Origin of the sequence: Shinella sp. S4-D37 (assembly GCF_040812195.1) — a bacterium.
Classification (GTDB): Bacteria; Pseudomonadota; Alphaproteobacteria; order Rhizobiales; family Rhizobiaceae; genus Shinella.
The window spans coordinates 1-457026 of sequence record NZ_JBFNXL010000003.1 but is presented as its reverse complement, the minus strand read 5'-3'; the positions used below and the strand labels follow the sequence as shown (position 1 = coordinate 457026).

Genomic DNA, 457026 nt, shown 5'->3' with positions numbered 1-457026 from the left:
GAGAGATCACCAGCCGCCATGCGCTTCAAACCCGAGGCAAGTCCGGATGTTGCCGAAGAAAGCCGCATCGCGGCGGCCGCCTCCGCGGCATCGCGGGCAGCCACCCTATCTGCTTCGGATCGCATCCGAGTTTCATTAGCCTCGTGCTCGAGTGCGGCCGAATGGATCGCCACCTTCCTGAATATCTCCACCGACTGCGCCATAAAACCGATTTCGTCGCGCCGTGATGTATAGGGTACGGCGCTGACGACGTCGCCTGCAGCGAGGCGGCGCATCGAGGATGTGATCCTAAGGATCGGATTGGAAATGTCGAAGATCGCTCCTGCCGTTGCCATGGATGCGATGAGGAGTGTGATAGCGATCATGGCATAAAGCGCGACGTTGGATTCGGAGGCGGTTTGCGAGGCATCCAACGCTGCGGCCCGGGCGGCATCGCCATCAAGCGCGATGAGATCGGAGATGGCGGCGCGGATCGTCTCGCCGAGCGGCTCCATCTCGTCGGCAAAGTGTCTGGCAGGCGCGGACTGCATGCCCTGCTCTATCATGCCCAAAAACTCGACGCCCAATTTGACATAAGCTGCATAATTTTCGGAAATCGCCTCGTAGCCGACCTGCTTCGCATTGGTGTCGATCACCGCCTTGTAGGCGTCAAGCGCACTTCTGAACGCCGCATGCGACTGCTTCACGCCTTCGAGCGCTGCCGTCCGGCTTTCCGCATCTACGGCGACCAACTGGCGGATATAGGCAAGGCGCAATTCTAACAGGGCGATCTGCAACTCGCCAGACGCGGCGAGACTGGGCATGCTTTCGTTGACGATCACCTCGCTCGTCATCAACTGCTTCTTGCTGCCCGAAAGTCCGACAACGCCGGAAGCGACGCCGAGCACGAGTAGAAGAACCTGTATCCCGATCAGTTTCATGCGCAGCGATGTCTTCATCGCATTCCTCCAGGCTGGATGAGCGTCCCGCTCGATGCTTAGTGCAATTCTTCCATGGCAAGCAGATCGCGCGGAAGCACTTCCTGCACGATCGTACCCTTCTGCATGATCAGCACGCGGTCGGAGAGCGCGGCGATGAACTCGCGCCGCTGCTCCACCACGATGAGCGTGAGGCTCTTGCGTCTGCGCAGGTCCAAGAGCGTGTCGACAATCTCCTCGTTGATCGATGGCTGGATGCCCTCGGTCGGCTCGTCGAGCATCATCATCTTGGGCTCGCCGCACAGGCATCTTGCCAGCGCCAGTAGCTGCTGCTCGCCGCCCGAGAGCAGGCCGCCTGTGCGCTGAAGGAGCGGCTTCAGCCGCGGAAAGAGTTCAAGAACCTCTTCGGTGACGCCTTTGCGGTGTCCGCCCGAAACCGCGCTGCCCATGCGCAGGTTTTCCGCGACCGTCAGCGTCGGGAATATCTGCCGTCCCTGCGGCACGAGACCCATGCCGCTTCGGGCACGATGGTGTGTCGACACCCGGGTCACGTCTTTACCGTCAAACTTGATCCTGCCGCGCGTCAAAGCGCGATACCCGAGCAAGGTCGTGAGCAACGTCGTCTTGCCCATCCCGTTATGTCCCCAGATACCGACGCACTCGCCGTCGGCGACATCGAAACTGATGTCGTGCAGGATGGGAATGGCTCCGTAGCCGGAGGCAAGATCGGAAACCGAAAGGATCATAGCGTTACACCTCCTGCCTGCTTGCCTAGATAGACGTCCTTCACCCGCTGGTCCGAAAGGACCCGATCGACCGTATCCTCCATCAGGACCTGTCCGCGGTTGAAGACCGTTATGGTCTTGGCGATCATCTTGATGAATTCCATATCGTGTTCGACGACGATGATCGCGCAGTGGCCATTGATCTCGCGAATCAGTTCGGCCGTTCTCTCGCGTTCTCGCCCAGTCATACCGGCGGCCGGCTCGTCGAGCAGCACTAGCTTGGGACGGCCGGCGATGACCACGCCGAGCTCGACCCATTGCCGCTGGCCGTGCGAAAGCTTCGCCACCTCGGTTGAGGCCTCGACGCTGAGCCTGATGGTCTTAAGTACCTCGTCGGCAATGCTGTCGGCCTGCGTTCGCGAATTGCGTCGACGCGCCGAAAGCCAGATATTTTCCCGGACGGTGAGATTGTTGAAGAGACTGGGAATCTGCGTCTTGATGCCGACACCGAGATTCGCGATCTGGTGTGTCTGCAACCCCCTGAGTGGCACTCCGTCGATCGCGACACTTCCGACCGATGGCCGGTGGACGCCCGTGAGCAAGCGGAAGAAGGTCGTTTTTCCAGCCCCGTTTGGGCCGATGAGACAACGCAGTTCTCCTTGCGCCAGCGAGAAGTCGACGCCCTGGACGGCCTTCAGTCCGCCGAAATGGATTCCGAGGTCCTTCGTTTCAACGAGAGGCGCTGCGTTGGTCATGCCGTTTTCTCCTGCTGGCGGACTGTCCGCGCCTGCCGCGTGCGCAGACGCTGTTGCAGCGTCGGGACGAAGCCTTGAGGCAGCAGCAGCACCATCAGCGTCAGAATGGCGCCGAGAATGACGTCCTTGTTGATTGTGTCGATGGTTGTCAGCCATGTTGTCAGCCACTGGATGAAGAAACAGCCGAGAACCGGTCCGATGAACGTGCCGACGCCGCCGACCACGACCCAGATGATGATCTGTACAGACTGCGAAAGCGCAAAGACTGTCGGGTCCGTATAGTTGCCCCAGTTGGCGTAAAGGCAGCCCGCGAGGCCGGCGAGGCCGGCGCCGATGATGAAGGTCACCAGCTTGTAGCGGCGCACATCATAGCCCAACAGTTCGGATCGCGTCTCGTTTTCCCGGACCGAGACGACGATGCGCCCGAAGTCGCTGGCAACAAGATATCGCAGGCCGATATAGGTCGCCGCTAGAACGACGATGCAAAGCGTAAAAAGTCCGATCGTGTCGAGTTCCCAAGCGGGGAAACCCGGAACAGTGAGGCGCGGAACGGACGGAATGCCGTTGAACCCGCCAAGCGGCGCCTTTCCGATCGTGTAAGCCGGGCCGGACGTAGAGTTGGCGACCTTGAAGAAGATGAGCGACACCGTGAGCGTGATCGCTCCCAGATAAACGTCGCTGATCCGGCCGTAGAACATTAGATAGCCGAGCGCCGCCGCAAACAGGCACGGAACGACGATCGCCAACAGCAGTGCCGACGTCGTCTCGCCGAAATTGATCGCGGCTATCGCGTAGGAATAGGCACCAAGTCCGAAGAACACGGCATGGCCGAAGGACAGGATTCCGCCGCAGCCCCAAATGAAGGCAAGCGAGAGCGCGAGGATCGCCAGGATGACGTATATCGTCATCTGCAAGATCTCGTATTCATTGAAGATCGCGGGAAAGAAAAGGGCTGCGAGCAGCGCTCCACTCCCTGCGCCCAGCGCTGCGACCCGGTTGTTCCAATCCAGTGTCATTAGATGCTTCCTCTGAAAAGCCGCCCGGTGATGCCCTTCGGCATGAGACGGACAAGGACGACGGCAGCGAGCAGCATGGCGACTTCGCCAAAGACGGGGGTCGTCAGGAAGCTGGCGACCTGGTTGACCGTGCCGAACAGGCTGGATGCGCTTAGGGTGCCAGCAACCACAGATGCGCCACCGCCGATTACGGTGATGAAGGCCTTGGCTACGAAGCTCGTGCCCATGCCGGGCAGCACTCCGGTGATCGGCGCCATGACGCCGCCTGCGAGGCCGGCCAGCGCCGCGCCAAGCGCGAAGGTGATCGCGTAGGTGCGCTTCGGATCGACGCCGACCGCGGCGGCCATGTCCGGGTTCTGCATCGTCGCGCGCGCAATCAGCCCGAACTCTGTTTTCTTGAAGAGAAGCACCAGGAGAAGCACCGTCACGACCGCCACGCCGACGATGAAGAATTTGTAGCCGCTGACATTAGCGCTTCCCAGCGTCACGGCCCCGATCGGCGAGGAGATACCGGTCGTCGTGTTCCCGAAGACCGTGGTGACCAAGCCGACGAAGAGCAGCGACAGACCCCATGTCGCAAGCATCGTGTCGATGATGCGGCCATAGAGGTGGCGAACGACCAAGCGCTCGACGACGAGCCCGAGCAAGCCCACGACGACGGGCGCGACGAAGAGAATGGCGATGTAGAAATTCACGCCGTGCTTTACCGCTGCAATGGCGGTGTAGGCGCCCAGCATCAGGAATTCGCCATGGGCTAGATTGATCACGCGCATCATGCCGAAGACAATGGCGAGGCCGAGGGCGATGAGAATGAGGCTCGAAACGCCGGCGAGAATCTCTAGCCCGGCGGTTAATGCAAAGGTCACGGCTTGCATCCTTTGTAATGGCAATGGCCCGCCCCCTCCGTACTCGGAGCGGGAGCGAGACAGCGCTCGTGAAAGGTTCTTTCAAGCTGTCCGGCCACCTTTGACGGCCGGACAGCTTCGGGAGGGGCCGTCGTTACGGCCTGATGACGAACTGTTCGTTTGTGTCGGGGTTCTCGTTCAGATTGCAGACCGCCTGGGTGTCTACTGACGCCTGTTGATCCCACTGCTTCAGAATCTTGAACTTCTGGTTCTCGGTCTCGGCCATGCGGGCGTCGAGCTTTACGTGATGGGTCTGCGGATCGATCGTGACCTTGCCGCTCGGCCCATCGAGGGAAATGCCGGTTTCCAGCGCCTCGATAATCGCCATACGATCGGTGGTGCCGGCGTGCGCGACGGCCTTGGCCCAGAGATGCATGCCCTGATATGTGTTGGAGGCAAATTCGGTCACAACGGGATAGTCATCGCCGAAGCGCTTGTGCCAGCGGTCCAAGAAAGCCTTGTTGACAGGAGAGTCGATTGCCTCGAAGTAGCTTGCGAAGGTGATTATGCCGTTGCTTTCCTCGGCCGAGAGGACTATCTGCTCCTGGCCGTGGCTGAATGTGCTGGAGACCAGCGGGATCTTCCCGTTGAGACCTGCCGCCGCCCATTGTCGATAAAAGGAAACGTGCGCGCCGCCAACGAGTGCCGAGAATACCATGGCCGGCGCGGCGGCCTGGATCTTCTGGATGGTCGGGCCGAATTCGGAGACATCGAGCGGAAAGAACTCGACGGCGACGACCTCTCCGCTGTGCTCCTTGGCGTACTTCTTCACCCACTCGGAAATGATTTGGCCGTAGTTGTAGTCCGCGGCGACGACGTAGATCCTCTTGCCGAAGCGGCTGATCGCCTCCGGCACGGCTGACGCGAGGTTCTGCGCCGGCGTTGCGCCGGTGCAGAAGGTATTCCGATCGCAGACACCGCCTTCATATTGCGTGTTGTAGAAGTAAAGCGTTTTCGCCTTGTCCAAAATCGGGCGAATGACCTCACGCGACGACGACGTCATGCCTCCCTGAACGACGGCTACCTTGTCGCCGAGCGCCATTTTCTGGGCGATCTGCGTGTATTGCTGCATGTTGGACTGCGGATCCTGCGTGATCAGCTTGATCTGGCGGCCGAGCAGCCCACCCCCCTCGTTGATTTCTTCCGCCGCCAGGATCAAGGCGTCAGCCATCGGCTTGCCGTAAAGATCGAGGCCACCAGAGAGATCGTGGATACCTCCGACCAGGATATCGTCGGCAGCAAACGCTTTGCTGCTCAGAAGACCCGGGCCAACAGCCAAAACCGCAGAAGACACTGCTGCCGTCTTTAGGAATTCACGTCTGGATATGCTCATTTTGTTCCCCTTTTTGTTGCAGATTAAAGATTCAGGCTGTTCTCAACAGTTGATGGTTACCCTACGGTCTGTTCAAAGGCGTGGGCGGCGCGATAGAGGGTCATTTCGTCGAAGTGCCGTCCGACGAGCATCATCCCGATGGGCAGGCCGTCAGCCTTGCCGCACGGAATGCTGATGGCCGGATGGCTTGTGAGGTCGAACGGAAATGTGTTGTTCATGTTTTCCGTAGCGCGCCGGAGCGCCAGCGACCGGGATGAATCGGCGCCCGGAAGGGGCGGCGCTTTCATCGGCGTCGTTGGCATAAGCAGTATGTCATGGCGCGCTAGCGCAGCGTCGTACTCCTGCCGCAGCTTTCGCGTTAGGTTCTGTGACTTGGCGTAATAGCGTCCACCGCCGGCGCGGATCATGCTCTCGCCGATAAGTATCGTGTGCTTGACTGTGTCCGGCAGTTCGTTGGCGCGCGTGCGCCATGCGGCTTGAGCCTCGACCATGCTGGTGATGAAGAGACCTTTCCAGTTGTAGCCGTGACCATTGCCCTTCATGAGCTGTTCGGTGGCGCCCTCGAAGGCCACGACCATCCAGAGCGCCGGGCCGAGCCGATGCATTGGTATCGAAACTTCTTCCACGAACGCACCGAGATCGTGAAACCGGGCAGCGGCGCTACGCACGCTTGCATCCACCTCTGCTTCGGATTCCGGATGGCCGAAGCCTTCGCTCAGGATGCCGATCCGTAAGCCTTCCACGCTTTTGCCCAGCGCGTCGGTGTAGGCTTGCGCCTGGAGAAACGTGGGTTGACGCGGATCAAGCCCGTCGGGACCAGCAATCACCTCCAGCATGAGGGCGTTGTCGGCGACGTTGCGCGTCATCGGCCCGAGATGATCGATCGTCAGTTCGATCGGCATCGCGCCGGTATAGGGAACGAGGCCCCAGGTCGGCTTCATGCCGACAATCCCGCAGTAGGAAGCGGGCGTACGGATCGAGCCACCCTGATCGCCGCCGATCGCCAAGTCGACCTCACCGCTCGCCACGAGCGCCGCGCAGCCGGATGACGATCCGGCGGCCGAGTGAGCTGGATTGTGCGGATTGCGCACCGGTCCCTGTGAACCTGTATGGGAGCCGCCAGAGAGACAGAGAAACTCGCATTGCGCCTTCCCGGAAATTGTCGCGCCGGCGTCGAGCAAGCGTGTCACCACCGTCGCATCGACATCGGGAACATAGCCCTCGAGGATCGAGGATCCATTCATCATCTGTACGTGGGCGACGGCGATGTTGTCCTTGATCGCAACCGTACGTCCGGCGAGTTTTCCCTCGCTGGCTCCCTTTATGTCCGTGCGGACATACCATGCGTTGAGTGGATCGGAACCTTCCGCCGGTCTGGTGCCAGGCGTTCTCGAATATTTGACGGGCGGCAGATAATCCGGTTCGGCGTCGACCCGGTCATAGAGGTCGAACGCGGGCTGCATCGCACCATGGAAGAATTCCAGATCGCCGTCCGGCAGATCGAGAGACAGGCTTTCCGCGACGGAGCGGAGCTCCTCCCTGGTCGGGCGAATGACAGTCATGACAATTCCCTCTTTTTGTTCCGTATATCGAATTTAATTCATGATGATGAATTCTGTGCCGTTTACATACCCCTGTCAAGGGCGTGGCCTGCTCTTCTCGTCGACTTCCCACCCGCGTATCAGCCGATATCGAATGCATCCACAAAGGGCAGTAAGCCTGTTCTCGGATGGCAGTTCACATAGTCGAACCGTGCGGTCAGGCTCACGAAAAGCTCGTGCCAGGAAACGAACTCGCGGTCTTGCTTGTACTTCCGGTTCATCGCGATGGCATGCCGGTAGATATCGAGATGGGTCTTGTGGGATGCCGCCCATCCCTCGAGATTTTCAAGGGAGAGGAAATGGGCGACCACCGATGTCTCCTTCAGTTCCGTCCCGTCCTCGGCGAGGTTGGTCAGCACGCGCAGGGCAAGCGTCCCGGTTTCCTGCTTGTTGTCGAGCAGGTAGTTCATCCCCGTCATCAGCCGCGGACGCATGTTGTCGACATAGTCGCCGAGTTGCTCATCCCCTGCGTGGGCCCAGTATTGTCCGGAACGCAGAGTTACCATGTTGACGGGCGCCAGTACCAACAGCCGCTGGCCCTTCCCGGCAATAGCCTTGTCGGCGCACGGCATCGTCATTCCGTGCGCCGATTGCAGGTGGTCGATTGCCGAGAGGGGAATGCGGTCGCGCGCGGCGCCGAAGAAGCCGTTGGTGGTGATCGGAACGATCACGCTGTCCGTCGTTCGCCCGATACCAACCCGATACCAGTCTTCTGAATAGATCGTCTCATGCCTGTCATAGGGTACGCGGATCGTCTCACGCCAAACACCGTTCGGCCCTGACAGGCGCGCCTCGTCGGCGAACCACGAGATCAACGGGGCGTTGAGACAGAACCGGGCATGAGCGACGGCGTCTGTCCAGTAACCGACGATCACCGCGTTGATATGGCCTGCCTCATCGGTGCTGCGCATGATCTCGGATGCTTCCGGGCCATCCGGACCGGAAAAACTCGCCTGGCCTAGGCGGAAGAACGCGTCCTGGCTGTCCCAGGGGAGATCCGCCCCCTGCAAGGCGAAGTAATCAGAAACGATGGTCGCGACCGGCTTGGTCCAGCGCAATGCATGACGGGGGGCCGCCGGCAGGTGGCCCTCAGGTCTGCGCTCTGGAACCGTCCGCGAATACTCCACATGAAAGACCATCGACCCCTCCTCGCAGCCGCCAGATAGCGGACAATGTATCCATAATTCGAAATATCGAAGCCTCTTCTGTATAAAGAATTATGAAGTCCTGTCAATGCCGTGATGCCGCTAGATTTAGAATAATTATTTTGATTCAATAACCTAACCCAACGAGAAACGCCCGCTCCATGGACAGGAGCGGGTTCAAAATGGACAGCTGAGGTTTTGGTCCGCCTACGGTGTCCGCGTGGCCACGACAGGCGACTGCGGGTCTTCGTTCACAATCAAGGTAAAGACGTCGGGTCGGGCATAGTGCCCGACCACATCGAAATCGAATTGCGCGCGTGCAATGTCGTCCGTGTCTAGTTCTGCTGTCAGGATCGTCTCGCCGGAGTAATCGGGACCTGCGACCACCCGCCCTAGAGGATCGATTATGATGGCGCCGCCGCGCATCAGGACGTCCGAAGGCTCTTCCGTGATCCGGTTGACCATCGTCGCGGGAAAGTCGGCGCGCGTCAGATACTGGCAGGTGGATATTACGAAACAGCGGCCTTCCAGCGCGATATGGCGCATGGTGGCAGCCCAACTGTCGCGGTCGTCCGCCGTTGGTGCGCAATAAATGGCGACACGCTTGCCGTACATCGCCATACGCATCATCGGCATGTAATTTTCCCAGCAGATCACAGCGCCCATTGGACCCCAGGGCGTATCCACTGTGCCCAGGGTGGAGCCGTCGCCGAAGCCCCAGCACAGCCGCTCCGCAGCCGTCGGCATCAGCTTGCGGTGCTTGCCGGCAAATCCGTCAGGGGTGAAATAGAGGGCGGTGCAATAAAGCGTTCCACCGTCCCGCTCTATGACGCCGATCGTCAGGTGAATGCCGGCTTCGCGCACGGCCTCGGCGATATCGTGGGTCTCAGGGCCCGGTACGGCAATCGCGCCTGCGTGATAATCGGCAAATTCCTGGCGGCCAGTAGGCGTACGGCCGCCGATATGAATATCGAAACTCGCGCCCTTTGGATATCCGCCAATGAATGCCTCCGGAAACACGACGACATTTGCCCCACGGCTCGCGGCGTCGCGGATCAGAGCTTTCGTCTTTTCCACGGTCGCGGCCGTGTCGCCGCCAATAGGGGCGGCCTGCACGGCCGCAGCAATAAACTTGGTCAAAGTCCCCTCCCTGACCATATGGAATTCGATATGTGAAATCAAATTCCATATGATGAATTTCGTTTTAGATACCGAATATCGGCGGAGCCGTCAAGCTCCAGGTCAGAGGGGGTGGGGCAAATCAGAGTTAGGCGACGATCTGGCCAAAGCGCGACAAGCGGGTGGCGAGTTCCTTCACCGCGGCGACGGCGTTGATCTCGACTTCTGGCGTAGCGTCGCTTTCGTAAAGCATAACGGCGACGCTGGCCGTCGACCGCCCCACAGAACTCGTGAGGCGTACGCCGTAGGAATACATGTGCGGGCGCGTACCGCCCTTCTCCACTGCATAGCCGTTCCTGCGTGCCTCGGCGAGGATGGACAGAAGTTCCGTTCGGGTTTCCGTGCTGGCCTTGGTGACCTGCGGCAGCTTTTCGGCGGGGTAGAGCGCCTTCACCTCCCGATCGGTCATGGCTGCCAAAAAAGCCCTTCCGGTTGCCGTGCAGCAGGCGGGAAGACGCATTCCGACCTTGAACGTGACGCCCAGCGGCTGCGGTGAATTGCGCACGCCGATATAGAAGACGTCGCCGCCGTCCAGCACCGAAATGACGGCCGCATTTTCTCGGATCAGGGGGATCTCGTCGCAGATATCGTAGAAATGCTGGACTATGTCATACTTGTTGATCTTGGAACTGGCGAGATCTAGCACCTTCAGCGTCAGGTCGAATGATCCGTCGGAAAATCGCTCGATATAACCATCGGCCTGCAACGTCTTGCACAGGGAATGTGCGGAGCTCATTGCAATGTCCAACTCCTTGGCGATATCGGTCAACGTTTGGCGTTCGTCGCTGCGGGCTATGAACTCGAGAAGCTTCAGTCCGCGTGTGAGGGCGGGAGCGACACTTTTCGCGGAGGACGACTCGGACTTCGACATTTAGAAGGCGATCCTATTACTAGTAAATCACATCTTTTATGCTTCCTGCCAGTCGGGGGCAAGGCTGGCTTTCCAAGTTACCCATCATGTTGCAATAGCTCATCGTTGCGCGTCGATTGCTCAGGTGACACAGTCAAAAGTTGCACGCCTGGGCATCGCCACGGCCCTAGCATTATTTGCCCACACATACGTTTTATACCAACGGTTTCCATTGCTGACTCACGGGGATTTCCCTTTTTGCGGCGAATCTGAATCCATGGTGCAAACGGGAGGTTCGCATTGACCCCGTGTTCGAGCGCAAGCCTCGATACCGACACGCCAGGCTCATGGCAGGCCGCGACAAGACGGTCCTTCGATGCGGGGTCGTAGCGGCGTCGACCGTTCCGGCCGACAAGTCTCACCCGCAGTTTCTGCTCATCTTCTTCCATCACTGGTGTCCATCTATTTTGGTGGACAACTCATGCATGAGAGCACTCAACAGCAAAAGGTGCGGGGAAATTCGCGCTTACGGTTGTTCGAATGCGGCGAACTTCACGACCGCGTTCAAGAAAGCCTTCGGCTACACGCCCGGCGTGATTGTCACGCGTTCCAAAAGTAACTGATGCCTGTCTTGCTCATCAAAGCGCATGAGTCCTGGCGTTAACGGAAAGCCGTGCCTCAACGCGCTCAGGAAACCAGACGATCTGCCTCCGACGGCTACCACGTCCTCCAAGCTCACGTCCCGCCCAGGCAATGCTCGAAGATGCGAAATGGCGGCAGGTCAGTTGGTGCCGGGGAACGAAAGGGCGCCTGGTCGCGCGCTTTGCCGCCGTTTGCGTGCACATCGCTGCCGGTCCACCACAGCGCATCGGCGCTCGGGGGCGCAACATATGCCTGATGAGGAGACCTGGATGATAGGCGAGCATCGCTTCAACGGCGAGCGGAAATACTACCTCGCGAATTTACCCGCAGACATTCCCACCAAGAAACTGGCCGGTGCGATCAAGGCACGCTGGATCTGCGCGCAGGCGCATCAGCAATTCAAGGAGGAACTCGGCCTCGACCACTTCGAGGGTCGTTCCTGGATCGGCCATCGCCTTGCGCTCGTGACGAGATCGTGTCCACGTAGGCGGCGGGCGGATGATTGCTACAGTCAACGTTGTTCCCGACCTGGCGCATGCGGTGGTGAGGACGCTGCGGGGTGGCTGCGCATCTTCCATAGGATACGCAATTCGGCAGGTGCGCGCAGCCATCTTGCTAGATGTCGAAACCCCATCAATTGCTAATTCACCAATTCCTGCGCGACCTGTTCGTCGGTTACCAGCCTGTTGATGTATCGGCCACGCAGAATGGAGCGTATGATCGGCAATTTGTTCAATCCGCCGGACGCCAAGATGGAGATCGGCTTTTGGCGCAATTTTTCCAACGGCAGCGCCATGACGCAGCTATTGATCGGGTGGGGAACGATGCCTCCGTCGGCATCCATGAAACAGCCCAGCACTTCGCCGATCGCACCCAAGCTCTCCAATTCGTTCACGAGTTGCTTGACGATCCCGATTGACATGATCGGATTGCGGTCGGACAGGTCGCTGCACGATACCAGACACATTTCCGCTTCTTCGGCGCGCTGCAGAACAGTTGCGATCTGGTCGTAGGAACTCAGTATCTGGCGGCTTTCAGCACTGGGGCAATAGATGGGTGCGGTCAGGTAATAGCACTCTGCGCCAAGCGCATGGGCCACAGCCGTCGACACCTCGAATGTGTTGATGCCAGAGCCGCGGGACACACCGCCCATCAGGCCGACGACCCATGGGTCGGGCCAGCGCAAATCGTCCAGCCGCCTCGCGCAGCAGCTAAGCGTCCTGCCCCAACCGACACCAAGCCCCTTTCGGCCCGACCCCAGTGTATGGACCATGGCCGCGGCCGCCTCTCCGACGACCCGCTGGAGTTCGGCATAATCGGGAACGCTTGGCACGACGCAGACGTCCTCCAGACCGAAACGCTCCTTAAGGGCCTCTTCAAGCGCGACGCATTCGGCAAGCCGCAAACGAATATCAAAGACGACAGAGCCGTCAATCCGCGCCTGACCGATCAGCTTGTTGGCGCGCAGGCGGGTAATCTGTAGCCGCTCTGCGATCTCCTGTTGGGTCAATCCGCCGACGAAATACAGCCAGACGACGCGCGCAGCCAGATGCGCGCTTTCGGTATCGGACAAAGCACTGTCGGGCACATTAAGCCTTTCTTGAAGCGTTTCATGGCCACAGGACAACGCCCGTCATAGTCAAGTCAATCCTCGCACGCAAAACTTTTTTCGGTACTATGTCCTGTCTGCAAGTCCTCGGCCAATTGCCTGTCGATGCTTTCCAATATGTCCAGGATTGCGCCTGCCCCCAAGGCGACGGCATGCGCTCCGTGGTCCGAAAGGGTGGAATGGCGATCTTGCCGCGGATCTTTCGGGTCGATAAATCCAATCGGGATCATTCCGGCAGCAACCGCGGCGGCCATTCCATGCGCGCTGTCGTCTATCATCACGCAGGCGAAGGGGCGCGCTTTGAACCTTTCTGCGCAAAGCAGCAGCAGATCAGGCGCAGGCTTCGGGCGTGAGACCTGCTCGGCGCTGAAGATGTCGGGGGCGAAGGCGTTCCATAGATCAAGCATACCCAGGCTGTTTCTTAGCCGCTCCAGCGTGCTGTTGGACGCCACGCATTTAGGCCGCTTGACCCGGGAAATGGCGTCTTCAATGCCCGGCATTGCTCTCAGACGCTCCTGACACCGCTCATAAAACCTTTCATTGGTGGAACGGGCCAGCGTGGCTGGGTCGGTGACGCCGTATTCAGTGCGGCACATCTCCATAATGCCCGTCATGGGCGTGCCGGTGAATTTCCGGTGTGCCTCCGATGCAGGCAAATCGATGCCCAAATCTTTCAGTGTTTCGGAAATGGTCGCGCTGAAAAGATACTCACTGTCGATCAGCACGCCATCGCAATCAAATATGATCAGGTCTATGTTGCTGAGGTACATGTTCTTGTTCGTCACACCTGTTTCCTTGCTGTTTCATGTCAGATCTGCGTGGGGTGGAAAATCAGTTACGCACACGCAGGGATGACCTAGCCTCACGGCACGGATAGGGCTTCGGTCACCGACCGGCTGAAGCCCATGCCGGGAAATGCTTTCTGGAGTTCTTCTGTTGGACGCCGATCAAAGGGCGAGAGGGTCGCACAGGCAAAGCGCCGACAAACTTCGCCTGTGCGGCCTCAGATCAGTGGTTAATGTTTACCTCGTCTTCCCAACGCTGGATTAACCGCGCGCGTTCGTCCTTTGCGGCGAATTTGGCGTAGTCGTAGTCGATCAGCTTGGCGGTGCTCAGCACTTCGGTTCCCTGCGGCCGCTTGGAGTTCACGTTTGCCGGATCATGGAGCAAGCCACCCTGGGCCGCCGCCGACAGCCCGTCGGGCGTCAGCGCCCACTCATAAAACGCGATTGCGTTTTCGGGATTGGGTCCACCCTTCACAATCGACATGCCATCGACGCCGGCGGCTGTTCCCTCGCAGGGCAATGCCAATTCGATGGGAAAGCCGGCATTCTTTTCAACGAGAATATCCTGGGCATAGTTGATGCCCACCGTGGTCTCGCCGCGCGCAACCGCCTTGCCCGGCGCAACGCCGGACTTGGTGTAGCTGTTGACGTTCGCGTTCAGGGCTTTGAGGTAATCGAAAGCCTTATCCTCGCCCATCATCTGAACCAGCGATTCGCCATCCGGAAAGGATCTCGGGCGCCTGTCGTCGGAGGGCACGTTGTCTGCGACAGGCATCTGCGAAGGGACTTGGCAGGTTCCGGTCGCGCGATCGATCGCCGAAGCAGTCAGGGACGCCGAAGTCATTATTGTCGCCGTCCCCGCCAACGGGCATGCGAGAATTATCGACGCCATGGTTCCTCACCTCGCAGACGGACAGACCGTCATCGTCAGCGCCGAACTGTCGCTCAGCGGGGCGCTTCTCATCAAGGAGGCGCGCGCCCGCGGGCTCCAGATTTCCGTGATATCCTGGGCCACCACCGCCGTGACTGCCCACAGCACAGGTTTGGACGGCGTCTTCGTATCCTTGCTGCGAAAAAAGCTGGATATCGCCGCCATGCCCACGCGATCGAGCGTGGCGGGCCAGGCCATGTGCAGCGAATTGTTTGGTATAAGCTTCGAGATCAAGCCGAATCCCCTGGCGATCGCGCTGTCGAACATCAATGCTGCTGGCCACATGGCCGTTGCGTTGTGCAATTTCACGCGCATGGAGAGGGGCGAGGATTGGTCCAGCTATGGCGGAATCACGCCGGGTGTGGGAGAACTGATCGAGCGCCTTGATGAGGAAAGGCTGGCCCTCGCAACGTCTTACGGGTTGGAGGTTCGCTCTGTCGTCGACCACTATGTCCACTCCTTCCCTGTCGAGCGAGGCTCGATCGATAACATGGCCCAAGCCATCGCCTTGACGCGCCCGCATGTGAAAGGTCCCACCTCCACCGACACACGTTACGTGACTGAGGACGTGCCGTTCGGACTGCAGGCCATGGTCGAACTCGCTGCCATAACCGGCGTTGCCATGCCGCTTCATCAATCCGGCATCGAATTGTTCTCCGCCCTGTACGGTACCGAGTTCAGATCCCAGAACGATATTCTTCCGCGGCTTATCCGTAAGGAAGAAACCGCCGAGGGACTGCAGGAGCTCCTTCGGTAGCACCTCCGTTTCGGCCGCAATGTCACGGCTCGGTGCTTTGTTAATCGACACGATTGAGACCGATTGAAGGGAGGCGATGCACCGGTGGAGTTCTACATGAGTTCGGACCCACGATCTGTAACCGGCACGCAGCCCAGGGCCGCGCGATGTCCCGGGCTGCCATAGTGCAGCAGACTCAGCCATCGACGTCGAGATGATGGACGCCATGGGCACCGTAAACTTAACGCAGCATAGTCAACGTTTGGGGTTATAGTTTTGGTTTAGGCGGCGTTGAGGCGCGCGATCTGGTGCCATGTCTCCATGGCTGTTGCTCGCAGTTCGCGATGGTGGCTGGATGGGATGTCGTGGCGTGGGATTTGAAAGAGGTTGGGGATCGGGTCGCGGATGGATGCAAAGCGCTGAAGATGCCTGGCTGACGTGAAGCGCTTCATGATCCGCTCACGTTTTCGTATCGGCTGATGGGAGTTTTCCGCCCGATTGTTCAGACCCTTGTGTGAACGGTGTTCGACGCCGGGCATGATTTTCCGCTTCGCCGCGCCGTAGGACCGGAGTTTGTCGGTGATAATCACACGTGGCGAACGGCCTTGCCCCTTCAGCAGCTTTTGCATCAATCGCTTTGCAGCTTTGGTATTTCGGCGGTTCTGGACTAGAACGTCAAGGACGAAGCCGTCCTGGTCGACGGCGCCACAGCCAGTGCTTTTTGCCGGCGATCGCGATTACAAACCTCATCAAGGTGCCATTTGTCCACCCCATCGCTTGCTGTTATTCAAAATGGTCGCGTCGCTGCGATCCATACATACCACTATGGCATAAGGTGCGTTCATATTTTGATTTTTCATATGAAGCGCCATGCCTACAATAGGGTGGACTGGAGGGCAGCAAAAGAACCTCCGGCGGGCCAAATAGGTCATTAACTGCTGGTTCAAAAGGGGAACGCAATGAATACGTACGCTAAATGCCTGGCCGTTATAAGCACTTCGCTGGTGGCGGGTCTGGCGAATGCGAATGCCCAGGACACCATGTATGTGGCAGGGTTTGGCGGGTCGGTGGAAACTGCCTTTGTCGAAAAGATCATTCCTCCGTTCGAAGCAGCGACAGGCATCAAAGTCGTCTATGTTGCTGGCAATTCGACTGATACGGTCGCCAAGCTGGAGGCGCAGAAAGACAGACCGGAACTTTCCGTCGCCATCGTCGATGATGGCCCGATGAACACTGCGATCCGGTCCGGCCTGTGTGCCAAGCTGGAAGACGGCTCAAATTCGGGTGCCGTCTATCCGAACGCGCGTGTCGACGGTGATCTGGCCATCGGTTTGGGTTATGGGGCGACCGGCCTTGTGTACAACACGGAGGTTTTCGAGCGGAATGGCTGGCCGGCTCCGACCTCCTGGAAGGATCTCGAAGACGCAAAATACGCCGGCAAACTCATCATTCCGCCAATCAGCAATGGTTTTGGTTTGCTGACCGCGATCATGCAGGCGCGGCTGAATGGCGGCAGCGAAAGCGACATCGATCCGGGTTTCGAGGCGATGAAGCGGATCAAGCCCAGCGTACTGGCATTCGAGCCCAATCCGGGCAAGATTGCCGAATTGCTGCAAACGGGCGAAGCGGCCCTGGGTGTCTGGAACAATGCTCGTACTGCAATCCTCGCAGCACAAGGTGCGCCGGTGAAGTTCGTCTATCCCAAGGAAGGGGCGATGGTGATCTTGAGTCAGGTCTGCGTCGTCAACAACGCGCCGCAGCCCAAGCAGGCTCAGGCCTTCATCCAGCATCTGCTGAGCCCCGAAATTCAGGCCGTCTTCACGGAAGCCACTGGGCTCGGACCGGTCAACCCGAACACCAAATTGTCGCCGGAGGTGGAAGCGAAAGTCGTTTTCGGTGAGGAGAAGGTGAGCTCCCTGCAGTCGGTGGACTACTCGGTGATCAATCCTGTTCGCGCGGAGTGGACTGATCGCTGGAACCGAGAGATCGAGCGTTGAGCAGCTCTCTGACCAATGAATTGTCTCAGAACTCCGCCGATCGGATCGATCGGCGGAGTGTCGTGCAGCAGATCGCCGACTATATTGTTTCCGAGCGTGGAATGCCGGTGCCTAGGCCACTGGAGCGGGCGGCGATGCGGTGCATTCTTGATCTCCTGGGTGCTGCCGCAGCGGGTACATTGAACCCGGGCGCATCCGCCGTTCGAGGCATAGCACTGACCACATTGGCCGCTGGATCTGTACCCATATGGTTTTCTGGTCTTTCATCCTCCGCCATAGGCGCCGCCTGGGCCAACAGCGCTGCCGCGGCAGCGCTTGATCTTGACGATGGCCACAGGATGGCCCGCGGGCACCCTGGCGCCGCGGTGATCCCTACGGCGATTTCCCTGGCTTACGAAACCGGCGCCTCCCTGGTGAAACTGATCAGTGCCATTGTGATCGGCTATGAAGTTGGCGTGACCATCGGTGCGGGCCGCCTGACTTACGGCAATACCGGAACCTGGTCTGCCTATGCAGTCGTGGCCACGGCTGCTGCGCTACGCGAGACGCCACGCCATATTGTTGAACATGCCCTGGCGATAGCGGGCGAAAGCTCGCCCAACCAACTGTTCGCCAGCGCGCCGGCGCAAACGCCGCCTCCGGAGGGCAGCGACGTCAAGGAGGGGATTCCGTGGTCGGTGGTGACCGGATTGACGGCGCTCGCTTTGGCTGAAGCGGGGCATACCGGCCCGCGCAATATTCTCGATAGCACTCTGCATTACCGTTTTCCGGCGAACCTGGGCCTAGGGTCAGCGCACCACATTGGCCGAACCTATTTCAAGCTCTATGCTTGTTGCCGGCATGTCCACGCGCCACTCGATGCTCTGTTGGGGCTGGTCGATCAATATGGCCTAGACCCGCACTCTATCGAGGCAATCGACGTACAGACCTATGGCGGAGCGCTGCGCATCTCCAACTCGGTGCGTCCGAACCACCTTGTCGATGTCCAGTACAGCATTCCCTATTGCCTGGCGCTCGCCGCAATCGTTGGGCCGGGCGCGTTGCTTCCCCTGACATCCAGGGTCTTGGGGCTGGACGAGGTGACGGCCCTCGCATCCAAAGTCTCGCTGGCGCTCGATCCAGCGCTGGACGAGAAATTCCCTGCGCAGACGTTGGCGTGCGTGACCGTCTTGAGCGGCGGTGAACGTTTCGTCTCCGACGTGACGGCGCCCCGGGGCGAAGCCAGCAATCCGCTGACCTGGGCGGAATTGGAAGCCAAATTCAATGTCGTTTCCTGCGTTCTTAATCCTGTGCAGCAAGAGGATTTATTGAGATCTATCGGCGCTATCGAGAACGGCGAATTGAACCCGCTCCTCGCCAGTCTCCGGCGCGCTCATTGATACCCCCCAGCGTGCTAGAGGCTTGGTTGCGCATCATCCTGGAGTCGTGAATGGGCAATACTTCTCGCGATGAGTTCGAAATTCTGGTCCGCCGCGCCGGCCTGGCGTTGCCTCCTGAGGAGGTTGACGAACTGTATCAGGCCTGGTCCCTGATGGGGCCAATGCTCGAGCGCGTGCGGGGCCACGGACGTGACCGTGGCATGGAAGCCGCACAGATATTCAAGGTCGATGCTTGGATCGGGCGCGGCGCCGAAGGGGAGGGCAAGATCTGATGCAGACGCCAACTATTGCGGAAGCGGCGCGCCTGATTGCCGCGCGCAAGCTCTCGCCGGTTGATTTGGTCGAGCATTGCCTGTCCCGCACCGCGGCGCTCGACAATGATCTCCATAGCTTCATTACCATTACGGCGGATCAGGCGCGGCAGGATGCAAGGGCAGCCGAGAGCCGCATGATGGCCGGCACCCTGCGCGGTCGGCTTGATGGCATTCCTATCGCGCACAAGGATATCTATGCGACGCGTGGCATCGCTACGACCGGTCACTCCAGATTGTTGGAACATTGGCTGCCTGAAAAGGACGCCCATATTGTCACATTGCTGGCAAAGGCCGGCACATCCATGCTCGGAAAACTCGCGACGCATGAATTTGCGCTGGGCGGTCCCTCATTCGATCTGCCGTGGCCTCCGGCGCGCAATCCCTGGGGCATCGACCGATTTACGTCTGGCTCTTCCAGTGGGTCGGCCGCGGCCGTAGCGGCCGGGCTGGTATTGGGCGCCACAGGATCGGACACAGGCGGGTCGATCCGTGAACCGGCCGCCCTTTGTGGTGTTGCCGGCATCAAGCCGACCTACGGCCTGTGCAGCCGGAGCGGCGTGTTGCCTCTGGCCTTCTCGCTCGATCATCCCGGTGTCCTCGCATGGACCGTCGAGGACTGCGCAATGCTGCTCCAAGCGGTGGCGGGATATGACCCGGCCGATCCTGCCAGCCGGAACCTTCCGATGCCGGATTTTTCAGCAGGCCTCGAGCGCGAGGCCAAGGACGTGCGCATTGGCGTCGTTCCGCAATGGCATGAGACCGAATGCGCGGTGAGCGACGCCGTTCGCCAAGGGTACGAGAACGCGCTCGCAATCTGGAGAGGGCAGGGCGCGCAGATCGTGGAACTCGATATGCCTCCGCTGGCGGATTACCAAGCCACGACAATTGTCATCATGCTCTGCGAGGCCTTTGCGGCGCATGAGCCATGGATGCGCGAGCACTTCGATGCCTACGGAGAATCTCTGCGCGATCGGATTGCGCTTGGTGCCGTATTGAGCAGCGCCGATTACCTTCAGGCACTGCGGCGGCGGGCCGAGTTATGTGCTGCAACCTTCGATGCCGCCCTGGAGGTTGATGTTATCGCAACGCCCGGCGCTACGAAAGAAGCGCCTCGGATCGACAGCGTGAGCAAATGGGGCTTCTTGGCTAGTTCCGGCTTTGCCAAGCCATTCAATGTGACGGGTTGGCCCGCCGTTTCGGTCTGCTCCGGTTTCGGTGAACATGGTCTGCCGGTCGCGGTGCAACTTGCTGCCAAGCCATTTCAGGAGCCCCTGCTTTTCCAGGTGGCGCACGCCTTTGAACGCGCTGTCGATCTGCGGGCCAAACGGCCTGCAATTCTTGATAAGATGGACGGCCGCTTGTAACCAGGTGGGCAGTGGTCCGCGGGTCACGTCGGCTCGAGGAACGCCTGAAGGTCGTCTGCGAACGCGGCTGCAAGACGCGAACCCTGCTCCATCTCCGGGAAGATCACGCCAAGGTTGCCTTGAAAGGCTTCAACAAGTGGCTTCACCACCACACCTGCGCCATCCAGCGGCTTTGCTGTCGATCGGCCAACAAGCGTAATTCCGATTCCTGCGGCCGCAAGCCCGCAGGCGATGGAGGCGCTGGGTGTCTCGACGACGACGTTCGGCGCAACGCCCAGTGCAGACAGCATGCTGTCAATCTGATGGCGCACAAAACTGTGCTGGGACAACAGAATCATGCGTTCTCCGTGCAGATCTTTGAGGGAAATCGCGTCCTGGCCCGCTAGGCGGTGGGTTTGCGGGATCACCGCGACATAAGGGATTGGAGGGAGGGGTCGAACCTCGATCGCCGCGCGGAAAGTCGGCATTTCCACGATTCCGACATCGAATTGCCGCGTTGAGACCAGTTCAGCGATCTGACGCGATGACATGCTCTCCACAAAGGCGCTCACCTTGGGGCGTGACGATAGGAAATGTCCTAGAACCTGCGGGACCAGCCATTGGGCCAAGGCCGGCAAGGTGGCCACGCGAAGCGCTCCTGCCCGCTGCAGGCCGATATCCAAGGCGATCTGTCCTATATATTCGATGCTGCGATAGCTGTTCTCTACTTCACGATAGAGCGCCTCGGCCTCTGCCGTTGGAATGATACGCCGTCCCTTTCTTGTAAAAAGTGCGTAACCGAGCCGCGCTTCCAGAATAGCGATTGTCCGGCTGACGCCCGGCTGGGTGAGATTCATCCAGTTCGCCGCGCCGGTAATGCTGCCGCAAATCATGACGGCACGAAACATCTCGATCTGGCGAAGGTTGAGCAGGGATTTCATTCATAACACCTAGGCATATGCAGCGGCATTGTTTTTCTTTCCTTTTAGCGATGAAGCTTCATACAATAGCAGAGTGATTGGCTCAGAGCACAGCAAAATAGGCGAATTTCGCAAATTGGTCGACGTGGAAGCCGTATATGCCTCTTTGTCATTGTGGCCGTTATTTTATGTGCACCAAAGTGGTTGAATGCGTGAGCGGTTGCCGGCTCCAACGATACGACGTCGGCCAAACCAAAGAAGGAATGTGCGGTGCCAAGCCGCCCAACGAGGGGACGTTATGGCTTTTCTCGAGTTAGAAGGTCTGAACAAGGCGTACGGCGAATTCATCGCCGTTCAGGAATGCAATCTATCGATCGGCGAAGGCGAGTTTGTCTGTCTTCTCGGCCCTTCCGGCTGCGGAAAAACGACCACGCTACAAATGATCGCCGGTTTCGTTGAGCCGACCATGGGGCGCATTGTCCTCAATGGCGCGGACATCACCCATCTGGGGCCTAGCAAGCGGGGCCTGGGTATTGTGTTTCAAAGCTATGCCCTGTTTCCGCACATGACCGTGGCTGCCAATGTCTCCTTTGGGCTTGAAATGCGCGGAATGCCCAAGCGCGACCGCCAGGAGCGTGTCGCACAGATGCTCGATCTCGTAAGGCTGAAGGGCTTTGCCGATCGATACCCGCGTCAGCTTTCGGGCGGCCAGCGCCAGCGTGTTGCGCTGGCCCGCGCGCTCGTTATCGAACCCTCGGTTCTCTTGCTTGATGAGCCCATGGGCGCCCTTGACGCCTTGCTGCGCGAGGAAATGCAGATTGAGCTTCGGTCACTGCAAAAGCGGCTGGGCATCACCACGATCATGGTTACCCATGATCAGGTAGAAGCCATGTCGCTGGCAGACCGGGTCGTGCTGCTGAACAATGGCCGCATCGAGCAGGTCGCCGAGCCCTTCGAGATGTATGAGCGTCCAAGCGGGCGCTTTGCATCGACGTTTCTGGGTAAGTCCAATGTATTGGCGGGCAATGCGTCCGGGGCCGCTGTCCAAGTCGGCAACTTGGAGCTTCCTGCGGAGCGTGGGGGCTTGAGCGGCGCGGTCGACTACATGATCCGCCCGGAAAAAATCGCTCTCACGGAGATCGGCGGTCTTGTGCGCGGGCAGGTTTCGGCGCGGGTCTTCCTGGGCGACAGGTGGCTTTACCAGCTTGACACGCCGATCGGTCCGATGCTGGTCATAGATTCCAATGTGGGCCTCCCGAAGGCCATCGAGGGCAATGTCGTCGGCCTGACCTGGGCGTCAGAAAATGCCCGTCTCGTGGCGCGAGGGGTGGCGTCATGACGAGGCGAACGCTTCTTCCCTATTGGCTTGCCGGACCGGGCCTGCTTGCAGCCCTTGCTCTTGTTGCGTTGCCATTGATCCTGACCTTTGCGTTGAGCTTTTCGCCATTCACCTCTGCAGATGGCGTTGGTGCCGGTCTGACCGCGGCCAACTACGTCGAGATCGCGACGGACGACTATTATCACGAGATTTTTCTTCGCACCTTCCAAATGGCGTTTGTCGTCACGATCGTGTGCATCCTGATCGGTGTGCCGGAAGCCTATATCCTCGGTCGGCTGTCACCGGCAATGCGAGCCATTGCCTTTGTCATTGTCCTGGGACCGCTGTTGATCTCCGTGGTCGTGCGAACCCTCGGCTGGACCATCCTGCTCGGCAGCGAAGGGGTCATCAACCACCTTCTCATATCCCTGGGGCTCATCTCAGAGCCGTTGAAGCTCATGTATACGTTCACCGGCATGTCTATCGCTCTGGTTCATGTCCTGGTGCCTTTTGTCGTCCTGGCTGTCTGGACGTCGCTGCAGAAATTGGATCCGGCGACCGAGCAGGCAGCGGAGTCGCTGGGTGCCGGGCCGATCACGACCTTGACCCGGATCATTCTGCCCCAGGTGCTGCCAGGCGTGCTTTCGGGCGGGCTAATCGTATTCGCTCTGGCTTCGAGTGCCTTCGCCACCCCCGCCATCATCGGTGGCCGGCGCCTCAAGGTGGTGTCCACCACGATCTATGACGAGTTCCTGAACTATCTCAATTGGCCCCTCGGCGCGGCCCTCTCGCTGGTGCTGCTTGTCATCGTTCTCGCAGTCTCGCTGGGCGTCAACCGCTTCGTCGAACGTCGTTTCAGGCAGGTGTTTCAATGAGCCGGACACATATTGCGCTTCGCATCTTTCACTGGCTGTTCGTGCTGTTCATGGTCGCACCTCTGGTCGTGGTTGTACTCGTTTCCTTCACCGACAAGGGCTACATTGCATTCCCGTTCGATGGCGCTTCAATCCGCTGGTATCAAGCCATCTGGAATGCGACGAGCTTTATTGACTCCTTTTGGCTCAGCCTCGGTTTGGGGGCGACATCCGCCACCCTGGCCGTCACGCTCGCCGTTCCCGCCGCTATGGCAATTGCCTGGCATCGCTTCCCCGGTCGCGATCTGGCGCTAGGATTGTTGATGTCGCCGCTGATGCTGCCGGCGATCGTGCTGGGTATCGCCCTGTTGCGCCTGTTCTCGCATCTGGGCATGACCGGCTCCCTCTGGGGGTTGACCGCCGCGCATACCGTTGTTGTGCTGCCATATGTCCTGCGCCTCGTCATTGCGGCGGCGACTGGCTACGACCACACGTTCAGCCAGGCAGCGAGGTCGCTGGGGGCTTCTGGCTGGACGGTCTTCCGGCGTATCGAACTGCCGCAATTGGTGCCGGGTATTGCCGGTGGCTGGATCATTGCCTTCGTCACAAGCTTTGACGAATTGACGATGTCGATCTTTGTGTCGAGTGCGGGCACCACGACCTTGCCGGTGCGCATGTACAACTACATCTCCAACACGATTGATCCCCTGCTCGCCGCGATTTCGACGGTCCTCATCGCCCTGACGCTGGTGCTGATGATCGTTCTCGACCGGTTGTTCGGGCTTGATCGCATCCTGGGGGGCAAGCCATGAGCATGCCAGAGGCGGTCGATACGGTTGTCGTCGGTGGTGGCGTGGTGGGCCTGTCCATCGCCTACGGGCTGGCCCGCGCGGGAGAGAGCGTGCGCGTTCTCGATGAAGGGGATGATGCCTTTCGCGCTGCGCGCGGCAATTTCGGGCTGGTTTGGGTCCAGGGGAAGGGCGCTGGGAAGCCCGCCTATGCTCGCTGGTCGATGGAAGCCGCACGTCTCTGGGCCGCGCTGCGCGATGATTTGACCGCGTGTACTGGCATCGACCTCCAGCTCTCCCAGCCCGGTGGGCTGTCGTTGTGTCTCACCGAGGCAGAACTTGAAAAGCGATCGACCCTGCTGCAGGGGCTCGCCCGCGATATCGGGCCTGAATATTCCTTCGAAATGCTCGATACTGCCGCTGTCCGGGCACTTTGTCCCTATGTCGGGCCAAAGGTGGCGGGGGCGTCCTATTGCGCTATGGATGGTCATGTCAGTCCGCTGAGGCTGCTGCGCGCTTTCGCGCAGGCGTTGGATGCTCTGCACGCGGAAATCTGCCCCGGCCAGAAGGTCAGCACTATCGAACATCGCGGCGGTCTCTTCCACGTCCGCAGCGGCGCCGTGGTCCACGTGGCACCGAAGATCGTTCTCGCGGCTGGTTTAGGCAATAGCCTGCTCGCACCGATGGTTGGCCTCATTGCGCCGGTTACACCGGTACGTGGTCAAATCATGATCAGTGAAAGAGTACTGCCCTTTCTTGATTTTCCAGTGGCGACCGTTCGCCAGACTGGCGACGGCGGCGTGCAGATCGGTGACTCCAAGGAAGATGTCGGCTTCGATGACCGATCGACAACCGATGTTCTATCCAGCATTGCGGCGCGTGCCCTGCTGTCCTTTCCGATCCTCGCGGACGTCAACATCGTTCGCACGTGGGGCGCACTCAGGATCATGACACCTGACGGCTATCCGATCTACCAGGAATCTCAGGAATTTCCCGGCGCTTTCGTCGTCACGTGCCATTCGGGGGTTACCTTGGCATCGCACCATGCGGGCTCCATAGCGGACTGGATTCGCGGTGGCGCTCCACCGGCGGCCATTCAGGCATTCAAGGCGGAGCGCTTCCATGTTTAGGCGCTCTATGTCCTCGTCCCAAATGCCATGCGTAATGATCCAGGTCGACGGCCGTCCCGTCAGTGTTCGCGAGGGCCTGCCCTTGGCGCTGGCACTCATGGAGGCCGGCATTGTTCCGCTCCGTCGTTCCCAGATCTCCTGCGCCCCTCGCTCGCCGCTGTGTTTGATGGGCGTTTGTTTCGAATGCCTGGTTGAGGTGGATGGCCGGCCGAACGTGCAGTCCTGCATGGTCGAAGTCGCTGATGGCATGAACGTCCACTTGCTCAACGGGGCGCGAGGGCTGGGGGTTTCAAATGACACATGACCTGATCGTTATCGGAGCGGGACCGGCAGGCATGGCCGCAGCGGTTGCGGGCGCCGAATTTGGCCTGAAGACAGCGGTACTGGAGGAGCAGATCCGCCCCGGCGGTCAAATCTACCGCAACATATTGGAGGTGGCGCCCGATTTGGCGGCCATGCTGGGGGTCGACTATACCGCTGGTCGGCAATTGGCCCAGACTTTCGCGGCGTCGGCTATCGACAGATTCTATGATGCCTCGGTCTGGAATATTGCTCCGGATCTGACGGTCGCTGCCCTGCAGGATGGGCGCACGGTTCAACTCAGGGCGCCGCAGCTCATCGTCGCGACGGGAGCAATGGAGCGAGCATCGCCCGTTCCCGGCTGGACACTGCCGGGCGTGCTAAATGCCGGTGCGGCCCAGATTGCGCTCAAGTCCGGCGGATCCGTGCCTGCCGGCAGGGTTTTGCTCGCGGGCAGTGGGCCATTGCTGCTCCTTGTGGCCTGCCAGTTGCTGGCGGCGGGCGCCACGCTCGCCGCCATCCTGGAGACGTCGCCGCCGAAGAATGCGTTTCGCGCTCTACCGTACCTGCCACAGGCGCTAATGGCGCCGAAGTTGCTTGCAAAAGGGCTCGGCATGATGCGGTGCATCAGGCGTGCGCGTATTCCTTGGTTTCGCTCTGTGCACGACCTCAGCATTGAGGGCAGGGAACGCGTGGAGGCTGTTTCGTTCAAGGTCGCGCGGCGTCACCATCGCCTGGAAGCCGATATAGTGTTGCTTCACCATGGCGTTGTTCCCAATACGCAGATCTCGCGGCTTCTGCGTGTCGAGCATGACTGGAATGATGCCCAGCAGGCATGGCATCCCCGCCGCGACGAATTCTGCCAAACAAGCCTTTCCGGGCTGCGGATCGCCGGGGATGGAGGCGGGATCGCTGGTGCAATCGCAGCCAGCCAAAGCGGGCGGCTGGCTGCCATCGGTGCAGCGCACGCCTTGGGCCGGCTGCCGGATTCGGACCGGGATCGCCTTGCATATCCCTTCCGCAAGACGCTCGATGCACAATTGCGTATCCGGCCCTTCCTCGATGCGCTTTACCGCCCGCCTCAGTGGATTACCGCCCCTGCGGACGGTACGATTGTTTGCCGGTGCGAGGAGATTACCGCTGCTGAAGTGGTGCAAACGGTTCAACTGGGGAGCCTGGGTCCCAACCAGATGAAGTTCTTCAGCCGATGCGGCATGGGGCCATGCCAAGGTCGGATATGTGGAATGCCCGTTGTGGGCATCCTGGCGAGGGAACTGGGGAAGTCGCCCGCCGAAGTGGGCGCATATCGCGTTCGGGCGCCACTGAAACCGATACCTTTGGCGTCCATGGCCAGGTTGGAACAACCTGAGACGACGGCTGCGGACCGTCCAGCCCGCGAATGCCGACCGAATGTTTGGATAGCCAGTGACACAAAGAGAGGACGCCCGGAATGATCGAACGCCTTGATATCGGAACACGTATGAGCAAGATCGTTAAACACCATGGGATCGTCTATCTGTGTGGCCAGGTCGGGGAGGGCGAGACCATCGCGGATCAAACGCGGACGTGCCTTGAGCGCGTCGACAGCCTGCTCAAGCGGGCCGGCTCGTCCCGTTGCCACCTGTTGCAGGCGACCATCTGGCTTGCCAGCATGAAAGACTTTGAGGAAATGAATGCAGTCTGGGACGCTTGGGTGCCGCCGGGCTTTGCGCCCGCGAGAGCCTGCGGTGAAGCCAAACTTGCCCGTCCCGAACTTGGGGTGGAGATCATTGTAACCGCTGTCTCTGCGAGTGGCGATCAGATATAGAGTGGCTTACCTGCCGCTCTATTTTTGAAAAAAGCGCGGCAACATCTAGCTGCGGACTTTGCTGGTCCACGGCGCTCGAGCGGCAATACACACGCTCAGTCAAAGTGACACACCAATCGGGCAATGGCTCCAGACGATGTTGTCCCGAGGCGTCCAGCGCAATGTCGTGATCGTGGCCCTGGCAGACAAGCTCGCACGTATCGCCTGGGCGGTGTTGCGCAAAGGGGCAGCCCTATGAGCGGGCCTATGGCGTAGCGGTAGTCTGAGTTATTGGTTGCCAGGAATGTAGCCGCAAAGTTGGAATGTCACACTCCCGGTCTGAATGAGGCCTGGGAGATTGTAGATGGGATTGATTGCGATGAGCGAGCGCGATCTGCAGCGGATCGAGATTTTATCGAAGGTGGTCGCCGGCCGGATGAGCATGGTGTCGGCGGCGCATGTGCTGGACCTGAGCGAGCGCCAGGTCCGTCGGCTGCTGGCGCGGATACGAACTGGCGGCGCGGCATCGATCCGGCACAAGGCGATCGGCCGGCCATCGAACAACCGGATCAGTGACGGGGTTCGGGATTATGCGATGACGCTGGTTCGCGAATGTTATGCGGATTTCGGGCCGACTTTGGCGACCGAGAAGCTGGCCGAGCGGGATGGCCTGCATGTGTCGCGCGAGACGGTGCGCAACTGGATGGTGGAAGCCGGCCTGTGGCTGTCACGCAAGCAGCGCCGGACGTTTCACCAGCCGCGACGGCGCCGCGAAGCCTATGGCGAGCTGGTGCAGATCGACGGGTCGGAGCATCGTTGGTTCTAGGATCGCGGACCGCCATGTTCGTTGCTGGTGTTTGTCGACGATGCGACCGGCAGGTTGATGCAGCTGCGCTTCGTGCGATCGGAAAGCGCCTTCACCTATTTCGAGGCGCTGGCGCTCTATCTCGAGCGTCACGGCGCACCGATTGCCTCTTATTCCGACAAGCATTCGGTGTTCCGGGTGGCGAAGAAGGATGCCAGGGGCGGTCGGGGCATGACCCAGTTCGGGCGCTTGCTTTGCGAGCTAAACATCGAGATTCTTTGCGCAAATTCGAGGCAGGCCAAGGGCCGTGTCGAGCGGATGAACCGGACGCTGCAGGACCGGTTGGTCAAGGAACTGCGGCTTTCTGGCATCGACACCCTGGAGGCCGGCAATGCATTCTTGCCGGGCTTCATGGAGGACTACAATGCGCGGTTTGCGGTTGAGGAGGTGCTTGCAAGCTGAAGTCGGCTTGGGTTGAGTTTGTGCAACAACCAGATCGACATCGTTCCTACTCCCGCCAATGCGCGCTCCTGTGTAACTTCTTTGGTAGAGCGTCCGGATTCGATTTGGCACCCTTCAAAAATGGACCCCGCCTCTCGTCTACGACGGAGGGGGGAAAGCTGCTCAGGCGAGGCCGGAGGCTGGATACGGCCGAGAAAAAGCGGCAGCTTGCTATTTTCGAAGTCCCAAGTCGAAAAAGGGGCAAACCAATCCGGCGCCGGTTCGCCGTCGAGTTGGATGACTTGGTCGCCATCAATTGTCTGGCCGGCGAAGAAGCCACTGAAGATCCGGATCGCCATGCCGATCCTTCCCAGCCCTGGTTGTGATACGTCGGCTCGACCGGGTATACGACGAGTTCCACGCCACCGATCTGATCGCCGTCCATGAACGGGATCGGTCCCTTCACCTCCCATTCGCCGTAGAACAGCAACACCTGGGCGAGCTTGCGGTCTTTCGGATCTGTTAGCTGGCCGACGTCCTCGGTCTTCAGGAGCTTGAAGCGTCCTAGGCTCAGCACCGTCGCCTCGAACAGGCGCTCGACTCGCGACCCGTGGATCAGCGGATCAGCCAGCGCTTCGCGCAGCCGCGGCTCGGCATCGGCCATGAAGCGATCGACAAGGGCAGAATCGTTGAGCGCGATGCCGTTCTTGCGCGCAAAAACTGCAACCGAGGCCAGCAGATCGAAGGCCTTCTGTCTCTTGGGCGGTTCGGGCCCCTTCTCTTCGCTCACGATCAACCCCTCGCAAATGGATCGATGTCGGGCGGATTCATGTAAGCCCGGAAGCCAGCCAGCGTATCATCGCTGGGGTTCTCAGTCTCCGGAATGAACCTGATCGTCTCGGCAATGTCGCGGCGCGTGACAGTCCCGATGATTGTGCCGCCATTGCTCATCTCATACTCCATGGAGCCACAATACTGGTTCTGGCGCGCCATGCCGGGAGCGAAAGCGATCGGCGGCTTCTTGCTGCCCTTCTTACTCACCTCATGCTTGGCGAGGGCGACCCGGATGAATTCCAGCGTGGTGAAGCCAATTTCCGCGCGCCGCAGATCAATGCGCATCTGTGCCACCAGTTCCGGCCGCTGGCACGTATCGCGAAGCTGCTCGGCCCTGAGCTCGCGGTCATAGTGCCGATAGCCGAGATCACGCTCGAGATGACCGGCCTTGAAATCCAGTCCGCCACTGTCGGCGAGTTTGATCACCTCTTCGCGGCGCGGACGCCAGGTCCGTTGAAGCTCATAGGGAGCGTAAATCCACATTGGCGACAGCGCGCCGAGCAAGGCCATCTTGTCGCGCGGGCGATCGTCATCGGCCTGATGACACATGACGTCGTCTTCGAGAGCGTTCAAGAGATTGTCCACCATGCAGAGTTGACCGGCCTGCACTATCAGGAATGGTTTCTCGGAAAAGCCGGCGAGGCTCTTGAGCGCCTCGACGAGATCGCCCGGACCGTTTTCTGCGACCGATCGATAGCGTGGCTGGTCATTGTAGTCTTTGTTGATATGGTCGTCGTCCAAGCTTTCGCCCTCTGCTCATTCAAGCCAGCCAGTACGGTGGATCGGTCACTGCCATCGGCAAAGTATCCGCCCGCCCCCAGAAGCGCGTCGTCGCCCCGATGTAGTTGTTTGATCCCGGCATTTGATGGTGCATTATTTTCCCAGGCTTGGAGGGATGCGCTATGGGACAGATTCTGCACGGGAGCGCCACAACGACAGAGGCAGTCCGTAGAGCAATACAAAATAGTGAAGAGAGCCTGAGGGCACTTTCGAAGCGATACGGGATCAATCAGAAGACTGTCGCCAAGTGGAAGAAACGAACCTCGTTGGCCGATCTGCCGACAGGGCCGAAAGACCCGCATTCGACGGTCCTATCCCTGGAGGAGGAAGCGGTCGTTGTCGCCTTTCGTAGGCATACATTGCTGCCTCTCGATGATTGCCTTTATGCGCTCCAACCGACGATCCCGCATCTGACGCGTTCATCCTTGCACCGATGCCTGCAGCGCCATGGCATTTCGCGCCTGCCGGATGTTGAAGGCGACAAGGAGCCGAAGAAGAAGTTCAAGAGTTACCCGATCGGCTATTTCCACATCGACATTGCCGAAGTGCAGACGGCCGAAGGCAGGCTCTATCTCTTTGTCGCTATTGATCGAACATCCAAGTTCGCCTTTGCCCAACTGGTTGAGAAGGCAACCCGACGCGTTGCCGGTGACTTCCTCCGGGCGCTCGCAAAAGCCGTACCGTACAAAATCCACACAGTGCTAACCGATAATGGCACCCATTTCACCGATCCCACCGGTGACGGCTGGACACCGGACGACATCAAGGCCATGCGGGCTGAGAATTTGCCTTTCCGGTGCCATGCCTTCGAGGCGGCATGTGCCGATCTCGATGTCGAGCACCGCCTGACCAAGCCCCGCCATCCCTGGACGAATGGGCAAGTCGAACGGATGAACCGCACCATCAAGGACGCCACCGTCAAGCGCTTCCACTACGACAGCCATGACCAGCTGCGCAGGCACATGACCGACTTTATCGATGCCTATAATTTCGGCCGCCGGCTGAAGACGCTTCGGGGCCTCACGCCATACGAATTCATCTGCAAAGTCTGGACAACAGAGCCGGAAAGATTCACGATCGATCCTATCCATCAAATGCCGGGACTAAACATGTAGTGAATGAGGTCGTTTTTTCTGATCCTCAGATGCTCACTCGCCAGGCGGGCGGGGTCCGGGCACCAGGTCGACGTAGTCGACAGCCGTGTCGGACAACAGCGTCGGTGCCATGACACGAAGCCGTTCGCAGGAGGGTCCCTCGCCATGGCGCACGACATTGACGACCGTGAACATCTCGGTTAGCTCTGCGCCGAGATCGTCGATCGCCAGATCGATGCTCGCCACGCCCGCGCAGAATGGCAATTGCTCCTGGAACACCCGGAGCTTTGCAGCGTCGGTCATCCGACATTGACCGTAGACCGATGCATTGCCTGTCGGGCAACTCTCGGGCTGCCTAGGCGAATGCCTCGACGGGCTCTATCGGGCGAATTGTGAAGCGCAGCAGGCGCTTCGCCTCCAGGAGGCGCCGCTCCCGCACCATATCTTTCGCTGTCTGGCCGAACACTGGTCGCGACGCCTCGTGGACCAGGTGTGGCGTCATCGCCAAATTCACAATGTAGGTGCGCCAGGAAGTTTGAGCGCCTCGCCAAATTCGGCCAGGAAATCGTGGACATGTACTAGGGATGGATAGGATGCCCACGGGGCGCCCACGGCGCTTACTGAAATCGCGGCCACGGCGGCCGCAAAGCGTAGCGCCTGGCTGATGTCGAAGCCGCGGCAGAGCGCCAGTGCGCAAGATGCCGCGAAGGCGTCGCCTGCGCCGATCGTGTTCTTCGCATCCACCTTGAAGGCCGGGACCTCGACGAGCGCATTCTCCCACCAGGCGACCGCCCCGCGCGAACCGCAGGTGATGATCGTGTTGGAAACCCCCCAGCGCGCGCAGATTTCGCGTGCGGCGGCTCTATAGTCCGATATCTCCTCCACCCCGAGCAATTCCGCAGCTTCGGTCTCGTTCGGGATGACGATGTCGAGCCCTTCTAGATCACCCTTGTCCAGGGCGACCATCGGCCCCGGCGTGAGCATGCTTCTGGCGCCGTGCTTTCTGGCCAGTCGTGCCGCTTCGAGGGCGCCGTCCTTGGGGCTTTCGAACTGCAGCAGGCAGAACATGTGCTGGCCGAAGACCGCCTCGTTGCTCTTTGCGGCGTCGGCCGTGAGCATCAGGTTGGCGCCGGGGTCGGTTATGATGATGGACATTCCCGCGCCGTCGATGGCGGCAAGGGAGACGCCCGTCGGCAGGTCCGGCGAGCGCAGCACGCGCGAGACGTCGCATCCTTGCGCCGAAAGCAGGGCCAAGCCTTCCTCGCCGCCCCGGTCCATGCCGATGGCGCTGACGAGGGAGGTCTTTCCAGTGAGCCTTGCCGCGCACATCGCCTGGTTCGAGCCCTTGCCGCCGTCGTCGAGGACCATGGGACGATATCCCGTTCCGGCGACCGTCTCCCCCGGCCGGGGGATGCGCTCGCAATGGATATAGGAGCCGTAGACGTGGCTACCGAAGACAAGGATCTCTCTTTGGTCAGACATGAGCGTTCTCCGAAAACCAAAGCGGGATACTCCATTGCGAATGTTGAATCAACACAAGATCAGCATTCCGCGACATCGATGCCGTCGAAAAGGCGCCGATACTCCCGGCTCAATCTGGCATCCGTCACGATCAGCCCGACCCGATCCGTCTCGGTGACCTGCACCAGGCCCTTGCGGTCGAACTTCGAGCTGTCGATCGCGATGATCGGCGTCTCGGCGCGGGATATCACGAGGCGGCTGAAATCGGCTTCCGCCACGGTATTGGCGGTCAGGCCATCTTCGAGGTCGATGCCGACCACCGAGGAGATCGAATATTTCACCCGGAAACGCCGGACGAAATCGGCGGCCGACTGGTCGAGCGCGGCGCCGTCGTCCGGGGTCAGCCGGCCGCCGGCCATATAGACGGCGTTGTCGGAGCGGAATGCCAGGCTCCGCGCGACATCGAGGGAATTGGTTATAATCGTCAGGCCGCGCCGGGCGGTCAGAGCCTGGGCGACATAGGTCGTGGTGGTGCCCGTCTCGATGATCAGGCTGTCGCCGTCGACGACCCGTTCGGCAATCGCAGCGGCGATGCGGCGCTTGCCTTCGCTATTGTGCTTCATGCGGTCGTGGAAGCTCGTGTTCAGCGCCGTATTGGGAAGTGTCACGGCGCCATGCACCTTCGTGACCAGGCCTTTGGCCTGCAGCGCCTTGATATCGCGGCGGATCGTCTCGCCGGTGACGCCGAGCGTTGCGGCAAGCGCGGCCACTTCCAGCGAACCGCCCTTCGATACCGCATCCAGGATGACGGCCTGTCTTTGTGTCTTGTCGTGCATGGTTTTCCCCGATCGTCTCATCGATAATCAAAAATCGGGTTTGTGGCAACAAACCGGCTTGCATTGCTTTCCACACTGTGTTTTGTTGAATCAAACAAATTTACATTGGAAGCAAAATGAATACCGAAGACCACAGCCGCACCGCTCTCACCTGGGAGCAGATGATGCAGATCGCTTCCGACGACCTGGCGAAGCATGGCCGCATCCCGCTTACGATCTACGATCGGGCAGGCGACATGTTCGAGCGGCTGGCGCGTGAAATCGCCGACCTCATCAAGGCGAAGAATGCGGCCGGAGAGCCGACCGTGCTCATCCTGCCGGTCGGGCCGAAGAAGCACTATCCGCGGCTCGTCGAGATCTGCAATGCCGAGCGTATCTCCTGGAAGGCCGTCACCTGCTTCAACATGGACGAATGGATGGATTGGCAATGCCGGCTGCTGCCGCTCGATCATCCCTGGTCGTTCAAGGGATATATGCGCCGCAACCTCTATGAGAAGCTGGATCGGGACCTGCGGCCGCTCGAAGCCAATCTCTTCTTCCCGGACCCGGAGAACATGCGGCTTTATTCCGGCTGGATCGCCGAAAGGGGCGGGGCGGATCTCTGCTATGGCGGGTTCGGGTACTCGGGACACATCGCCAACAACGAGCCGCCTTTCTCGCGGTGGTGGCATGTCGGTCTCGACGACATGCGCAACTCCACCACGCGCATCCTGCCGCTGAACGATGAGACGCTCATCGCCTTCTCGCACCGTTCGGCCGGCGGCGACACCAAGATGATCCCGCCGATGGCGGTGACCATCGGGATGAAGGACATCCTCTCCTCCAAGCGGCTGCTTCTCATCAGCGACAGCGGGGCCTGGAAGCAGCACACGCTGCGGGTGTTGCTGATGCATGAGCCGACGGTCGACTATCCGTGCACGCTCGCGCAGGAACACGCCAATTGTGAGGTCTGGGTCGACCGGGCGACCGCCGAGCCGCCGTCGCGCATCATGAACGACTCGTGAGGCGGCGATGGGCGTCGACAATGTCCTGTTTCCCCTGAAGATCGAGGGCGTCGCCAAGAGCTTCGGCGCCGTGAAGGCCCTTCGTGACGTTTCGTTCGAGATCGCCGCCGGGACATGCGTCGCCCTCCTCGGCGAGAACGGTGCCGGCAAGAGCACGCTGATGCGCATCCTGGCCGGCGCGATCCAGCCCGATAGCGGCAGGCTGCTTGCCAACGGCAAGGCGCTGAGCATCCGCAATGCCAAGCAATCGCGGTCGCTCGGCATCCACCTTTGCCACCAGGAACTGCAGGTCGTGCCGCGCATGACGGTGCGCGAGAATCTGGAGCTTGGCGGAGAGCGGACGGCCCTCGGCTTCCTCAAGCCCGACCCGGCGATGGAGCATATCGTCCGCGAGCTCGAATCGATGGGTTTTTCGGCCGGCATGGATATCCCAATCGGCGACCTGTCGATCGCCGAGCGCCAGCTCGTGCTGATCGCCAAGGGCCTGTCCACCCACACCAGGCTCATCATTCTCGATGAGCCGACGGCGGCGCTGGCGCCGAACGAGGTCGAACAGGTCATGCGGCTCGTGCGCCGTCTCGTCTCGACGGGACGCTCCGTGATCTACATCTCCCATCGCCTCGACGAGGTGAGCCAGGTCGCGGATCGCGTGCTCGTCCTGCGCGACGGCGAGATCGTCGGCGAGCTTCCGCCGGATGCCTCGGAGCAGAAGGTCGTCGAGATGATGGTGGGCCGCGAGATCTCCAATCTCTATCCAGAGCGCACGGATGGGCGCGGCGAGGTGCTCCTGAAGGTCGACGGAATCTCGACGAGGTCGGTGGCCGACGTTTCCCTGGAAGTCCATGCGGGCGAGATCGTCGGTGTCGGGGGGCTTGTCGGCGCCGGCCAGCAATCGCTGGCGGCGGCGATCTACGGCCGGCAATCCATCACCGCCGGTTCCATCTCTATCGGCGACAAGGTGTTCCGCGCCCATGGAATCGAGAGCGCCGTGGCGGCCGGCATCGGCTATGTCGGGGAGGACCGGCGCCGCGAAGGGCTCGCGATCAACCACTCTATCGGCGACAATATCACGCTTGCCGGCCTGCGGACCCGTCACAGTTTCGGCTTCCTCCACAAGCGGGCCCTCGACAGGGCCGCCGCCCGGCTCGTCAGCGAGCTGCGCGTGAAATGCGCATCGATCGATCAATCGGTCGGCGAGCTTTCCGGCGGCAACCAGCAGAAGGTCGTGCTCGCCAGGGCCCTCATCACCAATCCCCGCATCCTCATTCTGCTGGAGCCCACAAGGGGCGTCGATGTCGGCGCGCGCGCCGATATCTATGCGCTCTTGAAATCCCTCACCAATGCCGGTCTCGGCATCCTCCTCGTCACCAGCGACCTCGCGGAACTGATGGGGCTGAGCGACCGTATCCTGATGCTCTACCGGGGGCGGGTTGCGGGCGATGTCGCGAGATCGGCGGCCACACCAGAAACGCTCGGCGCGATGGCGACCGGCCAAGGACGACACTGATGAGCACGACCGTTTCCAACGCGCAGACGAACCGCATGACCGTATTCCGCTTCCTGAGAAGCTACGGCCAGATTGCCGTTCTGGTTCTCCTCGCGCTCATTCTCAGCCTCTTCACCCCGCGCATGTTCACCGAGGTCAATCTCATGAACCTCGCGCGGCAGACGAGCATCATCGCGCTGGTCGCGGCCGGGCAGACGCTCATCATCCTCACCGGCGCCATCGACCTTTCGGTCGGCGCGGTGCTCGCCCTGTGCGCCGTCATCTTCGCCGGGCTCCTCCAGAGTGGATACGATCTGCCGGTGGCGCTCGCGGGCGCTCTTTTCGTCGGCGCGCTTGCCGGTCTCGTCAACGGGGTACTGGTCGCCCGTTTCCGGCTTGCCTCCTTCGTCGTGACGCTTGCAACGCTTTCCGTCGCCAAGGGGTTGACGCTGCTTTACACCGGCGCCAGCCCGATCGCGATCACATCCGAAAGCGCGCTCGTTCTCGGCCAGGCACGCTGGCTCGGCATTCCCGCGCCGATCTGGCTGGCGATCGGCGTCTACGCCCTGCTGTGGTTTATCATGCGGGCGACGATCTTCGGCCGTTACGTCTATGCCATCGGCGGCAACGAGGAGGCGGCGATCCTCGCAGCCGTTTCCGTGACCCGCTACAAGATCTACGTCTTCCTTCTTGCGGGTGTCCTGACGGGCTTTGCCGGCGTGGTGCTTGCCTCACGCCTCGGATCGGCCGTGCCGACGGCGGGCGACGGGATGGAACTCGTTGCCATCACCGCGGTGGTGCTCGGGGGCACAAGCCTGCTGGGCGGGGAGGGGCGCGTATGGGCGACCATCGTCGGCGCCGCGCTTTTGAACCTGATCTCGAACGCCCTCAACCTCCTTAACGTCAATTCCTATTACCAGGCGGTCGCGACCGGCTGCATCGTGGCGATCGCAGTCCTGGCCGACCGGTATCTCAGATCATCAACCAGGAAGTAACGTCATTTCCAACAAAGGGGAACACGATGACAAAACGTCTTACGATGCTCGCACTCGGCCTTTTCACGGCTTTGGCCTCCACGGCGCTTGCCGAGGACGGCAAGAAGATCGGTTTCATCTATCCGACGCTGAACAACCCGTTCTTCGTCGACCAGTCCAAGGGAGCCGACAAGGCGGCAGCCGAGTTCGGCGGCACCATGGTTCACCTCAGCGGTGACAACCAGGTCGCCAAGCAGGTCCAGCAGATGGAAGACCTGATCGCCCAGAAGGTCGATGCGATCGTCATCCAGGCCGTCGATACCGGCGGCATCGTCGCCGCCGTCAAGGAGGCGAACGCCGCGGGCATCCCGGTTTTCACGACCGGCGAGCGGATCACCGGGGCGGACGTCAAGACGGCCGTCTTCTTCGACAATATCGAATCCGGTGAACTTGGCGGCAAGTGGGTTTCCGACAATGTCGAAGGCGGCAACGTGCTCGAACTGATCGGCATCCTGGGAACGGAAACCGCCCGGCAGAAGTCGGAAGGCTTCAAGAAGGGCCTGCTGGCCGGCAAGAACGGCGACAAGTTCGAGATCGTCGCTTCCCAGCCTGCCGACTACGACCGCACGAAAGCCCTGCAGGTCACGGAAAATGTCCTCCAGGCTAATGATATCGCGGTGATCTATGCGGCAAATGACGAAATGGCCCTCGGTGCCGCCCGTGCTGTCGAGGAGGCCGGATTGACCGGCAAGGTGACGATCGTCGGCAATGACGGGACTGCGGATGCGATCGAGGCGGTGAAGGCCGGCAACATGGCCGCGACCATCGCGACGCCCGGATATCTCCAGGGCTTCATTGCCGTGGAGACGGCCCTCAAGCATCTTTCCGGCGTCACTGTCCCGGCCGTGATCCCGGAAAAGAGCACGCCGATCACCAAGGAGAATGCGGAAGAGGCCGATTCCGTTCTGCATGGCACCGCACCCGAGCAGCGCTACTGGGAAAGCCTGTACGGAAAATAACAACCAGTGCGGGCGGACACTCCGCCCGCCATCCCCCACGAGGACCGTCATGGACGCGAAACAAGCCAGAGAACTCGTCAAATCCGAATGGGACACGCTCGTCGGCCTCACCGTCGATCTGGTAAGGGCGCCGACGGAAAACCGCATTCCGCACGGCGATGAGGCGAGGGGGCAGAAGGTCCTTGCGGATTTCTTCGCGGGCTGTGCCGTGGAGATCGACAGCTTCCGGCCCGACCAGGTTCCCGGGATAACCGACCACCCCGACTGGTGGCGCGGCCGGGACTATACCGACCGGCCCAATCTCGTGGTGACGCGGCGGGCCACGTCGGCGGGCGGCCGTTCCCTGGTCTTCAACGGGCACATGGATACGGTCACGCGTGCGCCACTTCCCTGGCAGAGCGGCGATCCCTTCTCCGGCATGGTGCGGGACGGAAAGCTTTTCGGCCGCGGCAGCTACGACATGAAGGCCGGCGTTGCCGCATGCGCCATGGTGATCAGGATCATCGCGGAGAAGGGGATAGAGACGGGCGGCGACATTCTCCTGCAAAGCGTCGTCGACGAGGAGAATGCCGGCGCGAACGGCACGCTCGCCGCCATCCTGAAGGGCCATGTCGGCGCCCTCGCGATCATACCGGAGCCCACGAACCTCAGGGTGTGCCCACAAACGCGCGGCGGGCAGGTCTTCGAGCTGATCGCCGAAGGGGTGGGCGGCGTTGCCTATGGCGGAGAGACTATTCGCAATCCGATTTCGACGCTCGGCGAAGCAATCGGCCTGCTCGGGCGGTACGAGGCTGACATCAATGCGCGGCCGCATCCGGGATTGTTCGCAGCCGAGCGCCATCCCCGGGATTTGGTCTTCTCCAAGCTGATGGCCGGCGATAGCCCCGGCGGCAATATCGGCATTCCGGTGGAAGCGCGCGGCGAGTTCTTCATCCAGACCTTGCCGGGCATGACGGAAGCCGAACTCCATTGCGAATTGCACGATGCGCTCGCACCGATGCTGTCGAATGCCGCCGCACCGCTGCGTCTCGAAGCGACGAGCCGATATCTCTCCGGCGCCGACACGCCCGCGGAGAACGCCGGCGTCGTCGCGTTGCTCGAAGCGCTGGAGGCGGTGACCGGCGAAACGCAAAGCGCGTCGGGGGCCACATTCGGAGGCGACGGCTATCTGTTCAACAAGTGGACATCGACGCCCAGCGTCCATCTCGGGCCGCGTGGCGGCAATGCCCACGGTCCGGACGAATTCGTCGACTTGGAATCGCTGGAAGTGCTGACGGCGACTCTGCTCCTTCATGCCGTCAATTGGTCGTCCTAAGGTCGGGCTTCGGTTGCCAGCGGCAAGCTCGCTCTTCCTCGTTGCTACTACGCGACTTCGATGAGGTTGAGAATGAACGCCTCATGTGGGTCGAACTTCGAACGCGACGGCTGGCCTTGTTTGCGTGCTTCCATCTCGCCGCTCTAGATGTGAGCTTTCAGGAGGATGTCCATTCGGAGCGGATTTAGGAGACTGGAGTTACCACACCTCAGTTTTCCAGGATCACTCCGAATGAACATTCACAAGAATGCCCGATTGACGCCTTTGCGTCGAGAAGGAATGGCTTTGGCGGTGACCGCCGGCCAGTTGTCGCAAACCCAAGCCGCTCGCGTCTATGGCGTCTCGCCGAAGATCGTGTCGCGCTGGGTTACACGGTTCAAGAGTGCCGGGCGCGATGGCATGGCGGACCGCTCATCGAGGCCCGGCACCATGCCGCGGCAAACGGATGGGGCTCTGGTCGAACGGATCGCCAGTCTTCGCAGGCAGCGCCTGACTGGCAAGCACATCGCGATCGAAACCGGCGTCTCACCCGCCACCGTCAGCCGTGTTCTCAGACGCGTCGGCCTGTCGCGCATGAAAGACCTGGCGCCCGCCGAGCCGGTCGTGCGCTATGAATATGCCGAACCAGGCGGCCTGATCCATCTCGACATCAAGCGTCTCGGCCGCTTCGAGCGGGTCGGCCACCGGATCACCGGCGACAGGACGGGCCAAAGCAAGTCTCGCGGCATCGGCTGGGAATACGTCCATGTCTCAAACGACGACGCGTCCCGCATCGCCTTCACCGACATCTTCCCGGATGAAAAGGCCGTCAGCGCCATTGCCTTCCTCAAGGCCGCGGTCGCCTACTACACCAGCCTCGCCATCACGGTAACGCGCGTGATGACCGACAACGGCTCCTGCTATGTGGCAAAAGACTTTGCCAAAGCCTGCAAGGCGCTTGGCCTCAAACACGTCCGTACAAAACCCTATACGCCCAAGGCCAACGGCAAGGCGGAGCGCTTCATCCAGACAGCGTTGCGGGAATGGGCCTATGCCTGCGTGATCTGCCCCCTTCAAACTGGACCGATTTTGGTTAGAGTTTCCCGGTGATTTTTCCTGGCTGGGAAAGGAACGGAAGACAATGAAGGCATCGCAGTTTTCGGACGCGCAGAAGGCGTTCATTCTGAAGCAGGGTGATGAAGGGGTTACGGTCGCGGAGATTTGCCGCAAGGCAGGGATCAGCCAGGCGACCTGAACCGCGCCGGCTTTGCCGGAGACCCCAACTCGTGAGAAGTAGGGTCTATGACAAGCAAGACGACAAACAAGTTTTCTCCTGAAGTCCGGGCCCGCGCCGTTCGAATGGTAACGGAGCATGAAGCTGAACATCCTTCCCGGTGGGCAGCCGTTTCATCTATCGCGGCCAAAATCGGCTGCTCGGCGCATACGCTCAATGAATGGGTTAAGAAGGCCGAGGTGGACAGCGGTAAGCGTGCGGGTTTGCCGAGCGACGTCGCGGAGAAGATGAAGGCCCTTGAGCGGGAGAACCGCGAGCTTCGTCAAGCCAACGAGATTTTGCGCAAGGCCTCTGCGTATTTTGCGATGGCGGAGCTCGACGGCCCACTGAAGCGATGATTTCCTTCATCGATGCACACCGCTCGGTGCTCGGGGTCGAGCCGATCTGCAGATTGCTGCCGATTGCCCCGTCCACCTATTATGAGGTCATCGCCAAGCGCACGGACGTCGATCGTTTGTCGGCCCGCGCCCGAGGCGACATTGCCATGAAGGTCGAGATACGCCGGGTATTCAACGAGAACTTCCAGGTCTATGGCGTGCGGAAAGTTTGGCGGCAGTTGCTGCGGGAGGGTTACGACATCGCCCGCTGCACAGTCGCTAGGCTTATGAGGGGCATGGGGTTGCAGGGCGTCATTCGCGGCAAACCCGTCAAAACCACCGTGTCGGACAAGGCCGCGCCATGCCCGCTCGACCGGGTGAACCGGCAGTTCTACGCTCCCGCGCCGAACATGCTCTGGCTTTCTGATTTCACGTATGTGGCCACTTGGCAGGGCTTCGTTTACGTCGCGTTCGTGATCGATGCCTTCGCTCGTCGCATCGTCGATTGGCGAGCAAGCCGGACTGCCCATGCGGGCTTCGTGCTCGATGCCCTCGATCAGGCACTTCATGATCGGCGGCCCGTTCACCGTGGCGGGCTGGTTCATCATTCCGACCGCGGCTCGCAATATGTGTCCATTCGCTATTCCGAACGGCTGGCGGAGTCGGGCATCGAGCCGTCTGTCGGAAGCGTTGGCGACTCCTATGACAACGCTTCCGACAGACGATCAACGGTCTTTACAAGGCTGAGGTCATCCATCGGCGAGGACCGTGGCGAAACTTCGAAGCCGTGGAGTTCGCCACCCTGGAATGGGTCGACTGGTTCAACAACCGCCGCCTTCTGGAGCCCATCGGCAACATACCGCCCGCCGAGGCCGAAGACCGATATTACGCCAGGCTGGACTGGAGAAGCTAATCCAAGTGCATCATACCCATTTTGCAGGGTAGGGGATCACGCCTCATCCTGCAAATGCGCCATGAACACCTCGGCTGGTGTCTTGTAGCCGAGGCATTTACGGGGTTGGTCGTTGAGATGACGTGTGAGTTGGATCAGGTCGTGTTGTGACACGGCTGCCAGATCTGTAGCGCCTGGCATGAAACGGCGAATGCGCTTGTTGGTATTCTCGACTGTCCCTTTTTGCCACGGTGCACTCGGGTCGCAGAACCAGCTACGCGCACCGATCCCTTCTTCCAAAGCCCTGAATCCGGCAAACTCGGTACCGCGATCAAATGTGAAGCTTTGACGCGCGAACGCCGGTAAAGGAGAAAACGCTCTGATGATCTTGTCCATGATCGGGCGTGAGTGCCGGCTCGGATTCTTGATGAGAACTGTATAGCGGCTTCGGCGCTCCACAAGGGACGTGACATTGGCATGTCCGAGTGGGCGTTCAAAGATGAGGAGGTCGCCCTCCCAATGCCCAAACTGCGATCTATCTCCAATAAAATCAGGACGTTGGGATATGCGATGCGTGGCTGGGAACGCACCGTCGCGCGGCTTCCTGGAGCGCAGTGGACGACGTTTGCGGCGCGCTTCCGGTAAATACTGATAGAGGCCTAGCCCATAATCTTCCTTGCTGTAGATGAAGCGATAGATTGTCTCTTTGCAAACGCGAACAAGACTGAGCCTCTCCAACAACAGCCGCCCGGCGATCTGCTCTGGAGACCAGCGTGCCTCCAACTGGTTGATGATCTCCGAGCGTAAATTCGGGTGGCGCCGAAGCTTTCTCAGCCGGCGTCGCCGCTCCTTGGAGATATCGTGAGCAACCGTGCTGTAGTAGCCGTCGTAGTCCGGCAGTTCGCGATCACGAAACGTATTGCGCTTGATCTCGCGGTAAATCGTCGAGCGGTGACGGCCAAGCTGACGGGCCATCTCGTTGACGGGAACTTTTGCCGCCACCAGCTGATGTAGGCGTCGCCGGTCAGCGAGGGTGATTTGTGTATAGCATCTGGACATGCCAAAATCTCCGAAGTGAAGCCATTGAAATTAATGGCATGTCGCACTTGGAAATAGAATGTACCGACGCACCAGCCATGGCCGCATAACTTAAACCAAACGGTCTCCGGTAAAGCCGGCGCGGTTCATACCTCCGCCAGGACTGCGGCGACGTCGTCGAGAATCTGACGCCGCAACGCGGGTGATAACGTCGCCCACAGGTTCTTTGGTTCGATCATCATGACCTTCGAGAGTTTCCGCCAACGCGATAAGATCCCGAACTGCCTCAACGCTGAGTTTAATCTGATTCGTGGCTTCGACATATCCCTGTGTCGCTGCGACGGGTATCAGCAAGGTCGACCCACCAAGATGTTCAACCTCATACGACGGCGCGAAGTTGCCGCCTCCGCGCCCTAGCTCTCGGATCACAATAAAGGAGCGTCCAAATAGTGGATGGCTCGGATCCAGCACCTCGATCTTCTCAGGTGAGGATTCGTCAGACTCACAAGCAGGGATATTTCTGTACGCCTTCGAAAGCGGACCTGAGCTGCGATAGGGTCGCTCCGAAATTACGTCGCGGTCAGGCCCGCAGGATCTTTTCCATCGCCTTGCCCTTTGCGAGTTCGTCGATCAGCTTGTCCAGATAGCGGATTTCCCGCATGGTCGGCTCCTCGATCTCCTCGACGCGGACGCCGCAGACCGTGCCCTTGATCAGCGACCGGGACGGATTCATCCCGGGCGCCTGGGCAAAAAAGTCGTCGAAGCTGGTTTTCCGTGCCAGTTGACCGTTCAAGCCGGCAAGGTCGTATCCCGTCAACCAGCAGATGATCTCGTCGACCTCCGCTTTCGTGCGGCCTTTTCTCTCCGCCTTTGCGACATAGTGGGGATAAACGCTCGCGACGCTGACGGAATAGATGCGATGTCCGGCCATGCGTTCCTCCTGCTCGTGACGGGAAGGCCGTCAGGCGGCGCGCAGCTTGCGGAGCCGGCCGCTCAGCCAACGCCAGCCCGGCGCGACGACCATGCTGACGACGGGGATCAGCGCGGCCCCGACGACGAGCCCGACAATGCCCGAGCCGGCCGCCTGTACCAGCCAGGAGACGAGGCCGCCGAGGGCGGGAACGGCCTGCGCGGCCGCCTCGCCGGCATCGTGCAGCATGTGGCCCGGCGCCGCGAAACCGAACATTTCCGCGCCGTGCACCAGGATGCCGCCGCCGACCCAGATCATCGCCGCCGTGCCGAGTGCGCCGAGCAATTTGAGGAGATAGGGCATGCCCTTGACGAGGCCGCGGCCGAGAAGGCGAAGGCCGGCCCCGGCCGGTGAGCGCGCGGGGCGGCCGGCCAGCCAGAGGCCGGCATCGTCCGCCTTGACGATCAGCGCGACGACGCCGTAGACGCCGGCCGTGATGACGATGCCGACGAGGGCGAGGATCAGCGCCTGTGCGACAGGCCCGGCATCAGGCACGGATGCGAGCGTGATCGCCATGATCTCGGCGGAAAGGATGAAATCGGTGCGGATGGCGCCGGCGACCTTGCTGTCCTCGAAGGATTTCGCGTCAGTGCGCGCCGGGTCGAGCTGTTCCTCATGGTGATGGGCGCCGTGGGGGGAAACGAGCTCGTAGACCTTCTCGGCGCCTTCGTAGCAGAGGAAGAGGCCGCCGGCCATGAGGAGCGGCGTGATCGCCTGGGGCGCCAAGAGGCTGAGGGCGATGGCCGCCGGCAGCAGGAAGAGAAGCTTGTTCTTCAGCGAGCCGAGCGCGATCCTGCCGATGATCGGCAACTCCCGCGCGGGTGAGAAGCCGGTGACGTAGCGCGGCGTCACGGCCGCGTCGTCGATGACGACCCCGGCCGCCTTGGCGCCGGCCTTGCCGGCCTGCGCGGCGATATCGTCCAGCGAGGCCGCGGCCGCCTTGGCAAGCGCTGCGACATCGTCGAGAAGGGCAATCAGTCCGACGCTCACGAAAACCTCCAGATCAGGGGGAAAGCCTCAGTCCCTCGCGCAAGGCCAGCTTGCCGGTGTCGCGAGGCCCTTCGGGAGTTTCGTTTCGGCATCGCCGCAGGCCATGTCGATCTGGGACTGGTCGAGCCCCGTCGCGCCCGACAGGTCCAGGCCCTCGATCCTCGTCAGCAGCATGAACGCCCTGTCGAGGCCGATCGTTCCCTCCACGCGCGCTTCGCTCAGATCGGCGCGCGACAGGTTCGCATAGGCGAAGCTTGCGCCCGAGAGGACCGCCTGATCGAAGGAGGCACGGCTGACGTCCGCCTTCTCGAAACTCGCATAGCGCAGGTCCGCACCGTTGAACGTGGCGCGCTGCAGCTCCGCGGATGCGAACGAGGTTCCCTGCGCGGCGACGTTCTGGAAGCTGGACCGATAGGCCTCGGCCCGCGCGAAATTCGCCTTGTCGAGCCGCGCGCCGGTAAACCACGCCCGGATCAGGGTCGCCTTCTCCAGGATGGCCCTCGTCAGGTTCGTGTCGCGCATGTCGGTATAGCTGAGGTCGGCATCCCGGAAATTCGCGCCGGTGAAATCGCTGCCGCCGAGCATCAGGTTCTTCTTGGCGCAGTTGCTCCAATCGACCTTGGGCGCGGGGTCCGCCCGGCAGTCCGCGGCATCGGCAGGACGGAAGGAAAGGCTCGCGGCCATCGCCGTGCAGGTTGCGAAGAAGCCGAAAAGCAGCGCTTTCTGCAGTCCGTTCACTGATGTCACTCCCGTTGCAAAGGTCCTGCCCGATCTGGCAGTCCCTTAAATATGGCGATCGGGAGCCGAATGTCATCAGCCAACCGTCTATATGGAGACCGGATTCGGCATCCGCCGGCCTGCCGGAGGTCGGGCTACTCCGCCGCGACGATATGGAATTCGCGCGCGCCTTCGCATTTTCCCGCCCCGCCCATGATGTAGATGAGACAGCTCGTCCTCAGGAGCGAGGCGAAATTCGGCACCGAACCGTTGATATCGAGCGCCTCGTCGTAGAGCGTCGACAGGAAGCGGGACGTCGACAGGCCCTGACCCGCGGCGATCTCGTCGATCAGGTCCCAGAAAGCGGCCTCGATCTGGATGCTCGTTGAATGTCCGCCGATCCGCACGGAGCGGTTGACCGGCCGGTAGCGTTGCGGATCCTGACCCGCAAAGACCTCGCACATGGTTTATCCTCCAGTCTTGTTCTTATGGCCGCGATTATGCGGTGGCCCCGGGGTTTGGTCAAATCATCTAACATCGCGGAAAAAGACGAAAAATCCTTCGGCGAAAACTCCAGAATTGAAATTTCGCGTGCGGTAACGGGCTGCTACCCACAGCGGCACATCCGGGCGCACAGTCTTCTCACGATGCGATTTGCAGACAGGAGAAGAACAGCGTGGCGAAGGCGATCCATTCCATGATCCGGGTTCTGGACGAAGGCCGGTCCGTGGATTTCTACACCAGGGCATTCGGGCTCGACGTGGCCGACCGGCTCGATTTCGAGACCTTCACGCTCGTCTACATGAGCAATGCCGAAAGCGAATTCGAACTCGAACTGACGATCAACAAGGGCCGCACCGAGGCCTACGATCTCGGTGACGGCTACGGTCATCTCGCCGTCTCCGTTGCCGACCTCGACGGCGAGCATGCCCGTCTGTCGGCGCAAGGCTTTGCCACCGGCAAGGTCGTCGCGTTCAACCGCGACGGGGGCCTGCTCGCCCGCTTCTTCTTCGTCACCGATCCGGACGGTTACAAGATCGAGGTCCTGCAACGGCACGGCCGCTTCAAATGAACGGCGGGCGGCCGCAGGAGGGCCGCCCGTTCCAGACACAACGGGAGGAATGCGACATGACGACCATCTACGAGCGGCGCCCCGGGCTCTCCCGCCGCGAGCTTTTGAAGCGCGGCACGATCGGCGCCGCGCTCATCGTCACCGGCAGCGCGGTGATCAGCCCCGACAAGGCCTGGGGGCTGGAGACGACGGCGCTCAAGCCGGAGACCATGGCGACCCTGATCAGGCTCGCCCGCGATATCTACCCGCACGATACGGTCGCCGACCGCTTCTACGCCATCGCGGTGAAGGGCCACGACACCAAGGCCGGCACGGACGCCGCGCACAAGGAGCTGATCGAGGCGGGCATCGCCGATCTCGACAAGCGGGCGGGCGAGGGCGGCTATCGCGGCCTCGGCTGGGAGGATGACCGCGTGAAAATCCTGCACGACATCGAGAGCACACCCTTCTTCCAGGCGGTGCGCGGCGACCTCGTCGTCTCCTTCTATAACCAGAAGGAGCTGTGGCCGCATTTCGGCTACGAGGGCGAATCCTATTCCAAGGGCGGTTACATCGCCCGCGGCTTCGACGACATCGAATGGCTTTGACGGCGGTCTGACGGTCCGCGCCGGAGGAGGCGCGACCGCACGGCTTCAGGCCGACCGCACATGTTTCGGGAGGAAACCATGGCAGCTCCTTATGATCTCAACGACGACAGCGTGGTCGTCATCATCGGTTCGGGCGCCGGCGGCGGCACGCTCGGCAACGAACTGGCGCAGAAGGGCATCGACGTCGTCGTGCTCGAGGCCGGCGCGCGCATCGAATACGAGGATTTCATCAACGACGAATGGGACAGTTTCGCCCAGCTCGCCTGGCTCGACCATCGCACGACGGGCGGCGGCTGGCGCGTCTCGAAGGATTTTCCCAACCTTCCGGCCTGGATCGTCAAGGCGGTCGGCGGCACGACGACGCACTGGGCCGGCGCCTCGCTGCGCTTCCAGGAGCACGAGTTCAGGACGCTGACGCATTACGGCAAGGTCGAGGGCGCCAACCTGCTCGACTGGCCGCTGACGCTGGCCGAGCTGGAGCCCTACTATGCCAAGGCCGAGGACAAGATGGGCGTGACCCGCACCAACGGCATCGAGGGCCTGCCGGGCAACAACAACTTCAAGATCCTGAAGGCCGGCGCCGACAAGCTCGGCTACAAGGAATGTCACACCGGCAACATGGCGATCAATTCGGCCGATCGCGACGACCGCATGAGCTGTCAGCAGACCGGCTTCTGTTTCCAGGGCTGCAAATGGGGCGCCAAATGGTCGACGCTCTATACCGAGATCCCGAAGGGCGAGGTGACCGGCAAGCTGGAGGTGCGGCCGAATTCCCATGTCGTCAAGATCGAGCACGACGACAGCGGCAAGGTGACGGCCGTCGTCTATGCCGATAAGGACGGCAAGCTGCAGAGCCAGAAGGCGCGCATCGTCTGCGTCGCCGGCAACTCCATCGAAAGCCCGCGCCTCCTGCTCAATTCCGCTTCGGGCAAGTATCCGGACGGGCTCGCCAATTCCTCCGGCCAGGTCGGCAAGAACTACATGCGCCACACGACCGGCTCGGTCTATGCCGTGTTCGAAAAGCCGGTGCACTTCTACCGCGGCACCACCATGGCCGGCATCGTTCGCGACGAGGCGAAGCACGATCCCTCGCGCGGTTTCGTCGGCGGCTACGAGCTTGAGACGCTGGCGCTCGGCGTGCCGTTCATGGCGGCGTTCCTCGATCCCGGCGGCTGGGGCCGCTCCTTCGCCTCCGCCATGGACAGCTATGCCAACATGGCGGGCCTGTGGATCGTCGGCGAGGACATGCCGCAGGAACAGAATGCGGTAAAGCTGCACGGCGAATTGAAGGACAAGTACGGCATGCCGATCCCCGACGTCTGGTTCACCGACCATGCGAACGACGTCGCCATGCGCAACCATGCCTACAAGCAAAGCGAGGCGCTCTATGCCGCGGTCGGCGCGACGCGCAGCTTCCCGACGCCGCCCTATCCCTCGACGCACAATCTCGGCACCAACCGCATGAGCGAGAAGGCTGAGGACGGCGTCGTCAACAAATGGGGCCAGACGCACGACATCAAGAACCTCTTCGTCTCCGATGGCAGCCAGTTCACCACCGGGGCGGCGGAGAACCCGACGCTGACGATCGTCACGCTCGCCATCCGCCAGGCCGATTACATCGCCAAGGAAATGGGCGCCGGCTCGATCTGAGGACAACCGCGATCCTCCCCGGCCGCTCGCGGGCGGCCGGTGGTCGCGTGCGGCTCGTAAAGCCGCGCCACCTTTGGCCGGCTTTCCGCCGGCCGCTTTTTGCCGCCAGCACGGCAGGCGTGGAGCCCGGAGCATTTCCACTTTTCCTCGAAACGTGAAAGCGCTCGATCCATTTGCTTTTACGCAATTGCGGACGCCGGCTTAGGAGAGGTGGATGCGAACGGCGGCCGATGAACCAGTCGGCTGCCGGCGCCGCGTCGAGAAGGCGGTAGCCGCGCTCCGCCCGGGACTGGACGCTGATCGTGTCCGGTACGATCGCTCCGATCCTTCGCGCCAGCCGGAAGAGATCGGCCGGCGCGCCGACGCGACGTCCAGCTTCAATCCAATCTGCGGCATTCTCGTTTTCCCGCTGTTGCGAACCGACCGGCGGAACGCTTCTGGTTTCAACGCGATCAAGGGGCTCGACGCGTGACAGGATAGGGCCATGCGTCCAGGAGGCAAGCCGGGGAAACCAGCCCGCGGGCGTCTGCGCATGCTGTCCTTGCACGAGGAGACGCAGGCTGCAATCACGTTCAGACGCCTGCTGCTTTAAGAATGGACGGGGATAGACTTTAAATCAGACGGATTTTCGATTAGGAATGGCCGCATGATGTCGTCTCTCGTGCCCCGCTCCCACATCGAACGCAAGGTCCGCAGCAGCGTCGAGACGGCCCTGGCGGATACGCGCGTCGTCCTGATCGCCGGTCCCCGCCAGGCCGGCAAGACGACATTGGCGCGCATGTTCGCCAGCGATGACCGACCCTTCCTGACACTGGACGATGCCGGCACTCTCAGTGCCGCTAAAGCCGACCCGATCGGCTTCATCCGCGGTATCAGGCGCGCCGTCATCGACGAGGTGCAGCGTGCGCCCGACCTGATGCTGGCGATCAAGGAGAGTGTCGACCGTGACGAGGAGCCGGGGCGCTTCCTGCTGACAGGTTCGGCCAATCTGGCGACCGTGCCGGCCATTGCCGATTCGCTGGCGGGGCGCATGGCCGTCATCCCGCTGTTTCCCTTTGCCCAGTGCGAAATCCTCTCGACCCCCGGCCGGTTGCTGGACCGTCTCTTCGACGGTGAGGAGGCGGTGGCCGGCGGCGCGACCGTCTTCGGCGAAGGCCTGGTGGACATGGTGTTGAAGGGCGGTTTCCCGGAGGTCCTGCGCCGGCCGACCGCAGCGCGTCGAACCGCCTGGCTTGAGGATTATGTGGCGCTTATCCTGGATCGGGACGTTCGCGACATCGCGAACATCGATCAGCTCGACCGCCTGCCGCGCCTTCTGGGCGTGCTTGCCGAGCATGCCGGGCAATTGGTCAACCACAGCAGCTTCGGCGCGGCGCTGGGCCTGTCGAGTGTCACGGCGGGGAAATATGTCGCGATTCTCGAGCGGCTGTTTCTCGTGAGGACGCTTTCCCCCTGGTCGAACAACCGCCTCAGCCGGCTGATCAAGACGCCGAAGTTGCATTTCATCGATACCGGGCTGCTCGGGGCCTTGCGGGAAGACGAGGCGGAGCGGCTCGCCCGGGATCGAACGCGGTTCGGCGCGCTGCTCGAAAGCTTCGTCGTCTCGGAGATTCTGAAACTCGCCTCCTGGTCCGAGCGGCGCCTGGCGTTTTCGCACTATCGGACGAAGGACCAGGACGAGGTCGACGTGATCGTCGAAGACCGTCGGGGCCGCATCGTCGGCATCGAGGTGAAGGCCTCCGCGACCGTGAAACCGGATGATTTCCGCGGACTGCGCCAGCTCCAGGATGCCGTGGGCGATCGGTTTGTCCGCGGGCTGGTCCTGCATGACCACGACCGTGTCACGCCCTTCGGGGAGAAATTGCAGGCCGCGCCGATCTCGGTCCTGTGGACGATGTAGACGCTTCTCCCGCACGAAGACCGGGCCGGGAGAGGCGTGTTCCGTCTTTGGCGGGCAATGGCCGGCAAGCCGGCTTGGGGCCGGCGATAGCAGATCGAGTGGACCCGGTGTCGGCACCAAGGAAGATGCGGGCGGCAAGACCATGCGTCATGCCGGGCTTCTGTCGGCGCAATTGCAGCAACTCAGAACGCGCATGTACCGCCAGACCGGCGATTGTGGGTGCCTGGAGTGCGATCAAGCGATCTGCCTGTTCCGGCGCTTTTCCCGCTCCTTCAGGAAGGCTTCGGTTCGCCCGAACCCTTGCAGCATATGGGCCCGGACCTCGAGCGCCAGGGCGTCGAAATCGTCCTGGAGCGCAAGTTTCACATAGTTGTCGTGCGCATCCGGCCGGGGACCGCGGCGACCGTGAATCCGGTGATGTGTCGCCCAGTAGAGTTGCAGCTTCCCCTTGAGGCCTTGCCATGTGGAAAGCAGCAGCCGGTGCCCGCATGCCTCGTAGACGTAGGAATGAAGTGCCAGCTCCGCGGTGATGGTGGCTTCGTCGTCTCCCGCCAGGATGAGGGCGCTCAACTTCCTGTGGCGAGCGTTCAGCTCGTCGGCAAATGCCTGGTCCCGCCGGGGCCATACGGTTTTGAAGGCGAAAATCTCCAGTTCCGTACGAAGCGTGAAGACCTCGCGCACATCCTCGAGGGAAAGATCGATAACCCGCGTGCCCGTATAGGGGACTGTGACCAGCAAGCCCTCCTCGATGAGGTGCCGCAACGCTTCTCGTAGCGGGCCGCGGCTGACCCCGAACCTCACGGCCAGATCCGCCTCGACAACCGGGCTGCCGGGCTCCAGCTGGCCGCTCATGATAGCTGCCTTCAGCTCATCGACGATCTGCTCCCTGAAGGTCTGCTTTTTCACCGGCCGCATCGAGTTCCGCCCTTGGAGTTTCGCCTGACAGGAATACTCAATTCCCGAACCTGACTCTTTTTTCAAGATTCAGGCTTGCATTATCTCTGTAGATAATCGATTGTCAACAATGACAGTTTGTCCAGCCACCAAGAATGGGGATCAATGAGCATGAATACGACAAGACGCGCCTTTCTTGCCGGCGGCGCATTGGCCGGCCTTTCCCTGGCAGTCCCGACCCTGGCCTTCGGCGCGAATTCGCTGGCCGCGGTGAAGGCGAACGGCAAGCTCCGCGTCGGCGCCGCCCCGGCGGATCCCTGGTACTACAAGGATCCCATCAGCGAGGAATGGGCCGGCGTCGGGGTAGAGATCGGAAAGCGCATGGCGGAGGAACTCGGCGTCGAGCCGGTCCTCGTCGAAACGACCTGGCCGAACAGCGTTGCCGGTATCCAGGCGGACCAGATCGACGTCATGTTCGTCCTCGATCCGAACGAGGCGCGGCGCAAAGCCATCGATTTCCCGGATGTCCCGCTGTTTTACTATGCCATGGGCGCCCTGGTTCCCGGCGATTCCAGCGCGAAAACCTGGGAGGACTTCAACAAGGACGGGTTCAAGGTGGGGGTCACGCTCGGAACGAATGTCGACACCGTTCTTACGGAAATGCTCAAGAATGCGACCTTCGAGCGCTTTGCCAGCAACGACGAAGCGGTCGCCGCTTTTGTCGCCAGGCGTGTGGACATGGTGTCCCAGTTCCATCCGGCCTTGATCATGCAATATTCGCGCATCAAGATCGGCAAGGTCATCCTTCCGGAAGAGGTCTATGCGATTCCGACCAGCGTCGGCGTCATGAAGAGCGACGATCCGTCCTTCAGGGACTGGGTCAACGATTTCATTTCCAAGTCTTACGCCTCCGGGGAAACCCAGAAGATATTCGAGACCTATCTCTCCTCCAAGGGCGTCGATCCGACATCCGTGCCGGGGCTGATGAAGGAGCGCTGGGCCTAAGCCGGGCCCTTGCCGGATGCTGGGCCCTTGGCCTTGCGACACCCTTTCTCGGAAGTGACGGAACATGGAATACGCTTGGGACTTCTCGGCGGTGTTCGAGCACTGGCCGCTGCTTCTCGATGGCCTGATGGGCACACTTGCCATCGCCTCGATATCGATCGTCCTCGGCATTCTGCTCGGTGTCATCGTCGCGGCGTGCCGGATGTCCCGGCTGCCGTTTCTCTCGATCCCGGCCACCATCTACGTGGATTTCTACCGTAACACACCCGGCATCGTGCATTTCTTCTGGTTCTATTACGCGCTGCCCGTCGTCGCCGACATCAGCATGGGGCCGCTGCAGGCCGCCGTCCTGGCGCTGACCACGCAATCGGCGTCCTTTTACGGCGAAGTCTTTCGCGGCGGCATCAAGTCGATCGCGAGCGGCCAGTGGGAGGGCGCCACGGCCCTGGGCATGTCCCGGGCGCAGGCGCTCAGGCGGGTCGTGGTTCCTCAGGCGCTCAGGCGAATGATCGGGCCGTTCCTGGAAAGGACCTTCGAGCTGATCAAGACGACTTCGCTCGCATCGACGCTGGCCTATGGCGAGCTCCTGTACCAGGCCATGCAGATCAGCTCGATGACCTATCGTCCGCTGGAGGTCTACACGGTCGTCGCAGCCATCTTCTTCCTGCTGCTCCTGCTCTTCAGCACGCTTGCCAAGAAGCTCGAAGACCGTCTGGCGAGCGTGTGAGGCCGACATGGATTACTATTGGGACTTCAGCATCATCCTCAAGAGCATGCCGGTCTTCTGGCGCGGCATCATCGTCACCGTCGAGCTGACCGTCGTCAGCCTGGCGCTCGGCCTCGTCATCGGGCTGTTCGTCGCACTGGCAAGGCTCAGCCGCAACCGCTTGCTACAGTTTGCCGGAAAGGCGTTCGTCGAATTCTTCCGCAATATTCCCGCACTGATCCAGCTCATCTGGTTCTTCTATGCCTTTCCGATCCTGATCGGCGCGCAGTTGACGCCGTTCTTCTCGGCCGTTCTCGGCATCACGCTCAACACCGCCGCTTATTGCGCCGAAATCTACCGCAGCGGCATCCAGTCGATCGGGACCGGACAGTGGGAAGGCGCCAAGGCGATCGGCATGGCCCGGCGGGACATCTTCCGCCGCATCATCCTGCCCCAGGTCTTCGACCGCATGCTCCCAGCCTTCACCAACCGCGCGGTGGAGGTCGCCAAGGTAACCTCGCTCGCATCCGTGCTCAGCGTCCATGAGCTCATGTATCAGGGACGCCTGCTGAGTTCGACATTCTATCGCCCGATGGAAATCCTGACGGCGGTCGGCCTGATCTATTTTGTCATCATCTACCCGCTCAGCTTCAGTTCGATGCTTCTGGAGCGCCACCTCGCCCGCAAACGCTGAGAGCAAGGAACCGATATGCAAACCCCCATTCTCCGCTGTTCCGGGCTCCGGAAATCCTTTGGCGCGCACGAGGTTCTCAAGGGCATCGACCTGACCGTGATGAAAGGCGAGCGCATCGCCATCATCGGCGGCAGCGGTTCGGGCAAGAGCACGATGCTGCGCTGCCTCAACTTCATGGAAATCCCGACCGCGGGCCAGATCGAGCTGGACGGCAAGCGGATAGGACGCGTGGTCGCAACGACGGCGCAGGGAGAGAAGGTCAATTACCCCGAACGGGAGCTTTGCGACGTGCGGCGGCGTATCGGCATGGTGTTCCAGCAGTTCAACCTCTTCCCGCACATGACCGTCTTGCAGAATGTCATGGAAGGCCTGATCACGGTCAGCCGGATGGAGAAGGGTGCCGCCCGTGCGCGCGCCGTCGCGGAACTCAGGGAGGTCAGCCTTGGCGACAAGAACGACGCCTTTCCCTCGCAGCTCTCCGGCGGCCAGCAACAGCGCGTGGCGATCGCGCGCGCTTTGGCGATGCAGCCGGAGATCATGCTCTTCGACGAACCGACCTCGTCCCTCGATCCCGAGCTGGTCGGCGAGGTGCTCAGAACCATCAACGGCCTGGCGAAAGAGGGGCGGACCATGCTGCTGGTCACCCACGAGCTCGGCTTCGCCTATCACTTCGCGACCCGCGTTCTCTACCTTTCCGACGGCAATATCCATGAGGAAGGCACGCCGGAGCAGATCTTCAAGAATCCCCGAAACGAAAAGACCCGGGCCTTCATCGCAAGGTCCTCGGAATTCTCTCTCTAAGGTGACGTGACATGCAAGACTATACCAGCGCTCAGGGTTACATCGGTGACAAGAAGAACGACGACGTCCTCGTTTACCTGAACGGAGATTTCGTGCATCGGGATCAGGCCTCGGTCTCCGTATTCGACAGCGGCTTCGTCCTTGGGGACGGCGTCTGGGAGGGGCTCCGGCTCGTCAACAACCGCCTTCTCTCCCTCGATCTGCACATGGATCGCCTCTTCGAAGGCGCCAAGGCCATCAGCCTGGACATCGGCATGACGCGGCAGGAGGTGGTCGAGGCGATCCTGGCGACCTGCGCCCGCAACGGCCTCACGGACGGCGCCCATATCCGGCTGATGATCAGCCGCGGCCGGAAGGCCACGCCCAACCAGGACCCGCGCTTCACCCTCGGCAAGGCGACCATCGTGATCATAGCCGAGCTGAAGAGGCCGAAGTTCGAGGCATCGGAAACGGGCCTGCGCCTGTTCACCTCCACCTATCGGTGCAGCACGCCGGATGTCTTCGACCTGCGGCTCAATTCGCACAGCCGCCTCAATCTCATCCAGGCGCTTATCCAGGCGATCGCAGCCGGTGCGGACGAGGCGTTGATGCTGGATCCGCTGGGCTTTGTCGCCAGCTGCAACTCCACCAATTTCTTCATCGTCCGCAAGGGCGAGCTGTGGACGTCGACCGGCAAATACAATTTCAACGGCATTACCCGTGGCCATGTGATCGACCTCTACGGCGAACATATGGGCCCGTCGCGGCAACTCGATTTCACCCTGGCGCAAGCCTATTCGGCCGATGAAGCCTTCGTCACCGGCACGCTCGGCGGGGTGTCTCCCGTCACGCAGATCGACGGCCATGCGATCGGCGACGGCAAGACCGGCCCGCTCACCCGGCAGATCACGAAGATCTACTGGGACTACGTCAAACAGAGCTGCGCCGACTGAGGGTAGGGGGATGTCCGGGATTCTCTACCTGTCCGAAGACGATATCGCGCGCCTTCCCGTGAGCGTCTCGGACATCCATGAGACGGTCAAGGCCGTCTTCCGCGCGAAATCCGTCGGCGGGACGCTGATGAAGCCGAAGCTGTCGATCTCGCCGCAGCCCGGTCATGTCGCAGAGGCGCTTGTCGGCGTCCTGCTGGACGACGGCATCGCCGGCTGCAAGTGGCTCGGCGTGTCCCGGAGCAATGCGGCCCTCGGCCTGCCGACCCTTCATGCGACCATCATGTTGAGCGGGATCGAGGATGGTCGCCTGCGCACCGTCATGGATGGCCGCTGGGTTACCGGCGTGCGCACCGCCGCATGCACGGCGATTGCCGCGGAGCACATGGCGCCCGCCGAAGGCAGGACGATCGGGTTCGTCGGTTGCGGCCTGCAGGCGCGGACGCATCTGCAGGCCCTTCGCCATATCCGGACCGGCCTGACGCGGGCGCGGCTGTTCAGTCGCACCGTCGATACCGCCCAGCGCTTCGCGAATTACTGTCGCGAGCAGGGCGTCGAGGCGGTCGTTTGCGCCGAACCGCGGCAGGTCGTGGAGGAAAGTGACATCATCGTCAGCACCGTGCCGCCGGCCGGTGGTCTCCAGCCGTTCCTCGACGCGGCATGGGTCAAGCCCGGTGCCTTTGTCGGGGCCGTGGATCTCGGGCGTTCGTGGAAGGCCGACAGCTGGAAGAATGCCTTCGCCTTCGTCGCGACCGATGATCGGGAGCAGAGTGAAACCCGTGGCCGGACGGGCGCGATGCTGGTGCCGGACAGGTTCGACGCCGAACTTGGCGAACTGGCCGAACGCTTTCCGGCGCATGGGGCGGGGCCGACGGACAGGACCGCCATGCTGTTTTCGGGTATTGCGCTTGCCGACGTCGCCGTCGGGGCGCTCGTCGAGGCGATCGCGCGGCGAGAGGGGATCGGAAAGATCCTCGCGCGCTGATGCCCCATCCCGTTGACGCATTCCTGCACGAACTGTCGAACCATTCCACCGCAGGCATCGTCCTGCTGGTGGCCACCGCGCTGATCGCGGGTCTTTCGCGCGGATTTTCCGGCTTCGGCTCGGGCCTGATCTTCATCCCGCTTGCCGGCATGATCGTCGGGCCGAAAGCCGCCGCGCCGCTGCTTCTGATGATCGATTTCGTTGGTGCGCTTCCGACTGTCCGGCCCGCCTGGCGGCCGTCGGAGAAGCTGCCGGTCGCGCTCATGGCCGGCGGCGCGGCGATCGGCATGCCGATCGGCATCCTCGTTCTTCTCCATGCCGATCCCATCCTGCTTCGCTGGCTCATCTGCACCCTCATCTCCGGCGTCCTGATCCTCATGATCAGCGGCCGCCACTACACCGGCGCGATGACGCCGCCCGTGTTCGGCGGCGTCGGCGTCATGGCGGGCATCATGACCGGCGTCGCCCAGATAGGAGGGCCGCCGATCGTTGCCTTCTGGCTCGGGTCGACGCGGCCGCTCGGCGTCGTCAGGGCGAATATTATGCTCTACTTCGCATTGAACGCTCTCGTGAGCGTCTTCGCCTACGCTTTCTCAGGTCTGCTGACCCAAAGCGTCGCGATCCTCGCGCTCATCGCCGGGCCTGCCTATTTCATCGGCGTCCTGTGCGGCATACGCCTCTATCCGTTGGCTTCCCAGCAGGTGTTTCGCAAGATTTCGCTCGCCTTGATCGGCTTGGCGGTGGTGCTCAGCATGCCGGCGGTCGACAGCCTCTACCATCCCTGAACGCGTAGAAAGGAAATCCCCATGTGCCGTAAAACCCGTGAGGACCTGAGAAGCCACCGCTGGTTCGGCGTGAACGACTTGCGCGCCTTCGCCCATCGGTCACGCAACAAGCAGATGGGCTTTGCCATGGAGGATTTCATGGGCAAGCCGGTCATCGGGATCATCAATACCTGGTCCGAGCTCGTGCCCTGCCATGCCCATCTGAGGACCCGCGCGGACGAGGTTCGCCGCGGGGTCTGGCAGGCCGGCGGCTTTCCGCTGGAGTTGCCCGTCACCGCGCCGACCGAGAGTTACCAGAAACCCACCTCGATGCTCTATCGCAACATGCTGGCGATGGAGGTCGAGGAGATCATCTGCTCGAACCCGATCGACGGCGTGGTCCTGCTCGGCGGCTGCGACAAGACCGTGCCGGGCCTGATGATGGGGGCGATTTCTGCCGGGGTGCCCGCGTTGTTCCTGCCGGCCGGCGCGATGGTGCGCGGAAACTGGCGTGGACAGCCGCTCGGTCCCGGCAGCGATGCCTGGAACTACTGGGCCGAGCTGCGCGCCGGCCGGATCACGCAAGAGGAATGGAGCGAGATCGAGGACGGCATCGCGCGCTCGCCGGGAACCTGCATGACGATGGGGACCGCCTCCACCATGGCGGCGGCTGTCGAAGTCCTGGGCTTCACCCTGACCGGCGGTTCGTCCATCCCCGCGGTGGACAGCGCCCATGCCCGCCTCGCCAGCGCGTCGGGCCGGCATATCGTCGAGATGGTCTGGAACGACGCGGTCCCGTCCGGATTTCTGACCGAACCCGCGTTTCGCAACGCCGTGACCACCGTGATGGCGATGGGAGGGTCGACCAACGCGATCGTGCATCTGATCGCCATGGCAAGGCGCGCGGGAATTCCGCTCGATCTGGAAACCTTCGACAGCATTTCATCGCGCACGCCATTTCTTGCCAATATCCGTCCATCGGGGGACTACCTCATGGATGATTTCTTCCATGCCGGCGGCCTGCCCGCGCTGCTCAACGAGATCGGCGATCTCCTCGATCTTTCCACGCCGGTGGCCGGCGGCAAGACGCTCGGCGCGGCGATCTCGGGCGCCACGATCTACAATGACGACGTGATCCGGCCACGGTCGCGGCCGCTGAACGGGGAAGGCGGGATTGTCGTCCTGAAAGGAAACATCTGTCCGGACGGCGCGATCATCAAGCAGACGGCGATGGAGCCGCATCTTCTGCGCCACAGGGGACCGGCCGTGGTGTTCGAGAACAACGACGACCTGAATACGAGGATCGACGATCCGGATCTCGACGTCACCGAGGACAGTGTCCTCGTGCTGAAGAATGCCGGTCCGCAGGGCGGCCCCGGCATGCCGGAATGGGGACAATTGCCGATTCCCAAGAAGCTGCTCGAAAAAGGCGTGCGCGACATGGTGCGGATTTCCGACGCCCGCATGAGCGGGACCAGCTATGGCGCCTGCGTCCTGCATGTCGCTCCGGAATCCTTCATCGGCGGCCCGCTTTCCCTCGTCCGGGACGGCGACATGGTGACCCTCGACGTTCCGGGGCGCCGCCTCGACATCGACGTCGGCGATGCCGAGATGGAAGAGCGCCGCCGCGCCTGGACCCAGCCGGCCCCGCGATTCACCCGGGGCTTCGGCCTCATTCATGCGCGCCATACGGGGCAGGCGGACAAGGGCTGCGACTACGACTTCCTGCTGCATGACGAACTTGCGCCTGTCTGAACCGTTTCCGCGAGGAGTGACCGCATGACAAGACGGGTGATCGTCATAGGCGCAGGTATCGTCGGGGCATGCACGGCTCTCGAACTGGTGCGGCGAGGGCATGCCGTCACCATTCTCGACCCTGGACAGCCCGGCGGTCCGCATGCGGCCAGCTACGGCAACGGCTCCTGGATAAGCCCGGCCTCGACCATTCCGATGTCGATGCCGGGCTTATGGAAAAAGGTTCCGGGCTTGCTGCTCGACACGCACGGGCCGCTCGTCATCCGCTGGAAAGACCTGCCGCGACTTGCTCCCTGGCTGCTCCGCTTTCTTGCCGCCGGGGCGAGCGTGGAAAAGGTCGCGAATACCGTGCGTATCCTGTCCGACCTGCTCAGGGACGGGCCGTCGCGCCACCTTCGGGTCGCGCAGGACATCGGCGCGCCCGAATTGGTGAGGCAAAGTGGGCTGATCTATGCCTATACCGACCATGAATCGCTGGCCAAGGACGATCTGGCGTGGCGGCTGCGCAAGGAAAACGGCTTGCAGTACGAGCGGATCGAGGGGGAGCGCCTGCAAGCCCTGATCCCGGCCCTGGACCGACGTTATCAAATCGGGCTCCTGGTCCCGTCGGGCGCCCATAGTCCCGATACGGGCGCTTATGTCGCGCGCATCGTTTCCCAGGCCTGCAAGCTCGGTGCGGTCTTCCGCCAGGAGCGGGCGTCCGGATTCCGGTTCGACAAGGGCCGCCTGCAAGGCGTCGACACACCATCCGGCGCGCTTGCCTGTGACGCGGCCGTCGTTGCCGCCGGCATCTGGTCCAGGCCGCTCGCGAAAACGCTGGGCGACCGCATTCCGCTGATCAGCGAACGGGGCTATCATGTGACGATCGCCAGCCCGGCGGCGGCCCCGGCCATTCCCCTGATGCCGTGCGACGGACGAATGGCGAATACCCTGATGACCGATGGCCTGCGATGTTCCGGCCAGGTCGAGCTTGCTGCCGTTGACGCCCCTGCGGACTGGCGTCGCGCCGACATTCTGGTCGAACACGCGCGGCGCACCTATCCGGCGCTCTCCAACGGCGAATTGACCGTATCAAAGTGGATGGGACACAGACCATCCACCCCGGACGGTCTGCCGGTGATCGGCTTATCTTCGCGATCGTCCGATGTCGTCTATGCCTTTGGCCATGGACATATGGGGCTTTGTGCCGGTCCGGCAACGGCGGAACTGGTCGCACTGATGATCGTGGAACCGGATGGGCCTTCCAACCCGAGCCAATTCAGCCCCCGCCGGTTTGGCAAGCTCTTTTGACGATGGGTAACACTCCACCAAGAATGAGGCTGCAAGACGCCCGACCCCCGAATTCGACCTGAAGATTTCGGCCGAGGCGGGGTAGGGGGTCTTTAAAGCCCTGACGCCCTGGTGGGACGCTGCGGGCGCCGCATTGACTGTGGTCGCATCCGTTCTTGGTGCCGGTCAGCTCCAGATCGCTCCGCAAGAGGGGCGGGCGACGCGATCGAGCGCCAGCGCTGTCGAGGTCGTGTTCGCCTCGCCATGGTCGGATCGCGTACGAACCGCTCCGTCCGCCGATTGTTCCCGTGTCCCCAACGACGGTTGCGTGTGGCGAAATCCTGGATGGCCGCCTTTGTCAGGCGGCCTTTCGTTCGGCGTTCCACCCTGCCGGGCGGCCGAGGTCGAACCGGGAGAGGAGCCCGTCGAGCGTCATGCTTTCCTGCGCCAGCGCGGCACCTGCGGCATTCATCTCCTCGACCATCGCGGCGTTCTGCTGCGTGGCCTGATCCATGTGGTTGACCGCGGTGTTGATCTGCAGCAACCCGGCGGACTGCTCCTGCGCCGCCGTGGCGATCGCCTCCATGTGCCGGGCGACGGACTGGACCAGCTCCGTGATTTCGCCGAGCCCCGTGCCGGTATCGCTGACGAGGCGCACGCCCTCGCCCACCGCAGCTTCCGAGTTGCCGATCAGTTCCTTGATTTCCCGCGCGGCCTTGGCGGAGCGCTGGGCCAGTTCGCGAACCTCCTGCGCGACGACGGCGAAACCCTTGCCCGCCTCACCGGCACGCGCGGCCTCGACGCCGGCATTGAGCGCCAACAGGTTGGTCTGGAAGGCGATCTCGTCGATGACGCCGATGATCTGGCCGATCTGCCGCGCGGCCTGATCGATCCTTTCCATCGCGAGGACCGCGTTCTGCACGACCGCGCCGGACTGGTCGGCCTTCGCCCGCGCATGGCGCACCATATTGCGTGCCTCATCGGCCCGCTTCGAGGTGGCAGCGACATTTGCCGTGATCTCCTCCAGCGCCGCCGCGGTTTCCTCCAGGGAGGCGGCCTGCTGCTCGGTGCGGCGCGAGAGATCGTCGGACGCGGAGGAAACTTCGTGCGAGCCCCCCGTGACGGTCGAGACCGAGACGCCGACGCTTTGCAGCGTTTCCCGCAATTGCCGGACGGACGCGTTGAAATCCTGCCGCAATGCCTCGAAATGCGAGTCGAGCGGCTGCTGCAACTCGCACATCATGTCGCCCGCCGCCAGACGCTGCATGCTGGAAGCGAATGTCGAGGTCGCCTGGACAAGCCGGGCCTCGGCCTCGGCCTCCGCCGCCCGCTGCATTTCGACGCGCTCGCGCTCGGCCGCGGCGCGCCGCTCGGATTCGGCGGCCTCCAGCGTCCGGTTGCGGATGGCCGCGTTGTGGAAGACCTCCACGGCCTGTTCCATATCGCCGATCTCGTCCTTGCGACCGGTCGTGATCGGATCGAAATCGATATCTCCCGAGGCAAGCCGCCCCATCGCCCCGACCATGCGGCCGATCGGGCGCACCACGGTCATCGCCATCAGCCCCGAAAGGGCCGCCATCATGAGGCCACCGGTGAGGCAGAGCGCGACGAGCGTGAGGAAATTGCGGTAGGCCGTCTCGGCGCTCGAAAGGGCAAGATCGCCGATATCCTTGAGGCTCTCGGTCTCGATCGTCTTCAGGATATCGATGCGCCTGGTCGCAGCCGCGAACCATTGCGGGCTTTCGAGCCCCTCGAGCGCGGCGCTCGCACCGCCGGCGACGATGCGCGCCCGCAGGCCCTCCACCGTCTGTGACACATCGGACACCATGGCCTCGTAGCGCGTCCGATGGTCTTCGTCCTGCACGGAGAAGGCCGATACGATCAATGCGTCCTGCCGGCCTGCAAGCCCGGTGAAGATGCCGAACCGCTCCGGATCGACCCGGCTGGACACGATGAAGCCGTTGCCGAGGGCGCGCTCCTGGCCCGCTGCCTCCTTGGCCTGCATCAGGTGCACATAGCCGGACATGCGCTGCGCGATCGCCGCATCGGCGGCAAGCTTGGAAAGGCGGTCGGCCAGCGTGATGATATCGTCGATGACGGATGTATAGGCCACGAAGGCATCCTGTCCCGTCGCGGTCAGCGCGTCGATGGACGGGCGCAGCTTGCCTATTTCGGCAAACTTCGTCTCGAAAGCGCGCCGCGCGGAGGAAAAATCGGCATCGACCGCGTCATCGAGCGTCTCCATCGCCCCCGCGAGGCGGGCCGTCGCGGCGTCCGACGCGCTGCGTGCCTGATGAAGCTCCGCGCCATTGACCGCACCCTTCGATCCCAGGAACCCTGCCGTCAGACCGCGCTCGACCTGCAGGCCATGGACGACATCGCCGAGCTTCACCAGCTCCTGGCTGACGGTGACGACATCACTCATGCCGTGGTACGTCCCGAGACGATCGGAACTCTGGGCATAGGCGAGATAGCCGGCGGCCAGCATCGGCACGGCGACGGCAGCCCAAAGACGCTTGCTGACGGAAATATCGACCAATCGCATAAAAGACACTCCTGAATTCGGGCATCATGCCTTCCATGGAAGCGATACATTCGCTCCGATCGGTAAACACCTCGCGCATTAAATTTCCGTGAATATCGAGAGAGTAATGATCGATACTAAATTGACATTTTCAAGGTTTACACTTGTTGGCGGCTATGATTTTCACAATTGACAAAAAACAATTTTGCTGATGCTTTCAATTTACATGGAGAAATTCGCATCTATTCCGCAAGGAGCGTCAGTTAATATTGAGATATGCTATATGGAGCAGTTGCACTTTGGGTGAGATTGTCTTTTTTACTGGTAAATAAGCATGGAAAAGGTCGCTCATCATCGACGGCGGGTGGGCGCTTCACTTTCGGAGTGCCATCGATCACGGCAGGCCCCGCGCGAAGACGCTTCATGCGACGTTCAAATGCTGGGCAAGACAAAGCGTGCGAGGGGCAGCGAGGCGGCGGCAAGAGCGTTTCCGGCATCCCCCATGCACCGACAGCCTTGCGAACAAGCGCTTGCCACTGTGGCAGAAATGCTACTGCGCCGCACAATCGCCCCATGAACCGTGTCGGGCGGGAGCGGACGCGAGATGCGGGCTCGCATTTCCCGGGCAACGAAATCAAGCGACGGCACGGCCCGATGCGGCCGGAAAGCCGCGGCTCGGTGCGGCTGCGCTCGTGCGATCCCGGGCAAGCCCCGCTTATCGACCCCAGCACCAGGAACTACGAGTTGCCGAATGCCAAGTTTCCATCCCTATTTTATTGTTTAGCGTTAACTGTTCCTAAAGTGCTCGGCCTGCACCTAGTATTGCCATAAGGAGATTATCATGCTGCTTGGCCGACTGCTTTTCACCGCCGTCAGCGGCCTTGCGCTTTCAGGCGCAGTCGCCGCGGCAGAACCCGTAAGCCTCGACATTCAAAAGCTCGTCACGCCCGAGGTCATCAAGGAGATGCGGTCGTGGATCGAGAGCGACATCGTCCGCATTTCGATCGACACCCAGAACAGCCGATTTGCGAAGCTCGACCGGTCGACGATCGACACGCTCGACCGGCAATGGGTCCAGGAGCGCGAGAGCGAGGACAAGCCGCTGATCGCCGCGACGCTCTCCAATCCCCTGTCCATCTACCTCTCGCGCATGCAGGGGCGCTCGCTCGGCCTCTATGCCGAGATCTTCATCATGGACCAGAACGGCCTCAACGTCGGCCAGAGCTCCATTACCAGCGACTTCTGGCAAGGCGACGAAGCCAAGTTCCAGAAGACCTATGATGTTGCCCCCGACGCCGTCTTCATCGACGAGCCCGAATTCGATGACGAGATGAAAATCTGGCGCGGACAGGTGAACTTCACCGTGACAGATGCCGAGGGCAAATCCATCGGGGCTGCGACCGTGGAACTCAACCTGACGGAACTCGCCCGGCGTGCAAAAGCCGGCGCGTGAGCTGCCGGCAGGCCTGACATAACCGAATCCCTCGCAAGGCCGGGACGGCGCAGAGGGTGTCGAGGAGCATAGACATGTCCCTGTTGAACAACATCTCCGTCAGCCTGAAGGGCTTTGCCGCCTTCGCGACGCTCACGATCATCGCGACCGCCGCCTGCGGCCTTATCTACATGCGCTCGACCACGGCCACGCGCATGGTCGAGGCCAATCTCGATATCGGGGCCTTGATCGACGAGACGGGCCGCCTGTCGGACGCGGTCTCGGAGGCCGACCTCGCCTACAAGAACTTCCTTCTGACCGGCAATCGCGATTTCGTCACGATCTACCAGGGCGAGAGCGCCAAGATCGACACCAAAGCGGGCGAGCTTGCGACGGATTTCGCCAGGACGGCACCGGACCAGGTCGCGGTGCTCAAGGAGACGGCGGCCGTCGCAGCCGCCTGGCGCGATGAATTCGTCAATCCCCAGATCGTCCGCATGCGCGATCCCATGACGGTCGAACTCGCCCGCGCCATCGAGGCCACCGGCGAGGGCACTACCCGCGTCAACGCGTTCACAGGCAAGCTTGCCACGTTGATCGGCACCTTGCAGAAGCGCGCCGATGTCGCATCGGCAAATCAGCAGGCAGCACTTTCCTCGGTCGAGACGATCAGCCTGGTCGTTCCCATCCTCGTCGCCCTCGTCGCCGTGATGCTCGGGATCCTCAACCAGCTTTTCGCCGCCCGCCCGCTCAAGCGCCTTGCAGGCACCATGCAGCGCCTGGCAGAAGGCGATCTCGATGTGCCGACCGTCTATGTCGGAACGGACGAAATCGGCCGCATTGCCGCGACCACGGAGGTCTTCAAGCAGTCCGCGCTGGCCAATCGCCGGCTTGAGGCCGAGGCCGACGAGAACCGCCGCCGCGCCGAGGTCGACCGGCTTGCCGCTCAGGAACAGGCGGAAGCTGAAGCTGCCTCGCGGCTCCGGATCGCCACGTCGGGCCTTGCGGGCGGCTTGCAGCGGCTTGCCTCCGGCGATCTCTCCTTCCAGCTCGACGAGGCTTTCGCACCCGATTTCGAGGCGCTGCGCCACGACTTCAACCGCTCGGTCGCCCAGTTGGGCTCGACACTCTCGGCGATCGCCGGCAGCATCGCCGCCATGGAATCGGGCACCCGCGAGATCGCCGCCGGCGCCGACGACCTGTCGCGCCGTACCGAGCAGCAGGCGGCCTCGCTCGAAGAGACCGCCGCCGCGGTGGAGGAGATCACGTCCAACGTGGTCAATTCGACCAAGCGGACCGAGGAAGCCCGGGGCGTCGCCAGCCGCGCCAACGTGTCGGCGACGGAATCGTCCGACGTCGTCTCCCATGCCGAGGAGGCCATGCGCAAGATCGAGGACAGCGCGCAGCAGATCTCCAACATCATCGGCGTGATCGACGAGATCGCCTTCCAGACGAACCTGCTGGCGTTGAACGCCGGCGTGGAAGCCGCCCGTGCCGGCGAGGCGGGCAAGGGCTTTGCCGTCGTCGCTCAGGAAGTACGCGAGCTTGCCCAGCGCTCGGCGAACGCCGCCAAGGAGATCAAGCAACTTATCCAGAATTCGACGAACCAGGTCTCGGGCGGCGTCGAGCTGGTGCGCCAGGTCGGCGGCGCGCTGAGGACCATCGGCGGGTTCATTGCCGAGATGAACACGCATATGGATGCGATCGTCATTTCGGCGAAGGAACAGTCGACGGGCCTTTCGGAGGTCAACCAGGCGGTCAACGCCATGGACCAGACGACGCAGCAGAACGCGGCGATGGTGGAAGAATCCAATGCGGCCTCTGCGACGCTTGCCACCGAGGCGGCAAAGCTGAGGGAACTCGTCGCCCAGTTCCGGCTCGGCAACGAAGCTGCCCCGGCGGCCGCTCTCCGCCAGGTGGCACGCAGCATGGCCCATCCGGACACTGCGCATTTGAAGCCTGCACCAGGTATCCGCCGCGCAGCGCTCGTAACCGGCAATGCCGCGGTCGCACAGGAATGGACCGAGTTCTGAAGAGATGAACCCCGGCGCGATAGCCAGGCAACCTTCCATCAAGCTAAGAATCGTTCGGCATGCTGACGGCCTGCTGCGAAGCGCGCGTCTAAATTCCCCTGCTTCAGCACGTGGCGCCTGCACTGATCGAGGCAGGCTTCGCGCGAGAAGACAGGACACGTTGGAACGACTGGTGGCCAACCTCGATCCGCATTGAAAAAAATCCATTGCCTATGGTCGACGTCAAATTGGCAAATATTACTTCGGCCTGGTCGAGGTTGATATCCGCCTATGCATCCAGCACGACGTCGCTCAGTGGGACGGCCTGGCACGTAAGGCAGGTGTCGGGGTCGTCCGGCTCCGTGCCGTGAAGGTGGACCACCTTGCCGGAGACGATCCGCACGGCGCAGCTTTCGCACTGGCCGACCCGGCAGCCGCTCGGCAGATCGAGGCCGAGCCTGTCGGCGAACCGGAGTAGCGGCCCATCAGCGGCCGACCAGGTCTTCGGCCCGTCCCCCGAGCGGGAGAACGTGACCTGGTGCGTCCTGCCGTCGTTCGCGATCGTCGTCGGCGGCGAGCGGAACACCTCGCTGAAGATGTCGAAACGGGGCACGCCGCGCGCCATGAGGCCGTCGGAGAAGGCGCGCATCATTCCTGGCGGACCGCACATATAGATGCGGGGCTGGCGATCGATGACCGATTGCGGCACGACATCGGCGCCGAGCTGCTCGCGGCTGTCGAAGATATCCTCCGGTAGCGGCTGGTCGTAGTGATTAGCGACGCGAAGGCCCGGCAGGCGGCCGCGATGCTGGCCGATGCTCTCGCGGAAGGCGTGCGTTCCGCCGTTGCGGTTGCCGTAGTAGAGCCAGATCTCGCCCGGGTCGCCGTCCGGCAGCGATTCGAGCAGGCTCATGAACGGGGTGATGCCGATGCCGCCCGCGAGCAGCACGAGCGGCTGGGGCGAGCGCCGCGGCACGAGGAAATTGCCCGACGGCGCCTTCAGCTCGACGCGGTCGTCGACGCAGAGATCGCGGTTGATGAAGCCCGACATCCGGCCTTCGGCCACATGGCGCACCGCGATGCTATAGCTCCTGCGGCCGCTCGTCTCGGCTGGGCCGGTCAGCGAATAGGTGCGGCTCATCCCGCCCTCGCCGCCGACGCGGATCTGGATGTGCTGGCCGGGGCGGTAGTCGGGCAGCTCCCCGCCGTCCTCCGCCTCGAAGGTGACGGCGCGGACGCCATCGGCCTCCGCGCGGGCGGATACGACGCGGAAGGGCCGGAAACCCTGCCAGGCGCGCTGGCGCGGCTCCGTCGCCGGGTCCAGCTCGATATTGCAGCGGAACGAGCGATGCGGGATCGAGCCGCTGACCGGATCGATGGCGTCGGCGGAGATCAGGCTGTTGGCGTTGCTGCTCTCGGGGCCGCGCACCGGCAGGGCGTCGCGGTCGAGCTCGGGACAGGCCTGCCACCAGCCGAACTCGGCGACGACCACGTCGTCGGCGAGTTCGGGCAGGACGCGGGCGACGAAGCGGGCGGCACCGTTGCGCGTCGATATGCGGATCCAGTCGCCGCTGTTGATGCCGCGGTCGCGGGCAAGCCCCACGCCGATCTCGGCCACCGGATCGGGCGCGCGCTTGCGCAGCGATACGAGGCCCCGGTGCTGGGTGTGGCAATAGTAGCCGTTCTTGGCGGAGCTCAGGACGAACGGGAAGCGGCCGCCGGTGCGGTTCCTCGCATTGATCGCGTCCTCGGCCGGCGGCACGAAGGTCGCGACTGCCGGCTGGCCGTGGCGCAGCAGCAGCTCGGAATAGAGCTCCACGCGCCGCGTCTCGGTGTCGAAGCCGCGCACGCGCTGATCGTCGTCGTGGTGCGGCAGCGCATATTTGCGCTCGCGCGCGTCGATCTCGCAGCGGACCCCGCCCGGCGTGCCGCGCAGCGCCTCGACGGAAAGGCCGAGCGGCTCCAGCATGTGGTTCCAGCCCGCCTCCAGACTGCCGCCGAAGAAATCGTCGGCCATGCCGAGCCGGCGGGCGAGGTCGAACACGATATCGTTGTCGGAGCGGGCCTCGCCCCGTGGGCTCACCATGCGCGGGCGGAACTGCACCAGCGCCTGCGCCGCGTCGCTGATCTCGAAGCCGAAGCGGACGCCTTCCCTCTCCCAGGGCGTGTTGACGGGCAGGAAGATGTCGGCATAGCGCGCCGCCGGCGTCTCGAACAGGTCGCAATGGACGTGGAATTCCAGCTTCGACAAGGCCTCCTCGGCCAGCCCGCTGTCGGCCTGCGAGACCGGCAGGTTGGAGCCGAAGGCCATCAGCGCGCGGAGCCGGTAGGGCTTGCCCTCGGTGATCGCCCGGTAAGTGTCGCGCGCCGTGATCCAGCCCGTCGACGGCGGGCCGAGCGGGCGTTCCTCGATGCCGATCGCCCTCGCGACGAACTCCGGCGTCAGCTTCTCGAGCGCACTCACCGCATTGTAGAACGGGCCGCGACGCACGCGGTTGCCGCCGAGCGTGTCGTAGCTGCCGCAGAGCGCGTAAATGCCGGCGATCGCCCGCTCCGTCTGGGTGGCGTTGCTGTGCTGGCCGACGCCGGTCCAGGAATGATAGGCGATGCGCTTGCCGCCGCGGATGAAATCCGTGGCGCGGACGAGCGCCTCGGGCTCGACGCCGGTCAGGTCGCGCACACGGGCGGGATCGTAGGGCTCGGCGCCGCGCGCCAGCACCTCGAGCGCGGGCTTGCAGGCGAGCCCTTCGGGGGCTCCCGGCGTGGCCGGCAGCACCACCTCGCCCCGCAGCCGCAGCCGGCGGCCGGTGCCGGCGTCCATGGCCTGCTCGGGATCGACCGGCACGGCCTCGCCGCGCTCCTCGTCCCATGCCAGACAGCGGTCGGTGTTCCGGTCCGGCCACAGCATGCGCTCGCGCAGGAGAAGGCCGTTGTCGTCGCGCACCAGGAACGGGCCGTTGGTCCATTGCCGGACGAAGGCGTCGTCATAGAGGCGATGCGCCAGCAGGTGACGTATCATGCCGAGCGCCAGCGCGCCGTCGGTGCCGGGCCTGACCGGCAGCCAGACGTCGGCCTGCTTCGCCAGGGAGGTCGGCCGCGGATCGACGACGACGAGATTGCCGCCCTTGGCGCGGCCGTTCGAGATGGCATGCGCCTGCGCCAGCCAGGTATTGGCGGGATTGTGGCCCCACAGGAGGATGGTGTCGGCGTTCTCGTAATCCGCCGGCTGGATGCCGCTGCCGAAGGTGAAGGCGTGGGCGACGTCCTTGTGCCAGTTGCAGATCTCCGTGCCGTAGCAGGTGTTGGGGCTGCCGAAATGGCGGATGAAGCGCTCGATCCAGTCGATGCTGTCGGAGATCGGCGTGCCGCTCGGGGTGGTGACGTTGAAGGCGATGGCCTCCGCGCCGCTCTCGGCCTTGATGCGGGAGAGCCTTGCTGCGGTCTCCGCCAGCGCCTCCTCCCAGCTTATGCGGACCCAGCCGGGATCGGCCGCCCCCTTCGGGGCGGTGCGGCGCATCGGGTGGAGCATACGGTGCGGGCTGTGGACGAGCTCCGGCGCGGCGCGGCCCTTCATGCACATCGCCTTTCCCGTGGGGTGTGACGTGTCCGGCCGCACGGCGATCAGCCGGTCGTCCTCGACCGTGTTGATGGTTCCGCATCGGGATCGGCACAGGGTGCAATAGCCGGCAATTTCCACGAGCACGCCCTTCATAAGTAGTGCGCTACAGTAATGCGCCATAATGCCTGTTACGATGGAGCGCGTCAAGAATTCCCGGATATTCGGGAAAAATACGGCGAGAAACTTCCCTGTTGACACTCTCGATGTAGTGCGTCACTGTCACGCATCACAAGCGGTCGGCGAAGATCGACCGAGGGGAACGAGACGACGAACCGGGCCTTCCGAAACATCGGGCGCAATCCGCCTTTTGTGGCGCATACGCGTATCCCGGCCGCCGACCCTCCTCCCCATGCGTCGTAAAGAAGGCCTTCGCGTTCGCCCCCCGGCGGACCCTCGGCCCAGAATGGGAGCGTCCTATGGCTGTGCTTGAGGCACGGGGAATGAGCATCGCGTTCAACGGGTTCTACGCCGTGAAGAACGTCGACTTCGCGCTGGAGGAAGGAGCATTGCATGCCGTCATCGGCCCGAACGGCGCGGGCAAGACCACGCTGTTCAACCTGCTGACGAAGTTCCTGCAGCCCACCGAGGGGCAGATCTTCCACCGGGGCGTCGAGGTCACGAAGCTGAAGCCGGCGGCAGTCGCGCGGCAGGGCGTCGTGCGCTCGTTCCAGATCTCGGCGGTCTTCCAGGCGCTCACCATCCGGGAAAACATCGAGCTCGCGCTGCTGCGCCGCAGCGGCCTGCAATGGCGGCTCCTCGGCAATGCGCGGAGCGACAAGGCGCTGGTCGCGCGCACCGAGGAGGTGCTGGAGCAGTTCGGCTTCACCCGCGAGGCCGATATCGCCGCCGCCGAGCTCTCCTACGGCCGCAAGCGTGTGCTGGAGCTGGCGACGACGGTCGCGGCCGACCCGTCCGTCCTTCTCCTCGACGAGCCGATGGCGGGCCTCGGGCGGGAGGACATCGACCGGGTCGCCGATCTCATCAAGACCACGGCCAAAGGCCGCACGGTGCTCCTCGTCGAGCACAACATGCAGGTGGTCTCGCGGCTCGCCGAGCGGATCACGGTCATGGTGCGCGGCCAGATCCTCGCCGAGGGTCCTTATTCGGAAGTATCCAGCCGCGCGGACGTGATGGCGGCCTATACCGGGGGGACGCATTGATGGCCGAGATCCTGAAGGTCGAGAACCTCGACGCCTGGTACGGCGAATCCAAGGTCCTGCACGGCGTGAGCTTCTCGCTCTCCGAGGGCGAGGTCGTGACGCTGCTCGGCCGCAACGGCGCGGGCAAGTCGACCACGTTGAAGTCGATCATGGGCCTGCTCTCCACGCGCAAGGGCTCCGTGCTCTATTGCGGCGAGCAGCTCATCGACGCGCAGCCCTTCGAGATCGCCCGTAAGGGCATCGCCTATTGCCCGGAGGAGCGCGGCATCTTCGCCAGCCTCAGCGTGCGCGAGAACCTGATGCTGCCGCCGAAGGTCTCCGCCAACAGCATGGCCGTCGAGGACATCCTGACGCTCTTTCCCAATCTGCGCGAGCGCATCGACAGCCCCGGCACGAAGCTTTCGGGCGGCGAGCAGCAGATGCTGGCGCTCGCCCGCATCCTGCGCACCGGCGCGCGCGTGCTTATGCTCGACGAGCCGACCGAGGGCCTTGCGCCGATCATCATCAAGCAGATCGAGGCGACGATCGTGAAGCTGAAGGAACTCGGCTTCACCATCCTTCTCGTAGAGCAGAACGTGGGCTTCGCGCAGGCGCTGGCCGACCGCAACTACATCGTCGAGACAGGCTCCATCGTGGATGAAGTGGCCGCGTCGGATTTCGACCGGCGGCTCTCCTCCATCCAAAGTTACCTCGGACTCTAGTCCCCCGAACGGACCGATAGCAATGACGACCATATTCGGCATACCAATGGCGCTGCTCTACGCGCAGCTTCTCCTCGGCATCATCAACGGCGCCTTCTACGCGACCTTAAGCCTGGGCCTCGCCGTTATCTTCGGCATGATGGGTATCGCGAATTTTGCCCACGGGGCGCTCTACATGATGGGCGCCGTTGGCGCATGGTTCCTGCTGAACGCGGTCGGCATCGGCTACTGGCCGGCGCTGATCCTGTGTCCGCTGATCGTCGGGGCCTTCGGTATGCTGCTGGAGCGCTTCGTGCTAAGGCGCGTCAGCCATATCGACGCCCTCTACGGCATGCTCTTGACCTTCGGGCTGGCCTTCATGGTGCAGGGCATCTTCCGCTTCTGGTTCGGCTCGGCCGGATTGCCCTATGCCATCCCGTCGGCGCTGACGGGCGGCGTCAATCTCGGCTTCATGTTCCTGCCCTATTACCGGGCATGGGTGATCGTCGCCTCGCTCGCCGTCTGCTTCCTGACCTGGTTCGTGATCGAGAAGACCCGGCTGGGGGCGTATCTGCGCGCCGCGACGGAGAACGCGAGGCTGGTTCAGGCCTTCGGCATCAACGTTCCGGTCATGATCATGCTGGTCTATGGCGGGGGTGCTGCGCTCGCCGCCTTCGCCGGCGTGCTCGCCGCACCCATCCTGCAGGTCAACCCGACCATGGGCGCGGAAGTGCTGATCGTCATCTTCGCCGTCGTCGTGATCGGCGGGCTCGGCTCCATCAAGGGCGCCATCATCGCCGGCTTCATCGCGGGCATCGCCGAGGGCCTGACCAAGGCGTTCTATCCCGAGGCGTCGACGACCGTCGTGTTCCTTCTGATGGCCTTCGTCCTCGTCGTCATGCCGACCGGCCTGTTCGGCACCAAGACGCAGGCGGCCGCGACCTCCGTGTCGCTGCCCGCGCTCGCGCATGAATCGTCCTTCATGCGGTGGTCGCTCTTCGCGGCGATGGCGATCGGCCTCGCGGTCGCGCCGCTCTTCGTCTATCCGGCCTTCCTGATGAAGGCCATGACCTACGCGCTGTTCGCCTGCGCCTTCAACCTGATGGCGGGCTACGGCAAGCTGGTCTCCTTCGGCCATGCCATGTTCCTCGGCACCGCCGGCTATGTGACGGCCTATGCGGCCAAGACCTGGGGCCTCTCGCCGGAACTCGCCATACTCGCCGGAACCGCTTCCGCCGCCCTGCTCGGCCTCGTCGCCGGCTGGCTCTGCACCCGCTCCAGCGGCGTCTATTTCGCCATGATCAGCCTGGCGCTCGCGCAGATGATCTACTTCCTCGCGCTGCAACTGCCGCAGACGGGGGGCGAGGACGGCATCCAGAGCGTGCCGCGCGGCGCGCTGTTCGGCTTCATCGACCTCGCAAACCCGACGACGCTCTACCTCTTCGTGCTCGCGGTCTTCCTCGGCGGCTTCCTCTTCCTGTCGTGCCTCATCCGCTCGCCCTTCGGCCAGATCCTCAAGGCCATCCGCGAGCACGAGCCACGGGCGCAGTCGCTCGGCTACTCGACAGATCGCTACAAGCTCGCGACCTTCGTCATCTCCGCGGCGCTGTCGGGGCTTGCCGGCTCCACCAAGGTCATTGTCACGCAGATCGCCAGCCTGACGGACGTGCACTGGAGCATGTCCGGCGAGGTCATCCTGATGACCTTCCTCGGCGGGGTGGGGACGCTCTACGGCCCCGTGCTCGGCTCCTTCATCGTCGTGGCCATGCAGAACTACCTCTCCGCCCTCGGCGCCTGGGTCACCGTCATCCAGGGCGCGGTGTTCGTGATCTGCATCCTGACGTTCCGCAGGGGCATCGTCGGCGAGCTGATCACCTATGTCTCGGCCCGCCAGCGCGAGAAGGACCGGCGCGGGATCGCGATGCGCGCCGGCAACAAGGTCGTAACGGGCACATGACGCCCCGATATCCGCCAACCTCCAACAGAGAAGGTTACAAGCATGACCAGCATTAAGAAAAACAGGGGAATTCGTTCGATGCTCGCCGCGCTCGCCGCCGGCGCGGCAATGATCTCGACGCCGGCGCTCGCGGACGGCGTCAGTGACGACGTCGTCAAGATCGGCGTGCTCACCGACATGTCGGGCGTGTTCTCCGACATGAACGGTAACGGCTCGGTCGTCGCCGCCCAGCTCGCGATCGAGGATTTTGGGGGTACCGTGCTGGACAAGCCGATACAGCTCATCAGCGCCGACCACCAGCACAAGGCTGACGTCGGCACCAGCATCGCGCATCGCTGGATCGACAACGAGCAGGTGGACGTGCTCGCGGACCTGACGAACAGCGCCATCGCGCTCGCCGTCCAGGACATCGCGCGCGACGCGAACCGGATCGCCCTCTTCTCTTCTCCGGGAACGACCGACCTCACGGGCGTGAAATGCTCCGAGACCGGTTTCCACTGGGTCTACGACAACTATTCCAACGCCGTCGGGCCGATCAAGGCGCAGATCGAGAAGGGCGTGAAGAATTGGTACTTCCTCGTCGCCGACTTCGCCTTCGGCCATTCCCTCGAGGCGATCGCCAAGAAGACGGTCGAGGAGAACGGCGCGACGGTCGTCGGCACGGTCCGCTTCCCGCTCAACGCCTCGGACATGAGCGCCTTCCTCCTGCCGGCGCAGGCGTCGGGCGCGGAGGTCATCATGCTGACGGCCACCGGCCGCGACCTCACGACGGCGATCAAGCAGGCCAACGAGTTCGGCATCGTCGCCGGCGGCCAGTCGATCATCGCGCCCGTCGTCTACCTCACCGACGTCCACGCCATGGGACTGGAGCAGGCGCAGGGCCTGACCTTCATCGACGGCTTCTACTGGGACCGCGACGACGATACGCGCGCCTTCGCCAAGCGCTTCGGCGAGCGCCACAACGGTGCGATGCCGACCAGCCTGCAGGCCGGCGTCTACTCGTCGATCCTGCACTACCTGAAGGCCGTCAAGGCCGCCGGCACGGACGAAGCCAAGGCCGTGGCCGCCAAGATGCGCGAACTGCCGGTCGAGGACTTCTTCGCCCATGGCGGCAAGGTGCGCGAGGACGGCCGCATGGTGCACGACATGTACCTGGTGAAGGTCAAGTCGCCGGCGGAGTCGAAGGGCCCGTGGGACTATGAGGAGATCCTCGCCACGATCCCCGGCGACGAAATCTTCCTGCCGCTGGCCGAGAGCACCTGCCCGCTGGTGAAGAAGTAAGCACATGCCGGAGCCGGAACCTGTTCGTTCCGGCTCCGGCAGCCGATTTTGCCATCGGCCGGCGTCTCGTGCCAATATACGGACGTTCGACATACGGGGCAAAGCCCGCCACGCCTGCGGGGCGGACGCAAAAGAGTAAACGCTTAGATGAAGAAGAACGAAAGCAACTTGAGGGAGCAGGTGTTCCGGCACGTGCAGTCGGAAATCGTCTCCGGCTATGCGCGCCCCGGAACCATGTATTCGGTGCCGTCGCTGGCAGAGAACTTCGGCATCTCCACGACGCCGGTGCGCGAGGCCCTGCTGGAGCTTACCCGCGAAGGCTTCCTCGAGCCGCACCGCAATCGCGGCTTCCGCGTCACCATGCCCTCGGTCGCCGAGGCGCGGAATATCTTCGAGATGCGCGAGGTTCTCGAGGTTCATGCCGCGCGGATCCTCGCGAACAAGCCCGTGCGCGACCTTTCGTCCCTGCTGCCGATCGCGGACGAAGTGGCCGCCGCCGCGCGGGACCGCAATTTCCGGGCGCATCTCGCCGCGGACCAGGAATTCCACCACCGGCTTCTCGGCATGGCCGGCAATCCGATCCTGACGCAGACCGTCATGTCGCTGCGCAAGCGCGCCCGCTTCTTCGGCGACGTCTCGGCGGAAGGCATCGCGCGCCAACGCGCGTCGGCGCGGGAGCACTACCAGATCATCGACCTGATCACCGCCGGCGACGCCGATGGCGTGTCGGAACTGCTGCGCGCGCATATTCGCGCCTGGGTGCCCCTGTTCATGCAGGCCGTCGCCCAGTTCGAACGGCCACGCAGCCTCCAGCCGGCATCCATGAACGATACCGAGCTGACGGACGTCCCCTGACCCGGACCTTCCCGCCCCGAAAGAAAGGTTTTTTCCCGTGCCAGCCTGTACGACCCTCTCGATCTCCGAACTTCGCGACAAGGTCGAGGGCATCTTCCTCAGGGCCGGTCTGAATGCCGTGCAGGCGCGGGCAACCGCGCGCGTCGTCGTGGCCGGCGAGCGCGACGCCTGCAAGTCGCACGGGATCTACCGCATCGAGGGCATCCTGCGCACGGTGCGGGCAGGCAAGATGAGGCCGGACGCCATGCCGGCGCTCCTGCCCAGCAAGAACGCGGCCGTCGTCAGGGTGAATGCCAACCATGGTTTCTCCTACGCCGCGTTCGAACTCGGCCTGCCCGCGCTCGTCGAGCAGGCGCGCACGCTCGGCATCGCCGCCATGGCGATCAACGACTGCACCCATGTCTCCGCGCTCTGGCCGGAAGTGGAAGCCGTGACGGCCGAGGGCCTCGCCTGCCTCGTCATGTGCCCAAGCTATGCGACGGTCGCGCCGACGGGCGGCAGCAACCCGCTGCTCGGCACCAATCCCTTCGCTTTCGGCTGGCCGCGCAGAGACAATCCGCCCTACGTCTTCGACTTCGCCACCTCGGTCGCCGCGCGCGGCGAGATCGAGTTGCATCGGCGCGCTGGCAAGCCGCTGCCGGAGGGCTGGGCGATCGATGCCGCGGGCAAACCGACGACCGATCCCGACGCTGCGCTCGCGGGCGCCATGCTGCCTTTCGGCGGGCACAAGGGCTCGGCCATCTCGACGATGATCGAGCTTCTCGCCGCCGTGATGATCGGCGACCTGACCAGCCCGGACGTACTGGACTATCTCGGCTCCACCACGCTCGCGCCGCTGCACGGCGAGCTGATCCTCGCCATGTCGCCGGAGGCTTTCGCGAAAGGCCGGCCGGGCGATCCGTTCGCACGCGCCGAAACCCTGTTCGAGGCGATCGTCGGCCAGGGCGCGCGCTTGCCGTCGCTGCGCCGCTTTTCCGCGCGGCGTGTCTCGGAGACGGAAGGGATCACGCTGACGGCGGCGGAAATTGAGGCGCTCGACCGTCTGCACGCGGATGCCGGGCGATAAGCGGAGAGCTCCCTTGGACACGATACTGGACGGCACCGCCGCGATTTATGGCACGGCGCAAGGTGAGTTGCTCGTCAGCGCGGTCGCGCTGAGCTTCTGGGGCGGCGTCGATTCGTGGACCGGCCGCGTGATCGATTCCCATCACGATCTCAACGGGCACTTGCTGGAAGGCAAGATCGTCGCCATCCCGTCCGGCCGCGGCTCCTGCGCCAGCAGCGGCGTGATGATGGAGCTGCTGCTGAACGGGCACGGTCCGCTGGCGCTGCTGTTGCAGGAGCCGGACGACATATTGGCCTTCGGGGCCATCGTGTCGGAAGAGGTGTTCGGAAAGTCGGTGCCGATCGTCGTTCTGGGCGAAGAGGGATATGCGCGCCTCTCCGGTCATTCTCACGCGCTGGTGGCTGGCGGCCGCGTTCATCTCGGCGACGCGCCTTTCGAGCTGCGCCAGGCCGAATCGCGGGCGGCCCGGCCAGACGGCCTGTTGCTCAGCGCGCGGGACCGGGACTGTCTCGACGGCATGCACGGCAGGGCGACCGAGGTCGCCATGCGGATCATCGTGCGCATGGCTGCACTCCAGGGGGCGAAGCGGCTCTTCGACGTCACCCGCGTCCATATCGACGGATGCGTCTATACTGGCCCCGCCTCGCTGAAATTCGCCGAGCAGTTCCGCGACTGGGGCGGGACGGTCGCGATCCCGACGACGCTCAACGCGATCTCGGTCGATGCGCGCCGCTGGCGCCAGCAGGGCGTGCCCGTGGCCTTCGGAGAGGCGGCGGAACGCCTCGGAGAGGCCTATGTGGCGATGGGGGCCGCGCCGACCTTCACGTGTGCGCCCTACCTGCTCGAAGGATCGCCCGGATATGGCGAGCAGATCGCCTGGGCGGAGTCCAATGCCGTCGTCTATGCCAACAGCGTATCCGGCGCGCGGACGATGAAATATCCCGACTATCTCGACGCCTGCATCGCGTTGACGGGCCGGGCGCCCTTCTCGGGGTGCCATACCGAAGCAGGCCGCCGGCCGGGCCTGCATGTCGAGGTCGTGAAACTCACCGGTGTCGACGACAGCTACTTTCCGCTGCTCGGCTATCACATCGGCAAGATCGCCGGCGGGCGCATTCCCCTGATCTGCGGGCTGGCGCATCTCGCGCCGACGCACGACGACCTGAAGGCGTTCAGCGCGGCCTTCGCCACGACCTCTGGCGCGCCGATGTTCCACATGGCGGGCGTCACGCCGGAGGCGGCGGTCCATGCCTCCGCCGAACTGGAGACCTGCCGGATCGAGGCCGGCGCTCTCGCGCGCACCTGGGACGAGCTGAATTCGACACGGGATACGCGGGTCGGGCTGGTCTCGCTCGGCAATCCTCATTTCTCGCTCGGCGAGTTCGCCGCGCTCGCGGAGCTCTGCAGGGGTCGGAAGAAGGACCCCGCCGTCGAGATGATCATCACCTCTGGCCGCGCCGTCCACGCGCAGGCCGCCAGCGCCGGTACGATCCGAGTGCTCGAAGACTTCGGAGCACGGTTCTCCACCGACACCTGTTGGTGCCTGATTGAAGAGCCTGTGATTCCGGTCACGGCGCGCGTAATCATAACCAATTCGGCGAAATACGCCCATTACGGTCCCGGTCTGACGGGCAGGAAGTTCCGGTTCGGCAGCCTGTCAGACTGCGTCGACGCCGCGTGCGGCGAGGGCGCGTCAGCCAGCGCGCCGGCATGGCTGAAAAGGACCTTCGCGGCGATATAGCGCTAGGTGTTCAATCCCACGGTTTGATGGTGTGATCCTTTCTGCAGAATGGAAGGAAGCACTACGGGACAAGTTCGGGAGCGCAATACAGCGATTGCAAGCTTCGCTTGCGCAATCAAGCCCGGACTTTCGATCAATCCTAAGAGAGTAGCAACGTGGCGTTGGCCGGCAGCGGTCGAGGATAGATCGAGCCAACGGAACCGCGCTCGAGCAACTGTGATTCCCGCATCTCGTCACATCCGCGCAAGCAGATCGTCGCGAGCGGACTCGCAGTGCTCCTGCACGACGCGCGCGGCAAGGTCTGCGTCGCGTGACCGGACGGCTTCGACAATGCGCCAGTGCTGGCGAACGATTTCGGCGATCCTCGCCTCGCTAAGCCCAAAGCGGTTGCGAAGATTGATGACCAGATCCCATCCCTGGTCGAGAATGTAAGAGGCCTCGGGATTGTCCGCGACCTCTGCAATGAAGCTGTGAAATTGCTTGTTCGCTTCAGACATCCGCTCGTCCACCCCTGCCGCCGCGGCCTGCTCGTGGCGCCGGGTAAGTTCAGCCAGGTGATCCAGTTGCGCGTCCGAGATATTTACGGTCGCCCTGCGCACAAGCATGCTCTCGATCGCGGCGCGGGTATCGTGAATGTCGGCCACGAATTTCGCCGTGACCGGCCGCAACACCGCGCCTCTGTGAGGCTCCAGCGTCACCAGCCTTTCACCCGCAAGCTGCAACAATGCCTCTCGGACCGGAATGTGGCTCGTGCCGTAGCGCTTGCTCAGTTCGTCGACGCGCAGCCGCGATCCCGGCGAAAGATTTCCCAGGACGATATCCCGTCGGATCGCGGTCAGAAGCCTTTCGGCAATTGTTCCAGACAATGGACTGGCGTTGCTCAAATCAATGCTCCTTCAGCGCGTCGCTGAGGACGAGATTACACCACTCGCAAACGCAACGGAAAGGGGGTTGCAGTCAATTCTATATTATATATAATATCGAATAAGAGGCAGGATAGTGAACGTCGCGGCGAGGTGGATCGCGACAAAAGTGGAGGAAATGATGACTGATGCGAATGAAACGGGGCGGGCGGCGGCCTTGCGGATCAAGAGGCGGCAAATCCTGCAGTTGATGGGGGCCGGCACGGCCCTGGCGTTGCTGCCGGGAATGACGCGGTCTGCTTTTGCCGACGAAGGGGCCGTGAAGGGGGGCATCCTTCGGGTTGCCGCACCTTTCAATCCGTCAAGCCTGGACCCGGTCACCAGCGGCGCAGGCTCCGATCACATGATCCTTTATTCGATCTACGACACCCTGGTGGATTTCGAACCGGCGACCTTGCAACCCGTTCCGGGCCTCTCGACCGCATGGGAATTTGAGGCGCCGACGAAGCTCGTCATGACATTGCGCGAAAGCGTCAAATTCCATGATGGCACGGACTTCAATGCGGAGGCGGTCAAGGCCAATCTCGAGCGCGCCATGACGCACGATCGCTCGACGGCGAAGGGCGACATAGCATCCATCGACAGGGTCGAGGTGCTGGACACCCACAAGGTCGCCATCCATACGAAATATCCCGACACGGCGCTGCCGCTGATACTGGCCGACCGGTCCGGCATGATGGTCTCGCCAACCGCAGTCGAGAAAGCCGGCGGCACGCTCGATCGTGCCCCGGTCGGAACGGGACCGTTCCGCTTCGAGCGCTGGGACGACGGCGATGTGGTGCAACTCACCCGTTTCGATGGCTACTGGGATACCGAGTTGCCGCACCTCGACGGCATCAGCTTCCGGGTCATCACGGATCTGAATACCGGGCTGCGTTCGGTGATCGCGGGTGAGACGGATTTCTGCTACCGGCTCAATCCGCAGCAGAAACTGGTGGCGGATCGCATGGGCGACCGGGTCGTCGTCAGGACCTCACCCACCGTTGCGAACTATCATATCGTCTTCAACTACAGCAAGGCGCCCCTGAACGATGTGCGCGTGCGGCAGGCCATCAACTTCGCGGTGGACCGAAACGCCTTCAACGAGGCGGCCATGCTCGGGCTTGGCGTTCCGGCACAGACACTGCTGCCGCCAGGATACTGGGCCCACGACGACGCTCTCGACAACTACTATACGTTCGATCGCGACAAGGCTCGTGCGCTTCTCGCCGAGGCCGGTCATGCGGACGGCCTGGATCTTCAATACTACAGCAACGCGGACCAGTCGTCGCAGCAACGCGCCGAGGTCATCATGGAGCAATTGCGCCAGGTCGGTATCCGCTGCACGCTCGTCACGGGGTCGAATGCCGACATGTTCCAGCGCTTCATGGTCCGGGGCGAAGGCGACGCCATGATGGTCAACTGGACCGGGCGCCCCGATCCGGTGCAGGGCTTCCTCTTCGTCTATGGCGAACAGGGCGCCAACAATGCAGGAAAAGTAGCGCCTCCGCCGGAACTGGCCGCCGCCATCGCGAAAGCCCAGGCCGGTGTGACACAGGAGGAGCGGAAGCCCGCATTCGCGCAGGCCGAACGCATCATGCTGGAGCACGCTCTCTCCTGCGAGGTCGCATTCGTTCCCGCGATCGAAGTTCACCGGCCGAATGTCGGCGGCTACGAGCCGAACCTTCTTGGAAAGCCGAAGTTCAACCGCCTGTTCCTGAAGGCCTGATCCACGCTCTTCCCGAACCGTGCAAGGCCGGTCCGAGCGCCGGATTTGCACCATCGCCGCCCGGCATCCGGGCGGCGACGATAGCGTCATGTCAAACCAGAGATAACTCCATGAAGATTGCCCGCCTAGACGTTCTGCATGCCGCATCCGGATGGCGGGTCACGTCGTTTCTGAAGGTCGAGACTGCCTGCGGCATCGTCGGCTGGTCGGAGTTCAGCGAAAATGTTGGAACGCGCGGTCTTTCGGCCACCATCCTCGCGCTTGGCGAGAAGATCATCGGCCAGGACCCCCGGCGCGTCGAACTGGTTACGGCGATCCTGAACACGTCGATCATACCGGCATGGAGCGGCATCAACCAGCATGCCGTAGCCGCGATCTGCAACGCGCTGCTCGACATCAAGGGCAAGGAAATGGGTGTGCCCGTGCACGCGCTTTTCGGCGGCGCGGTTCGCGATCGCCTGCCGCTCTACTGGTCGCATTGCGGCACGTACCGGGTTCGCTATGCAGACGATCTGAAGCTTTCGCAGGTCAAGCGCATAGACCAGTTGCAGGAAGTCGCCGCCGAGGTCCGCCGGCGCGGCTTCCGCGCACTGAAGACCAATGTGATGATGATCGAGGACGGCACGCTCGCCAATTTCCGTCCGGGTTTCGGCTCCACCCCCGGTTTCCCCGAGCTCAATCCGAGGCCCGAAGTCTTCAGGACCCTGGAGCAGACGCTGAAGGCGCTGCGCGAGGGAGCGGGCGACGATATCGACATCATGCTCGATGCCAATTTCAATTTCCGCCCGGAAGGCTATCTTCAGCTCATCCGCACCGTTCGGCCTCATCGTCTCACCTGGCTGGAACTGGATTGCTACGATGCGGCAGCCGTGGCCCTGATGCGCAGGGAGGCGGGCTTCCCCATCGCCACGGGCGAGTCGCTTTACGGCAGACGCAGCTACCGGCCGTTTCTGGAAGCCGGCGCGATGGATGTCGCCGTCGTGGACGTGCTGTGGAACGGCGTGCTGGAGGGCCTGAAGATCGCATCCCTTGCCGATGCCCATGACGTCAACATAGCGCCGCACAATTTCTACGGCTATCTGGCTGACCATATCAGCGCCCATTTCGCGTCGATGATACCCAACCTCAGGATGCTTGAAATCGATGTCGACGACATCCCCTGGAAAGGCGAGTTCGTCACCCATCACCCCGTGATCGAGGACGGCCACATGCTCGTGCCCACACGGCCGGGATGGGGCACGGATGTCGACGAGCGAGCCGTGGCGCGTTATCCCGTAACCTGGTGATATGATGATATCCGAGACAGACAAGCCAAGTCAGGCACGCGCGGAAGAAACGGCGGCGTCCCCGCCTCTTCTGGACGTGCAGGGTCTCGGCATCAGCTTTCGCGCCTCCGGCGGTTCGCTTTCCGTCGTGCGCGACGTGACCTTTGCCGTTCAGCCTGGCGAGTGCGTGGGACTCGTTGGCGAAAGCGGTTGCGGCAAGACGGTCACCGGCCTTGCCTTGATGGGCCTGCTGCCGCTGCGCAGCAGTCGCTTTCAAGGCCGCATCGACTTTTCCGGCGAGGATCTGCTGTCGCTCTCCGAACGGCAGTGGCGCCGCATCCGCGGACGCCGTATCGGCATGATCTTCCAGGAACCGATGAGCGCACTCGATCCGATCTTCACGATCGGCGAACAGATCGGCGAAACCTTGCGGACGCATTTCCGCATCGGCCGGGCCGAGGCGCGCGACCGCGCCATCGAAGCCCTGAGCAAGGTAGGCATTCCCGAGCCCGCCACACGCCATGACGCCTATCCGCATGAGCTGTCGGGCGGCATGCGCCAGCGAGCGATGATCGCCATGGCGATCAGTTGCGAGCCGGATCTGCTGATTGCCGACGAACCGACCACCGCGCTCGACGTTACCGTACAGGCGCAGATCATGGACGTTCTGGGGGAGCTCAGCGCGCGCTCCGGCATGGCCATGCTCTTCATCAGCCACGATCTCGGGCTCGTCTCGCAGACATGCAACCGGATCGTCACCATGTATGCCGGCGAGGTGGTCGAGACCGGCACGAGCGACGACATGCTTACGCGCCCCCGCCATCCCTACACGTCCGGCCTGCTGCGGTCGCTGCCGTCATTCACGCCCCGGAAGGCACGGTTGCCTTCCATTCCGGGCCGGGTCCCGAGACCGGGGGAATTTTCCGAAGGCTGTCGTTTCGAAGGGCGATGCCGGTATGCGACCCCCCCCTTGCAGGGAGCGGCAGACGCTGGAGCCGCAGCCTGAAGGCGGTCTTGCCCGCTGCTGGCGTGCACAGGAGCTTTCCTTGCCGGGAGTATTGTCATGACCAATGCGGAAAAGACGGCGATGCCGATCATTGCCGCCCAGAATGTCTCGGTTCGCTTCCCCGTTGGACGGCGCAAGGTTCTCACCGCCGTCGACGATGTCAGCATCAGCGTACGCAGAGGGGAAACCTTCGGGCTCATCGGTGAATCCGGTTCCGGCAAATCCACCCTCGGCCGCGCCATCGTTTGCCTGGAACGGCCCTCTGAAGGCCGGGTCCTGCACGAGGGCGCAAATCCCTACGAGATGTCGCGCCGCCAAATGCGCGAGCATCGCAGGCAGTATCAGATCGTCTTCCAAGATCCTGCAGCGGCCCTCAACCCGCGCATGACGATCCTGAAATCCGTTCGCGAGCCTCTCGACGCGGCGTCAAAAGGCACCCCGGAAGAGCGCAATGCCATCGCCCTGGAGATGATGGCCCGGGTCGGTCTGGGCGAGGCCTTTGCCGGCCTCTATCCGCACCAGCTTTCGGGCGGCCAGAAGCAGCGTGCCTGCATCGCGCGCGTGCTGACCCTGCGGCCGTCGCTGATCGTTTGCGACGAAGCCGTTGCCGCGCTCGACGTGTCCATACAGGCGGACATTCTCAATCTCCTCGCAGAGCTTCAGCAGGAATTCGGCCTTACCTACCTCTTCATCACCCACAATATCAGCGTGGTCGAGCATATCAGCGATACGATCGCGGTCATGTATCTCGGGCGGATCGTCGAGATCGCCCCGGCGGAGCGACTGGCGAAGGACTACCTCCACCCCTATACGCAGGCCCTGCTGTCCGCCGAGCCTGTCGCCCTGCCGTCATCGATGAGGCCGGATCGGCGCATCGTCCTGGAGGGCGAGTTGCCAAGCCCGATGAACCCGCCTTCGGGATGCCGTTTTCGAACGCGCTGTCGCTATGCCGACGACCATTGCGCCACCGAGACGCCGCCCTTGCGCGAATTGGCTCCCGGTCACTTCAGCGCATGCCATTACGCAGAGACGTTCCGCACGCGGCCGGGACAGGAAGAAGGTGGCGAATGAACAAGTCTCATCTTCCCCGCGTTCTCTTCTGGCGTCTGTTGCAGGCCCTTCCGGTCGCCGCCATGTCGACGCTGGCCATCTTCGGCCTGATCCAGCTCGTGCCTGGCGACCCCGCGGCCACGATTGCCGGCGAATATGCGACCGCCGAAACGATCGAGGCGATACGGCAGACCCTGGGACTGGATCGTCCGTTGTGGCAGCAATACGGGGGCTGGCTCTGGAACGCCTTTCACGGCGATCTTTCGACATCGCTGCTCACCGGCCTGCCGGTCATGGACGAGATCGCCCGGCGGCTGCCCTCCACATTGCTCATCGCCGGGCTCGCGCTCGTCATCTCCGTCCTGATCGGCGTACCGATCGGCATCCTCGCCGCGACGCGTGCGGATGGCTGGGTGGACCGTGTCGTGACAGGCATTGCATCTCTCGGCGTCGCCGTGCCGAATTTCTGGCTGGGTATGATCCTCGTCAGTATTTTCGCCCTGGGTTTCGGATGGTTCCCGACCACCGGCGCCAGACCGATCAGCGAGGACTTCTGGGGCGCCCTGCACCATGCGGCCCTTCCCGCCCTTACACTCGCAACGGGAGGGATTGCCGAAATAGCCCGCCAGCTCCGCAGCTCCCTGATCGAAGTCCTGCAATCGCAATATGTGCGGACCTTGCGCGCCAAGGGCCTGCCGCCGGCGCTCATCCTCTGGAAGCACGGCCTGAGAAACGCGGCGCTGACCCTGCTGACCGTCATCGGCCTCGTCTTCAACCACACATTGGGCGCGACGGTAGCGACCGAAGCCGTCTTCGCGATACCGGGCGCCGGATCGATGATCGTCAACGCGGCGATAAACAAGGACTTTCCCATCGTTCAGGGCGCGGTCTTCGTGCTCGTGCTCATGGTCATCGCCATGAACCTGATCATCGACCTGCTCTACACCATGCTCGATCCCCGCGTGAAAAAGGCTTGACCGAAATGACGCAATCCTCCGCCTCATCTCGACCGCTCGGTTCCGCGCTGCGCTGGCTCGGACAGGATTTCCGGGTAACGCTTTGCCTCGGCTATCTCCTTCTCCTGGTGGCGTTCTCGCTGCTGGCGCCGCTGATCACGCCGCATTCCCCGATCGAACAGACCATGGACTTTCTCGCGCCGCCGGACGCGGCCCATTGGCTCGGAACGGACGATCTCGGTCGCGACGTCTTCGCACGGCTGGTCTACGGCACGCCCATGAGCCTTTATGCAAGCTGTCTCGCCGTTGCGGTCGGACTGTCGATCGGCCTGCCTCTCGGGATGCTCGCCGGCTATCTCGGCGGCTGGTTCGACAGCGTCGTCAGCCGCATGATCGACACGCTGCTGTCTTTCCCCGGCATCGTCCTTGCCGTCGCCGTCACTGGCGCGCTGGGGATCGGATTGACGAATGCCATGATCGCGGTCGGCATCGTCTTCGCTCCCAACATCGCCCGCCTGATCCGCATCCAGACGATCGTCGTCAAGAACGAGCTCTATGTGGACGCCTCCCGCAGCTTCGGCATGTCGGTTCCCCGCATCATCCTGCGCCACATCGTCCCGAATGCCATACAGCCCGTCATCGTGCAGGTCACCTTGATGCTGGCCGGCGCTCTTCTGGCGGAAGCAAGCCTCAGCTTCCTCGGGCTCGGTGTGCAGCCGCCATGGCCGAGCTGGGGCCAGATGCTCGCGCGCGGCTACACCTACATGGAGATCGCGCCCGAGCAGATGTATGTGCCGGGCATCGCCATTCTCCTCACGGCACTTGCCTATAACGGCCTTGGCGAATCCTTGAGATCGCGGCTGGATCCCACCCGCAGGGCGCGTTGAGCCTGCTCTTCCCAAGAGAAACATACCGAAAGGAAAACGAATGAAGATCGGATTCATAGGATTGGGTGTCATGGGATACCACATGGCACGCCATCTTTCGGCGGCAGGTCATGCGGTGACCGTCTACAACCGCACCGCTTCCAAGGCCGCAGCCTGGGTGGCCGAAAATGGCGGCGCGCAGGCCGAAACCCCTCGGGCGCTGGCGGGCGGGCAGGATATCGTCATGGCCTGTGTGGGCAATGACCGCGATCTCGAACAGGTGACGCTGGGCGAGACAGGCGCCTTCCACGCAATGGCGGCGGGCACGCTCTTCGTCGACCATACGACGGCATCGGCCGATATCGCCCGACGCCTCCATGCGGCGGCCAGGGAACGCGGCGTCGGCTTCATCGACGCCCCCGTCTCCGGCGGCGAGGCCGGCGCGCGCAACGGGGCATTGACCGTCATGTGCGGCGGAGACCAGGGTGACTACGACCGCGCTGAAAAGGCGATCGCCGCCTTTGCGCGCGCATGCCGGCTGATGGGACCGCCCGGCTCGGGCCAGTTGACCAAGATGGCCAACCAGATCTGCATTGCCGGGCTCGTGCAGGCCCTTTCCGAAGGCATTCATTTCTGCCAGACGGCGGGCCTCGATGTCGATGCCATGCTCGACGTCGTATCGCAGGGCGCGGCGGGCTCCTGGCAAATGCAGAACCGCGGCGCCACGATGAACCGCGGCGAATTCGAGTTCGGCTTTGCGGTCGAACTGATGCGCAAGGATTTGGGCATATGCCTGGACGAAGCACGCCGGAGTGGCGCATCCCTGCCCGTCACGGCTCTTGTCGATCAGTTCTATGCCGATGTTGAGAAAGCCGGCGGAAGGCGCTGGGACACGTCCAGCCTGATCACCCGCCTCAAGACCGCCTGACCCCGGAGAATATCGATGCCCCGCCGTTTGCGTATCGTCGCCACCAGCCCCCTGCACCCGGATGCCGAAGCCCTGCTCCGGCAATCCTACGACTACGAAGCGGTTCAGGACGGGAGCATCGAGCCCCTGTCGCGGCTGATCGTCGATGCGGACGGCATCATCGTGAGGAACAAGCTGCCGGACGACTTTTTTGATGCCGCCCCGCATTTGCTTGCCTGTGTCCGGCACGGTGTCGGACTTGATTTCATCCCGTTGGAAGCGGCGACGGCAAAGTCGATCGCCGTCGCCAATCTGCTGGAGGCGAACAAGCAATCCGTCATCGAACATGTCGTTGCCACCGCGCTCATATTGGCGCGCAATTATGCCGACATCGACCAGCGTTTCAGGAGCCAGGGCTGGTCGTCCCGCAATGGCTACGAGGGCATGGAACTGGCCGGCAAGACCCTTGGCATCGTCGGCTGCGGACGCATCGGACGCGGCGTCGCCCAGGCGATGCGGTACGGCTTCGGCATGCAGACGATCGGTTACAGCCGAAGCGACATTCCCGCGGATGCAGGCATCGAGCCGGTTTCCCTTGCCGCGCTCTTCTCCCGATCCGACATCGTCAGCCTGCATATGCCTTCGACGCCGGAAACACGCGGCATCGTGAATGACACGCTTCTCCGTTCGATGAAGCCGGGATCGCTCCTGATCAATGCGGGCCGCGGCGATCTCGTCGACGAGACCGCCCTGATCGACGCCTTGTCCAGGGGGCGCCCCGCCGCCGCCGCGATTGATGTTTTCGAGCCGGAGCCGATCCAACCGGATCATCCCTTCCTGCGTATCGACAACATTTTCCTGACGCCCCATGTCGCTGGTGGTACGCGTGAAGCCTCAAGACGGATGAGCATCCAGTCGGTAGAATCGATGGACCGTCTCCTGGCCGGAAAGCAGCCGACCTCGCTCGTTAACCCGGAAATTTGGGAGAAGTATCTCGCCAGGCTGATCCAAAGGTCCAGGTGAGGAAGAAAGGGGGCGGCCACCCGGTTCCCGGGCCTGCGATTTCTTCGTGCATGACGGGCAACCGCTCATGGCTTCGCAGCGTCTTCGATCCCGAGCCCACCGTTCAGCCGTTACCGTTGGCGCCGGCTCTTTGAGCGGGGGAGGTGCGTGCTGTAGATGCCGGACGCACTGATCCTGAAAAAGGTCTACAGCGCGGCGATCAGGATGAGACATGTGTTGCCCTATCGGAGAAAGCTCCCGAACGGATGGCATATTGCCTCACCAAAATGCTCCCTATCCTTTAGCAGGGTGCGGAAGTAGCTCTAGGGTCCGGACCCAAAAACGGGATTTCCATCGCGACAGGATGGAGGAGGCGATGAGACGTCTGATTTCTTTTGGTTTTCGGATACGCAGTGGGAGCGGATCGCGCCGCTGCTGCCAACAGATGCGACACCGGGAAACGTTCATGATTGCAAGGTCGCCCAACGCTGCATCGAAGCCATGCCGCCGTCCAGCGAACTCGTCGCCGACAAAGGTTATGACAGCCAGGCCCTGCGCGCGCGACTTGACGAGCGCGGCACCCAGGCCGTGATCGCGCCCCGCAAGAACCGCAAAATCCAGTACGAACACGACAAGGTCATCTACAAGCAGCCAAACATCATCGAGCGTCTGTTCTGCCGCCTGAAGGATTGGCGGAGGATCGCCACCCGATTCGACCGCAACCTCAAAAACTTCATGGGCGCTATCGCCCTCGCCGCCGCCGTCGTCTGGTGGCTGTAGCGAGTCCGGACCCTAGCGTCTGCCAAGCTTTGTTCGACCCGCAACCTTTATCGACAGAGAGGAGTCCGACGTGAGACCGACCAGTCCAGCGCTAATCGCGGCTTCGATGGCCGCAGTATATTCCTCTCCTGCCAGTCCCAATTTCTTGGAATGATTTTCGGCGGTTCCGAGCGGCACGGAGGGGGAAATACCATATCGGACACTGTGAAAGGCGCTCAGGATAATGAGGAAGTTTTCGTCCAGGTTTTTCATCGTCTAGCTCTTGATCTGTCTTGGTGCGAACGGGGCCGACTGCTGCTGCTTCAACGTGAAGGTCGCCCTCTGCGAGATGTTAAGGATTCGTTGTCGGTCGGGCACTTGCCTCGCGGAACGATATCAGGCGGCTCGATCCTTCGTCCCACAGGACAAGCTTCACGCAGCTGAGGCTTTGGCGGATCGTGATCCGCCCGAGGTCTCCCAGTTCGGGATAATCGCGCAGAACCTCCGGAAGCCTGTAAAAGGGAACCCGGCTCGACAGGTGGTGAATGTGGTGCATGCCGATGTTGCCGGTGATCCATCGCAAGGGCCGGGGCAGGTCGTAGTGCGAGGCGCCGTGCATGGCCGCATGGGGGAATGCCCATTCCGGAGGCCTTGACCAATGCGTATCTTCGAACTGGTGCTGGACATAGAACAGCCAGACGCCCGCCGCTCCGGCGATGAGCACGATCGGCAGGTGGACGAGGAGCAGTGGGGCGAGACCGATGGCCCACACGAGCAAGCCACCGGAGGCGAGGATGGCAACATTCGTCGCCATTGTGGAAATCCAGGGCAGCGCGCCCGACCGCATCATTCCGACCGGCAGCCGCTGCTTGAAGAGAAAGAGCCAGGCAGGGCCTATGCCGAACATGACGAGCGGATGCCGGTAAAGACGATAGGCGAGCTGTCCGCGAGACGTCAGGGCGTGATATTCGGCGACGGTCAGCGTGGTGATGTCACCGACGCCCCGTTCGTCGAGATTGCCGGCGGATGCGTGATGTTCGGCATGGGCGCGGCGCCAGTAATCATAGGGGGTCAGTGTCAGCACGCCGATCATCCGGCCTGTCCAGTCGTCCAGACGGCGCCGGCCGAAAAAGGAGCCGTGGCCGCAGTCGTGCTGCAACATGAAGAGACGTAGAAGAAAGCCGGACGCCGGCAGCATAAGAATCAAGCCAGGCCAGAAGCCGACGTGCATGGAGGCCCATACTGCTGTCCACAAGAGAACGAACGGCACGATGGTCACGGCCAGTTCGAACGTGCTTCGGCCAATATCGGGCTTGCGGTAGGTCGACAGGACTTTCAGCCAGACCTTTTCGCGATCGGCAATGTTCGGGGTGGTTGCGTTGCTCATCGATGCCATCGCTTCCATCAATGGCTTGATCAGCTTGCGCCAGCGCGTCTGGCGAGGAAGGCGGAAGCGGTCGAGGCGCGGCCCTTGAGTTCCTTCGCAAGGCGTGCTTCCCTTAGTCTCACGGTCTTGGCGTTACGTGCGTGCGTGACGGCTTCGAGTTCTTCCACCGCCTTGTCCTTCGCGAAGAATGGGGTGTGGATGCGGCTGAAGGCGATCTCCGCCTTCTGGCGCGAGATGCTGTGCTTTTCTGTCATTGTGGTTCCGGCAAAAGGCTCGCGGAGCGAGCGGAAACAAAAAGGCCAGGCAGATCGCCTGGCCTTGCGTAGGTTTGGCGTGCTTCCGGCAGTGCCAGTACATCCGTGGTCAAAGGAAAGCACATACCCGTTCAGGCAGCCTGCAGATTGCAAGCCGACATCTTGCCCGACTTCATGTCGCGCTCCAGTTCAAAGCCGATCTTCTGGCCTTCAACGAGATCGCGCATGCCTGCGCGCTCGACGGCGGAGATATGCACGAATGCGTCAGTGCCGCCATTGTCGGGCTGGATGAAGCCGAAGCCCTTGGTGGAATTAAACCATTTAACTGTGCCAGTGGTCATGATGAACCCTTTCATAGCAACATTGATAAGTCGCCGCGCCGACGGCGAAGCGGTATGCAGTAGCGATTTGAAAGGAAGGTTCGTTCAGGCGCGGTATCGTCGCGCAATAACCAAAGCTAACAAGCAAATTCGATACGCCGTCTTTAGGGCATGTTTGCCGCGATGTCAACCAATAGTTTGATGTGGTTGCATTTCTCGTTGTATGGTTGTGTTTCGCGCCGGTAAGGCCGGCAAACCGGCTTTATAGCCAATTCAATAAGCCGGTAATGACCGGCTCTGCCCGAAGGGCAAATCGGTCTCGTCTTTTCGGATGACACCCGACATGAACCTCCTCAGCACGGCGTTTGATTGCCCGGATGTCGCCTCGGCACACCGGCGGTGCGTCCTGCCCGTCGGGTTCGCGGTCAGGGGAATACCCCGCGGGGTCGGCGCGGCGCTGTCAGTCTGAGCGCCGCGCTGGCGATCGCCACCAAAGTGATCAACGATGCTGAACGCATTCGTCGGTTGTGACGAACTTTCACCATTCACGGATGCCCGGCGCATTCACTCATCGACCGTCTTCCATCCTGGTCCTGTGGTTGGTCCCGAGAATGAAGGACATGGCAGCAACGAGGCCGATCGTGACCAGAGGCTTTTCCATGATCGCCCGGCGTATTCGCTGTCTGATTGCAGTCGCCTCAGCCTGTGCGATACGGCCAGGTGGAGGTCGCCAGCTGATGAGACGAAGAACCGGATTCCCAGTGTGCCGATGGGCTATCCTCCGCCACGAATCTGGCTCAGCGTGCGCGTCGGCGTCAGCGCTTCGGGATGGATGCGAAGCTCGATCAATGCCGGTTTGCCGCTCGCCCGGCAGCGTTCGAAGGCCGCCTCGAATTCGCGCGTTTCGGTCACGATCTCGCCATGGCCACCATAGGCGGTAGCGAGCGCCGCGAAGTCCGGATTGACGAGATCGGTGCCGCTGACGCGGCCGGGATATTCCCGTTCCTGATGCATGCGGATCGTGCCGTACATGCCGTTGTTCACGACGATGACGATGATCGGCAAGTTGTATTGCACCGCGGTCGCGAATTCCTGCCCATTCATCAGGAAGCAGCCGTCGCCGGCAAAGGCAACGACCGTCTTCTGCGGAAACATCGCCTTGGCGGCGACGGCGGCGGGGGTGCCGTAGCCCATCGAACCGGATGCGGGTGCAGCCTGGGTTAGGAAACGGCGGAAACGATGATAGCGGTGGACCCAGACGGAATAGTTGCCCGCGCCGTTCGCGATGACGGCGTCTTCCGGCAGCGCCGACTGCAGCCAGGTCATGATCGGTCCCATATGGAGCGCTCCCGGGCCTGTCTCGGGCGGGGTGGACCAGTCGAGGTAGTCGCGATGCGCGGCTTCGACCGCGGCCGAGCGTCCCGGATTTGCGGCCGGCTTGCGTCGGGCGAAGGCCGTCGCGAAGGCGGCGGGCGTCGCATGGATCGCAAGCGCCGGCTGGTAGATGCGGCCGAGTTCGCCCGCATCGGCATGGACATGGACGAGGCGCTGGTCGGGGAAGGGGCTCTTGAGCAGCGTGTAGTTGGCGGACGGCATTTCGCCGAGCCGACCGCCGACAAGCAGCACGAGGTCCGCCGCGCGGATGCGGGCGGAAAGCTTCGGGTTCTGGCCGATCCCGGCATCGCCCGCATAATTCGGGTGGAGATGGTCGAAGAGCATCTGGCGGCGGAAGGAGCACGCGACGGGAAGCTGCCAGGCCTCGGCGATGGCATGCGCCGCGCGGGCGGCGTCTTCGGTCCAGCGCGTGCCGCCGAGGATCATGACCGGCGCTCTTGCTTCCGACAGCATCGTCTCAAGCCTGTCGAGGGCAGCCTCGTCCGGGACCGTCTCCACTGTGACGGCCGGGCGGAGCGGGATTGCGGGGACCTTGTCCTTCAGCATGTCCTCCGGAAGCGCCACCACGACGGGGCCGGGCCGTCCGGAAAGCGCCACGGAAAAGGCGCGGGTGACGAGTTCGGGGATGCGGGCGGCATCGTCGATCTCGACGGTCCATTTGGTCAGGGAGCCGAAGACGGCGCGGAAATCGAGCTCCTGGAAACCCTCGCGCTCCCTGTTCTGTCGCGCCACCTGGCCGACGAAAAGGATGAGCGGGATCGAATCCTGCATCGCGATATGCAGGCCGGGGGCGGCATTGGTCGCGCCCGGGCCCCGCGTAACGAAGCAGATGCCGGGCCGGCCGGTCAGCCGCCCTTCGCAATCCGCCATCATCGCTGCGCCTCCCTCCTGCCGGCAGACAATGGTGCGGATGGTCGAATCGTGGAGCGCGTCGAGCACGGCGAGATAGCTTTCGCCCGGCACGCAATAAAGTCGCTCGACGCCGTTCGCCTCCAGCACGTCGACGATCAATTCGCCGCCGGTGCGGAGCGCTGTGGTGGCCTGTTGCAGGGTCACGGATGGGCTCCTTCCCGATGGTGGCCGAGCGTGGCGAGCGCGGCCTTGAACATGCCGTCGCCCAGGAGAAGTTCGCTTTCGGCGAGCGAGCGGATGTCGATCGTGACATCGAAGGCGGTCGTGCGCCCGTCCGCGTGACGGGCGGTGACCGCGGCCACCTCCCCGTGGCGGATCGCGGCCAGGAGGCCGGTGAGGTCGAGGATCTCGTCGCCGTCGAGGCCGAGCGTGTCAGGCCCTTCGCCGTCGGCGAAGAGAAGCGGCATGATGCCGAGCCCGATGAGGTTGGAGCGGTGGATGCGCTCGAAGGAACGGGCGATGATGGCGCGCACGCCCAGCAGCGCGGGGCCCTTGGCGGCCCAGTCGCGGCTGGAACCGACGCCGAAATCGCTGCCGGCCAGCACGACGAGCGGTGTGCGGCGATCCCGATAGGTCTCGCTTGCCTCATGGATAGAGACGATCGTGTTCTCGGGGTAAAGCCGGGTCCAGCCGCCCTCGCGCTCGGGCACCATCCGGTTCTGGATGCGCAGATTGGCATAGGTCGCGCGGGCCATGACCTCGGGATTGCCGCGGCGGCCGACATAGGTGTTGAAGTCCGGCCGCTCTATGCCGAGGCCCTTCAGGTAGATGCCGGCGGGGCTTTCGGGCAGGATCTCGCCGCCCGGCGAGACATGGTCGGTGGTCAGCCCGTCGCCGAAGAGGGCGAGCACGCGCGCGCCGACGATCTCGTCCATGCCACCGAGGCGCTCCGGCATGCGGTCGAAGAAGGGCGGCTCCAGGATGTAGCTCGACGCCGGATCCCACGGATAGAGTTCCGTCTCCGGCGCTTCGAGGCGCTTCCAGCTCTCCTCCGCCGCGGCAGCGCCGACCAGGAAAGCGGAGGGGGTGACGTGCTTCTTCACCAGGGCATCGACCGCCTCGTCGGAGGGCCAGAGGTCGCGGAGATAGACGTCCTTGCCGTCCGCACCCTTCGCAATCGGATCCTTGTCGATATCAAGATCCAGCGTTCCGGCAAGACCGTAGGCCACGACAAGACCCGGTGAGCAGAGATAGCTGGCGTCGAGCATGGGATGGATGCGGCCGTCGAAATTGCGGTTGCCCGAGAGTACCGCGACGAGCGGCATTCCGTCCTGCGCGAGCGCCATGGCTTCCGGCTTCAGCGGGCCGGACTTGCCCCCGCAGGAGGCACAGGCATAGCCGACGACCTGGAAGCCGATCGCTTCCAGGGGCGCAAGCAGGCCGGCCTCCTCCAGATAGCGGGTGACGGCGCGCGAGCCGGGCGCGAGCGAGGTCTTCACCCAGGCCGGTGGGGCGAGGCCGTGGCCGACGGCGGCCTTCGCGACCAGGCCGGCGCGGATCATGGCGTGCGGGTTGGCCGTGTTGGTGCAGGAGGTGATGGAGGCCATCACGATCTGGCCGACGCGGCCCGCCGCGTCGATCTTGTGGCGCTCCTCCAGCCGCACCTTCAGGCTCTCCGGCACGCTTTCGGGCCGGCGCAGATTGTAGGGCTTGCTGGGGCCGGCGAGCGAGCGCTCAACGGACGCAAGATCGACCTCGACGATCCGGTCGTAGGCGGGATCGCCGGCTCCCTCCTCGCGGAAGAGGCCCGCCGCGCGACAATAGGCTTCGACGAGCGCGATGTGACTTTCATGGCGACCGGTCATGGCGAGGTAGTCGAGGGTCAGCCGGTCGACGGGCCAGAATCCGGTGGTCGCGCCGTATTCGGGCGCCATGTTGGAAAGCGTCGCGCGGTCGGGCACGGCCATCGTGGAAACGGCGGGGCCGAAATACTCGACGAAGGTCCCGACGACACCCTCCCGACGAAGCCGGTGCGTGACGGTGAGCGCGAGATCGGTGACCGTGATGCCGGGTCTGAGTTTGCCCGTGAGCCTGACGCCGACGAATTCGGGAACCGGCAGGATATAGGCCTGGCCGAGCATGACGGTTTCTGCCTCTATGCCGCCCACGCCCCAGCCGACGACGCCGAGAGCGGCGACCATGGGCGTGTGCGAGTCCCCGCCGACGACCATGTCGGGATAGGCGGTCGTCCCGCCGCCCTGCGGGGCGGTGCGGACGATGGTTGCGATCTGCTCGATATTGACCTGATGGATGATGCCGGAGCCCGGCGGGAAGACGCGGAGGCTGGCGAAGGCGGATTGCGCCCAGCGCAGGAACCGGTAGCGCTCGTCGTTGCGCTTCAGCTCGCGGGCGAGGTTTTCCGCATCGGCGCCCGCGACGCCCGAGACATCCACCTGCAGCGAGTGGTCGACCACCAGATCGACCGGCACGGACGTATCGACCGCCTCGATCGGCAGATCGCGGCGGGCGGCGGCCGAGCGCAGCGCCGCGAGATCCATCAGTGCCGGCACGCCGGAGGAATCCGGCAGGATGACGCGCGGGATCATGAGCGCGATCGCCGACTGGCCGTCCGTCGTGGCGCGGTCGGCGAGCCAGTCGATCTCGCGGTCGCCGAAACCGGGGCGGCCGAGATGGCGAAGCACGTTCTCCGCCAGCACGCGGGCCGAATAGGGCATGCGGGAAAACCGGTCATTCCCGATGTGGCGGCGGATATCGGCAAACAGATAGGTCACGCCGTCGAGCGTGAACCGGCCTTCGAGGGTCATGGTCGTCTCCGGAAAGATGGAACGGCGCGAGGGTCTTCGCGCCGCCAAGTTCACGTGGCCGGGCGTCAGTTCGAAGCGAACTTCATGCCGTAGTCCTTGGTGTAGAGGTCCTGCATCCAGGCCTTCACCTCGGGATCGATCTCGACGATGGCGTTGACGTTCTTGATGAGGTCCTCGCCGAAGGAGAAGCCGTAGCCTTCGAGCGCGATGTCCGCATTCTTGACGAAGGCCTCGTCCTGCAGGATCGAGGTGAACGCCTTGCGCAGCGCTTCCTCCGCTTCCGGCGGGGTGTCCTTGTGGATCATCAGGATCTTGCCGCCATTGCCGATCGCGCGGATGACCTGCTTGTAGGCTTCCCAGGCCGGGCCCGACGGGGGCTCGCCATAGAGCGTCTGGTAGAATTCGGCGATGGTCGGAAGGTCCGGATTGGCCGGATCGCGGGCCAGTTCATCGCCCTTCATGATGCCCTGGGCGAAGAGCGGCAGCACGGTGCCGTCCTCGATGAGCGGCGCCATGCTGTCCTTGAAGATCGGCGTCGCGATATCGCCGACGGTCACCTCGCCGCGCTGGAAGGCGAGCATCGCGTCGTTCTTGCCGGGATAGCCCTTCACGGCCTTGAACGGCACCTTCAGAAGTGTGAGACCGATGACCGAGCCAATCGTCGAGAGCGGATCGGTGGAACCGAGATAGAGCGGTTCCTTCAGGGACAGGATATCCTTCGGCTCCTTGTAGCCGGTGGTCGTCGAGATGTAGTTGGTACGCCCGAGCGGGCCGGCGATGAGCGGCTTCAGGTCCGCGACCTTCGCCGTCACGCCTTCATAGCCGAGCACCATGCGTGTCACGAGGCCGCCCGAGCAGACGAAGGCGACGGTGCCGTCGCGGGGTGCTGCATCCACATACCAGTTGAGCGCCGTCACGCCGCCGGCGCCCGGCCGGTTCTCGACGATGACGACGGGCTCGCCTTCTATGTGCTTCGGCAGATATTCCGGGAAGACGCGGGCAAAGAGGTCGTTGCCGCCACCGGGCGCGAAACCCACGACGATGCGAAATTCCTTCCCCTCGAAATAGGGATCTGCCGCTTGCGCCGCGCCCGTCAGGCTCAAGGCGGCGGCAAACAGGCCTGCAATCAATTTCTTCATTGGTCCTTCCTCCACTACGCAATCATATGCGCCGCGCCATATCCTCACAACAGGTGAAAACTGTCAACAGTTTTCAGTTGACTATCTGCAATGGCTCCGTCAATGTTGCTTCATCGAACGGCCACCCGGCAGGGATGGCAGCATGGGAAGAGGGCTCTATGGCAACCAATGCGCAGAAATACCGGCAGATGCTCGAGGCTGGAGACTTTATCGTGTCTCCCGGTGTCTACGACGGTTACAGTGCCCGGCTCGTCGAGGCGGCGGGCTTCCCGACGGCTGCAACGAGCGGGGCGGCCGTGTCGAACTCGCTTCTGGGCATTGCCGATATCGGGGTGATGGGGCTTTCGGAGAACGTCGGCCACTGCCGGAACATCGCGCGCTCGATTTCCATACCGCTCACCTGCGATGCGGATACGGGCTATGGCAATGCGGTCAACGTCTATCATACCGTCCAGCAATTCGAGGAGGCGGGCGTCGCCGGCCTCAATCTCGAGGACCAGGTGAGCCCGAAGCGCTGCGGCCATATGCAGGGCAAGGAAGTGATCGCCGAGAGCGACATGGTCAAGAACATCGAGGCTGCCTGCATGGCGCGCCGCGACGATGCCTTCGTCATCATCGCCCGGACCGATGCGCTTGCGGTCGAGGGGATCGAGGCGACGATCCGGCGGGCGAAGTCCTATCTTGCGGCCGGCGCCGACCTGATCTTCCCCGATGCGGTGAGCTCGGAAGATTACATCCGCCGTCTCGTCGATGCGGGCATTCCGCTCAGCATCAACATGGGCTTCGGCATTCGCAAGCGGCCGACGACGCCGTTGATCCCGCTCAAGGACCTGAAGGCCTGGGGCGTGCGCCGGGTCAGCCTCCCGCGCATGCTGCCGGCGGCCGCAATCCATGGCATGGCGGAAGCGCTGCGCGTCATGAAGGACGCCTACGAGAACGGCGTCACGGTCGATCGCCCCGATCTCCTCGTCGGTATCGACGACATCATGAAGCTCATGGACTACGATGGCGTGCGCGCGCTGGAACGCAAGGTGCTGCCGCAGGACGTGCTGGAGCGCAAATACGATCGCGGGGCAGTGGCGTGAGCGAAGGATCGTCGAAAGGCAAAGGCAACGCCCTGACGCAAGCCGTCGTCGCGAAACTCCAGGCGATGCGGTTCGAGGATTTCCCGGAGGCGCTCGTCGCCTCGGCCCGCCGGCTCGTCATTGACGGCATCGCGGTCGCGGTGGCCGGTGCGGCGCTCGAAGAGGCGCCGCGCATCCTTGCCGGCCATCTGAAACGACATGCGCGGGAGGGGGATGTCTCCGCCCTCGGGCTTGGCTTCGGCCTCGCACCGGTGCCGGCGGCGCTCCTCAACGCAACCTCCATGCATGTCCTCGACTTCGAGCCCATGTGGCGTCCGGCGACGCATGCGCTGTCGCCGGTCCTCTCCGCCGTCCTGGCGCTTGCCGAGGATCGCGCTCTGTCCGGTCGGGAGGCGATGACGGCCCTCGTGCGCGGCATCGAGGTTCAGGGCTGGCTGCGGCAGGCCGGGATATCGGAATCGCGTGATCTGCGTTTCCATCCCCCCGGTGTCGTCGGGCCGATCGGTTCTGCGGCGGCATCCGCCTATCTTCTCGGCCTTGACGCCGACCAGACGGCCAATGCGCTCGGCATGGCCGCGTCCCGCGCGGGCGCGCTCTTCACCAATCTCGGCACGATGACGAAATCCACCCATTGCGGCCAGGCGGCGGCAAACGGCCTCGACTGCGCGCTGCTGACGGAGGCAGGCTTTACCGCCACGCATCGAGTGTTCGACGAGGACAGCCAGGGCTATTTCGCCGGCTTCATGCCGACGGCCGATCCGTCCATATTGCTGCAGATCGGCACGAACTGGCGCATCCTTGATCCCGGCTATGCGGTCAAGATCTATCCCGCGAAGTTCTCGACGCATTACGGGATCGCCGCCGCGCTGGAACTTCACGCGAAGATTGCCGATCCCGAAGCGATCGAGACGATCCGCATCGTCGTGGCGGACGTGCCGTCGAGCAACCGGCCGTTCCCGCGCTCCGGGCTCGATGGCAAGTTCAGCGTGCAGTATACGGCGGCCGCGGCACTTCTCGACGGCCGCGTCGGGCTCGACACCTTCACGGACTTGAGGCTATCGCGCCCTGACATGCAGCGCCTGCTGCCCCGGATCACCGTGGAGATGCCGGCCGACATGCCGAGCGCCTATGCGACCGGCCGCTACGGCGAGGTGACGGTTACGCTGGCCGGTGGCGAAACCCTGACGGCGCGCTGCTCCAATCCGCGCGGTTCGTGGGGAGGGGAGGCGATGACCGAAGCCGAGCACCGCGCAAAGGTGGAGAACTGCCTGGCGACGGCACTCGATCCGTCCGCGATCACGCAAATCGTCGACGGCGCCGCCCGCTTTGAGCATCTTGACGGTGCTGCATTGCAGCAACTCTTACGCCTTGCCTCCGGACGGAAAATCCACGACTAACGCATTGGGGACGTCATCAGATGCGATCGGAAGCCATGAAAAAGGCATTGGAAGAGTTTGTCACACCTTCGTCGATGGTCGATCAGGTCGTGGATCGGCTCGAGACGGCCATTCTCAATGGTGAACTGGCGAGTGGCGGCCGGCTGTCCGAGCAGGCGATCGCCGCCAAGATGGGGATCAGCCGGGGACCGTTGCGCGAGGCCCTGCGCCGCCTCGAAGGACGCGGCCTGATCGAGCGCATTCCGCATATCGGCGCCCGGGTGACCGCGCTCCTCTCGGAGAAGCTCGAAGAAATCCTGGTGATTCGCGAGGAGCTGGAGCCGCTCGCCTGTCGCCTTGCCGCAACCCGCATCACGGACGAGGAATTTGCGACGATCGAAGCGATCTGGCGCGGCAACGCGGCCCGCATCGGCGAGGATCGAGCCTTCGCCCAGTCGCCGGACCAGGATTTCCACCTCGCCATCATCAAGGCGAGCGGCAATCAGAAACTCGTCACCATCCTGCGCGACGATATTTATTACCTGATGCGCTTCCATCGCTATCGCTCCGGCGGCAGCCCGGAGCGGGCCGGCACGGTCGCCGACGAGCACCGCGCCATCGTCGAGGGCCTTCGCGAGCGTTCGCCGGAGAAGGCCGAGGCCGCCATGCGTACGCATCTGGCGAACGCGCATTCCAATATCCGCAACCGCATGAAGAGCTGAAACAGGTCAGACGTCCGGGCGCGAGCCTGAAGTGAACTGTCGACAGTTCACAATCTGCAGTATTGATTTGAAACGGGAGGTACTATGTCGAAGTCGAAATTCAAGGTGGCCATTGTCGGGGCGGCCTTCGCCCATAGTCCGGATGGCCGGGAGCGCTTTTCGGTTCGCGCCCATATTCCTGCACTTCTCAACCAGTCCGAGACCTTCGATCTTGCCGCCGTCTGCACCACCAAGATGGAGAGCGCATCGGAGACGTGCCGCCACTTCGGCATCCCCAACGCCTATGACAATGTCGAGCGCATGCTCGCCGAAATGCCGGATATCGACATCGTTTGCGTCTCCGTCCGCCCTTCGGTCCATCACCGTGTCGCCATGCCGGCGCTTAAGGCGGGCAAGCATGTCTATTGCGAGCTGCCGATGGCGGTCTCGACGGCGCAGGCCCAGGAAATGTACGATGCCGCGAAAGCGGGCGGCCTGCACAGCCAGGTCGGCTACCAGCACCACTTCGAACCTGCCTCGCTGCACATGGCGGAGCTCGTGCGCTCCGGCTTCATCGGCAAGCCGCTCTCCTTCTCGCATGGCTTCGTGTCCGGCGCCTACATCATGCCGCGCCCCGGCCATCGGGAATGGCTTTTCCAGGCGCAGGATGGGGGGCATCCCGGCTATCGCAGCGGCCAGAGCCTGCAGCGCGTCATGGCCGTGCTCGGCGCGGACGTGACCGACATCTGCGCCGACATGCGCGTTCTCGCACCCGAGCGCCGCAACACGGACGACAACGGCGTCATCCGCGGCAACCAGGTCGACAACATGAACTATCTGCTGCGCGTCGGCGGCGATGTCATGGGCATGATGCAGACCTCGCTCACGGGCTGGTTCGGCACAGGCACGCGCTTCGAGATCTACGGCACGCAGGGCATGCTGATGCTCGGAACGACCGATACGCCCGACAACTGGGACAAGGCGACCGGCGGCGGCGACCCGACGCGCGGCATGCTCAAGCTCTACGGCGCCCGCGTCTCCGACGAGCAGATGCATGGCGGGCCGATCGCGCCGGAGCGGCTGCAGCGCGCCTTCCGCGAAATCGAGATCCCCGCCCGCCACACCTATGTGACCGGCTTCAAGCACGGCCAGGCCGCCTTCGAGGTGGCGCAGGCCTGGCACACATTCGCGCAGGGCCTGCGCACCGGCAAGCCGTCGAGCCCGAACTTCCGGGACGTCATCAAGATCCACTACGTGCTCGATGCGGCGGAAGCCTCCGTCGCCGCGAACGGGTGGCAGAAAGTCGATTATTCGCGCCTCTGACCCTCAAGCGTCTGACCTTGGGAGGGGTCGATGGAATCCTTTGAGACAGCCTTTCACGCATTGACACTCATGGTCGAGCCTACGCGGCTCATGTTCCTGTCGCTCGGCGTCCTGTGCGGCGTGGTGCTCGGTATCATTCCGGGCATCGGCGGGCTTGCAGGTGTTGCGATCCTTATGCCGTTCACCTTCGGCATGGACCCCTTCACCGCCTTCGGGTTCCTTCTCGGCCTTGCCGCGACGACAGCGACGGGCGACCCGATCCCCGCCATCCTCTTCGGCGTGCCGGGAGGAGCGGGATCGGCCGCGACGGTTCTCGACGGCCTGCCGCTCGCCAAGAAGGGCGAGGCGGGGCGGGCGCTCTCGGCGGCCTACATGTCGTCGATGATGGGCGGCGTCTTCGGGGCGCTCCTGATGGCGGTGCTGCTTCCGGTCATGCGGCCGGTCATCCTTGCGGTGGGCGCGCCGGAGCTCCTCGCCTTCTCGGTCTTCGGCATATCGATGGTGATCATCCTCTCCGGCAAGGCGCCGATAAGGGGCCTCGTCACCGCCATCGTCGGCATCATGCTCTCGCTCGTCGGCTCCGACCAGCAGGGTGCGTCGTTGCGGTGGACCTTCGATTCCCTCTATCTGTACGAGGGCGTGCCGCTGGCGCCGGCGGTCCTCGGCCTCTATGCTCTCCCCGAGCTCTGCGACCTCCTGATCTCGCGTACCGCCATCTCCGGAAAGATCAACAAGTCGGTCAATTCCGGCATGCTGCAGGGCGCCAAGGACTGCTTCAAGCACTGGTTCCTCATCCTGCGCTGCTCCTGGCTCGGCTCCGCCTTCGGCGCCTTCCCCGGCATCGGCGGCAGCGTCATCGACTGGCTCGCCTACGGCCATGCGATCAAGACGGAGAAGGGTGCCAAGGAGACCTTCGGCAAGGGCGACATTCGCGGCGTCATCGCATCCGAGAGCGCCAACAATGCCAAGGAGGGCGGGGCGCTGGTGCCGACCGTCGCCTTCGGCGTGCCGGCCTCCGCCAGCATGGCGCTCCTCCTCGGTGCCTTCCAGATCCATGGACTGACGCCCGGTCCGACCATGCTGACGACCCATCTCGACGTCACCTATTCCATGGTCTGGAGCATCGCGCTCGCCAACATTCTCGGCGCCGGCCTCTGCTATGCCTTTTCCGGCCAGTTCGCCAAGCTTGCGACGCTGCGCTACACACTGATCCTGCCGACGGTTCTCGCCATAATCTATATCGGCGCCTTCCAGGAAAATCGTCAGTGGGGCGACATCTACACGCTCCTCATCTTCGGGGTCATCGGCTGGACGATGAAGCAACTGAAATGGGCGCGCCCGCCGCTGATCCTCGGCCTCGTCCTGGGCGAGACGATCGAGCGCTATCTCTTCATCTCGATCGTCCGCTTCGAAAGCGCCTGGATCTGGCGCCCGCTCGTGCTCATTCTCTTCTCCATGGCACTCGCCGGCTTCTTCCTGCCGCTCTACAGGAGCGTCCGCCAACACGGCGCCGGCATGCTGCAGAGCTTCGGGCGTCCCGTCCTGCGGCCGTCCCAGCTCGTCCACGTTTTCCTGCTCGTCCTCTTCGTCTTCGCGCTCTGCGACATGGGCGAGTGGAACGAGAGCTCGAAGATCGTTCCGACGATCCTGTGCTGGGGCGGGCTTGCACTCATCGTCTTTTCGCTTGCCGTCGACCTCACCTGGCATCCGGAAAAGGTCGAGGGGCTGCACATGGACCTCGAATCCGACACCGCGCACCTCTCGAAACGCGAGGTGGTGACGCGCGCCGCGATCTTCTTCGGTTGGCTGGTCGGGCTGATGATCGCCATGGCGACGATCGGCCTCATCCCCTCGATCCCCATCTTCGTCATCCTCTTCATGCGGATCGAGGGCAGGGAGCGCTGGTTCCTGGCGATCGCGCAGGCCGTCTGCCTCACCGCCTTCGTCTACTTCGTCTTCCACCGCACGCTGCACATCCCCTGGCCGCCGACCTTCCTCGGCTGGGCATTCCCGGAGATGCGCTGGATCCCGTCGGTCTGACGATGGAGACTAGGGAAACGAGAGAGCCGCAATCAGCGCCCGCCGCCCGCAAGGGCGACGGGCCGACCGTCGTGCGGCTCGTCCTCTTCTGCCTGAAGGTGGGTCTCTTCTCCTTCGGGGGCGGTCTCTCCGGCTGGCTCTACCGGGAATTCGTGCAGCGGCGCGGCTGGATGAGCGACGAAGATTTCGGCAGCTCGCTCGCCTTCGCCCAGATGATGCCGGGGCCGACCATCGCAAATCTCGTCATTTGCTGCGTGAGCCGCTTCACGGGGGCGGGGGGCGTCTTCGCTTGCGTGCTCGCACTCCTCGTCGGCCCGTTCTTCGCCGTCCTCGGCCTCTATACGGTCTATGGTCGCCTCAGCCATGAGCCCCTGTTCCAGGCCGTCTCCGACGGTATCGTTTTCGCCGCGATCGGCATGCTGCTCATCATCTGCATCCGGGGCGTGCGCAGGACGATCAGGTTTCCGCCCGGCCTCGGGGTGATCGCGGGAACGGCCTTTTGCGTCGGCGTCCTTCACTGGCCCATGCTCCCCGTCGTTCTCGTCTTTGCCACGATCAGCGTGACGCTCGCCTGGAGGACGCTGTGAACAAGGAACACGAGATTCTCTTTACCCTTGTCGCGATACTGGCACCGTTTTCCCTGCTTTCCGTCGGGGGCGGATCGGCAATCATTCCTGGATTGCAAAGGGAGACGGTAGATGTGCTCAACTGGGTGACAGCCTCGGAATTCGTCGAGATGTTCGCGGTCACCCGCGCCGCGCCGGGGCCTGGGACAATGCTTTCGACCCTGATCGGTTGGAAAGTCGCAGGCTGGATGGGGGCGATCGTCGCGACGCTGTCGCTCATGATGCCTTCTGCGCTCCTGTGCTACGGCGTCTTCCGCCTTTCCGACAGGCACAGTGACAAGCGTTGGAACCGGGCGCTCCGCAAGGGCCTCGCGCCGGTCGGTGTCGGGCTCAGCATCGCTGGCAGCATGACGCTGTTCCGACTGGCGGGGGGCGGTCTTGCAGCAGCCCTCGTCACCGTTCTATCGACCGCGCTCTTCCTGTGGCGCCCCAACCTATCCGCTCTCGTCGTCCTGCTCGTCGGCGCGCTTCTAACTGTCATCCTACGGGGGGCGTTTTGACACCGGCTTTCAGACGCTGCGTGCGATATGAGCTGCCGCACGAACTACAAGCGCTGAGAACACGCTCTCAACGTGGCCCGGCCGTCGCGACTGGCCGGAACATACGCTCGTGGCGCCCGCGGGGACGGCGCTCCGGAAGCCGGGAGCGTCAAGCAATTCCAGCAAATCGATACTAAGCAACCGATGTAGCGGATCGCATGTAAAGTGCGGTCAAGTTCGGTTAAGATAGATTAAGTCTGGCTGCCGAAATCCGTAGCCTACGCGATAGTAGAAGTGGCCCGCGACGGTTCCGTTCTTCTGCACGGCCTGTCTCTCGATGGGCCCGATGCTGTCGAACCACTCTGCGAGTCCATCGGCGGAAACACTGCTTGCCTTCAGGCCGTACATGATCACAACCCTGCCTTCGGAGGGGCGTCCCGCGCGCCAGATGCCAAACATAAGGCCGTTTTGCCCGAAAAGGTTTGGCCCCGTGATGTCTTCCAGTGCCGTGCGGTCCTTGCCGTAGAAGCCCAGTTCGCTGGCGACATTGTAGGCGTCCATGCCGACGAGCAGCGGCGAAGAGCCGGTTCTGGCCGCGACCTCTGCCTTTACCTGCTCGGCACCGGCCTGTATCAACCGGCATCGCGGCATCGCGGCATCGCGGCATCGCGGCATCGCGGCATATTGCTCGGCTCGGCAAAGGATCCCGGCACCTTGTTCGTCAAGACGGTGAAGACGACGAGTGTCGATGCGGCATACGACTCCACCCCGTTCTACGAAGCGTGGCGGACCGTGATCCAGCGGTATGGCATCTACAATCCCTATACCGGTCGCGGCGCGATCAAGGGCCTGCTACCGCTGGCCCTCATAACCTGCGGGACATTCTGGCGACCCACATTCTCAAGCAGACGGGTTCCTACGAGCAGGCAAGCCATGCGATCCAGGATACGCCGGATGTGGGACCGGCACTGGCAGCCAGGATCAGGATATTGAACCAGGTCGGGGAAGCCGCATGGGTCGGCCAGACCGAACCCAGCGCTCCTTAGTATCCGAGCGGATGTGGAAACATCCGGATCCGCTCGGGGTCGGTTCGCTCGCGCTGCGTTGGAGCTAAAGGCCACGGACTCTATGAGAGCCGCCGATGACAAACCCCCGCCACAAGTGTACGAGCACCATGACGAGGATTTCGCGCCATGCCGCGGGTGTAGTTCGGGCCGGGTTCACCGGTGCGCTCGATGCCCATGTCGCCGGTGGCCACGCCGATGACGGCGCCCTCGTCGTTGTAGAGCACTTCGGTCGCGGCACAGCCGGGATAGATCTCGACGCCGAGCTCTTCCGCCTTGGTCGCCAGCCACCGACAGACATTGCCGAGCGAGACGATGTAGTTGCCGTGGTTGTTCATCAGCGGCGGCATGGTGAAGTTCGGCAGGCGCACGGAACCGGCGGGGCCGAGCAGCAGGAAGTGGTCGTCCGTCACCTCGGTCTTAAGGGATGGTCGGCATCCTCGCGCCAGTCGGGCAGGAGGCGGTCGATGCCTATCGGATCGACGACCGTGCCGGAGAGGATATGGGCGCCGCCTTCCGCGCCCTTTCCAAGACGACGACGGTGAGGGCCGGATTGACCTGCTTCAGCCGGATCGCAGCAGACAGGCCCGCAGGTCCCGCGCCGACGATCACCACGTCGAATTCCATGCTTTCGCGTTCGGGGAGTTCCACCATCGACGCCATGCTACTCAAAGCGTCTTTTCAAGTTCGGGCAGGATATCGAAGAGATCGCCGACGAGGCCGTAGTCGGCGACCTGGAAGATCGGGGCTTCCTCGTCCTTGTTGATCGCCACGATCACCTTACTGTCCTTCATGCCGGCAAGGTGCTGGATCGCACCGGAGATGCCGCAGGCGATGTAGAGCTGCGGCGCGACCACCTTGCCCGTCTGCCCGACCTGCCAGTCGTTCGGCGCATAGCCGGCATCGACGGCAGCACGGCTTGCGCCAACCGCTGCACCGAGCTTGTCGGCGACCGGCAGGATGACTTCCCGGAACTTTTCAGACGAGCCGAGCGCTCGGCCGCCCGAGATGATGATCTTGGCAGAGGTCAGTTCCGGACGATCCGACGAGGAGAGGGCGTCGGAGACGTGGGTGGAAAGGCCGGGGTTTGCTGCGGCCGAGATGGTCTCGATGGCCGCGCTTCCGCCTTCGCCGGCAGCGGCGAAGGACGCCGTGCGAACGGTGATCACCTTCCTGGCATCGGTGGACTGAACCGTCTGGATGGCATTGCCGGCATAGATCGGACGCTTGAACGTGTCGGAAGAGACCACCTCGACGATCTCCGAGACCTGCGCGACGTCGAGCAGAGCGGCCACGCGCGGCAGCACGTTCTTGCCGACCGAGGTCGCCGCCGAGACGATGGCGTCATAGCTGCCGGCCAGCGAGACGATGAGCGCTGCCAGCGGTTCGGCGAGGTTGTTGGCAAGGGTTTGGTCGTCGGCGAGCAGCACCTTCGAGACGCCTGCCAGCTTCGCCGCCTGCTCGGCGGCGGCCTTCGCATTGCTGCCGGCGACGAGCACATGCACGTCCGAACCGATCTTGCTTGCCGCCGTCAGGGCTTTCGCCGTCTGGTCGGAAAGGTGGGCGTTGTCGTGATCTGCCAGAAGAAGAATGGCCATGTCTTGTCTCCCTTTCCGGTCTCAGAGCACGCCGGCTTCGTTTTTCAGCTTGTCGACCAGTTCGGCGACCGACTTGACCTTGACGCCCGCCTTGCGGCCCGACGGCTCCTCGGTCTTCAGCACCTTCAGGCGCGGCGCCGTGTCGACGCCGAAATCGCCGGGTGTCTTCTTGTCGAGCGGCTTCTTCTTCGCCTTCATGATGTTCGGCAGCGAGGCATAGCGCGGCTCGTTGAGGCGAAGGTCGGTGGTGACCACCGCCGGCAGCTTGACCTCGATGGTCTGCAGGCCGCCGTCGACCTCGCGGGTGACCTGGGCAGACCCATCACCGATCTCGACCTTCGAGGCAAACGTCGCCTGTGCCCAGCCGAGCAGCGCCGAGAGCATCTGGCCGGTCTGGTTGCTGTCGTCGTCGATCGCCTGCTTGCCGACGATGATCAGCCCCGGCTGTTCGGCCTCGGCCACGCCCTTGAGGATCTTGGCGACGGCGAGCGGCTCGACGGCGTCGTCCGTCTCGACCAGCACGGCGCGGTCGGCGCCCATCGCGAGTGCCGTCCTCAGTGTCTCTTCTGCCTTCGCAGGGCCGATCGACACGACGACCACTTCCGACGCCTTGCCGGCTTCCTTCAGCCGCAGCGCCTCTTCCACGGAAATCTCGTCGAACGGGTTCATCGACATCTTCACATTCGCAAGCTCGACACCCGAGCCGTCGGACTTCACGCGGATCTTGACGTTGTAGTCAACGACACGCTTGACTGGGACCAGGATCTTCATGGTTCTATTCCTCCTCATTCGTTACATGCGGCCGCGCAGGGCTTCCGGGTCGTAGGGCGATTCCGCGATCACGCGGGCCTTGCGCCGCTCGCCGAGGATCGGCACTTCCAGCTCCGTCCCGGGCGTGCCAAGCTCGACAGGCAGCAACGCGAAGGCGATGTCGTGGCCGACCGTGTAGGCATAGCTGCCGGACGTGATGCGCCCGACGAGCTTGCCGTCGTGATAGACGCCCTCATGGATAAGCGAGCTTGCATCCTGCGTATCGATGGCAATCGTCACCGAGCGCTGTTTTACGCCTTCCTGCTGCTGGCGCACCAACGCCGCCTTGCCGATGAAGTCGCCCTTGTCGAGGCGGATGAAGCGGTCGAGGCTGCTCTCCCACGCCGTCAATTCCGGGTTCATATCGCGATACATGGCGCGGTAGGACTTTTCGAGACGAAGCGATTCCAGCGCGTGATAACCGACGAGGCGCAGGCCGTGCGGCTCGCCCGCCGCTAGGATCGCCCGCAACAGCTGCCGCTGGTAGGGCAACGGATGATAGAGTTCCCAGCCGAGCTCGCCTTCGTAGTTGACGCGTAGCATCCGAACGTCGGTCGCAAGGCCGACCGTGCCGGACTTGACGCCGAACCATGGGAAGGCCTCGTTGGAAAGGTCCATCTCGGTAAGGCCCTGCAGCACCTCGCGAGCCTTTGGACCGACGACGGTGAAGCAGCCGCGCTCGTTGGTAACATTGCGAAGCTGCACGCTGCCGTCCTTCGGCAGGAGCTTCGACAGGTCGTCGAAATTCCAGCGCTCGGCGCGCGGCGTCGAGATCAGGCAGAAGCTGCCGTCTTCCAAGCGCGCCACCACATATTCGGCCTGCACACCACCATTCTTCGTCAGGTGGTGACTGAGATTGACGCGGCCGGCCTTCGGCAGGCGGTTGGCGAGAATGCCGTCGAGCCAGGCTTCGGCATCGGGGCCGGAGACCTCGAACTTGGTCATCGGCGTCATCTCGACGAGACCGACGGCATTGCGCACCGCCTTCACCTCTTCGGCGACGTAGTGGCCCTTCTGCGTCCAGCGCCAGCTATACTGGTCCTTGGCCTCCACACCTTCCGGCGCAAACCAGTTCGGCACTTCCCAGCCGTTCAGAACGCCCCAGACGGCGCCGCGCTGCGACAGGATATCATAGGACGGGGCAGTCTTCTGTGGGCGGGCGGCGGGCATGTCCTGCCCGGGATAGTGCAGCTCGGCATGGGTGCCCCAGCTTTCTCGCACCTTCTGGCGCGTCCATTCCTTGTTGGCGTAGGTGCCGAAGCGACGCGGGTCGAGTTCTGATGTATCGAGGCTGTTGGCGCCCTCGACGATGCGCTCGGAGAGATAGTACCCGATGGCACCGCCCCACAGGATGCCGCCCGGCACGCCCTCGGCGATCCAGACATTCTCCAGCCCCCAGGCGGGACCGACAAGCGGCAGCTCGTCGGCGGTCATCTGGAAGGGGCCGCGGACATTCGCCTTGATGCCCACGCGGCCGAGCGCAGGAACCATCTCCATCGCGGCTTCCCAGTTCCAGGCGACCGCATCGAAATCCTCTTCGACAAGGTCGGCGCCGAACCATTCCGGCACGCCATTCTCGGCGAAAAGCTTCAGGTGCTCGGTCTTCTCATAGGGGCCGAACATCAGCCCGTCGCCCTCTTCGCGCAGATAGCCTTCGAAGCCCTCGTCGCGCAGGATCGGCATTTCGGGCAGGCCCTGACGCTTGCGCTCGATGATCTCCGGAACGGCATCGGTGATCCAGTATTGATGCAGGATCGGGATGGCCGGTATTTCGAGGCCCAGCATCGCGCCGGTCTGGCGGGCGTAGTTGCCCGTTGCCGAGATGATGTGCTCGCAGATGATCTCGCCATTGTTGGTGATGATCTTCCATTCGCCGCCGGCGAGGCGCTCGAAACCCTTCACCTCGGTGTTGAGGTAGATCTTCGCACCGCGGTCGCGCGCGCCCTTGGCCATGGCCTGCGTAACGTCGGCCGGAGCGATATGGCCATCATCGGGATGGTAAAGCGCGGCCAGCATGTCCTCGTTGTGTTCGAGCAGCGGCCAGAGCTCGCGCGCCTCCTGCGGCGTCACGAGTTCAGCGCGAATGCCCTGTACCGCGGCAACGCTCATATAGCTCTTGTATTCGTCCAGGCGATCACGCGTGTTGGCGATGCGCAGCTGACCGCATTTGTGCCATCCTACATGCTGGCCGGTCTCCGCCTCGAGGCCTTCATAGATCTCGATGGTCTTGGCAATCATCCGGCCGATATTGATGCTGCGCGCATAGGAGGGGATGAGGCCGGCAGCGTGCCAAGTCGAACCGGCGGTGAGCTGCGTGCGCTCCAGAAGCGCGACATCCGCCCAGCCGCGCTTGGTGAGACCGTAGAGAATGGCGGCGCCGACGCAACCACCGCCGATGACGACGGCGCGAGCATGAGTTTGCATGGAAAGGTCCCCTCGAATTGGTTTTCACCAACCTACAAACGCCCTTTCGGCCTGTAATCTTGCTAAAAATTGCCGAGGGGCATAACCTCAGATTATGCACAGACTCCGTTCCCTCGTCCCCTCCGCCAACTACCTCTTCTGCTTCGAGGCCGCAGCCCGAAGGCGCAGTTTCACCGCTGCGGCACAGGAGCTGAACGTCAGCCAGCCGGCCGTCAGCAAGACGATCCGCCTGCTGGAAGAGGCGACCGGGCTAAAGCTCTTTCGACGCGAGCATACGCGGCTGGAACTGACGGCGGAGGGGCAGCGGCTCTACAAGGAGACACAGGAAGCCTTCGACCATCTGCACATGGTGATCTCGTCGCTGCAGAAAAAACACTCCAACGATGTGGTGCGTGTTTCCTTCTCCGCGTCCTTCGTGCAGCTGTGGCTTCTACCGCGACTGAAGGACTTCAAGGCCAAACACCCTGACGTATCGCTGCGCATCGAGGAAAGCAGCCGCGACGACCAGGATCTGGTCGAGGAGGATATCGATCTTTCCGCGCGCCTCGGCAACGGCAAGTGGCCAGGCATTCACTCCTGGCGATTTGTAACGGAGGAAGTGCTTCCGGTGTGCAGCCCGGAATATCTGAGGGACCACGGGCCAATCCACGAACCGGCGGATCTTCTCCAGCATACGCTGCTGAATTTCGAAGAAAGGCACCGAAGCCGTCTTGGCTGGCGTGAATGGCTGGAGCGCCACGCGGTTCCCGTTGCCCGGCTGAAGCAGGATTTCGTCTTCACCGATGCGCTCGGTTCCATCGAGGCGGCAGTGCTTGGCCAGGGCATCGCGCTTGGCTGGAAACACCTCGTCCACGACCACATACAGGCTGGACGACTGGTTCTGCCCTTGCAGGAATCCTATCGGTCGGGGCACGCGGTCCACATCATCATGCCGGCGCAACGCCCGCCGAAACGTGGGACGGAGCTTTTCCGCGACTGGCTGATCGACCAGGACGCCGATGCCAGCGTTCTGCAGCCCAACGGGAAATGATGTCGCCAGCTAGAACCTTTCGCCCACGAAATGGGCGGCTTGGGCGCCCGCTTCGTAGTAGAGTTCCTTCAGCGGCCGGAGGGCCGGCTCCTGCGGATCGCTGAGCGGCAAGGGCAGTTCCGCTTCGGTCTTCTCGCCCAGGATCAACTGCGCCAGCGTGCGTCCGAACACGGTGCCCGGAGCAATGCCGCGGCCGTTGTATCCGGAAAAGCCGACCACATTGTCGGCGAAGCGGTGGAAGCGTGGCAGGGCGTTGTCCGTCATCCCGATCTTGCCGAACCACTCACATTCGAATTCGACGGGGCCAAGCTGCGGAAAGAGCCTTTTCAGCGCGCGTCTTGCCCAAGCGACATGGATAGCGCGGCCGGTATTGCGCAGCGCACCCACACTGCCGAAAATGAGCCTGCCGGCATGATCCATACGGAAGGACGACAAAATATCCTTGGTATCCCAGACACCTTCTCGCCCTGGCAAAATAGACGACAGGAGATCAGGCGACAGTGGCCGCGTTGCCAGGTTGAAATACGGCAGATGCACCTGCTCGCGGCGGACACCGATCCAGGGGCCGGTGCTGTATGCATCCGTCGAAACGATAACCCACGGGGCGGTGACCGAACCACGGTCGGTGCGCACCCTCCATCCATCTCCGGAGCGTTCGCATGCGACAACGCGCGAACCGGTATGGATGACAGCGCCGGCGGAGATTGCGGCCTTTGCCAGGCCGCGCACGTAGGCGAGCGGCTGCAGCGTGCCCGCCCGCATGTCGAGCAGCGATCCGGCATAAGCCCTGCTTCCGGCGCGCCGCGCCGTCTCCGCTGCATCCAGAAGCGTGACGGGCGCGCCGCGCCGTTGCCACTGGCTCGCGCGCTCCTTGATTTCCTTCAGCCCTGCGGCACCCACCGCGCAATGCAATGTCCCCTTGCGCTCCAGCTCGCAGGCGATACCGTGTTTCTCGATGAGGTCCATGACCAGCCTTGGCCCATTGCCCAACATATCGAGCAGACGTTCGCCATGGATATCGCCGAGCGCACCGGGCAAATCGTCCGGCATCACCCACATGCCGGCATTGATCAGCCCGACATTGCGGCCGGCCCCGCCAAAGCCGATTTCCGCCCCTTCGAGCAAGACCGCGTGGCGGCCCGCCTCAGCCAGATAGAGGGCCGCCGAAATCCCGGTAAACCCGCCGCCAACAATCACGACCTCTGCCTGCCGACCGGCTACCAACGGCTGCGTCGCCGGAGCGGGCGGCGCCGTTTTTTCCCAAAGCCCATGGGAGCGCGGGTCGTTCAGCATGGTCTCGGCCCTTCCAGATCCTTGTTACTTCTGTGTCTTCGGCTGACCGAAGACATAGTCTGCCACCTTCGGCAGGAAGATGTCGGAACGATATGTCTTTGGCTTGTCACCAACGGAGCTGCCAGTGTTCAGGATGCCCGCCTGATAATCGTCGGCAAACAGGTTGTAGGGATAGGGCGCTTCGATGGCGCTGGCTGCGTCGAGCACGACGCGTTGGTCGGCGGTCAGCTCGAAATCGAGTGACGCCAGATTGTCTTCGAGTTGATCGAGCCTGCTTGCGCCGACGATAGCAGCGGCAACGCCCGGGCGATTGACGACCCAGTTGAGCGCCACCTGCGCCATGTTGCGTCCCACCTTCGTAGCCGTTTCCTCCAGGGTGGCGACGATGCGGGCATTGCGTTCGTTGAACAGGCCCAGACCGGTGCCGGAGGCATCGAGCGCAAGGCGCCCCGCCTGTGCGCCGGAGCGGTACTTGCCGGAAAGCAGCCCCATGGCAAGCGGGCTCCAGGCGGTGATGCCAAGCCCGAGCGTTTCGGCAAGCGTTACGAATTCGTGCTCGATGCTGCGTTCGACCAGCGAATAGGGAAGCTGCAGGCTGATCGGCGTGGCCAGCGCATGGGCTTCTGCCCAGGTTTGCGCCCGCGCCGCATACCAGCCGGGCACGTCGGACAGGCCCCCATATCGGATCTTGCCCGCACGCACGAGATCATCGAGCGTGCGCATCACTTCCTCCACCGGTGTCATACGGTCCCAGGTGTGCAGGAGATAGAGGTCGATGTAATCCGTCTTCAGCCGCCGCAGCGAAGCCTCGACCGCGCGCAGGATGCTCTTGCGCCCATTGCCGCCCGCATTCGGGTTTCCGGGCGAAAGGTTGTTGGAGAACTTCGTCGCGATGACCACTTGGTCACGAAGCCCGGCATCGGCAACGAAACTGCCGACGAGGCTCTCGCTCGTGCCCCCCGCATAGGAATCCGCCGTGTCGATGAAGTTGCCGCCCGCCTCGACGTAGCGATTGAAGATCGCGCGGGCCGTCGCCTCGTCACTGCCCCAGGAGCCGCCAATACCGCGGATACCTGCATTGCCGAAGGTCATGGTGCCCAGCGCAAGGCGGCTTACCCGCAATCCGGAGCGGCCTAGAAGGTAGTAAAGATCGAGCGACATCGTCAGTCCTGCATTTTGCCTGAAGCACCCGTGCTACATGGCGCCCATGTAGGGGCGGCGCGCGGTGCTCTGCTGCACGTAGTTGATCATGGTGATGAAGTCGAAGACCGGCCGACCGGTCACCGCCTGCACGGCATGGGCATAGGGCGGCAGATCACTGCACTCAAGCAGGAGGGAGCGGACATCGGGATTATCCTCCACGAGACGCCGCGCCACCTCCGTCACTTCACGTTCCATCGCAGCGCAGTCCAGCGTTCCGCGCTCTTCCAGAATGGCCTCACGAAACTCCGTCTGCCCCTCCATGCCGGCAACGGCAAGAGGAACGTGGTCGGCGACGTTGCAGGCAGCAAAGTGGCGCGGGGTCAAACGCGAGGCGTTGGCGGTAATGACGCCGACCCGCCCGCCGCACAGAGCATGCATGAAGGGAATCTGCATCAGGCTCGAAAGGAAAACCGGAATTTCGACAGCGGCCGCGACTTCTTCCTGAAAATAGGCCATGAAGCCGCAAGCGCCCGTGATTGCCTTGACACCCCGGTTCTGCAGTTCGATGGCAGCCTCGATGAAGACTTCCTTCAGGGCAGGATCGCGCTGGTTGAGCAGGCGGTCGATCGACGCACCCCGGACCTCCTGGAAGCGCACGGGATAATCATAGGTCGTCGCATTGCCGACATTGCCTGGCACGCAGGGATAGGCGGCATCGAGGATCAGGATGCCGATCTGCTCACCGTACCACGACTGCGTCTTTCGCGTGACCGTATAGACAGTCATCGTTGTTCTCTCCGACTTCCATGTCAGGGAAATGCGGGAGAGTTCCTTCTCCCGCCTATTGGCTCGTTACTCGACGAGACGCGGCGCGCCTGTATCGGCCGCGGTGCCATCCAGACCGTAGGAGTTGAGGATGGTGACGATCGTGCCGTCCGCATGCATTTCGACAATCGCGGCGTCGAGCGCGACACCGAATTCCTTGGCGTTCAGCGAATAGGGGAAGGCTGCCTGCGCGGCTTCCTTTGTCGCCTTCACACGCTCGTCCGGAGCAGCCACATTGACCTTCACGTCGCCAAGCGCGCCCTTTTGCGCGGCGACGACGCCGGTCGAATATCCATCGACCGCGACGTCGATGCGGCCCGACGACAGGTCCTGCTGCATGTTGACGGAGTTCGGATAGAGCTTCAGCGAGCCGCCGAGCATCGCCTTCAAATCGGCGACCCAGAGATAGCCCTGCACCGTACCGACCTGCTTGCCCTCGAGGTCGGAAACGTTCTTGAAGCCTTCCTTCGAATAGATACCCATCTGGTCGGTATAGATCGGAGCAGAAAGGCTCATCACCTTGGCGCGCTCTGCCGTGCGGTACCAGTCGCCGGTGGTGATATCGGCCTGACCGGACAGGACATACTGGATAGCCGCTGCCGGATCGACCGCAACGGCCTTGACCTTCAAGCATTCACGCTTGGCGAATTCTGCGGCGATGTCACCGTCGATGCCCTTCATGTTGCCGCTGTCGTCGACGAAGGAATGGGGAACATAGGTGGTGACCGCCACGGTCAGCGTGCCCGCTTCGACCGTGGTGAACTGATGCTTCGGCGTGCACTCCTGGGCGGTTGCGGCCCCGACCGACAGGACCAGACCGGCAATACCGGCAAGGAGGAACCGCGTGGTGGTATTGGTTTTAGGCATGCAGGTATCCTTTCAGCTTGGTTTCAACGTTGCGCGTAGAGGCCGGCACGCTTTTCGACGTGATTGACGAGAAGCGCGGCGGGAATGGAAATGGCGGCGTAGAGCACCCCCGCGGCGAGCAGTGCGGGGAAGTAGCGGAAGGTGGTCGAGCCGATCTCGTAGGCCCGGCTCACCAATTCCGGCAGTGCGATGGTGAAGCAGAGCGAAGTACCCTGGAAAATCAGGATGGAAAAACCGAGCAGCGCTGGAAGCGCCACCCGAAGGCCCTGTGGCAGGAGCACGTAGCGCAATTCGTCAAACCGGTTGAGGCCAAGTGCTTCGGCCGCCTCCCGCTGGCCATGCGCGACGGACTGCAGGCTCGCGCGGATGATCTCGCTGGTATAGGCGCCGGTGTTCCATGCAAGGGCGATGATCGCGGCCGAGAAGGAACCGAGCGTCAGCCCGGTTGTCGGCAGACCGAAGTAGATGAACTGCAGAAGCACCAGTGCCGGCGCGCCACGGCCAACCTCGACGAGAAAGAGGCTGATACCTTTCAGCAAGCGGTTCTTGGCAAGAACGCCCAACGCCAGGAGGAGTCCAAAAGGAATGCCGATCAGCAGGCTGAGCGCCGTTACCTGCAGGCTGATGGAAAGACCCCCTAGAAGGTCCGGCAGCCAGGCGGAGATTTCGTCGTGGGTCGGAAACATCAGCGTGCCACCTTTGCCCGGAGATAACCGTCGGCGACGCGCGAGAGCCAGGCGATCGGCAGGCTGAGGAGCACGTAGAAGAGACCGACCAGCGCGAAGACTTCAAGGCCGCGGAACGTCAGCTGCGAGAGCTGGTTACCCTGGTAGGCAAGCTCCGCCACGCCGATGGTGGAGGCAACCGCAGTCTCCTTCATCAGGCCGATCAGATAGCTCGCCGCCGACGGCAACGCGACGCGGAAGGCCTGTGGCGCGACGATATCGCGGAAGATCGACCAGCGGCCGAGATCGAGCGCCGCCGAAGCCTCCCACTGCCCGAAATGGATGGAAGCGACGGCACCGCGGTAGATTTCCGCCATGTTCGCAGCCGCGATCAGCCCGAGGCCCATCAGAGCAGCATTAAAGGGGCTGATCGGCATCACGCCCATGCCAAGGCCGAAGAAGATGATGAAGAGCCAGAGAATAGGCGGAATGGCGCGCACGATCTGGATAGCCGTCATGGAAATGAAGCGGAGCGGCCAGAGGCGGCTTTGGCGCGCCGCAAGCAGCGGAACGCCAAGCACGACGCCGATAAGGAACGCGCCAGCCGTGAGTGCGACCGTCCAGGTCAAGCCCCGCAGAAGCGGCAGAAGGTCCGCCGCGTTCATCGGTCGTGCACCGCACGAAGGAAACGCTTCGTCCGCTCCTGCTGCGGATTGCGCATGACGTCCTTAGACGGCCCCTTTTCGACGATATGCCCGTCGGCCATGATCATAACGGTATCGGAAACGTTCTCGGCAAACCCCATCTCGTGGGTAACGACGATCATAGTCATGCCGGTTTCAGCCAGTTCCCGCATGACAGCGAGAACCTCCAGACCGAGTTCGGGATCGAGCGCCGAGGTCGGTTCGTCGAAAAGCATTATCTCAGGATCGAGGGCGAGAGAGCGCGCTATGGCGATGCGCTGCTGCTGACCACCGGAACAGCGAGCCGGAAACTGCGCCGCCTTGTCCGCAAGCCCCACCCGCTTGAGAAGCTGCATGGAGCGCTCATCCGCCTCCGCCCGGCTGCGTCCCAGGACGCGTTCCTGTGCAAGACTGACGTTTCGCAGAACCGACATGTGCGGAAAGAGGTTGAAGGACTGAAACACCATGCCGACCCGCCGGCGAAGACGGGAAAGTTCCGCCCGCGCAACAGGGCGGGCAGCATCGATCGTCATCGAGCCGATAGTTATGGTGCCGCCATCCGGCGGCTCGAGATAGTTGATGCAACGCAGCAGCGTGCTCTTGCCGGAGCCGCTCGGCCCGATGATGGCGAGCACCTCGCCAGAGCGCACATCGAGATCGATGCCGTCGAGAACGGTATGGCTACCGTAGTGCTTGCTGAGAGATTTGAGGTCGATGAGGACGTCGCTCGAGGCTGGTATCATCGCGGGCTGTGCCCTGCCATGCAGCCGATCATCTTCCCGCAGATAAAGGATGGCACCATCCATATCATCGTGACCCCCAATAGATCAGCACTCCGCGCCGCCTTCGTGGGCTGGTTATCGCCTGTGCTGCCTGTTTATGAATTGGCCGTCGGAATTCCCGCTTCCGGCCGTGTTCCCGTCGTTATTGAGAGGATGGTAGCATTCTGCCGCCCGCTGAGCAGGGCGAAAAAATTGCCTCCGCACCAAACCTGAAGTTATGCAACGCGTCCTGGATCAACGAAAGCCGTAGTTCCGAATGGCCGCATGGAGAGGGTCCAATTACCCCGCTTGATAGATGACTTCCAGCGCTACCCTGCCTGAACTGTGCTCGTCCGTCTCGATTTCACACCCTCTACGGCAGGCGACGGCGTTACAGTTGCTGCCTGGAAATGATTTAAAGTAGTGGGTTCCAGATGAGGATTTTGATGGTGCAACCTTCTCGCAGGCATGGAGCAGGGCGAAGTCTCAAACCGGGTCAGTTTCATGTAGTCCTCAACACCCGCTGCCATGCAACTCGCCCTGCCGGTGTTCCGGCCTGCTCAAACCTTCGACAGGGCGATCTGGCGAGGCCTCGTCAATATTCCGTCGGCACGGTCAGAAGCTCTGCCGGTGGGCCGTCGAGGAAGTTCCGCACCGTTGGTGGCAACTGCCGCGCGTTAAGCGGCAGCACGCCGCAACGCGACAGCGTCGTCCGCAGGTTGGGTTTGGGGCCGAGGTGGCGCCAGATCATGCGTGAGGCATAGGGCAGGTTTCCCTGTCGCCATGCGACGCCGAGAGTAACGCCGCGCAGGTAGACGCGTTGGTGTGCCGCCTCGAAGGGAATGAGGATGGTCTGTGACAGCATCGGATTCACCCCGAGGCTGCGCTCGGTGATGAAGATGCGGTTGCGCCAGAAGGCGGCAAGGCCGGTATATTTCGAATCCTGGCGAATCTCGCTGTCGCTGTCGCGAATGCGCTCCATGGATTTCACCCGCATTTCGCCATGCCCTTCGTAGATCCGGCTCAACGAGCAGATCACGAGATCCGGCCAGGAAGGAGAACGGTGATAGGTCTGGAAATAGCCGGTGTGCCTGCGAAGCGCCTCGATATCACCTGGAAACCCCTCGAGCAAACCCGCCCGAACCGCAACGTGTGGCTCCAGCTTCTGCAGGCGCTGGCGAAAAATCGGCGGCGACAGTGAGAAATCGCCGGCCGCCAAGCCGAAATAGTCGGCAATACGGGCAAGATTATACGCGGAGGGCTGCGTGTCACCGTTGATATAGCGGTTGAACTGCTGCCGGTTGATCGAGACCTGCCGGCAGATATGCGAAATCGAGCGTTGCGTGGCGCAGGCCGACTTCAGGTTTTCCAGAAAATTCTCCACGCGCCGATCCGTTCTACCCAGCTTAAACTCGCTTAAAGTAGCATCAACCCGCGAAATTGCGCAACGCCTGCACAACGCTAGGCTCTGATACAACAACAACATGAATGGGGACCACGGAAATGTCAGATATCGGCAAGCCTCACAGTGCAACCATGCCCGCTGGCGCGGTCAACCGCCGCGAATTCCTGGGCGGCGTCGCCGCCCTGGGCGGCGTGATGATGCTGAGCCCCGGCGGTATTTTGATGCCGAAATCAGCTCTCGCGGCTGATGAGCCGAAACGCGGCGGCAATCTCAAGCTCGGCATGAACGGCGGCGCCACCAGCGATACGCTCGATCCTGCGGGTTACAGTGCCTCCGTCCTTTTCGTCGTCGGGCGTCTGTGGGGCGACACACTGGTCGAATCCGATCCGAAGACCGGCGCGGCACTCCCCTCCCTCGCCACCGGTTGGGAGCCCTCGGCGGATGCCTCCGTCTGGACCCTTAAGCTACGCGACGACGTCTCCTTTCATGACGGGACCAAGATGACGGTGGCCGACGTCGTCGCCACGCTGAAGCGCCACGCGGATGCCAATTCGAAATCCGGCGCGCTCGGCCTCCTTTCCTCCATCAAGACCATTGAGGAGAAGGCGGGCGATCTGGTGCTGACGCTTTCGGAAGGCAATGCCGACCTGCCGCTGCTCTTGACCGACTACCACCTGATCATCCAGCCCAAGGGCGGGGTGGAAAATCCCAATGCAGCGATTGGCACCGGGCCCTATGTGCTGAAGAGTTTTGAGGCGGGCGTGCGCGCGACCTTCGAAAAGAACGCCGCCGACTGGCGTTCGGATCGCGGTTTCGTCGACAGTGTCGAAATCATCGTGATGAACGACACGACGGCACGCATTGCAGCCCTTTCCTCCGGCCAGGTGCACTTCATCAACACCATCGATCCCAAGACCGTGCCGCTGCTGGAGCGCGCACCGACGGTGGAGATCGTGCGCAACGCCGGCAAGGGCTTCTATGCCTTCTTGATGCATTGCGACACCGCACCCTTCGATAACAATGACCTCAGGCTCGCCTTGAAATATGCCATCGACCGGCAGGCGATCCTCGACAAGGTGCTGGGCGGCTACGGCACCATCGGCAACGATTATCCAGTGAACGGCAACTATGCGCTGGCTCCGGACGATATCGAGCAGCGGACCTACGATCCCGACAAGGCCGCATTCCATTTCAAGAAGTCCGGCCATGAGGGTTCCGTTCTGCTGCGCACTTCCAGCGCCGCCTTCCCCGGCGCGGTCGACGCTGGCGTGCTCTTCCAGGAAAGCGCCAAGAAGGCAGGCATCGACATCGAGGTGCGACGCGAACCGGAAGACGGCTACTGGTCGAATGTCTGGAACGCCCAGCCCTTCTGCGCCACCTATTGGGGCGGCCGCCCGACGCAGGATTCGCGCTACTCGACCTCCTACCTCTCGACAGCGGAATGGAACGACACCCGCTTCAAGCGCGAGGATTTCGACAAGCTGGTGCTGCAGGCACGCTCCGAGCTGGACGAAGCCAAACGCAAGGCTCTCTACCGTACTATGGCGCTGATGGTGCGGGACGAGGGCGGCCTGATCCTACCGGTCTTCAACGACTATGTCATGGCGCAGAGCAAGAGCGTGAAAGGCTATGTCAACGATATCGGCAACGACATGTCGAATGGCTACATCGGCAGCCGCGTCTGGTTCGACGCGTAAGCTCAGCACCCCAATCCCCTACAGGAGGTCGGAGCGTTTGCGCGGCAAACGCTCCCGAACGGAGTATTCAGAATCATGCCAGGCAAACGTCCCTTCACCGTCATCGAGAACGAATGGATCACGCTTGCCGACGGCACGCGGCTCGCCGCCCGCATCTGGATGCCGGAGAATGCCGAAAACGACCCGGTACCCGCGGTTTTCGAATTCTTGCCCTACCGGAAACATGACGGAACCTGCCTTCGCGACGATTCCACCTATCCGGAATTCGCGGCCGCCGGCATTGCCGGCGTGCGTGTCGATATCAGGGGCTCGGGCGAATCCGACGGCGTTATCGATGGCGAATACACCCCGCTGGAACTGGCAAATGCCTGCGAACTCATTGCCTGGATTGCCGCCCAGCCCTGGTCGAACGGCGGGGTCGGCATGATGGGCATCTCCTGGGGCGGTTTCAACTGCCTGCAGGTCGCAGCCCTGAGGCCGCCCGCGCTGAAAGCCGTCATTTCCATCGCCTCTACCGTCGACCGCTACAACGACGACATCCACTACAAGAACGGCACGCATCTTTCCGCCCAGCTTTCCTGGGCCGCGACCATGCTGGCCTACCAGTCGCGTTCGCCGGATCCCGCACTTGTCGGTGAGCGCTGGCGCGAGATGTGGCTCGAGCGGCTGGAAAAAGAGCCCTATTTCATGGAGGAGTGGCTGACGCATCAGCGCCGCGACGCCTTCTGGAAACACGGCTCCATCGCCGAGAATTTCAACGATGTGCGGATTCCCGCCCTCGTCATTTCCGGCTGGGCGGACGGCTACCGCAATACGCCGCTGAAGGCGGTCGAAGGCCTCGGCGACAAGGCCAAGGCCTTGATCGGCCCGTGGGTGCATAAATATCCGCATTTCGCCTGGCCCAAGCCGCGCGCCGATTTCCTCGGCGAGGCGATCCGCTGGTGGAGCCGTTGGCTGCGCGGCGAGGAGAATGGCATCGAGGCCATGCCGCAGGTGCGCGCCTATATCATGGACGACATTCGGCCTGCCCCCCGCCGCGATTTCGATAAAGGTTTCTGGATTGGCAAGCAGCGCTGGAGCGAGCCGGAGGCAGCGAATTTCTACGTCGATCAGTTCGGCACGCTGGTTGGCGGGAATCCGATCCCGAGCGCCAAGGGGCATGACCGCTATATCCGCTCGCCCCTCGACACCGGCACGGCTTCGGGAGAATTTTTCACCCTGAAACCCGACGCGGAAATGGCCCTCGACCAACGCGGCGACGATGCTGGTTCAATGGTATTGGAAACGACAGTGCTGGATGAGGATATCGATATCCTCGGCCGCCCTGTACTGGCAGTCGAGGTCGCCTGCGATGGGGACTGGGCTAATCTCTGCGCCCGCCTCGTCGACGTCCACCCCGACGGTACCGCAACGCGCGTGTCCTTCGGCGTGCTGAACCTTGCTCATCGCGATGGACACGAAAATCCCAAGGCCATTACCCGGAACGAGAAAACCACGATCCGCATCGAGTTCGATGCCTGTGGCTATCGTTTCCGCAAAGGCCACCGCATCCGCCTGTCGATCTCGACCGCCTATTGGCCGATGATTCTGCCTGCGCCGACGGATCCCGGTGTAACGCTCGATCTCGCCTCGCTCGGCCTTGCACTGCCAAAGCTCGGCGCACACGAAAAAATCACGGTCAAGGAGCCTGACAATCCCGACCCGTTGCCGAAATATCTCGAACATACTTCCGGTACCACACGGCGCTGGGTGACGAAGGATATGACGGCCAACCGCACGGACTATCATATCCATGAAGACACCGGGCTTTCAGAGCGCCCTGGTACGGGTCTCTCCACCCGCCAGTTGCGCGAGGAATTGTGGTCGATCAGCCCGGACGACCCGCTGTCGATGAGCGGCCAGTCCACCTGGACCTGTGACATGCAGCGCGACGGCTGGTTCCTGCGTACCGTCTCCACCGCCCGCCTGTCCTGCACCGCGCAGGAATGGGTAACGACCGCCGAACTCGTCGCCTATGAAGGGGAGAACGAGGTCTTCCGCAAGGCGTTCGAAAAGCGCGCTCCCCGCGACTTCATGTAGGAAAAGGGGCCGCGCTGCATGTGCGTTATGGCCTACGCTCGAAGCCATTAGGTGCGTGCTCTAGCTGTATAGTCCCGGGAATTGATGGGTTGGATCGAGATTGAACTGTAGGGCGGCAGGAAGAGGAACCATGCGCCGTGATCCTGCAGGATTTCGGCGGCCTTCTTGCTTTTGTGGACGGCGAGGTTGTCGAGGATGACGACATCGCCGCGCGACAGGGTGGGGGCGAGCTGGGTCTCAATATAGGTGTCGAGGCGGTGCGGTTCATGGGTCGGTTGATGATCCATGGCGCGGTCAGCTCGAAGCAGCGAAGCCCGGCGATGAAGGTCTGCGTTCCCCAATGGCCGAAGGGTGCGTCCATGGTCAATCGCTCACCGCGCGGGGAGCGGCCGCGAAGACGCACCATCTTCGTATTTACGGAAGTTTCGTCGATAAAGACAAGGCGATGTGGCTCCAGCCGCATGCGTGGCGGACGCTTTGCGATCCAAACGTCACGATCCAGCCGCACCGTTGCGCGTGCGCGTTCCGACGCCATCAGCGCTTTTTTTTATATGTGAACCCTTCCGCCACCAGCACCCGTGATAAGGACGAAGGCGGAACTCGAACACCATGTGTCTTGTCGAGCTTGTCGGCCAGTTCCGGCATGGTGATGTCGGGTGTGGCTTCGACCTGGGCGATCAGAAAGGCCCGATAGGCCGCAAGCTTGCCACGGCCGGGCGGACGCCCCTGGCGGGGAGGCGAAACCGTGCCCGCCTTGCGGCGGCGCTGCATAACGCGGATCGCCGTGCTGGCGCCAATGGCGAAACGAAGCGCCGCAGACCGGCAGGAGTGTCCTGCCTCAACCATTGCCACAACCCGTTCGCGAATATCCAGTGAATGTGATTTGCCCATGAAACACCTCCACTCAGAAGGGAATCACGAAAACCATCGTCAATGACCTTCTTCAGATCCCGAAGGGCATTGTCGTCCATGTGCGGAAACTTGTAAAACCAGTCTATCCCGTTCCCCTTGTTGAAAGAGCCTATCCGTTGTTCTTGTTATTTCGGCAAGGTGGGCGCGGTGCGCGCGACGCGCACACCGCACCGGTACTGGCGATGCCGCTTAGAGGGCAGCCTCGATCTTTTCGGCGGCTTCTGGCGAGACCCAGGCCTTCCAGATGTCCTTGTTCTCTTCGAGGAAGTGCTTCGCGCCCAGTTCACCGGTTGCCTGGTTGTCGGTCATCCAGGCCATCAGCTTGCTGATCGTGCCGTTGCTGAAGGAGCGCTTGTTCAGATAGTCCATGACCTCCGGGCCGACCCGCTCGGAGAAGGGCTTGGCGACCAGCGTCACGATCGTGTCGACCGGCCAGGCGCTGGGCTTCGGGTCCGGGCAATCCGCAACGGTATTGCACCGCTTCCATTCCGCTTCGTTATATGCAACGCCCGCTTCCAGCTGCACCATCTCGTATTTGCCGAGAAGGGCCGTCGGCGCCCAGTAGTAGCCCACCCAAGCCTGCTGGCGTTCGTAGGCCTTGGAGATCGAACCGTCGAGGCCGGCGGCGGAGCCGGTGTCGACCAGCGTCCAGCCAGCCTTGTCCGCTTCGAAAGCCTTGTAGAGCTGCGTGGTCACGACTGTCCCACCCCAGCCTTGCGGGCCGTTGTAGATCGCGCCCTTGCTCGGATCTTCCGGATCGGGAAAGAGATCGGGATGCTTTAGCAGATCAGCAATGGTCTTGATGTCAGGGTGGGCTTCCGCGAAATACTTCGGGATCCACCAGCCCTGAATACCGCCATCTGGCAGCGGCGAGCCGACCTGGACGATACGGCCTTCGTCCGTCCCCTTCTTCACGACATCCGGCAGGAGGTCGATCCAGGCTTCCGGCGCGATGTCCGGCTGGCCCTTTTCCGCCATGGAGGTGATGGTCGGCACGGTGTCGCCGATGGTGATCTCGGCGTTGCAGCCATAGCCCTCGTTGAGGATGATCTTGTCGAGATTGGAGATCACTTCTGCGCTCTGCCAGTTCATGCTGGCAATGGTAAGGTCTCCGCAGTCTGCGGCGTGCGCGAAAGATGAGGCGGCGAGAGTGCCAAAGATAAGGCATGTCGATGCAAGCAGGCTCTTCATTATCTGTTCCCTCTATTGTGCGGCCTATGTTCTCAGGCAGGTCGCCGCGAAGCCCGCCCTGACGGAGCTAGGAGGTCTCCCCCATGCTTACCGATTTCTTGAAGGCCGCGGTCATGCCGCGCGCTACGGCCTCGCCAAAACCCGCCACCATCATCTCCTCGATCGCGGCCGCCGTGGTGCCGCGATAATCGAGGAAGGTCCGGACCGTTTCGGTGGGACAGTCATCGCGTTGTTCCAGCAGCCGGCCAGCGCCGACAAGCAGCGTATTTACGGCCCGCCGGGCAACCCGGTGATCCAGGCCGTGGGCGATCGCATCCGCCATCATTGCTTCGGCAAGCAGCGCGGGAAAGGCCGGACCAGAACCGGTGAGGCCGGTCAGGTAGTCGATTTCCGTTTCCGACCGGACCTCGTCCTGAATGCCGCAGGCATCGAAGATCGCCCGCACGACGGCACGGTCTTCTTCGTTGAGATTGCTGCTGGCGATCCAGGGCGTATAGGATTTGCGAACTTCCGCCGCGGCATTCGGCAGGGTGCGCACGGCTTTGCGGGTGCGGTGCCGTTCGCACAGCGCGGAAAGACGGATGCCGGCCATGACGGATACAACGAGCTTGCCTTCGGCATCGACCTCAAGGCTGGCCCAGTCGGCCGGACGGACGGAGAGAACGATGACATCCGAGCGGTCGGCGAGGGCCTGGTTGTCCGCTGTCCAGAAAGCGTCGGGGAAACGATCCGGGCGGGTGCTGCGATAGGAAAGCCCAAGGTCTCGAGGATCGGCGATGCCTGCGTCCAGCACGGCGGCGGCGATTGCCCCGCCCAGCCAGCCGGCTCCCCCGATCACGCCAATCCTCAAACTCTTGCCCGCTTCCACGTTTTCTACTCCGGTTTGTAGCCATGCCTTGCGAAGAACCGGTCGAGTTCGCGCTGCTGCGGAACCTCTCCGGTGTAGATCGCGATGTAATCCGGGATTCGCTTCATGCGCAGCGCGATGTCTTCGCTCGCCTGCATCGAGATGTAGCCGATCTGCACGAGGTAGGTGGTTCGCGCACGAACGTCGGCGGGGCCTTCCTCGTAGCCGAACCGCATGAACATGCGCCTCAGGGCCTCCATCCGGATCTGGTCCGCGCGCTGGACCTCTTCGAGAATCTCGGGAGCCTGAAGGGCCCAGCTTCGTACGGCGAATTCGAACTGGGAATCGAAGAGTTCCTTGTTGAGCCAGCAGTCGAAGACGTTCAGCATCGCTTCGGCCAGCGATTCCGCATAGGCTTCCGACTGCTTGACGATGCTGCCGGTGTTCTTGTCGCGCCACCGGGCGACCAGGCCGCTCAACAATTCCTCCCGATCCTTGAAGAACCAATAGAAGCTGGTGCGCGACAGATTGAGCCGCTTGGCGAGCGGCAGGATCTTCACGGAATCGACCCCCGATTCCAGAAGGGAGGTGTAGGCAGCTTCCAACCAACCCTCCTGCGATCCTCGCCAGCCGCTGTCGCTCGTCGCCTGTTCCATGAATGCCTCCTAGCAAAGGATGAAAGCCGATGCAAGAAAAATGTACATGAGTGTCAGAATGAAGAGCCGAACTGTTTTCTCAGTTGACACATATGTACATTCAAGCGTAGCGTCGGTCCGTTGTTTCTAATCTGGAGCCCGTCGCATGTCGAACGATCCTCTGCTTCAGCCCTATCAGCTCAAGCACCTTACCTTGCGAAACCGCATCATCGTGACGTCGCATGAGCCGGCCTATCCGGAGGACGGCATGCCGAAGGGGCGCTACCGGGCCTACACGCTGGAGCGGGCCAGGGGCGGGGTGGCGCTGACGATGACGGCGGGCTCGGCCGCCGTCTCCAAGGACAGCCCGCCGGTCTTCAACAACCTGCTCGCCTACAAGGACGAGATCGTCCCGTGGATCCGGGAGATGACGGACGCCGTGCACGAGGAGGGGGCGGCGATCATGATCCAGCTCACCCATCTCGGCCGCCGCACGCGCTGGGACAAGGGCGACTGGCTGCCCGTCGTCGCGCCGTCGCATCACCGCGAGGCGGCGCACCGCGCCTTTCCCAAGAAGATGGAAGACTGGGATATCGAGCGCGTCATCAAGGATTTCGCCGATGCGGCCGAGCGCATGAAGGCCGGCGGCATGGACGGCGTCGAACTGGAGGCCTACGGCCACCTGATCGACCAGTTCACCTCGCCGCTGACCAACGAGCTCGACGGCCCCTATGGCGGCTCGCTCGACAATCGCATGCGCTTCTGTTTCGACGTGTTCAGGGCGATGCGCGAGCGGGTCGGCGACGACTTCATCCTCGGCGTGCGCTACACGGCCGACGAATGTCTTCCCGGCGGCACGGGCAAGGCCGAAGGCCTTGAGATCTCGCGCCGTCTCAAGGATAGCGGCCTCATCGACTATCTCAACGTCATCCGCGGCCATATCGATACGGATCCCGGCCTGACCGACGTCATCCCGATCCAGGGCATGGCGAACGCGCCGCATCTCGACTTCGCCGGCGAGATCCGCGCGGCGACCAGGTTCCCGACCTTCCATGCCGCCAAGATCCCGGATGTCGCGACGGCCCGCCATGCGATCGCCGCCGGCAAGGTCGACATGGTGGGCATGACCCGCGCCCACATGACCGACCCGCATATCGTGCGCAAGATCATCGAGAAGCGCGAGGACGATATCCGCCCCTGCGTCGGCGCCAACTACTGTCTCGACCGCATCTACCAGGGCGGCCTTGCCTTCTGCATCCACAATGCGGCGACGGGCCGCGAGGAGACGATGCCGCACAGGATCGCCAAGGCGGACATGCGCCGGAAGGTGGCGATCGTCGGCGCCGGCCCGGCCGGTCTGGAGGCGGCGCGCGTTGCGGCCGAGCGCGGCCACGAGGTGGTCGTCTTCGAGGCGGCGAACGTTCCCGGCGGCCAGATCCGCCTGACGGCGCAGAGCGAGCGCCGGCGCGAGATGATCAGCATCATCGACTGGCGCATGAGCCAGTGCGAGAAGCTGGGCGTCACCTTCCACTTCAACACCTGGGCGGAGGCCGATACGATCACGGCGGAAAACCCTGACGTCGTGATCGTCGCGACGGGGGGCCTGCCGCATACGGAGGTGCTGACGAAGGGCAACGAGCTGGTCGTCTCCTCCTGGGACATCATCTCCGGCGACGTGAAGCCGGGAACGAACGTGCTCGTCTACGACGATGCGGGCGACCATGCCGGCCTGCAGGCCGCCGAGTTCATCGCCAGGGCGGGCGGCAAGGTCGAGATCATGACGCCGGACCGGTCCTTCGCGCCCGAGGTCATGGCGATGAACCTCGTGCCCTATATGCGCTCGCTGCAGAAGCTCGATACGACCTTCACGGTGACATACCGGCTGGAGGCGGCGGAACGGAGCGGCAATCAGATCATCGCCCATGTCGGCAGCGACTACGGCGGCGTCAGCAAGCGGCGCACGGTTGACCAGATCGTCGTCAACCACGGCACCGTTCCGCTGGACGATCTCTATTTCGAGCTGAAGCCCGGTTCGACGAACCTCGGTGCGGTCTCCTATGACGAGTTGCTGGCCGGCGCGCCGCAGACGGTCGAGCGCAATCAGGAGGGCACCTACCAGCTCTTCCGGATCGGCGACGCGGTGGCCGCCCGCAACACGCATGCCGCGATCTACGACGCTCTGCGCCTCGCCAAGGACATTTGATGACGAGAGCGGGCGGCGCTGGCCGGCCGTGGGAGGAAATGACGATGAAAATCCTGGTCCCCGTCAAGCGGGTCGTCGACTACAACGTGAAGATCCGCGTCAAGGCGGACGGCTCGGGCGTCGAGCTTGCGAATGTCAAGATGTCGATGAACCCGTCGACGAGATTTCCGTGGAAGAGGCGCTGCGGCTGAAGAAGCCGGCAAGGCCGAGGAAGTGGTCGTCGTGTCGATCGGCCCGGCCAAGGCAGAAGAGACGCTGCGCACGGCCCTTGCCATGGGCGCCGACCGCGCCGTGCTGGTCGACAAGCTGAAAAACGAAGCCGGCGTGCTCTGAGACCGGAAAGGGAGAACTAAACCATGGCCATTCTTCTTCTGGCAGATCACGACAACGCCACCCTTTCCGACCAGACCACCAAGGCGCTGACGGCGGCAAGCAAGATCGGTTCGGACGTGCATGTGCTCGTCGCCGGCAGCAATGCGAAGGCCGCCGCCGAGCAGGCGGCAAAGCTCTCCGGCGTGACGAAGGTCCTCGTCGCCGACGACCAAAACCTTGCCAACAACCTCGCCGAACCGCTGGCAGCGCTCATCGTCTCACTGGCCGCCAGCTATGACGCCATCGTCTCGGCGGCGACCTCGGTCGGCAAGAACGTGCTGCCGCGCGTGGCCGCGCTGCTCGACGTCGCGCAGGTCTCGGAAATCGTCGAGGTGGTCTCTTCCGACACGTTCAAGCGTCCGATCTATGCGGGCAATGCCATCCAGACGGTGCAGTCCACCGATGCGAAGAAGGTGATCACCGTCCGCACGGCCTCCTTTGCCGCAGCCGGCGAAGGCGGAAGCGCGGCCATCGAGACCGTCTCGGCCGCAGCAAACCCGGGCCTTTCCACCCACGTCAAGGACGCCCTGTCCTCGTCGGACCGTCCGGAGCTGACGTCTGCCAAGATCATCATCTCGGGTGGTCGTGCGCTTGGTTCGTCGGAGAAGTTCCAGGAAGTGATCCTCCCGGTCGCCGACAAGCTCGGTGCAGCGGTTGGCGCAAGCCGTGCGGCCGTCGATGCCGGCTATGCGCCGAACGACTGGCAGGTCGGGCAGACGGGCAAGGTGGTCGCGCCGCAGCTTTACATCGCCTGCGGCATCTCCGGTGCGATCCAGCACCTTGCCGGCATGAAGGACTCGAAGGTGATCGTTGCGATCAACAAGGACGAGGAGGCGCCGATCTTCCAGGTCGCCGACTACGGCCTCGTCGGCGATCTCTTCGAGATCCTACCGGAATTGCAGAAGGCCGTATAAGCACGCACCTGCCTGATATTCGCCTCTCAAGCGACGGATGGCGCGGCTCTGAGGGCCGCGCCATTCTTCTGATATTCATGACCTTGGAGACAAACCTCATGAAAAGCCACGCCCTGACCGTATCCTGCCAATCGACCCGCGGCATCGTCGCCGCGATCACTGGATACCTCGCTGAAAAGGGGTGCTACATCTCCGATTCGTCCTGGACGAAGGCCCGATCATCGAGCAGGACGTCGCCCGCATCACGCACGCCCCGTCGGCGGAAGACTATCTCTCGATCGGCCGCGACGTGGAGAGCCAGGTTCTGGCCGTGCACGCCCATATCGACCACCGCACCTTCATTAACGGCAACAAGACCATCGTCTTCCCGCCGAGCCCGGGCTCCTACGCTTCCGAGCGCATGGGCTGATCGATGACGGCGACAGTTATCGAAGGGAAGCTGGTTGCCGCTTCCGTGATTGAGGTCCTGCAGGTGGCCACAACAGCCCTGGAAAAGGACGATGGTGTGAAGCTTGGAATTGAGCTTCCGTAACGATTTGGTGTGATTATCTACACGTCGAAATTCGTCGGCAAGACGATCATGTCCCGAATCGTGACATTTCGCGGGCGGGTCAGCATGAAGATGATGGCATCGGAAACCTCCGAGGGCTCGATCAGACTTCCATCGGCTTTTGCTTTCTCCAGGTTCTCCGCAGGCCAATCCGCAAGCAGAGCGGAAACGACCGGGCCGGGCGAGACCTGGCTGACCCGGATGCCGTGGTTTTTCAACTGCCGGCGCATGATCTGGACGAAACTGGTAATCGCCCATTTGGAGCTGGAATAGACCGGCTCCCACTGAATCGGCGCATGGCCGGCTACGGAGCACGTGACCAGAATGTCCCCGGTCCCGCGCTCGATCATATGCGGAGCGATGTCGCGAACGTTCTTCATGACGACGTTCACGTTGAGATTCAGCATCCGATCCATTGTCGCGGTATCCGTATCGATGAGATTCCCGCCAATGTAGGATCCAGCATTGCAGTGCAGGATGTCGAGGTGACCGACCGTTGCCAGGATTTCCGGCACCATGGCCGCACAACTTGCGGCGTCCAGAAGATCGGTGACATGTGTAACGACAGCGTCGCCGAACTCTGCAGCGTAGGTTTTCAGCGCCTGTCCGTTGTAGTCCACCATCACGACTCTGGCGCCGGCATCGATCAGGGCACGGGTCGTTGCCAGCCCTATACCGGAGGCTGCGCCCGTTACCGCAGCGATCTTTCCTTCGAGTGGTTTGGTCATTTTCTTGTCTCCCCTCTTGATTTTCAGACAGCAAGGAAGCCGCCGTCGACTGGTAGGACTGCGCCACTGATCATGGCCGCGTCCTCTGAAATAAGCAGTGCGATCGAGCGTGCGACATCGTCGACCTCTGCAAAACGCGCCATCGGGTGGCGAACAATCATCGGGTCACGTTTGGAGGGTTCGGACCACGCCCTCGCGGCAAGCTCCGTCATGGTAACGGTCGGTGCCACTGCATTGACCCGGATTCCATAGGCGCCGAGTTCCTTGGCCATGACACGTGTCGCGCCTTCCAGTCCCGCCTTGGAGGCGGCGTAAGCCATGTGATCCACGAAACCACGATGTCCGGCGATCGAAGTCACATTCACGATCGTACCTCCGCCGCCGTTCGAAATGCGAGCCCTCGCGAACTCCTGCGCACAAATCAGCGCGGCCCGCAGGTTTATGCCAAGAACCTGCTCATAGCCCTCCTCCGTCATGTCGAGGACGCTTTCAAGGACGTTGGTTCCTGCGCAATTGATCAGCGCGTCTGCCAATCCCGCTTTCTTCATGGCGGCGCGTGCTGCTACAGTGTCGACGAGATCGACGGGTATGACGGTCGCGCCAAACTCTGCCGCCAGATCATCCAGATCGGTTTGCGAACGCGACAAGGCGATGATCCGAGCGCCGCGGTGGGTGAGCAGATCAACACACGCACGACCGATACCTTTGCCAGCGCCCGTGATGATTACTGTTTTTCCTGTAAAGTCCGACACGGTTGATCCTTCCTATGCCTGCTGCTCAGAACGCGAGCCTTTGGTCGGTTTGCTTGTCGAATACATGAGCTGCGGCAGGGTCGACGTCGAGCCGTATCCTGTCGCCCGGCTTCAACGCGTGGCGCTCGCGAAAGGCGCACAAGACCCGCATGCCCGCCGATTGGGCTGCCACCAGAATTTCCGCCCCCGTCGGCTCGATCAACTCGACAGTCGCCGGTACACCCGCTTCGCCGTTCGACAGAATCCATTGGTCAGGGCGGACCCCGTATATCACCTCCTGGCCGTCACTTGCCCGCGTGCCTTGTGGAAGTGTAAGGGCCGACCCGTCGGCAAGCCGCGCTGCGTTCAGAGGCAGATCAATTTTGGCCGGCAGCATGTTCATCGAAGGCGATCCGATGAAGCCGGCGACGAAGGTATTTGCGGGCTTGTCGTAAAGCTCCAGTGGCGCACCGATCTGCTCCACCTTGCCGTCGCGAAGCACGACGATGCGGTCCGCCATCGTCATGGCTTCTATCTGGTCATGCGTGACATAGACGGACGTCGCGCCGAGGCGCTGGTGAAGAGCCTTGATCTCCGAACGCATGTCCACGCGCAGCGCGGCGTCCAGGTTTGACAGTGGCTCGTCGAAAAAGAACGCCTTCGGGTTGCGAACCATCGCACGCCCCATGGCAACACGCTGCCGTTGGCCTCCGGAGAGCGCTTTCGGGTATCGCTCCAGATAGGGCGTCAGCCGTAATATCTCGGCAGCCTTGTCGACTTGGGCGTTGCGATCAGCAAGATTTTCGCCGCGCAACTTCAGGGCGAAGGCCATGTTCTCCCGAACCGTCATGTGCGGATAGAGCGCGTAGTTCTGGAACACCATCGCCACATCACGGTCCTTGGCTGCGATGTTGTCGACGCGATGTCCGCCAAGCTTGATCGTGCCACCGGTGATCTCTTCGAGACCGGCGAGCGACCGCAACAGCGTGGATTTGCCGCAACCGGACGGACCGACAAGGACGAAAAACTCACCGTCGGCAATATCGAAGGAGATGTTGCGCAATGCGTGATAGGAACCGTAGTGCTTATCGACTTGGTCGAGCTCGATCGTCGCCATGTGTAAATCCTCAGTCAGTTGTCGCGGCGGGGCCGCCAATCATTCGAGACGGGTGCATGGGACCCTTCACCATGTTGTGTATCCTGCGTCCGCAACGACGATGCTGCCCGTCATCAGGCTGGCGGCATCGGAGGCCAGGAACAGGACGACGGACGCAATTTCCTCGACTTCGCCCATGCGCTTCATCGGCGTCATGTACGTCCAGTCCTTGTCCCAGCCGGTCTTCTCGGTCGCGGCCTTCGTCATGTCGGTCGCGATATAGGTCGGCGCGACGGCGTTGACGCGGATGCCGCGCTCGGCCCATTCGGCTGCAAGCGACCTCGTCAGCATGTGAACGGCACCCTTCGAGGCGTTGTAACCGGCCTGCGGTTGCGGCCGGTTGGCAATGATGCCGGAGATCGATCCGATATTGACGATCGAGCCCTTGCCCGCCTTCAGCATCAGGTTTCCGAAAGCGCGATTGCTCCAGAACACGCCGTTGACATTCACGTCTGCGACCCTGAGCCAGTCCGCATCGGACATATCTTCCGCCGGGCTGTACGAAGCGATGCCGGCGTTGGCGATCAGAATGTCCACATGGCCCAGTTTGCTGGCGATCGCCGCGGCGACACGGTCGGTTTCGCCGGAATCGGTCACATCGAGGCGAACGAATTCGACCTTGCGACCCATCGTGGCAAGCTGCGAGACGGCCGACTGACCGAGCACTTCATCACGATCAGTCAGCACGACATGCGCGCCGGCCTCCGACAGGGCATCGGCACAGGCATAGCCGATGTTGCGCCCCGCCCCGGTGACGACTGCGACCCTTCCGCTGAGGTCGAACTTCCGCAGGTACATGCTACCTCCCCAGCTCGATCTGGATCTTCACCGAGGACGGCTTCGGTCGCACGGCGTAGTCGAACGCTTCGACGGAATCCTCAAAGGCGTAGGTGTCTGTGATCAAGGCATCTACATTGATCTGGTTCGATCCCAAGAGCGCGACTATACGCGGGTAGACATGGGCGTAGCGGAACACATGTTCGATGCGCAGTTCCTTCGTCTGGGCGATGACGACATCAAGCGGGACCGGCTTCAGGGGCATACCGACAAGGACGACGGAGCCGCCGGGGCAACCATGATTGACCGTGTCTGCGATCACGTCGGCCGCGCCGGAACATTCGAAGACGACGTCGACGCCCCAGCCATCGGTCTCGCGGGCTATGACGCTCCTCAGATCCTGCGAGCGGACATTGACCGCTATGACGGCAGGTCCAAGCTCGTGCGCCACGGCAAGCTTTTCGTCGACAACGTCGGTGACGATAACTTTGGCGCAGCCGGCCGAACGCGCCGCGATCGCGGTCACCATGCCGATCGGTCCGGCCCCTGTGACCAGCGCGATCGCACCGGGCGTCAGCCTCGCCTTGGAGATCGCGTGAAAGCCTACAGCCAACGGCTCGACCATGGCGCCAGCGGCGTAGGAGACATTGTCCGGGAGCTTAAAGGTGAAGGCCGCCGGATGGACGACGCTCGGTCTCATTACGCCATGCACGGGCGGCGTCGCCCAGAAGCGCACCGCGGGATCGAGATTGTAGAGACCCAGCCGAGACGCGCGACTTTGAGGGTCGGGAATCCCGGGCTCCATGCAAACGCGGTCGCCCACTTTCAGGTTCTGGACCGCACTGCCGACCTCTTCGATGACGCCGGCGGCTTCGTGGCCGAGGATCATCGGCTCGCGCACGACGAAAGGCCCGATCGCGCCGTGCGTGTAGTAGTGAACATCCGATCCGCAGACGCCAACGGTCTTGATGGCGATGCGCACGTCGGTGGGACCCATCGCCTCTTTGGGGTCCAGGTCGCGAATGCGCAGTTCGTCCTTACGTTCGAGAACGAGTGATCTCATGTCTTCAGCCCTTGCGGATAATGAACACGGCCAGCGCCAGGCAGAGCCCTGTCGCCACCCATAGGGGCAACACGCCCTCCAGAAAGCGCATCCACAGAAGATGCACCAGGATCAGGATCACGACCGAGATGAAGCCCCGGTCGAAGCCGTTGGTTCGGATCGGCAGGAATCCGCCGTTTTTTTTGCGTTGAACATCAGCCATCATCTCACCCTTTCAGTGCGCCGAACGTGAGGCCGGTCACGATGTGCTTCTGGACGAAGCCGAGCACAACCAGGGCCGGGAGCGTGGTCAGGAACGCCATCGCCGCCATCTCGCCCCAGTTCGTGCCGGTGACCGAAACGTATTCGGCAAGCGCGGTCGTCACGGTTCTGGCGTCAGCCGACGACGTCAGGGTCGCTGCGAACAGGTACTCGTTCCAGGCGAAAATCCAGGTCAGGATGAAGGTGACGGCCAACCCCGGCCGCGCCAGCGGCAGGATGACGTTGGACAGCACCTGGCCGGTTGTCGCACCATCGACCCGTGCCGCTTCGTCAAGCTCCAGCGGAATTCCGTCAAGCATGCCCTTCAGGAGCCAGATGGCGAAGGGCAGGTTGAAAACGCAATAGAGCAGGATCAGGCCGATCTTCGTGTCGAACAGCTTGAAATCGCCGAACACGAACCACTTGGTGAACAGCAGGAAGAGCGGCAGCAGAAATACGGCCGGCGGCGCCATGCGGTTGGTGATCAGCCAGAAGAAGACGTTGTCGCCGCCGCTGATTTTGTAACGGGACAGCCCGAACGCCGCGAGCAGGCCGAGCGCGCAGACCAGCGCCGCGTTCGATGTCGCCACGATCAGCGAATTCCAGAGATACTGCAGGAAGGTAGAGCTGTTCAGCACCGCCAGGAAGTTGTCCCAGTACAGATCGTCGATGAGGAACGACTTCGAATAAAGCTTCACGCGGGGACGCATCGAAACGACCAGCATCCACCATACTGGGAGCAGCGTCAGAATGGTCAGACATATCCAAAGGACGAAAGAGGCGATACCGGAGCGTCTCATTGCGCATCTCCCTTGCGGCCGGTCATGGCGACGAACAGAAGCCAGCTTAGAACGATCGTGACGTAGAGCGTCAGCAGCGACATCGCCGCGCCGTAGCCGTAATCGGTTTTCGGAAAGACGTTGATCCAGATATGAAGGCCGATGAACCGGGTCGCTTCGGCTGGGCCACCTTTGGTCAGCATCCAGATTTCGTCGACCGAGCGCAACGCGTCCATCAGCCGGATGAAGACGGTTGTCAGCAGCACTGGCTTCAACATCGGAACGATCACATACCAGAAAATCTGCAGCTTGTTGCCGCCGTCAATCTGCGCCTGTTCGAGGGGCTCTTTCGGCAGGGCGGTCAGTCCCGCCATGAGCGACAATGTGACGAACGGCGTCCAGTGCCACAGATCCATGATGATCGCCGTGGCGAAGGCGTGATAGGCATTGGTCGAGATGTTGTAGTCGATGCCGAACCACAGTTTCAGGTAATAGGGCACGATCCCGAAGCCCGGAACACAAAGCAGCCGCCAGGTAGCGCCGACTGCGATGGGTGCGACGACGATCGGCAACGTGTGGATCGTGCGGAAGAACTGGCGACCCCACAGGCGGTCTGCCATCAGAGCGCGGGCGAGAACATAGCCGAGCAGCAGTTCGCTCACGACGACGAAGAATGCGAAGACCAGCGTGCGTGTAAGCGAATTCAGGAAGGTCGTGTCAAAAATGAGGCTACGGTAGTTCTGCAGGCCGGCCCAGCGCAGGGTGGGGTCGACTGCGTTGGTGTTCCAGTCGAAAAAGCCGATATAAAGAATGTAGATGAAGGGAATGAACCCGACAACGAGCAGGATTAGCGAAGCTGGTGCTAGAAACAGCCATCCGATGTTGGATTGTCTCATCTTACACTCCGTGAGATCGTCCTTGAGTCTTCTTCGCAAGACTATCGCTCTCGCGAGCGGCCCCGCAACGCGCAGTCCGGAAAACGGCGGCCGCCTTGCTGAAGGCGACCGCCAACCGCCGGGAGGTGCGGTCTTTTAATTGCGGTAGCCGAGCTTCACGAGTTCCGCTTCGGCTGCGGTGGCAGCCTGGTCCAGCGCATCGTCCGGCTTGATCTCGCCGATGATCGCTTTGTAGATGAACGGCGCGACCACCTGCAGAACCTGCGAGTGGAACGGGAACGGCGGAGCGCCGGCGAACAGCTTTCCGTCGTCATGCATCAACGTGTAGTAGCCGTTCATCTTCTCGTCCTGATCGACGATCTTGGGATCCTCGTAGGTCGAGTTCATGACGATGCGGGAGCCGGCCAGTGCCCAGTCGGTCTGGACTGAGGCCTGCCCGATGTATTGCAGGAACAGCAGCGACGCGTCCTTGTTCTTGGACGAATGCGGGATGCCGAACGCGCCACCATCATAGTAGCCGATGTATCCCTTGCCGGATTCGGCTGTTTCCATGACGCCCGCCTCGACCGGAGGCAGTGCTACTCCCACCTTGCCGACGACGGTCGACTTGCTTTCGTCCGTCGCGATCCAGGCAGCGTTTTCACCATAGACGAGCCCTTGGGCAGCGCGGCCGGCGGCAAATGTGCCGGCAACCTCGTCCCAGGTGGACGACGTCGATTCCGGCGGCGCGTATTTCAGCAGGCCCACCCAGTAGTTGAGCGCCTTCTTCGCGGCGGCGGAGTTCATCTGGCCGCCATTGGCTTCAGTCGCCGCGAAGGTCGTGCCGTCGATGCCCCAGTTGTACACGCCGAAGGTCGGCGCGATAGACTCGAAGAATTCGTAGAAGGCGGCAGGGTGGCTCGACGAAGCCTGGACGGTGGTTCCCCAGAGTTCCTTGTCTGCGCCGTATTCGGTGAAGAACTTAGCGATCTGGGCATACTCGTCATGCGTCGTTGCGGGCTTTAGATCCGCACCGGTCGCATCCTTGTAGGCTTTCTGGATCGCCGGATCATCGAAAAGATCCTTGCGGTAGAGGTACGGCTTGATGAACGCTTCCATCGGGACGCCCATGACGTTGCCCGATTTCGGATCCTTGAAATAGTTCAGGAAGGTGGTGAAATTCTCCGGCTTGAAGTCCGGCGAAGCGATCGTTGCATTATCGGCGAGCGACTTGGTGATATCGACCAGGAAGTTGCGGGCCAGATACGTATATACGATGTCCTGCTCGATATAGACGAAGTCATAGATGCCGGTATTGGCCTCCATATCCTTGATCGCCTTGTCGTACATCTGGTCCCAGGATGTCGCCTCGAATTCGACCTTGATGCCGGTCTCCTCGGTAAATTTCGGACCGAGGACTTGCTCGACATACTTCGACGCTGGGGTCGATTCCGAAATACCCCGTATGGTCGCGCCCTGATAAGGCTGGGCGGCTGTTTTCCACCAGGAATCCTCAGCGAGAGCGGTCGAGCTCCAAAGGCCAAGCGAGATGAAGCCGACGCCTACGGCTTTGACGAAACTGTTCATTGTTCTCCTCCTTTTGGATCGTAAAATCGGTCCGGTTGCGCGCTCCAAACTCTCCTCCGACACGCTCAACGGACCTCAATCGTTGTAGAAAGAACTGGTAGACACAAGAGCGGCCGTTGCGCGATACTGATACTCTCATGCGCGAAATGCCCAAAATACTCATGAAATCTTGTGTGCATCGCACAATGTAATATCGATTGGTGGCGCAACGAGCATGCTGGGAAGCACGGGAGGATGTCTGCAATGTCAGTTATTTCGCCGACGGTCGCGAGATTTGAATATGTCTTGACCGGTGCCGACGAGTCATTCCTGTGGCGCCGCGACGACTATCCGTGGGAACGCAATGTCTGGAATTTCCACCCGGAGGTCGAGATCCACTACATTCCCAACGCCAGCGGCGTCCTGCTTGCAGGTGATCACGTCGGCGCGTTTACGCCGGGCCATATTTCCGTCATCGGCAGTAACCTGCCGCACGACTGGGTGACACCGCTCGGGCCGGATGAGCGCATTCCAGGACGCGACATCGTCATCCAGTTTCTGCCGGCCAAGCTGGAACAGGCTTCGGCGTTCCTGCCGGAACTGGCGGTGCTGCATGACTTTCTCGCCCGCGCGAAGCGGGGGCTATCCTTCAAGGGCCGGACGCGGGAACGGGCGGAGGCGCTGATACTCGACATGGAGTTCCAGACCGGCTCGATGCGGCTTTCGACCTTCCTGTCATTGCTCTCGTTGCTGCGGGACACAGACGAGTTCGATACGCTGTCTTCAGAGGCTTATGTGCCGGACCTGAGCTATGGTTCGCTCGAAGCCCTGCAGCAGGTCTTCGCATATCTCTTTGCCAATCTTTCTGAGGACATCCGGTTGCCGGATATGGCTCGCATGGTCGGCATGAGCGACAGCGCTTTCTCGCGGTTCTTCAAGAAAAACAGCGGCCACAGCTTCACCGACCACGTCAACAAGCTTCGTATTTGGAAGGCGGGCCAGCTATTGAGCGATACCTCTATGCCGATAACGGACATCTGCTTCGAGGTGGGCTATCGCAATCTGTCAAATTTTAACCGGGTGTTTCTCCGCCACCACAATTTAACGCCGACAAGATACCGGAAATTGTCCACCAACCGCAGAACCGTTCCGTTAACCTAGACAGCGACACGCCATATGCCTGCGCGGTTAAATGAATGATACTTCGTGCCGTGGGTAGATGTATTCTCTCGTTGCGCTTCGGTCCGCCTAACAAGGCGAAACCCGATGCGAGCGCGACGATGGCTGCGAAGTCGCGCTTGGTCTTCTCGCCCCGTGGGACGACACTCTTGAAGCGCTTGAGCTTTCCGACCGTCTGCTTGATACGCGCACGCCCCTTGTCGATGGCCTTCGAAGAAGCCTGGCTTTCCCTTGCCGTTAGCGGTTGGCCTTTCTGGCGCAGCCCTTTTCGGCGACGACCGCCCTCGGATCGATATCGGGGCCGAGCCCGAGCAGGATGGTGAAGTGTGGTGCATCGCCTTTTTCTCCACCGGTCAGGTCGAAGGAGATCGGGTGGCCGTCGAAGTCGGTCTTCAGGTGAAATCTGGTGAGAAGCCGCCGCGCGAGCGGCCGAGCGCCCGGCCGTTCTGCCCCTTTTGAATGTGGTTCACTTTGCCTATTGAGAGGAAGTGGTCATGGCACGCTTTGATGTGACGGCGAGGACGGCTGGACGCGATCCCTGCACGCTGACGCCCGAGGCTCGCCCAGCCCGCCAAAAGGCGCCGACAAGGAACTCCTGTCGGCGCCTGCAGGCTTGACCGCGACCGTTCAGATCGGCTGCTCTCAAAGCAGTTTCGACTGGCCGTGCGGCATGGGCGGAGCCCTGGACTATTCAGGCTTCCACTGTGTGACGAATTCAGGCAGGCTGAACGCCTGGTATTCGGAGAAGGCCTTGTCGAGGCTGCCATCGGCAAGGTGAGCCGTAATCCAGTCATCGATCCATTTCTGCATGCTGGCATCCTCTTTTCGCATGCCGATACTCATGGGCAAATCCGAAACGACGAATTTCTGCTCGAAGCCTCTGTCACCGGTTCCCTTGATGATCTCGGGCAGGATTGCGACGTTCTTCGCCACGATGTCAAACTGCCCCGACGTCACAGCGGCGAGAGAGGTGTCTTCGCCATCGAACCGCACGATTTCGGTGCTGGCGGGCGCCAGTGCTGTAAGGCGTTGATCCAGGTATGTTCCGCGGGTGATCGCCACACGCTTGCCGGCCAGATCTTCGAGCGACTTGATGTCCACGCTCTTTGGGGCGGCGATAACGTCGTAACTTCCGCCATAGGGGCGTGACATCGCGACGACCTTCATTCTCTCGGCCGTTCTCGTCAACGAGGAGACCACGATATCCACGCGTCCGGACAAAAGGAACGGAATACGATTTGCGGCGGTAAGCGGAACGATTTCGAGCGATACCTTCAAATCGGCAGCAATCATTTTTGCCACGTTGACATCGGACCCGACGATTTCTCCCGATGTCGGATCACGAAATGCAAATGGTTTTACGCTTTGGTCCATTCCAACCCGTATGCGGCCTGCTTCCTTGACATCGTCAAGAGTATCCGCCCTGGCAAAACCAGCCAGCAGCACCCCTAGCGCGGCAATAGCAATAATACCTGGTAATCTCATAGTTCTTCCTCCCTGTTGAACTTAGATTGCATTAACGAAGTCACGCAATTCCTGCGTATTTGGCGAATCGAGAATATCGGACTTTCCGGACTCGTGAATTTTCCCGTCTTTCATAAAGACTATATTGGTCGCAAGACGGCGGGCGAACTCCATCTCGTGGGTAACGAGGATCATCGTCACGCCGTCGGCTGCCAACAATTCGATCACGCGCAAGACTTCCGAGGTGAGCTGCGGGTCCAGCGCCGACGTCACTTCGTCAAACAGCATCAAGCGCGGGTTCATTGCCAGGCCGCGGGCGATCGCCACGCGTTGCTGCTGCCCCCCGGAGAGCTGCCGAGGGTAGCTCTGACGCTTGTCGAAGAGGCCAACCCGCGTCAATTCCGCGCCGGCGCGATCTTCCGCTTCCCTGTGCTTCATCTTCTTGACGAGGCGCAAGGCAAGGGTTGTATTCTGCATGACCGTCAAATGCGGAAATAGATTGTAGGATTGAAATACGATCCCGACGTCACGCCTTAGTTGCTTCATGTCCACCGTTTCCGAGTGGAGCTCTTGCTCACAGACGGTCAGGCTTCCACTCTGAATTCGCTCAAGGCGATTTATACACCGCAGTAGCGTGGATTTTCCGGATCCCGAATGGCCGATGAGAGTGACGATATCCGCAGGAGATACCGACAAGTCCACGCCCCTCAAGACGTCCAGCGCACCATATCGCTTCCAAAGGTCTTTAGCTTGAACGATTGTTGCCATTGAATGACCTCTCCAGCTTTCTGCTAAGATGTGACAAAGGAAAACAAATGGTGAAGTATAATATCGCTGCTACACCGCACCACTTGAACGATTGGAACGTAGAGTTACTTATTACTTTGGCGTAATATGTTATCTCTGGAACGCCAACAATTAGTGATGCCACTGACGTATTCTTCACAATCTGCACCATGAACCCAACAGTCGGAGGGAGGGAAATGCTAATCGCTTGAGGAAAGATGACCCAATACATCCTTTGAAAGCGATTTAACCCCAAGCATTCGGCAGCCTCCCACTGCTCTTTTTCTATAGACTGAATACACCCGCGCCAAATCTCTCCGAGATATGCGCTGGCGTAGATCGAAAGAGCGGCGACCGCTGCTGAAAACGGCACCACCTCGCCAAGCCCGAGTATGCTCGAGCCGAAGAAGATGGCTCCCATCAACACCAGAAGAGGAATGCCTTGGATCAGCGAGATGTAGACGCGGGACGGGACCTTGAGAGTGCGATTGTCGGATACCCTTAGCAATGCGACAATCAAACCGATAATTCCGCCACCTGCAAAAGCGCAAATGGACAAAAGTAACGTGTTAATCAAGCCGTCGAGCAACAACGTATAAAGATGCATTATCGCGACTCCTCGATAGATAATCCCGCCTTGCCGAACATGAAGGTATATATCGATTGAAATATCAATCTAAACGCCATCGAGAGCATAAGGTAGATAATACCGATTACGATCATTACTTCGAAGTTGCGATATGTTATGCTTTGGATACGATCTGCTGCAGAAAATATCTCATCAACGCCGACGGATGAAAGAAGTGATGATGAAAGCAACAGAAGAACGTACTGACTTGTCAGGGCGGGATAAACCTTTGCCAGCGCCTGCGGTATTATTATATATATGTATATTTGCGGCGTATTTAACGCCAGGCATGTTGCGGCTTCATGCTGGCCTCGATTGATCGCCTCGATCCCCGCCCGGACGATCTCGGTCGTGTAGGCGCCAATGTTGACAGTGAGGACCAGAATCGCGCCGACGTAGATCGGCAGAGGAAATCCCGCGGATGCGCAACCAAATATTACGAAATACGCCTGGATCAGCAACGGCGTGTTGCGGATGACCTCGACATATATTGCGACCGCCGACCGAATTACACGGGGGCCGGCGGTTCTAAGGACGGCGCAAATGCTTCCGAGAAGTATCCCCAGGACCGTCGTGATGAAGGAGATGTAGAGAGTCACGCCAATGCCCTGCTGGATCATTGGCCATTGTTCCGGCAACCATGAAAGATCGAACTGATATTCCAACTATGATCTCTCCCTGGTTAAAGCAGCCTGCATCTGTGCAGCAATAAGGCATGCCATTTCATATTACGAACTTTAAATCCCCGTCAAGCACATTCTCCGGCTGAAAATTTGTTTTTGGTACAGCGCCTGCGTCTTTCCATGCGGAATGAGAGCCGCGCGCCGGACCGGGCCGCGAGAAGCCGTAGGTGGTCAGCGGTGACACGGGCCGCCATATGGGGTGGCGCGCGGTGCATGGAAGGTAGCTGGTCAAAAACCGAATGTAACGTCAACATGTTATCTCGCTTCAGCCCGCGCCGAACGATTGCCGGCTTTGAATTCGGTTGCCTGTAAGGCCTATGCCAATTGCGCTTAAGTGGCGGGCCCCGTTGATGTATTTTGGCCAGCCAGGTCGGAAACGGCCTCCTGAAAGCCAATGTCCGCACGCGCATTCAATCTCCTTTCCGAAATGGCGCCGCCAGGACGTTGACCTCTGGACGGCACAGGGTATCTTTCATATTGCAGGAATTAAAATCACTTTATGGGAATCGCACGATGGGCAAGGGGATCTTGGCAATATGGCACGACGTCGCCGAGCATGCAGTGGCCGAGGTCGGGCATTGGTACAATAGCGAGCACCATCCGGAACGGCTTGCGGTGCCCGGCTTTCTGGCGGCAAGACGACATCGAGCCGTGTCCGAGACGCCGTTGCTGTTCGTTATCTACGACGTGGAAGACGTCGAGGTCCTTGCCTCGAAACCTTATCTCGACCGCGTCAATGCGCCGACGGAGTGGACAAGCCGCTGCATGCCGCACTTTCGCAACAATTCGCGCACTGTTTTCCGCGTTGCCGAGCGCATGGGGCAGGGGGCAGGGGTCCAAGTCGCGACATTGCGCATTGGACGGGAGGCGCAGGACGATGCGCTATTGTCTTCCCGCGTCACGACTTTGATGCGCGAATTCATGACGAAGCCTGGTTCCGTGAGTGCCGAATACTGGCGCGCAGATGCCGCTCGCACCGCCATCCAGACAGAGGAACGCCGGCTCCGGGGCGATCCGGACTTCGTTGAAAACTGCGCGTTGGTTATCACGTCCAGCGATCCGGAACTTGTCGCCGCTTCAGCCAGGAATGCTGCGGCCAGCCTTCTCGACTGGGGGCTGCGAAGCGTCGAGGTGGGGCTCTATGAGATGGAGTTTACCCTTTTTGTTTCGCAATGAGAGTTGACATACTACATAGTGAGATGTATCGATTTGCCTTCACAAAGAGGTAGGTCATGTCGCGACTGCGTGTAGCGCTTATCGGAACGGGATATTTCAGCCAGTACCACTACGATGCCTGGAGCCGCATTCCGGAAGTCGAGATGGTCGGCGTTGCATACATGTCCAGCCGGGCCAAGGCGCAGGGCGTGGCCGATCAGTATGGGATCGGCTTCGTCGGCGACGACGTCGAGGTCATGCTGGATACAGTCGGTCCGGATATCGTCGATATCATCTCTCCCCCTGAAACCCATCTGCCTTACGCACGACTGGCGCATGCGAGAGGGATTCACGCAATTTCCCAAAAGCCTCTCGCGCCATCCCTTGCCGAAGCGCGGCAGCTTGCGGATTTGTCCCGATCCGGGGGCGGCAGGGTGGTCGTTCACGAGAACTGGCGGTTCAAGCCCTGGTTTCGCGAGCTGCGTCGGCTGCTCGATGCCGGCGTGCTGGGCGAAGTCTATAACGCAACGTTTCGGATGCGCCCGGGAGATGGGCAAGGGCCGAAGGCCTATCTCGACAGGCAGCCCTATTTCCAGAAGATGACGCGTTTCCTGATCCATGAAACCGGCATCCACATGATCGATGTGTTTCGGTTCATGTTCGGCGAAATCGATGCCGTGACGGCCCGATTGCGCCGCCTCAATCCGGCCATAGCCGGAGAGGACGCCGGCTATGTGATGATGGACTTCCGTACCGGCCTTGCCGGCATGCTCGATGCCAACAGGCTTGTCGATTTCGATGCCAGCAATCCGCGCCTGACGATGGGCGAGATGCTGATCGAGGGTGAGAAAGGTCAGTTGAGGCTCGACGGATGCGGCAGGATCGTGATGCGACCCCATCGGGGCGAAGCCCATGCTCACAGCTATGCCTGGTTCGACCGGGGCTATTCGGGAGACTGTGTGCATGCGCTGCAGCGTCACGTCGTGGATCATCTGCTCAATGGATCCAGGCTTGAAAACCGCGCCGAGGACTATGTGCGCAACATGGAAATCGAGGCCGCCGTCTACCGTTCGGACGCCGAGCGCAAAACCATTTTTATCGATCGCGAAATAGAGCCCGAGGCCGCCTGAAACCGGCGAGGGCTCTCCCTTATTGGAGGAAGTCTGTGACAAGGAAGATACTGATTACCGGCGGCGCCGGAAAGCTGGGCCGCTTCGTGGTCGATGAAATGATCGGCCGTGGTGATGTGACGGTAATGGATCTGCGTGCGCCCCTACAGAAGGACGTCAAGTTCATCGAAGGCAGCGTGCTCGATTTCGATCTGCTGAAGCGCAGTTTCGAGGGGCAGGATTGCGTCATTCATCTAGCGGCCATCCCCAATCCGCGTACTGCGCCGGCCGACATCACGTTCAACACGAACGTGCAGGGCACATGGCAGGTGCTGCAGGCTGCCGAGGACGCCGGCGTGAAGCGGGTCGTGGTGATCTCCAGCGATGCGGCGACCGGGCTGCACTACAATCCCGAAAACTGGCAACCCCAGTATCTTCCCATCGACGAGAAGCATCCTTTGCGTCCGGTCGAATTCTATTCGCTCAGCAAGGAAGTTACGGAAGTCATTTGCCGAGGATATGCCAATCGCGGCAAGATTGAAATCGCGGTCATCCGCCCGACCCATATCGTGTTCGAACATGAATGGCCGGAAATGGTGGAGCGCGGTTCGGATCTGCAGAACTACCATCTGTGGGCCTATGTCGAGCCGGAGGATGTCGCTCAGGCCATTCGTTTGGCGGCCGAAGTACCAGGCATCGCCTACGAGATCTTCATTGTCGCAGCGGCGGATTCGCTGGGCGAGTTGCCCACCGCCGAGCGCGCCAAGGAGCGCTGGGGCGATCGTGCGCCGGAGATCCGCAACGCGGCTCTGTATCGGGACAATCCAAGTGCCGGCGTCTTCGATATTTCCCGCGCCCGCGAGATCCTGGGCTACGAGCCGCGTAGCGACTGGCGCAAGCTCTATGCCAAGGCGAAGGTTTGATCCCACTCTAGTTTTCAAGGAGTTCGGCTATGGCCAACGCTAACTACGCCATCAATATCTATGGCTTTACCTTCACGCACACGGCCGAGAGAGCCGCGCGCGAGCTTTCCGATCTCGGCTTCAACTGCATCGAGCTGATGATGTATCCCGGCCATTTGTGGCCACCCGAAATGGATGCCGGCCAGCGCGCGTCGTTCAAGACATTGCTGAACGAGCGCAACATGACGGTTCGCTCCGTCAACCAGCCCAATGTCGACATCAATATCGCGGCGGCGGCTCCCGAAATGCGCGAGCATTCGCTGAAGATGGTCGGCCGCATGGTCGAGACGGCGGGCGAATATGGTGCGGATTACGTCATTCTCGGTCCCGGCAAGGTCAACGGGCTGATGGCGATGTCTTCCGACAAGATGATGGAGCATCTGTATCGCGGGCTCGATCATCTGGTGCCAATGGCACAAAAGTACAACACGCAGATTCTCGTCGAGAACATGCCGTTTGCTTTCATTCCTGATGTCGAGTCGCTGATGCAGGCCGTCGATGGTTATGGCTCCGACGACGTCGGCGTGATCTACGACCTCGCGAACGGGGCCTTCGTCGGTGAGGATGCGCTGACAAGTCTGCGCCGCTGCGAAAGCCGGCTCAAGCTCATTCATGTGTCGGACACCGGGTCCAAGATCTACCGCCATGATCCGATCGGCCAGGGCACCATGGATTTCGCACTTCTGGGTCGCCAGCTGGCGGAATTCGGCTGGAAGCACGCGCCGGTTCTGGAAGTGATCGGCCATTCGGATGATCCGGGGGCGGAGATGGTGGCCAGCGCCCGCAAACTCGACGCCTTGGGTTGGGACAAGATCAACCCGTCCTGAACACGACCTTCTCCGGGAAAGCCTGACCGGCTTTCCCATCCAATATTCAGCGTATTCGGCCCTGTTGGGCGATGGAGATGTAATGACTCTGATGAAGGGTGCGGACGTCATAGCCGACGTTCTGATCGAAGAAAAAGTGCCGTATGTCTTCGGTATATGCGGCCATGGCAATGTCGGGATGATCGACGCCCTGCATGAACGCCAGGACAAGATCAAGTTTATCTCGCCACGTCACGAGCAGACGGCGGGCCACATGGCCGATGCGTATTTCCGCGTCAGGCACAAGCCGGTTGCCACGCTGACGTCGTGCGGACCAGGCTCGGCGAACATGCCGATGTCGCTCGCTTGTGCGCAAGCGGACTCTTCGGCCTTTCTGGCCATCACAGCCAATGTGCCGACGTCGCAGTTCAACCGTGCGCCGTTCCAGGAAACCTATCAGCATTTCCAGGCGGATTTCCCTTCTGTCGTGCGGCCTTACGTCAAGCGCAGTTTTCAGCCGAGCCGCGTCGATATGCTGCCGACGGCAATGCGGCAGGCCATGCACCTGATGACATCAGGCAGGCCCGGGCCCGTCAATCTTGACGTGCCGTACAACGTTTTTCAGGAAGAGGACGATGTGGAGCTGCCATCCAGCCGCTCGCTGAATCCGGTAAGCCGTATCGCTGCGTCGCCGGAAGACGTCACTCGCATCACTACGATGCTTCTCGAAGCCAGGAAGCCGCTCCTGTTCGTTGGCCATGGCGTGACCCTGTCCGAAGCCGGCCCGGAGCTGACGGCCTTGGTCGATCGGCTCGGTATCCCGGTGGTCATGTCGCCCAACGGCATGGGCACGTTGGATATGGAACATCCGTTGAGCCTGGGCTTCATCGGACGCAATGGCACATATGCTGCAAATCAGGCCGGACGCCGCTGCGACGTGCTGGTCGCCATCGGCGCACGGTTCGACGACCGCTCTTCAAGCTCGTGGATGCCCGGCTATTCCTGGAACATCCCGCCCACGCGCCTGGTCCACGTCGATATAGCCGTCGAGGAAGTGGGGCGCAATTACGATCCTGAAGTGGGCGTCTCGGCAGATGCGCGCACCTTCCTGCGGCAAATTCTGGCCGAACTCGATCGTCGCTCGGGTGATAATGCCAGCCGTCTGGCAAGCGAAGCCTGGCGCGTTGAGATCGCCGGCTGGAAGGCCGAGTGGGAGGCGCACATCCGCCCGCAATTCGGCTCCGACACAAGCCCCATGCGACCCGAACGTGTCGTTGCCGACGTGCAGCGCCTGATGCCGGAGGATGGCATACTCGTGTGTGACTCCGGGGTGCACCACAATTGGTTCATGCAGCATTGGCAGGCGCGGCGTCCGCAGCGCATGCTCAATTCGTGGGGCTTCTCCGCGATGGGCTTCGGCGTGAGTGGCGCTCTGGGAGCCAAGCTCGCGGCGCCGGACAGCGCGTGCGTCGCCGTGGTCGGCGATGGCGGCTTCACCATGACGCCCCATGTGCTGTGCACCGCGGTCGAATACAACATTCCGGTCGTGTGGGTGATCTGGAACAACTATGCGTGGGGAGCTATCCGCGACCTTCAGCTCGGGCCTTTCGAAGGGCGTGAACTGGGCACCAGCTTCCGTCACGGCGAAACGGGCCATCCCTACAATCCGGACTTCGGCGCGATGGCGCGCAGCTGCGGCGTCGATGGCGTGAAGGTCTCCAATGCCGGCGATTTCGGCGACGCGCTGAAGGCTGCGATTGCATCCAACCGCCCTTATGTGATCGACGCCGAAGTGGACGTGAACGTTAAGCCGACCTCCGTCGGTACCTGGCAGTTGCCGCCCTTGCAGCACCCAGAGCCTGCGTTCGGCAAACCCTGGAGCCCCGTGACATGACCAGTTTCGATGACAAGCAGAGGAACCCCATCGTCGTTCGGCATCTGATCGACGGCGCCTGGGTCGATGGCGACGGTCATGTCGAGACCCGCAGTCCCTATTCGGGAGAGCTGGTCGGGCAGGTGGCCAAGGGTAGCCTCGCTCTGGTTGAGCAAGCGATCGTTGCTGCCCGAGCAGCGGCGCCGAGGGTTGCCGCGGTCCCGCCGCATGAGCGCGCCAGGATCCTGCATCAAGTGTCGCGTCTCATCGTCGAGCGGGCCGATGAAATCGGAATCGTGATGGCCCGCGAGACAGGCAAGGCCGTCAAGGATGCGACCGGCGAGGTGCGCCGATCGCAAGACACGATAACGCTGTCGGCCGAAGAAGCCGTCCGCATCGAGGGTGCTCATATTCCGCTTGATGCCAGCGAGATGGGCTCCGGCAAGATCGCAATGATGATGCGCTTCCCGGTCGGCGTCGTCGGTGCCGTCACGCCGTTCAACGCGCCGTTCAACCTTGCGTGCCACAAGCTTGGACCCGCCCTGGCGGCCGGCAACGCCGTCGTATTGAAGCCACCGCCGCAAGCGGCCGCGGTTGTTCACTTGCTGGCGGAGATCTTTGTCGATGCCGGCATTCCGGCGGGAGCATTGAATGTCGTGCATGGTGATATCGACATTGGCAAGGCCATTGTCCAGGACCCACGCGTCGACTTCGTCACCTTCACCGGGTCGTCGAGCGCGGGAGCGCATATCAAGGCGGCTACCGGGCTACGACGCGTCGCGCTGGAGCTCGGCGGAGCGGGGCAAACGATCGTACATTCGGATGCGGACGTGTCCGTGGCCGCACCGATGTGCGGGCGCAATGCCGTGCGCCTCGCGGGTCAAAGCTGCATCTCGGTTCAGACGGTCTATGTGCATCGCACGATCGCCGCTGCGTTCGTGGAACGCCTTGTGCGTGAGGTAAAATCGCTTCGCGTCGGCGACCCCCTGGACGGCGCCACCGACGTCGGAACGGTCATCGACGAGGCGGCAGCGGAGCGTATCGTATCCTGGGTGAGCGAGGCAAAAGCGGCTGGCGCCACGATCTTGACGGGCGGTCAGCGCAATGGCGCCCAGGTCGAACCTACTGTTCTGATCAACACCCGGCCTGATATGCAGGTCATCTGCAAAGAGGTGTTCGGCCCTGTGGTCAGCATCATCGAGTATGATGAGATCGAAGAGGCGTATGCGGCCGTGAACGCAAGTTCCTACGGTCTGCAATGCGGGCTCTTCACCAAATCAAACGAAGTCACTCTGCAGGCCTACCGCACGATCCGGACCGGCAATCTCGTCGTCAACGGGACGTCGACATGGCGGACCGATCAATTGGCCTATGGCGGCGTGAAGGACAGCGGCATCGGCCGGGAGGGACCGCGTTACGCGATCCGCGACATGACGGAAGAACGGATCCTCCTCTTCAACCTGTGAGGAGGGCATGCATGCCCTGGTGCAAGGCCCTGGCGGACGCTCGGTTCCGATGCAGCGAGGCGACGTGCGTTCCTCCGAATACGCGCGGGAAAGAAGTGATGAATGACTGCACATGGATAGGAACGACGAGGGCATGACCAGAAAAGCCACCATACGCCGGGGTGCGGAAGTCCTGTGGGAGGAACCTCCAGCACATTTCGGGGCCTATTCCAAGATGTTGATCCGGCCGGAAAACGCCGACACCGGTCTGATGGATTTCCGCATCTCCAGCTATCAGCCCAAAGGGTTCGTCGCCCCGCACAAGCATTCGATCCAGGAGCAGATTTACTACATCCTGGAAGGAGAGGGGTTGATGGAGATAGAAGGGGAGCGCACGGTCGTTCAGCCCTACACAGTGATCCACATTCCGCCTGGCGTGAGCCACGGTATTTACAACACGGGGATGATCGACTTGAAGTTCATCGTGGTCACGACACCCCCAGACGACAGTATCGAATAAAAAGTGCTGGCTACCGACAAGAGAGCCGGTATTGTGCCGCGCATGCAACTGTACGTATGGGGAAAAGATGAATTCCGAGATCAAGGCTCCGTCTGAAATCAAAAGCACCAAGGCAGAAGGCGGCGTCCAATCCCTTCATCGGGCCATGAGCATCTTGCAAACGGTCGCCCGGGTCGGTCACGGGATCGGACTGGGCGATCTCGCCAAAGAAGTGGACCTGCATACCAGCACCACCTTCCATCTTGCGAAGACCCTGACGGTTCTGGGACTCCTGCGGCAAGAGCCGGAGACCAAACGCTATCGTGTCGGACCACAATTGTTCAGCCTGGCGACCGGGGCACTCGACGAAATCGAGTTGCTCAGCATCGCGCAACCTTATATTGCGCGGCTGGCCGAGCAGACCGGCGAAAGCAGCCACCTCGCGGTGCGGATGGGTTTCGAGGTCGTGATCATCAACAAGATCGACGGCGCTGCCTCCATCCGAATGACCGAGCGTGTGGGCACGCCTCGTCCGCCTCATGCCACCGCTATCGGCAAGGTGATATTGGGGGGGCTTTCGGCGACCAGTCTTCGGGAATTCATGGCGACCGCGCCGTTTTCGGCGGTGACGTCCAAGACGATAACCGACGCCGATGCGCTGGCGAGGGAAATTGAAGCTGTTCGCAATAACGGCATCGCATTCGACGATGGCGAATATGATATTGATGCGCGCTGCCTTGCCGCTCCCGTCTACGACTTTCGCAATCGTCTGGTCGCAGCCATCGGGGTGACCTCGCCTGTGTGGCGGATGGGCCTCCAGAGGGTCTCCGAGACCTCCGAAATCGTCAAGACGCTTGCGGCCGAGCTTTCCGAGCAACTCGGGTATCAGAACGGGAAAACTGCTTCCGGGATAGATTAATGGAACAATCCGTTCGCTGGCGGGTCGTCTCGCATCTGTGGCGCCTCTGTGAATCGACGGTACGGGCAGAATTACGGCAGATACACTGGCCTTATTGAGCCCGCCGACGATGTTAATTGTTGAAAGCTGCGCCGGATGATCATGCTTGTTCAACCGCGCCGAGCCAATCAAACACTGTCGGCTTTAAGGTGTTGAATTTCGTGTGCAGGGTAAACGAAATAAAGCCATTGTCTCTTCCGTCGGTTCCGGGCTCGTCCATAAGTATTCTTATGGATTTGCTCGTCTGCTCTTCGATGCCTTGATCAATCAGACATGATATATAGTTGCTTTCGAGAAGCTTCACGGTAAGTTCGTTCAGTTCGTGCGTGACGATCACATTCCTGGTGCCCGCACTCCTCCTGATCGCCATCGATATCTCATGCGTGATCGGACAGGTGAGATAATACACATGTCTTTCATCGGTTCGCTTTGCCAACCTGGCTTCAAGCTCCAAGCACGTTTGCTTGTGTTTGTAAGCATGGGTCTCGATGGGCGAATTCCGATGCGCGGACTCGCGTAAAACGGCTTCAAAGCCATTGATGCGGTCAAGCTGCGCCTGATAGTTGAATTCTTCCCGTATAAAAATCAGCCTGTTGACCGTTCCTTCCGCAGGAAGCACCGTGTGGGCAGCTGTCTGGCCTACTGCGAAATTGTTTATTCCGACAAATCGTTCTCTGCCGCTATCCGGCAGGTCGGATATTATCGTCACTACTCTTTGCCCCGATTTGACGGCAGATCTCGTCGCCTCCACCACGCTTTTTTCATAAGGGCAGAACAATACAAGGCCGTCAGAACTTATGCGCGAGATTTCGTCGGCAACTTTGTCGGGGTTATAATTATCGTGGAGACGACGATATATTTTGACGCGACCACGATGTGCGTTCGTAATCTGAAGATACAAGTCGCTGAGTCGTTTGCATGTAGGCGTCGCCGAATGCGGTAAAATGACGTCGATCCGCTTTTCCTTCTTGATGATTGCAGGAGGCGAGGATCGATAGTTTAAACTCTTGACAGCGGACAGTACTCGCGCTTCCGTGGCCGGCGCAACGCCTCCCCGTCTGTTGATGACCCGATCGACGGTTCCGCTACTTACTTTTGCCTGGCGCGCGACATCGAGTACTGTCGGTTTCACATCTTTCTTCCCTGATTTTATTTTCCGCGACTTGAAAAATGTTCTGCCTGCGGAAAGGTGCGGGGCGAACCTTCGCAATCTCCAGTCTCACACGCGCGGTCAGCGCCGCAGGCAAATGCCCTGGCGCCGACAAGCTCGCCCGGAAGCTGATCGGCCGCGTCGGTCACGGCCAGATGGGATCATATTCGCGTCCACCTTTCCAGCCATTTCCGCGCTGCTCCGCACAACGGTCCCTCAGGGCGTTGCGGAGGTCAATAAACCACCACGCCGCGCACGCTTTCGCCCGAATGCATCAAGTCGAAACCCTTGTTGATGTCTTCGAGCGGCATGACATGGGTGATCATCGGATCGATCTGGATCTTGCCGTCCATGTACCAGTCGACGATCTTCGGCACGTCGGTACGGCCGCGCGCACCACCGAAGGCTGTGCCCATCCAGGTGCGGCCGGTGACCAGCTGGAACGGACGGGTGGAGATTTCCTGGCCGGCACCGGCAACGCCTATGACGACCGACTTGCCCCAGCCGCGATGTGACGCTTCGAGCGCCTGGCGCATCACCTTGGTATTGCCGGTGCAATCGAACGTATAGTCCGCGCCGCCGATCTGGTCGGCCCCGCGCTTGGTCATGTCGACGAGATAGGGGACGAGGTCGCCATCGACATCCTTGGGGTTGACGAAGTGTGTCATGCCAAAGCGCTCGCCCCAGGCCTTCTTGTCGTTGTTGAGGTCGACGCCGATGATCATGTCGGCGCCGGCAAGGCGCAGGCCCTGGATAACGTTGAGGCCGATGCCGCCGAGGCCGAAGACGATGGCCGTCGCACCCATCTCGACCTGGGCGGTGTTGATCACCGCGCCGATGCCCGTGGTCACGCCGCAGCCGATATAGCAGATCTTGTCGAAGGGAGCGTCTTCACGCACCTTGGCCACCGCGATCTCGGGCAGCACGGTGAAATTGGCGAAGGTTGAGCAGCCCATGTAATGGTGGATCTTGTCCTTGCCGATGGAGAAGCGGCTGGTGCCGTCGGGCATCAGGCCCTGGCCCTGGGTCGAACGAATCGCGGTGCAGAGATTGGTCTTGCGGCTGAGGCAGGAGAGGCAGGAGCGGCATTCGGGCGTATAGAGCGGGATGACATGGTCGCCCTTCTTCACGGAGGTCACGCCTGGGCCGACATCGACGACGATGCCCGCGCCTTCATGACCGAGAATGGACGGAAACAGACCTTCGGGATCGGCGCCCGAAAGGGTGAAATCGTCGGTGTGGCAGATACCTGTCGCCTTGACCTCGATCAACACCTCGCCGGCTCTGGGGCCTTCGAGCTGCACTGTCATGATTTCCAGTGGTTTGCCGGCCTGGATGGCAACGGCGGCGCGAACGTCCATGGTGGTTCTCCAATCTCGTCGGGCTATTATTCAAGTCTTGGCTTCAGCCGGGTCACGGGCGGCAAGGGCAGCGGACCAGCTTGTTCGCAACCACTTGATACACGCCATGTTATTTTCACTCACCGAGTAGCCGGAGCCTGCGCCATAGTCGACGAAAGGAATAAACTCCGCGCTGATACGGCGTAGCCGGCTGCCGGGTGTCGACGCGTGGTGCGCAAACAGCTTGTTGGTTACGGCCTTCCACATGTCGAGCCGCCGCTCGTCCCAGGGCGAATGCCACTCGCCCTTGCGCGGCTCGATGAACGGGTATTGCACGCCACGTCCGAACGACCCGTTGGGGTGGCGCGCCAGAATATTGGCCGGATTGTCGGGGGCTGCGGCTCGAGCATGTGCATGGACGACCAGCCCCGCCGAGAGCCACTCATCGTAATAGCTATTGGGATGCGACGGATCGAGCCGCGCATGATCGAAACCGGTACGACCATTGGCCTTGTCGAGCGCCGCTTCGCGCGCATTATCCACCTTGAATACGCAATGCGAATGGTCGAGCGTAATATTAAACTGGGCACCAAGCCGATCGACCAATTCGGCGACGCGCATGATTCGATCGAAGGCCTCCGACCACATGTTGATGTGGATTTCGAAGGCTGGCACCACGTCGAGCAGGCTGCCGAGTTCAGCGCAGACAAGGAAGTAGCGGGCGATAGCCTCGTCAGAGACCGGCGCACCGGAGGCGTCCATCGGCGCGATCTGGATATTCTGTACCTCTGCGCCGAGCTGCCGCGATACCCGCATGTTCCATTCGAGCAGAGGCTCATCGCGGCCTAGAGTGTAAAATAGCGACCCCGCCCTGACGGGTATGCCATGCCTTTCGCTCGCCAGCAGCACCTCGTCGATCTCGCCGGGTCTCGGGGAATACTCGATGTAATCGACAATACCGGCCTGCCGGGCGATACGAAATCGCGTATCGATGGAAGGGATCTCCCTGTCGGAATACGCCAATCCGTTCAATGTTACGCCAAAGGCCAGTGAGTTTTCAGTCATCGTCATTTTCTTCCCTGCGGCGGCCATTCATTCCAACCGCTCTATTCACACGATCTCAGCCGAGGGATCCTGGGCCAGACCAGGCCTTGCGTGAATCGCGCTCCGGCACAAAGAAAACGGCGGATAACCTGTCGCGACCACTGAATCCGCGGAAAACCAGATCATCGGCCCTTACCGTCGAAGCATGTCCATCATTCTCACAGACGGGTTCGCTATTTCTTCTCTTTCAACCGCCAGACCAGCTCGAATCAACTTTTCCGCAAGCCGCATTTCCTTGCCGATTTTCGAAATTGGGCCAATCGCACTTGCTGCAACCATTCTGCTTGCGTGGTCGAGCTCGATATACATCGTAGCCAGGTCCGAAATGGGCCTTTCCACCAGCATGCCCTTGCCTGTGTGCACACCCACGACTTGAATTGTGAAATCAAACTGATCCGACCAGAACCATGGTAGAACATCATAGGCAGGGGTTTCGCCAAGAATGTTTCTTGCTGCCAGAACCCCCTGTTCCTGTGCAATTCTCCAGCTCTCAAAACGACGGTTCGGCACTCCCGGCAAAGAGCTTCTGATCGAGCAACAGTCGCCGGCCGCGAAAATAGCCTCATCCGACGTGCGGAGTCTTGCGTCGACACAGATGCCGTTATCGACTTCAAGCCCGCATTCCTGGGCGATTGAAACCCTCGGCGCCGATCCCACTCCCGCTATGACCGCATCGACGGTCAACTCGGTGCCGTTACTTAACGATATTATGAAGCGGTCGGAGCGCTCGATATTTGTTATCGTGACGCCTGTCTTTATCTTTACGCCGCGCAGAATATGCTCGCGATGCGCTATAGCAGCGACACTAGGTGGCACGCCCCTGGCAAGGATGCCGTTGGCCGATTCCACAATTGTCACCTCGACGCCGTGCTTTCGCGCCAGTGACGCAAGCTCCAGTCCAATGAACCCCCCACCTATCAGAGCGATGGAGCCCCCGCCTTCAATGACTCCCTCTATTTTCTTGGCGTCTTCATGATCCCTTAGATAAAGAATATCCTTGCCGGAGTAGCCGGGGAACCTGACCTTGCGCGCCTCGGCCCCTGTTGCGATCAACAGTTTCGAATAGGGCATCACTCGGCCGCTGGAAAGCAGGACGCGGCCTTGCTCGCGATCGATCGAGGCGACCCTCTCCGAGAGCATCAGGTTGATCTGCTGCTCATCGAACTCCTGTTTCGATGAGATATCAATCAGGGCATCTGGCCCGACATATTTGGAAAGTCGTGGCCGTTCGTATGGATTTCGAGATTCCTCCGATATGAGCGTAACTATGCCCTGGAATCCAAGCTTTCGCAGCTCCAACGCCGCGTATACGCCAGCCGGACCGCCGCCGACCACAATCACCGGTTCACGGTCCAAATCATGCGAGCTCTTGTTCATTGTAAACTCAGCTGACCTTCAACATGACTTTACCGTCCAGGACGCGAACGGGATACGTCACAAGATCAATGCACGCGGGGGCTCCCAGTGCTTTCCCGCTGCGGTAGTCAAAACGTCCATTGTGCTTCGGGCATTCAATTATGTGGTCCATGACGAGCCCGTCCGATAAGGCAACATGCTCATGCGTGCATATGCCGCTCGTGGCAAAGAACTCGTTAGTCGGTGATTTGTATATCGCGTAGTTCGTTGAACCATGCTTGAACCCGAGCACGTCTTCGGCGTCGATATCGTCAACGGCGCAGACCGAGATCCAATTGTTTTCTTCAGCTTCATCAAGCATTATTCCCTCCAGATTTTGCGCGTCATTAATCATATACGTGTAATTATTCAGCAGTGGCTGCGGATAACCCATGTCGATATTGCCCGTGACCAACAGGGTCCATGCGAGAGGGAAGTGTCCGAACGACGTAATAGTTAGGATCGCGCTGCTGCTTTATGACGGCCGGGATTATCTCGCGGAATGCCTCTAAGAGGCTCGAATATGGCGTCGGGCAATCATCCTTGATCAGCGCGTGCAGCTTTGGCAGCGCATGATAGGGAACCATCGGGAACATATGGTGCTCCAGATGATAATTCATGTTCCAGTATATGAACCGGAGTATAGGGTTCATATATATCGTTCTGCAATTAAGCCGATGATCCAGGATGTCTTCATCAAGGCCAGTGTGCTGGCTAACGGCAAAAAGCAATTGCAGCCACCCGCCGTACAACGTCGGCAGGCCCACGAACACAGCTGGCAGGATACTTCCAGTCACGAAGCACAACGCCGCGACACCGGCAAAGATCAACAGCCAGATGCGTGCAACCCGGTAAACTTTGTGATGCTCCATCTCTGGTATGAAGTCTTTTTCCTCGACGTTGAGCCGTCCGAATGAATGTCGGAACAGACTTACGATTGTGTCGAAAGTCGTCGGTATCGTGAGCAAATTCGCAAGCATGCGAACTATCTTGGCAGGTCTTTTTGCATTGCTTATCTCTGCGTCTTTTCCGACGATGATCGTGTCGGTGTGATGCCGCGCGTGCGTCCACTTTCTAACGGAGGGCTCCCTCAAGATCATGAAACAAGCAATGTGATACACAGCATCGTTGAGCCAGCGCGTCTTAAACGCCGTGCCGTGACCGCATTCATGCCAGCGTGAATCTGAAGCTGATCCGTATAGGACGCCGTATACGAACAGGAACGGAACACAGAGCCAGCTTCCCCAGAAAAAATATCCCCCGAAGCCGAATGCGCCAAGCGCCGAAAACCATATGACGGTATCGCGGATCGCCGGCCCGTCTGTTCGTTTCATCAGCGATTTCAAGGCCGGGCGATCGATCGTGCTTCGATACCAGTCGGCTGATGCCAGGCCCAGGCGCTCGGCTTCCGCCGCGTCGCGCCCAACTAAGCTGTAATCCCTTGGAACATCACGATACTGCATCTTCGACCTCCCTATGCGTCACTCATTCGATACGGCATTTGTAGATCACGATAGGTATATCGGAGGCTCGTGCTCAATGATCTGCATGTTGGAAATCCAACATTTTTCCTGTTTCGTTCCATCGATTTCGATGGTTTCAAGTGCTTGCTGACTTGTGCTGCCTCAAAAGGGGATGAGGTCCGTCAAGGTTTTCCAGTCACGGCTGGCAATCTGGCTTCAGTGGTTTTGCTGATGAAGCTCACGTACTTTTCGAGGTTAATATCAGGACGTCCCCATCATGGCGGTAAGGTGCTCCTCGAATTTAGGCGTGAGCGCAACGAAGAGCCCACGGCTTCCGTGATTGACTGAATAGGCTTCCGGCTGTCGGTCAGAACTTTTGCTTTGCCCGCTTCGGCATAAAATAGGCTCGGATCTTGACGAGCGCTTCGGCGACGGCAACGGCATCCTGACGGGTCGCGTTCCGTTTTGCCTCGCCGAGCTTGCGGATGGGCGCGACGATATCCCCAGTGACGGCATGACCTCCAAGGACGGGCTGCCAAAGCTTGGGCGCGTACCTTGTTCCCAATAGAAAGCAGAGGTCCCAAGCGAAGGGATCAAAGGTTTGATCATCGATCTTGGTGAACCTGGGCCGATGATCTTTCGGCGTTTCGGCGAGGCTTGCCGATATCCGGTTGTATTCCGCAACGATGGTCTGGACGGCTCGATGCTCGGTTGTTTCCATTGGCAGGTTCAGGGCATCCGGGCCAGTCAGCTCCGGGATCCACTGACGCGGGTCGATAAACCTCGGGCCGATGATGAGAGCCGTGAGATAGCCGTCGAGGCCGCTCATCGACCAGATCGGCGAGACTGGACGGCGTGCCCTGATAAACGCCTCGAACGCCTCGTCATCGAGCTTCGGTCGTGCCGTAGCCCCTTGGCTGTTCTGTGTCATGCCGCCCGTCGCTCCTGATCTGCAATGCTCTCGCGGTTGGCCTTCCAGGTCCATGGAAAGAGCGTATCCATCTGGTTCGCGGTCACCTTGCCGGAGATGATGCGCTCGAGCACGTCGGCAAGCCAAGCTTCGGGGTCTACACTATTGAGCTTTGCCGTGTTGACGAGCGATGCGAGGACCGCGAACGTCTTGCCACCGCGTTCGCTGCCCACGAACAACGAGTTCTTCCTCGTCAGAGCCACCGATTTCATCGAACGCTCGACCACATTGGAGTCCACTTCGATCCGGCCATCCTCCAGGAAGGCTGCCAGTCCGTTCCAGTGGTTGAGCGTGTAGGTGACGGCCTTGCCAAGCGCCGATTTCGACGACACCTCGTCGCTCAGTTCGGTGAGCTGGGCCTTCAGTTCGCTCATGATGGGCGCTGCCTCGCGACGCCGCACCGTGAGCCGGGTATCGGCATTTTCGCCGCGCAGTTTCGCTTCGATCCGATAGAGCTCGGCAATCCTGGCAAGGATCGACAGGGCCTCAGCAGACCCGGTCATCTTGACGATTTCGACGAACTTGCGTCGGGCATGGGCAAGGCAGAAGGCCAGCCGCATGGGAGCGACATTGCTCCTCCCCCGGCGCTTGGCCAAGGTTTTATAGGCTTGGTACCCATCGACCTGGAGCACGCCGGCAAACGACGACAATTGCCCCTCGACCTCGCGCGCGCTGCGGCTTTCGGCAAAAGTATAGGCCACCGCCGGCGGCGCCGGACCATTCCATGGCCGATCGTCGACCGCCTGCGCCCAAAGTTGGCAGACCTTGGTTCGCTTACGCCCCGGATCAAGCCGCGGGAGCGGCGTCTCATCACAGAACACCCTTGGCTGGGAGCGGATGAAGGCAAGCAGCGCGTCATAGAGAAGCTCAAGCCACCAGGCGACCCGCGTCACCCAGGCCCCGAGCGTGCCGCGATCGATGATCACGCCGCAGGAGGCAAGCATCTGCGCCTGGCGATGAAGCGGCAAATGCCAGGCGAACTTCGAAACGGCGACATGGGCGGCAAACGCCGTGGTCACCATGCCGCCGTCCATCACACGCGCCGGCGCTGGCGCTTGCACAATGGCACTCTCGCAGGCCCGGCATGCGTAGCGCGGCCGGATCGTCCGCTTCACCCGGACAACCGCCGGCACGATGTCGAGCGCCTCACTGACGTCCGTGCCGATGCAATGCAGCTCGAACGAGCAGCACGGGCAAATCTTGCTCTCCGGCTCGATGAGCTCTTCATACCGTGGGAGATGCCTGGGTAACCGGCCGATGTTGCGCGCCGGCGATCGCCGCTCCTGCTTTCGGCCGTCAGCCACGGGTGCAACATCGTCATTGGCCGCCGCGGGAATGTCGCTGAGATCGCCAAGCTCAAGCGTCGCCTGCTTCGGGTCGATCGCCGTCATCTTCTCCGATTTCGGCCCAAAGAGCTGCCGCTCCAGGAAGGCAACGCGCGCCTTGAGGTCGGCATTCTCTGCATCGAGCGAGAGAATGATTCGGCTCAATTGCGCGGCATCCTGAGGTAAAGGGTCGGGTCGAAGCGGCATGGCAGACCCTAGCACATGACCCTGAATCTTCAAGCAAATCCAATAGGATCAGCCTGCTTTCGTTGGCCGCTTTACGGTGTTTCGCCTGACCCGCGTCCAGTCGATACCGGCCAGCAAAAGGGAGAACTCCTGGCTACTCATCTGCATCGCGCCATCACGGATCGGTGGCCAAACGAACGTGCCAGCCTCCAGCCATTTCGTCGCCAGGATCATGCCTGATCCGTCCCAATAAATGCAGCGCAGGCGATCGAGACGCTTGGCGCGGAACACGAACACGTCACCACAGTAGGGATCAGCTGCAAGCGCTGACGCCACCAGCGCAACAAGCCCATTCATGCCGCGCCGGAAGTCGACCGGCTGCGTCGCCACCATGATCTTCACTCCACCAGGCGAAAGTCCAATCACCGGCGTGCTCGCAACGTTGCCACGATCGCCTGCGCCAATTCGGGCGCCACCGAGCCGATCACGGTCATACGCGCGCCAGCAATCTCGATCTCAATACGCCCCGCGGCGTCATGGGCGACATCCGACGGCGAGTTCTCGCAAGACGTTCTATCGCCAACCACCGTCACCGGCACGAACATGGCCTGCTGTGCGCCGGCTTGCGCGGATCGTCGAGAGGTCAGCCCGGCTTCGCGCCGCCAGACGTTCAGCAGGCCGCGATTGACGCCCCAGCGCCGGGCGATCGCCGAGATGTTCACGTCAGGTTCTGCACTTTCGGCAAGGATCCGCGCCTTCTCCTCGTCGGTCCAATTCCGCCGCTGGCGTCGACCCGTGATCACCTCGATCCGACGATACTTTCCCTCATGCCTGGCTTCATGCATGCCTTCATCCATGGCTTCAAGCATGGCATCAGCGCGATCTTCGACCATCCCGTTCCGCTCCTATCGGTGAAGGAGCTGTTCTCGCGGCCGCGATCGCAAAAGGAAAGGTGGGGTGTTCGTCGCGCTCACATTTAGGCCGCGGGGCTGGGGAATGCTGCTCTGTCGCGGCAAAGCCCGATCGGAAGACTTTCAATCTAAACCGGGCTGAATGTCGGTGGCGAGGACGGCTGGACGCGATCCCGGCACGCTGACGCCCGAGGCTCGCCCAGCCCGCCAAAAGGCGCCGACAAGGAACTCCTGTCGGCGCCTGCAGGCTTGCCCGCGACCGTTCAGATCAGCTGCTCTCAAAGCAGTTTCGACTGGCCGTGCGGCATGGGCGGAGCCCTGGACTATTCAGGCTTCCACTGTGTGACGAATTCAGGCAGGCTGAACGCCTGGTATTCGGAGAAGGCCTTGTCGAGGCTGCCATCGGCAAGGTGAGCCGTAATCCAGTCATCGATCCATTTCTGCATGCTGGCATCCTCTTTTCGCATGCCGATACTCATGGGCAAATCCGAAACGATGAATTTCTGCTCGAAGCCTCTGTCACCGGTTCCCTTGATGATCTCGGGCAGGATTGCGACGTTCTTCGCCACGATGTCAAACTGCCCCGACGTCACAGCGGCGAGAGAGGTGTCTTCGCCATCGAACCGCACGATTTCGGTGCTGGCGGGCGCCAGTGCTGTAAGGCGTTGATCCAGGTATGTTCCGCGGGTGATCGCCACGCGCTTGCCGGCCAGATCTTCGAGCGACTTGATGTCCACGCTCTTTGGGGCGGCGATAACGTCGTAACTTCCGCCATAGGGGCGTGACATCGCGACGACCTTCATTCTCTCGGCCGTTCTCGTCAACGAGGAGACCACGATATCCACGCGTCCGGACAAAAGGAACGGAATACGATTTGCGGCGGTAAGCGGAACGATTTCGAGCGATACCTTCAAATCGGCAGCAATCATTTTTGCCACGTTGACATCGGACCCGACGATTTCTCCCGACGTCGGATCACGAAATGCAAATGGTTTTACGCTTTGGTCCATTCCAACCCGTATGCGGCCTGCTTCCTTGACGTCGTCAAGAGTATCCGCCCTGGCAAAACCAGCCAGCAGCACCCCTAGCGCGGCAACAGCAATAATACCTGATAATCTCATAGTTCTTCCTCCCTGTTGAACTTAGATTGCATTAACGAAGTCACGCAATTCCTGCGTATTTGGCGAATCGAGAATATCGGACTTTCCGGACTCGTGGATTTTCCCGTCTTTCATAAAGACTATATTGGTCGCAAGACGGCGGGCGAACTCCATCTCGTGGGTAACGAGGATCATCGTCACGCCGTCGGCTGCCAACAATTCGATCACGCGCAAGACTTCCGAGGTGAGCTGCGGGTCCAGCGCCGACGTCACTTCATTAAAATTGGTTGCGTGTATGCGACAATAAGGCATTACATTTCATAATACGAGTTCTTGATCCTCGTCAAGCTCACTCTTCGAGCTGTGAGTTTTGCAATGACTCCTGTAATGCCCCATGTGGAATGGAAGCCGCGGGCGGAAGCTGGGGTTGTTGGAGGGATAGGTTGCAGCGGATTGTAAGGGCCTGCGTCCTGTCGATGCAATTCGCTTATCTCTGTTCATGCTATAATATGAGATATAATATCTCTATGTAATAAATGATTGACAGTGCGTTTGCCGGTCTCCTACAAGATGCGGCTGATCGAACAACCGTGTCCGGTGAGCAAGAAGCAGAGAGGGGGAGCTCCATGGTCGTTGAGAATCTGACCGTCCACAGATGGCAACGGGCGTTGTCGCTGCCATCTCCTTCGCCGCCCGGCAGCGGTGCAGGCCTTTCCCAATTTCAAGGACGGCGTGGTCAAGTGCCGCGGTAACTGTCGCGAGGGATCGCGCGATGCGATCCGCGACATGACCGAAGAACGACTGAGACTATCCAATATGTAATAGGCTGTGTTTCGCATGAACTCGATATTGGTTACCGGCGCTGGCGGTTTTCTCGGTCGCGCCATCGTCATGGATCTGCTGGCGCGCGACGACCGCGTGGTTGCTCTCGAGGCGGGCGATTGCGCACCACTTGTCGCGCTGGCCGAAAAGACTTCCGCACTTACCGTGGTGCAGGCCGATGTGTGCGACGGCGATGCGGTCGACGCGTTGTTTTCAGCCTATCGCCCCCGCGCGGTGGTGCACTGTGCGGCCGTTGTCGGCGTTCTGGCGTCGCTCGAAGCGCCTCGCCAGCTTTTCCGCGTCAATGTCGAAGGGGCGATCAATATCTTCGAGGCAATGAAACGCCATGGCGTCGGGCGGATGATTCACCTTAGCTCTGAGGAGATCTACGGCGAATTCGACACCGACCGTATCCACGAGGATCATCCCCAACGTCCTCTCCATGCCTATGGCATCAGCAAGGCTGCCGTCGAGCATCTCGGCCGCAGCTATCGCAGCACTTGCGGAATCGAATGCATCAACATCCGTACATCGTGGGTTTACGGGCCGAATTTCCCACGTGACCGGGTGCCGCTGAACATGATCCGCGCGGTCGTTCGCCGCCAGCCACTTCATGTGTCAGGTGGAGCCACCGAGCGCATCGACCACACCTATCTCGATGATGCCGTGGCGGGGGTGATAGGCGCGCTGGACTGCTCCCACCATCCGTACGACGCCTATCACGTTTCCAGCGCCTCGGCCCCTTCGCTGGCCAAAATCGCGGCGATCCTCGCTGAACTCGACCCGCAGGCCCCGCCGATCAGCGTGGGCAGCGGGCCCTGGCTGCATGCCGGGAATGTAGCGATGCCGTGCAAGGGGGCGCTGGATTGCCGCCGGGCAAGGGAGGTCTTCGGCTATCGGCCGCGTTTCGATATCCGAGCGGGCCTTGCTGCCACGCTCGAAGGCGAGCGCCGAGCGCTGCATAAAGGGGAGGGCATCGTTTATGGGTAAGATGCTTGTAGCCGAGGCGATGTGGCGCGCAGCATCCCGGATGCACGGACCGCTCGCCTGCGCGCGCATGGCACATGATCTCGACGCTGGTACTGCCGCAGTCGAGGATTGGATGCTGGTCAGCCCCGACGGCTGGAACGCCTGGAGCTATCGTGGCAGATTCTGAATTCGACGTTGTTGTCGTAGGAGCGGGCGCGGCCGGCATGACGGCTGCGGCCACGGCTGCAGCAAAGGGGCTTCGCGTCGTCGTCGTGGAAAAAACTGCCTATATTGGCGGCAACACCAGCTTCTCAGGCGGCATGGTCTACGTCCCGAACAACGCGCATATGTCCGCGGCAGGCCAGCCGGACGACCCCGCTGAGGCGCTCGCCTATCTGGAACGCGTCATCCTGACGCAGGACGGCGGCGAGCAGCGTGCCCTTTTTGTGCGCAAGGGCCGGGAGGCGATCGAGTTCCTTGAAGGCGAAACGGCTGTGCAGTTCAAGCCCGTGCCGTTCTATCCAGACTACTATCCCGATCTCGAAGGCGCGCGAGCCGGGATGCGGGTGTTGGAGCCTGTCGCGTTCGACGCGGCGACGCTCGGTCCATGGTTCCGGCGTCTGCGACCGCCGATTCCGGAATTCACCATTCTCGGCGGCATGATGGTGGGGCGGGAGGACCTGCAGCATTTCCGCAACTTCAGCCGTTCGCCGCGCTCGTTCATGCGTGTGGCGCGGCTGGTGAGCGCATACGGTCTGCAGCGACTACGCCATCACCGGGGCTCGCGGCTTGTGCTGGGCAACGCTCTGGCGGGCCGCCTGCTGAAGTCTCTGCTCGACCGCGGCGTGTCGATACGGACTGAATGCCAGCCGCTCGAAATCGTCGTCGAGGGCGGCCGCGCCACTGGTCTGTGGGTCTCGGACGCGCAGGGCGCGCGGACGATCTGGGCGCGGCGCGGCGTCATCCTTGCCACCGGCGGCTTTTCGCATGGCGAGGCCAAGCGCCGGGCATGGTTGCCGGCGGCGGCCAGCCTCGACAGCGCGTTTGCCCCAGGCAGCACCGGTGACGGCCTCGATCTGGGCGAGGCGGCGGGCGGCGTGATCGCCACTGAAAATGCCAACAATGCCTATTGGAGCCCCGCTTCGGTGTATGCACGGGCGGATGGACGCAAGGCAGTCTTTCCTCATACGGTGACGGATCGCGGCAAGCCGGGCTCGATAGTGGTGAACCAGATAGGCGGGCGCTTCACCAACGAGGCCGTTTCATACCACCGTTTTGGGGAAGCACTGCTGCGCGAGGGCAACCTGCCGGCATGGATCGTCTGTGACAGCAGCTTCATCTGGAAATATGGGCTGGGGGCCATCATCCCGTTCACCCGCAATCTGCGGCCCTATCGGGATGCAGGCTATCTCGTCAGCGCCAGCAGTATGTCTGAGCTTGGGGAGCGTCTGGGTGTCGACGGAGACGCGCTGTCCGCGACAGTGACTAACTTCAACCGTGATGCCCTGGCTGGCAAGGACAGCAAGTTCGGGCGCGGAGAGGATATTTATTCGCGTTATCTAGGCGATGAGGAAGTCGGACCAAATCCCTGCCTCGCGCCGCTGCTCAAACCGCCTTTCCACGCCATAGAACTGGTGCTAAGCGATCTGGGGACCTGTGCCGGCTTGCGCACCGATGCCGATTGCCGTGTGCTCGGCAGCGATGGCGAGGCTATCACAAACCTCTATGCCGTTGGCAACGACATGCAGTCGATCTGGCGAGGGCACTATCCCGGCCCCGGCATCACGCTTGGCCCAGCGCTGACGTTCGGCTATCTGGCCGGATGCCATGTTGCCAGAAGCGATGGATGAGACGTATCGTCGTCATTGGGCCGCAAGACATCCGGGGGGCGATGTGACGTTGTCCTGGGCTTAACGGTTGTTGGATAATTCGGCTGAGGTGACCCCGCCGACGATCAGTTACAAGAACCACCGCTTTCCACCGCAGATCATCGCCCGCGCGATGTGGCTGTATTTACGGGACGTAATGTCCGCTGCCGAGCATCGATCGCATAAGGGCCTGAACAATCGTGCGGAGAATTCTCACGTCCCACTTCGAAAACGAGGACGGAGGATGCAGGAATTTCGATCTGTCGGAAGCGCCTGAAAAGCGCCTATCCCTCACGATCTGGCCAGTTCGTTGAACCAGTCAAAGGCATTTTCAGAACCGCCGAGGGATGTTGCATTGCCATAAAGCCCGGCAATGAAGGTGGCGCGGTGGCTGGCGCCGGCTATGGAAATGCCCTGGGTGAATCTGCCGCCCGCGGACAAGGCCCTATAGACCATTTCCGGATGTATGGCTTCATCCGCCAGCCCATAATGGAAGCGAATGGGGCTGTCATAATCCCACCAGGACGCGCTGTTGGTCGCGAGATGGCGCAGGAAGGCGCTGTTTCGCTCATCGGTGAAACCGTCCATGAAGCCATCGACCATCAGGTCGGTAGCCGTCGGATAGGGAGCATCCGCAGGGAAATCCACGGAATAGTCGTTCCAGTATTTTCTGGCCATAACCCTGTACTTCGGGCGGACCGCGCATTCGATCAGGCCGTCCAGCCCATAATGCCGCTCATAGCTCCCCAGGAGGACGATCATGCAAAGCGGCAACCAGGCCGGGATTTCGGGATAGGAGGTGGTGCCGGCCGGAAGCGGGAAGTTTTCCTTTCCACTACAGAAACGCCAGGACTGGAGGGCATCGTTGAAGGGGCGGGCGACGGCCGTCGCCTTGATCGCCAGACCCGAGGCGCGCAGCGACTGATGCAGCCATTGCGTGTTGATGGCCCCCTGCGACCAGCCGTGCAGGAACAGCTTCCCCGGCGTGATGTTGAGGGTTTCAAGCGCCGAAAGACCAGCCTCGAGAATGTCGGTGCAGGCCTTCACCGTGGCGTCCTTGACGACATAGGCTTCGCCACGCCCGTTGCGCAAGGGGCCCTTGCCCAGATAGTCGGCGGCAACGACCGCAAAGCCGCGCGCGGCGAAGCGGTGAACGTTGAAGAGCGTTTCCAGCGAATCCCGCTCGTCGGACAATTCATAGGCGGGGTCCGCTAGCCGGGTCAGGTTTGATGGCACCTGATCGAAGGACAGGATCGTGCCGTGCTGCCATGAAACGACCGGAAGCTCCCCCTTAGCCCCGGCCGGCAACGCCAGGAGGCCGGTGACATCAAGCACTTCACCTGTCTCGGGAACCGTTGTCGCGGTGACGACGCGATAAAGCTGCACGTCATCGAGGGCGCCCTGGCTTGCCGCATCGAAATCCGCAACGACCGCTCCGGCGTTGAACAGGGGAAACGCGCGCGCGACATTCTCGTCGAGACGTCTCGCACTGACAGTCGTTGCCGCTTCAAGGCGGACCTCCCGGCCGGCGGGCCTGCCTGCCGCAGTGCCCGCGTCCGCCAAGGCCGCCTTCGCGCCGGCAAGCCCCGCCGACAATGCGCCCATGCCCAGAAGAAGGTTGCGCCGGTTCGGCCGGAAGGCCCTGTCCGCCGTTGCTTCATGTGCCATCGTGTATTCCCCTTTTGCGCGGATCACCTGCGCCTCGCGCATTGCCGTTGAAGGCTGGATCGCCTGACAGACTCCAGGCCCTTGTTTTGCGAAGCGTCGTCCAGCGCCGCGGCGATCCCGCCATCGGCTGGAAACGCCCTATTTGTGGGCATGTACGGATGAGCCGCCGCGCTGCTTGACCCAGTCCGCCGCCGGAATGATCTTCGTGCCCTTGTCGATGTCGACCAGCATGTCATAGGCATAGCCGAGCTGGGGGGGCGCGCCACGACATCGCCGCTGGTCGACGTGTAGGGCCACAGCCTGTCGTTCAGGTTGTTGCCGCGCGGGCCGCCGCTACGCGGCAGATATTCGTATCGGTTGGCGGCCCACCATGTCTCGGCGATGCGGTCGGTATTGGCGTGGTGCAGCCAGAAAACCGGATCGTTGGGCGAGGTCAGCGTGTCGGCGAGAGAGCCGGGATGGCCTTCCCTGGTCGTGCCGCCGACCCACATATGAACCGTGCCATGTAACAGCGTGGCGGTGGTCCCCACCATGGTGACCGCGCCGCCATCGCAAGCGAGGCCGGAGGCATTCAGCATGCCATCGACGAAGGAACGGAAACTGACGTCGTTATCCGCCGTGACGCCCCATGGCGCCGCGTCATACTGAGGCCGGGCCAGGGCCTGCTGCACCTCTTCGCCCACCGGCAGCGCCATGCCCTCGATCGAACCGATGGCGCGCACGAGATAATCGAACCGGCCGGGATTGGTGCTTTCAAAGCCCTTGACGTTCAGGCGCCATTTCCCATGCCGGAACGGGCCGGACATGACATGGTCGTTCTGGTCCGGATCGCCCTCGGGCCCCATGAAGTCCTCGGCAAAAACGGTCTTCAGGCTCTCCGGGTCCGTCCAGTCCCAATAGGGAATGGCCATGGGCTTGCCCATGACCGTGGTCATCGCCGTCTCGAATTCGCGCAGAAACGCTCGGTGCCACGTCAGAAGGTCCGATCCGTTGTGGCCATAGCCGCCCTGTCCCGGCTCGTCCGTATAGCAGACCAGCTTGCGCACATGGGCGGCCACGAAATGATCGTACCAGTTGCCGACCTGGTCGCCGTCCGGGGAGGGCGCCGATTTCAGCCGCCAGAGGGCATCGACGAAATCGGCTTTCTCGGCGGCATGTCCAGGGTAAGATCGAGTTTAGCGAATCCGAACAGTGCGGCATGGACCTGTTTTATGGCGAGCAGGCAGAGTGCCACCATTGCCACGGCAGCTTCAACTTCAACGACCAAGTCGTACGCAGGAACAGCCGCCTCGTCGAAGCGATCTTTCACAATGACGGCCTCTACAATATCGATGGCCGCGGTGGGTATCCTTTTCCCAACCGGGGCCTTTACGAGGTCACCCAGAAGCCGGAAGACATGGGGGCATTTCGCGCGCCCAGCCTGCGCAATGTCGCGCTGACCGCACCGTACATGCACGATGGCAGCGCCGCCACGCTGGAGGAGGTGATCGAGCAATATGCCCGCGGCGGCCGGACGACGGCTGCAGAACCCCATGCGGGCGACGGTCGCATGAGCCCGTATCGCAGCAGCCTGATCGGCCGGATTCGCCTGGCCGAACAGGACAAGCAGGATCTCGTGAGCTTCCTCGACAGCCTGACGGATGAAACGCTGCTCACGGCGCCCCAATTGTCCAATCCGTGGAAGCAATAACAAGGCATGCCGCGCTCGACACCGTCGTGCTGTCGCCTGCGACCGGCACCTATGTCAGCCAGTCGGACACGGGCGAGATCGTCGGCGGCGGCGGGCTGGACCGGCATATTTCTTTTTCCAATTGAAGTAGGTCGCCTGGCTGATCCCTGCCTTGCGGCAAATCTACGCGACCGTAACCCCTTCATCACCCTGCTTCAGAATGAACGCCTTCTGCGCGTCCGAAAACTGCGATGCCTTCATTGTCTTCCGTTCCTTTCCCAGCCAGGAAAAATCACCGGAAAACTCTAACCAAAATCGGTCCAGTTTGAAGGGGGCAGATCAGTTCGTTTCTCACCAGGCCCCAGGCCAATCGGCTGAGGCTCGGTAAATAGCGGTCGGTGCAGTTCAAGACCTGTAAGTCGGCCGAATTATCAAAATGTTACATGTTCATGCAGGAATGCGTAGCTTCGTTTGCCACAAGAGTCGCAGCTGGACAGTGCTCGATTGAAGGATTTATAATTGTAGCACCGATTAATGCGATGCCTCTCACATGAATATAGTCAAGCCGTCTTTGCCGTTTGAAAGCAGTCGGGAGGATAAGGTCCAGTCGAACCCGGTGCGGCTTGGCGCCCGCCTCAAGCTCGCGCGGCAGACGCGCGGCTTGACGTTGAAAGCACTGGCGCGGGCTGCGGATTGCTCCGAAAGCCTGCTTTCGAAGATCGAGAACGGCAAGGCTTCGCCATCATTGCCCATGCTGCACCGGCTAGTGCAGGCGCTGGATTCCAATATCGGCTGGATGTTCGAGGAGACGGATGCCGATGAGGGCGTGGTGTTTCGCGCCGGCACGCGGCCGTTGATCTCGCTCGATCCGTTAAGGCGCGGCGAGGGCATATCGCTCGAGCGCATTATTCCCTATTCGCAGGGCCATCTGCTCCAGTGCAACATTCATCATATCGACATGGGCGGAGAGAGCGCCGGGCCGATCCAGCATGTCGGCGAAGAGGTGGGCTACGTCCTCGTCGGCGAGATCGAACTGATGATCGGCGACAAGACCTTTCGCCTGGCCGCCGGAGACAGTTTCGTGTTCAATTCCGAACTGGCCCATTCGTATCGCAATGTCGGAAACCAGCGGGCCTCGATTTTCTGGGTAAATACCCCGGCAACGTTTTGATTTAACCCAAGAAAAAATTCCGAGTTGTTCTTTGCAATCGTTGAAATTCAAGTGACTTGACAGAAATTCAAGTCACTTGAATAATGCCGTTGTAAATTCTGTTGCCGCCCGCGGCTTCTAACAAGGGGAACCTAAAAATGGGTCGGACCAAATATCTTCTCGGCTGTGCTACAGCCGCAGCGATGATGCTTTCCATGGGCGTTTCCAGCGCCTTTGCCGATACATTCGCGCTCGTCACCATCAACCAGCAGGCACTCTTCTTTAACCAGATCAATGACGGCGCCAGCGCTGCGGCCAAGGCTGCAGGCGCCGATCTCGTCATCTTCAACGCCAATAACGTACCCGCGGCGCAGAACGATGCGATCGAAACCTACATCACGCAGAAAGTCGACGGCATCATTCTGGTGGCCATCGACGTCAACGGCGTGAAGCCGGCCATCACGGCTGCCAAGAATGCCGGCATTCCGGTCATCGCCATTGATGCACAGATTCCGGAAGGCGACAACATCGCCTTCGTCGGCGTCGACAACACTGCGGCCGGTGGCGAGATCGGCAAGTTCTTCTCCGACTATGTGAAGAGCGACATGGGTGGTGCCGCGAAGGTCGGTGTCGTCGGCGCGCTTAATTCCTTTATCCAGAACCAGCGTCTCGATGGTTTCAAGGCCGCCGTGGGCGAGGGCGGCCAGAAGGTCGAGTTCCTCAATACCGTTGACGGCCAGAACGTGCAGGACGTCGCGCTGTCTGCCGCCGAAAACCTGATGACCGCCAATCCCGACATGACGGCGCTCTACGCGACCGGCGAGCCGGCGTTGCTCGGTGCGGTATCTGCCGTTGCCAGCCAGGGCCGCGGTGATAGCATCAAGGTCTTCGGCTGGGATCTGACGAAATCCGCCATCGATGGTATCGACCAGGGCTTCGTTACGGCTGTGATCCAGCAGGATCCTGCCGGTGAAGGCAAGGCCGCGGTCGAGGCGCTTGTCAAGGTCAAGAAGGGCGAAAAGATCGAGCCGATCATCAACGTGCCGGTCACCATCGTCACCAAGGCGAATGTCGATCAGTATCGCGAAATGTTCAAGTAAGCCGAACTGCCGCCGCCGCCCGGCCTGACGATCAGGTTGGGCGGCCGGATTTCCAGCAAGGGCATTGAATATGACCGACACGCAAGCCAGCCGTGTCCGCATGACCGGCATTTCCAAGCGCTATGGCGCTCTACAATCGCTCGATAACGCCTCCCTCGATCTGAAGCCCGGCGAAGTTCTCGGCCTGGTGGGTGACAACGGCGCGGGCAAGTCTACCCTTAGCAAGGTTCTCTCCGGCGCGGTGATCCCGGATGCCGGCACTATCGAGATCGATGGCAGGGAGGTCGCCTTCACCTCGCCGGCCGACGCGCGCGCAGCGCGTATCGAGATGGTCTATCAAGACCTGGCGCTCTGCGACACGATCGATGTCGCAGGTAATCTCTTCCTCGGTCGCGAGCCGAAACGGCGGATAGCCGGCGTGCCGATGCTCGACAAGAAGCTCATGCACGAGCGGGCGCGCGACATGCTCTCCAATCTCGGCATCGTCATTCCGGATACCCGCATGAAGGTGGAAAACCTTTCGGGTGGCCAGCGCCAGTCCATCGCCATCGGCCGCGCCGCGTCCTTCAACCCTTCCGTGCTCATCATGGACGAGCCGACTGCCGCACTCGCCGTCGCCGAGGTGGAAGCGGTGCTCGAACTCATCCGCACCGTCTCGCAACGCGGCGTGTCCGTCATCCTGATCACGCACCGCCTGCAGGACCTTTTCCTCGTCTGTGACCGCATCCAAGTGATGTATGAGGGGCGCAATGTCGCCGAGCGCCGGATCGAGGACACCAATATCGAGGACGTCGTCAATCTCATCGTCGGGCGAAAATTCGCCGCCCGGTCCGCAGGCCATAACCGGGAAAAAGGCGTCTCCACATGAGTTCTGAACCCAACGCCTATGCCAGTCATCCATCCCGCATGCGCGAGGCGACGATCCTCGACAAGGTCGTGGCAAATGGCGGCGTCATGTCGATCGCACTGTTCTTCGTCGTCTGTTGCCTGTTTTTTGCGGTGACGACCGACGCCTTCCTCACCGCGCCCAACCTTCTCAACGTCATCAGGCAGTCCGCGCCGTTGCTCATTGTTGCAGCTGCCATGACCTTCGTGATCACGACGGGCGGCATCGATCTTTCGGTCGGCTCCATTCTCGCCTTGACGGCCACGCTTTCGGCGGCAGCCCTGCAGGCCGGTGTTCCCTGGCCGCTTGCTATCGTGCTGATGCTGTTGCTCGGCGGCGTGGTGGGTGTCATTCAGGGCTACTTCATTGCCTATGAGCGCATCCCCGCCTTCATCGTCACGCTCGCCGGCCTTTCCGTGATCCGTGGCTTTGCGCTGCTCATTACCGGCGGCTATTCGATCCCCATCGAGCCGACGAGCCCCTTCGTTGCGCTCGGCCGCGCCTGGGTGTTCGGCATTCCCGCTCCGGCGCTGATAGCCATCGTCATCCTCGCCGTCGCCTATATCGCCTTCAACGAGACCCATTTCGGTCGCTATGTCACGGGCGTCGGCGCCAATGCCGAGGCGACACGACGGGCAGGCGTCAACACGCGCCGTGTCATCCTCTGGGTCTATGTGCTCTCGGGCACGGCAGCGGCAGCAGCCGGCGTCATCCTCTCCGCCCGTCTCGGTTCCGGCTCCTCGAACGCGGGACAGGGCTTCGAGCTCGACGTCATCGCGGCCGTCGTGCTCGGCGGCACCAGCCTCTTCGGCGGACGCGGCTCTCTTGTGGGGACGGTTCTTGGCGCGCTCACCGTTGCGGTGCTCGCAAACGGCCTCATCCTCTCGCATCTGTCGCCCTTCTTCACGCCGATCGTCACCGGCTTCATCATCCTCGTTGCGATCTGGCTGAACTTCCGCCTGTTTCGCGGCGGCGCAAAGGGGCGCTGAGAATGCTCGATCACCTCTTCACGGACGCGCCGAAAAAGCGCTACCCCATCGGGGTGAATTCCGGCGCCGCCATGACCGTCACCGGCCCTGTTCCGGTGGGCGATCTCGGCGTCACGCTGATGCACGAGCATATCTTCCTCGATGGTGCGACCAGCTGGATCTGCCCCTGCCATCCGGACGAAAAAGCGATCGCCGAACAGAAGGTCTCGATCGAGATCATCGGCGAGTTGCGCATGAACCCCTATATGAACCGGGACAATGTCTCGCTCGATGACGGGGACCTGGCGCTAGGAGAGCTCAAACGGTTTCAGGCGCTCGGCGGCTGCACCGTGGTGGAAACGACCAATTTCGGCATTGGCCGCGATGCGGCAGGCCTTGCTCGCATCGCGCGCATGTCCGGGCTGCGGATCATCATGGGGACCGGCTTCTATCTGGAGCACACCCATCCTGACTGGCTGAAAGCCATGGACGTCGATGCGGTCACGCAGTTCATCGTCGATGATGTCGGCGGCGGCGAGACGCAGCCGGAGGTCATGGCCGGCATTATCGGTGAGGTTGGCGTTAGCCGTGATTTCACCGCTGAGGAGGAGAAGTCGCTGCGCGCTTCGGCGCGGGCGTCGCGCATCACCGGTCTGCCGCTTTCCATCCACCTGCCGGGCTGGGAGCGCCTGGCGCATCGCGTGCTCGACGTGGTGGAAGAGGAGGGCGCCGATCTGCGCCACACCGTCCTTTGCCACATGAACCCCAGCCACAACGATCTCGACTACCAGATGGCATTGGCCAAGCGCGGTGCCTTCCTGGAATACGACATGATCGGGATGGACTATTATTATGCCGATCAGGACGCCCAGTCGCCAAACGACGAGGAGAATGCCCGCGCCATCGCCGCCCTCGTCGACACCGGTTTCGGCAACCGGCTGCTGCTGTCGCAGGATGTGTTCCTGAAGATCATGCTGACCCGCTACGGCGGCTTTGGCTATGGCTATATCCTCAAGCATTTCCTGCCGCGGCTGAAGCGTCACGGCGTCGACCAGGCGGCCATCGACCGCATGCTGATCGACAACCCGAAATCCGTCTTTTCCGCCATCGCCTAGGCGATGGCCCATCGTTCAAGGAGTTTCCATGACTAAGAAAAAAGTGTTGCTCGCCGGTGAATCCTGGGTATCGACCTCCACCCATATCAAGGGTTTCGACCAGTTCCCGACGGCGACCTATCACACGGGCGCGGATGAATTGCTGAAGGCCCTGAAGGATAGCCCTTTCGATGTTACCTTCATGCCGGCGCACGAGGCTCAGAAGGAGTTCCCAAGCACGCTCGAAGGCCTTCAGGCCTATGACGCCATCGTGCTCTCGGATATCGGCGCCAACACGCTGCTTCTGCATCCCGATACCTGGATCCACTCGCGTCGCACGCCCAACCGCCTGAAATTGCTGCGCGACTACGTTGCCCAGGGCGGTGCGCTCCTGATGTTCGGCGGCTACTATTCGTTCCAGGGCATCAATGGAGGAGCGCGCTTCCGCAACACCGCAGTCGAAGAGGTGCTGCCGGTGGCCTGCCTTCCCTTCGACGATCGCGTCGAGGTGCCGGAGGGCTTTACGCCCGTTGTTTCGGGCGATGCTTCGCATCCGATCCTTTCGGGTATTATCGGTGAGTTCCCCTATCTGCTCGGCTTCAACGAAGTGACGCTGAAGGAAGGGGCAAAGCAGGTCATGACCGTTTCCTCGGAATATGGTTCGTTGCCGCTGCTCGTCACGGGTACTTACGGCCAGGGTCGCACGCTCGTTTGGACGTCGGATGTCGGCCCGCACTGGCTTCCGCCAGAATTCATCGCTTGGCCGGGCTACAAGATCCTGTTCGAGCAGATGCTCGTCTGGGCAACGGACTGAACGGAAGGTCCCGGGCCATGACCATCCATGTCGTCGGCAATGTCTGCGTCGATACGAGCTTTCGCCTGGAGCGGCTGCCGCAGCCGGGCGAAACGCTGAACGCAGCCGCTACCGGCGAAGGCCTCGGCGGCAAGGGGGCAAACCAGGCCGTTGCGGCCGCCCGGACAGGTGCGTCAGTGATGCTCTGGGCGCCTGTGGGACGGGATGCAGCCGGCGAGGGGATGGAGAGCCTGCTTTCCGCGGAGATTTCCGACCTGCATCTCTCGCGCCTCGACCTGCCCAGTGATCGCTCGGTTATCCTGATCGATCGCCATGGCGAGAACGTCATCGTCACCGCCGCCGCCTGCGCGGAGGCGTTCGATCCGCTGACGATGTGCCCGATTATATCGACCTGGCGCGCCGGCGACGTGCTGCTGATGCAGGGGAACCTCGGTCCCCATGTGACGGCGCAATGCCTGAAGGCGGCGCACGCTGCCGGGCTGTTCACGGTTTTCAATCCGAGCCCGCTGCCGGCCGAAGCGCTGGATCTGGCGGCGGTATCGCTTCTCATCGTCAATCGCCCGGAGGCCGAGGCCTTGACCGGCGAGACCGATCCCGAGCGTGCCGCCGACCGCCTGCGCGCGATGGGTGCCACCACCGTCATCGTGACGCTCGGTTCGGAGGGTGCCGTCGTTCTGGATGCATCCTCCCGTCTCCAGATCCCGGCTGAAGAACGCCAAGCCGTGGATGCAAGCGGGGCCGGCGATTGTTTTGCCGGCACGTTGGCGGGGCTTCTCGCGCAGCGCGTGCCTCTTTCCGCCGCCGCAAGACTTTCAACACGGGCGGCGGGTCTCGCTGTCGGCCGTACTGGCACGCTTGCCTCCTTCCCCACCCGAGCGGAGCTTTCCGCCCTGACCAATACATTGAAACTGGAAAACGTGTGATCGCCATGAGCAACCCCATCGGACGGCAGGACAAGGATACGCTGAAGACGCTTTTCGGGCGCGACAAACCGGTGATCGGCGTGGTGCACCTGATGCCGCTGCCCGGCGCACCGCGTTATGACGACGAAGGCGTCGAGGCGATCTATGAGCGTGGTCTGTCGGATGCGCGCGCCTATCTCACGGGCGGCTGCGATGCCGTCATCGTCGAAAACCACGGCGACGTGCCCTTTGCCAAGCCCGATGATATCGGTCACGAAACATCGGCGCACATGGCCGTTGTCGCGGACCGCATCCGCCGCGAGCTCGGTCGCCCGATCGGCATCAACGTGCTCGCCAATGCGGCGATCCCGGCGCTTGCCATTGCGTCTGCCTCGTCGGCATCCTTCATTCGCGTCAACCAATGGGCCAATGCCTATATCGCCAACGAAGGTTTCGTGGAGGGGGAATCGGCACGCGCCATGCGCTACCGCGCCCATCTTCGCGCCCGTGGCATCCGCATCTTTGCCGATGCCCACGTCAAGCATGGGGCGCATGCCATCGTCGCGGATCGGCCGGTCGAGGAGCAGGTGAAGGATCTTGTCTTCTTCGATGCCGATGTCGTTATCGCCACCGGCCAGCGCACCGGCCACACGGCCGATCTCGGTTATATCAGGATGATCAAGGAGGCTGCATCGCTGCCGACGCTGGTGGGCAGCGGCGTCACGCACGACAATGCCAACGATATCCTGTCCGTCGCCGACGGCGTGATCATCGCAAGCGCTCTCAAATATGATGGCGTCTGGTGGAATGCGGTTGAGCTCGACCGGGTCGAGCGCTTCATCGCAGGCCTTGGCCGATGAACATGAAGCCGGAGGTCAACGCCGCGCGTCTCCTTGCATCCGTGTCCGATTTTGCGGCGATCGGTGCAACGTCGGCCGGTGGCGTCAACCGGCAGGCTCTGGGCGTCGAGGACCGCGTGGCCCGTCGGCTGCTTGCCGAGCGTGCGCTGGCGCGTGGCTTCTCCGTCTTCCAGGATGAAATCGCCAATCTGTTCATTCGCCGTGAAGGCCGCGATGCGTCCCTGCCGCCGCTCCTCATCGGCAGCCATCTCGACAGCCAGCCGACCGGCGGCCGCTTCGACGGCGCGCTTGGCACGCTCAGTGCCTTCGAGGCGCTCGAAGCGCTCGCCGACGCCGGCATCGAGACCGAGCGCGCCATCGAGGTTGTCGCCTTCACCAATGAAGAAGGCAGCCGCTATTCGCCAGGGTGCATGGGCTCCATGGCCTTCGCGGGAGCGGGAGCCTTGGCAGATTGGCAATCAATCCATGCAACGGACGGCCCGGTGCTGGCCGAAGAGCTGACCGCGACGCTCGCTGCGCTGCCTGAAGCAAAAATGCGGCCCATAGGCCATGCCATTTCCGCGTTCGTGGAACTGCATATCGAACAAGGCCCGATCCTCGAGCGGGAGGATGTGCCGATCGGGGTCGTCACGGCGGTACAGGGCACGAAATGGCTTGAGGTTACCTTCTCCGGCAAGGCAGCCCATGCCGGCACCACCCCGCTTGAATTTCGCAAAGACCCCATGAGTGCGGCGGTGGCGGCGATCGCAAGCCTCCAATCAGCGATCATGCCAACGGACCCTGACGCGAGGCTAACGGTCGGCCGTATTGCGGCAGAACCAGGTTCTATCAACGTTATTCCGAACAGCGTTACCTTCACTGTCGACATCCGTCATCCGGATACTGCCACCCTTGCCGTGATCGAGCAGCACGTACGTGAGGAATGCGCAGCCGCAAGCGCACGATGGGATTGCGAGCTTGCCATAAACCAACGCGTAGACATGCCGCCCGGACGCTTTGCCCGATCCATCGCAGAGGCAATTGAAAGTAGCTGTGAAAGGCTTGGTCTACAGTGCCGCCGAATGGTCTCCGGTGCTTTTCACGATGCGCTTTTCGTCAATCGTGTCGCGCCGGCTGCCATGATCTTCGTGCCATGCCGAGATGGCATCAGCCATAACGAGGCGGAGTTCGTGGTCGATCATCACATGATTTCCGGCGCCCGGGTTCTACTTGATGTGGTCGAGCGGCTAGCGAGCCTGGCTCGGAATGCGGTCCACGGGGTCTGATAGACAGACTATCCGTTCAGATTGGCTGCGCAGCTCACATGAGAAAACGGACCCGCCGTCTGAATATCGCCGCCACGCATGCCCTGCTCCTGCCGACTGATCACTGTGAAATGGAATCACGGCTGTTCGCTCGCAGCAAGGGCCTTTTTCGCACGCTGTTAGAAGGCCCGGCGCTCGGCCGAGCCTTCGCTCTTTCTCGCGCTTACTTCGTGATCGGTGCGTAAGCGCCATTGCTCCAGCGGTTAATGTCGTAGCTGGCGTTTTTGAGATCTCCCTTTTCGTCGAAGGTGACGCTTCCGACGACCGTATCGATGGGCTGGCCGTTTTTCAGGGCCTCGGCCACCTTGGTTGGGTCATCCGAACCCGCGCGCTCGATGCCCTGCGCGAAAGCCTCGATCACCGCGTAGGAGAACAGTGTGAAGCCTTCCGGCTTGAAGCCGCCCGCCGAGATCTTCTCGACGGCTTCCTTGGCTTCCGGCTTGGCCTGTGGATCGGACGGGAAGACGAACATCGTGCCCTCTCCAGCAGGTCCCGCAACCTGCCAGAATTCCGGCGAGGCGATGGAATCAGGCATGATCAGCTGGAACGTGTAGGCCTGCTCGGCGGCCTGGCGCAGGATAAGGCCAGCCTCCGGATGATAGCCGCCGAAATAGACGACATCGACCTCGGCGTCCTTCAGCTTCGTCACCAGCGCGTTGTAGTCTTTCTCGCCGGCATTGATGCCTTCCGCGATGATTTCCTTGAGGCCGTTCGCGTTCATCGTCGCGCGCACGGCGTCGGCCACGCCCTGGCCGTAAGCCGTCTTGTCATGCAGCACGGCGACATTCTTGCCGGCATATTCCTTGGCGATCCACGGGCCGATGAAGGCGCCCTGTGCGTCGTCGCGGGTATACAGACGCATGATGTTCGTCCAGCCCTTGGCAGCGGCATCGTCCGTCATGACCGGATTGGAGGAGGCCGGGCTCATCATCAGCGTACCGTTTTCGGCATAGACTGCGGACGCCGGAATGCTCGAGCCCGAGCAGGCATGACCATCGACGAACCGGATGCCGGCTGCAGCGATGCGGTTGGCGACGGAAACCGCCTGCTTGGGATCGCACTGGTCGTCTTCGAACTGCAGCTTGATCTGTTTGCCTATCACGCCGCCCTTGGCGTTGATGGCATCGGCGGCGGCCTGGGCGCCCTGCTTGAACTGGTCGCCGATCGTGGCAAGCGGTCCTGTCAGCGGCCCGGCTACCGCGAAGGTCAGGTCCTCAGCGCGTGCCGCCGTACCCATGAGCAGGCCGATGGCCGTGCCGATAATCAGAATGTGCTTCATTGTCTCACTCCCGTTTTCGCCCACATCAGTGCGGGTCGCTCCTTCGAAGCCTACTTTGTTGCTTGAACGCTTGCTTCCCTCGAAAGCAGCAGCTGGCATTCGAGCCATTCCCAGAGAGAGGCGGCAAGCCCCCGCTCGACATGCACTCGCAATGCCTGCGGCCCTTCGTGACAATAAACGGCGCATGTCACGCCGCCGAACGGCATGGCAGCGGACGGGCCGGCATGGTCCGGATCGACCGTCACTGCCCGCGCCAGGAGATCGCGCACGCCTTCGCCACGCATCTCCAGAACGCGCTGCCCCGAGCCAATACTGGTAACAGCATAACCTGCCGCATGCCACCCATCCGCGCATTCGTCCGTCGCAAGGCCAACGACCAGCATCCGGTCGCGCGCGAGACGCACCGCATAGCGTTCGCCGGAGGCCACTTTCAGCCCGCCAACGTCCCCGCCTAGATCGTATTGCGCCAGAAAGCGGCCGAGATCGCCGCTGACGAGCCGCTGCGTCAGGCTAGTGATGGCGAGGATCGTGATGCCGGGGCCGGCGAGACAGGCTTCCGCCCAGTCCGGTTCGGGCCGCCATGTGCGGGAAAGATCAAGCATGGAGGCGGCTCCCTTCCTCATCGAATGCGCAAGCAGACACGATGCGGGCGCGCCTGAATTGGCGCAAATGCTGCAGCTCGATCACCTCGCCCATGCGCGAAAGGCCGCGCTCAATCAGCCCGAGCGCTATCGGCTTCTGCAGCACCGGACTGAAATAGCTCGACGTGACGTAGCCGGTGCTGCGCAGACCGGCCGAGGTCGGCTCGATGCCATGCGCACCGGTCGGCAGCGGGCCCTTGTCGTCGATTGCGTCCAGCCCGACGAACTGCCGTCGATCTGCGCGGGCGGCATCCTCGGCGAGCAGCGAACGGCGGCCGATGAACTCGACCTTCTTGCGTTCCAGCGGCGCGGTGAGGCCGAAATCCATGGGCCGGCTGGTGCCGTCGGTATCCTTGCCGATGACGACATAGCCTTTTTCGGCGCGCAGGATCATCAGCGCCTCAAGCCCGAGCAAACGTGCGTCGAAAGCCTTGCCCGCCTGCCGCAGCCGCGCCCAGAGCGCGCCCGCATGGTCGGCCGGCACGGAGATCTCATAGGAGCGCTCGCCGGTGAAGCTGATGCGGGCGATGCGCACCGCGACTCCATCGAAAACGCCGGAAGTGACGGCCATATGCGGCAGGGCCGTATCGTCAAGCGCAATGCCGAGGTCGAGTATCTCCATCAGCGCCCGCGCCTTCGGGCCGGTGACCGTCAAGGTCGTCATCTCGGCAGTGGCGTTGTGGATGAAGACGCGCCGCTTGTCGAAGCGATCCTGCCGCCATTCCTCCAGCAGGCCGTGGACGCCCGCCACATGCGAGGAGGAGCAGGAGACGACGAAACGGTTTTCATCGAGCCGCACCAGAACGCCGTCGTCATAGACATTGCCGCCTTCGGTCAGGATGAAACCGTAGCGGCAACGGCCGGGCGCCAATGTCGACATGGTGTTGTAGTAGATGAAATCGAGGAAAGGCGCGGCATCCGGCCCGATCACCTCGATCTTGCCGAGCGGAGAACCGTCGAACAACGCGACGCCGCTACGCGCCGCATGCGCTTCCGCCTGGATGCGTTCGTCCGGCGCGCCGTCCCCGTAATGGGCCGGGCGCAGCCAGCCGCCATATTCGCGAAATACCGCGCCGTCAGCCCGGTGTTGCTGTTCCAGCGGCAGGCGGCGCAGCGGCTTCATGCGCGTGCCGGAGCGCGCACCGGCGAAGGAAGCGAAAGGCACCGGCGTGAAGGGCGGGCGATAGGTCGTCGTACCGACCTCGGGAATGCGCCGGCCGGTGAGTTCCGCCATCAGCGCCAGACCGTTGACATTCGAGGTCTTGCCCTGATCGGTGGCCATGCCGAGCGTGGTGTAGCGCTTCAGATGCTCGACGGAGACAAAATTTTCGCGCATGGCGAGTTCCACGTCCTTGGCGGTGACGTCGTTCTGAAGATCGATCCAGACCCGTTCCCTGGCGCCCGGCTTCGGCCAGGCGGCGACGATGCTGAATTCGCGGACTTCCGTCGCGCCAAGCTCCGCCGGAAGCCTGAAATCGCCGGCGGCGGCCCCGATCACGTCGATACCTTCGACCGGCCGGCCGGGCACGAAGGCTAGGATATCGTCGCGCCACTCCAGCTTGCCCTGTGCCTGGCAATAGAGATGTACGCTCGGTGTGAAGCCGCCGGAGGCAAGCACGGCATCGGCCTCCAAAACACTGCCATCGGACAGTTTGACGGCCGCCACCGCGCCGCGGCCCATGGCGGAAAGGACGGTGCGTCCCGAGAGCACCCGCAGTCCGCCCGAAGCCGGCGCATCGGCGCGATAATCGACGACGGTGACATTCGGCCCGGCCGCCGCCAGCGCCTCCGCCGTCTCATAGGCCAGGTCGTTATTCGTGGCGATCACCACCTTGCGCCCGACGGCGATGCCGAAGCGGCGGAGATAGACGAGCGCGGCTTCAGCCGACATGATGCCCGGCAGGTCGTTGTTGCCGAAGGGCAAGGGGCGTTCGATGGCGCCCGTCGCGAGCACGATCGATTTCGCACGAACCCGCCAGAAACGATCCGGCGCGCCCTCCGCGCCCTTCTGGTTGAGGCCGACGAGATGATGGTCGTAGATGCCGAAGGCCGTCGTGCCGGTCAGCACCAGAGCCCCGGCCCCGGCCAGTTCCGCCGCCACATCCGCCGCCCATACGGCGCCAGATTTTCGCTCGATCGTGCCCTCGCGAAACAGTAAGCTGCCGCCGACCTGGCGGCCGTCGTCGCAGAGAAGCACGCGTTTTCCGGCGCACTGCGCCGTGCGGGCGGCGATCAGGCCCGCCGGCCCGGCGCCGACCACCAGCACGTCGCAATGATGGTTTATCTGTTCGGCGAAGGCGGGGCCTTGCACTTTTTCGTCCAGCACCCCGAGACCCGCCATCTGGCGGATGCGCGGCTCGAACAAGTGCCAGTCCGGGGCCATGAAGGTTTTGTAGTAGAAGGCGGCCGGGATGAAGCGCGCGAAGGCATCGAGGAAGGCATAGCGATCGTTCTCGGCGTTCGGATCGGCATTGACGCTGCGCACGGCCATGCCCTCGACGGCAAGCGCCTGCGTGGCGCGGGTGTTCGGCATGTCGCCGACGATATCGACCAGCGCATTCGGCTCCTCGACGCCCGCGCCCCAGAGTCCGCGCGGGCGATGATACTTAAAGCTGCGGCCGAGCACGGAAACACCGCCGGCCAACAACGCCGAGGCGACCGTATCGCCGGCAAAACCGTTGATCGCGCGCCCGTCGAAGGAAAAGCGCAGCGGCCGCGAGCGGTCGATGGCGGACCCGCCCTCAGTGCGCCATGCCGTCATTGTCGCCTCCCTTTCCCAGCACAAAGGACTGCGGCCCGCGGTGATGCACGGTATCCCGCTCCATGCGGAAAATTTCGCCGCAGGTCATGTGCATCCAGATTTCGTTTGCCGTCCCGCGCGGATTGTTGCGCTCGTAGAGATAGGCGGCCCATTCGCCGTCCTCGACGGTGCGAAAGCCTTCCGGACGATGGTTGCCGGCATCGCCGCCGAAATGGAATTCGCTCTCGTTGCGCAGTCCGCAGAAGGGGCATGGAAAAAGCTGCATCGAAACCTCCTAATGCGCGATGCCGGAGCCGGCGGCCTCATCGATCAATCGACCGCGCGAAAAGCGGTCGAGATCGAAGGGACGGCTGACATCGTGATGCCGGCCGGTCGCCAGCAGATGGGCAAGCAGCGTGCCGCCGGCCGGAATGGCCTTGAAACCGCCCGTGCCCCAACCGCAATTCAGGAACAGGCCCGGCAGCGGGCTTTCCCCGAGGATCGGCGAGGAATCCGGCGTCACGTCGACGATGCCCGCCCATTGCCGCATCAGCCGGAGCTGGCGGAACGACGGGAACATTTCGAGCAGGCCCGAGACTACCTCCTCCAGCACCGGCAGATTGCCGCGCTGGCCATAGGAAGGCACCCGGTCGAGCGCCCCGCCGACGACCAATTCGCCCTTGTCCGACTGGCTGGCATAGGTGCCGGTTCCCGGCGACAGAACGACGGTATCGAGCACCGGCTTGATCGGCTCGGAAACGCAGGCCTGCAGCGCATAGGAGGTGATCGGCAGGCGGAAACCGGCCTTGGCTGCCAGATGCGAGGAATGGCCGGCGACGACCATGCCGGTGCGCTCGGCGCGGATTTCGCCACGGCTGGTCTTGACGCCACGGCAGCGCCCACCCTCGATCAGAAATTCCTCGACCTCGCAGGATTGGATGATTTCGACGCCCAGTCCGTCCGCGGCGCGCGCATAACCCCAAGCGACCGCATCGTGCCGCGCCGTGCCGGCCCGGCCCTGCCAGACGCCGCCGAACACCGGATAGCGCGCCTGCGGCGAGCGATTGAGCAGCGGCAGAACGCGGCGCACGTCCTCAATGCCGAAGAGTTCGGCATCCGTGCCGTTGATCTGCATGGCGTTGACGGTGCGCGCCGCCATCTCCATCTCCGCCTCGCTATGAGCGAGCGTGACGATGCCGCGCTGGGACAGCATGATGTTGTAGTTGAGATCACGCCCGAGCCCCTCATAAAGCTTCAGGGCCATCTCATAGAGCGCCGTGCTTTCCGGGAAGAAATAGTTGGAGCGTATGACGGTGGTGTTGCGCCCGGTATTGCCGCCGCCGAGCCAGCCCTTTTCGATAACCGCGACGTTTCGGACATTGTGCGTTTTGGCGAGGTAATAGGCCGTCGCCAGACCATGGCCGCCGCCGCCGATGATCAGGATGTCGTAGCGCGGTTTCGGTTGCGGCGAACGCCAGGCCTGCTGCCAGCCCTTCTGCCCCGCAAGGCCCTCCTTGAAGAGCGAGAATGCCGAATAGTGCCGGGTCATCGCATACCGGCGCTCCCGCCGCGGCGGCAACTTGGCAAGGCCGAGTATCGCTTCATGCGCTGCCTCATGGATGAAGACCGTCCCCCGCCGGGCCTCCAGTGCCCGGTCTGGCACTATGCGTATTCGCTCTGGACACAAATGTCCAGAATATTGCGACAGACGACGCGAGATGGCGACTCCATCGCCGAACTTCTTCCTAAAATACGGAACTTTCGATATGTACAGACGTGGCCATTGTTCAGCCGTTCGGTTGGACTCGACGCGTCAATTCCTCGAAAGCCGCAACCTCCTCTTGCGACCCCTTGCGGCCGGTAAAGCTAAGGAGGTAGGGCTGCAGAAGCCGCAGCCGCATTTCACGGTCGTCGCGCATGCCGAGCGTATAATGGCCGATCTGCGTGAAATAGAGGACGCGCGCGCGAACGAAGGCTTCCTCATCCGGATAGCCATAGCGCAAGAACATGCGGGTCACCGCATCGACGCGCTGGTCATCCGCCTGGTCGACGACCTCTCGCACCGCCGCATCCACCTGCCCCCAGGAACGCACCGCGGCATCGAGGCGCGGACTAAAAAGCTCCGGATCAACCCAGCACTCAAAGATATGGCACACTGCTTTCGTCACCGTCGGCGCCGGGCGAAGCGCCCGCTCGATAATCGGGCCAGTGTTCTTGCGCAGCCAGTATTCGAGCAATTCGCGATACAATTCCTGCAAGTCGGCAAAAAACCAGTAGAAGCTCGACCGCGATACCCCGAGCGTTTTCGCCACGACCTGAATCTTCACGTTGGCAATGCCCTCTTCCAGGAGCGCAGCAACGCCAGCCTCGATCCAAGCCTCGCGCGTCATGCGACAGGCCACTTGCTTGGCCGCCCCTTGTGTTTTCGTCGCGTTTGATTTGCTCACCCAAATTCCTCGTATTTACGAGGTACCCTATAGCACCATTCGAGGAGGCCGTACGAATATGCAACTAGCCCGATGGTGAGCGGGGCCGTGGCAAGATGCCAAGCTGAATCGCATCCTCACGTAACCAGTTTCGATCCGGGAGGATAGGAAGTGGATCTGGCGAGGGAAATGCCCTTCTGATCCAAAAGTTCTATCGCAGATCATCCGCAAGCGTGCTCCGCACGCAAGGCTGGTTGTCTTCGACACAGGTCCCCTATCGACGTGGTTCCATCACGCGCTGACAGCCGAGAGAATTCCCGCGATTTGCATTGAAGCACGTCCTGCGCAAAAGGTTCTGAACGAGACGCTCAACAAGACTGATGCCAATGATGCAGATGGTCTAGCGCAGTTGGCCGAAGCCGGATTTTACAAAGTCGTGCGAGTAAAGACTTTCGATAACATGCTGACGCGCACACTGGTAACTGCGCGTAGCCAGCTCGTAAGCGTTTCCAGGCAGCTCAGCAACCAAATACGTGGTCTCCTAAAAACATTTGGTCTCATCGTGCCCAAAGGGGAAGGCCGGGTATTTGATGCCAATGTGCAGCTTCCAGACAGAGCCGGGCTACGAAGTTCCGCCCGGTCGAAGGCTTCTCTGCATCGGCGTCGGCGGTGATCGTCAGGTCGCTCTCTCCCTCCCTGAGCAGCCAGCTCAGCCCCTCGTGCTTTCCTTCCATCAGCGCCGGCTCCAGGCGCGGGCGCCAGTCCCGCGCCAGTGCGACGACATGGGGGATTAGGGAGGGGCCGGCCGTCGAGATGACGCCGACGCCGAGCCGCCCGGCGAAGGGTCCCGCCCGCCGCATGGCCCATATCGGCGGCAGAATCCTGGAGGAGTTGGCGGGACTGATGGGGTGACGCCGCGACCGTCTGTCCTCGATGCATATCCACTTCACTCCTCGGCCAACTCCTGACTGCAGTGGTCGGCCAAGACGTGCGATCTGCGTTGACATTGTAATCTGAAGCATGAACTCTCAGTGACGATTGTTCCTTCCGGTGCGGCAGGAGTGTCAACGGTAAGCGAATTCGTCATGATGAAGAAGAAAATTGATGTTGTGAACGAAGTAGTGAATCTCGTAAAGCGAGATCTCGTCATGGGCAGGCTGGCTCTTGGCGAACACATTTCCGAAGACTCCCTTATCTACCGTCTGGACATCAAAAGAAATGCTGCGCGCGAGGCGCTGGCTGAGCTTGATCGTCAGGGCGTTATAGAAATTGCACCTTTTCGAGGCGCTTATGTCCGTCGTCTGAGTGCCGATGATGTCCGCCAGATATTCGACACGCTGTGTGTTTTGTATCGCGCCTGGGGTGGCATGATCGACGGTCCGCTGGCAAAGCCTGCCGTTGATGAACTCGAGCGGCGGCGGTTGCTTCACAGCGAAAGTGTAGAAAGAGGCGATCCCGAAGCGATCTACCTGGCCAATGCGAGTTTTCACGCAGGCGTTTTGTCTACGCTGGATAACCGATTTCTGGCAGAGACCATCGACCGCATGGAGTCGTATCTGCACAATGTGCGATATCATCTGGTGTTTTCTCGGAAGGAATACACCGATGAGGGGTGCCTGCAACATGCAGCAATGGTCAGGTACCTTCACGATGGGGATGGAGAGGCATTTGCAGAGGTCTGCATCATGCATATCTCTCACGCGAAAAATTACTACTCTAATTCAAATGTATTTTTGAAGTAGCATTTTATATATTTATTTTATCTCAGTTCTGTAAGTATTGATCGTATTATTGATAATCCGAACGATAATTTTCCATCTTGTCTTTTGTACGGGGCCCGCCAATCTGTGTGTCAACGAATGCAGCGCAGAACGGGCACCATGGGAAAGAGTTTCAAGGAAAAGCTGGCAGCGAACGAGCCTGTCATCGTCGTCAACACCGATCATGCATCGGCGTCGCTGACCGAGGCAGTGGCCCGGAACGCAGTGGATGCGATCCTCGTCGATTGCGAACACGGCTTCGCGTCCACCGAGCGCGTTCAGGATATGTGTAGGGCAGCGGTCGTGGCCAATGTTCATTCGATCGTGAGGCCGGAGACTTTCACAAAATTCTATCTTAACCGCTATCTCGATGCAGGCGCACGCGGTGTGATGGTTCCGCATGTCGATACGGCCGAACGGGCACGCGAAATCGTCGAGACGGTGCGTGGCGTGTGGTACCGGGACTTTTCGGACATGGTGATCACGCTCATGATCGAGTCCAGGCAAGCGGTCGATAACCTCGATGCGATCCTCGAGGTGAATGATGTCGACGTCCTCTTCATCGGCCCGGACGACCTTTCGCAATCGATGGGTTATGCCGGACGAAGCGATCACGATGACGTGCAGGCGGTGATCGGAGCCGCGATCGACAAGATTCGCAGCGCGGGCCGGCATGTCGGCACCGCAGTCAACAGCCGCAATGTCGCAAAGTTCCGGGCGCTTGGTTGCCAATATCTATACACCCATGTCGACAGCTTCATCGGTGTCGGCATCGAGGATTTTCGCCAGCGTCTGGCTTGAGCGGCAGACGAACAGGTTACCGGGAGGAGAACATGATGGATGATTTGAGCCGCAAGCTGCAGCAGGCCGGGGCGCTAGCCGCGCGCAACAAGGTTTCGCGCCGCGACTTCATGCAACTGGCCATGGCAACCGGCCTGACGGCGGCGGGGGCCGGCACGCTGTTTGCCACCGCAGCTCGTGCGGAGCCGAAAAAGGGCGGCTCGTTCCGCATCGGCATCTATCACGGCGCTACGACCGACACGCTCGATCCCGCCACATATTCCGGTGGCATGGTGGCCACCGCGCTCTGGGGCGGCGGCGCCAACAGCCTCACCGAAGTTGACTCAAAGGGTGCCGTCAATGGCGATATCGCCGAAACTTTCGAACCCTCCGACGGCGCGCGCAAGTGGATGTTCAAGATCCGTCCCGGCGTGACCTTCCACGATGGTAAATCTGTTACGGCGAAGGACGTGATCGCGTCCATCCGTCATCACATGGGGCCGGACACGAAGTCGGGCGCGAAGTCGATCCTTGCCTCGGTGCTGGACGTCCGCGAGGACAATGCTTCGACCGTGGTGTTCGAGCTGTCCGAAGGCAATGCCGACTTTCCCTTCCTCCTCAGCGACTATCATTTGGCAATCATGCAAGCCAATGAGAACGGCACTGCAAACTGGCAGACGCCCGTTCGCACCGGTCCGTTTACGATCGAGCGCTTCGAACCCGGCGTCCGCACATTGCTCAAGCGCAATCCCAACTATCATCGCGATGTCTGGTTCGACGATGTGACAGTCACCGTGATCGCCGATGTGGCCGCGCGCACCAACGCCTTGCTCACAGGCGCCGTCGACTACATCGATCGCTGCGAGCTGAAAACGCTCAACCTGCTGGAGCGCAACAGCAATATCGAGGTCGACAAGGTCACCGGCTATGGGCATCACATGTTCATCGCCAATGTGACACAGGCGCCCTTCGACAACAGGGACGTTCGCACGGCGCTCAAATATGCGATCGACCGCGAGGATATCGTCAGGAAGGTCTTTGCCGGGGTCTACAGCCCGGCCAACGACAACCCGATCGCGCCGACGCTGCAATATGCGATCGATCCCCAGCCGGTCCACAAATACGATCCCGAACGAGCGCGCAGCTATCTGAAAAAGGCCGGGCTCGATACGCTGTCCATCGACCTCTCCGTCTCGGACGCGGCTTTCGCCGGCGCCGTCGATGCGGCCTTGCTCTTCAAGGAGCATGCAAAGGCCGCCGGCATCGAGATCAATGTCATACGCGAGGCCGCCGACAGCTACTGGGACAATGTCTGGATGAAGAAGTCGTTTAGCGCCACGTCGCTGAATGGACGTGCCACGGCCGACTGGCTCTTCACGACCAGTTACGCTGCCGAAGCGCCGTGGAACGAGACGTCCTGGAAGAACCCGCGGTTCAACGAACTGCTCGTGCAGGCCCGCGCCGAACTGGACCAGGAAAAGCGCGCGGCGATGTATGCTGAAATGCAGCAACTGGTGCATGACGACGGCGGTCTCATCAACGTCGTCTGGAGCACATATGTCTCGGCGCATTCGAAGAATGTCGCCCATGGCGAGATCGCCGCGAACTGGGAAAACGACGGACGCAAGATTCCCGCTCGGTGGTGGACCGCGTAACGAACCAGGCAATCAACAAAAATCAGGGGAATACCATGAACGACGCAAGCGATATGCTTGGCCGCGCGAAGAATCGCGTCGCCAAAAATCAGATGTCACGCCGTGACTTCATGCAACTGGCCATCGCGACAGGCCTCAGCGTCACCGCGGCGCAGGCCCTGCTGACGACGCAGGCGCAGGCACAGCCGCAGCCGAAAAAGGGCGGTTTGCTCCGCCTCGGCATCAGCAACGGTTCGACGAGCGACTCGCTCGATCCCGCGACCTACAACAATGCCATGACCAGCACGACGCTCTGGGGCTCGGGGGCCAACAGCCTGACCGAGGTCGACGCTGCCGGCAATATCACTCCCGACCTTGCCGAGAGCTTCGATTCCTCCGACGGCGCGAAGACATGGATGTTCAAGCTGCGCCGCGGCGTGACCTTCCATGACGGCCGCAGCCTGACCGCAAAAGACGTCGTCGCCTCCATTCGCCATCACATGGGGCCCAATACGAAATCGGGCGCGAAGGGAGTTCTCGCCGCTGTCTCGGATGTGAAGGCCGATGGCGACGAGACGGTCGTTTTCACGCTGAGCGGCGGCAATGCCGACTTCCCGTTCTATGTCAGTGACTATCACCTGCCGATCATGCAAGCCAACGACGACGGATCGGCCAACTGGCAGTCGATGGTCCGCACCGGTCCGTTCATCATCGAGAGCTTCGAGCCCGGCATTCGCGCATCGCTGAAGCGCAACCCCAACTACCATCGTGACGTCTGGTTCGACGAACTGACGCTGACCGTCATCACCGATGTCGCGGCGCGGACCAACGCGCTGGTCACCGGCGCCGTCGATTACATCGATCGCTGCGAACTGAAGACCGTGGGGCTGCTGGAGCGCAACCCGGATATCGAGATCGACAAGGTCTCCGGCTATGAGCATTTCATCATGGTCATGAACACCACGGTCGCCCCGTTCGACAATCCGAAGGTGCGGAATGCGCTGAAATATGCGATCGACCGCGAGGACATCGCCAAGAAGGTGTTTGCGGGCATCAATACCGCCGCAAACGACAATCCCATCGCGCCCTCGATCCAGTTCTCGATCGATCCCCAGCCGGTTCACCGCTACGATCCCGACAAGGCGCGCGCCCTGCTGAAGGAGGCAGGCCTCGACCGCCTGTCGATCGACCTGTCGACATCGGATGCTGCTTTCGCCGGGGCGGTGGATGCCGCCGTGCTGTTCAAGGAACATGCCAGGGCGGCGGGGATCGACATCAACGTTATCCGCGAGCCGGCCGACAGCTACTGGGACAAGGTCTGGATGAAGGTGCCAATGTGCGTCACCTTCTGGAACGGGCGCCCGACGGCGGACTGGATGTTTGCCAATACCTATGCGGCGGGTTCCCAGTGGAACGAAACGGCATGGCAGAATGCCCGCTTCAACGAACTGCTGCTCGCGGCACGGGTCGAGACCGATAACGACAAGCGCGCCGGCATGTATGCCGAGATGCAGCAACTGGTTCATGACGATGGCGGCCTGATCAACATCGCCTGGAGCACAAACGTCTCGGCGCACAACAAGTCACTCTCTCATGGTGCCATCGCGACCAACTGGGATATTGATGGCCGCAAGCTCGCATCGCGTTGGTGGCGTAGGTGAGCCTTCTCGTGGACGGTTACCGGAGGGCGGTTCTTGCAGTTCGTTAGTCATCCCCTGGTGAGGACGCTGGGCCAGCGCCTTGCGCTCGGCCTCCTCACCTTGTTCCTGGTGTCGATGCTGATCTTTCTCGCCGTCGAGCTGTTGCCGGGCGATTTCGCTCGGTCCATTCTCGGGCAGTCGGCGACGCCTGAGACCGTCGCGGCGTTCCAGCGCGAAATCGGTCTCGACCGACCCTTCGTCACCCGTTACGTCGACTGGATCTCCGGCGCGCTTGTCGGAGACTTCGGGTCTTCGTTCTCTTCGCGAGAAGGGTATTCCCGCACCGTCGCCGATATCGTCGGACCGCGGCTGCTGAACACCTTCATTCTGGCCGGCGCGACCGCGGCCATTGCCGTACCATTGGCCCTGGGTCTCGGTATCCTCTCGGCACTCTACCGCAACAGCCTGTTCGACAAGGTTGTCAGCATACTGACCCTGATCACGATCTCGCTGCCGGATTTCTTCATCGCCTATATCCTGATGCTCTACATGGCGATCAAGTTCCGGTGGTTCAGTTCGCTCTCGAACGTCAATCCCGACATGGGCTTCTTCGACATGCTGCCGTTGCTCGTGCTGCCGGTCATGACGCTGACTCTGGTCATCGTCGCGCATATGATGCGCATGACGCGGGCATCGATCATCGGCCTGCTCGCCAGTGCCTATATCGAGATGGCGCATCTCAAGGGGCTTTCGCCGCTCCGAGTCATCCTGCGCCACGCGCTCCCGAATGCCTGGGCGCCGATCGCCGTCGTCGTGGCCTTCAACCTGGCCTACCTTGTGGTCGGTGTCGTGGTGGTCGAGGTTGTCTTCGTCTATCCGGGAATCGGCCAGGTCATGGTCGACGCTGTCCGGACGCGCGACATTCCTGTCGTGCAGGCCTGCGCCCTGATCTTTGCCGCGACCTACATCCTGCTCAATCTGGTCGCCGACATCGTTTCCATCGTCACCAATCCCAAACTGTTGCATCCGAGATGATCGACTTCATTCAGATTCCCCCGCGGCCCGCCCGCTTCACGCTGAGGGCGATCGGCAAGATGCTGGCCAAGGCACCCGTTACTGCCCTGATCGGGTGCGTCGTCATCACGATCTACCTCCTGGTGGCACTCTTCGCGCCGTTAATTGCGCCCTATCACGAATCCGCCGTCGTCTCCGACCAGGCGTTTGCCATGTGGAGTTCCGAGTTCCTGCTGGGAACCGACCAACTGGGGCGCGACATGTTCTCCCGCCTGATCTACGGCGCCCGCAATACGATGGGGCTGGCGATCGCCACCACGATGCTGTCCTTTTTTACCGGTGCCACGCTGGGTATTCTGGCGGCCAATTTCGGCGGATGGTTCGACCAGGTCTTTTCTCGCGTCGTCGACACGATGATGTCGATACCGTCAGTCATATCGGCACTTATCCTGCTGTCGATCTTCGGATCGTCACTGATCAACCTGGTGGTCATCATCGCCTTGCTGGACTCAACGCGTGTGTTCCGGCTGACGCGGGCGGTAGCGATCAATGTGACGGTGACCGACTTCGTCGAGGCCGCCAGGCTCAGGGGCGAGAAGACGTTCTGGATCCTGCGTCGGGAAATCCTGCCCAACATTGCGCCGACACTGGTGGCCGAGTTCGGGCTGCGCTTCTGCTTCGTCTTCCTGAGCATCTCGGCACTGTCGTTTCTCGGCATAGGAATCCAGCCCCCGACAGCCGACTGGGGCTCCATGGTGCGGGAAAACGCAACGCTCATCAGCTATGGCGACATCACGCCGCTTCTGCCGGCAGGCGCCATCGCGCTCCTGACGATCGCGGTCAATTTTGTCGTGGACTGGTTCCTGGATCTCTCGAGTGGTATTCGCGATGAATAAGGTTCCTGCAGGTCAGGATGGGAAATCCGCGCCGGATGACACCCTTCTGCGCATCCGCGACCTCCGCATCGAGGCGAAGAGCAGCGAGACATGGCAGCCGATCGTTTCGGGCGTCGATCTGACGCTTCGGCGTGGCGAAGTCCTCGGGCTCATCGGCGAATCCGGCGCCGGAAAGTCGACCTTGGGCCTTGCGGCACTCGGTTACTTCCGTCAGGGGTGCCGTGTCACGTCCGGCGTCGTCGAGTTCGATGGCCGCGACCTGCTGACGATGAACGAGAGGGATCGCCGAGCGCTGCGCGGGTCGCGTATCGCCTATGTCGCCCAGAGCGCGTCGGCATCCTTCAATCCGGCGCATCGTTTGATTGATCAGACGATCGAGACTTCGACGGCGCGTAATGCGTCATCGATCGACGCTACGAAGGCGGCGTCGATCGAGCTGTTCCGGCGCATGCAGCTTCCCGATCCGGAAACAATTGGCCTGCGTTATCCGCATCAGGTGTCCGGCGGGCAATTGCAGCGCATCATGACTGCGATGGCGATGTCGACAAGGCCGGATCTGATCGTCTTCGACGAGCCGACCACCGCGCTCGACGTCACGACGCAGGTCGAGGTCCTGGCCGCCATCCGCAAGGTCGTCAGGGAATTCAATACGGCAGCCATCTACATCAGTCATGATCTGGCCGTGGTCGCCCAGATGGCGGATCGCGTCATGGTGCTGCGCCACGGGAAGCTCGTGGAAGAGGCTGCGACCCGCAAGATGCTGGCAGCGCCAGAGGCGGACTATACGAAGACGCTCTGGGCGGTTCGCAACATCGAAAAGCCTGTGCGGCGTGCGGGCGAGATCGCGCTGAGCATACGCGGGCTCTCGGCACGCTATGCCGGCATCAGCCACAACGTGCTCGATGGCATTTCGATCGACGTGCCCAAGGGGCACACCGTGGCGCTCGTCGGTGAATCCGGCTCGGGCAAGTCGACGCTCGGTCGCGTCGTCAGCGGGCTCCTTCCTCCACATTCGGGCGAGATTCTGCTTGGCGGGAAAGCCCTGCCGACCCGTTTCGACGGGCGGTCGAAGGAGTTGCTGCGCCGCATTCAGTTTGTCTATCAGTCTGCCGATACCGCGCTCAATCCGCGCCAGACGGTGCGGGAGATACTCGGCCGGCCGATCGAATTCTTCCTGGGGCTCAGGGGGACGGAGCGAGACCGGAAGCTCGGCGAACTCATGCATCTCATCGAACTCGATGCGAGCTTTGTGAATCGGCTGCCGCGGGAACTGTCAGGAGGGCAAAAGCAGCGCGTCAATCTTGCTCGCGCTCTGGCGGCCGATCCCGATCTCATCATCTGCGACGAGGTCACGTCAGCGCTGGATCAGGTGATCCAGGAAGGCATCCTCAAGTTGCTGATGAGGATACAGGAAGAGAAGGGCATTACCTATCTCTTCATCACCCACGATATCGCGACGGTGCGGGCGATCGCCGACCAGGTGGTGGTCATGCATCGAGGCAAGGTGGTCGAACAGGGTGATCGTGATGACGTCCTGTCGGGACCATCGCCGGCCTATACCGAACTGCTTCTCTCTTCCGTTCCTGACATGAATCCGGATTGGCTGACCAATCTCCTCAACGCGCGCTCTGGCAAGATCGACAACGCGCTTCCCTCCAACGCTTTGAGAACAATCCCATGACCAAAAACATGAACGTCGAACCGACATCGGCGATGCGCATCGGGACCTGGATTTCACTGCATCATCCGGCCATGGTGGAAATCATCGCGCTTGCAGGCTTCGACTTCCTGCTCATCGACGGCGAGCACGGGCAGGTATTGCCTCACGCCCTGCATGAACTGGCTCCCGCCGTCGAGGCGGCGGGCAGCAGCATTGTCTATCGCGTCCCCGCCAATCGGCCGGAATATATCAAGGCGGGCCTGGACCAGGGTGCATGGGCCGTCATGGTCCCGATGGTCGAAAGCGTCACCCAGGCCCGCGCCGCAGTGGACGCCGCGAAATATGCGCCGCTGGGACGGCGCGGCATCGGCCCGCTGCGAGCGTCACGCTACTACGCACAGTTCGGCAGCTACCTCGAACAAGCCAACCGCCGGACCGAACTGATCGTACAGATAGAGTCGCGTGACGGACTGTCTTCAATGCGCGAGATTGCCGCTATCGATGGCGTGGACTTGCTCTATGTCGGCCCAACCGATCTGGCCGACTCTCTCGGGGAGCCGCTCGGCAGCATGTCGGCCACAATGCTTTCGGCCTTCTCCGACGTCGCACGCGCGGCACAACAGGCGGGCAAGGTCGCGGGAATCGATTGCGCAGATCCCTCACTGATTGAGACGTTTTCCACCATGGGTTTTTCCTTCTTCAGTGTCGGTGGCGATGCGCAGTATCTGCTGGAAGGGGCCAATGCCACGCGGGTTGCGGCATTGCGCTATGCCGGGATCAATCGTTGCGCCGATGGCGGAACAGCGTAATGAAGATCTGCCGTTTTAACGACAATCGCCTCGGTCTCGTGCAAGGAGAGGTGATCGGTGATGTGACGCACGTGCTCGATCTCCTGCCCAGCATTCGCTGGCCGGCGCCGCATGGCGATCTGCTCATCGAAAACCTTCCTGTGATACTCGAAGCGCTAAATGGGCTTGACCTGCCGGGCACAGTGCATCGTGTACAGGACGTCAAGCTGCTGAGCCCGGTTGCCAACCCTTCAAAGATCATCGGTGCCCCCGCCAATTTCATGCCCGAGGACGGATCGACGCCGAAAAGGACCGCGCGGGACATTGGCATGTTTCTGAAGGCAACCAGCTCGATATGCGGGGCCGGCGAAGGGGTCATCGCCGACTGGCCCGGCTGGATTGTCGAGCACGAGATAGAGCTTGCCGTTGTCATTGGCCGAAAAGGTTTCGCCATCTCGGAGAAAGATGCGCTCGGCTACATTGCCGGCTACACCATCGGTCTAGACATGACCGCGCGAGGCACGCAGGACAGAAGTTTCCGCAAGTCGTTCGACAGTTTCTCCGTGCTAGGCCCGTGGTTGGTTACTCCGGACGAACTGGGGGATCCCAACGTTGTGGAGCTTATGCTATCCGTCGATGGAAAATGCATGCAGCATGCTAGTACTGCATCATTGATATTAAACATACAGCAGCTCGTTGAATACACATCGAGCATCTATACTCTCCACCCTGGGGATGTGCTCATGTCCGGGTCCCCCGATGGGGTGTCGCCGGTATCTGCAGGGGCGCGGATCGATGCATCGATCAGTGGGATCGGAACCATGGAGGTCTTTGCAAGGGCTCTGGAATAAGTACTCAGTTTCACCTGAATACCGGTGCTTCAGCGCCGACACCAACGTTCCCTGTTTAGGCGACGCTGGACGATCGAGGAATGCTTCCTGCGCGCCAAAGACGGATCTCGGTCTCGATCATTGCGAGGCGCGATCCTGGCACGGTTGGCATCGCCCTATGAGCCTGGTGATGGCTGCCGCTGCATTCCTTGCAAGGATTTCCGCATGCGACTGCAGTACTAGCCGGAAGCGGCGGATGTCCTCCGGCGTCGCGGTGTCGGGCGAGCGTCCGAGAAGCGCGGCGAAGCGCCGGACGTGACGAATGTAGTCCTGCCTCCATGGTCGGCTTGCCGGCCGCTACCTGCTCAAAGGCTACGAATACTACGCCATCTCAGGCCAAGGCGCCCCTCCCGCCAAGCGGGTTCGTGCTTGCGGTGGGAAACCGAATGGCAGGTTTTGCGCGGGCTCCGGATCGACCTTCAGGTGAGAACTCAGAAGCGTTTGATCGAAGCTGTCCCTTGGCCGGAACAGCAGTCTGTGCTCCCCAAACCCCACGCGCCTTTATACCGGTAGGAGGTGACATGCCGGACGGAAAATATAGTCATTCCACCACCCGATAACGGTGGGGCAAGCGGCGCCGGGAGGGCTGTCGATAACACCGAACGGTCCGCGTTTTATGGGGTGGCGGGTGCACCGGACTTGGGGATTTTCGCATCGCGCACCAATGCTTCATCAATTTCCATCGCCGACACCTGCAGGAACTGCCGCTTGGCAATCTTCACCGCGATTGCGGGAACCTCGAGGTGAGTACCCACTCGCCGGTAAGAGGTGAAGCTCAGGCCTTCGATCAGCTCCTCGTCCACGACGAGACGATAGGTGCCGGGTTCCAGCGGCTCGACCAGGGAATTGAGGTTGAACGGGTGCATGAAAGTGATTTCGGTTTCCGTGGTTCTTTCGGTCATTTCCGTTGCTTTCCAATTTGCGCCGGACCTGGTGAGTGCGCTCTGCCCGTCCTGACGGGGATATATGTGCGTGAAGACCCGCATGGGCGGGTGCCTATTCTTCCGCGCGATTTGGGCTCGCCGATCCGCCCTCGTTTTCCCAGACGTCGAGACCGATGTTACGGTTCTTGCGTCGGGACGCCTGCGAAAGAGGATATTTATCGGTGCCGATCATCGCCCCTTGTATCAGGCGACCGAGGTGACGGACTTCTCTATTCTCTACGCCAGACTTGGCGAGAAGGTTCTGGGTCTCGTAGTCTGCGTCCTTGAGGATTTGTCGCAGAGCGGTTTGCCGGCGGTTTGCATCCGTCAAGGCGCCTTTGAAGACAAGGATCATCATACCCATCCTTCGATCAGGATGTAGAGGATCATCGCAAGACTTGCCGCGGATACAGCGTATCCGATCAGATCTGCGAAACGATGTTTGTTCTGATGGTGGAAGATGGAAGACATGATGTCCTCCTCGCTTTGGGGCCAGGGTAATCAACCCTTAAACAGCAGCGCCCGTAAGATGGCTGCTGGAGCAATCACAATGAACCGCCTCCGCTGTATTGGCAAGAAATCAATTGCGTTCGTTTGGAGGCATCCGTTGAGGCTGTGGCGGTCCGGCGACACGGTAATTTTGCCAAGACAATGGAAATCCAGCTGGATTTTTTCGCTTTGGCGCTCTGACCGGAAACGAAATAACAGATAAAATTCCGCTGTCTTCTTTTATGTAAAAATAAAAAATTAGAACTCGCATTTCCGTGCTATGATGATTTCGGATTTAAAGCTCCACGCGTCGCGCGGTCCCTATAGAGATTTGCAATTGCAAGCTTTATTTTTTTTCTGAATTTCAGAACATTATGCCGTTTGACAGGCGGTTCGTAGTTTTTTCTTCTTTAATCTGGCGAGAATGCTCGCAGATCGGTGTCGAAATCTTCGCGTTGAGGAGACACGTCATCCACGTATCGCAAGGAGTTCTCATGAGTCTCAGTTTTCCAAACCAAAGCCGAAGCTATGAAGAGGCCGGCAAGCGTATCCGCTTCATTGGTCATGACGGCATGTTTGAGATTCCGTTCTTCGCGGGGGCGGACCTGTTTCCGGGAGTGACGTCCGAAGCCGGTTATCTCAGGGCTTTCGACGATGCCCGCGTTTCTGTCTACAAGGCGGCGCGGCGCGCCTATTCCGGCGCTCGCCGGCCGATCTATGTCCTGACGCGCGCCGATTTCGGCTGATCCGCAGGATGCGCTAGCGCGCCTCGCCGACCCTCAATCCAACAATGACCGCCGGGCCTTGCCTGGCCGGCTGCTTGGCCGCGTCCGGGCGAAGGAAATGTCATGGCCAGAAACCAGAAGCGTGGCGTCGAAGACGCCGGCAACTCGGAAACCGCGGTGGTGGAAAGGGTTGTTGCCAAAGCCGTGTCCTATCCCGAGGCGGGTGCCAAATCCGTCCCCGAACCGCGAGCGATTGAGGGCGGGAAAGGCGAGGGCGTGCTTCGCTCGCTTGCTTTCGGGGTCGGCCGAACGTCGCGGGCGCCGTGGAACGATCCGGCACCGGTGCGCGAAGAGCTGTTCGGGGTCGAAAGGCTCGAGCAGCATGCGACGACCCTCGCGCTGGCGCAACCGGTGACGCGGCGGCCGCCCTCGGTCCAGTCCTTGCACAAGCGATTGAAGAACAACGCGGCCGTCCTGCTTGCAGCCTACCGTGCCAGCGCGCTTGAGGTCGAGAACGAGCACGGCGTCGTGCCGGCAGCGGAATGGCTGCTGGACAACTATCATCTCGTCGAGGAGCAGATCCGCGAGATCCACGACGATTTGCCGCCCAATTATTACAGGCAGTTGCCCAAGCTCGCCGAGGGGCCTTTCGCCGGGTATCCGCGCGTGTTCGGCATCGCCTGGGCCTTTGTCGCGCATACCGACAGCCATTTCGATTCCGAGACGCTTGTCCGGTTCATCGCCGCCTATCAGAAGGTCCAGCCGCTGACGATCGGCGAGCTGTGGGCCGTGGCGATCACCCTGCGCATCGTACTCGTCGAAAACCTGCGAAGGCTGGCGGACCAGATCACCGCCGGGCGCGGCATGCGCGCGCAGGCGGACGCGCTGGCCGACCGGCTGCTTGCAGACGACACCCGTGACAACGCGCTGCGAACCGTTTCCGACGGTCCCTTGCCGGAGCTCGTCGCGGCCCAGCTTGCGAAACGCCTGCGGGATCATGACCCCAGCACGACGCCGGCCCATGGCTGGCTGGAGGCGAAGCTGGCAAGGCAGGGCACGTCGGTCGACGTCGTCGTGCGGCATGCCCAGCAACGCCAGGGCGCTTCCAACGTCACGGTCCGCAACATCATCACCAGCATGCGGCTGATCTCCGATGTCGACTGGGCCGATCTCTTCGAAAGAGTCAGCCTCGTCGATGCCCGCCTGTCCGCCGACGGTGCCTTCGGCAGCATGGATTTCGCTACACGCAACCTCTATCGCAGCGCCATCGAGGACCTCGCCCGCGGCTCAGACCTGTCGGAACTCGACATTGCCGGGCTGGCGGTGAAAGCGGCACAGACAGCGCCGGTTGTGGGGGATACCGCCTCGCAGGTCGAACGCGTGGGCGATCCCGGCTACCACCTGATCGCGGAAGGGCGGCCGTCCTTCGAGCGCACCATCGGCTTCCGCCAGCCCCGCCGCCTGATGGCCGGGCGGCTGGTGGCGCACACTGGTATTGCCGGCTATGCCGGGGCGATCGGCGTGGTGACAACGATGTGTCTCGCCCTTGCGCTGTGGTTGCTGTCCGCCAGCGGCCTTTCCGCGCTCGGCATGATCGTCTTCGCCGTTCTGGCGCTGCTGCCGGCGAGCGATATCGCAACGGCGCTCGTCAACCGTTTCGTGAGCTGGAGCCACGGCGCGACGAGCCTGCCGGGACTGGAACTCGCGCAGGGCGTCCCGCAGTCATCGCGCACGCTTGTCGTCGTGCCGACGCTCATGACTGGTCGCGCCGAGCTGCTGGAGCAGATCGAACGGCTGGAGGTCCATCATCTCTCCGGCGCGGGCGGCGACCTGAGCTTCGCGCTGCTGACCGATGGCTGTGACGCCTCGCAGGAGAGCGCCGAGGGCGATGGCGAGCTTCTTGCGCTGGCCATCGAGACCATGGCCGAGCTGAACCGGCGGCATGGACCGGGCCCGGCTGGCGACCGCTTCCTGCTGCTGCATCGCAAGCGCCGATTCAATGCCGGCGAAAACGTCTGGATGGGCTGGGAGCGAAAGCGCGGCAAGCTGCACGAGCTCAACCGCCTGCTGCGCGGCGCCACCGACACCAGCTTCATGGCGCTCGGCGGAAAGCCGCCGTCCGTCCCGCCGGACGTGCGCTATGTCATCACCCTCGACGCGGACACAAGACTGCCGCGCGACACGGTCCTGCGGCTGATCGGCAAGATGGCGCATCCCCTCAACCGGCCGCGCTTCGATACCGGGCAGCAGCGGGTGGTCGACGGCTATGCGATCATCCAGCCGCGTGTCACCCCGTCGCTTCCGGTCGGGCGCGAAGGCTCGCTCTATCAGCGGGTCTTTTCCGCGCCCGGCGGCATGGACCCCTATGCGGCGGCCGTCTCAGACGTCTATCAGGACCTGTTCGGTGAAGGCTCCTATACCGGCAAGGGCATCTACGACGTCGATGCCTTCGAGGCGGCGCTGGCCGGGCGCATTCCGGACAATACCCTTCTCAGCCACGATCTCTTCGAGGGCACGTTCGCGCGGGCGGGGCTCGCCTCCGACGTCGAGGTGGTCGACGATTTCCCGGCGCGCTACGACGTCGCCGCACGGCGGCAGCACCGCTGGACGCGCGGCGACTGGCAGTTGCTGCCCTGGATCTTCGGGCGGCGGGCGCTTCCCGCGCTCGGCCGCGGGAAGATGCTGGACAACCTGCGCCGCACCCTGATCGCGCCCTCGACCTTCGCGGCCCTGGTGGCCTGTTGCGCGATGCCGTTGCAGGCGGGAATGACGGGGGCGCTGCTGATCGCGTCCTGCATCGCCATCCCCGCGTTCCTGCCGCTGGCCTTCGCCATCCTGCCGCGCCGCAGCGGCCTGCAATTGAGCAGCCATGCCGTCAGGCTGGCCGGCGACCTGAAGCTCGCGGCGATGCAGATCGCGCTCGGCCTCGCCTTCCTGCCCGACCAGGCATGGCGCAATTGCGATGCCATGCTGCGAACCGCAAGCCGCCTGCTGGTGACGCGCCGGAAACTGCTGGAATGGACGACCGCGGCGACATCGGGAAATCGGACACGGCTGACGCTTGCCGGTTTCTACCGCGACATGGCGGGCGGAACCGTTGCAGCACTGGTCCTTCTGGCGGCCGCCATCGCGTTCTCGCCGGCCTCCTGGCCTCTGGCGCTGCTGTTGTCCGCGCTCTGGCTGGCCGCGCCCGCCATCGCGCTCTGGGTCAGCCGGTCGCCGACGACAAGGCCGGGCAAGGCGCTTTCGCAGGCCGATGCGGTGGAACTCCGGCTCGTCGCGCGACGCACATGGCGGTTCTTCGAAACCTTCGTCACGCCGCTGGAAAACATGCTGCCGCCGGACAATTTTCAGGAAACGCCGCTGCCGGCCGTCGCCCACCGCACCTCGCCGACCAATATCGGCCTCTATCTTCTCTCGACGGTCGCCGCGCGCGACTTCGGCTGGGTGGGAACCCTCGAGGCGCTCGAACGGCTGGAAGCGAGCTTCACGACGCTCAAGACGCTCGATCGTTTCAACGGGCATTTCTTCAACTGGTACGATACGCGCGATCTGAGGACCCTCGATCCGCCCTACGTCTCCTCCGTCGACAGCGGCAATCTCGCCGGCCACCTGATCGCGCTGGCGAATGCCTGCGAGGAGTGGGCCGAGATGCCTCCGGCGGAAAACGGCGAGGGTTTCGGCGATACGCTGGCGCTTGCCCGCACGGCCCTTGCGGACGCGCCCGGCAACCACCGCGCCGACCTTTCGTCCATTCTCGACGAGGTCGAAATCCTTGTGGGCGGCCCGCAATCCATCGACGCTGCAACGCCGGCACTGACGCGCCTGCTGGACAAGGCACTGGAACTGGCGGGGCTGGCAGAGGACGGCGCGGCCGTCGATCTCGTCTTCTGGATCGCGGCGCTGAGACGATCCGTCAGCCAGTCGGCGCGCGACCGGCAGGCGCTCCGCGACGATCCCGCCGCCGTGAAGGGCCGGCTCCAGGCCATTGCGGACACGGCCCGCACCATGGCGCTCGACATGGATTTCGCTTTCCTGTTCGATCCCGACAGGAAGCTGTTGTCCATCGGCTTTTCGCTCGCCGACAACGGCCTCGACCCCAACTGCTACGACCTTTTGGCGTCCGAAGCACGCCTTGCGAGCTTCTTCGCCATCGCCAAGGGCGATGTCGGCACGCGGCACTGGTTCCGCCTCGGCAGGGCGGCGACGCCGCTCGGCAGCGGCTCGGCGCTGATCTCCTGGTCGGGCTCGATGTTCGAATATCTCATGCCGTCGCTGGTGATGCGCGCGCCTGCTGGAAGCCTGCTCGACGACACGAACCGGCTCATCGTGGCGCGCCAGGAGGCCTATGGGCGGTCGCGGAACGTGCCCTGGGGCGTATCGGAATCCGCCTTCAATGCGCGGGACATCGAGTTCACCTATCAATATTCCAATTTCGGCGTGCCGGGGCTGGGGCTCAAGCGCGGTTTGTCGGGCAACATGGTCGTCGCGCCCTATGCCACCGGTCTTGCCGCCATGGTCGATCCCCATGCCGCGCTCGACAACTATCGGCGTCTCGAAGCCATGGGTGCCCGCGGCGCACACGGTTTCTACGAGGCGCTGGACTTCACCCGCGCCCGCCTGCCCGAAAATGCGAGCGTCGAGATCATCCGCAGCTACATGGCCCACCATCAGGGCATGACCATCGTCGCCATCGCCGTCCTCCTGCAGGACGGGCGCATGCGGGCGCGGTTCCACCGTGAGCCTATGATCATGGCCAGCGAACTGCTGCTGTCGGAGCGCATGCCGCGCGATGTCGCGATCGCCCGCCCGCGTGCCGAGGAGGTCAAGGCATCCGCGGGCATTTCGCTGAACCCCGCGCCCTCGGTCCGCCGGCTGTCGCTACCCGCTACCGGCGCGCCGGTCACGCACCTGCTCTCCAACGGACGGTATGCGGTGATGCTGACGGCCTCGGGCGGCGGCTACAGCCGGTGGCGCGACATCGCCGTCACGCGCTGGCGCGAGGACGCGACCCGGGATGATTGCGGCAGCTTCATCTTCCTCAAGGACATGCAGGCCGGCACGGTCTTCTCCCCTGCCGTCCCATCCATGGGCGACAAGGCCGACGCCTCGGTGGTCTTCGGCGAGGATCATGCGCAATATATCCGCCATGACGAGACGCTGACGACGGAAATGGACGTCATCGTCTCCGGTGAGGACGACGGCGAGGTGCGCCGCATCTGCCTGACGAACAGCGGACGGCGGGTGCGCGAGATCGAGCTGACCTCCTATGCCGAACTGGTGCTCGCCACCGCGGCGACCGACAATGCGCATCCGGCCTTCGCCAAGATGTTCGTCGAGACCGAGCACCTGGCCGAATATGGCGCACTCGTCGCCACGCGGCGGCGACGAGTGCCCTCGGAAGCCGAGATCTGGGCCGCCCATTTCGCCGTGGTCGAGGGCGATGCGATTGACGCTCCGCAATACGAATCCGATCGCGCCCGTTTCCTCGGGCGCGGCCGCTCCGTCGCCACCGCCGCCGCCATCCGTGACGGGGAGGCGCTTTCCAATACGGCGGGAACCGTCCTCGATCCGATCTTCGCGCTGCGCCGCAGCGTGCGGGTCGTTCCCGGCAAGGTGGCGCGGGTCGCCTTCTGGACGATCGTCGCAGGGTCGCGGGAAGAACTCCTCGAACGCATCGACAAGCATCATGACAAGAATGCCTTCGACCGGGCGAAGACGCTGGCCTGGACGCAGGCGCAGGTGCAGCTTCACCATCTCGATGTGGACCTGGAGGAGGCAGCGGACTTCCAGCGTCTTGCAGCCCCCATCCTCTATGCCGACGCGCGCTTCCGCCCGGCCTCGGACGCCATTCTCGCCGGTGCCGGCCCGCAGTCCGGCCTCTGGCCCTATGGCATCTCGGGCGACCTGCCGATCGTGCTCCTGCGCATCGAGGATATCGAAGACCTTCCTCAGTTGCGCCAGATGCTGCGCGCCCACGAATACTGGCGCATCAAGCGGCTCGCCGTCGATCTGGTGATCGTCAACGAGCGCGCCGCCTCCTATGTGCAGGACCTGCAGAACGCCGTCGAAGCCTCCGTGCGCTCCAGCCAGTCCCGCCCGCGCTTCGGCGACATGCCGGCGCAGGGCGCGGTTCATGTGCTGCGCGCCGATTTCCTGAGCCAGGACACGAAAAACCTTCTGAACGCGACCGCGCGCGTCGTGCTGCCAGCCCACCGCGGCCTCATCGCCGACCAGCTCGCGCGTCTTTCCCCTGGCATCGAGCACTCTTCTGCACCGCCGCCGCGGTTTTCGCGAACGGCTTCGGCCGAGATGGTCGCGCAGCCGGAAACGCTGGAATTCTTCAATGGGTTGGGCGGCTTCGGCAGGAACGGCACGGAATATGTGACCGTGCTGGAAAACGGCGCGACGACGCCGATGCCCTGGATCAACGTCATCGCCAATCCCGCTTTCGGCTTTCAGGTGTCGGCCGACGGTAGCGCCTATAGCTGGGCCGAAAACAGCCGCGAGAACCAGATCACGCAATGGTCCAACGATCCGGTCGGCGACCCCTCCGGCGAGGCGTTTTACATCCGCGACGAGGAGACGCTCGACCTCTGGAGCCCGACGGCCCAGCCGATCCGGGACGAAGGGCGTTATGTGGCGCGCCACGGCTTCGGCTACAGCCGCTTCAGCCATCGCGCGCACGGGATCGAAAGCGAGCTGCTGTCCTATGTGCCGCTCGCCGATCCGATCCGCATTTCGCGGCTGACGCTGACCAACCGTTCGTCGCGCCCGCGCCGGCTTTCGGTCACCAGCTATGCCGAATGGGTGCTCGGCACCCTGCGGGGGGCAAGCGCACCGTTCATCGCCACATCCGTCGATGCGGCAACGGGGGCGATCTTCGCACGCAACGGGTGGGCTATGGGCTTTCCCAGCCGCGTCGCCTTTGCCGATCTTGGCGGCCGGCAGACCGCATGGACCGCCGATCGCACGGAATTCCTCGGACGAAACGGCAGTTCCGCGAGGCCCGCGGCTCTCGGGACGAGAATGCCGCTCGGTGCAAAGGTAGGCGCGGGCCTCGATCCGTGCGCCGCGCTGCAATGCACGATCGAACTGGACGCGGGTGAAAGCATCGAGATCGCCTGCTTCCTCGGCCAGGCCGCTTCGAGCGAGGAGGCCGGTGCGCTGATCGCCCGCTACCGCGCCGCCGACCTCGATGCGGTTCTTTCCGATGTTGCCGGCCATTGGCAGACGCTGCTGGAGACCGTGCAGGTCAAAACGCCGGACCGGGCGATGGATATCATGCTGAACGGCTGGCTGCTCTACCAGACGCTCGCCTGCCGGATATGGGCGCGCTCGGCCTTCTACCAGGCAAGCGGGGCCTATGGCTTCCGCGACCAGTTGCAGGACGGCATGGCGCTGACCTTCGCCCGGCCGCAGGAGGCGCGGGTGCATATCCTGCGCGCTGCCGGACGGCAATTCACCGAGGGAGACATGCAGCATTGGTGGCTGCCCCATTCGGGCGCGGGCGTTCGCACCCGGATTTCCGACGACAGGGTCTGGCTCGCCTTCGCCGCCGCCACCTATGTCGGAACGGCCGGCGATGCGGCGATCCTCGACGAGACCGTCCCGTTCCTGGAAGGCCCGGACCTTGCCGAAGGAGAGCACGACGCTTTCCTCCAACCCACGTCCACGGGCGAGGCCGCCTCCCTCTTCGAACATTGCGCCCGCGGCCTCGACCAGGCCGTCGCGCTCACCGGTCGGCACGGCCTGCCCCTGATGGGTACCGGCGACTGGAACGACGGGATGAACCGGGTCGGCGAGGGCGGCGAGGGCGAGAGCGTTTGGCTCGGCTGGCTGCTGATCCGCACGATCGACCTTTTCGCGCCTTTTGCCGAGGGCCGCGATCCCGAACGTGCCGCGCGCTGGAAGGCGCATGCCGCAAGCCTCAAGGTCTCCATCGAACGGGAAGCCTGGGACGGCGACTGGTATCGACGCGCCACATTCGATGATGGTGCATGGCTCGGCTCGAAGGACAGTGACGAATGCCGGATCGACAGCATCGCCCAGTCCTGGGCGGTTCTGTCCGGTGCGGCCGATCCCGTCCGCGCCGCCGCCGCCATGGCGTCGCTGGAAACCCATCTGATCCGCAAGGACGACGGCCTCGCCCTCCTGTTCACGCCGCCTTTCGACGCAACCCTGCGTGATCCCGGCTACATCAAGGGTTATCCGCCGGGCCTGCGCGAAAACGGTGGCCAGTACAGCCACGCCGCCATGTGGGCGATCCTCGCTTTCGCCCGACTGGGCGATGGCGACAAGGCGCACGATCTCTTCACCTTGCTGAACCCGGTCAATCACGCAGGCACGCCCGAGGCGGTAGCGCGCTACAAGGTCGAGCCCTATGTGATCGCCGCCGATGTCTATTCGGTCGCCCCTCATGTCGGACGCGGCGGCTGGACATGGTACACCGGCTCCGCCGCCTGGATGTACCGAGCCGGCATCGAGGGCATCCTCGGCCTGCACCGGGAGGGTACCGTCCTCGTCGTCGAACCTTGCATGCCGAAATCATGGCCGCAGTTCGAGGCGACGATCAGGATGGGCGATACCCGATACGACATCCGCGTCGAGAGGGCTGTGGATATGGCCGAAGGCCCGTTCTCTGTGACACTGGACGGTTCTCCAGTACCCCATGCGGACACAGCAATCCGCGTCCCCCTGGATGGGCTTAGGCACACTCTCTTTATCGTTGGACGAGGTGAAGGAGAGACATCCTTGTGAGCGCTGATGTTCTATGGATAGCAAGAATTTGACTGCCGGCGCAGGAAGGTTTCGGTTGCCCCGAAGGACTCATTCCCGGCGATATTGCGTTGCGGCGGAAATCAGGCTAAGAAACTTGAGTAAAAATAGAAGGTATACCCGCAGGCAAAGATGACGTTCCAGCCGCGCATGCAGAACAGGATCGAGGGCTTTTCGGTCGTCGGCGGTCTCAACCGCCGGCACTGGAACGGTATCGTGGCCGATGTGTGGGATGTGGAATGCGCGGCGCGCGCCGGCGGCTACTATGTCGGGCGGGACCCGCGGCTGTTCATCCTGCTCGACAAGCGGGGGCCGGGCGATTCCCGCATCCGCGTGGCGCCCGGCGGGCTGGAATCCGTCGAGGACTGGCAGCATTGCCCGATCGCCTATATCCCGGCGAATTTCGAGCTCTGGGCGGATCTTGCCGACCACCAGTTCCTGCGTCATCTCGATCTGCATTTCGACGTGGAGACGGTCAGCCGGCGGCTGGCGGAAGACCTCGATGCGGAGCGGCTTGCCACGCCGCAGCTCTTCTTCTCCGACGACCGCCTGTTCTCGCTGGCCCAGCTCATCGCCGCCGAATGCACCAATCCGCAGCCGCTGCACGATCTTTACGGCGACGGCCTGGCGCTGGCGCTGATCATCGACGTGATGAAGCTGGGCAAGGCGCCGGGCCGCAAGCGCGGCAAGCTGGCCGGCTGGCAAGTGCGCCGCGCGACCGATTTCATTGAAGAAAACTGCTTGCGCAATATCCGGCTCGAGGAGCTTGCCGGCCTCATCGGCCTGTCGCAGTCTCATTTCAGCCACGCCTTCAAGGCCTCGACCGGCGTCGCACCGCACCAATGGCAGGTGAATGCCCGGCTGCGCCGCGCCAAGCAATTGCTTTTGCAGGGCGATCAGCCCCTGACAGCGATCGCCGCCGAGACCGGCTTTGCCGACCAGGCGCATTTCACCCGCGTCTTCCGCAAGAATTTCGGCACGACGCCCGCCCATTGGCAGAAGGCGCACCTCGCCTGATAGCACCCGTCGGGCGATTGTTCATCGCACGGAAAATTGCCCAAGAACGTACAATTTTCGCGGAATGCGACAAGCCCGGACGTTAAAACTGAGTTAAGCACTCATCTTATTGTTGGAAGACCGTTCAGGCAGGCGAACGGGCGAGTGGGGTATGCGCAGATGATGATGAAGTTGAAGAACCAGCGGCGGCTGAGGCTGACGCTTGCGTGCGGTACGGCGGCAATCGGCCTGTTGGCACCGCTTTCCACGTTCGCGCAGGACGCGGAAGGCACGACGCGGCTGGAAGAGGTCCGGGTCGAGCAGGGCGATCCCAACGCGGTTGCTGACACCGGTGTCGAACCCGTGCGTGGCATCGTCGCAAAATCGACGCGCACCGGCAGCAAGGCCGCGACGGACCTCAACGAGATCCCGCAATCGGTCTCCGTCGTCGGGCGCGAGCAGATGGACGACCAGAGCCCGCAGAAGATCGACGAGGCGCTGCGCTACGTCGCCGGCGTCAACGCATCGACCTACGGAACCGATTCGGACACCGACTGGCTCTTCATCCGCGGCTTTCAAGCCGAGCAGACCGGCGTGTTCCTCGACGGGCTTTCGCTTTTCCAGACCGGCTTCGGGACGTTCCTCATCGATCCGTTCTTCCTGGAGCGCATCGAAGTCATCAAGGGGCCGAGTTCGGCGCTCTACGGCGGCGCCAATCCGGGCGGCTTCGTCAATTTCGTCAGCAAGCGCCCCACCGATGAGCCGCTGCGTTATGTCGAGACGGGCGTCAACAGCTTCGGCAACGGTTACCTGGGCGTGGATTTCAGCGACAAGCTCGGCGGCGACGACGTCCTGCGCTACCGCCTGACCGGGAAGATTTCCGGCGGCGGCTGGGAGACGGACAAGTCGGAGGATTTCCGCGGCACGATCGCGCCCAGCCTGACATGGAAGCCGGATGAGGGAACGAGCCTTACCATCCTCAGCTCCTTCCAGCATATCGACCTGACGCATACCAGCACGGGTTTCCTGCCGTATGTCGGCACGGTCGTCGATGCGCCCGGCGTGGGACGGATTCCGACCGACCTGTTCTACGGCGACAAGAGCCTTGACGAATACGATCGCCAGCAGGCCATGATCGGCTACGAGTTCGAACATACGTTCGACAACAATTGGACCGTTCGCCAGAACCTGCGTTACGCGAGCGTCTCGCTTGAGGAAGACGCGCTCTATGCCAACGGATGGTCGATGACCGATCCTACGAAGCTGGCCCGTTATCGCTTCGCGCATGACACGGATGTCGATATCTTCACGGTCGACAATCAGCTCGAAGGTGAATTCGCGACAGGCGCGCTGGATCACAATCTTCTTCTCGGATTGGACTATCGGCACTACGCGATCGATCAGGCCCAGGCCGTCGGCTTCGGCAACCTGGATCTCGATCCGCTTCGCCCGGTTTACGGTGCCGATATTCCGGCGCTCGGAAATCCGTACCTGGATCAGAACCTGCGCCGCGACCAGCTCGGCATCTATGCACAGGACCAGATCAAGTTCGGCGGCGGGTGGATCGCCACGCTCAACGGTCGTTACGACTTCGTGAAGACCGAGCTCGACGACAATATCAATCCAGCCAGCTCCACCGAGAGCGACGAAGGCGAATTCACCTGGCGCGCGGCGCTCGCCTATGAATTCGCAAACGGCCTGACGCCCTATGTCAGCTACTCGACCTCGTTCAACCCGACGACCTCGACGGACAATGCCGGCAACCTCTTGAAGTCGGAAACGGCAAAGCAGTGGGAAGTCGGCGTCAAGTATCAGCCGGACTTCATGGATGCCCTCATCACGGCAGCCTATTTCGACATCACGCGCGAGAACGTGCCCAGCACGATCACGGTCAACGGCATTCCGCAGACCGCCGCCATCGGCGAGGTGGAGGCCCGCGGCTTCGAAACGTCGATCCAGGCAAATGTCACGGAGGGGCTGAAGCTCATCGGTGCGCTGACCTATCTCGACATGGAAGTCACCAAGGCGACCGGTGGCGCGTTCGACGGCACGCCTGCCGGCAACACGCCGATCCAGGTTCCGGAACTGACGGCTTCGCTCTGGGCGGACTATTCGTTCCAGAACGATAGGCTTCAGGGCGTGAGCGTTGCAGCGGGCGTACGCCATATCGGCAAGTCCTGGGCGGACCGCGAGAACACGCTCCGCGTTCCTTCCGCCACGCTGGTCGATGCGGCCATCCGCTATGAGAAGGACAACTGGGCTGTCGCGCTGAACGTCTCCAACCTCTTCGACAAGGAATATGTCGCGACCTGCCAGGGCGCGGGCTCCTGCGGCTACGGCGCTGGACGCACGTTCATGCTGAAGGCAAGCACGTCGTTCTAATCCTCCCTGAGGGCTATAAGACAAAAAGCGCGTCAGGTTTCCCTGGCGCGCTTTTCCCGTTTTGGTGGAAATGGAAAGAGCGCCTAGCGCCAGCCCAGCGCCGGGGCGAGGTGTTCGAGGATCGCCTCGATGACATGGGCGTTGTATTCGACGCCCAGCTGGTTCGGCACGGTCAGGAGCAGCGTGTCGGCCTCCTGGATCGCTTCGTCGGCGGCGAGCTGCCTGACGAGCTTGTCCGGCTCGTCGGCATAGGAGCGGCCGAAGATCGCCCGCGTCTTGTCGTCGATGAGGCCGATCGAATCCACCTCCTTGCCGCCGCGGCCGAAATAGGCCCGGTCGCGGTCGTCGACGAGCGCGAAGATGCTGCGGCTCACCGAGACGCGCGGCGTGCGGGCATGTCCCGCTTCCTTCCAGGCGTCGCGATAGGCGCGGATCTGGGCGGCCTGCTGGACATGGAAAGGCTCGCCCGTCTCGTCGTCCTTCAGCGTCGAGCTTTGCAGGTTCATGCCGAGCTTCGCCGCCCAGACGGCGGTGGCGTTCGAGCCCGCACCCCACCAGATGCGCTCGCGAAGCCCCTCGGAATGGGGTTCGAGGCGCAGCAGCCCCGGCGGATTGGGGAACATCGGCCGCGGGTTCGGCTGTGCGAAGCCTTCGCCCTTCAGCACGTCCAGGAACACCTCGGCATGGCGGCGGCCCATGTCGGCATCGCTCTGGCCTTCCCCAGGCTGGTAGCCGAAGTAGCGCCAGCCGTCGATGACCTGCTCGGGCGAGCCGCGGCTGATGCCGAGCTGCAGGCGCCCGCCGGAAATGAGATCGGCCGCGCCGGCATCCTCTGCCATGTAGAGCGGGTTCTCGTAGCGCATGTCGATGACGGCCGTGCCGATCTCGATCGTCTTGGTGCGCGCACCGACGGCGGCGAGCAGCGGGAAGGGCGAGGCGAGCTGGCGCGCGAAATGGTGAACCCGGAAATAGGCGCCGTCCGCGCCAAGCTCCTCGGCCGCGACGGCAAGGTCGATCGACTGGAGCAGCGTATCGCCGGCCGAGCGGGTCCCGGATTGCGGGGAGGGGGTCCAATGCCCGAAGGAGAGGAAGCCGATTTTCTTCATGTGTCTGCCTCGACGCTCGAAACGTCCGTTTAGAGGGGTGTCGGAGGCGAAGATGGGATATCGGGGCGGGATTGAAAAGACGGGGAAAGAGAACGCAGCGTTCACAATTCGCACGCGGACCGGCTCTTTCCGTGAGCCGGTCCGCGATTGCGGCGCTCAGACGCCCTTGGCGATCATCGTGTAGATCTTGCGTGTGCGCTCGTGGATCGTCCATTCGCCGCGCCAGCCGTGCGGCAGGGCGAACATTTCGCCCGGGCCGATGTCCCGTCTCGTGCCGTCACCATTGTGCAGCGTCACCCGACCGGTGAGGATATGGCAGATTTCTGCGATCTCCGTGCGGTCGGCGGTGAAGCGGCCGGGCGTGCATTCCCATAGGCCGGTTTCCATCCCGCCGTCCGGGCTGGTCCACAGCGTCGCGGTAGCCTCCTGCTGGTCGCCCTCGATGGAGGTCGGCTTCGGCGCGAAGGGGCCGATGTCGCGGGTGAGGAGGTCGCCGAAATGTTCAAGGCTGATCATGGTCTGTCCTGTCTGTTCCTGGCTCAATGGCCGGTGATGCTGTCGGCGAGCGACGCGAGTCTCGATGTGTGCGGCAGGCCGGCGAATTCGCGCTCGTCGGCCATGCGGTAGAGCTGGTACATGGAATGCACGCCGAGCCAGCGGAAGGGTTCCGGCTCCCATTTGCGCACCGTGCGGTTGACCCAGGGAAGGGCGGTCAGCTCCGTCTCACGGCCGAGCACCAGGTCGCAGAGCGTGCGGCCGGCAAGGTTCGAGCTGGAGACGCCGAGGCCGACATAGCCACCGGCCCAGCCGATGCCGCTCGCGCGGTCGAAGCCGGCGGTCGTGCACCAGTCGCGCGGCACGCCGAGCACGCCGCACCAGGCATGGTCGATCTTCAGGGTTTTCGTCTGCGGCAGGAGGCGCGTCAGGATGGCGTGCAGGGCGTCGATGGTCGCCTGCTGGGTCTTTCCGTTCACGTCGGTCTTCGAGCCGAAGCGATAGGGCACGCCGCGTCCGCCCATGGTGATGCGGCCTTCACGGGTGCGCTGGGCGTAGCAATAGGCGTGCGCCGCATCGCCGAGCAGTTCATGGCCGTCCCAGCCGATCTCCCGCCACAGCGCCTCCGGCACGGGCTCGGTGACGATCTGGGCGCTGTTCAGCGGCAGCCAGGTGCGTTCCTCGCCGGGGAAGCTGGCGGAAAAGCCCTCCGTGGCGCGGATGATGCTGGAGGCGCGCACCGTGCCGCGATCGGTCTCGACGCGACCCTTCTCGAAACGCGTGACGGGGGTGCCCTCGTAGATCGGGACGCCGAGACCTTCGACGACCTTTGCAAGGCCGCGCACCAGCTTGGCGGGCTGCACGCGCGCGGTATCGCGGATGACGAAGCCGCCCTGGACATTGGCGATGTTGATCCGCCTTGCCGCCTCTTCGGCGGAGAGCATCTGCAGGCGCTCGGCCGGCATCTGCCAGTCGAGATAGAACTGGTACTCCTCGCGGGCGCGAGCAAGCTGCGGCGCATTGGTGGCGACGGTGAGATTGTCGACGCGGCGGATGTCGGCGTCGATTCCCTCGGTCTCGGCGACGCGGACCACCTCGTCCACCGTGCCGGTCATGGCGCGCTGCATATCGATGACGGCGCCGCGCGTCGAGGTTTTCAGGTATTTGTCGCGCGACCAGCCGAAGCCGCCCGAAAGCCAGCCGCCGTTGCGCCCGGAGGCGCCGAAGCCGGCGAATTCGCGTTCCAGCACGACGATGTCGAGCGAGGGGTCTGCCTTCTTGAGGTAATAGGCCGTCCAGAGGCCCGTATAACCCGCGCCGATGATGCAGATATCGGCCTCGCGGTCGCCGGGCAGGGGAGGGCGCTTTTGCGGAATGCCGCCGATATCGGCATACCAGAAGGAGATGTTTCCGTTGGTCTTGGCGTCCATGAGGAAGGCTTTCGGGTTCAGGTCAGCGTCACGTCGGCGCTGGCGTCGTCGGGAAGAAGGGTGAGGTCGGCGGGCAGGAAAGCGATATCGGCGGTATCGCCGATGGCAAAATCCGCCGCACCGAGCGGGCTGCGCACCACCGCGACCGCGCCATCGGCGAGCCGCACCTCGTATTTCGAGCCGGAGCCGAGATAGATCGCCTCCATGACCGTGCCGGCAAGGCGGTTCTCGCCCGCCACGACGTCCGCGCCGGGGCGCTTCAGCGCCACGCGCTCGGGCCGCAGCAGGATGACCGGGCGGGCATCGCCGGCAAGGCGGCCATGGGCGACGATCCTCTGGTCGCCGATGGTCATCACGGTGCTTTCGCCGGCGGCGTGCGCCGTGCCGCGCAGCACGGTGGATTCGCCGATGAAGCGGCCGACGAAGAGGGTCGCCGGACGGTCGTAGAGTTCGCGGCCCGTGCCGATCTGCTCGATGCGCCCGCCGTTGAACACGGCGATGCGGTCGGAGAGGACGAGGGCCTCCTCCTGGTCGTGGGTGACGTAGACGAAGGTGGTGCCGAGCTCGCGGTGGATGCGCTTGATTTCCAGTTGCAGCCATTCGCGCAGCTTCTTGTCGAGCGCGCCGAGCGGTTCGTCCATGAGGAGGAGCGGCGGATCGAAGACGAGCGCCCGGGCGAGCGCCACGCGCTGCTGCTGGCCGCCCGACAGTTCGTTCGGGTAGCGATGGGAGAAATCCGCCATCTTCACCATGTCGAGGGCGCGCTTGACCCGCCTCTCGCGGTCCTCGCCCCTCACGCCGCGCAGCGCCAGCGGATAGGCGACGTTCTTGCCGACCGTCATGTGCGGGAAGAGTGCGTAATGCTGGAAGACGACCCCGATATTGCGCTTGTGTGAGGGCAGGCCCGTGACGCTCCTGCCGCCGATTTCGAGCGTGCCGGAACTGATGTCCGTGAAGCCGGCGATGAGGTTCAGCGTCGTCGTCTTGCCGGAGCCGGAAGGGCCGAGCAGCGTCATGAACTCGCCGGGACGGATGTGCAGGTCGATGTCCCTGAGGGCGGCGAAGGCGCCGTAGCGCTTGGACGCCTTGCGGATATCGATCGCCGCGCCGGCGGAGCGTCGGGGTGCGTTCATGGTCAGGTCCTTCCGCGGCGCATGCCGAGAAGCAGGCCGGCGATGATGATGAGCGAGGTCGCGAGGAACAAGAGCGTGCCGACGGCGGCGACGGTCGGGTCGGCGTCGCGGGTGATCGAGGTGTAGATCTGCACCGGCAGCGTTTTCAGGTAGGGGCTGGTGATGAACAGCGCCACGATGATCTCGTCGAACGAGGTGATGAAGGCGAAGAGCGCGCCGGAAAGGACGCCGGGCAGGATGAGCGGCAGCGTCACGGTGCGAAAGACCGTCAGCCGGCCGGCGCCGAGGCTGGCCGCGGCGGTCTCCAGCCGCCGGTCGAAGACTTCGAGGCTCGCCTGCACGGCGATCAGCACGAAGGGAATGGCGAGCATGGTGTGCGCCAGCACGAAGCCGGTGACGGTGCCCACCAGATGCGTGTCGAGATAGACGGCGTAGATGCCGATCGCCAGCACCACGCCCGGCACGACCATCGGCGTGATCAGCAGCGCGCGCAGCAGGCCGCCGGTGCGCGCGGCCGCCCGCGTGACGCCGAAGGCGGCGAGCGTGCCGACGACGGTCGCGACGACCGCGACGATGAGCGCGACGATCAGCGAGTTGGAAAAGCTCGTCGTCCAGTCCGGATTGCGGAAGAAGTTGTCGTACCATTGCCAGGAGAAGCCGACCGGCGGGAAGGCGAGCGACTTGTTGCCGTTGAACGACATCGGGATGACCACCAGCGTCGGCGCGAGCAGGAGCAGGGCGACGAGCAGGCAGAACAGGCCGAGGAGGACGCGGGGGAAGGACGGCATCGCTCACGCCTCCCTGCGGGTCGAGGAATGCTTCTGGCGCATTAGCGGCGCGGCGATGGCCAGAAGCACGAAGGTGGCGACGAGGAGCACGACGCCCATGGCGCCGCCGCGGCCCCAGTTGAGCAGGCTCAGCACCTGGTTCTGCACCAGCGAGGAGAGCAGGATGCTGCGCGGGCCGCCGAGCAGGGCCGGCGTGATGTAGAAGCCGAGCGAGAGGATGAAGACGATGATGATACCGGCATAGACGCCGGGCAGCGACAGCGGCACGTAGATCTGCAGGAAGGCGCGCCAGGGTTTCGCGCCGAGGCTGCGGGCGGCCTGCAGGAGGCGCGTGTCGATGCCCTTCATCACGGAGTAGATCGGCAGGATCATGAAGGGCAGCAGCACCTGCGTCATGCCGATGACGACGCCGGGCAGCGTGCGGATCAATTTTACGGGCGGCAGGCCGACGCCGCGCAGGAACGAATTGATGACGCCGGAATCCTGCAGCAGGATGACCCAGGCGAGCGTGCGCACCACCCCGCTCAGCCAGAAGGGCACGAGCACGCACAGGATGAGCGCGAGCCGCACGTTCCTGCCGACGATGGTCATGGCATAGGCGTAGGGGTAGGCGCAGACAAGCGAGACGAGCGTCACCCAGGCGGCGACGACGAAGGTGCGTTGCAGCACCGTGCGGTTCACCGCGGACTGGAAGAACCAGACGTAGTTGTCGAGGCCGGGGGCGGGATCGGTGACGCTGCGCAGGACGACGATCGCCAGCGGATAGGCGAGGGCGAGGAGCAGCAGCAGCACCGCGGGCGCCGCAAGCCACGCCGCGCCACGCGGGCGCAGGCGTGTGAGGAGAGCGGGCCTGTCAGGCATGTCGGTCACGGTCGTCTCCTGTGTTTGCGGTAGGCGAGGGCTCGTATTGAGGCGGCCCCTCATCCGGCCTGCCGGCCACCTTCTCCCCGTAAACGGGGGAGGGGATATGCCGTGCCGATTTCCTCAACCAGTGCCCGTTTGCGGGGCAGGTCCCCTCTCCCCGCAAGCGGGGAGAGGGTTAGGGTGAGGGGCAAACCAGCCTCAGTTACCTGAGAGCAGCGCGTTCCACCTTTCCGCGGCGAGATCGAAGTTCGTCACCCAGAACGGGATGTTCTGCTGATAGCCCTGGGCGATGCGCTCGGGCGTCGAGGTGAGGAAGGAGGTGGTGACCTCATCGACCTTCGGCTTGGCGTCCATGTGGATCGGCGTGTAGGAGGTCTTTTCCGTAAGAATCTCCTGCGAACGCTGGCCGAGATAGGCATTCAGCAGCGCATAGGCGGCATCGGTGTCCTTGACGCCGACGGGGATGGTCATCTGGTCCATGACCACCAGCCAGTCCTGCCAGACGGGCGTATACGCCGCGCCGTTCTTCGCGGCGGTCATGGCGCGGCCGGTCCACATCATGATCATGTCGGCCTCGCCGGATTCGGCAAGCTGCTGGGATTCCGCGCCGGTCTTCCAGTAGATCGTGTCGGGGCCGAGGTCGCGCAGCTTCTGGATGCCCTTCTCGATATCGTCAGGCGTCATCGCCTTCGGGTCGCCGCCGGCCGCCTTGAAGGCCTGCTCGATCAGGCCGCCGGTCGGATCGCCGCTGCCGTCGATGGCGCGGGAGCCCGGGAATTTCTCCGTGTCGAAGAAGTCCTGCCAGTCCTTCGGCGGATTGTCCTTGTAGGTCTCGGTCTTGTACATGAAGATGACGCCGTAGTTCATCGCCGGGACCGAGCATTCGCCCACCTGGTTCGGCGGAATCTTCGAGACGTCGAGCCTGGAGAAGTCGAGCTTCTGGAACAGCGTGCCGCAATGCACGTAGGGCGGCAGGTCGGCGGTGTCGACCACGTCCCAGGTGACGTTGCCGGCGTCGACCTGGGCCTTCAGCTTGGCGATCTCCGTCGGGCCGTCGTTGAGCAGCGTCACGCCGGATTTCTCGACGAACTCCTTGAGGGCGGCGACCTGGCCGTCCTGGTAGATGCCGCCATAGGAGACGAAGGTCAGCGTCTTGCCCTTGAGCGAGCCTTCCTCCACCGCGCCGGCGACCGGCTTTTCCTGTGCGAATACCGGCAACGCCAGGGCGCACGTCATCGTCAGGGCCAAAGCCCCCGCAAATTTCTTCATCGTTGATACTCCCAGTAGCGCTCGCGTGGATTGCTCCCGCCGCGGTTACGAGCCCGTCCGTGGCAGGTATTTGTCGAGGTCGTCTGCGACGCTGGTGGGCGGCGCGATCATCCAGAGAACTTCGGCCGGTTCCGTGCCGATATTCACGGTCTTGTGCGGAACCGAGGTCGGGTATTCGATGCTGTCGCCGGCCGACAGCACATGGCGCTCCTCGCCGAGGGTAAGCTCCACCTTGCCCCTGAGGACCAGGAAGAGTTCATGGGAATCCCCGTGGCTGTAGGGCTTGTCGCCCGTCGAGCCGCCGGGATCGAATTCGCCGATATAGACCTCCATGTCGCGGATCGGCCGCCGCGACAGAAGCATTTTCCGATAGCCTTCGGCCGGCGGCAGGGCAGGGCGCTCATGCTTGCGCAACACGCGGCCGACGGGCGGGGCGGCCTCCTCGAAGAGGTCCGTCAGGCTGATGCCAAGCGCGCCGGCAATGCGCATCAGCGTGCTGGTGTTGACGCCGCTGAGGCCGCGTTCGAGCTGGCTGAGGAAGCTTGCGGTCGTGCCGGTGGCCTCGCCGAGCGTGCGCAAGGACATGCGGCGGGCGGTGCGGAAGGTCTTCACCTTCTCGCCGACGGCAGCCTGATTCCCCGTCACGAGCGCGATATCGTCCATTGTCATCTCCTCACTTAACAACGTATTAAGTGAAGGACGTTTTGGCAACAGCTAAAAATAGCCGGCGAGAGATTTTGCGCAGGCAGCTACAGAGCGCTCGCGATCCTCAGCCCGTCATAGACGGCCTCTTCCGCCGTGCGCGGCGCCAGGCAATCGCCGATGAGGTGAACCTCCAGCGCCAGTCCCGCCAGCCTTTCCCGCAGGTCGTCGGCCGGCGCGTGCCCCAGACAGAGGACGAGCGTGTCCACGCCCTCGAAGACGATCGGCTGTTCGCTGACGGTGTGCTGCAGGTAGACCGTGCCGCTGTCGCAGCCGTAGAGCCGGGCATAGGGGGTGATGCCGATACCCTTCCGGTGCAGCTCGGCGGCGAGGTTGTCGCGCACATAGAGCGGCAGGAGTTCGCCGGGATGGGTGCCGTTGACGGCAAGCTCGACGCTGCAGCCGTTGTCGACGAGGAGTTCGGCGATGCCGGGGCCGATCCAGTCGCAGCGCCAGTCGGCGACGACGACGCGGCTGCCGGTCTTCACCTCCCGGCGCAGGACCTGCCAGGCATCGATGACCTGCACGCTGCCGTCGGCGGGGATATCGGGCAGGTAGGGCGTGGCGCCCGTCGCGAGCACGACCGCGTCGGGCCTCTCGCGTTCCACGAGGGCCGCATCGACGCGACAGCCCTTGACCACCCGCACCTGCGCCAGTTCCAGCTCGCGCGAAAGATTGGTGACGATGCCGCCGAATTCGGCGCGGCGCGGCAATTGCTGGGCAAGCAGCGCCTGGCCGCCGAGCTGGCTTGCGGCTTCATAGAGCGTGACGCGGTGGCCGCGCGCGGCGGCGACGGCGGCCGCCTTCATGCCGCCCGGCCCGCCGCCGATCACCATGACCGTCTTCGGCTCGGCCGCCGGGACAAGCGTGCCGAAGGCAAGCTCGCGGCCGGTTTCCGGATGCTGGATGCAGGAGATCGGCACGCCGCGGTGGAAATGGCCGATGCAGGCCTGGTTGCAGGCGATGCAGGCGCGGATATCGTCGGTGCGGCCGTCTTCCGCCTTTTCCGGCATCTCGGGATCGCAGATCAGCGCGCGCGTCATGCCGCAGACATCGGCCGCGCCCCCGGCGATGACCGCCTCGGCCTCCTGCGGCTGGTTGATGCGGCCCGCGACGAAGACCGGCACGTTCAGCGCCTTGCGGAAGCGGGCGGCGTCGCTTGCAAGATAGGCGCTGGCATAGGCCATGGGCGGCACGATATGCACCGCGCCGCCGAGCGAGGCGGAGGTGCCGGTCGTCACGCTGACATAGTCGATGAGCGGTTCGAGCAGCCGGCAGCCGTCCAGCGCCTCGTCGGGCGTCAGGCCGGTTTCGTCGCGATCCCCGGCGCTGATGCGCAGGCCGACGACGAAATCCTCCGACGTCGCCGCGCGGATCGCCTCCAGCGCCTCGCTCGCGAACCGCAGCCGGTTCTCCAGCGATCCGCCATAGCCGTCCGTGCGCCGGTTGACGCGCGGGTTCAGGAACTGGGCGGGCAGGTAGCCGTGGCTCGCCACCAGTTCCACGCCGTCGACGCCGGCCGCGTGCATGCGCCGGGCCGCTGCGCCGTAGCCGGCAACGATCTCGTCGATCATCGCCTGGTCGAGCGCGCGCGGCATCACGCGGAACCGCTCGTTGGGCGTGCCGGACGGGGCATAGGCGACCGTCAGCAGCCCGTCGCCGCCCTCCATGATCTCCCGGCCGGGATGGAAGAGCTGGGAGAAGAGCGCTGTGCCGTGGGCATGGCAGGTTTCCGCCAGCCGGCGGTAGCCCTCGATGCAGCTGTCGTCCGTCGCCATCAGCATGTGCGAGGTATAGCGCGCCGTCTCGTGCACACCGGCGACCTGGGAGACGATGAGGCCGACGCCGCCCTTCGCCCGCGCCTCGTGATAGGCGACGAGGGCCGCGTTGACGCGCCCGTCCGTCGGCAGCGTCGTGTCGTGGCCGGTGGACATGATGCGGTTCTTCAGCCGCACGCCGCGGATGGCGAGGGGCTGGAAGAGGTGCGGAAAGGCGCTCATGCGGCGCCCCCGGCCTTGCGACAGAGGCGCATGGCGCACCCGACAGACACGATCCCGTTCATCCAGTCCTCCCTCCGAGCGGCGAAACGCGATGCTTATATTTTATCCCGGATCAAAAATCGACGCCTGCGCCGGCACGCCCTCGCGCACCAGAATGCGGCCGCGGCGGATGACGGTGCGCCTTTGCGGCGTCAGCGCCACGGCCTCGGCAAGCGTGCGGGCGGGAACCAGCACCAGATCGCCGAAGTCGCCCTCGGCAAGGCCGTAGCCGGCAAGCCCGAGGCCTTCCGCGCCGCCGAAGGTGCAGATGCGGGCGGTCTCGGCAAGGTCGGCATCGTTGGTCATGCCGTTGCGCTGGGCGAGATATTTCGCCCGCTCCAGCATGTCGCCATTGCCCCAGGGCTCCCAGGTGCCCTGGATGCCGTCCGACCCGGAGGCGACGATAAGGCCGCATTCGCGCATCAGGCGCAGCGGCAAGGCCGGGGCGGCGGGGCTGCCGACCGTCATCACCGAAATGCGCTCCGCCGCCAGCGCCTCGATCAAGGTGCGCTGGCGGGCGGGCTCCAGCATGCCGAGGCAATAGGCGTGGCTCACCATGACGCGGCCCTGCAAGGCAAGCGCCCTGGTGCGCTCGACGATCAGGTCGAGGCAGAAGGCGCCGAGATCGCCGGGCTCGTGCAGGTGGATGTCGACGGGTTTTGCATACTTGTCGGCGAGCGCGAAGATCGCGTCGAGATGGCGCACCGGATCGCGCTCGATCGTCGCCGGATCGATGCCGCCCACGATATCGGCCCCGGCCGCCATCGCCGCGTCCATCAGGTCGAACGTGCCGTCGCGCGGCAGCATGCCGCTCTGGGGAAAGGCGACGACCTGCACGTCCACGAGATCGCGGAGCGCCGCGCGGGTTTCGAGCACGCCCTCGATATTGGCGAGGCCGATTTCCGTATCGACGTCGACATGGCTGCGGATGTGCAGCACGCCGTAGTGCAGCGTCTGGAGGACCTGGCGGGCCGATTGCCGGTGCGCGTTCATGTCACGCTCGCGCTTGGCCTTGCGGTCGGCGAGGATGCGCTCGTTGCGGGTCGGGCCGATGCGGTTCTCGAACCAGTCCATGCCGATCAGTGTCTTGTCGAGATGGGTATGCGCCTCGACGAGGCCGGGCAGCGCGATGCAGCCGGCCGCATCGATCGTTTCCGCCGGCGCCGCGCCGGCCGCGGCGCTGAAACGGCCGCCGCGGATGAGAAGATCGACCGGTTCGCCGCCGAGGGGGCGGGCGTTGCGGATGAGAAGGTCGCTCGTCATGCTGTTCTCCCTCTTCGGCCTCAGGCGCGGCCGGCGCGGCGCATCGCCAGGTGGAAGGCGCTTTCGGCGCGGTCGAGGATGGCGCCCTCGTCGGCGTGCAGCAGTTTCCGCCCGCGCATCAGCACGCGGCCGCCGACGATGGTCGTGTCCACATCGGCGCCGTTGGCGAAGCGTGCGAGGCGCTGCACCGGATCGACCGGCGGCCACAGATGCGGCTGGCGCATGTCGATGAGGAGGATATCGGCGCGCTTGCCGACCTCCAGCGAGCCGATCTCGTCTTCCATGCAAAGCGCGCGGGCGCCTTCGATCGTCGCCATTTCGAGAAGCTGGAGCGGCGGCAGCACGGTATCGTCGCAAAAATGCCGGGCATGGTAGCGGTGCGCCTGGAACATGTTGCGGAACATGTCGAAGGAGCGGTCGGGCGCGGCGGCATCCGTGCCGAGCGAGACGGTGACGCCGTCCTTCATCAGTTCCGGTGCGGGGCAGCGCCCGTAGACGGACATCAGCGCGCTCGGATTGTGCGCCACCTTGGCGCCGGTGCGCTTCAGCACCGCGCGGTCCGCCTCGGTGAGGTCGATGCAATGGGCGAGCAGCGAGCGGCCGTCGAACAGGCCGAGCCGGGCGTCGTTGGCGGCGATCGAGCCGTTGCGGTGGCCGTCCTGCACCAGGAGCACGCCCTTTTCCCGCGCAAGGTCGCGCGCCCGGCGCGAGAGGGCGAAGACGGCATCGTCCTCCAGTTCGCCGGCGTCGAAGACGGGGAGGGAGAGGGCAAGCCGCAACCGGTCGTCACGACCCGACCAGGCGTCGAGCAATGCGGCGCAGACGGTCAATTGTGTATCCGGCGACACGGCGATTTCATCATACGATTTGCCGTCGTGCCTGCGATAGACACTCCTTGCGGATGGCCGGTTGGGGCCGATGGCCAGCACCTCGCGCAGGCCCATCGCGGCAATCGCGGCAAGGTGGGCCTCGGCGGCGTCCGGCGCTTCGGTGCGCATGATGTCCGGTCCGCCACCGAAGAGCAGCGCCGCCGTGGTGGTGCCGCATTTGATGCGTTCGGCAGCCGAAAGCGCGGCCTCCGCCGCCCAGAATTCCGGATCCGTCGCCTCGGCGTAGATCCGGCCGGTGATCGCCATCCAGTCTTCCGAACCCCCGCCGAGCCCTTTTGTCAGCATATGCCCGGCATGGGCGTGGGTATCGATCAGCCCCGGCATGACGACCATGCCGGCGGCGTCGATGCGCGGCGTCTCCGGCGGGACGGCCAGCGCCTCTGCACCGATGGCGGCGATCCGTCCGTCCTGCACCAGCACGCTCGCCCCCTCCAGCACGCGCCGGCCGGCATCCATGGTGAGAACCACGCCGTTCTCGATCAGCAATGTCCCGGTCATCCGAATCCTCCGCAATTATTGGATACAATTTTTGCAAACTTTGTGTGCTAATTCTAGCTTTGGTATCTTGATATTGCGTTTTCATTATGTACAGTCATATTCGGAGTGATCGTATGCATATTTTTTGGAAACATGCATACAAATCTGGAGGAGCCCTCGTGAAGACCTATATGAAGACCCTGCTGGCGGGGCTTGCCGTGCTGGCGCCGCTTTCTGCACCCGCCTTTGCCGAGACGCTGCGCTGGGCCGCATCCGGCGACGTCATTTCCTACGACCCGAATGCGCAGGTCGACAGCTTCACCCAGAGTGTGCAGCATATCGTGTTCGATCCGCTGGTGCGCCGTAACAAGGAGCTGAAGCTGGAGCCGGCGCTTGCCACCTCCTGGGAGGTCATCGAGCCGACCCGCTGGCGCTTCAAGCTGCGTGAGGGCGTGAAATTCCATGAGGGCCAGCCCTTCGACGCCGACGACGTGGTGGCGACGATCGAGCGCCAGATCGACCCCGGCGCGCGCAACCGCGAAAACCTCTCCGCCGTTACCGGCGTCGAGAAGGTGGACGACTATACGGTCGACCTCATCCTGCGCGGCGCCTATCCGCTGCTCCTCAACGACCTTGCCGCCATCTACATCCTGAGCAAGCCCTGGATGGAGGAGCACGACGCGCTGAAGCCGGGCAACACCGCGACCGGCGTCGTCACCTATGCCAGCAACCACGCCAACGGCACGGGCGCCTTCAAGCTGAAGAGCTACGAGCCGGATTCGCGCTCGGTCTTCGAGGTGAACAAGGACTGGTGGGACAAGCCCGAGCATAACCTGACGGAAGTGGAGTTCCGCCCCATCGCCTCCGACGCCACGCGCGTGGCCGCGCTGCTGTCCGGCGAAGTCGACATGGTCGTGCCGGTTCCGCTTCAGGACGTCGACCGCATCGCCGCCACCGAGGGGCTGAAGGTGGCGGAGAACCCGTCGCTGCGCACCATCGTGCTGGCGCTGAACTTCGAGAAGGAACTGCACGCCGCCTCCGGCGTCGCCAACCCGATGCTGAACGTCAAGGTGCGCCAGGCCCTCTGGCACGCCATCGACCTCGACACGATCCAGAAGCGCCTGATGCGCGGCAAGTCGCGCGTCGCCGCCATGCTCGTCGCCCCGGCCGTCACCGGCCATGACGATGCGATCGACGTGCCGCTGGACTACGATATCGACAAGGCCAAGGCGCTGCTGGCGGAAGCCGGCTATCCGGACGGCTTCAAGACCGGCCTTTCCTGCTCGAACGACCGCTACATCGCCGACGAGCAGATCTGCCTTGCCATCTCCTCCATGTGGGCGAAGATCGGCGTTCAGGTCGATCTCAGCGTCGAGAGCAAGACGACCTATTTCCCGCGCATGGATAATGGCGAACTCGACGTCTACATGCTCGGCTGGGCCTCGCTGCCGCCGATGGACGGCTTCAGCGTGCTCCAGGCGCTGCTCGCCACCAATGACGGCACCTATGGCGGCAGCAACCCGAACGGGCTCTCCGATCCGCGCATCGATGCGCTCGCCCGCTCGGCGGCGGTCGAACTCGACGAGGCCAAGCGCGTCGACATGCTGAAGGAAGCCTTCCGCATCACCCATGACGAGGCACTGTTCATCCCGCTGCACCAGCAGCCGGTCGCCTGGGCCATGAGCGACAAGGTCGATATCCCGCAGTTCCCGGACGAATATGTTCGCCCGTGGTTCGCGCAGGTCAAGCAGTAACGGGTTTCTCCCGAGACGCGGTCCCGGCGGGCGAAAGCTTGCCGGGATCGCGTGGCAACCGGCCCGACCCCTCCAGAAGCCGCTGGCATGGAGGGGACAGAGCGAAACGGCCCGGTTTTTCGCCCGTTTGGAGGCCTGATCGCTCGCAAGGACTATTCCGATGTTCAGACTTTTCTCGATGAGGCTGCTTCAGGCCATCCTCGTGATGATCGCCGTCACCGCCATCGCCTTCGTCATGTTCCGCTTCGTCGGCGATCCGATCTCCTCCATGGTGCGCGAAGGCGCGACCCAGGCGGAGAAGGAGGCGCTGCGCATGGCGCTCGGCCTCGACAAGCCGATCCTCACGCAGTTCGTCGATTTCGTCGGCCAGGTGCTGACCGGCGATCTCGGCACGAGTTTTCGCTACCAGCAGCCGGTGGTGAGCCTGCTGATGAGCCGGCTGCCCGCCACGCTGGAACTCGTCATCGTCGCGACGTTCCTGGCGCTCGCGGTCGGCATTCCGCTCGGCGTCCTCTGCGCCCTGAAGCCGCATTCCTTCCTGTCGCGGCTCACCCAGGCGACGACGCTGGTCGGCATCTCCATGCCCACCTTCGTCACCGGCCTGCTCTTGATCCTGGTCTTCGCCGTCAACCTGCGCTGGCTGCCGTCCTCCGGCCGCGGCGATCTGGTCGATCTCGGCTTCTGGCAGACGGGGTTCCTCAGTCTTTCAGGGCTGAAGTCGCTGATCCTGCCGTCGATCACGCTGGCGCTCTTCCAGCTGACCCTGATCATGCGGCTGGTGCGTTCGGAGATGATCGACGTCCTGTCGTCGGACTATATCCGCTTCGCCTTTGCCCGCGGCCTGCCGCGCGCCTATATCTACGGCCGGCTTGCGCTGCGCAACGCGCTGATGCCGGTCGTCACCGTCACCGGCCTGCAGATCGGCCAGCTCATCGCCTTCGCCATCGTCACCGAGACGGTGTTCCAGTGGCCGGGCATGGGCCTGCTCTTCACCAATGCCGTCGGCTATCCCGATGTGCCTGTTCTTGCCGCCTACCTGCTCTTCGTCGGTTTCCTCTTCGTCATGATCAACATGGTCGTCGACATTCTCTACACCTTCATCGATCCGCGCCTGAGGACACGATAATGGCCACGCAATCCCTGATGCGCCGGCTGCCGCCGGTTTCCGTGATGATCGCCGGCCTGGTGCTCGCCAGCATGCTCGTGCTCGTCCTCTTCGCTCCGCTGATCGCGCCGATGGATCCGCGCGACGTCTCCTCCTATTCGCTGATCGACATGGAGATCCCGCCCGCCTTCATGGACGGCGGCGATCCGCGCTTCCTGCTCGGCACGGACAACCAGGGCCGCGACCTCGTCTCGGTCATCCTGTTCGGCCTCAGGATCTCCGTCGTCATCGGCCTCGGCGCGGTGCTCTTCGCCGCCGCGCTCGGCGTGGTGCTCGGCCTTGTCGCCGGTTTCTTCGGCGGCCTCATCGACAATGTGGTGATGCGCATCGCCGACGTGCTGGTCAGCTTCCCGACGATCCTCGTCGCGCTCCTCGTCAGCGGCATTGCCCGCGCGCAGCTCAGCGCCGACACGATGCTCACCTGGGCGCCGCTCGTCCTGATTTTCTCGATCGCCATCAACGAATGGGTGCAATATGCCCGCACGGTGCGCGCCTCCACCATGGTGGAGGTCGCGCGCGACTATGTGCGCGCCGCCAAGGTGATCGGCCTGCCGCCCGGCCGCATCATGGGCCGCCATATCCTGCCGAACGTCATGAGCTCGGTCATGGTCATCGCCACCATCAACCTTGCCGGCGCGATCCTGACGGAGGCGACGCTCTCCTTCCTCGGCGCCGGCATGCCGCCGACCTATCCCTCGCTCGGCACGCTGATCCGCATCGGCAACCAGTTCCTGTTCTCCGGCCTCTGGTGGATCGCCGTGATGCCGGCGGCCGTCCTCGTCATCCTCGTGCTCGCCGTCAACGTGATCGGCGATTATCTGCGCGACCGCTTCAACCCGAAACTGATGGCCCGCTGAGATGACCGACACCCAGACCCCCGTCCTCGACATCCGGCAGCTGCGCGTCGAATATCCGCTGGCCAATGGCGATACGCTCGTCGCCGTGAAGGATATCGACCTTCTCATCCGCCCCGGCGAGATCCATGCCCTCGTCGGCGAATCCGGCGCGGGCAAGACCACTGTCGGCAATGCGCTGATGGGCCTCCTGCAAGCGCCCGGCAAAATCGTCTCCGGCTCGATCGAAATCGCCGGCAAGCCGATCGACCTGCGCACCGGCCGGACCGAGGGCATCGTGCCCGGCCGCGATGTCGGCGCGATCTTTCAGGACCCGATGACGAGCCTCAACCCGCTCTTCACCGTGGAAAGCCAGCTTTGCGAGGGCATGCTGGCGCATCTGAAGCTCTCCCGCCCGCAGGCGAAAGCCCGCGCGCTGGAGCTGATGAAGGCCGTCGGCATTCCCGAGCCCGAACGCCGGCTCGGCTCCTATCCGCACCAGCTTTCCGGCGGCCAGCGCCAGCGCGTCGTCATCGCGACGGCGCTCGCCTGCGGCCCGCAGCTCATCGTCGCCGACGAACCGACGACCGCGCTCGACGTGTCCGTGCAGGCGCAGATCCTCAAACTGATCCGCGATCTTGCGGACCAGCGCGGTGTCGGCGTGCTGCTGGTGACTCACAATATGGGCGTCGTCGCCGAGATCGCCGACCGCGTCACCATCATGCAGAACGGCGCGGTGGTGGAAAGCGGTTCGGCGCATGCGGTGCTGACCGCGCCGAAGGCGCCCTATGCCCGCACGCTGATCGCCGCCGTGCCGCCGATCGAAACCCGGCTCGAACGCCTGCCGGTGCCGAGCGAGGAAACGCAGGTGACGCTCGATGCGCGCGCCAATGTGCGCAGCAAGAGCACGCGGAGCGAAACGGGAAGCCGCGACGAGGTGGTGCTCTCCGTCAAGGACCTCGTGATCGAATATGGCGGGCGCTCGCTGATCCCCGGCCGGAAAAGCTCGGTCTTCCGGGCGGTGAAGGGCGTTTCCTTCGATGTGCGCCGTGGCGAGATCTTCGGGCTGGTCGGCGAATCCGGCTGTGGCAAGACCACCGTCGCCAACACCATCGCCGGCCTCGTCGCCCAGAGTTCCGGCACCATCGATTTTCAGGGCACGGCGCTCGGTGCGAAACGCGAGAAGTCCGTCCGCCAGTCGCTGCAGATGGTGTTCCAGGATCCCTATTCGGCGCTCAATCCGCGCCTGCGCATCAATTCCGCCATCGCCGAGCCCATCCTGTTCTACAAGCTCGCCGCCAATGCGGAGGAGGCCCGGCAGGACGCAAGGACGCTGCTGGAGGCGGTGGGCCTGCCGGCCGATGCCGGTGGACGCTTCTCGCACGCCTTTTCCGGCGGCCAGCGCCAGCGCATCGCCATTGCCCGCGCGCTCGGGCCGCGCCCGTCGCTGCTGATCTGCGACGAGCCGACCTCGGCGCTCGACGTGTCGGTGCAGGCGCAGCTTCTGAACCTCCTGAAGGACCTGCGCGACCTTGCCGGCCTCTCCATGCTGTTCATCAGCCACGACCTCGCGGTGATCCGCCAGATGTGCGACCGCATCGCCGTGATGAAATCGGGCGAGATCGTCGAACTGGCGCAGACCGAGGCGCTGTTCACCGCGCCGCAGCACGACTACACCAAGGAACTGCTGCGCCTCGCGCCCTCGCTCGACCGCATCCTTTCGCGGCAGGCCGCGGAATAAACCGGAGACCGCCATGGCCGATATCCTCATCAAGAACGGCGTGGTCATCGCCATCGATCCGGAGCGCCGCATCATCCCCGACGGCGCGGTGGCGATCACCGGCGACCGCATCGTCGCCGTCGGACCGACCGCTGAGGTGGAGGCTGCGCATCCGGCCCGCGAGGTCATCGATGCGCGCGGCATGGCGATCATGCCGGGTTTCGTCGACGCCCATGCCCATGCCGGCCACGGGTTGATCAAGACGCTGGGCGGCGGCAGGAGCGATCCGTGGTATCAGGCGTGCCGCGGCGCCTATACGGTCGGCTCGACGCCGGACTTCTGGTTCGCCGAAGCGCAGCTTGCCGCGCTGGAGCGCCTGCGCTTCGGTGTGACGACCGGCGTCTCGTTGCTTGGGGGCGGGGATTCCGTCATGCGCACGGACGAGCCGGTCTATGGCGATGCCCATATGGAGGGCGTGCTCGGCATCGGCACGCGCTCCGTGGTCGCCGTCGGCACGACGCGCCCGCCGCATCCCTTGACCTATGCGCGCTGGGACGGCGAGACGCGCACGGACTATCCCGTCTCCTTCGACCGGCAGTTTGCCACCTGCAAGGCGCTGATCGACCGCTGGCACGGCAGCAATGACGGCCGCCTGCATCTCGCCCTGCTGACGCCGACGCTGCATCGGGGCTATCGGGATGCCGCCAGCGCGGACGAGGCCGTCGCCCAGTCGCGCGCGGTCAAGCGCTATGCCGAGGAGCGCGGCCTCGTCTTCACCCAGGACGGCCACACCGCGGGCAGCGTGCGCATCGCGCACGAGATCGGCATTCTCGGCCCCGGGACGTTGCTCTCCCATGCGACGGGCCTCGATGAGGAGGAAATCGCGATCTGCGCGGGGACCGGCACGACCATCGTGCACAATCCGAGCGCCGTCGCCGCCATCCTGGCGCGCTGCCCGGTGACCGAACTGCTGGATGCGGGCGTCACCGTCGCCATCGGCTCGGATGCGACGGCGCCGGACCGTTCGGCCGACATGTTCCGCCACATGCAGCAATGCATGCACTACCATCGCACCCATTTCCACGATCCGAGCTGGTTGCCGCCGGGCAAGGCCCTGGAAATGTGCACCATCGACGCCGCCCGCGTGCTCGGCCTCGAAGCCGAGATCGGCTCGCTGGAGCCGGGCAAGAAGGCGGACGTCATCCTCGTCGACCTGCGCCGCCCGCATCTCTACCCGGCCCACATGCCGGAATTCCGCGTCACCTGTTTCGCCAATGGCAATGATGTGCACACCGTGCTTGTCGGCGGCAAGGTGCTGCTGCGCGACCGGGTGCCCCTCCATGTCGATCAGGATGCCGTGCTCGACGCGGCGCAGCGCGAGGCCGAGCGCATGATCGACCGGCTCGACCTCGGATACGCGCTGGAAACGCCGCGCATGTTCTGGGGCCACAGCCGGGACCTCGACGTGCTCGACTGAGGATTTGCGCCGACCTCAAGCCTCCATGAGGCGATCGATGCCCGCCCTGATGCGTAGACGCCCTCGACGATGTTGGCGCATGCGGTGCAGCACGGCGTCGTAATGGCCGAGCGCCAGGAAATAGGCGCGCGCCTCGCGGATGAAGGGGGGGCGGGCGCGACGAGATAGCCGAGCCGCCGCCCTGGGAAGAGCGACTTCGAGAAGCTGCCGATATAGAGCACGCGCCCCGTGGAATCGAAGGCCTTCAGCGCCGGTGAGGGCGGGGCGAGATAGCTGATCTCGAACTCGTAGTCGTCCTCGACGATGACGAAATCCTTCTCCGCCGCCGCCTGGAGCAGCCGCGTGCGCCGGTCGATCGGCACGGTGGCGCCCGTCGGCGAATGATGGCTCGGCGTGAGGTCGCCGGCAAGGGCGCCGGCCTCGACCTTCCCATCTTCACCTCTCCGCTGCCGAGCCACGGCCTGCTGACGCCGTTCCGCCGCCTCGGCCAATGGGGCATGTGCCGCGGGTACTACCTGCGCGACGAAATCCTCTAATCCATTGAAATCAGAAAGGAACCCCGCCATGAAGATGACCACATAGGAAGCCTTCGTCAAGGTTCTGCCGATGCACGGCCTCGGCTCGGCCACGATGCCGGTGTCGGACCTGTTCCCGAAGGCTGGCATCCGGTTCTGGAACTGCGCGCGCGCACGAGACTGATCGCCCAGCGCATCGGCGGTGCCGCTGCCATCGGCCCGATCCTGCAGGGCCTCGCCAGGCCCGCCAACGATCTCCCGCGCGGCTGCAACGCCGACGACGTCTTCCACATGATCGCCGTCACGGTGGTGCAGGCCGGCGCCGGGCCATGACAGAGCCGCTCTTCCGTACTAATATTCTTATATTTTAGTATGGATCATGGCGCTGCCATGCCGTAAGTTCTCCTCCGCAAAGATCTATGCGGAGGAGAGGCCATGGCGTTCCACATCCAGGACAGGGCGGCGGGTCGTTCTGCGTGAAGGCGCCGGTGCCGGGGCCGCGGACGGGCGCGGCGGTGCTCATCATGGTAAGCGCGGCCGTGCTGGCCGGGCTCGACGCAGTGATCGTGCGCTCGCTTGCGGGCGGCGTTCATCCGTTGATCATCGCGTTCTTCCGGGCGCTGTTCGGCCTTCTTGCCGTGCTGCCCTTCCTGTTGCGGCGGCTGGAGCTCACGGCGTCGCCGTACCGGACCCTGCATGTCGTGCGCGCGGGCCTGAAGTTCGCCTCGCTCGTCGCCCTGTTCATCGCCTTCGGCCACGCCCCGCTCGCCGACGCCACGGCGATCAACTTCACCATGCCGATCTTCCTCACGCTCGGCGCCTGGCTCTTTCTCAAGGAGAAGGTGGCGCTGTCCGTGGTCGGCGGCGTGCTGGCCGGCTTCGTCGGCATCGTCATCATCATACGGCCCGGCGCGGGCACGTTCGATCCATGGCTGCTCTTCGCCCTTGCCGGCGCGATCCTGACGGCGGTGAGCCAGCTGATCCTGCGGTGCATGGCGCTGCGCGACACGACCGACCGGCTGGTGGCCTGGAATCTTCTGACCATGGCGCCGCTGGGCCTTCTCGCCGCCCTGCCGGTCTGGACGACGCCGAGCCCGGCGCAACTCGGCCTGCTGGCCCTGCAGGGCGGGCTGGGCGCGCTCAACATGGCGCTCATCACGCGGGCCTTCGCCATGGTGAGCGCGTCGTTCCTCGCCCCACTGGATTTTTTGCGCCTGCCGGTCGTGGCGGTGCTGGCCTTCCTGTTCTTCGGCGAGGTCGCGCCGGCGACGACGTGGATCGGTGCGGCGATCATCTTCGGCGCGGCGCTTCTGGCGGCCGGCGGCGCGCGCTGGCTGCGTCGCCGGAGCCTTGGCGGCGACTGATTTTGCCGAAGGCGAAAAAAGGGTTCCCAAAAATCTCAGATGTACTAATATATTACTTGAGTTGGGTTCGAGGAGACACCGCCGGCCTGGTTGGCAGGCGTGTCGGCGCCGGCGGGACGGCCGGTCGCCAAGGCGGCGACGGGCGGCACGGACCCATGAAATTCTCGCTCGGGAGGAGTGGCATGAAATCATTCATCGGCAAGCGGGCCATAGCCAGCGGTGTTTCGCTGGTGGGGCTCGTCGTCCTGGTATTCTTCCTGTCGAGGCTGACGGGAGATCCGACCGACCTCTACCTGCCGCTCGACGCGTCCGTGGAGATGCGCGAGCAGTTCCGCCAGATGCACGGCTTCAACGACCCGCTGGTCGTGCAGTTCGGCCGCTATGTCGCCGATCTCGTGCAGCTCGATTTCGGCCAGTCGCTGCGCCAGGCGCGGCCGGCGATGGAGGTGGTGCTGGAAGCCTTCTCCTGGACGCTCTGGCTCGCGCTCATCACCATGAGCTGCGTGACGGCGGCAGCGATCGTCATCGGGGCGCTCGCCGCCTTCCGCGTCGGCGGCGTCTTCGACCGGATCGCCACCTTCTTCTCGCTGATCGGCGCCTCCGCGCCCGATTTCTGGCTCGCCATCGTCGCCATCGTCATCTTCGCGGTCAACCTGCACTGGCTGCCGACCTCGGGAACGGGCAGCGCGCTGCACTGGATCCTGCCCGTCAGCGTGCTCTTCATCCGCCCCTTCGGCCTGATCCTGCAGGTGGTGCGCGGCTCGATGATCAACGTGCTCTCCTCGGCCTATGTGAAGACTGCGCGGGCCAAGGGCGTGCGCACGCCGCGCATCATCTTCGTGCACGGCCTGCGCAACGCCATGCTGCCGGTCATCACCGTTATCGGCGACCAGGCGGCGGCGATCCTCAACGGCGCGGTCGTGGTCGAGACGGTCTTCGGCTTTCCGGGCCTCGGCAAGCTGATGATCGATTCGATCCTGCTGCGCGATTTCGCCGTCGTCCTTGCCGTGATCATGGTCTCGGCCCTGGCGATCTTCCTCATGAACCTGCTGATCGACCTCGCCTATGCGCTGCTCGATCCCCGTATCCGGTATTGAGCGATGACCATGACAGAAACGCAAACTCTCTCCGCGCGGAAACCGAACGGTCCGCTGGCCCGCTGGTTCTCCATGCTGTGGGCGGACAAGTTCGCCTTCTTCGCCGCGCTGTTCCTGCTGCTGGCGGTGCTCTGTGCGGTCTTCGGCCCCCTGCTGCTCGAGGCGGTCGCCACGAAGCAGAACCTGCGCGGCCGCAATGCGCCGCCGTTCGACATCGCGCGCGGCTGGCTCTACGTGCTCGGCGCCGACGCGCTGGGCCGACCGCTCCTGGCGCGCATCGTCGTGGCGGCGCAGAACACGATGCTGGTCGCCGGGGCCGCGGTGCTCGCCTCCTCGCTCGTCGGCGGCACGCTGGGGCTGGTGGCCGGCTACAGCCGGCGGTCTTCCAGCCAGTGGATCATGCGGCTCGGCGACGTCATCATGTCCTTCCCCTCGCTGCTGCTCGCCGTCATCGTGCTCTACATGCTGGAGCCCTCCGTCGCCAATATCGTGCTGGTGCTCGCCGTCACGCGCATTCCGATCTACCTGCGCACCACGCGCGCGGAGGTGCTGGAGGTGCGCGAGCGCATGTTCGTGCAGGCGGCGACCGTGATGGGGGCCTTGCACCGACGCATCGTCTTCCGCCACATCCTGCCGGTGATCCTGCCGACGCTGGTGACGATCGCCACGCTCGACTTCGCCTTCGTCATGCTGGCCGAATCCTCGCTCTCCTTCCTCGGCATCGGCATCCAGGCGCCGGAGATCACCTGGGGCCTCATGGTCAGCCAGGGGCGGCCCTATCTCACCAATGCCTGGTGGCTGTCCTTCTGGCCGGGCCTTGCGATCATCCTGACGACGCTGTCGCTCAATCTTCTTTCCAACTGGCTGCGCATCGCGCTCGACCCGACGCAGCGCTGGCGCCTTGAAATGGGAGGCCGCAAGCATGGCTGAGCACCTTCTGGACGTCCGCGGTCTCTCGGTCGAGTTCCACACTGTCGCCGGCACGGTCAAGGCCGTGGAGGACGTGAGCTGGCATCTCGACCGCGGCGAGACGCTGGCCATCCTCGGCGAAAGCGGCTCGGGCAAGTCCGTCTCCGCCTCGGCGATCATGAACCTCATCGACATGCCGCCCGGGAAGATCACCGCCGGTACGATCCTCTTCAACGGCAAGGACATGCTGGCCATGGGCGCGGAGGAGCGCCGGGCGATCAACGGGGCGAAGATCGCCATGATCTTCCAGGATCCGCTTGCCCATCTCAATCCCGTCTATGCCGTCGGCTGGCAGATCCGCGAGATGATGACGACGCACGGCGCCCCGAGGGCCGAGGCGCAGCGCCGCACGCTGGACCTCCTCCAGCGCGTCGGCATCCCGGAGCCCGAGGCGGCGATGCACAAATATCCCTTCCAGTTCTCCGGCGGCCAGCGCCAGCGGCTGATGATCGCCATGGCGCTTGCCTGCAAGCCGGACATCCTCATCGCCGACGAGCCGACCACGGCGCTCGACGTGACGGTGCAGGCCCAGGTCCTGGAGCTTCTGAAGGAGTTGCAGCGCGAGACCGGCATGGGCCTCCTCCTCATCACCCACGATCTCGGCGTCGTCGCCGAGATCGCCGACCGGGTCGTGGTGATGAACAGCGGCCGCATCGTGGAGACCGGCGATGCCGCGGCGGTATACCAGAACCCGCAGCATCCCTATACGCGCAAGCTGATCGACGCGGCGCCCGGCAAGGGGGCGATGCCCGAGGCGCGCGAACGCGCCGGCGAACCGCTCATCCGGGCGGCCGGCCTGCACAAGCGCTACGGCCTCTTCCATGCGCTGAAGGGCATCGACCTTGCGATCATGCCCGGCGAGACCGTGGCGGTGGTGGGGGAGAGCGGCTCGGGCAAGTCGACGCTGGCGCGCGCCATGTTGCGGCTCGACGACCCCGACGAAGGCGAGATCGTCTATCGCGGCAAGGACCTGCTGACGATGGCGCCGCGCGAATTGTTCGGGCTGCGGCGCGACCTCCAGATGGTGTTCCAGGACCCCACGCAGTCGCTCAATCCGCGCATGACGGTGTTCCAGCTTATCTCCGAGGCCTGGGTGATCCATCCGGACATCCTGCCGAAGGCGCGCTGGAAGGAAAAGATGGCCGAACTCTTGGTCAAGGTCGGCCTGAAGCCCGACATGGCTGGGCGCTATCCGCACCAGTTCTCCGGCGGCCAGCGCCAGCGCATCGCCATTGCCCGGGCGCTGGCGATGGAGCCGAAGCTGATCGTCTGCGACGAGGCGGTGTCCGCCCTCGACGTGTCGATCCAGGCGCAGGTGATCGCGCTGCTCGACGGGTTGCGGCGCGAATTCGGCCTCTCCTACCTGTTCATCGCCCATGACCTGCCGGTCGTGCGCGATTTCGCCGACCGGGTCATCGTCATGAGGGCCGGCGAGATCGTCGAGGAAGGCCCGGTCCGGCAGATCTTCGATGCCCCGCGGCATCCCTATACGCGTGCGCTGCTTGCCGCGAGCCTCGATCCGAATCCCGACATCCAGGCCGCCCGACGCGCCGCCCGAAATCTCGAAGAAGGACTTGTCATAGCATGAAACCCGATGTTCTGGTTGCCTATCCGCTTCGCCCGCGCCAGATGGCGCTGCTCGAAGAGGCCTACACGGTGCACCGCCTCGATCTGCTGAAGGGCGAGGAGCGCGAGGCGCTGCTGGCAGACGCCGGCCCGCGCTGCACCGCCATGGTCGTCAACGGCCATGTGGCGATCGACGATGCGTTCCTGGCGCGGCTGCCCGCCCTCCGGATCGCCGCCTGCTCGTCCGCCGGCTACGACCAGATGGATGTCGCGGCGATGACCCGGCGCGGCATCACGCTCACCAACACCTCCGACGTGCTGCTCGACGACGTCGCCGACATGGCGCTGCTCCTGATGCTGGCCGCGCGGCGTCGGCTCGTCGTCGGCGACCGCTATGTCCGCTCGGGCGACTGGGGCCGCAAGGGCATGCTGCCGCTGACGACGTCGACGGCCGGCAAGAGGGCCGGCATCGTCGGCCTCGGGCGGATCGGCCTTGCCATCGCGCGGCGCTGCGAAGCCGTCGGGCTGGCCATCGGCTACTACGGCCGATCGCGCAAGGCCGGCAACGACTACGCCTATTTCGACGACCCGGTGAAGCTGGCCGAATGGGCTGACATCCTGCTCGTGGCGACGCCCGGCGGGGCGGAAACCGAAGGGCTGATCTCGGCCGCCGTCATCGATGCCCTCGGCCCGGCCGGCAGCCTCGTCAACATCGCGCGCGGCACGGTGGTGGACGAGCCGGCGCTGATCCGCGCGCTTCAAGAGGGAAGGATCGCCTCGGCGGGCCTGGACGTCTACTACAACGAGCCCAACCCGGACCCGGCCTTCGCCGCGCTCGACAATGTCGTGCTCTATCCGCACCATGCCAGCGGCACGGAGGAGACGCGCGACCGCATGGCGCAGCTCGTCATCGACAACCTGGCGGCCTTCTTCTCCGGAAGGCCGCTGCTGACGCCGGTGAACTGAGCGCCGGCGTCAGGCGAAGTAGTGCGGAAACTCGTGGCGCAGATCCTCGACCTTGGCGACGGTGCGGCTGAGATGATCGCGGATGGCGGCGATGGCGGCATGCTCGTCGCCCGCCGCGATCGCCTCGACGATCGCGCGGTGGCCGGTGAGGATGTTCATCACCTTGCCCTTCTCCGGAAGGTGCAGGCGGCGGATGCGCTCCAGGTGCCCGGAGCGCTCGCGGATCAACTGGTGCAGGCCGCCGCGCTTGACGCCGGCGAACAGCGTCTGGTGGAACAGCTCGTCCAGTTCCTGGAAAATGACCATCTGGTCGGGGTCGTCGGCGACGGCCTCCTGCATCTTGATGATCGAGCGGGCCCGCGTGACGGTGGAGGCGTCCGGCTCAAGCGCGAGGCGGCGGCAGACCTCGGTCTCCAGCGCCACGCGCAGGAAATGCGCCTCGTAGATCTGCGGCACGTCGATGCGCGTCACGACGGTGCGCGACTGCGGATAGATGCGCACGAGGCCCTCCTGCTTGAGGAGCTGCATCGCCTCGCGGATGGGCGTCTGGCTCACCTCGTAGGTTTCGGTCAGCTCCGTGCGCGACAGGGTGGTGTCCGGCGGCAGCTGGATGGTGATGATGCGTTTGCGCAGGTCGTCGTAGACGCGCTGGACGGTGCTTCCCGCGATGGCGGGGAAACCGGGTGCCGAAAGGCCGAACGTCTGGGCAAGCGATGTCGTCATCATGGTGATCCTTTTTCCCGCAGTGTTATCCGGCGCGCCGCTCATACACAAGAATAGAAATATAGGTGTTGATATAGATGTAAAACTAAAATATTAGTATCGATGTTAAGGCGCGGCCGGGAGGCGGCTGCGGAAGGAGACGGAAATGGCTGGGAGGAAGACCTACGAAGAGCTGCGTTCGGCCCGCTGGATGATGCCGGACGACCAGCGGTCGTTTGGGCACCGGTCGCGGACGATGCAGATGGGCTATGCGCCGGAGGACTGGCAGGGCAAGCCGATCATCGCGATCATCAACACCTGGTCGGACGCCCAGCCCTGCCACATGCATTTCCGCGAGCGGGCCGAATGGGTCAAGCGCGGCATCCTCCAGGCGGGCGGATTCCCGATGGAGCTTCCGGCGCTCTCGCTGTCGGAGAATTTCGTCAAGCCGACGACCATGCTCTACCGCAACCTTCTCGCCATGGAGACCGAGGAACTGCTGCGCTCCCACCCGATCGATGGCGCGGTGCTGATGGGCGGCTGCGACAAGACCACGCCCGCCCTTGTCATGGGCGCCGTCTCGATGGGCATTCCCTTCATCTACCTTCCGGCCGGCCCCATGCTGCGCGGCAACTATGCCGGCAAGACGCTCGGTTCCGGCACGGACGGCTTCAAGTACTGGGACGAGCGCCGGGCCGGCACGATCTCCAAGGAGGAGTGGCAGGGCATCGAGGGGGGCATCGCCCGCAGCTACGGCCATTGCATGACCATGGGCACGGCCTCCACCATGACGGCGATCGCCGAGGCGATGGGCCTGACGCTGCCGGGCGCCTCCTCCATCCCGGCCGCCGACGCCAACCACCAGCGCATGTCGGCCGCCTGCGGCCGCCGCATCGTCGACATGGTCTGGGAGGACCTGACGCCGGACCGGATCATCACGCCCGCTGCGGTCAACAATGCCGTCACCGTGGCGATGGCGACGGGCTGTTCGACCAATGCCATCATCCACCTCATCGCCATGGCGCGCCGCGCCGGCGTTCCGCTGGAGCTGGACGACCTCGACCGCATCGGCCGCACGACGCCGGTGATCGCCAATATCCGCCCGTCCGGCTCGACCTATCTCATGGAGGACTTCTTCTATGCCGGCGGGCTGCGCGCGCTGATGAAGCAGCTCGGCGACAAGCTCGACCCGACCGCGATCACCGTGACCGGCCGGCCGCTGGTCGAAGGGCTCGATGCGGTCAGGATCTGGAACGACGACGTCATCCGGCCGCTCACCAATCCCGTCTACCACGAGGGGTCGCTCGCCGTCCTGAAAGGCAACCTCGCGCCGGACGGCGCGGTCATCAAGCCGGCGGCCTGCGATCCGAAGTTCCACCGGCATCGCGGCCCGGCGCTCGTCGCCGACAGCTATCCCGAATTGAAGAAGATCATCGACGACCCGGACTATCCCTTGACGCCGGAAACCGTGCTCGTCCTGCGCAATGCCGGGCCGCAGGGCGGGCCGGGCATGCCGGAATGGGGCATGATCCCGATGCCGAAGGCGCTCCTGAAGCTGGGCCTGCGCGACATGGTGCGCATCTCGGATGCGCGCATGTCGGGCACCAGCTTCGGCGCCTGCGTGCTGCATGCCTCGCCCGAGGCCTTCGTCGGCGGCCCGCTGGCCCTTTTGAAGACCGGCGACATCGTCGAGCTCGATATCCCGGAGCGCCGCCTCGACATGCTGGTTCCCGAGGCGGAGCTCGCCGCCCGCCGGGCCGCCTGGCGCGCGCCGGAACCCCGCTACGAGCGCGGCTACGGCTTCATGTTCACCAAGCATATCGAGCAGGCCGACAAGGGCTGCGACTTCGATTTCCTGCGCACCGAGTTCGGCGGAAAGACGCCGGAACCCGCCATCAACTGAGGAGGCGAGCGTGTTCGATCCCCATATCCGCGTCATTCCCGCCCAGCCGCCCAAGGCGGGCTTTGCCGCCGGCCCGGCCAGGCAGGACGCGATCCGCTCCGTCACCCTCTCGCTCGCCTACCTGCCGCTCGCCCGGCCCATCAGCGATGCCAAGGTGCTCACCGGCCGCCAGAAGCCGCTGACCGAGGTGGCGTTCCTGTTCTGCGAGATCACCTCGGAGGCCGGCCATAGCGGCCTCGGCTTCAGCTATTCCAAGCGGGCGGGCGGGCCGGGCCTCTATGCCCATGCCTGCGAGATTGCGGAAAACCTCATCGGCGAGGACCCGAACGACATCGCGCGGCTGTGGGAAAAGCTCTGCTGGGCGGGCGCCTCCGTCGGCCGGTCCGGCATCGCAACGCAGGCGATCGCCGCCATGGACATCTGCCTGTGGGACCTCAAGGCCAAGCGCGCCGGCCTGCCGCTGGCAAAGCTGCTCGGCGCCCATCGCGATGCCGTCGCCTGCTACAACACCTCGGGCGGCTTCCTGTCCTCCAGCGTGGAGGAGATCTGCGCGGCCATCGACCGGTCGCTTGCCGCGGGCATCGGCGGCATCAAGATCAAGGTCGGCCAGCCCGACCCGATGGAGGACCTGAGGCGCCTCGACGCGGTGACGCGCCATCTGGCCGGCCGCGCCCCGCTGATGGTCGACGCCAACCAGCAATGGGACCGCACCACGGCGCTGCGCTTCGGCCGTCTGGTCGAGCCGCTCAACCTCGAATGGATCGAGGAGCCGCTGGACGCCTATGACGCGGAAGGGCATGCGGCGCTGGCCCGCGAACTGGCGACGCCCATCGCCACCGGCGAGATGCTGGCAAGCGCCGAAGAGCACATGGCGCTGATCCGGGCGGATGCCGTCGATTTCATCCAGCCGGATGCGCCGCGGGTCGGCGGCATCACGCCGTTCCTGCGCATCTGCACCCAGGCCGAGGCCAGGCGCATGCGCCTTGCGCCGCATTTCGCGATGGAGATCCACTTGCACCTCGCCGCCGCCTATGCGCACGAGCCCTGGGTGGAGCATTTCGACTGGCTCGCCCCGCTCTTCAACGAGGAACTGGAGATCCGGGACGGGCGGATGATCGTGCCGCCGCGGCCGGGCCTCGGCTGCAGCCTGACCGGCAAGGCGCGCGACTGGACCGTTGAAACCCGCCGCTTCGGCGATTGAGGAGGACAGATGAAACCCGAAACCCGTGAAAAGCTGCGGGGCGTTTCCGTCGCCACGCTCTGCTCGGCGCTCTACAAGCGCGGCCTCAGGAACCAGACGATCCAGGATGTGCGTCCCGTCCGCGCGAAGGGGCGCAACATGGTGGGACCGGCCTTCACGCTGCGCTACATGCCGGCGCGCGAGGACCGCAACCCGATGTCCGTCTTCCGCGATCCGAAGCACCCGCAGCGCCTCGCCATCGAGACCTGCCCCGAAGGGCATGTGCTCGTCATGGACAGCCGCAAGGACCCGCGCGCGGCTTCGGCCGGCGATATCCTGATCACGCGGCTGATGGCTCGCGGCGGGGCAGGGGTGGTCACCGATGGCGGCTTCCGCGATTCCATGGTGATCGGCGAACTCGACATTCCCGCCTACCACAACCGCCCCTCCAGCCCGACGAACCTGACGCTGCACGAGGCGATCGACATCAACGTGCCGATCGGCTGCGGCGACGTCGCGGTCTTTCCCGGCGACGTGGTGGTGGGCGACGACGACAGCGTCATCATCATTCCCGCGGAGATCGCCGACGAGATCGCAAACGAGGCCGTCGAGATGACCGCCTACGAGGATTTCGTCGTCGAGCGGGTGAAGGCGGGGCACACGATCATCGGGCTCTACCCGGCGACCGACGAGGCCAACCTGTCGCTCTTTGCCGAATGGCGGGCGGCGAACGGCCGCTAGGCCCGCCGCTAGCTACGGCACCAAGCCATTGCACGGCCGGGACGTCCCGTTCCGGCCGGGAGGACGCGTGCGCCCGGCGATGCCCGTCCTCACTAAAATATCCCGCCGCGCTTCTGCCGGAACACCGGCGCAACCGAACTTGAGGAGAACATCATGATCCACCCGACCGACTTGCGCGAGACCATCCGCAACGGCCTCCTGTCCTTCCCGGTCACGCCCTTCGATGCCGAGGACCGTTTCGCGTCGAAGCCCTTCGCCGCCCATCTCGAATGGCTGTCGTCCTATCCGGTGGCCGGCCTCATCGTGGCGGGCGGAACCGGCGAACTCTTCTCGCTGACGCCGGGCGAGGTGGTCGAGGTCGTGAAGACGGCGCGCGCGGTGGCGGGCGACGCGCCCGTCATCGCCGGCTGCGGCTACGGCACGCGCATCGCCTGCGACCTGGCGCGCGACATCGAGGCGGCGGGCGGCGACGGTATCCTGCTCCTGCCGCACTACCTCACCGAAGCGCCGCCGGAGGGGATCGCCGCCCGCATCCGCGCCGTGTGCAAGGCGACGAACATGGCCGTCATCGTCTACAACCGCGGCCAGGCCCGCGTTTCCGCCGAGCAGCTGGCCAAGCTGGCCGAGGAGTGCCCCAACCTCGTCGGCTTCAAGGACGGCACGGGCGATATCGATACCGTCAGGCGCGTGACGGTGATGCTCGGCGACCGCCTGTCCTATATCGGCGGCATGCCGACGCATGAGCTCTTCGCCCAGGCCTATCGCGGCGCCGGCATGCCGACCTATTCCTCGGCGGTCTTCAACTTCGTCCCCGAGACGGCGCTGAAGTTCCACGCCGCCTTCCTTGCCGGCGACGATGCGACCTGCGCGCAGATGCTGCGCGACTTCTACTATCCCTTCGCGAAGATCCGCGACCGCAAGAGCGGCTATGCCGTCTCCGCCGTCAAGGCCGGCGTGCGCCTGCGCGGCTTCGACGCCGGCCCGGTGCGCGCGCCGCTGACGGACCTTTCCGAGGAAGAGGTCGAAATGATGCGCGACCTCATCGCGTCGGCACGGTGATGGCGGGCGATCTGAGGCAGGCGCTGGGCGGCATTTCGGGCATCCTCGTCACGCCGTTCGACGCCGAGGACCGGATCGCGCCGGATCGCCTAAGCCCGATCCTCGACCGGGCGCTCGCCGCGGGCCTGCATGTGCCCGTGGCGAACGGCAATACCGGCGAATTCTACGCCCTGACCGTTGACGAGGCCGAGACGATGGCCGCTGCGGTCTGCGGTCTCGTCGACGGCCGCGCGCCCGTGGTCGCCGGCGTGGGGCGGTCGGTCAAGGACGCCTGTCGGCTGGCGGCGGCGGCCAGCCGCGCCGGCGCGGCGGGCCTCATGGTGCATCAGCCGCCCGATCCCTTCGCCGCCCCGCGCGGCGTGGTGGACTATGTCGAGCGGGTGGCGGAGGCCGCCGGGGGACTGCCCCTGGTGCTCTACCTGCGCAACGACACCATCGGGACCGCGGCCATCGCCCGGCTCTGCGCCGTGCCCGGCGTCATCGGGGTGAAGTGGGCGACGCCCAACCCGTTGAAGCTCGCCGAGGCCATCGCGGCCTGCGATCCCGGCATCCTCTGGGTCGGTGGGCTCGCCGAGGTCTGGGCGCCGGCGCTCTATGCCGTCGGCGCGCGGGGCTTCACCTCCGGCCTCATCAACATCTGGCCGGAGCGCTCCATCGCCATCCATGCGGCGCTGGAAGCGGGCGACTATGCCGCCGCACGCGGCCTGATCGCCCACATGGCGCCCTTCGAGGTGGTGCGCGCCATGGAAATGAACGGGACCAACGTCACCGGGGTGAAGGCCGCGCTCGCCGCCATGGGCTGCGACTGCGGCCCGACGCGCCCGCCCGCGGCCTGGCCGCTGTCGCCCGACCAACAGACCATCCTGCGGCAGTTCCTGGCCGCAAACCGACTCATCGAAGCTTGAAATAGGAGGTAAACTGGAATATTAGTGTGCATGTGCATTAGTTGATCCGCAATTCGGAGGGGAATTGCCCGGATCGCCATCACGACCCGCAGGTCTGGATTTCATCACAGAAACAGGCGTCCCGGAGGACGCCGAGGGAGGAGACCGAAATGAAAAGCCGCATGGCAGCCATCCTTTTTTCCACCACGATGCTGGCGCTGAGCGCCACCCACGTCGCCGCGCAGGACGAGAACAGGAACGTGACGATCGTGCTTGCCGAAACCGTCGACGTGGTCGAGCCCTGCATGGCCGCCCGTCAGGACGTCGGACGCGTCATTTCCGAGAATGTCAACGAGATGCTCGTCGAGTTCGACTATGTGAACGGCGGGCTGAAGCCGCGTCTGGCCACGGAATGGTCGCAGATCGACGCCGACACCTGGGAATTCAAGCTGCGGCCCGGCGTGAAGTGGCACGACGGCAAGGAGTTCACCGCCAAGGACGTGCAGTTCACCATCGAGCGCAACAAGAACCCGAAGTTCAGCTGCGAGGTGGGCGGCAAGTATTTCGGCGGCACCGAGTTCACGTTCGAGAGCCCCGACCCGCATACGCTGCGCATCACCACCGACCCGGCGCAGCCGATCCTGCCGCTGCTGATGACCGTGATGCCGGTCGAATCGGCCGAGGCGACGCCGGCTGACGAGTTCACGCGCAGCCCCGTCGGCACGGGCGCCTATGTCTTCGACAAGTGGGAGGTCGGCCAGTCCATCGTCCTCAAGCGCAACCCGGATTATTGGGGTGAGCAGCCGATCGTCGAGCAGGCCACCTACCTGTTCCGCTCCGACAGTGCCGTGGCCGCCGCCATGGTCGAGGCCGGGGAGGCGGACATCGTGCCGGCCATCGCGGTGCAGGACGCCACGAACAAGGACACGGACTTCGCCTATCCGAACTCCGAGACGACGTCGCTGCGTATCGACACGCGCCAGGCCCCGCTTGACGACCGGCGCATCCGCGAGGCGATGAACCTTGCCCTCGACCGGCAGGCCATGCTCGGAACCCTGTTCCCCGAGCAGGCGCAGATCGCCACCCAACTCGTCGTGCCGACGACCATCGGCTACAATGCCGATATCCCGGCCTGGCCCTACGATCCCGAAAAGGCGAAGAAACTGGTCGAGGAGGCGAAGGCCGCCGGCGTGCCGGTCGACCAGGAGATCCGCATCATCGGCCGCAACGGCCAGTATCCGAACGCGACCGAGGCGATGGAAGCCATCATGGCGATGCTCCAGGAAGTCGGCCTCAACGTGAAGCTCGACATGTACGACGTGTCGGTGTGGAACAACTACTTCGTCTCGCCCTATGTCGCCGATTCCGGCCCGACGCTGACCCAGTCGCAGCATGACAACGCCACCGGCGACCCGGTCTTCACCGCCTTCGTCAAATACGCCTCGACGGGCGCGCATTCGATGGTGGTCGATCCGGCCGTCGACGCGATGATCGAGAAGGCGACGACGGCGACCGGCGACGAGCGCACCAAGCTGTGGAAGGAGCTGTTCGCCAAGGTCAACGAGGAGATCATCGCCGATATCCCGATGTTCCACATGGTGGGCTTCACCCGCGTCTCGCCGCGGCTGGACTTCAAGCCGACGATCGCGACGAACTCCGAGCTGCAGCTCTCGCAGATCAAGTTCAAGTAAGCCCTTCGTGCGGGCCGGCCCCGGCCGGCCCGCATCGCCTGCCACGCGAGGAATGGATAGCCCGATGCCCCATGTCGACCACCGTGTCCTGACCGATTTCGCCGAACGCATGCTCGCCAGGGCCGGCATGGAGGCGGACAAGGCCGAAGCCACCGCCGCCATCCTCGTCGAAGGCGACATGATCGGCCATGACACGCACGGCGTCGGCCTGCTGCACTGGTATCTCGAAGCGCTTCAGGACGGATCGCTGGCGAAGGCCGGCAGCTACGACATCGTCGCCGACCGGGGCAGCACCTTCGTCTGGGACGGCAATCTCCTGCCCGGCGCCTGGCTTTTGACGAAGGCGCTCGACCAGGCCTGCGAGCGTGTCGCCGCCCACGGCATCGTCGCGGCCGCCATCCGCAACTGCCACCATACCTGCGCGCTTTCGGCCTTCATGCGCCGCGTGACGGAGCGCGGCTACATCGTGCAGATCTCCGTTTCCAATCCGGGCGCGGCGCGCGTGGCGCCCTACGGCGGCACAAGGCCGCTCTTGACGCCCAATCCGACGGCGGCGGGCTATCCGACCTCCGGCGACCCCATCCTGATCGACGTCTCCTGCTCGATCACCACGACCACCATGACCCAGACGCTCGCCAAGCGCGGCGAGGCCTTCCCGCAGGACTGGGGCCTGACGGCGACCGGCGAGCCGACGCGCGATCCGCGCGAGATCACCGAGCGCGGCGGCTCGATGATGCCGCTCGGCGGCGTGGCCAAGGGGCACAAGGGCTTCGGTCTCGCCCTCATGGTCGACCTCATGGGGCAGGGGCTTTCCGGCAAGGGCAGGGCGAACACCGCGCCCGGCACCTTCGCGCAGAGCGCCTTCCTGCAGGTTATGGACCCGGCCTTCTTCGCCGGCCTCGACGCCTTCACCGACCAGGCGGACTGGACCGCGGCGGCCTGCCGGGACAATCCGCCGGCCGCCTGGAACAAGGGCGCCGTGCGCATGCCCGGCGACAGCGCGGCCCGCAAGCGGCGGGCGGCGCTGTCGGGCGGCGTTCCCGTCGGCGAGGCGACCTGGGAGAAGCTTTCCCGCGACGCGGAGCGGATGGGCGTCGCCATGCCGGCGCCGGCGGCCTGACCATCCCCTGCGGCATGTCGACGAATTGACCCTTCCTTCGGCGATGAGGTACGGTTCCCGTTTACGTGGGCCCATGGGGCCTGCCGCGCCAGGAATGGAGTTCGAGCATGAGCGTTGCCTTCATGAAGGAAGAGAGCGCCGAGACGGCAGCGGAAACCCTGCTGCCGGAACGGGCGATTTCCCCGCATCCTAATCTCGTGACGGAGAGCGGGCTGAAGGCGCTGGAGGCGCAGCTCCAGGAGGCCCGCGAGGCCTATGCGGCGGCGAATACCGTCGAGGACGTCAACGAGCGCCGGCGGCAGGCGGCCGGCCCGGCGCGGGACCTGCGCTATCTTGCCGAACGAATCCGCACCGCCGAGCTCGTCGCCGCCCCCGCTTCGAACGACGTCGTCGCCTTCGGCAGCACCGTCACCTTCAGCCGCGACGACGGGCGGGTGCAGACCTATCGCATCGTCGGCGAGGACGAGGCCGACCCGAGGGCCGGCTCGATCTCCTATGTCGCCCCGGTGGCGCGCCTCCTCATGGGCAAGGCCGTCGGCGATCTCGTGACCGTCGGCGGGCAGGAACTGGAGATCCTCGCCATCGCGTGAGCGGTCACAGGAAGAGATGGACGATGAGCGAGGTGAGCACCGCGTTCAGCCCCATCGCGATGCCCGAGAACAGGCCGGCGACCGGATCGACGGAATAGGCGCGCGCCGTGCCGATGCCGTGCGAGGCGAGGCCGACGGCAAAGCCGCGGGCGCTGTAGTCCCTGATGCGCATGGCGTTCATCATCGGCGTGACGACGATCGCGCCGCAGGTACCGGTGAGGACGACGACGGCCGCAGTGAGGGCGGGGTCCCCCGCAAGGCCGGAGGAGATGGCCATGGCGACTGCCGCGGTCGTGGATTTCGGGGCGAGCGAGGCGACGACCTCGGGCGAAAAGCCGAACAGCCGGCTGAAGAACACCGTCGAGCCCACCGCTGTGAGGCTGCCGGCGAGGAGGGCGGCGAGCAGCGGCAGGAGGTTGCTCTTCACGAGGGAGAGTTTCTCGTAGAGCGGGATGCCGAGCGCCACCGTCGCCGGACCCAACAGGAAATGGATGAACTGCGCGCCCTCGAAATAGGCGGCATAGTCGATCCCCGCGACACAGAGCACGGTGGCGATGGCGACGATGGAGAAGAGGATGGGGTTCAGCAGCGGATTCCCTGGGCTGAGCCCGGCAAGGCCCGTGGCGGCCAGCCAGACGACCAGCGTGCCGGCGAGCCAGAGCAGCGGCGAGGTGGCGAGATAGACCCAGAGCCCGTCAGTCATCCGCATAGCCTCCGCAAAGCCGCTTCACCAGGATGAAAATCCAGACGGTGGCGGCAAGGGTGATGACGGTCGACAAAAGGACGATGGCGAGCAGCGCGAGGCCGCGGTCGCGGATGAGGTCCAGATGCTGGATGATGCCGACGCCGGCCGGCACGAAGAGTATGCCGAGATTGGCGAGGATCGCCTTCGACGTGTCGAGGGTCTGCCGGTGGGCGGATTGAAGGATCGGCCTGCCGCCGGTCAGCGTGAGGACGACGGCGATCATCGCCATGCCGATCACTGGTCCTGGCACGAGGCCGCCGAGAAGATAGGCGGTCATTTCGCCGATCAACTGGAAGACAAGCAAAATCGTGATTCCGACAAGCATGCGCACCCTCCCTGCCTGAGCTTCGGCCCCGTCTTCGCCGGGTCCGCCGCCTGCGAGGAGTAGCGGTCTTTTGCCGGTAAATCCATGGTGCCCCGGGCCGGATTTGCCGGGTTGCGAAGCGGGCGCGGATGGAAACAATGGCCCGCGACGGGATTCGGCGGCGAACCCCGCGGTGAAGGCGCCGGGCGGCGCGCGGATGGAAGGCAGGCAGGGCATGATCGACGACAGGCGGCTGGAAGCGGAGATGGATGCGCTTCCCGTGCGGTTTCCCGGGCCGGGCGGGGTCGCCGGCGTGGTCAGCGAGGGACGCATCGTCGCCCTTCGCGCCTGGGGCTTTGCGAGCCTGGAGGCGCGGCAGGCGATGACGGCCGCAACGCGGCTGCCGATCTGCTCGGTCTCCAAGCAATTCACCTGTGCGGCCATGCTCGCCGCCTGCGGCGCGCCGGAGGCGCTGGACGGGCGGCTTGCCGCGCATCTGCCGAATTTCGAAGGCCCGCTGCCGCGCGTGCGGGACCTGTGCAACAACCAGTCGGGCCTGCGCGACTACTGGGCGCTGACCGTGCTGCATGGCGCCAGGGCCGAGCAGGCCTTTTCGCGCGAGGATGCGGCAGCTGTGTTCCAGCGCATGCGCAGCGGGCACTTTGCGCCCGGCACGCGCTATTCCTACAGCAACGGCAATTTCCGCCTCGTCTCCGATCTTCTGGAGGACGTCTCCGGCGAAACGCTCGAGACGCTCTATGCGCGGCACATCTGGGAGCCGGCCGGCATGACCGGCGCGGTGCTGACCGCCGATACCCGCCGGCCGGAAGACGGCGTGGTCGGTTACGAGGGCACCGATGCCACCGGCTACCTGCCGGCGGACAACGGCGTCTACTGGCGGGGCGATGCCGGCATCTCCGCCTCGCTCGACGACATGATCGCCTACGAGCGCTGGATCGATGCGACGCGCGGGGATACGGACAGCCTCTACCGTAGGATTGCGGCGCCGCAGACCTTCCGCGACGGCGCGGCGGCCGCCTATGGCTTCGGCCTGCAGCATTCGCGCGTCGGCGCCCTCGCCGTCACCGGCCATAGCGGCGCGCTGCGCGGGTTCCGGGCCTACCGGGCCTGTTCGGCCGAAGCGCGGCTCTCGGTCGTGGTGATGTTCAACCACCACGGCGATGCGCATGGCGCGGCGCACCGGCTGCTGCGCAGTGCGCTCGGCCTGCCGCACCCCGTTTCCCAGCCGCTCGGCGAGCGCTGGGGTGGGCAATGGATCAGCCGCGAGACCGGCCTTCTGGCCCGGCTGGAACCCGGCCTCGACACGGCCACGCTGCGGTTCGGCACGTCGCCGGAAAGCCTTTCGGAGACTTCGGACGGCGGCCTTGCCTCCGCGACCGTCAAGCTCGCCCGCGCGGGCGCCGACCTGATGATGCAGCGGATGTCGGAAAACCATTCCGAGCGGCTGGTGCCGGTCGCGCCGGCGCCGGCGGCCGGCGATGCGCGCCTTGCGGGCCGCTACCGCTCCGCCGAACTGGCGGCGGATATCGTCATCGAATGCCGCGACGGCGGGACCTATCTCTGGGCGGAGGGTTTCCTCGGCACGGGGCGGCCGGAGATCGTCCAGCCGGCCGGGCCCGATCTCTGGCTCGTCGTCACGCGCCGCTCGATGGACGCGCCGGCGCCGGGGGACTGGACGCTGGCGGCCGAGCGCGATGCGACCGGACAGATCACCGAGCTGACGCTCGGCTGCTGGCTGGCGCGCGCGATCCGCTATGAGCGGTGCGGCTGACCATGGCTAAGTTCTTGTGAAATAATGCCTCAGGCGATTTTTGCATGAGGTCCTGCCCAAATTGAATTGGTCAGCGGCGGCAAGTCGCACCAATGTTCCGCGCCGAAGGCAACAGGTGAGCAAGAGGAACAGATGGGCAGGATCGTCTACGTCCACGGTCAATTCGTGCCGGAGGAGGACGCCCGGATCGGGCTGTTCGACCGCGGCTTCCTGTTCGGCGACGCCGTCTACGAGGTGACGGCGGTGATAAGCGGGCGGATGATCGACAACGACCTGCATCTCGCCAGGCTCGAACGCTCGCTGAAGGAACTGGATATCCCGCTGGCGCTCGATCGGGCGGAGATCGTCGCCGTGCAACAGGAGCTCATCGCCCGCAACGCCCTTGAGGACGGCACCGTCTACCTGCAGGTCTCGCGCGGCGAGGCCGACCGCGACTTTCTCTATTCGCCGGCGCTTGCGTCGCGGCTCGTCGGCTTCACGCAGGCCAGGACGCTCGTCGGCACCAAGGGCCAGAAGGACGGAATCTCCGTCGACCTTGTCGCCGATCCACGCTGGCAGCGGCGCGACATCAAGACCGCCATGCTGCTCGGCCAGGTCATGGCCAAGCAGGCGGCCCGTGCCCGCGGCTTCGACGACGTCTGGCTGGTGGAGGACGGGCTGGTGACGGAAGGCGCCTCCTCGACCGCCCATCTCGTCACCGCCGACGGCCGCATCCTCACCCGGCCCGCCTCGCAGGCCACCCTGCCGGGCTGTACCCAGCGCGCCCTTGCGCGGCTCTGTGCCGCCGAGGGCCTCACCATCGAGGAGCGCGCCTTCACGCCGGGGGAGGCGCAGGACGCCGTGGAGGCCTTCCAGACCTCCGCCTCCAGCCTCGTCATGCCGGTCGTTCGCATCGGCGACCGGGTGATAAGCGACGGCAAACCGGGACCGCGGACGCGGGCGCTGCAGGCGCTCTATCTGGAAGCGGCCGGCGTTTCGGTCTAGAGCATTTCACGGGTGGACGGGCCGGAGGGGGCGGATATGAAGACGGCGCGTGAACTGGGGCTGATCCCTGAGGGGCGGCTGGAGCCGGGGCCGGGCAATGCCATCACCGATGTTGCCGGGGTCGCCGTCGGCCATCGCTCGCTGCGCGGCGACGGCCTTTTCACCGGCGTGACGGCCATCGTGCCGCATCCGGGCGATCTCTTCCGCATCAAACCGCGGGCGGCGGTCGAGGTCGTCAACGGCTTCGGCAAGTCGGCGGGGCTGATGCAGGTGGCCGAGCTCGGCACGATCGAGACGCCGATCCTCCTCACCAACACGTTCGGCGTGGCGGCTTGCACCGAGGCGCTGATCCGCCGCGCCATCGCGGCCAATCCGGCGATCGGCCGCAAGACCTCGACGGTCAACGCGCTGGTCTGCGAATGCAACGACGGCAGCATCAACGATATCCAGGCGCTCGGCGTGACGCCCGCGGACGCCGGGGCGGCCCTCGATGCGGCGCGGCCGGGGGCTGTGGAGCAGGGCGCGGTCGGCGCCGGGTCCGGCATGACCGCCTTCGGCTTCAAGGCCGGCATCGGCACGGCCTCGCGGCTGATGCGCATCGGCAGGCGCGATTACACGCTCGGCACGCTGGTGCTCGCCAATTTCGGTGCGGCCGGCGATCTCGTCCTGCCGGATGGCCGACGGCCCGATCCGCGCGTGCCGGCAAGCCCCGAGCGCGGCTCGGTCATCGTCGTCATGGCGACGGACCTGCCGCTGGGGGACCGGCAGTTGCAGCGCATCGCCCGCCGCGGCGCGGCGGGGCTTGCAAGGCTCGGCGCCTTCTGGGGCCATGGCAGCGGCGATGTCGTCCTCTGCTTCACCACGGCCGACCCGGTGGAGCACGATCCGGCCGCGCCCGTCGCCACGCAGCAAAGGCTATCCGACGATCACATCGACACCGCCTTCCGCGCCGCCGCGGAGACCGCGCAGGAAGCGGTGCTGAACGCGCTCTGCATGGCCCCCGCCACGCGGGCGCGGAACGGCCGCCTCTATCCCGCCCTCGCCGACTGGCTGAAGGAGAACCCCGCCCCATGAAAGTCTTCATCTCCGCCGATATCGAAGGCACGGCCGGCATCGCCCACTGGAACGAGGCCGAGCGCACCCATCCCGACTGGGCCGAGTTCCGCGCCCTGATGACGGGCGAAGTGGTCGCCGCCTGCGAGGGCGCGCGCGCGGCCGGCGCCACGGAAGTGGTGATCAAGGACGCCCATGACAGCGGCCGCAACCTCCTCCTCGACCGCCTGCCCGACTATGTGCGCATCGTGCGCGGCTGGTCCGGCCATCCGGACGAGATGATGTTCGGCATCGACGCCGGCTTCGCCGCGGCGATCTATACGGGCTACCATTCGAAGGCCGGCGCGGAGGGCAATCCGCTCGCCCATACCTCCAACCTGCGCATCTCGCGGCTCCTGCTGAACGGCGAGGTGGCGTCCGAATTCACCTTCAACGCGCTCTGCGCGGCCGGCTACGGCGTGCCGTCCGTCTTCCTGGCCGGCGACGTCGGCATCTGCGCGGAGGCGCGGGCCATGGTGCCGGGTCTTGCGACGGTGGAGACGCTGGACGGAAGGGGTCGCGCCGCGACGTCCATCTCGCCCGCCTGGTCGCGCCGCCTCATCCGCGAGGGCGTGGCGGCGGCGCTGTCGGGCGATTTCGCGCAGGCGCTGCCCGCAACGGCGGATCGCTACGAGGTGGTGATCGAATTCTCCACGCCGACCGAGGCCTATCGCGCCGCGTGGTATCCCGGCGCCAGGGCGCACGGCCCCCGCGCGGTCGCCTTCGAGCACAGGGAATTTTCCGAGATCCTCAGGGCGCTGCTCTTCCTGAAGGTCTGATCTCAGGCGGACGTCCGTTCGAGGAGCTGGCGCGTTCGGCGCCAGAACTCCTCGACCTTGCCGGTGCGGCTCGCCGCATGGCGGTAGAGGCGGACGTCGAGGTCGAGGTTCCAGCCCTCGTCCGCGGAGGCCGGCACGAGGCGGCCCGTCTCGATCTCCTCGCGTGCGAGGCTCTCCGGCAGCCAGCAGATTCCCGCGCCCGTCACCGCCATGTTCATCAGCCCGGCGCTGATGGTGTTCTCGTGCGTCGTGCGGCGGCGGAAGGGCGGGCGCCGCAGCATGAGGCGCGACAGGGCGACGCCGAAGAACGAGTTGAAGCCGTAGCTGAGATAGGGAACGGCAAGCCGCGGCTGCGCGACGGCCCGGTCGAGGAGGCCGTGCCCCGGCTGCATCCGGCCCGCGATCTCGATCTCCTCCGACACCAGCGGAACCAGCCGGTCGCGCCCGACCGTCAGCGAGGCGAACTGCCCGCGGTCGAGATGGAACGGCACTTCCGGATGGGCATAGGTGAGGAAGAAATCCGCCTCGTCGCCGACGAGCGCGTCGAGATTGGCCTCGATGCCGCCGCGGTCGGGGATGAGCGAGGTGCTGAAGGCGCCGCCCGCGCCCTCCAGCGTCTTCAGCCAGCGCGGGAAGAAGGTGACCGTCAGCGTGTGCAGGGCGGCAAAGCGGATGAGGCCCGGCTCGTGCGACGGGCGCAGCGCTTCCCGCGCCGCATAGAAGGTGCGGATCGCCTCCTGCGCGACGGGCAGGAAGTTGCGCCCCGCCGGCGTCAGCTCGGCCGGCATGGTGGCGCGGCTGATCAGCGTGGCACCGAGCCAGCTTTCCAGCTGCTTGATCCGGCGGCTGAAGGCCGGCTGGGTGACGTTGCGCAAATCGGCGGCGCGCGAAAACGAGGACGTATCGGCCAGCGTCACGAAATCCTCCAGCCATTTCAGTTCCACAGCCGGTTCCCTTTCGATCCTGTCCATGCGTAGGGCGGATCATAAGTCATTCAATCGAAATAGGTATGCCGATTTCGCATGGGGTCGTGCCAAAAGCGAATTGGCCAAGTCCGCCGCAACCTTTCACGTTGCGGGTGGAGGAAATGGCGCCGGCTTGCCGGTGCCGACAGGGGGAAGCGTGCATGGCATTCGCAATTGAAGCCGATCTCATTCTGACCAACGGCCGGATCTGGCGCGGACGCGAAGAGGGGATCTGCGAGGCCCTCGCCGTCTGGCAGGGCAAGGTCCTGGCGACCGGCCGCACGGCGGATATGCTGGCGCTGAAGGGGCCGGCGACGGAGGTCATCGACCTTGAGGGCCGCTTTGCGACGCCCGGCCTCATCGACAACCACCTGCATCTCATCGCGACCGGCATCGCCATGGGCTTCGTCGATGCGACGCCCGCCGCCGCGCCGACGCTTTCCGCGCTGATGAAGGGAATTTCCGAACGTGCCGCATCGACGCCGAAGGGCGGCTGGGTGCGCGCCCGCGGCTACGACCAGGTCAAGCTCGACACCGGCCGGCATCCGACGCGCGATGATCTCGACCACGCTGCGCCCGATCACCCGGTCTATCTGACGCGGGCCTGCGGCCATGTCTCCATCGCCAATTCTCGCGCGCTGGAACTTGCCGGCATCGACGAGGCGACGCCGGTGCCGGACGGCGGGGTGATCGGCGTCACCGACGGCAAGCTCAACGGCCTTCTGGCAGAGAACGCCCAGAACCTCGTCAAGGCCGCCATGCCGCCGGCGACCACCGAGGAACTGATCGACGGCATCGAGCGGGCCGGGCGGCACCTGCTTTCCTTCGGCATCACGAGTTGCATGGATGCGGCGGTCGGCCATGTCGCCGGCTTCTCCGAGATCCAGGCCTATGAGATGGCGAAGCTTTCCGGCCGCCTGCCGGTGCGCGTCTGGCTGACGCTGCTCGGCGATCCGGGCGTGTCCATCGTCGAGGACGCCTGGCGCGCCGGGCTGCTCTCCGGCGCAGGCGACGACATGCTGCGCGTCGGCGGCGTGAAGGTCTTCCTCGACGGCTCGGCCGGCGGGCGCACGGCCTGGATGACGAAGCCCTACGAGGGCGAGCCCGACAATATCGGCGTGCAGATGCTGCCGGACGAGACCGTGGAGGCCGTCGTCAGGGATTGCCACGACCGGGGCTACCAGATGGTCTGCCACGCCATCGGCGACGGGGCGATCGAACAGCTCGTCACCGCCTATGAGAAGGCGCTGGCCGCCAATCCCGATCCCGACCGCCGCCATCGCGTCGAGCATTGCGGCTTTTCCACGCCCGAACAGCATGCGCGCATGCAGGCCGCCGGCATCCTGCCCGCGCCGCAGATGGCCTTCATCCACGATTTCGGCGACAGCTACATTTCCGTGCTCGGGGAGGCGCGCGGCAAGCCGTCCTATCCGATCGGCACCTGGGCGCGCCTCGGCCTGAAACCGTCGACCGGCTCGGATTCGCCGGTTTGCTCGCCCGATCCCTTCCCGAACCTGCATGCGATGATCACGCGCCAGACCGGCAAGGGCACGGTGATGGACGCGTCCGAGCGGCTGAGCCCGGAGGAGGCGCTGCAGGCCTATACCGAATACGGCGCCTATTCCCAGAAGGCCGAGGGCGTGAAGGGGCGGCTCCTGCCCGGCCAATGGGCCGATATCGCGGTCTTCGACAACGATCTTCTGGCCGCGGAGCCGAAGACCATTCTCTCAGGCACGCGCTGCCTGCTGACCCTGCTTGCAGGCCGTGTCGTGCATGATGCGCGCTAACGGCCTGACGGACTGAATCGAAACGATGCCGAAACGGCACGAGAGGGAGAACGACATGCTCAAGACACTGACACTGGCCGCAATGCTCAGCCTCGGCGTGGCTGCCGGGGCGCTTGCCGCGGGCGAACGCCAGGGCGGGACGCTCGTCTTCACCGCACCCTACGGCTCGAGCTTCGCCACGCTCGACGTGCAGTCCAGCCCGAACACGCAGGAAGAGTTCATCACCCAGGCGATCCATCGCGGGCTCTACAGCTGGGATTCGATCCAGAACAAGCCGGTGCTGGAACTGGCCGATTCCGAGGAGGTCTCCGAGGACGGCACGGTCCACACCTATCACCTGCGCAAGAACGCCGTCTTCCACAACGGCAAGCCGCTGACGGCCGACGACTTCATCTACAGCTACAAGCGCATCGCCAATCCGAAGAACGCCTTCCCGGGCGCCAGCTTCATCGCCAACATCAAGGGCGCGGACGACTATATCGCCGGCAAGGCGGACGAGATTTCCGGCCTGAAGAAGATCGACGACAACACGCTGGAGATCACCTACACCGGACCGATCAATCCCGGCTTCCCGCTGATGCAGAACACGACGGTCATCTACCCGTCGAATGTCGAGGACGAAACGAGCTTTGCGAAGAACCCCGTCGGCCTCGGCGCCTTCGTCTTCAAGGAGCATGTGCCGGGTTCGCAGGTCGTCGTCGAGAAGTTCGACAAGTACTACGAGGAGGGCAAGCCCTATCTCGACCGCATCAACATCGTGCTGATGGCCGAGGACGCCGCGCGCGACGTCGCCTTCCGCAACAAGGAGATCGACGTCTCCATCCTCGGCCCGACGCAGTACCAGGCCTATCAGGGCGAGGATGCGCTGAAGGGGCAGTTGCTGGAGGTCGCCGAGGTCTATACCCGCAATATCGGCTTCAACCCCGCGTTCGAGCCTTTCAAGGACAAAAGGGTGCGCCAGGCGATCAACCACGCCATCAACGCGCCGCTGATCATCGAGCGCCTCGTCAAGAACAAGGCCTATCCGGCCTCCGGCTGGCTGCCGATCTCCTCGCCGGCCTTCGACAAGGACAAGCCGGCCTATGCCTTCGATCCGGAAAAGGCCAAGGCCCTGCTGGCCGAAGCCGGCTATGCCGACGGCTTCGAATTCGAGGTGACGGCGAGCCCGAACGAAAGCTGGGGCGTGCCGATCGTCGAGGCCATCCTGCCGATGCTGCAGAAGGTCGGCATCACCGTGAAGCCGAAGCCGGTGGAAAGCTCGGCGCTCGGCGAGGCGGTGACGACCAACAACTTCCAGGCCTTCATCTGGTCGAACCTGTCCGGTCCCGATCCGCTGAACGCGCTGCGCTGCTTCCATTCCAAGACGGCGCAATCGGCCTGCAACTATACGAGCTACGCGAGCGCCGAATTCGACAAGCTCTATGATGCGGCCCAGCAGGAGCGGGATCCCGCCAAGCAGAACGACATCCTGCGCCAGGCCAACAACATCGTGCAGGACGACGCGCCGGTCTGGTTCTTCAACTACAACAAGGCGGTCATGGCCTACCAGCCGTGGATCCACGGCCTCGTTCCCAACGCGACGGAACTGGCGGTCCAGCCCTATGACGAGATCTGGATCGACGACACCGCGCCGGATTCGCGCAAGTAAGCCTTGAGGGGTTCGGGGGCGGCATCAATGTCGCCCCCCCTTATCGATTGTCACGCCCGCAAGGGCGGCCAACACGGAACCGCTCATGCTTCGCTTCACCCTGCGCCGCATCTTCCAGATCATCCCGACGGTCGTCGTGGTGGCGCTGCTGATCTTCGTCATCTTCTCCGTCGTGCCCGGCACCTTCGCCGCCAGCCTCTTCGCCGATGGCAAGCGCGCCGCCGACCCGCAGATGATCGCCCGCCTCAACGAGGAATTCGGCCTCAACAAGCCGCTGCTGGAACGCTTCACGACCTATGTCACGGATCTCGCGCAGTTCGATCTCGGCACCAGCTTCCGCACCCGCCAGCCGGTGATCGACCTCATCAACGACCGCATGTGGGCTTCGCTGCAACTGGCCATCGCCGCCATGGTCTTCGCCCTCGTCGTCGGCGTGCCGCTCGGCTTCCTCGCCGCGCTCCGGCCAGGCTCCGTGCTCGACACGGTGACGATGATCGGCGCCGTCTCGGGGCTCTCCATGCCGCAGTTCTGGCTGGGCCTCCTGATGATGTATCTCTTCGCCCTGCAACTGAACTGGCTGCCGAGCTTCGGCTATGGCGACGGCTCGTTCAGCAATCTCATCCTGCCCGCCGTCACGCTCGGCGTCACGCCGCTGGCGCTTCTGGCGCGCACCACGCGGGCGGGCGTCCTCGACGTGCTCAACGCCGATTTCATCCGCACCGCCCATTCCAAGGGCATGAGCGAGATGAAGGTCGTGCGCTGGCATGTGGCGAGGAATGCGCTGGTGCTGATCGTCACCACGGTCGGCCTGCAGTTCGGTTCGCTGATCGGCCAGGCCGTCGTCATCGAGAAGCTGTTCGCCTGGCCGGGCATCGGCTCGCTTCTGGTCGACAGCGTTGCCATCCGCGACATTCCCGTGGTGCAGGGCACGATCCTCGTCATCGTGCTGTGGTTCCTCGTCATCAACACCGCCGTCGATCTGATCTATGCCGCGATCGATCCGCGCATCAAGCAGGAGTGACGGGAATGCGCCTCGGCTTCAACTTCTGGCTCGGTGCGACGCTGACGGCGCTGGTCATCCTCGCCGGCGTGCTCGCCCCGTGGATCGCGCCCTTCGACCCGGTGCTCGACGCGGACCTGATGAGCTCGGAACTGCCGCCCGACGCCACCTTCTGGTTCGGCACGGACGCGCAGGGCCGCGATGTCTATACCCGCATCCTCTACGGCGCGCAGATCTCGCTGACGGTCGGCATCGTCTCGCAGGTGATCAACTCGGTCATCGGCATCACGCTCGGCATGACCGCCGGCTACTGGGGCGGCTGGTGGGACGACCTGGTGAACGGCCTCACCAATGTCATGCTCGCCATCCCCTCGCTGATCTTCGCGCTCGCCGTCATGGCCGTGCTCGGTCCCGGCCTGCCGTCGCTTCTGATCGCGCTCGGCCTCACCAACTGGAGCTGGACCTGCCGCATCGCCCGCTCCTCGACGCTGTCGCTGAAATCGCAGGGCTATGTGCAGGCGGCGCAGACGCTCGGCTACGGGGACCTGCGCATCATGTTCACGCAGATCCTGCCCAACATGATGGGCCCGATCCTCGTCATGGCGACGCTCGGCATGGGCTCGGCGGTGCTTTCCGAGGCGGCGCTCTCCTTCCTCGGCCTCGGCATCCAGCCGCCGTTCCCGAGCTGGGGCTCGATGCTGACGGATGCGCGCCAGCTCATCCAGCTCGCGCCCTGGGTGGCGATCTTCCCCGGCCTTGCCATCTTCCTCTCCGTGCTCGGCTTCAACCTTCTCGGCGACGGCCTGCGCGACAGCCTCGACCCGCATATGAGGACGCGCAAGCTATGACCGCGCCGCTTCTCGACATAAGGAACCTTCGGCTCGGCGTCGCCGTCGGCCGCTCCGCCCATCACCCGCTGCTGAAGGACGTCTCCTTCCAGATCATGCCGGGCGAAGCCTACGGGCTCGTCGGCGAATCCGGCTCCGGCAAGTCGATCACCTCGCTTGCCGTCATGGGGCTCCTGAAGAAGCCGCTCGCCGTTTCGGGCGGCGAGATCCTGTTCAAGGGACAGAACCTCATTTCCCTGCCGAAACGCGAGATGCGGCGCCTTCGCGGCAACCGCATCGCGATGATCTTCCAGGAGCCGATGACGGCGCTGAACCCGCTCTCCACCGTCGGCCGGCAGATCGCCGAGATGTTCGTGCTGCACCAGGGCAAGAGCTGGGGCGAGGCGGAAAAACTCGCCATCGAGGCGCTGGGCAATGTGCGCGTGCCCAATCCCGATCGCCGGGCGAGGAACTTCCCGCACCAGATGTCCGGCGGCCTGCGCCAGCGCGTGATGATCGCCATGGCGCTCGCCTGCAATCCCGATCTCCTCATCGCCGACGAGCCGACCACGGCACTCGACGTCACCGTACAGGCCGAGGTGCTGCGCCTCATCAAGGAACTTTGCGCCGAACGCGGCACGGCCGTGCTCTTCATCAGCCACGATCTCGGCGTCATCGCCAGCATCTGCCAGCGCGTCGGGGTCATGTATGCGGGGTGCCTCGTTGAGGAGAACGAGACGCGGGCGCTCTTCGAGGATCCGCGCCACGCCTATACGCGCGGCCTGCTCGGCGCCCTGCCGCGCCTCGGCAGCCGCAGCGAACATGGCCGCCAGCGTCTCGTCGATATCGACAGCATCATCGCCGACCGCTCGATATTGACGGAAACACGCTTCATCGCGCCGCGCGGGGCGCAGGGGGCCGGCCATGACTGATCCCCTGCTGGAAGTAAACGACCTTCATGTCCGCTTCCCGATTTCCGGCGGCGGCCTGTTCGGCACGGGGCGGCGCATGCTGCACGCCGTCAACGGCATCAGCTTCGACCTCGCCAAGGGCGAATGCCTGTCGATCGTCGGCGAATCCGGCTGCGGCAAGTCCACCACGGCGCTCTCCATCCTCGGCCTCCAGGAGCCGACGGAGGGCACGATCCGCTATCGCGGCCAGCCGCTCGCAGGTCCCGGCGCGCCGGGTCGAATGCAGCGCGCCAAGGCGGTGCAGATGGTCTTCCAGGACCCCTATGCCTCGCTGAACCCGCGCCAGTCCGTGCGCAGCTCGCTTACCGCGCCGCTGAAGCTGCACGGCATCACGGCGGCGTCGGAGATCGAGGGCCGCATCGAGGCGATGCTGAAGGATGTCGGCCTGACGCCCGAACAGGCGGCCCGCTATCCGCACGAGTTTTCCGGCGGCCAGCGCCAGCGCATCGGCATTGCCCGCGCGCTGATCCTCGAGCCGGAGATCGTCGTGCTCGACGAGCCGGTCTCCGCCCTCGACGTCTCGATCCGCGCCCAGATCATCAACCTCCTGCTCGACCTGCAGGAAAAGCGCGGCCTCTCCTACATCATGATCAGCCATGACCTGAGCGTGGTCGAGCACATGAGCGACCGGGTGCTGGTGATGTATTTCGGCGAGGTGGTGGAGGAGGGCGGCTGGCGGCAGATCTTCGAAGCGCCGGCCCATCCCTATACGCGCCGCCTGATCGCCGCCATTCCCGATCCCGATACCGCGCTCAACCCTGCGGCAAGGGAAGACCGGTTCGCCGACCTGCCGCAGCTGGCAGGCCGCAGCTTCGTCTCCGACGGCAGCATCGCGCCCGACGTGTTCATGCCGCCGTCGCCTTCCGAGCTGGTCCAGATCACCGGGAATCACCGTGTGCGGTTGGCAAGGTCTCGCTGAGACGTTCGAAAAGGTGGAGCATATGGCCCGCAAGCCGAAGATCGCCGTCATCATGGACGAGAACACCAGCACGGGCGGGGAGCGCTACGACGTTTCGAAGCACTATTTCTCCGCCATCGGCCGGGCTGGCGGCTTTGCCTTCGGCATTCCCTACGCGGCCGACATGGTCGATGACGTTGTCGAGGAATTCGACGGCTTCGTGAGCGTCGGCGGGCGTATCAATTTCCCTGCGGAATGGTATGTCGCGGGCGACCGGTCGCAGTATCCACTGTCGGACCGCCTTGCCGTCGACATGGCGCTGATGAAGGGCTTTCTCGACCGCGACAAACCCGTCCTCGGCATCTGCAACGGCATGCAGATGCTCGCCTGCCTGCATGGCTGCCGGATGGTCTCGGATATACGCGCCGCCTGGCCCGGCGCGCTCGATCATGACCGGGGGGATGTGCTCCACGATGTGGAGGTGACGCCCGGCACCAGAATGGCCGGCATCGTCAAGGCCGACCGCTTCAGCGTGAACACGTTCCACCGCGAGGCGATCGTCGAGGCATCCGACGCCGTGGTCGTCACCGCGCGCGGCCCGGACGGCGTGATCGAGGCAATCGAGGTGCCGGCTTATACGTTTGCGATGGGCCTGCAATGGCATCCGGAACGGCTCGCCCCGGACAGTCATCCCGGCGCGCGCGTCTTCGATGCTTTCATCAGGGCGGCAAGTTCTTAAGTCGGGGCCAACGCTGCTGAGCGCTGGCCCCGACATGACGGGGTGACCGGGTTTATCCGAGAACCGACTTCACGGCCTCGGCCGTCGCCTTCACCACGGTGTCCGCCTCGTCCTTCGTCAGGCACAGCGGCGGGGCGAAGCCGAGGATATCGCCCTGCGGCATGGCGCGGCCGATGACGCCGCGCTCCAGAAGGGCGGCCGACACCTGCGGGCCGATCTTCCTGCCCGGATCGAAGAAGACGCGGTCGTCCCTGTCCTCGACGAATTCGATCGCCGCCATCAGGCCGTCGCCGCGCACCTCGCCGACATGCTTGTGGCCGCCGACGGCCTTGGCGAGTTCGCTGCGGAAATAGGCGCCGGTGGTGCCGGCATTTTCCACGAGGCCGAGTTCGTCGATGAGTTCGAGATTGGCGACGCCGGCGGCGACGCAGATCGGGTGCGAGGAATAGGTCCAGCCGTGGCCGATGGCGCCGAGTTCATCCGAACCCTTGACCAGCACTTCCCAGACCTTGTCCGAGACGATGGTACCGGAGAGCGGCGCGTAGGCCGAGGTGAGGCCCTTGGCGATGGTGATGAGGGCGGGCTTCATGCCGTAATGGTCCGAGCCGAACATCGTGCCGAGGCGGCCGAAGCCGGTGACGACCTCGTCGGCGATCAAGAGGATGTCGTATTTGTCGAGCACGGCCTGGATCTTCTGCCAGTAACCCTTCGGCGGCGGCACGATGCCGCCGGTGCCGAGGATCGGCTCGCCGATGAAGGCGGCGACGGTGTCCGGGCCCTCGGCAAGGATCATCTCCTCCAGCTTGTCGGCGCAATCTTGCGCGAACTGCTCCTCGTCCATCGACCGGTCCGGCCGGCGGAAGAAATAGGGGGCTTCCGTGTGCAGGATCGGAGCGCGCGGCAGGTCGAAGGCGTTGTGGAAGAGGTGAAGACCGGTCAAGGAGCCGGTCATGACGCCGGAGCCATGGTAGCCGCGCCAGCGCGAAATGATCTTCTTCTTCTCCGGCCGGCCGAGGATGTTGTTGTAGTACCAGACGAGCTTGATGTTCGTCTCGTTGGCATCCGAACCGGACAGGCCGAAATAGACGCGGCTCATGCCTTCCGGCGCGCGGTCGATGATCATCTTGGACAGCGTGATCGAGGCTTCCGTGCCGTGGCCGACATAGGCGTGGTAATAGGCGAGGTTCTTGGCCTGCTCCGCGATGGCATCGGCGATCTTCGTGCGGCCGTAGCCGACATTGACGCAATAGAGGCCGGCAAAGGCGTCGAGGCTCTTCTTGCCGTTGCTGTCCGTGATGTAGACGCCTTCGCCGCCCTCGATGACGCGCGTCGGCGTCTCGCCGCGGGCATGCATGCCCATATGGGTGGAGGGATGGAAGAAGTGGTCGCGGTCCCAGGCGGTGAGTTCGTTGCGTCTGTCGAGCATGGTCTTTTCCTTTCGGTATGGTTCGTTGCCCGGGATCAGGCAGCGGTGTCGATGCAGAGATATTTCAGTTCCGTGAAGGCCTCCATGCCGTGGCGCGAGCCTTCGCGGCCGAGGCCGGATTGCTTCCAGCCGCCGAAGGGGATCGGGCCGCCGGTGATCTTCACGCGATTGACAGCCACCATGCCGTATTCCAGCGCGCGGGCAAGCCGCATCTGGCGCGCGCCGTTCTCGGTGACGACATAGGCGACGAGGCCGTATTCGGTGTCGTTGGCACGGGCGATCACCTCCGCCTCGCTGTCGAAGGCGGTGACGGCGGCGACGGGGCCGAAGGTTTCCTCACGCATGATCAGCGCGTCGTCGGAAACCTCGGTCAGAAGCGTCGGCTCGTAGAACAGCGGACCGGCCTTGTGGCGCTTGCCGCCTGTGAGGACCTTCGCGCCGTGCTTTACGGCGTCGGCTACCTGCTCCTCCACCTTGGCGATGGCGCGCTCGTGCATCAGCGGGCCGATCTCGACATCCGCCTCCAGCCCCGCGCCGACCTTCAGCGCCGCGACGCGCGCCTTGAAGGCGCTGGTGAAGGCGGCAAGGGCGGGGCGCTCGACATAGATGCGGTTTGCGGCAAGGCAATCCTGGCCCGAGGTCGCGAACTTGGCGTTGACCGCGATATCCGCCGCCTTGTCGATATCGGCGTCGGCGAAGACGATCAGCGGCGCATGGCCGCCGAGTTCCATGACGAGCCGCTTCATGGTCGGCGCGCACTGGCCGGCGATCAGCCTGCCGATCTCGGTCGAACCGGTGAAGCTCATGGCCCGCACGCGGGCGTCGGCGTTCATGCAGCCGACGATGGTGGCGGCTTTCCCCGTCAGAACGTTGAACACGCCGGCGGGAAGCCCGGCCCGCTCGCCGAGTTCGGCCAGCGCGAGGGCGGAAAGCGGCGTCTCGCTGGAGGGGTGGGCGACGACGGTGCAGCCGGCGGCGAGCGCTGCCGCCGCCTTGCGGGTGACCATGGCGGCGGGGAAGTTCCACGGTGTCACGATGCCGACGACGCCGAGCGCCTCGCGGCGCACGATCATCTCGGCGCCCGGCAGGTGGCTCGTCACGCTCTCGGCGTTGAGGCGTTTTCCCTCCTCGGCATACCATTCGATGAACGAGGCGGCATAGTCGATCTCGCCGCGGGATTCGGCGAGCGGCTTGCCCTGTTCCAGCGTCATCAGCAACGCGAGGTCCTCGCGCGCCTCCAGGATCAGCCCGTGCCATTTGCGCAGGATCGCGGCGCGCTGCTGCGGCAGCAGGTCCCGCCAGGCGGGGAAGGCATTCGCCGCCGCCGAGACGGCGTCCGCGGTCTGGCCGGCATCGAGCGCGGCGACCCAGGCGAGCGTGGCGCCGGAGGCGGGGTCCGTCACGGCAAAACTGTCGCCGGCGCGGCCCGCCACCCAGCGGCCGCCGACATAGGAGAGTTCGCGCAGCAGATGAGGGTCGCCGAGGCGGGCGAGCGCATCGTGGAAGGTGGTGCGGGCGAATAGGGCGGTCATGGCGGCCTCCTCTGGCTCGTGTCGACGGTGAGTCTGCCAGAGGCGGGACGACAGATTGTCTATTGCCGGGGCGGGCGGCAGAGACTTTGGCCAAACCGGCGATGCGGCGTAGACAATCTCTCTACGTCGCGGTCACTCCTGCGAAGGCAGCAGCACTTCCAGCGGCAGGACGGTCTCCTCCTTCACCGTCTTGGTGACGATGTAGGTGAAGTAGCGGTCGATGCCGAGTTCGCGGTCGAGCAGGCCGTCGACGAGGCGCTGGTAGGCGTCGATGTCGGGGGCCATGATCTTCAGGATGTAATCCACCCCGCCGCCGACGGACCAGCAGGCAACGATCTCCGGCGTTGCCGCCACCGCGCGCTCGAAGCGGTCGAAATCGGCTTGGCGGTGGTTGGCGAGCGTCACCTCCATCAGGACGCTGGCGACCGGCGCCAGGCGCCGCACCGCGACGCGCGCGTGATAGCCCGTGACGATGCCCGCCTTTTCCAGCTTGCGCAGCCGCAGCCAGCAGGGCGTCGGGGAAAGCCCCGCCTTCTCCGCCAGCGCCAGCTTGGTGATGCGCCCGTTCTCCTGGATCGCCTCCAGGATGCGCAGGTCGATGGCGTCGAGTTTCATGCGGTCGCCCTCCGGGCGGATATCATGTCAAAGCGAGGAAAAAGACAATGGAAAGGCATTTTGGCGTTGTCAATTGAACTGAATTTGAGCACTGTTGAAATCATGACAAATTGGCGACCCGATATATCCCAATTGCGCCGGCCGGCCTATCTTTCCCTCGCCGAGCAGATCGCCCGCGCCATCCAGGAAGGACTGCTGCCCAACGGTACACGCCTTCTGCCACACCGCAAGCTCGCCGACGACCTGAAACTTTCCGTGCAGACCGTCAGCCGCGCCTATGACGAGCTGATCCGGCGCGGCCTGATCTCCGGCGAGATCGGCCGCGGCTCCTTCGTGCAGACGCGGCCGAAGGAGCCGGAGCCGCCCTATCTGCCCGAGCGGCTCGGCGAGCTGATCGACCTGTCGATCCTCAAGCCCGTCTGCGAGCAGATTCACCTGGAGCGCATGCGCGAGGCCTTCGGCTGGCTGGCGGAGAACCTGCCGTCGAGCTCGGCGCTGTCCTTCCGGCCCAACATGGTGTTCCCGCGCCACCGCAACGTCGCGGCCGAATGGCTGGCGCGCTGCGGGCTCGACATCTCGCCGCTCAACATCAGCCTCACCAACGGCGCGACGTCGGGCATGACGGTGGCGCTGATGAGCGTCGCCCCGCCCGGCGCGACGGTCGCCACGGAGGCGATCAGCCACCACACGCTGGTGCCGCTCTCCACCTATCTCGGCCTCCATCTCGAAGGCCTGCCGATCGACCGCGACGGCATGATCCCCGAGGCGCTGGACGAGGCCTGCCGCAAGGGCGTCATCCGCGCGGTGTTCCTGCAGCCCTCCGTCATCAACCCGACCGCGACGCTGATGAGCGCGGAGCGCCGGCAGGCGCTGGCCGAGGTGGCGCGCCGCCACAACATCGCGATCATCGAGAACGACATTCTGGGGCCGCTCGTCGAGGAACGCGCGCCGCCGATCGCCGCCTATGCGCCGGAGCGCACGCTCTACGTGACGAGCTTCACCAAGATCACGGTGCCGGGCCTGCGCATCGGCTATCTCGCCGCGCCCGACCGCTATGTCGCGGCCGTCGCCAACCGGCATCTCGTCTCGAACTGGATGGCGACGCCCTCGATCGCCGAGATCGCCACGCGCTGGGTCGGCGACGGCACGGCGATGGAACTCGTCACGTGGCAGCGCGGGGCACTGGCCGCGCGCCACGCCATCGCGGAGGAGATCTTCGCGGGCCTGCCCTACCGGTCGCATCCACAGAGCCTGCATGTCTGGCTGCCGCTGCCGGAAGGGCACACGGAGGAGGGCTTCGTCTCGCAGGCCCGCCTGCGCGGCGTCGCCATCGCGCCCGGCTCCTCCTTCCGCACCGCCGACCAGGGCTGGCAGCCGGCGGTGCGCATCTCCCTTGGCTCTACGACGGAGCAGGAACTTCGCACGGGGCTCGGCATTCTGGCTTCGCTGGCCAGCGGGAACCCGGAGGCGCTGCTGCTCGCGATTTGAGTCGCGGTGCCCGCGAAACGGGCGGCGAAACAATAATTGTCATGAGATTATTATCTACATTGACATGATTTCGATCGCCGCGCATCGTTAGGCCAACACGGTCTCGACAGGGAGAGACATGCATGGCCGCACCCATCATCCGCATCGACAATATCGTGAAGCGCTACGGTGCCTTGACCGTGCTCGACGGGTTGTCGATGGAGGTGCTGCCGGGCGAGAAGCTCGCCCTCATCGGCCCCTCCGGCTCCGGCAAGACGACGATCCTGCGCATCCTGATGACGCTGGAGACGATCAGCGACGGGCATATCGAGGTCGACGGCGACCAGCTCTACCACATGCCGAAGAACGGCGGCCTCGTGCCGGCGGACGACCGGCACCTGCACAAAATGCGCGAGAAGATCGGCATGGTCTTCCAGCACTTCAATCTCTTCCCGCACAAATGCGTGCTCGACAATGTCACGCTGGCGCCGATGCTGACCAAGGGTGTGGCGAAGGCCGCGGCCGAGAAGCGGGCGATGGAGCTTCTCGACATGGTGGGCCTTGCCGACAAGGCCAAGAACATGCCCGCCCAGCTGTCCGGCGGACAGAAGCAGCGTGTCGCCATCGCCCGCGCCCTGGCGCTCTCGCCGAAGATCATGCTGTTCGACGAGGTGACCTCGGCGCTCGACCCGGAACTGGTCGAGGAGGTGCTGAACGTCATGCGCAAGCTCGCCTCCGAGACCGACATGACCATGCTGCTCGTCACGCACGAGATGGGCTTCGCCCACGATTTCGCCGACCGCATCCTGTTCTTCGATCGCGGCAAGATCGTCGAGGAGGGCAAGCCGGACGAGATTTTCCGCAATCCCAGGCAGGAACGCACGCAGACCTTCCTGCGCAAGATCATCGCGGCAGGGCACCGCGTCTGAGGGTCTTCCTCGGAAACAAGGCTCCAAGCAACAACGGAACAGCCAGAGGAGTTCGGAACAATGAGCATGAGGACGTTTTTGACCATGGCCGCCGGCGCGAGCGCGCTGATGGCGGTCGTTACCGCCGCGCCGGCTTTCGCCGATGACGGCAAGCTTGCGGAACTGAAGGAGCAGGGCTTTGCCCGCGTCGCCATCGCCAACGAGCCGCCGTTCACGGCGGTCGCCGCCGACGGCAAGGTTTCGGGCGCGGCGCCCGATGTTGCCCGCGAGGTGTTCAAGCGCCTCGGCGTCGAAGACATCGTCGCCTCGATCTCGGAATACGGCGCGATGATCCCGGGCCTGCAGGCCGGCCGGCACGACGTCATCACCGCCGGCCTCTTCATGAAGCCGGAGCGTTGCGCGGCCGTCGCCTATTCCGAGCCGATCCTGTGCGATGCCGAGGCCTTCGCGCTGAAGAAGGGCAATCCGCTCGGGCTGAAGAGCTACAAGGACATCGCCGACAATCCGGACGCCAAGATCGGCGCGCCGGGCGGCGGCACGGAAGAGAAGCTGGCGCTCGAAGCCGGCGTGCCGCGTGACCGCGTCATCGTCGTGCCGGACGGCCAGAGCGGCCTGAAGATGCTGCAGGACGGCCGCATCGACGTCTATTCGCTGCCGGTCCTGTCGATCAACGACCTCGTGTCCAAGGCGAACGACCCGAATATCGAGGTCGTCGCGCCGGTCGAGGGCGCTCCGGTCTATTGCGACGGCGCGGCCTTCAAGAAGGGCAACGAGGCGCTGCGTGATGCCTTCGACGTGGAACTCGCCAAGCTGAAGGAATCCGGTGAATTCGCCAAGATCATCGAGCCCTACGGCTTCTCCGCCGCAGCCGCCATGTCGACGACGCGCGAGAAGCTCTGCGCGGCGCAGTAAAATTGGCGGATTTGCCCCTCATCCCGCTGCCGCGACCTTCTCCCCCTAAACGGGGAGAAGGGGCTGGTGGCCAGGTTTTCCCGTCATCGCGTGCCATGATGGGCGGGGAGCCGGTTCCTGTTCTCCCTTCTCCCCGCTTGCGGGGAGAAGGTGCCGGCAGGCGGATGAGGGGCGCCGCTCCGTTGACGTTAACGTGGAACACACCATGACCGACTGGTCCGGCTACATAGGCTTGATCCTGCAAGGCGCGCTGGTGACGCTTCAGCTCACCGTCCTCGGCTCGGCGCTCGCCCTCGTCATGGCGTTCGTCGCCGGGCTCGGCCGCGTCAGCCGCTTCGCGGCGGCCAGGGCGCTGGCCACCGCCTATATCGAGTTCTTCCGCGGCACGTCGATCTTCGTGCAGCTCTTCTGGGTCTATTTCGTGCTGCCCTTCGCCGGGGTCACGCTGTCGCCGCTGCAGGCGGGCGTCCTGGCCCTCGGCCTCAATGTCGGGGCCTACGGAGCGGAGGTGGTGCGCGGCGCGGTCAAGGCGATCGGCCGCGAGCAGCGCGAGGCCTGCATCGCGCTCAACCTGACGCGTGGCCAGGCGATGCGCCACGTCATCCTGCCGCAGGCGCTGCCCCTGATGCTGCCGACCTTCTGCAACAATGCGATCGAGCTTTTGAAGGGCACCGCCGTCGTCTCGCTGATCTCGCTCACCGACATGACCTTCCAGGCCCAGGTGGTGCGCGCGCAGACCGGCAACACGCTCGTCCCCTTCGCCGTCATCCTCGTTCTCTACTTCCTGATGGCGCTCGCCATCTCCACCGCCATGCGCTGGCTGGAACGGCGCGTCACCCGCGGCCTCGATGGTGTGAGGACCTGACGATGGAATGGGACTGGAATTTCGTCTGGGAGATCATGCCCACCCTGCTCCAGGGGCTGAAGATCACGCTGCTGGCGACCGTGCTGGGCGCCGCCGTCGCCGCCGTGATCGGCCTCGTCTTCGCCATCCTGCGCATGACGGCGCCGAAGCCGCTCGCCAGGGCCACGGGCTTCGTCGTCGAGTTCATCCGCGGCACGCCGCTGCTCGTGCAGCTCTATTTCATCTTCTACGTGCTGCCCGATATCGGCATCCGCCTGCCGGCACTGCTCGCCGGCGTCATCGGGCTCGGCCTGCACTACGGCACCTATGCGGCGGAGGTCTATCGCGCCGGCATCGAGAACGTGCCGCGCGGCCAGTGGGAGGCGGCGAAGGCGACGAACCTCACCGGCCGACAGACGTGGATTCATGTCGTCCTGCCGCAGGCGCTCCCGCCGATGATCCCGGCGCTCGCCAACTATCTCATCGCGATGTTCAAGGAGACCCCGCTGCTCTCCGCCATCACGGTGCTGGAACTGATGAACCAGGCCAAGAGCGTCGCCAACAGCAGCTATCGCTATATCGAGCCGATGACGCTGGTCGGCGTGTTCTTCCTGATCATGAGCCTGATCTCCGTCGTCTTCCTGCGCTGGCTGGAAGAGCGCTATGCCCGGCTGGAGGAGCGCTGATGCGGACCCTTGATCTCTCGCTGGCCTCCCGTGCGCCGAAGCTCGACGCCCGTCCGCTGGAAAAGCGCGTCGGCCTGATCATCCTGGCGACCGACCACACGACGGAAGTCGATTTCCAGCGCATGGTGGCGAGCGGGCGGATCGGCGTCTACGCCACCCGCATCCCCTATGCCAACCCGGTGACGCCGGACAATCTGCGCGCCATGCAGCCCTCGCTGACGGCGGGCGCGGCGCTCATCCTGCCGGAAGAGCCGCTGGATGTGGTGATGTATTCCTGCACCTCGGCCTCGGTCGTCATCGGCGATGCGGAAGTGAAAGCCGCGGTCAAGGCAGCCAAGCCGACCGCCGCCGTCGTCACGCCGACCGCCGCGGCGGTTTCCGGCCTGAAGGCGCTCGGCGCAAAGCGGATTTCCGTCCTGACGCCCTATACGCTCGAAACCAGTCGGCCGATGGCGGACTATTTTTCGGCCCTCGGCTTCGACATCGCCCGCTTCACCTGCCTCGGGCTTAGCGACGATCGCGAAATGGCGCGGATCACGCCGGAAGAGATCGTCGCCTTTGCGAAAGAGGCGACGGCGCCGGAGTGCGACGCGCTCTTCATCTCCTGCACCGCCGTGCGCGCGGCGGGCGTGGCGGCGCAGATCGAGGCCGCCGTCGGCAAGCCGGTGGTCACCAGCAATCTTGCCACCGCCTGGGCGTGCCTTCGCCTGTGCGGCGACGAGGTGGCCCGGCCGGCGCTCGGCCGGCTGATGACCTGCGCCTATCCCGGTCGGTGACGCATGACGAAGAGAGACCTTCCCGTGACATTGGCGGATATCGAAGAGGCCGCCCGGCGCATCGAGGGCCGGGTGCTGCGCACGCCCTTCGTTTTGTCGGCGTCGCTTTCCGAACGGTGCGGCGTGCCGGTCGGGCTGAAGCTGGAGCATCACCAGACGACGGGCAGCTTCAAGTTGCGCGGGGCGACGAACGCGGTTCTGTCGCTGACGCCGGACGCGCGGGCGCGGGGCGTGGTGGCGGCCTCGACGGGCAATCACGGCCGGGCGCTGGCCCATGCGGCGAAGGCCGAGGGATCGCGCGCCACGATCTGCATGTCGAGGCTCGTGCCGGAGAACAAGGTCTCGGAAATCCGCCGGCTCGGCGCCGATGTGCGCATCGTCGGCCGGTCGCAGGACGAGGCGCAGCTTGAGGTGGACCGGCTGGTCGCGGAAGAGGGCCTCGTCATGGTGCCGCCCTTCGACGACGCGGCCGTGGTGGCAGGGCAGGGCACGCTCGGGCTGGAGATCGTCGCGGCGATGCCCGACGTGGCGACGGTGCTCGTGCCGCTGTCGGGCGGCGGGCTTGCCGCCGGCGTTGCAGCGGCGGTGAAGGGACGGGCGCCGAAGGCGCGCGTCATCGGCCTCACCATGCAGCGCGGCGCGGCGATGAAGGCGAGCCTCGATGCCGGACGGCCGGTGGCGGTCGAGGAGGTGGAAAGCCTTGCCGATTCGCTCGGCGGCGGCATCGGCCTCGACAATGCCGTGACCTTCGCGATGTGCGGGGCGCTGCTCGACGACGTGATCCTGCTTTCGGAGGCCGAGATCGCCGCCGGCATGCACCATGCCTATGCCGCCGAGCGCGAGGTGATCGAGGGGGCGGGGGCGGTCGGCATCGCGGCGCTGCTGTCCGGCCGGCTCGGCCGGCTGGACGGCCCGGTGGCGCTCCTTCTTTCCGGCCGCAACGTGGATATGGGCCAGCACCTGCGGGTGATGAACGGCGAGGACGCAGCGTGACACGGATGAAGATACTGACGGAAGCGGAGTTGCGGCGCATCGTTCCGCTCGACCTTGAGGCGATCGCCTGCGTGGAGGACGCCTTCCATGCGCTCGCCACCAAGGCCGTCGCCATGCCGCCGATCCTGAGGCTCGACATTCCCGAGCATCGCGGCGAGGTGGACGTGAAGACCGCCTATGTGCCCGGCCTTTCCGGCTTCGCGATCAAGATCAGCCCCGGCTTCTTCGACAATCCGAAGATCGGCCTGCCGAGCACCAACGGCCTGATGGTGCTGTTCTCGGCGACGACCGGCCTCGTCGAGGCGGTGCTGCTCGACAACGGCTACCTGACGGACGTGCGCACCGCCGCCGCCGGCGCCGTCGCGGCCCGGCATCTCTCACGGCCTGATGCCACGGTCGCCGCCATCTTCGGCGCGGGCATGCAGGCGAAGCTGCAACTGGAGGCGCTGAGCCTCGTCCGTCCGATCCGCGAGGCGCGCATCTGGGCGCGCGACGCGGCAAAGGCGGAGGAAGCGGCCGGCGAACTGACGGTAAAGCTCGGCTTTCCCGTGCGCGCGGAAAAGGACGGCCGGGCGGCGGTGGATGGCGCCGATATCGTCGTCACCACCACGCCGTCGGAAACGCCGATCCTCCGGGCCGAATGGCTCCAGCCAGGCCAGCATGTCACGGCCATGGGCTCGGATGCCGAGCACAAGAACGAGATCGAACCCGCCGTCATCGCCGGCGCAGGCAACTACGTCGCCGACAGCCTGAAGCAGACGCGCCGGCTCGGCGAGCTGCACCATGCCATAAAGGCCGGCCTCGTCGCCGGGGACGCCCTCTTCAGCGAACTCGGCGAGATCATCGCCGGGCGCAAACCGGGCCGCACCGGCCCCGACGAGATCACCGTGGCGGACCTGACCGGCACGGGCATCCAGGACACGGCTATCGCGACCCTTGCCGCCGCCCGGGCCGCGGCGGCCGGGGCCGGCACGACCTTCGAGAGTTGAGACCGGCACCAGGCCGGGGAGTGAGGAAAGACCCATGAAACAAGCGAACCTGAAGTTCTCCCTTGCGGAGTACGAAGCGCGCCTCGAAAAGACGCGCCATGCCATGGAGGCCAGGGGCATCGACGTCCTGATCGTCAGCGATCCGTCGAACATGAACTGGCTGACGGGCTATGACGGCTGGTCGTTCTACGTGCACCAGTGCGTCGTCGTGCCGCCGACGGGCGAGCCGATCTGGTACGGCCGCGGGCAGGACGCCAACGGCGCCAAGTTCACCGCCTATCTGAAGCACGAGAACATCGTCGGCTATCCCGACAACTACGTGCAGTCCACCGAGCGCCATCCGATGGACTATCTTTCGGCCAGGCTCGCCGATCGCGGCCTCGACACGCTGACCATCGGCGTCGAGATGGACAATTACTGGTTCTCGGCCGCCGCCTTCGCCTCGCTGCAGAAGCACCTGCCGAATGCCCGCTTCGTCGACGCCACGGCGCTCGTCAACTGGCAGCGCGCGGTCAAGAGCGAGACGGAAATCAAGTACATGCGCAATGCCGCGCGCATCGTGGAAAAGATGCACCAGCGCATCTTCGACAGGATCGAGGTCGGCATGCGCAAGTGCGATCTCGTCGCCGAGATCTATGACGCGGGCATCCGCGGCACGGACGGCATCGGCGGCGACTATCCGGCCATCGTGCCGCTGCTGCCCTCGGGCGTCGAGGCCTCCGCGCCGCACCTCACCTGGGACGACCGGCCGATGAAATCGGGCGAGGGCACCTTCTTCGAGATCGCCGGCTGCTACAACCGCTATCACCTGCCGCTGTCGCGCACCGTCTTCCTCGGCAAGCCGACGCAGGCCTTCCTCGACGCGGAGAAGGCGACGCTGGAAGGCATGGAGGCGGGCCTTGCCGTGGCGAAGCCCGGCAATACCTGCGAGGACATCGCCAACGCCTTCTTCGGCGTCCTGAAAAAGTACGGCATCGTCAAGGATAACCGCACGGGCTATCCGATCGGCGTCTCCTATCCGCCGGACTGGGGCGAGCGCACCATGAGCCTGCGCCCCGGCGACCGGACGGAGCTGAAGCCGGGCATGACCTTCCACTTCATGACGGGCCTCTGGCTGGAGGACATGGGCTTCGAGACGACGGAGAGCATCCTCATCACCGAGACCGGCGTCGAGTGCCTGGCCGACGTGCCGCGCAAGCTTCTCGTGAAGGACTGAGCCATGCGCGCTTCTCCCATTGCGCCCACGGTCGATTTCTCGGCCGAGGGCGTGCAGCACGGCTTCCTGCGCCTGCCCTACAGCCGGGACGATTCCGCCTGGGGCTCGGTGATGATCCCCGTGACGGTGGTCAAGAACGGGGAGGGGCCGACGGCGCTCCTGACCGGCGGCAACCATGGCGACGAATACGAGGGGCCCATCGCGCTCTTCGATCTCGCCCGTACGCTCAAGGCGGAGGATGTGACCGGCCGCGTGATCATCGTTCCGGCGATGAACTACCCGGCCTTCCTTGCCGGCACGCGCACCTCGCCGATCGACAAGGGCAACATGAACCGCAGCTTTCCGGGCGCGCCCGACGGCACGGTGACCGCGAAGATCGCCGATTATTTCCAGCGCACGCTGCTGCCGCTCGCCGACATCGTGCTCGATTTCCATTCCGGCGGGAAAACGCTCGACTTCCTGCCCTTCTGCGCCGCCCATATCCTGCCCGACAAGACGCAGGAGGCAAAGGCCTTCGACCTCGTCAGCGCCTTCGGCGCGCCCTGGTCGATGAAGATGCTGGAGATCGACGCGGTCGGCATGTACGACACGGCGGCCGAGGAGATGGGCAAGGTGTTCGTCACCACGGAACTGGGCGGCGGCGGCACGGCGACGGCACGGAGCGCCGGCATCGCCAAGCGGGGCGTCGCCAACGTACTGAAGGCTGCGGGCATCCTGAAAGGCACGGTCGAGGCGGCCGAGACCACCTGGCTCGACATGCCCGACGGCGATTGCTTCTCCTTCGCCGAGGACGGCGGGCTGATCGAGCCGCTCTACGACCTCGGCGACGAGGTCGAGGCCGGCGCCGTCGTCGCGCGCATCTACCCTGTCGGGCGCACCGGCGCGCCGCCGCTGGAGGTCAAGGCGAAGATGGACGGCATCCTCGCCGCCCGGCATTTCCCCGGCCTCGTCAAGCCGGGCGACTGCGTCAGCGTGCTGGCGGCAGTCGTGGCGGGATAACGGACGGCGCCCGCCCGAGCCCTACCAGCCGGCGAAATCGGCAAGCAGCGCCTCGTCGACCCGGCCCGCCGCGACATCGGCGAGCGCCTGGTCGAGGATCACGACGCCTTCCTGGGCTTCCGCCTCCGTCAAGGTTAGCGGCGGCGTGAATTCCAGTACGTTGGAGTTCACGCCGACATAGTAGAGCACCAGGCCGAGCTGGAAGGCGCGGTAGACCGTCAGCGCCGCCTGGCGTGCGGCCGGCTTGCCGTCAGCGACGAGTTCGACGCCGAGGGCGAGGCCCCGGCCGCGCACCTCGCCGATGAGGCTGTGACGCAGGGCGAGGCGGTCGAGCGCCTCGCGCAGCACGCGGCCGGTCCGCTCCGCATTCGCGACGAGGCGGTCGCGCTCGATGGTCTGCAGCACGGCGAGCGCCGCGGCGGCGCAGACGGGATTGCCGTGCACGGTCTGCAGCGAGAAGGCGACGGCGTGGTTCAGGATCGCCTCCGGGCCGACCACCGCCGAGATCGGCAGGCCGCCGCCGAGGCCCTTGCCGAAGACGACGATATCGGGCTCGATGCCGAGATGTTCGAAGGCGTTGAAGCGGCCGGTGCGGCCGAGGCCCACCTTCACCTCGTCCGAGACGAGGAGGATGCCGTGCCTGCGGCACAGCCTTTCCAGCGCTTCGAAAAAGCCGTCCGGCGGCACCAGCATGCCGCCGTCCGACTGGATCGGCTCGATGAAGAAGGCGGCGACCTCCTCCGGCGGGACCTCGGTGGCGAAGAGCTTTTCCAGATGGGCGAGGTCGCCGTCGCCGTCGGGATAGGGCACGAGCGTCAGGTCCTTCGCCCGGGCGCCCTGCTGGGCGGGATGGCCGGAGACGGCCATGGAGCCGACCGTGCCGCCGTGATAGGCGCCGTTGAAGGCGAGGATGCGCGGCCGGCCGGTGGCGGCGACGACCATGCGGGCGACCGTCTCGTTGGCGTCCGAGCCGGAATGGCCGAACCAGACGCGGCCGCGGGCGCGCTCCGGCACCAGCGACAAGAGCTTTTCGGCGAGGAGGACGCAGGGCTCGTTGGCGGTGGAGAGGTAGCTCGCGCCCGCCTGATCGGAAAGCGCGCGGTTCACCGCCTCGCGGAGGGCGGGATGCGAATGGCCGAGGCTCGCCGCGCCCCAGGAGGCGGCGAAATCAAGCAGTTTTCGCCCGTCGTCGGCGGTGAGGTGCGCGCCGCTGCCGCCGACCACCGCCTGCGGGAAGAACCGCAGATGCGCCATCGTCGAGACCGATCGGCTTTCGCGGGCGTAGAGGCCGGACATGTCGCGCTCCTTGCTATTTGAAGAAGGTCAGGACCTCGTCGAGCTGGACGACATGGCAGTAGATCATGTTGATGATCTCCAGTTCCCGCTTGTGCAGTTCGTCCGTCGCCGCCGCGCCGCAATCGTCGACCACGACCACGCCGAAGCTCTCATCCGCGAGGCTACGCACGGTCGAGGAGACGCACTGGTCGGTGAAGATGCCGCAGCAGATGACGTTCTTGATGCCCATATTGTGCAGGATAAGGCGAAGGTTGGTGCCGGTCAGCGCGCTGTCGGTCGTCTTGGTGATGACGATCTCGTCGGCGCGCGGCTCGAGTTCCGGCACGACCTGGCCCTCGGGCAGTTCCTTCGGCAAAAGCAGGTAGTTGAAGCCGGGTTTCTTCTGGCTGAGCGAGCGGTCGCGGCCATCCGGCTTCAGGCAGGCGATGCGGGCGAAGATCACCTCCACCTTGCGCTTGCGGCATTCCGCGATGAGGCGTGCGGTGTTCGGGATCACCGTCCCCCGCATGCGCTCATAGAAGGGCTGCCAGCGCGCGGTTTCCTCCGGCGTGTCCTTCGGGTCGAGATAGGTGTTCTGGATGTCGATGACGAGGAGGGCCGTCGTATCCGGATCGAGCAAAATGTCGTCCGGCGCCTCGGCATTGGCGTAGTAGAAGGAACGGTAGGCGGTCTTCCAGCTCATGATGAAAACTCCTTCTTGCGGCGGGCGCGGGTGAGGATGTGGCCGATCTCGCGGTTGGGGAAGAGGCCGCCGGGCTTGACGATCATCACGGCGATCATCGCGAGCGCCAGCACGATCTCGGTGAGGCCGACGACCTGGCCGGGGATGACGGAGGAGGCGTTGAGCGCCGCTTCGGTGCCGCGCAGGCCCTCATAGGCGAAGGTGATGAGGATCGTGCCGGCGACGGCGCCCGTCACCGTGTTGGCCCCGCCGATCACCAGCATGGTGATGATGAGGAAGGTTTCCTTGAGATAGAAGGCTTTTGGCGCGAAGGACGTGATGAAGTGGCCCCACAGCGCCCCGCCGACGCCGGCGATGAAGGCGGCGAGGATGAAGGCGCGCCAGCGCAGGCGCGGGATATCGGCGCCGAGCGCGGCGGCGGCGACCTCGTCCTCGCGCGAGGCGCGCAGCAGCTTGCCGGTGCGTGATTCCTTGAAGACGAGCGCGACGACCACCACGACGGCCGCGACCACGGCGGCAAGCGGCAGGTCCGTGGTCTTCGGCAGGCCGAAGAGGGTGCGCGGGCCGTTGGTGAAGGCGCTCCAGTTGTTCATGATCGTGTAGAGCACGACGAGCAGCGCGAAGGAGGTGATGACGGCCGCGGCATCCGAAAGGCGCATCAAGGGATAGGCGACGACGGCCGCGACCACCGCTGCGACGACGCCCGCCGCCAGCATGGCGAGGAGCGGCGAGACCTCGACGACCTTCATGAAATCGTAGAGATCGGGCAGCGCCATGCCCTTCATCTGTACCGGGATGGTCAGGACGGCGGAGGTGTAGGCGCCGAACCCCATGAAGCCGATATGGGCGAAGGAGAGCAGGCCCGAATTGCCCATGAAGGTCTGCAGGCCGACGACCAGCACCAGCGAGATCAAAAGGTTGGTGGCGATGCGGTCGTAGAGGCGGATGCCGATGAGCTCGCTGCCGACCGCGATTACGGCGATGACGGCGATGAGGACGAGGGCGGTGAGATAGGAATGTTTCATGGGGCCGCTCCTCAGGTCCGCTGCCCGCTCGCCGGGCCCTTGATGAGGCCTTGCGGACGCCAGAGCAGGATCAGGATGACGAGGCTGAAGGTGAAGGCGTCGCGGAATTTCAGGAGATCCTGCGACAGGGTGTAGTTGAGCGTCGTGTCGATGAGCGCCAGGAGGAAGCCGCCGACGACGGCGCCCGGAAGGCTGCGCATGCCGCCGATGACGGTGGCGATGAAGGCGACGAGCAGCGGTTCCAGCCCGATGCCCGGCACGACCGTGCCGATGCGCCCGATCCACAGGATGCCGACGACGCCGGCGAGGAAGCCGGACAGCGCGAAGGCCGAGGAGATGATGAGGTTCGCCGGCACGCCGAGCATGCGCGCCATGGTGAAGTTGGTGGCGGCCGCGCGCATGGCGATGCCGAGCGTCGTCCTGCGCATCAGGAAGGCGACGGCGGCGAGCAGCACGACGGAGGCGGCGATGGTGATGAGGTTGCGCACCGGCGTGATCGCGCCGCCGATCGACACGGTCTGCGAGAAGATGTCCGGCAGCGGCACGTTGCGCGGGCGCGGCGAGATGAAGAGGAGGGCGGCGTTCTGCAACAGGTTGGAGAAGGCGAAGGAGGTGATCAGCACCGCCGTCACCGATTTGGCGCGCACCGGGCGGAAGGCGGCGTAGTCGGTGAGGATGCCGAAGAGCACGGCCATGCCGACGGCGACGACCGCCATGACGAGCCAGGGCAGGCCCGAGCCGCTCGAAAGATACATGGTGTAGCCGGCGACCATGATGAGTTCGCCATAGGCGAAGTTCACCAGGCGCAGGATGCCGTAGATGATGACGAGGCCGAGCGCCATCAGCGCATAGGCGCCGCCGAGGCTGAGCACATCGATGACGAACTGGATCGCGAAAGCCATCGGTCAGCCTCCCAGATAGTGTGCGCTGAGATCGCTTCCCGAGCGGATCTCGTCGGCGGTGCCGGAGGCGACGATGGCGCCGAGCCGCATGACATAGGCGCGGTCGGCGACGGAGAGCGCCTGGTTCACGTTCTGCTCGACGAGCAGGATGGTGAGGCCGGATTTCTTCAGCGTCTCGATCATCTCGAAGATGCGCTCGACGATGGCGGGCGCAAGGCCGAGCGAGGGCTCGTCGAGGAGGAGGACGCTCGGCCGCGCCATCAGCGCGCGGGCGATGACGAGCATCTGCTGCTCGCCGCCCGAAAGCGTGCCGGCCGGCTGGTGTGCGCGCTCGGCAAGGCGGGGGAAGAGCGTGTGCAGCTTTTCGAGGTTCTGCCGGTTGCCGGCCTGGTCGCGGCGGTGGATATAGGCGCCGAGCATGAGGTTTTCGGCGACCGTCAGGTCCGGGAAGACGTCGCGGGTTTCCGGCACGGTGGCGAGACCCGCGCGGATGACCTGCTCGGGGTTGGCCGCGGTGATGTCGCGGCCTTCGAGCATGATCGCGCCGCCCGCCGCCTTGAGCGCGCCGGCGATGCATTTGATGGTCGAGGACTTGCCCGCGCCGTTCGCGCCGAGGAGGCTTACCAGTTCGCCCCTGGCGACGGTGAGGCTGATGCCGCGCACCGCGCGGATCGTGCCATAGTTGACGGAGAGGTCGGAAATCTCAAGCATGGGCCGCTTCCTTGCCGAGATAGGCTTCGATGACGGCCGGATGGCCGCGCACATGGGCGGCGTCCCCTTCGGCGATGGTGCGGCCGGAGGCGAGCACATGCAGCCGGTGGCAGAGGCGCATGATGAGGCCCATGTCGTGGTCGATGATGAGAAGGCCGAGGCCGCGCTTCTTCGGCAGTTCGGAGAGGGTGTGCAGCAGGGTTTCCGTCTCCGCGTCGTTCATGCCGGCAGCGGGCTCGTCGAGCAGCAGGAAGCGCGGCTCGGCGGCGAGCGCCCTTGCGATCTCCACGCGGCGCTTGTCGCCGTAGCTGAGGCTTTCGCCCAGCTCGTCCGCCTTCGCCGAAAGCCCGAGTTCGTCGAGCAGGTTTTTCGCGCGCTCGGTGGCGACGGCCCGGGAAGCGCCTTTCGCCAGCGCTGCGGCCTCGACATTCTCCAGCACGGTCATCGTGTTGAACAGGCGCACGATCTGGAACGAGCGGCTGACGCCGGCCAGCGCGATCGCGCGGGGCGAGAGGCCGGAAAGGGTCGTGTCGCCGGCGGTGATCGTGCCGCCCGCCAGCTTCACCTGGCCGGTGATGGCGTTGATGAGCGTCGTCTTGCCGGAGCCGTTCGGGCCGATCAGGCCGACGACCTCGCCGGTCGAGACGGAGAGCGACACATGGTCGAGGGCGCGGAGGCCGGTGAATTCCACCGACACGTCGTTTACCGCAAGGCGCGTTTCAGACATGGCTTTTCCGAAATTGGAGGGCCGGCTTCTCAGCCGGCCCGGGGAACCGATCAGGGCTTCGGCAGGGATTCCGGCTTGCGCCAGCCCACGAAGGTCGGCTTGCCGCCCTTCAGCTCGATGAGCGCCGCCGCCTTGTTCGGGACGTGGCCCTCTTCGGCCGTGCCGTAGTCGAGGTCGCCGGTCAGGAGCTTGAACTGGCCGTCTTCAAGCGCCTTGGCCAGGGCTGCGCCTTCCGTCGTGCCGGCGGCCTTGATCGCCTCGGCGATCATCATGATCGTGTCCCAGCCCGTCGAGACGAAGGACGTGTCCGGGTCCTTGCCGAACATCTCCTTGTAGAGGCCGATGAACTTTTCCATTTCCGGATCCGCTCCCGCGCCCATCCAGGTATGGGTGACGAAATAGACGTCGTTGCCGAACTTCTCGCCGAGCGCCTCGTGCATGGCCGGGTCGTCATAGGCATCGCCGCCGAGGATCGGCGCATCATAGCCGACTTCGCGCAGCGCGCGGATGATCACGCCGATATCCGTGCCGTAGGACGAGACGAAGATCACGTCCGGCTTCTTGCCGAGCGCCTGGAGACGGGCGAGCTGGGCGGAGAAGTTGTTGTCGCCGTTCGTATAGGTGTCTTCCAGGATGATCTCGCCGCCGTCGGCCTTGAACTGCTCGACAAAATACTTTGAGAGCGATTTGGTATAGGCGATGAACTGGTCGGTGACGACATAGGCCGTCTTCCAACCCTTCTCCTTGACCGCGAAGTCGGCGGCCGTCGCGCCCATCGTGGTGTTCCACATGGAGAGCGTGAACTGCTTGTCGCCGAGCGACCAGGAGGAATAGAGCGGGTCGGAGGCGCAGGTCGAGATGCCGACGAGATCGGCCGACTGTGCCTCGCGGCTTGCCGGCGAGCCGAAATCGAAGTCGCAGGGCGCGACGATGACCTCAGCGCCCTTGTCGATCAGTTCGACGGCGACGTTGCCGACCGTCACCGGATCGGACTTGCCGTCGATATTGATGAACTCGACCTGCTTGCCGAGCACGCCACCATTGTCGTTGAGATACTTGACGGCGACCTGCGCGCCGTTGAAGCCGGGCGTGTCGAGCGGCGCCTGGATGCCCGTCATCGAGAGCGCGCCGCCGATGACGATCTTGTCGTCGTCGGCGAAGGCCGCGGAGGCGGCGAGCGCAAGGCTTGCGGCCGCCAGAAGCAGTTTGGAAGTCTTCATCATGGTCGTTCCCCTTTTGATGCCTTTCGGCAGTGAAGTGTCGCGCGGCCCGGTCTTTTCGTCTTGTTCTGCGGCCCGCGTGCAGATGTTTCCTCGTATGTCGTATGCAGGCCCTACTGCCCGATCTCCTTCAGCAGCGCGTCGGTCGAGACCTGGCGGCAATAGCCCTTGATCGCATTCAGCGACGTGTCGTGGCGCTCCTGCGAATAGGTGCCGCAGGCATCCGGCACGAGCGTCACGAGATAATTGAGGTCGCAGGCGTCGCGGATGGCCGATTCCACGCACTGGTCGGTCAGAAGTCCACACAGCACGAGTTGTTTTACGCCGAGATTGCGCAGTGTGTAGTCGATATGGGTGGAGACGAAGACGCTGGACGAGCTCTTCGGGAAGACGATCTCGTCCTCCAGCGGCGCCAGTTCGTCGATCACCTTGCCGTCCCACGAGCCCTTCGGCACGTTGAAGCCGGTGATCTTGTAGTCGAGGCTGCGGTCGCGACCGTCCCTGGTCAGGCTCTCGATCGTCGTGTGCAGCACCTCGATGCCGGCCTTGCGGAAGCCTTCCAGCAGGCGCTGCATGTTCGGGATCGCGACCTCGTGGATCCGCTTGAAATAATAGCCGTATTTTCCCGCGATATCGGCGTCCGGGACGTCCTTGAACTCACCGCCCTCGCGGCGCACGGAAAAGTTCTGCACGTCGATGAAGAGGATGGCGGAGGCGGCCGGGTCGAGCGGCACGTCGCGGGTGGTCAGATGGTCAGCGGCCATCAGGCGTTTCCTTCGAGGCTGGCTGCCGCAAGGCGGAGGGGAGCGGCGAGGCGGTGCGCCCATTCCTCCTGCCCGCGGGCATCGTTGATGAGGTCGTTGCGCACTTCCAGAAGCACATGCGCGATGCCGCGCCGCTCGCCGTGCACCGGGATCGTGTAGTCGGAGATGTCGTCGACATGGTAGGGTGCGTTGAGCTTGACGGTGATGTCCGGATTGGCGGCGCGGAACGTCTGCGCAAGCCGCTCGGCAAGGCGGGCGTCGCGGTTGTAAAGCAGGCCGAGTTCGAAATCCCTGACGGCGCCCGTCGCGCGCATGACCGGCGTGAAGCTGTGCATCGAGACGAGGAGGAGCGGCCTTCCGCTCGCCTGGCGCTGGTCGAGCGCGGCCGATATCGCCTCGTGCAGCGGCTGGTGGATCTCCACGTAGCGGCGGCGGCGGTCGCGGTCGGATATATCGGCATTGGCCGGCACCACCGTGCCGTCGCTCTCGCGGACGACGCAGTCCCGCGCCTCGAAAGGCCGGTTGCAATCGATGACGAGGCGGCTGTAGCGCTGCAGGACAAGCGCGGCGTCGAGCCGCTCGGCAAGGCCGCGGGCGACACCCTCGGCGCCGACGTCATAGGCGATGTGGCGGTCCATTTCCGCGGCGGGGATGCCGAGATCGCCGAGCGCGGCCGGAACGGCGCGGCCGGCATGTTCGCAGGTCAGGAAGACCGGCGAGGCACCGGCAGGGTTGACCCGTTCCACCGGTTCCGGGTCGCCCGTCTGCAGCAATCTGGTCGTGTCGCGGTCTGCGAAGCTGAGCATTTGATGGGATCCGTCACGGGCCCGGCGGGTCGAGCTCTCATGACAGGCAGTCAAAGAAATTTTTCGATCATAGTCAATTGTATTTTTCCGTTTGACTAATTTTTTTCATGGCGCAAATATTCGGGCCAACCAAGGGAACGAACGCCAATGAGCGATGGGAAATCGTCGACGACGATCCGAGCGAGGATTCGCGAAGCCGCCGCGCAGCTGACCGCCAGCGAGCGCAAGATCGCCAATGCCATTCTTGCGGACTATCCCTTCACCGGCCTTGAAAGCATCCAGGAACTGGCGGCCAAGACCGGCGTCAGCGCGCCCTCGATCACCCGCTTCGTCAGCAAGATCGGCTGCGGCGGCTTCCAGGACCTGCAGCGCCAGCTGATCGCCGAATTGAAGGAAGGGCAGCGCTCGCCGCTCGACCTGAAATCGAGCCAGAAGCCGGTCGGCCATTCGGAATTCCTGTCGGAATATGTGGCGCGCATCTCGGCGGTCATGCAGGAGATGACGGCGACGGTGTCGCAGGCGCAGTTCGACAGTCTCGCCGCCCTGCTGGCCGATCCCTCGCGCAACATCTTCCTGCTCGGCGGGCGCGTCAGCGACAATGTCGCCGCCTTCCTGTCGATCCACCTGCGCCAGATCCGCAGCGGCATCTACCACATGGCCGACAACCCGGAAATGTGGCCGGAGCACGTCCTGCGCATGCGCCGCAAGGACGTCGTGCTGCTGTTCGATTTCCGCCGCTACCAGCTCAGCCTCGCCCGGCTTGCCGAGACGATCGCCGAAAAGCGTGGTGCGACCATCGTCGTCGTCACCGACAAGTGGATGTCGCCGGCCGCCCGCAGCGCCGACCATATCGTCGCGCTGCCGATCGATGCCGGCACGGCCTGGGACACGGTGGCGACGGCCATGGCGCTCGTCGAGGCGCTGATCGTGCGCGTCTCGGAGACCGACTGGGAAGCGACGCAGAAACGCATCAAGGATTGGGACGGCATCCGCTTTTCGATGCCGGGTTATGACCAGATCAACGGGGACGAAGATGAAGCGTGAGGAAATGATGGTCGCCTGCTGCGGCGACCTTTCGGGCAAGGTGCGTGGCAAGGCCTTTCCGCTGGCACAGATGGAAAAGCGCCTGAAGCGCGGCGTCGGCTGGACGCCGACCAACGTGCAGATAACCTGCTTCGACAACATCGCCGAAAGCCCGTTCGGCTCGCTCGGCGACCTCGTGCTCATTCCCGATCCGGCGACCAGCGTCAGCATCGAGAGCGAGGAGGGCGCGCCGAACGAGAATTTCGTCCTCGGCAACATCCGCTATACCGACGGCCGGCCGTGGGAATTCTGCACGCGCTCGATCCTCGAAGCGGCCCTTGAACGGCTGGAGAGGGTGGCGGGCGTCACGCTCTACGGCGCCTTCGAGCACGAGTTCCAGATCAAGCACCTCGTCTCGGATATCGGCAAGGCCTTCACGCTCGGCGGGTTCCAGGAGGAACGGCATTTCTGCGAGGCGATCGTCGCTGCCATGCGTGAAGCGGGCGTGACGCCCGATACGATCCTCAAGGAATTCGGTGCCGGCCAGTTCGAGGTGACGATGGGTCCGCAGAAGGGCGTCACCGTCGCCGACCATTCGCTGATCACCCGCGAACTCGTCGGCCTCGTCGCGCGCGAACTCGGCTATGAGCCGACCTTCACGCCGATCCGCGACCCGGCCGGCGTCGGCAACGGCGTGCATGTGCATATCAGCATGCTGGATGCGGCCGGCAATCCCGTCACCCACGATCCGGACGGCAAGCACGAACTCTCCGACGTCGCCGGGAAATTCGTTGCGGGCATCCTGAAATATCTCGATTCGATCATCGCCATCACCGCGCCGAGCGTCGTCTCCTACCTGCGCCTCACCCCGCATCGCTGGAGCGCTGCCTTCAACAATCTCGGCTTCCGTGACCGCGAGGCCTCGGTGCGCATCTGCCCGGTTTCCGACATCAGCGACATTGCCCGCGCCGCCCAGTTCAACTTCGAGTTCCGCGCCGCCGACGGCACGGCCAATCCGCATCTCGCGCTCGCCGCCATCGTGCATGCCGGCGTTCAGGGCATAGAGGAGGGGCTTGCCGTGCCGGAGGCGACGCAGGAGGACCTGTCGCTGCTGGGCGTCGAGGCGCTGGCCGCCCGCGGCTACGTCCGCCTGCCGCAGACGCTGGAGGCCGCGCTCCAGCGGTTCCGCGGCAATGCGACCGTCTGCGGCTGGTTCCCCGAGGGCTTTGCCGACGTCTATGTCAAGCACAAGGAAGGCGAGATCGCCTATCTGGCCGGCAAGACGCAGGCGGAAATCTGCGCCGCCTACGAGAGCGTCTACTAACCAGCCGCACGGCCTTGCGAAGCGGGGAACCACGCGAGGGTCCCCGCGTTCTTTTCGGGTGAATTGACCTGAAAGGAGAACTCCCATGGTCGCTGCAAGCGAAATTCGTGAACATATGGAAGTGCGCGCTGCCGATGGTCGCCATGTCGGCACCGTCGACCACATGGAGGGCGACAGCCGCATCAAGCTCACCCGGAGCGATTCGAAGGACGGCCAGCACCACCTGATCCCCCTCGACTGGGTCGATCATGTCGACGCCCATGTGCACCTGAACAAGGACGCGCGGGAAGTCGAAAGCCAGTGGTCGACGATGAACTGATCGTCCGGTTTTCCGGAAAGATCCAAAGCGGTTCGGCGGGCGCTCCGCCGGGCCGCTTTTTCGTCAGCGCGCCAGCGTGACGTTGACGCCCGCCGCCTTCAGCGAGGTGGAGACGTCGCGGGGCGGCGCCTTGTCGGTGAAGAGGTCGGTCAGCATGCTGAACTCGCAGACGCGCACCAGCCCCTGCCGGCCGAACTTCGTGTGGTCGGTGACGACGACGGCCCGCTTGCCGCGCGAGACCACGGTGCGGGCGAATTCCGCCTCCTCCAGGTCGTAGTCCATCACGCCGATCCCCGCATCGATCGCGCCCGTGGAAATGACCGCATGGCCGACGGTGAAATGGCTGATGAACTCGATGGCCGAGACGCCGAAGGCGGCGCCATTGTCGCTGCGCAATTCGCCGCCGGCCATGTAGACGCGGTTGTCGTTGACCGTCGAAAGCGTGCGGGCGATGTCGGAGGAGTTGGTGACGACCGTCAGCCGCCGGTGACCGAGCAGTTCGCGGGCGAGGTAGCTGGTCGTCGTGCCCGTATCGAGCATGATCGAATCGCCGTCGCGGATCGTCGCGGCGACCGCCATGGCGATCGCCTTCTTCGCCTCGCTGTTCTCGCGCATGCGCTTTTCGAAGGGCGCTTCGCCGACCACCGACGGCAGCGCCACGGCGCCGTGCATCTTCAGGACGGTGCCGTTCGTCGTCAGTGGCTTGATGTCCCGCCGCACGGTTTCCAGCGAAACGTCGAGTTTCTTGGCGAGGTCGGCGATCGTTACAGTGCCGTCCTGCTGGAGCAGCCTCAGGATGTCGTTGTGGCGTTTGGAGTGGTTCATCGTCGTCATGTCCGCATGCGTTCTCCTGTTTCATAATCCTAGACGGATCATCTGGCAAGAAAGCCGCAAATTCGGTCACAAAGGCAGAAAAAGCCACATTTCAGGATTGACAGCCGCTTTCATCCAGCGTGAGATCGGCACCGTGCGCACGCCGACAGATACAAAAGTACGGGGAACGGCATCCGGCGCATCAGAAAGCATCGACCTCAAAGTGCGACCGGGAGATCACGCATGTTTCAACCTATTCGCCTGCCAGGACTGTTTGCCGCGACGCTCTGCCTGTCCGCGGCCTTCACGATCGCGCCCGCGGCGGCGCAGGAATCCACCGACCCGATCAAGCTGACGCTGCACGACTGGACGGGCCAGCTCATCACCACGGAAATCATGGGCGAGGTGCTGAAGAAGGCCGGCTATTCCGTCGACTATGTCCAGGCCGACTACCTCGCGCAGTTCGCGGGGCTCCAGACCGGCGACCTGCACGTCGCCATGGAGATGTGGGAGACCACTGGCCGCGACGCGATGGACGCGGCGACCGCCACCGGCAAGGTCGAGAATTTCGGCGAGACCGGCATGCAGGCCAAGGAGGAATGGTGGTATCCGGCCTACATGAAGGAGAAATGCCCCGGCCTGCCGGACTGGGAGGCGCTGAAGAGCGAAGCCTGCGCGGAAGCCTTCTCCATTCCGGAAACCGCGCCGAAGGGGCGCTATCTCGGCGGTCCGGTCACCTGGGGCGGCTTCGACGACGAGCGTGTCGAGGCGCTGGAGCTGCCCTTCGAGGTGATCCATGCCGGCACGGATGCCGCGCTCTTCGCCGAACTGGAGAGCGCCTATCAGCGCGAGGCGCCGATCCTCCTGTGGATCTACGCGCCGCACTGGGCACCGGCCAAGTACAAGGGCGAGTGGGTCGAGTTCCCGCCCTACTCGAAGGAATGCTACGAGGATCCGGCGACGGGCCTGAACCCCGATGCCGCCTATGACTGCGGCAAGCCCTTTGGCCCGATCTGGAAGGTCGGCTGGTCCGGCGTCAAGGACAAGTGGCCGGGCGCCTACGCCGCCATCAAGGCGTTCAACATCAACAATGACGAGATGGGGGCGATGATCACCAAGGTGGACCTCGACGGCAAGAAGGTCTCCGAGGTGGTCGCCGAATGGATGGCGGCGAACGAGGCGCGCTGGTCCGGCTGGATCAAGAAGTAGCGCCAGGGCCCGGCCCTCTGCCAGCAGGAGAGGCCGGGTCGTCCTCGTGCGGCCCGCAAGGGCCGCGTTTCGATCACGCGACCGGAATGACAATGGCCTCTAGCGAACCGAAACTTGTCTGCCGCGGCGTCTGGAAGATCTTTGGCGCAGGCGGCAAATCCCTCGCCGGCCCGGCGGCCGCGCGGCTGACGAGCGCGGATCTGCGCGCGGCCGGCGCCGTCGGCGCGGTGCGCGACGTCAATATCGAGGTGCGCGAGGGCGAGATCTTCGTCATCATGGGCCTGTCCGGCTCGGGCAAGTCGACGCTGGTGCGCTGCCTTTCGCGCCTCATCGAGCCGACCTCCGGCGACATCCTCTTCAACGGCGAGAACCTGCTTGCGGCAAGCGAGGCACGGATGATCGAGATCCGTCGCCACCAGATGGGCATGGTCTTCCAGCATTTCGCCCTGCTGCCGCATCTGACCGTGCTTGCCAATGTCGCCTTTCCGCTGGAGATCCAGGGCGTGGAGCGGCGCGCGCGCGAGGAGCGGGCGCGCCGCATGATCGACCTCGTCGGCCTTGCCGGCAAGGAGAACGCTTTCCCGCGCGAGCTTTCCGGCGGCCAGCAGCAGCGCGTCGGCATCGCCCGCTCGCTCGCCGTCGAACCGGAGCTCTGGTTCCTCGACGAGCCGTTTTCCGCGCTCGACCCGCTGATCCGCCGCGAGATGCAGGACGAGTTCCTGCGCCTGCAATCGGTGCTGAAGAAGACCATCGTCTTCATCACCCACGATTTCGACGAGGCGATCCGCCTTGCCGACCGCATCGCCATCATGAAGGACGGCGAGATCGTGCAGGCGGGAACGCCGGAGGACCTCGTGCTGAACCCGGCGACGCCCTATGTGGCGGAGTTCACGCGCAGCGTCGCCCGGGCCAAGGTCGTCAAGGTGGCCACGCTGATGCGGCCGCTGAACGGCACGCTGCCGCCCGCCTCGATCCGCGCGAGCGCGCCGGTGGCCGAGGCCGCGCCGCTCTTTTCACGCGGCGAGGAGACACTTGCCGCCCTCGACGGGGCGGGCGCGCCCGTGGGCCTCCTCGACCGCGCGGCGGTCGTCGACGTGATGATGCGGGGCTGACGGCATGGGCGCGTCCTTCCCCGTCCTCCAGCCCGTCTCCGAGCCGATCCCGGAAAGCCCGGCCGCGCGTGGCGCGGCGCGGGCGCGCTGGCTGTGGCCCGCCGCGCTCGCCCTCTTCGTCCTCTTCTGGCAGTTCGGCGAAGGCTTTGCGAAATGGGCCTTCACCTATCCGCGCGCATGGGAGGTCCCCGCGGCGCGCTGGATCGGCAGAGCGACGAAATGGCTGGTGGACGAGGCGAGCTTCGGCCTCTTCACCTTCACGGACCTCACCCGCTTCCTCGCCGACATCATCGACCTGCCCTACCGGCTGGCGCTCGGCCTCCTGTCGAGCGGGCTTCTTTCGGGTCAGGGCTCGAGCGCCGTGCAGCACCTGCCGCCGCTCTCCTGGCTCGCGGTGATCGCCATCGTCGCGCTGATCGGCCACCATGCCGGCGGCGTGCGGCTTGCCGCGCTCGTCACGGCCTGCTTCGGCTTCCTCGCCGTCTTCGGCCAGTGGACGAGCGCCATGGTGACGCTCGCCTCCATCCTCGTCGCCGTGCCGATCGGCGTTATGGCCGGCCTCTTGCTCGGCCTTGCCGCCTGGCGCTGGCCCGTCTTCGAGCGGATGCTGGTTCCCGTGCTCGACCTCATGCAGACGATCCCGGTCTTCGCCTATCTCGTGCCCGTGCTCGTCTTCTTCGGCTTCGGCCCGACCGCGGCCATCGTCGCGACGCTGATCTACGCCCTGCCGCCGATGGCGCGCGTCACCATCCTCGCCATGCGCTCCGTGCCGGCAGAGATCCGCGACCTCGGCAACATGGTCGGCTGCAGCCGGCGGCAGATGACCTGGAAGGTTATGGTGCCGTCTGCCAAGGACAGCCTGATGGTCGGCGTCAACCAGGTCATCATGCTTTCGCTCAACATGGTCATCATCGCCTCGATGATCGGCGCCGGCGGCCTCGGCTTCGACGTGCTCGCCGCGCTGCGCCGCCTCGATATCGGCGCGGGCCTCGAAGCGGGGCTCGCCATCGTCGCGCTCGCCGTGGCGCTCGACCGTCTGAGCCAGGCCTATGCGGAAAAGGCCGGCCGGCCGGCGGCCGGGATCCCGGCGGGCGGCGGCTTCGTCTCCCGCCACCCCTATCTCGTCGCCGCGCTCGCCGTCGTCGTTACGACCTTCCTCGCCGGGCTTGCCGTGCCGGCGCTCCAGAGCTTTCCGGAAAGCTGGCAGGTCTCAACCGGCACCTTCTGGTCCGAGGTGGTGCGCTGGATCAACGTCAATTTCTTCGACACGCTGGAGGCGATCCGCAACGTCATCCTCCTGAACATCCTCGTGCCGCTGAAGCGGCTGCTTGGCGACCTGCCCTGGGCCGGCGTCGTCGCGCTGCTGGCGCTTTCGGGCTACAGGCTCGGCGGCCTGCGCCTTGCCGCGCTGGTCGGCGCGCTGTCCTTCCTGATTGCCGCGACCGGGCAATGGGAGAAGGCGGCGATCACCGTCTATCTCTGCGGCATCTCCGTCGTCTTCGCCTGCCTGATCGGCGTGCCGCTCGGCATCCTCGCCGCCGAGCGTGCGGGGCTGTGGCGCTGGCTCCAGCTCGTCATAGACACGCTGCAGACGCTGCCCTCCTTCGTCTATCTCATGCCCGTCGTCATGCTGTTCCGGGTCGGCGATTTCACCGCCATGATCGCCGTCGTCGCCTACGCCGTCGTGCCGGCGATCCGCTATACCGTGCTCGGCCTCCAGCGCGTCGATCCGCGCGTGGTGGAGGCTGGCCGCGCCATGGGCTGCACGCAAGGGCAGATCCTCGCCAAGATCAAGCTGAAGCTGGCGCTGCCGGAAATCCTGCTCGGCCTCAACCAGACGATCATGTTCGCCCTCTCCATGCTGGTCATCACCGCATTGGTGGGCACGCGCGATCTCGGGCAGGAGGTCTATATCGCGCTCACCAAGGCCGATACCGGCCGCGGCCTCGTCGCCGGCCTTTCCGTCGCCTTCATCGCCATCATTGCCGACCGGCTGATTTCCGCCGGCGCGAACCGTATCCGCGAGAGGGTGAGCTGATGGACGGTCCTGTCGAACCCAGCTGCGCCGTCGAGGACCGCATCCGCGCGCTGCCCTGCTGGACAGGCCGCATCGAGATCGCACCCTTGAAGGGCGGCATCAGCAACGAGAGCTATCTCGTCAGCGATGCGGCGGGATGCCATGTCGTGCGCTTCGGCCGGGACTATCCCTTCCACCATGTCTTCCGCGAACGGGAACTGATGACGGCGCGGGCGGCCCATGCCGCCGGCTTCGGCCCGGAAGTGCGCTACGCCGAGCCCGGCGTCATGGTCTCGGCCTTCCTCGGCGCGAAGACTTACGGCGGCGAGGACGTCGCCGCCGAGCGGCGGCGGGTGGCGGACCTGCTGCGCCGGTTCCACAACGAGATGCCGCAGGAGGTGAGCGGCGCCGCCTTCCTCTTCTGGCCCTTCCATGTGGTACGCGACTATGCCCGCACGCTGAAGGAGGGCGGCAGCCGCATGAAGCCGCACCTTCCCGGCTACCTCGCGCTCGCCGAGGAGCTGGAGGCGGCACAGGCGCCGCTGCCGATCGTCTTCGCGCACAACGACCTGCTGCCTGCCAATATTCTGGACGACGGCGACCGGCTCTGGCTGATCGATTTTGAATATGCCGGCTTCTCCACCGCCATGTTCGACCTTGCCGGCGCCACCTCCAATGCCGGGCTTTCGCCCGATGCGGCGGAGGATTTCCTCGCCGCCTATTTCGCAGGCTCCCCCGACCCGGCGATCCTTCGCTCGCATGCCGCCATGCAATGCGCCTCGCTCTTGCGCGAGGCGATGTGGAGCATGGTCTCCGAACTCCACCTCACAGCCCCCGGCGCCGACTATGTCGGCTACACCGCCGAAAATCTCGATCGCCTCGACAAGGCGCTCGACCATTACAGAACAAAATACGGGAAACACGCCAAATGACCCTGCCATCCCATGCTGAGATCGTTGTCATCGGCGGCGGCATCATCGGCTGCTCGACGGCCTATCATCTCGCCCGCGACCACAAGGCGGACGTGATCCTCCTGGAGCAGGGCACGCTGACCTCGGGATCGACCTGGCATGCGGCCGGTCTCGTCGGCCAGCTCCGCTCCTCGGCGTCGATCACCCGGGTGCTGAAATATTCCGTCGATCTCTACAAGGGCCTCGAAGCCGAGACGGGCCTTGCGACCGGCTGGAAGATGACGGGATGCCTGCGGCTTGCCACCAACCAGGACCGCTGGACGGAGTTCCGCCGCCTCGCCACCACGGCGAAGAGCTTCGGCATGGACATGCACCTCCTGACGCCGAAGGAGGTCAAGGCCATGTGGCCGCTGATGGAGGTCGGCGACCTCGTCGGCGCAAGCTGGCTGCCGACGGACGGCCAGGCGAGCCCCTCGGACATCACCCAGTCGCTCGCCAGGGGCGCGCGCATGCACGGCGCGACGATCGTCGAGAACGTGCGCGTCACGGGTTTCGACATCGAGGACGGCCGCATCCGCCGCGTGCGCACGACGCTCGGCGACATCGCCTGCGAAAAAGTCGTGAACTGCGCCGGCCAGTGGGCGCGGCAGGTGGGCGCGATGGCCGGCATCAACGTGCCGCTGCAACCGGTCAAGCACCAGTACATCATCACGGAGACCGTGCCGGGGCTCGCCACCGATGCGCCGACGATCCGCGATCCCGACCGCCGCACCTATTTCAAGGAGGAGGTCGGCGGGCTCGTCATGGGCGGCTACGAGCCGAACCCGCAGCCCTGGACGACCGGCGACGTGCCCGACGAATGGGCCTACCGGCTGTTCGACGACGATTTCGACCATTTCGAGCAGCATATGGTGGAGGCGATCGCCCGCGTGCCGGCGCTGGAGAAGGTCGGCGTCAAGCAGATGATCAACGGGCCGGAGAGCTTTACGCCCGACGGCAACTTCATCCTCGGCGTGGCGCCGGAATGCGCCAACATGTTCGTCGGCGCAGGCTTCAACGCCTTCGGCATCGCGTCCGGCGGCGGGGCAGGCTGGGTCTTGGCGCAATGGGTCGTCGACGGCGAGGCGCCGCTCGATCTCTGGGTGGTCGACATCCGCCGCTTTTCCGGCATGCACCGCGACCGCCAATGGGTGCTCGACCGCACGCTGGAGGCTTACGGCAAGCATTACACGATCGGCTTCCCGCACGAGGAATACGAGAGCGGCCGCCCGCGCGTCGTCTCGCCGCTCTACGAGCGGCTGAAGGCGCATGGCGCGGTGTTCGGCTCCAAGCTCGGCTGGGAGCGGCCGAACTGGTTCGCGCCGAAGGGCATGGAGGCGCGGGACGTCTATTCGATGGGTCGGCAGAACTGGTTCTCGACGGTCGGCGACGAGCATCGCCATGTGCGCGAGGCCGTCGGCATCTTCGACCAGTCCTCCTTCGCCAAATACGAGATGACGGGACCGGATGCGCTGAAGGCGCTCGACTGGATCTGCGCCAACGATGTCGGCAAGCCGGTGGGGCGGCTGACCTATACGCAGCTTCTCAACACCCGCGGCGGCATCGAGGCGGACCTGACGGTGGCGCGGCTCGCCGAGGAGAAGTTCTACATCGTGACGGGCACCGGCTTCCGCACCCACGACCTCGGCTGGATCGCGGATCATCTTCCCGCCGGCCTCGACGTGACGCTTCGCGACGTGAGCGAGGATTTCGGCACGCTTTCGCTGATGGGGCCGAAGGCGCGCGACGTGCTGGCAGCGCTTGCCGATGCCGACGTCTCCAATGCCGGCTTCCCCTTCGGCCATGTGCGGGAGATCGTGCTGGCCGGCCATGTCGTGCGGGCGCTGCGCGTCACCTATGTCGGCGAGCTCGGCTGGGAGCTGCATGTGCCGATCGAGGCCATCGGCACGGTCTTCGATGCGCTGATGATGGCGGGCGCCCCGTTCGGCATCCGCCCGGTCGGCTATCGTGCGCTGGAATCGCTGCGCCTCGAAAAGGGCTATCGCGCCTGGGGATCCGACATCACGCCGAACGACACGCCGTTCGATGCCGGCCTCGGCTGGGCGGTGAAGCTGCGCAAGAACACCGATTTCCTCGGACGCCGGGCGCTGGAGGCCCTGCAGGGCGAAAAGCGCAAGAAGGCGCTGGCCGGCTTCACGGTCGATAATCCAGACATCGTGCTCGTCGGCCGCGAGACGATCCTGCGCAACGGCGAGGCCGTCGGCTATCTCACCAGCGGCGGCTACGGCTATACGCTCGGCAAGAATGTCGGCTACGGCTATGTGCGCCGCGCCGAGGGCGTGGACGACGATTTCCTGACGGGCGGCGACTACGAGCTCGTCGTCGCCATGGAGCGCACGCCGGCGAAGATCCACCTCGAACCGCTCTACGACCCGGCCGGCACGCGGGTGAAGGCCTGATCCCGGTGGGCGCACCGGGACGCCGGTCCTTGCGCGCCGATCCCCTCTCAGGCGTGGCGCAGCACCTTCAGCACCACGCCGCGGCTCGGCACGGTGCCCGTCTCGCCGGGCATCGAGACATAGGGCGCGGTTTCCTCCGCCCGTTCGAGGATGCCGTCTCTTTCCAGTTCCGCGAGCCGGTCGGAAAAACCGTCGTTCCACAGCGTGTTCTTCACCGTCAGGACGAGGACGCCGCCCGGCCGGGTGATGCGGATGAGTTCCGGCAGGCCCTCCACGCCGACATGGCCGGAGGTGAAGACGCCGGCCGAGACGATGCCGGCGAAGTGGCCATCGGGAAAGGGCAGGGGATTGCCGAGGGCGGCGCGGTGCAGGGCGGCATAGACGGCCTTCGCCGCCGCCCGTTGAAGCATGCCCTCGGAAATGTCGAGACCCTCGACATGGGCATAGCCGAGGATCGCCAGCCATTCGCCGATGAGCCCGGTGCCGGCGCCGGCATCGAGGAGCGGCGCGGCGCCGCGCGGCAGGTGGCGCGCAAGGAGCGCCAGGCAGATCGACGGATGGCGGTAGCCGGCGCTCGCCATGTCGGCGTCGTAGGTCTCCGCCCAGTCGTCGTAGAGGGCGGCGACCTCCTGCGTGCCGGTTGCATTGTAGACCGCGCCGAGCGCACCCTCGTGATGTCCGTTTGCCATGGTCTTTCTCCCCGTGTTTGGATGATGATAGCGAAAGGCCGGAACCTGTGAAACCGTCGCGGCCGGCCAAAAGGAGGTGTTCATGAGCGAAGAGCGGCAGGCGCTGGATGCGATCGCGAAAATTCCCCTTCTGGCCGGCCATGACGGCCCGGTGGAACGGCTCGGCGGCCTCACCAACCTCGTCTTCCGCGTTGGCGCGTGGTGCCTGCGCGTGCCGGGCAGGGGCACGGAGGAATATATCGACCGCGCCAACGAGGCCGTTGCGGCACGGGAAGCGGCGCGCGTCGGCGTGGGGCCGGAGGTTTTTCATGCGGATGCGGCGTCGGGCTTGATGGTCACCCGCTTCATTCCCGGCGCGACGACGATGACGCCGGAGGGCTTCAAGGCCGTGGCCGGCGCGCCAGCGCGGGCGGGCGAGGCCTTCCGGCGCCTGCACGACAGCGGCGCGGTCTTTCCGGCGCGCTTCGAGCTCTTTGCGATGATCGACGACTATCTTGCGGTGCTCTCCACCAGGGACGTCGCCCTGCCGGACGGCTATCACGAGGGCCTGCGCGAGGCCGAAACGGTACGCGCCGCGCTCGCCGCCCATTCTTTGCCCGTCGTCGCCTGCCATTGCGATCCGCTCTGCGAGAATTTTCTCGATACGGGTGACCGCATGTGGATCGTCGACTGGGAATATTCCGGCATGAACGACCCGATGTGGGACCTCGGCGATCTGGCGGTGGAGGCCGAGTTCGACGGGGAGCAGGAAGAAGCCATGATCCGCGCCTATTTCGGCGGCGCGCCGAAACCGGCCGAGCGCGGCCGTATCGTCATCTACAAGGCGATGTGCGACCTGCTCTGGACGCTCTGGGGGTTGATCCAGCTCGCCAACGGCAATCCGGCCGCCGATTTCCGGGCCTATGCGGACGGGCGCTTTGCCCGCTGCCGGGCGTTGATGGCCGATCCGGTCTTTGCCGCGTCGGTGGCGGCCGTCGCGAAGGGGTGAAAGATATTTCAGGCGTCGGGCTTGATTTCAGTCTTTCGATATGAAATATATTTCATTATCTGAATTATATTGACACTCCCTCTGCATTGCGATTAGCTGCCCATACCGGACTTCGAGGAGGAATTCCGGTCTTCACGGAGATCACCGGCGTCGAAGCGACGCCCACGGGCTTTTTGGGAGGGGCTTGCGCCCCGAGGAGGATACTTGCGCACTTTTCTGACGACGACCGCGATGGCGGTCCTTGCGACGACGCTTCTTGCCGGTTCCGCGGCGGCCGAGACGGAGAATCCGTTCCGCTGCGAGCCGGGCGAAAAATACGTCATGAACGTCATGGTCTCGGGCGTCGAATACTGGTTCCCGGTCTATGAGATGTTCAAGCAGGCCGGCCAGCAGCTCGGCTGCGAGACGGAATATACCGGCACGCCGGAATATGACGTCAACAAGCAGATCGCCACCTTCGACCAGGCGCTGGCGCAGAACCCGGCCGGCATCCTCGTCCATCCGATGAACTCCGATCCGTTCATCGAGCCGATCAACCGCGCCATCGACCAGGGCACGGCGGTCGTCACCTTCGCCGCCGACTCGCCGCTTTCCAAGCGTGTGTCCTTCATCACCTCCGACAACACCCGCGAAGGCACCTATGCGGCCGACGCGATCGCCGAGAAGATGGGCGGCAAGGGCGAATATGCGGTGCTCGAAAACCCCGGCCAGGACAACCACGACAAGCGCATCGCCGCCTTCATCGCCCGCATGGAGGAGAAGTGGCCGGACATGAAGCTGGTCGGCCGCGCCGCCTCCAACCAGGATCCGACCAAGGCCTATCAGGGCCTGTCGAGCCTCATCCAGGCCAATCCGAACCTCGGCGCGGTCTTCATGCCGGAAGCCAACTCGGCCATCGGCGCGGCGCAAGCCAACAAGGAGACCGGCGGCAAGGTCCTCGTCATGTGCGCGGACGTCAACGCCAACATCCTCGACATGATCAAGGCCGGCGAGGTCTTCGGCTCGATCAACCCGAACCAGGGCATGCAGGGCTATATGGGCTTCATGCTGCTGTGGCTCGCCAAGCATCCGGAACTGATCGACCCGATGAACGACGCCAAGCGCTCCGGCTTCAACCCGATGAGCATCCCGGTCGTCGACAACGGCCTGTCCATCGTGACGGCGGAAAACGCCGACGACTTCTACTGGGACAAGTACCTGAAGCGTCGCGGCACCAAGGGCATCGAGGAGTAAGCTCCCAAGCGCCGCCCGCGCCGTCTGGCGCGGGAGGGAAGGGGGCGGAGCCACCCCCTCATCCGGCCCTTCGGGCCACCTTCTCCCCGGTGGGGAGAAGGGAAACGAGGCGCCGGCGATCCTCCCCTTCTCCCCAGCGGGGAGAAGGTCCCGGCAGGGGGATGAGGGGGCTGGTGATGGACAAAGGAAAGAAAACGATGGCGGAGCCGGTGCTCACCATTCATGGCGTGACCAAGCATTTCGGGGCGGTGAAGGCGTTGACCGGGGTCGACTTCACCCTGGAGCGCGGCGAGGTCCATGCGCTCTGCGGCGAGAACGGCGCGGGCAAGTCGACGCTGATGAACATCATCGCCGGCGTGCTGCAGCCGACAGGGGGCGAGATCCGCGTCGACGGCAAGGCCGTGCGCATCGCATCCCCCGCCGCCGCCCAGGCGCTCGGCATCGGCCTCGTCCACCAGGAGATCGCGCTCTGCCCGGATGCGAGCGTCGCCGAAAACATGTTCATGGCCGCCACCAACCGCCGCCGCGCGCCCTTCATGAACTACCGCGCCCTGGAGCGCGATGCGCAGGCCGTGATGAACCGCCTTGCCGCCATCGACGTCCGCCGCAAGGTGGCGGACCTGCCGATTTCCAGCCAGCAGCTCGTCGAGATCGCCAAGGCGCTGACGCTCGACTGCCGCGTGCTGATCCTCGACGAACCGACTGCCGCGCTCACCGAAACCGAGTCGCAGCAGCTCTTCTCCATCATCCGCGACCTCAAGGCGAACGGCATCTCGATCATCTATATCAGCCACCGCATGGCCGAGATCTTTTCGCTCTGCGACCGCGTGACCGTTTTCCGCGACGGGCGCTATGTCTGCACCGACCGCATCGCCGACGTGACGGCCGACGAGGTGGTGCGCCGGATGGTCGGCCGGGAGATCACCCAGCTCTATCCCGACAAGCTCGACGCGGAGCCGGGCGCGACGATCCTCGATGTCGACGGCCTCGGTGACGGCGACCGTTTCCACGACGTCGGCTTCACCCTGCGCACGGGCGAAATCCTCGGCATCGGCGGTCTCATCGGCTCCGGCCGCACCGAGATCGCCGAGGGCATCTGCGGGCTGCGGCCGCACACCGCCGGCACGGTGCGCCTGCACGGCGAAACGCAGGCGATCCGCTCCTATGCGGATGCGGTGAAGGCCGGCATCGTCTATCTCTCCGAGGACCGCAAGGGATCGGGCGTCTTCCTCGACCTGTCCATCGCGCAAAACGTCTCCATCCTGGATCTGAAATCGCTGACAAGCCCGCTCGGCCTGCTCAACCGCCGTGGCGAGGCGGCGCTGGCGGAGGATTTTGCCAGGCGGCTCGGGGTGCGCATGAGCGGCGTCGATGCGCCCGTAAAATCGCTCTCCGGCGGCAACCAGCAGAAGGTTGCCATCGCCAAGCAGCTCGCCGTCAAGCCGAAGGTCATCCTGATGGACGAGCCGACGCGCGGCATCGATGTCGGCGCGAAGGCGGAAATCCACCGCCTCTTGCGCGCGCTCGCGCGCGAAGGCATCGGCATCGTCGTCATATCCTCGGAAATGCCGGAGCTGCTGGGGCTGTGCGACCGCGTGCTCGTCGTGCGGGAGGGCCGCATCGCGGGAGAGCTCGGCGCGGAAGAGATGGCGGAGGAGGCCGTGATCCGGCTCGCTTCGGGCCTGGGCACGGCAAGGGCGGCGAACCATGCCGCGTGAGAAGAAATCGGGAGAGACGGGAATGGCAATCGACACGATGGCGGCAGGCACGCCGAAGACATCGTCCTTCAAGCGCATCGGCACCATGCGCGAGGCCGGGCTGATCGCGATCATCCTCGCGCTCTGCGTGGTCATGAGCTTCGCCTCGCCGCACTTCCTGACGCTCGGCAATTTCCGCGCCATGCTGATGAGCTTTTCCGTGGAAGGCATCGTCGTCGTCGGCATGACGATCCTGCTCATCGTCGGCGGCATCGACCTTGCGGTCGGCTCCGTCGTCTGCTTCGCGATGGTGCTGTCCGGCTCGCTGTTCCTGGCTGGCATCGATCCGTGGACGGCCTCGCTGATCGGTATCCTCGCCTCGAGCGCCATCGGCGCCGCCATGGGCTTCTTCGTGACGGTCGTCGGCCTCAACCATTTCATCACGTCGCTGGCGGCCATGGTGATCGTGCGCGGCCTCTGCCTCATCATCACCAAGGGAACGCCGCTCTCGCTCTTCACGCTGCCGGCCGGCTTCAAGGCGGTGGGGCAGGGCACCTTCTACGGCGTGCCCTATGTCATCCTGATCTTCGTCGCCGTCGTCATCCTGTTCGATTTCCTGCTGCGCCGGGCGACCGCCTTCCGCAAGGTCTTCTACACCGGCAGCAACGAGAAGGCGGCGCTCTATTCCGGCATCAAGACCAACCAGGTGAAGTTCTGGGTGACGGTGCTGTGCTCGACGCTCGCCGGTGTCGCGGGCGTCATCTACATGTCCCGCTTCGGCGCGGCGACGCCCACCTTCGGCGCCGGCATGGAACTCAACATCATCGCCGCGGCCGTCATCGGCGGGGCCTCGCTCAGCGGCGGCTCGGGCACCATCCTCGGCGCCATCCTCGGCATCGCGCTGCTCTCGGTCGTCACCTCGTCGCTGATCCTGCTCAACGTCTCGGTCTACTGGCAGGACATGATCAAGGGCTGCATCCTGCTTTCCGCCGTCTCCATCGACCATTTCCTGCACAAGCGGAAGGGCGCCTGAATGCCGATCGCCAAGCTCAAACCCAAGACCACGGCGCCGCGCGAGGAGATCGTCATCGCCCGCCAGATGCACCAGGCGCTCGTGCTGCATTTCCTGGAGGGCCTGACGCAGGCGCAGATCGCCGACCGGCTCGGCCTGTCGCACGCCACCGTCAACCGCCTCATCAAGCGCGGCCGCCAGCTCGGCCTCGTCGAGATCAAGATCAAGTCGCCGGTCGAGCCGCTGGTCGACATGGAGGAGCGGCTTCTGGCGCTCGGCGGCATCGGCCGCGCCGTCGTGGTGCCGACCGTTTCCGACAATCCGCAGACGGCACTCCAGGCGGTCGGCGAAGCGGCGGCCCGGCTGCTGCTGGAGGAGATCGCCGACGGCGACACGATCTGCATCACCGGCGGCAAGGGCGTCGGCGCCGTCGTCGCCGGCCTGCAGGCGCCGCACCGCTTCGACGTCGAGGTCGTCCCGGCGACGGGCTGCGTGCAGGGCAAGCACTATACGGACGTCAATCACGTCTCGACGCTGATGGCCGAACGGCTCGGCGGGCGCTCCTACCAGATCCACGCGCCGCTCTTCGCCGACGACGCCGAGCAGCGGGAAATGCTGATGAACATGCGCTCCGTTGCCGACGTCTTCCAGCGGGCGCGCGAGGCGAAGGTCGCCGTCGTCGGCATCGGCTCGATCCTCAGCCCGGACTCGACCTATTACGACCTGCATCCCTCGTCGAGCGAGGACCGCAAGGCCATCGAGCGTTCCGGCGCGAGTTCGGAGCTTCTCGCCCATCTGCTCGACGGCGAAGGCCGACTCTGCGACTACAGCCTCAACCGTGCGCTGGTCTCGCTGACGCTTGCGGAATTCGCCTCCATCCCGACGAAGATCGGCGTCGCGAGCGGCCTCAACAAGGCCGGCTCCATCCTCAGCGTCCTGCGCGGCGATCATCTCGACACGCTCGTCACCGACGAGGCGACCGGCGCGCGCATTCTCGAACTGGCATCGCAAGAAGGGATTTCCGCATGAGCGGCGAACAATTGATCCGCACCGTCGGGCGCTCCGGCGTCAGGGCCTCGGCCGTCGGCCTCGGCACCTGGGCGATCGGCGGCTGGATGTGGGGCGGCACGGACGAGGCGCAATCCATCGCCGCCATCCAGGCTTCGCTCGACGCCGGCGTCAGCCTCATCGACACGGCCCCCGCCTATGGCCTCGGCCGCGCGGAGGAGATCGTCGGCAAGGCCATCGCCGGGCGCCGCGACAAGGCCGTCATCGCCACGAAATGCGGCCTCGTCTGGCACACGCGGAAGGGCAACCACTTCTTCGACCAGGACGGCAGGCCGGTCCATCGCTATCTCGGCCGGGACGCGATCGTCCACGAGGTGGAGGAGAGCCTGCGCCGGCTCGGCACGGACCATATCGACCTCTACATCACCCACTGGCAGGACGCGACGACGCCGATCGAGGAGACGGTCGCGGCGCTGGAGGACCTGAAGAAAGCCGGCAAGATCCGCGCCATCGGCGCGAGCAATGTCGACCGGTCGGAGCTCGAACAGTATATAGAGACCGGGTCGCTCGACGCGATCCAGGAGCGGTTCAGCATGATCGATCGCAAGATCGAGGCGGACCTGCTGCCGCTCACTGTTCCAAACGGCGTTGCGACGCTCAGCTATTCCTCGCTGGCGCTCGGCCTGCTCTCCGGCACGATCGGCCCCGACCGCGTCTTCTCAGGCGACGACCAGCGCAGGGACAATCCGCGCTTCTCCGTTGCCAACCGGCAGAAGGCGAAGGATTTTTCCGACGCGATCCGCCCCCTCGCCGAGTACCACGGGGCCAGCATCGCGCAGGTGGTGATCGCCTGGACGCTGGCGCAGGAGGGCGTGACGTTTGCCCTTTGCGGCGCGCGAAACCCGGCGCAGGCGCTCGACAATGCCCGGGCGGGAACGCTGCGGCTCGGCGCGGAAGACCTTGCGGCCATCGACACGGCCATCGCGGCGAAACTGGTCCAAATGGACGGATAACGGGCTGCCATCATGAACCGGAGAGAGACTTTGGACGGGCTCCGCCGGAGCCCGAAGGTGGACGTTTGCGTCCTCGGCGGCGGCATCAACGGGCTCAGCGTCTTCCGTGAGCTTGCGCTGCAGGGCGTCGACGTGCTCCTCGTCGAGAAGGCGGACTATTGCTCCGGCGCGAGCGCGGCGCTCTCGCGCATGGTCCATGGCGGGCTGCGTTACCTTGAAAACGGCGAGTTCGGCCTCGTCAGGGAAGCGCTCGTCGAGCGCGACCGGCTTTTGCGCAACGCGTCGCACTATGTCGCGCCGCTGCCGACGACGGTGCCGATCTTCGATACCTTCTCCGGCCTTGCCAACGGCATCGTGCGCTTCCTCGGCCTCACCCGCCGCCCCAGCCGCCGCGGCGCCATCGCCATCAAGGCGGGGCTCGGTATCTACGATTTCCTCACGCGCAAGCGGGCGCTGATGCCGAAGCATGAGTTCCGCAGCCGCAGGGCGACCCTTGAAAAATGGCCGGCGCTCAGCCCGGCGATCCGCAATTCGGCGACCTATCACGACGCCTGGGTCAGCCATCCCGAACGCCTCGGCATCGAGGTGCTGCGTGACGGCCTTTCCGGCGGCGAGAACGCCCGGGCGCTCAACTATGCTACGATCGAGGCGGCGGACGGCGGGCGATACGATCTGCGCGACGGTCTCACGGGCGAGGCGATCGCCCTCCGGCCGCGGCTCATCGTCAATGCGACCGGCGGCTGGATCGACATCGCCAACGGTACGCTGTTTGCGCAGGCGGCGCGGCCCGCGCCGCTGGTGGGCGGCACCAAGGGTTCGCATCTCATCATCGACAATCCGGCGCTGCGCGACATGCTCGGCGGCCACATGATCTATTACGAGAACGAGGACGGGCGCATCTGCATCCTCTTCCCCTATCTCGGCAAGGTGCTGGTCGGCTCGACGGATATCCGCGTCGAGGATCCCGGCACGGTGCGCTGCGAGACGGACGAGCGCGACTATATCCTGCAATCGCTCGCCTTCGTGCTGCCCGGCATCCGCATCCGCCCGCAGGAGATCGTCTTCCAGTTTTCCGGCGTGCGCCCGCTGCCGGCGAGCAAGGACAGCTTTACCGGCCGCATCCCGCGCGACCATTTCTGCACCGTCCTGGAAGGGCGCGACGGCGGGCCGCCGGTGCTCTGCATGATCGGCGGCAAGTGGACGACGTTCCGCTCCTTCGGCGAACTCTCCGCCGACATGGCGCTCGACCGGCTCGGCCTGCCGCGCCGCATCGACACGGCGGACCGCCCGCTCGGCGGCGGGCGGGACTATCCGGAGGACGGCGACGGCTGGGTGCAGGCCCTGGCCGCGTCGACCGGCCTTCCCCTTGCGCGCGTCGAAGCGCTTTTCGAGCGCTACGGCACGGAGGCGGACACTGTTGCCCGCTTCGTCGCGGCCGGGCCCGATCACGCCTTGCCCCATCCCGGCTACAGCGCCCGCGAAGTCCTGAATCTCATTCGCAGCGAGGCGGTCGAACATCTCGACGACCTCCTGCTGCGCCGCACGACGCTGGCGATTTCCGGCGAGCTTTCCCTCGCCATGGCCGATGCCGCCCTCGATCTCCTCGCCACCGAGAAGGCCTGGCCCCCGGCGCGCAAGGCCGAAGAGCGAAGCCGTTTCCTGACCCTCATGGACGACCGCCACGGCGTCACCGAAAAAACCCTTTCCGCACGGAACGAACACAGGAGTGAAACATGCGAGACAACCGCAAGGTCCGGATGAACCGGCTGTTCGGCAACGGCCGTTGCCTGGACGTGGCGATCGACCACGGCGTGTGCAACGAGCCGTCCTTCCTCGACGGGCTGGAGGACATGCCGGCCGTGGTGAAGGCGCTGGTCGAGGCGAGGCCCGACGCGATCCAGATGAACTACGGCCAGGCCGACCTGTTGCAGGGCCTTCCCGGCAAGGACAAGCCCGCCCTCGTCATGCGCATCGACATGGGCAATCCCTATAACCGCATCCGCCACCGCGACATGTGGGCCGTCTTGCAGAACGAGGCGGAGCCGCTGATCGGCGCGCTGGAGATGGACGCGGCCTGCGTGGTGGTCAACCTCTTCATGCTGCCGGACGAGCCCGATCTCTTCCGCCAGTGCGTGCAGAATATTTCGCGCGTGCGGGCCGATTGTGAAAAATACGGCATGCCGCTGATGATCGAACCGCTCGTCATGCAGCCGGTGACGGAGCGCGGCGGCTATATGGTCGACGGCGACGCGGAGAAGATCGTCACGCTGACGCGGCTTGCCCGCGAGATGGGCGCCGATATCGTCAAGGCGGACCCGACGACGAATGCCGAGGATTTCCACCGTGTCGTCGAGGCGGCGCGCTGCCCGGTCCTGGTGCGCGGCGGCGGCAAGGAGGACCTTCGCGCCGTCTTCGACAAGTCCGCGGCCTTGATGCGGCAGGGTGCCGTGGGCATGGTCTACGGGCGCAACATCTACCAGCACGCCAATCCGAGCGCCGTGGTGCGCGGGCTGATGGCGATCATCCATGCGGATGCGAGTGGCGAAGAGGCTTTCGCACGCTATCAGCAGGGATAAGATGGACGAGAACCTTGGGAGGGGTTCAGCATGCAGGATTATCTGTTGGGGCTTGATGCTGGCAACACCGTGATCAAGGCGGTGATCTTCGACCGGACGGGCCGGGAGCTGGCGCATGCGGGCGAGGAGGGCCATAGCCGCATGCCGAGCCCCGGCCATGTCGAGCGCGATCTCGGCGAACTCTGGGCTAATGCGCGGCGCGTCATCCGCACCTGCCTCGACAAGGCGGGCATTGCGGCAAGCGACATCGCCGCCATCGGCTGCGCCGGCCACGGCAACGGGCTCTATGCGCTCGACCGGGCGGGCGAGCCGCTCATCGGCATCCAGTCGCTCGACACGCGCGCGACCGGCCTCGTCGAGACCTGGCGGGCCGAGGGCGTCGGCGAACGGACCTATCCGATCGCCCGCCAGCGCCCCTGGCCCTCGCAGACGCCGACCTTGCTCGCCTGGCTGAAGCGCCACCGGCCGGACCTCTTCCAGCGCATCGGCACGGTGTTCTTCTCCAAGGATTTCGTCGTCAACCGCCTGACCGGCCGGCGCGTCAGCGAGGTCTCGGACATGTCCGGCGCCGGCCTCATCGACCTTGCCGCCCGCTGCTACGACAAGGCGCTGATGGAGGCCTACGGTCTTGGCGACTGCATGGATCTCCTGCCGCCGCTCATCGAAAGCGCCGATATCGCCGGCTACGTGACGGAGGCGGTGGCGCGGGAGACCGGCCTTGCCGCCGGCACGCCCGTCATCGGCGGGCTCTTCGACGTCGTCGCTTCGGCGCTCGGCTCGGGCGTCTCGCGCACCGGCAGCGCCTCGATCATCGCCGGCACCTGGAGCATCAACCAGGTGGTCATCGACGGCCCGGATCTCGATGGCCCCGTCTTCATGTCCTCGACCTTCGACCGGACCCGCTACATGGCGATGGAAAACAGCGCCACCTCGGCGGCCAATCTCGAATGGCTGGTGCGGGAGTTCTTCGAGGGCGACCACGCGGCGGAAATCTCGCCCTTCGACGCGTGTTGCGCGCATGCCGCAGCGGTGGAGCCCGCGGCGGACGATCCGCTCTACCACCCCTATCTCTACGGCGCCCAGCAGGACGGCCATGCGCGGGCGGGCTTCTACGGCATTGCCGGCTGGCACACCAGGGGCCATCTCGTCCGCGCGCTGCTCGAAGGCGTCGCCTTCGGCCACCGCCAGCATGTCGAGACGATCCGCAAGGCCGGCGCGACATTCGAGGAGGCCGCCCTTTCGGGCGGCGGCTCGCGCAGCAGGCTCTGGCCGCAGATCTTCGCCGACGTGCTCGGCGTGCCGGTCTCCGTCGCCGTCTCGCGCGAGACGGGCGCGCTCGGCGCGGCGATTGCGGCAGGCACCGGGGTCGGCCTCTTTTCCGATTTCACCGACGGTGCCAATGCCATGGTGCGGACCGACCGGCACTACAGGCCGAACGGCGCCCTTTCCGCGCATTACGAGCGGCGCTATGCGCTCTACAGGGATATCGGCGCGGCGATGACGCCGCTCTGGCGGCGGCTCTCGGCGTCTCGGGACATGGCAGCAGGAGTCGCAGCGTGACCGTCGATGGACAGGAAATGCCGGTGGACGAAGGCAGCTACGACTTCATCGTCGTCGGCGCCGGCTCGGCCGGCTGCGTTCTGGCGAACCGGCTTTCGGCCGATCCGAAGAACCGCGTGCTGCTGCTGGAGGCCGGCGGCTCGGACCGCTACCACTGGATCCATATCCCGATCGGCTATCTCTACTGCATGGGCAACCCGCGCACCGACTGGATGATGAAGACGGCGGGCGAGGCCGGCCTCAACGGCCGCGCGCTCAACTATCCGCGCGGCAAGGTGCTCGGCGGCTGCTCGTCGATCAACGGCATGATCTACATGCGCGGCCAGGCAGCGGATTACGACGGCTGGCGGCAAGCGGGCAATGCCGGCTGGGGCTGGGACGACGTGCTGCCCTGGTTCCTGAAGTCGGAGGACAATTACCGTGGAAAATCCGCCCTGCACGGGGCGGGCGGCGAATGGCGCGTCGAGCGCCAGCGGCTCTCCTGGCCGATCCTCGACGCCTTCCGCGATGCCGCAGAGGAACTCGGCATTCCGAAGACCGACGATTTCAACGGCGGCGACAACGAGGGCTCCGGCTATTTCGAGGTCAACCAGCGCGGCGGCCTGCGCTGGAACACCACGAAGGCCTTCCTGCGGCCGGCCATGAAGCGGCCGAACCTGCGGGTCCTGACCGGGGCGGAAACGGAGCGGCTGGAATTCGACGGCAGGACGGTGACCGGCGTGCGTTTTCGCCTGCGCGGCCGGACTTGTCTTGCCCGCGCCACGCGCGAGGTGGTGTTGTCGGCCGGCGCGATCAACTCGCCGAAGATCCTGGAACTGTCGGGCATCGGCCGGCCGGACCTGCTTTCCGGCCTCGGCATTCCCGTCCACCACGACCTGAGGGGTGTCGGCGAGAACCTGCAGGACCATCTACAGATCCGTACGGTCTTCCGGATCGAGGGCGCGCGCACGCTGAACCAGCTCTACCATAACCTCTTCAGCCGGGCCGGCATGGGGCTGCGATATGCGGTCTCCCGCTCCGGCCCGCTCTCCATGGCGCCGAGCCAGCTCGGCATTTTCGCCAGGAGCGATCCCGCCGTCGCGACGCCCGACCTCGAATATCACGTCCAGCCGCTCAGCACCGACCGGCTGGGCGAGCCCCTGCACCGCTATCCCGCCGTCACCGTCTCGGTGTGCAATCTCAGGCCTGAAAGCCGCGGCACGGTGCATGTGACGACCCGCGATCTCGCCAAGGCGCCGGAAATCCGTCCGAACTACCTCTCGACGGCCGGCGACCGGCTGCTTGCGGTAAAGTCCATCCGCCACGCCCGCAGCCTCATGCAGACCAGGGCGATTTCCCGCTTCCGTCCGCAGGAAATGCTGCCCGGCAAGGAATATGACAGCGACGAGGAACTGATCCGCCGCGCCGGCGACATCGCCACGACGATCTTCCACCCCGTCGGCACCTGCAGGATGGGCAGCGACCCGATGGCGGTGGTCGATGCGAAGCTCCGTGTCCACGGCCTCGACCGGTTGCGCGTCGTCGACGCCTCGATCATGCCGGCCATCGTCTCCGGCAACACCAACGCGCCGGTCATCATGATCGCGGAGAAGGCGGCCGAGGCGATCCTGGCGCGATGATGATGGCATGCCATCCGCTGCCATCTTGATGGCAAAGGTGAGAGGAACTATATTCTCTCGAAGGAGGCCCCATGGCAGAACCGCAGCTTTCCGTCCGCAGCGCCCGCGCCCGCGATCTCGCCCACCGCCTCGCGCGGCGGGAAAACCGCACGATCGCCGATATCGTCGAGCGGGCGCTGGAGGCCTATGCGGTGCGGGAGGCCGGCGGCGAGCCGGCGGCCCGCTTCTACCGGCGGCTTGCTGCCGATTTCGGCACGGAGGTCGACCTGGAAGCCGCGATCCGTGAACACCGCACGCCGCACGAGGGCCTTGACCTGTGATCTTCCTCGACACGAATGTGGTGTCGGAGACGCTGAAGAAGGTGCCGGCGGAAAGCGTGCTCGCCTGGCTCATACGGTTCGATGCCGAACTGGCGCTGCCGACGGTGACGATCGCCGAGATCGCTTTCGGCATCCAGAAGATCAGGCCGGACGAGCGGGCGGACCGGCTGGAGCAGGGTCTCGCCGAATGGCGCCGCCGCTTTGCCGGGCGGATCTTTGGCCTGACGGAGGCGGCGGCCCTTGCCTATGGCGAGATCATGGGGCAGGCAGTGCGGGAAGGCCGCCCGATGACGGCGCCCGACGGCATGATCGCCGCGATCGCTCGCGTCAATGGCGGCCGGCTTGCGACACGCAACATCCGGGATTTTACCGGTACCGGCGTCGACCTCGTCGATCCCTGGGCGTTCTAGCGGCCGAAACTCGTCAGGCGAGTTCCGAAGCCCGTTCCAGCGCCTTGAGCATCGTGCGTTCGGCAAGGTTGAGATAGGTCTCCATCTGCGCGGCGGCCTCCTCCGGCCGGTTCGTCTCGACGAGCGTCGTGATGGCGTCGTTCATGTCGACGAAGGGCGAATGGAGATGTTCCGGGTCGTTGAGAAGCCCGAAGCAGAGGCGCAGTTCCGCCGAGATCCGCTCGTAGAATTCGTTGAGCCGCGCGCTGTCGGCAAGGTCGATGACGGCGGTGTGGAACACCATGTTGGCGCTGCCGACGCCGATCCAGTCGCTTTCGGCGCGCCGCGCACGGGCCATCTCCACCGCCGCGCGCATCGCCCGGATCGCCGTATGCTGCTGCCAGGCTTGGCGCAGCGCGCCGCATTCCAGCATGCGCCGCACGCGGTAGATGTCGATGATCGAGGCCATGGAGGGCACGGCGACGAAGACGCCGCGATTGGCCTCGTGGCGTAGCAGGCCGTCCTTGGTGAGCAGGCGGAAGGCCTCGCGCAGCGAGTTGCGCGAGACCTCGAAGCGGTCGCTGAAGGCGGCCTCCGACAGGCGCTGGCCGGGCGAAAGCTCACCCGAGATCAGGGCCGCGCGAATGCGCCGCGCCAATCGATCCGCCAGCGGCAGGCCTTCTCCGTCATCCGTCATCGTCGTCTCCCGGGCCCGATTCCGTCTATTCCCCGGCGCCCTCTTTCCCGGCTGGCCATAGCATGGATGGGTGGGCGATGGGGCCGAAAAGTGCAGGAAATCTCATGCTATGTGATTGGTAAAACGGCCAGAATAAGGAACGATACGGAAATATTGTTCAACAATCTTGACATTTTTGTGTAGCGGTTCATCATTCGACCAGGAACCACCCGCGAGGGGCGGGTGCGTGAGAGCGGAGAAATCTCATGGAACAGAATGCAGTCTTGCCTGCCGGCCAGGGTGTGGTCGCGCCGGGTCTTCACACCGCCAAATCCCGTCGCTCGGCGCTGATCGCCGCGATCTTCCTGATGGCGACCTCGGCCATCGGCCCGGGCTTCATCACCCAGACGGCGACCTTCACCACGACGCTCGGCGCCGCCTTCGCCTTCGGCATCCTCGCCTCCATCCTCATCGATTTCGTCGTGCAGCTGAACATCTGGCGGATCGTCACTCTGACGCGCTTGCGCGCTTCCGACGTCGCCAATGCCGCCATTCCCGGCTCCGGCTACCTGCTGGCCATCCTCGTCATCGTCGGCGGCCTGTTCTTCAACATCGGCAATATCGGCGGCACCGGCCTCGGCCTCAACGCGGTCTTCGGCCTCGATCCGAAGATCGGCGGGGCGATCAGCGCCGTGTTCTCCATCGGCATCTTCCTGTCGAAGCGCGCCGGCCTCGCGGTCGACCGCTTCATCGTCTTCGCGGGCATCCTGATGATCGTGCTGACGCTCTACGTCGCCTTCGTCTCCGGCCCGCCGGTGGGCGAGGCGCTGTTCCAGACCGTCCTGCCCGACACGATCGACTTCGCCACGATCACCACCATCGTCGGCGGCACGGTCGGCGGCTACATCACCTATTCCGGCGCGCACCGACTGCTCGACCGCGGCATGGTCGGCCAGGAACATTTGCCGGCGGTCACCCGCGCGGCGCTCACCGGCATCGCCGTGACCGGCCTGATGCGCTACGTGCTCTTCCTCGCTATCCTCGGCGTCGTCGCCAGCGGCGTCGTCATCGACACGGCGAGCCAGGCGGCGAACCCGGCCGCACAGGCCTTCCAGGCGGCTGCCGGCGATGTCGGCCTGCGCCTTTTCGGCATCATCTTCTGGGCGGCGGCCATCACCAGCGTCATCGGCGCGGCCTATACCTCGATCTCCTTCATCACCGTGTTCAAGCACGATATCAGCGAGCGTGCCCGCAACATGGCGACGGTCGTCTTCATCGCCATCTCGCTGGTCTGCTACCTCCTGATCACCACGCCGCCGGCCGCCATGCTGGTCTTCGTCGGCGGCCTCAACGGCCTCATCCTGCCGATCGGCCTTTCCATCTTCCTCTTCGCTGCCTGGAAGCGCGAGGACCTGATGGGCGGCTACCGCTATCCGCGCTGGCTGCTCGTCCTCGGCGTCCTGGTCTGCGTCTTGACGTGGTATATGGGCTACAAGTCGGCCGGCACGATCTTCGGCCTGCTCGGTCTCTAAGGTAAAGGGGAGGGAAGAACCATGGCAGCGATCGATCTCAACAGCGATCTCGGCGAAAGCTACGGCGCCTGGCGCATGGGCGACGATACGGCGATGCTCGCCGTCGTCTCCTCCGCCAACATCGCCTGCGGTTTCCATGCGGGCGATCCGGCCGGCATCTACCGCACGGTCAAGGCGGCCGCCGCGAACGGTGTCGTCATCGGTGCCCATGTCTCCTATCCCGATCGCGTCGGCTTCGGCCGGCGCGACCTCGACGCGACGTCGGAGGAGCTGATCGCCGACGTGATCTACCAGATCGGCGCGATCAAGGGGGTGGCCGCCGCGGCGGGCACCACCGTGCGCTACGTCAAGCCGCACGGCGCGCTCTACAACCGCATCGCCCATGATGCGAAACAGGGCCAGGCGGTCATCGACGGCATCAAGGCGGTCGATCCCTCGCTGGTCCTGATGGGCCTTGCCAATGCGCCGATCCTCGACCTTGCCCGCAAGGCCGGCCTCGCCGTCGTCGCCGAGGCCTTCGCCGACCGCGCCTATACGCCGAAGGGCGAGCTCGTCTCGCGCCGCGAGGCCGGCGCCGTGCTGCACGACGAAGCGAAGATCGCCGACCGCATGGTGCAGCTTGCCCGCGAGGGCACGCTGGAAGCCATCGACGGCAGCACGATCCGCATTAAGGCGCAGTCGATCTGCGTGCACGGCGACAGCCCCGGCGCGGTCGCGATCGCACAGGAAATCCGCCGCCGCTTCGAGGCGGAAGGCATCGCCATCCGCTCCTTCGCCGACAAGTCCCGAGGAGAGCGGCCATGACGATCCCCACCGCCTTCCTGGACCATGCCGACGCAACGGCCGCCCGCAAGGCGCGGGCGACCTATCGGAATGGGCTCGTCACGCCCACCTCCGGCATCGCGCCGGGCTTCACGCAGGCCAACATGATCGTGCTGCCGCGTGACTGGGCCTTCGATTTCCTGCTCTACGCGCAGCGCAACCCGAAGCCGTGCCCGGTGCTCGACGTCTCCGATCCGGGCTCGCCGACGACGCTGCTGGCGCCCGGCGCGGACCTGCGCACCGACCTGCCGCTCTACCGCATCTGGCGCGATGGCAAGCTCGCCGAGGAGACGCCGGACGCGTCGGCGGCCTGGGCGGAGCGCGACGATCTCGTCGCCTTCCTCATCGGCTGCTCCTTCACCTTCGAGACGCCGATGGTCGAGGCCGGCATCGAGATCCGCCACCTGACGGACGGGACCAACGTGCCGATGTACCTGACCGACAAGGCCTGCCGGCCCGCCGGTCGGCTGAAGGGCAACATGGTCGTCTCCATGCGGCCGATCCCGGCCGCGCGCGTCGCCGACGCCGCCACCATTTCCGGCCGCTTCCCGGCCGTGCACGGCGCGCCGGTCCATGTCGGGGCGCCCGCCGAGATCGGCATCGCCGACCTTGCCAAGCCCGATTTCGGCGATGCGGTGCGCATCGAGCCCGGCGAAGTGCCGGTCTTCTGGGCCTGCGGCGTCACCCCGCAGGCGGCCGTGATGGCATCGGGCGTGCCCTTCGCCATCACCCATGCGCCGGGCCACATGTTCATCACCGACATTCCCGATTCCGCCTACCACGCGTGAGGGTTCGATGCGCTTTCTTCCTGTCAGCCTGACCACCATCCTCGTCGAGCTTGCCGATCTGGACGAGACGCTCGCCCTCTTCGCCGCGCTCACGGCCGATCCGATCGACGGCATCGAGGAGATGGTGCCGGCCGCGCGAACGCTGATGATCCGCTTCCGCCCCGAAAAGGTGACGGCGGAGGATATTTCGGCGTGGATCAGCACCCGCGACCTTTCGGCGAAGGTCGCCCCGTCGGAGCATCTGGTCGAAATCCCCGTGCGCTATGACGGCGAGGACCTGCGCGACGTTGCCGACCTGACCGGCCTCAGCGTCGAGGAGGTCGTGCGCCGGCATACGGAAAGCGAATTCACCGTGGCCTTCTGCGGCTTCGCGCCGGGCTTCGGCTACCTCGTCGGCGGTGATCCGGCCCTCGCTGTGCCGCGCCGCAAGAGCCCGCGCACCCGCATTCCGGCCGGCTCCGTCGCCCTTGCGGGCGCCTTCAGCGGCGTCTACCCGCAGGCGAGCCCCGGCGGCTGGCAGATCATCGGCACGACGCCGGTCAGGATGTGGGATATCGACCGCGAGCCCGGCGCGCTGTTCCAGCCCGGCTATCGCGTGCGCTTCTTCGACATGGAGGCGGCGGGCCGGACGGTCAGCATTCCGGAGCCCGCCACCAAGGCGGATCACGCCATTGCCGCGGATGCGCCGCAGTTCAGGGTGCTGGCCGCGCCCATGCCGGCTTTCTTCCAGGATCTCGGCCGCTTCGGCCAGACGGGGCAGGGCGTTTCCGCTTCCGGCGCGCTGGATCGCGCGGCCTTCAACGCCGCGGGGCGTATCGTCGGCAATCCGGCCAACACGCCGGCGCTTGAACTCACCCTCGGCGGCTTCTCCTTCGAAAGCACCGCGCGCGCCGTGATCGGCCTTGCCGGCGCGGCCTGTCCCGTGACGGTTCGCGACGCGGAAGGCCGCGCCCGCGATTTTTCGATCCTGCAGCCCATCGCGCTGGAACCGGGCGACGTCGTGACGATCGGCCATCCGAAGGCGGGCATGCGCGCCTATCTCGCCGTGCGCGGCGGTTTCGACGTCGCCCCCGTCCTCGGCAGCGCGGCGACCGATACGCTGGCCGTCGTCGGTCCCGAGCCGGTCAAGGCCGGGGCGGTGCTGGCGCTTGGAAATACGGCGAGGCTGGCGAGCGTCTCGACCGACGAGGTTCCCGCCTTCGACCTGCCCTCGGCCGGCGACGTGGTGACGCTCGACGTGGTGCTCGGCCCCCGCACGGACTGGTTCACGCAGAAGGGCATCGAGACGCTGACGAGCCAGTTCTGGCAGGTCACGCCGCAATCGAGCCGCGTCGGCATCCGCCTTGCCGGCGAGGTGCCCCTGGAGCGCAAGGACAGCGCGGAGCTGCCGAGCGAAGGCACGGCGACCGGCGCCATCCAGGTGCCGCACAGCGGCCAGCCGGTGCTCTTCCTCGCCGACCATCCGCTGACCGGCGGCTATCCCGTCATCGGCGCCGTTGCCGAATACCATCTGGACCTCGCCGGCCAGATTCCGATCAATGCAAAAATCCGTTTCCGCCCGATCGGCCCCTTCGCCGACATCGCCGCGACCCGCTAGAGCGCTATCGCTTTTCCCTGAAACGCGAAAACGCTCTGTCCTTTTGTTTTAACGCAATTCCGGACGCAAAACCGCTCCGCACTTTTGCTGGAATTGCTTTAGGAGAACCGTCATGAAGAAAGTGCTGATCGCCAATCGTGGCGAGATCGCCGTGCGCATCGTGCGCGCCTGCCGTGACTACGGCCTCCAGTCGGTCGCCGTCTATGCCGATCCGGATGCGGACGCGCTGTTCGTGCGCCTTTCCGACGAAGCCTACGGGCTCGAAGGCGTGCGCCCGGCGGAAACCTATCTTGATATCGAAAAGCTGATCGCGGTCGCGAAGAGGGCCGGCGCCGATGCGGTGCATCCGGGCTACGGCTTCCTTTCCGAGCGCGCCGAATTCGCGCGCGCCGTGCAGGGCGCGGGCCTCATCTGGATCGGCCCCGATCCATCCGTCATCGAGGCGCTCGGCGACAAGGTCGAGGCGCGGCGCATCGCGCAGGGCGTCGGCGCGCCGCTCGTTGCCGGCAGCGACGGCCCGGTGTCCTCGGCGGCCGAGGTTGTCGCCTTCGCGGAGGAGCACGGCCTGCCGGTCGCCATCAAGGCGGCGCATGGCGGCGGTGGGCGCGGGCTCAAGGTGGCCTGGAAGATGGAGGAGGTCGCCGACCTCTACGAATCCGCCGTGCGCGAGGCGACGGCCGCCTTCGGCCGTGGAGAATGCTTCCTGGAACGCTTCCTCGACCGTCCGCGCCATATCGAGGCGCAGGTCCTCGCCGACAGGCACGGCAACGTGCTGGTGCTCGGCACCCGCGATTGCTCGGCCCAGCGCCGTAACCAGAAGCTCATCGAGGAGGCCCCGGCGCCCTTCCTCTCGGACGAGCAGCGCCGGAAGATCCACGCCGCCGCAAAGGCGATCTGCGCCGCCGCCGGCTATTCCGGCGCGGGCACGGTGGAGTTCCTGCTCGGCGTCGACGGCACGATCTCCTTCCTGGAGGTGAACACCCGCCTGCAGGTCGAGCATCCCGTTACGGAAGAGACGACCGGGATCGACCTCGTCATCGAGCAGTTCCGCATCGCCGAGGGCCTGCCGCTGCGCGTCCTGGAGACGCCGGAACCGCGCGGCCATTCCATCGAGTTCCGCATCAACGCGGAGGATCCCGGCCGTGGCTTCCTGCCGACGCCCGGCGCCATCACCGTCTTCGATCCGCCGTCCGGCCCGGGCGTGCGCCTCGACAGCGGCGTCGTCAGCGGCTCCACCGTGCCCGGCGTCTTCGATTCGCTGGTCGCCAAGCTGATCGTGACCGGCGCGAACCGCGAGGAAGCGCTGCGCCGCGCCCGCCGCGCGCTGAGGGAGTTCCGCATCGAGGGCGTCACGACGGTCCTGCCGTTCCACCGCGCCGCCATCGACACGGCGGATTTCATCGGCACGGACGGCTTCAAGGTGCATACCCGCTGGATCGAGACCGATTTCGCCGCCATGCCCGAGGCCATGGCCCGGCCGGAGCCCGCCGAGGACCCGACGCTGGTGCGCACCCATCTCGAAATCGACGGCAAGCGCGTGTCGCTCGCTCTCCCCAGCCTGCTTCTCGCCGGCCTCGGCGCGGCCGGGCAGGGTGCGGCCCCTGCCGGCAAGGCCGGCAAGCCCGCCGAGGACGGCATCGCCGCCCCGGTTTCCGGCACGTTGCAGGCCTTCAAGGTCGCCGATGGCGCGAAGGTCGCGGAGGGCGATCTCGTGGCCGTGATGGAGGCGATGAAGATGGAAACGCAGGTTCTTGCCCCCAAGGCCGGCACCCTTCGCCTGCGGGTCAAGGAAGGCGACTATCTTCAGGCCGGCGACACTCTGATGGTGTTCGAAGGCTGAGACCTTTCCGGCGTTCCGGCGGGTGACCTCCGCCGGAACCACGGCCGCTCAATCCCCCATTATCGTGAGCGGAGCGCAATGCAGGTAGCGCGCGACCTTGCGCTTGGCGGCGATATCCGTCCAGACCAGCTCGACGTCGCTGGCCGAAAGGCCCGTCGCGGCGGCGATCTCGGCGGCCGGCACGGCGTTCTCCAGCCCGTAGAGGCAGATGTCCATCTTGTCGTAGGGCAGGGCGAAGTAGAACTCCTCCTGCGTCTGCGGCAGCGAATAGGTGTCGGTGGTGGGCGGGCGCGCGAGGATGTCGGCGGGCACGCCGAGATGGGCGGCGAGCTGGAAGACCTGCGACTTGTAGAGATGGGCGATCGGCTTGATGTCGGCCGCGCCGTCGCCGTTCTTGACGAAGAAGCCCTGGTCGTATTCCAGCCGGTTCGGCGTGCCGAGCACGGCGAAGTTCAGCCGGTCGGCATGGTAATATTCGAGCTGCTTGCGGGTGCGCTGCTTCATGTTGGTGGCCGCGACGATGCCGAGATAGGCACCGGCCGAAAGCCGCACCTTGCGCATTTCGCCGTCCGGCGAACGCACGACGAGCGAGGAGATGTTGTAGCCGCCCGTCGTCATCGGGTTGTCGAAGACGATCTTGGAGGCCCAGCCGGCCTCGTATTCCGTAACGGCCTCGCGGATGAAGGCGTCGCGGCGCTGATAGCAGCCCATGGCGGCAAGCGACGGGCCGATATCCTCCACGATGCTCTCGATGCCGAAAGTCTCGGCGACGCTGCGCCCGAGGCGCAGGCTTTCCGGGTCGGAATCGTTTTCCGGCATGAACAGGGCGAAGACGTTCTTCGCGCCGAGCGCCTTGACGGCGAGCGCGGCGCAGAGGCTGGAATCGATGCCGCCTGAAAGGCCCAGCACCAGGCCGCGCTTGCGCAGGTCGAGCCGCAGCCGGTCGCGCATCCAGCCGGCGATGCGCTCCACCTCCGCGGCGGGGTCGAGCACGAGCGGGGCGAAGGCGGGTGTATGAGGCTTCGGCGTGGTCATGCAGGCGATCCTGTCTCTTGGCCGGTCGGGCTGGCGGGTTCGGCGGCAAGCCGGCGGCTTGCCTTGCCGGAATCGGTCCTGGGAAGGAATTCCCGGAATTCGACTTGCTTGGGGACCATGTGGTCTTCCAGATGGCGGGCGCAGAAGCGCAGCACGTCACGCTCGGTGAGGGCCGGGTCAGAGGCGACGATCACCGCCTTGACGGCCTGGCCGAGGACTTCGTGGGGAATGCCGACGACGAGCGCTTCGGCCACGCCCGGCATGCGGCAGAGCACGTCCTCCACGGCCCTGGGCGCGACCTTCTCGCCGCGCGACTTGATCATGTCGTCCATGCGCGAGACGAAGGTGAGATAGCCGTCCGCATCCGCGGTGAAGAGATCGCCGGTATGGAGGCGCAGGGTCCCCGTGCGCGGATCGGGCCGCAGCGCGCGGCGCGTTGCGGCCTCGTTCTGCCAGTAGCCGCGCATGACGTGCGGTCCGCTGATCACCAGTTCGCCCATCGTGCCGGGCGGCACCGGCGCGCCCGCCTCGTCGACGACCTCGGCCCGGCCGCCCGGTATGGCGATGCCGACCGAGCCGCGCCGGGCGTCGATCTCGCCCGGCGGCAGCCAGCTTGCGCGGGTGCATTCGGTCTGGCCGTACATGGAATAGAGTTTCGCCTGCGGCAGGACGGCGCGCAGCCAGTCGAGATGGGCGAGCGGCATGGGGGCTGCGGCGCTGGTGACGTAGCGCAGGCTCGCAAGGAGCGAGGCATCGAGGTCGCGCGCCTGCATCATCATCGCGGCCATCGCCGGCACGAGCGGAAAGCCGGTGACGCGCTCGTCGCGGATACTCTCGAAGATCGCCTGCGGGAAGGCGAAGGATTTCTCGATGACGAGCGTCGCGCCGCAGCGCATGGCGGTGACGAGCTGGTTGAGGCCGTAGCCGAAGGACATGGGCAGCACGACGAGGATCGTGTCGGCGGCGGTGTTTTCGAGATAGGTGGTGATCGCGCGGGCCGCGGCGTCCATGTTCTCATGGGCGAGCATCACGCCCTTCGGCTCGCCCGTCGAGCCGGACGTGTAGATCAGCGCGGCAAGGTCGGTGTCGGGCAGCGGGTCGGCCGCGAGCGGCGCGGCGTGGAGCCCCGCCTCGAAGCCGGCGTCCGCCACGATACGGGGCGTCGCGGCGATTTCCGGCGTCTCGTCGAGCAGCCGTTCGAGGCGGCCTTCCGCGAAGACCAGCGCGGGCGTGCAGTCGCGCGCGATCTGCGCGAGCCTTGCGCTCTTGGTCGCCGGATTGACGGGGCAGAGGACCGCGCCGGCGATCCAGGTGGCGAAGACGCCGACGGCGGCCTGCCAGCCGTTGTCGAGGAGGACGAGGACGCGGTCGCCGCGCCCGACGCCCCGTGCGCGCAGCGTCGTGGCCATGCGGACGGAAAGATCGAGGAAGCGCGCATAGTCCAGCCGCACTTCGCCCGAGACGATCGCCGTGCGGGCGCCGTCGCGGGCTGCACTGTCCTGAAGGTATCGCTCGATCCGCATGGCCGACCCGCCGTCAGGCCGCTTGCTTGCGGGTGATGAAGGCGGCGATGCGCTCGATCGTGTCGAGATTGGCCGGCACGATGTCCGCATCGGCGACCTGGATGGCGAAGCGCTCTTCGAGGAAGCCGACCAGTTCGAGGATGCCGGTCGAATCGACGAGGTCGTTGTCGATCAGCGACAGGTCGGCGGGCAGCGGCTGGCTGTCGTCGCCAAACAGGAAATTTTCCACGATGAAGGTGCGGATGGCGGCTTTGGTCTCGTCGGACATGGTCAGCGTATCCCGGTGCTGGTTGCAGGTTCTATGGATCGCGCGGCGGCGCCGCGCAGGAGTTCGGTCGACAGGATGCCGATGAAGGCGGCGTTGTCGCGGAAGCCGGAGACCTGTCCGTTGCGGACCTTCTCCTTCAGCTTGCCGAGGGCCTGGACGTTGAAAAGCCCGCCCTCGGCAAGCCGCTCCGGCGCCAGCACGGTGTCGAGATAGGCCGGCGTTTGCGGGGCGGCGAAGCTCTCGCTGTCCGGCGCGCGGTAGGGCTGTTTCGGGCGGTCGACGATGGCCGCCGGCACGAGGCCGCGGGCGGCTTCCTTGAGGATATGCTTTTCCCGCAGGCCGAGCAGCTTGGCATCCGGCGCGAGGCCGGCGGCGAAGGCGACGACCCGGTGGTCGAGGAAGGGGAAGCGGCCCTCGACGGCATTGGCCATCATCACCCGGTCGCCCTGGCTGGACAGGATGTAGCCCGGTAGCAGGAAGGTCGTTTCGAGATATTGCGCCTGGTGCAGCGGGTGCCAGCGGGAAAAATCGGCCGGCAACTGCGCCGCGAGGTCCTCGGCGGCGTCGTAGTCGCCGAGCGCTTCCTTGAGTCCGGCGGAGAAGAACAGTTTCGCCGCGGCCGTGGAGCGGAAGCGCGGGCGGTGCGAATAGAGCGGATCGTCGAGCGCTTGCGAACCGAAGGCGAAGAAGCGGGCGAGATATTCCGGCGTCTGCTGCTTGAGGCCGGGAAGATAGGGATAGAGCCGCTGGAAGAGGCGGGGGCGGCGGACGGAGCCCGGCTGCCGGCCGCAGAAGCGCCGGACGCGGGCCTCGCGGAAGAGGTCGTAGCCGGCGAAGATCTCGTCCGCGCCCTCGCCGGTCAGCACGACCTTCATGCCGCGCTCTCGCACTCTTGCGGCGAGGAGGTGAAGCGGCACGGGCGCGGCGCGCAGGATCGGCCGGTCGATATGGCCCATCACCTCCGGCAGGTGGCGGGCGATCGCCTCCGCGCTGCATTCGACGCTGTCGGCCGTCGCGTCGAGCGTCGCCGCCATCTGGCGCTGCCAGGCGCTTTCGTCATGCTCCGCACTGCGGAAGGTCAGGGAATATGTGTGAAGGCCCCGCGTCACGCTGCGCGCGGCAAGCGCGGTGATGAGCGAGGAATCGAGGCCGCCGGATAGATAGGCGCCGACGGGTACGTCCGCGCGCAGGCGGATGCGCGTCGCATCGGCGAGCAGCGCGCGCAGTTCCTCCACCCGGCTTTCGAACCGGCCGGCGGGCTCGATATCGCCGCGGTCGGGGAAGGAGAGTTGCCACCAGGGGCGAACCTCCTGGCGGCCGTCCTCGACAATCATCAGGTGGCCGGGCGGAATTTCGAAGATGTTGCGGTAGGCGGTGCGCGGCGGGATCGGGCACCAGAGCGTGAAGACCTGGTCGAGCGCGACGGGGTCGATCTCGGCCGCCATGCCGGGCAGGGCCATGAGCGCCGCGATCTCGGAGGCGAAGAACAGCGCGCCCTCGTGCTGCGTATAAAACAGCGGGCGCACGCCCATGCGGTCGCGGGCCAGCACGAGCCGGCGGTTCCTGGCATCGTGGAGGGCGAAGGCGAAGTCGCCGTTGAGATCCGTCAGGCAGGTGGGGCCCTTTTCGGCGAGGGCGGTAAGCAGCACCTCGGTGTCCGAGGCGGTGCGGAACCTGTGGCCGCGCGCCGCAAGGTCGTCGCGCAATTCCACATAGTTGAAGATCTCGCCGTTGAAGGTGAGCGCCAGCGCCGCGTCCTCTGTGACCATCGGCTGGGCGCCGTCGGCAAGGCCGACGATGGAAAGGCGGGTATGGGCAAGGCCCGCATCGCCGCGCACGAGGATGCCGTCTCCGTCCGGCCCGCGATGGCGAAGTGCGGCGACCATGCGGCCAAGATGATCGGCTGCCCGCTCCGGCGCGATGTTGCCCCCGAAATATCCGGCGATCCCGCACATGGCCTCACCCGAACCGATCGCCGATGAGGCGCGTCCAGCCTTCGCCGGCCAGACCGTTGAGAAACACCTTGCCACCCGTCATCGCTTCCAGCAGCGCGGGGTCGCGCGAATGCACGATGGTCGAGGACGTGTGCAGGAAGGCGCATTTCTTGCCGATCATCGCCTGCAGCAGGGCGGGCTGCGTGCGCCCGCGAAGGGCGACGAGGCCGCGGGCATGGGCATTGCGCGTCAGGCGGTCGATGACCACGGCTTCCTGGCCGGGCTCGGCTATGATCTGCACGGTGCGGCCGATGCCGCCGGGATCGCCGTAGTAGAGATAGAGGCCGACCGCCCTGCCGCTCCGCGTCCTGACGGCGTGCTGGATGCGCTCGCCGTGCAGCGCCTTGGTCCGGGCATGCCCGAGCATGGTTTCCAGCAGGGGCGCGTCCCATGCGGGGCGCAGCGGGAAATGGCGGACGAACTGCCGGCACAGATCGGCAAATTCAGCGTCGTCCACCGCCGTGTCGACGAGTGCGTCGGCCTTGCCGGCGAGCGGGGTATAATGCGACCAGCTCTGCTTTCCGCCGCGTCGGCAAAGGACCGCGTCCGCGGCGCGGGCGACGGGGCGGAGCAGCTTCAGGGGGGAGAGACGCCGTGCCGCGCCTTCCAGCACGAAGGCGGCGGGCTTCATCACGCGTAGCCATTCGAGGCTGTAGGGGGCGAGCACGGTGGCGCGCATCGAGCGCCACATGTCCGTGGAGACATCGTTCGAGGTCTCGGTGAAGGAGAGGTCCTGCGGGCCGGAGAGCACGTCGCGCAACAGGCGCGCGCCGGCAAAGGGATCGCCGTCGCGGTCGTCGCAGGCGAAGGTGCCGCAATTGGCGGCCTTCAGGCGCCGCCCCTCGAATTCCATCGCCATCGGCAGCACGCCGAGGAAGCCCGAGACGCTGCCGTCCGCGCGCGCATGCACGCGCGAGCGCAGATCCGGCTCGCCGGCGGGAAAATCGATGAAGAGGGTGCGAAGATAGGTCTTGAGGTCGTCGTTCGCAGGCCGGGCGTCCTTGCGCAGCAGGCGCTGGAACAGGTCCGCGACCGCCTCCACATCCCCCGCTTCAAATGAACGCACGCTCGACATCGACACCCAACCCGCTCCTCGTGCCGCTCTCCTTACGCGAGGAGCGTGAAGAAAAGGTCAAGGGCAACCGGCAGGGCTTTTAGGGTGCGGGAAGTTTGTAACATATATTGACGATATTATAACATGAATATACGTTACATGTGGCGCTCGACGAAGCGGCGCGGCCGGAGGAGAATCCATGAACACCAGGGCGCTGCTGCTCGGCATCGACAACGGCCTGACGGTCACCAAGGCGGTGATCTTCGAGGAGGACGGCACGCCGGTCGCCGTCGCGCGACGGCGCGTGCCGCAGTCCTTCCCCAGGCCCCGCCACGTCGAGCGCGACATGGCGGGCCTGTGGAGCGCGACCGCCGAGGCGATCCGCGAGGCGATCGGCAAGAGCGGCCGGCCGGCGGGCGACATCAAGGCCGTCGCGGCGACCGCCCATGGCGACGGCCTCTACCTGCTCGACCGCGACAGGCGCCCGCTCGGCGCCGGCATCCTCTCGCTCGACAGCCGTGCCGGCGCGACCGTCGAGGCCTGGGAGAAGGACGGCGTGGCGCAGCGCGCGCTGGACCTGACCGGCCAGAGCGCCCATGCTTCCGCGCCCTCCGCCCTCCTCGCCCATATCCGGCAGCACGAGCCGGAGCGTTTCCGTGCCATCGGCCATGTCCTTGCCTGCAAGGACTGGCTGCGTTTCTGCCTGACCGGCGTCGTCGGCACCGACCTCACCGAGGCCAGCACGAGCTTCACCAATGTGCGCACGCAGGCCTTCGACAAGGCGGCGCTGGAGGTCTTCGGCCTCGGCGACCTCTGGCCGGCGCTGCCGCCGGTCGCAAGGCCCGACGAGATCGTCGGTACGGTAACGCGGGATGCAGCGGCCGCGACCGGCCTCATCGAGGGCACGCCCGTCGCCGCGGGGCTGCACGACGTGACGGCCTCGGCGCTCGGCATCGGCGGCCATGCGCCGGGCCTGCTTGCCGTCGTCGCGGGCACCTATTCGATCAACGAGCTGGTCACCGAGGAGCCGATGACCGATCCGCGCTGGTTCTGCCGCAACGGCATCCGCGCGGGCTGGTGGAATTCCATGGCCATCTCCCCGGCTTCCACCGCGAACTACGACTGGTTCCTCGACAATTTCTGCCGCGACCTCGCCCAAAAGGCCGAGCGCGAGGGGACGGACATCCACACGCTGCTGCGGCCGGAGCTCGACCAGGCGCTGGAAAAGCCGTCGGACATCGTCTTCCACCCGTTCCTCTTCGGCTCGCCCTTCGGCAGCGGCGCGAGCGCCGGCTTCTTCGGCGTGCACGGCTGGCACCAGCGGGGCGACCTCCTGAAGGCCGTGCTGGAGGGCATCGTCTTCAACCACAAGCTCCATATCGACGATCTCCTGTCGCGCGTGCCGGCGGAGCGCCTGCGCATCAGCGGCGGCGGCGCGCGCAGCCCGGTCCTGGCGCAGATGTTCGCCGATGCGACGGGTCTTGCCGTCGACGTCTCCTCCGCCGACGAGGCGGCCGCCTGGGGGGCGGCGCTCGTCGCCGGCGCCGCGGTCGGGCTCCATGCGAGCCCTGAGGCCGGCGCGGCCGCGACGACCCGCATCCTGCGCTCCTACCGGCCGGATGCGGCGCGCAGCGCGCAGCTTGCCGCGCGCTACGATCTCTATAGACAGCTTGCGGACGGGATGGCGCCCCACTGGCGGGCCATCGAGGATCTCGCAGGACGGTCGAGGGGCGTGGACGGATGAAGGCGGAAGCACGGCGCGAGGAGATCGCCGACTATATCATGCGGGCGGGCCAGGCGCGTATCGAGGATCTGGTCGAGCATTTCGGCGTCTCGCGCATGACCATCCACCGGCACATCGACGCGCTTGCCGGGCAGGGCGTGCTGCGCAAGCTGCACGGCATGGTCACCGTCCAGCCCTCCGGCCTCTACGAGAGCACGTTCCGCTACCGCGAGACGATCGGCAAGGCGGAGAAGGTGGCGCTCGCCCGCGCCGCCATGGCCTATGTCGAGGCCGGGCAGGCGGTGATGCTGGACGATTCCTCGACGGCCTGCGCGCTGGCGGACCTCCTGCCGGAGGCCCGCCCGCTCACCGTCATCACCAACAGCTACGTCTCGGCCGGCAAGCTGATCGAGGCCGAGGAGGTGGAGCTGATCAGCCTCGGCGGCAAATACCACCGCACCTACAATGCCTATATCGGCATCACCTGCGAGAAGGCGGTGGCGAGCCTTCGGGCAAACGTCCTCTTCTGTTCCGCCTCGGCCATCGACGGCGGCACGGCCTTCATCCAGGACGCGCAGGTCACCAAGGTCAAGCAGGCGATGATGGCTTCGTCGCGCCGCAAGATCCTGCTCGTCGATTCCTCGAAATTCGGCAAGGTCGCCCTCAATGTCCTCAGCGACCTTGCCGCCTTCGACGTGGTGCTGACGACGGACCGCGTCGATGAGGCGGTGAGGGCGCGGCTGAAAGAGGCCGGCGTCAAACTTCAAATCGTGAAAGCGGGCAGGAAGACATGAATGCGAACGCGGCAGGCGCCGCCGCCTTTCCCGGCGGCATGGGCGAACGAATGGCGGCGATGGAGGCGCGCGGCGCGCTCGACGTGCTCATCGTGGGGGCGGGCGTCAACGGCACGGGGCTTTTCCGCGACCTGACGGCCCAGGGGCTCGACTGCCTGCTGGTCGAGAAGAACGATTACGCCGCCGGCACCAGCGCGGCGCCCTCCCGCCTCATCCATGGCGGATTGAAATATCTGGAGACGGGGGAGTTCCGCCTCGTCGCGCAATCGACGCTGGAGCGCAACCTCCTGCTCGCCAATGCGCCGCATTACGTCAAGCCGCTGCCGACGCTGATCCCGATCTTCTCCTGGACGAAGGGCATCGGCGCGGCTTTGCGTACGCTGTTCGGCTCGAAGAGCGCCCCGCGCAACCGCGGCGCGCTGCTCGTCAAGATCGGCCTGATGCTCTACGACTTCTACGGCGCGCGCCACCGCGTCATGCCGCGCCATTCGACGGCAGGCCGCGCGGCCTCGCTGCGCGGCCTGCCGGCGCTGACGCCCGATATCGTGGCGACGGGCACCTATTACGACGCCACCGTCACCCATCCCGAGCGGCTGATCCTCGAACTCGTGCGCGACGGCCTTGCCGACAGCCCGCGGTCAGCGGCGCTCAACCATGTCCGGCTGGAGCGCGCCGACGACGGAGCCCTGACGGTGAGGAGCCTCGCCGGGGATGCCGCGGCGACCGTGCGCCCCAAGATCGTCGTCAACGCGGCCGGTCCCTGGATCGACGAGGTCAATGCCATCCTCGGCGAGCCCTCGCGCATGATCGGCGGCACCAAGGGCTCGCATATCCTGCTCGACCATCCGGACCTCCTGAAGGAGCTGAAGGGGCGGATGATCTATTTCGAGGCGGACGACGGGCGCATCTGCCTGGTCTTCGACTATCTCGGCCGCGCCCTTGCCGGCTCCACCGATATCAAGGCGGCCAATCCCGATACTGTGCGCTGCGAGCCGGACGAGGTGGAATATCTCCTTGAGAGCTTGCGCAAGCTCCTGCCGAAGCTCCGCTTCTCCCGCGACCAGATCGTCTATGTCTATAGCGGCATCCGCCCCCTGCCGGCCTCGGACGCGAAGGATCCGGGTCTCATCACCCGCGACCACGCGACACCGGTTCTCGAACCCGTCGCGGGACGGCCCTATCCGGTCTATTCGCTCGTCGGCGGCAAGTGGACGACCTTTCGCGGCTATGCGGAAGAGGTGGCCGACATGCTGCTGAAGCGCCTTGCCGTGCCCCGCAAGGTCTCCACCCGCGGCCTTCCCATCGGCGGCGGGCGCGGCTTTCCGGCGAGCGGAGCGGAGAAAGACGCCTGGATCGCCGGCCTTGCGCAAAGGACCGGACTTGCGCCGGAACGCATCGGGGAGCTGCTTGCCCGCTACGGCACGACGGCGCAGATCGTCGCGGCGCATGTCGCGGCCTTTCCGGCCGACGCGCCGCTTCCCGACGCGCCGGACTACAGCGCCGGCGAGGTGGACTATGTGCTGCGCCACGAGCAGGTCGGCGCGCTTTCGGACCTCGCCTTCCGCCGCACGACGCTGGCCGTGACCGGCCGCCTGACGGCGCGGCTGGTCGATGCGCTCGCCCTCCAGGCGGGCGGCACGCTCGGCTGGGACGAGACCCGCCGCGCCGATGAGGTCGCCGCCGTCCGCACGCGGCTGAAGACCTTCCATGGAGTGGACCTGGCGTGACCGCCGACAATCGCTGGCCTTTCGCGCGAAGCGACAGGCGAAACGCAAATCGCCCCGGCTTGCTGGGGCGATTTGCGTTTTCAGGTTCCGCTGATGGGTCAGATCGAGAGGTAGGACGAGATGATCGAGGCGATCTCGGATTGTTCGTCGCCCGCGGTCTGCGGCTCGCTCGTCCCGGTGTCTTCCGCCACCGGCTCGTCGCTTGTGGCGGAGAAGGCGAAGCTCTGCGTGCCCGCACCGCCGGCCTGCGGCAGGGCGGCGATCTGCGACGAGGTCATGGAGGCAAGCTGGCCGGGCGTGAAGGCGGCGGCCTGCTCGCTGGAAAGGCCGGCGAGCGTCGCCGTGCTGAGGCCGGAGATCGCGCTCGAACCCAGCGAGATGATATCCTCGGCCGAGAAGGTGGCGAGGTCGTCGGCACCGAGGGCTGCGGCCTGCGTCGCCGTCAGCGCGCCGATCTGGTCGGACGACAGCGCGCCGACCTGCTGGGGGCCGAGCGCCGACATCTGGCCGTAGGTGAGGGCGGCGACCTGGGCCGTCGACAGGGCGGCGATCGACCCGGTCGACAGCGCGCCGACCGTGTCGCTCGAAAGGCCGCGGATGGCCGCCGTGCCGATGGCCGCCAGCTCCTCGCTGGAGATCGTCTGCATCTGCGCGGAGGTGAGGCCGGCAATGCCCGGCAGGCTCAGCGCGCCGATCTGGTCGAGCGAGAAGGCCTCCACCTGCGCGGTGCTGAGCGCGGCGATCTGGGCGCTGCTGAGGCCGGCGATCGCGGCCGTGCCGAGCGCGGCGATCTCGCCTTCGGAGAGCGTCGCCATGTAGGCCGGCGGCAGGCCCTTGATGGCGCCGGCGCTGATGGCCGCCAGCTTGGCGGTCGAGAACGTGTCGAGGGCCTCCGTCGACAGGCCGGCAAGGGCCGACGAGCCGAGGGCGGCGATCTGGGTCGTGGTGAGCCCTTCGACCTGCTCCAGCGTCAGGCCGGCGGTCTGCGCGCTGGTGAGGCCGGCAATCCCGTCCGTGCCCAGCGCCGCGATCTGGGCGGGCGTCAGCGCGGTGACGTCGACGGCATCGAGAGCGGCCACCTGCCTGGAGCTGAGCGCGCCGAGTTGCTGGTTGGAGAGCCCGGCGACCTGCGTGGACGTGAGGGCGGCGACCTGGCTGGTGGTGAGCCCGCCTATGGCGGCGCTGCTGAGGGCGGCGATCTGGCTGGTCGAGAAGCCGGCGAGCACTGCCGGCGACAGGCCGGCGATCGCGCTGGAGCCGATCGCCGCCATGTCGGCCGTCGAGAACAGCGCGATATCGCCCGCATCGAGCGCGGCGATCTGCTGCGAACTCAGCGCGCCGACCTGGGCGGTGGTGAGCGCCTCGATCTGGTCGGCGGTCAGCGCGCCGATCTGTTCGCTCGACAGGCCGGAAATGCCGGACGGGCTGAAGGCGGCGATCTGCTCGGGGCTGAGCGCGGCGAGCATCGCCGTCGACAGGCCCGACATGGCCCGCGACGTGATCGCGGCGAGATCGGCGGGCGAGAACAGTTCCAGGTCCTCGGCTGCAAGCGCGGCGATCTGCTGCGAATTCAGCGCGGCGACCTGCTTGGTGGTCAGGGCCTCCGCCTGGCTGGTGGAAAGCGCGGCGACCTGCGCGGTGGACAGGGCCGCGATGCCGGCGGTGCCGAGGGCGGCGATCTGCTCGGTCGAGAGCAGGGCGATGTCATCCGTGCCGAGCGCGCCGATCTGCGCCGAGCCGAAGGCGGCGAGCTGGGTCTTGGTCAGCGCCTCCAGCTGGTCGCTGCGAAGGGCGTCGATCTGCGTGGATGTCAGGCCCGCGCCGTTCAGCGCGGCGATCTGTGCCGTCGTCAGGCTGGCAACGACCGCCGGCGACAGGCCGGAGAGCGCATCGGACGTGATCGCGCCCATTTCGGCGGTGGTGAAGGTGCCCATCGTGTCGGCGCTGAACGCGGCGACCTGGCTGGAGCTCAGCGCGGCGATCTGGCCGCTGGTGAGCGCCTCGGCCTGCCCGGTGGAAAGGGCGGCGATGTGGTCCGTGGTGAGGCCGGAAATACCGGTCGAACCGAGGGCGGCGATCTGCGCCGGCGAGAGGGCGGCGATATCGTCCGTGCCGAGTGCCGCGGTCTGCCGGGAGCCGAGGGCGGCAAGCTGGCTCGTGGTGAGCGCGCCGACCTGGCCGGTGGAGAGCGCGGCGATCTGGGCGCTCGTCATGCCGGCAAGGCCGGCCGGGCCGAGCGCGGCGATCTGGCTCGTCGTCAGCGAGGCCAGCATGCTGGTCGATAGGCCCGACATGGCGCCGGAACTGATGGCCGCCATGTCGGCGATGGAGAAGGTGTCGAGGTCGTCGAGATCGAGGGCGGCGATCTGGCGCGAGGAAAGGGCGGCGACCTGGCCGGTGGTCAGCGCTTCGGCCTGGGCGGTGGAAAGCGCTCCGATCTGCTCGGGGGAGAGACCTGCGATGGCGGTCGTGCTGAGTGCCGCGATCTGCGCGGTCGAAAGCGTGGCGATGTACTCCGTGCCGAGCGTCGCGATCTGCCGGGCATCGAGCGCGCGGACCTGGGCGGGCGACAGGGCGTCGAGCTGCCCGCTGGTGAAGGCCTGGATCTGCCGGGTGGAGAGGCCGCCGATGGCGGCGGTCGAGAGGGTTGCGACCTGCGCTGTCGAGAGGTTGGCGATCACGGCCGTCGAAAGGCCGGAGACCGCATCCGCGCTTATCGCGGCGATCTCGCGCGTCGAGAAGGTGGCGATATCGTCGGTGCCGAATGCGGCAAGCTGCGTCGCGCTCATCGCGCTTATCTGGGTGCTGGTCAGCGCTTCGGCCTGGGCGACGCTGAGCGCTTCGAATTGCCGCGCCGTCATGCCGCCGATGCCGGCGGCGCTGAGGGCGGCGATCTGGGCGGTCGACAGGGCCGCGAGCGTTTCGGAGGACAGGCCCGCAATGGCGCCGGAGCCGATGGCGGCGATGTCCCGGGTGGAGAAGGTGGCGAGATCGTCGGCGCCGAGCGCGCCGAGCTGGGTGGAACCGAGGGCGGCAACCTGCTGGCTGGTCAAAGCCTCGGCCTGCGCGGTGGAAAGCGCGGCGAGCTGCTGGGCGCTCATCGCGCCGATGGCGGCGGTGCTGAAGGCGGCGACCTGCGCGGTGGAAAGCGCGGCGATCGCGGCCGGCGACAGGCCGGCAATGGCGGCGGCGCTGATCATGCCGATATCCTTCGTCGAGAAGGTGGCGATGTCGTCGGTGCCGAGTTCGCTGATCTGTTCGGCCTTGAGGGCGGCGACCTGCGCGCTGGTCAGCGCCTCGGCCTGGGCGGTGGAAAGGATGGCGAGCTGCTGCGAGGTGAAGCCGGCAATGCCGCCGGCACTGAGGGCGGCGATCTGCGCGGTGGTGAGCGCGGCCACGTTGTCGGTTCCGAGCGCGGCGATCTGCTCGGAGGAGAGCGCGGCCATCTGGCGGTTGCTGAGGGTGTTGATCTGGGCCGTGGTGAGGGCGGCGACCTGGCCTGCGGTCAGGCCGGAAATGCCCACGCTGCTCAGCGCATTGATCTGCGCCGTCGTCAGCGCCGCGACGTCCGAAGCGCGCAGCGCGCCGACCTGCCCGGCATTGAGGGCGGCGATCTGGCCGGCCGTCAGGGCCGCGATCTGGTCGGAGGTGAGAGCGGCCATCTGGTCTGTGGTGAGGCCGCCGATCGAGGCCGGGTTGAGGCTGACGATCTGCGCGGTGGAAAGCCCCCCGATATCTTCGGCCAGGCCGCCGAGCTGCGCGGCATTGAGCGCCCGGAGCTGGCCGGTGGAAAGCTGGCTCACCTGCTCGGCGGTCAGCGCTTCGAGCTGGCTGCTGGTCAGGCCCGTCATGCTGCTCGTGCTGAGCGCGGCGATCTGGTCAAAGGACAGCGCCGCGATGGCGCCCGCGCCAAGGCCGGAAAGGGCCTTGAAGGTGAGGGCCGCGACCTGGGCGGTGGAAAGCGCGCGGATGTCTTCCGCCTCGAGGGCCCCGGCATGGGCGGAGTTGAGGCTGGCGATCTGCGCCGTGGTGAACGCCGCGATCTGGTCGGGGGACAGGGCCTCGATCTGCAGCGTGCTCATGCCCGGGATCGCCTCGCGGGCGAGAAGGGCGATCCGGCTGGTTGAAAGACTGGACAGGGCGTCGGCGTTGAGCCCGAAAATGGCCCTGCTGCTGATGGCCGCGAGGTCCGCGCTCGAGAAGGTCGCGATGTCCTCCGCGGTCAGCGCGGAAAGCTGGGCGGCGGTCAGCGCCTTGACCTGCGTCGGCGTGAACGCCTCGATCTGCGCCGTGCTCAGCGCATCGATCTGGTCGGGCGTCAGGCTCGCGATGACACCGGCGCCAAGCGCCGCGACCTGGTCGGTGGTGAGCGCGGCGAGGAAGGCGCCGTCCAGGCTGGCGGACTGCCGGGCGGTGAGGCCGGCGATCTGTGTGGTGGAGAGCGCACGGACCTGCTCGTCGGAAAGCCCGGTGAAGGCGTCGGACGTGATGCCCTGCATGGCCCTGACGCTGATCGCCGCCATGTCCTCTTCGGAGAAGGTGGCAAGGTCGTCCGGGCCGAGGGCGGCGATCTGCTGGGCGCTGAGCACGCGGACCTGCGCGGGGGAGAGGGCCTCGACCTGCTTGGGGGAAAGGGCGGCGATCTGCACGGGTTTCAGGCCGGTGATGGCGCTGGTGCCGATGGCCGCGATCTGGTCGGCGGAGAGCGCGGCGATGGCGTCGCTGCCGAGCCCGGATATGGCATTGGCATTGATGGCGGCGATCTGCTCTTCCGTGAGCGCCATCACGTCCTCGGGACCGAGCGCGGCGACCTGCGTCGCGCCGAACGCGGCGATCTGGGCCGTGGACAGGGTCTCGAACTGCTCTGCGAGGAGGGCGCGGACCTGCGCGCCCGTCAGGCTGCCGAGCGCGTTGCCGGTGAGGGCGGCGACCTGCGCGGTGGACAGGTTCGCGATGACGGCGGTGCCGAGGCCGGAAATGCCGCGATTGGTGATCGCCGCGATGTCCTCGGTCGAGAATGTGGCGATCGCGTCCGGCCCGAACGCGACGAACTGGTGGGCGCTCATCGCGCGGACCTGACTGGGGATGAAGGCCTCGACCTGTTGTGTGGTGAGCGCGGCAAGCTGTGTGGACTTGAGTGCCGCGACCTGCGCGGTGGTCAGTGCCGCGATCTGCTCGGGGGAGAGGCCGGCGATGGCATCGCTGCCGAGGTTGGAGAGCGCACTTGCCGAGAGGACGGCGATTTCGGCGGTCGTGAAGGCTTGCAGCGCCTCGGGGGAAAGGGCGGTGGCCTGCCGGGCCGTCAACACCTTGACCTGCGCGATGGTGAACGCCTCGGCCTGCTCGGCGTCGAGGGCGGCGATCTGCTGCGTCGTCAGGCCGGGGATCGACTTCACGTTGAACGCGGCGATCTGGGCGGTGGAGAGGCCGGCGATGCCGTCGGCGGTGAGGCCCGACAGCGCGCTTGCCGAAAGGGCGGCGATGTTGGCCGCCGGGAAGGCCGCGAGGTCGTCGGCCTCCAGGGCAGAGATCTGCGCGGCGGTGAGGGCCTTTGCCTGCACGGGCGAGAAGGCCCCGATCTGGTTGAAGTCGAGGGCGGCGATCTGCGCGGTGGTCAGCCCCGGGACGGCGGTGCTGCTGAGGGCGGCGATCTGGAGCGGGGAGAGCCGCGCGATGCCGTCGGTGCCCAGTGCGGCGACCTGCCGTGCGGAGAGCGCGTTGATCTGCCCCGTCGAGAGCGCCTCGATCTGCGCCTGAGAAAGGGCGGCGAGGGCGGTGCTGTTGAGCCCCTTGAAGGCGATGGTGTTGATAGCGGCAAGGACGTCGCCGGACAGCGCCTCGATGTCGTCGGCGCCGAGCGCCCCGACCTGTGCCATGTTCATCCCCCGCACCTGATCGGACGAGAGGAGGCCGATCTGGTCAGGGCTGAGGGCGTTGATCTGCATCACCGTCAGGGACTGGATCGCGGACGGGCTGAGGGCCCTGATCTGGTCGGCCGTAAGCGCTCCGATCATGCCCATGCGCAGGCCGGAGATCGCGCGGCTGGAGATCGCGGCCATGTCCTCGCTGGAGAAGGTGGCAAGGCCCGGCGACCCCATGGCATTGAGCTGCTGGCCGCTGAGCGCGCGGACCTGCGTCGGCGTCAGCGCCTCGATCTGCGCGGCGGTCATGGCGTTGATCTGCGTGTCCCTGAGGCCGGTCACGGCGCTGGAGCTGAGCGCGGCGATCTGGGCCTCGCTGAAGACGGCGATCGCCGCGACGCTGAGCGTGGCGATCTGCGTCGGCTTCAGGAGGGCGATCTGCGCGGTCGTCATCGCCGCGATCTGTTCCGGGGTCAGCGACGTGGTCTGGGCCGGGGTGAAGCCCGCGACGGCGACCGGCGTCATCGCGGCGATCTGTTCGGGGGAAAGCGCGGCGATGGCCGCGGTGCGCAGAAGCTGTACGGCCTTGTAGCTGATGGCCGCCATGTCTTCGGTGGAGAAGGTGGCGATGTCCACCGGGTCGAGGGCGGCAAGCTGCGCGGCGCTCAGCATGCTGACCTGCAGGGCCGTCAGCGCCTCCGCCTGGTCCGACGACAGGCCCTTCACCTGGGTCGCGGTGAGGGCGGCGACCTGCAGCGGCGCCAGGCTTTCGATGGCGTATTTGTCGAGCGCGCCGATCTGGTCCAGCGACAGGCCGATGATGGCGTTCTGCGAGATGGCGCTCAGTTGCCGGGTGTCGAGGACCTCGATGTCCTCCACTTCCAAGGCCGCGATCTGCCTGGAGGAAAAGGCGTTGATCTGGCTGGTGGAGAGCGATGCGACATCCTCCGTCGTCCAGGCCGAAATGGCCGACGTGGAGAGCTGCTTGATCTGGGCGATGCTCAGGGAGGATACGATGGACGTCATGGGCAAAGTCCTAAATTATGGAATCGTGCAAGCGGCAAAGACACCTTTCGGCTGATTTTCGATACAGCGGTGAGCTTGCCTGAACCTGTACCTGAAGGTTGCGCGCCGGAAGGCCGGGATTTCCGCGGGTTGCGCGGGATTTTACCGGATGAAACCGGCAGGTCGGGCTGCCTGTGCCGGCTTTTCATAGGCTTTTCCTATCAAGCCATTCGAACTGGCCCCTTGATCAATCCTGACGAATGGCAAATACCTGACTTATGGATACACGTTTTATCGGAAAGAAGTCCTCCGCGGCCGGCGGCTGGGGGGCGTTGAAGAGCTGTGGCAAGCGACTGCTGGAAAGCGGCACGCCGCTGTCCGGCGCCATGACCATGCTGAAGGCGAACCAGCCGGACGGGTTCGATTGCCCGGGCTGCGCCTGGGGCGACCCCGAGCACGGCTCCTCCTTCGAGTTCTGCGAGAACGGCGTGAAGGCGGTCGCCTGGGAGGCGACGGAAAAGCGCGCCTCGCCCGCCTTCTTCGCCGCCCATACGGTCTCGGAGCTGCGCAAGCTCACCGACTACGAGCTTGAGCTGCACGGCCGCCTCACCCATCCGATGCGCTATGACGCGTCGAGCGACCGCTACCTGCCGGTCGCCTGGGACGATGCTTTCACGGAAATCGGCAACCTCCTGAAGAGCCTCGACAATCCCGATCGCGCGGAGTTCTACACCTCCGGTCGTGCCAGCAACGAGGCGGCCTATCTCTACCAGCTCTTCGTGCGCCTTTACGGCACGAACAATTTTCCCGATTGCTCGAACATGTGCCACGAGGCGAGCGGCGTGGCGCTGCGCCAGGCCATCGGCGTGGGCAAGGGCACGGTGCTGCTCGCGGACTTCGAGGCAGCGGATGCGATCTTCGTCATCGGCCAGAACCCCGGCACCAACCATCCGCGCATGCTGGGCGACCTGCGCCGGGCGGCACTGCGCGGCGCGCGCGTCGTCGTCTTCAACCCGATCCGCGAGCGTGGCCTTGAGCGGTTCTCCGATCCGCAGGACAAGATCGAGATGCTGCGCGGTGGCTCCACCGACATTGCCAGCCACTATTTCCAGCCGCAGCTCGGCGGCGACATGGCGGCCGTGCGCGGCATGGCGAAGGCGGTGCTGGCGGCCGAGGATGCGGCGGTGGCCGCCGGCCTTCCCCTCGTTCTCGACCATGCTTTCCTTGCCGAACATTGCGTGGATTTCGCCGCCTACCGCGCGGCGGTCGAGGCGACCGGCTGGGATAAGATCGAGGACCAGTCCGGCCTGACGCGGGCCGAGATCGAGCGGGCGGCGGCGGTCTATATCCAGGCCGAGCGCGTCATCTGCACCTGGGCGATGGGCGTCACGCAGCATGTGCATTCCGTCGCGACGATCCGCGAGATTGCCAGCTTCATGTTCCTGCGCGGCAATATCGGCCGGCCGGGGGCGGGCCTCTGCCCGGTGCGCGGCCATTCCAACGTGGAGGGCGACCGCACGGTCGGCATCAACGAAAAGCCGCCGGAGGCGTTCCTCGATGCGCTGGAGCGGGAGTTCGGCTTTTCCCCGCCGCGCCGGCACGGGCACAATGTGCTGTCGGCGATCGGCGCCATGCTGGACGGTTCGGCGGAAGCCTTCATCGGCCTCGGCGGCAATTTCGCCCGCGCGACACCCGATAGCGCGCTGGTGGAGACGGCGCTGCGCCGCCTGAGATTGACGGTGAACATTGCCACGAAACCCAACCATTCGCACCTGATGCCGGGCGAGGTGTCCTTCATCCTGCCCTGCCTCGGCCGCACGGAAATGGACCTTGCGCCCGACGGCAATTCCCAGCTGATCAGCGTCGAGGATTCGATGAGCATGGTGCACGGCTCGGCCGGCATCAACCGGCCCGCCTCGCCGCACCTGAAATCGGAAGTGGCGATCATCGCCGGCATCGCTGCGGCGACGGTCGGCAACGGCGTCGTGCGCTGGAGCGCGCTTGCCGAAAACTACGACCGTATCCGCGACCATATCGCGGCGACCATCCCGGGCTTTGCGGACTACAACACGCGCCTGCGCAAGCCGCGCGGCTTCCTCCTGCGCAACGCGGCCTCGCACCGGGAATGGGATACGCCGGCCGGCAAGGCCTCCTTCTTCTGCGGCCCGCTGCCGGAGGAGACCGTGCATCAGCGGGCGCGCAAGGCCGGCGGGCGTTTCGCGCTGCAGACCTTCCGCTCGCACGACCAGTACAACACGACCGTCTACGGGCTCGACGACCGCTACCGCGGCGTCTACGGCGAACGGCAGGTCATCTTCATCCATCCGGAGGACCTGAAGATGATGGAGGCCGAGGCCGGCGACCGGGTGGACGTGGTCGGCATCCATGACGATGGAATCGAGCGCGTGGCGCGCGACTTCCGCTTCGTGCCCTACGACGTGCCGCGCGGCAGCATCGCCGGCTATTATCCGGAACTGAACGTGCTGGTGCCGCTCTCCAGCGCCGGGGAGGAAAGCGACACGCCGACCTCCAAGTCGATCATGGTCGCCTTCCGCAAGCGCGAGGCCGCGTGAGCGGCGAGGCCGACGAGGCCGGGGATTTCCTGGCGCTCGTCGCCCGCCTGCAGGCCGAGGATCCGCGGTTGTCGGGCATCCAGGCCGCCCTCGTCGCGGCCGCACGCACGGGCGTGGCGAACGACAGCCGGACCTTCGCCCGCCGCCTCGGCCTTGCCCATGCCGTCGTGCTGCGGGAGTTGAACGCGCTGGCCGAACGCGGCGCGACGATCCGCATCGACGGGCGGGACGCGCGTACGATGCGCACCCGCTATTCCCTTGCCTCCTCCGGCAGGCCTACTTGACGGCGACCGGCTGGAAGTCGGCGGCGAATTTTTCGGCCTTCTTCACGGCCTTGCCGCCGAGCTTTTCGCCGAGCGTCGCCACCATCTCGCCCGCCCGCTCGACGCCGTTGGCCTTCGCCAGCGTGAACCAGTCGAGCGCCTGGCCGGCATCCTTCCTGAGGCCGATGCCGTCGAGATAGAGCGTGGCGAGGCGGAACTGCGCCTCGTTGTAGCCCTGCTGGGCGGCCTTGCCGACCCATTCCGCGCCCGCGGCGGGGTTCTTGGCAAGGGCGCTGCCGTCGAGATAGAGATCGCCGAGCCTCAGCTCGGCGTAGATATGGCCCATTTCCGCCGCGCCCGTCAGCAGGGTCTCGGCCTGGGCGGCATCCTTCGGCACGGCCTTGCCCTCGAGATAGTAGGCGGAGAGCTTCTCCATGGCCGGCGCGAAACCCTGCTTGGCCGACCGCCAGAGCCAATAGGCCGCCTTCTGCGGATCGGCCGTCACGCCGAGGCCGTTCTCGTAGATGAGGGCAAGGTTGAATTCGGCGAAGACGTTTTTCTTGGCGGCTCCCAGCACATACCAGTAGCGGGCTTCCGTCAGGTTCTTCTCGATGCCGCGGCCGTCGCGATAGACGTCGCCCAGCGAGCGGTAGGCGATCGGAAAGCCGGCATCCGCGCCGGTACGGTAGATTTCCCGCGCCTCGTCATGCCGGCCGGCGGCATCGATGGCGCGGCCGTAATTCATCAGGATGCGCAGGCTGTCGGGAAATTGCCTGAGCGCCGCCAGGCAGGCCGGCACCGCCGTTTCCGGCCTGATCTGCTTGAAATAGACGCCGACGGCGGGATCGGCGATCTCCTGCACATGGCCGGCCTCGCGGTCGCAATCGGTGATCTCGGGATAGAGCGGGTTCTGGGCGAACTCCTCGTAATTCGCCGTGACGCGGCCGGAGATCGCCGGCACGGTCTCGTCCGAACCCTTCGTCGCATCCTCCAGCCGCAGGCGGGCGAGCTTGGCGAAGACGCCCTCGGGGAATCTTTCCAGATAGCCGCGATACTGGGCCGCGGTGCCGTTGGCCTGGATGCGGTTCCACATCAGGAGATCCTCGGCGGCGTTGATGCTGCGGTCGACCGGCAGGGCCGCCACTTCCTGCTGCTCTTCCTCCTTCGGCTCGCTTGCCGCCGTAAGCGCCGCGACGCGCATCTCGGCGATGTCGGTGAAGAGGCCCTGCGGGAAGGCCGTAAGGTAGGTCTGGTAGCTTGCGGCCGTGTCGCCGTCGGAAGCGGCCTGCCAGGCTTCGGCGTCCTTCGTCGCTTCCGCGGAGAATTTCGGCACGTCCGGCAGGGCGTCGGTGAAGAAGAAGTCCTTGGTCAGCGAGGAATTGTCCCACGGCACCTGCTCGCCGCCGGTCTCCTCGACCACCCGCTCGCGCACCCGCTTGAAGACCTGCTCGATGGGCAGGCCCGGCGCGGTGATGAAGTCGGCGAGCGCGCGGGTGAAGGGGCTGTTGCCCTTCGTGCCGTCCGTTGCCACCTTGCCCGGCGCCGTGGCGAAGGCGATGAAGGTGCCGAGCGGGCCGGTGGCGCGCGCAAGGCCGCGCGTGGCGCCGTCATTGGCCGCCGCGCCCGCCGAGCGGGTCGTCTCCAGGGGATTGTTGCGACAGGCATCGACGATGAACACGGCGATGCGCGGTCCGGCCCGCTCGATCTGCTCGGTGATCATCTTCAGGCTGAAAGCCTCTAGCGGCAGGTCGGAGGAGGCGGTGAGCTGGCTGTCCGTCGGGATCAGGTAGTTTTCGTCGGCGAACTGGATGCCGTGGCCGGCATAGTAGACGACGACATTGGTTTCCGGCGTCAGCGCCTCCGTGAGGCTTTTGAGCGCGCGGACCATCTGCTGGCGGTCGCCGTCGATGACCGAGACGATCTTGAAGCCCGCGGTGGAAAGCGCCTTCTCCATCAGCTTCGCATCGCTCTGCGCATTGGGCAGGTGCGGAAGATCGGCATATTTGCCGTTGCCGATCACCAGCGCGACGCGGTCGTTCCCGGCGGCGAAGGCCGCGGTCGTCGTCGAAAGAAGAAACGCGAGGAAGAGGAACAATCTTTGCATGAGCATCGCCACCCCATGAAGATCCGGCCGGAGGTCAGCATAGTCCCGCGGCCCGATACTGGACAAGACGGGATATGGCGGCGCGTTATTCTGCGTTGGCCCCGTCGAAACTGCCTTCCAGCATGCGCGCCAGCGTTTCCGCGCCGTTCCGCCAGCCGCCCCTGGCATCGACGATGGCGGCGCAGGCGGCGGTGAGCCCGGCCCGGATGTCGGGGCGCAGCAGCCTGTCGAGGGCGGCGGAAAGCTGCGCCTCGCCGTCCCCGACCCGGTGCAGCAGGGCGGCGCCGCGGCCCTCCGCCCATCGCGCACGGTCGACCTGCCGGTCCATGTCCGCGCTCTCGTCCGGCACGAAGAGGGTGGGGATGCCGCCGGCGACGGTCTCGTGGAAGGTGTTGTAGCCGGCCCGCACGATCGCCGCATCGAAGGCGCGGCTTGCGGCATAGGCCGGGTGGAGCGTGACCCGGTGGTGGCGCGCGGGATCTCGCGGGGCGGTCTTGCCGGTGAGCGGCGATTGCAGTTCCACCACATGCAGGTCCGGCCGCGCGAGGAGGTCGTCGAGCAGGCGGGCGTGCAGACGCGCGAGATCGCGATTGGCGGAGCGGGAGAGATCGAGCAGGACGACGGTCGCTGCCTGCGGCAGGCCGAGCGCCCGCCGGGCCGCATCGCGGTCCTGCCGCTCCGACGGGTCGATCAGCAGCATCGGCGGTACCAGGCGGGTCTTCGCCCGGTCGGCAACGGTCGGCCCGCCGTCGCAAGCGCCGGCATAGTCGTCCGGCTCGATGACGATGGGGAAATGCGCGGCCGCGCCGAGATAGCCGGCATGGTGCGCCGGCCACATGCCGCGCCGGATCCAGACCGCCTGCACGCCGGAATGGTCGCCAAGCGCCTTGATAACCCCGTCGAAGACGAAATTGACGTCGTAGACGAGCGTCGTCGCGTGGCGGGCTTCGAGCAGCAGGCCGATCTCCGCCGCGAGCCGGTCGTTCCAGGCGGCAGGCGCCTCGCCCGTCAGGCCGTGGTGCGGAACGAAATGCACGGGGAAACCGAGATCGCGCACGATGGCGGCGCTGTAGCTCATGGTCAGGAAGGCCGCCGGGCGGTGCTTCAATCGCCGGGCGACGGCAAGCTGGCGCGTGAGGTGGCCCTGGCCGATGCCGTTCGCCGAGACGAAGAGGACGGCGTCGGGGCGATGGTGACGAGGGGGAGGGCTTGCCGGACGTGGCGCCGGGGTCGGGATATCTAGGGCCTCTCCGTCCGCCTGCCTTTCGATGAGGAAGACGGCATTGTTGTTGAAGCCGCGCCAGGCCGTCTCCGGCACGTTGATGGCAAGGAGGCGTTCCGCCGATACGAGGCGTGTCGCGTCATAGTCCGCCGGTAGCGGCAGCTCCGATCCGAGGGTTTCCTGCAGGTCCTCTGGCGAGAAGATCCGCATGTGGTCCCACTGGCCGAGGCGGGCCGTGCGCTCCGCCTCGCTCTCGCCGCCCTGCATGAAGGCGATGGTGAAGACGTGCAGGCCGCCGGGCTTGACCAGCCGGTGGAGGCCGGCGGCGACGGCGCGATAGTCGCAGGCGACATGTTCGAGCACATGATTGTGCAGCACGATATCGAAGGAGGCGGGGGCGAGCGTGCCGAGGTCGCTGCACAGATCGAGGCGGGTGACGGCGAAGGGAAACCGGCCGGGATCGATATCGGCGCAGAGATAGCCGCCGCCGAAGCGGCTTCGAAAGAGCGTGGCGAGGCATTCCTCCGGGGCGAGGTGCAGGATACGGCGGTTTCCCGACAGGAGGCCGCGCAGGCGCAGCACCTCGAAGATCAGCCGGTGGCGCTCCAGCGAACCGCAGCCCTCGCAGCGCACGTTCGGCTGCAGGAAGGCGCTGTCCTTCTCGCCACGGGTATCGCCGAAGACCGAACCGCCGCAGATGTTGCAGGTCGGCCGGTCCATCGTCGGCCTCACAGGTTGCCGAGCTTGGTGACGTCCCAGTCGGTCCTGACGATCCGGGCGTGGTCCTCGACATAGCGGGCGATGTCGCGCGCGCCGTTCGTCCAGGCGATCGACCGGCAGCGGCGCACGACGCTTTCCCGCTCGACCGGATCGAGAAGCCGCTCGACATGGGCGGCGGCGAAACCGTGGTCGTAGTCGCGGCGCATCAGCCAGCCGCGGCCGGTGAGTTCGGCCCAGCGGGCGCGGCTCGCCTGCAGGTCCATCTCGTCGGCCTCGTTGGGCACGAACAAGGTGGGGATGGCGCCGAGTATCTGTTCGTGGAACGTGTTGTAGCCGGCCGCCGTGATCGCCGCGTCGAAGGCGTTGCTGAAGCGGAAGCTCGGGAAGAGTTCGACCACCCGGTGCCGCTCGCCCATGCTTTCGAGGCCGGCGGCGTCGGGGGCGATCGGCGAGCGGATTTCGAGCGCGATCGTGTCGGGGCGGCGCAGCACCTCGGCAAGCAGCGCGCCGCGCACGTCCCGCATGTCGAAATTGGCGCCCGAGCCGAGCTGGAAGGCGACGACGGTCATGCCGTCGGGCAGGTCGAGCGCGGCGCGGGCGCTGTCACGCGCCATGCGGTCGGCCGGATCGAGATGCAGCACGGGCGGCACGAGGAAGGTCTGCCCGCGGCAGGCCGCCGTCGGGCCGTGGTCGAAGGTCTCCGCCAGTTCGCCAGGTTCGATCACCGCATCGAAGTGGCCTGCAAAATCGAGGAATACCCGGTGGGATTCCCGCCAGAGCGGCCGCCGCACCCAGATCGTGAAGATATCGGGAAACGCGCCGAGCGCCCGGGTGACGCCCTCGAAGACCGCCGTCGCATCATAGGCGAAGACCGAGGGGCGCAGATGCGCGAGAAGTTCGAACAGCTCCTCGGCAAGGCAGGTGTTCCAGTCCTCCGGGTCGGCCTCGAGGATGCGGTGGTGCGGCAGGAAATGCGCCTGATAGCCCTGCTGCACGGCCGCCTTCATGGAATAGGACATGGTGGCGAAGACCGGCGTCAAGGCCGGCGGCAGGCGCTGCGCGACGGCAAGCTGCTGGGCGAGGTGGCCGACGCCGATGCCGTTGCTGGAGGCGAACAGCACGTTACGCTGCGGAAGGGGCGGGAAAAGCCCGTTGCCATGCGACGCCTCTTCCCCCGGGGCCGCCATGACGCGGGCGAGGCGGTCGGCATAGATCGCGGCGTCATGGTTGTTCTCGACGAAGCGGCGGGCCTGCTCGCCCTGGGAGCGGTAGCGCTCCGGATCGCCGACGAAGCCGTCGATCAGCCGCGCGACGTCGGCCGGCGCGCCATAGACCGCGGCCTTGCCGAACAGGACGGAAAAATGCGGGGGCAGGATGACGACGAGGCCGGTCGCCAGCGCTTCGAGGATCGTGCGCCCGAAGGCCTCCGACCAGGCCGGGTCGTGGAAATAGACATAGAAGTCGAGCGTGCCGAGAAAGGCCGGGACACCGTCCCAGGTGAAGGGCACCAGCTCCCAGTTGGGCGGGATCGTGCCGTATTTCTCCGCAAGGAAGGCATCGGCGCCGAGCGCGCGCACGCGAAACCGCGCGCCGTCCGCCGGATAGGCGAGCAGCGCCTCCTCGGCGGTCGGCCATTTCAGTGGGTCGGGCCGCGAATGCCGCCCCACGACGACCGGATAGGCGGGCTTTCGGGGGGGCCTTGCGGTCCAGTCGTCGAGGTCGATGAGGTTGCCCCAGTCCTCTTCCAGCATGTGCGCATAGGGCGGCAGGAGGCGCGGGAGGCTGTCGCGCACGACGGTGCTGACCGGCGCCAGGAGCACGTCGCTGCCGAAGGCGTCGCAGGCATGGGCGACGACGCGCGCAAGGTCGTATTGCCGGCGGCCGTTGCCGTCGACCATCGGATGGTGCAGGACGACCAGCAGCCTGTCCGTCGTGATCGACAGGGCGCGCGTCGGGCGGTTCTCGATGATCGTCGGATGATGGATCAGCACGAGGCGGGCATGAAGGCGCATGGCGGGATCGATGCGCTCGGTCAGGCCCTCGTCGATCAGCCGCCGCAGGTCGGGATGCATGGGGAAGGGCAGGCCGAGCAGCGGGCCCTTGATGGCGAGCAGCCCCGTGCGCAGGCCCGCGCGCGCGGCCGCCCGGATCTCGACCGCCAGCGCGGTCGATGTTCCTCCCTCGAAGCGCACATCGGCCACGAAAAGAACGTCGAGGGCCGCGCTCATCGGTCGGTCCGCGTCGCCATGGGAGGGGCGGCGGCGAGGAAGGCGTCGATGTTGCGGCCGTAGCTGATGACATGCACCGGCTGCCATTTTGACACGAGGAGGCGCCAGCGCCTTTCGAGATAGGAATTCCAGGAGATTTCCGCGGCATGCAGCTTCTGTTCGAGGGCGGAGGGCATGTATTCGAAGATGGCGTTCCTGTCGCGGAACCGCATGAAGTCGAGGCTGTCGGTGAGATAGACGATCTTGTGCTGCTTGCCGAAGCGGCGGACCGTCACGTCGATGATCTCGTCGATCTGCTCGGCCTCGATGCCGATGAGCGTGACGATGACGGCGGTGAGCGCCGGTTGCGAGGCATAGACGGCGAGGCTCTGCTCCGGCGCGTCGTCCGGTGTGGCGGGCTTAGGGCCGCGCTGCGGCAACCAGCCGAAGATCCCCATTTCGCCTCCCCCTCGATCCCGCCGGGGCGGGCCTGAAAGCGCCTGCGGATCAAGGCTATTGCGGGGACCCGGCGCTGTCAACGAAGGGCGGAGGGAAAATGCGGCGGGAGGTGAGATCAGGCGTCGAGCGGCCAGCCGGCGATGGCGGCCGGGCGCCATTGCGACGGCCGGCCGGACGCGAACCGCACGACGACGGATCGCGTCCCGGCGGCCGCGGGCACGGCGAAGAACAGCCGGCCGAAGGCGGCATTGCCGCTTTCGCCGACGGGGGAACGGGCGGGCTCGAACGACCAGACCAGGCCCTCCGGCGCCAGGATCTCCGCCGTCACCGCCGCGCCGTCGAAGGAGAGCAGGGCGCGCGGGCCGTCGAGCGTTGCCGCCGCTTCGCTGTAGACCTGCCAGACGCCCGCGGGGCTTCCCGCATCCGCCGGCTCCAGTTCGTCGACGATGAAGGCGGTGTTCGTGCCGTCGAGCACGGCGCCCCGGCGCCAGGCGGTCGGCCATCCTTCGTCGCCGATCGCATAGGCGGCGAAACCGCGCGCGCCGTCCCGTCCCGTGCCGAGAAGGCGTGCGCAGGCCGTGACCGATTGCGGCGCACCGTCGATCAGCAGCGTGTTGTGGGCCGCGGCCTGCGTGCGGAAATAGCCGAACCGGCGCGCCGGGTCGAAATAGCCGGGAAGGGCATAGTCTTCCCGGCCGAGCTCGCTGGCGAACCGCCGGCCGGCCATTTCCAGGACGAAGGTGCCGAGGTCGAGATGGGCGTGGTTGACGTCGTTGCGCCCGCCCTTCAGCGCCAGCCAGGCAGAACCGGCCCGCAGCACGGCGACGCCGGCCGGCTCATAGGCGGCCGGCGCCTCGTCCTCTGGCAGCGGCGCCGTCTCCGGCGCGCACCACAGGAGGTCGAAAGGGTGCGGGTCGCCGGGCGCGGCATGCTGCCAGGCCATGGCCGCCGGCTCGCCCGCAATGCCGGCGAGCCGGCCGAGCACGGGCGCGCGGCGCGGCCGCTCGGTCGCATCGCCGAAGTTGAACGCCCGGCCGCTCGGCCCTGTGAGGTCGCGGTTATAGCGCCAGGTGCGCGCGAGCCCGGCCGGCATATCCGCTGCAAGCCCGAGATCGGCGAGGAGAGCCTGGGCGAGGACGGCGTAGCGGACGGCGTATTCCCAGTAGTCCGGGCCTTCCGGATAGCCGCCATCCGCGCCGAAGGCGGAAAGCCCGTGCCGCAGCGCGGGCCGGAAACAGGCGAGGACGTCCCGCGAGAGCACCGCGTCGGTTTTCGCGATCGCGGCTGCCCCGGCGATCATGCCGGCGCAGCAGACGGTGTTCCAGTTGTTGCGGGCCGTCATCCACGGCGCTTCGGCCGCCGCCGCGGCAAGGCCGGGGGCCAGCCCCTTGCTGACGATCGCCGCGGCGATCGTGTCGTGCTCGGCGCGGGTGAGCAGCGGGCGGGTCCAGCAAAGGCCGAGCGCCATGCCGGCCGTCATCTCGGCGGTGTCGAGGAAGTGCGCGGGGTTCCAGTCGAAGAAGGCCGCGTTCAGCAGTTCGCGGATCGCCCGCCGGCGGGAGGCGCTGCCGCCGACCAGGCAATCGGCGACGGCCAGCGTCGCGACGCGGTCGAACAGCTTGCGGCTTGTCGGAAGGATGACCGCGCGCCCGGCTTCCCGCTCCAGTTCGAGCAGGGGGGATGCGTGGATGTCGCCGGCGACCCGCAGAACCGCCTCGCTATAGCGCCGCCCGGCAGCGGTCGCGCGGGCCGAAGACCGGATCTGTTCCGCGTCCAGGCGGAGGATCAATAATTGCGGGCCCCGCGCGTGGCGTTCGATGTGTCGATATGCGCCTTCTTGGCGACCTTGCAGGGCGCCGGCTTGCCCTTGACCGTACAGACCGTGGGCTTGCCCGCGCTCGTCTCGCAGCCACTCAGCAGGACGGATGCCGACAGGAGCGCGGCCAGCGACGTCCACCTTGCTATTACGAATCTGGTCATGATCGTGTCCACCCGAAATTAGCAAGTCTGCATGGAAAGCGACAAGCCCGGCAAAGTCAATATCCGCTTTGCCTAAAACAGGGTGTTTCGCCCGCCCGGGTCAGGTTCGCCGGCCGGCCGCGGCCGAGCGCAGCTTGTCGAGCAGGACGGCGAGAAGCAGGATCAGGCCGCGCACGACATACTGGCATGACGGCGACCATGCCGGAAAAGGCGACGGTGGAGCCGACCGACAGGTCGAAGTCGCGCGAGGCGAGGCAGAGCATCATCGTGCAGGCGACGATGCCGATGGTGACGACCGATTGCAGCAGGCCGAGCATGTTGCGCTCGGTCAGGAAATTGGGCACCGTCATCGCCACGATGGCGAAGGCGACGGCGAAGAGGACGACCAGACCCTGTTCGCCGAGGAGGAGTTTTTTCAAGGACGTCATCGTGACTGGATCTGCCGGTTGGGAACGTCGGGAAGGGCGGCGGCGAGAATGCGGCGCTCGTCGAAGTCGGCCCGCTCGAGGTTCGCGGCAACGCGGCCCTCGCACATGACCATGATGCGGTCGGTGATGCCCATCACCTCGGGCAGTTCGCTGGAGAGGACGACGATCGCCATGCCCTGGCCGGCGCCATTGAGCGGACGGTGGCCGCGGCGGCGCGCCGGATCGGCCGGCCCGACGCGCTCGTCAACAATGCCGGCGTCAACGTCTTCTTCGAACCGCTGAAGCTTTCGGACGCCGACTGGCAACGGTGCCTCGACATCAATCTCAAGGGCGCGTGGAACTGCAGCAGGGCCGTGCTGCCGGGCATGATCGAGGAGGGCGGCGGCGTCATCCTCAACATCGCCTCGACCCATGCCTTCACCATCGTGCCGCACAGCTTTCCCTATCCCGTCGCCAAGCACGCGCTCATCGGCATGACCAAGGCCCTCGGCCTCGAATATGCCGGGCGGGGCGTGCGCGTGAATGCGCTGGCGCCCGGCTATGTGCGCATGCAGAAGGTCGTGGATTACTGGAGCGGTTTCCCCGACCCGGCCGCCGCCGAGGCGGAGACGATGAAGCTGCATCCCGGCGGGCGCACCGCTTCGCCGGAGGAGATCGCCAGGGCCGTGCTCTTCATGGTCTCGGACGAATGCCCCTTCATGAACGCCACCTGCCTGACGGTGGACGGCGGGATGAGCGTGCTGCATCACCCCTGAGGCATGGATTTCCGATGGCAGAAAAAAAGAGGCCCCGCACGAAGCGGGGCAGCGAGCGCCACGGTTGGCTCCCAATGACGCGGGGAAGCTCGCGGGTTGCGCGAGTGATATCCCAGTAGGGTTTTGCCAGTACGCAGGGAAGGTCTGATTCGGCGATTCCGGTACGCTCGTGCAAATAAACTGCCGGTGCGGCCGCCCCGGCCCTCACGGCCCCTCCTTCAGGATGGCGGAGAAGCGCGGTTCGAAGGCGCGGCGGATCGGCTCGGCGGCCGCCCCCAGCGCGACGGCCCAGGGGCCGATCATGCCGAGTTGCAGGCGCGGCAGCGTGCGGCCCGGCCGGTCGGCATTGGAGGGGATGAGCGGGAACATGGCGTCGAACAGCCGTTTTGCCAGCGGCTCCGGCGCGCTGCCGGAGAGGATGACGGTCTGCGGGTCGAAGATGGTCTCGACCATGTGCACAGCCTGCCGCATGTCGGCCGCCGCGCCCTCCAGCCAGTCGAGGATGCGCGGGTCGTCGGCGAGCGTCCGCCGCTCGACCTCGGCATAGGCCTCCGTGGTCGCCGAATCGAGGCCGAGATGCTGGAACAGCGAGGCGAGCGACGAGCGGTGCTCGAGCGGCGACTGTCCGCCGTCGCGCGCAAACAGCACCATGCCGATCTCGCCCGCATTGCGGTTGCTGCCCGTATAGAGCTCCCCGCCGAGGATGAGGCCGGCGCCGATGCCGTAGCCGAAATAGATGCAGACGGCGTGATCGAGGCCGTCGGCCGCGCCGTTCATGCGCTCGGCGGTCGCGCAGGCGGTGGCGTCGTTCTGCAGGCTGATGGCCAGCCCCGTGCCGGCGGCGAGCGTCTCGACGAGCGGGAAGGCCTGCCACTCGGCCATCATCCAGGTCTCGTCGCCGGAGGGCGCGAGGCCGAAAGGCCCCGGCATGGCAAGGCCGAGCCCGGCCAGCCGGTGCGCCGAGCCGGGGAAGCGCCCGGCAAGGTCGACGCGCATGGCTTCGACGAGGCGGAGGATCAGTTCGCAGCCCGCCACCGGCCCGCCCGGCGGAAGGTTGGCGACGGCCCGCGCGACCTCCCGTCCCATCAGGTCGACGGCGACGACGCGCGTCAGGTGCCGGTCGACCTGCACGCCGAGCGCGAAGGCGCCTTCCGGCACGAGCCTATAGGGGGTGGAGGGCTGGCCGCGCCCGCCGCGCACCACCTCTTCCGAAGCGACGAGACCGTCCGCCTCCAGGCCTTCGACGAGGTTTGAAATGGTCTGCTTGGTCAGCCGCGTGGCGCGGGCGAGGTCGGCGCGCGACAGCGGTCCGTTCAGCCGGATGGCCTCGATGATGACGCGCCGGTTGTGCGCGCTGGTGCCTTCCTGGTTGGTCCCGCTCTTGGCGCGGATCGCCCGCAATTCGTTCATCGCTACCCCTCTTGACACCATTTGAATAATACAGAACATTTAAGTCAAGAGATTTGACTTAATAAGGGACCGAAGAGTTCCGGGGAAAGACGGCGGGGATCTCCCGCCATGATCCGACAACGAGCAACGACACGGGCGCCGCGGCGCCTTCGGATGAACGAACCACACAGGAGGACGCAATCATGTTGAAATCGATGAAGAAGATCCTGCTCGGCGCGGCGCTGGTTTCCGGCGTTTCCGCCCCGCATGCCTTTGCGGAGACGACGCTCAACGCGCTGTTCATGGCGCAGGCCGCCTATAGCGAGGCGGACGTGCGCGCCATGACGGATGCCTTCACCAAGGCGAACCCCGATATCAAGGTGAATCTGGAATTCGTTCCCTACGAGGGTCTGCACGACAAGACCGTGCTCGCCCAGGGCTCCGGCAGCGGCTACGACGTCGTGCTCTTCGACGTGATCTGGCCGGCCGAATATGCGGCGAACAACGTTTTGGTCGACGTCTCCTCCCGCATCACCGACGAGATGAAGAAGGGCGTGCTGCCGGGCGCCTGGACGACCGTCGACTATGACGGCAAGTCCTACGGCATGCCGTGGATCCTCGACACCAAATACCTGTTCTACAACAAGGAAATCCTTGAGAAGGCCGGCATTCAGGCGCCGCCGAAGACCTGGGCCGAACTGAGCGAGCAGGCCAAGATCATCAAGGACAAGGGCCTGCTGGCCACCCCGATCGCCTGGAGCTGGTCGCAGGCCGAGGCCGCGATCTGCGACTACACCACGCTCGTCAGCGCCTATGGCGGCGAATTCCTGAAGGACGGCAAGCCGGCCTTCATGGAGGGCGGCGGCCTCGACGCGCTGACATACATGGTCGACAGCTACAAGTCCGGCCTCACCAACCCGAACTCCAAGGAGTTCCTCGAAGAGGACGTGCGCAACGTCTTCCAGAACGGCGAGGCGGCCTTCGCGCTCAACTGGACCTATATGTACAACATGGCCAATGGCGGGGAAGACAGCAAGGTTGCCGGCAAGGTCGGCGTCGTGCCGGCGCCGGGTGTCGAAGGCAAGAGCGAGGTCTCGGCCGTCAACGGCTCGATGGGCCTCGGCATCACCACGACCAGCAAGAGCCCCGACGAGGCCTGGAAGTACATCGTGCACATGACCTCGCAGGAGACGCAGAACGCCTATGCCAAGCTCAGCCTGCCGATCTGGGCCTCGTCCTACGAGGATGCCGCCGTCACTGCCGGCCAGGAAGAGCTGATCGCCGCCGCCAAGCTCGGCCTTGCCGCCATGTATCCGCGGCCGACCACGCCGAAATACCAGGAGCTCTCCACGGCCCTGCAGCAGGCCATCCAGGAAGCCCTGCTCGACCAGGCGTCGCCCGAAGACGCGCTGAAATCGGCGGCCGACAACAGCGGCCTCTGACATCCGGTCTTGCGGGCGGCTTCGGCCGCCCGCACACTCGCCCTTCCCGAAATCGATGAAGAGGACGCTATGTCCAGCACCTGGATGACGACCCGGGCATGGCTTCTCATGCTGCCGCTGCTGGTGATCATGCTCGCCGTGATCGGTTGGCCGATGGTCGATACCGTGCGGCTCTCCTTTACGGATGCCAGGCTGATCGGCACCGGCGGGGCCTTCGTCGGCTTCGACAACTACCTGAAAATGCTGTCGAACAGCAATTTCCAGCGGGCGCTCTACGCCACGACCTGGTTCGCCGTCGTCTCCGTGACGGCGGAGATGGTGATCGGCGTTCTGGCCGCCCTGCTGTTGAACCAGCGGTTTTACGGCCGCACCGTGCTGCGCGCCCTGCTGATTCTGCCCTGGGCGCTGCCGACGGTCGTCAACGCCACGCTCTGGCGGCTCATCTACAATCCGGAATACGGCGCGCTGAACGCGGCGCTGACGCAGGTCGGCCTGCTCGACAGCTATCGCTCCTGGCTCGGCGAGCCCGGCACCGCCATGACGGCGCTGATCGTCGCCGACTGCTGGAAGAACTTTCCGCTCGTCGCCCTCATCGCGCTCGCCGCCCTCCAGGCCGTGCCGCGCGACATCACCTCGGCCTCGCTGGTCGACGGCGCCGGTCCCTTCGCGCGCTTTCGCTTCGTCATCCTGCCCTATCTCGCCGGCCCCCTGATGGTGGCGCTGGTGCTGCGCACCATCGAGGCCTTCAAGGTGTTCGACATCATCTGGGTGATGACGCGCGGCGGCCCGGCCAATTCCACGCGCACCCTGTCGATCCTCGTCTACCAGGAGGCCTTCTCCTTCCAGCGCGCCGGCTCCGGCGCCTCGCTCGCCCTCGTCGTCACCCTCATCGTGACGGTGCTGGCGATCGGCTACGGCATGCTCGTGCGCCGCACGGCGGGGAGTGCCGCCTGATGGAACGCCGCGGCCTTCTCGCCTCGATCCTCATCCATGCCGCCGCGCTGCTGCTCGCCGCCGTCATCGTCGCGCCGATCTTCTGGCTCTTCGTGATGAGCATCTCGCCGGCCGCCGACCTCGTGGCGCGTCCGCTGCGCTGGTGGCCGGGCACGATGGACTTCTCGCGTTACGCCACGCTGCTGTCGACCATCCCGAACAGCGCGGGCGCCAATTTCGTCGCCTCGCTCGTCAACAGCATCCTCGTGGCGGGCATGGCGACGGCCGCCGCCGTCCTGCTTGCCGTGCCGGCCGGCTGGGCGGTCTCGCGCACGCCCTCGGTCGGCTGGTCGCTCTCGCTGGTGATCGCCACCTACATGCTGCCGCCCGTCGCCCTCGCCGTGCCGCTCTACATGGCGCTTGCCGCCTTCGGGCTGCTCAATTCGGTCTTCGGCCTGGCGCTCGTCTACCTCACCATCCTCGCGCCCTTCACCACCTGGCTGATGAAATCCGGCTTCGACGGCATTCCGCGCGAGATCGAGCAGGCGGCGATGATGGATGGGGCGAGCCTCCTTGCGACGCTGCGCATCGTCACCCTGCCGCTCGCCATGCCGATCGTCGCCACCGCGGCGCTCTTTGCCTTCCTGCTCGGCTGGGACGAGTTCTTCTATGCGCTGCTGTTTACCTCGGACCAGCGCGCCCGCACGCTGACGGTCGCCATTGCCGACCTCGCGGGCGGCCGGGTCTCCGACTACGGGTTGATCGCGACGGCCGGCGTGCTTGCCGCGCTGCCGCCGGTCCTGGTCGGCCTCATCATGCAACGGGCCCTGATTTCGGGCCTCACCAGCGGCGGTGTGAAAGGATGACGACGATGACGAACGAAACCCGGCCGGAAGGCCTTGCGGCGATCGATCGGGAAATGGCGCGACAGCATGCCGATGCGCTCGCCTCCTTCCGCGACAATGGCGCGATGGCCGAAAGGGCGGCTGCCAGCCTGAAGCGCACCGGGCGGCTGCTGCTGCTCGGCATGGGCGGCTCGCACGCCGTCGGCCGCGCCGTCGAGCCGCTCTACCGCCGCCTCGGCATCGACGCGATCGCCGTGCCGCTCTCCGAACAGCTCGGCGCGCCGCTTGCGCTCGAAGGCCGCACGGTGTTCGTCACCTCGCAGTCCGGCGAAAGCGCCGAGGTGCTGCGCTGGTTCGAGGAGACCGGCGGCAACGACGAGACCTTCGGCTTCTCGCTCGAAGGCGGCTCCTTCCTCGCCCGTACCGCGCCCTCTCTCGTCGGCCATGGCGGCACGGAGCGGGCCTTCGCCGCGACCCGCAGCCTGACGGTGAGCTTCTCGCTGCACCTGGCGATCCTCGCCGCCCTCGGCGAGGATGTTTCGCAGGCGGTGGAGGCCCTTGAAAATCCGCGGGAGCCGGCGATCGACGCGGCGCTGGCCGCGCTTTCCGGCGTGCGCGCGGTCGTCACCTCCGGGCGGCGGCTGCAGGGGCTTGCCGAGGCCATCGCGCTCGGCTTCACGGAACTGTCCCGCCTGCCGTGCTTCGCCCTGGAGGGCGGCCAGTTGCGCCACGGGCCGATGGAAATGCTCTCGCCGGACCTGGGCATCGTGCTCTTCCGCGGCGACGACGCGACGACGGACCTCGTGACCGCGATGGCGACCTGCGTGGTGGAGGCGGGCGCGAAGCTCGTGGTCTTCGACGCGTCCGGCCGCCCGCCGGTCGAGGGCGCTGTGACCATCGCCTTCCCGCCGCTGACCGGGCTTGCCGCCGTCTTCGCCATGCTGCCGACGGCGCAGCGGCTGATGATCGCCTTTGCCGCGGAACGCGTCGCTGACGCCGGAACGCCGGTGCGCTCGACGAAGATTACCCGGAGTGAATGAGTGAAGCCGCTAGCCGTCGTCGGAAACGTCAATGTCGACCTGATCATGGGGCCGGCCGCGCCCTGGCCGCAGCCGGGCACGGAGAGCATCGTCGACCATGACGAACTGCGCGTCGGCGGCTCGGCGGGCAACGCCGCGCTCGCCTGGATGGCGCTCGGCACGCCCTTCGAGATTGCCGCCAGCATCGGCCGCGACCAGTTCGGCGTCTGGCTGGCGGAGGGGTTCGGCGCGCATGCGAAGAACTGGCCGGTGCATGGCGACAGCACGACGCTCTCCGTCGGCATCACCCATCCGGACGGCGAGCGCACCTTCTTCACGACGCGCGGGCACCTGCCGCTGTTCAGCCTGGAGGATGTGTTCGCCGTGCTCGACGGGCCGCGGCTTGCCGGCGGCATCGTGCTCCTGTGCGGTTCCTTCCTGACGGGGAAGCTGGTGGAGGATTACGACCGGTTCTTCGACTGGGCGGATCGCTATGCCATCGCGGTCGCCCTCGACACCGGCTGGCCGCTGGACGGCTGGACGGAGGCGAACCGGCGGGCGGCGAAAGGCTGGCTGTCGCGGTGCCGGATCGCGCTGTTCAACGAGGTGGAGACGACCAGCCTTGCCGGCGTCGCCGATCCCGCCGGGGCGGGGCGCATCCTGCGGCAGGGCATGCCGGCGGGGAGCATCGTCGTCGTGAAATGCGGCCCCAAGGGGGCGCTCGCGGTTGGTGCCGACGGCACGGTCGTCCATGCCGCCGCACCCGCCGTGACGGTCGTCGACACGATCGGCGCGGGCGACGTCTTCAACGCCGCCTTCCTCGCCGCCCATGCGACGGGCGAGGGGCTTGCTGCGAGCCTTGCCGCCGGCACGGCGGTGGCCTCGCGCGCCATCTCCACCCACCCCCGAAGCTACGCGCCACGCGCGCAGGAGATCACGGCATGAGCACGCTGGCCATCGACGCCATCCGCAAGAGCTATGGCGCCGTCGAGACGCTGAAGGGCATCGACATCGCGCTTGAAAGCGGCGAATTCCTCGTGCTGCTCGGCGCCTCCGGCTGCGGCAAGTCCACATTGCTCAACATCATAGCCGGCCTTGCCGAGCCGTCGAGCGGCGATATCCGCATCGACGATCGCTCCATTGTCGGCGTGCATCCCAAGGACCGGGACATTGCCATGGTGTTCCAGTCCTACGCGCTCTATCCCAATCTCACCGTGCACCGGAACATCGGCTTCGGCCTTGAGATGCGCAAGGTCGACAAGGCGGAACGCGACCGGGCCGTGCGCGAGACGGCGACGCTCCTGCAGATCGAAAACCTCCTGGAGCGCAAGCCGGGCCAGCTTTCCGGCGGCCAGCGCCAGCGCGTCGCCATCGGCCGCGCGCTGGTGCGCAAGCCTAAGATCTTCCTGTTCGACGAGCCGCTGTCCAACCTCGATGCGAAGCTGCGCATGGAGATGCGCACCGAGCTGAAGCGCCTGCACCAGATGACGAAGACGACCGTCGTCTATGTCACGCACGACCAGATCGAGGCGATGACGCTCGCCACCCGCATCGCCGTCATGCGCGGCGGGCGGATCGAACAGCTCGATACGCCGGAAGCGATCTACAACAGGCCGGCGACGCTCTATGTCGCGACCTTCGTCGGCGCGCCGCCGATGAACCTTCTGGCGGCGACGGCCGGCGCGGGCGGCGCACGCATCGACGGCACGGAGATCCTCGTGCCCGTGCCGGGCCTCGACGGCCTGGAGGCGGGGCGCCGGCTCGTCCTCGGCATCCGGCCGGAGGCGGTGGAACGATCGGGCAAGGGCGTGCCGCTTTCGGCGCGCTGCGAGGTCGCGGAACTGACCGGGCCGGAACTGGTCGTCACGGCGGCGATGGGCAGCCAGCGCCTCGTCGCGGCCCTGCCGGCAACCGCCCGCATCGCGGCCGGCGAAGAGATGACGCTCACCGTCGCGCCCGCCGCCGTCCACGTCTTCGACGCGCAGACGGAACGGCGCCTGAACTGACGGGCTTGTATCGCGGTCACGCCCGCCGGTGCTTCGGCGTCACGCCATAGGCCTTCTTGAAGGCCGTGGTGAAGCTCGACGGGTTGCTATAGCCGGCGAGATAGGCGGCCTGCGCGATGGGGATGCCGTCCCGCTCCAGCGCGGCGCGCGCCGTCTCCAGCCGTTCCTGGCGGATGAAATCCGACACGGTCGTGCCGAAATGCTCCTTGAAATGGCGCTGGATGGAGGAGGTGCTGATGCCGACCTCGCGTGCGATGCGGTCCAGCGTCAGGTCCTCGCAGACATGGGCGAGGATATAGTCGCGCACCTTCTCGCTCTGCCGCCGGCTCAGCGCCGTCGACTGGTGCGGCGCGGCCGCGTCCGCTTCGACCAGGACCGAGCAGGCCTGGCACATGATGTCGAAGGCGTGCGAATTGCGGTAGAGCGTCAGGAGTTCCCCCGCCATTGTGCCCGGCGGCTTGAGGATGTGCTCGGCGATCTGGATGAGGTGGCGGTTCGGCGAAAAGCTGAATTCGGCGAGATGCCGGCCGAAGAAGGCACGCAGCTTCGGCATGCTCGTCGGCTGCGAGCGTATCAGCCGGTCGATCCAGGGCAGCGGCGCGGAGATCATCACCTTGCGCAGCGGCGTCGTGCTCTCGTTGACGAACCGCAGCGTGCAGTCCCGCCCGACATTCAGCATGAAGACGGTCGGTTCCGGGCTTTCCGCCGCGCCCGCGTCGATGCGGAAATGCGCTCCGTCCATCACGAAATGCTGCTGGCCCTGCAACAGGACCATGATCAGGAATTTCGGCCAGACGTCGTAGAGATTGTCGTCCGGCGTGCAGCTCGGCGGGCCGTCCATGGCGCCCACGAACAGGTGCTGGGGAACTTCCGGTTTGATCCTGATGTTCAAGACGCCGCCCTCTTGCATCGCCTTTTTTCGCGCGAACTGACCCCGGCTGCCGCTTCCGCGAAGTTTTCTGCGGTCTTTGCGAAAGTCTTTGCGGTCGACAGCCCATCCAAGCTACTGGCATAGTTGACTAGGTTAATCAAGTTTAATCGCCGGCCGTCGCGCCGGCCTTGTCGTATGTGGGTTCAGGAAATGTGGGGCATTCTTTCGCCGTCGATCGGACAACGTCGTATCATGCTGCTTGCTGCGGCCAGCGTCCTTGCGCTGGATGCAGCCGTGGCGCAGGAGCAGGGGGCCGGCCAGGCAACGGGCCAGGGCGGCACGGCGCTGGAGGCGATCGTCGTGGAAGGCGGCGCCGGCGAGCGGGGCGACGGGCCGGTTGACGGCTACGTCGCCAGGAAGAGCCTTGCCGGCACCAAGACGGATACGCCCATTTCCAGGACGCCGCAGACCGTCAGCGTCGTGTCCGGGCAGCAGATCGAGGACCAGAGCGCCCAGTCCGTCGCCGAGGCGCTGCGCTATACGCCGGGCGTCTTGACCGAATATCGCGGCGCTTCCAACCTGCGCGACGAGCTTTTCGTGCGCGGCTTCTACTATGTGCCGAAATATCTCGACGGCCTGTTCCTCGGCGGCGACCTCTCCTATGCGAAGATCGATCCCTATCTCCTGGAGCGTGTCGAGCTGATCTCGGGCCCGGCCTCCGTTCTCTACGGCCAGGCCAATCCGGGCGGCATCGTCAACATGGTCAGCAAGAAGCCGACCGACGCGCCGCTGCGCGCGGTGGAGCTTTCCGTCGGCACGGACAAGTACCTTTCCGCCGGATTCGATATCTCCGACACCTTCGACGATGCCTTCGGCTACCGTATCGCCGCCCGGGGTTTCGGGCGCGACCTGCAGGAGGACCATGCGAAGAACCGCTCCTTCGCCATCGCGCCGTCCTTCACCTGGTCGCCGGACGAGGGCACGTCGCTGACCATCCTCGGCGGCTACCAGAACGAACCGGATGCCGGCTACCGCAACTTCCTCGACGCGGCCGGCACTGTCACGCCGATCCCCGGATACGGCTTCGTGCCGCGCGATTTCTTCGTGTCCGATCCGGATTTCGAGCGTTCGGAGCGCAAGCAGGCCTGGATCGGCTATGAGTTCAAGCACGAGTTCAACGACAACCTGACCTTCCGCCAGAATGCGCGCTACCACCATGTCGACTGGCTGCACCATACGCTGGTCTATGGCAGCGCCAGCCCCGATCCGGTGACCGGCAACAACACGATTGTCAGCCGTTCGGCGAGCGGCGGCACGGACACCTGGAACCAGTTCACCATCGACAACCAGATCGAGGCGACATTCTCAACGGGCGCGGCCGAGCATACGCTGCTCGCCGGCATGGACTACCAGTACCGCACGCGCGACTACAAATGGGGCCGTGCCGCCGGCCCGAGCATCGACCTTGCCGATCCGCGCTACGGCGATTTCGACTTCTCCTCGCTGACGCTCGCGACCACCGACCTTCAGGACCTGACGGCGCGCCAGGTCGGCGTCTACCTGCAGGACCAGGTGGAGATCGGCGCCTTGAACCTTCTCGCCGGCATTCGCTACGACCGGGCGAAGACCGAGATCGACGACCGGCTGGGCACCAGCGACCAGTCCTACGAGGACGGCGCCTTCACCTGGCGGGCCGGTGCGCTCTACGCCTTCGACAACGGCCTCTCGCCCTATGTCAGCTATGCGACTTCCTTCGAGCCGGCGCTCTACCTGCCGCCGGCGGGCGCGTCGGCCTTCTCGCCCACCACGGCGGCGCAGTTCGAGGTCGGCGTCAAATATGCGCCGGAAGGCTCCGGCCTGCTGCTGACGGCCGCCTATTACGACCTGAGGCAGAAGGACGTGGTCGCCGGCGCCTGGGACCCGACCCTCGGCCAGATGGTCTATTCTCAGGTTGGCAGGATCCACAACCGCGGCATCGAGCTTTCCGCCCGGGCGGAGGTGACGGACAGCCTCTCGCTGATCGCCGGCTACAGCTATATCGACTCGATCGTCAGGGAATCCGTCAATACGAGCGAAGTCGGCCGGACGCCGTCCCGCATTCCGCAGCATCAGGCCTCGCTCTGGGCGACCTATACGGCCGATGAGGGCGCGCTTGAAGGCCTGACCGTCGGCGGGGGCCTTCGCTATATCGGCACGAGCTGGGGTGACGGCGGCAATTCGTTCAAGGTCGGCGCCGTCACGCTGTTCGACGCCATGGCCTCTTACGATTTCGGCGCGAAGAACCCGGACCTGAAGGGGCTCTCCCTGCAGGTCAACGTCAAGAACATCGGCGACGAGCGCTATGTCGCCTCCTGCGCCAGCGCCTATGCCTGCTTCTACGGTGAAGGCCGCAGCATCGTGGCGACGCTGAAGAAGGAATGGTGATGCTGAGGACGATCGGATCGGGCATCCTGGCCCTGATCCTCGCGGCGGCACCGGCATCGGCGGCGGAGACGACGCAGGCCGTGCCGCTCGTCGCCGGCACGACCGTGACCGGGAAGGCGGCAACGGAGGGGGCAGGGGAGGTCTTCGATCCCCAGGCGGCGACGGGCGACTATGTCAAGGGCGTGCTTCGCGTCGAGGCCGGAACCTTCAATCTCGACCTCGTCGACGGCGAGGGCCGGCACCTGCGCCGGCTCGCCGAAGGGGCGGGCGGAACGGTGGAGTTCCAGTTCGTCGCCGAGGACCCCGGCGCGCGGCTGGTCGTGACGGCCGGGCGTATGGGCGCCTACGCGCTCGCCATCGAGCGCAAGGTCGGCCTTGCCGACCAGGTGCCGCCGCCGCCCGTCTATCTGAGCCCGGCCATCGCCGAGGTCGCCGCCGCGATTACCGCGGGCGGAACGACGGAGGCATTCTGGGCGAGGGTCGCGGAGCGCGGCACGCCGCTCGTCGAGGACGGGCCGGAGGGGCACAGGATCGTCACCTTCCTGGGGCGCGGCGCGAAACGCAACATCCGCCTGTTCGGCGCGCCGAGCGGCGACCACGAGGAATTGCAGCGCCTCGGCGGTTCGGACATCTGGTTCCGGAGCTTCACGGTGCCGGAGGGCACGCGGCTGTCCTACCAGCTCGCCTTCGACGTGCCCGACGTGCCCGGCACCGCGCGCGACCGGCGCGTCGCCATCCTTTCGACGGCAAGGGCCGATCCGCTCAACCCGTATCGCTGGCCGGCGGAGGCGGCGGACGCCTACAACCAGGAGTCCGTGCTGGAGCTGGCCGGCGCCCCGCCGCAGCCGTTCCTGGCGGAAAAAGGCAATCCTCAGGGCCGGTTGAGCACGCTGTCGATCGAAAGCCGCCTGCTCGGCAATCGCCGCGACATCACGCTCTACTATCCGCCGGGATTCGATCCGGCCCGCAAGGACACGGTCCTGCTCTTCGTCTTCGATGCCGACCAGTATCTCGGCCGGGTGCCGGTGCCGCGCATCCTCGACAACATGATCGCCGCCGGCGCAGTGCCGCCGGTGGTCGCCGTCTTCATCGCCAATCCCGACCGGGCGGCGCGGGCACGCGAACTGCCGGCCAATCCGGCCTTCGCGGATTTCATGGCGACGGAGCTTCATCCGCTTGTCGCAAGGGAAACGGGGCTGGCGATCCCGGCCGCACGCACCGTGCTGGCCGGCTCCAGCTATGGCGGGCTGGCCGCGGCGACGGTCGCCATGCGCCATCCGGCGGTCTTCGGCAACGTGCTCTCCATGTCCGGCTCCTTCTGGTGGAGCCCGCCGGGCATGCCGGAGGACCGGCAGGAGCATGTGGCGGGGCTGATTGCCGCAGGGCCGGCGCTGCCGCTGCGCGTCTTCCTGTCGGCCGGCCTCTTCGAAACGGGTGCGCAGGGCACGGCGGGCATTCTCGAAACCAGCCGTCATCTGCGCGACGTGCTGCGGGCCAAAGGCATTCCCGTCACCTATCGCGACTATGCCGGCGGCCACGACTATCTCGTCTGGCAGGGCGTCCTGTCGGACGGGCTGATCGCGCTTTTTGGCGGAGACCGCCGCTGACGGGCGGCTTCCCTTGCCCGGAAAACTTGATTAAGAGAGTTATGTTTTCGCCGCCGCTGCAGGCGGCCGAAGAAGAATGAAAGGAAAGGCCATGCTCGAATCCGCCGCCTATCTGGAGACCGCCCACGGCCGGAAATACCTGGCGCAGCTTTGCAAGCATTTCGCGCATAAGATCGCGGTCACCGTTTCGGAAGAGCACGGCGAATGTCAGTTCGCCTGCGGTCTCGGCATCCTCGATGCCGACGACGACGGCCTGCGCATGACCGCCCGGGCCGAAAACGGCGAGGACCTCGCCCAGACCCAGTCGGTGATCGAATCGCATCTCGCGCGCTTCGCCTTCCGTGAGGAGCTTCAGCCGCTCGACTGGCAGGGGCAGGACAAGGCCGGCTGACATCCGCATCCATCCAGCATGACAGGTAGACCATGAAACAGTTTTGCCCGCTCGCGGCCTTCGCCGCCCTTGCCCTTTCCATCCTGCCCGCCGGCGCCATGGACGTGACGACGGCGCGGGGAACGGTTGCGGTCGACGGCGTGCCGAAGACCATCGCCGTCTACGACATGGCCGCGCTCGACACGCTCGACCGCCTCGGCATCCGTCCGGCGGGCGTGCCGGACAAGCTCTATGTTCCCGCGCTGGAGCCGATCAAGGCGGGCGCGACGGCGGTCGGCACGCTGTTCGAGCCGGACCTTGAAGCGCTGAGCGCGCTCGGCCCCGATCTGATCATCGTGGGCAGCCGGTCCGCCGCCAGGGCGGACGTCACCGCCAAGGTGGCGCCGACCATCGACATGACCATCGACGGCGACGACCTCTTCGGGCAGGCGAAGCTTCGTCTTGCGGCCTATGGCGAGCTGTTCGACAAGGCGGCGGAGGCAAAGGCGATCGCCGGCGAGCTGGATGCCAAGCTTGCGGGCGCCCGGGCCGCGGTCGCCGGCAAGGGCAAGGCGCTGATCGTCATGACCAACGGGCCGAAGGTCTCCACCTACGGCCCCGGCTCGCGCTTCGGCTGGGTGCATGCGGCGCTCGACCTGCCGCCGGCGATATCCGAGATCGAGACGGCGACCCATGGCGAGGCGGTGTCCTTCGAGTTCATCCGCGAGGCGAACCCGGACTGGCTGCTGGTGCTCGACCGCGCCGCCGCGGTCGGCTCCAGCGAGCAGGCCGCCAGGGTGACGCTCGACAACGAGCTCGTCGCGGCAACGACGGCGTGGAAGAAGGGCCAGGTCGTCTACCTGCCGGCGCCGGATTTCTACATTGCGGCCGGCGGCGTGCAGTCGCTCGAACGCGTGCTCGCGACGATCACAGAGGCCTTTTCCGCCGCGAAATGAGTGCCGGCGCCCTGCATCCCTCCCTGCGGACAGGAACGGTCGCGGGCCTCGGGCTCGCGGTCCTTTTCGTGCTGAGCCTTGCCGTCGGCGTCAGCCCGCTGCCGCTAAGCCGGCTGCTGAGCGATCCCGAGGCGCTCCAGCTTCTCCTCGTCAGCCGCCTGCCGCGCACGCTTGCCGCGATCCTCAGCGGCGCGGGGCTGGCGATCGCCGGCCTCATCATGCAGACACTGGCGCGCAACCGCTTCGTCGAGCCCGCCACCGCCGGCACGGCGCAGAGCGCCGAACTCGGCATCCTCCTCGTCACGCTGCTCTTTCCCGCCGCCGCCCTGCCGGTCAAGACGCTCGTCGCCGGCGGCGCGGCCCTGCTCGGGACCTCGATATTCCTGGCGACCGCCCATCGCCTGCCGCCCGCCCAGCCTTTCCTCGTGCCGCTCTTCGGCATCGTCTATGGCGGGGTCATCGGCGCGGCGGCGACCTATGCGGCCTGGCAGGCGGATCTCCTGCAATTCCTCGCCGTCTGGACCAACGGCGACTTCTCCGGCGTGCTGCGCGGCCGCTACGAACTCTTATGGATCGCCGCCGTGATGGTCGCCATCGCCTGGTTCGTCGCCGACCGGCTGACCATCCTGGCGCTCGGGCGCGAGGCGAGCATCGGGCTCGGCATCGACTATGCCCGCATGATGCAGGTCGGCCTCGTCCTCGTCTCAGTCATCACGGCGCTGGCCGTCGCCGTCGTCGGCATGATCCCCTTTGTCGGCCTTGCCGTCCCCAACATCGTCTCGCGGCTGATGGGCGACAATGTGCGCGGCACGCTGGGCTGGGTCGCCGCCGGCGGTGCGGGGCTGGTGCTCGCCTGCGACATCGTCGGACGCCTCATCCGCTATCCTTACGAGATCCCCGTCGGCACGGTGATGGGCGTGGTCGGCGGCGCGATCTTCCTCTGGCTGCTCTTCCGGCGGGGCGCTCATGGCTGACCGCCGCCTTCTCGGCCTTGCCGCCGCGGCCCTTGCAGCCGCCGCCGCGTTCCTTGCGATCGGCCTCAAGGGCAACATCGCCTTCGTGCTGGAACTGCGGCTCGTGAAGCTCGCGGCGCTGGTGCAGGTGGGCGTGGCGATCGCCATTTCCACCGTGATCTTCCAGACCGTCACCGGCAACCGCATCCTGACGCCGTCGATCATGGGGCTCGATGCGCTCTATCTCTTCGGCCAGATGCTGATGGTCTTCCTGCTCGGCGGGGTCGGCTACGTGACGCTCGATCCGCAGATGAAGTTCGCCCTGGAGGTGCTGGTGCTGATGGCGCTCGCCTCGGCGCTGCTGCTGCCCATGCTGAAGAGCCGCCTCGACATGGGGCTGATGCTTTTGGCCGGCGTCGTGTTCGGCGTGCTGTTCCGCAGCCTGCATTCGCTGCTCGCCCGCCTCATCGATCCGAACGAGTTCTCCGTCGTGCAATCGGCGAGCTTCGCCAATTTCAACGCCGTGCGCACCGACCTCCTGCTTTTCGCCGCCGTCGTCACGGTCGTCGCCGCCGTCATCGCCTGGCGCGCGCGCCATGTGCTCGACATCGTCTCGCTCGGGCCGGATACGGCGACGGGCCTCGGGGTAAGCTGGGCGGGGACGGTGACGGGCCTGCTGCTGCTCGTCTCCGCGCTGGTCGCCGTCTCCACGGCGCTCGTCGGGCCGGTCGCCTTCTTCGGGCTTCTCGTGGCGGCGCTTGCCGAGCGCATCGTAAATACCCGCCGCCACGCCGTGCTGCTGCCGGCAGCCGCCCTTGCCGGCATCCTCGTGCTCGTCGGCGGGCAGACGCTGTTCCAGCATGCGCTCGGCAATGCGACGGCGCTCGGCGTCGTCATCGAATTCGTCGGCGGGCTCGTCTTCCTCCTGCTGCTGATCCTCGGGAGCCGCACATGATCCGGATCGAAAACGTCTCCTTCCGGCACCGCACGACGCCGATCCTCACGGATATCAGCCTGACGATCCCGAAGGGCGGTGTCGTGGCGCTGATCGGCCCGAACGGGGCGGGAAAGTCCTCGCTGCTCTCGCTCGTCGCCCGCCTGCAGCCGCTCCAGAAGGGCGCCATCGAGATCGACGGCCTGCCGGTAGGCACCACGCCCGGCCGTGAGCTCGCCCGCGTCGTCGCGATCCTGCGTCAGGACACGACGGTGGCAAGCCGCCTGAAGGTGCGCGAGCTTGTCGGCTTCGGCCGGTTTCCCCACGGTCGCGGGCGGCTCACCGCGGCCGACCATGCCATCGTCGAGGCGGCCATCGCCCGGTTCGACCTCGCCGATCTTGCCGACCGCTTCATCGAGACGCTCTCCGGCGGCCAACGCCAGCGCGCGCTCGTCGCCATGGCTTTCGCGCAGGGCACGGATTACCTGCTGCTCGACGAGCCGCTGAACAATCTCGACATGTATTACGCCCGCGAGCTGATGCGCGCGCTGCGCGGCATTGCCGACGATGATGGCAAGACGGTCGTCATCGTGCTGCACGACATCAACCAGGCGAGCGCCCATGCCGACCGCATCGTCGCGATGAAGGGCGGGCGCATCGTCGCGGACGGCACGCCGGCGGAGATCTTGACGCCGCAGACGCTGGAGGTCGTCTTCGGCTTCCGCATGCGGGTGGAGACGATCGAGGGCAAGCCCTTCGTGCTGCATCAGCTCTAGGGCCGATTGACGAACGGGGATCGGATGCGCATCAGTCCATCCATCGCATGCCGAGGGGGAGCAACATGGCCTATCCGGATACCTATTACCGCCGCACCATGACGGACCGGGCGGCGCGCCCCGCGCTCGCCGACACCCTCGACTGCGACACGGTGGTCATCGGCGGCGGCCTTGCCGGCCTCTCGACGGCGCTTCAGCTCGCGCGGGCGGGCCGCGGCGTCGTGGTGCTGGAGGCGGAAAGCATCGGCTTCGGCGCTTCCGGGCGCAATGGCGGCTTCGTCAGCGCCGGCTATGCGACGGGGGAGGGCAACATCGCCCGCATGGCCGGCGCGGCGGCGGCGGGCGAATTGCATCGCCTGTCGATGGAGGGCGTCGAATTCGTCCGCGACAATATCCGCACCCTCGGCCTCTCCGATGCAGATCTCCGGCCCGGCCTGACGAGCGTGCTGCGCTACGACGACGGCGCGCGCCTCAGGGCCGATGTGGAGGACGCGCGCCTGCGCTACGGCGAGGACGTCGCCTACATGGACCGTGACGCGGTGCGGGCGGTGCTGAAATCGGATCGCTACCATCAGGCGGTGCGCCATGGCGACGCCTTCCACATGCACCCCCTGAACTATCTGCGCGGCATCGCCCGGGAGATCGAGCGTCTCGGCGGGCGCATCTTCGAAGGCTCCGCGGCAACGGGGACCGATCTGGAGGGCGCGGAGAAGCGGGTGAGGACGGTGGGTGGCACGGTGACGGCGCGCGACGTCGTCTTCGCCACGGGCGGCTATACCGGGGCGCTGAATGCGCGGCTCCGGCGTGCCTTCCTGCCGATCGCCACCTATGTGATGGTCAGCGAGGAAGCGCCCGATCTCCTCGCCGCGGCCATCGCCACCCGCGACGCCATCGGCGACAACCGCCGGGCGGGCGACTATTACCGCCTTGTCGATGATGGCCGCCGGCTGCTCTGGGGCGGGCGCATCACCACCCGCGCCGCCTCGACCGAGGGGCTGGTGCGCGAACTGCGCGCCGAGATGGTCGGCACCTATCCGCAGCTTGCCGGCCTCAGGACCGAGCTCGCCTGGTCGGGCCTGATGTCCTATGCCCGCCACCTGATGCCCCAGGTCGGGCGCATGGCCCCCGGCGTCTGGCACTGCACCGCCTTCGGCGGCCACGGCCTCAACACGACGGCGATCGGCGGCAAGGTCATCGCGGAGGGCATTCTGGGAGAAAGCGAGCGCTACAGGCTCTTCCGGCCCTTCGGCCTCGTCTGGGCCGGCGGCCTTGCGGGGCTGGCGGTGGCGCAACTGACCTACTGGAAACTGCAGGCGCAGGACTGGTGGCGCGAGCGCGCGGGCTGAGACGAGCGGTGGGTGTCCGAACGGGGGTGTTGACTATCGCCGCCGCGGCCCCTCCTTCTTCGGGCAGCACATCGCATAGGGGGAAACCATGCCGGCATGGGCAGCTTGGCGCAGCCGGCGCTGCAGCGGGAGTTCGCGATGCTGGAGGAGGCGGACTGGGATCGCGGCATCTCCGTCACCCTTACAACGGCGTTCCTTTCGACCCGCCTCTACCTGCCGGACATGCTGGCGGACGGCTACGGCCGCATCGTCAACGAAGGCGAGCTATGTCAACGGCGCCGTGCTGGTGGTCGACGGCGGCAACATCCTCCAGGAACGAAAAGCCTGAGACCGATCGACATTCAGCCCATGCCGGCGCGCGGATTTCGGTTTCGCCGCGCCGCCATTTTGACCATAGTGACCGCACCCCAACGGGCGCCGCAGGCGCCAAGACCGGAAGGCTTTCCATGACTTATCCCTGGCCCGAGGCCGGCACGCGGCTCGAAGACGTCCCCACCCCCATGCCCGTCATCGACGAGGAGCGGCTTTCCGCCAACATCGCCCGCGCCCAGGCCTATTTCGACGGCCACGGCAAGGCCTTCCGCCCGCACATCAAGACCCACAAGATCGTTGCGGTCGCGAAGGCGCAACGTGCGGCCGGCGCCGTCGGCCTCAATTGCCAGAAGATCAGCGAGGCCGAGGTCTTCGCCGATGCCGGATTCGAGGACATCCTGATCACCTACAACATTCTCGGCGCGGCGAAGCTGAAGCGCCTACGCGCGCTGCACGAACGGGTGCCGCGCCTTGCCTTGGTCGCCGACAGCGCCGCGACCGTGGACGGGCTTGCCGGCGTCTTCGACGCCGCCCGCCCGCTGACCGTGCTCGTCGAATGCGATACGGGCGGACGTCGCTGCGGCGTGCAGACGCCGGAGGCGGCGGCGGAACTGGCGGCCCGGATATCCGCCGCGCCCGCCCTCCGCTTCGGCGGCATCCTCACCTATCCCGCGGCGGGCGGCGCCGAGGCCGTGGAGGCCTTCCTCGCCGGAACCATGGCCCTGCTGGCGGCAAGGGGCATCGATTGCCCGGTGCGCTCCAGCGGCGGTTCGCCGGACCTGTGGAAAGCCCACCTCGTGCCCTCCGCCACGGAGCACCGCGCGGGAACCTATGTCTACAACGACCGCAGCATGGTGCGCGCCGGCCATTGCACGCGGCAGGACCTCGCCATGCACATCCTTGCGACCGTCGTCTCGCGCCCGGCGGAGGACCGCGCCGTGCTGGATGCCGGCTCCAAGGCGCTGACCTCGGACCTCCTCGGCTTCAGCGATTACGGCGAGATCGAGGGCTACGAGGGCGCCCGCATCGTCTCGCTCTCGGAAGAGCACGCGGTGGTCGACCTCAAGGATTGCCGGGGCGCGTTTCCCGCCGTCGGCAGCGTGGTGCACATCGTGCCGAACCACACCTGCGTCGTCAGCAACCTGTTCGACCGCATGGTCTTCCATCGCGGCGGCATCGTCACGCGAGTGGAGCCGGTCGCCGCGCGCGGCACGGTCTGGTGAGGCCGTTGCGGGTGCCCCGCGATAGAAATTGATATTTTCTATAAAAATAGTCAAATAAAGAATGACGTGCCTGCCGGTCCCGCTTTCCGCTTGGTATCCCTATGACCATCGAGGATCACCAAGCGGAGCGGGAACGATGAACGCCCATGTCGAAAACACGCATTTCAACCTCCGCGGCGCCGCGGCGGTGGTGGACCACCCGGCCGATGCCGATGCGCTGAAGGCGGCGCTGCGCACGCTCGGCGGCGGCGTCAGCATCATCACGGCCGGAGAGGGCGAGGCCCGCACGGGCGCCACCGTCACCTCGGCGACGGCGCTCTCCGTCGAGCCGGCGCGCATGCTGGTCTCGCTCAACCGTACCTCCTCCACCTGGCCTGTCGTCGAGCGCTTCGGCCATCTCGGCATCAACATCGTCGGCGATGCCCATGAGGCGCTCGCCAACCAGTTCGCCGGCCGCGGTGGCCTGCGCGGCGCCGATCGCTATCGCGGCGCGGACTGGACCACCGCCGTCAGCGGCGCGCCGCTGCTTGCCGATGCCGTCGCGGCGATCGATTGCCTCGTCGAGGAGGCCATCGAGCGGCACAGCCACGTCATCGTCATCGGCAGGGTCCTGGCGATCCGCCTCGGCGCCGGCCGTTCGCTGCTCTACCAGGACGGCCGCTACCATGCCCTGTCCTGACGCCCGCTGAGCGGCGTCCCGCCGCTATCGCATCCAGACTCCATGCACTGCCATACCCCGCCGAGGGCGGGATCGAGACCCTGCGGCCGACGCGGCCCTTCCCACGCGATGAAAGGAAACACGATGACACGCAAGATCAGGCTCGGCGCCTTCCTTCCCGGTGGCGGCCAGCATGTCGCCTCCTGGCGGCATCCCGACCAGCCGGCGGACGGCGCCACCAGCTTCGAATTCCACAAGCAGCTTGCGCAGACCGCGGAGCGCGGCCTGTTCGACGCCTATTTCCTGGCGGACAACCTCGCCATCGGTTTCGGCGGGGCGCGCGAGGGCGGCAATGCCCGCGTGGCGGGCTTCGAGCCGGTGACGCTCTTTTCCGCGCTCGCACCCTTCACGACAAACCTCGGCTTCATCGCCACCGCCTCGACGACCTATGAGGAGCCCTACAACACGGCGCGCAAATTCGCCTCGCTCGACCTCATCTCCGGCGGCCGCGCCGGCTGGAACGTCGTTACCACGACGGGCGATCCGACCGCGCAGAACTTCAACCGCGAGACCCAGCTGCCGCATGCCGCCCGCTATCGCCGCGCCGCCGAGCATGTCGAGGTGGTCAAGAAACTCTGGGACAGTTTCGAGGACGACGCCTTCCTGCGCGACAAGGAGAGCGGCGTCTTCTACGACCCGGAAAAGCTGCACGAGAGCGAGCATCGCGGCGAGCATTTCCAGGTGCGCGGGCCGCTGAACGTCACCCGTTCGCCGCAGGGCCATCCCGTCATCGTGCAGGCCGGCCAGTCGGATGACGGCCGCGGGCTTGCTGCCGCCACGGCGGAAGTGATCTTCACCGCGCACCAGCACATCGGCACGGCGCAGGAATTCTACCGCGACATCAAGGCGCGCGCCCGCGGCCTCGGCCGCAACCCGGACCATATCCTCATCATGCCCGGCGTCTCGCCCTTCGTCGGCCGCACGCTGGAGGAGGCGCGGGAGAAATACGACCGGCTGACCGCGCTGATCGTCGAGGAGGACGGCGTCGGCCTGCTCAACGGGCTGACGGGCGGTACGCTCGACCTTCATGGCTACGATCTCGACGGCCCGCTGCCGCCCGCCCCGCCGACCGAGGGCATGAAGAGCCGTCAGGCGCTGATCCGCCAGATCGCCGACGAGAACAATTTCACCATCCGCCAGCTCTACCAGTGGATCGCCTCCGCCCGCGGCCACTACACGATCGTCGGCACGCCCGAGACGATCGTCGATACCCTGCAGGAATGGTTCGAGAACGAGGCCGCCGACGGCTTCAACATCCTGCCGCCCTGGCTGCCCACCGCGCTCGACGATTTTGTCGATCTCGTCATCCCCGAGCTCCAGCGCCGCGGCCTGTTCCGCACCCAATACGAGGGCACGACATTGCGCGAAAACCTCGGCCTGCCGTTCCCCGTCAACCGCTGGGCCGGCGCGCGCGCCGCCGTCCAGGCCGCCGAATAGGAGACGACCATGTCCTATGAGAACGTCAATTCCACCCTCGGCGCGGACTTCCGCCTCGGGAACCGGCCGTCCGCGCTCGCCGCGAAGCTGAAGGCGGTCGTCCCCGCCTTCCTCGCCCGCTACGGGCTGGTGGTCGCCTTCCTGGCCCTCTGGCAGATTTCCGCGAGCCGGGGCTGGGTCAACCCGGCTGTCTTCCCGCCGCTCGACGTCATCTTCTCGGCGCTGTGGGGCAGCATTTCCAGCGGAGCGCTGGTCGACGACGTCGCGATAAGCCTCCAGCGCGCCGGCATCGCCTTCGCCGCGGCCGTCGCCATCGGCATCCCGCTCGGCCTCGTCATGGGGCAGGCGCGCATCGTGGAGCAGGCGCTCGATCCGCTGTTCCAGTTCTTCCGCCAGACCTCGGCGCTGGCGCTCTATCCGGTCTTCATCCTGCTGCTCGGGCTCGGGGAGACCTCCAAGGTCTTCGTCATCTTCTGGGCCACCCTGTTCCCGCTGCTGCTTTCGACCATCGGCGGCGTGAAGGAAGTGGACACCAAGCTGATCGAGATGGCGCGGACCTACGGGGCGGGCCGGCTGGCCATCTTCCGCCGCGTGGTGCTGCCGGCCTCGGTCCCGGCCATCTTCGTGGGCCTGCGCCTTTCGGCCACCACGGCGCTGCTGCTGCTCATCGCCGCCGAGATGATCGGCGCCAACAAGGGCATCGGCTTCCAGGTCATGAACGCGCAGTACAATTTCCAGATCCCGCTGATGTTCGCGGCGATCCTGCTTCTGGCGCTGCTCGGCCTTGCCGCCAATGCCGTGCTCGTCCTTCTGCAGCGCAAGCTCTGCCGCTGGGCGCAGCCCGCCGCTTGATCCTCCCCTTCTTCTCTTCCCAAAGGAACACGGACATGACCTTCCATTCCCGCAAGCTGCTTCTTTCCGCCGCCCTCTTCCTCGGCCTTGCCGGCACCGCCGCGGCGGACGAGGTGACGCTGCGCTATCTCGCCAGCCAGGGCGACCTGTCCGCCCATGAGCTTGCCGCCGAACTCGGCTACTTCGAGGGCACCGGCATCACGCTCGAGAATATCGGCTATGCCGGCGGCGGCCCGGCTTCGCTGATCGCGCTTGCCTCCGGCGACGTGGAGCTCGGCAGCGCGGCCACCGCCGCCGTCCTCAACTCCATTGCCGTCGGCAACGATTTCGTCGCCGCCTATCCCTCGAACGGCGTCAACAAGGAGGTGCAGTCGGTCTTCTACGTGCTGGAGGACAGCCCGATCAGGGACATCAAGGACATTGCCGGCAAGAGCATCGCCGTCAACACGCTCGGCGCCCATCTCGACCATACGATCCGCGAGGCGCTGCATTCGGTCGGCCTGCCGACGGACGCGGCCAATCAGGTCGTCGTGCCGGGCCCGCAGCTCGAGCAGGTGCTGCGCTCCGGCCAGGTCGACATCTCGGCCTTCGGCTTCTGGCAGACGACCTTCGAGGGCGCGGCGCGCAAGAACGGCGGCTTGCGCGCGGTCTTCGACGACACCGAGGTGCTCGGCGAGATCGCCGGCGGCTTCGTCGTCCTGCGGCGCGACTTCGTCAAGGCGCATCCGGAGGCGGCGAAAACCTTCGTGGAACAGTCGGCCCGCGCGCTCGACTATGCCCGCGAGCATCCGGAGGAAACCCGCAAGATCCTCGCCAAGGCCCTGGAGGTGCGCGGCGAGAACCCGGACATCGCCCAGTATTTCCGCGGCTACGGCGTTCGCGCCGGCGGTCTTCCGGTCGAGCGGGACGTGCAGTTCTGGATCGACGTGCTGGTGCGCGAGGGCAAGCTGAAGGAAGGCCAGCTCGTTGCGAAGGATATCCTCTATTCGCCCGACGCGGCGACGAACTGAGGCGCGCACCATGAGCCTGTCCGCCGAAACGATCCGTGGAGAGGTGACGATCCGTCACCTCTCGAAGAACTACAGCCTGAACGGCCGGCCGCTGCCGGTCCTCAGCGATCTCAACCTCAAGATCCGCTCCGGCGAGAGCCTTGCCATCGTCGGCGCCAGCGGCTCGGGCAAGACGACGCTGCTGCGCATCCTCGCCGGGCTGGAGAATGCCGATGGCGGCGAGGTGCTGATCGACGGCAAGGCCGTCTCGGGCGTCGGCGCCGAGCGTGCCGTCATCTTCCAGGAGCCGCGCCTCTTGCCCTGGCTGACGGTGCTCGAAAACGTCGCCTTCGGCCTCGACACGCGCGGCGTCAGCCGTGCGGAGGCGCGAAACCGGGCGCGGCGCTATGTCCAGCTCGTGGGCCTGCAATCCTTCGAGAGCGCCTATCCGCGGCAGCTTTCCGGCGGCATGGCGCAGCGCGTCGGCATCGCCCGGGCGCTCGCCGTCCAGCCGGAGATCCTGCTGCTCGACGAACCGCTCGGCGCGCTCGATGCCATGACGAAGATCGGCATGCAGCAGGAGCTGACGCGCATCTGGCGCGACGAGGACGTGACGACCATCCTCGTGACGCACGACCTGGAGGAGGCGGTCTACCTTGCCGACCGCATCCTCATCCTGCCGCGCGAGAAGAACGCGGCGCCGCGGCTGATCGAGATCGACCTGCCGCGCCCGCGCGACCGCAGCGCGCCGGAATTCGTCCGCCACCGCGAGGAACTGCTGGACCTCTTCGGCCTGCACTGAGCGCGATCGCGCACGATTGCCTTTGACCCCGCCCGCTCCGGCCGATAGACGAACGTCTTGCGGCCGGGCAGGCGGGCTTTTTGCATGACGCCGCCGGGCCGGACGGGGCCGTTTGCGACCGGAGGACGCCATGACCGATCTTTTCGACGCCGCGCCGCGCACCGGCGCCATGCCGCTCGCCGCGGAGCTGCGTCCGGCAACGCTGGACGACGTGATCGGCCAGGAGAAGATCATCGGCGAGGGCACCATGCTGCGCCGGCGCATCGCGGCCGGAAGGCTCGGCAGCATCGTGCTCTACGGCCCGCCCGGCCTCGGCAAGACGTCGATCGCCCGCGCCATCGGCACCATGCTCGGCAAGAATTTCCGCCCGCTGCACGCCGCGCACAACAACGTGGCCGACATCCGCAAGATCGCCGACGAGGCGCGCATGCGCCCGACCCTGCTCTTCGCGGACGAGGTGCACCGCTTCAGCGCGACGCAGCAGGATCATCTCCTCGCGCTCTGCGAGGAGGGCGTCGCCGACTTCATCGGCGCGACGACCGGCAATCCCTACCACACGTTGACGCCCGCGCTCATCTCCCGCTCCACCATCCTGAAGCTGGAGCCGCTGACGCTGGAGGAGATGGAGGAGGTGGTGCGGCGGGGCCTTCGCCATCTTGCCGCGCGCGGCATCGCGGTGGAGCTGGAACCTGCGCAACTGCGCCGCATCGCCGGCCGCTCCGGCGGCGATGCGCGCCGCGCGCTGACGGTGCTCGAAAGCCTTGCTGTCGGGCACGCGCCGGGAAAACCCGTCGTCATCACCGAAGCGATGGTCGAGGAGGCCTATGCGGCTGCCCCCGTCAACCACGACCGGTCGGGCGATGCGCATTACGACGTGGTCTCGGCCTTCGTGAAGTCGATGCGCGGCTCCGACCCCGATGCGACGCTCTACTGGCTCGCGAGGCTGATCCACGGCGGCGAGGATCCGCGCTACATCGCGCGCCGCATCATGATCCATGCCTCGGAGGATGTCGGCCTTGCCGACAACACGGCGTTGCAGACGGCCGTGGCGGCGCTGCATGCGGTGGAGAAGATCGGCTATCCCGAGGCGCAGATCATCCTTGCCCATGCCGCCCTGCACGTCGCCCGGGCGCCGAAATCCAACTCCGCCTGCCGCGGCATCTCGCTGGCGCTCGCCCATGTGGCAAGGCAAGCGCCTTCTTCGGTGCCGATGCACCTGCGCGACGCGCATTACAAGGGCGCGGCGGCGCTCGGCCATGTCGGCTATGCCTTCCCGCATGATGACGGGCGGGGCTGGAGCGAGCAGGTCTATGCGCCGGACGTGCCGCGCGGCGCCTTCTACCAGAGCGATGCCCGCGAGGCGGGGACCTTCGAGCGGCGGGCCGACGAGCACTGGGACCAGATCACCGGCCGGCCGACGCCGCGCCGCTTCGGCGAGAAGCGCTGACCGCTACGATCCGGCAAGGCCTGCCCGCACCCGGTTGGCGACCGTCCAGGCGAGCAGCACGCAGGCGATCGGCTGGATATGCCATGTCCAGGCCGGCAGCGCGCCGAACCCGGCGACCAGCGCGCCGAGCGCGCCGAAAAGGAGCGCCCGGTCGCTCTTGCCCATCGGTCCCTCGTAGCTGCGGCCGTTGCCGTGGGCGACGCCGAGCACGCCGGCGAACTCCGTCAGCGCCGCAAGGAAGACGATGGCGGTGAACCACGGCAGGGAGAAGGGCGCCACCATCGCGAAGGGCAGGTAGAGCGCGGCATCGGAGACGACGTCGGCGATCTCGTTGAGATAGCCGCCGAGCGGGCTCTTCTGGCCGTGCTCGCGGGCAAGCATGCCGTCGATGGCATTCAGCCCCATGCGCAGCAGCATCCAGACTGGAACGAGCGCGAAGAGCGCCGGCGCGGGATTGGTGAGAAGGAGCGCGCCGATCCCCACCGAGACGAGGGCGGCGATCAGCGTCACCTGGTTGGCGGTGACGCCCATGGCCGCCAGCCGCCCCACCAGCGGGCGAAGCAGGCTCTGGAAGGACGACTTCAGTTTATAGATCGACATGTCAGCTCGAATCCGCTCGATTGCGTGCAACAAAAGAGGATGCAAACGATAGGAAATCAACTGCAAACATGCCTCCTCATCCGTATAGGTGCTGAGGTTCCCGCAGGAGAGAGGACAGCATGATCGAATCCGCATTCGCGAGCCATGACGGCGTGGAGCTTTTCTACCGCGCCTGGCCCGCCCGTTCGGGCACGGCGAAGGGGGCGGTCGTGCTCCTGCACCGCGGCCATGAGCACAGCGGGCGGGTGGCGCACATCGCCGAGGAACTCGGGCTCGACGACTTCGCCTTCTATGCCTGGGATGCGCGCGGCCACGGCCGCTCGCCCGGCGAGCGCGGCCATTCGCCGTCCTTCGCCCATTCGGTGCGCGATCTCGACTGCTTCGTCCGCCATGTCTGCGAGACCGGCGGCTTTTCCATGGACCAGGTCGCCGTCGTCGCCCAGAGCGTCGGCGCCGTGCTCGCCTCCACCTGGGTGCACGATTATGCCCCGAACATCCGCGCGCTGGTGCTGGCCTCGCCCGCCTTCGACGTGAAGCTCTACGTGCCCTTCGCGAAGGAGGGCATCGCGCTCTGGCAGAAGCTCAAGGGCACGTTCTTCGTCAATTCCTACGTCAAGGCCCGTTTCCTGACGCACGATCCCGCGCGCATCGCCTCCTTCGAGGCCGATCCGCTGATCACCCGCCCCATCGCCTCCAATATCCTCCTGGAACTCTACGAGGCGGCAGGCCGGGTGGTCGCCGATGCGCGCGCCATCACGGTGCCGACGCAGCTTCTCATCTCCGGCAGCGACTTCGTCGTGCGCCATGCGCCGCAGCACCGATTCTTCGAAAATCTCGGCAGCACGATCAAGGAGCGCCATGTGCTGCCCGGCTTCTACCATGACACGCTCGGCGAGCGGGACCGGGCGAAGGCGCTCGAAAAGGTGCGGACCTTCCTCCTCCAGCGTTTCGCCGGGCCGCCCGTGGTGGCCGACCTGCGGCGCGCGCATCTTTCCGGCCAGACCCGCGACGAGGCCGACCGGCTGGCGACGCCGCTCTCGCTTTTTTCGCTGCGCGGGTTCTACTGGGCGCTGACGCGCGCCTCGATCCGCCTCGGCGGCTTCTTCTCCAGGGGTATGGAGACGGGCGTGCGCACCGGCTTCGATTCCGGCTCGACGCTCGACTATGTCTACGAGGACCAGGCCCGCGGCCTCGGCCCCGGCGGACGGCTGATCGACCGGCAGTTCCTGAACGCCATCGGCTGGCGCGGCATCCGCCAGCGAAAAGTCCATCTGGAGGAGTTGATCGGCAAGGCGCTGACGCGCCTTCGGGCGGCGGGGCGGCCGCTGCGCGTGCTCGACATCGCCGCCGGCCACGGGCGCTACGTGCTCGATGCGGTCGCGGCGTCCGAGGCAAAGCCGGAGAGCATCCGCCTGCAGGACTATTCGCCGATCAATGTGGAGAAGGGCACGGCGCTGATCGCCGAACGCGGCCTTTCGGACGTGGCGGAATTCCACCGGGCCGACGCCTTCGACACGGAAGGGCTGGCCGCGATCGCCCCGCGGCCGACGCTCGCCATCGTCTCCGGCCTCTACGAACTCTTCCCGGACAATGCCCTGATCGAGGCCTCGCTGGCCGGCCTCGCGCGGGCGATGGAGCCGGGTTCGCTGCTCCTCTATACCGGCCAGCCCTGGCATCCGCAGCTCGAGATGATCGCGCGGGCGCTGACCTCGCATCGCGGCGGCGAGGCCTGGATCATGCGCCGGCGCAGCCAGCAGGAGATGGACCAGCTCGTGACCGCCGCCGGCTTCCGCAAGGTCGAGCAGCGCATCGACAAGTGGGGCATCTTCACCGTCTCGCTGGCCGAGCGCGGCTGAGGCGGCCATGGGGGAGGGCGTGGCATCCGTTCCAACCGTCGACCGCCGTGCGGTTTTTCGCGCGGCGGCGCTGTGGCTCGCCGTCCTGGCACCGTTCTTCTACCTGACCTACGGCTTTTCCAACGGACTGGCCGCACAGCGGGCGGCGGTGCCGAACCTTGCTTTCGGCTGGGAGCGGCACATTCCCTTCCTCGCCTGGACGATCCTGCCCTACTGGTCGATCAACGCTTTCTATGCGCTCTCGCTCTTCGTCAACGAGACGCCGGCGGCGGTCGGCCGACTGGCGCGGCGTTACCTCACGGCACAGGTCGTCGCCGTCCTCTGCTTCATCGCCTTTCCGTTGCAGGCGATCTTCGTGCGGCCGGAGACGCACGGCCTGCCGGGCTTCCTGTTCGACGTGCTCGGCGGCTTCGACAAGCCGTTCAACCAGGCCCCCTCGCTGCACATCGCCCTGCTGGTGATCATCTGGGATCACTGGCGCGGACGGCTGTGGGGGGCGGCACGTGCGATCTGGCATGTCTGGAGTTTCCTGATCGGCGCCTCCGTCCTCACGACATGGCAGCATCACGCCATCGATATCCCGACCGGCGCGCTGCTCGGCCTCTTCGCCCTCTGGCTGTTCCCGGCCGGCCGGACCGCGCCGCTGGCAGCGTTCCGCCCGGCGGCCGATACGAAGGCGCGGCGGCTCGCCGTCTCTTATGCCGCCGGCGCGCTCGTCTTCCTCATCCTCGTGGTGTGGACGACGTTTGCGACCGGGCTGGGGCTGCTGCTGCTCTGGCCGGCGCTCGCGCTTGCCCTCGTCGCGCTCGCCTATGCGGGCGCCGGGCCGGCCGTGTTCCAGAAGGAGGCCGACGGCCGCATCAGCCTTGCAAGCTTCTGGCTGCTGATGCCCTACAGGCTCGCGGCGCGGGTGAACGTCCGGTGCTGGACGCGGCGCCTGCCGCCCGCCGTCGAGATCGCCGACGGCGTCTTCCTCGGCCAGGTGCCCACGCGGCGCGCCCTTTCGACCTATGCCGCCGTCATCGACATGACGGCGGAGCTGCCGGGCCTTGCCGTTCCCGGCCTGTCCTGGCACGCCTTCCCGACGCTCGACCTGCTGCCGGTCCCCGCCGCCCGCATCCGCGAGGCGGCGCTGGCCGCCGAGGCGGCGGGGCGGCACGGTCCGGTCCTCGTCTGCTGCGCGCTCGGCTTCCAGCGCAGCGCGGTGGTCGCCGCCTGCGTGCTGATGCGAACGGGGCTTGCCAGCAGCGCCGCCGCGGCCGTCGCCCAGATCAGGGCGAAGGGACGGCCGGTGCATCTTGCGCTGGAGACCTATGCCGCCATCGAGGAGGCGGCGCGATGACGGAGTGGCAGAGGATCGTCATGGATGCCGCCCGGCGTCTCCGGCGCAACGGCCTTGCCGGCGGCGCGGCGGCGCTGCTGATCCTCGCCGTCGCGCCGCCGACGGCCGGCGCCCACGGTTTTTCCGGCCCGCTCGCCTGGGGCCTGCTGCTCGCCTTCTGCCTCTTGCCGCTGGCGCTTTCGGTGCATCTGCTGTTCGACGCCGCGCTTTTCCGGCTCGCCGCCTCTTATGACGGGGAAGCGGCGGGGCTTTCCGCCATCGACGACGGTCTCGCCCGCATGGGGCTGCGCGCCCGGGGAAGCGTGTCGGCAACGCTGCCGGAGCGCCTCCGGGGCTGCCGGCGGCTGCTCTGGTTGCAGCGGATCGCGCTGGCGATCGCCGCCATGCTCTACCTCGTCCTCCTGCTCGACGGGATGGAAGGAGGCGGCGCATGACCGCGAAGGGCGCATCCCTTTTGCAGACGGTCTCCGGCGCAGCGTTGGCCGGCCTAGCGCGCGCCGTCACCGGCGTGCGGCCGATCTGGGCCGGCTCGGCGCCCTATGGCCGCCAGCGCATCTATTTCGCCAACCATGCGAGCCACGGCGATTTCATCCTCATCTCCACCTGCCTGCCCTTTGCCGAACGCCGCCGCACGGCCGCCGTCGCAGGGGCGGACTACTGGAATGCCGGCCCGATCCGCCGCTTCATTTCCGGCAGGATGCTGCGCACGGTGCTCGTCGAGCGCAACTGGGTGGAGCGCAGCGCCGATCCGATGCGGGTCATGCTCGCCGCGCTCGATGCGGGCCAGTCGCTGATCTTCTTTCCGGAAGGCACGCGCAACATGACGGAGGAACCGCTCCTGCGCTTCCGCTCCGGCCTCTACAATCTTGCGACGCTTCGCCCGGATATCGAGCTTGTGCCCTGCTGGATCGAGAACATGTCGCGCGTCCTGCCGAAGGGCGCGCTCCTGCCCGTCCCGCTGCTCTGCCGCGTCATCTTCGGCGCCCCGCTGGTGCCTCGGGCGGGGGAGGAGCGCAAGGTTTTCCTCGACCGCGCCCGCCAGGCGCTTCTCGCCCTTGCGCCCCGAAAGGATGGAACCCGCTGATGAGCGACGACACGCGTCTTTTCCTCGGCCTCGTCTCGGTGCTCGTCATCGCGAGCCTCGTTGCCGCCGTGCTCTCCTGGCGCAGCGAGAAGCCGCTGCCGGCGACGCTGGAAAACCTCAATGCGCGCATAAAGGCCTGGTGGATCATGGTGGCGGGCATCAGCGTCGCCTTCCTGTTCGGCACGGGCGGCGTGATCCTGCTCTTCGCCTTCGTCTCCTTCGCGGCGCTGCGCGAATACGTCACCCTCACCAACACGCGCCGTGCCGACCGCTGGACGCTGCTCGGCATGTTCCTGATCATCGTGCCGGTGCAATATTACCTGATCTGGATCGACTGGTACGGGCTCTATTCGATCTTCATCCCCGTCTACTGCTTCCTCGCCATGCCGGCGCTGACGGCGATACGCGGCGACACGTCCCGTTTCCTCGAACGGGTCAGCGAGCAGCAATGGGGCATCATGCTGTCGGTCTACTGCATCAGCCATGTGCCGGCGCTGGTGACGCTGCCCATTCCGGGCAACGAGGAGCGGGGCCTGCTGCTCATCGCCTTCCTCATCGCCACAGTGCAGGGCAGCGACGTGCTGCAGTATATTTTCGGAAAGCTCTTCGGCAGGCACAAGGTGGCGCCCAGCATCTCGCCGTCGAAGACCTGGGAAGGGCTGATCGGCGGCATTGCCAGCGCCTCGCTGCTCGGGGCGGGGCTCTACTGGCTGACGCCCTTCTCGCCGTTCGAAGCCGGCGGTCTGGCCGCGCTCGCCTGCATCATGGGCTTCTTCGGCGGCCTCGTCGCCTCCGCCATCAAGCGCGACCGCGGCGTGAAGGACTGGGGCCACATGATCGAGGGCCATGGCGGCATGCTCGACCGCGCCGACAGCCTCGTCTTCGCCGCCCCGGTCTTCTTCCACATCGTGCGGTATGCGTGGACGTGAGGAGCGACGTTGCGCTCGCCCGGCCTTTCGGGCAAAACCGTTCCTAGAGTTTGTCAGGGAAAAGCGGGGACCGGTTTTTCCGAAGAGACAAGCGAAAACAAAGAAACCTGGAGTCCGTCAGATTCACAATGAACCTGGCAGACTCTGGATCAACATGATGGGAGATTTCCAATGATCAAGCGTATCAAGCCCGGCCAGCGCTTCTGCCAGGCCGTCGTCGTCAACGGCGTCGTCACGACCGCCGGCATCACCGCCGCCGGCGCCGATACCGCCGCCCAGACCCGCGACATCCTCGCCGCGATCGACGGCCTCCTGGCCGAAGCCGGCACCTCCAAGGCCAAGCTGATCAGCGCCAATATCTGGCTGCGCGACATCGCCCATTTCGCCGCGATGAACGAGGTCTGGGACCAGTGGGTAGACCAGGACAACCTGCCGGTCCGCGCCACGGTCGAGGCTCGCCTCGCGACGCCGGGCCTGCTGGTCGAGATCCAGGTGACCGCGCTCGCCTGAGACAGGGCGCCTGCGTTCCTTCAGGCGGAGTCCAGCACGTCGCCGAGGGCGTCGACCAGCATGTCGGCGTTCTCGCGGGAGAAGACGAGAGGCGGGCGGATCTTCAGGACGTTGGCCCTGGGGCCTGAGGCGCTGATCAGCACGCGGCGGGCGCGCAGGCCGTTGACGATGCGGCTCGTCAGCGCGGCGTCGGGCTGTTTCGTCGCGGGATCGGAAACGATCTCGGCGCCGATGAAGAGGCCTGAGCCGCGGACGTCGCCGAGGGCGGGATGGCGGGCGGCCAGGGCCTTCAGGCCCTCCGTCAGGTAACGGCCGACGTCCAGGGCGTTCTGCTGCAAACCCCCCTGCCGGATCGTGTCGAGCACCGCCTTGCCGGCGGCGGCGGCAACGGGATTGCCGCCGAAGGTGTTGAAGTAGCGGGCGCGGGGGCCGAACTCGGCGATCATGTCCGGGCGCAGCACGATGCCGGCCATCGGGTAGCCGTTGCCCATCGGCTTGCCGATCGTCACCATGTCCGGGGAAACGCCGTGGCGCTCGAAGCCCCACATCGTCTCGCCGGTGCGGCCGAAACCGGGCTGCACCTCGTCGGCGACGAAGAGGCCGCCGGCGTCATGGATCGCGTCCACCGCCGGCTTCAAAAAGCCCTTCGGACCGGCGAAGATGCCGTCGCTCGAAAAGATCGTGTCGGCGATCAGCATGGCCGGCCTGATGCCGTGGCGCTTCAGGTCGGCGATGGCCGCGCTGACGTCGCGGCCGAATTTCTCCATCATCTCGTCCGGCGCATGGCGGTAGCTGTCGGGCGCCGGCACGGTGCGCACATGGGCTCCGAGCGCCACCGCCTCGCCGAGCGAGGGGGAGAATTCGGCGACCGCGCCCGTCAGGCCGTGATAGGCGAGTTCCGTCGCGATGATGCCGGTGCCGCCGGTGACGAAGCGGGCGATGCGCACGGCAAGGTCGTTCGCCTCGCTGCCGGTGCAGGTGAACATCACCTGGCTGAGCGTGTCGGGGAAGGTCGCGGTCAGCGCCTCGGCATAGTCGACGATGCCTTCGTGCAGGTAGCGGGTATGGGTGTTGAGCAGGGCGGTCTGGCGGGTGATCGCCTCCACGACGCGCGGATGGCAATGGCCGACCGAGGCGACGTTGTTGTAGGCGTCGAGATATTTCTCGCCCGCCGCGTCATAAAGGAAAACGCCTTCGCCGCGCACGAGATGCAGCGGCTCCTCGTAGAACAGGCGGTAGGCGGGGCCGAGCACCTTTTCCCGGCGGGCGACAAGCGCCCGTTCGGCCTCGCCGAGCCGTTCGAGATCCGCGCGCGAAAATGCATTCACCATCGACATGGTCAGGCCTCGGAAAGGTTGGGCGCGAGCTTTTTCAGCCCGGCCGGGGTGAGATCGGCGATATTGTGCAGGCCGCGCCGGGCGGCGGCGTGGTTGCGCAGGATGTAGTCCCGGTTCTCCGGGAAGCGGGCGGAGCGCCATTCGGCGATGATGATCGACATGGCCAGCCGGCAGCGCGTCAGGAGCGGCAGGAGGTCGAGTTCGGCCGGCTCCAGGTTGCGCGCCGATTGGAAGCCGGCGAGGAAGGCGCCGGCGCGCGCCGCCCAGTCGTCCGTCGAAAGGTGATAGGAGAGCGCGACGGCAAGGTCGTTGACCAGCGGCGCATGGACCATGTCGCCGAAATCGATGATGCCGGCCACCTGCGCCGGTTCCGCGGGGTCGAGCAGGATGTTGTGCGGGTTGAAGTCGTTGTGGATGATCTGCCGGCGGGTGAGGCCTTTTATAGCGGGAAGCGCCCGCGCGAACTCGGCCAGCACCGTTTCCACCTGAGCCCGCCGCTCCGGCGCGACATGGCCGGTGAGCGCGTGAAGGTCGAGCATGTGGGAAATGTCCCACAGCAGCTTTCCCGCCGGCGGGCGGCCGTCATAGGTCGCAAGGCCGAGGCCGAGTTCGGCGAGCGCGCGGCCGACATTGCGGCTCTGTGCGGGCGATGCGGGCGTGCGATGTTGCAGTTCGCCGTCGAGGAAGGTGAGGAGGCGCATGATGCGCGGCCCGTCGGGGGTGGAAAGCGTGTGGCCCCGTCCGCCGTCCTTCGTCGGCACGATCCGCGGCACGGGCACGGCCGGGGCGGCCGCCGCGAGGTGCAGCAAGGCGCCGTCCTGGAATTCCAGCGCGGCGGGATCTTCCGCGGGATTGGCGATCTTCAGGACGAAGGCCCCGCCGTCGGCCCCTATGAAGAGGAATGTCTCGTCCCGCTCGCTGGAAAGCCGCCTGGCCGTGCCGGCAAGGCCGTAGACCGCCGCGACGGCGGCCTCGGCGTCGCCGGGCGCCGTCGCGCTCCAGGTCGCCGACAGGGAGTCCGTCTTTTCGGTGGCCGGCGCCCGCTGCGTCATGCCTGCTCCGTACGTTCCGCTTGAAACCTGTCAAAAAAGATGCATCAAATATTTTGTTACTCGATTTTGCGGACCGGTTCCATGGCGGAATTCACCACACTCGATCATGAGAACCTGAGCAGCGTCGTCTACGGCGCGCTGTGCGACGCGTTGATGCAGGGGCGGTTCCAGCCCGGCGACCGGCTGAAGATCCGGGACCTCGCCGAACAGTTCGGCACCAGCGTCACGCCGATCCGCGACGCCATCCTGCGGCTTGCCAATGACGAGGCGATCACCTTCCGCTCGCCGCGCGACATCCGCATCGCCGGCCTCAGCGAGAGCCGCTACCGGGAGATCCGGGCGATCCGCATCCGGCTGGAGGGGCTGGCGGCGGAGACCGCCGCGCAGGTGGCGACGAGCGCGGATATCCAGGCGCTGGAGCGGATCCTGCGGGAAAACGAGCAGGCGATCGCGGCGGGGGACCGGCTGAAGGGCACGCAGCTCAACCAGGCTTTTCACTTCCTCCTGCCGCAGATCGCCGGGCTTGCCGTGCTGACCAGCATCCTGCGGCGGCTCTGGCTGCAGATGGGGCCGCACATTTCCGACGTTTACATCGCGGGCGGCCGGGCGATGATCGACCATCACTATCCCGTCGTCGAGGCGCTCAAGCGCCACGATCCCGCTGCCGCCTCGATGGCCGTCGCCGACGATATCCTCATCGGCGGAAAGCCGATCCTCGACCGCATCGAAGCGGCCGGCGTGCCAGGCCCGGTGCATCCCCGGCGATAGCTTCCAATCCGGAAATGGCCTATTACGATGTATCAAGCATCAATGGAGACCGCAGATGACCGATGAACGCCGTTACATGTTGCTGACCGGGGCGAGCCGCGGCATCGGCCATGCGACGGTCAAGCTCTTCCAGGCGAAGGGCTGGCGCATCTTCACCGTTTCCCGCCAGCCCTTTTCCGAGGAATGCGCCTGGCCGTCGGCGCGGGAAAGCCATATCCAGGCGGATCTCGCGGACCTTGCGCAGATCGACAGGCTGGCCGCGACCGTGCGCGAGCGGCTGCCCAACGGCCGGCTGCATGCGCTGGTCAACAATGCCGGCATTTCACCGAAGGGGCCGGGCCGCAGCCGCCTCGGCGTGCTCGATACGGATGCCGACGTCTGGATGCAGGTGCTCAACGTCAACATCGTCTCGACGGCGCTGATCGCCCGCGCGCTGATGCCGGAGCTGGAAGCGGCGAAGGGGTCGATCGTCAACGTCACCTCCATCGCGGGCTCCCGCGTGCATCCCTTCGCGGGCGTCGCCTATGCGGCCTCCAAGGCGGCGCTTGCGGCGCTGACGCGCGAGATGGCGCATGAATTCGGCCCCCGCGGCGTGCGGGCCAATGCGATCGCGCCGGGCGAGATCGAGACCTCGATCCTTTCGCCGGGCACGGACGAACTGGTCGCGGAGGAGGTGCCGATGAGACGGCTGGGAGAGCCGCGCGAGGTCGCCGAAACCATCCATTTCCTCTGCACCGGGCAATCGTCCTATATCAACGGCGCCGAAATCCACATCAACGGCGGGCAGCACGTCTGACCCCGGGCGGGCGCCGGCATCGTCAGGCCCGTCGCTGCAAGGCGCCGGCCAGCACCTCGTAGACGTGGGGTTCCAGCATGTGCGCCACGTTGAAACGCATGAAGCCGGCGGCGCTCTGCGACACGCTGAAGACGTTGCCGGGGGCGAGCACGAGACCGTCGGCAAGGGCGGCCTGCGCGACCTCGCCGGAATCCAGCCCCTCCGGCAGCCGGCACCACAGATTGAAGCCGCCGCGCGGCAGCAGCCAGGGCGTGATGCCGAGCCGGGACAGCCGCTCGGCCGTCTCGCGCCGGGCGCGCACCAGCCGGCGCCGGAGGTCCTCCATGTGTTTGCGGTAGCCGCCGCCGGCGAGCATATGGGCGATGATCTCGCTGGAGATCGGGCTCGGGCCGCCGAAATTTGTGGCGATCTGCAGATCGACCAGCCCCTCGACCCAGTCCGGCCGCGCGGCGATATAGCCGCAGCGCGCCGAGGCCGAGAGCGTCTTGGAGAAGCTGCCGATGCGGATGACGCGGTCGAGCCCGTCGAGCGCGGCAAGCCGGGTGGAGGGCTCCGGTTCGAAATCGGCGAAGATGTCGTCCTCGACGATGATCGTCTCGCTGCCGGCCGCCGCATTCAGCAGGCGGTGCGCCACCTGCGGCGACAGGGTCGCGCCGGTCGGGTTGTGGATGGCGGAGGTGGTGACGTAGAGCCGCGGCCGCTCCGCGGCAAGCACCGCCTCGAAGGCCGCGATGTCGGGGCCTGACGGCGTATAGGGCACGCCGACGACGGTCACCTGGTGCGCCTTCAGCAGCGCCTGGAAATTGAAGTAGCAGGGATCGTCCACCAGCACCGTGTCACCCGGGCGCAGCAGGAAGCGGCCGATCAGGTCGAGCGCCTGCGTGCCCGTGCTCGTCAGCATCAGGTGCTCCGGCCCGGCTGAAATGCCTTCCTCCGCCAGCCGGCCGAGCAGCAGCCGGCGCAGCGCCGCCGAGCCGCGCGTGCTGCCGTAGTAGGACAAGAGGTCGCTATCGCCCTTCGCCAGGCTGCGGATCGCCCGGCGCAGCGCCGCGTCCGGCATCCAGTCCGCCGGCAGCCAGCCGCAGCCGGGTTTCGGCACGGCCGCGTCGGCATCGAGCGACTGGCGCGACACCCAGAACGGGTCCACCGCGCGCGCCTTCGGGGTCTCGGCCTCCGCCAGTTTCAGCGGGGGCAGGGCGCTGCCTGCGACATAGAAGCCGGAGCCGCGCTGCGCCCGGATCAGCCCCTCCGCGGCCAGCCGGTCATAGGCCTCCACGACGGTGGAGGGCGAAACGCCCATCGTGGCGGCGAACCGGCGGATCGAGGGCAGCCGGTCGCCCGGCGCGAGCGCGCGGCTGGCGATGCGGCCGTTGATCGCCGCCATGACCTTGGAAATCCGGCTGGTGCTTTCGGTCATGTTCTCGCCCTCTGCATCACGACATCCGCCGATGGAATTCGCGGCGCTGGCTTGCCATATGCGATTGTCCTGCTGTGTGTATGGGGTCTTTAACCGGTACAGTTCTTTTGAATTGTATTGCTCCTTGCCTGTCTTCGCCAGCCCTGCCGCCGTAGAAGGAGGATGAATGCGAGGAAAAATGAGAACATCCATGGAAGGCTGGGGCAGCGGGCTTGCCGGCGTCGTCATCTTCAGCGGCTCGTTGCCGGCGACACGTCTGGCGGTGGCGGATTTCTCGCCGCTGTTCCTGACGTCGGCCCGCGCGGTGATCGCGGCGCTGCTGGGCGCGGCGCTGCTTTTTCTCCTGCGCCAGGCAAGGCCGTCGCGCGAGGCGCTTTTCCCGCTGGCGATCGTCGCGCTCGGCGTCGTCGTCGGCTTTCCCCTGCTGACGGCGCTGGCGCTGCAATACATCACCTCCGCCCATTCCATCGTCTTCGTCGGGCTCCTGCCGCTGGCGACCGCCGTCTTCGCCGTGCTGCGCGGCGGGGAGCGGCCGAAGCCGCTGTTCTGGCTGTTTTCCGGCATCGGCAGCGCGACGGTGGTGGGCTTCGCGCTGAATGCGGGCGGGGAGACCTCGCTCGTCGGCGATCTCCTGATGGTCGCCGCCATCATCGCCTGCGGCCTTGGCTATGCGGAAGGCGCGAAGCTCTCGCGCACGCTCGGCGGCTGGCAGGTCATTTCCTGGGCGCTGATCCTCTCCCTGCCGCTGATGTCGGTCATCGCGCTCGCCTCGCTGCCCGGCACCTTCGCCGGCATCGACGGCGGTGCCTGGGCGGGGCTTGCCTATGTCTCGGTGTTCAGCATGCTGATCGGCTTCGTCTTCTGGTATCGGGGTCTTGCGCGCGGCGGCATCGCGGCGGTGGGGCAGTTGCAACTGCTCCAGCCCTTCTTCGGCCTGCTGCTCGCCGCCTTCCTGCTGCACGAGCGCGTGAGCCCGACGATGCTGGTCACGACGCTCGCCATCGTGCTTTGCGTGGCCGGTGCCCGTAGATTTGCCCGCTAGCGGCCCCTGAGTGCGTCCGGCGTCGTTCGAGCGATGGAGACGGCGCGCGAAATCTGCTATGGCTCTTGCCAGCGGTCCGCGCCTTCGGCGATAATGGGCAACGGGACGGCCTGGGAGAGCTGGATGGCGGCAGATGTTCGCACGTCGAAGGAGATGAACGGCGCCCTGGCGCCGAAGGCGCTGCGCGTCGGCTTCATCCTGTCGAAAAGTTTCACTCTGTCCGCCTTCGCGCTGTTCGTCGATACCTTGCGGCTGGCCAGCGACAGCGAGGACCGCTCGCGCCGCGTCCATTGCGACTGGGACGTCCTGAGCAGCACGCGCAACTTCATCACCTCGTCGAGCGGCATCCAGGTCGCCCCGACCGCGCCCTTCGCCGATCCCGCCTGTTTCGACTATATCGCCGTCGTCGGCGGCCTCCTGTCGGTGGAGGAGCCCATCGACAGCTATGCCCAGGCCTATCTGCGCAAGGCGGCCCAGGCCGGCGTCGGGCTGATCGGCCTGTGTACGGGCAGCTTCATCCTGGCCGAGGCGGGCCTCCTCAAGGGCCACACGGCCTGCGTGAGCTGGCTGCACCACCGCGATTTCCGCGGCCGTTTCCCCGATATCGAGGCGACGTCGGAACAGATCTTCCGTTTCGACGGCAAGGTCGCCACCTGTGCCGGCGGCAGCAGCGTCGCCGATCTCGCCGCGACGCTCGTGCGCCACCATGTCGGCGAGGCGGCCGAGCGCAACGCGCTGGAAATCCTGCAGATCCGCCACCGGCGCGATGCGACCGACGTGCAGCCGCGCAATCCGCTCGGCCTCGAAGCCCGCGACCGCCGCGTGCACCTCGCCATCCTGATGATGGAGCAGCACACCGAGGACCTCCTGTCGATCGACAGCATCGCCACCATGACGGGCGTCTCCCGCCGCCAGCTCGAGCGGCTGTTCGAGAGCGACATGGGCGCCTCGCCGAGCGCGATCTACATGAAGATTCGCATGGCCGCGGCGCTCACCATGGTGATGCGCACCAACAAGCCGCTGATCGAGATCGCGCTCGAAACCGGCTTCGAGAGCCTGTCGCACTTCACCCGCCGCTTCCGCGCCGCCTTCGGCGATACGCCCTCGCAGATCCGCCGCGACGGCCGCCGCCAGGCCGGCTGAGGGGCAAATCGCCCGGCGGCCGGGAACCAAGCCGTCCGAGAACCGTTCGGTCTCCATTGCTGACACGAGACTGTAACGGGAGACCGCAATGGCAAGCAACGACGTCCAATCCCAGATTTCCGCCCTGCGCGCAGAGATCGCCCAGCTCCAGAAGGATCTTGGCGAGCGCGGCAGCGAGGCCTATGAGGCGGTTCGCGATCGCGCGGGCAATGCCGTCGAGGCCGCCCGTCCCGCCGTCCGCTCGACAACCAGATATGTGCGCAACGAAGGCGCCGCCGTGGCGCAGGCCGCGCGCGAACACCCCGCGGCCCTTTCGACGGTCGTCCTGACGGCAGGCCTTGCCGGCGTCGTCATCGGCTACCTGCTCGGCTCGCTCGAAAACGAGCCGGCTCGCCGCGAGCGCTGGTTCTGAAAGACGAAAGCCCGGCAATGCCGGGCTTTTTCATGCCTTTACCGCATCGGTTCCCCGGGCCGGGCCCGGGGACGTCTCTCACCGGTGGCGAAGACCGAACAGGTAGCCGATGAAGGCGGCGCCGGCGAGAGCGGCGAGCGGGTTGGCCTGGATGGTCTGGCGCACCTCATCGCGCACGGATTCCGCCTTGGCGACGGCAAGCTGGCCGGTGCCTTCGGCGATCAGCCCGGCGGATTCCTTCAGCCGGCTGATTTCCGTCTTCAGCGCCTCGATCTGTTCGCTCACCGTTGCTTCCGCCGCAACGCTGGCATCTTCCGAAATGCTGTCGCGCCCCTCAACGACGCCGAGCGTGCGTTTGCCGGTGCTCTTTTCGTCAGCCATGGACATGTCTCCTGGATTTGATGGAATGGCGAAAGGAGAACTTTCGCCGCGCCACTTGGTTCCCGACGATGATTCAAACTGTGATCTTTCCGATGCGACCGGGCGATTGACTCTTGCGGATTTTGAGAACAAATAGAGAACATATTGTCTTCAGCCAGGAGCCCGCCAAGCCGATGTCCGCCTGCGCCCATGCCGTTGTCGCCGATCTGCGCGACCACATCCGGCAGTTCGACGGCCGTGCCCGGCGCGACCGGGCGGTGCTGCCCTTCGGCGTGCCGGAGATCGACGAGCGGCTGCCGGGCGGCGGGCTGGCGCTGGCCAGCCTGCACGAGATCTGCGGCGGCGGCAACGATGCCGTCGAGGCCGGCGCCGCCATGCTCTTTGCCGCGGGCATCGCCGCGCGCACGAAGGGGCAGGTGCTGTGGTGCCTGACGCGGCCCGATCTTTTCGCGCCGGCGCTGGCGCAGGCGGGCCTTGCGCCCGGCCGCGTCCTCTATGTGGAGGCGGGCGACGAGAAGAGCCTGCTGCTCTGTTTCGAGGAGGGGCTGCGCCATGGCGGGCTCGGCGCCGTCGTCGCGGAGGTGGCGCGCCTGTCGATGAGCGCCTCGCGCCGCCTGCAGCTTGCCGCGGAGGCGGGCGGCACGCTCGGCCTTGCCCTGCGCCGCTTCCGCCACCTCAAGGAGGCGGATGCCCTTGCGCAACCCTCCGCCGCCGTGACGCGCTGGCGGGTCCATGTGCGGTCCTCCGCCCCCCTTCCCGTGCCGGGCGTCGGCCGGGGGCAATGGCTGCTGGAACTGGCCCGCTGCCGGGCCGGCGAGGCGGCGGAATTTGACGTGGAGGCCACCGATGCCGCGGGTCGTATCGCTTTTTCTTCCCGGCTGGCCGATCGATCGGCTGCGGCGGGCGCTCGGCGCTTCGGCGCCGCCGCCCGATAGCCGGCTCGTTCTCGTCGGCCGCGACGGCGCGCGCCGCATCCTGACGGCGGTGAGCCGGCCGGCCGAGCAGGCGGGCCTGCGCGTCGGCATGCCGCTCACCAAGGCCCATGCGCTGCTGCCGGACGTTGCCACCATGCCCGCCGATGCCGCCGCCGATGCCGCCGCCTTGAGCCGTCTCGCGCTCTGGGCCCTGCAGCACTATGCGCCCATCGTCGCCCCCGACCCGCCGGACGGCCTCGTCATCGACACGACCGGCGCCGATCACCTGCACGGCGGCGAAGAACGCATGCTGAGCGGCCTCGTCAACCGACTTGCCGCCTCCGGCATCTTCGCCCGCGCCGCCGTCGCCGACAGCTGGGGCGCGGCCCACGCCGCCGCCCGCTTCCTTGCCGATCCCGTGCGCATCGTTCCGCCCGGCAAGGCGGGCGAGGCCGTGTCGCCCCTGCCGGTCCTCGGGCTGCGGATCGCGCCGGAAACCGTGACGGGCCTCCACATGCTCGGCCTCCAGGCGATCGGCGACGTGCTCGCCGTGCCGCGTGCGCCGCTCGTCCTGCGCTTCGGCCCGCTCCTCGGCCGCCGGCTCGACCAGCTCCAGGGCACGGTTTCCGAACCCGTCGATCCGCTGCGCGACCCGGAGCTCGTCACGATCCGCAAGGTTTTCGGCGAGCCGATCGGCGCCCCCGAGACCATCGCGCACTACACGACCGGCCTCGTGCACGATCTCTGCGCCGCGCTGGAAAAACGCGGCCTCGGCGCCCGCCGGCTCGATCTGCTCTTCCACCGCGTCGACAATTCCCTGCAGGCCATCCGCGTCGGCACGGCACGGGCCGTGCGCGACACAAAACAGCTCGTCCGCCTCCTGACGGACCGTATCGAGACGATCGACCCCGGCTTCGGCATCGAGATCATGGACCTGACCGCGACGCTCGCCGAACCGCTCGTCCTCCAGCAGGCCGTCTCCTCCCTGATCGAGGAGGAGGAGGCGGACCTTGCCGGCCTCGTCGACGTGATCGCCAACCGCATCGGCGCCGCGCGTCTCTACCGCATCGCCCCGGTCGAGAGCGACGTGCCGGAGCGCTCCTTCCGCCGCATTCCGCCGCTTTCGCCCGAAACGGGCATGACCTGGCCCAGCCGCTGGCCGCGTCCCGCGCGGCTCCTGGCGCGGCCGGAGCCCATCGAGGTCATGGCGCTCCTGCCCGACCATCCGCCCGCCTCCTTCACCTGGCGCGGCGTGCGGCGGCTGGTCAAGCGGGCCGACGGGCCGGAGCGCATCTTCGGCGAATGGTGGAAGCGCGATGCCGAACTGGCGGCCGTGCGGGATTACTTCCAGGTCGAGGACGCCGAAGGGGAGCGCTTCTGGCTCTTCCGCTCCGGCAACGAGGAGCAGGCGGCAAGCGGCGCCGGCCGCTGGTTCCTGCACGGGATTTTCGCATGAAACCGCGTTATGCCGAGCTTCAGGCCACATCGCATTTCTCGTTCCTGCGCGGGGCGAGCAGCTGTGCGGAGCTGTTTTCGCAGGCGAGCGCCCTCGGTATAGAAGCGCTGGCCGTCGTCGATCGCAACAGCCTTGCCGGCGTCGTCCAGGCCTTCAAGGCCTCGCGGGAGCTCCCGGCGGATGGCCCGAAGGTGCGGCTGGTGGTCGGCTGCCGGCTCGACCTTGTCGATGGCATGTCGCTGCTCGTCTACCCGACCGACCGCGCCGCCTATGGCCGCCTCTGCCGCCTGCTCACCATCGGCAAGAAGCGGGCCGGCAAGGGAAAATGCCATCTCGACTGGGCGGACGTCATAGAATGGAGCGAGGGCCTTCTCGCCGTGCTGGTGCCCGACGAGGCGGACGAGACCGCCGCCTTCCAGCTGCGCCGCCTGCACGAACATTTCAAGGACCGCTGCTACCTCGCCCTCACGCTGCGCCGCCGGCCGAACGACCAGGTGCGATTGTTCGATCTCTCCAACCTCGCCGCCCGCCATGGCGTGCCCGCCGTCGTCACCAACGACGTGCTCTACCACGCGCCCGCCCGGCGCATGCTGCAGGATATCGTCACCTGCATCCGTCACAACGTCACCATCGACCATGCCGGCTTCCTGCGCGAGCGCCACGCCGACCGCTACCTGAAGCCGCCGGAGGAGATGCACCGTCTCTTCGCGCGTTATCCGGAGGCGCTGCGGCGGACGCTGGAGATTACCGAGCGTTGCCGGTTCTCGCTGGACGAGCTGATGTACCAGTATCCGGACGAGAAGGAATATACGCATCTCACGCCACAGGAGGCGCTTGAGAAATATACGTGGGAGGGCGCGGCCAGGCGCTATCCCGGCGGCGTGCCCGAGGAGGTGCGCAGTAAGCTCGTTTACGAATTGCGGCTCATCGAGAAGATGAAATATGCGCCCTATTTCCTCACCGTGAATTCCATCGTCCACCATGCCCGCAACCTGCCTGTCCCGATCCTCTGCCAGGGCAGGGGATCGGCTGCAAACAGCGCCGTCTGCTTTGTCCTTGGGATCACGGCGATCGACCCGATGGAGAATGGCAGTCTTCTCTTCGAGCGCTTCGTCTCGGAGCAGCGCGGCGAGCCGCCCGATATCGACGTGGATTTCGAGCATGAGCGCCGGGAGGAGGTGATCCAGTGGATCTACGATACCTACGGCAAGGATCGCGCGGCACTCTGCGCCACCGTCATCCGCTACCGCTCGCGCGCGGCGATGCGGGATGTCGGCCGCGCGCTCGGCATGCCGGAGGACGTGTTGAAGGCTTTGTCCTCGCAGGTCTGGGGCTGGTCCAACGACATTCCGCAAAGCCACGCGAATGCGGCCGGGCTCAATGTGGACGACCGCCGCGTCCGGCTGCTGTTCGAGCTTGCGCGCCAATTGATCAATGCGCCGCGCCACCTCTCGCAGCATCCCGGTGGTTTCGTGCTGACACGCGACCGCCTGGACGATCTCGTGCCGATCGAGCCGGCGGCGATGGACAAGCGCCAGGTGATCGAGTGGGACAAGGACGACATCGAGTATCTGAACTTCATGAAGGTGGACGTGCTGGCGCTCGGCATGCTCACCTGCATGCGCCGCGCCTTCGATTTCCTGCGGGAGCACAAGGGAGAGAGCCGTACGCTTGCCACCATCCCCGCAGGCGATGCCCCGACCTACGAGATGATCTCCAAGGCCGACACGGTCGGCACCTTCCAGATCGAGAGCCGGGCGCAGATGTCCATGCTGCCGCGCCTCAAGCCGAAGGAATTTTACGATATCGTCATCCAGGTGGCGATCGTGCGGCCGGGGCCGATCCAGGGGGACATGGTGCACCCCTATCTGCGGCGGCGGCAGGGATTGGAGAGGGTGGAATATCCCAAGCCCGCCTTCGAGAAGGTCCTGAGAAGGACCCTTGGCGTGCCGCTGTTCCAGGAGCAGGCGATGCAGGTGGCGATCGAATGCGCCGGCTTCGAGCCGGGCCGGGCCGACCAGCTCCGCCGGGCAATGGCGACCTTCAAGCATACCGGCGGCGTAGACAAATTCCGCGATGAACTGACCGACGGCATGGTCGACAAAGGATATACGCGCGACTTCGCCGAACGCATCTGCCGCCAGCTCGAAGGGTTCGGCTCCTACGGTTTCCCGGAAAGCCACGCCTACAGCTTCGCCATCATCGCCTATGCCTCGGCCTGGATGAAGTGCCACCATCCGGAGATCTTCTGCGCGGCCCTGCTCAATTCCCAGCCGATGGGGTTCTACGCCCCGGCGCAGATCGTGCGCGATGCGCGCGAGCACGGGGTGGAGGTGCGCCCGGTCTGCGTCAATGCCAGCCGGTGGGATTGCGCGCTGGAGCCGGCGGAGGAGGCGGGGAAGCTTGCCGTGCGGCTCGGGCTGCGGCTGGTGAAGGGGCTCGACAACAAGGAGATGGCCCGCTTCGTCGCCGCACGGGGCGAGGCGCCCTTTGCCTCGGTCGACGATCTCTGGCGCCGCACGGACCTTGCCTCCGACACGCTGGTGCGGCTTGCCGAGGCGGACGCCTTCCGGCCCTCGCTCGGGCTTGCTCGTCGCGAGGCCTTGTGGGCGATCCGCGGCTTGCGGGACGAGCCGCTGCCGCTCTTTTCCGCGGCTGCGGCGCGGGAGGCAGCGGTGGTGCCGGAGCTTTCGGAGCCGGCGGTGGCGCTGCGGCCCATGACGGCCGGCGGCGAGGTGGTGGAGGATTACGGCGGCGTCGGTCTGACGCTCCGGGCCCATCCGGTCAGCTTCCTGCGCCAGAGCCTTTCGCGCCGCCGCCTGCTTTCCTGCGCCGAGGCGACGCGGCTTGGCGATCGCCGGAAGGTCGAGACGGCCGGCATCGTGCTGGTCCGCCAGCAGCCGGGCTCGGCCAACGGCGTCATCTTCGTGACCATCGAGGACGAGACGGGCATCGCCAACCTCGTCGTCTGGCGCAAGGTCTTCCTTGCCCATCGCCCCATCGTGATGGGCGCGCCGATGATCGGCGTCAAAGGCTATATCCAGCGGGAAGGCGAGGTGGTGCATATCGTCGTGCAGCACCTCACCGATCTTTCGGCCGACTTCTCCACCATCGGCCGGCGCGGCGCCGCCGCGCAGCCGGAAAGCCGCGAGGCGGTGCGGACCATCCGCGTCCAGTCTCGCGATTTTCATTAGGAAGATCGTACAAGCCGCTGGATATGCGCGGATTTTTCCGATTGGGACAGGCGCTTCCCGTTACATGAAGTCGCGCAGGATCGCCTTTTCGAACGTCTTCTCGAATATCTGTTTCCGGCCGGGTCTCCGGCGGCGCTACTGGCAGGCCGGCGGCCAGCCGGGCCATGCGGCGGGCTGGGAGGACGAAGTGGCCAATGCCGCGATGCTCGGCTTCTACCGCAACACACGCCGCGCCCGCGGCACGACGGCTACATGCTCTTCCAGGAGGCGGCGTCGCAGCGCATCAACCGGGCCGTGACGGGCCGCGAGCCGGCGGCGGAGGCCGTCGCCGATCTCAATGCGCTCTTCCTGAGGAATTTTGCGGAGGGCGGCTGAGCGCCCTCGGATAGGGCGCTTATTGCTCTTCGGCGCTGAAGCCGGCTCCGGCCATTTCCGAGAGCCGGCGCGTCGTCTCGCCGAGCATCTGGATGGTCGTCGAGATATCCGGCGCGACCGGCGTGTTGATCAGGGTGATATAGGGGATGGTCAGGGCGGCGATCGCCCTTTCGTCCGCGCCGAGCACCGGCGCCGAGAGGTTGATGACGCCCGCCGTCTGGGCGCTCGGCATCATTTCATAGCCGCGCGAGCGGATGAGATCGAGCCGCGCCAGGAATTCCGGCGTGACGCGCATATCCGTGCCGCCGTCGCCGACATGCTCGGCGATCATGCGCAGGCGCTCCTCCGGCGAACGGAAGGCGAGCAGCGCGTGGCCGGAACCGGTGTCGAACAGGCCGATGCGCGAGCCGACGCGGATGGAGATGCCCCAGTAGCCGGGCGCCTCCTGCTGGGCGATGACGGCGGGATTGCCGCGGTCGAAGACGACGAGCTGGTTGGCCTGGCACGAGGCCTCGGCCAGTTCGCGCATCAGCGGCACGGCGAAGGAGACGAGCCGGCGCACGGGCGCGTGCAGTTGCGCCAGGCCGAAAAGCTTGAGCGTCAGCGAGAAGCGGTCGCCGTCGATGCGGGTGACGTAGCCGCGTTTCACCAGCCGGTCGAGCATGCGGTAGAATTCATTCGGGCTGCGGTCGAGCCGCTTGGCGATTTCCGCCTGGGTGAGGCCGCCGTCGACAGCGGCGAGAAGTTCCAGGATATCGAGGCCCTTGTCGAGCGCCGGCGCCCTGTAGCGATCGTTTTCTTCGTCCGACACGCGGGCTCCTCCAGTGAATGAGTAAATTCATATACGCAGAAACAGGAGGAGACAACCCCGGGAACCCGACCTGTGCTTGACGATATGTGAATAATTAGTTTGTATATGAATGATATTCTTGTCGGTAAGGGTTGGCGAAAAGCCATTGGGAGGAGAAGATGACGAGATTTCTAGCCGGCGTTGCCGCCGGTGCCGTGATCTGCGCGTGGGCGGGCTCTGCGCTTGCGGCTTCATCGGCACGCCGCCGATGAACCTCCCTTCTGCTTCGATCTTTCGCAGGCGCATCTCTTCGACGGTGCGGCCGGCCGGACGTTGCGAGGCTGACAGGGCGAGGATCGAACGCATCGAACTGAAAATGGTCGACCTTCGCCCGCAGGTCGAGCGCACGGAGGTCGTCAACCAGAAAAGCGAGGTCGTCCTCGCGGCCGATCACATCTATGTTGTCGAGCGCCGCCCGGGCGTCTGACACTTTTTACCAGGAGCAACTATGTCCCCTTCCATCAAAGACAAGCGCGTCCTCCTCACCGCCGCCGGCCAGGGCATCGGCCGGGCGAGCGCCATCGCCTTCGCCCGCGCCGGCGCCAAGGTCGTCGCGACCGACATCAACGCCGAGGCGCTGAAGAGCCTTGCCGGCGAAACCAATATCGAGACCCATGTGCTGGACGTCCTCAGCGACGAGGCCGTGAACCGCGTCGTTTCTGCGACCGGCCCGTTCGACGTGCTCTTCAACTGCGCCGGCTTCGTGCATGCCGGCTCGATCCTCGACATGCCGGACAAGGACCTCGATTTCGCCTTCGATCTCAATGTCCGCGCCATGGTGCGCACCATCCGCGCCGTGCTGCCGGGAATGCTGGAGAGGAAGGACGGCGCGATCGTCAACATGGCCTCCGTCGCTTCCAGCGTGAAGGGCGTGCCGAACCGCGCCGCCTACACCATCACCAAGGCGGCGGTGGTCGGGCTCACCAAGTCGGTGGCGGCCGATTACGTGGCGCAGGGCATCCGCTGCAACTGCATCTGCCCCGGCACGGTCGAAAGCCCCTCGCTGCAGGACCGCCTGCGCGCGCAGGGCGATTACGAGGCGGCGCGTGCGGCCTTCATCGCCCGCCAGCCGATCGGCCGCATCGGTTCCCCGGAGGAGATCGCCGATCTCGCCGTCTACCTTGCCGGCGCCACCTACACGACCGGGCAGGCCTACGCCATCGACGGCGGCTGGACCATCTGAGACCTTCCATCACCCCAAGGGCCGCATCCATGACCAAGATCACCAGCCTTCGCGCGATCGACCTGCGTTTTCCCACCTCGCTGAGCCTCGACGGCTCGGACGCGATGAACCCGGACCCGGATTATTCGGCCGCCTATGTGGTGCTCGGCACGGATGCGCCCGGTCTTGAAGGCCACGGCCTGACCTTCACCATCGGTCGGGGCAACGACATCTGCTGCATGGCGATCGAGGCGATGAGGCATCTGGTGGTTGGCCTCGATCTCGCCTGGGTCAGGGAAAATCCCGGCCGCTTCTGGCGCCATGTGACGAGCGACAGCCAGCTTCGCTGGATCGGCCCGGACAAGGGCGCGATGCACCTGGCGACCGGCGCGGTGGTGAACGCCGTCTGGGACCTGCTGGCCAAGGAAGCGGGCAAGCCGGTCTGGCGGCTCGTCGCCGAGATGAGCCCGGAGGAGATCCTCTCCATCGTCGACTTCCGCTACCTGACGGACGCGCTGACGCCGGAGGAGGCGCTGGCCATCCTCACGAAGGCGGAGGCCGGCAAGGCGGAGCGCATCGCGGCGCTGGAGAAGGAAGGCTATTCCTGCTACACGACCTCGGCGGGCTGGCTCGGCTATGACGACGAGAAGCTGCGCCGTCTCTGCCAGGAGGCCGTCGACCAGGGCTTCACCCATATCAAGATGAAGGTCGGCCGCGACCTTGAGGACGACAAGCGACGCCTGCGCATCGCCCGCGAGGTGATCGGCGACGAGCGCACCATGATGATCGACGCCAACCAGATCTGGGAGGTGGGGCAGGCGATCGACTGGGTGTCGGAGCTGAAACCCTACAAGCCGTTCTTCATCGAGGAGCCGACGAGCCCTGACGACGTCGCCGGCCACAAGGCGATCCGGCAGGCCGTTTACCCGGTCAAGGTGGCGACGGGCGAGATGTGCCAGAACCGCATCATCTTCAAGCAGATGATCGCCGGCGGGGCGATCGATATCGTGCAGATCGACAGTTGTCGCATGGGGGGCCTCAACGAAGTGCTCGCCGTGCTGCTGATGGCGGCAAAATACGGCCTGCCGGTCTGGCCGCATGCCGGCGGCGTCGGCCTTTGCGAATATGTACAGCATCTGTCGATGATCGACTATGTCGCGATCTCGGGCACGAAGGACGGCCGGGTGATCGAATATGTCGACCACCTGCACGAGCACTTCATCGACCCCTGCCGCATCGAGAACGCCGCCTACATGCCGCCCTCGCTGCCGGGCTTCTCCATCGAGATGAAGCCGGAATCGATCGCGGCCTATACGTTCGGGTGAGGGCGCTTGTCGCGTAAGATGCCGTCCATCGCAAAACACGGCGTGTCGCCCGGGCGATCATGGACCTGCCAGCGGACGGCATCCGCGCTTATGTGGAAAACGGCGGTCGCCAGCGTGTTCTCGTGGTCCGGGTCGTCCGGCTGCGCGCGGTAGATCGGCAGCGGCGATACGCCCGTGTCCCAGAGGATGGCGCGTGGATCCCGCAGGCCTTCCCCGCCCTCGGCGATGATTTGGTCCCCGCGTTGCTGCCGGGATCGGGAGGAGCCGGTGACCACCTGCCGCTCGCCGGCCATGCCGGCGTGAACGAGGTGGTTGGAATGGCATTGCGGCCGGTCGAGCGTGACGGCGGAGCACTGCTTGTGGGTGAATTCCACGCCGACAAGCCGCCGATCGCCCTTCTGCCCGAGCGTCATGTGGAAGGCACCGGCGCGTTCCGCGGTTGCGAGCAGGCGGACGGCCGCGTCGATCGACGGGCAATCGAGCAGGGCGCGCCCGAGCACCATGCGCGGCAGGCCGATGCCGACACCGCGGGAGCGGATGTTGTTGACGGCCTGGACGAGGCCGGCCGCGGTCACGGCGAAGGTGTGGCCGGGGATCGAGGCCGGATAGACGAAGCTGGCGAAGGCCGTGCCGCCCTCGGGACGGACATGGGCGAGCGCGCAATGGCCGCGAAAGCCGGGATCGCCGTCCTCGTTATGGGCGAGGAGGGGGGCTTCACCCGGTATCTGCACCGTCGTGCAGCCGTCCGGCGCGAAGGCCCAGAGATCGCCCCGGCAGTTCCACAGGAAGACGTCGTCGAAGGGAAGGTCGAGGCCGAGGGCGAGGCCCTGCAATTCCGCCCAGTGGGCGGGGAAGCGGGCCTCGACCAGTTCGCGCATGGCGGCAACGCGCGGATCGGCGCGAAAGGCGAGGACCGAGGCCCAGGCGTGGCCGCGCACGAGGTGGCGATGGGCGATGTCGCGGCCGAAGCGGCCGAGCTGGAGACCGATCTCCCGCGGCGGGCCGGCGATCTCGATGAGGCCCAGCCGGTTGTCAGTGGACATGTTGCAAGAACTCCCGCAGGCGTGGGTTTTCCGGATTGGCGAGCAGGTCGGCCGGCTTGCCGTCGACGGCGATCTTGCCGTCCTCCATGAAGATCAGCCGCGTGCCGACCTGGCGGGCGAAGGCCATTTCGTGCGTGACGACGATCATCGTCATGCCCTCCTCGGCGAGCGCCTGCATGACGCGCAGCACCTCGTGGCGCAGTTCCGGGTCGAGCGCGGAGGTCGGCTCGTCGAAGAGCATCAGCTTCGGCTTGACGGCCAGCGCCCGGGCGATCGCCACGCGCTGCTGCTGGCCGCCGGAAAGCTCGGCCGGATAGTGATGGCCGCGCTCGGCAAGGCCGACCTTGGCGAGCAGCGCCCGTGCCTGGTCCTCCGCCTCGGCGCGGCTCGCCCCGCGCACGCGGCGCGGGCCGAAGGCGACGTTTTCCAGCGCCGTCATCTGCGGGAAGAGGTTGAACTGCTGGAAGACCATGCCGGCCTCCTGGCGGATGAGGCGCACCTGCGAGCGGCCGGCCTTGACGCTTATAGCATCGACGACGAGATCGCCGCCATTGATCTCCTCCAGCGCGTTGATGCAGCGCAGCAGCGTCGACTTGCCGGAGCCGGACGGGCCGATCAGCACGACCACCTCGCCCTTGTCGATGTTGAGGTCGACCTCGCGCAGCACCACGACGGGACCGAAGGTCTTGGTGACGTTTCGAAATTCCACGATGCTCATAGGATCCGCATCCTCTTTTCGGTGACGCGCAGGATCAGCGTCAGGGTTCCGGTCATCAGGAGGTAGAGGATCGCCACCGCGCTCCAGATCTCGACGGCGCGGAAGTTGGCGGCCATGATCTCCTGGCCCTGGCGGGTGAGTTCGCCGACGCCGATGACGATGAACAGCGAGGTGTCCTTGAGGCTGACGATGAACTGGTTGCCGAGCGGCGGGATCATGCGGCGGAAGGCGACGGGGCCGATGATGTAGACCAGCACCTTCCACAGCGGCAGGCCGAGCGCCAGGCCGGCCTCCTTCAGCCCCCGATGCACGGAAAGGAAGGAGCCGCGCACGATCTCCGCGATATAGGCGCCGGCATTGACGACGATCGCCGTGACGGCGGCGGTCATCGGGTTGACGCGGATATCGGCGAGCACCGGCAGCGCGAAATAGATGAACATCACCTGCACGACGATGGGCGTGCCGCGGATGAGCTCGACATAGGCGAAGGCGACGGCGTTCAGGAACGCGTTGCCATAGGCACGCATCAGGCCCGCGACGAAGCCGACGGCAAGGCCGCCGACGAGGCCGGCGAGCGTGATGAGGATGGTGAGGCGGGCGCCGCTGAGCAAAGCGGGCATGGCCTCGCCGATGACGGACCAGTCGAATTCCATGGATTGGCTCCCCGGCGTGAGGAGGACGCGCCCGCCGTGCCGGCGCGCCCGGGGCTAAGGCGTCAGAGTTTCGGCTCGGCGCCGAACCACTTCTTGTAGATTTCGGTGTAGCGGCCGTCCTTCTTCATGTTGGCGAGCGCGGCATTGACCTTGGCGACCAGCTCGCTGCCCTTCGGAAAGCCGATGCCGTATTGGTGCGCCATCATCTGCTCGCCGACCGCCTTCACCTTGCCCCCGCCGGCCGTCTTCACGTAGTAGAGCACGTTCGGCGTGTCGTGCATGGCGGCGTCCACGCGGCCGGTCTGGAGTTCCAGATAGGCGTTGTCGATGTTCGGGAACTGGCGCAGTTCCGTCTCCTTGAAGTGCTCCTTGGCATAGTCCGTCGCCGAGGTGCCGGTCTTCGTCGCGAGGATCTTGCCCTTCAGGTCCTCGGCGCTCGTGACCGTGCTGTCCGCCGGCACCATCAGCAGGAAGCCGCTGTCATAGTAGCCGTCGGAGAAGTCGATGGCCTTCTTGCGCTCGTCCTTGATGGTGATGCCGGCGAGCGCCACGTCCACCTGCTTGGTCTGGAGCGCGGGGATGATGCCGTTGAAGTCCATCGGCTGCAGCGTGTAGGTGACGCCGATCTCCTTGGCGATGGCGTCCCACATGTCGATGTCGAAGCCGACATACTTGTCGCCTTCCTTGAACTCGAAGGGCACGAAGGCCGTGTCGGTGGCGACCACCAGGTCCTCGGCCCGCGCGCTCTGGCTGAAGGCGAGGGCCGATGCGAAGGCGGCAAATAGAATGGTACGCAGTTTCATGGTCGTTCCCCTTTGCTTGGTTATGCGTGTGGAAGGGCGCTCGTTGCGGCGTCGATGGCGTCGCCAAGCCGCTCGACGATGCGCGTGATGTCCGCGCGCCCGGCGATGAAGGGCGGGGCGATGAGCACATGGTCGCCCTGCCGGCCGTCGATCGTGCCGCCCATCGGATAGACCATCAGGCCGCGCGCCATGGCTTCCTTCTTGATGAGGCCGTTGAGCTTGAGTTTCGGGTCGAAGGGCCGCTTGCTCGCGCGCTCGGCGACGAGCTCGACGCCGCGGAACAGGCCGCGCCCGCGGATGTCGCCGACATGGTGGTGGTTGCCGAGGCGCTCGACGAGCTGGCGCTCCAGCTCCGCGCCCATGGCGACGACGTTGGCGAGCAGGTTCTCGCGCCGGATGACCTGCTGCACGGCAAGGCCGGCGGCGGCCGCCATCGGATGGCCCATATAGGTGTGGCCGTGCTGGAAGAAGCCGGAGCCGCCGGCAAAAGCCTCGAAGATCTTTTCCGACAGCAGCACGGCGCCGACCGGCTGGTAGCCGCCGCCGAGCCCCTTGGCGATGGTCATCAGGTCCGGCGCCACGCCGTCCTGCTCGCAGGCATGCAGCGTGCCGGTGCGCCCCATGCCGCACATCACCTCGTCGAGGATAAGCAGCACGCCGTAGCGGTCGCAGATGGCGCGGATGCGCTTGAAATAATCGGCAACCGGCGGGACGGCGCCGGCCGTGGCGCCGACGACCGGCTCGGCGACGAAGGCGATGACCGTATCGGCGCCGAGTTCGAGGATCTTGTCTTCCAGCTGCTGCGCGGCGCGGGCCGCATAGGCCTCGTCGCTCTCGCCGGTTTCCTGCAGGCGGTAGGCGTAGCACGGGTCGATATGGTGGGTCTCGACGAGCAGCGGCTTGAACTGCTGCCGCCGCCACTCGTTGCCGCCCGCGGCAAGCGCCCCGAGCGTATTGCCGTGGTAGCTCTGCCGGCGCGCGATGATGTGGCGGCGCTGCGGCTCGCCCTTCTCGACGAAATATTGCCGCGCCATCTTCAGCGCCGCCTCGACCGCTTCCGAGCCGCCGCTGACGAGATAGGCATGGCTGATGCCGGCGGGGGCATCCTCGACGAGGAGGGCGGCCAGCGCCTCGGCGGCCTCCGAGGTGAAGAAGCCGGTATGGGCATAGGCGAGCCGGTCGAGCTGTTCGTGCAGCGCGGCGATGACGGCCGGATGGGCATGGCCGAGGCAGGAGACGGCCGCACCGCCCGACGCGTCGATATAGGCCTTGCCCCCGGCATCGAACAGTTCGATGCCCCGGCCGCCCACGGCGACCGGCATGCGGGAATGGATGGCGCGATGCAGAAGGCGGGTCACGGACGCTTCATCCTTGTCTTGAGATGGGTGTCGAGGGCGGCGGACTGGCGGTCGACGGCGGCCAGCGCCGCGCCCGCCGCATCCCCCGCCTGGCCGGCGACCAGCGCGCCCAGCACTTCCGCGACGACGAAGGCCGGCGACATGGTGTGCAGGAACGAGGGACTTTCGGTGGGGATGACGACCGTGCAGGCGGCAAGCTGGGCGAGCGGCGAGACGAGACTGTCGGTGATGGCGACCAGCGGCACGCCGGCCGCGCCGGCATAATCGGCGATCTCGATCGTCTGGCGCGTATAGGGCAGCACGCTGACGGCGACCATCACGTCTTCCGGCGTCGCGCTGGCGAGCGCATCGGCGCCGATACCGCCGACGGCGTCGAGCATGACCGAGTGTTTTCCCGCGAGCGAGAGGATGTAGTGCAGGTGCCAGGCGGGCGAATGGCTGGAGCGCAGGCCGAGGCAATAGATGCGCCGCGCCGCGCCGAGCCGGCGGGCGGCCTCCACCAGCGTTTCCAGCGATTGCGGCTGCGAAAGCCGGCCGATCTGGGCCGCGATGCCGCCGAGCATGTCGGTCGCCAGCACCTGGTCGCCCTTGAGCTTCTGGCTTTTCGCCTGCGCGCCGACGCGGCCGGCAAAGCCCGTCACATCGCCGCGCATGGCGTCCGCATAGGCCTGGCGGATATCCTCGTAGCCGGCAAGGCCGAGATGCTTGGCAAGCCGCGTCATGGTCGCGGGCTGCACGCCCGCCTGCCGCGCCTGCTCGCGCATGGAGAGCAGCGCGACCTCGCGCGGCTGGTTCAGCACATAGCGTGCGGCGGCCTGGAGTTGCTCCGACAGGGTGTCGAAGGCCTGGACGATCTGATCTGCGAGAGGGCCGGTTTGCATGGCGATCGAATACACCCTTCCAAATGGGATTGCAACACTTGTTTCATTTATATAGAATTATGATCCAGATGAATCATTCTATGGACGCACGATGACAGATTCTCCCGAACCGCGCCGCGTGGCCATCGCCGTGGCGCCGAACGGCGGCCGGCGCGTGAGGGCCGATCACCCCGCCATTCCCCTGACGCCGGCCGAACTGGCGGTCACCGCCGCGCAATGCCTGGAGGCGGGCGCGGCGATGATCCACGCCCATGTGCGCCGGGCCGACGGCCGCCATCTTCTCGACGCCGAGGCCTACGGGGCGGCGATTGCGGCCATCCGCGCGGCGGTGGGCGATCGGCTGATCGTCCAGATCACCACGGAAGCGCTCGGCCTCTATGCGCCCGCCGAGCAGATCGCCGTGCTGAAGGCCGTGAGGCCGGAGGCGGCCTCGCTGGCGCTGCGCGAACTCGCGCCGGACGGGGCCGCCGAACCCGCCTTCGCCGCGGTGCTTTCCTGGATGAAGCGGGAAAACGTCCTGCCGCAGATCATCCTCTACGAACCTGCCGAGGCGATCCGCCTTGAAGGCATGATCCGCCGCGGCCTCGTGCCCTGGCCGGATATTCCGGTGCTCTACGTGCTCGGCCGCTATACCCTGTCCCAGACCTCGCAGCCTGCCGACCTCCTAGCCTTCCTCGCGCCGGAGGCGCCGCGCTTTTCCAACTGGAGCGTCTGCGCCTTCGGCCGCCATGAGGCGGCGTGCGTTGCCGCGGGCGCCCTCCTTGGCGGCCATGTCCGCGTCGGCTTCGAGAACAATCTCTTCAGGCCCGACGGCAGCCTCGCCGCCTCGAACGCCGACCTCGTCGAAACCGTCGCGACGGCGCTCGGCCGGCTCGGATATGCTCCGTGCAGCGCCACGGACATGCGCGAGGGTTTTCACGTCCGGTCGTGACCGGGCGGGCGATGGCGCACCGCCGCTTGCGAGGCCCGGAAAACTCCCTTACGGAAGAAAAGGGACGAGCGGGGAGGGCGCCATGCAGGATCGAAACACGGCTTTGCCGGAAGGCGCGCGGCTCGACGATCCCGAGCGGGCCTATCGCGTCCTGATCGCCGACCTGATCGGCCTGCGGTTCGACGGCGCGGGCCGGCCCGATTTCAGCGAGGTCGCGGCGCATATCGCGGAACGGGGCGGCACCTTCCACGATGCGGCCTACCAGGGCGAGGCCCTGCCGCCCGGCATTCATTTCTTCTACCAGCCGGATATCAGCACCGAGGCGGAGATCCTGGCGCAGACGTCACGCGGGCAGTATGACGCCCTCATCGCCGCCGCGACCTTCATTCCGCGGCAGGCGGTCTTTCCGCTCGGCGGCGTGCGCATCGGCGCCGGCACCGGCAATATGGGCTCTTCCTCCTGGGGCGGCGGCAACGGGGAGGGCGGCATCGCGCCCCTGATGAACACGCCCGGCATCAACAGCCGCGCCACGGCCCAGATGGTCATGAAGGCGCTTTTGAAGGTGACGCCGGACCTGCCGGTCGATCATCTGCACGAGCGCGTCGCGAGCGGCGATTTCGACACCGGCCGCGACCTCAAGTCCTATCCGACGGCCAAGCTGGAGGGGCGCCGCATGGCGGTCGTCGGCTACGGCAATATCGGCCGCGAGGTGGCGAAGCTCGCCCGCGCCTTCGGCATGCGCGTGGCGATCCACGCGCGCGCAAAGCATCGCCGGTGGATCGAGGCGGAAGGGTTCGACTATGCCGCCTCTCCGGTGGAGGCGGCGGCGGGCGCCGATGCGCTCAGCGTGCATGTCGGCCTCGGCCGGCTCGATCCGGTGACGCGCGCCTACGCCAATGCCGGCATCGTCGGCGACGGCGTGCTCGCGGCGATGAACCGCGGCGCCGTCGTCGTCAACTACGACCGCGGCGAGGTGGTGGATGCCGGCGCGCTCGACCGGGCGCTCGCCTCCGGCCAGGTGCGCCACGCCGCCATCGACGCCGATCTCTTCAAGGACGCGGCGAGCGGCGCGCTCAGCGGGCCCATGCTGCCCTATCTGACGCTCGCCGCCCGCCATCCCGGCAAGCTCGAACTCCTGCCGCATGCGGCGGCCGATACCGACCATCCCTCGCGCGTCGCCGGCGCCTGCCAGGCCGTCGACCAGATCATCGACGTCATCCGCCACCGCCGTGTCCGCAATCTCAAGGGCGACCTGCCGGAGGGCTATGTCGATGGCGGGGCCAAGGTGCCGCACGGCATCGGCCGCGTGACGGCCGCCACGCTCGCCGCCGCCGTCGCCGACCCGCGGTTCTCCGAACTGCACGGCATCGCGCGCGAAATCTTCGATACGCTGGAGGCGATCGTCGAGGCGGTGGACGAGGGCATGACGCACCAGCCGGCGGCCGGCGACGTGACCGCGCTCACCCAGCTTCTCCTAAGCCAGCAGCGGCTTCTCGAAGCGCTCGGGCTGGACGGTCCCGCCGAGGCCTGAGGCGGCTCCGGGAACTTTCCCCGTCACCATAAGTTCCCTCCCCGACACATTTTTCAGGGAGTGACCGCCATGACCCATCAGCAAGACGAACGCGGCGATCCGCTGACCCGCACGCACGAGCCCGCCCGCAAGGACTATGCCGCGCGGGAAACCCGCCAGGGCGGCCTGGGGCGGCCGGTGCTGAAAGTGCTCGGCATCAGCCTGGCGCTTGCCTTCCTCGTCTGGGGCGCCGTGGAGATCTGGGGCGAAAGCACCGATCCGACCGTCGACACGGACCAGTCGTCCTCCACCTCCGGCGGCACGCCGGCTGAGGGCACGATCGACGACACGGTTCCGGGCGGGGGCGAGACCGTTCCGACGGACCGCGATCCCAATGCGGATTCCGGCACCGGCGGGGAAAGCCAGCGCGTGACGCCGGACGGCACGGGCAACTGACCGCAACCGATCCATTTGGAGACCTTCAGCGCCTTGACGCCGCCGCGCGCGGCGGATTAAGGATGTCGAGACGGTTCCCCGAGGGATGACTCCCAGGGGATTAATAGGGAACACGGTGCGGACGACCCCAACAGGGGCCCATTCCGTGGCTGCCCCCGCAACTGTAGGCGGATTGCCGCCTGTCCTTGGACGCGTTTTGCGTCATGCCACTGCGGTTCTCCCGCGGGAAGGCAGACAGGCAGCAGATATCCGTGAGCCAGGAGACCTGCCGTCGTCGAACCACTTTCCAAGTCACGGGCGGGGATGCCCGGAACAGGAGACCCCATGACGACCCTGGCTGCCCGCAACGGCAGAGCTTCACTCGTTTTCTCCCGACCGCAATCGGCTCGCCACTCTCGGCGCACCGGCTGAGCCCGCACGCTTTCACTCATCCGGGAGAAATCCATGATCATTCTGCCTGCGGCCGCGCGCGCCGCATCCCTCCTTTCCGCGCTGGCCGGCGCGGCCGTGTTCGTCCTCTCGTCGGGTGCCGCCCGGGCGGCCGCGACGCAGTATCCGCTGACGCTGGAAAATTGCGGCCGTCCCGTTACCTTCGAGAAGGCGCCGACGCAGACCGTGTCGATCGGCCAGAGCTCGACCGAGATCCTCTACATGCTCGGCCTTGCCGACAAGGTGGTGGGCACCGCGCTGTGGGTCGGTCCGGTCCTGAAGGGCTACGAGGAGGTCAACGCCAAGATCGACCGCCTCGCCGACAATGACCCGAGCTTCGAGAGCGTGCTCGGCAAGAAGCCGGATATCGTCACCGTCCAGTTCCAGTGGCAGGTGGGTCCGGAAGGCGTGGTCGCCAAGCCCGAGCAATTCGAGGAACTCGGCATTCCCGTCTATACGTCGCCTTCCGATTGTGTCGGCAAGGACAACAGCGCGGCGAGCGACGGCGTGCGCCACCAGGTCTTCACCATGGAGCTCGTCTACCGGGAAATCCGCGAAATGGCGCAGATCTACGACATTCAGGACAAGGGCGAGGAGGTCGTCGCGGCGCTGAAGGCCCGCGAGGCGGCGGCCCGCGCCAAGGTCGCCGCCGCCGAAGGCAAGCTCTCGGCCGTCTTCTGGTTCTCCAGCGCCGCCGATGCCGACCCCTATGTCGCCGGAAAGAACGGCGCGCCGGGCTATATCATGTCGGCGCTCGGCATCGAGAACATCATCAAGACCGACGATGAATGGCCGACCGTGGGCTGGGAGACCATCGCGAAGGCCGCGCCGACGATGATCGTAGCCGGCTCCATGGAGCGCCGCCGCTATCCGCTCGACAGCCTCGAAGCCAAGCTGGACTTCCTGAAGACGGATCCTGTCGCTAGCCTGATGCCGGCGGTCAAGAACAACTATGTCTTCGACATGGACGCGCAGGCGATGAACCCGACGATCCGTACCATCGAGGGCATCGAACTGCTCGCCGACGCCATCGAAAAGGCTGGTCTGGCGAAGTGACGGCGGATCATCCTATCCTGCTTCGGACGGGCGCCGCTGTCGCGGCGCTCGTTCTCCTGCTTTTCGCCCTCGGCGTCGGGGCCGCCGTCGGCGAGACCGCCATTCCGCTCGACGTCGTGGCGAAGACGGCGGCCAATCGCCTCTGGAATGCCGGCTATCCGCTGGAACCCATCGACGAAGGCATCATCTGGAACTACCGGCTGAGCCGGGCGATGGTGGCGGCCTGCTGCGGTTCGGCCCTTGCGCTGTGCGGTGTCATCCTGCAGTCGTTGCTGCGCAATGCGCTTGCCGATCCCTATATCCTCGGCATTTCCGCCGGAGCCTCGACCGGCGCCGTCTCCGTCGCGATCCTCGGCATCGGCGCCGGCGCGCTGACCCTGCCTGCCGGTGCCTTCCTGGGCGCGCTCGTCGCCTTCGGCCTCGTCAGCGCGCTTGCCGTGCGGGCGGGCCGCGGCACGGGGGCGATCATCCTTGCGGGCATTGCCGGCTCGCAACTCTTCAACGCGCTCACCTCCTTCATCGTCACCAAGGCGGCGAGTGCGGAACAGGCGCGCGGCATCATGTTCTGGCTGCTCGGCAATCTTTCCGGCGTGCGCTGGCCGGATGTCTGGCTGGCGCTGCCGGTGGCGGTGCTCGGCCTTCTCGTGTGCCTCTGGCATGCCCGCGCGCTCGACGCCTTCACCTTCGGCACGGAATCGGCCGCCTCGCTCGGCATTCCGGTGCGCCGGGTCTATGTCGTGCTGATCGCCGTCTCGGCGCTGATGACGGCGGTCATGGTCTCCATCGTGGGATCGATCGGTTTCGTCGGCCTCGTCATTCCCCATGCCGCGCGCATGGTGGTCGGCGTGCGGCATGGGTTGCTGCTGCCGGCCTCGGCGCTGATCGGCGCGATCTTCATGATCGCGGCGGACGTGCTGTCGCGCGTCATCATCCCCGGCCAGGTGCTGCCCATCGGCGTCATCACCGCGCTGTTCGGCGCGCCGGCCTTCGCGTTCATCCTCAGCCAGAGGAGGTCGACCCCGTGACCCTTTCGGCACAAAACCTTTCTTGGTCGGTCGGCGGCGCGAGCATCCTGTCGGACGTCTCGCTCGACGTGCGCTCCGGCGAATTCCTCGGCATCATCGGCCCCAACGGCTCCGGCAAGACCAGCCTGATGTCGCTGATCGCCGGCATCCGCACGCCGCAGGCCGGCGCGGTGACGCTCGACGGAAAGCCGCTCGCGGACCACGGCCGGCAGGCGATCGCCCGGCGCATCGCCTTCGTCGAGCAGCAGGCCGAGACGACCGAGCGCATCACCGCGCGCCAGGCGGTCGAACTCGGCCGCACGCCGCATCTCGGCGCCCTGACGCCCTGGTCGCGCGCCGACGACGCCATCGTCGACCGGGCGCTGGAGGAGGTCGACATGGCGCATTTTTCCGGCCGGCTGTGGCACACGCTGTCCGGCGGCGAGCGCCAGCGGCTGCACATCGCCCGCGCGCTCGCCCAGCAGGCGCCGATCCTGCTCCTCGACGAGCCGACCAACCATCTCGATATCGGCCACCAGATCAGCCTGCTCCAGCTCGTGCGCGAGCAGGAGCTGACCGTCGTCGCCGCGCTGCACGATCTCAACCATGCCGCCATGTTCTGCGACCGCATCGCCGTGATGCAGGGCGGCCGCATCGTCGCGCTCGGCACGCCCGGCAAGGTCCTGGAGCCGCAGCGCCTCAACGACGTCTTCGGCGTCACCGTCGATGTCGAGCGCGACGGCGCCGGTAATTGCTTCATCCGCTATCGCCGGCCGGAGCCGCGGCCGCCGCGTCTGAAGCTGGTTGCGGGCGAGGGGACATGATGCACGGCCCGCGCCTCAACGACCACCTGAAGGAAGACATTCGCGATTACTGGTCGCGCCGCTCGGAAACCTTCGATCTCGCCTTCGGCCACCGTATTCCCGAAGGCCCCGAATTCGACGCCTGGGCGGCGGCGATCCGGGAGAACCTCGGCCCCGCGCCGCGCCGGGTGCTGGAGCTTGCCTGCGGCACGGGCGAGGTGACGCGCCTTCTCCTCTCGCTCGGCCACGAAGTGACGGCGCTCGATTTCTCCGAGGCGATGCTGGCGGTGGCGCGGAAGAAGCATGCCGGCGCGAAAGGCCTTCGCTTCCTGCTCGCCGATGCGGAAAACCCGATGGAGCCGGACGAGAGTTATGACGCGATCGTCTGCCGCCATCTCGTCTGGACGCTGACGACGCCGGATGCGGCCTTCGCCGAATGGCACCGCATGCTGAAGCCCGGCGGCATCCTGCTGTTCTTCGACGGCGACTGGTCCGCGCCGACCCGCCTTGGGCGGCTGGCGAGCCGGGCCATCGCCCTCATCGACAAGGTGATCGGCTCCGATCCGCACTATGACGGCGCGATGAGCGACCGGCACGCCGGCATCATGCAGCGTCTGCCCTTCGGCGACGGGCTCACCGTCGAGCGCGTGCTGCCGCTGCTGGCGGCGGCGGGTTTTCGCGATATGACGGTTCGCTCGCATGCGCCGATCGCCAAGGCCCAGCGTCGCACGGCGGACCTGCGCAACAGGCTGCGCACCCTGCTTTACCGCCGCTTCATCCTCTGCTGCCGGAAGTAGCCCCGTCCAGCTCCGGCTCCACCGTCAGTTTGACCCGGTCGGCGGCAAAGCGCGTGCGGGAGAACTGGATCGGAACGCCGTCGAGATCGGTATTGACGGCCGTCGCCACGAGGATGATGGCCCCCGGCGAGAGCTTGAGGTGGCGGATATCGTCGCCCTCGGCATGGATGGCGGAGATTTCCGTCGATCGGCGCACATAGTCGGACACGCCGAGTTCGCGAAACGACGCCGTGATCGAGCGCGTCCTCTCATAAGCCGTGTCGATCCCGCTGAACCGGTCGGCCGGGAAATAATGCGTGCCGCAGGAAACCGGGCGTCTGTCGGCGCTGTTGACGGTTTCGAGACGGAGGCAGGGCGTGCCGGGCGCAAGGCCGAGCGCCGCGGCGATCGCGGCGGGCGCCGCCTCCGTCGCGGCCGCCAGCAACCGCCCTTCCAGATCGCGCGTCTGGTCGCCGAGCCCTTGTGAAAAGCGCGTGCGGCGGGAGATGGGAAAGCGCAGGCGGTCGCGCCGCTCGATGCGCGTGCCGATGCCCTGGATCGGCCTGACGATGCCTTCCTCCGAAAGCGCCGCCATGGCGCTGCGCACCGTGTGCCGGTTCACGCCGAAGCGGCCGGCCAGCACCGTCTCCGGCGGCATCATGCCGGTTTCGTCGAAATCGCCGTTGTTGATCGCAAGGCGCATGCGGTCCGCGATCTGCCGCCAGAGCGCCACGCCCGATTGCCGTTCCACCATTTCCGCCCCCGCCGAACTGCATTGTCACACCCTTGTCATTCCGCCCGATTAAGACGAAACTCAAGATGTTCGGTTGTCTAGATTAATAGACATTTGGAGATGAGGCAATGGCATCCATTCAGAAATCCGCGGAGCCCACCGCGACCGGCGCCCGGCAGAGGGCGATGGGCCTGCTTGCGAAGGCGAGCCGGGCCGAACTTCATGCGGCGTTCGAAGCGCTCGCCGACAAGCCGGACGCCCGGCCGGTGCGCGGCCCGGAGACGGGCCTCGTCATGGTGCGCGGGCGCATAGGCGGCGGCGGGGCGCCGTTCAATCTCGGCGAGGCGACGGTGACCCGCGCGAGCATCCGTCTCGACGACGGCACGGTCGGCCACGGCCAGGCGCTCGGCACCGATGGCGCCAAGGCGCGGCTTGCGGCGATCTTCGACGCCCTCTTCCAGCAGCCGGCCCACCGGGCCGGGGTGGAGACGCTGCTTGATGGGATCGCCGCGCGCCTCGCCGGCGAGGATGCCGGGAAGGCACGCCAGACCGCCGCCACCCGCGTCGATTTCTTCACCATGGTTCGCGGAGAGGACTGATGACATTGGATACGCTCGCCTTTGCCGGCGGTTTCAAGGAACCGGTGTTCGAGGCCCAGGCCGTCTTTCGCACGCTGATGGACTGCATGGCCCGCCCGGGCACGATCGGCACGGTGGACGCGACGGTCGCGCCGCCCGCGCCGCTGAATGCTGCGGCCGGCGCGCTCGCGCTGACGCTTTGCGACCACGACACCGCCGTCTGGCTGACCCCTGCGCTTGCGGCTTCGGCGCTGCCGGCCTGGCTCGCCTTCAATGCCGGCGCGACCGTCACCGACGCGCGGCAGGATGCCCGCTTCGCCTTCGTCGAGGAGGGCGCGATGCTGCCGAACCTCTGCCTCTTCGCGCAGGGCACGCAGGAATATCCGGATCGCTCGACGACGCTGGTCGTCGAGATCGACGCCTTCGAGGGCGGCCGGCCGCTCGTGCTGCGGGGGCCTGGCATCCGCAGCGAGGCGGAGATCGCGCCCGTCGGCCTGCCGGACATGTTCGCGCATTTCTGGTCGGAGAACCGGCAGGGATTTCCGCGCGGCGTCGACGTGATCCTCGTTGCGGGCAAAAGCATCCTCTGCCTGCCGCGCACCACACTCATCAGCGTGAAGGAGGCGTAGACCCATGTATGTTGCCGTCAAGGGTGGCGAAGCCGCCATCTCCAACGCCCACCGCCTTCTCGCCGACCGCCGCCGCGGCGACCGTTCGCTGCCGGCCATCGGCATCGAGCAGATCGTCGCGCAACTCGGCCTTGCCGTCGACCGCGTGATGGCCGAAGCCTCGCTCTACGACCGCTCGCTCGCCGCGCTCGCCGTGCGCCAGGCCCGCGGCGACATGATCGAAGCGATCTTCATCCTGCGCGCCTATCGCACGACGCTGCCGCGTTTCGGTTATTCCAGGCCGGTCGAGACGGGCGACATGCTTGTCGAGCGCCGTGTCTCGGCGACCTACAAGGACCTGCCGGGCGGCCAGCTTCTCGGCCCGACCTTCGACTATACCCACCGCCTGCTCGATCCGTCGCTGCTCACCGACGAAGCGGTCGATGCGCCGCTGGAACGCGAGGAGGCCGGCGAGCCGGTCATGCGGGTCTCCGACATCCTCGCGGGTGAGGGCCTCGTCGAGGAGGACGGCAGCCTGCCGGACGGCCATGTCGCCGGCGACCTCACGCGCGAGCCGCTGGAATTCCCGATGGCGCGGGACCTGCGCCTGCAGGCGCTCGCCCGCGGCGACGAGGGCTTTCTGCTGGCGCTCGGCTATTCCACGCAGCGCGGCTATGCCCGCACCCATCCCTTCGTCGGCGAGGTGCGCATCGGCGAGGTCGAGGTGGAGCTGGACATGCCGGAACTCGGCTTTTCCGTCTCGCTCGGCCGCATCCAGGTGACGGAGTGCCAGATGATCGCCCAGTTCAAGGGATCGGCGAAGAACCCGCCCCAGTTCACCCGCGGCTATGGCCTCGTCTTCGGTCAGAGCGAGCGCAAGGCCATGGCCATGTCGCTGGTCGACCGGGCGCTGCGCGCGGAGGAATTCGGCGAGGACATCGTCGCCCCGGCGCAGGACGAGGAATTCGTCATCTCCCATTCCGACAACGTGCAGGCGACCGGCTTCGTCGAGCACCTGAAACTCCCGCACTACGTGGATTTCCAGGCCGAACTCGATCTCGTGCGCCGCATGCGGCGGGAATACGAGGCCGCGCAGAACACCGATCTTCCGGAGGCCGCAGAATGAGCACGGCACAACTGGCGACCTACAATTTCGCCTATCTCGACGAACAGACCAAGCGCATGATCCGCCGGGCGATCCTGAAGGCGATCGCCATCCCCGGCTACCAGGTGCCCTTCGCCTCGCGCGAAATGCCGATGCCCTACGGTTGGGGCACCGGCGGCGTGCAGGTGACGGCGGCGATCCTCGGCCCCGACGACGTCCTCAAGGTCATCGACCAGGGGGCGGACGACACCACCAACGCCGTCTCCATCCGCGCCTTCTTCCAGAAGGTCGCCAATGTGGCTGTGACGACGAAGACGCGGGAGGCGACGATCATCCAGACGCGCCACCGCATTCCCGAGGAGAGGCTGACGGCCGGCCAGACGCTCGTCTACCAGGTGCCGATCCCCGAACCGCTCCGCTTCCTCGAACCGCGCGAGACCGAGACGCGCAAGATGCATGCGCTGGAAGAATACGGCCTGATGCATGTCAAGCTCTATGAGGACATCGCCCGCAACGGCCATATCGCCACGACCTACGCCTATCCGGTGAAGGTGGAGGGCCGCTATGTGATGGACCCGTCGCCGACGCCGAAATTCGACAATCCGAAGATGCACATGTCCGAAGCGCTCCAGCTTTTCGGCGCGGGCCGCGAAAAGCGCATCTACGCCGTGCCGCCCTATACCGAGGTCGTCAGCCTCGATTTCGAGGACCATCCTTTCGAGATCCAGACCTTCGACAAGCCCTGCGCGCTGTGCGGCGCGGAGAATGTCTATCTCGACGAGGTGGTGCTCGACGACAAGGGCGGGCGGATGTTCGTCTGCTCGGACACCGACCATTGCGAGGAACGCTGCGCGAACGGCCATCGCGGCTCTCTCGCCTATGACAAGGAGGCCGCACGATGACCGACACCTCGCTTCTCAAGGTCCGCGACATCTCGAAATTCTACGGTGCGCGCATCGGCTGCAAGAACGTTTCCTTCGATCTCTGGCCAGGTGAAGTCCTGGCAATCGTCGGCGAATCCGGCTCCGGCAAGACGACGCTGCTCAATTGCCTCGCCACCCGCCTGATGCCCTCCTCGGGCTCGGTCGAATACCGCATGCGAGACGGCGGGATGCGCGATCTCTCGCGCATGAGCGAGGCGGAGCGCCGCTTCCTGATGCGCACGGACTGGGGCTTCGTGCACCAGAACCCGGCGGACGGCCTGCGCATGGCCGTGTCGGCCGGCGCCAATGTCGGCGAGCGGCTGATGGCCGTCGGCGAGCGCCACTACGGCAATATCCGCGCGACCGCCGGCAACTGGCTCGGCCGCGTCGAGATCAGCACCGACCGCATCGACGACCAGCCGCGCGCCTTTTCCGGCGGCATGCGCCAGCGCCTGCAGATCGCCCGCAACCTCGTCACATCGCCGCGCCTCGTCTTCATGGACGAGCCGACGGGCGGCCTTGACGTCTCGGTTCAGGCCCGCCTGCTCGATCTCCTGCGCGGCCTCGTGCAGGACCTCGACCTGTCCGTGATCATCGTCACGCACGACCTCGCCGTCGCCCGTCTCCTCTCGCACCGCATGATGGTGATGAAGGATGGCGTCGTCATCGAGCAGGGGCTGACCGACCGCGTGCTCGACGATCCGCGCGAAGCCTATACCCAGCTCCTCGTCTCCTCCATCCTTCAGGTGTGACCATGGCTACTCCCCTCGTTGTCTCCGAAGTCGCGAAGAGTTTTACCATGCATCTTCGCGACGGCATCCGCCTGCCCGTCATGTCGAATGTCGCCTTCTCGGTGAAGGCGGGCGAATGCGTCGTGCTGGGCGGCCCGTCCGGCATCGGCAAGAGTTCGCTGCTCAAGATGGTCTACGGCAACTATGCAGTCGACAGCGGCCAGATTCTCATCGAGCACGGCGACCGCCTGCTCGATCTCGCGGCCGCCGATCCGCGCACGATCCTGTCGGTGCGCCGCGCGACGCTCGGTTATGTCAGCCAGTTCCTGCGCACGGTGCCGCGCGTCGCGGCTGTCGACGTCGTCGCCGAGCCGTTGACGGCGCGCAGCGTCGAGGCCGCCGAGGCGAGGGCGCTGGCGGAAGCGATGCTGGCGCGCCTCAACCTGCCGCGCGAACTCTGGCAGCTGCCGCCGGCCACCTTCTCGGGCGGCGAGCAGCAGCGCGTCAACATCGCCCGCGGCTTCATCACCGATCACCGCATCCTGCTGCTCGACGAGCCGACCGCCTCGCTCGATGCGAAGAACCGCGCCGTGGTCGTCGAGATGATCGCGGAGAAGAAGGCCGCCGGTGTCGCGCTTCTCGGCATCTTCCACGACGAGGACGTGCGCGAGAAGGTTGCCGACCGCATCGTCGACGTCTCCGCCTTCTCGCCGCGAAAGGCCGTCGCATGACGAGGCTGTCCGAAACGCCGCTGATCCATCCGACCGCCGTCGTCTCCGACACGGTGCTCGGCCGCTACACGGAGATCGACGAGAACTGCCGCGTCAGCGAAGCGGAGGTCGGCGACTACTCCTACATCATGAACGGCGGCTCCGTCTGGTGCACGACGATCGGCAAGTTCGCCAACATCGCCGCCTCGGTGCGCATCAACGCGACGAACCATCCGATGTGGCGCGCGACCCTGCACCATTTCACCTATCGCGCCAACGACTATTGGCCGGACGCCGACCGGGAGGCCGGCTTCTTCGAATGGCGGCGCGATCATCGCGTGACCATCGGCCATGACGTCTGGATCGGCCACGGATCGACCATCCTGCCGGGTGTGACGATCGGCAACGGCGCCGTCATAGGCTCGGGCGCGGTCGTCACGAAGGACGTCGAGCCGTATATGGTCGTCGGCGGCGTCGCGGCTAAAGTCATCCGCGAACGCTTCCCCCGAACCATCGCCGAACGCATGGAAAAACTCGCCTGGTGGGACTGGGATCACGCCCGGCTGCGCACGGCTCTGGACGACTTTCGCAAACTTGACACAGTAGGCTTTCTCGCCCGTCACGAGGGGTAGGCGGCGCCTCGCGAAGCCGGAAATCCGGGTCTGTGGACTGTTATCTTCCCGACATGAAACTGACATTGCCCCTTCATCAACAGCGTTTAGAGCCAGTCCCGAAAACGACACGGCCCCCCGGGGTCGGCCACGGAAATCAAAGGGATTCGCCATGTTCCGACTGAAGAACGTCACCCGCCGTTTCGGCGAGCGCACCGCGGTCGCCGACGTGACCTTCGACATCCCGCAGGGCCAGATGGTCGGCGTCATCGGCCGCTCCGGCGCGGGCAAGTCCACCATGCTGCGCATGATCAACCGCCTTGCCGACCCGAGCGAGGGCACGATCCATTTCAACGAGGTCGAAGTGTCCTCGCTGCGCGGCGCGGCCCTTCGCAACTGGCAGCGCGACTGCGCGATGATCTTCCAGCAGTTCAACCTGGTGCCGCGCCTCGACGTGCTCACCAACGTGCTGCTCGGCCGCCTCAACCATCGTTCGACGGCCATGAGCATCCTCAATCTCTTCACCCGCGAGGAGCGCATCATGGCGATCGCCGCGCTCGAACGCCTCGGCATCGAGCAGACCGCGCTCCAGCCCGCCGGCACGCTGTCGGGCGGCCAGCAGCAGCGCGTGGCGATCGCCCGCGCGCTGATGCAGAACCCGAAGATGCTGCTTGCCGACGAGCCGATCGCCTCGCTCGACCCGCTCAACGCCAAGATCGTCATGGACGCGCTGCGCGACATCAACGAGCGCGAGGGCATCACCGTCATCACCAACCTGCACACGCTGGACACGGCGCGCGCCTATTGCGAGCGCATCATCGGCATGTCTGCCGGCCGCGTCGTCTTCGACGGCCCGGCGCGCGACCTCGATGCCGAAGCCGTGCGCATGATCTACGGCACCGGCGCTGACGGCGCCGGGATCGACGAAAGCATGACCTCCACGGCGATCCGCAACCCGGCCCGCCAGGACAACGCCAAGGAATCCGCCAGCCTGACACCGCTGGCACTGGCCGGCCTTTGAGCCGACCGGGATCGCAGGGCCCGCGTGAAGGGTCATCGTTTCAAAGAGCCCGGCAAAGCCGGTCAAACAGGAGAAAGACCATGCTGAAGAAAGCTCTTCTCGGCGCCGTCGCGCTCATCGCGCTCGCCGGCCATGTGCAGGCCGAAAACCTCAAGGAATTCCGCGTCGGCATCATCGGCGGCGAGAACGAAGCCGACCGCCTGCGCAACTACCAGTGCCTCGGCGATCACCTGAAGGCCGAACTCGGCTTCGAGAAGGTCTCGTTCTTCCCGGCCGCCGACTATGACGGCGTCATCCAGGGCCTGCTCGGCGGCACGCTCGACTATGCCGAACTCGGCGCTTCCGGCTTTGCCAAGATCTACCTCGCCAAGGCCGACGCCGTCGAGCCGATCCTGACGACCGTCCAGACCGACGGGTCGACCGGCTACCATTCGATCATGGTCGCCCGCAAGGATTCGGGCATCACCAAGCTGGAAGACCTGAAGGGCAAGAAGCTCGGCTTTGCCGATCCGGACTCCACCTCCGGCTACCTCGTCCCGCTTGTCACCCTGCCGGAAGCCGTCGGCGGCCCGGTCAAGGAATTCTTCGGTGAGACCGGCTTCGGCGGCGGTCACGAGAACCTCGTCCTCGAAGTCGTGAAGGGCACCTTCGACGCGGGCACGACCTTCGGTTCGGGCGTCGGCGAGTGGAAGGACGGCTACACGTCCGGCAACCTGCACAAGATGGTCGAGAAGGGCATTCTCGACATGAACGAACTCGTCGAACTGTGGAAGTCGCCGCTGATCCCGAACGGCCCGATCGTCGTTCGTACCTCGATGGCCGACGAGACCAAGGCGAAGTTCAAGCAGTTCATGCTGGACCTGCCGAAGAAGGACGCCGCCTGCTTTGCCGCCGTCATGGGCGGCGACTTCACGGCCTTCACCGAAGTCAATGTCGACTTCTACAAGCCGATCATCGACGCCCGCAAGGCGACGATCGGCGGTTGATCGGGACGATGCTTCCGGCGCCGGCTGGACAACCGGCTGGCGCTCTTGCTGACGTCGTCACCCCACTCTCTACGTCATCCTCGGGCTTGACCCGAGGATCCACGCGGCACCTGCGGCTCGTGGATGGTCGGGTCAAGCCCGACCATGACGGAGGAGAGGTTTACGGGCTCTATCGACGATCAGATGAGCACACACAGAACTCTGCCGAGGCGGACAGACCATGGCCATGAACACGCTTCACGACGGCTTCAGCGAGAAGGGCGCGCTCATCGAGCGGCATTTCCAGGAACTGACGGCCCGCCGCCGCCTTCATACCTGGCTCGGCCTTGCGATCCTGGCGGTCGCGCTTTCCGGCTCGCTCTGGTTCGCCAACGAGACGAATGCGGGAAAGTTCTTCGACCGGCTGCCGCATTTCTTCGACTTCGTCGGCGACATGGTGCCGCGCGACGGCCTGGAGGTCTTCCGCGCGCTGTTCGACCTGCCGTCGCCCTATGACGACGGCAGCTTCAAGTACAATTATCCGGAAGGCCGGCTCTACATCACCGAGAGCCTCTACGTGCCGGAATATTTCCACAAGATGCTGGAGACGCTGAACATCGCGATCTTCTCCACCGTCATCGGCATGGCCTTCGGCTTCCTGCTCTCGTTCCTCGCGGCGAAGAACCTTGTCGCCAACCGCCTGCTGCGCGGCGCGGTGCGGCGCTTCATGGAGATCCTGCGCGCCTTTCCCGAGGTCGTGCTCGCCGGCTTCTTCCTCGCGATCCTCTCGCTCGGCCCGCTGCCGGCCGTCATCGCCGTATCGATCCACACGGTCGGCGCGCTCGGCAAGCTCTTCTTCGAAGTGGTGGAGAATGCCGACATGAAGGCGGAGGAGGGGCTTCGCGCCGTCGGCGCCAGCTGGGTGGAGCGCGTCTGGTTCGGCATCGTGCCGCAGGTACTGCCCAACTTCATGAGCTACTTCCTGCTGCGCCTGGAGATCAACGTGCGCGCCTCGACCATCATCGGTGCGGTCGGCGGCGGCGGCATCGGCGAATTGCTGCGCCTGTCCATCGGCCAGGGGCACCAGGCCAAGACGCTCGCCATCGTGCTCCTGCTGCTCATCACCATCATCGCCGTCGACCAGTTTTCCGCCTGGCTGCGCCGCAAGCTCGTCGGCGACCAAGCCTTCCGGCCGGCCCAATAGGAGAGTGCCATGACGTCCCTCAATCCCGCCCGGATGGATGAGATCGCGGCACGCCATCCGGCCGTCTTCCATCGCTCGTTCTGGCAGCGCTTCCGCGTGCCCGTCATCGCCTGCGGCTTCGTGCTCTACGCGCTCTATTGCTGGTGGTTCTTCGCCATCGGCCATGTGCTCGGCACGGCCAACTGGAACATCGCCGGCACCTATCTCGCCGACTGGGTTTCGTATGAAGTGCGTCCGGAGGTGACGATCGACCCCGACGGCGCGATGACGCTGACCTATCCGCGCTTCTCGCCGCTCGGACCGGATGCCGAGCCCGACTGGGTGGCGATCGAGCGCGGCACGATGATACGCATCACGCCTGCCGCGGGGGCTGCCGCCGACACCGCCAGGAAGCCCGCCTCGATGGGTTTCATGGGATCGGGCGGCACGGTCGGCGGTGCGGCCGCCGCCGCCGATGCCGTCGCGACCGCCACGACGCGCGAGGAAGAAGTGGTCACGCGCGCGAAAATCACGCTCAATTCCTCGACGAGCGTCGAGGTCGTGCCGGACCGGGTGACCGTGCGGCATTCCGGCGAGACGCTGCTCGTCGAGATCGCCGGCGCCGACATGACGGTCGAGGGCGCGCTTCCCGCCTGGGCGACGCAGAAGACGCCCGGGGAGAAGATCACGCTCTCCTTCGGCATGGCCGGCTGGGGCGAGATCGAGGCCGACGACGTCTCGGTTCGCAGGCGCTTCTTCGGCTGGGCGAATTTTTTGTTCGACACCAATTCGCCCTTCCACGGCAAGTCCATGCCGGCGGTCGTCTCTCTGGTGACGTCGGGCGAGCGCATCGACCCGAAGCAGTCGAACCTGCAGCTTGCCTGGGACAACATCCTCTACAATGCGGAATGGCAGCATCTCGACGTCTGGACAAAACTGCTCCAGACCATCGTCATGGCCTTCGTCGGCACGCTGTTCGCCATGCTGCTCGCCTTCCCGCTCGCCTTCCTCGCCGCGCGCAACATCACGCGCAGCTGGTTCTCCAACCAGCTGACCAAGCGCCTCTTCGATTTCCTGCGCTCGGTCGACATGCTCATCTGGGCGCTGTTTTTCACCCGCGCTTTCGGCCCGGGGCCGCTCGCCGGCATGTCGGCGATCTTCTTCACGGATACGGGCACGCTGGGAAAACTCTATTCCGAGGCGCTGGAGAATATCGACGACAAGCAGCGCGAGGGGGTAAAGTCGGTCGGCGCGGCGCCAGTCGCGGTGCAGCGCTTCGGCGTGCTGCCGCAGGTCATGCCGCTCTTTGCCTCGCAGGCGCTTTACTTCTGGGAATCGAACACCCGTTCTGCCACGATCATCGGCGCGGTCGGCGCCGGCGGCATCGGCCTGAAACTCTGGGAAGCGATGCGCACGAATTCGGACTGGGAGAACGTCGCCTACATGGTGCTGCTGATCCTTGTCGTCGTCTTCGTCTTCGACGGCATCTCGAATGCGCTGCGCTCGCGCCTGATGGGCAGGCCGGCGCATTGAGTGGCGAAAGATCCGGCGTGGCGGCATGATGCTGCCACACGAATCCCTTCAAGTGCCGACGCCGCCGGACCGGCGGCGTCGAACGGTTTTCACAGGAATGAACCATTGCGTTACGCCCTCTACTTCACCCCGCCCGCAAGCGACCCGCTGACCCTTGCCGCCCAGCGCTGGCTGGGGCGCAATGCTTTTACGGGGGCGGCGCTGGAGCGGCCGGTCGCGGATGGGTTCGATGCGGCGGCGCTCGCCGGCCTGACGGCCGATCCGCGCCGCTACGGCTTCCACGCGACGCTGAAGGCGCCCTTTTCGCTTGCCGAGGGCCGCAGCGAGGCGGAGCTCCTGGCGGAAATCGGCCGCTTTGCCGGCGAGGTCGAGCCCTTCGAGATCCCGCGGGCCGTCATCGGCCGCCTCGGCTCGTTCTTCGCGCTGGTGCCCGGGGATGACTGCGCGCCGCTGCAGGCCTTCGCCGGCGAGGTGGTGCGCCGCTTCGAGCGCTTTCGCGCGCCGCTCGCCTCCGCCGACATCGCCCGCCGCAAGCCGGACGAACTCACCGCCGAAGAGCGCCGGAACCTCGTGCAGTGGGGCTATCCCTACGTGTTCGATGAATTCCGCTTCCATATGACGCTGACGGGGCGCGTTCCGGCGGAGCGGCAGGCGGCGGTCGAGGCGGCGCTTGTTGCCCATTTCGCCGATTTCCATGACCGCCCGCTTCTGATCGACGGCCTCGCGCTCTTCCGCGAGCCTTCGCGCGGCGCCGATTTTACCGTCCATTCGCTTTTTCCGCTCGCAGCGGCAGCCAACAGAAAGACCGCCTGACATGACCCGCGAAACCGTTCTTTCCAACGCCCGTATCGTGCTCGAGGACCGGGTCCTCGACGGCACGCTGGTGCTCCGCGATGGCCTGATCGCGGACATTTCCGAAGGTGCGTCCGCCACGGGCGAGGACATGGAGGGCGACTTCCTCCTGCCCGGCCTCGTCGAATTGCACACCGACCATCTCGAAGCCCACTATTCGCCGCGCCCCGGCGTGCGCTGGGGCCTGACGGCGGCCATCCAGGCGCATGACGCCCAGGTCGTCACCTCGGGCATCACCACCGTGTTCGACTGCCTGCGCATGGGCTCGGATTCGGACGGCGGCTTCGAGCAGGGCGAGATGCGCGCCATGGCCGACGCCATTGCCGAGGCCCAAGACGAGGACCGGCTGCGCGCCGAGCACCTCATCCACCTGCGCTGCGAGGTCTCGACGGACAACGTGCTCGACCACTATGCGGAGTTCGAGGACGACCCGCTGGTCCGCCTCGTCTCGCTGATGGACCATGCGCCCGGCCAGCGCCAGTTCCAGACGATGGACCAGTACATCCTCTACTACAAGAAGAAGCGCGGCCTGACGGACGACGAGTTCGCGGCCTTCTGCCAGCGCCAGCAGGATCTTTCGGCCCGCTATGCCAAGCCGCACCGCGATGCCATTGCCGCTTCCTGCGCCGCCCGCAACATCTCGGTCGCCAGCCACGACGACGCGACGCTGGACCATGTCGAGGAGGCGATCGGCTACGGCATCCGCCTTGCCGAATTCCCGACCAGCTTCGATGCGGCAAAGGCCTCGCACGGCGCCGGCATGAGCGTGCTGATGGGGGCGCCGAACATCGTGCGCGGCAAGTCGCATTCCGGCAACATCGCCGCGCGGGACCTTGCCACGATGGGCGTGCTCGACGTGCTCTCCTCCGATTACGTGCCCTTCAGCCTGATGCACGCCCCCTTCATCCTTGCCGACGAGGTCGAGGGCATCGACCTGCCGCGCGCCATCGCCATGGTGTCCACGACGCCGGCCCGCACCGTCGGCCTTGACGACCGCGGCACCATCGCCATCGGCCTGCGGGCCGACCTCGCGCGCGTGCGCCGGCCCTCCGGCGTGCCGGTGGTGCGCTCGGTCTGGCGGCAGGGCCGCCGGGTCGCATGAGGGCGGAGGAGGAAATCGCTTCGGCCCGGCCGCGGCCGGTCGCGGCCGGCACGATGGTCGTCGTCGTCGGCCCCAGCGGCGCCGGCAAGGACAGCGTCATGTCCTATGCCGCGCGGCATTTTGCCGATGAGCCGCGCCTCGGCTTCGTGCGCCGCGTCATCACCCGCCCGACGGATGCCGGCGGCGAGGCGCATGAGGCGATCGACGCGGCAGGCTTCCGCGCGCGGGCAGCGGCCGGAGATTTTGCGGTCTCCTGGGATGCGCACGGCCTCTCCTACGGCATTCCGCGCGAAACCTTCGACCGGCTCGCGGGCGGCATGACGCTGGTCGCCAATGGCAGCCGATCGGCGCTGCCCGCCTTTGCCGAGGCTTACGGGCGGCTGAAGGTCGTGCTGATCACCGCGCGCGCGGACATCCTGGCCGCGCGTCTTGCGGCCCGCGGCCGGGAAAGCGGCGAGGCCATCGCCCGCCGGCTCGACCGCGCCGTGCCGGAGATCGTCGTGGCCGCCGATACGGTCGTCATCGACAACAGCGGCGCACTGGAGGAGGCGGGCGATGCCCTCGTGCGCCTGCTTTCCTCCACCCTCGGGCCAGACAGCTAGAGCAATTTCAGCAAAAGTGCGCAGCGGTTTTGCGTCCGAAATTGCGTTAAAACAAAAAGATAGAGCGTTTTCGCGATTCGAAGAAAAGCGGAAACGCTCTAGGCCCCATCCGCCTTCAGCGATTTGTAGGCCGCGAGTGCCCGCTGCCGGGCGTGGCCATGGTCGACGAGGGGCTTGGGATAGGTCTTGCCGAGATCGACGCCGGCCCTTGCCAACGCGGCCTGCGGTGCGTCGAAGGGCTTGTGGATCCAGGCGGCATCCAGATTTTCGAGCTCCGGCACGAACCGGCGGACATAGGCGCCGTCCGGGTCGAATTTCTCGCCCTGCAGGATCGGGTTGAAGATGCGGAAGAAGGGCGAGGCGTCCGCGCCCGAGCCGGCCACCCATTGCCAGTTCGCCGCATTCGATGCCGCATCGGCATCCACCAGCGTGTCGCGGAACCATGTCTCGCCGTGCCGCCAGTCGATCATCAGGTGCTTGATGAGGAAGGAGGCCGTGATCATGCGCGCGCGGTTGTGCATCCAGCCGTGCCGCCAGAGTTGCCGCATACCGGCATCGACGATCGGATATCCCGTCAGGCCGCGTGTCCAGAGGGTGAAGACCTCGCCGAGTTCCTCCCAGGGAAAGGCGTCGAACCGCTCGTTCCAGTTCTTCTCCGCAAGAGCGGGAAAATGAAAATGCAGGTGGTAGCAGAATTCGCGCCAGGCCAGTTCCTTGCGGAAATGAACGAGATCGCCCGCCGGTGCGTCGAGGCCGCGGGTGGCATGCCAGATGCGGGCGGGGGAGATTTCGCCGAGCGCCAGATAGGGCGAGAGCATCGAGGTGGCGTGGAGGGCGGGGCGGTCGCGGTCAACGGCGTAACCGTCGAGCGCGCCGTCCACGAAGGTTTCGAGGCGCTCCCGCGCGGCGGCTTCGCCCGGTGTCCAGACCTCGTGGAACGGTGCCGCCCAATCGGGTCTTTCCGGCGCGAGGTGCCAGTCCTCCAGGCGGTCCGACGCGACGGACCCGGGAAAGCCGATCAGCCTTGCCGGCGGGTCGATCGGCTCATGGGGTTCGCCCGCCCGCTCCAGCGCCTTCCAGAACGGCGTATAGACGCGGAAGGGCTTCTTCTCTCCCGTCAGGAGGCGGGTCGGATCGTGCAGCAACTGGCCGGCAAAGCTGGTGGCAACGAGGCTGCGCGCTTTCAGCACGGCCTTGATCTTGCGGTCGATCGCCATGCCCGGCGGATCGTGCCGGCGGTTCCAGTGGATGGTGTCGGCGCCGCTCTCGGCGATCACGGTGTCAAGAGCGGCATCGGCCGGCCCCGCGCGCAGGACGAGCGGCGCGCCGAGACCGGAGAGGCTTTTGGCGAGCGCGGCGAGCGCATGGTGCAGCCACCACCGCTGGGCGGCGCCGAGCGGACCTGTCCCGGCCTCGACGGGCTCCAGGATGTAGAGCGGGAGGACGGGGCGCCCGGTTTGCGCCGCGGCCGCGAGGGCCGCATTGTCGTCGGTGCGCAGGTCCTTGCGGAACCACACGACGACCGGAGCAGGGTTGGTTGCCATGGGACGTTCAAGTCCTCCTCGGCAGCGGCCGGGTCAGGATGAAGAGCGCGCTTGCCGACAGGATGAGGCCGACGATAATGGCGAGGAGAGGCGAGGGCGCCGTGCGGTAATAGAAGAAGCCGTAACTTGCGGCGATGAGGCAGAGGGCGATCGTCTTGGCGCGCGCCGAAATCGCGCCCTCGCGGCGCCAGTTCGCCAGCGGCGGGCCGAGGGTGCGATGGGTCAGCAGCCATTGCTCGAGGCGCGGCGAGGAGCGGGAGAAGCACCAGACCGCGACGAGCAGGAACGGCGTCGTCGGCAACAGCGGCAGGAAGACGCCGACGATGCCGACCGCCGTCATCAGCATGCCTGCCGCCAGATAGATCGAACGCACCGGATATCCTCGCTTCAGCCCGCACCGGCCGTTCACATAGGGCCTCGCACCGCCATCTCCAAGAGGAACGATGCCGCAGGCCGGCGGGAAGCGGTCGCTTTGCCGGCAGGCGCGATCAGGCTTCCTTGCCGTTCCCCGGCGTCCTGGCGGATTTCGCCTTCACGGCGACCGGCTTTTCCGCCGCGGCTTCTGCCTTCTTGCGCGGCTTGGCCGCCTCGGATTTCTTCGCCGGCGGCTTGCCGGATATTTCGATCAGCGGCTTTGCAGCGCCGGCCTGCCGGGCCTCCGGGGCAAGCGCCACGCGCTCGAACTCGTCGCGCTCCTGCACGGCCTGTTCCCAGTGCTCTGCGTCATGGCCATGGGGGCGTCCCGCCTCTTCCCACAGCGTGTAGGCCCGCTTGCTGATCCATTCCCTTCGCGCATCCATCATCGCTAATCCCCGTTGACGTGTGAACTGACGTCGTGCCGCCGATGTGCTGCTGGAAGGGCAGGCGGAATCGGGACACGGAATTCGCCGGACGGCCGGGAGATCATCGACCGGCGGGTCCGGATATCGGGTGCATCTGCGCTCCGGGCGTCGCCCACGGGAGCCAAGTCTGCTTCATGCGATTCGCGAGGCTAGGATGCGCCCAAAGCGGCAGCGCATCAAGCAGACACGGGTGCGACAGGATGACCGTTTGCCGGCCGGAAAGGAAAAAACATGCTGTCGGCTGCGGCAAAACGGCGGAATTCCGGAAAAGTTTCACGCTTGCGGGTGGACAGCGCCAATCCCGCCAACGTATTGTCCGGATGAGAGAATATTCAACATGGGCGGCGGGTTCGAGAGGCAGGGCGTTTGGCAGTATCAAGGCAACAGCATCGACCTGTTCGTCGGGCCCTTTGCCTCTTCTGCACGGCGCTCACCTGTCTTTTGCTGCTGGTATCCACCCTCCCGGCTCCTTCCGCCGCCGGTGCCGGCTCGAAAATGCTTCGATACGGCGTCCAGAAGACCGCGGGCCACCCCTCGGCGCTTCCCGACATGGAATGCCGCAAGCGCGTCGTCGCCGGCAAGGCGACGTCCATCGAGAGGCCGGGGACCGATCTCGCCTGCCTGCCGGCCCGGGCGGCCTTCGGAGTCGAGGGTGCGGTTGCCGCGCTCGCCGTCGTTCTGGCGCCGGATCCCGGCGCCGGGCGCATGGACAAGCGCGGGGCGCGTGCCCCTCCGTTGAATTTTTCCTGACGACCGCCCGATCGTTCCTTCGGTCGCCGCGGTCTTCCCGATATCGCCGGCGCGCCGGCGCGTGAGAAGCTCTGACGTTCGAAAGCGATCGATCAAACGATGACAGGTGACATGATTCTGGTCCTGCTGGTCTGCCTTCCCTTCGCGGGAAGCCTTGCCGCGACCATCCTGCTGCGGACCGATTCGAGGGTGCTCGCCGCGCGCATGTCCGGCGCGGTCGCCTTCGTCTGCCTGGTGCTGACCGCCGCGCTCTATCCCGCGGTGCGCGAGGGCGGCAAGGTCCGGCTCGATCTCGAATGGCTGCCGCAGCTCGGGCTCAATGTCACGCTGCGCATGGATGGCTTCGCTTGGCTCTTTGCGATGCTGATCACCGGCATCGGCTGCCTCGTCGTGCTCTATGCGCGCTATTACATGTCGGAGGAGGACCCGGTTCCGCGCTTCTTCTCCTTCCTGCTCGCCTTCATGGGCTCGATGCTCGGCATCGTGCTGTCGGGCAACATCATCCTGCTCTCGGTGTTCTGGGAACTGACCAGCATCTTCTCCTTCCTCCTGATCAGCTACTGGCACCACAATGCCGCCGCCCGCGACGGCGCGCGCATGGCGCTGACCATCACCGGCATCGGCGGCTTCTGCCTGCTTGCCGGCCTGCTGGTGCTCGGCCATATCGTCGGCAGCTACGATCTCGACGTGGTGCTCTCGTCCGGCGACCTGATCAAGGCGCATCCGCTCTACCTGACCGCGCTGGTGCTGATCCTCATCGGCGCGCTGACGAAGAGCGCGCAGGTGCCGTTCCACTTCTGGCTGCCCAATGCCATGGCCGCCCCGACGCCCGTCTCGGCCTATCTGCATTCGGCGACCATGGTGAAGGCGGGCGTGTTCCTGCTCGTGCGGCTCTGGCCGGCGCTGTCTGGCACCTACGAATGGTTCATGCTGGTCGGCATCGCCGGCATCAGCACGCTTCTCCTCGGCGCCTATTTCGCCATGTTCCAGCAGGACCTGAAGGGCCTGCTCGCCTATTCGACGATCAGCCATCTCGGCCTCATCACCACGCTGCTCAGCCTCGGAAGCCCGGTCGCCGCCGTGGCGGCGATCTTCCACATGATGAACCACGCCACCTTCAAGGCCTCGCTCTTCATGGCCGCCGGCATCATCGACCACGAGACCGGCACGCGCGACATGCGACGATTGAGCGGGCTCCTCAAATACCTTCCGATAACCGGCACGCTCGCCATGGTGGCGAGCGCGGCCATGGCCGGCGTGCCGCTGCTCAACGGCTTCATCTCCAAGGAGATGTTCTTCGCCGAGGCGGTGGAAACGCATGCCGATTCCGTGCTCGACCGCATGCTGCCCTATATCGCGACGCTCGCCGGCGCCTTCTCCGTCGCCTATTCGCTCCGCTTCATCCACATGGTCTTCTTCGGCCCCGAGCCGGTCGACCTGCCAAAACCCAAGCCGCACGAGCCGCCGCACTGGATGCGCTTCCCGATCGAGTTCCTGGTGCTCGCCTGCCTCGTCGTCGGCATCATCCCGTCGCTGTCGATCGGCCCGTTCCTGCATTCGGCCGTCGTCTCGGTGCTCGGCACGCGCACGCCGGAATACAGCCTCGCCATCTGGCACGGCATCAACACGCCGCTCATCATGAGCATGATCGCGCTCGTCGGCGGCGTCGCGCTCTATGTGGTGCTGAAGGACTATCTCGCCAGATGCGACGACGGGCCGCCGCTCTTCCGCCATCTCGGCGGCCAGCGCATCTTCGAGCGCGTGCTCGTCACCGTGTCGTGGAAATGGGCGCGCTGGCTGGAAAGCCGGCTCGGCACGCGCAATCTCCAGCCGCAGCTCCGCCTCGTCACGGCGGCCGGGCTGCTGGCGGGCGTCGTGCCGCTCTACATGGCGGGCTTCACGCCGACGCCGCTGGTCTTCGAGGGGATCGATCCCATCTTTGCCGGCATCTGGAGCATCGGCGCCTTCTGTGCGCTGGGGGCGGCCTACCAGGCGAAATACCATCGCCTCGCCGCGCTCGTCCTGCTCGGCGGCGCGGGCATCACGACCTGCATCACCTTCGTCTGGCTTTCCGCGCCGGACCTCGCCATCACGCAGCTCGTCGTGGAAATCGTCACGACGGTCCTGCTGCTGCTCGGCCTGCGCTGGCTGCCCAAGCGCTCGGAGAAGGTCGACAATTCCGTCGCGCTGGCGGCCCGAGGCCGGCGCTTCCGCGATTTCCTGCTCGCGGTCTCCTGCGGCTTCGGCATGTTCATCCTGTCCTATGCCATCATGAAGCAGCCGGTGCCGGACGCCATCGCCAGCTATTTCCTCGAAAAGGCCTATACGGAAGGCGGCGGGCGCAACGTCGTCAACGTCATCCTCGTCGATTTCCGCGGCTTCGACACGATGGGCGAGATCGCGGTGCTGGCCATCGTGGCGCTGACGGTCTTCGCGCTGCTGCGCCGTTTCCGCCCGGCGCCCGACAGCATCGAGAAGCCGGAACAGCAGCGCATTCAGAATGCCTATGACGCCGAACGCCCCGAGCGCTCGGCCGGCGACACGGTGCGCGACTACCTGCTGGTGCCCTCGGTCATCATGCAGTGGATGTTCCCCGTCATCATCACCTTCTCGATCTACCTGCTCCTGCGCGGGCACGACCTGCCGGGCGGCGGCTTTGCCGGCGGCATCACCATGGCGATCGCCTTCCTGCTGCAATATCTCGGCAGCGGCGTGCGCTGGTCGGAGGACCGGCTGCGCATCCTGCCGCTGCGCTGGATGGGCATCGGCCTGCTGCTGGCAGCGGTGACGGGCATGGGCGCCTGGGCGCTCGGCTACCCGTTCCTGACGACCTATTCGCAATATGTCGAGATCCCCGTCATCGGCAAGGTGCCGGCGGCAACCGCGCTGTTCTTCGACCTCGGCGTCTTCTCGCTCGTCGTCGGCGCCACGGTGCTGATCCTCATCGCGCTCGCGCACCAGTCCATACGCATGCATCGGGTCCGCAATCTCGAAGCCCCCAAGGCGGAGGAGGCCTGATGGAACTCGTTCTTTCGATCGGTATCGGCATCATGACGGGCTCCGGCGTCTGGCTCATCCTGCGTCCGCGCACCTACCAGGTCATCATCGGCCTCTCGCTGCTCTCCTATGCGGTGAACCTCTTCATCTTCGCGGTCGGCGGCGTGAAATCCAATGCCGCGCCGCTGCTGGGGGACGGCGTCGACATCGGGGCGGTGACCGATCCGGTGCCGCACGCGCTGGTGCTCACCGCCATCGTCATCGGCTTTGCGACGACGGCGCTCTTCCTCGTGGTGCTGCTGGCGACGCGCGGCCTGACCGGCACGGACCATGTCGACGGCAGGGAGCAGCCGAAATGAGCGGCTGGCAGCAACATCTCATCATCGCGCCCATCGTCATCCCGCTCGTCGCGGGCGCGCTCCTCCTGCTCTTCGACGAGCGCGAACGCGTCCTCAAGGCGATGATCGGCGTCGTGTCGTGCCTGGCGCTCGCGGCGGTCGCCATCAGCCTGTTCCGCCTCGCGGGCAACGGTTCGGAGGGGTTCGAGGGCGTCTATCTGCTCGGCAACTGGCCGGCGCCCTTCGGCATCGTCCTCGTCGTCGACCGGCTGTCGGCGCTGATGCTCGTCCTCGCCTCGATCCTCGCCATTCCGACGCTGGTCTTCGCACTCGCCCGCTGGCACACGGCCGGCGCGCATTTCCACTCGCTGTTCCAGTTCCTGCTGATGGGCCTCAACGGCGCCTTCCTGACGGGCGACCTGTTCAACCTCTTCGTCTTCTTCGAGGTGATGCTCGCCGCGTCCTACGGCCTGCTGATGCACGGCTCCGGCTCCATGCGCGTCAAGGCCGGCATGCACTATATCGCCGTCAACCTCGCCGCCGCGCTCTGCTTCCTGATCGGCGTCAGCGCCATCTATGGCTCGGCCGGCACGCTCAACATGGCGGACCTTGCCGTGCGCATCGGCGAGATCGAGGGCGAGCGGCGCATGCTGCTGGAGGCGGGCGCCGGCATCCTCGGCATCGTCTTCCTCATCAAGGCCGGCATGTGGCCGCTGAACTTCTGGCTGCCGGGTGCCTACAGCGCGGCGACCGCGCCTGTCGCCGGCATCTTCGCCATCATGAGCAAGGTCGGCATCTACGTCATCCTGCGCCTGTCGCTGCTCGTCTTCGGGCAGGGGGATTCGGCCGGCCTCGGCCTCAACGTGCTGCTCTACGGCGGCATGGCGACCATCGCCTTCGGGACGATCGGGGTTCTCGCCTCGCAGGCGCTCGGTAGGCTCGCGAGCTATTCCGTGCTCGTCTCCTCCGGCACGCTGCTGGCGGTCCTCGGCCTCAACAACGGCACGGTGACCTCGGGCGCGCTGTTCTACATGGTCAGTTCCACGCTGACGATCGCCGCCTTCTTCATGCTGATCGAACTCGTCGAGCGCGGGCAGGATGCCGGCGCTTCGGTCCTTGCCGTGACCATGGAGGCCTACGGCGATGCGGACGAGGAGGACGAGGAGGTCGAGGTCGGCGTCACCATGCCCGGGACGATCGCCGTGCTCGGCATCTGCTTTGCCGCCTGCGGCATCCTGCTCTCCGGCCTGCCGCCGCTCTCCGGCTTCGTGGCGAAATTCGCCATGCTGTCGGGCATGATCGGCACGAGCGCCGACGCCACGGCGCCGGTCGCGGCCTCCGTCTGGTGGATCGTCGGCCTGCTCATCCTGTCGGGGCTTGCGGCGCTGATCTCGATGACGCGCGCCGGCATCCGCACCTTCTGGGCCTCGATGGAAGGCACTGTGCCGCGGGTCCTCGTCATGGAGATGGCGCCGGTCATGCTCTTGATCGCGCTGACGCTGGCGCTCACCGTCAAGGCGGGGCCGGCGATGGGCTACATGGAGGAGACCATCCGCAACCTGCAGCAGCCGGCCATCTATATCGACGCCGTGATCAACGCGCGCAGGGCGGGCGTCGCCGAACCCAGCGGGCCGGACGGCGGGGGAGGGATCTGACATGCTGCCCTATCCGCTGCTCAGCGCCTCGCTCGTCCTCATGTGGCTGGCCCTCAACGGCTTCACCCTCGGCCACCTCATCCTCGGCTGCATCGTCTCGGTCTTCGCTTCCTGGGGCATGGCCGCGCTTCGGCCGGTGAAGCCGCGCCTGCCGAAATGGTATCTGCTGCCGAAACTCGTCGGCATCGTGCTCTACGACATCCTGCGCTCGAACATCGCCGTCGCCTCGATCCTCGTCACCGGCGGCCGGAGCCGGCACAAGGCCGGCTTCATCACCGTGCCGCTGGCGCTGGAGAACCCGACGGCGCTCGCCGTGCTCGCCGTCATCATCACCAGCACGCCGGGCACGGCCTGGCTGGAATACAATTCGCTCAGCAAGACGGTGCTGATCCATGTCCTCGACCTCGTCGACGAGGCGGAATGGCAGGACCTGATCAAGACCCGCTACGAGGCGCTGCTGCTGGAGATCTTCGAATGAGCCATACGATCCTCGCCTGGTCCATCACCGTCGCGGAGGTGTTCCTCGCCATCGCCATGGCGCTCGCGGCCTTCCGCATGTTCCGCGGGCCCCGCGCGCAGGATCGCGTCCTGGCGCTCGACACGCTCTACGTGAACTCCATGCTGCTCCTGATGGTCTTCGGCATTCGCACCGGCCAGGTCATCTATTTCGAGGCGTCGCTGGTCATCGGCATGCTCGGCTTCGTCGCCACCGTCGCGCTCGCCAAGTTCCTGATGCGCGGGGAGGTGATCGAATGAGCGCGATCGAGCAAGCGAGCGCTGTGCCGGCCTGGGCGGCGCTTGCCGTGTCCTTTCTCCTCGTCGTCGGCGCCAGCCTGACGCTGATCGGCACGATCGGCTTTGTCCGCCTGTCGACCTTCTACGAGCGCATCCACGCTCCGACGCTCGGCACGAGTTGGGGCACCGGCGGCATCGTCATGGCCTCGATGATCTTCTTCACCGTGCTCGCCACCCGCCTCGTCGTGCACGAGATCCTGATCGGCATCTTCGTGACCGTGACGACCCCCGTCACGCTGATGCTGCTGGCGCGCGCGACGCTGCATCGCGACCGGGCGGAAGGCAATCCGGACGTTCCGGCGGAAGCGCCGATCACGGAGGATGCGGCCGAGGGCCGCCCCGCCGCCGGCGAATAGCCACCGATACCAGCGACATTGCGCAACGGGCCGATCCTGCGATCGGCCCGTTTTTCATTGGCGATCAGCCTGCTCACGGATGATCGGCGCTTGACAGACGGCGCGCGCCGCATAATGCTAAGATGTCAGACCAATTTGAGAAGCTGACGCAGAACAGGGGAATTGGCATCATGCCGGGCGAGCGGAACGACAGGCCGCAGATCGCGCCGCTGCCGCCCATCGACCGGGCGCGGCAGGTGACGGAGGCGCTGGCCTCCTATATCGACCGCGCCAACCTTGCGGCCGGCGAGCGGCTGCCGGCCGAACGCGAGCTGATGGCGGCGCTGGCCGTCGGCCGGTCGACGATCCGCGAGGCGATCCGCCATTTCCAGGCGCTCGGCGTCATCGAAAGCCGCAAGGGCAGCGGCACCTATCTCCTGAAGCCGGTGACGAGCGCGACGGTGCACATGCCGCTTTCCTTCGATGCGGTGCATCTGCGCGACGTGCTGCTGCAGACGCTGGAGGTTCGCCGGGGCATCGAATGCGAGGCCGGCATGGTGGCCGCGCGGCGGCGCACGCAAGAGGATGTCGCGACGATCGAGGCGAAGCTCGACGAGATGGAGCGGGTGCACCTGTCCAAGGGCACGTCCGGGCCGGAAGACCTCGCCTTCCACCTCGCCATCTACGACGCCACGCACAATCCGCTGTTCAAGCAGCTTCTGGAGCAGATGCGCGGCGCCTTCGAGCGCTTCTGGGAAAAGCCGTTCAACCGGCCGGACTTCGCCCGCCGCTCCTTCCCGTTCCACCGCACGCTCTTCGACGCCATCGCCGCCCGCGATCCCGAGGCGGCGCGGGCGGAAACCCTAAAGATCCTCGCCGTCGTCGAGGAAGACATCAAGGACATGTCCCGATGATCAACGGAGCCGATCCGTTCGACTTTGCCGCCCTCACCGTCGCCCATGACGAGGCGAACGCCTTCGACGCGGTGGTGCCGCCCATCGTGCAGACCTCGCTCTTCACCTTCGGCAGCTATGACGAGATGGTCGCCGCCTATCGCGGCGAGATCGTGCGGCCGATCTATACGCGCGGCCTCAACCCGACGGTGCGCGCCTTCGAGGAGATGCTGGCGAAGCTGGAAGGCGCCGAGGACGCTCTGGGCTTTGCCAGCGGCATGGCGGCGATCTCCTCCACCGTGCTCTCCTTCGTCGAGCCGGGCGACCGCATCGTCGCCGTGCGTCACTGCTACCCGGATGCCTTCCGCCTGTTCGGCACGCATCTGAAGCGCATGAAGGTCGAGGTGACCTATGTCGACGGCCGCGACGAGGAGGCGGTGGCGAAAGCCCTGCCGGGCGCCAGGCTGCTCTATCTCGAAAGCCCGACGAGCTGGGTGATGGAGGCGCACGACGTCGGCGCGCTCGCGGCGCTTGCCAAGCGGCACGGTGTCGTCAGCGTCATCGACAACAGCTGGGCGAGCCCCGTCTTCCAGCGGCCGCTGACGCTCGGCGTCGATCTCGTGCTGCATTCGGCCTCGAAATATCTCGGCGGCCACAGCGACGTCGTCGCCGGTGTCGTCGCCGGTTCGAAGGACCTCGTCGGCCGTATCCGCGCGGAAGCCTATCCCTATCTCGGCGGCAAGCTCTCGCCCTTCGACGCCTGGCTGCTGGTGCGGGGCCTGCGCACCCTGCCGATCCGCATGAAGGCGCACGAGGCCTCGGCGCTCGATATAGCCCGGCGCCTGCAGGCGCTCGACATCGTCGACAAGGTCTTCCACCCCGCGCTCGCCAACCGCCTGCCGCCGGGACTGACCGGCACCTCCGGCCTCTTCTCCTTCACCTTCCGCGAGGGCATCGACATCCGCGCCTTCGCCGACCGCCTGAAGCTCTTCAAGCTCGGCGTCTCCTGGGGCGGGCATGAGAGCCTGATCGTGCCGGGCGAGGTGGTTCTTCAGCAGAAAGCCCAACCGAATTCCGCGCATGCCTTCGGCATCGATGCGCGGTCCGTGCGTCTCCATGTCGGCCTGGAGGGAACCGAGGCCCTGTGGAGTGACCTGGACGCGGCAATAGCGGCCGCGACCGAAACCTGACGTCCAACTTCCAAGGAAAACCAGAAAAGAGGGAACGACCATGAAGAGACTTTTGACTGCGGCGTTCATCACCGCCCTGATGGCGTCGAGCGCGCTGGCCGACACGACGCTGAAGCTCGTCGAGGTGATCACCAGCCCCGAGCGCACCGAGACGCTGAAATCCATCGTCGGCACGTTCGAGGCGGCAAACCCCGGCACCAAGGTCGAGATCATCTCGCTGCCCTGGGGCGAGGCCTTCCAGAAATTCGCCACCATGGTCTCGGCCGGCGAAGTGCCGGACGTCATGGAAATGCCCGACACCTGGCTGTCGCTCTATGCCAACAACGGCATGCTGGAAAGCCTTGAGCCCTATCTCGCGAAGTGGGAGCATACCGCGGGCCTCACGCCGCGCGCGCTGGAACTCGGCCGCGACATCGACGACACGGCCTACATGCTGCCCTACGGCTTCTACCTGCGCGCCATGTTCTACAACAAGAAGCTGCTCGAAGAAGCCGGCGTCTCCGAGCCGCCGAAGACGCTGGACGAATTCGCCGAAGCCTCCAAGAAGGTCTCGGCGCTGCCCGGCAAATACGGCTATTGCCTGCGCGGCGGCCCGGGCGGGCTCAACGGCTGGGTGATGTTCGGCGCCTCCATGGCCGGCGACAACAAATTCTTCAACGAGGACGGCACCTCCACCTTCGACAGCGAGGGCTGGGTGAAGGGCCTGACCTTCCTGATCGACCTCTACAAGAACGGTTACGCCCCGAAGGACAGCGTCAACTGGGGCTTCAACGAGATCGTCGCGGGCTTTTATTCCGGCACCTGCGCCTTCCTCGATCAGGACCCGGACGCGCTCATCGCCATTGCCGAGCGCATGAAGGCCGAGGACTACGGCATCATGACCATGCCGAAGGGACCGGCCGGAAAAACCTTCCCGACGATCGGCTTTGCCGGCTGGTCGATGTTCTCCTCCAGCGCCAACAAGGACCTCTCCTGGAAGCTGATCGAAACGCTCGAAGGGCCGGAAGGCAACATCGAGTGGAACAAGCGCACGGGCGCGCTGCCGGTGCACACCTCGGCGGAGAAGGACCCCTTCTATGCCAGCGAGCAGTTCAAGGGCTGGTTCGCGGAACTGGAGGACAAGGATGCCGTGCCCACGGTGATGCCGACGCATCTGGAAGAATTCGCCTTCTTCAAGGATTCACTGGTCATCAAGACCTCGCAGGAGGCCCTTCTCGGCGACATCACGCCGGAAGACCTTGCCGGCCAGTGGGCGGACTACCTGACCAAGGCGCAGCAAAAGTTCCTCGCCAAGAAATAGGCTGAGGAACGCTCCGGGCGGAGATACGAGGCTCCGCCCGGAGATACCCGTTCAAAGACGCCCCGCCACCTTCAACGGAAGCGAGACGATGACCCCTGCCACCCATCCGCATGCCGCGCGGCCGCTCAGGAAGCGGATCGCCGACGCATCGGAACCCTATCTCTACAGCGCGCCGGCGCTGATCCTCATCGTGACCGTCATGCTGGTGCCGCTCGCGCTCGGCATTTCCTACGCGTTCCGCGATATCCAGCTTCTGAACCCGCTTTCCGGCGGCTTCATCGGGCTCGATCATTTTCGCGCGCTCGGCGAGGACCAGGCGTTCTTCCGGGCGCTGCGCAACACGCTGTGGTGGACGGGCGCCTCTGTCTTCCTGCAGTTCATCTTCGGCCTCATCCTCGCGCTGCTGCTCGACAAGCCCTTCGCCGGGCGCGGCCTCGCGCAGGCGCTGGTCTTCCTGCCCTGGGCGGTGCCGAGCTTCCTTGCCGGCCTCAACTGGGCCTGGCTGTTCAACCCGGTGATCGGCCCGCTGCCGCACTGGATGCACGCGCTCGGCATTCTCGACGCGCCGAACAACATCCTCTCCGATCCGCACCTTGCCATGTGGGGACCGATCGCCGCCAATGTCTGGTGGGGCATTCCGTTCTTCGCCATCACCCTGCTTGCCGCGCTCCAGGCGATCCCGCGCGATCTCTACGAGGCCGCCAGCATCGACGGGGCCGGGCCGGTGCAGCGCTTCCTCTCGATCACCCTGCCGTTCCTCGCGCCGACCATCGCCATCACCATCCTCCTGCGCACCGTCTGGATCTCCAATTTCGCCGACCTCATCGTCGTCATGACGAATGGCGGGCCGGCGGACCGCACGCAGATCGTCGCGAGCTATATCTTCACCCAGGCCTTCAAGCGGCTCGATTTCGGTTACGCCTCGGCCATCGCCCTGGTGCTGCTCGTGCTGCTGCTCGTCTATTCCATGCTGATCGTGCTGCTGCGCCAGACGTTGCTGAACAAGGGGTGAGACCATGAGAAGCAAGCCTTTCCTCACCGTGGCGCACCGGCTCGCGATCCTCGCCTATATCGTCGTGGCGCTCTTTCCGCTGTTCTGGCTGCTCAAGGTCTCGGTGACGCCGAACGATCTGCTCTACAGCGAGGGCGTGCGCATGTGGCCGTCCCGCTCGACCTTCGAGCATTACACCTTCGTCATCGCCCACAGCGCCTTCCCGACCTTCTTCAAGAACAGCCTGATCGTCGCCGGCGCGACGGCCGTCACCGTCACCATCCTCGCCTCGCTCGCCGGCTACGCCCTGTCGCGCTTCCGCTTCCGGGCGAAATACTGGATCGTCGCCCTGATGCTGATCACGCAGATGTTCCCGCTGGTCATGCTGGTCGCGCCGATCTTCAGGATGCTTTCGCCGCTCGGCCTCACCAACAGCCTCACCGGCCTTATCATCGTCTACACCGCCTTCAACGTGCCCTTTGCCACCTTCCTCATGCAGTCCTTCTTCGACGGCATCCCGAAGGACCTGGAGGAGGCGGCGATGATCGACGGGGCGACGCAGTTCGTCGCCTTCCGCCAGATCATCCTGCCGCTGACGCTACCCGGCATCGCCGCGACGCTCGGCTTCGTCTTCACCGCCGCCTGGAGCGAGCTGCTCTTCGCGCTGATGCTGATCTCCGGCAACGACGCGGCGACCTTCCCGGTGGGCCTGCTCACCTTCGTGTCTAAATTCTCCGTCGATTTCGGGCAGATGATGGCGGCGGGCATTCTCGCGCTCATCCCGGCCTGCCTCTTCTTCCTCCTCATCCAGCGCTATCTCGTGCAGGGCCTGACGGCCGGCGCGGTCAAAGGCTGAAAGGGTCTTCCATGGCTTCCATCGATATCCAGGGCATCGCCAAGAGCTTCGGCGCCTTTCCCGTGCTGCACGGCGTCGACCTCACCATCCGCGACGGCGAGTTCATCGTGCTGGTCGGCCCGTCCGGCTGCGGGAAATCCACGCTGCTGCGCATGATCGCCGGGCTGGAGGACGTGACCTCCGGCGATATCCGCATCGACGGCAAGCGGGTCAACAACCTCGCCCCGAAGGACCGGGACATCGCCATGGTGTTCCAGTCCTATGCGCTCTATCCGCATATGAGCGTCGCCGACAACATGAGCTACAGCCTGAAGCTTCGCCGCACGACGAAGGACAAGATCGCGAGCGCCGTCGGCAATGCCGCCGCCAAGCTCGGCCTCGATCCATTGCTGGAGCGCCGCCCGCGCGCGCTTTCCGGCGGCCAGCGCCAGCGCGTCGCCATGGGTCGCGCCATCGTGCGCCAGCCGAAGGCCTTCCTCTTCGACGAGCCGCTGTCCAATCTCGATGCGCGCCTGCGCGAGCAGATGCGCGCCGAAATCAAGAAGTTGCACGGCGATCTTCGTGCGACCTCCATCTACGTCACCCACGACCAGATCGAGGCGATGACGCTGGCGGACCGGATCGTCGCCATGCATGCCGGCGTCGTCCAGCAGGTCGGCACGCCGCTCGATCTCTACGACCGGCCGGCCAATCTCTTCGTCGCCGGCTTCATCGGTTCGCCCGGCATGAATTTCTTCGAGGGGCGCTATGTCGTTTCGGGCGAGCACGCGGACCTCAGGCTCGTAAACGGCGCGACGGTGCCCGTGCCGAAACGGGAGGGCATCGAATCAGGCGCGGCGGTGACGCTCGGCATCCGCCCCGAGCATGTCGTGCTCGATGCGCGCGGTGCGCTGGAGGCCAAAGTCGATCTCATCGAGCCGACGGGCTTCGGCATCATCATGCATGTCAGCATCCACGATGTCCCGATGAAGATTTTCACGCTCGACCGGGCGATGCTGGATCCCGGCCCGACCGTGCGCGTCGACCTGCCGCAGGAGCGGCTTCACCTCTTCGGAACGGACGGTCGGCGAGTGGACTGAAACGGGATCGTGAACACGATTTCGGTCCCGTCCAAAGACAATGTTAACCTTCATTTCCTAACCATCTACGCATCCCTATCGGCAATGATCGTCGAGTTTGCAGGTTCATGCGTATTTCCAGAACAAACTTCTACCCCATCCTTGAAACCGAAGAGGGAGCCGGCGAGCAAGCGCCGTATTATTCCCAGGAAAACAATGCTTTGCCGGAAGAGACCCCCGAGGTCGAGGATTGGCATGCGGCCGGCGAGCCGATCGCCAACGACGAGGACTATCGCCCGCGCTTCCGCTCGCCGGCGCTGAGGAGCTACGACCCGGGCCAGTATTCCGATGGAAGCTGGGAAAGCCATTTCTACATGGCGCCGAATGTCCGCTTCACGCGCACCCCCGACAAGGTCGCCGCCAGGATCGAGGAGGCGGCCGCCGAGGAGGTGCAGCAGGCCGAGCCGGTTGTCGAGCAGCCCGCCCAGCCCGCCGGAACGACGCAACTCTCCCAGGCGGAACTGCTGCAGCGCCTGCGCGAAGCGCTGGAAGACCGCCGCCGCCGCTCCGAAGCGCTGGCGGCCGAGGCCGCCGCGGTTCCCGCCGCCGAGCCGGTGCCACCGCTGGTCCAGGCGGTGGTCGCTGCCGGCACGACGGGAACGCCCGCCGAAGCCGCCGTCGTGTTCAAGCCGGCCGTCCCGTTGCCTGCCCCCCGTGCCGCCATGCCGGCCCTTTCCATTCCGAAGCCAGCCGAGAAGACCGACGTGCGTACCGCAATCAGCCGCTTTGCCAACCTTTCCGACCATGCCTTCTGGGAAACGCTGGTGCCGGACGAGGATGCGGCCGAGCGGCCGGTCCGGCCGGCCGTCACCGTCGTGCGCATGCCGCCGCCCGTCCCGGCGCCCGCCGCCATCGTCGTGCCGCGGCCCGTTGCGGTTCGTGAAACGCGCCAGGAAGTGCCTTCCATCGCCTCGCTCTTCCGCGTCGTCGAATGCCGTCCGCCCGCCGCCCGGACTGCGGTGGTCGAAGCTGCGCCCGTTGCCGTGATCGCGACGCCGGTCGTCGAGACGGTGGCCGAGGCCGTCCCGGTTGTCGCCGAGGTCAAGGCCGAGCCTGTCGCCGCCACGCCGGTCGCCGTCGTCGAGCCCGTGCGCGAAGCCCCGTCCTCGGTGCTGTCGCGCGCCCGGCCGTTCCAGGTCATGATGGCGACGCCGGCGGGCGAGGCCTACGAATACCCGCCGCGCGAACTCCTGCAGGAACCTCCTGGCACCGTCGGCTATGTCCTCACGCAGGAACAGCTCGAACAGAATGCCGGCCTCCTCGAAAGCGTGCTGGAAGATTTTGGCGTGCGCGGGGAGATCATCCATGTGCGCCCGGGTCCCGTCGTCACGCTCTACGAATTCGAGCCGGCGCCCGGCGTCAAATCCTCCCGCGTCATCGGCCTTGCCGACGATATCGCCCGCTCCATGTCGGCGCTGTCGGCCCGCGTCGCGGTCGTGCCCGGCCGCAACGTCATCGGCATCGAACTGCCGAACGCGACGCGCGAGACGGTCTATTTCCGCGAGATGATCGAGAGCCAGGATTTCGCCAGGACCGGCTTCAAGCTGCCGATCTGCCTCGGCAAGACCATCGGCGGCGAACCCGTCATCGCGGAACTCGCCAAGATGCCGCATCTGCTCGTCGCCGGCACCACCGGCTCGGGCAAGTCCGTCGCCATCAACACCATGATCCTGTCGCTGCTCTACCGCTTCCGCCCGGAAGAGTGCCGCCTGATCATGGTCGATCCGAAGATGTTGGAACTGTCGATCTACGACGGCATCCCGCACCTCCTCACCCCCGTCGTCACCGATCCCAAGAAGGCCGTCATGGCGCTGAAATGGGCGGTGCGCGAGATGGAGGACCGCTACAGGAAGATGTCGCGTCTCGGCGTGCGCAACATCGACGGCTACAACAACCGCGTGGCCACCGCGCGCGACAAGGGCGAGACGATCTCGATCAGCGTCCAGACCGGCTTCGACAAGGGCACCGGCGAGGCGATCCACGAGGAGCAGGAACTCGCCCTCGACCCGATGCCCTACATCGTCGTCATCGTCGACGAGATGGCCGACCTGATGATGGTCGCCGGCAAGGAGATCGAAGGCGCGATCCAGCGCCTCGCCCAGATGGCCCGCGCCGCCGGCATCCACCTGATCATGGCGACGCAGCGCCCGTCCGTCGACGTCATCACCGGCACGATCAAGGCCAATTTCCCGACGCGCATCTCCTTCCAGGTCACCTCGAAGATCGACAGCCGCACCATTCTGGGTGAGCAGGGCGCCGAACAGCTGCTCGGCCAGGGCGACATGCTGCACATGGCCGGCGGCGGGCGCATTTCCCGCGTGCACGGTCCCTTCGTCTCCGACGAGGAAGTGGAGAAGGTCGTGTTGCACCTGAAGGCGCAGGGTCGCCCGGAATACCTGGAGACCGTGACGGCCGGGGAAGAGGAAGAAGAGGACGAGAAGCCGGCGGCCGGCGGGGCGGTGTTCGACAAGGGCGACATCGCGGCGGAAGACGGCGACGATCTCTACGAGAAGGCCGTCAAGGTCGTCATGCGCGACCGCAAGTGCTCGACCTCCTATATCCAGCGGCGCCTTGCCGTCGGCTACAACCGCGCCGCCTCCCTCGTCGAGCGCATGGAGAAGGAAGGCCTCGTCGGCCCCGCCAACCATGTCGGCAAGCGCGAGATCGTTTCCGGCGAGCGCGGCAGCTTCCAGGCGCCGGAACCGGGCGACGACGACTGAGCTGTCTCCGGCGGCGATTGCCCAGTCGCCGGGCATTTGTCCTATTTGTTTGAATTGGAATGCATTTCTCGATCCGGCCCGCCATCGCGGGCCGGATTTTTGCCGTCTTCACGGGAAATTTGGTGGGCGTGTCACATTTAATCGATTTGGCCCGGAGTAGGGTCTTTCCGGCCTGTTGCATATGGCGGAACGATCTGTGAATAGTGCCGCCGGCCCGAAGAACCGGCATCCAAGGAGGATAGGAATGGCATTGATCACCATGCGGCAGTTGCTCGACCACGCCGCGGAGAACGATTACGCACTGCCCGCGTTCAACGTCAACAACCTGGAATATATCCAGGCGGTCATGCGCGCTGCCGATGCGACGGATTCTCCGGTGATCCTGCAGGCAAGCCGCGGCGCGCGCGCCTATGCGGGCGATGCCTTCCTGCGCCACCTGATCCTCGGCGCGGCCGAGGAATATCCGCACATCCCGGTCTGCCTGCATCTCGACCACGGCGACCAGCCCTCGACCTGCATCTCGGCCATCACCAACGGCTTCACCTCCGTCATGATGGACGGTTCGCTGCTCGCCGACGGCAAGACGGTCGCCAGCTACGACTACAATGTCGACGTCACCGCGGAAGTCGTGAAGATCGCGCATGCGGCCGGCGTTTCGGTCGAAGGCGAGCTCGGCTGTCTCGGCAACCTGGAAACGGGCGCCGGCGACAAGGAAGACGGCCACGGCTTCGAGGGCAGGCTTTCCCGCGAGGAACTGCTGACCGATCCGGACCAGGCGCTCGATTTCGTCTCCAGGACGGGCGTCGACGCGCTCGCCGTCGCCATCGGCACCAGCCACGGCGCCTACAAGTTCACCCGCGCGCCCGACGGCGACATCCTGTCGATCGAGACCATCGCCCAGATCCACGCGAAGCTGCCGAACACGCATCTCGTCATGCACGGCTCCTCCTCGGTTCCGCAGGCGCTGCAGGATCTCTTCACCACCTATGGCGGCGAGATGAAGCAGACCTGGGGCGTGCCGGTCGCCGAGATCCAGAAGGCGATCCCGCTCGGCGTGCGCAAGGTCAATATCGACACGGACCTGCGCCTCGCCATGACCGGCACGATCCGCAAGAACTTCAAGGAAAAGCCCGACAATTTCGATCCGCGCACCTACCTGAAGCCGGCGACCGCCCTGATGGCGGAGGTCTGCAAGGAGCGCTTCGAAGCCTTCCGCACCGCCGGCAAGGCGTCGAGCATCCGCGTGAAGCGCCTGCCCGACATGGCGAAGTTCTACGCGGTGAAGTAAGACTTTCGCCCTCCCGGTCCGTCGGGAGGGCGATTTTCTGCGTGGGCCGGTGTGCCGGCGCGATTGCGCATTGACAGCACCGCTGCATCATTCTTTATTGGTGAATATCTCATTCATGTGAGGATCGATGTTTCCCGCCGAAACCGGCAGGAAGCCGTTGCAGGCCTGTGCGACGCCTCGTAAAAGAATGCGATCCCGAAAAGCCGGATGATGCGAGGACAGACAGCATGAGCGTGGACCAGGCCCTGACGATCGCGGACCTCAAGGACCGGGCGCGCCGTCGCGTGCCGAAGATGTTCTTCGAATATGCGGATTCCGGCGCCTGGACCGAGGGCACCTACCGCGCCAATGAGGACGATTTCCACAAGGTCAAGCTGCGCCAGCGCGTGCTCGTCGACATGACGAACCGGTCGCTGGAAAGCGAGATGATCGGCGAGAAGGTGTCGATGCCCGTCGCGCTCGCGCCGACCGGCTTCACCGGCATGCAGCATGCCGACGGCGAGATGCTCGCCGCGCAGGCGGCCGAGGAGTTCGGCGTGCCCTTCACGCTGTCCACGATGAGCATCTGCTCGATCGAGGACGTGCGCTCCGTCACGTCGAAGCCCTTCTGGTTCCAGCTCTACGTGATGCAGGACAAGGAGTTCGTCCACAACCTCATCGACCGCGCAAAGGCCGCCGGCTGCTCGGCGCTCGTGCTGACGCTCGACCTGCAGATCCTCGGCCAGCGCCACAAGGACCTGCGCAACGGCCTCTCCGCCCCGCCGCGCTTCACGCCGAAACACCTCTGGCAGATGGCGACGCGACCCTTCTGGTGCCTCGACATGCTCGGCACCAAGCGCCGCACCTTCGGCAACATCGTCGGCCACGCCAAGGGCGTGAAGGACCTGTCCTCGCTCTCCTCCTGGACCTCGGAACAGTTCGATCCGCAGCTGTCCTGGAAGGACATCGAGTGGATCCGCGACCGCTGGGGCGGCAAGCTCATCCTCAAGGGCATCCTCGACGAGGAGGATGCGCGCATGTCGCTCGACAGCGGCGCCGACGCCATCATCGTCTCCAACCACGGCGGCCGCCAGCTCGACGGCGCCGCCTCCTCGATCAGCATGCTGCCGCGCATCGTCGACGCCGTCGGCGACAGGATGGAAGTGCATCTCGACGGCGGCATCCGCTCCGGCCAGGACGTGCTGAAGGCGCTGTGCTACGGCGCCAAGGGCACCCATATCGGCCGCCCCTTCCTCTACGGCCTCGGCGCCGGCGGCAAGGCGGGCGTGCGCCGCGCGCTGGAAATCATCCGCAAGGAACTCGACGTCACCATGGCGCTCTGCGGCGAGCGGGACGTGAAGAACCTGTCGCGGAAGAACTTGCATACCGACCTTTGAGCAGGGTGTCAGGCGCCCTCGAAACCCTGCAGCACGTTCACGGCGTTGACGCCGAGGGCGTCCACGGCGTAGCCGCCTTCCATGACGAAGAGCGTCGGCAGGGCGAGATCGGCGATGCGGCGGCCGATCGTCAGGAAATGCCCGCTCTCCAGCTTGAACTGCGAGATCGGATCGTCCTTGAAAGTATCGACGCCGAGCGAGACGACGAGAGCGGTCGGAGCGTAGGCGCCGATCCTTGCATGCGCATCCTCGAAGGCGGCCTGCCAGTCCGGCCAGGTCGTGCCGGCGGGGAGGGGATAGTTCAGGTTGAAGCCCTCGCCCCTGCCGGCGCCGCGTTCGCGGGCGTGGCCGAGATGGAAGGGGAACTCGAAATCCGGATCGCCGTGGAGGCTCGCGAGCAGCACGTCGTCGCGGTCGTAGAAGATCTCCTGCGTGCCGTTGCCGTGGTGGTAGTCGACATCGAGGATCGCGACGCGCGCATGGCCGTTGTCGAGGAAGCGCTGGGCGGCGATGGCGGCATTGTTGAGATAGCAGTAGCCGCCGAAGAAATCGCGGCCGGCGTGGTGGCCGGGCGGGCGGCAGAGCGAGAAGGCGGCGCGCTCGCCGGTGAGCACGGCGTCCGCCCCGGCAAGCGCCGTGTCGGCGGCGCGCCTGGCGGCCTGCCAGGTCGTCCCGGTGATCGAGCCGGCCATGTCGAAGGAATAGTAGGAAAGACGGGCGTCGAGGCCGGAGGGCGGGGCGTCGAGCATCGGCATGGAACGATGGCGCCAGCTATAGGGCCAGACCTCGCCGCCACGGCCGGCGGCGCGCCATTCGGCAAAGACGTTTTGCAGGAAATCGAGATAATCCGGCGTATGGATGCGCTCGATGGCGGCCCGCTCATAGGCGGCAGGTTCGATCACCGGGCCGAGGCCGGCCTCCCTGACGCGCTTCAGCACGATCTCGGCGCGTTCCGGCTTTTCGAAGGTCTCGACGATGCGGCCGAAGGACAGCTCCATGCCGCTGTGATGCAGGTGATGGTCGGCGGTGTAGAAGGTTTTCATGATCAGACGATTTCGCCATAGAGCGTGCGTTCGAGGGCGGTGACTTCGGCAGCGAAGCGGCAATATTCGGCGCGCTTGAGGGCGAGGAAGACGTGGTGCAGGCGCTCGCCGAGCGCGTCCTTCAGGAAGGCGGAGCGGCTTGCCGTCTCGATGGCGCTGCGCCAGTCCGGCGGCAGGTCGTCGCCGGCATTTTCCGCATAGGCCGTGGTTTGCGGGCCGGGATCGGCCTTTTCGAGAATGCCCCTGCGCATGCCGGCAAGTACCGTTGCGCCGACGAGATAGGGGTTGGAATCGATGCCGGCGGCGCGCTGTTCCAGATGGCGGCCGGCGGGGGAGCCGGCCGGCACGCGCACCGCGACGCTGCGGTTGTTGGTGCCCCAGGTCGGCGTCGTCGGCGCATAGCTCTGGGCGGAGAAGCGGCGCCACGAGTTGAAATGCGGGGCGAAGACGAGCATGGATTCGTGCATGGTCTGCAAGAGGCCGGCGATGGCCTGCCGCAGGAGCGGCGAAAGCGCTTCGCCCTCATCGGCGAAACGGTTCGCGCCCCCGGCATCGGCAAGGCTCGCATGGACATGCATGCCCGAGCCGGCACGGCCGGCGAAGGGCTTTGCCATGAAGCAGGCCATCATGCCGTGGCGCACGGCAAGCGCGCGCAGGAGGCGCTTCAGCATGGCGAGATCGTCGGCGGCCCGCAGCGCGGCGCCGTGGCGCAGCGTCAGCTCGAACTGGCCCTGGGCATATTCCGAGATCATCGTCTCGACCGGGAGGCCCTGCGCCTCCGCGCCGCGATAGACGGCGTCGATGAAGGGCTCCAGCCGGTCGAGCTCGGTGACGCCGTAGACCTGGATGCCTTCGGGCCGCTCGCCGGAAAGCGGCAGGCGGAGCGGCTGGAAGGTGCCGTCGGCGGCGCGCGCGCGGTCGAGCAGGTAGAATTCCAGCTCGTAGGCGAGCACGGGGTGGAATTGGTCGGCTTCCAGCAGCTTCACCTGGCGCGCCAGCGCATGGCGCGGGTCGGCGGCCATCGGCGCGCCGTCGAGTTCGAAGAGGGAAAGCCGCAGTTCGCCGCGCGGCGGCGAGGTCCACGGCAGGGGCACGAGCGAGCCGGGAACCGGCCATGCGCGCCGGTCCGCATCGCCGTCCGACCAGACGAGGCCGGTTTCCTCCACGTCCTCGCCCGTCACGTCGAGGCCGAGGATCGAGCCGGGCAGGTGCCGGCCGGCGCGGAAGATCGGCAAAAGCTCATGCCGCCGGATGATTTTTCCGCGGGCGATGCCGTTGAGGTCGACCAGGACGAGATCGAAGGCGGTGATGTCCGGATGGGCGGCGAGGAAGGCTTCGGCCTCGGCGATATCGGCGGCTTCCGGCGGCCGGGCGGCAAGGTCCCGGCTCACGCGGCGGCCCTCCGTTCCGCAAGGCGGCCGGTGACGGTCGCGAAGGCCGTGACGAGGCCGTCGGCCTGCCGTTCCGAAAGGGCGGGGCTGACGAGCACCATGTTGTGGAAGGGCGTCAGGAGATAGCCGAGGTTCAGCATGGAAAGATGCAGGGCGGCTTCGATCGTGTCCGATGCGGCGGCGCGCGCCTCGGCGGCATTGCGCACGGCAACCTTCGAAAAGACGACCTCCAGCCGCGCGCCGACGCGCGAGACCGTCCAGTCGAGCCCGGCGGCGGCGATGGCGGCCTTGAAGCCGGCTTCGATGCGGTCGGCGCGGGCCTGCATGACGCGGTAGGCCTCCTCGGTCATGACCTGTTCGAGGCAGGCGCGCAGGCAGGCGAGCTGCAACGCGCTGCCCGACAGCGTCGTGCCGATGCCGGAATGGCCGTGGCCGCTCTGCTCGCGGCGGATGACGTGCAGCCTGTCGGAGATCGCCTGCGTCATGCCCCAGACGCTGACGGGCACGCCGCCGCCGATCGGCTTGCCCATGACCATGAGGTCGGGGTCCAGCCCGTGCACCTTCGTATAGCCGCCGAGGCCGGTGGAGATCGTGTGCGTCTCGTCGATGAGCAGCAGCGTGCCGGCGTCGCGCGTCAGGCGGCGCAGCGCATCGTGGAAGCCGGGCGCGGGCGGGATCATGCCGCAGTTCGTCATGACGGGCTCTGCGAGCACGCAGGCGATGTCGTTTCCGGCGAGCGCCCGCTCCAGCGCGGCCTCGTCGTTGAACGGGATCGAGACGGTGAGTTCGCCGAGGTCGCGCACCTGGCCGAGCAGGTTGCGGCGCGAAACGGTCCTGCCGTCGACGAGGTCCACCAGCGTGTCGTCCACCGCGCCGTGGTAGCAGCCGTCGAAGACGAGGAGCTTGGCCCGGCCGGTGACGGCGCGGGCGACGCGGATGGCGAAGCGGTTGGCGTCGCTCGCCGTGGCGCCGAGCTGCCAGCGCGGCAGGCCGAAACGCTCGACCAGCAGGCGGCCGACAATCCCGGCATCGGAGGAGGGCAGCATGGTGGTGAGGCCGCGCGTGCCGGCCTTCTTCAGCGCCTCCAGCACCGGGGCGGGGCCGTGGCCGAACATGGCGCCGGTATCGCCGAGGCAGACGTCGACGATGCGGTTGCCGTCGAGATCGACGAGCTCCGCGCCGCTCGCCTCCTCGACGACGAGGGGGAAGGGCGTCGGCCAGTCGAGCATCCAGTGCTGCGGCACGCCGTCGAAGAAGCCGGAGGTCGCCTCGTCATGCGCCGCCGCCGACCGCGGTCGCTGCGCGCGGAAAACCGCCGCCTCCGCCTCGATGAGCGCGCGGGCGCGCGCCTCCAGCTCCGCCCTCTCCATTCCGTTCTCCAGCCTACTTCCGAGAAATGTGATCACATATTGGTTGATGTGATTTCAAGTGTCAAACGGCAAGATACCCGGCGGAGCGGCTAAAGGGCGCTGACGATGCGCAGCCAGTCGTGCACGGAGGCGGCGGCCTGCCTTTCGGCGGAACCGGGGGCGCGGGGGCCGCGGTCGCCCATCTCGCGCACCTCGCGCGGGCTGATGCCGAACTGGTGACGAAAGGCGCGGGAGAAGGCGGAAATATCGGAAAAGCCGCAGGCATAGGCGATCTCGCCGACGGCGCGCTTGCGCTTGTCCGCAAGCATGTCGAAGGCCGCGCGCAGGCGCCGGCTGCGGATATGGTCGGTGACGCCGCCGATCGGTTCGAACAGCCGGTAGAGCGAGGCGCGCGACAGGCCGAACATCTTGCACAGATGCTCCGGCCCGAGATCCGCCAAGGCGAGGTGCTGCTCGATATAGCGGCGGATTTCCATGATGACGGCGCCGCGCACCGTGGGGGAGGGGAGGCTGCGTTCGGCAAGCTGCGGGCCGACGAGATTGGTGACGAGGTTGGCCGTGGCGGTGACGATGGCCGGCGCCTCGTCCGGGGTGATGTCCGCAAGATCGGCGAAAAGGGCGCGCAGATGGCTGCCGATCAGGCGCGCCGTGCTGGTCGAGCGCTTCAGGAGAAGCCCGTGCAGTGCGTCGTTCTGCCCTTCCTTGCCGAACAGCAGGTGGCGCGGCAGCACGAGGGTGAGGTTGCGACAGCGCTGCGTTTCGGCCTGCAGGGGCCGCGACAGGTCGAAGAGCGATATGTCGCCCGCCTCCACCCGTATCGTCTGGCCGTTGACCGTGCGCAGGTCGCCGCCGTCCAGCGTCAGTTGCACGAAGATGAGGTCGAGCCCGCTGCGGGCGATGCGCCCGGGATCGCGCGAGAAACAGTAGGTCGTGCCGAGCATCTCGGCGGCGAAGAACAGGGCCGGCCCCATGAAATAGGTGGAGAGGCTCGCGCGAAAATCGGCGATCCGCTCCGGCGTCGCCATGCTCGTGCGGAAGACGGGGTCGAGCGTCTCGGCAAACAGCCGGCTTGCCCGACGGCAATCCGCGCCGGCTTCGGCCAGGATGGAGTTGGAGGGCAGCTTGGCAACGGGATTCATTCTCTCTCGCGACGGTTCGATGGCGGCCGGTCTTGCCTGCCAAGAGGCAGGGACGGACGAAGGTTCCCGGAAATTCGCCCCCGCGCCGGATTTCCCGGCTTGGCACGGTGTCTCATTCTTTTGGCGCCCCGTCTCATAATGCCGATTGGCCCCCGGAATACAATTGACAGTTTCAACGGCCTGCAACCCCATGGAAAATAATGGGTTCATCGGGGCCCGCGATGCCGTGGCAACCACACGAGGGGGCGCATCGTTCCGGATCGGGGAATGGATATGGATCAGGTTTCCTTTGCCGACAGCGCGCTGGTCTTCAAGGTGCCGCCGTTCGAGTTCCTCAATGCGCCGGGTTTTGCCGCCGCGCGCGACCGGCTCATCGCCGGCAAGCTCGCGCTCTACGAGGGCAACCATCTCTTCAACCGGCTCATCCTGGAGGAGGGGCGGTTCCTCTGTTATCTTGCCGCGCTCTCGCTGCATGCCGGGCAGGACATGGCGCGCGGATCCACCTGGCTGACGCTCGGGCGACTGCAGCGCGAGGTCACGGAACTCGGCGTGGCGAGCCGCAACCGCGTCGAGGCCCAGGTCTCCTGTCTGCGCAAATACGGCTTCCTCACGCAGCAGCCGCATGCCTCGGACCGGCGCGTGCGCCTGCTCGTTCCCGGCGCGGCCCTTCTGGCGCGCGATGCCGGCATTCTCGGCTACCTCATCGAGGGGCTGTCGGCGCTCGGGCTCTCGCCGACGGAGGGGTGCAGCGGGCCGCTCACGCCGGAACTGCACCGTGCCATGCGCCGGGCGACGCTGCCGCATTTGCCGGGCCTCAGCCGGATCATCCGCCGTCATCTGCCGCTGGCGCCGTTCTTCGCCCATGATTGCGGCTACATGATCCTGTTGCTTCTTCTGCGCGGCGCGCGCGCCGGCGATGACGGCGTCATCGCCTCGGGCTACCAGGGGCTTGCCATGCAGACCGGCGTCTCGCGCACCCATGTCCGGCGTATCGTCGAGGCGGCGCGCGATGCGAGCCTCGTGACCACCACGGCGCGCGGCGGCCACGACATCCGGCTGACGCCGGCCATGTGGCACGCGGCGGACCGCTGGTTTGCCGACAAGTTCGCCCTGACGGACCTGTTGTTGCGCGAGGCCCTGGCGTCAGGAGCCGCCGACAAGGCGGCGTGACGACAGACTATCCCGCGGAAGCGGCGGCGGCGAGAACGACCGCCAGGACGAGATGCGTCAGGTGATGCAGCGTCTGGTCCGCCCCGAGCAGCCACCAGAAACCCGTCTTGCTGGGCACGAGCGCCCGGCGCCGGCCGGCGATGCCCTTCATCCGGTCGATCGCGCCGTGGACGAGGGCGTCGGCGATACCGAGCCAGGCGAGCGGCGGGGCGACGAGGAGAAACAGAAGGGCGGTGAGGGCGCCGTGCAGGCCGGCATGGATCAGGAGCGGCAGCAGCCAGCCGTCCCGCCGCTCCTTGCCCAGGGCAATCCAGTCCGTCTGGAAAAGGAAATCGGCCAAAAAGTGCTTTACGAGGAACGCCGCCATGGCGGCGGCGATCCAAACGGTCGAAATCTGGTCCGGTATGTCGATCATTCCGCTCCCGTCTGCCCGCTGCCGTAAGGCAGGGCGCGACCCCTTCCCATGCAGCTTCCGGACGCAGGATGCCCTAGCGGCCGCCCGCCTCGATGATGCCCTTCGTCAGGCTGCCGGTCGCCGGAAAGAGCGGGATCAGGCAGGCCTGGAGCGCATGATAGATGTCCCCCTTGCCGGCGAACAGGGTATAGCTCGGCACGAGGTCCTCCGTCAGTTCTTCATGCCAGCCGCCGCGGTCCTGATCAAGGAAATGACGCGCGATGGCGTCCCAGATCCTGCGATACCACGTCTCGTGGAGATCGCTCGGCAGGTGTTCGGCGAGGAATGCCGCCGCGCCCGCGCCTTCGGCCATCGGCCACCACAGCTTGTTGCGGTTGACCGGCGTGTCGTCCCAGTCGAGCGTATAGAAGAAGCCGCCCTTCTCCTTGTCCCAGCCGAGCGCGACGGACTGGGCGAAAAGCGCCCTGGCGGCCTCCGGCATCCAGTCGTGCTTCCTGCCGCCGAGCGCGTAGAGCTGCAGGACGAGGCGCGCCCATTCCAGCCAGTGGCCGGGCGTGGTGCCGGAGGGGCGGAACATCTCGTTGCCGCGATAGGCCTTGTCCAGCACCCAGTTCTCGTCGAAATGCTCCGGCACGCGGAAGCCGTTTTCGCCGGCGCGGCGGCGGATGACGAGGTCGGCGATGCTTTCCGCCTTGTCGAGATAGGTCTTGTCGCCGGTCGCCTCGAAGGCGGCCATCAGGGCTTCGGTCAGGTGCATGTTGGAGTTCTGGCCGCGATAGCCGGGGATCGCCGTCCAGTCCGCCTCGAACTCTTCGGCGATCGCGCCGTGCTTTTTCTCCCAGAAGCGCTTTTCCAGCACATCGGTGACGTCGGCAATCATCCGGTCGGCATCCGGGTGGCCGGCGACCTTGGCGCTGGAGGCGGCCAGCAGCACGAAGGCGTGGCCGTATCCCTGCTTGCTGGCGTCGAGCAGGCCCGCATTGTCGAGCGACCAGTGGTAGCCGCCGCGCTCCGCGTCGCGGTGCTTTTCCCAGAGATATTTCATGCCGTGGTCGACGATGTCGTCGGAGCCGGGGCGCCCGAGCAGGCTGCCGATGGAAAAGCAGTGCACCATCCGCGCGGTGGAATGGATGCCGCGCACCGGATTGCCGGGATTGAGCGGCCGTCCCTCGACGTCGAGTTCGTGAAAGCCGCCGAGCGGGTTGAAGGCCCGGTTCTGGAAGAAGTCGAAGAGGCGGTTGGCTTCGCGCCAGAGCCACTGGCGATGGTACTCGCGCTTGCGCCAGGCCGTGCCTGGATGTCCCGTTGCGCCCATGATGCGTTCTCCTTTTCGATCGGTCGGCATTGTCGTTTCCCGTTCAGGGGCCTTGATGGGCGCGGGAGAAAACTCCCGTGGCGTGGCGTTCACGCACGGCCCGCAACGCTCGCAATGACGGTTGGCCTCCGGACAGATGGGAGGGGAGTTATGGCCCAGAACCTTGGGCACGGCAACCCGGCAAGGACGCCCGCGCCCGGGGCATGCATGCCCCGGAAAGGATGAAAGGCGAATTTACGATTGCGGCGGAAATGAGAAAATATACTCTATCAATCTTATAGGGATAATATATAACTCAGCCTGAAAAAACGGGGCGGAGATGATTGTCCGCACCCGAAGGCCGGTAAAGAGAGCCTTCAGAACAAGGGATGATGGATGACTAACGCCAAACTCGATGGTCGCACCGGTTCCGTAGCCTTCGGCAGCACCAGCGACCGAAGGGCCCGCCGCGCCAGACAGCAGGCCCTCGTCAATCAGGTCGTCATTACCGGCGCCTTCCTCTTCGTCGGCGCCGTGGTGTTCGGACTGGTCGGCTGATCCTCCGCCCGCTTCGCCGGGCCTATCTGACCTGCGCCGTCACGAAATCCTTCACGATCCGCACGATGCCGCGCGACAGGACCTCGTCCAGCGCGGCGATGAAATCGTCCACATGCGCGCGCTCGCAGATCAGCGGCGGCTCCAGGCGGATGACGTTGCGGTTGTATTCGGTGAAGGCGACGAGCACGCCGTGGTCGCGCAGGAGATGGCTGCCGATGAAGCCCGGCAGAGACCCCTTCAGCTTGTCGTCGAGCACCGAGAGCAGCGGGCGCAGCACGAGCGGCATCGTCTTCGAGAAGTCGTGGAACTCCAGGCCGATCATCATGCCCCTGCCGCGAACCTCCTTCAGAAGCGAGGGATAGCGCGCCTGCAACTCGTGCAGCCGCTCCGAAAGGTAATCCCCGACTTCTGCCGAATTGTCGATGAGCCGCTCGTCATAGAGCACGTTGAGCGCCTCGATCGAGGTGACGCAGGCCTCGCCGATGCCGCCGAACGTCGCCATGGCGTGGATCATCGCGGTCTTCGGCGTGCCGTAGGCCTTCATGTAGACGTCGCGCGTGGCGATCATGGCGCCCATGGCCGCCTTGCCGCCGCCCAGCGACTTGGCGAGCGCCGTCACGTCGGGGACGACGCCGTAGTGCTCGAAGGCGTAGAACTTGCCCGTGCGGCCGAGGCCGCACTGGACCTCGTCGGCGACCCACAGCACGCCGTACCGGTCGCAAAGCTGGCGCAGCTTCTTCCAGAACGCCTCGTCCGCCTGGATGATGCCGCCGCCGCCCTGCACGGTTTCAAGGACGATGACGCCGATCTGCGGATCGGCGCGGAAGGCGTTCTCGATCGCCTCTATGTCGCCGAACGGCACGCGGACGGTGTTGTCGACCAGCTTGAACTCGCCGCGATAAAGCTGTCCGTCGGTGATCGAGAGCACGCCCTTCGTCTTGCCGTGGAAGGAGTTTTCCGCATAGACGATCTTCGGCTTCTTGGGGCCTGCGGCGCGCTCGGCCACCTTGATCGCCGCTTCCATGGCTTCCGAGCCGGACGAGCCGAGGAACACCATGTCGAGATCGCCCGGCGAGCAGGCGGCGATGTTGTGCGCCAGCGCCGTCGCATATTGCGACATGAAGGCGATGGCGATCTCGTGCCGCTTCTCGTCCTGGAAGGCCTGGCGGGCGGCCAGGATGCGCGGATGGTTGTGGCCGAAGGCCAGCGAGCCGAAACCGCCGAAGAAATCGAGGATCTTCCTCCCGTTCTGGTCGTGGTAGTACATGCCCTCCGCGCGCTCGACCTTGATCTTGTGGAAGCCGAGCAGCTTCATGAAATGAAGCTGGCCGGGATTGAGATGGCTGGAGAAAAGCTCGGTCATGCGCGGCACGTCGAGGGCTTTCGCCTCCTCGACCGAAAGCAGCGCCGGCTTCGGCGTGACGGGCAGGGAAAGCTCGGTATGGCTCGGTCGGACTTGGCTGTTCATCTTCTTCTCCCTCAGGCGGCTTTGGACTGGCCGACATGGGCCTCGGCGCCGCCGCCGATCTTCTTGCGATATTCGGAATAGGCGGCGATCAACATGTCCTCGTCCCGGTGCTGGGGAACCCAGCCCAGCGCGCGCTCGCCCTTGGAGACGTCGAGGACGCACATCTCGTCGGCGATGAGATACTGCTCGGGATCCATCAGCGGCATGTTGATGAGGTCGAGCATGTCGAGCACGCGCTTGACCGCCCAGGCGGGCGTCGGCAGGAGGATCGACCTCGACCCGGCATGCTTGACGAGGTCGCCCAGGAGCTTGCGCACGGGCGGCGGGTTGAGCGAACCGAGATTGTAGACATCGTTCGGCACGCCGGCCTTGAAGGCGGCATGGGCGGCGGAGGCGCAGTCGAACACCGAGATGAACTGATAGGGGTTCCTGCCGGAGCCGATCATGGGAACGGGAAGGTTGCTGTCGATCAGCTTGAAGAGCTTCGACAGGATACCGAGGCGGCCCGGCCCGATGATCAGGCGCGGCCGGAAGAGCGAGATGTTCATGCCGCGCCGGCGCCATTCCACGGCCAGTTCCTCGGTACGCAGCTTGGACATGCCGTATTCGCCGAGCGGCGCGCAGGGGTGGTCCTCGGTCTGCGGCCAGGTATAGGTATGGCCGTAGACCATGTCCGTCGTGAAATGGACGAGCGATTTCGCGCCGGCCTCGTCCATCGCCTTCAGGATGTTCTCCGTGCCGTGGTAGTTGACGGGGAAGAAGAAGTCGTGCCGCTTGGCGCGTACCTGGATCGGCGACAGCATCTTGGCCGAAAGGTTGTAGACCATGTCCTCGGCGCCGATGCCGAGCGCGCGGATGGAGGCGGGGTCGGTGACGTCGGTGTGGACGAAACGGGCGTCGCGATAGTGCGGCAGGTCGCTCTTGACGATGTCGGCGACGACCACCTCGTGGCCGTCGGCCAGCAGTCGGGGGGCAAGATAGCGTCCGACGAACCCGTCGCCGCCGAAGATGATGTGTTTCATGGCTCTATCCCTGTCTTTCGTCCGGTCGGGTGTCGGTCTGGTCCCGGCTTATGTTTCGGTGAGTTTATAGGTCGCGGCCGTCGTCTCGGTTTCCGCCGGCTTGCCGCCGCTTTGCGCGATGAGGATCGTGCCGATGCAGATGAAGGCGATGCCCGCGATCTTCAGCGCGCCCAGTTCCTCCTTGAACAGCAGCCAGGCGCACAGGGCGACGGCGACATAGGCGAGGCTGAGGAACGGATAGGCGAACGACAGATCGACCTTGGACAACACGTAGAGATGCGAGGCCATCGAGATCACGAACATCGCGAGGCCCGCGAAGACCCAGGGGTTGAAGACGATCTGGAAGACCCGCTGGACGATCGAGTCCGACGAGAAGCTGATCGGCCCCAGCGTGATCATGCCGTATTTCAGCAGCAATTGCGCCGCCGCGTTGGTCATGACCGTGAAGAGGATGAACGGAATGAATTTCATGGCGTCCTCATGGTTTCTTTCGGCACGCCGTCGCCTGCCGGCCCGGCGAGCGCGGTCCGCCGCCAGAAGTCCGAGCAGAATGCCGTGTCGCGAATGCTTTCCAGCCGATGCCAGTCGGGAAAACCGGCCCGGAAGGTCGAGGCGCTCATCCGCCCGTCCTTGTACGGGTTGACGCGCCCGCCCGCCGCGACGGTCATCCGGTCGAGCGTTTCCAGGAGGGCGCGCGTGGTGGCGCCGCGGTTGGGAAAATCCATCGTCAGCGTGTAGCCGGGGCGGGGGAAGGACAGGAGGCCCGGCGAGGGCACGGCCCCGAACCGCTTCAGCACGGTGAGGAACGAGGCATGGCCGGCCCTGCGGCTGGCGTCCAGCATGGCCGGAATGGTCACGCGGGCCGCCTCGAAGGGAATGACGCTCTGGTGCTGGTGGAGCCCTGCCGGCCCGTAGAGCCTGTTCCAGTCGCCGATGCCGTCGAGCGGGTAGAAGAAGGCTCCATAGCCGCTGCGATGCGGAGCGTCCTTGCGCTTCTTGGCGTGGAAATAGGCGTTGTTGAAGAGTTTCAGGCTGAGCCGGTTCAGCAGGGAGAAGGGCAGGTCGAACGGCACGCCGAGCCTTGCGGCCGGCCCGCCCGTCCGGAAGTTTCCGTTCGCCGCATGGTTGCCGGTGATCAGGACGCCGCGGTTCGCGACGGCAAGCTGGTCCACCCAGGCGACCGCATATTCGTTTTGCGCGTCGGCTTCTCCGGCAAGGTCGAAATAGGCGTCGAGGCTGGAGAAGGGGGTGATCCGCTCGTCTATGTCGAGCGAGCCGACCCGCATGAGCCGCAGCCTTGCGCTCAGCATCAGGCCGGTCAGCCCCATGCCGCCGATCGTCGCGGCGAAGAGGTCCGGGTTCTCGCCGGCCGAGCAATCGCGGATCACGCCGTCCGAGCGCAGCAAGCGAAAGCTCTCGACATGGCAGCCGAACGTTCCCCGGGCATGGTGGTTCTTGCCGTGCACGTCGTTGGCGATCGCGCCGCCGAGCGTTACGAAGCGCGTGCCCGGTGTCACCGGCAGGAAATAGCCGTAGGGCGCGGTATGGACGAGGATCTCGTGCAGGCTGGCGCCCGCCTCCGCCTCGAGGATGCCGCTCGCCGGATCGAAATGGAGGATGGCGTTCTTCGTGCGCATTTCCACGAGCGCGCCCGCATCGTTGTGGCAGCTGTCGCCGTAGGAGCGGCCGCTTCCGTAGGCCAGAAGGCTCGGCAGTGCGCCCGCCGCGCGCTGCAGGCCGCGCAGCGCCTCGTCTGCGGCGACCGCCCGCCGTTCCCGGCGGTCGAGGCGGCCGAAACTGTCGAAGGCCGCCCGCATCACACCACGCTCGCCGCGAGCAGCAGGACGGCGCCGGCGCCGATGAACAGCTGGCTGCGCCAGTCCGTCGCGATGAACACCACCGGATCGTCGTGCATTTCGCGGCGGTGGGCGAGGATCCACACCCGCATGCAGATATAGAGCACGATCGGAACGAGCGGCCAGATCATCCAGGGCTGGCTGTAGAGCGCGACGATCTCCTTCGACTGGATGTAGAGGGAGAGCACGAGCACGGCGACGAAAGCCGAGGCCACGCCGCTCTGGCCGATGACGTCGATATCCTCGGACACATAGCCCCGGCCCGCCACGCGCGCCTGTTCGTCGGTAATCGCGCCCTGCAGTTCGACATAGCGTTTGACGAGGGCGAGCGAGAGGAAGAAGAACAGCGCGAACGCCACCAGCCAGAACGACAGCGGCAGTTCGGTGGCGACCTTTCCGCCGAGCAGGCGCATGCTGTAGAGGCCGGCAAGGCACAGGACGTCGATCAGCAGCATGCGCTTCAGCGTCAGCGAATAGGCCGTCGTCGCGACGAGGTAGAGCGCGATGACACCGGCGAAGGCGAGCGGCAGCAGGAGGCAGAGCGCGGCGGCGGTGAACAGCAGGCAGGCCGAGACGGTCAGGCCGTATGGAATGGAGACGGTGCCGCTGGCAAAGGGTCGGTTGCGCTTGGTCGCGTGCCGCCGGTCGAGCGGCAGGTCGAGGATGTCGTTGAGGATATAGACCGCGGAGGCGGAAAAGGAGAAGGCGAGGAAGGCGATGGACGAGGCGACCAGCGTTTCGGCGGAGGCGATCGTATGGGCCAGCACGGCGGGGGCGAAGACGAGAAGGTTCTTCAGCCACTGGTGCACGCGCAGCATCCTGGCATAGGTTTTCAGGGTCGCGGCGCGGGAATCGAAGCGTTGCGAGCCGTGCCGCTTCTGGTAGCGGTCGGCCGCAAGGTCCGGGGCGACGATGATGGCGTTGCAGGCGACGTCGAAGACCGGAATGTCGGCGCGGTCGTTGCCGGCGAAGTCGAAGCCCTTCTCGCCATAGGCCGCGCACAGTGCCGCGGCCTTGCGGCGGGAAGACAGATTATTCGACGGGCTCGTCGCATGGACCGCGCTGAAGATCTTCAGTTCCTCGGCGACCGCCCGGGCGACGGGCTCGGCTGCGGCCGTCGCAAGGACGAGCCGCCGTCCCGCGGCGTGCTCGCGGCGCAGGAAGGCGAGGAAGTCCTGGCGGTAGGGCAGGTGCGCCGCATCCACCGTGACCCGGCGGGCGACCTCCCATTTCAGGCGGGCCTTTCCGGAGGAAAGCCAGACGGGGAGAAGAAACAGATAGAGAGGGTTCTTCTTCAAAAGCAGAAAGACGGTTTCCCACAACATGTCCGTCGATACGAGCGTGCCGTCGAGATCGACGGCGAGCGGTATGTCCATTCTGTGTTGTACGGGCGCGTTCATCTCTGTGCCAATTTTCTCGCGATCCTGCATCCCCCGAAAAGCTCGGGTGAAGGACATGAAAGCCTGTCTGATTTCTCCAAAATTCGGGAGGAGCCTAGGGGGGAAATCCGCAACCCAAAGTTAATGGCGGCCCCGGCGGGCCGCCGATGTGCAAACACGGTTAAAAAAATGCCGTCCGCAGGCGGGCCGGGCCGTCATGCCGCGCCGCTCAGCGCGGGCGCGGCGGAACCGACGAGAACTGCGGTTTCCAGTTCGTGACGATGAGAAGGATCATGCCCGCGACGAGGGCGAAATAGTACCGGTCCTCGGGCAGCGGGAAGCTTGCGAACTTGCCGGCGACGGCGATGGCCAGCGCGAACATCAGCGCGTTGAACCGCGGCCCGGCCCCCCTGTCGGCCGTTGCCAGCAGCCTCCAGCCGAGGAGGCAGGCCGCGAGCAGTTCGATCCAGTGATTGCCGCTCAGCGCGTTCATCGCTCCGTTCACGTAACCCTTCAGCATGACCGCGAGCGAGAAGGGCGGCTTGAAGCCGGCCATGGAATTCTGAAGCTCGACGCATGAGAAATAGAAATGGGCCCACCAGCCGGGATGCCCGCCGATCCTGGCGATGACCATGGCCGTCAG

At 65.0% G+C, this 457026-nt stretch carries 400 protein-coding genes, 28 pseudogenes, 1 riboswitch and 1 other annotated feature (1 of these 430 only partly in view); of the genes and pseudogenes, 261 read left to right on the top strand and 167 right to left on the bottom strand.

What is annotated here, in order from left to right:
• The 11 genes and pseudogenes from AB3G45_RS06145 to AB3G45_RS06095 all read right to left on the bottom strand — a co-directional run.
• Nucleotides 1-938, bottom strand: the 5' portion of a protein-coding gene (locus AB3G45_RS06145) for a methyl-accepting chemotaxis protein (protein WP_367829720.1). The gene continues 901 nt to the left of window position 1, outside the view; only the first 938 of its 1839 coding nucleotides appear in the window; the start codon lies at nucleotides 936-938; its stop codon lies off the left edge, out of view.
• A gap of 38 nt (nucleotides 939-976) precedes the next feature.
• Nucleotides 977-1663 (bottom strand): ABC transporter ATP-binding protein, encoded by a 687-nt coding sequence (locus tag AB3G45_RS06140; protein ID WP_367829719.1) that lies wholly within the window; start codon nucleotides 1661-1663, stop codon nucleotides 977-979.
• Nucleotides 1660-2397 carry an ATP-binding cassette domain-containing protein gene (locus AB3G45_RS06135; RefSeq protein ID WP_367829718.1) on the bottom strand — a complete coding sequence of 246 codons (738 nt, stop codon included), beginning with the start codon at nucleotides 2395-2397 and terminating at the stop codon, nucleotides 1660-1662. Before AB3G45_RS06135 ends, AB3G45_RS06140 begins: the two co-directional genes overlap by 4 nt.
• The gene (locus tag AB3G45_RS06130; RefSeq protein WP_367829717.1) at nucleotides 2394-3413 is read right to left on the bottom strand and encodes a branched-chain amino acid ABC transporter permease; all 1020 of its coding nucleotides are present in this window, start codon (nucleotides 3411-3413) and stop codon (nucleotides 2394-2396) included. Before AB3G45_RS06130 ends, AB3G45_RS06135 begins: the two co-directional genes overlap by 4 nt.
• On the bottom strand, nucleotides 3413-4288 hold the full coding sequence (locus tag AB3G45_RS06125; protein ID WP_367829716.1) for a branched-chain amino acid ABC transporter permease: 876 nt from the start codon (nucleotides 4286-4288) through the stop codon (nucleotides 3413-3415). Before AB3G45_RS06125 ends, AB3G45_RS06130 begins: the two co-directional genes overlap by 1 nt.
• A gap of 124 nt (nucleotides 4289-4412) precedes the next feature.
• Nucleotides 4413-5651, bottom strand: coding sequence for a transporter substrate-binding protein (locus tag AB3G45_RS06120; RefSeq protein WP_367829715.1), 1239 nt, complete (start codon nucleotides 5649-5651; stop codon nucleotides 4413-4415).
• 56 nt (nucleotides 5652-5707) lie between these two features.
• Entirely contained in the window at nucleotides 5708-7213 is a 1506-nt protein-coding gene (locus AB3G45_RS06115; protein ID WP_367829714.1) for an amidase, read from the bottom strand.
• A 119-nt stretch (nucleotides 7214-7332) separates the two neighbouring features.
• Nucleotides 7333-8391: a phenylacetaldoxime dehydratase family protein gene (locus AB3G45_RS06110; protein ID WP_367829713.1), complete on the bottom strand. Its 1059-nt coding sequence runs from the start codon at nucleotides 8389-8391 to the stop codon at nucleotides 7333-7335.
• Between the two features lie 213 nt (nucleotides 8392-8604).
• Nucleotides 8605-9537: a carbon-nitrogen hydrolase family protein gene (locus tag AB3G45_RS06105; RefSeq protein ID WP_367829712.1), complete on the bottom strand. Its 933-nt coding sequence runs from the start codon at nucleotides 9535-9537 to the stop codon at nucleotides 8605-8607.
• Nucleotides 9538-9664: 127 nt separating this feature from the next.
• Nucleotides 9665-10447 (bottom strand): IclR family transcriptional regulator, encoded by a 783-nt coding sequence (locus AB3G45_RS06100; protein ID WP_367829711.1) that lies wholly within the window; start codon nucleotides 10445-10447, stop codon nucleotides 9665-9667.
• A gap of 269 nt (nucleotides 10448-10716) precedes the next feature.
• Nucleotides 10717-10875: pseudogene (locus tag AB3G45_RS06095) on the bottom strand (transposase); the annotation flags it as partial.
• 286 nt (nucleotides 10876-11161) lie between these two features.
• Between AB3G45_RS06095 and AB3G45_RS06090 the strand changes: the two are divergent.
• Nucleotides 11162-11538: pseudogene (locus AB3G45_RS06090) on the top strand (IS701 family transposase); the annotation flags it as partial.
• Between the two features lie 170 nt (nucleotides 11539-11708).
• On the opposite strand, the gene AB3G45_RS06085 reads toward AB3G45_RS06090, so the two are convergent.
• From AB3G45_RS06085 to AB3G45_RS06075, 3 genes are all read right to left on the bottom strand, one after another.
• Entirely contained in the window at nucleotides 11709-12656 is a 948-nt protein-coding gene (locus AB3G45_RS06085) for a sugar-binding transcriptional regulator (protein ID WP_367828804.1), read from the bottom strand.
• A 56-nt stretch (nucleotides 12657-12712) separates the two neighbouring features.
• Nucleotides 12713-13462: an HAD family hydrolase gene (locus AB3G45_RS06080; RefSeq protein WP_367828805.1), complete on the bottom strand. Its 750-nt coding sequence runs from the start codon at nucleotides 13460-13462 to the stop codon at nucleotides 12713-12715.
• A gap of 223 nt (nucleotides 13463-13685) precedes the next feature.
• Nucleotides 13686-14219 (bottom strand): extracellular solute-binding protein, encoded by a 534-nt coding sequence (locus AB3G45_RS06075; protein WP_367829710.1) that lies wholly within the window; start codon nucleotides 14217-14219, stop codon nucleotides 13686-13688.
• Nucleotide 14220: 1 nt separating this feature from the next.
• Between AB3G45_RS06075 and AB3G45_RS06070 the strand changes: the two genes are divergently transcribed.
• The gene (locus AB3G45_RS06070) at nucleotides 14221-15150 is read left to right on the top strand and encodes an NAD/NADP octopine/nopaline dehydrogenase family protein (protein WP_367829709.1); all 930 of its coding nucleotides are present in this window, start codon (nucleotides 14221-14223) and stop codon (nucleotides 15148-15150) included.
• A gap of 260 nt (nucleotides 15151-15410) precedes the next feature.
• Here the strand turns inward: AB3G45_RS06070 and AB3G45_RS06065 are convergent.
• Nucleotides 15411-15895, bottom strand: a pseudogene (locus AB3G45_RS06065) (IS6 family transposase); the annotation flags it as partial.
• 193 nt (nucleotides 15896-16088) lie between these two features.
• On the opposite strand from AB3G45_RS06065, the gene AB3G45_RS06060 reads away from it, so the two are divergent.
• The 4 genes from AB3G45_RS06060 to AB3G45_RS06045 are packed head-to-tail and all read left to right on the top strand — an operon-like array spanning nucleotide 16089 to nucleotide 20183.
• The gene (locus AB3G45_RS06060) at nucleotides 16089-17126 is read left to right on the top strand and encodes an ABC transporter substrate-binding protein (RefSeq protein ID WP_367829708.1); all 1038 of its coding nucleotides are present in this window, start codon (nucleotides 16089-16091) and stop codon (nucleotides 17124-17126) included.
• Nucleotides 17123-18505: an MmgE/PrpD family protein gene (locus tag AB3G45_RS06055; protein WP_367829707.1), complete on the top strand. Its 1383-nt coding sequence runs from the start codon at nucleotides 17123-17125 to the stop codon at nucleotides 18503-18505. The genes AB3G45_RS06060 and AB3G45_RS06055 overlap by 4 nt, the downstream gene beginning before the upstream one ends.
• Before the next feature lie 50 nt (nucleotides 18506-18555).
• Nucleotides 18556-18777 carry a hypothetical protein gene (locus AB3G45_RS06050; protein ID WP_367829706.1) on the top strand — a complete coding sequence of 74 codons (222 nt, stop codon included), beginning with the start codon at nucleotides 18556-18558 and terminating at the stop codon, nucleotides 18775-18777.
• Nucleotides 18777-20183: an amidase gene (locus tag AB3G45_RS06045; protein WP_367829705.1), complete on the top strand. Its 1407-nt coding sequence runs from the start codon at nucleotides 18777-18779 to the stop codon at nucleotides 20181-20183. The genes AB3G45_RS06050 and AB3G45_RS06045 overlap by 1 nt, the downstream gene beginning before the upstream one ends.
• A 23-nt stretch (nucleotides 20184-20206) precedes the next feature.
• On the opposite strand, the gene AB3G45_RS06040 is transcribed toward AB3G45_RS06045, so the two are convergent.
• Complete coding sequence (locus AB3G45_RS06040) at nucleotides 20207-21103, bottom strand: LysR substrate-binding domain-containing protein (protein WP_367829704.1); 897 nt, start codon at nucleotides 21101-21103, stop codon at nucleotides 20207-20209.
• Nucleotides 21104-21380: 277 nt separating this feature from the next.
• Between AB3G45_RS06040 and AB3G45_RS06035 the strand changes: the two genes are divergently transcribed.
• The 8 genes and pseudogenes from AB3G45_RS06035 to AB3G45_RS06000 all read left to right on the top strand — a co-directional run.
• Nucleotides 21381-22421, top strand: a complete 1041-nt coding sequence (locus AB3G45_RS06035; RefSeq protein ID WP_367829703.1) for an ABC transporter ATP-binding protein — start codon at nucleotides 21381-21383, stop codon at nucleotides 22419-22421.
• Nucleotides 22418-23275: an ABC transporter permease gene (locus tag AB3G45_RS06030; RefSeq protein WP_367829702.1), complete on the top strand. Its 858-nt coding sequence runs from the start codon at nucleotides 22418-22420 to the stop codon at nucleotides 23273-23275. Before AB3G45_RS06035 ends, AB3G45_RS06030 begins: the two co-directional genes overlap by 4 nt.
• Entirely contained in the window at nucleotides 23272-24066 is a 795-nt protein-coding gene (locus AB3G45_RS06025) for an ABC transporter permease (RefSeq protein WP_367829701.1), read from the top strand. The genes AB3G45_RS06030 and AB3G45_RS06025 overlap by 4 nt, the downstream gene beginning before the upstream one ends.
• On the top strand, nucleotides 24063-25172 hold the full coding sequence (locus AB3G45_RS06020; RefSeq protein ID WP_367829700.1) for an NAD(P)/FAD-dependent oxidoreductase: 1110 nt from the start codon (nucleotides 24063-24065) through the stop codon (nucleotides 25170-25172). The genes AB3G45_RS06025 and AB3G45_RS06020 overlap by 4 nt, the downstream gene beginning before the upstream one ends.
• The gene (locus AB3G45_RS06015) at nucleotides 25165-25476 is read left to right on the top strand and encodes a (2Fe-2S)-binding protein (RefSeq protein WP_367829699.1); all 312 of its coding nucleotides are present in this window, start codon (nucleotides 25165-25167) and stop codon (nucleotides 25474-25476) included. The genes AB3G45_RS06020 and AB3G45_RS06015 overlap by 8 nt, the downstream gene beginning before the upstream one ends.
• Complete coding sequence (locus AB3G45_RS06010; RefSeq protein ID WP_367829698.1) at nucleotides 25466-26926, top strand: FAD-dependent oxidoreductase; 1461 nt, start codon at nucleotides 25466-25468, stop codon at nucleotides 26924-26926. Before AB3G45_RS06015 ends, AB3G45_RS06010 begins: the two co-directional genes overlap by 11 nt.
• Entirely contained in the window at nucleotides 26923-27279 is a 357-nt protein-coding gene (locus AB3G45_RS06005; RefSeq protein WP_367829697.1) for a RidA family protein, read from the top strand. The genes AB3G45_RS06010 and AB3G45_RS06005 overlap by 4 nt, the downstream gene beginning before the upstream one ends.
• Nucleotides 27280-27622: 343 nt before the next feature.
• A pseudogene (locus AB3G45_RS06000) lies at nucleotides 27623-28504 on the top strand (ISNCY family transposase); the annotation flags it as partial.
• A gap of 67 nt (nucleotides 28505-28571) precedes the next feature.
• Here the strand turns inward: AB3G45_RS06000 and AB3G45_RS05995 are convergent.
• Together AB3G45_RS05995 and AB3G45_RS05990 are read right to left on the bottom strand one after the other, a co-directional pair.
• Complete coding sequence (locus AB3G45_RS05995; protein ID WP_367829695.1) at nucleotides 28572-29294, bottom strand: hypothetical protein; 723 nt, start codon at nucleotides 29292-29294, stop codon at nucleotides 28572-28574.
• Between the two features lie 2 nt (nucleotides 29295-29296).
• Complete coding sequence (locus tag AB3G45_RS05990) at nucleotides 29297-30079, bottom strand: hypothetical protein (protein WP_367829694.1); 783 nt, start codon at nucleotides 30077-30079, stop codon at nucleotides 29297-29299.
• A gap of 161 nt (nucleotides 30080-30240) precedes the next feature.
• On the opposite strand from AB3G45_RS05990, the gene AB3G45_RS05985 reads away from it, so the two are divergent.
• Nucleotides 30241-31233, top strand: a complete 993-nt coding sequence (locus tag AB3G45_RS05985; RefSeq protein WP_367829693.1) for an IS481 family transposase — start codon at nucleotides 30241-30243, stop codon at nucleotides 31231-31233.
• Between the two features lie 33 nt (nucleotides 31234-31266).
• On the opposite strand, the gene AB3G45_RS05980 is transcribed toward AB3G45_RS05985, so the two are convergent.
• The 3 genes from AB3G45_RS05980 to AB3G45_RS05970 form a co-directional block, all read right to left on the bottom strand.
• Nucleotides 31267-31515 carry a hypothetical protein gene (locus tag AB3G45_RS05980; protein WP_367829692.1) on the bottom strand — a complete coding sequence of 83 codons (249 nt, stop codon included), beginning with the start codon at nucleotides 31513-31515 and terminating at the stop codon, nucleotides 31267-31269.
• Nucleotides 31516-31722: 207 nt separating this feature from the next.
• Complete coding sequence (locus tag AB3G45_RS05975; protein WP_367829691.1) at nucleotides 31723-32694, bottom strand: ribokinase; 972 nt, start codon at nucleotides 32692-32694, stop codon at nucleotides 31723-31725.
• Between the two features lie 59 nt (nucleotides 32695-32753).
• Nucleotides 32754-33509 (bottom strand): DeoR/GlpR family DNA-binding transcription regulator, encoded by a 756-nt coding sequence (locus AB3G45_RS05970; RefSeq protein ID WP_367829690.1) that lies wholly within the window; start codon nucleotides 33507-33509, stop codon nucleotides 32754-32756.
• Between the two features lie 116 nt (nucleotides 33510-33625).
• Between AB3G45_RS05970 and AB3G45_RS05965 the strand changes: the two genes are divergently transcribed.
• The 8 genes and pseudogenes from AB3G45_RS05965 (at nucleotide 33626) to AB3G45_RS05930 (ending at nucleotide 41810) form a co-directional block, all read left to right on the top strand.
• Nucleotides 33626-34513 carry a hypothetical protein gene (locus tag AB3G45_RS05965; protein ID WP_367829689.1) on the top strand — a complete coding sequence of 296 codons (888 nt, stop codon included), beginning with the start codon at nucleotides 33626-33628 and terminating at the stop codon, nucleotides 34511-34513.
• Nucleotides 34514-34520: 7 nt separating this feature from the next.
• The gene (locus AB3G45_RS05960) at nucleotides 34521-36020 is read left to right on the top strand and encodes a sugar ABC transporter ATP-binding protein (RefSeq protein ID WP_367829688.1); all 1500 of its coding nucleotides are present in this window, start codon (nucleotides 34521-34523) and stop codon (nucleotides 36018-36020) included.
• Entirely contained in the window at nucleotides 36020-36994 is a 975-nt protein-coding gene (locus tag AB3G45_RS05955; RefSeq protein ID WP_367829687.1) for an ABC transporter permease, read from the top strand. Before AB3G45_RS05960 ends, AB3G45_RS05955 begins: the two co-directional genes overlap by 1 nt.
• A gap of 26 nt (nucleotides 36995-37020) precedes the next feature.
• Nucleotides 37021-37992 (top strand): sugar ABC transporter substrate-binding protein, encoded by a 972-nt coding sequence (locus AB3G45_RS05950; RefSeq protein WP_367829686.1) that lies wholly within the window; start codon nucleotides 37021-37023, stop codon nucleotides 37990-37992.
• 49 nt (nucleotides 37993-38041) lie between these two features.
• Nucleotides 38042-39307, top strand: coding sequence for a M20/M25/M40 family metallo-hydrolase (locus AB3G45_RS05945; protein WP_367829685.1), 1266 nt, complete (start codon nucleotides 38042-38044; stop codon nucleotides 39305-39307).
• Between the two features lie 231 nt (nucleotides 39308-39538).
• Nucleotides 39539-40342: pseudogene (locus AB3G45_RS05940) on the top strand (IS481 family transposase); the annotation flags it as partial.
• A gap of 85 nt (nucleotides 40343-40427) precedes the next feature.
• Nucleotides 40428-40538 (top strand): annotated as a pseudogene (locus AB3G45_RS05935) (transposase); the annotation flags it as partial.
• Nucleotides 40539-40588: 50 nt separating this feature from the next.
• Nucleotides 40589-41810: pseudogene (locus AB3G45_RS05930) on the top strand (IS3 family transposase).
• Nucleotides 40873-40989: a sequence feature (AL1L pseudoknot), on the top strand. (Overlaps the previous pseudogene by 117 nt.)
• Nucleotides 41811-41846: 36 nt before the next feature.
• On the opposite strand, the gene AB3G45_RS05925 reads toward AB3G45_RS05930, so the two are convergent.
• The 5 genes from AB3G45_RS05925 to AB3G45_RS05905 all read right to left on the bottom strand — a co-directional run bounded on the left by AB3G45_RS05925 (nucleotide 41847) and on the right by AB3G45_RS05905 (nucleotide 45968).
• Nucleotides 41847-42848, bottom strand: coding sequence for an IS30 family transposase (locus AB3G45_RS05925; RefSeq protein ID WP_367828688.1), 1002 nt, complete (start codon nucleotides 42846-42848; stop codon nucleotides 41847-41849).
• 559 nt (nucleotides 42849-43407) lie between these two features.
• Nucleotides 43408-43758, bottom strand: a complete 351-nt coding sequence (locus AB3G45_RS05920; RefSeq protein ID WP_367829684.1) for a DUF2200 domain-containing protein — start codon at nucleotides 43756-43758, stop codon at nucleotides 43408-43410.
• Between the two features lie 30 nt (nucleotides 43759-43788).
• Nucleotides 43789-44787, bottom strand: a complete 999-nt coding sequence (locus AB3G45_RS05915; RefSeq protein ID WP_367829683.1) for a DUF808 domain-containing protein — start codon at nucleotides 44785-44787, stop codon at nucleotides 43789-43791.
• 27 nt (nucleotides 44788-44814) lie between these two features.
• Nucleotides 44815-45471 carry a pentapeptide repeat-containing protein gene (locus tag AB3G45_RS05910; RefSeq protein WP_367829870.1) on the bottom strand — a complete coding sequence of 219 codons (657 nt, stop codon included), beginning with the start codon at nucleotides 45469-45471 and terminating at the stop codon, nucleotides 44815-44817.
• Between the two features lie 188 nt (nucleotides 45472-45659).
• On the bottom strand, nucleotides 45660-45968 hold the full coding sequence (locus AB3G45_RS05905) for a ribbon-helix-helix domain-containing protein (protein WP_367829682.1): 309 nt from the start codon (nucleotides 45966-45968) through the stop codon (nucleotides 45660-45662).
• Nucleotides 45969-46180: 212 nt separating this feature from the next.
• Between AB3G45_RS05905 and AB3G45_RS05900 the strand changes: the two genes are divergently transcribed.
• The 5 genes from AB3G45_RS05900 (at nucleotide 46181) to AB3G45_RS05880 (ending at nucleotide 50713) form a co-directional block, all read left to right on the top strand.
• A complete protein-coding gene (locus AB3G45_RS05900; protein WP_367829681.1) occupies nucleotides 46181-46576 on the top strand; it encodes a VOC family protein in 396 nt (131 codons plus the stop codon).
• A gap of 56 nt (nucleotides 46577-46632) precedes the next feature.
• Nucleotides 46633-47163 carry a twin-arginine translocation signal domain-containing protein gene (locus AB3G45_RS05895; RefSeq protein WP_367829680.1) on the top strand — a complete coding sequence of 177 codons (531 nt, stop codon included), beginning with the start codon at nucleotides 46633-46635 and terminating at the stop codon, nucleotides 47161-47163.
• A 78-nt stretch (nucleotides 47164-47241) separates the two neighbouring features.
• The gene (locus AB3G45_RS05890) at nucleotides 47242-48813 is read left to right on the top strand and encodes a GMC family oxidoreductase (RefSeq protein WP_367829679.1); all 1572 of its coding nucleotides are present in this window, start codon (nucleotides 47242-47244) and stop codon (nucleotides 48811-48813) included.
• 214 nt (nucleotides 48814-49027) lie between these two features.
• A complete protein-coding gene (locus AB3G45_RS05885; protein WP_367829678.1) occupies nucleotides 49028-49285 on the top strand; it encodes a hypothetical protein in 258 nt (85 codons plus the stop codon).
• Between the two features lie 174 nt (nucleotides 49286-49459).
• The gene (locus AB3G45_RS05880; RefSeq protein ID WP_367829677.1) at nucleotides 49460-50713 is read left to right on the top strand and encodes an ATP-binding protein; all 1254 of its coding nucleotides are present in this window, start codon (nucleotides 49460-49462) and stop codon (nucleotides 50711-50713) included.
• A gap of 234 nt (nucleotides 50714-50947) precedes the next feature.
• Here the strand turns inward: AB3G45_RS05880 and AB3G45_RS05875 are convergent, their stop codons facing one another.
• Nucleotides 50948-51619 (bottom strand): GntR family transcriptional regulator, encoded by a 672-nt coding sequence (locus AB3G45_RS05875; RefSeq protein ID WP_367829676.1) that lies wholly within the window; start codon nucleotides 51617-51619, stop codon nucleotides 50948-50950.
• Between the two features lie 159 nt (nucleotides 51620-51778).
• On the opposite strand from AB3G45_RS05875, the gene AB3G45_RS05870 reads away from it, so the two are divergent.
• The 9 genes from AB3G45_RS05870 (at nucleotide 51779) to AB3G45_RS05830 (ending at nucleotide 60536) form a co-directional block, all read left to right on the top strand.
• On the top strand, nucleotides 51779-52612 hold the full coding sequence (locus tag AB3G45_RS05870) for a transporter substrate-binding domain-containing protein (protein ID WP_367829675.1): 834 nt from the start codon (nucleotides 51779-51781) through the stop codon (nucleotides 52610-52612).
• Between the two features lie 64 nt (nucleotides 52613-52676).
• On the top strand, nucleotides 52677-53339 hold the full coding sequence (locus AB3G45_RS05865; protein ID WP_367829674.1) for an amino acid ABC transporter permease: 663 nt from the start codon (nucleotides 52677-52679) through the stop codon (nucleotides 53337-53339).
• 7 nt (nucleotides 53340-53346) lie between these two features.
• Nucleotides 53347-54012: an amino acid ABC transporter permease gene (locus tag AB3G45_RS05860; RefSeq protein ID WP_367829673.1), complete on the top strand. Its 666-nt coding sequence runs from the start codon at nucleotides 53347-53349 to the stop codon at nucleotides 54010-54012.
• A 15-nt stretch (nucleotides 54013-54027) separates the two neighbouring features.
• A complete protein-coding gene (locus tag AB3G45_RS05855; protein ID WP_367829672.1) occupies nucleotides 54028-54813 on the top strand; it encodes an amino acid ABC transporter ATP-binding protein in 786 nt (261 codons plus the stop codon).
• A gap of 11 nt (nucleotides 54814-54824) precedes the next feature.
• Nucleotides 54825-55745 (top strand): aminotransferase class IV, encoded by a 921-nt coding sequence (locus AB3G45_RS05850; RefSeq protein WP_367829671.1) that lies wholly within the window; start codon nucleotides 54825-54827, stop codon nucleotides 55743-55745.
• A gap of 10 nt (nucleotides 55746-55755) precedes the next feature.
• Complete coding sequence (locus AB3G45_RS05845) at nucleotides 55756-56727, top strand: ornithine cyclodeaminase family protein (protein ID WP_367829670.1); 972 nt, start codon at nucleotides 55756-55758, stop codon at nucleotides 56725-56727.
• Complete coding sequence (locus AB3G45_RS05840; protein WP_367829669.1) at nucleotides 56727-57512, top strand: sulfite exporter TauE/SafE family protein; 786 nt, start codon at nucleotides 56727-56729, stop codon at nucleotides 57510-57512. Before AB3G45_RS05845 ends, AB3G45_RS05840 begins: the two co-directional genes overlap by 1 nt.
• Before the next feature lie 21 nt (nucleotides 57513-57533).
• Nucleotides 57534-59246, top strand: a complete 1713-nt coding sequence (gene araD, locus AB3G45_RS05835) for an L-arabinonate dehydratase (RefSeq protein WP_367829668.1) — start codon at nucleotides 57534-57536, stop codon at nucleotides 59244-59246.
• A 24-nt stretch (nucleotides 59247-59270) separates the two neighbouring features.
• Nucleotides 59271-60536 carry an NAD(P)/FAD-dependent oxidoreductase gene (locus tag AB3G45_RS05830; protein ID WP_367829667.1) on the top strand — a complete coding sequence of 422 codons (1266 nt, stop codon included), beginning with the start codon at nucleotides 59271-59273 and terminating at the stop codon, nucleotides 60534-60536.
• A gap of 337 nt (nucleotides 60537-60873) precedes the next feature.
• Here AB3G45_RS05830 and AB3G45_RS05825 read toward each other — a convergent pair whose 3' ends face one another.
• Nucleotides 60874-63060 (bottom strand): methyl-accepting chemotaxis protein, encoded by a 2187-nt coding sequence (locus AB3G45_RS05825; protein WP_367829666.1) that lies wholly within the window; start codon nucleotides 63058-63060, stop codon nucleotides 60874-60876.
• Nucleotides 63061-63880: 820 nt separating this feature from the next.
• Between AB3G45_RS05825 and AB3G45_RS05820 the strand changes: the two genes are divergently transcribed.
• Together AB3G45_RS05820 and AB3G45_RS05815 are read left to right on the top strand one after the other, a co-directional pair.
• Nucleotides 63881-64492, top strand: a complete 612-nt coding sequence (locus AB3G45_RS05820) for a hypothetical protein (protein WP_367829665.1) — start codon at nucleotides 63881-63883, stop codon at nucleotides 64490-64492.
• Between the two features lie 74 nt (nucleotides 64493-64566).
• On the top strand, nucleotides 64567-66504 hold the full coding sequence (locus AB3G45_RS05815; RefSeq protein WP_367829664.1) for a methyl-accepting chemotaxis protein: 1938 nt from the start codon (nucleotides 64567-64569) through the stop codon (nucleotides 66502-66504).
• A 268-nt stretch (nucleotides 66505-66772) separates the two neighbouring features.
• Here AB3G45_RS05815 and AB3G45_RS05810 read toward each other — a convergent pair whose 3' ends face one another.
• Entirely contained in the window at nucleotides 66773-70195 is a 3423-nt protein-coding gene (locus tag AB3G45_RS05810) for a molybdopterin-dependent oxidoreductase (RefSeq protein ID WP_367829663.1), read from the bottom strand.
• 323 nt (nucleotides 70196-70518) lie between these two features.
• On the opposite strand from AB3G45_RS05810, the gene AB3G45_RS05805 reads away from it, so the two are divergent.
• The 7 genes from AB3G45_RS05805 (at nucleotide 70519) to AB3G45_RS05775 (ending at nucleotide 78842) form a co-directional block, all read left to right on the top strand.
• A complete protein-coding gene (locus tag AB3G45_RS05805; RefSeq protein WP_367829662.1) occupies nucleotides 70519-71262 on the top strand; it encodes an ABC transporter ATP-binding protein in 744 nt (247 codons plus the stop codon).
• A complete protein-coding gene (locus tag AB3G45_RS05800; RefSeq protein ID WP_367829661.1) occupies nucleotides 71262-71963 on the top strand; it encodes an ABC transporter ATP-binding protein in 702 nt (233 codons plus the stop codon). The genes AB3G45_RS05805 and AB3G45_RS05800 overlap by 1 nt, the downstream gene beginning before the upstream one ends.
• 22 nt (nucleotides 71964-71985) lie before the next feature.
• The gene (locus AB3G45_RS05795; RefSeq protein ID WP_367829660.1) at nucleotides 71986-73899 is read left to right on the top strand and encodes an ABC transporter permease; all 1914 of its coding nucleotides are present in this window, start codon (nucleotides 71986-71988) and stop codon (nucleotides 73897-73899) included.
• 42 nt (nucleotides 73900-73941) lie between these two features.
• Nucleotides 73942-75180: an ABC transporter substrate-binding protein gene (locus AB3G45_RS05790; protein ID WP_367829659.1), complete on the top strand. Its 1239-nt coding sequence runs from the start codon at nucleotides 73942-73944 to the stop codon at nucleotides 75178-75180.
• A 147-nt stretch (nucleotides 75181-75327) separates the two neighbouring features.
• Complete coding sequence (locus AB3G45_RS05785; protein ID WP_367829658.1) at nucleotides 75328-76035, top strand: GntR family transcriptional regulator; 708 nt, start codon at nucleotides 75328-75330, stop codon at nucleotides 76033-76035.
• 37 nt (nucleotides 76036-76072) lie between these two features.
• Entirely contained in the window at nucleotides 76073-77101 is a 1029-nt protein-coding gene (locus AB3G45_RS05780; protein WP_367829657.1) for an Ldh family oxidoreductase, read from the top strand.
• Complete coding sequence (locus AB3G45_RS05775; RefSeq protein ID WP_367829869.1) at nucleotides 77088-78842, top strand: aconitase X; 1755 nt, start codon at nucleotides 77088-77090, stop codon at nucleotides 78840-78842. The genes AB3G45_RS05780 and AB3G45_RS05775 overlap by 14 nt, the downstream gene beginning before the upstream one ends.
• A gap of 233 nt (nucleotides 78843-79075) precedes the next feature.
• Here the strand turns inward: AB3G45_RS05775 and AB3G45_RS05770 are convergent, their stop codons facing one another.
• Complete coding sequence (locus tag AB3G45_RS05770) at nucleotides 79076-79726, bottom strand: GntR family transcriptional regulator (protein ID WP_367829656.1); 651 nt, start codon at nucleotides 79724-79726, stop codon at nucleotides 79076-79078.
• Nucleotides 79727-79886: 160 nt separating this feature from the next.
• Here AB3G45_RS05770 and AB3G45_RS05765 point away from each other — a divergent pair, with 160 nt between their 5' ends.
• The 9 genes from AB3G45_RS05765 (at nucleotide 79887) to AB3G45_RS05725 (ending at nucleotide 89305) form a co-directional block, all read left to right on the top strand.
• Complete coding sequence (locus tag AB3G45_RS05765; protein ID WP_367829655.1) at nucleotides 79887-81473, top strand: ABC transporter substrate-binding protein; 1587 nt, start codon at nucleotides 79887-79889, stop codon at nucleotides 81471-81473.
• Between the two features lie 110 nt (nucleotides 81474-81583).
• Complete coding sequence (locus tag AB3G45_RS05760; RefSeq protein WP_367829654.1) at nucleotides 81584-82759, top strand: mandelate racemase/muconate lactonizing enzyme family protein; 1176 nt, start codon at nucleotides 81584-81586, stop codon at nucleotides 82757-82759.
• A gap of 1 nt (nucleotide 82760) precedes the next feature.
• Nucleotides 82761-83744: an ABC transporter ATP-binding protein gene (locus AB3G45_RS05755; RefSeq protein WP_367829653.1), complete on the top strand. Its 984-nt coding sequence runs from the start codon at nucleotides 82761-82763 to the stop codon at nucleotides 83742-83744.
• Between the two features lie 81 nt (nucleotides 83745-83825).
• Nucleotides 83826-84815 (top strand): ABC transporter ATP-binding protein, encoded by a 990-nt coding sequence (locus AB3G45_RS05750; RefSeq protein WP_367829652.1) that lies wholly within the window; start codon nucleotides 83826-83828, stop codon nucleotides 84813-84815.
• Nucleotides 84812-85771, top strand: coding sequence for an ABC transporter permease (locus AB3G45_RS05745; RefSeq protein WP_367829651.1), 960 nt, complete (start codon nucleotides 84812-84814; stop codon nucleotides 85769-85771). Before AB3G45_RS05750 ends, AB3G45_RS05745 begins: the two co-directional genes overlap by 4 nt.
• Nucleotides 85768-86637 carry an ABC transporter permease gene (locus AB3G45_RS05740; protein WP_367829650.1) on the top strand — a complete coding sequence of 290 codons (870 nt, stop codon included), beginning with the start codon at nucleotides 85768-85770 and terminating at the stop codon, nucleotides 86635-86637. The genes AB3G45_RS05745 and AB3G45_RS05740 overlap by 4 nt, the downstream gene beginning before the upstream one ends.
• Before the next feature lie 22 nt (nucleotides 86638-86659).
• Nucleotides 86660-87544 carry an NAD(P)-dependent oxidoreductase gene (locus AB3G45_RS05735; protein ID WP_367829868.1) on the top strand — a complete coding sequence of 295 codons (885 nt, stop codon included), beginning with the start codon at nucleotides 86660-86662 and terminating at the stop codon, nucleotides 87542-87544.
• A gap of 15 nt (nucleotides 87545-87559) precedes the next feature.
• Nucleotides 87560-88546, top strand: coding sequence for a hydroxyacid dehydrogenase (locus tag AB3G45_RS05730; RefSeq protein ID WP_367829649.1), 987 nt, complete (start codon nucleotides 87560-87562; stop codon nucleotides 88544-88546).
• 402 nt (nucleotides 88547-88948) lie between these two features.
• Nucleotides 88949-89305, top strand: a complete 357-nt coding sequence (locus tag AB3G45_RS05725; protein WP_367829867.1) for an IS5 family transposase — start codon at nucleotides 88949-88951, stop codon at nucleotides 89303-89305.
• 12 nt (nucleotides 89306-89317) lie between these two features.
• Here AB3G45_RS05725 and AB3G45_RS05720 read toward each other — a convergent pair whose 3' ends face one another.
• From AB3G45_RS05720 to AB3G45_RS05690, 7 genes are all read right to left on the bottom strand, one after another.
• Entirely contained in the window at nucleotides 89318-89557 is a 240-nt protein-coding gene (locus tag AB3G45_RS05720; RefSeq protein WP_367829648.1) for a hypothetical protein, read from the bottom strand.
• 79 nt (nucleotides 89558-89636) lie between these two features.
• Nucleotides 89637-90671 (bottom strand): fatty acid desaturase, encoded by a 1035-nt coding sequence (locus AB3G45_RS05715; RefSeq protein WP_367829647.1) that lies wholly within the window; start codon nucleotides 90669-90671, stop codon nucleotides 89637-89639.
• A gap of 29 nt (nucleotides 90672-90700) precedes the next feature.
• Nucleotides 90701-90925, bottom strand: a complete 225-nt coding sequence (locus AB3G45_RS05710) for a hypothetical protein (RefSeq protein WP_367829646.1) — start codon at nucleotides 90923-90925, stop codon at nucleotides 90701-90703.
• Nucleotides 90926-91056: 131 nt separating this feature from the next.
• Nucleotides 91057-91266 carry a cold-shock protein gene (locus AB3G45_RS05705; RefSeq protein ID WP_367829645.1) on the bottom strand — a complete coding sequence of 70 codons (210 nt, stop codon included), beginning with the start codon at nucleotides 91264-91266 and terminating at the stop codon, nucleotides 91057-91059.
• Between the two features lie 753 nt (nucleotides 91267-92019).
• Nucleotides 92020-93696 (bottom strand): thiamine pyrophosphate-binding protein, encoded by a 1677-nt coding sequence (locus AB3G45_RS05700; protein ID WP_367829644.1) that lies wholly within the window; start codon nucleotides 93694-93696, stop codon nucleotides 92020-92022.
• A complete protein-coding gene (gene acnA, locus AB3G45_RS05695; protein WP_367829643.1) occupies nucleotides 93693-96317 on the bottom strand; it encodes an aconitate hydratase AcnA in 2625 nt (874 codons plus the stop codon). The genes AB3G45_RS05700 and acnA overlap by 4 nt, the downstream gene beginning before the upstream one ends.
• Before the next feature lie 65 nt (nucleotides 96318-96382).
• Nucleotides 96383-97456 (bottom strand): Bug family tripartite tricarboxylate transporter substrate binding protein, encoded by a 1074-nt coding sequence (locus AB3G45_RS05690; RefSeq protein WP_367829642.1) that lies wholly within the window; start codon nucleotides 97454-97456, stop codon nucleotides 96383-96385.
• A gap of 158 nt (nucleotides 97457-97614) precedes the next feature.
• Between AB3G45_RS05690 and AB3G45_RS05685 the strand changes: the two genes are divergently transcribed.
• The 7 genes from AB3G45_RS05685 to AB3G45_RS05655 all read left to right on the top strand — a co-directional run bounded on the left by AB3G45_RS05685 (nucleotide 97615) and on the right by AB3G45_RS05655 (nucleotide 105107).
• Nucleotides 97615-98541: an oxaloacetate decarboxylase gene (locus AB3G45_RS05685; protein WP_367829641.1), complete on the top strand. Its 927-nt coding sequence runs from the start codon at nucleotides 97615-97617 to the stop codon at nucleotides 98539-98541.
• Complete coding sequence (locus AB3G45_RS05680; RefSeq protein WP_367829640.1) at nucleotides 98538-99938, top strand: MmgE/PrpD family protein; 1401 nt, start codon at nucleotides 98538-98540, stop codon at nucleotides 99936-99938. Before AB3G45_RS05685 ends, AB3G45_RS05680 begins: the two co-directional genes overlap by 4 nt.
• A gap of 35 nt (nucleotides 99939-99973) precedes the next feature.
• A complete protein-coding gene (locus AB3G45_RS05675) occupies nucleotides 99974-100639 on the top strand; it encodes a GntR family transcriptional regulator (protein WP_367829639.1) in 666 nt (221 codons plus the stop codon).
• A gap of 84 nt (nucleotides 100640-100723) precedes the next feature.
• Complete coding sequence (locus AB3G45_RS05670) at nucleotides 100724-101941, top strand: Gfo/Idh/MocA family protein (protein WP_367829638.1); 1218 nt, start codon at nucleotides 100724-100726, stop codon at nucleotides 101939-101941.
• Between the two features lie 69 nt (nucleotides 101942-102010).
• The gene (locus tag AB3G45_RS05665; protein WP_367829637.1) at nucleotides 102011-103981 is read left to right on the top strand and encodes a tripartite tricarboxylate transporter permease; all 1971 of its coding nucleotides are present in this window, start codon (nucleotides 102011-102013) and stop codon (nucleotides 103979-103981) included.
• A gap of 2 nt (nucleotides 103982-103983) precedes the next feature.
• A complete protein-coding gene (locus tag AB3G45_RS05660; RefSeq protein WP_367829636.1) occupies nucleotides 103984-104568 on the top strand; it encodes a chromate transporter in 585 nt (194 codons plus the stop codon).
• Complete coding sequence (locus AB3G45_RS05655) at nucleotides 104565-105107, top strand: chromate transporter (protein ID WP_367829635.1); 543 nt, start codon at nucleotides 104565-104567, stop codon at nucleotides 105105-105107. The genes AB3G45_RS05660 and AB3G45_RS05655 overlap by 4 nt, the downstream gene beginning before the upstream one ends.
• A gap of 210 nt (nucleotides 105108-105317) precedes the next feature.
• Here AB3G45_RS05655 and AB3G45_RS05650 read toward each other — a convergent pair whose 3' ends face one another.
• A complete protein-coding gene (locus tag AB3G45_RS05650) occupies nucleotides 105318-105761 on the bottom strand; it encodes a hypothetical protein (protein ID WP_367829879.1) in 444 nt (147 codons plus the stop codon).
• Here AB3G45_RS05650 and AB3G45_RS05645 point away from each other — a divergent pair.
• A pseudogene (locus tag AB3G45_RS05645) lies at nucleotides 105756-106132 on the top strand (hypothetical protein); the annotation flags it as partial. The gene AB3G45_RS05650 and the pseudogene AB3G45_RS05645 overlap by 6 nt on opposite strands.
• A gap of 146 nt (nucleotides 106133-106278) precedes the next feature.
• Here AB3G45_RS05645 and AB3G45_RS05640 read toward each other — a convergent pair.
• From AB3G45_RS05640 to AB3G45_RS05625, 4 genes and pseudogenes are all read right to left on the bottom strand, one after another.
• Nucleotides 106279-106813: pseudogene (locus AB3G45_RS05640) on the bottom strand (FAD-binding protein); the annotation flags it as partial.
• 5 nt (nucleotides 106814-106818) lie between these two features.
• On the bottom strand, nucleotides 106819-107748 hold the full coding sequence (locus AB3G45_RS05635; protein ID WP_367829634.1) for an electron transfer flavoprotein subunit alpha/FixB family protein: 930 nt from the start codon (nucleotides 107746-107748) through the stop codon (nucleotides 106819-106821).
• Between the two features lie 21 nt (nucleotides 107749-107769).
• On the bottom strand, nucleotides 107770-108519 hold the full coding sequence (locus AB3G45_RS05630; RefSeq protein ID WP_367829633.1) for an electron transfer flavoprotein subunit beta/FixA family protein: 750 nt from the start codon (nucleotides 108517-108519) through the stop codon (nucleotides 107770-107772).
• Nucleotides 108520-108540: 21 nt separating this feature from the next.
• On the bottom strand, nucleotides 108541-110982 hold the full coding sequence (locus AB3G45_RS05625; protein ID WP_367829632.1) for an FAD-dependent oxidoreductase: 2442 nt from the start codon (nucleotides 110980-110982) through the stop codon (nucleotides 108541-108543).
• 94 nt (nucleotides 110983-111076) lie between these two features.
• On the opposite strand from AB3G45_RS05625, the gene AB3G45_RS05620 reads away from it, so the two are divergent.
• The gene (locus tag AB3G45_RS05620; protein ID WP_367829631.1) at nucleotides 111077-112012 is read left to right on the top strand and encodes a LysR substrate-binding domain-containing protein; all 936 of its coding nucleotides are present in this window, start codon (nucleotides 111077-111079) and stop codon (nucleotides 112010-112012) included.
• Nucleotides 112013-112021: 9 nt separating this feature from the next.
• Here AB3G45_RS05620 and AB3G45_RS05615 read toward each other — a convergent pair whose 3' ends face one another.
• From AB3G45_RS05615 to AB3G45_RS05580, 8 genes are all read right to left on the bottom strand, one after another.
• Nucleotides 112022-113305: an NAD(P)/FAD-dependent oxidoreductase gene (locus tag AB3G45_RS05615; protein WP_367829630.1), complete on the bottom strand. Its 1284-nt coding sequence runs from the start codon at nucleotides 113303-113305 to the stop codon at nucleotides 112022-112024.
• Between the two features lie 24 nt (nucleotides 113306-113329).
• On the bottom strand, nucleotides 113330-114466 hold the full coding sequence (locus tag AB3G45_RS05610; RefSeq protein WP_367829629.1) for an aldo/keto reductase: 1137 nt from the start codon (nucleotides 114464-114466) through the stop codon (nucleotides 113330-113332).
• A gap of 33 nt (nucleotides 114467-114499) precedes the next feature.
• On the bottom strand, nucleotides 114500-115234 hold the full coding sequence (locus AB3G45_RS05605) for an aspartate/glutamate racemase family protein (RefSeq protein WP_367829628.1): 735 nt from the start codon (nucleotides 115232-115234) through the stop codon (nucleotides 114500-114502).
• Nucleotides 115235-115300: 66 nt separating this feature from the next.
• Nucleotides 115301-116140 (bottom strand): substrate-binding periplasmic protein, encoded by an 840-nt coding sequence (locus tag AB3G45_RS05600; protein WP_367829627.1) that lies wholly within the window; start codon nucleotides 116138-116140, stop codon nucleotides 115301-115303.
• 23 nt (nucleotides 116141-116163) lie between these two features.
• A complete protein-coding gene (locus AB3G45_RS05595; RefSeq protein ID WP_367829626.1) occupies nucleotides 116164-116826 on the bottom strand; it encodes an amino acid ABC transporter permease in 663 nt (220 codons plus the stop codon).
• A complete protein-coding gene (locus AB3G45_RS05590) occupies nucleotides 116826-117470 on the bottom strand; it encodes an amino acid ABC transporter permease (RefSeq protein WP_367829625.1) in 645 nt (214 codons plus the stop codon). Before AB3G45_RS05590 ends, AB3G45_RS05595 begins: the two co-directional genes overlap by 1 nt.
• Nucleotides 117467-118231, bottom strand: coding sequence for an amino acid ABC transporter ATP-binding protein (locus AB3G45_RS05585; RefSeq protein WP_367829866.1), 765 nt, complete (start codon nucleotides 118229-118231; stop codon nucleotides 117467-117469). The genes AB3G45_RS05590 and AB3G45_RS05585 overlap by 4 nt, the downstream gene beginning before the upstream one ends.
• A gap of 613 nt (nucleotides 118232-118844) precedes the next feature.
• Nucleotides 118845-119633 carry a helix-turn-helix domain-containing protein gene (locus tag AB3G45_RS05580; protein WP_367829624.1) on the bottom strand — a complete coding sequence of 263 codons (789 nt, stop codon included), beginning with the start codon at nucleotides 119631-119633 and terminating at the stop codon, nucleotides 118845-118847.
• Between the two features lie 119 nt (nucleotides 119634-119752).
• On the opposite strand from AB3G45_RS05580, the gene AB3G45_RS05575 reads away from it, so the two are divergent.
• Together AB3G45_RS05575 and AB3G45_RS05570 are read left to right on the top strand one after the other, a co-directional pair.
• Nucleotides 119753-121351 carry an ABC transporter substrate-binding protein gene (locus AB3G45_RS05575; RefSeq protein WP_367829623.1) on the top strand — a complete coding sequence of 533 codons (1599 nt, stop codon included), beginning with the start codon at nucleotides 119753-119755 and terminating at the stop codon, nucleotides 121349-121351.
• A gap of 75 nt (nucleotides 121352-121426) precedes the next feature.
• Entirely contained in the window at nucleotides 121427-123430 is a 2004-nt protein-coding gene (locus AB3G45_RS05570) for a CocE/NonD family hydrolase (RefSeq protein WP_367829622.1), read from the top strand.
• A 104-nt stretch (nucleotides 123431-123534) separates the two neighbouring features.
• Here AB3G45_RS05570 and AB3G45_RS05565 read toward each other — a convergent pair.
• The 4 genes and pseudogenes from AB3G45_RS05565 to AB3G45_RS05550 form a co-directional block, all read right to left on the bottom strand.
• Nucleotides 123535-124321, bottom strand: a pseudogene (locus AB3G45_RS05565) (IS630 family transposase); the annotation flags it as partial.
• Between the two features lie 210 nt (nucleotides 124322-124531).
• Nucleotides 124532-125533: an ABC transporter substrate-binding protein gene (locus AB3G45_RS05560; RefSeq protein ID WP_367829621.1), complete on the bottom strand. Its 1002-nt coding sequence runs from the start codon at nucleotides 125531-125533 to the stop codon at nucleotides 124532-124534.
• Between the two features lie 67 nt (nucleotides 125534-125600).
• Nucleotides 125601-126401 (bottom strand): pyrroline-5-carboxylate reductase family protein, encoded by an 801-nt coding sequence (locus AB3G45_RS05555; RefSeq protein WP_367829620.1) that lies wholly within the window; start codon nucleotides 126399-126401, stop codon nucleotides 125601-125603.
• Between the two features lie 5 nt (nucleotides 126402-126406).
• Nucleotides 126407-127036 carry a TetR/AcrR family transcriptional regulator gene (locus tag AB3G45_RS05550; RefSeq protein ID WP_367829619.1) on the bottom strand — a complete coding sequence of 210 codons (630 nt, stop codon included), beginning with the start codon at nucleotides 127034-127036 and terminating at the stop codon, nucleotides 126407-126409.
• Nucleotides 127037-127181: 145 nt separating this feature from the next.
• Between AB3G45_RS05550 and AB3G45_RS05545 the strand changes: the two genes are divergently transcribed.
• The 5 genes and pseudogenes from AB3G45_RS05545 to AB3G45_RS05525 form a co-directional block, all read left to right on the top strand.
• On the top strand, nucleotides 127182-129218 hold the full coding sequence (locus tag AB3G45_RS05545) for an FAD-dependent oxidoreductase (RefSeq protein ID WP_367829618.1): 2037 nt from the start codon (nucleotides 127182-127184) through the stop codon (nucleotides 129216-129218).
• Nucleotides 129219-129262: 44 nt separating this feature from the next.
• A pseudogene (locus AB3G45_RS05540) lies at nucleotides 129263-129518 on the top strand (electron transfer flavoprotein subunit beta/FixA family protein); the annotation flags it as partial.
• A gap of 56 nt (nucleotides 129519-129574) precedes the next feature.
• The gene (locus AB3G45_RS05535) at nucleotides 129575-130504 is read left to right on the top strand and encodes an electron transfer flavoprotein subunit alpha/FixB family protein (RefSeq protein WP_367829617.1); all 930 of its coding nucleotides are present in this window, start codon (nucleotides 129575-129577) and stop codon (nucleotides 130502-130504) included.
• 202 nt (nucleotides 130505-130706) lie between these two features.
• Nucleotides 130707-130913 (top strand): annotated as a pseudogene (gene purU / locus AB3G45_RS05530) (formyltetrahydrofolate deformylase); the annotation flags it as partial.
• Nucleotides 130914-130916: 3 nt separating this feature from the next.
• Nucleotides 130917-131024: pseudogene (locus AB3G45_RS05525) on the top strand (bifunctional methylenetetrahydrofolate dehydrogenase/methenyltetrahydrofolate cyclohydrolase); the annotation flags it as partial.
• 29 nt (nucleotides 131025-131053) lie between these two features.
• Here the strand turns inward: AB3G45_RS05525 and AB3G45_RS05520 are convergent.
• The 9 genes from AB3G45_RS05520 to AB3G45_RS05480 form a co-directional block, all read right to left on the bottom strand.
• Complete coding sequence (locus tag AB3G45_RS05520) at nucleotides 131054-131782, bottom strand: SDR family oxidoreductase (protein ID WP_367829616.1); 729 nt, start codon at nucleotides 131780-131782, stop codon at nucleotides 131054-131056.
• Nucleotides 131783-131805: 23 nt separating this feature from the next.
• A complete protein-coding gene (locus AB3G45_RS05515; protein WP_367829615.1) occupies nucleotides 131806-132534 on the bottom strand; it encodes an SDR family oxidoreductase in 729 nt (242 codons plus the stop codon).
• 25 nt (nucleotides 132535-132559) lie between these two features.
• On the bottom strand, nucleotides 132560-133630 hold the full coding sequence (locus AB3G45_RS05510; RefSeq protein WP_367829614.1) for an ABC transporter ATP-binding protein: 1071 nt from the start codon (nucleotides 133628-133630) through the stop codon (nucleotides 132560-132562).
• Nucleotides 133631-133696: 66 nt separating this feature from the next.
• On the bottom strand, nucleotides 133697-134467 hold the full coding sequence (locus AB3G45_RS05505; protein WP_367829613.1) for an SDR family NAD(P)-dependent oxidoreductase: 771 nt from the start codon (nucleotides 134465-134467) through the stop codon (nucleotides 133697-133699).
• A gap of 1 nt (nucleotide 134468) precedes the next feature.
• On the bottom strand, nucleotides 134469-135509 hold the full coding sequence (locus tag AB3G45_RS05500) for an NAD(P)-dependent alcohol dehydrogenase (protein ID WP_367829612.1): 1041 nt from the start codon (nucleotides 135507-135509) through the stop codon (nucleotides 134469-134471).
• A gap of 4 nt (nucleotides 135510-135513) precedes the next feature.
• Nucleotides 135514-135711, bottom strand: a complete 198-nt coding sequence (locus AB3G45_RS05495; RefSeq protein ID WP_367829865.1) for a DUF2160 family membrane protein — start codon at nucleotides 135709-135711, stop codon at nucleotides 135514-135516.
• A 4-nt stretch (nucleotides 135712-135715) separates the two neighbouring features.
• Complete coding sequence (locus tag AB3G45_RS05490) at nucleotides 135716-136549, bottom strand: carbohydrate ABC transporter permease (RefSeq protein WP_367829611.1); 834 nt, start codon at nucleotides 136547-136549, stop codon at nucleotides 135716-135718.
• Entirely contained in the window at nucleotides 136546-137424 is an 879-nt protein-coding gene (locus AB3G45_RS05485) for a carbohydrate ABC transporter permease (protein WP_367829610.1), read from the bottom strand. Before AB3G45_RS05485 ends, AB3G45_RS05490 begins: the two co-directional genes overlap by 4 nt.
• A gap of 135 nt (nucleotides 137425-137559) precedes the next feature.
• The gene (locus AB3G45_RS05480; protein WP_367829609.1) at nucleotides 137560-138990 is read right to left on the bottom strand and encodes an extracellular solute-binding protein; all 1431 of its coding nucleotides are present in this window, start codon (nucleotides 138988-138990) and stop codon (nucleotides 137560-137562) included.
• Between the two features lie 243 nt (nucleotides 138991-139233).
• Here AB3G45_RS05480 and AB3G45_RS05475 point away from each other — a divergent pair, with 243 nt between their 5' ends.
• Both AB3G45_RS05475 and AB3G45_RS05470 read left to right on the top strand, forming a co-directional pair.
• Nucleotides 139234-140130, top strand: a complete 897-nt coding sequence (locus AB3G45_RS05475; protein ID WP_367829608.1) for a helix-turn-helix domain-containing protein — start codon at nucleotides 139234-139236, stop codon at nucleotides 140128-140130.
• Nucleotides 140131-140379: 249 nt separating this feature from the next.
• Nucleotides 140380-140607, top strand: coding sequence for a hypothetical protein (locus AB3G45_RS05470; protein ID WP_367829607.1), 228 nt, complete (start codon nucleotides 140380-140382; stop codon nucleotides 140605-140607).
• 228 nt (nucleotides 140608-140835) lie between these two features.
• Here the strand turns inward: AB3G45_RS05470 and AB3G45_RS05465 are convergent, their stop codons facing one another.
• The 4 genes from AB3G45_RS05465 to AB3G45_RS05450 are packed head-to-tail and all read right to left on the bottom strand — an operon-like array spanning nucleotide 140836 to nucleotide 143691.
• Complete coding sequence (locus AB3G45_RS05465) at nucleotides 140836-141633, bottom strand: transporter substrate-binding domain-containing protein (RefSeq protein WP_367829606.1); 798 nt, start codon at nucleotides 141631-141633, stop codon at nucleotides 140836-140838.
• A 21-nt stretch (nucleotides 141634-141654) separates the two neighbouring features.
• Nucleotides 141655-142380 carry an amino acid ABC transporter ATP-binding protein gene (locus tag AB3G45_RS05460; RefSeq protein WP_367829605.1) on the bottom strand — a complete coding sequence of 242 codons (726 nt, stop codon included), beginning with the start codon at nucleotides 142378-142380 and terminating at the stop codon, nucleotides 141655-141657.
• Nucleotides 142358-143005 carry an amino acid ABC transporter permease gene (locus tag AB3G45_RS05455; RefSeq protein WP_367829604.1) on the bottom strand — a complete coding sequence of 216 codons (648 nt, stop codon included), beginning with the start codon at nucleotides 143003-143005 and terminating at the stop codon, nucleotides 142358-142360. The genes AB3G45_RS05460 and AB3G45_RS05455 overlap by 23 nt, the downstream gene beginning before the upstream one ends.
• Nucleotides 143005-143691: an amino acid ABC transporter permease gene (locus AB3G45_RS05450; protein WP_367829603.1), complete on the bottom strand. Its 687-nt coding sequence runs from the start codon at nucleotides 143689-143691 to the stop codon at nucleotides 143005-143007. Before AB3G45_RS05450 ends, AB3G45_RS05455 begins: the two co-directional genes overlap by 1 nt.
• Nucleotides 143692-144222: 531 nt before the next feature.
• Between AB3G45_RS05450 and AB3G45_RS05445 the strand changes: the two genes are divergently transcribed.
• The 8 genes from AB3G45_RS05445 to AB3G45_RS05410 all read left to right on the top strand — a co-directional run bounded on the left by AB3G45_RS05445 (nucleotide 144223) and on the right by AB3G45_RS05410 (nucleotide 152477).
• On the top strand, nucleotides 144223-144885 hold the full coding sequence (locus AB3G45_RS05445; protein WP_367829602.1) for a hypothetical protein: 663 nt from the start codon (nucleotides 144223-144225) through the stop codon (nucleotides 144883-144885).
• 56 nt (nucleotides 144886-144941) lie between these two features.
• Nucleotides 144942-145994: a Gfo/Idh/MocA family protein gene (locus AB3G45_RS05440; RefSeq protein ID WP_367829601.1), complete on the top strand. Its 1053-nt coding sequence runs from the start codon at nucleotides 144942-144944 to the stop codon at nucleotides 145992-145994.
• Between the two features lie 35 nt (nucleotides 145995-146029).
• Nucleotides 146030-146896 (top strand): NAD-dependent epimerase/dehydratase family protein, encoded by an 867-nt coding sequence (locus tag AB3G45_RS05435; RefSeq protein ID WP_367829600.1) that lies wholly within the window; start codon nucleotides 146030-146032, stop codon nucleotides 146894-146896.
• Nucleotides 146897-146925: 29 nt separating this feature from the next.
• On the top strand, nucleotides 146926-147762 hold the full coding sequence (locus AB3G45_RS05430; RefSeq protein WP_367829599.1) for a sugar phosphate isomerase/epimerase family protein: 837 nt from the start codon (nucleotides 146926-146928) through the stop codon (nucleotides 147760-147762).
• Nucleotides 147763-147844: 82 nt separating this feature from the next.
• Complete coding sequence (locus AB3G45_RS05425; RefSeq protein WP_367829598.1) at nucleotides 147845-149635, top strand: thiamine pyrophosphate-binding protein; 1791 nt, start codon at nucleotides 147845-147847, stop codon at nucleotides 149633-149635.
• Nucleotides 149632-151080 carry an aldehyde dehydrogenase family protein gene (locus AB3G45_RS05420; protein ID WP_367829597.1) on the top strand — a complete coding sequence of 483 codons (1449 nt, stop codon included), beginning with the start codon at nucleotides 149632-149634 and terminating at the stop codon, nucleotides 151078-151080. Before AB3G45_RS05425 ends, AB3G45_RS05420 begins: the two co-directional genes overlap by 4 nt.
• 133 nt (nucleotides 151081-151213) lie before the next feature.
• Nucleotides 151214-151579, top strand: coding sequence for a cupin domain-containing protein (locus AB3G45_RS05415; protein WP_367829596.1), 366 nt, complete (start codon nucleotides 151214-151216; stop codon nucleotides 151577-151579).
• A gap of 67 nt (nucleotides 151580-151646) precedes the next feature.
• Nucleotides 151647-152477, top strand: coding sequence for an IclR family transcriptional regulator (locus AB3G45_RS05410; RefSeq protein ID WP_367829595.1), 831 nt, complete (start codon nucleotides 151647-151649; stop codon nucleotides 152475-152477).
• 139 nt (nucleotides 152478-152616) lie between these two features.
• On the opposite strand, the gene AB3G45_RS05405 is transcribed toward AB3G45_RS05410, so the two are convergent.
• The 12 genes and pseudogenes from AB3G45_RS05405 to AB3G45_RS05350 form a co-directional block, all read right to left on the bottom strand.
• Nucleotides 152617-153648, bottom strand: a complete 1032-nt coding sequence (locus AB3G45_RS05405) for a LacI family DNA-binding transcriptional regulator (RefSeq protein WP_367829594.1) — start codon at nucleotides 153646-153648, stop codon at nucleotides 152617-152619.
• Between the two features lie 251 nt (nucleotides 153649-153899).
• Nucleotides 153900-155027, bottom strand: coding sequence for an S-(hydroxymethyl)glutathione dehydrogenase/class III alcohol dehydrogenase (locus AB3G45_RS05400; protein WP_367829593.1), 1128 nt, complete (start codon nucleotides 155025-155027; stop codon nucleotides 153900-153902).
• 30 nt (nucleotides 155028-155057) lie between these two features.
• On the bottom strand, nucleotides 155058-156077 hold the full coding sequence (locus AB3G45_RS05395) for a hypothetical protein (protein ID WP_367829592.1): 1020 nt from the start codon (nucleotides 156075-156077) through the stop codon (nucleotides 155058-155060).
• Nucleotides 156078-156242: 165 nt separating this feature from the next.
• On the bottom strand, nucleotides 156243-157487 hold the full coding sequence (locus tag AB3G45_RS05390; RefSeq protein WP_367829591.1) for an NAD(P)/FAD-dependent oxidoreductase: 1245 nt from the start codon (nucleotides 157485-157487) through the stop codon (nucleotides 156243-156245).
• Nucleotides 157488-157494: 7 nt separating this feature from the next.
• Nucleotides 157495-157827, bottom strand: a complete 333-nt coding sequence (locus tag AB3G45_RS05385) for a MocE family 2Fe-2S type ferredoxin (protein WP_367829590.1) — start codon at nucleotides 157825-157827, stop codon at nucleotides 157495-157497.
• Nucleotides 157828-157870: 43 nt separating this feature from the next.
• Nucleotides 157871-158968 (bottom strand): fatty acid desaturase family protein, encoded by a 1098-nt coding sequence (locus AB3G45_RS05380; RefSeq protein ID WP_367829589.1) that lies wholly within the window; start codon nucleotides 158966-158968, stop codon nucleotides 157871-157873.
• A gap of 367 nt (nucleotides 158969-159335) precedes the next feature.
• Nucleotides 159336-159899 carry a YecA family protein gene (locus AB3G45_RS05375; protein ID WP_064334525.1) on the bottom strand — a complete coding sequence of 188 codons (564 nt, stop codon included), beginning with the start codon at nucleotides 159897-159899 and terminating at the stop codon, nucleotides 159336-159338.
• Nucleotides 159896-161470: an IS66 family transposase gene (locus tag AB3G45_RS05370; RefSeq protein ID WP_160788236.1), complete on the bottom strand. Its 1575-nt coding sequence runs from the start codon at nucleotides 161468-161470 to the stop codon at nucleotides 159896-159898. Before AB3G45_RS05370 ends, AB3G45_RS05375 begins: the two co-directional genes overlap by 4 nt.
• Nucleotides 161471-161518: 48 nt before the next feature.
• Nucleotides 161519-161875: an IS66 family insertion sequence element accessory protein TnpB gene (gene tnpB, locus AB3G45_RS05365; RefSeq protein ID WP_160788235.1), complete on the bottom strand. Its 357-nt coding sequence runs from the start codon at nucleotides 161873-161875 to the stop codon at nucleotides 161519-161521.
• A complete protein-coding gene (locus AB3G45_RS05360) occupies nucleotides 161872-162342 on the bottom strand; it encodes a transposase (RefSeq protein WP_160788234.1) in 471 nt (156 codons plus the stop codon). The genes tnpB and AB3G45_RS05360 overlap by 4 nt, the downstream gene beginning before the upstream one ends.
• A 341-nt stretch (nucleotides 162343-162683) precedes the next feature.
• Nucleotides 162684-163481 (bottom strand): transporter substrate-binding domain-containing protein, encoded by a 798-nt coding sequence (locus AB3G45_RS05355; RefSeq protein ID WP_367829588.1) that lies wholly within the window; start codon nucleotides 163479-163481, stop codon nucleotides 162684-162686.
• A gap of 21 nt (nucleotides 163482-163502) precedes the next feature.
• Nucleotides 163503-163742: pseudogene (locus AB3G45_RS05350) on the bottom strand (amino acid ABC transporter ATP-binding protein); the annotation flags it as partial.
• 555 nt (nucleotides 163743-164297) lie between these two features.
• Here AB3G45_RS05350 and AB3G45_RS05345 point away from each other — a divergent pair.
• From AB3G45_RS05345 to AB3G45_RS05335, 3 genes and pseudogenes are all read left to right on the top strand, one after another.
• On the top strand, nucleotides 164298-165272 hold the full coding sequence (locus tag AB3G45_RS05345) for an NAD-dependent epimerase/dehydratase family protein (RefSeq protein ID WP_367829587.1): 975 nt from the start codon (nucleotides 164298-164300) through the stop codon (nucleotides 165270-165272).
• Between the two features lie 152 nt (nucleotides 165273-165424).
• Nucleotides 165425-167101, top strand: coding sequence for an FAD-dependent oxidoreductase (locus AB3G45_RS05340; RefSeq protein WP_367829586.1), 1677 nt, complete (start codon nucleotides 165425-165427; stop codon nucleotides 167099-167101).
• Nucleotides 167102-167267: 166 nt separating this feature from the next.
• Nucleotides 167268-167387 (top strand): annotated as a pseudogene (locus AB3G45_RS05335) (IS6 family transposase); the annotation flags it as partial.
• Nucleotides 167388-167410: 23 nt separating this feature from the next.
• Here the strand turns inward: AB3G45_RS05335 and AB3G45_RS05330 are convergent.
• Nucleotides 167411-168787, bottom strand: coding sequence for an alpha/beta hydrolase family protein (locus AB3G45_RS05330; protein WP_367829585.1), 1377 nt, complete (start codon nucleotides 168785-168787; stop codon nucleotides 167411-167413).
• Nucleotides 168788-168810: 23 nt separating this feature from the next.
• Complete coding sequence (locus AB3G45_RS05325) at nucleotides 168811-169845, bottom strand: tyrosinase family protein (protein ID WP_367829584.1); 1035 nt, start codon at nucleotides 169843-169845, stop codon at nucleotides 168811-168813.
• Nucleotides 169846-169985: 140 nt separating this feature from the next.
• Here AB3G45_RS05325 and AB3G45_RS05320 point away from each other — a divergent pair, with 140 nt between their 5' ends.
• A complete protein-coding gene (locus tag AB3G45_RS05320) occupies nucleotides 169986-170477 on the top strand; it encodes a hypothetical protein (RefSeq protein WP_367829583.1) in 492 nt (163 codons plus the stop codon).
• The gene (locus AB3G45_RS05315) at nucleotides 170465-170602 is read left to right on the top strand and encodes a hypothetical protein (RefSeq protein WP_367829878.1); all 138 of its coding nucleotides are present in this window, start codon (nucleotides 170465-170467) and stop codon (nucleotides 170600-170602) included. The genes AB3G45_RS05320 and AB3G45_RS05315 overlap by 13 nt, the downstream gene beginning before the upstream one ends.
• Here the strand turns inward: AB3G45_RS05315 and AB3G45_RS05310 are convergent.
• Nucleotides 170577-170717: pseudogene (locus AB3G45_RS05310) on the bottom strand (transposase); the annotation flags it as partial. The gene AB3G45_RS05315 and the pseudogene AB3G45_RS05310 sit on opposite strands and share 26 nt — an antisense overlap.
• Nucleotides 170718-171006: 289 nt before the next feature.
• Between AB3G45_RS05310 and AB3G45_RS05305 the strand changes: the two are divergent.
• From AB3G45_RS05305 to AB3G45_RS05265, 9 genes are all read left to right on the top strand, one after another.
• A complete protein-coding gene (locus AB3G45_RS05305; protein ID WP_367829582.1) occupies nucleotides 171007-171627 on the top strand; it encodes a cupin domain-containing protein in 621 nt (206 codons plus the stop codon).
• A 137-nt stretch (nucleotides 171628-171764) separates the two neighbouring features.
• A complete protein-coding gene (locus tag AB3G45_RS05300; RefSeq protein ID WP_367829864.1) occupies nucleotides 171765-172706 on the top strand; it encodes a substrate-binding domain-containing protein in 942 nt (313 codons plus the stop codon).
• 70 nt (nucleotides 172707-172776) lie between these two features.
• Complete coding sequence (locus tag AB3G45_RS05295) at nucleotides 172777-173574, top strand: ATP-binding cassette domain-containing protein (RefSeq protein ID WP_367829581.1); 798 nt, start codon at nucleotides 172777-172779, stop codon at nucleotides 173572-173574.
• 38 nt (nucleotides 173575-173612) lie between these two features.
• Entirely contained in the window at nucleotides 173613-174581 is a 969-nt protein-coding gene (locus AB3G45_RS05290; RefSeq protein WP_367829863.1) for an ABC transporter permease, read from the top strand.
• Nucleotides 174582-174583: 2 nt separating this feature from the next.
• On the top strand, nucleotides 174584-175675 hold the full coding sequence (locus AB3G45_RS05285) for a phosphotriesterase (RefSeq protein WP_367829580.1): 1092 nt from the start codon (nucleotides 174584-174586) through the stop codon (nucleotides 175673-175675).
• Nucleotides 175676-175703: 28 nt separating this feature from the next.
• On the top strand, nucleotides 175704-176468 hold the full coding sequence (locus tag AB3G45_RS05280; RefSeq protein ID WP_367829579.1) for a glutamine amidotransferase: 765 nt from the start codon (nucleotides 175704-175706) through the stop codon (nucleotides 176466-176468).
• 17 nt (nucleotides 176469-176485) lie between these two features.
• Complete coding sequence (locus AB3G45_RS05275) at nucleotides 176486-177391, top strand: ribokinase (RefSeq protein WP_367829578.1); 906 nt, start codon at nucleotides 176486-176488, stop codon at nucleotides 177389-177391.
• Between the two features lie 5 nt (nucleotides 177392-177396).
• On the top strand, nucleotides 177397-178230 hold the full coding sequence (locus tag AB3G45_RS05270; protein ID WP_367829577.1) for a BtpA/SgcQ family protein: 834 nt from the start codon (nucleotides 177397-177399) through the stop codon (nucleotides 178228-178230).
• Complete coding sequence (locus AB3G45_RS05265) at nucleotides 178227-179495, top strand: Zn-dependent hydrolase (RefSeq protein ID WP_367829576.1); 1269 nt, start codon at nucleotides 178227-178229, stop codon at nucleotides 179493-179495. The genes AB3G45_RS05270 and AB3G45_RS05265 overlap by 4 nt, the downstream gene beginning before the upstream one ends.
• Before the next feature lie 202 nt (nucleotides 179496-179697).
• On the opposite strand, the gene AB3G45_RS05260 is transcribed toward AB3G45_RS05265, so the two are convergent.
• From AB3G45_RS05260 to AB3G45_RS05235, 6 genes are all read right to left on the bottom strand, one after another.
• Nucleotides 179698-180813, bottom strand: a complete 1116-nt coding sequence (locus AB3G45_RS05260) for an ABC transporter substrate-binding protein (protein ID WP_367829862.1) — start codon at nucleotides 180811-180813, stop codon at nucleotides 179698-179700.
• A 50-nt stretch (nucleotides 180814-180863) separates the two neighbouring features.
• The gene (locus AB3G45_RS05255) at nucleotides 180864-181415 is read right to left on the bottom strand and encodes a sarcosine oxidase subunit gamma family protein (RefSeq protein ID WP_367829575.1); all 552 of its coding nucleotides are present in this window, start codon (nucleotides 181413-181415) and stop codon (nucleotides 180864-180866) included.
• Nucleotides 181408-184215, bottom strand: coding sequence for a 2Fe-2S iron-sulfur cluster-binding protein (locus tag AB3G45_RS05250; RefSeq protein WP_367829574.1), 2808 nt, complete (start codon nucleotides 184213-184215; stop codon nucleotides 181408-181410). The genes AB3G45_RS05255 and AB3G45_RS05250 overlap by 8 nt, the downstream gene beginning before the upstream one ends.
• Entirely contained in the window at nucleotides 184196-184480 is a 285-nt protein-coding gene (locus AB3G45_RS05245; RefSeq protein ID WP_367829573.1) for a sarcosine oxidase subunit delta, read from the bottom strand. Before AB3G45_RS05245 ends, AB3G45_RS05250 begins: the two co-directional genes overlap by 20 nt.
• A gap of 9 nt (nucleotides 184481-184489) precedes the next feature.
• Nucleotides 184490-185743, bottom strand: a complete 1254-nt coding sequence (locus tag AB3G45_RS05240; RefSeq protein ID WP_367829572.1) for a sarcosine oxidase subunit beta family protein — start codon at nucleotides 185741-185743, stop codon at nucleotides 184490-184492.
• 238 nt (nucleotides 185744-185981) lie between these two features.
• The gene (locus tag AB3G45_RS05235; protein WP_367829571.1) at nucleotides 185982-186641 is read right to left on the bottom strand and encodes a TetR/AcrR family transcriptional regulator; all 660 of its coding nucleotides are present in this window, start codon (nucleotides 186639-186641) and stop codon (nucleotides 185982-185984) included.
• A 133-nt stretch (nucleotides 186642-186774) separates the two neighbouring features.
• Here AB3G45_RS05235 and AB3G45_RS05230 point away from each other — a divergent pair.
• Nucleotides 186775-187224 (top strand): annotated as a pseudogene (locus tag AB3G45_RS05230) (transposase); the annotation flags it as partial.
• On the opposite strand, the gene AB3G45_RS05225 reads toward AB3G45_RS05230, so the two are convergent.
• Nucleotides 187178-187480, bottom strand: a complete 303-nt coding sequence (locus AB3G45_RS05225) for a LysR substrate-binding domain-containing protein (RefSeq protein ID WP_367829570.1) — start codon at nucleotides 187478-187480, stop codon at nucleotides 187178-187180. The pseudogene AB3G45_RS05230 and the gene AB3G45_RS05225 overlap by 47 nt on opposite strands.
• Nucleotides 187481-187705: 225 nt before the next feature.
• On the opposite strand from AB3G45_RS05225, the gene AB3G45_RS05220 reads away from it, so the two are divergent.
• The 10 genes and pseudogenes from AB3G45_RS05220 to AB3G45_RS05175 all read left to right on the top strand — a co-directional run.
• Nucleotides 187706-188362, top strand: a complete 657-nt coding sequence (locus AB3G45_RS05220; RefSeq protein ID WP_367829569.1) for a GntR family transcriptional regulator — start codon at nucleotides 187706-187708, stop codon at nucleotides 188360-188362.
• Between the two features lie 138 nt (nucleotides 188363-188500).
• Nucleotides 188501-189181 carry an HpcH/HpaI aldolase/citrate lyase family protein gene (locus AB3G45_RS05215; RefSeq protein WP_367829568.1) on the top strand — a complete coding sequence of 227 codons (681 nt, stop codon included), beginning with the start codon at nucleotides 188501-188503 and terminating at the stop codon, nucleotides 189179-189181.
• A gap of 32 nt (nucleotides 189182-189213) precedes the next feature.
• The gene (locus AB3G45_RS05210) at nucleotides 189214-190815 is read left to right on the top strand and encodes an ABC transporter substrate-binding protein (protein WP_367829567.1); all 1602 of its coding nucleotides are present in this window, start codon (nucleotides 189214-189216) and stop codon (nucleotides 190813-190815) included.
• A 35-nt stretch (nucleotides 190816-190850) separates the two neighbouring features.
• A complete protein-coding gene (locus AB3G45_RS05205) occupies nucleotides 190851-192455 on the top strand; it encodes an ABC transporter substrate-binding protein (protein ID WP_367829566.1) in 1605 nt (534 codons plus the stop codon).
• Nucleotides 192456-192488: 33 nt separating this feature from the next.
• The gene (locus AB3G45_RS05200; RefSeq protein ID WP_367829565.1) at nucleotides 192489-193469 is read left to right on the top strand and encodes an ABC transporter permease; all 981 of its coding nucleotides are present in this window, start codon (nucleotides 192489-192491) and stop codon (nucleotides 193467-193469) included.
• A gap of 59 nt (nucleotides 193470-193528) precedes the next feature.
• Nucleotides 193529-194344, top strand: a complete 816-nt coding sequence (locus AB3G45_RS05195) for an ABC transporter permease (RefSeq protein WP_367829861.1) — start codon at nucleotides 193529-193531, stop codon at nucleotides 194342-194344.
• Complete coding sequence (locus AB3G45_RS05190) at nucleotides 194337-196025, top strand: ABC transporter ATP-binding protein (RefSeq protein ID WP_367829860.1); 1689 nt, start codon at nucleotides 194337-194339, stop codon at nucleotides 196023-196025. Before AB3G45_RS05195 ends, AB3G45_RS05190 begins: the two co-directional genes overlap by 8 nt.
• Nucleotides 196022-196813, top strand: coding sequence for an HpcH/HpaI aldolase/citrate lyase family protein (locus AB3G45_RS05185; protein WP_367829564.1), 792 nt, complete (start codon nucleotides 196022-196024; stop codon nucleotides 196811-196813). The genes AB3G45_RS05190 and AB3G45_RS05185 overlap by 4 nt, the downstream gene beginning before the upstream one ends.
• Nucleotides 196813-197643 carry a fumarylacetoacetate hydrolase family protein gene (locus AB3G45_RS05180; RefSeq protein WP_367829563.1) on the top strand — a complete coding sequence of 277 codons (831 nt, stop codon included), beginning with the start codon at nucleotides 196813-196815 and terminating at the stop codon, nucleotides 197641-197643. The genes AB3G45_RS05185 and AB3G45_RS05180 overlap by 1 nt, the downstream gene beginning before the upstream one ends.
• A 97-nt stretch (nucleotides 197644-197740) precedes the next feature.
• Nucleotides 197741-197941, top strand: a pseudogene (locus AB3G45_RS05175) (IS701 family transposase); the annotation flags it as partial.
• A 143-nt stretch (nucleotides 197942-198084) separates the two neighbouring features.
• Here AB3G45_RS05175 and AB3G45_RS05170 read toward each other — a convergent pair.
• The 3 genes and pseudogenes from AB3G45_RS05170 to AB3G45_RS05160 form a co-directional block, all read right to left on the bottom strand.
• A pseudogene (locus AB3G45_RS05170) lies at nucleotides 198085-198227 on the bottom strand (transglutaminase N-terminal domain-containing protein); the annotation flags it as partial.
• 69 nt (nucleotides 198228-198296) lie between these two features.
• Nucleotides 198297-198584 (bottom strand): hypothetical protein, encoded by a 288-nt coding sequence (locus AB3G45_RS05165; RefSeq protein WP_367829562.1) that lies wholly within the window; start codon nucleotides 198582-198584, stop codon nucleotides 198297-198299.
• Between the two features lie 94 nt (nucleotides 198585-198678).
• Nucleotides 198679-198960, bottom strand: a complete 282-nt coding sequence (locus AB3G45_RS05160; protein WP_367829561.1) for a hypothetical protein — start codon at nucleotides 198958-198960, stop codon at nucleotides 198679-198681.
• 628 nt (nucleotides 198961-199588) lie between these two features.
• On the opposite strand from AB3G45_RS05160, the gene AB3G45_RS05155 reads away from it, so the two are divergent.
• The 4 genes from AB3G45_RS05155 (at nucleotide 199589) to AB3G45_RS05140 (ending at nucleotide 211975) form a co-directional block, all read left to right on the top strand.
• A complete protein-coding gene (locus AB3G45_RS05155) occupies nucleotides 199589-199840 on the top strand; it encodes a DUF1488 family protein (protein ID WP_130520967.1) in 252 nt (83 codons plus the stop codon).
• A gap of 102 nt (nucleotides 199841-199942) precedes the next feature.
• A complete protein-coding gene (locus AB3G45_RS05150; protein WP_367829560.1) occupies nucleotides 199943-208579 on the top strand; it encodes a glucoamylase family protein in 8637 nt (2878 codons plus the stop codon).
• 150 nt (nucleotides 208580-208729) lie between these two features.
• On the top strand, nucleotides 208730-209614 hold the full coding sequence (locus AB3G45_RS05145) for a helix-turn-helix domain-containing protein (RefSeq protein ID WP_367829559.1): 885 nt from the start codon (nucleotides 208730-208732) through the stop codon (nucleotides 209612-209614).
• A gap of 159 nt (nucleotides 209615-209773) precedes the next feature.
• Nucleotides 209774-211975, top strand: coding sequence for a TonB-dependent siderophore receptor (locus AB3G45_RS05140; RefSeq protein WP_367829558.1), 2202 nt, complete (start codon nucleotides 209774-209776; stop codon nucleotides 211973-211975).
• Nucleotides 211976-212058: 83 nt separating this feature from the next.
• Here AB3G45_RS05140 and AB3G45_RS05135 read toward each other — a convergent pair whose 3' ends face one another.
• The 11 genes from AB3G45_RS05135 to AB3G45_RS05085 all read right to left on the bottom strand — a co-directional run bounded on the left by AB3G45_RS05135 (nucleotide 212059) and on the right by AB3G45_RS05085 (nucleotide 224452).
• Nucleotides 212059-213081 carry an LLM class flavin-dependent oxidoreductase gene (locus tag AB3G45_RS05135; RefSeq protein ID WP_367829557.1) on the bottom strand — a complete coding sequence of 341 codons (1023 nt, stop codon included), beginning with the start codon at nucleotides 213079-213081 and terminating at the stop codon, nucleotides 212059-212061.
• Nucleotides 213082-213237: 156 nt separating this feature from the next.
• Nucleotides 213238-213597: a cupin domain-containing protein gene (locus tag AB3G45_RS05130; protein WP_367829556.1), complete on the bottom strand. Its 360-nt coding sequence runs from the start codon at nucleotides 213595-213597 to the stop codon at nucleotides 213238-213240.
• Nucleotides 213598-213620: 23 nt separating this feature from the next.
• On the bottom strand, nucleotides 213621-215006 hold the full coding sequence (locus AB3G45_RS05125; RefSeq protein WP_367829555.1) for an NAD(P)/FAD-dependent oxidoreductase: 1386 nt from the start codon (nucleotides 215004-215006) through the stop codon (nucleotides 213621-213623).
• Between the two features lie 17 nt (nucleotides 215007-215023).
• Nucleotides 215024-216139, bottom strand: coding sequence for an ABC transporter ATP-binding protein (locus tag AB3G45_RS05120; RefSeq protein WP_367829554.1), 1116 nt, complete (start codon nucleotides 216137-216139; stop codon nucleotides 215024-215026).
• A gap of 2 nt (nucleotides 216140-216141) precedes the next feature.
• Nucleotides 216142-216927 carry an ABC transporter permease gene (locus AB3G45_RS05115; RefSeq protein WP_367829553.1) on the bottom strand — a complete coding sequence of 262 codons (786 nt, stop codon included), beginning with the start codon at nucleotides 216925-216927 and terminating at the stop codon, nucleotides 216142-216144.
• 3 nt (nucleotides 216928-216930) lie between these two features.
• Nucleotides 216931-217788: an ABC transporter permease gene (locus AB3G45_RS05110; protein WP_367829859.1), complete on the bottom strand. Its 858-nt coding sequence runs from the start codon at nucleotides 217786-217788 to the stop codon at nucleotides 216931-216933.
• A 201-nt stretch (nucleotides 217789-217989) separates the two neighbouring features.
• Entirely contained in the window at nucleotides 217990-219060 is a 1071-nt protein-coding gene (locus AB3G45_RS05105; protein WP_367829552.1) for an extracellular solute-binding protein, read from the bottom strand.
• A gap of 45 nt (nucleotides 219061-219105) precedes the next feature.
• Entirely contained in the window at nucleotides 219106-219723 is a 618-nt protein-coding gene (locus AB3G45_RS05100) for a helix-turn-helix domain-containing protein (protein WP_367829551.1), read from the bottom strand.
• 86 nt (nucleotides 219724-219809) lie between these two features.
• On the bottom strand, nucleotides 219810-221762 hold the full coding sequence (locus AB3G45_RS05095; protein WP_367829550.1) for an FAD-dependent oxidoreductase: 1953 nt from the start codon (nucleotides 221760-221762) through the stop codon (nucleotides 219810-219812).
• A gap of 102 nt (nucleotides 221763-221864) precedes the next feature.
• Nucleotides 221865-223064 (bottom strand): amidohydrolase, encoded by a 1200-nt coding sequence (locus tag AB3G45_RS05090; protein ID WP_367829549.1) that lies wholly within the window; start codon nucleotides 223062-223064, stop codon nucleotides 221865-221867.
• 20 nt (nucleotides 223065-223084) lie between these two features.
• On the bottom strand, nucleotides 223085-224452 hold the full coding sequence (locus AB3G45_RS05085; RefSeq protein WP_367829548.1) for an amidohydrolase family protein: 1368 nt from the start codon (nucleotides 224450-224452) through the stop codon (nucleotides 223085-223087).
• A gap of 158 nt (nucleotides 224453-224610) precedes the next feature.
• Here AB3G45_RS05085 and AB3G45_RS05080 point away from each other — a divergent pair, with 158 nt between their 5' ends.
• The 5 genes from AB3G45_RS05080 to AB3G45_RS05060 all read left to right on the top strand — a co-directional run bounded on the left by AB3G45_RS05080 (nucleotide 224611) and on the right by AB3G45_RS05060 (nucleotide 231380).
• Entirely contained in the window at nucleotides 224611-226185 is a 1575-nt protein-coding gene (locus AB3G45_RS05080) for an ABC transporter substrate-binding protein (protein ID WP_367829547.1), read from the top strand.
• A gap of 160 nt (nucleotides 226186-226345) precedes the next feature.
• The gene (locus AB3G45_RS05075; protein ID WP_367829546.1) at nucleotides 226346-227311 is read left to right on the top strand and encodes an ABC transporter permease; all 966 of its coding nucleotides are present in this window, start codon (nucleotides 226346-226348) and stop codon (nucleotides 227309-227311) included.
• Nucleotides 227311-228207, top strand: coding sequence for an ABC transporter permease (locus AB3G45_RS05070; protein WP_367829545.1), 897 nt, complete (start codon nucleotides 227311-227313; stop codon nucleotides 228205-228207). The genes AB3G45_RS05075 and AB3G45_RS05070 overlap by 1 nt, the downstream gene beginning before the upstream one ends.
• A gap of 1 nt (nucleotide 228208) precedes the next feature.
• Nucleotides 228209-229924 carry a dipeptide ABC transporter ATP-binding protein gene (locus tag AB3G45_RS05065; protein ID WP_367829544.1) on the top strand — a complete coding sequence of 572 codons (1716 nt, stop codon included), beginning with the start codon at nucleotides 228209-228211 and terminating at the stop codon, nucleotides 229922-229924.
• A 13-nt stretch (nucleotides 229925-229937) separates the two neighbouring features.
• Nucleotides 229938-231380 (top strand): amidohydrolase family protein, encoded by a 1443-nt coding sequence (locus tag AB3G45_RS05060; protein WP_367829543.1) that lies wholly within the window; start codon nucleotides 229938-229940, stop codon nucleotides 231378-231380.
• A gap of 63 nt (nucleotides 231381-231443) precedes the next feature.
• On the opposite strand, the pseudogene AB3G45_RS05055 reads toward AB3G45_RS05060, so the two are convergent.
• Nucleotides 231444-231778 (bottom strand): annotated as a pseudogene (locus AB3G45_RS05055) (aminotransferase class I/II-fold pyridoxal phosphate-dependent enzyme); the annotation flags it as partial.
• Between AB3G45_RS05055 and AB3G45_RS05050 the strand changes: the two are divergent.
• The 7 genes and pseudogenes from AB3G45_RS05050 to AB3G45_RS05020 all read left to right on the top strand — a co-directional run.
• Nucleotides 231749-231916 (top strand): annotated as a pseudogene (locus tag AB3G45_RS05050) (FAD-dependent oxidoreductase); the annotation flags it as partial. The pseudogenes AB3G45_RS05055 and AB3G45_RS05050 overlap by 30 nt on opposite strands.
• Nucleotides 231917-232078: 162 nt before the next feature.
• Nucleotides 232079-232228 (top strand): annotated as a pseudogene (locus tag AB3G45_RS05045) (phosphate acyltransferase); the annotation flags it as partial.
• Between the two features lie 191 nt (nucleotides 232229-232419).
• A complete protein-coding gene (locus tag AB3G45_RS05040) occupies nucleotides 232420-233259 on the top strand; it encodes a DMT family transporter (protein WP_367829858.1) in 840 nt (279 codons plus the stop codon).
• Between the two features lie 182 nt (nucleotides 233260-233441).
• Nucleotides 233442-234356, top strand: a complete 915-nt coding sequence (locus AB3G45_RS05035; protein ID WP_367829542.1) for an ABC transporter permease — start codon at nucleotides 233442-233444, stop codon at nucleotides 234354-234356.
• A gap of 3 nt (nucleotides 234357-234359) precedes the next feature.
• Nucleotides 234360-235286, top strand: a complete 927-nt coding sequence (locus AB3G45_RS05030) for an ABC transporter permease (RefSeq protein WP_367829541.1) — start codon at nucleotides 234360-234362, stop codon at nucleotides 235284-235286.
• Nucleotides 235279-236913 carry an ABC transporter ATP-binding protein gene (locus AB3G45_RS05025; protein WP_367829540.1) on the top strand — a complete coding sequence of 545 codons (1635 nt, stop codon included), beginning with the start codon at nucleotides 235279-235281 and terminating at the stop codon, nucleotides 236911-236913. The genes AB3G45_RS05030 and AB3G45_RS05025 overlap by 8 nt, the downstream gene beginning before the upstream one ends.
• A complete protein-coding gene (locus tag AB3G45_RS05020) occupies nucleotides 236910-237857 on the top strand; it encodes a 2-hydroxyacid dehydrogenase (protein WP_367829539.1) in 948 nt (315 codons plus the stop codon). Before AB3G45_RS05025 ends, AB3G45_RS05020 begins: the two co-directional genes overlap by 4 nt.
• Nucleotides 237858-237866: 9 nt before the next feature.
• Here AB3G45_RS05020 and AB3G45_RS05015 read toward each other — a convergent pair whose 3' ends face one another.
• Entirely contained in the window at nucleotides 237867-238580 is a 714-nt protein-coding gene (locus tag AB3G45_RS05015; protein WP_367829857.1) for a GntR family transcriptional regulator, read from the bottom strand.
• A 145-nt stretch (nucleotides 238581-238725) separates the two neighbouring features.
• On the opposite strand from AB3G45_RS05015, the gene araD (AB3G45_RS05010) reads away from it, so the two are divergent.
• The 8 genes from araD (AB3G45_RS05010) (at nucleotide 238726) to greA (ending at nucleotide 247727) form a co-directional block, all read left to right on the top strand.
• A complete protein-coding gene (gene araD / locus AB3G45_RS05010; protein ID WP_367829538.1) occupies nucleotides 238726-240462 on the top strand; it encodes an L-arabinonate dehydratase in 1737 nt (578 codons plus the stop codon).
• Between the two features lie 10 nt (nucleotides 240463-240472).
• Nucleotides 240473-241663 (top strand): mandelate racemase/muconate lactonizing enzyme family protein, encoded by a 1191-nt coding sequence (locus tag AB3G45_RS05005; RefSeq protein ID WP_367829537.1) that lies wholly within the window; start codon nucleotides 240473-240475, stop codon nucleotides 241661-241663.
• Nucleotides 241664-241672: 9 nt separating this feature from the next.
• A complete protein-coding gene (locus AB3G45_RS05000; RefSeq protein ID WP_367829536.1) occupies nucleotides 241673-242383 on the top strand; it encodes a ribonuclease activity regulator RraA in 711 nt (236 codons plus the stop codon).
• A gap of 153 nt (nucleotides 242384-242536) precedes the next feature.
• Nucleotides 242537-243442: a 5-dehydro-4-deoxyglucarate dehydratase gene (locus AB3G45_RS04995; RefSeq protein WP_367829535.1), complete on the top strand. Its 906-nt coding sequence runs from the start codon at nucleotides 242537-242539 to the stop codon at nucleotides 243440-243442.
• Complete coding sequence (locus AB3G45_RS04990) at nucleotides 243442-244347, top strand: dihydrodipicolinate synthase family protein (protein WP_367829534.1); 906 nt, start codon at nucleotides 243442-243444, stop codon at nucleotides 244345-244347. Before AB3G45_RS04995 ends, AB3G45_RS04990 begins: the two co-directional genes overlap by 1 nt.
• 149 nt (nucleotides 244348-244496) lie before the next feature.
• Complete coding sequence (locus tag AB3G45_RS04985; protein WP_367829533.1) at nucleotides 244497-246017, top strand: ABC transporter substrate-binding protein; 1521 nt, start codon at nucleotides 244497-244499, stop codon at nucleotides 246015-246017.
• A 64-nt stretch (nucleotides 246018-246081) separates the two neighbouring features.
• Complete coding sequence (locus AB3G45_RS04980) at nucleotides 246082-247137, top strand: Ldh family oxidoreductase (protein ID WP_367829532.1); 1056 nt, start codon at nucleotides 246082-246084, stop codon at nucleotides 247135-247137.
• Nucleotides 247138-247244: 107 nt separating this feature from the next.
• Nucleotides 247245-247727, top strand: coding sequence for a transcription elongation factor GreA (gene greA, locus AB3G45_RS04975; RefSeq protein ID WP_367829531.1), 483 nt, complete (start codon nucleotides 247245-247247; stop codon nucleotides 247725-247727).
• 4 nt (nucleotides 247728-247731) lie between these two features.
• Here greA and AB3G45_RS04970 read toward each other — a convergent pair whose 3' ends face one another.
• Together AB3G45_RS04970 and AB3G45_RS04965 are read right to left on the bottom strand one after the other, a co-directional pair.
• Nucleotides 247732-248430, bottom strand: coding sequence for an LrgB family protein (locus AB3G45_RS04970; protein WP_367829530.1), 699 nt, complete (start codon nucleotides 248428-248430; stop codon nucleotides 247732-247734).
• Nucleotides 248423-248797 (bottom strand): CidA/LrgA family protein, encoded by a 375-nt coding sequence (locus tag AB3G45_RS04965; protein WP_367829529.1) that lies wholly within the window; start codon nucleotides 248795-248797, stop codon nucleotides 248423-248425. The genes AB3G45_RS04970 and AB3G45_RS04965 overlap by 8 nt, the downstream gene beginning before the upstream one ends.
• A 196-nt stretch (nucleotides 248798-248993) precedes the next feature.
• Between AB3G45_RS04965 and AB3G45_RS04960 the strand changes: the two genes are divergently transcribed.
• The 4 genes from AB3G45_RS04960 to AB3G45_RS04945 all read left to right on the top strand — a co-directional run bounded on the left by AB3G45_RS04960 (nucleotide 248994) and on the right by AB3G45_RS04945 (nucleotide 253423).
• The gene (locus AB3G45_RS04960; protein WP_367829528.1) at nucleotides 248994-250568 is read left to right on the top strand and encodes a D-aminopeptidase; all 1575 of its coding nucleotides are present in this window, start codon (nucleotides 248994-248996) and stop codon (nucleotides 250566-250568) included.
• Nucleotides 250569-250700: 132 nt separating this feature from the next.
• Nucleotides 250701-251552 (top strand): D-amino-acid transaminase, encoded by an 852-nt coding sequence (locus AB3G45_RS04955; RefSeq protein WP_367829527.1) that lies wholly within the window; start codon nucleotides 250701-250703, stop codon nucleotides 251550-251552.
• A gap of 36 nt (nucleotides 251553-251588) precedes the next feature.
• A complete protein-coding gene (locus AB3G45_RS04950; RefSeq protein WP_367829526.1) occupies nucleotides 251589-252626 on the top strand; it encodes a P1 family peptidase in 1038 nt (345 codons plus the stop codon).
• On the top strand, nucleotides 252623-253423 hold the full coding sequence (locus AB3G45_RS04945) for a M55 family metallopeptidase (protein ID WP_367829525.1): 801 nt from the start codon (nucleotides 252623-252625) through the stop codon (nucleotides 253421-253423). Before AB3G45_RS04950 ends, AB3G45_RS04945 begins: the two co-directional genes overlap by 4 nt.
• 2 nt (nucleotides 253424-253425) lie before the next feature.
• Here AB3G45_RS04945 and AB3G45_RS04940 read toward each other — a convergent pair whose 3' ends face one another.
• Complete coding sequence (locus AB3G45_RS04940; protein WP_367829856.1) at nucleotides 253426-254367, bottom strand: LysR family transcriptional regulator; 942 nt, start codon at nucleotides 254365-254367, stop codon at nucleotides 253426-253428.
• A 182-nt stretch (nucleotides 254368-254549) separates the two neighbouring features.
• Here AB3G45_RS04940 and AB3G45_RS04935 point away from each other — a divergent pair, with 182 nt between their 5' ends.
• The 7 genes from AB3G45_RS04935 to AB3G45_RS04905 all read left to right on the top strand — a co-directional run bounded on the left by AB3G45_RS04935 (nucleotide 254550) and on the right by AB3G45_RS04905 (nucleotide 262258).
• Nucleotides 254550-256175: an amidohydrolase gene (locus tag AB3G45_RS04935; RefSeq protein WP_367829524.1), complete on the top strand. Its 1626-nt coding sequence runs from the start codon at nucleotides 254550-254552 to the stop codon at nucleotides 256173-256175.
• Nucleotides 256176-256230: 55 nt separating this feature from the next.
• Nucleotides 256231-257823 carry an ABC transporter substrate-binding protein gene (locus tag AB3G45_RS04930; protein WP_367829523.1) on the top strand — a complete coding sequence of 531 codons (1593 nt, stop codon included), beginning with the start codon at nucleotides 256231-256233 and terminating at the stop codon, nucleotides 257821-257823.
• Nucleotides 257824-257908: 85 nt separating this feature from the next.
• Complete coding sequence (locus AB3G45_RS04925; RefSeq protein ID WP_367829522.1) at nucleotides 257909-258844, top strand: ABC transporter permease; 936 nt, start codon at nucleotides 257909-257911, stop codon at nucleotides 258842-258844.
• Between the two features lie 5 nt (nucleotides 258845-258849).
• Complete coding sequence (locus AB3G45_RS04920) at nucleotides 258850-259671, top strand: ABC transporter permease (RefSeq protein ID WP_367829521.1); 822 nt, start codon at nucleotides 258850-258852, stop codon at nucleotides 259669-259671.
• Nucleotides 259668-260582 carry an ABC transporter ATP-binding protein gene (locus AB3G45_RS04915; RefSeq protein ID WP_367829520.1) on the top strand — a complete coding sequence of 305 codons (915 nt, stop codon included), beginning with the start codon at nucleotides 259668-259670 and terminating at the stop codon, nucleotides 260580-260582. Before AB3G45_RS04920 ends, AB3G45_RS04915 begins: the two co-directional genes overlap by 4 nt.
• Nucleotides 260575-261540, top strand: coding sequence for an ABC transporter ATP-binding protein (locus AB3G45_RS04910; RefSeq protein WP_367829519.1), 966 nt, complete (start codon nucleotides 260575-260577; stop codon nucleotides 261538-261540). Before AB3G45_RS04915 ends, AB3G45_RS04910 begins: the two co-directional genes overlap by 8 nt.
• 22 nt (nucleotides 261541-261562) lie before the next feature.
• A complete protein-coding gene (locus AB3G45_RS04905; RefSeq protein ID WP_367829518.1) occupies nucleotides 261563-262258 on the top strand; it encodes a gamma-glutamyl-gamma-aminobutyrate hydrolase family protein in 696 nt (231 codons plus the stop codon).
• Between the two features lie 52 nt (nucleotides 262259-262310).
• On the opposite strand, the gene AB3G45_RS04900 is transcribed toward AB3G45_RS04905, so the two are convergent.
• From AB3G45_RS04900 to AB3G45_RS04890, 3 genes are all read right to left on the bottom strand, one after another.
• On the bottom strand, nucleotides 262311-263684 hold the full coding sequence (locus AB3G45_RS04900; RefSeq protein ID WP_367829517.1) for an aspartate aminotransferase family protein: 1374 nt from the start codon (nucleotides 263682-263684) through the stop codon (nucleotides 262311-262313).
• A 35-nt stretch (nucleotides 263685-263719) separates the two neighbouring features.
• Nucleotides 263720-265216 (bottom strand): NAD-dependent succinate-semialdehyde dehydrogenase, encoded by a 1497-nt coding sequence (locus AB3G45_RS04895; RefSeq protein WP_367829516.1) that lies wholly within the window; start codon nucleotides 265214-265216, stop codon nucleotides 263720-263722.
• 132 nt (nucleotides 265217-265348) lie between these two features.
• Nucleotides 265349-265831, bottom strand: coding sequence for an Lrp/AsnC family transcriptional regulator (locus AB3G45_RS04890; protein ID WP_367829515.1), 483 nt, complete (start codon nucleotides 265829-265831; stop codon nucleotides 265349-265351).
• A 66-nt stretch (nucleotides 265832-265897) separates the two neighbouring features.
• Here AB3G45_RS04890 and AB3G45_RS04885 point away from each other — a divergent pair, with 66 nt between their 5' ends.
• The 10 genes from AB3G45_RS04885 (at nucleotide 265898) to doeB (ending at nucleotide 275642) form a co-directional block, all read left to right on the top strand.
• A complete protein-coding gene (locus AB3G45_RS04885; protein WP_367829855.1) occupies nucleotides 265898-267319 on the top strand; it encodes a PLP-dependent aminotransferase family protein in 1422 nt (473 codons plus the stop codon).
• A gap of 122 nt (nucleotides 267320-267441) precedes the next feature.
• Complete coding sequence (ehuA, locus tag AB3G45_RS04880; protein ID WP_367829514.1) at nucleotides 267442-268227, top strand: ectoine/hydroxyectoine ABC transporter ATP-binding protein EhuA; 786 nt, start codon at nucleotides 267442-267444, stop codon at nucleotides 268225-268227.
• 60 nt (nucleotides 268228-268287) lie between these two features.
• On the top strand, nucleotides 268288-269139 hold the full coding sequence (gene ehuB, locus AB3G45_RS04875; RefSeq protein WP_367829513.1) for an ectoine/hydroxyectoine ABC transporter substrate-binding protein EhuB: 852 nt from the start codon (nucleotides 268288-268290) through the stop codon (nucleotides 269137-269139).
• 205 nt (nucleotides 269140-269344) lie between these two features.
• On the top strand, nucleotides 269345-270004 hold the full coding sequence (gene ehuC, locus AB3G45_RS04870) for an ectoine/hydroxyectoine ABC transporter permease subunit EhuC (RefSeq protein WP_367829512.1): 660 nt from the start codon (nucleotides 269345-269347) through the stop codon (nucleotides 270002-270004).
• Between the two features lie 2 nt (nucleotides 270005-270006).
• Nucleotides 270007-270669 (top strand): ectoine/hydroxyectoine ABC transporter permease subunit EhuD, encoded by a 663-nt coding sequence (gene ehuD, locus AB3G45_RS04865; RefSeq protein WP_367829511.1) that lies wholly within the window; start codon nucleotides 270007-270009, stop codon nucleotides 270667-270669.
• Nucleotides 270669-271445, top strand: a complete 777-nt coding sequence (eutA, locus tag AB3G45_RS04860) for an ectoine utilization protein EutA (protein ID WP_367829510.1) — start codon at nucleotides 270669-270671, stop codon at nucleotides 271443-271445. Before ehuD ends, eutA begins: the two co-directional genes overlap by 1 nt.
• 3 nt (nucleotides 271446-271448) lie before the next feature.
• Nucleotides 271449-272438 (top strand): hydroxyectoine utilization dehydratase EutB, encoded by a 990-nt coding sequence (gene eutB, locus AB3G45_RS04855; RefSeq protein ID WP_367829509.1) that lies wholly within the window; start codon nucleotides 271449-271451, stop codon nucleotides 272436-272438.
• Nucleotides 272435-273427, top strand: coding sequence for an ectoine utilization protein EutC (eutC, locus tag AB3G45_RS04850; protein WP_367829508.1), 993 nt, complete (start codon nucleotides 272435-272437; stop codon nucleotides 273425-273427). Before eutB ends, eutC begins: the two co-directional genes overlap by 4 nt.
• Nucleotides 273428-273461: 34 nt before the next feature.
• Nucleotides 273462-274643, top strand: coding sequence for an ectoine hydrolase DoeA (gene doeA, locus AB3G45_RS04845; protein WP_367829507.1), 1182 nt, complete (start codon nucleotides 273462-273464; stop codon nucleotides 274641-274643).
• A 3-nt stretch (nucleotides 274644-274646) separates the two neighbouring features.
• Nucleotides 274647-275642 carry a N(2)-acetyl-L-2,4-diaminobutanoate deacetylase DoeB gene (gene doeB, locus AB3G45_RS04840; RefSeq protein ID WP_367829506.1) on the top strand — a complete coding sequence of 332 codons (996 nt, stop codon included), beginning with the start codon at nucleotides 274647-274649 and terminating at the stop codon, nucleotides 275640-275642.
• A 21-nt stretch (nucleotides 275643-275663) separates the two neighbouring features.
• Here doeB and AB3G45_RS04835 read toward each other — a convergent pair whose 3' ends face one another.
• The 9 genes from AB3G45_RS04835 to AB3G45_RS04795 form a co-directional block, all read right to left on the bottom strand.
• Nucleotides 275664-276938 carry an aspartate aminotransferase family protein gene (locus AB3G45_RS04835; RefSeq protein WP_367829505.1) on the bottom strand — a complete coding sequence of 425 codons (1275 nt, stop codon included), beginning with the start codon at nucleotides 276936-276938 and terminating at the stop codon, nucleotides 275664-275666.
• A gap of 13 nt (nucleotides 276939-276951) precedes the next feature.
• Nucleotides 276952-277620: a cysteine hydrolase family protein gene (locus AB3G45_RS04830; protein ID WP_367829504.1), complete on the bottom strand. Its 669-nt coding sequence runs from the start codon at nucleotides 277618-277620 to the stop codon at nucleotides 276952-276954.
• Nucleotides 277617-278645: a branched-chain amino acid ABC transporter permease gene (locus AB3G45_RS04825; RefSeq protein ID WP_367829503.1), complete on the bottom strand. Its 1029-nt coding sequence runs from the start codon at nucleotides 278643-278645 to the stop codon at nucleotides 277617-277619. The genes AB3G45_RS04830 and AB3G45_RS04825 overlap by 4 nt, the downstream gene beginning before the upstream one ends.
• Nucleotides 278646-278656: 11 nt before the next feature.
• Entirely contained in the window at nucleotides 278657-279547 is an 891-nt protein-coding gene (locus AB3G45_RS04820) for a branched-chain amino acid ABC transporter permease (protein WP_367829502.1), read from the bottom strand.
• A gap of 3 nt (nucleotides 279548-279550) precedes the next feature.
• Nucleotides 279551-280258 carry an ABC transporter ATP-binding protein gene (locus AB3G45_RS04815; RefSeq protein WP_367829501.1) on the bottom strand — a complete coding sequence of 236 codons (708 nt, stop codon included), beginning with the start codon at nucleotides 280256-280258 and terminating at the stop codon, nucleotides 279551-279553.
• Nucleotides 280251-280985, bottom strand: coding sequence for an ABC transporter ATP-binding protein (locus AB3G45_RS04810; protein ID WP_367829500.1), 735 nt, complete (start codon nucleotides 280983-280985; stop codon nucleotides 280251-280253). The genes AB3G45_RS04815 and AB3G45_RS04810 overlap by 8 nt, the downstream gene beginning before the upstream one ends.
• A 50-nt stretch (nucleotides 280986-281035) precedes the next feature.
• Entirely contained in the window at nucleotides 281036-282208 is a 1173-nt protein-coding gene (locus AB3G45_RS04805; RefSeq protein WP_367829499.1) for an ABC transporter substrate-binding protein, read from the bottom strand.
• 110 nt (nucleotides 282209-282318) lie between these two features.
• The gene (locus tag AB3G45_RS04800) at nucleotides 282319-282969 is read right to left on the bottom strand and encodes an isochorismatase family cysteine hydrolase (RefSeq protein ID WP_367829498.1); all 651 of its coding nucleotides are present in this window, start codon (nucleotides 282967-282969) and stop codon (nucleotides 282319-282321) included.
• Nucleotides 282969-283775 carry an N-formylglutamate amidohydrolase gene (locus tag AB3G45_RS04795; RefSeq protein WP_367829497.1) on the bottom strand — a complete coding sequence of 269 codons (807 nt, stop codon included), beginning with the start codon at nucleotides 283773-283775 and terminating at the stop codon, nucleotides 282969-282971. The genes AB3G45_RS04800 and AB3G45_RS04795 overlap by 1 nt, the downstream gene beginning before the upstream one ends.
• A gap of 147 nt (nucleotides 283776-283922) precedes the next feature.
• Here AB3G45_RS04795 and AB3G45_RS04790 point away from each other — a divergent pair, with 147 nt between their 5' ends.
• The 3 genes from AB3G45_RS04790 (at nucleotide 283923) to AB3G45_RS04780 (ending at nucleotide 286441) form a co-directional block, all read left to right on the top strand.
• Complete coding sequence (locus AB3G45_RS04790; RefSeq protein WP_367829496.1) at nucleotides 283923-284819, top strand: MurR/RpiR family transcriptional regulator; 897 nt, start codon at nucleotides 283923-283925, stop codon at nucleotides 284817-284819.
• Nucleotides 284809-286122 carry a glutamine synthetase gene (locus AB3G45_RS04785; protein WP_367829495.1) on the top strand — a complete coding sequence of 438 codons (1314 nt, stop codon included), beginning with the start codon at nucleotides 284809-284811 and terminating at the stop codon, nucleotides 286120-286122. Before AB3G45_RS04790 ends, AB3G45_RS04785 begins: the two co-directional genes overlap by 11 nt.
• 85 nt (nucleotides 286123-286207) lie before the next feature.
• Nucleotides 286208-286441, top strand: a complete 234-nt coding sequence (locus tag AB3G45_RS04780) for a DUF2171 domain-containing protein (protein ID WP_367829494.1) — start codon at nucleotides 286208-286210, stop codon at nucleotides 286439-286441.
• Between the two features lie 63 nt (nucleotides 286442-286504).
• Here the strand turns inward: AB3G45_RS04780 and AB3G45_RS04775 are convergent, their stop codons facing one another.
• Nucleotides 286505-287266: a DeoR/GlpR family DNA-binding transcription regulator gene (locus AB3G45_RS04775; RefSeq protein ID WP_367829854.1), complete on the bottom strand. Its 762-nt coding sequence runs from the start codon at nucleotides 287264-287266 to the stop codon at nucleotides 286505-286507.
• Nucleotides 287267-287497: 231 nt separating this feature from the next.
• Here AB3G45_RS04775 and AB3G45_RS04770 point away from each other — a divergent pair, with 231 nt between their 5' ends.
• The 5 genes from AB3G45_RS04770 (at nucleotide 287498) to AB3G45_RS04750 (ending at nucleotide 294962) form a co-directional block, all read left to right on the top strand.
• On the top strand, nucleotides 287498-288463 hold the full coding sequence (locus AB3G45_RS04770; protein WP_367829493.1) for an ABC transporter substrate-binding protein: 966 nt from the start codon (nucleotides 287498-287500) through the stop codon (nucleotides 288461-288463).
• A 92-nt stretch (nucleotides 288464-288555) separates the two neighbouring features.
• Nucleotides 288556-289575, top strand: coding sequence for a glycine betaine/L-proline ABC transporter ATP-binding protein (locus AB3G45_RS04765; protein ID WP_367829492.1), 1020 nt, complete (start codon nucleotides 288556-288558; stop codon nucleotides 289573-289575).
• Between the two features lie 4 nt (nucleotides 289576-289579).
• Nucleotides 289580-291613, top strand: coding sequence for an ABC transporter permease (locus AB3G45_RS04760; protein WP_367829491.1), 2034 nt, complete (start codon nucleotides 289580-289582; stop codon nucleotides 291611-291613).
• Nucleotides 291613-292524, top strand: coding sequence for a phosphotransferase (locus AB3G45_RS04755; protein ID WP_367829490.1), 912 nt, complete (start codon nucleotides 291613-291615; stop codon nucleotides 292522-292524). The genes AB3G45_RS04760 and AB3G45_RS04755 overlap by 1 nt, the downstream gene beginning before the upstream one ends.
• Entirely contained in the window at nucleotides 292521-294962 is a 2442-nt protein-coding gene (locus tag AB3G45_RS04750; RefSeq protein ID WP_367829489.1) for an FAD-dependent oxidoreductase, read from the top strand. The genes AB3G45_RS04755 and AB3G45_RS04750 overlap by 4 nt, the downstream gene beginning before the upstream one ends.
• A 47-nt stretch (nucleotides 294963-295009) precedes the next feature.
• On the opposite strand, the gene AB3G45_RS04745 is transcribed toward AB3G45_RS04750, so the two are convergent.
• Entirely contained in the window at nucleotides 295010-295651 is a 642-nt protein-coding gene (locus AB3G45_RS04745) for a class I SAM-dependent methyltransferase (RefSeq protein WP_367829488.1), read from the bottom strand.
• Nucleotides 295652-295733: 82 nt separating this feature from the next.
• Here AB3G45_RS04745 and AB3G45_RS04740 point away from each other — a divergent pair, with 82 nt between their 5' ends.
• From AB3G45_RS04740 to AB3G45_RS04685, 12 genes are all read left to right on the top strand, one after another.
• Complete coding sequence (locus AB3G45_RS04740; protein WP_367829487.1) at nucleotides 295734-296639, top strand: phosphotransferase; 906 nt, start codon at nucleotides 295734-295736, stop codon at nucleotides 296637-296639.
• Between the two features lie 204 nt (nucleotides 296640-296843).
• Complete coding sequence (locus AB3G45_RS04735) at nucleotides 296844-297872, top strand: substrate-binding domain-containing protein (protein WP_367829486.1); 1029 nt, start codon at nucleotides 296844-296846, stop codon at nucleotides 297870-297872.
• A 197-nt stretch (nucleotides 297873-298069) separates the two neighbouring features.
• A complete protein-coding gene (locus tag AB3G45_RS04730; RefSeq protein WP_367829853.1) occupies nucleotides 298070-299590 on the top strand; it encodes a sugar ABC transporter ATP-binding protein in 1521 nt (506 codons plus the stop codon).
• 22 nt (nucleotides 299591-299612) lie between these two features.
• Nucleotides 299613-300602: an ABC transporter permease gene (locus AB3G45_RS04725; protein ID WP_367829485.1), complete on the top strand. Its 990-nt coding sequence runs from the start codon at nucleotides 299613-299615 to the stop codon at nucleotides 300600-300602.
• Nucleotides 300603-301610, top strand: a complete 1008-nt coding sequence (locus AB3G45_RS04720) for a sugar-binding transcriptional regulator (RefSeq protein ID WP_367829484.1) — start codon at nucleotides 300603-300605, stop codon at nucleotides 301608-301610. It begins immediately after the preceding gene.
• Entirely contained in the window at nucleotides 301607-302602 is a 996-nt protein-coding gene (locus AB3G45_RS04715) for an aldo/keto reductase (protein WP_367829483.1), read from the top strand. Before AB3G45_RS04720 ends, AB3G45_RS04715 begins: the two co-directional genes overlap by 4 nt.
• Before the next feature lie 12 nt (nucleotides 302603-302614).
• Nucleotides 302615-304363, top strand: a complete 1749-nt coding sequence (locus tag AB3G45_RS04710; RefSeq protein ID WP_367829482.1) for an FAD-dependent oxidoreductase — start codon at nucleotides 302615-302617, stop codon at nucleotides 304361-304363.
• Complete coding sequence (locus tag AB3G45_RS04705; protein WP_367829481.1) at nucleotides 304336-305178, top strand: class I fructose-bisphosphate aldolase; 843 nt, start codon at nucleotides 304336-304338, stop codon at nucleotides 305176-305178. The genes AB3G45_RS04710 and AB3G45_RS04705 overlap by 28 nt, the downstream gene beginning before the upstream one ends.
• Nucleotides 305179-305208: 30 nt before the next feature.
• The gene (locus AB3G45_RS04700; protein ID WP_367829480.1) at nucleotides 305209-306738 is read left to right on the top strand and encodes an FGGY-family carbohydrate kinase; all 1530 of its coding nucleotides are present in this window, start codon (nucleotides 305209-305211) and stop codon (nucleotides 306736-306738) included.
• A 17-nt stretch (nucleotides 306739-306755) separates the two neighbouring features.
• Nucleotides 306756-308357, top strand: a complete 1602-nt coding sequence (locus AB3G45_RS04695; RefSeq protein WP_367829852.1) for a GMC family oxidoreductase — start codon at nucleotides 306756-306758, stop codon at nucleotides 308355-308357.
• A 71-nt stretch (nucleotides 308358-308428) separates the two neighbouring features.
• Nucleotides 308429-308677: a type II toxin-antitoxin system VapB family antitoxin gene (locus AB3G45_RS04690; RefSeq protein WP_367829479.1), complete on the top strand. Its 249-nt coding sequence runs from the start codon at nucleotides 308429-308431 to the stop codon at nucleotides 308675-308677.
• Nucleotides 308674-309087, top strand: coding sequence for a type II toxin-antitoxin system VapC family toxin (locus tag AB3G45_RS04685; RefSeq protein ID WP_367829478.1), 414 nt, complete (start codon nucleotides 308674-308676; stop codon nucleotides 309085-309087). The genes AB3G45_RS04690 and AB3G45_RS04685 overlap by 4 nt, the downstream gene beginning before the upstream one ends.
• Before the next feature lie 13 nt (nucleotides 309088-309100).
• On the opposite strand, the gene AB3G45_RS04680 is transcribed toward AB3G45_RS04685, so the two are convergent.
• Nucleotides 309101-309763, bottom strand: coding sequence for a GntR family transcriptional regulator (locus AB3G45_RS04680; protein WP_367829477.1), 663 nt, complete (start codon nucleotides 309761-309763; stop codon nucleotides 309101-309103).
• 245 nt (nucleotides 309764-310008) lie between these two features.
• Between AB3G45_RS04680 and AB3G45_RS04675 the strand changes: the two genes are divergently transcribed.
• The 5 genes from AB3G45_RS04675 to AB3G45_RS04655 all read left to right on the top strand — a co-directional run bounded on the left by AB3G45_RS04675 (nucleotide 310009) and on the right by AB3G45_RS04655 (nucleotide 316321).
• The gene (locus AB3G45_RS04675; RefSeq protein WP_367829476.1) at nucleotides 310009-311274 is read left to right on the top strand and encodes an NRAMP family divalent metal transporter; all 1266 of its coding nucleotides are present in this window, start codon (nucleotides 310009-310011) and stop codon (nucleotides 311272-311274) included.
• A gap of 21 nt (nucleotides 311275-311295) precedes the next feature.
• On the top strand, nucleotides 311296-312078 hold the full coding sequence (locus tag AB3G45_RS04670) for a LamB/YcsF family protein (RefSeq protein ID WP_367829475.1): 783 nt from the start codon (nucleotides 311296-311298) through the stop codon (nucleotides 312076-312078).
• The gene (locus AB3G45_RS04665) at nucleotides 312075-312884 is read left to right on the top strand and encodes a putative hydro-lyase (protein WP_367829474.1); all 810 of its coding nucleotides are present in this window, start codon (nucleotides 312075-312077) and stop codon (nucleotides 312882-312884) included. Before AB3G45_RS04670 ends, AB3G45_RS04665 begins: the two co-directional genes overlap by 4 nt.
• Nucleotides 312885-312891: 7 nt before the next feature.
• Nucleotides 312892-314481, top strand: coding sequence for a 5-oxoprolinase/urea amidolyase family protein (locus AB3G45_RS04660; protein ID WP_367829473.1), 1590 nt, complete (start codon nucleotides 312892-312894; stop codon nucleotides 314479-314481).
• Nucleotides 314482-314593: 112 nt separating this feature from the next.
• On the top strand, nucleotides 314594-316321 hold the full coding sequence (locus AB3G45_RS04655) for a biotin carboxylase N-terminal domain-containing protein (protein ID WP_367829472.1): 1728 nt from the start codon (nucleotides 314594-314596) through the stop codon (nucleotides 316319-316321).
• A 48-nt stretch (nucleotides 316322-316369) separates the two neighbouring features.
• On the opposite strand, the gene nadE is transcribed toward AB3G45_RS04655, so the two are convergent.
• From nadE to AB3G45_RS04630, 5 genes are read right to left on the bottom strand one after another with little or no spacing between them, the layout of a single operon-like run.
• Nucleotides 316370-317356 carry an NAD(+) synthase gene (nadE, locus tag AB3G45_RS04650; protein WP_367829471.1) on the bottom strand — a complete coding sequence of 329 codons (987 nt, stop codon included), beginning with the start codon at nucleotides 317354-317356 and terminating at the stop codon, nucleotides 316370-316372.
• Entirely contained in the window at nucleotides 317353-318879 is a 1527-nt protein-coding gene (locus tag AB3G45_RS04645) for a class I adenylate-forming enzyme family protein (protein ID WP_367829470.1), read from the bottom strand. Before AB3G45_RS04645 ends, nadE begins: the two co-directional genes overlap by 4 nt.
• A gap of 13 nt (nucleotides 318880-318892) precedes the next feature.
• Nucleotides 318893-319147 carry an acyl carrier protein gene (locus AB3G45_RS04640; protein WP_367829469.1) on the bottom strand — a complete coding sequence of 85 codons (255 nt, stop codon included), beginning with the start codon at nucleotides 319145-319147 and terminating at the stop codon, nucleotides 318893-318895.
• 2 nt (nucleotides 319148-319149) lie between these two features.
• Complete coding sequence (asnB, locus tag AB3G45_RS04635) at nucleotides 319150-321102, bottom strand: asparagine synthase (glutamine-hydrolyzing) (protein WP_367829468.1); 1953 nt, start codon at nucleotides 321100-321102, stop codon at nucleotides 319150-319152.
• A 4-nt stretch (nucleotides 321103-321106) separates the two neighbouring features.
• Nucleotides 321107-322216, bottom strand: a complete 1110-nt coding sequence (locus AB3G45_RS04630; RefSeq protein WP_367829851.1) for a hypothetical protein — start codon at nucleotides 322214-322216, stop codon at nucleotides 321107-321109.
• 178 nt (nucleotides 322217-322394) lie between these two features.
• On the opposite strand from AB3G45_RS04630, the gene AB3G45_RS04625 reads away from it, so the two are divergent.
• From AB3G45_RS04625 to AB3G45_RS04615, 3 genes are read left to right on the top strand one after another with little or no spacing between them, the layout of a single operon-like run.
• Entirely contained in the window at nucleotides 322395-323939 is a 1545-nt protein-coding gene (locus AB3G45_RS04625) for an FGGY-family carbohydrate kinase (RefSeq protein WP_367829467.1), read from the top strand.
• Nucleotides 323936-324712 (top strand): DeoR/GlpR family DNA-binding transcription regulator, encoded by a 777-nt coding sequence (locus tag AB3G45_RS04620; RefSeq protein ID WP_367829466.1) that lies wholly within the window; start codon nucleotides 323936-323938, stop codon nucleotides 324710-324712. Before AB3G45_RS04625 ends, AB3G45_RS04620 begins: the two co-directional genes overlap by 4 nt.
• Nucleotides 324713-324750: 38 nt before the next feature.
• A complete protein-coding gene (locus AB3G45_RS04615; protein ID WP_367829850.1) occupies nucleotides 324751-326439 on the top strand; it encodes a glycerol-3-phosphate dehydrogenase/oxidase in 1689 nt (562 codons plus the stop codon).
• 98 nt (nucleotides 326440-326537) lie between these two features.
• Here the strand turns inward: AB3G45_RS04615 and AB3G45_RS04610 are convergent, their stop codons facing one another.
• Nucleotides 326538-333326 carry a beta strand repeat-containing protein gene (locus AB3G45_RS04610; protein ID WP_367829465.1) on the bottom strand — a complete coding sequence of 2263 codons (6789 nt, stop codon included), beginning with the start codon at nucleotides 333324-333326 and terminating at the stop codon, nucleotides 326538-326540.
• Nucleotides 333327-333583: 257 nt separating this feature from the next.
• Here AB3G45_RS04610 and AB3G45_RS04605 point away from each other — a divergent pair, with 257 nt between their 5' ends.
• Together AB3G45_RS04605 and AB3G45_RS04600 are read left to right on the top strand one after the other, a co-directional pair.
• Nucleotides 333584-335878: an FdhF/YdeP family oxidoreductase gene (locus tag AB3G45_RS04605; protein ID WP_367829464.1), complete on the top strand. Its 2295-nt coding sequence runs from the start codon at nucleotides 333584-333586 to the stop codon at nucleotides 335876-335878.
• On the top strand, nucleotides 335875-336162 hold the full coding sequence (locus tag AB3G45_RS04600) for a hypothetical protein (RefSeq protein WP_367829463.1): 288 nt from the start codon (nucleotides 335875-335877) through the stop codon (nucleotides 336160-336162). Before AB3G45_RS04605 ends, AB3G45_RS04600 begins: the two co-directional genes overlap by 4 nt.
• Here AB3G45_RS04600 and AB3G45_RS04595 read toward each other — a convergent pair.
• The 8 genes and pseudogenes from AB3G45_RS04595 to AB3G45_RS04560 form a co-directional block, all read right to left on the bottom strand.
• Nucleotides 336155-338245, bottom strand: a complete 2091-nt coding sequence (locus tag AB3G45_RS04595; RefSeq protein WP_367829462.1) for a caspase family protein — start codon at nucleotides 338243-338245, stop codon at nucleotides 336155-336157. The genes AB3G45_RS04600 and AB3G45_RS04595 overlap by 8 nt on opposite strands.
• Before the next feature lie 85 nt (nucleotides 338246-338330).
• Entirely contained in the window at nucleotides 338331-340187 is a 1857-nt protein-coding gene (locus AB3G45_RS04590; protein WP_367829461.1) for a methyltransferase domain-containing protein, read from the bottom strand.
• Nucleotides 340188-340195: 8 nt separating this feature from the next.
• Nucleotides 340196-342415 (bottom strand): glycosyltransferase, encoded by a 2220-nt coding sequence (locus tag AB3G45_RS04585; protein WP_367829460.1) that lies wholly within the window; start codon nucleotides 342413-342415, stop codon nucleotides 340196-340198.
• Entirely contained in the window at nucleotides 342412-342852 is a 441-nt protein-coding gene (locus tag AB3G45_RS04580) for a hypothetical protein (protein WP_367829459.1), read from the bottom strand. The genes AB3G45_RS04585 and AB3G45_RS04580 overlap by 4 nt, the downstream gene beginning before the upstream one ends.
• A 116-nt stretch (nucleotides 342853-342968) precedes the next feature.
• The gene (locus AB3G45_RS04575) at nucleotides 342969-344642 is read right to left on the bottom strand and encodes a heparinase II/III family protein (RefSeq protein WP_367829458.1); all 1674 of its coding nucleotides are present in this window, start codon (nucleotides 344640-344642) and stop codon (nucleotides 342969-342971) included.
• Entirely contained in the window at nucleotides 344639-344833 is a 195-nt protein-coding gene (locus tag AB3G45_RS04570; protein ID WP_367829457.1) for a hypothetical protein, read from the bottom strand. Before AB3G45_RS04570 ends, AB3G45_RS04575 begins: the two co-directional genes overlap by 4 nt.
• Before the next feature lie 185 nt (nucleotides 344834-345018).
• A pseudogene (gene araH / locus AB3G45_RS04565) lies at nucleotides 345019-345261 on the bottom strand (L-arabinose ABC transporter permease AraH); the annotation flags it as partial.
• Nucleotides 345258-345437: pseudogene (locus AB3G45_RS04560) on the bottom strand (hypothetical protein); the annotation flags it as partial. The pseudogenes AB3G45_RS04560 and araH, both read right to left, overlap by 4 nt.
• A 9-nt stretch (nucleotides 345438-345446) precedes the next feature.
• On the opposite strand from AB3G45_RS04560, the pseudogene AB3G45_RS04555 reads away from it, so the two are divergent.
• A pseudogene (locus tag AB3G45_RS04555) lies at nucleotides 345447-346016 on the top strand (SDR family oxidoreductase); the annotation flags it as partial.
• A 204-nt stretch (nucleotides 346017-346220) separates the two neighbouring features.
• Here AB3G45_RS04555 and AB3G45_RS04550 read toward each other — a convergent pair.
• On the bottom strand, nucleotides 346221-347426 hold the full coding sequence (locus AB3G45_RS04550; protein WP_367829456.1) for an ROK family transcriptional regulator: 1206 nt from the start codon (nucleotides 347424-347426) through the stop codon (nucleotides 346221-346223).
• Nucleotides 347427-347608: 182 nt separating this feature from the next.
• Here AB3G45_RS04550 and AB3G45_RS04545 point away from each other — a divergent pair, with 182 nt between their 5' ends.
• From AB3G45_RS04545 to AB3G45_RS04520, 6 genes are all read left to right on the top strand, one after another.
• Nucleotides 347609-348847 (top strand): extracellular solute-binding protein, encoded by a 1239-nt coding sequence (locus tag AB3G45_RS04545; protein WP_367829455.1) that lies wholly within the window; start codon nucleotides 347609-347611, stop codon nucleotides 348845-348847.
• 69 nt (nucleotides 348848-348916) lie between these two features.
• Complete coding sequence (locus AB3G45_RS04540; RefSeq protein ID WP_367829454.1) at nucleotides 348917-349801, top strand: carbohydrate ABC transporter permease; 885 nt, start codon at nucleotides 348917-348919, stop codon at nucleotides 349799-349801.
• Nucleotides 349801-350646 (top strand): carbohydrate ABC transporter permease, encoded by an 846-nt coding sequence (locus AB3G45_RS04535; protein WP_367829453.1) that lies wholly within the window; start codon nucleotides 349801-349803, stop codon nucleotides 350644-350646. Before AB3G45_RS04540 ends, AB3G45_RS04535 begins: the two co-directional genes overlap by 1 nt.
• Nucleotides 350647-350651: 5 nt before the next feature.
• Nucleotides 350652-351665, top strand: a complete 1014-nt coding sequence (locus AB3G45_RS04530) for an SIS domain-containing protein (RefSeq protein WP_367829452.1) — start codon at nucleotides 350652-350654, stop codon at nucleotides 351663-351665.
• Nucleotides 351666-352589 carry a PfkB family carbohydrate kinase gene (locus AB3G45_RS04525; protein WP_367829451.1) on the top strand — a complete coding sequence of 308 codons (924 nt, stop codon included), beginning with the start codon at nucleotides 351666-351668 and terminating at the stop codon, nucleotides 352587-352589.
• A complete protein-coding gene (locus AB3G45_RS04520) occupies nucleotides 352586-353650 on the top strand; it encodes an ABC transporter ATP-binding protein (protein ID WP_367829450.1) in 1065 nt (354 codons plus the stop codon). The genes AB3G45_RS04525 and AB3G45_RS04520 overlap by 4 nt, the downstream gene beginning before the upstream one ends.
• A gap of 16 nt (nucleotides 353651-353666) precedes the next feature.
• Here the strand turns inward: AB3G45_RS04520 and AB3G45_RS04515 are convergent, their stop codons facing one another.
• Nucleotides 353667-354542, bottom strand: a complete 876-nt coding sequence (locus AB3G45_RS04515) for a helix-turn-helix transcriptional regulator (RefSeq protein ID WP_367829449.1) — start codon at nucleotides 354540-354542, stop codon at nucleotides 353667-353669.
• 231 nt (nucleotides 354543-354773) lie between these two features.
• Between AB3G45_RS04515 and AB3G45_RS04510 the strand changes: the two genes are divergently transcribed.
• The 16 genes from AB3G45_RS04510 to AB3G45_RS04435 all read left to right on the top strand — a co-directional run bounded on the left by AB3G45_RS04510 (nucleotide 354774) and on the right by AB3G45_RS04435 (nucleotide 371667).
• Nucleotides 354774-356945: a TonB-dependent siderophore receptor gene (locus tag AB3G45_RS04510; RefSeq protein ID WP_367829448.1), complete on the top strand. Its 2172-nt coding sequence runs from the start codon at nucleotides 354774-354776 to the stop codon at nucleotides 356943-356945.
• Nucleotides 356945-358552 carry an alpha/beta hydrolase-fold protein gene (locus AB3G45_RS04505; RefSeq protein ID WP_367829447.1) on the top strand — a complete coding sequence of 536 codons (1608 nt, stop codon included), beginning with the start codon at nucleotides 356945-356947 and terminating at the stop codon, nucleotides 358550-358552. The genes AB3G45_RS04510 and AB3G45_RS04505 overlap by 1 nt, the downstream gene beginning before the upstream one ends.
• Nucleotides 358553-358643: 91 nt before the next feature.
• Nucleotides 358644-358943, top strand: a complete 300-nt coding sequence (locus tag AB3G45_RS04500; RefSeq protein WP_367829446.1) for a DUF2218 domain-containing protein — start codon at nucleotides 358644-358646, stop codon at nucleotides 358941-358943.
• Nucleotides 358944-358975: 32 nt separating this feature from the next.
• On the top strand, nucleotides 358976-359878 hold the full coding sequence (locus AB3G45_RS04495; RefSeq protein WP_367829445.1) for a siderophore ABC transporter substrate-binding protein: 903 nt from the start codon (nucleotides 358976-358978) through the stop codon (nucleotides 359876-359878).
• On the top strand, nucleotides 359875-360852 hold the full coding sequence (locus tag AB3G45_RS04490) for an ABC transporter permease (RefSeq protein ID WP_367829444.1): 978 nt from the start codon (nucleotides 359875-359877) through the stop codon (nucleotides 360850-360852). The genes AB3G45_RS04495 and AB3G45_RS04490 overlap by 4 nt, the downstream gene beginning before the upstream one ends.
• Nucleotides 360845-361786: an iron chelate uptake ABC transporter family permease subunit gene (locus AB3G45_RS04485; protein WP_367829443.1), complete on the top strand. Its 942-nt coding sequence runs from the start codon at nucleotides 360845-360847 to the stop codon at nucleotides 361784-361786. The genes AB3G45_RS04490 and AB3G45_RS04485 overlap by 8 nt, the downstream gene beginning before the upstream one ends.
• Complete coding sequence (locus tag AB3G45_RS04480; RefSeq protein ID WP_367829442.1) at nucleotides 361783-362541, top strand: ABC transporter ATP-binding protein; 759 nt, start codon at nucleotides 361783-361785, stop codon at nucleotides 362539-362541. The genes AB3G45_RS04485 and AB3G45_RS04480 overlap by 4 nt, the downstream gene beginning before the upstream one ends.
• 65 nt (nucleotides 362542-362606) lie before the next feature.
• Nucleotides 362607-363887, top strand: a complete 1281-nt coding sequence (locus AB3G45_RS04475) for an NAD(P)/FAD-dependent oxidoreductase (protein ID WP_367829441.1) — start codon at nucleotides 362607-362609, stop codon at nucleotides 363885-363887.
• Nucleotides 363888-363983: 96 nt separating this feature from the next.
• Nucleotides 363984-364337, top strand: a complete 354-nt coding sequence (locus AB3G45_RS04470; protein WP_367829440.1) for a hypothetical protein — start codon at nucleotides 363984-363986, stop codon at nucleotides 364335-364337.
• Nucleotides 364334-365422: a D-TA family PLP-dependent enzyme gene (locus AB3G45_RS04465; RefSeq protein ID WP_367829439.1), complete on the top strand. Its 1089-nt coding sequence runs from the start codon at nucleotides 364334-364336 to the stop codon at nucleotides 365420-365422. The genes AB3G45_RS04470 and AB3G45_RS04465 overlap by 4 nt, the downstream gene beginning before the upstream one ends.
• Nucleotides 365423-365558: 136 nt before the next feature.
• Nucleotides 365559-366101 (top strand): flavin reductase family protein, encoded by a 543-nt coding sequence (locus AB3G45_RS04460; protein WP_367829438.1) that lies wholly within the window; start codon nucleotides 365559-365561, stop codon nucleotides 366099-366101.
• Between the two features lie 123 nt (nucleotides 366102-366224).
• A complete protein-coding gene (locus tag AB3G45_RS04455; RefSeq protein ID WP_367829437.1) occupies nucleotides 366225-367577 on the top strand; it encodes an LLM class flavin-dependent oxidoreductase in 1353 nt (450 codons plus the stop codon).
• A 9-nt stretch (nucleotides 367578-367586) separates the two neighbouring features.
• A complete protein-coding gene (locus AB3G45_RS04450; protein ID WP_367829436.1) occupies nucleotides 367587-368429 on the top strand; it encodes an ABC transporter permease in 843 nt (280 codons plus the stop codon).
• Between the two features lie 35 nt (nucleotides 368430-368464).
• A complete protein-coding gene (locus AB3G45_RS04445) occupies nucleotides 368465-369439 on the top strand; it encodes an ABC transporter substrate-binding protein (RefSeq protein WP_367829435.1) in 975 nt (324 codons plus the stop codon).
• Between the two features lie 10 nt (nucleotides 369440-369449).
• Complete coding sequence (locus AB3G45_RS04440; protein ID WP_367829434.1) at nucleotides 369450-370220, top strand: ABC transporter ATP-binding protein; 771 nt, start codon at nucleotides 369450-369452, stop codon at nucleotides 370218-370220.
• 130 nt (nucleotides 370221-370350) lie between these two features.
• Nucleotides 370351-371667 (top strand): replication-associated recombination protein A, encoded by a 1317-nt coding sequence (locus tag AB3G45_RS04435; protein ID WP_367829433.1) that lies wholly within the window; start codon nucleotides 370351-370353, stop codon nucleotides 371665-371667.
• Nucleotides 371668-371670: 3 nt separating this feature from the next.
• Here the strand turns inward: AB3G45_RS04435 and AB3G45_RS04430 are convergent, their stop codons facing one another.
• A complete protein-coding gene (locus tag AB3G45_RS04430) occupies nucleotides 371671-372267 on the bottom strand; it encodes a CDP-alcohol phosphatidyltransferase family protein (protein WP_367829432.1) in 597 nt (198 codons plus the stop codon).
• Nucleotides 372268-372386: 119 nt separating this feature from the next.
• Here AB3G45_RS04430 and AB3G45_RS04425 point away from each other — a divergent pair, with 119 nt between their 5' ends.
• The 6 genes from AB3G45_RS04425 to AB3G45_RS04400 all read left to right on the top strand — a co-directional run bounded on the left by AB3G45_RS04425 (nucleotide 372387) and on the right by AB3G45_RS04400 (nucleotide 377988).
• Nucleotides 372387-374123: a bifunctional alpha/beta hydrolase/class I SAM-dependent methyltransferase gene (locus tag AB3G45_RS04425; protein WP_367829431.1), complete on the top strand. Its 1737-nt coding sequence runs from the start codon at nucleotides 372387-372389 to the stop codon at nucleotides 374121-374123.
• Between the two features lie 19 nt (nucleotides 374124-374142).
• Nucleotides 374143-375465: a serine/threonine protein phosphatase gene (locus AB3G45_RS04420; protein WP_367829430.1), complete on the top strand. Its 1323-nt coding sequence runs from the start codon at nucleotides 374143-374145 to the stop codon at nucleotides 375463-375465.
• Complete coding sequence (locus AB3G45_RS04415; RefSeq protein ID WP_367829429.1) at nucleotides 375462-375899, top strand: hypothetical protein; 438 nt, start codon at nucleotides 375462-375464, stop codon at nucleotides 375897-375899. The genes AB3G45_RS04420 and AB3G45_RS04415 overlap by 4 nt, the downstream gene beginning before the upstream one ends.
• Entirely contained in the window at nucleotides 375896-376549 is a 654-nt protein-coding gene (locus AB3G45_RS04410; protein ID WP_367829428.1) for a lysophospholipid acyltransferase family protein, read from the top strand. The genes AB3G45_RS04415 and AB3G45_RS04410 overlap by 4 nt, the downstream gene beginning before the upstream one ends.
• On the top strand, nucleotides 376549-377478 hold the full coding sequence (locus AB3G45_RS04405; protein WP_367829427.1) for a phosphatidate cytidylyltransferase: 930 nt from the start codon (nucleotides 376549-376551) through the stop codon (nucleotides 377476-377478). Before AB3G45_RS04410 ends, AB3G45_RS04405 begins: the two co-directional genes overlap by 1 nt.
• A 171-nt stretch (nucleotides 377479-377649) precedes the next feature.
• Entirely contained in the window at nucleotides 377650-377988 is a 339-nt protein-coding gene (locus tag AB3G45_RS04400) for a RidA family protein (protein ID WP_367829426.1), read from the top strand.
• Between the two features lie 20 nt (nucleotides 377989-378008).
• On the opposite strand, the gene AB3G45_RS04395 is transcribed toward AB3G45_RS04400, so the two are convergent.
• Together AB3G45_RS04395 and AB3G45_RS04390 are read right to left on the bottom strand one after the other, a co-directional pair.
• The gene (locus tag AB3G45_RS04395) at nucleotides 378009-379325 is read right to left on the bottom strand and encodes an aspartate aminotransferase family protein (protein WP_367829425.1); all 1317 of its coding nucleotides are present in this window, start codon (nucleotides 379323-379325) and stop codon (nucleotides 378009-378011) included.
• 2 nt (nucleotides 379326-379327) lie between these two features.
• Nucleotides 379328-380377: a phosphotransferase gene (locus AB3G45_RS04390; protein WP_367829424.1), complete on the bottom strand. Its 1050-nt coding sequence runs from the start codon at nucleotides 380375-380377 to the stop codon at nucleotides 379328-379330.
• An 81-nt stretch (nucleotides 380378-380458) separates the two neighbouring features.
• Between AB3G45_RS04390 and AB3G45_RS04385 the strand changes: the two genes are divergently transcribed.
• Nucleotides 380459-381145, top strand: a complete 687-nt coding sequence (locus AB3G45_RS04385) for a GntR family transcriptional regulator (RefSeq protein WP_367829423.1) — start codon at nucleotides 380459-380461, stop codon at nucleotides 381143-381145.
• A 55-nt stretch (nucleotides 381146-381200) separates the two neighbouring features.
• The gene (locus AB3G45_RS04380) at nucleotides 381201-381941 is read left to right on the top strand and encodes an SDR family NAD(P)-dependent oxidoreductase (RefSeq protein WP_367829422.1); all 741 of its coding nucleotides are present in this window, start codon (nucleotides 381201-381203) and stop codon (nucleotides 381939-381941) included.
• A gap of 22 nt (nucleotides 381942-381963) precedes the next feature.
• Here the strand turns inward: AB3G45_RS04380 and AB3G45_RS04375 are convergent, their stop codons facing one another.
• Nucleotides 381964-383358, bottom strand: coding sequence for a PLP-dependent aminotransferase family protein (locus tag AB3G45_RS04375; protein WP_367829421.1), 1395 nt, complete (start codon nucleotides 383356-383358; stop codon nucleotides 381964-381966).
• Nucleotides 383359-383536: 178 nt separating this feature from the next.
• On the opposite strand from AB3G45_RS04375, the gene AB3G45_RS04370 reads away from it, so the two are divergent.
• From AB3G45_RS04370 to AB3G45_RS04360, 3 genes are all read left to right on the top strand, one after another.
• Nucleotides 383537-384400, top strand: coding sequence for a DMT family transporter (locus tag AB3G45_RS04370; protein ID WP_367829420.1), 864 nt, complete (start codon nucleotides 383537-383539; stop codon nucleotides 384398-384400).
• Between the two features lie 123 nt (nucleotides 384401-384523).
• A complete protein-coding gene (locus tag AB3G45_RS04365) occupies nucleotides 384524-385543 on the top strand; it encodes a GlxA family transcriptional regulator (RefSeq protein ID WP_367829419.1) in 1020 nt (339 codons plus the stop codon).
• A gap of 88 nt (nucleotides 385544-385631) precedes the next feature.
• A complete protein-coding gene (locus tag AB3G45_RS04360; protein WP_367829418.1) occupies nucleotides 385632-385955 on the top strand; it encodes a hypothetical protein in 324 nt (107 codons plus the stop codon).
• A 78-nt stretch (nucleotides 385956-386033) separates the two neighbouring features.
• Here the strand turns inward: AB3G45_RS04360 and AB3G45_RS04355 are convergent, their stop codons facing one another.
• Nucleotides 386034-386336, bottom strand: a complete 303-nt coding sequence (locus AB3G45_RS04355) for a hypothetical protein (protein ID WP_367829417.1) — start codon at nucleotides 386334-386336, stop codon at nucleotides 386034-386036.
• A 173-nt stretch (nucleotides 386337-386509) separates the two neighbouring features.
• On the opposite strand from AB3G45_RS04355, the gene AB3G45_RS04350 reads away from it, so the two are divergent.
• The 4 genes from AB3G45_RS04350 to AB3G45_RS04335 all read left to right on the top strand — a co-directional run bounded on the left by AB3G45_RS04350 (nucleotide 386510) and on the right by AB3G45_RS04335 (nucleotide 392275).
• A complete protein-coding gene (locus AB3G45_RS04350; RefSeq protein WP_367829416.1) occupies nucleotides 386510-387271 on the top strand; it encodes an ImuA family protein in 762 nt (253 codons plus the stop codon).
• Nucleotides 387183-388706: a DUF6504 family protein gene (locus AB3G45_RS04345; RefSeq protein WP_367829415.1), complete on the top strand. Its 1524-nt coding sequence runs from the start codon at nucleotides 387183-387185 to the stop codon at nucleotides 388704-388706. The genes AB3G45_RS04350 and AB3G45_RS04345 overlap by 89 nt, the downstream gene beginning before the upstream one ends.
• Entirely contained in the window at nucleotides 388703-391900 is a 3198-nt protein-coding gene (locus tag AB3G45_RS04340; protein ID WP_367829414.1) for an error-prone DNA polymerase, read from the top strand. Before AB3G45_RS04345 ends, AB3G45_RS04340 begins: the two co-directional genes overlap by 4 nt.
• A 252-nt stretch (nucleotides 391901-392152) precedes the next feature.
• Nucleotides 392153-392275 (top strand): hypothetical protein, encoded by a 123-nt coding sequence (locus AB3G45_RS04335; RefSeq protein ID WP_367829413.1) that lies wholly within the window; start codon nucleotides 392153-392155, stop codon nucleotides 392273-392275.
• 19 nt (nucleotides 392276-392294) lie between these two features.
• On the opposite strand, the gene AB3G45_RS04330 is transcribed toward AB3G45_RS04335, so the two are convergent.
• The gene (locus tag AB3G45_RS04330) at nucleotides 392295-393086 is read right to left on the bottom strand and encodes an IclR family transcriptional regulator (protein ID WP_367829412.1); all 792 of its coding nucleotides are present in this window, start codon (nucleotides 393084-393086) and stop codon (nucleotides 392295-392297) included.
• Nucleotides 393087-393462: 376 nt separating this feature from the next.
• Here AB3G45_RS04330 and AB3G45_RS04325 point away from each other — a divergent pair.
• From AB3G45_RS04325 to AB3G45_RS04315, 3 genes and pseudogenes are all read left to right on the top strand, one after another.
• Nucleotides 393463-393552, top strand: a pseudogene (locus AB3G45_RS04325) (dehydratase); the annotation flags it as partial.
• A gap of 21 nt (nucleotides 393553-393573) precedes the next feature.
• Nucleotides 393574-394308 (top strand): SDR family oxidoreductase, encoded by a 735-nt coding sequence (locus AB3G45_RS04320; protein WP_367829411.1) that lies wholly within the window; start codon nucleotides 393574-393576, stop codon nucleotides 394306-394308.
• Nucleotides 394309-394337: 29 nt separating this feature from the next.
• On the top strand, nucleotides 394338-395612 hold the full coding sequence (locus tag AB3G45_RS04315; RefSeq protein ID WP_367829410.1) for an L-fuconate dehydratase: 1275 nt from the start codon (nucleotides 394338-394340) through the stop codon (nucleotides 395610-395612).
• On the opposite strand, the gene AB3G45_RS04310 is transcribed toward AB3G45_RS04315, so the two are convergent.
• The 6 genes from AB3G45_RS04310 to AB3G45_RS04285 all read right to left on the bottom strand — a co-directional run bounded on the left by AB3G45_RS04310 (nucleotide 395597) and on the right by AB3G45_RS04285 (nucleotide 401068).
• Entirely contained in the window at nucleotides 395597-396655 is a 1059-nt protein-coding gene (locus tag AB3G45_RS04310) for a C45 family autoproteolytic acyltransferase/hydolase (RefSeq protein WP_367829409.1), read from the bottom strand. The two genes, AB3G45_RS04315 and AB3G45_RS04310, sit on opposite strands and share 16 nt — an antisense overlap.
• Nucleotides 396645-397373, bottom strand: a complete 729-nt coding sequence (glnQ, locus tag AB3G45_RS04305) for a glutamine ABC transporter ATP-binding protein GlnQ (protein WP_367829408.1) — start codon at nucleotides 397371-397373, stop codon at nucleotides 396645-396647. The genes AB3G45_RS04310 and glnQ overlap by 11 nt, the downstream gene beginning before the upstream one ends.
• A complete protein-coding gene (gene glnP, locus AB3G45_RS04300) occupies nucleotides 397370-398026 on the bottom strand; it encodes a glutamine ABC transporter permease GlnP (protein WP_367829407.1) in 657 nt (218 codons plus the stop codon). The genes glnQ and glnP overlap by 4 nt, the downstream gene beginning before the upstream one ends.
• Nucleotides 398027-398088: 62 nt before the next feature.
• On the bottom strand, nucleotides 398089-398829 hold the full coding sequence (gene glnH / locus AB3G45_RS04295; RefSeq protein ID WP_367829406.1) for a glutamine ABC transporter substrate-binding protein GlnH: 741 nt from the start codon (nucleotides 398827-398829) through the stop codon (nucleotides 398089-398091).
• A gap of 20 nt (nucleotides 398830-398849) precedes the next feature.
• Nucleotides 398850-400187: an aspartate aminotransferase family protein gene (locus AB3G45_RS04290; protein ID WP_367829405.1), complete on the bottom strand. Its 1338-nt coding sequence runs from the start codon at nucleotides 400185-400187 to the stop codon at nucleotides 398850-398852.
• A complete protein-coding gene (locus AB3G45_RS04285) occupies nucleotides 400184-401068 on the bottom strand; it encodes a MurR/RpiR family transcriptional regulator (protein ID WP_367829404.1) in 885 nt (294 codons plus the stop codon). Before AB3G45_RS04285 ends, AB3G45_RS04290 begins: the two co-directional genes overlap by 4 nt.
• A 91-nt stretch (nucleotides 401069-401159) precedes the next feature.
• On the opposite strand from AB3G45_RS04285, the gene AB3G45_RS04280 reads away from it, so the two are divergent.
• From AB3G45_RS04280 to AB3G45_RS04250, 7 genes and pseudogenes are all read left to right on the top strand, one after another.
• Nucleotides 401160-401999, top strand: a complete 840-nt coding sequence (locus AB3G45_RS04280) for a 3-keto-5-aminohexanoate cleavage protein (protein ID WP_367829403.1) — start codon at nucleotides 401160-401162, stop codon at nucleotides 401997-401999.
• Between the two features lie 118 nt (nucleotides 402000-402117).
• A pseudogene (locus tag AB3G45_RS04275) lies at nucleotides 402118-403530 on the top strand (NAD(P)-dependent oxidoreductase); the annotation flags it as partial.
• A gap of 69 nt (nucleotides 403531-403599) precedes the next feature.
• A complete protein-coding gene (locus AB3G45_RS04270; RefSeq protein ID WP_367829402.1) occupies nucleotides 403600-403965 on the top strand; it encodes a hypothetical protein in 366 nt (121 codons plus the stop codon).
• 54 nt (nucleotides 403966-404019) lie between these two features.
• A riboswitch (cobalamin riboswitch) is annotated at nucleotides 404020-404253 on the top strand.
• 156 nt (nucleotides 404254-404409) lie between these two features.
• The gene (locus AB3G45_RS04265; protein ID WP_367829401.1) at nucleotides 404410-405450 is read left to right on the top strand and encodes an ABC transporter substrate-binding protein; all 1041 of its coding nucleotides are present in this window, start codon (nucleotides 404410-404412) and stop codon (nucleotides 405448-405450) included.
• Entirely contained in the window at nucleotides 405447-406475 is a 1029-nt protein-coding gene (locus tag AB3G45_RS04260) for a FecCD family ABC transporter permease (protein ID WP_367829400.1), read from the top strand. The genes AB3G45_RS04265 and AB3G45_RS04260 overlap by 4 nt, the downstream gene beginning before the upstream one ends.
• A complete protein-coding gene (locus AB3G45_RS04255) occupies nucleotides 406472-407278 on the top strand; it encodes an ABC transporter ATP-binding protein (RefSeq protein ID WP_367829399.1) in 807 nt (268 codons plus the stop codon). The genes AB3G45_RS04260 and AB3G45_RS04255 overlap by 4 nt, the downstream gene beginning before the upstream one ends.
• Nucleotides 407278-408054, top strand: coding sequence for a class I SAM-dependent methyltransferase (locus AB3G45_RS04250; protein WP_367829849.1), 777 nt, complete (start codon nucleotides 407278-407280; stop codon nucleotides 408052-408054). Before AB3G45_RS04255 ends, AB3G45_RS04250 begins: the two co-directional genes overlap by 1 nt.
• Here AB3G45_RS04250 and phnF read toward each other — a convergent pair.
• A complete protein-coding gene (phnF, locus tag AB3G45_RS04245; RefSeq protein ID WP_367829398.1) occupies nucleotides 408032-408787 on the bottom strand; it encodes a phosphonate metabolism transcriptional regulator PhnF in 756 nt (251 codons plus the stop codon). The genes AB3G45_RS04250 and phnF overlap by 23 nt on opposite strands.
• Nucleotides 408788-408894: 107 nt before the next feature.
• On the opposite strand from phnF, the gene phnG reads away from it, so the two are divergent.
• From phnG to phnN, 14 genes are all read left to right on the top strand, one after another.
• A complete protein-coding gene (gene phnG / locus AB3G45_RS04240) occupies nucleotides 408895-409365 on the top strand; it encodes a phosphonate C-P lyase system protein PhnG (RefSeq protein WP_367829397.1) in 471 nt (156 codons plus the stop codon).
• Nucleotides 409365-409973, top strand: a complete 609-nt coding sequence (gene phnH / locus AB3G45_RS04235) for a phosphonate C-P lyase system protein PhnH (protein WP_367829396.1) — start codon at nucleotides 409365-409367, stop codon at nucleotides 409971-409973. Before phnG ends, phnH begins: the two co-directional genes overlap by 1 nt.
• A 4-nt stretch (nucleotides 409974-409977) precedes the next feature.
• A complete protein-coding gene (locus tag AB3G45_RS04230; RefSeq protein ID WP_367829395.1) occupies nucleotides 409978-411078 on the top strand; it encodes a carbon-phosphorus lyase complex subunit PhnI in 1101 nt (366 codons plus the stop codon).
• Entirely contained in the window at nucleotides 411075-411959 is an 885-nt protein-coding gene (locus tag AB3G45_RS04225) for an alpha-D-ribose 1-methylphosphonate 5-phosphate C-P-lyase PhnJ (protein WP_367829394.1), read from the top strand. Before AB3G45_RS04230 ends, AB3G45_RS04225 begins: the two co-directional genes overlap by 4 nt.
• Nucleotides 411956-412732 (top strand): phosphonate C-P lyase system protein PhnK, encoded by a 777-nt coding sequence (gene phnK, locus AB3G45_RS04220; RefSeq protein ID WP_367829393.1) that lies wholly within the window; start codon nucleotides 411956-411958, stop codon nucleotides 412730-412732. The genes AB3G45_RS04225 and phnK overlap by 4 nt, the downstream gene beginning before the upstream one ends.
• A 2-nt stretch (nucleotides 412733-412734) precedes the next feature.
• Nucleotides 412735-413442 (top strand): phosphonate C-P lyase system protein PhnL, encoded by a 708-nt coding sequence (gene phnL, locus AB3G45_RS04215; RefSeq protein WP_367829392.1) that lies wholly within the window; start codon nucleotides 412735-412737, stop codon nucleotides 413440-413442.
• Entirely contained in the window at nucleotides 413439-414053 is a 615-nt protein-coding gene (locus AB3G45_RS04210; protein ID WP_367829391.1) for a DapH/DapD/GlmU-related protein, read from the top strand. Before phnL ends, AB3G45_RS04210 begins: the two co-directional genes overlap by 4 nt.
• A 151-nt stretch (nucleotides 414054-414204) precedes the next feature.
• Nucleotides 414205-415053 (top strand): phosphonate ABC transporter ATP-binding protein, encoded by an 849-nt coding sequence (gene phnC, locus AB3G45_RS04205; protein WP_367829390.1) that lies wholly within the window; start codon nucleotides 414205-414207, stop codon nucleotides 415051-415053.
• Nucleotides 415054-415133: 80 nt separating this feature from the next.
• Complete coding sequence (gene phnD, locus AB3G45_RS04200; protein ID WP_367829389.1) at nucleotides 415134-416039, top strand: phosphonate ABC transporter substrate-binding protein; 906 nt, start codon at nucleotides 415134-415136, stop codon at nucleotides 416037-416039.
• A 226-nt stretch (nucleotides 416040-416265) separates the two neighbouring features.
• Nucleotides 416266-417222, top strand: coding sequence for a phosphonate ABC transporter, permease protein PhnE (gene phnE, locus AB3G45_RS04195; RefSeq protein WP_367829388.1), 957 nt, complete (start codon nucleotides 416266-416268; stop codon nucleotides 417220-417222).
• A gap of 9 nt (nucleotides 417223-417231) precedes the next feature.
• Nucleotides 417232-418734, top strand: a complete 1503-nt coding sequence (gene phnE, locus AB3G45_RS04190; RefSeq protein WP_367829387.1) for a phosphonate ABC transporter, permease protein PhnE — start codon at nucleotides 417232-417234, stop codon at nucleotides 418732-418734.
• Between the two features lie 105 nt (nucleotides 418735-418839).
• Nucleotides 418840-419547, top strand: coding sequence for a DUF1045 domain-containing protein (locus AB3G45_RS04185; RefSeq protein ID WP_367829386.1), 708 nt, complete (start codon nucleotides 418840-418842; stop codon nucleotides 419545-419547).
• A gap of 1 nt (nucleotide 419548) precedes the next feature.
• Entirely contained in the window at nucleotides 419549-420688 is a 1140-nt protein-coding gene (locus AB3G45_RS04180; RefSeq protein WP_367829385.1) for an alpha-D-ribose 1-methylphosphonate 5-triphosphate diphosphatase, read from the top strand.
• Nucleotides 420685-421290 carry a phosphonate metabolism protein/1,5-bisphosphokinase (PRPP-forming) PhnN gene (gene phnN, locus AB3G45_RS04175; RefSeq protein WP_367829384.1) on the top strand — a complete coding sequence of 202 codons (606 nt, stop codon included), beginning with the start codon at nucleotides 420685-420687 and terminating at the stop codon, nucleotides 421288-421290. Before AB3G45_RS04180 ends, phnN begins: the two co-directional genes overlap by 4 nt.
• A 98-nt stretch (nucleotides 421291-421388) precedes the next feature.
• Here the strand turns inward: phnN and AB3G45_RS04170 are convergent, their stop codons facing one another.
• The 3 genes from AB3G45_RS04170 to AB3G45_RS04160 form a co-directional block, all read right to left on the bottom strand.
• The gene (locus tag AB3G45_RS04170) at nucleotides 421389-422834 is read right to left on the bottom strand and encodes a deoxyribodipyrimidine photo-lyase (RefSeq protein ID WP_367829383.1); all 1446 of its coding nucleotides are present in this window, start codon (nucleotides 422832-422834) and stop codon (nucleotides 421389-421391) included.
• A gap of 7 nt (nucleotides 422835-422841) precedes the next feature.
• Nucleotides 422842-423207: a YbaN family protein gene (locus AB3G45_RS04165; RefSeq protein WP_367829382.1), complete on the bottom strand. Its 366-nt coding sequence runs from the start codon at nucleotides 423205-423207 to the stop codon at nucleotides 422842-422844.
• A 115-nt stretch (nucleotides 423208-423322) separates the two neighbouring features.
• Entirely contained in the window at nucleotides 423323-423637 is a 315-nt protein-coding gene (locus AB3G45_RS04160; RefSeq protein WP_367829381.1) for a DUF2934 domain-containing protein, read from the bottom strand.
• A 534-nt stretch (nucleotides 423638-424171) separates the two neighbouring features.
• Here AB3G45_RS04160 and AB3G45_RS04155 point away from each other — a divergent pair.
• The 16 genes from AB3G45_RS04155 to AB3G45_RS04080 all read left to right on the top strand — a co-directional run bounded on the left by AB3G45_RS04155 (nucleotide 424172) and on the right by AB3G45_RS04080 (nucleotide 442278).
• The gene (locus tag AB3G45_RS04155) at nucleotides 424172-424426 is read left to right on the top strand and encodes a hypothetical protein (RefSeq protein WP_367829380.1); all 255 of its coding nucleotides are present in this window, start codon (nucleotides 424172-424174) and stop codon (nucleotides 424424-424426) included.
• Nucleotides 424427-424525: 99 nt separating this feature from the next.
• A complete protein-coding gene (locus tag AB3G45_RS04150) occupies nucleotides 424526-427444 on the top strand; it encodes a monovalent cation/H+ antiporter subunit A (RefSeq protein ID WP_367829379.1) in 2919 nt (972 codons plus the stop codon).
• Entirely contained in the window at nucleotides 427444-427782 is a 339-nt protein-coding gene (locus tag AB3G45_RS04145) for a Na+/H+ antiporter subunit C (RefSeq protein WP_367829378.1), read from the top strand. Before AB3G45_RS04150 ends, AB3G45_RS04145 begins: the two co-directional genes overlap by 1 nt.
• On the top strand, nucleotides 427779-429416 hold the full coding sequence (locus AB3G45_RS04140) for a monovalent cation/H+ antiporter subunit D (protein ID WP_367829377.1): 1638 nt from the start codon (nucleotides 427779-427781) through the stop codon (nucleotides 429414-429416). The genes AB3G45_RS04145 and AB3G45_RS04140 overlap by 4 nt, the downstream gene beginning before the upstream one ends.
• Nucleotide 429417: 1 nt before the next feature.
• Complete coding sequence (locus tag AB3G45_RS04135; protein ID WP_367829376.1) at nucleotides 429418-429894, top strand: Na+/H+ antiporter subunit E; 477 nt, start codon at nucleotides 429418-429420, stop codon at nucleotides 429892-429894.
• Nucleotides 429891-430172, top strand: coding sequence for a K+/H+ antiporter subunit F (locus tag AB3G45_RS04130; protein WP_367829375.1), 282 nt, complete (start codon nucleotides 429891-429893; stop codon nucleotides 430170-430172). The genes AB3G45_RS04135 and AB3G45_RS04130 overlap by 4 nt, the downstream gene beginning before the upstream one ends.
• Nucleotides 430169-430567: a monovalent cation/H(+) antiporter subunit G gene (mnhG, locus tag AB3G45_RS04125; RefSeq protein ID WP_367829374.1), complete on the top strand. Its 399-nt coding sequence runs from the start codon at nucleotides 430169-430171 to the stop codon at nucleotides 430565-430567. The genes AB3G45_RS04130 and mnhG overlap by 4 nt, the downstream gene beginning before the upstream one ends.
• A 170-nt stretch (nucleotides 430568-430737) precedes the next feature.
• The gene (locus AB3G45_RS04120; protein WP_367829848.1) at nucleotides 430738-431460 is read left to right on the top strand and encodes a FadR/GntR family transcriptional regulator; all 723 of its coding nucleotides are present in this window, start codon (nucleotides 430738-430740) and stop codon (nucleotides 431458-431460) included.
• Nucleotides 431457-432629, top strand: coding sequence for a PLP-dependent transferase (locus AB3G45_RS04115; protein WP_367829373.1), 1173 nt, complete (start codon nucleotides 431457-431459; stop codon nucleotides 432627-432629). The genes AB3G45_RS04120 and AB3G45_RS04115 overlap by 4 nt, the downstream gene beginning before the upstream one ends.
• Nucleotides 432630-432669: 40 nt before the next feature.
• Complete coding sequence (locus AB3G45_RS04110) at nucleotides 432670-433929, top strand: sugar ABC transporter substrate-binding protein (RefSeq protein WP_367829372.1); 1260 nt, start codon at nucleotides 432670-432672, stop codon at nucleotides 433927-433929.
• A gap of 88 nt (nucleotides 433930-434017) precedes the next feature.
• Nucleotides 434018-434941: a carbohydrate ABC transporter permease gene (locus AB3G45_RS04105; protein ID WP_367829371.1), complete on the top strand. Its 924-nt coding sequence runs from the start codon at nucleotides 434018-434020 to the stop codon at nucleotides 434939-434941.
• Between the two features lie 4 nt (nucleotides 434942-434945).
• On the top strand, nucleotides 434946-435776 hold the full coding sequence (locus tag AB3G45_RS04100; protein WP_367829370.1) for a carbohydrate ABC transporter permease: 831 nt from the start codon (nucleotides 434946-434948) through the stop codon (nucleotides 435774-435776).
• A gap of 11 nt (nucleotides 435777-435787) precedes the next feature.
• On the top strand, nucleotides 435788-436855 hold the full coding sequence (locus tag AB3G45_RS04095; protein WP_367829369.1) for an ABC transporter ATP-binding protein: 1068 nt from the start codon (nucleotides 435788-435790) through the stop codon (nucleotides 436853-436855).
• Nucleotides 436856-437055: 200 nt separating this feature from the next.
• Complete coding sequence (locus tag AB3G45_RS04090; RefSeq protein ID WP_367829368.1) at nucleotides 437056-439614, top strand: DNA translocase FtsK; 2559 nt, start codon at nucleotides 437056-437058, stop codon at nucleotides 439612-439614.
• A 244-nt stretch (nucleotides 439615-439858) separates the two neighbouring features.
• Entirely contained in the window at nucleotides 439859-440902 is a 1044-nt protein-coding gene (gene fba / locus AB3G45_RS04085) for a class II fructose-bisphosphate aldolase (protein WP_367829367.1), read from the top strand.
• A gap of 233 nt (nucleotides 440903-441135) precedes the next feature.
• Nucleotides 441136-442278 carry an L-lactate dehydrogenase gene (locus AB3G45_RS04080; RefSeq protein WP_367829847.1) on the top strand — a complete coding sequence of 381 codons (1143 nt, stop codon included), beginning with the start codon at nucleotides 441136-441138 and terminating at the stop codon, nucleotides 442276-442278.
• An 8-nt stretch (nucleotides 442279-442286) separates the two neighbouring features.
• Here the strand turns inward: AB3G45_RS04080 and AB3G45_RS04075 are convergent, their stop codons facing one another.
• The 4 genes from AB3G45_RS04075 to AB3G45_RS04060 form a co-directional block, all read right to left on the bottom strand.
• Nucleotides 442287-443321, bottom strand: a complete 1035-nt coding sequence (locus AB3G45_RS04075; RefSeq protein ID WP_367829366.1) for a histone deacetylase family protein — start codon at nucleotides 443319-443321, stop codon at nucleotides 442287-442289.
• 2 nt (nucleotides 443322-443323) lie between these two features.
• Nucleotides 443324-444712, bottom strand: a complete 1389-nt coding sequence (locus AB3G45_RS04070) for a glutamine synthetase family protein (RefSeq protein WP_367829365.1) — start codon at nucleotides 444710-444712, stop codon at nucleotides 443324-443326.
• Nucleotides 444709-446082, bottom strand: a complete 1374-nt coding sequence (locus tag AB3G45_RS04065) for a transaminase (RefSeq protein ID WP_367829364.1) — start codon at nucleotides 446080-446082, stop codon at nucleotides 444709-444711. The genes AB3G45_RS04070 and AB3G45_RS04065 overlap by 4 nt, the downstream gene beginning before the upstream one ends.
• 89 nt (nucleotides 446083-446171) lie before the next feature.
• Nucleotides 446172-447221, bottom strand: a complete 1050-nt coding sequence (locus AB3G45_RS04060; RefSeq protein WP_367829363.1) for a helix-turn-helix domain-containing protein — start codon at nucleotides 447219-447221, stop codon at nucleotides 446172-446174.
• Between the two features lie 267 nt (nucleotides 447222-447488).
• Here AB3G45_RS04060 and AB3G45_RS04055 point away from each other — a divergent pair, with 267 nt between their 5' ends.
• A complete protein-coding gene (locus AB3G45_RS04055) occupies nucleotides 447489-448391 on the top strand; it encodes a hypothetical protein (protein WP_367829362.1) in 903 nt (300 codons plus the stop codon).
• A gap of 7 nt (nucleotides 448392-448398) precedes the next feature.
• On the opposite strand, the gene AB3G45_RS04050 is transcribed toward AB3G45_RS04055, so the two are convergent.
• Entirely contained in the window at nucleotides 448399-448806 is a 408-nt protein-coding gene (locus AB3G45_RS04050) for a DUF3307 domain-containing protein (protein ID WP_367829361.1), read from the bottom strand.
• 73 nt (nucleotides 448807-448879) lie between these two features.
• Entirely contained in the window at nucleotides 448880-450121 is a 1242-nt protein-coding gene (locus tag AB3G45_RS04045) for an AGE family epimerase/isomerase (RefSeq protein WP_367829360.1), read from the bottom strand.
• Nucleotides 450122-450496: 375 nt separating this feature from the next.
• Here AB3G45_RS04045 and AB3G45_RS04040 point away from each other — a divergent pair, with 375 nt between their 5' ends.
• A complete protein-coding gene (locus tag AB3G45_RS04040; protein ID WP_367829359.1) occupies nucleotides 450497-450658 on the top strand; it encodes a hypothetical protein in 162 nt (53 codons plus the stop codon).
• A 22-nt stretch (nucleotides 450659-450680) separates the two neighbouring features.
• Here the strand turns inward: AB3G45_RS04040 and AB3G45_RS04035 are convergent, their stop codons facing one another.
• The 6 genes and pseudogenes from AB3G45_RS04035 to AB3G45_RS04010 form a co-directional block, all read right to left on the bottom strand.
• Nucleotides 450681-452126: an aspartate aminotransferase family protein gene (locus tag AB3G45_RS04035; protein WP_367829358.1), complete on the bottom strand. Its 1446-nt coding sequence runs from the start codon at nucleotides 452124-452126 to the stop codon at nucleotides 450681-450683.
• A gap of 11 nt (nucleotides 452127-452137) precedes the next feature.
• A complete protein-coding gene (locus AB3G45_RS04030) occupies nucleotides 452138-453148 on the bottom strand; it encodes an NAD-dependent epimerase/dehydratase family protein (RefSeq protein WP_367829357.1) in 1011 nt (336 codons plus the stop codon).
• Nucleotides 453149-453196: 48 nt separating this feature from the next.
• Nucleotides 453197-453619: an EamA family transporter gene (locus AB3G45_RS04025; protein WP_367829356.1), complete on the bottom strand. Its 423-nt coding sequence runs from the start codon at nucleotides 453617-453619 to the stop codon at nucleotides 453197-453199.
• Nucleotides 453616-454965: an FAD-dependent oxidoreductase gene (locus AB3G45_RS04020; protein WP_367829355.1), complete on the bottom strand. Its 1350-nt coding sequence runs from the start codon at nucleotides 454963-454965 to the stop codon at nucleotides 453616-453618. Before AB3G45_RS04020 ends, AB3G45_RS04025 begins: the two co-directional genes overlap by 4 nt.
• The gene (locus tag AB3G45_RS04015; RefSeq protein WP_367829354.1) at nucleotides 454965-456404 is read right to left on the bottom strand and encodes a UbiA family prenyltransferase; all 1440 of its coding nucleotides are present in this window, start codon (nucleotides 456402-456404) and stop codon (nucleotides 454965-454967) included. Before AB3G45_RS04015 ends, AB3G45_RS04020 begins: the two co-directional genes overlap by 1 nt.
• A gap of 208 nt (nucleotides 456405-456612) precedes the next feature.
• Nucleotides 456613-457026, bottom strand: a pseudogene (locus AB3G45_RS04010) (hypothetical protein); the annotation flags it as partial.

Bases quoted from the DNA above. Each gene is read 5' to 3' on its own strand.
- AB3G45_RS06140 (WP_367829719.1), bottom strand. From the start codon at position 1,663: ATGATCCTTTCGGTTTCCGATCTTGCCTCCGGCTACGGAGCCATTCCC.
- AB3G45_RS06135 (WP_367829718.1), bottom strand. From the start codon at position 2,397: ATGACCAACGCAGCGCCTCTCGTTGAAACGAAGGACCTCGGAATCCAT.
- AB3G45_RS06130 (WP_367829717.1), bottom strand. From the start codon at position 3,413: ATGACACTGGATTGGAACAACCGGGTCGCAGCGCTGGGCGCAGGGAGT.
- AB3G45_RS06125 (WP_367829716.1), bottom strand. From the start codon at position 4,288: ATGCAAGCCGTGACCTTTGCATTAACCGCCGGGCTAGAGATTCTCGCC.
- AB3G45_RS06120 (WP_367829715.1), bottom strand. From the start codon at position 5,651: ATGAGCATATCCAGACGTGAATTCCTAAAGACGGCAGCAGTGTCTTCT.
- AB3G45_RS06115 (WP_367829714.1), bottom strand. From the start codon at position 7,213: ATGACTGTCATTCGCCCGACCAGGGAGGAGCTCCGCTCCGTCGCGGAA.
- AB3G45_RS06110 (WP_367829713.1), bottom strand. From the start codon at position 8,391: ATGGTCTTTCATGTGGAGTATTCGCGGACGGTTCCAGAGCGCAGACCT.
- AB3G45_RS06100 (WP_367829711.1), bottom strand. From the start codon at position 10,447: ATGTCGAAGTCCGAGTCGTCCTCCGCGAAAAGTGTCGCTCCCGCCCTC.
- AB3G45_RS06060 (WP_367829708.1), top strand. From the start codon at position 16,089: ATGAATACGTACGCTAAATGCCTGGCCGTTATAAGCACTTCGCTGGTG.
- AB3G45_RS06050 (WP_367829706.1), top strand. From the start codon at position 18,556: ATGGGCAATACTTCTCGCGATGAGTTCGAAATTCTGGTCCGCCGCGCC.
- AB3G45_RS06045 (WP_367829705.1), top strand. From the start codon at position 18,777: ATGCAGACGCCAACTATTGCGGAAGCGGCGCGCCTGATTGCCGCGCGC.
- AB3G45_RS06040 (WP_367829704.1), bottom strand. From the start codon at position 21,103: ATGAAATCCCTGCTCAACCTTCGCCAGATCGAGATGTTTCGTGCCGTC.
- AB3G45_RS06035 (WP_367829703.1), top strand. From the start codon at position 21,381: ATGGCTTTTCTCGAGTTAGAAGGTCTGAACAAGGCGTACGGCGAATTC.
- AB3G45_RS06030 (WP_367829702.1), top strand. From the start codon at position 22,418: ATGACGAGGCGAACGCTTCTTCCCTATTGGCTTGCCGGACCGGGCCTG.
- AB3G45_RS06025 (WP_367829701.1), top strand. From the start codon at position 23,272: ATGAGCCGGACACATATTGCGCTTCGCATCTTTCACTGGCTGTTCGTG.
- AB3G45_RS06020 (WP_367829700.1), top strand. From the start codon at position 24,063: ATGAGCATGCCAGAGGCGGTCGATACGGTTGTCGTCGGTGGTGGCGTG.
- AB3G45_RS06015 (WP_367829699.1), top strand. From the start codon at position 25,165: ATGTTTAGGCGCTCTATGTCCTCGTCCCAAATGCCATGCGTAATGATC.
- AB3G45_RS06010 (WP_367829698.1), top strand. From the start codon at position 25,466: ATGACACATGACCTGATCGTTATCGGAGCGGGACCGGCAGGCATGGCC.
- AB3G45_RS06005 (WP_367829697.1), top strand. From the start codon at position 26,923: ATGATCGAACGCCTTGATATCGGAACACGTATGAGCAAGATCGTTAAA.
- AB3G45_RS05985 (WP_367829693.1), top strand. From the start codon at position 30,241: ATGGGACAGATTCTGCACGGGAGCGCCACAACGACAGAGGCAGTCCGT.
- AB3G45_RS05980 (WP_367829692.1), bottom strand. From the start codon at position 31,515: ATGACCGACGCTGCAAAGCTCCGGGTGTTCCAGGAGCAATTGCCATTC.
- AB3G45_RS05975 (WP_367829691.1), bottom strand. From the start codon at position 32,694: ATGTCTGACCAAAGAGAGATCCTTGTCTTCGGTAGCCACGTCTACGGC.
- AB3G45_RS05970 (WP_367829690.1), bottom strand. From the start codon at position 33,509: ATGCACGACAAGACACAAAGACAGGCCGTCATCCTGGATGCGGTATCG.
- AB3G45_RS05965 (WP_367829689.1), top strand. From the start codon at position 33,626: ATGAATACCGAAGACCACAGCCGCACCGCTCTCACCTGGGAGCAGATG.
- AB3G45_RS05960 (WP_367829688.1), top strand. From the start codon at position 34,521: ATGGGCGTCGACAATGTCCTGTTTCCCCTGAAGATCGAGGGCGTCGCC.
- AB3G45_RS05955 (WP_367829687.1), top strand. From the start codon at position 36,020: ATGAGCACGACCGTTTCCAACGCGCAGACGAACCGCATGACCGTATTC.
- AB3G45_RS05950 (WP_367829686.1), top strand. From the start codon at position 37,021: ATGACAAAACGTCTTACGATGCTCGCACTCGGCCTTTTCACGGCTTTG.
- AB3G45_RS05945 (WP_367829685.1), top strand. From the start codon at position 38,042: ATGGACGCGAAACAAGCCAGAGAACTCGTCAAATCCGAATGGGACACG.
- AB3G45_RS05925 (WP_367828688.1), bottom strand. From the start codon at position 42,848: ATGTCCAGATGCTATACACAAATCACCCTCGCTGACCGGCGACGCCTA.
- AB3G45_RS05920 (WP_367829684.1), bottom strand. From the start codon at position 43,758: ATGGCCGGACATCGCATCTATTCCGTCAGCGTCGCGAGCGTTTATCCC.
- AB3G45_RS05910 (WP_367829870.1), bottom strand. From the start codon at position 45,471: ATGGCCGCGAGCCTTTCCTTCCGTCCTGCCGATGCCGCGGACTGCCGG.
- AB3G45_RS05905 (WP_367829682.1), bottom strand. From the start codon at position 45,968: ATGTGCGAGGTCTTTGCGGGTCAGGATCCGCAACGCTACCGGCCGGTC.
- AB3G45_RS05895 (WP_367829680.1), top strand. From the start codon at position 46,633: ATGACGACCATCTACGAGCGGCGCCCCGGGCTCTCCCGCCGCGAGCTT.
- AB3G45_RS05890 (WP_367829679.1), top strand. From the start codon at position 47,242: ATGGCAGCTCCTTATGATCTCAACGACGACAGCGTGGTCGTCATCATC.
- AB3G45_RS05885 (WP_367829678.1), top strand. From the start codon at position 49,028: ATGCGAACGGCGGCCGATGAACCAGTCGGCTGCCGGCGCCGCGTCGAG.
- AB3G45_RS05880 (WP_367829677.1), top strand. From the start codon at position 49,460: ATGATGTCGTCTCTCGTGCCCCGCTCCCACATCGAACGCAAGGTCCGC.
- AB3G45_RS05870 (WP_367829675.1), top strand. From the start codon at position 51,779: ATGAATACGACAAGACGCGCCTTTCTTGCCGGCGGCGCATTGGCCGGC.
- AB3G45_RS05865 (WP_367829674.1), top strand. From the start codon at position 52,677: ATGGAATACGCTTGGGACTTCTCGGCGGTGTTCGAGCACTGGCCGCTG.
- AB3G45_RS05860 (WP_367829673.1), top strand. From the start codon at position 53,347: ATGGATTACTATTGGGACTTCAGCATCATCCTCAAGAGCATGCCGGTC.
- AB3G45_RS05855 (WP_367829672.1), top strand. From the start codon at position 54,028: ATGCAAACCCCCATTCTCCGCTGTTCCGGGCTCCGGAAATCCTTTGGC.
- AB3G45_RS05850 (WP_367829671.1), top strand. From the start codon at position 54,825: ATGCAAGACTATACCAGCGCTCAGGGTTACATCGGTGACAAGAAGAAC.
- AB3G45_RS05845 (WP_367829670.1), top strand. From the start codon at position 55,756: ATGTCCGGGATTCTCTACCTGTCCGAAGACGATATCGCGCGCCTTCCC.
- AB3G45_RS05840 (WP_367829669.1), top strand. From the start codon at position 56,727: ATGCCCCATCCCGTTGACGCATTCCTGCACGAACTGTCGAACCATTCC.
- araD (WP_367829668.1), top strand. From the start codon at position 57,534: ATGTGCCGTAAAACCCGTGAGGACCTGAGAAGCCACCGCTGGTTCGGC.
- AB3G45_RS05830 (WP_367829667.1), top strand. From the start codon at position 59,271: ATGACAAGACGGGTGATCGTCATAGGCGCAGGTATCGTCGGGGCATGC.
- AB3G45_RS05825 (WP_367829666.1), bottom strand. From the start codon at position 63,060: ATGCGATTGGTCGATATTTCCGTCAGCAAGCGTCTTTGGGCTGCCGTC.
- AB3G45_RS05820 (WP_367829665.1), top strand. From the start codon at position 63,881: ATGCTGCTTGGCCGACTGCTTTTCACCGCCGTCAGCGGCCTTGCGCTT.
- AB3G45_RS05815 (WP_367829664.1), top strand. From the start codon at position 64,567: ATGTCCCTGTTGAACAACATCTCCGTCAGCCTGAAGGGCTTTGCCGCC.
- AB3G45_RS05810 (WP_367829663.1), bottom strand. From the start codon at position 70,195: ATGAAGGGCGTGCTCGTGGAAATTGCCGGCTATTGCACCCTGTGCCGA.
- AB3G45_RS05805 (WP_367829662.1), top strand. From the start codon at position 70,519: ATGGCTGTGCTTGAGGCACGGGGAATGAGCATCGCGTTCAACGGGTTC.
- AB3G45_RS05800 (WP_367829661.1), top strand. From the start codon at position 71,262: ATGGCCGAGATCCTGAAGGTCGAGAACCTCGACGCCTGGTACGGCGAA.
- AB3G45_RS05795 (WP_367829660.1), top strand. From the start codon at position 71,986: ATGACGACCATATTCGGCATACCAATGGCGCTGCTCTACGCGCAGCTT.
- AB3G45_RS05790 (WP_367829659.1), top strand. From the start codon at position 73,942: ATGACCAGCATTAAGAAAAACAGGGGAATTCGTTCGATGCTCGCCGCG.
- AB3G45_RS05785 (WP_367829658.1), top strand. From the start codon at position 75,328: ATGAAGAAGAACGAAAGCAACTTGAGGGAGCAGGTGTTCCGGCACGTG.
- AB3G45_RS05775 (WP_367829869.1), top strand. From the start codon at position 77,088: ATGCCGGGCGATAAGCGGAGAGCTCCCTTGGACACGATACTGGACGGC.
- AB3G45_RS05765 (WP_367829655.1), top strand. From the start codon at position 79,887: ATGACTGATGCGAATGAAACGGGGCGGGCGGCGGCCTTGCGGATCAAG.
- AB3G45_RS05760 (WP_367829654.1), top strand. From the start codon at position 81,584: ATGAAGATTGCCCGCCTAGACGTTCTGCATGCCGCATCCGGATGGCGG.
- AB3G45_RS05755 (WP_367829653.1), top strand. From the start codon at position 82,761: ATGATGATATCCGAGACAGACAAGCCAAGTCAGGCACGCGCGGAAGAA.
- AB3G45_RS05750 (WP_367829652.1), top strand. From the start codon at position 83,826: ATGCCGATCATTGCCGCCCAGAATGTCTCGGTTCGCTTCCCCGTTGGA.
- AB3G45_RS05745 (WP_367829651.1), top strand. From the start codon at position 84,812: ATGAACAAGTCTCATCTTCCCCGCGTTCTCTTCTGGCGTCTGTTGCAG.
- AB3G45_RS05730 (WP_367829649.1), top strand. From the start codon at position 87,560: ATGCCCCGCCGTTTGCGTATCGTCGCCACCAGCCCCCTGCACCCGGAT.
- AB3G45_RS05720 (WP_367829648.1), bottom strand. From the start codon at position 89,557: ATGAAAAACCTGGACGAAAACTTCCTCATTATCCTGAGCGCCTTTCAC.
- AB3G45_RS05715 (WP_367829647.1), bottom strand. From the start codon at position 90,671: ATGAGCAACGCAACCACCCCGAACATTGCCGATCGCGAAAAGGTCTGG.
- AB3G45_RS05710 (WP_367829646.1), bottom strand. From the start codon at position 90,925: ATGACAGAAAAGCACAGCATCTCGCGCCAGAAGGCGGAGATCGCCTTC.
- AB3G45_RS05705 (WP_367829645.1), bottom strand. From the start codon at position 91,266: ATGACCACTGGCACAGTTAAATGGTTTAATTCCACCAAGGGCTTCGGC.
- acnA (WP_367829643.1), bottom strand. From the start codon at position 96,317: ATGACCCTCGAAGGCCGGTTCACGCTCGACGGCGTGACCTATCTGTTT.
- AB3G45_RS05690 (WP_367829642.1), bottom strand. From the start codon at position 97,456: ATGAAGAAATTGATTGCAGGCCTGTTTGCCGCCGCCTTGAGCCTGACG.
- AB3G45_RS05685 (WP_367829641.1), top strand. From the start codon at position 97,615: ATGGCAACCAATGCGCAGAAATACCGGCAGATGCTCGAGGCTGGAGAC.
- AB3G45_RS05675 (WP_367829639.1), top strand. From the start codon at position 99,974: ATGAAAAAGGCATTGGAAGAGTTTGTCACACCTTCGTCGATGGTCGAT.
- AB3G45_RS05670 (WP_367829638.1), top strand. From the start codon at position 100,724: ATGTCGAAGTCGAAATTCAAGGTGGCCATTGTCGGGGCGGCCTTCGCC.
- AB3G45_RS05665 (WP_367829637.1), top strand. From the start codon at position 102,011: ATGGTCGAGCCTACGCGGCTCATGTTCCTGTCGCTCGGCGTCCTGTGC.
- AB3G45_RS05660 (WP_367829636.1), top strand. From the start codon at position 103,984: ATGGAGACTAGGGAAACGAGAGAGCCGCAATCAGCGCCCGCCGCCCGC.
- AB3G45_RS05650 (WP_367829879.1), bottom strand. From the start codon at position 105,761: ATGCCGCGATGCCGCGATGCCGCGATGCCGCGATGCCGGTTGATACAG.
- AB3G45_RS05635 (WP_367829634.1), bottom strand. From the start codon at position 107,748: ATGGCCATTCTTCTTCTGGCAGATCACGACAACGCCCACCTTTCCGAC.
- AB3G45_RS05630 (WP_367829633.1), bottom strand. From the start codon at position 108,519: ATGAAGATCCTGGTCCCAGTCAAGCGTGTCGTTGACTACAACGTCAAG.
- AB3G45_RS05625 (WP_367829632.1), bottom strand. From the start codon at position 110,982: ATGCAAACTCATGCTCGCGCCGTCGTCATCGGCGGTGGTTGCGTCGGC.
- AB3G45_RS05620 (WP_367829631.1), top strand. From the start codon at position 111,077: ATGCACAGACTCCGTTCCCTCGTCCCCTCCGCCAACTACCTCTTCTGC.
- AB3G45_RS05615 (WP_367829630.1), bottom strand. From the start codon at position 113,305: ATGCTGAACGACCCGCGCTCCCATGGGCTTTGGGAAAAAACGGCGCCG.
- AB3G45_RS05610 (WP_367829629.1), bottom strand. From the start codon at position 114,466: ATGTCGCTCGATCTTTACTACCTTCTAGGCCGCTCCGGATTGCGGGTA.
- AB3G45_RS05605 (WP_367829628.1), bottom strand. From the start codon at position 115,234: ATGACTGTCTATACGGTCACGCGAAAGACGCAGTCGTGGTACGGTGAG.
- AB3G45_RS05600 (WP_367829627.1), bottom strand. From the start codon at position 116,140: ATGCCTAAAACCAATACCACCACGCGGTTCCTCCTTGCCGGTATTGCC.
- AB3G45_RS05595 (WP_367829626.1), bottom strand. From the start codon at position 116,826: ATGTTTCCGACCCACGACGAAATCTCCGCCTGGCTGCCGGACCTTCTA.
- AB3G45_RS05590 (WP_367829625.1), bottom strand. From the start codon at position 117,470: ATGAACGCGGCGGACCTTCTGCCGCTTCTGCGGGGCTTGACCTGGACG.
- AB3G45_RS05585 (WP_367829866.1), bottom strand. From the start codon at position 118,231: ATGATACCAGCCTCGAGCGACGTCCTCATCGACCTCAAATCTCTCAGC.
- AB3G45_RS05575 (WP_367829623.1), top strand. From the start codon at position 119,753: ATGTCAGATATCGGCAAGCCTCACAGTGCAACCATGCCCGCTGGCGCG.
- AB3G45_RS05570 (WP_367829622.1), top strand. From the start codon at position 121,427: ATGCCAGGCAAACGTCCCTTCACCGTCATCGAGAACGAATGGATCACG.
- AB3G45_RS05560 (WP_367829621.1), bottom strand. From the start codon at position 125,533: ATGAAGAGCCTGCTTGCATCGACATGCCTTATCTTTGGCACTCTCGCC.
- AB3G45_RS05550 (WP_367829619.1), bottom strand. From the start codon at position 127,036: ATGGAACAGGCGACGAGCGACAGCGGCTGGCGAGGATCGCAGGAGGGT.
- AB3G45_RS05545 (WP_367829618.1), top strand. From the start codon at position 127,182: ATGTCGAACGATCCTCTGCTTCAGCCCTATCAGCTCAAGCACCTTACC.
- AB3G45_RS05535 (WP_367829617.1), top strand. From the start codon at position 129,575: ATGGCCATTCTTCTTCTGGCAGATCACGACAACGCCACCCTTTCCGAC.
- AB3G45_RS05520 (WP_367829616.1), bottom strand. From the start codon at position 131,782: ATGACCAAACCACTCGAAGGAAAGATCGCTGCGGTAACGGGCGCAGCC.
- AB3G45_RS05510 (WP_367829614.1), bottom strand. From the start codon at position 133,630: ATGGCGACGATCGAGCTCGACCAAGTCGATAAGCACTACGGTTCCTAT.
- AB3G45_RS05505 (WP_367829613.1), bottom strand. From the start codon at position 134,467: ATGTACCTGCGGAAGTTCGACCTCAGCGGAAGGGTCGCAGTCGTCACC.
- AB3G45_RS05500 (WP_367829612.1), bottom strand. From the start codon at position 135,509: ATGAGATCACTCGTTCTCGAACGTAAGGACGAACTGCGCATTCGCGAC.
- AB3G45_RS05495 (WP_367829865.1), bottom strand. From the start codon at position 135,711: ATGGCTGATGTTCAACGCAAAAAAAACGGCGGATTCCTGCCGATCCGA.
- AB3G45_RS05490 (WP_367829611.1), bottom strand. From the start codon at position 136,549: ATGAGACGCTCCGGTATCGCCTCTTTCGTCCTTTGGATATGTCTGACC.
- AB3G45_RS05485 (WP_367829610.1), bottom strand. From the start codon at position 137,424: ATGAGACAATCCAACATCGGATGGCTGTTTCTAGCACCAGCTTCGCTA.
- AB3G45_RS05480 (WP_367829609.1), bottom strand. From the start codon at position 138,990: ATGAACAGTTTCGTCAAAGCCGTAGGCGTCGGCTTCATCTCGCTTGGC.
- AB3G45_RS05475 (WP_367829608.1), top strand. From the start codon at position 139,234: ATGTCAGTTATTTCGCCGACGGTCGCGAGATTTGAATATGTCTTGACC.
- AB3G45_RS05465 (WP_367829606.1), bottom strand. From the start codon at position 141,633: ATGAGATTACCAGGTATTATTGCTATTGCCGCGCTAGGGGTGCTGCTG.
- AB3G45_RS05460 (WP_367829605.1), bottom strand. From the start codon at position 142,380: ATGGCAACAATCGTTCAAGCTAAAGACCTTTGGAAGCGATATGGTGCG.
- AB3G45_RS05455 (WP_367829604.1), bottom strand. From the start codon at position 143,005: ATGCATCTTTATACGTTGTTGCTCGACGGCTTGATTAACACGTTACTT.
- AB3G45_RS05445 (WP_367829602.1), top strand. From the start codon at position 144,223: ATGGGCAAGGGGATCTTGGCAATATGGCACGACGTCGCCGAGCATGCA.
- AB3G45_RS05440 (WP_367829601.1), top strand. From the start codon at position 144,942: ATGTCGCGACTGCGTGTAGCGCTTATCGGAACGGGATATTTCAGCCAG.
- AB3G45_RS05430 (WP_367829599.1), top strand. From the start codon at position 146,926: ATGGCCAACGCTAACTACGCCATCAATATCTATGGCTTTACCTTCACG.
- AB3G45_RS05425 (WP_367829598.1), top strand. From the start codon at position 147,845: ATGACTCTGATGAAGGGTGCGGACGTCATAGCCGACGTTCTGATCGAA.
- AB3G45_RS05420 (WP_367829597.1), top strand. From the start codon at position 149,632: ATGACCAGTTTCGATGACAAGCAGAGGAACCCCATCGTCGTTCGGCAT.
- AB3G45_RS05415 (WP_367829596.1), top strand. From the start codon at position 151,214: ATGACCAGAAAAGCCACCATACGCCGGGGTGCGGAAGTCCTGTGGGAG.
- AB3G45_RS05410 (WP_367829595.1), top strand. From the start codon at position 151,647: ATGAATTCCGAGATCAAGGCTCCGTCTGAAATCAAAAGCACCAAGGCA.
- AB3G45_RS05400 (WP_367829593.1), bottom strand. From the start codon at position 155,027: ATGGACGTTCGCGCCGCCGTTGCCATCCAGGCCGGCAAACCACTGGAA.
- AB3G45_RS05395 (WP_367829592.1), bottom strand. From the start codon at position 156,077: ATGACGATGACTGAAAACTCACTGGCCTTTGGCGTAACATTGAACGGA.
- AB3G45_RS05390 (WP_367829591.1), bottom strand. From the start codon at position 157,487: ATGAACAAGAGCTCGCATGATTTGGACCGTGAACCGGTGATTGTGGTC.
- AB3G45_RS05385 (WP_367829590.1), bottom strand. From the start codon at position 157,827: ATGCTTGATGAAGCTGAAGAAAACAATTGGATCTCGGTCTGCGCCGTT.
- AB3G45_RS05380 (WP_367829589.1), bottom strand. From the start codon at position 158,968: ATGCAGTATCGTGATGTTCCAAGGGATTACAGCTTAGTTGGGCGCGAC.
- AB3G45_RS05375 (WP_064334525.1), bottom strand. From the start codon at position 159,899: ATGACACAGAACAGCCAAGGGGCTACGGCACGACCGAAGCTCGATGAC.
- AB3G45_RS05370 (WP_160788236.1), bottom strand. From the start codon at position 161,470: ATGCCGCTTCGACCCGACCCTTTACCTCAGGATGCCGCGCAATTGAGC.
- AB3G45_RS05360 (WP_160788234.1), bottom strand. From the start codon at position 162,342: ATGGTCGAAGATCGCGCTGATGCCATGCTTGAAGCCATGGATGAAGGC.
- AB3G45_RS05355 (WP_367829588.1), bottom strand. From the start codon at position 163,481: ATGAGATTATCAGGTATTATTGCTGTTGCCGCGCTAGGGGTGCTGCTG.
- AB3G45_RS05345 (WP_367829587.1), top strand. From the start codon at position 164,298: ATGAACTCGATATTGGTTACCGGCGCTGGCGGTTTTCTCGGTCGCGCC.
- AB3G45_RS05330 (WP_367829585.1), bottom strand. From the start codon at position 168,787: ATGGCACATGAAGCAACGGCGGACAGGGCCTTCCGGCCGAACCGGCGC.
- AB3G45_RS05320 (WP_367829583.1), top strand. From the start codon at position 169,986: ATGGACCTGTTTTATGGCGAGCAGGCAGAGTGCCACCATTGCCACGGC.
- AB3G45_RS05305 (WP_367829582.1), top strand. From the start codon at position 171,007: ATGAATATAGTCAAGCCGTCTTTGCCGTTTGAAAGCAGTCGGGAGGAT.
- AB3G45_RS05300 (WP_367829864.1), top strand. From the start codon at position 171,765: ATGGGTCGGACCAAATATCTTCTCGGCTGTGCTACAGCCGCAGCGATG.
- AB3G45_RS05295 (WP_367829581.1), top strand. From the start codon at position 172,777: ATGACCGACACGCAAGCCAGCCGTGTCCGCATGACCGGCATTTCCAAG.
- AB3G45_RS05290 (WP_367829863.1), top strand. From the start codon at position 173,613: ATGCGCGAGGCGACGATCCTCGACAAGGTCGTGGCAAATGGCGGCGTC.
- AB3G45_RS05285 (WP_367829580.1), top strand. From the start codon at position 174,584: ATGCTCGATCACCTCTTCACGGACGCGCCGAAAAAGCGCTACCCCATC.
- AB3G45_RS05280 (WP_367829579.1), top strand. From the start codon at position 175,704: ATGACTAAGAAAAAAGTGTTGCTCGCCGGTGAATCCTGGGTATCGACC.
- AB3G45_RS05275 (WP_367829578.1), top strand. From the start codon at position 176,486: ATGACCATCCATGTCGTCGGCAATGTCTGCGTCGATACGAGCTTTCGC.
- AB3G45_RS05270 (WP_367829577.1), top strand. From the start codon at position 177,397: ATGAGCAACCCCATCGGACGGCAGGACAAGGATACGCTGAAGACGCTT.
- AB3G45_RS05265 (WP_367829576.1), top strand. From the start codon at position 178,227: ATGAACATGAAGCCGGAGGTCAACGCCGCGCGTCTCCTTGCATCCGTG.
- AB3G45_RS05260 (WP_367829862.1), bottom strand. From the start codon at position 180,813: ATGAAGCACATTCTGATTATCGGCACGGCCATCGGCCTGCTCATGGGT.
- AB3G45_RS05255 (WP_367829575.1), bottom strand. From the start codon at position 181,415: ATGCTTGATCTTTCCCGCACATGGCGGCCCGAACCGGACTGGGCGGAA.
- AB3G45_RS05250 (WP_367829574.1), bottom strand. From the start codon at position 184,215: ATGACGGCATGGCGCACTGAGGGCGGGTCCGCCATCGACCGCTCGCGG.
- AB3G45_RS05245 (WP_367829573.1), bottom strand. From the start codon at position 184,480: ATGCAGCTTTTTCCATGCCCCTTCTGCGGACTGCGCAACGAGAGCGAA.
- AB3G45_RS05240 (WP_367829572.1), bottom strand. From the start codon at position 185,743: ATGACCCGGCACTATTCGGCATTCTCGCTCTTCAAGGAGGGCCTTGCG.
- AB3G45_RS05225 (WP_367829570.1), bottom strand. From the start codon at position 187,480: ATGCGGCGGGCGGGACCCTTCGCCGGGCGGCTCGGCGTCGGCGTCATC.
- AB3G45_RS05220 (WP_367829569.1), top strand. From the start codon at position 187,706: ATGATGAAGAAGAAAATTGATGTTGTGAACGAAGTAGTGAATCTCGTA.
- AB3G45_RS05215 (WP_367829568.1), top strand. From the start codon at position 188,501: ATGGGAAAGAGTTTCAAGGAAAAGCTGGCAGCGAACGAGCCTGTCATC.
- AB3G45_RS05210 (WP_367829567.1), top strand. From the start codon at position 189,214: ATGATGGATGATTTGAGCCGCAAGCTGCAGCAGGCCGGGGCGCTAGCC.
- AB3G45_RS05205 (WP_367829566.1), top strand. From the start codon at position 190,851: ATGAACGACGCAAGCGATATGCTTGGCCGCGCGAAGAATCGCGTCGCC.
- AB3G45_RS05195 (WP_367829861.1), top strand. From the start codon at position 193,529: ATGCTGGCCAAGGCACCCGTTACTGCCCTGATCGGGTGCGTCGTCATC.
- AB3G45_RS05190 (WP_367829860.1), top strand. From the start codon at position 194,337: ATGAATAAGGTTCCTGCAGGTCAGGATGGGAAATCCGCGCCGGATGAC.
- AB3G45_RS05185 (WP_367829564.1), top strand. From the start codon at position 196,022: ATGACCAAAAACATGAACGTCGAACCGACATCGGCGATGCGCATCGGG.
- AB3G45_RS05180 (WP_367829563.1), top strand. From the start codon at position 196,813: ATGAAGATCTGCCGTTTTAACGACAATCGCCTCGGTCTCGTGCAAGGA.
- AB3G45_RS05165 (WP_367829562.1), bottom strand. From the start codon at position 198,584: ATGACCGAAAGAACCACGGAAACCGAAATCACTTTCATGCACCCGTTC.
- AB3G45_RS05160 (WP_367829561.1), bottom strand. From the start codon at position 198,960: ATGATCCTTGTCTTCAAAGGCGCCTTGACGGATGCAAACCGCCGGCAA.
- AB3G45_RS05155 (WP_130520967.1), top strand. From the start codon at position 199,589: ATGAGTCTCAGTTTTCCAAACCAAAGCCGAAGCTATGAAGAGGCCGGC.
- AB3G45_RS05150 (WP_367829560.1), top strand. From the start codon at position 199,943: ATGGCCAGAAACCAGAAGCGTGGCGTCGAAGACGCCGGCAACTCGGAA.
- AB3G45_RS05145 (WP_367829559.1), top strand. From the start codon at position 208,730: ATGACGTTCCAGCCGCGCATGCAGAACAGGATCGAGGGCTTTTCGGTC.
- AB3G45_RS05140 (WP_367829558.1), top strand. From the start codon at position 209,774: ATGATGATGAAGTTGAAGAACCAGCGGCGGCTGAGGCTGACGCTTGCG.
- AB3G45_RS05135 (WP_367829557.1), bottom strand. From the start codon at position 213,081: ATGAAGAAAATCGGCTTCCTCTCCTTCGGGCATTGGACCCCCTCCCCG.
- AB3G45_RS05130 (WP_367829556.1), bottom strand. From the start codon at position 213,597: ATGATCAGCCTTGAACATTTCGGCGACCTCCTCACCCGCGACATCGGC.
- AB3G45_RS05125 (WP_367829555.1), bottom strand. From the start codon at position 215,006: ATGGACGCCAAGACCAACGGAAACATCTCCTTCTGGTATGCCGATATC.
- AB3G45_RS05120 (WP_367829554.1), bottom strand. From the start codon at position 216,139: ATGAACGCACCCCGACGCTCCGCCGGCGCGGCGATCGATATCCGCAAG.
- AB3G45_RS05115 (WP_367829553.1), bottom strand. From the start codon at position 216,927: ATGCCGTCCTTCCCCCGCGTCCTCCTCGGCCTGTTCTGCCTGCTCGTC.
- AB3G45_RS05110 (WP_367829859.1), bottom strand. From the start codon at position 217,788: ATGCCTGACAGGCCCGCTCTCCTCACACGCCTGCGCCCGCGTGGCGCG.
- AB3G45_RS05105 (WP_367829552.1), bottom strand. From the start codon at position 219,060: ATGAAGAAATTTGCGGGGGCTTTGGCCCTGACGATGACGTGCGCCCTG.
- AB3G45_RS05100 (WP_367829551.1), bottom strand. From the start codon at position 219,723: ATGGACGATATCGCGCTCGTGACGGGGAATCAGGCTGCCGTCGGCGAG.
- AB3G45_RS05095 (WP_367829550.1), bottom strand. From the start codon at position 221,762: ATGAGCGCCTTTCCGCACCTCTTCCAGCCCCTCGCCATCCGCGGCGTG.
- AB3G45_RS05090 (WP_367829549.1), bottom strand. From the start codon at position 223,064: ATGACGAGCGACCTTCTCATCCGCAACGCCCGCCCCCTCGGCGGCGAA.
- AB3G45_RS05085 (WP_367829548.1), bottom strand. From the start codon at position 224,452: ATGACCGGGACATTGCTGATCGAGAACGGCGTGGTTCTCACCATGGAT.
- AB3G45_RS05075 (WP_367829546.1), top strand. From the start codon at position 226,346: ATGTTCAGACTTTTCTCGATGAGGCTGCTTCAGGCCATCCTCGTGATG.
- AB3G45_RS05070 (WP_367829545.1), top strand. From the start codon at position 227,311: ATGGCCACGCAATCCCTGATGCGCCGGCTGCCGCCGGTTTCCGTGATG.
- AB3G45_RS05065 (WP_367829544.1), top strand. From the start codon at position 228,209: ATGACCGACACCCAGACCCCCGTCCTCGACATCCGGCAGCTGCGCGTC.
- AB3G45_RS05060 (WP_367829543.1), top strand. From the start codon at position 229,938: ATGGCCGATATCCTCATCAAGAACGGCGTGGTCATCGCCATCGATCCG.
- AB3G45_RS05040 (WP_367829858.1), top strand. From the start codon at position 232,420: ATGGTAAGCGCGGCCGTGCTGGCCGGGCTCGACGCAGTGATCGTGCGC.
- AB3G45_RS05035 (WP_367829542.1), top strand. From the start codon at position 233,442: ATGAAATCATTCATCGGCAAGCGGGCCATAGCCAGCGGTGTTTCGCTG.
- AB3G45_RS05030 (WP_367829541.1), top strand. From the start codon at position 234,360: ATGACCATGACAGAAACGCAAACTCTCTCCGCGCGGAAACCGAACGGT.
- AB3G45_RS05025 (WP_367829540.1), top strand. From the start codon at position 235,279: ATGGCTGAGCACCTTCTGGACGTCCGCGGTCTCTCGGTCGAGTTCCAC.
- AB3G45_RS05020 (WP_367829539.1), top strand. From the start codon at position 236,910: ATGAAACCCGATGTTCTGGTTGCCTATCCGCTTCGCCCGCGCCAGATG.
- AB3G45_RS05015 (WP_367829857.1), bottom strand. From the start codon at position 238,580: ATGACGACATCGCTTGCCCAGACGTTCGGCCTTTCGGCACCCGGTTTC.
- araD (WP_367829538.1), top strand. From the start codon at position 238,726: ATGGCTGGGAGGAAGACCTACGAAGAGCTGCGTTCGGCCCGCTGGATG.
- AB3G45_RS05000 (WP_367829536.1), top strand. From the start codon at position 241,673: ATGAAACCCGAAACCCGTGAAAAGCTGCGGGGCGTTTCCGTCGCCACG.
- AB3G45_RS04995 (WP_367829535.1), top strand. From the start codon at position 242,537: ATGATCCACCCGACCGACTTGCGCGAGACCATCCGCAACGGCCTCCTG.
- AB3G45_RS04990 (WP_367829534.1), top strand. From the start codon at position 243,442: ATGGCGGGCGATCTGAGGCAGGCGCTGGGCGGCATTTCGGGCATCCTC.
- AB3G45_RS04985 (WP_367829533.1), top strand. From the start codon at position 244,497: ATGAAAAGCCGCATGGCAGCCATCCTTTTTTCCACCACGATGCTGGCG.
- AB3G45_RS04980 (WP_367829532.1), top strand. From the start codon at position 246,082: ATGCCCCATGTCGACCACCGTGTCCTGACCGATTTCGCCGAACGCATG.
- greA (WP_367829531.1), top strand. From the start codon at position 247,245: ATGAGCGTTGCCTTCATGAAGGAAGAGAGCGCCGAGACGGCAGCGGAA.
- AB3G45_RS04970 (WP_367829530.1), bottom strand. From the start codon at position 248,430: ATGACTGACGGGCTCTGGGTCTATCTCGCCACCTCGCCGCTGCTCTGG.
- AB3G45_RS04965 (WP_367829529.1), bottom strand. From the start codon at position 248,797: ATGCTTGTCGGAATCACGATTTTGCTTGTCTTCCAGTTGATCGGCGAA.
- AB3G45_RS04960 (WP_367829528.1), top strand. From the start codon at position 248,994: ATGGAAGGCAGGCAGGGCATGATCGACGACAGGCGGCTGGAAGCGGAG.
- AB3G45_RS04955 (WP_367829527.1), top strand. From the start codon at position 250,701: ATGGGCAGGATCGTCTACGTCCACGGTCAATTCGTGCCGGAGGAGGAC.
- AB3G45_RS04950 (WP_367829526.1), top strand. From the start codon at position 251,589: ATGAAGACGGCGCGTGAACTGGGGCTGATCCCTGAGGGGCGGCTGGAG.
- AB3G45_RS04945 (WP_367829525.1), top strand. From the start codon at position 252,623: ATGAAAGTCTTCATCTCCGCCGATATCGAAGGCACGGCCGGCATCGCC.
- AB3G45_RS04935 (WP_367829524.1), top strand. From the start codon at position 254,550: ATGGCATTCGCAATTGAAGCCGATCTCATTCTGACCAACGGCCGGATC.
- AB3G45_RS04930 (WP_367829523.1), top strand. From the start codon at position 256,231: ATGCTCAAGACACTGACACTGGCCGCAATGCTCAGCCTCGGCGTGGCT.
- AB3G45_RS04925 (WP_367829522.1), top strand. From the start codon at position 257,909: ATGCTTCGCTTCACCCTGCGCCGCATCTTCCAGATCATCCCGACGGTC.
- AB3G45_RS04920 (WP_367829521.1), top strand. From the start codon at position 258,850: ATGCGCCTCGGCTTCAACTTCTGGCTCGGTGCGACGCTGACGGCGCTG.
- AB3G45_RS04915 (WP_367829520.1), top strand. From the start codon at position 259,668: ATGACCGCGCCGCTTCTCGACATAAGGAACCTTCGGCTCGGCGTCGCC.
- AB3G45_RS04910 (WP_367829519.1), top strand. From the start codon at position 260,575: ATGACTGATCCCCTGCTGGAAGTAAACGACCTTCATGTCCGCTTCCCG.
- AB3G45_RS04905 (WP_367829518.1), top strand. From the start codon at position 261,563: ATGGCCCGCAAGCCGAAGATCGCCGTCATCATGGACGAGAACACCAGC.
- AB3G45_RS04900 (WP_367829517.1), bottom strand. From the start codon at position 263,684: ATGCTCGACAGACGCAACGAACTCACCGCCTGGGACCGCGACCACTTC.
- AB3G45_RS04895 (WP_367829516.1), bottom strand. From the start codon at position 265,216: ATGACCGCCCTATTCGCCCGCACCACCTTCCACGATGCGCTCGCCCGC.
- AB3G45_RS04890 (WP_367829515.1), bottom strand. From the start codon at position 265,831: ATGAAACTCGACGCCATCGACCTGCGCATCCTGGAGGCGATCCAGGAG.
- ehuA (WP_367829514.1), top strand. From the start codon at position 267,442: ATGGCCGCACCCATCATCCGCATCGACAATATCGTGAAGCGCTACGGT.
- ehuB (WP_367829513.1), top strand. From the start codon at position 268,288: ATGAGCATGAGGACGTTTTTGACCATGGCCGCCGGCGCGAGCGCGCTG.
- ehuC (WP_367829512.1), top strand. From the start codon at position 269,345: ATGACCGACTGGTCCGGCTACATAGGCTTGATCCTGCAAGGCGCGCTG.
- ehuD (WP_367829511.1), top strand. From the start codon at position 270,007: ATGGAATGGGACTGGAATTTCGTCTGGGAGATCATGCCCACCCTGCTC.
- eutA (WP_367829510.1), top strand. From the start codon at position 270,669: ATGCGGACCCTTGATCTCTCGCTGGCCTCCCGTGCGCCGAAGCTCGAC.
- eutB (WP_367829509.1), top strand. From the start codon at position 271,449: ATGACGAAGAGAGACCTTCCCGTGACATTGGCGGATATCGAAGAGGCC.
- doeA (WP_367829507.1), top strand. From the start codon at position 273,462: ATGAAACAAGCGAACCTGAAGTTCTCCCTTGCGGAGTACGAAGCGCGC.
- doeB (WP_367829506.1), top strand. From the start codon at position 274,647: ATGCGCGCTTCTCCCATTGCGCCCACGGTCGATTTCTCGGCCGAGGGC.
- AB3G45_RS04835 (WP_367829505.1), bottom strand. From the start codon at position 276,938: ATGTCCGGCCTCTACGCCCGCGAAAGCCGATCGGTCTCGACGATGGCG.
- AB3G45_RS04830 (WP_367829504.1), bottom strand. From the start codon at position 277,620: ATGAGCTGGAAGACCGCCTACCGTTCCTTCTACTACGCCAATGCCGAG.
- AB3G45_RS04825 (WP_367829503.1), bottom strand. From the start codon at position 278,645: ATGAAACATTCCTATCTCACCGCCCTCGTCCTCATCGCCGTCATCGCC.
- AB3G45_RS04820 (WP_367829502.1), bottom strand. From the start codon at position 279,547: ATGGCTTTCGCGATCCAGTTCGTCATCGATGTGCTCAGCCTCGGCGGC.
- AB3G45_RS04815 (WP_367829501.1), bottom strand. From the start codon at position 280,258: ATGCTTGAGATTTCCGACCTCTCCGTCAACTATGGCACGATCCGCGCG.
- AB3G45_RS04810 (WP_367829500.1), bottom strand. From the start codon at position 280,985: ATGTCTGAAACGCGCCTTGCGGTAAACGACGTGTCGGTGGAATTCACC.
- AB3G45_RS04805 (WP_367829499.1), bottom strand. From the start codon at position 282,208: ATGATGAAGACTTCCAAACTGCTTCTGGCGGCCGCAAGCCTTGCGCTC.
- AB3G45_RS04800 (WP_367829498.1), bottom strand. From the start codon at position 282,969: ATGGCCGCTGACCATCTGACCACCCGCGACGTGCCGCTCGACCCGGCC.
- AB3G45_RS04795 (WP_367829497.1), bottom strand. From the start codon at position 283,775: ATGCTCAGCTTCGCAGACCGCGACACGACCAGATTGCTGCAGACGGGC.
- AB3G45_RS04790 (WP_367829496.1), top strand. From the start codon at position 283,923: ATGAGCGATGGGAAATCGTCGACGACGATCCGAGCGAGGATTCGCGAA.
- AB3G45_RS04785 (WP_367829495.1), top strand. From the start codon at position 284,809: ATGAAGCGTGAGGAAATGATGGTCGCCTGCTGCGGCGACCTTTCGGGC.
- AB3G45_RS04780 (WP_367829494.1), top strand. From the start codon at position 286,208: ATGGTCGCTGCAAGCGAAATTCGTGAACATATGGAAGTGCGCGCTGCC.
- AB3G45_RS04775 (WP_367829854.1), bottom strand. From the start codon at position 287,266: ATGAACCACTCCAAACGCCACAACGACATCCTGAGGCTGCTCCAGCAG.
- AB3G45_RS04770 (WP_367829493.1), top strand. From the start codon at position 287,498: ATGTTTCAACCTATTCGCCTGCCAGGACTGTTTGCCGCGACGCTCTGC.
- AB3G45_RS04765 (WP_367829492.1), top strand. From the start codon at position 288,556: ATGGCCTCTAGCGAACCGAAACTTGTCTGCCGCGGCGTCTGGAAGATC.
- AB3G45_RS04760 (WP_367829491.1), top strand. From the start codon at position 289,580: ATGGGCGCGTCCTTCCCCGTCCTCCAGCCCGTCTCCGAGCCGATCCCG.
- AB3G45_RS04755 (WP_367829490.1), top strand. From the start codon at position 291,613: ATGGACGGTCCTGTCGAACCCAGCTGCGCCGTCGAGGACCGCATCCGC.
- AB3G45_RS04750 (WP_367829489.1), top strand. From the start codon at position 292,521: ATGACCCTGCCATCCCATGCTGAGATCGTTGTCATCGGCGGCGGCATC.
- AB3G45_RS04745 (WP_367829488.1), bottom strand. From the start codon at position 295,651: ATGGCAAACGGACATCACGAGGGTGCGCTCGGCGCGGTCTACAATGCA.
- AB3G45_RS04740 (WP_367829487.1), top strand. From the start codon at position 295,734: ATGAGCGAAGAGCGGCAGGCGCTGGATGCGATCGCGAAAATTCCCCTT.
- AB3G45_RS04730 (WP_367829853.1), top strand. From the start codon at position 298,070: ATGGCGGAGCCGGTGCTCACCATTCATGGCGTGACCAAGCATTTCGGG.
- AB3G45_RS04725 (WP_367829485.1), top strand. From the start codon at position 299,613: ATGGCAATCGACACGATGGCGGCAGGCACGCCGAAGACATCGTCCTTC.
- AB3G45_RS04720 (WP_367829484.1), top strand. From the start codon at position 300,603: ATGCCGATCGCCAAGCTCAAACCCAAGACCACGGCGCCGCGCGAGGAG.
- AB3G45_RS04715 (WP_367829483.1), top strand. From the start codon at position 301,607: ATGAGCGGCGAACAATTGATCCGCACCGTCGGGCGCTCCGGCGTCAGG.
- AB3G45_RS04710 (WP_367829482.1), top strand. From the start codon at position 302,615: ATGAACCGGAGAGAGACTTTGGACGGGCTCCGCCGGAGCCCGAAGGTG.
- AB3G45_RS04705 (WP_367829481.1), top strand. From the start codon at position 304,336: ATGCGAGACAACCGCAAGGTCCGGATGAACCGGCTGTTCGGCAACGGC.
- AB3G45_RS04700 (WP_367829480.1), top strand. From the start codon at position 305,209: ATGCAGGATTATCTGTTGGGGCTTGATGCTGGCAACACCGTGATCAAG.
- AB3G45_RS04695 (WP_367829852.1), top strand. From the start codon at position 306,756: ATGCCGGTGGACGAAGGCAGCTACGACTTCATCGTCGTCGGCGCCGGC.
- AB3G45_RS04690 (WP_367829479.1), top strand. From the start codon at position 308,429: ATGGCAGAACCGCAGCTTTCCGTCCGCAGCGCCCGCGCCCGCGATCTC.
- AB3G45_RS04680 (WP_367829477.1), bottom strand. From the start codon at position 309,763: ATGACGGATGACGGAGAAGGCCTGCCGCTGGCGGATCGATTGGCGCGG.
- AB3G45_RS04675 (WP_367829476.1), top strand. From the start codon at position 310,009: ATGGAACAGAATGCAGTCTTGCCTGCCGGCCAGGGTGTGGTCGCGCCG.
- AB3G45_RS04670 (WP_367829475.1), top strand. From the start codon at position 311,296: ATGGCAGCGATCGATCTCAACAGCGATCTCGGCGAAAGCTACGGCGCC.
- AB3G45_RS04665 (WP_367829474.1), top strand. From the start codon at position 312,075: ATGACGATCCCCACCGCCTTCCTGGACCATGCCGACGCAACGGCCGCC.
- AB3G45_RS04660 (WP_367829473.1), top strand. From the start codon at position 312,892: ATGCGCTTTCTTCCTGTCAGCCTGACCACCATCCTCGTCGAGCTTGCC.
- AB3G45_RS04655 (WP_367829472.1), top strand. From the start codon at position 314,594: ATGAAGAAAGTGCTGATCGCCAATCGTGGCGAGATCGCCGTGCGCATC.
- nadE (WP_367829471.1), bottom strand. From the start codon at position 317,356: ATGACCACGCCGAAGCCTCATACACCCGCCTTCGCCCCGCTCGTGCTC.
- AB3G45_RS04645 (WP_367829470.1), bottom strand. From the start codon at position 318,879: ATGCGGATCGAGCGATACCTTCAGGACAGTGCAGCCCGCGACGGCGCC.
- AB3G45_RS04640 (WP_367829469.1), bottom strand. From the start codon at position 319,147: ATGTCCGACGAGACCAAAGCCGCCATCCGCACCTTCATCGTGGAAAAT.
- asnB (WP_367829468.1), bottom strand. From the start codon at position 321,102: ATGTGCGGGATCGCCGGATATTTCGGGGGCAACATCGCGCCGGAGCGG.
- AB3G45_RS04630 (WP_367829851.1), bottom strand. From the start codon at position 322,216: ATGTCGAGCGTGCGTTCATTTGAAGCGGGGGATGTGGAGGCGGTCGCG.
- AB3G45_RS04625 (WP_367829467.1), top strand. From the start codon at position 322,395: ATGAACACCAGGGCGCTGCTGCTCGGCATCGACAACGGCCTGACGGTC.
- AB3G45_RS04620 (WP_367829466.1), top strand. From the start codon at position 323,936: ATGAAGGCGGAAGCACGGCGCGAGGAGATCGCCGACTATATCATGCGG.
- AB3G45_RS04615 (WP_367829850.1), top strand. From the start codon at position 324,751: ATGGGCGAACGAATGGCGGCGATGGAGGCGCGCGGCGCGCTCGACGTG.
- AB3G45_RS04610 (WP_367829465.1), bottom strand. From the start codon at position 333,326: ATGACGTCCATCGTATCCTCCCTGAGCATCGCCCAGATCAAGCAGCTC.
- AB3G45_RS04605 (WP_367829464.1), top strand. From the start codon at position 333,584: ATGGATACACGTTTTATCGGAAAGAAGTCCTCCGCGGCCGGCGGCTGG.
- AB3G45_RS04595 (WP_367829462.1), bottom strand. From the start codon at position 338,245: ATGCAAAGATTGTTCCTCTTCCTCGCGTTTCTTCTTTCGACGACGACC.
- AB3G45_RS04590 (WP_367829461.1), bottom strand. From the start codon at position 340,187: ATGGACCGGCCGACCTGCAACATCTGCGGCGGTTCGGTCTTCGGCGAT.
- AB3G45_RS04585 (WP_367829460.1), bottom strand. From the start codon at position 342,415: ATGAGCGCGGCCCTCGACGTTCTTTTCGTGGCCGATGTGCGCTTCGAG.
- AB3G45_RS04580 (WP_367829459.1), bottom strand. From the start codon at position 342,852: ATGGGGATCTTCGGCTGGTTGCCGCAGCGCGGCCCTAAGCCCGCCACA.
- AB3G45_RS04570 (WP_367829457.1), bottom strand. From the start codon at position 344,833: ATGACCAGATTCGTAATAGCAAGGTGGACGTCGCTGGCCGCGCTCCTG.
- AB3G45_RS04550 (WP_367829456.1), bottom strand. From the start codon at position 347,426: ATGAACGAATTGCGGGCGATCCGCGCCAAGAGCGGGACCAACCAGGAA.
- AB3G45_RS04545 (WP_367829455.1), top strand. From the start codon at position 347,609: ATGTTGAAATCGATGAAGAAGATCCTGCTCGGCGCGGCGCTGGTTTCC.
- AB3G45_RS04540 (WP_367829454.1), top strand. From the start codon at position 348,917: ATGTCCAGCACCTGGATGACGACCCGGGCATGGCTTCTCATGCTGCCG.
- AB3G45_RS04535 (WP_367829453.1), top strand. From the start codon at position 349,801: ATGGAACGCCGCGGCCTTCTCGCCTCGATCCTCATCCATGCCGCCGCG.
- AB3G45_RS04530 (WP_367829452.1), top strand. From the start codon at position 350,652: ATGACGAACGAAACCCGGCCGGAAGGCCTTGCGGCGATCGATCGGGAA.
- AB3G45_RS04520 (WP_367829450.1), top strand. From the start codon at position 352,586: ATGAGCACGCTGGCCATCGACGCCATCCGCAAGAGCTATGGCGCCGTC.
- AB3G45_RS04510 (WP_367829448.1), top strand. From the start codon at position 354,774: ATGCTGCTTGCTGCGGCCAGCGTCCTTGCGCTGGATGCAGCCGTGGCG.
- AB3G45_RS04505 (WP_367829447.1), top strand. From the start codon at position 356,945: ATGCTGAGGACGATCGGATCGGGCATCCTGGCCCTGATCCTCGCGGCG.
- AB3G45_RS04500 (WP_367829446.1), top strand. From the start codon at position 358,644: ATGCTCGAATCCGCCGCCTATCTGGAGACCGCCCACGGCCGGAAATAC.
- AB3G45_RS04495 (WP_367829445.1), top strand. From the start codon at position 358,976: ATGAAACAGTTTTGCCCGCTCGCGGCCTTCGCCGCCCTTGCCCTTTCC.
- AB3G45_RS04490 (WP_367829444.1), top strand. From the start codon at position 359,875: ATGAGTGCCGGCGCCCTGCATCCCTCCCTGCGGACAGGAACGGTCGCG.
- AB3G45_RS04485 (WP_367829443.1), top strand. From the start codon at position 360,845: ATGGCTGACCGCCGCCTTCTCGGCCTTGCCGCCGCGGCCCTTGCAGCC.
- AB3G45_RS04480 (WP_367829442.1), top strand. From the start codon at position 361,783: ATGATCCGGATCGAAAACGTCTCCTTCCGGCACCGCACGACGCCGATC.
- AB3G45_RS04475 (WP_367829441.1), top strand. From the start codon at position 362,607: ATGGCCTATCCGGATACCTATTACCGCCGCACCATGACGGACCGGGCG.
- AB3G45_RS04470 (WP_367829440.1), top strand. From the start codon at position 363,984: ATGGGCAGCTTGGCGCAGCCGGCGCTGCAGCGGGAGTTCGCGATGCTG.
- AB3G45_RS04465 (WP_367829439.1), top strand. From the start codon at position 364,334: ATGACTTATCCCTGGCCCGAGGCCGGCACGCGGCTCGAAGACGTCCCC.
- AB3G45_RS04460 (WP_367829438.1), top strand. From the start codon at position 365,559: ATGAACGCCCATGTCGAAAACACGCATTTCAACCTCCGCGGCGCCGCG.
- AB3G45_RS04455 (WP_367829437.1), top strand. From the start codon at position 366,225: ATGACACGCAAGATCAGGCTCGGCGCCTTCCTTCCCGGTGGCGGCCAG.
- AB3G45_RS04450 (WP_367829436.1), top strand. From the start codon at position 367,587: ATGTCCTATGAGAACGTCAATTCCACCCTCGGCGCGGACTTCCGCCTC.
- AB3G45_RS04445 (WP_367829435.1), top strand. From the start codon at position 368,465: ATGACCTTCCATTCCCGCAAGCTGCTTCTTTCCGCCGCCCTCTTCCTC.
- AB3G45_RS04440 (WP_367829434.1), top strand. From the start codon at position 369,450: ATGAGCCTGTCCGCCGAAACGATCCGTGGAGAGGTGACGATCCGTCAC.
- AB3G45_RS04435 (WP_367829433.1), top strand. From the start codon at position 370,351: ATGACCGATCTTTTCGACGCCGCGCCGCGCACCGGCGCCATGCCGCTC.
- AB3G45_RS04430 (WP_367829432.1), bottom strand. From the start codon at position 372,267: ATGTCGATCTATAAACTGAAGTCGTCCTTCCAGAGCCTGCTTCGCCCG.
- AB3G45_RS04425 (WP_367829431.1), top strand. From the start codon at position 372,387: ATGATCGAATCCGCATTCGCGAGCCATGACGGCGTGGAGCTTTTCTAC.
- AB3G45_RS04415 (WP_367829429.1), top strand. From the start codon at position 375,462: ATGACGGAGTGGCAGAGGATCGTCATGGATGCCGCCCGGCGTCTCCGG.
- AB3G45_RS04410 (WP_367829428.1), top strand. From the start codon at position 375,896: ATGACCGCGAAGGGCGCATCCCTTTTGCAGACGGTCTCCGGCGCAGCG.
- AB3G45_RS04405 (WP_367829427.1), top strand. From the start codon at position 376,549: ATGAGCGACGACACGCGTCTTTTCCTCGGCCTCGTCTCGGTGCTCGTC.
- AB3G45_RS04400 (WP_367829426.1), top strand. From the start codon at position 377,650: ATGATCAAGCGTATCAAGCCCGGCCAGCGCTTCTGCCAGGCCGTCGTC.
- AB3G45_RS04395 (WP_367829425.1), bottom strand. From the start codon at position 379,325: ATGTCGATGGTGAATGCATTTTCGCGCGCGGATCTCGAACGGCTCGGC.
- AB3G45_RS04390 (WP_367829424.1), bottom strand. From the start codon at position 380,377: ATGACGCAGCGGGCGCCGGCCACCGAAAAGACGGACTCCCTGTCGGCG.
- AB3G45_RS04385 (WP_367829423.1), top strand. From the start codon at position 380,459: ATGGCGGAATTCACCACACTCGATCATGAGAACCTGAGCAGCGTCGTC.
- AB3G45_RS04380 (WP_367829422.1), top strand. From the start codon at position 381,201: ATGACCGATGAACGCCGTTACATGTTGCTGACCGGGGCGAGCCGCGGC.
- AB3G45_RS04375 (WP_367829421.1), bottom strand. From the start codon at position 383,358: ATGACCGAAAGCACCAGCCGGATTTCCAAGGTCATGGCGGCGATCAAC.
- AB3G45_RS04370 (WP_367829420.1), top strand. From the start codon at position 383,537: ATGAGAACATCCATGGAAGGCTGGGGCAGCGGGCTTGCCGGCGTCGTC.
- AB3G45_RS04365 (WP_367829419.1), top strand. From the start codon at position 384,524: ATGGCGGCAGATGTTCGCACGTCGAAGGAGATGAACGGCGCCCTGGCG.
- AB3G45_RS04360 (WP_367829418.1), top strand. From the start codon at position 385,632: ATGGCAAGCAACGACGTCCAATCCCAGATTTCCGCCCTGCGCGCAGAG.
- AB3G45_RS04355 (WP_367829417.1), bottom strand. From the start codon at position 386,336: ATGGCTGACGAAAAGAGCACCGGCAAACGCACGCTCGGCGTCGTTGAG.
- AB3G45_RS04350 (WP_367829416.1), top strand. From the start codon at position 386,510: ATGTCCGCCTGCGCCCATGCCGTTGTCGCCGATCTGCGCGACCACATC.
- AB3G45_RS04345 (WP_367829415.1), top strand. From the start codon at position 387,183: ATGCCGCGGGTCGTATCGCTTTTTCTTCCCGGCTGGCCGATCGATCGG.
- AB3G45_RS04340 (WP_367829414.1), top strand. From the start codon at position 388,703: ATGAAACCGCGTTATGCCGAGCTTCAGGCCACATCGCATTTCTCGTTC.
- AB3G45_RS04335 (WP_367829413.1), top strand. From the start codon at position 392,153: ATGCTCTTCCAGGAGGCGGCGTCGCAGCGCATCAACCGGGCCGTGACG.
- AB3G45_RS04320 (WP_367829411.1), top strand. From the start codon at position 393,574: ATGTCCCCTTCCATCAAAGACAAGCGCGTCCTCCTCACCGCCGCCGGC.
- AB3G45_RS04315 (WP_367829410.1), top strand. From the start codon at position 394,338: ATGACCAAGATCACCAGCCTTCGCGCGATCGACCTGCGTTTTCCCACC.
- AB3G45_RS04310 (WP_367829409.1), bottom strand. From the start codon at position 396,655: ATGTCCACTGACAACCGGCTGGGCCTCATCGAGATCGCCGGCCCGCCG.
- glnQ (WP_367829408.1), bottom strand. From the start codon at position 397,373: ATGAGCATCGTGGAATTTCGAAACGTCACCAAGACCTTCGGTCCCGTC.
- glnP (WP_367829407.1), bottom strand. From the start codon at position 398,026: ATGGAATTCGACTGGTCCGTCATCGGCGAGGCCATGCCCGCTTTGCTC.
- glnH (WP_367829406.1), bottom strand. From the start codon at position 398,829: ATGAAACTGCGTACCATTCTATTTGCCGCCTTCGCATCGGCCCTCGCC.
- AB3G45_RS04285 (WP_367829404.1), bottom strand. From the start codon at position 401,068: ATGCAAACCGGCCCTCTCGCAGATCAGATCGTCCAGGCCTTCGACACC.
- AB3G45_RS04280 (WP_367829403.1), top strand. From the start codon at position 401,160: ATGACAGATTCTCCCGAACCGCGCCGCGTGGCCATCGCCGTGGCGCCG.
- AB3G45_RS04270 (WP_367829402.1), top strand. From the start codon at position 403,600: ATGACCCATCAGCAAGACGAACGCGGCGATCCGCTGACCCGCACGCAC.
- AB3G45_RS04265 (WP_367829401.1), top strand. From the start codon at position 404,410: ATGATCATTCTGCCTGCGGCCGCGCGCGCCGCATCCCTCCTTTCCGCG.
- AB3G45_RS04250 (WP_367829849.1), top strand. From the start codon at position 407,278: ATGCACGGCCCGCGCCTCAACGACCACCTGAAGGAAGACATTCGCGAT.
- phnF (WP_367829398.1), bottom strand. From the start codon at position 408,787: ATGGTGGAACGGCAATCGGGCGTGGCGCTCTGGCGGCAGATCGCGGAC.
- phnG (WP_367829397.1), top strand. From the start codon at position 408,895: ATGGCATCCATTCAGAAATCCGCGGAGCCCACCGCGACCGGCGCCCGG.
- phnH (WP_367829396.1), top strand. From the start codon at position 409,365: ATGACATTGGATACGCTCGCCTTTGCCGGCGGTTTCAAGGAACCGGTG.
- AB3G45_RS04230 (WP_367829395.1), top strand. From the start codon at position 409,978: ATGTATGTTGCCGTCAAGGGTGGCGAAGCCGCCATCTCCAACGCCCAC.
- AB3G45_RS04225 (WP_367829394.1), top strand. From the start codon at position 411,075: ATGAGCACGGCACAACTGGCGACCTACAATTTCGCCTATCTCGACGAA.
- phnK (WP_367829393.1), top strand. From the start codon at position 411,956: ATGACCGACACCTCGCTTCTCAAGGTCCGCGACATCTCGAAATTCTAC.
- phnL (WP_367829392.1), top strand. From the start codon at position 412,735: ATGGCTACTCCCCTCGTTGTCTCCGAAGTCGCGAAGAGTTTTACCATG.
- AB3G45_RS04210 (WP_367829391.1), top strand. From the start codon at position 413,439: ATGACGAGGCTGTCCGAAACGCCGCTGATCCATCCGACCGCCGTCGTC.
- phnC (WP_367829390.1), top strand. From the start codon at position 414,205: ATGTTCCGACTGAAGAACGTCACCCGCCGTTTCGGCGAGCGCACCGCG.
- phnD (WP_367829389.1), top strand. From the start codon at position 415,134: ATGCTGAAGAAAGCTCTTCTCGGCGCCGTCGCGCTCATCGCGCTCGCC.
- phnE (WP_367829388.1), top strand. From the start codon at position 416,266: ATGAACACGCTTCACGACGGCTTCAGCGAGAAGGGCGCGCTCATCGAG.
- phnE (WP_367829387.1), top strand. From the start codon at position 417,232: ATGACGTCCCTCAATCCCGCCCGGATGGATGAGATCGCGGCACGCCAT.
- AB3G45_RS04180 (WP_367829385.1), top strand. From the start codon at position 419,549: ATGACCCGCGAAACCGTTCTTTCCAACGCCCGTATCGTGCTCGAGGAC.
- phnN (WP_367829384.1), top strand. From the start codon at position 420,685: ATGAGGGCGGAGGAGGAAATCGCTTCGGCCCGGCCGCGGCCGGTCGCG.
- AB3G45_RS04170 (WP_367829383.1), bottom strand. From the start codon at position 422,834: ATGGCAACCAACCCTGCTCCGGTCGTCGTGTGGTTCCGCAAGGACCTG.
- AB3G45_RS04160 (WP_367829381.1), bottom strand. From the start codon at position 423,637: ATGATGGATGCGCGAAGGGAATGGATCAGCAAGCGGGCCTACACGCTG.
- AB3G45_RS04155 (WP_367829380.1), top strand. From the start codon at position 424,172: ATGCTTCGATACGGCGTCCAGAAGACCGCGGGCCACCCCTCGGCGCTT.
- AB3G45_RS04150 (WP_367829379.1), top strand. From the start codon at position 424,526: ATGACAGGTGACATGATTCTGGTCCTGCTGGTCTGCCTTCCCTTCGCG.
- AB3G45_RS04145 (WP_367829378.1), top strand. From the start codon at position 427,444: ATGGAACTCGTTCTTTCGATCGGTATCGGCATCATGACGGGCTCCGGC.
- AB3G45_RS04140 (WP_367829377.1), top strand. From the start codon at position 427,779: ATGAGCGGCTGGCAGCAACATCTCATCATCGCGCCCATCGTCATCCCG.
- AB3G45_RS04135 (WP_367829376.1), top strand. From the start codon at position 429,418: ATGCTGCCCTATCCGCTGCTCAGCGCCTCGCTCGTCCTCATGTGGCTG.
- AB3G45_RS04130 (WP_367829375.1), top strand. From the start codon at position 429,891: ATGAGCCATACGATCCTCGCCTGGTCCATCACCGTCGCGGAGGTGTTC.
- mnhG (WP_367829374.1), top strand. From the start codon at position 430,169: ATGAGCGCGATCGAGCAAGCGAGCGCTGTGCCGGCCTGGGCGGCGCTT.
- AB3G45_RS04120 (WP_367829848.1), top strand. From the start codon at position 430,738: ATGCCGGGCGAGCGGAACGACAGGCCGCAGATCGCGCCGCTGCCGCCC.
- AB3G45_RS04115 (WP_367829373.1), top strand. From the start codon at position 431,457: ATGATCAACGGAGCCGATCCGTTCGACTTTGCCGCCCTCACCGTCGCC.
- AB3G45_RS04110 (WP_367829372.1), top strand. From the start codon at position 432,670: ATGAAGAGACTTTTGACTGCGGCGTTCATCACCGCCCTGATGGCGTCG.
- AB3G45_RS04105 (WP_367829371.1), top strand. From the start codon at position 434,018: ATGACCCCTGCCACCCATCCGCATGCCGCGCGGCCGCTCAGGAAGCGG.
- AB3G45_RS04100 (WP_367829370.1), top strand. From the start codon at position 434,946: ATGAGAAGCAAGCCTTTCCTCACCGTGGCGCACCGGCTCGCGATCCTC.
- AB3G45_RS04095 (WP_367829369.1), top strand. From the start codon at position 435,788: ATGGCTTCCATCGATATCCAGGGCATCGCCAAGAGCTTCGGCGCCTTT.
- fba (WP_367829367.1), top strand. From the start codon at position 439,859: ATGGCATTGATCACCATGCGGCAGTTGCTCGACCACGCCGCGGAGAAC.
- AB3G45_RS04075 (WP_367829366.1), bottom strand. From the start codon at position 443,321: ATGAAAACCTTCTACACCGCCGACCATCACCTGCATCACAGCGGCATG.
- AB3G45_RS04065 (WP_367829364.1), bottom strand. From the start codon at position 446,082: ATGGAGAGGGCGGAGCTGGAGGCGCGCGCCCGCGCGCTCATCGAGGCG.
- AB3G45_RS04060 (WP_367829363.1), bottom strand. From the start codon at position 447,221: ATGAATCCCGTTGCCAAGCTGCCCTCCAACTCCATCCTGGCCGAAGCC.
- AB3G45_RS04055 (WP_367829362.1), top strand. From the start codon at position 447,489: ATGGATATGGATCAGGTTTCCTTTGCCGACAGCGCGCTGGTCTTCAAG.
- AB3G45_RS04050 (WP_367829361.1), bottom strand. From the start codon at position 448,806: ATGATCGACATACCGGACCAGATTTCGACCGTTTGGATCGCCGCCGCC.
- AB3G45_RS04045 (WP_367829360.1), bottom strand. From the start codon at position 450,121: ATGGGCGCAACGGGACATCCAGGCACGGCCTGGCGCAAGCGCGAGTAC.
- AB3G45_RS04040 (WP_367829359.1), top strand. From the start codon at position 450,497: ATGACTAACGCCAAACTCGATGGTCGCACCGGTTCCGTAGCCTTCGGC.
- AB3G45_RS04035 (WP_367829358.1), bottom strand. From the start codon at position 452,126: ATGAACAGCCAAGTCCGACCGAGCCATACCGAGCTTTCCCTGCCCGTC.
- AB3G45_RS04030 (WP_367829357.1), bottom strand. From the start codon at position 453,148: ATGAAACACATCATCTTCGGCGGCGACGGGTTCGTCGGACGCTATCTT.
- AB3G45_RS04025 (WP_367829356.1), bottom strand. From the start codon at position 453,619: ATGAAATTCATTCCGTTCATCCTCTTCACGGTCATGACCAACGCGGCG.
- AB3G45_RS04020 (WP_367829355.1), bottom strand. From the start codon at position 454,965: ATGCGGGCGGCCTTCGACAGTTTCGGCCGCCTCGACCGCCGGGAACGG.
- AB3G45_RS04015 (WP_367829354.1), bottom strand. From the start codon at position 456,404: ATGAACGCGCCCGTACAACACAGAATGGACATACCGCTCGCCGTCGAT.